Consider the following 456517-nt stretch of genomic DNA (forward strand, 5'->3'; position numbering starts at 1 on the left):
CCGCGTGTGGGTCATCGCCTTCGCATCGGCATTGACCACCGATCTGGAAACCTGCGCGTCAACAGATAGCGCATTCCCGGCGGCCAGTGCTTCGCAGCTCAACGCTGCATTCCAGGAAATTGCCAAGAATGTTGGCGAATTGCGGGTGGTCCAATGATCGCCGCAAGCAGCGCCCTGAAGTTGGGCAAGGCCTTTTGGCTGCGCCTGCGCTCTGACGAGAGCGGCACTACGGTCATGGAATTCGGCCTGATGGTGACTGTGTTCATGACACTGCTTCTGGGCCTGTTTGATCTTGGCCAGATGGCTTATGCCAACGCGATCCTGAAAGGCGCGACACAGGACGCCGCGCGCTCGTCTGCACTGGAAACGGGCAACACCACAGTCGCCGACACCAAGGTCAAGGAAGCCGTGCAGGCGGTTGCTCCGGGTGCCACCGTCACGTCGAGCCGGGTCAGCTATTATGACTTCGAAGACGTTGAACGGCCGGAGTCTTGGAACGACGAGAATGACAACGCAATTTGCGACAATTCCGAAGCGTACACCGATGAAAACGGCAATGAGCAGTGGGATTCGGATATCGGTATCTCGGGCAATGGCGGAGCAGGCGACGTCGTGATCTATACGGTCACAGTCACCTACGATCCGCTCTTTCCCAATCCGTTCATGCCCGGCGGTGCCAGCGAGCGTAAAATCTCTTCGTCGGCAGTGAAGAAGAACCAGCCATTTGCCGATCAGGCAAGCTACGGCGCTGAAGCGGGGATTTGTGACTGATGTTCGGCTTGTCACTCATTAAGGCACCGCAGCGTGCCGCGAGGCTTTTCAAACGGCTCGGCGCGGAAAAAAGCGGCGTTTCGATTGTCGAGTTTGCACTGGTATTGCCGGTGCTACTCACACTCGGCCTGTTCGGTACCGAAATCGCCCGTATGGCGACCATCAATATGACAGTCAGCCAGATCGCGCTTTCGCTTGCCGATAACGCTTCGCGTCTCGGGCAAACCGACAACAGTGGTGTGACGCCAACCATTACGGAAGACAATGTCGATGCAGTTCTGGCCGGGGCGCTGCGCGACGGGCAATCCATCGGACTTGAGGCAAGTGGCCGGGTGATTTTGTCCAGCCTCGAATATGATGACTTCACTGGCCGCCAGTTCATTGCCTGGCAGCGCTGCCAAGGCGATCTCGACGTCGATTCCGATTACGGAAACGACACCGACAAGAACGGCCTGTCAGGCACTCCGATTACCGGCATGGGGGACACTTCAAGTGAAATACGCGCCCGCTCCGGGCAAGCGGTGATGTTTGTCGAGATCGAATACGAATATTCGGCCCTGTTTGAAAACCCGTTCGGTTCGGGCGACAAGACCTTGCGCAAGGAAGCCGCGTATCTGATCCGCGACGACCGCAATTTGACCCCTGGCCTGACCGGTGGAAACAGCGATTCCGCTTGCGACTAAGCCACTTCGGCATTGAGTAATGCCGCGCTTTGGTGAACAGAGCGCGCCATGAATTCGGATCAACTTCCCCTGTCTCAATCGCTCGCGCTGGCACATGCCGGTACTCGGGTAAGGCAAGTGTTGGCTCCTTTCTTCGAACTGGATCGCCGCCTTTCGCAATTTGTCAGCCAGGCGAAGGAACCGATGCTGGCTCAGATGCGGATCGCATGGTGGCGGGACCAACTGGGCAAGAAAGCGGAAGATCGGCCAGCCGGCGATCCGGTTCTGGCGCAGCTTACCGCGCACTGGGCGGGCGAGGAAGTCGCCTTGCAGTGTCTCGCAGACGGATGGGAAGCTCTACTGGCAGAACCGCCATTGCCCACCAACGCCGCCAATGACTTTGCGACCGGCCGTGCGGCATGCTTTGCGGCCGTCGCCCGTCTCTCCGGCAATCAAGATCACGCATCGAAAGCATATAGCGCCGGCCAGCGGTGGGCTCTTGCTGACCTTGCGGCACGGGTGAGCGACGGGGATGAACGGGCCTTCGTACTTGAACAGGCGGAGGGGGCAGGACGCGCGCCCTCCCGAATGCCCTTTGCCTTGCGTTCGATTGCGATCCTCGACCGGTTGGCTATCCGTTCACTGGCACAGGGCGGTTCCGAGCTTATTCGCGGACGTAGTGAAATCCTTTTGATTACAAGACTTGGATTGTTCGGTCGCTAGTATAGAGTTGCCGCCTGAAAGGGGTGGCGATGAACAGGATGTTACTTGGCGGGCTCGGCGCGTTACTACTGGTCAGTCTTGGGCTTTTCTGGTGGCAGGGCAGGGCGCAGGTAGAAGAATCGGCGCCGCCGCCTGAGCCAGTCGGACAGGTCGATGCTGACGATACCGACACATTGCCGAATGCCGATGTTGGCGACATGCAGGGACCAACCCCGCCGGAAGCGACCGAGCTTTCTCGCGAGCAGCGCCGGTTCTTCCGTTACGACCGCAACCGCGACCTCAAGATTTCGCGCAACGAAATGCTTTCCACCCGCTCGGATGCTTTCCGTAAACTGGACAAAGACGGCAATAACCTGCTGACTTTTGAAGAATGGGCAGTGGCAACAGCCACCCGGTTCGATGGTGCCGACGCGAATGGCGACCGGGAACTGACTGCTGAAGAATTCGCTACGACTCGGCCGAAACCGAAACGCAAGAAGCCAGCTTGCCGTTGTTGACAGCTACGCTGGTGCCAATTCCATCCGGCTGAGCCATTGGCCGAAATCGTCCTTTGCCCGGTTGGTATAGGCTTCCTTGCGCTGCTTCTTTTTCACGTCGTGCAGCGGCGGAAAGAGACCGAAATTGACGTTCATCGGCTGATACGTTTCCGCTTCGGCATCGCCCGTGATGTGCGATAGAAGGGCGCCCATCGCGCTAGTGGCCGGTGGCGCTTCCCACGGACGATCCGCAAGGTCTGCCGCGGCCATCAGGCCGGTGAGCAATCCGACGGTTGCGCTTTCCACATACCCTTCGCAGCCGGTGATCTGGCCAGCAAAGCGGATGTGCGGCGCGGATTTGAGGCGCATCTGGCGATCAAGCACCAGCGGCGAATTGAGGAAGGTGTTGCGGTGCAATCCCCCCAATCGCGCAAATTCAGCGTTCTCCAGCCCCGGGATGGTCCGGAAAAGCTCCACCTGGGCGCCGTGTTTGAGCTTGGTCTGAAAACCGACCATATTCCACAAGGTGCCCAGCTTGTTGTCCTGCCGCAACTGAACCACCGCATGGGGCCAGCGCCCTTGGGGAAATTCCGGTGTGGTGTCTCTGGGATTATCCAGCCCGACGGGTTTCATTGGGCCAAACCGGAGCGTGTCTACGCCGCGTGATGCCATCACTTCGATTGGCATACAGCCTTCAAAGTATGGCGTGTTGGATTCCCACTCCTTGAATTCGGTCTTGTCCCCGTCCAGCAAACCCTGATGGAATGCGAGATATTGGTCCTTGGTCATCGGACAGTTGATGTAGTCCTTGCCATCGCCTTTGTCCCAGCGCGACTGGAACCAGCAAATATCCATGTCGATGCTTTCACGGTGCACGATTGGCGCGATCGCATCGAAGAAAGCCAGCCGGTCCTGACCGGTGGCAGCTACGATGCTCTCCGCGAGCGAGGCAGCGGTAAGCGGCCCGGTGGCGACGATGGTCAGCCCGCTTTCAGGCAATGCGTCGACACGTTCCCGAACTACGGTGACGTTCGGATGCTCCATCAAGATACGTTCGACATTGGCTGAGAATGCGTCGCGGTCGACTGCCATCGCCGATCCTGCAGGCACGCGGGCATCTTCACCGGCGGCCATGATTATGGAGTCGAGGCGGCGCAATTCATGATGCAGCAGGCCCACCGCATTGCGCTCATCATCGTCAGAGCGAAAGCTGTTCGAGCATACAAGCTCGGCCAGCCCGTCAGTCTGGTGGGCCGGTGTCATATCCCCGCCGCCGCGCATTTCTGAGATGCGAACCTTCGCGCCGCGCTGCGCCAACTGCCAGGCAGCTTCGCTCCCGGCTAGGCCGCCGCCAATTATGTGTACATCATGGGTCATTGCGCGCACCTAGTGCTTGCTTGGCCACTTCATCAAGTCCACAAATGCCGCCGGAGGATTTTATGCCGAAACGGGCACTTGTTGAACACAGACCCTGGCTAGCTGCGAGCGTGCTCGCGGCGGTCGCATATTACTTCCTCCGATCGGAGCCGCTGAGCGATGGCTTGCTGGTCAGCCTGAAAGGGGCCGGCGCCGCATTGCTCGCTGTTTATGCGTGGCAAAGATGCAGGGTACGTGATGCCAAGATCCTGTCGCTTGTCATGGCGCTGTCGGCGCTGGGCGATGTGTTGATCGAATACAGTCTGGAATATGGTGGGGGTGCGTTTTTCCTCTCCCATCTCGCCGCGATGACGCTTTATCTCGGCAATCGGCGTGAACATCCGACATCATCGCAAAAAACCGCAGCTGCCGCACTTTTGCTCCTGACGCCGCTGGTCTGCTGGTTGCTGTCACGCGACCTGGGCATCACCTATTACGGGCTTGCGCTTGGCGGCATGGCTGCAACTGCGTGGATGAGCCGTTTTTCCCGTTACCGCGTCGGCTTGGGCGCGCTCTTGTTCGTCGTGTCGGACTGGCTGATTTTTGCGAGGATCGGTTACCCGTCCGGTGCCGCGATCTACGCGCTATTGATCTGGCCGCTTTACTACGCTGGCCAGTTTCTAATTGCGACCGGTGTGGTGCAAACGCTCAGGAAAGAACTCGACGCGGAGAATTAAGCGGCGGGCGGGGCAGCGATGGTCGTGCGGTGTAACTCTCTGCGGTGGCCTTCATAGCCGCCTGTCGCCTTGTGCAGAACGCAGCGGTTGTCCCACATGATCAGCATGCCGCTCTGCCATTTATGGCGATAGACAAAGTCATCACGTGATTGCCACTCGAGCAATTCCGTCAGCAGGGCAAACGCATCTGCATCGGACATACCCTCAATGCCGACAATGTATCCTGCACAGCTGAAGAAACCTTCCTCGCCGGTCTCGGGATGATTGATGATCAGTGGATGGGTCTGTGTGGCCATCGCGCTTTCATCTGGCCGGATCGCCATGCTTCGGCCTTTGTCGTTCTTCCCGTAAAAGCCATCAGGCGAATATGCGCCGCGGGCACTGTGGATCGCCGTCAGAGTACGTAGGTAGTTCTTTCGATCATCCGGAAGGGCGGCAAATGCAGCCGTCTGGTTCACGAACAGCGTGTCGCCACCGACTGGCGGGATGTCGATTGCCGAAAGGCAGGTTCCGGACGGTGGAACAGCAAGGAAACTCCAGTCGCTGTGCCAATTTTCTGCAAATAGCGGCGACTTCTCGTCCTTCTCCCGAAGAATTGCCGCGATGTTGGTGCGGCCAGGAATCGGTTCGAAGAACGGGTCATCGCCAAACCCTCCCATCTCCAGCGTGAAGCGCTCAAGCGCATCATCATCGAGGTTCTGCTCGGGAAAGGCCAAGACCTTGTGTGCGAGCCATGCAGCGCGAATTTCCGCCAACACCAACGGCTCAACTGGATGTGAAAGGTCGACCCCTGTTACCGATGCGCCGCATGTGGCGCCCGAGGGGTCGACTTTAATCAACTTGCGTCAGGCTCCCCAGGAATGTTGTCGTCGCTATGCGCGGTAGTATGCGGCACGGTTTGTTCGCTATCGCGGCCGACCATTTCTTCTACCACTGCATCCTCCGCTTCATTCTCGGGTGCTTCTTCTTCATCCAGTTTTGCAACACTGACGATTTTTTCTTTATCGTCAACATTGAATAGCCTGACGCCGGCACTGGCCCGGCCAATAACACGCAGAGTGTCGAGGCCGATGCGGATCAGTTTCGCCTGATCGGTGACTAGCATGAGCTGGTCGGACTTGGTCGCCGTGAAGCTGGCGACCACAGGGCCGTTCCGCTTGATATTGTCGATATTGGTGATCCCCTGGCCACCGCGCCCGGCCTTCCGGTATTCGTAAGCAGAGGAAATCTTGCCGTAGCCATTGGCGCAGACCGTCAGCACGAACTGCTCAGCCTCTGCCATTTCGGCATGTTCGGCGGACAGTTCAGGAGCGTCATCGTCGGCTTTCCATGGTGCTACCTTGAGATAGGCATCGCGCTCGTCAGGTGTCGCCGAACCGCCGTGGAGGATGGACAGCGAGACCACGCTGTCATCGTCTTTAAGGCGCATACCGCGGACACCGGTAGAGGTCCGGCTCTGGAATTCGCGAATATCTTCGCCGCCAAAGCGGATTGCCTTGCCTTGTCTGGAGGCGAGCAGGACATCATCGCCAGCCTCGAGCAAAGCAACACCGATCAGGTGATCTTCGCTTTCGTCGTCAAATCGCATCGCGAACTTTCCGTTCGACGGGATGTTGGCAAATGCGTCCATTGAATTGCGTCGCACGTTGCCTTTCGATGTCGCGAACACAACGTTGAGCGCGCCCCAACTGTCTTCATCCTCGGGCAGCGGCAGGACTGTCTGGATTGTTTCGCCATCCCCGAGTGAAGGGAGGAGGTTGACGATCGGGCGGCCGCGAGTGGTTGGTCCGCCTTCTGGCAGTTTCCAGACTTTCAAGCGGTAAACCTTGCCCGCCGTGGAGAAGAAAAGCACCGGATTGTGGGTGCTGGTCACGAACATTTCGCTGACCGCATCCTCGTCTTTCGTTGCCATCCCGGCGCGGCCTTTGCCGCCCCGGTTCTGGGCGCGGAACGTCGAGAGCGGTGTGCGCTTGATGTAACCGTCGAGTGTGACTGTCACGACCATTTCGTCGCGTTCGATCAGGTCTTCATCTTCGAGGCCGTCCCACGCGGGCGCAATTTCGGTGATGCGCGGCGTGGCGTAGCTTTCGCGGATTTCGACAAGTTCGGCGCGCAAGACGCCGTATAGCTTAACCCGGTCGCCAAGAATGGAGAGGTATTCTTCGATCGAGATCGCGAGTTCTTTCAGCTCGTCACCGATCTCGTCTCGGCCAAGCGCGGTCAGGCGGTGAAGGCGTAGTTCAAGGATCGCCTTAACCTGCCGTTCGGAAAGGCGATAAGTTCCGCCTGCCTGATCGGAATCCGGTTCGATTGCCTCGACCAATTTGATGTACTGGGCAATGTCACCGATCGGCCATTCCTTGGCCCGCAACTTTGCACGTGCTTCTGCCGGATTTGGTGCGCTGCGGATCATGGCAACGACTTCGTCCAGGTTGGACACCGCGACCACCAAGCCAAGCAAGATGTGAGCGCGATCACGCGCTTTGTTCAGTTCGAATTTGGTGCGGCGGGTGATGACCTCTTCGCGGAACTGAATGAACGCCTGAATGATGTCGCGCAGCTTCATCACTTCCGGACGCCCGCCGCGGATGGCGAGCATGTTTGCCGGGAATGAAGACTGGGCAGGGGTGTGCCGCCAGATCTGGTTGAGAACCACTTCGGCAGTCGCGTCGCGTTTCAGGTCGATGACCACGCGAACACCCATCCGGCTCGATTCGTCACGAATGTCGGAAACGCCCTCAATGCGCTTCTCTTTCGCTGCCTCGGCCAGTTTCTCGACCAGATTGGACTTGCCCACCTGATACGGAATCGACGTAAGAATGATGCTTTCGCGGTCGCCGCGCCTGGTCTCTATCTCGTGACGGCAGCGCATGAGGATCGAGCCGCGTCCGGTCGTGTATGCGGAACGCGCGCCCGACTGGCCCAGGATCAGCGGAGCCGTGGGGAAATCCGGGCCGGGAATGATTTCGAAAAGTTCTTCCGAGGTGATCCCAGGGTTTTCGATGAAGGCGAGGCATCCATCGATTACTTCGCCAAGATTATGCGGCGGGACATTGGTCGCCATACCAACCGCGATACCGCCGGCACCGTTGACCAGCAGGTTCGGGAAACGGGCAGGAAGAACTGTCGGCTCTTCGCGGGAACCATCGTAGTTTTCCGCGAAATCGACAGTATCCTTGTCGAGATCATCGAGGAGCGAATTGGCCACCTTCGCCAGGCGGGCCTCGGTATAACGCATCGATGCAGGCGGATCGGGGTCCATTGAACCGAAATTGCCCTGACCGTCGATGAGGGGGACACGCAGCGACCAATCCTGCGTCATGCGGGCCAGTGCGTCGTAAATCGCGCTGTCGCCATGCGGGTGATAGTTACCCATCACGTCGCCGACGATTTTTGCCGATTTACGATAGGGGCGGCCAGCAACAAAGCCGCCTTCGTTACTGGCGAACAGGATGCGCCGGTGCACAGGCTTCAGTCCATCGCGAACGTCAGGGAGTGCGCGGCTGACAATCACGCTCATCGCGTAATCGAGGTAGCTCGTCTTCATTTCATCGACGATGTCGATCCGCGAATATTCTTGCGGTGAAGCGGGCGGGGTGATGGTGTCTGTATCGTCGCTCAAGGTATCTCTTTTCCAGGTCAATGAAGCCAGAAGATCTAACCTCGAGAGCCTAGGGGAATGCGCGCTGATCCGCCACTAAACTATGCCCTGCGAAGCCCCGTATTCGAGGGTTTTCCACACTTGCCTAGGATCATCAGGGTAATGGCTGCTTTAAGGGGCGTTCAATGTCCATTCAGCACGCTTCAGCTACCAATTGTTGCAATACGCGGCATGAAACGGCATTGCGCCGTATGTGAGACGTAGTTTCCGCCAGATTGGATTTTCCCCAAGATGGCTTTTTCGAATTTATCAATGGGAGACACCCCTAATGTTTGCAATCGCACGCACAAAACCCTCGCGCCGCACCGGTTCCAGCCTGGCGCTGGCCATTGCGCTCGCCAGTGGCACCGCACTTGGTCTCGTCGCATTCGAAGCGCCGGCCCATGCCGCGAAGAAGAAAAAGAAAGAATCCGCACCAAAGGCGAACTACAGCAAGAATTTCGTGAAGGTTTATCAGACTGTCAACGAGTTGCTGACCGGTGAAAATGCCGACCCCGTGGCAGCCAAGGCTGCTGTGCCGGGCATGCTTGAACAGATTGAAACCGACGATGACAAGCGTCTCGCAGGCAGCGTCCTGTTCAATGTTGGGCGCGAAAATGATGATGTCGCTATGCAGCGTCGTGGTTTCGACATGATGATTGAAAGTGGCAAGGTTGCGGCTACGGAACTGCCGCAGTACCTGGTAAATTCAGGTGAGTTTGCCCGCCAGGCTGGTGACTACGACGCGGCGCGGGCGCGCTTCGCTCAGGCAATTGATGCCGGTTACACCGGGGATCTCGTTTCGGTTGTTGCCAGCACGTACTTTGACAATGACCAGTATGCTGAAGGCGTGAAATATCTTCGTCAGAATATCGACAAGGCGGCGGCCGCTGGAAAGGTGCCTACGGAAATCTGGATCGACGTCGGTTTCTCGGTCGCCTACAATAATGATCTGGTCGAAGACGCCATCGCGCTTTCGATGCAGGCCATCGAATATTACCCGAGTGACAAGAACTGGGCCAACGCTTTCGCTGTCCAGCGCAATACCCTCGATATGTCCGATGACATCACTCTGGATCTGCTCCGACTGGCTGCGGCCAAAGGAGCCCTTTCCAGCGACCGTGACTATTCTGACTATATCCAGGCTGCCGACGCGATCCGCCTTCCGGGCGAAGTTTCGCGCATCCTGAACGAAGCGGTATCGAAAGGCGTGCTGAAGACCTCGGACCCGTTCGTAGCTGAAGCGAAGAGCGCTTCGGAATCGCGCCTCTCCGCCGATCGGGCCGAATTGCCTGCCTACGAGCGGGACGCAAAGAAGCCGGGTGCAAAGCCGGTTGCCGTGAACGTGGCTGCGGATTTGCTTTATTCGTACGGCGAACCAGCCAAGGCTGAAGAGATTTACGCGATCGCAGCAACGCTGCCGGGTCTCGACAGCAACCGCGTGATGACCCGTATGGGTATGGCGCAGGTCGCTCAGGGCAAGTTCGCTGAAGCTAAGGAAACCTTCGCCAAGGTGACGGGAGCGCGCGCTTACGTTGCGCGCCTGTGGTCGACCTATGCGGATACGCAGATGGAAGCAGAGCCAGCACTGGATGCGGCTCCAGAAGCCAGCAGCTAATCACAGCTAAAACCAATTGAAGAAGGGCGCGGATTAACTTCCGCGCCCTTTTTTGAGCCTTTTACCGCAGCCGCTTGACGTAAATCTGACCGTTTTCGCGGCGTTCGACCGCAAAATTGGCAATCGATTCAATCAGGTCAATCAGCCGCGAATAGCCATAATTGCGGGTGTCGAAACTGGACCTGTTGCCAGCGCGCTGGCCGACTTCTGACAGCTTTGCATAGCCTTGCTCATCCCGCTTGCTGGCGTTGTAAGCATCGAAAAGCAGGTGAAGCAGGTCGTCATCAAGAGGGCCTGATTTTGCAGGCTCTGCTTTCTCTTCCTTCTCTGCCTTTATCAGCGCGTTCACGTCGATAAAACGTGTGCATGCCTCGCGGAAGGCTTCCGGTGTTTTTGCACCGCCAAACCCATAAACCGGATACCCGTCCTGCCGGATACGCATGGCCAGAGGCATGAAATCGCTGTCCGAGCTCATAATCCCGAAACCTTGCACGCGGCCACGATAGAGCATGTCCATCGCATCGATGGTCATCTTCATGTCTGTCGCGTTCTTGCCCTTCGTCAGGTCGAATTGCTGCGAAGGTTCGATGCCATATCGGTGCATCCGGTCGATCCAGCCCTTGAGCGAGGTCTTTCGCCAATTGCCGTAAGCCCGCCGGATGTTGACTTGCCCCAGTTCGGCAAGGACGGTCAGGACGGGATCAATACCAGCAGGGCTCGCATTGTCGGCGTCAATCAGGAGCGCGATATTCAGATTGTGTGCGTCAGACATTTGTGTGCTCCGTCCGGCGAAACTCAGGAAGCAGGTACAAAATCGCCAGTGGCTTCATCAAGCAGGTGCAGCACACCATCGGAAATCGCGAAATATGCCCCCCGCAGCGTTAGCGAGCCGCGTTCTTCCTTCTGCTGCACGCATGGGAAGGTGCGGAGATTTTTGAGGCTGGCTTTTACGGCCGCAAGTTCCATGGCCTTTTCAGCATCGCGGCCAGTGGTACCCATGCTCTCAGCGATCGGGTCACGTACCTCGTCCAGCAGGCCGATCCAGTCAGCGACAAATCCGCCCTGTCCCGGCTCATTGCCATGCAGGTCCTGGGTGAGGGCAGCTTGGCAGCCGCCGCACATCCCGTGGCCCATCACCATTACTTCTGAAACTTTCAGGAATTGTACCGCAAATTCGAGCGCAGCAGATACCCCATGCAAACCGGGCGTCGTTTCGAAGGGAGGCACCATCGCGGCCACATTTCGCACCACGAATATCTGGCCCGGGTCCACATCGAAAATCTGCGCCGGGTCGACGCGGGAATCAGAGCAGGCGATGACCATGGTCTTTGGTGCTTGCCCGTCTTTCAGAGCGCTCCAGCGTTCACGCTCGGAAACCCAGTCATTGTCACGAAATCGGCGATAGCCCTCTAGAAGGCCGTCCAAAGCTGTCTCATGTATATGTGTCATGGCATAGCAAATGGCCTGCGCCATTGCCTCTGGCAAGTCCCGACACTAAATGGCCCACATGAACGATCTATCGGCAGCACCCGCATCACCCGAAGAACGCGCACCTCGCCAGCGCAAGCCCGACTGGATTCGCGTGAAAGCGCCCGTCAGCAAGGGCTATCACGAGACGCGCAAGCTGATGCGAGAATTGAACCTCAATACGGTTTGTGAAGAGGCCGCCTGTCCCAACATTGGCGAATGCTGGACGAAAAAACACGCAACCGTGATGATTCTGGGCGATGTCTGCACGCGGGCCTGCGCATTTTGCAATGTCAAAACCGGTATGCCGCGCATCGTCGACCCGATGGAGCCGGAGAATACGGCAATCGCAGCGGGGAAGATGGGCCTCGAGCATATTGTTATCACTTCGGTTGACCGCGACGATCTTCCCGATGGCGGGGCAGGGCAGTTTGTAAAAGTGATCAAGGCGCTGCGCCGCGAGACGCCAGATACCACAATCGAAATCCTGACCCCTGATTTCCGCGGCAAGATGCGCGCGGCGGTCGAGGCAATCTGCGAAGCAGGGCCAGACGTGTATAATCACAATCTGGAAACCGTGCCGCGTCTTTACCCGACCATCAGGCCAGGTGCACGGTACTATGCGTCGCTTCGCCTCCTCGAAGAGGTCAAAAGCCATGACCCGATGATCTTTACCAAGTCCGGTATCATGCTGGGCCTCGGTGAGCAGCGGTTGGAGGTGCACCAGGTCATGGACGACATGCGTAGCGCCGATATCGATTTCATGACGATGGGCCAGTATCTCCAACCGACACCGAAACACGCGAAGGTGGAGGATTTTGTCACCCCCAAAGCGTTCGACGCATTCGGCGCAATCGCGCGGGCCAAGGGATTTTTGCAGGTTGCTTCGTCACCGCTAACGCGTTCCAGCTATCACGCAGGCGATGATTTCGCGGAAATGAAAGCTGCGCGGGAAGCGAAGCTCGCGAAACAAGCTGCCAAGCAGGGCAACTGATGCCCGGTATCCGAGAAAAACGGATACTGCCCTATAGCGCAGAACAGATGTTCGATCTGGTGGCCGATGTCGCCCGATATCCTGAATTTCTGCCGTGGGTCGTGGCAACCCGGGTGAGGTCAGATTCCGAAAGCGAGATGATCGCGGACATGGTCGTCGGTTTCAAATCGATCCGCGAGAAGTTCACATCAAAGGTCATGAAACATCGGCCGCTCTCGATCACGGTCCATTATGTCGACGGCCCGCTGAGGGATCTGGATAATTCCTGGCAGTTCACGCCGCGGGATGACGGAGGTTGCGAAGTCGATTTTTGCGTTGAGTTCACCTTCAAGAACCGCGTTTTCGAAGCAATGGCAGGTCAGTATTTCGACCGTGCATTTCGCAAGATGATGGCAGCGTTCGAAGCGAGGGCCGCCCAGCTTTACGGCAGCAGCAACTCCAGCGCACAAAGCGTCGCCTGACGGCGAACCTCAGCGCGGCCAACATCGCCGAAGCTTTTCAGTTCACCTTCCGGCTCGCCATTTTCGTCACGCTGCGCGCGTGCGAAAACGACCGTTCCCACCGGCTTAAGATCAGTGCCGCCGCCAGGTCCGGCCACGCCGCTAATCGCAATTGCAACATCGGCATTGCTGTTCTTGAGCGCGCCTTGGGCCATCGCCCAAACGCAGGCAATCGAGACTGCACCGAAGGTTTCGATGATGTCGCTTGCCACGTCCAGGCTCTGCATCTTTGCATCGTTGGAATAGGTTACAAAGCCGCGGTCCAGGACTGCCGAAGAACCCGGTATTTCGGTGAGCGCCGCCGCGACCAATCCGCCGGTACAGCTTTCGGCCAAGGCGATCGTGCGGCCTATGGCAGCATTTTCTTCGACCACTCGCTTTGCAAGTGCGTCAATATCAGATGGCAGAAGACCTGCGGTCATTTGGCTTCGTACGGACAAATTTCAGGGTCCTTTACACCTGCAAAATCGACCAGCAGGGCAAGGAAACCGCCAACATTCTCTGGCGGGAGAGGCGAGAGCAATTCGACCGTACGCTCGATCTTGCCGCAATCTTTCAATTTGATTTCTTCAGCAATTTTCAGCGAGATTATGCCGTCCACGAAGGGGCGCATGGCCTCCTCCGGCAACGCCGTGAAGATATCTGCACTGGAACTGCTCCCGCTGCCGGAAGAAGCGAATTGTCCCAACAATCTGGCGGCACCCGCCCAGCGCTCATCCTGCTGCGCTGAATACGGCGCGATGAATGACTGGCCTCGGTTCGCGATGAAACCTGTATCGGCGAATTCGCCCGCGCATTTGGAGGTATAGGCATCGTACAGGATCGGCATCGAATAGATCGTCGCATCGACAACATCCGCTTGCTCGACACAGTCTTGCGCCATGGCAATCTGCGGCTGAGCAAGGCAGAGCACGGCGCACAGCGCCCCTGATGCTTTCAACTTGCGATAAGTCATTGTACTTTCCTAAATCCTGATCACGGTTGCGACGGCCTGGGCAGCGATGCCTTCCTGTCGGCCGGTGTATCCAAGTCGTTCTGTGGTAGTGGCTTTCACGCTAACGAATTGCGAGTCAATGCCGAGCAGCCCGGCAATGCGCGATCTCATTGCGTCGCGGTGCGGCCCTATTTTCGGTGCCTCGCAAATGATGGTCAGATCAATGTTGCCCACCTGATAACCCGCCTCTGCCACAAGATCGGCCGCGTGCTGAAGGAACTGATCGGACGAAGCACCTTTCCAGCGATCATCGGAGGGCGGGAAGTGCTGGCCGATGTCGCCTGCGGCAACCGCGCCAAGCATCGCATCGACGATTGCATGCAGCGCGACGTCTGCATCGCTATGTCCGGACAGGCCATGACTGTGCTCTATCCTGATGCCGCCGAGCCAGAGCTCTTCGCCAGCGACCAGACGGTGGACATCATAACCCATCCCGGTTCGATAAATCGGTGTTTCAGACATGAAATCCTCTGCAAAAGTAAGCTTTTTGAGGGCCTCGTCACCTTCAACATGGGCGACATCGTGCCCGGCCGCCTTGAGCACCTGCGCGTCGTCGCCGGCAGTGGGCGCGCCGGGCCAGCTGCGGTGGGCGGACAGAATGTCGGCAAAGCGGAATGCCTGCGGTGTTTGCACGCGGCGAAGGGTATCACGGTCGGCCGATCCCGCCATCAAGCCGTCTTTATCGATGGAAAGACTGTCCACCACAGGCAAAACAGGGGCAGCGCCCTTGTGCTCCACAAGAGCCGTGAACAGCCTGTGCAGCACAGCCGGGCGAATTTCGGGCCGGGCAGCATCGTGAACGATGACCCGTTCCGGCGGCTGCTGGGCCAGTGCCTCCAACCCGCGTCGGACCGATTCCTGTCTTGTTTTGCCGCCGACAACGAACCGGGCGGCCGCCACCTCACCAATAGCCTGCTGCGCCAATTCCTCTCCGTTTTCCGGAATGACCAGAATGATGGGATCGGCGCCAGCTGCGGCAAGCGCTTCGACCGAGTGGCGCACCACGGGTTTCCCGCGCCAGTTTGCAAATTGCTTGGGGACCGGCTGCCCGGCGCGGATACCCTTGCCGGCGGCAACGACAATGGCCGCAAAGGGAGGAAATGAATTTGCCTTCGCCATGGCACCGGGCGCTAGCTGCTTGCGTGCAATGCTGCAATGCACTATGCGCTGCCCAAATTTTAGGCACATGACGACAATGACAGATATCCCGACCCCGCCGGCAATGAAGCCCATTCAGATTGGCAGCGTGACAATCGATTGTCCGGTCGTGCTTGCGCCGATGACGGGTGTTACCGATCTGCCGTTTCGTACCCTGGTGCGGCGCTATGGTTCTGGCCTCAACGTGACCGAAATGATCGCGAGCCAGGCGGCCATCCGTGAAACCCGTCAGTCGATCCAGAAGGCGGCGTGGGACCCGACGGAAGAACCGGTTTCTATGCAGCTGGTGGGCTGTGATCCTGTCAGCATGGGTGAAGCTGCCAAGCTGAATGCCGATCGCGGCGCAGAAATCATCGACATCAATTTCGGGTGTCCGGTGCGCAAGGTCACCAACGGCTTGGCGGGGTCTGCCTTGATGCGTGAGGTGCCGCTCGCCACAAAACTGATGGAAGCCACAGTCAAAGCGGTCGACGTGCCGGTGACCGTCAAGATGCGGATGGGCTGGGATCATGACAGCCTGAACGCGCCCGAGCTGGCAAAGATTGCCGAAGATTTGGGCGTAAAGATGATTACCGTCCACGGACGGACCCGAAACCAGATGTACAAAGGCTCTGCCGATTGGAGCTTTATCCGCAAGGTGAAGGACGCAGTGTCCATCCCGGTGATCGTCAACGGCGATATCTGCGGCGTCGAAGACAGTGCCAAAGCGCTTGAGCAATCGGGTGCTGATGGATTGATGATCGGACGGGGTGCATACGGCAAACCGTGGCTGCTCGGTCAGGTCATGCATTGGTGGCAGACCGGCGAAACGATCGCCAGCCCCAGTTTTGACGAACAATACGAAGTTCTGGTCGAACACTACAACGGTATGCTGGAGCATTACGGGCGTGAGGTTGGCACCAAGGTCGCGCGCAAGCATCTCGGTTGGTACACCAAGGGAATGCACGGCTCTGCCGAGTTCCGCAATCACGTCAATTTCATTGACGATCCGGAGCAGGTGCTCGGCGAACTGGAGCGTTTCTACACGCCGTTCATGCATCGCCGTGCCGCCTGAAAATGGCGGGCAGCTTGCAGTCCAGCGGTGATGCCGGGGGCATCCCGGATGCCAGGACCCAGATCTCCGGCTTTGTTTTTGCTCTCCTGCTGATCGATCCCGACCTTGTCATCGTTGAGGCTAACCATGCCGCCGAAGATCTGCTTGGCCGCAGCGCAAAACGGCTAATCGGCCAGCAGGTTCGTGACATTCTGCAATTTGCCGATGACAGGATTGCGCAAAGGTTGAGCCATGAAGATGCGCAGCTGGTTGCACGCGGTCTGCCGGTCAGCATTGGCGACAAGACGCGGTTGATCAACCTCACAGTTTCACCGCTGCCCAGTCATCCCGGATGGCGGGTTTGCACCCTGTCTGATGCCGGGCAAGACGACATGAGCCGCAGTGACGAAGCCAGCGCATCGCTCGCAGCGCCCGCCATTCTCGCGCACGAAATCAAAAACCCTCTCGCTGCTATTCGCGGGGCAGGGCAGTTGATCGCGCGCAAGCTTGATGAGGGGGACAAGCGCCTCACCAACATGATCGCTGACGAGGTCGACCGCATAGCGCGGCTGATCGACCGGATGCAGGAACTCGGCAGTAGCAAGCAGGAACCACTGGCACCGGTCAACCTGCATCAGTCGATCCGCAGCGCCATGGCGACGGTGCGGGCAGCGGCAAAGGACCGCGCCGAACTGGTCGAGGAATTCGATCCGTCATTGCCCGATGTTTCCGCCAACAAGGACGCATTGGAACAGGTTCTGATCAATCTGCTGTCGAACGCGGTCGATGCCTGTGAAGGCGCCGAAAGCCCGGAAGTCATGGTTCGTACGCGCTTCGTAAGCGGCCTTGCTGCCAACGTCATGCGCCTTGGCCGTTCGGTGCGTCTCCCGATCGAGGTGACAATTTATGACAACGGTCCGGGTCTAGACCCTGATTTGGGCGATCATATTTTCGAACCTTTCGTGACATCCAAAAAGAATGGTCAGGGGTTGGGGTTGGCGCTGGTCAAGAAACTGGTCGCCGATATGGGCGGCAGGATCAGTTACCGGCGGGATGAAGCGCGCGGGCTGACACTGTTTCGTATCCACTTGGCCCGGGCGGACTAGGAAATCATGAAAGAAATTTTGCTCGTTGAAGACGATACTTCAATCGCAACCGTGGTCACTGCCGCGCTGGACGAGGAAGGCTTCGCGGTTACCCATTGCACCAGCATCGAATGCAGGGACGCAAAGCTAGCCAGCCAGTCATTCGCCGTCATGCTGACCGATGTCATGCTGGAGGATGGCGACGGGATCGAAACGCTGGCACCTGTTCGCGAACGATACCCTGAAATGCCGGTCATCATCCTGTCGGCGCAGAACACCTTGGACACTGCGGTTCGCGCAACCGACACCGGGGCGTTCGAGTATTTTCCGAAGCCGTTCGATCTGGACGAACTGGTCCGCGCCGTCATCCAGGCGGCCGGATCGCGCAGTGATCAGATGCCTGACATCAGCGAGGCCGGTGATGGGCTGCCGCTGGTCGGCCGAAGCCAAGCCATGCAGGGCGTTTACCGGATGATAACGCGCGTTCTGCGCAACGATCTGACAGTCCTGATCCTTGGCGAATCCGGCACCGGCAAGGAATTGGTCGCCGAGGCTATTCACCAACTTGGGCACCGCAAGAGCGGGCCGTTTGTCGCAGTAAACGCAGCCGCAATTCCGGCTGATCTGATCGAAAGCGAGCTGTTCGGGCACGAGAAGGGCGCGTTTACCGGCGCAATCGCGCAATCAATCGGTAAATTTGAACAGGCCAATGGCGGCACGTTGTTCCTTGATGAAATCGGCGACATGCCGATCGAGGCGCAGACGCGCCTCCTGCGCGCACTGCAATCGGGCCGCATTCGCCGGGTCGGCGGACGTCAGGAAATCGACATCGATGTTCGTATCGTCGCGGCAACCAACCGTGATCTGAAGCCCATGATCGCGTCGGGACGCTTTCGAGAGGACCTGTTCTACCGGTTGGCCGTTGTGCCCGTGGAATTGCCCCCGCTCCGCGAACGCCGCGACGATATCGAAGCGTTGGCGAAACACTTCCTCAAGCTGGCCACTCTAGAGGGGCTGCCTCAGCGGCAAATCTCTTCAGGCGCGCTCGAAATGCTTGAGCAGCAGCCGTGGCCCGGGAACGTGCGGGAACTACGCAACATGATGTACCGCCTCATTTTGCTGGCCCGCGACGATGTGATCGACCGCGATGGAGTGGTCGAAGTGGTTGGTGCGAATACCGCCCCAGCTAACGAAACCGATGATGAAGGCATCGCGCCAGCCTTGCGCAAATGGCTGACGCGCGAGAACCCGCCATCCGGAACGATCTATCATTCCGCGCAGGCTGCATTTGAACGTCCTCTATTCGAGTGGGCGCTGCGGGAAACCGGCGGAAACCAGCTGAAGGCGTCGCGCATTCTCGGGATCAACCGGAATACGCTGCGCAAGAGACTGGTCGATCTTTCCATTGATCCTGAAACATTCGCGCAGAATTCCTGATTCCCGGCGCGGGAGAGAACCGGTTCGGCGAAAAACTTCTTGCACAATTGCAACAGTGACGTTGTAAGAATGCAACGATGGCCGGTTTCGATCAGACGATAGCTCGAAAGAGCCCGCGATGGTGGCGTAGATTTATCGTCGCGTCCCGCCGCGCCAATATCTTTTTGATCCTGGAAATACTTGCTGGCGTCACGATGCTGGCGATGATTGGCGCGACCTACTTCGCATTTTCGAGCGCGCCTCCTGACGGACGATTGCTGCCATCGGGGCAGGTTGCGATCTTGCTGATCGGAACCCTGATTCCGGCCATGTGCCTTCTCGTGCTGTTTGGACGGCGGACAGCCATCCGCCGCGCTGCAGGTAGCACGGCGCGGTTGCACGTGCGGTTGGTGTTCTTCTTTTCTCTGGTTGCTGCGATCCCGACGTTGCTTGTCGCGGCATTCGCGGCCTTCCTTTTTCAATCGGGCGTCGACTTCTGGTTTTCGGACAATTCGCGCGGCCTCATGCGCAATGCGAACGAACTGGCGCAAGGATATTACGAGCAGAACCAGCTGCAGGTGGCAAACAACACGATCACGATGGCAGCCGATTTGCGCGCCTATTTCGAACGGGGAACACTGGCAGATCCTGAATTTGCAGAGTTCTACAGCTTGCAAACGCAGGGCAGGGAGTTGAACGAATCCGCGATCCTGCAAAAATTGCCCAGCGGCGAACTGCGCACAGCGGCGGTCCTCAATCTTGGTGCCGGTAACGACCCGCAGGCATTGCCGATGAACACGATCAACCGGATCGAAGAAGGTGAGCCGGTTATTGTGACAGGCGATTCCCAAAGGATCGAAGCAGTTGCTGCAATTGACCGGGAAAGCGGGATATATCTCTACAACGCCCGGAATCCAGAAGCGTTGTCGTTCAAGTCATGGGAAAGCGCCACGGCAATTTCTCAGGCATATCAGGTTCTTACCACGCGGGCGAGAGCGTTGCAGCTGCGGTTCAATCTGGCGCTGTTTTTCGTTTCGCTTGCCTTGGTCGGTCTGGCGGTGTGGTTTGCGCTGCGTTTTGCAGATCGTCAGGTCGAGCCCCTGACTGATTTGGTTGCTGCAGCCCGTAAAGTCGGTGCAGGCAATTTCTCACTCAGAGTTGATGGCCGCACCGGTGCGGATGAAATCGGACTCCTCAACCGGGCGTTCAACCGCATGACCGCGCAGATTGAAAAGCAAACCGATGCGTTGGTTGGGGCGAATGAGCAACTCGATCAAAGGCGCGCCTTCGTCGAAGCTTTGCTGGAGTCTGCTTCGGCAGGGATAATTTCAGTGGATCACGACGGTTCGATCCTGCTCATGAACAGCACCGCGCAAAACCTTCTGCTTGAAGGACCGGAGACCGATATTGCCGGAGCTCAGCTTGCCGATATTGCACCGCAAATAGCTGGCCTGCTGGATGCAAAGCTGAAGAATGGCATCGTCAATCATACCAAGGGCAAGGATCTGCTCACGCTCGCGATCAAAATCGCAGAGGCGCCTGAAGGTCAGGTAATTACATTTGAAGATATAACCCGCCAGTTGCTGGACCAACGGCAAGCTGCCTGGTCCGATGTCGCCCGCCGGATTGCGCACGAGATCAAGAATCCGCTAACACCAATTCAGCTCGCGACAGAACGCCTGAAGCGGCGCTATCGCCGGCAGATCGAGATCGATGGTGAACTCTTCGATGACCTGACCAATACGATCGTCCGGCAGGTCGGTGATCTGCGCAAGATGGTCGATGAATTTTCTTCATTTGCACGGCTGCCCAAGCCGGTGTTCCGATCAGAAAACGCCATCGATCTCGCTCGGCAGGCGCTGTTCCTGCAGGAAGTGGCGCATCCACAAGTCGATTTCGGTTTCACGACCGATCTGGACGGTCCGGCTCTCATGGCTTGTGACCGGCATCAGGTTGGCCAGGCGCTTACCAACGTTCTCAAGAACGCCGTCGAGGCGGTGGAGGCGAGGGCGGTTGACGCAGAACCGGACTTCCGCGGGCGCATCGCTGTCGAACTTCAGGCTGACGAGGATGAGGTAACGATTGCGGTGGAGGACAACGGCATCGGCCTACCCAAGGATCGGGAACGGATCGTCGAACCCTATGTCACGACCCGTGACAAGGGGACCGGGCTTGGGCTCGCAATCGTGAAAAAGATTGTCGAAGAGCACGGGGGCGACATGGCGTTTTCCTCTGCCGAAAATGGCGGAACTCGGGTGACCTTGCGGTTTGCTCGCGACCCGCTGACCGCAATGGGCGAAGCTGCATGATGACAATCAACGGGCGGACAGACATGATTACCGGAAAGGAAACTGCGCCATGGCGTTAGACATCCTCGTAGTTGATGACGAACACGATATCAGGGAACTCGTCTCGGGTGTCCTGAGCGACGAAGGCTATGAATGCCGCACCGCCGGAGACAGCACATCCGCCTTGGCTGCAGTCGACGAAAAACGGCCAAGCCTGGTGCTGCTGGATGTGTGGCTACATGGCAGCCAGATGGACGGGCTGGAGGTGCTGGACGCAATCAAGCAGCGCGAGCCGGAATTGCCGGTGATCATTTTCTCCGGCCATGGAAACATCGATACCGCCGTTTCCGCAGTCAGTCGCGGTGCGATGGACTTTATCGAAAAGCCGTTTGAGGCAGAGAGGCTGTTGCTTCTTGTAGAGCGTGCGACTGAAACAGAACGGTTGCGGCGGGAAAACGACCGCCTGCGGCAGGGCTTTACCCGCGGTGAGGAGTTCAACGGTAACTCTGCTGCGATCAATCAGGTGAGGGCGACGCTGAAACGGGTAGCCAGTACCGGCAGCCGAGTGTTGATTAGTGGTCCGGCTGGCGCTGGCAAGGAGGTCGCGGCACGGCTGCTGCACAGTTGGAGCGCGAGGGCCGACAACGCATTCGTCATCGTAAACTCGGCGCGCATCACACCCGAAAGGTTCGAACAGGAGCTGTTTGGCGAGGAGTCGAACGGCAAGCTGGTGCGTCAGGGCCTGCTGGAGGTCGCCGATGGGGGTACGCTGTATCTGGACGAAATCGCGGACATGCCGCTCTCGACACAGGCGCGTATCCTGCGCGTGCTGACAGAACAGAGCTTTGTCAGGGTAGGGGGCACGCGCCAGATTGGCGTCGATGTCAGGGTGGTTTCTTCGACTGCGCGCGATCTTGAAACCGAGATGGAAGAGAAGCGCTTTCGCGAAGACCTGTATTACCGGTTGAACGTGGTCCCGGTGACTGTGCCATCGCTGTCGGAGCGACGGGATGACATTCCCGCATTGGCAGATCACTTTTTCACTAGGCACGCAGCAGAGCAGGGCATCCCCGCACCGCGCCTTTCGGATGAGGCTCTGGCCGCCTTGCAGGCCTATGATTGGCCGGGCAATGTAAGGCAGCTTCGCAATGTCGTGGAGCGGACAATCATCCTTACTCCGCGCGATGAAATCGACACTATCGAGCCGACAATGCTGCCAAGCGAAGTAACCGGCGGAAAGCTGGGTAATGGCGGGGGCATCACCGCTCTCACCGGGGTGCCGCTTCGCGAAGCACGAGAAACGTTCGAGCGCGAATATCTGACGATCCAGATACGCAGGTTCTCCGGAAACATTTCAAAAACGGCGAATTTTATCGGGATGGAACGGTCCGCACTTCACCGAAAACTCAAGCTTCTCGGCATGGGTGATCGCAAGGCAAATGACGCGGATTAAGTTGTTGTCATAAAGCCGTCTTTGAATTCTGATTGAAATCGGCGGCTCAAACACGTATTTTATAAATGGTTTTCGGTTTCGCTGGATTTCTCGGCGTTGCCAGATTGCAGACCAGTTCAGCTGGCTGCCAATAATGGAGATAATGAAATGTCCGAAGGACGCACCCTGTCGGCGCGCGTGACCAAGAAAGAGGTCGAACCGCAAAAACCCGGCAAGCAGACCAATTTGCAAGACGCCTTCCTTAACTTGCTTCGCAAGAACAAGACACCTGTGACCATGTTTCTGGTCAAGGGCGTAAAGTTGCAAGGCATCGTGACGTGGTTCGACAATTTCTCGATATTGCTACGGCGCGACGGTCAGTCTCAGCTCGTTTACAAGCATGCAATCAGCACGATTATGCCAGGTCAGCCGATGGATGCTGGCCAATTCGCAAGCCAGGACAGCAACCGCAAACAGCGTTTGTTGCAGGATGTTTTCCTGAGCAGCGTGAAAGATGCCGAGGCGCAGGTCACAATGTTCCTTGTGAACGGTGTGATGCTGCAGGGTGCGATTGCCGCTTATGATCTTTTCTGCATGCTTCTTGAGCGCGATGGCTTTGTCCAACTCGCTTACAAGCATGCCGTATCCACAATCCAGCCCGACACGCATGTAGACCTGTCGGGCGATTGGGAAGGTGAAGAAGACTGAGCTTCGATGACAATCTGTTAGGCGAGGTTTCCCGCGGTGCGCGGGCCGTCGTCATCTGTCCGGATATCCGCGGTCAGTCCTACGATCTCGATGCGAGTTCGCGGCTTGAGGAAGCGTGCGGGCTTGCGATGGCCATTGGTATCGTAATCGCCAAATCCGTTATCATTCCAATCAGGGATGTAAAACCAAACACTCTGTTCGGGGCGGGACAAGTTCAGAATATCGAGACCGACTGCAATCTCGAGGAGGCCGAACTGGTCATTGTTGACGGTTCGCTGTCGCCGATCCAGCAGCGCAACCTTGAGGAAAAGCTCAAGCGCAAGGTGATCGACCGTACGGGACTGATCCTCGAAATCTTTGGCGAAAGAGCAGCGACGGCAGAGGGGCGTTTGCAAGTCGAACTCGCCCATCTCGACTATCAGCAGAGCCGTTTGGTTCGTAGCTGGACCCACCTGGAACGTCAGCGAGGCGGCTTCGGCTTCCTCGGCGGGCCAGGCGAAACCCAGATCGAGGCCGACCGCCGAATGATCCGCCAGCGCATGGCTCGGCTTCGCAAAGAGCTGGAGCAGGTGCGCAAGACGCGCACATTGCACCGGGAACGGCGGGGGCGGGCACCGTGGCCGATCATTGCTCTGGTCGGCTATACGAACGCAGGCAAATCCACCTTGTTCAACCGCATGACCGGGGCGGAGGTGATGGCCGAAGACCTCCTGTTTGCCACGCTCGATCCGACGATGCGCGCCGTCAGGCTGCCGGGAGTCGAGAAGGCAATTCTTTCCGACACGGTCGGGTTTATCTCGGACCTTCCGACACAGCTCGTGGCTGCGTTCCGCGCTACTTTGGAGGAGGTGACGGCTGCCGACGTGATCGTCCACGTGCGCGATATTCATAATCCGGAATCCGGCGCACAGAAATCGCAGGTATTGAGCGTGCTAAGCGACCTCGGCGTTTATGATAGCGAGGATGATGACCCCAGCATTCCAATCGTTGAGGCCTGGAACAAGCTGGACCTTGTGGATGATGACCGGCGCAAAGAGCTGATCGAGATCGCTCAATCGGATAAGGCAATTGTGCCGATTTCAGCCGTAACGGGCGAGGGCGTGGACGAGCTTGTTTCCACCATCGACGCTATCCTGACCGAAGGGGCCAAATCATACCGGATTATGCTTTCCGCGTCGGAGGGGCAGAAAATTGCGTGGCTGCATTCTCACGGCCAAGTGCTTGCTGAAAGCGATGGCGGCGAAAGCGATGGCGGACCTATGCTCGCCATCGACGTTCGGTTGACGCCGAAGGAATTCGGACGCTTTTCAAGCCTCTGATTTTTTGGAGGTCTTCGCGTCAGAGTTCTTTTCTGCTGCTTTGACTGCCTGCCACAGCGACTCTTGTTCCTGAAGGTTCCGATCGGCGAAACTGCCGTTGGCTAGATGCTCCATCTCGCGAAACCTGCGCTCGAATTTGGCATTCGCGCTGCGCAGCGCATCTTCTGGCGCAATTCCATAAGCGCGGACCAGATTGACCGCAGCAAATAACAGATCGCCAGCCTCCTCCGCTCGGTCCGCCGCGCCCGCCTCTTTCAGTTCAGCGAGTTCTTCACGCACCTTGTCCTCTGGGCCTGATGTATCGGGCCAGTCGAAACCGACCCTTGCTGCGCGTTTTTGGAGCTTCTCAGCGCGCAGGAGTGCGGGAAGGGCAGTCGCAACCCCGTCCAGTGCGCTTGTGGCACCCTTGTCCGACCGTTCTTGCTCTTTCAGATCTTCCCAGCGGGCTTCACCCATTGTCCCGTCTTCGTTTCCGAAGATGTGCGGATGGCGGGCTTCCATCTTGTCGGAGATCGCGCGCGCTACATCCTCAAATGCGAAGTGGCCTTCCTCTTCGGCCATTCTGGAATGGAACACGACCTGTAACAACAGATCGCCAAGCTCTCCGCGCAGTTCGGCCATGTCGGCGCGCTCAATCGCATCGGCGACTTCGTAGGCTTCCTCGATTGTATAAGGTGCGATGCTGCTGAAGGTCTGCGCCAAATCCCATTCGCATCCACCGTCAGGATCGCGAAGCTTGGCCATGATCTTGAGGAGGCGGGCCGTCTGGTCGGTCATAAACACTCACGGTACAGATTGATAATATATATTATGTTAAATAAAATTGCGGTTGAGCAAGAGATGAGCCCTCTCAGACATTCACCAGGTTGATCAGCAACGTCACAGCAACGAAGATCGATGCCCACATCAATGCGTACACCACTCCGCGCTTCCAACTCAAACGGTAGCCGGCGAGCGCGCTACCCGCCAAAACCAGCGCGCCAAGCACCCAGACGATGTTAATTGCATCGAATTCGTTCATGCCTTCAATTCCAGACCATCAAACCCGACAATCACATTGTCAGGCACTTCACTCTGCAAGCTTCTGTAATCCATCGATTTATCGAGATGGCTGAGAACCGTGACGCCAGCGTTTGTCTGCTTGCCAAGTGAAATAGCCATCTCGAGATTGGCATGTGTCGGATGCGGATCCCGGCGCAGGCAATCCGACACCAGGATATCGGTGCCATCCATCAGATCCAGCATTTCATCCGTGATCGCGCTGAAATCTGTGGCGTAACAGATTGATTTTCCGTCGGCTTCGAAACGGAACGCGGTCGATTGGGTTGGACCATGCGGCATCTGGCACCATTCGACGCCAAATCCGGCGCACATGCGCATTCGGTCGAGCGTGTCCAGTTCGCAGATGGTTGGATAGCCATGCTGTCCAGCGAAGACGTAGTCGAAACGCTGACGGAGGCGGCGGACCGTTTCTGTCGAACCAAAGCCGGGAATTGGCGCCTTGCGGCCATAACGCAGCACGCGCAGATCATCGATCCCGTGGCAGTGATCTGCGTGATCGTGAGTCCAGAATACCCCGTCGATACGGTCGATCCGGTTGCTCAGAAATTGCTGGCGCATATCTGTCGAAGTATCGACCACAAGCCTGCGGCCGTCATCGCTTTCAACCAAGATGGAAACCCGGGTCCGGCGGTTGCGCGGTTCGTCAGGGTCGCATGCGCCCCAATCGTTACCGATTCTTGGCACCCCCGTTGACGTGCCGGAGCCAAGCATCAGCAATTTCATGCAGCAGCCTTGCTAAACAGGCGGAAAAAATTCTCGGTTGTCGTTTTGGCAAGCTCATCCGTGCTGACGCCGCGCAGTTCAGCCACGAAGTCTGCGGTATTGCTTACAAATGCGGGCTCGCAAGTTTTTCCGCGATGGGGAACCGGTGCTAGGAACGGGCTGTCTGTTTCTACAAGAATGCGGTCGCCAGGTAATTCTGCTGCGATTTCCTGCAGTTCCTTGGCATTCTTGAAGGTTACAATGCCGGAAAGCGAAATTGTCAGGCCGAGATTCAGGACTTTGCGGCCGAAGTCTGCAGATGCGGTGAAGCAATGGATCAGGGCAGGGAAAGCCCCCTTCCCCAGTTCGTCTTCAAGAATGGCCAGCGTATCGTCTTCCGCATCACGCGTATGAATGATTACCGGAAGGCCGGTTTCACGCGCCACAGTGATGTGCTTGCGGAACAGGTCCTGTTGAACTTGCCGGTCGGACTTGTCGTAATAATAGTCGAGTCCGGTTTCACCGATCGCAATCACTTTGGGATGCTGAACTGCGCGGCGCAATTCGTCAGCGTCCATATCCGCGTGCTGATCTGCATTGTGCGGATGAATCCCAACGCTTGCCCAGACATCTTTCTCACGCGCGGCGGTTGCAACCACTTGCTCCCATTCAGCCTGTTTGGTCGAAATGTTGAGGAAACCGCCCACCCCGGCGCCGCGCGCACGTTCGAGCACGGCGTTCTGATCCTCGATCAACCCCTCATACTCCAGGTGACAATGGCTATCGATGAGCATTATTCGGCCTCCTGCTCCGGCATATCGAGACGAGGGAATACGCCCTCCGGCTTCTCCAGAATGAAGCCAGATTGCGCCAGCGACGCGTACCATTCATCATTCGTCAGTGCCGCGTAGTCGCGCTGGTCTGCAGCGATGCCCATCTGGTCGAGCAATCGGTCGCTGGCAGCAGGTACAACAGGCCGGACCGTAATGGCCAGATCGCGCACCTGTTTGAAGAGCGTGAGCAGCACCGCTTTCATCCGGTCAGGATCGGTTTTCTTCAAAGTCCACGGCGCTTGTTCATCGACATATTGATTGCACGCAAAAACGGCCTTCATCCAGTGGTCCAGACCGTCACTGAACGCCAGATTCGCGAATTTTTCCTGCAAGGCTTCGCAAGCGGCTTTGACTTCACTGGTCAGCGCGTTGTCTGCATCAGTTTCCGCGAAATCGGCTTCAATATGCCCATCCATATTCTTGAAAATCATGGACAATGTGCGCTGCGCGAGGTTTCCAAAGCTGTTTGCAAGCTCTGCATTGCATCGTGTGACGATTGCCTCGGCTGAATAGCTGCCATCTTGGCCAAAGGCGACTTCGCGCATGAGGAAATAGCGCAGCGTATCGACGCCGAATTGCTCCGCCAGCGCCATCGGGTCGGTGACGTTGCCGAGCGTCTTCGATTCCTTGACGCCGCGATTGAGCAGGAATCCGTGGCCGAACACCTTCTTTGGCAGCGGCAAGTCCGCGCTCATCAGGAAAGCGGGCCAGTAAATCGTGTGAAAGCGGACGATGTCCTTGCCAATCAGGTGTAGATCTGCCGGCCAGAATTTGGCCATATCACCGTCCATGTCGGGATAACCAAGGCCCGTCAGGTAATTGGTCAGTGCATCGACCCACACATACATGACGTGGCCGTCACTGCCGGGGACTTTCACGCCCCAATCGAAACTGGTGCGCGATACCGACAGATCCGTCAGTCCGCCCGATACGAACGAAATCATTTCGTTGCGGCGGCTGTCCGGCATCAGGAATTCCGGTGTGTCGCTGAACAGTTTGAGCAGCGCGTCCTGATATTTTGAAAGGCGGAAGAACCAGCTTTCCTCAACTGTCCATTCAACAGGCGTGCCTTGCGGGGAGAGCTTCTCGCCCCCCTCGCCTTCGACCAGTTCCTTCTCGTCGTAATAGGCTTCGTCACGGACGCTATACCATCCCTCGTACCGGTCGAGGTATAGGTCGCCCTTCTTTTCCATCGCCTGCCAGATCGCCTGGCTGGCGCGGTGATGGTCGTCCTCTACGGTACGAATAAACCGGTCATAACTGATGTTCAGGCCGTCGCACATGTCGCGGAAATAACCTGACATTTCGTCGGCCAGTTCGCGTGCGGTCCGGCCTTGCTCTTCAGCTTTGCGGGCCATCTTCAGGCCGTGTTCGTCGGTTCCGGTCTGGAAGCGGACTTCACGGCCTTCCGAGCGCTGGAAACGCGCAATGACATCGGCTGCGATCGCTTCGTAAGCGTGGCCGATATGCGGACGGCCATTGGGATAGCTGATCGCGGTGGTGATATAAAATGGTTCAGACATTGGCCCGCTCCCTAAGCGGCGCGGCAGAGGCAAGCAAGGTCCCGATTTCAGCCACCAGCAACGCGGCATCAAAATTGTATGTCGGAGCCTGCCCCGAAAGTCTGACCAGTTCTGCGTGTGCCTCCACCACGGCGGGATAATCGCGCGGAGATACATCACTGATGGAACCGGCGATCACCGACCGGGCCAGATCGATCGTCGCCAGAATACGTTCCCGTTTGGGCCGGGCGCCGATCAGTTCTGACATACGGCCGCGCAGAGCAAAGGCGGGGTCACCTTCGGCGATAATCTGCTGCATGAGCGCGAACAGCTTACCCAAATCGCGTTCAACGAAATCGAGCGCGGCCCCCGGAGATCCCCCAGCGGCGATCACCGCTGCTTTCTGCGTTGCCTCGTCAGCCTCCGGCGCTTCTTTCCTCAGCAATTGCTCGAGATCGGCATCGGACACGGTCGGAAAGCGGACAATCCGGCAGCGTGAGCGTATGGTCGGAAGCAGGCGAGCGGGACGGTGCGTGACCAGTACGAAGAATGTTCCAGCCGGCGGTTCCTCGAGGCTCTTCAACAAGGCGTTCGATGCGCCCTTCTCCATGTCATCGGCCGGATCGACGATCACCACACGGCGCGAACCTAGCGTAGGGCGCGTGGTGAGCCTTTGCTGCATCGCTCGGATCTGCCCGACGGTAATGTTGCGCTTGGTTTCGAAAGGTTCGCCCTTCTCCCGCTTGCGATCTTCCTTGTCGTCCTTCGGACCCCGCATCAGGATGGTGATATCGGGATGATGCCCTTCTGGCTGCGGAATGCCGGGTTCAGCGACAAGTTCGCGCGCCGCGGCCAGCGCGAATTGCATTTTGCCCAGACCGCTCTTGCCAGCCAGCATCCACGCGTGATGCATCCGCTCGCCGCCCATTGCATCGCGCCATTCGCGCCAGGCGTTATCGTGGCCGATCAGGCTCATGCCAACTCGCCAAACAAGGGTGCAATCGCTGCTTTAACCCGGGATTGCACATCGTCTACCGAGCCCTCGCCATTGACGATGCTGAACCGCGCAGGCTCCTTAGCCACAATCTCTCGGAAGGCGGCGGTCACATCTGCGTGATAATCTGCGCTCCGCCCGCCAATCGCATCTGAATTGTCACCATCGCGCAGTGCCAGTCGCGATGCGACCTGCTGCGGCGGAACATCGATCAGGATGGTCAGGTCCGGCTTGAGCCCGTCACTGCCGATGTCGTGCAGGGCCAGAACATGATCATCGCCGATGCCGCCAGCCCCGCCCTGATAGGCGCGACTTGAATCGAGATACCGATCAGAAATAACCCATTCGCCGGATTGGACAGCAGGCCGAATAAGCTTCTCAACATGGTCGGAACGGGCCGCAGCAAAAAGCAGCGCCTCAGCGCGGGCCCCCCACCCCTCGCCCGGAGGATGAAGGAGCAGCTCGCGAATGGCCTCCGCCCCTTCCGTGCCGCCCGGCTCACGGGTCAATCTGCACGCTATCCCCCGACCATGCAGATATTCGGCGAGAAGCTTCGCCTGGGTGGATTTCCCAGTCCCTTCTCCGCCCTCAAAAGCAATGAACTTACCCGTCATGATCAGAACCAGCTTTCGAACGCATTTGAAATTCTCTTAAAATGCCCGGCTTCAGCGACATCTTCTGCTGCGTATAACTCAATGTTTGCGGGCGGCATATTCCCGCCTGAAATTGTCAGCCGAGCAACCCGTTCACCGGACCTGATCGGTGCCTCCAGCGGTCCATCGTATAGGACTGAGACAACCCGGGGCGCAGTGTCACCAATCGGCACGGCGATGCTGACATCGGCCGCAGTTTTCAGCCCGACTAGGCTCGCTTCGCCATTCTGGACCTGCGCCCGTGCGATCGTTTGGCCGCCTGTGAAAACAGACTGCCGGTCATAGCCTGCAAAACCCCATTCGATCATTTTCCGGGCTGCGTTTCCTCTGGCCGGCTCATCATCCACCGCCGCGAGCACGAGGATAAGGCGTGTGCCTTCCCGTGCAGCGCTGCCGAGAAATCCATTGCCCGCCTGATTGGTGTACCCGGTCTTGATCCCGTCAGCACCGTCCACCCGGCCCGAAATCGGATCGTGATTTGCCTGCGCGAAGCCGTTGTGCCGAAGGCCCTCTTTCCCGAAGTAGCGGGCATAAAGGTCGGGATGCCTCGATATCATCGCCTTTGCCAATAATTCGAGATCGCGGGCTGTCGTGAAGGTCTTGCCCCCATCCGGCCAGCCGTTGGGCGTGCCAAAGTGGCTGTTGCGCATGCCAAGCTTGGCAGCAGTTTCATTCATTCGGTTGACCCATTGATCAACCGAGCCGGCTGCGCCTTCCGCGAGAACCGCGCTGGCGTCATTGGCTGATACCGAAGTGATTCCCTTGAGCAACAAATCGACTTCGACAGCTTCTCCCTCTTCGAGAAACATGGTGGACCCGGTACGGTACCAGTCGGTCGCGACAGCCGGGCTCATCGTGAATTGTTGACGCAGATCGAGTTCGCCGGACTTAATCATCTCGAACGCAACATATGCGCTCATCACCTTGGTGATTGACGCAGGGATAAACCGCCGGTCCTCATTCTTGGCAAACAGCGTCTGACCTGACGTCATATCGACCAGCAGAGCCACCGGGGCTTCCTCTGCGATCACCGCAGCGGCATTGGCAGGCTTCTGGTCCGCCTGCGACGCCACTGCTGCACTGCCGCCAACGAGCGCGACCATTGCAGCAACCGCAATTTTGAAATGAGGTGTCAAAGCCTGTCCCGTCCGCCGGACGGATCCGGCATCTATCCCGTGGTGTAAACGCGTGCGTCTCTATAACCTGCGTCCCGCACCTTTGCGAGCGCCGCTTCAGCCTGTCCACGATTGGCGAACGGCCCTTTGCGAACACGGAAGTATTTGCCTGACTTCTGCACGAAACCGTCGATTGAACTTGCTGCGCGGTCGGCATTCGCTTTGCTTGAAAACGCCGCTGCCTGGATCACAAAACCATCGGTTGCAGATTGGCTGGCGCTAGGCTGCTGGGGCGTTGCCACCTGAACCGTCGCAGGGGCCTCAGCCTTTGTGGCACCTTGCTGCACTGGAGGAGAAAGTTCCGCTGTTCCTGATGCTGCTGAGCTTGCAATGGGAGGAAGCGGGTAGGCGCCAACGGCTTTGCGGTCGCCGCGGAACGCATCGGCAAAGGTCTCTTTTGCAGCTGGTGCAGCCGCATCAACTGTCGGCGCGTCAGCCGCAGCAGATGCTGTTTCTCGCATTGTAGGCAGCTCTGCACTTGGCGGTATAGGCGACTTGCCGAGGTTATTCGAAGCAAGGGCCGGACCTGTTTTAGGTGCTGACAGGCTGGTGAAGCCCTTGGCTGGCAGGTTGCGAACCAGAGCCGTCAGAAGCGATTTGGGCGTGTCCATCCGATCAGGTGCGGTTTCGCCGGAGCGTAGCTTCGCACGTTCCGCTTCTGGCGGATTGACTCGGCGTACACGGACCGGGGCCCCCTGTGCGACACCAAGCTGAGTGGCGGCGCCTGCAGACAATGCGACCAGATAGTCGTTGCTCATCGGACCGCGCCGTTCAGCCCGCGCAAGTATTGTCTTGCCGGTATCCAGCGAAGTTACCTCGACATAGCTCGGCAGCGGCAGGGTTTTGTGTGCGATGGAAACGGCATTCCCCGCATCGCTATCGAGCGAGGCGTAGCCAACCTCGTCATGGTTAAGCGTATCGACGGGAGTGTAGAGTGTGCCGTCGATGGAATAAGGTTCGCCCAGCACGACTGGGTAATCCGCAGCCGGACCAGACTGCGCCAATACTGCCGGCGTATCGCCGGTGGACGTCATGGCGGCAAAATCATTTCCCCCGCGGCCACAGGCCGCCAGCGTGGCGGTTAGGCCAAGCGCCAGGAAACGGTAACGGACATCAGTTGGCAATCTCATCTGCAAGCAATCCCACACTCATCGCGTAGTAATTCGAGCAGTTATATTCGAGGATAACCCTATAATTTGCGGTTAAGAGCCATGCAGGATTTCCGTCTCCATCCGGTTGGAAGAAGGATGCCATGACATCATCGGCCAGATATTTTTGCGGCTGAACACCCAATTGCCGCCACTCTCCCACCGTTTTCCACTGGCTGTGCCGCTCGTGAACGCGGGGGCAGACAGGGGCGATGATCTTGTTCTCAACCGCCGCACGGTCGAGGTTCGCAGGTACCGACACGCGGACACCCCATGGTTGACCAGTACGCCAGCCGGAATCCTTGAAATAACGGGCAATCGAAGCGAGCGTATCAGCGCGGTTATTGAAGATGTCAGCGCGGCCATCCCCATCGCCATCGGTGGCAAGGCGCAGATAGACGCTTGGCAAGAACTGCGGGTTTCCAAACGCCCCAGCCCAGCTTCCGACCAGTTCGGAACGCGAATACCCCTTGTCGGCGACCTTCAGCAAGTCCACCCATTCGGATGAAAACAGATCCCGTCGGCGCCCTTCCCAGGCAAGTGTCGCCAATGAGCGGGAAAGATCGAAATTGCCCTTGTAACCGCCGTAATTGGTTTCATGTCCCCAGATCGCCATCAAGATTTCCGCAGGGACGCCGTATTGCTGTTCGATCCGCTGATGAATGCCCCGGGTGGCGGCAAACATGCTTTTGCCTCGCTGGATGCGCGTCGGATTGACGTGGGTGTTCAAGTAAGGCTGCAATGCCGGATAACCGCTTCTCGTGGGCGTGCCTGGCTGAGCCTGATCAAGCTGAATTACACGCTGATTCGGAGTAAGACCGGTGGTCATCCGAGTGATCGTCGCTTCGCTGACACCTTCTGCCCTCGCCCGTGCGATCAACAATTGCATATACGCATCGAAGGACATGTCCTGCGCGGCGGCGGGCGAAATCGGCGACATGGTCATAAGCGCGGCACACGCGGCGAAAATTGTTTTCAGTTTCATGCAAACAACCGTGTCACACCAATTATGAACCGCAAGTGGAAATCGCTGAGTATGAACGGAAATCCGATAATTTGTGCCGGATCATGCGAACCATGGCGGTGCTGGACGTCAATTGCTGGTGACAAATGCGGCGCGGATGGCTAGCGAGCGATTCTCTGCGGACAGGTGGCAGAGTGGTTGAATGCACCGGTCTTGAAAACCGGCGTGCGTGCAAGCGTACCGTGGGTTCGAATCCCACCCTGTCCGCCATTTTTCCCTTAGCTATTCTGGCAAAATCGCGTGTTCGCGCATGGCCTCGTAATACGGTCGGCAACGATCTGCGAGTTCCGCAGTTGCGCCGCTGAGTTCTGGCCGTTTGCCTGGAGGCGACCCGAATCCGCTAGAGGCAGCAACCTTATCGTACCAGTGCGAGGCCCATATCCCGTCGGTTGCCTGTATTCCTGGCTGCCAGCGCAGCATCTCGGCGCTCCATGGAATGCCAATCCTTTCGCACAGTGCCTCAAGGTGTCCGGCCGGGTTTGCAAGGAAGGCGGTTGAATCGATTACCGCAGGAACGCTGTCGGTCTGGCTCCGTGCCCATTCGAAATATTCAAGCTGACGATCATACCTCAGATCGTCAAATTTTACCGCGACCCGTTTCACAGCATAGCTCGCGATAACCCGCTCGGGCTCGCGGATCAGAAAGGCGTGCACATGATCTGGAAAATCCCGAATATCGACCGGGCCGACCATGTGATGCGGCATATGCTTCTGATACCAGATCGCCGCGCCTCCCGGTGCCGGGCCGCGCATGGTCGCCGCGACTTCATCCCAGTCGCAATTCATATCGGCGATAATTTCGTCCGCCATAGGCTGCGGTTCGCCAGAGTCTTTCAGATATGCGCCATAAAATGGCTCATCGGATACCGAGCAGTCGGACCGCGCACCGAAGCTGCGCATCATTGCGGTCGAGATGTTCCGCGGCCCCGACCACATCGCAATGCGAATGGGACGCGCTGTCATGAGCGGGCCTCTTTGCTCAGCCGTTCAAGATACAGGCCCTGCAGCCTTTCAACCATCGGCCCGCGCTCTGTACCCAATACGCGGCCATCGACCGTACCGACAGGCGCAAGCCCTGCGAAGGTGCCGGTGGTGAACGCTTCATCGGCGCCGTAAACGTCGGTCAGGGAGAAGTTGCGTTCAAACACAGGAATACCTGCCTCGCGCGCGATTTCGATGACCATGCCGCGGGTAATCCCGTCGAGGCAGTAATCACCGCTTGAAGTCCAAACCTCATCATTCTTGACGATGAAGAAGTGCGTTGAATTACACGTCGCCACGAAACCATGCGGATCGAGCATCAACGCCTCGTCCGCGCCGGCCTGAGTCGCTTGTATGCACGCTGTGATGCAGTTGAGCTTGCTGTGGCTGTTCAGTTTCGGATCCTGCACATCGGGATAACCCCGCCGGACGTGCACCGTAAACAGGTTCAACATATTGGTCGCGGTTTCGGGAACGGGATCCTTCCACTCAGGAATTATCACGATCGTTGCGGGCGAAATAACCACGCGCGGGTCCTGATAGGGCGTCGAGCGGATGCCCCGGGTCACCATCAGCCGGATGTGCACCCCGTTGCCGGTCATGCCGTTCGCGTGCAGCACGTTTTCCAGCCGCTGCGTCAGTTCCGCTTTGGTCAGCCCGATATCCATCGCGATGGCCTTCGCGCCGCGATAAAGCCGCTCCAGATGCTGGTCCAGAAACGCGATCCGGCCCTTGTGAAGCCGCAGCCCTTCCCAGACGCCATCGCCGAGCATGAAGCCGCTGTCGAACACCGACACCTTCGCCTCGTGCCTGGCGAAGTGTTCGCCATTTACATCGATGATGACCGTATCGTTGCGCGGATCGGCCACATAGCTGTGCGTTCCCTTACCCATAATCAGCGGCCTCTCTTGATAATTTCGTCCATCTGTTCGCGCAGGATAGGGTCCCACTTGGCTTTGAAGCCCTTCATCATTTCAAGCATCGGCTCGTTTTCTGACCAAGGAATATCTGCATCGTATAGCTCAGCAACTTCCTGCATCGAGCTACGATCCATTTCTTCGAATGCCTCGGTCATGGCGACCGCTTGCTGCCGGTCCATTCCAAGCGCCTCGAAAGCCGAACGTCCTATGCGGAGCGAGGCATCGTAGGTTTCACGGATGATGTCCCGGCACCCATAGGACCAGAGTTCGTAAACATGGCCGCGGTCCACCGCCCGCGCCGTGATATGCAGATGGGGGAAATTCTTGATCGCATACTTCACCAGTTTGTCGATCTGTTCGCGCTCGTCCAGCGCGACCACCAGCAGCTTTGCGTTCTCGATACCCGCTGCGTGCAATAGATCAGGCCGCGTCGCATCGCCGAAATAGGTCCGGTAGCCCAGCTTCCGAACGGCTTCGAGATGGCTTGAATCATAGTCGATCACGGTTGTTGCGAACCCTGCGGATTGCAGCATTCGGTCAACGATGCCGCCCACGCGCCCACGCCCCGCTATGATGACTGAATTGTCTTCATCGATGAAGTCCGCCTCTCGCTCTCCGCCTTTTGAAAAAGCGGGTGCGATGAATTTGTCATAAATGATAAACAGCAGCGGCGTGACAAGCATGGTGAGCGCGACGACCAGCAGCAGCAGATCGGCCAGCTCGCTATCAAACACGAAATTCGCGACCGCGAAAGCGATCAGCACAAATGCGAATTCACCGGCCTGCGCAAGGCTGAGCGAGAAAAGCCATCTTGATTGGCGCCGCAGACCGGCAATGCTGGCAATACCCAGAAGCACCAGCACCTTTACCGCGATCACGATTGCTGCCCAGAACAGGACCTCGTCATACTTTTCAGCAGCCAGGCCGAAATCTATTCCTGCACCCACGGTGACGAAGAAAAGCCCGAGCAAGAGACCTTTGAACGGTGCGACATCTGATTCCAGTTCATGCCGGTATTCGCTGTTTGCCAGCACCACCCCGGCAAGGAATGTTCCGAGCGCCGGGGACAGGCCGACAAACGTCATCATCAAGGCTATACCGATCACGAAGACCAGTCCTGCCGCAGTGAACAATTCGCGCAGCTGGGCGCTGGCGATGAAACGGAAGATCGGACGGGTCAGGTAGTTTCCGATAACCGCCACTGCTGCAACGGCGGCCAAGGTCACGATCCCGGCGAGCCATGCGGGCATGTTCTGCGTCACCGTCCAGCCGGCGCCGTGTGCGCCGTCACCGTGGCCGGCGATCTGGGATGTCGCCGCCGCGAGTTCCGGTATTGCGAGCAAAGGAATGATCGCAAGAAACGGGATTACCGCAACATCCTGAAACAGGAGAACGGAGAAGCTGGCTTCCCCGCCTTCGCTTTTCAAAAGGCCTTTTTCCGACAAGGTCTGGATGATGATCGCGGTTGAGGAAAGCGACAAAACCATGCCGATCCCAAGTGCGGTTTGCCACGGTTGACCATCGAACATTGCAATGGCGGCCAGGGCGAGCAGAGTAAGGAGCACCTGCCCTCCACCCAAGCCGAGCAAGCGCCCGCGCATTGCCCAAAGCTTCTTGGGTTCCAGTTCCAGCCCCACAAGGAACAGCATCATGACCACGCCGAATTCGGCGAACACCTGTAGCTGCTCGATATTGACGTTCATGGCGATCAGAAGCGGGCTGATGGCCATGCCTGCCAGCAGATACCCCAGTACGCTGCCCAGACCGAGGCGTGACGCAATCGGCACTGCGATCACACCGGCAACCAGAATTGTGAACGCAATGACGAGGAAATCAGTCATCGCTGCTGACTAGTACCGCGCGTCTGAATTGGCCAGCACCGATAGGGTGCTGGTCAAATGTGGAGCGCTTTACCGTAGGCGGCCAAAACGCTTTCGTGCATCATTTCGCTCAATGTCGGGTGTGGGAATACGGTCTGCATCAACTCTGCTTCCGTCGTTTCGAGCTGTTTGCCCACGGTATAGCCCTGGATTAGTTCGGTCACTTCCGCGCCGATCATGTGGGCGCCCAGCAATTCGCCGGTTTTCGCGTCGAACACCGTCTTGATGAAGCCTTCAGCTTCGCCAAGCGCGATGGCCTTGCCATTCCCGATGAACGGGAAGTTTCCGACCTTGACGGAATAGCCAGCTTCCTTGGCCTTGGCCTCTGTCATGCCAACGCTCGCAATTTGCGGGTGGCAATAGGTGCATCCCGGAATGTTGTTCCGGTCGAGAGCGTGCGGGTGGACATCCTTGTTGCCGAGTTCCTGCGCGATTGCCTCCGCCGCGGTAACGCCTTCGTGACTTGCCTTGTGCGCCAGCCATGGGCCCGGGGTGCAATCGCCGATAGCCCAAAGCCCTTTGGATTTCGTGCGGCCATACGGGTCGATCTGGATGAAACCCCGATCCATATCGGCCAGCTTGTCGATCCCGATATTTTCGGTGTTCGGGACAATCCCGATGGCGACAATCGCGTGAGTAAACTCGGTTTCGGTAACCTTGCCGTCCTTGGCCTTGATCTTGGCTTTCACACCAGTCTTGCCGACCTTGATGTCTTCCACCCCGGCACCGGTCATGATCGTCATGCCCTGCTTGGTCAGCGATTTTTCGAGGAAGGCGGAAACTTCGGCGTCTTCTACCGGAACAACCCGGTCGAGCATTTCCACGACGGTAACATCGCTGCCCATGTCATTGTAAAAACTGGCGAACTCAATTCCGATCGCGCCGCTGCCAATGACCAGCAGTTTCTTCGGCATCTCAGGCGGGGTCATCGCTGTGCGGTAGGTCCACACCCGTTCGCCATCGGCGGGCGCAAACGGCAGGTCGCGCGCCCGTGCACCGGTCGCCACGATAATGTGTTTCGCGGTGAGCTTTTCCTCGCCCTTTTCGCCCTTGACCGTCAACGATTTCGCGCCGGTCAAAGTGCCCTCGCCCATGTGGACGGTAATCTTGTTCTTCTTCATCAGGTGCGTAACGCCCTGATTGAGCTGTTTTGCGACACCCCGGCTGCGTTTCACGACAGCTTCCAGATCAGCCTCGATCGCTTGCGCTTTCAGGCCGTAATCCTTGGCGTTCTGCATATAGTGGAAAATCTCTGCCGATCGCAGCAGCGCCTTGGTTGGGATGCAGCCCCAGTTCAGGCAGATGCCCCCGAGATTTTCGCGTTCCACAATCGCGGTCTTGAGGCCGAGCTGTGCGCAGCGGATCGCGGCAACATACCCACCGGGGCCGGAGCCAAGAACGATTACGTCGTAAGAGGAAACCATAGATACTCCGTTGTGAACTGCGCAGAATTATCCGGCGACGAGTTCGATATATTTCGCTTCGACCCAGCCATACTGGCACGGTCCGTTATACGGTTCAGGTGTCGGCAAAGCGGCACTGACGCGGCAATCACCCAGATCCTGATTATCGGGCATTGGGTACACGATGCCCTGCCAGCCTTCATCCGCCTCGCACAGCCAGACCAACGTAGAAAGCGGCAGCTTGTCCTTCACCGGGGCTACTTCGTTGGCGTCGGTATAGACGCGCATGAAATCACCCTTCTTCGCTTCGAACAGGGCAATTCTGCCGATACCGGGACACGCGTCGGTTGCCGGACCCTCCAGCCCGATAAACGGTGCGCGGCCCTCGTCAGCGTTCCGGTCAGCTTGGACCCCGCCGGGAAGCATGGCTGAAACCGACGCAGCAAAGGCAATCAACGCAGACCCGTTCATTGATCAGGCCACCAGCCCGAGCGGTTTTTCAACCAGATTCTTGAACGCCTGCATGAACCTGGCGCCATCGGCCCCGTCAATTGCGCGGTGGTCAAAACTGCCGGTTGCGCTCATCACTGTCGCGACGGCCAGCGCGCCGTCCACAACATGAGGACGCTTCTCGCCTGCGCCAACCGCCAGAATCATAGCTTGCGGGGGATTGATCACTGCGTCGAACTGCTTGATCCCGAACATGCCGAGATTGGACAGGCTCGCCGTGCCGCCCTGATATTCGTGAGGCTGCAATTTGCCCTCTCGTGCCTTTTCCGCGAGTTCCTTCATCTCGACCGAAATTGATGAAATGGACTTGCTTCCGGCATCAGTGATGATCGGTGTGATCAGCCCCGAAGGTGCGGCAACGGCAACGGAAATATCGGCGCGGGAATATGTGCGCAGCACATCGCCGCCAAAGCTCACATTGCATTTGGGGACCTGCATCAGCGCCTTTGCCTGCGCTTTGATCAGCAAGTCGTTCACCGACAATTTGATCCCTTCAGCCTCAAGCGCGGCATTCAGTTCGCTGCGCAATTTGAGTAGCGCGTCGAGTTGAATGTCGACCGTGAGATAGATGTGAGGGATGCTCTGTTTCGCCTCTGTCAGGCGGCGCGCAATGACCTTGCGCACATTGTTCAGCTTCTCGTCCTCGAACGGAATGCCGAAGTCTGGCAGCCCGGCTGCATCGGCCTTCGCAGACGGCGATGGCGCTGCTGCGCCGGAACCAGCCGCAGCCTTGGAAGGCTGTGCGTTCTCGACATCGGCTTTGACAATCCGGCCATTGGGTCCGCTGCCCTGAATAGAGTTGAGGTCCAGCCCGCGTTGTTCGGCGATCCTCTTGGCTAGCGGTGATGCGATGACCCTATCACCACCCTGCTTCTTTTCGGCAGGAGGCGCGGATTGCGCGGGCTCGCTGTCAGCGGAAGGAGAAGGTTCTGGAGCCGTTATTTCCTCGGCCTTTTCCGCCGGTTTCTCGGACTCTTTCTTCGGCGCGGCATCGGCCGCAGCCTTGGCGTCTTCGGCACTCTCGCCTTCTTCGGCGAGAATCGCGATCACCGTGCCAACCTGAACGTTTTCGGTCCCTTCCTCGACCTTGATGCTGACGATCGTACCTTCATCGACGGCCTCGAATTCCATCGTTGCCTTGTCGGTTTCGATCTCCGCCATGATATCGCCTGCGCCTACGGTATCGCCTTCCTTGACGAGCCATTTTGCGAGCGTTCCCTCCTCCATGGTGGGTGAGAGGGCGGGCATCTTGATTTCTGTGGGCATAAAGTCCGGATTTTCCTGTTTTGACCTGCCTGTCTTCTCTGGCCAATTTGGCGCTTTCGGGCAAGGTTCTTGCGCCGAATACGTTTTCATCGGATACCGCATCGGACAGGGACGAACCGACAAGGGAGCGATGATGCGGGTTTATCTGGTGATTATGGACGATACGGACGAGGCGCGCAAAGCACTGCGTTTCGCGTCAAGGCGAGCCATGGCCAGCGGAGATTCTGTGCATATTCTGGCACTGGTGCCAAAGCAGAACTTCAATGCATTCGGTTCCGTTCAGGCCACCATCGAACAGGAGGCGCGCGACCGAACCGAGGTCATCGCCAGCAGCGCGGCGGGCAACCTGTTTTCCGAAAGCGGTAAAATGCCGACCATTTCAGTCAAGATTGGCGATGGTCAGGCGGTAATCCGCGAATATCTGGAAGAACATCCCGAAGTGGCCGCACTGGTCCTTGGCGCAGCGGCAGAGGGTTCTCCCGGCCCCCTGATTTCCCACTTTGCGAACCATTCGGGTAGCCTGCCCTGCCCGCTCTATATCGTGCCCGGCACCTTTACCAACGAACAGATCGACAAGCTGGCCGCCTGATTTTCGCGCAGCTGAGCCTGCAATAGAGCAAGCCGAGGCTGGCTATTTCTTGCGGCCCTTGCCCTGATGGCGGATGTTTTTGGGACGCCCGCGTTGTCCCTGTTTGAAGTTCTGTTTCCCCTTACCGCCGGGTTTTCCTTTCGACCGATAATCAGGGCGCGTTCCTCGTGCCTCGATCGGGTTGCCGTCAGAGTCGAGCGGAACGAATTTCAGCGCTCCGGTCAGGGGGTTCGCCTCCCCAAGTTTCAGCTTCAGCCTGTCTCCGGTTGAATAGCTGGTGCCGGACCGTTCGCCCGTTAGAGATTGGGACGTTTCGTCATACCGGAAGTAATCCGAACCGAGCGTCGACACAGGCACAAGACCATCGCCGCCAAGCCCTTCGATCGTCGCAAAGAACCCGAACGATTGCACCCCGGTGATGCGCGTGTCGAATGTTTCGCCGACGCGGCCTGAAAGCCATGCGGCCACGTAACGATCAATGGTATCGCGTTCAGCCTCCATCGCCCTGCGTTCCGTCTGACTGATCGCATCGCTGATCTTGCCCAGATTCTCGCGGTCTTTATCGGCCAGTCCCGATGTCGGCGGCAGTTTTCCTTGGGGTTTTGGCTGCTCAAGCTTGAATGCATCGACCAAAGCGCGGTGCACCAGAAGATCGGCATACCGCCGGATCGGCGATGTGAAATGCGCATACGACCCAAGCGACAATCCGAAATGGCCGGCATTTGCCGGGCCGTAATAGGCCTGAGTCTGGGTTCGCAGCACGGCTTCCATCACCTGCGCTTTTTCGGATTCGTCCGTCACATCCTTGAGCATCCGATTGAACAGACCAGGTGTAATCACCTGGCCAAGCGCCAGCTTCTTGCCAAAGGTTTCAAGATATTCGCGCAGTGCGACCAGCTTCTCCCGGCTTGGGGGTTCGTGAACGCGGTAAACGACCGGCGCGGTCTTGCTTTCAAGCGACTTGGCCGCCGCGACGTTGGCAGCGATCATGAAATCTTCGACTACGCGGTGCGCGTCCAGACGCTCACGAACGGCGATTTCCTCAATCTTACCCTGATCGTTTAGGACCACACGCCGTTCGGGCAGTTCCAGTTCCAGTGGATCGCGCGCCGAGCGGGCATCGGCCAGCAGTTTCCAGCATCCCCACAGGTTCCGGAGGTTCTCGGAAGCCTCGTCTTCGTCAATCCTGCGCTGGGCTTCTTCATAGGCAACGACCTCGGCTATTCGAACGATAGCGCGGGTGAAGCGGAATGAACTGACCTTGCCCGTTTCAGAAACATGGATGTGACACGCCATTGCGGCACGGTCTTCGCCTTGCCGCAACGAGCAGACATCGGCGCTGAGAATCTCGGGCAGCATCGGCACAACGCGGTCGGGGAAATAGACGGAATTGCCGCGTTTGCGCGCTTCCCTGTCCAGAGCCCCGCCCGGCCTGACGTAATAGCTCACATCCGCGATGGCGATCAGGGCGTTGTAGCCGCCTTTGCCATCGGGTTCCGCCCAGATGGCATCGTCATGATCGCGTGCGTCGGAGGGGTCGATGGCGACAATCGGCAGATCGCGCAAATCCTCGCGCTTGTCCCCGTCGAGCGGGAGCTTCGCTGCCAGCTCTGCTTCTGTCAGGGTTTCTTCAGGAAAGACATTCGGAATGCCGTGCTTCGATATGGCAATCAGGCTGAAGCTTTTGGGGGCGAGCGGATCGCCCAGAATCTCGACAACCTTCACCCCGGCGCGCGGGGATTTTCCAGCCGGCTCGGCTAGTACCAGCTGCCCTTCCTCTGCACCGCCGAGATCGGCAATCGGGGATGAATTTCGCACCCGTTTATCGACAGGGGAGAGCCACCCCTTGCCTGAACCGTCCAACTCGACGACGCCCATCAACCCATCGGTCTTGGCGGGGAGTTTCTTCATCACATGGGCACGCCACCCGTTTCCTGCCTCTTCGGTGCGCGCCAGGATCCGGTCGCCAATCCGCAGTGCGGCGTGGCGATTGTTGCCCTTCTTGTCTTCGACAATGCGAACACGCGGCGGGGTGGCCCCTTCTTCGGCCTCCCAATTGTCGGGTATCGCGAAGGCCTCCCCATCTTCGATTTCCATCACGCGCAGAACGGTGACTTTCGGAACGCCGCCCATACGGTGATATGCGGTACGCTTGCCGTCAATCAGCCCTTCTTCCGCCATATCCTTCAGGAGCTTCTTGAGGGCGATCTTTTCCTGCCCCTTCAACCCGAAGGCTTTGCCGATTTCACGCTTTCCAACCACCCTGTCAGAAGTCTGGATGAATTCGAGAATCTGCTCTCTGGTGGGGAGTCCGTGCTGTGTCTTGTGAGCGGGTTTGGCCATAGGCGGCCTATGGACCTGCGCTTACTCGGTGTCACCCTCTTCCTGAGGAATTGGAGCATAGGATCCCGCTGGCACCGCGCTTGCGATAGGGCTGCTATGACCGCCTGCGGTTGATGAGCTGACGCCGAATATCCAGTCATCGCCGCGCACGCCTTCCAGTCTGGCGCTCGTCGCTACCGCGTTTTCGATCACGGGTTCGTCACGCCAATACGGTTCATCGGGGCGGCGCTGCCAGATGGTATAGCTGAAGGCCCCTTCCACGGGTTCCCACTCGATCTCCGTAAATGTGCGCACTGCGGCCTGAGCGACCGGAGCCGGCGGCATCGGGGCCATGGCCAATTTGTCCAAGGCGCGCACATTCAACTGCGCTGCCTTCGCAAGATAGGCGAAATCCATCTCGTCGGGCGTATCGCCGTAGGTTATGCCGTCTTCCACCCGAAGGTCCTGATGCTGGTGTTCGTAATCTTCCACAGCGACTGAAAAACGGATGGCCGGATACCCTTTTTCCAGAAATGGAATCTGATCGCCGCCGCGGCCCATGCGGTCGGTCCGCCAGATTTGCCGCACATCAAGGCCGTTTGCGTTGTTGTCTGCCAGACCATCGAGCCAGCGGGAGAGGTTCCTGCTGGGGCTGTCGTTTTCACCGCCATTGCGGCGCTGCGCGGCACGGATTGTATCGGTCAGATCGGCGCGCGGACCCTCCGAGAACACACGGATGTGATCGGCATCGCAGTATCCGTCCGAACCGCAGCTTCCGCCAACGATGTCGTTGTTCAGCACGGCCTTTACAGTCCAGCCCTGTTCTTCTGCGTAATCTGCCATCAACTGGCCGCCATAGAGCCCCTGTTCTTCGCCCGAGAGCAAGGCATAGACGATCGTCGTGGGATACTGGCGCTGCGACAGGACACGGGCCGCCTCGATCGCGACGGCGGTGCCCGATGCGTCGTCATTTGCACCCGGTGCATCGCTGGTGAAATCGAAAGCGTCCGTTGCCCGGCTGTCAATATGACCTTGTACGATCACGACTTCGTTCGGGCGTTCGGTCCCGCGCTGGATCGCGACCACATTGACCAGCCTCGTTGGTTCGGGAATCCGGCGGCCTTGGACCATTCGCTCAGGTAATACGATCTCAAGGCAGCCGCCGCACGCCTCGCTTGCCTTGCGAAATTCGCCTTCGCCCCACTTACGCGCGGCGCCGATACCGCGTTCCGGGTTATCTTGTTCCGAAAGGGTATGCCGCGTCCCGAAACCGACCAACGAATATACGTCCGATTTCAGACGTTCCTGGGAAACACCCTCACCAGCATCATCTGCAATTTCATCAGCAAGGTGATGATCAGCGGCGGCGGGAGTGGCGAAGGCCGCAGCGGCGGCGAGCAATGGAATGTAACGCATCCTGCCTACATCCACACAAGCACACCGAATGGCAACCCTGTCGCTGCTGCCTCAGGGCTTTAGGTTTGGTCCGCCGTACTGGTTTTCGCTGCGCTGGGTTTTCAGGAAGCCGATCACCAGCACGATGATGACCACCAGCCAACCGATCAGGTCTTGTGCGATCATACCCGTCTGGACCTCAGGTGATTGGCCGGCCATCTGGGCATCAACGGCCGCACGCATGGTCGCCTGCAAACCGTCCAGCTGTCGGTATGCGAAGAACATCCACACCAATTGCAGACCAAGCGGTATTGCAAGTAAGAGGCCGGGTAGCCCGGTGTCATGCGCCCGCCTCACGAAAGCCGCCGAAAGCAGTACAATATTGAGCAGCGCGATCCCGAGACTGATCCATACCAGCGTGCCCGCAAAATCTATCATGTGGTTCATGATCGCGGTTTCAGCCGTGCTGTTGTCACCTGTCTTGGCCGCTTCGATCCCGGCATCCATCGCCGCCATGATCGTAGGGATGCTCGCGGCGAGATAAAGAACGAGGTTCAGGATCACCACAAAGAGGAAATAGCTCAGAAACCGCTTCCGTCCGTCTCGCCCGTTAAAGTTCGTCAGATTCTTGAGGCTATAACCAATTGCACCCGCCATCAGATCGATCCTTTCGGCTTAATACGCTTTTGCAACATAAATCCGCTCGATAGCGGGCTGTCCAGTGAATATGCATGTGCCGTCAACTGGCTCGCCATTCATCGGAACATTGCGAATTGTGAGCTTCAGCGCCTTCAGTTGCTCGACCACGGCTTCCAAGGCATCCCCGGTCGGTTTGGACCATTGAACTTCGGCCCAGCCAGGCTGAGCCTTGTCTTCCGCATAGAATTCGGAGAGCTGTTCCATGGTCGTGATACCGCGCTCGATATTGCGGTCACGCCGTTCCTGCGCCTCGTTAAACAGTGACGCCTGGATTTCTTCGAGCAGCGAGGGAATCTGTTCGGCAGCCGCCATCTTTTCAGGCGAGTGGAAATCAGGCTTTCCGCTCTCCGCCCATAGCGCATCACGGCGCAGCATACTGACGACACCGCCCTCCATGTCGCGGCCGCCAACCTCGATGATCACAGGGGCACCTTTGCGCACCCAGTCCCAGCGCTTCGCCGCAGCCTTGCCCGGCTTCTTGTCAAGCAGCACGCGCAAGCGTTCGCCAAATGCCGTCTTTTGAGCCAATGCCGCGCGGAGCTCTTCGCAATAAGCGAGAAGCGCCTCGTCCTCGGGCTTGTCACGCAGCATCGGCAGAATAACCACCTGCCATGGCGCGATAGTTGGCGGGACGCGCAGTCCGTCATCATCGCCATGGGTCATTATTACCCCGCCAATCATACGGGTTGAAACACCCCAACTCGTGGTGTGGCAAAGCTGTTGGCCGCCTTCTTTGTCCTGATACCGGATGCCGGCCGCTTCGGAGAAGTTCGTACCCAGATAGTGCGAAGTGCCTGCCTGCAACGCCTTGCCATCCTGCATCATGGCTTCGATCGACCAGGTCTCGACGGCACCGGGGAAACGTTCGTTCTCCGGCTTTTCGCCAGCGATAACCGGCAAGGCGAGGTCTTCTTCAGCGCATGCGCGGTACACTTCGAGCATCCGCAGCGTGTGTTCTTTCGCTTCGGCTTCGTCGGCATGGGCGGTATGACCTTCCTGCCACAGGAACTCGCTTGTCCGCAGGAACATACGGGTCCGCATTTCCCAGCGAACGACATTGGCCCACTGGTTGGTAAGCAGCGGCAGATCGCGCCAACTCTGGATCCAGCGCGCCATTGCGTCGCCGATGATCGTTTCGGAAGTCGGGCGCACGACCAGGGGCTCTTCCAGCTTAGCCTCCGGGTCGGGAATAAGTTTGCCTGAACCATCGGCGATCAGACGGTGATGCGTGACAACGGCCATTTCCTTGGCGAAACCATCAACGTGCTCTGCCTCACGCTCGAAATTGGAGAGCGGAATGAAAATCGGGAAATAGCAGTTGTCGTGACCGGTATCCTTGATCCGCTGGTCGAGCAGGCGCTGGATTCGCTCCCAGATACCGTAACCCCACGGCTTTATTACCATGCAGCCGCGAACGCCCGATTCCTCGGCCATATCTGCAGCGGAAATGACTTCCTGATACCATTGCGCGAAGTCGTCGGAGCGCTTCACGGTCAAAGCGTGGCGGATGTTGGACACAGTTCGAATATTCCTGACTTGTAAAAATGCTGCGGATGGTGAGCTTACTTGCTCAGCTCATCCAGTTTCTTTTGCATGGCCGCCATCTGCTGGCGCAGATCGTCGATCTCTGCATTTTCGCCGGCTGCACCTGCATCAGCGCCCGGTTTGGTTTCGCCTTTTACGCCGGGCAGAATTGCTTCGCCCACTGCGCGCATCACAGCCATGTTGGTTTCATGAATTTTAGCGAGCGGGTTGCTGCCCAGACCTCCACGAAAAGCCTCTTGAATCTTCGCCTGATTATCGCGAAAATTCTTCATGCTGGCTTCGAGATACTGCGGCATCATCGACTGCATCGAATTACCATACATTGCGATGAGATCGCGCAGGAAGCTTACTGGCAGCATCTGCTTGCCGCTCGATTCCTCGTCCATGATGATCTGTGTCAGGATCGAGTGCGTGATATCATCGCCGCTCTTGGCGTCGACAACTTCGAATTCGATGCTCTCCCGTGTCATCTTCGCAAGATCATCAAGCGTGATGTAGCTGGACGATGCGGTGTTGTAGAGACGGCGGTTGGCGTATTTCTTGATGGTAACCTTGTCACCATTTTGCGCTTCGCGCTTGGCCATGGACAATTCCCGTATGTTGCAATGCATGCTGCATTAGCAGCCGCAGCATGTGCAGTGCAACATTGCTATGCCGGTTTTGATTGGCGGTCGTAACGTTTCCCAAGCGTCGTGAGCAATTCATATTGTGAAAGCCCGCTCGTGCGTGCCGCATCTGGTAGGTGGTATGGCACATCCAGCCAATCGCCCTCTTTCAGATCCGGCGCCCCGCCAAGATCGACGACCACCATATCCATCGATACTTTGCCCAGCAGCGGGAGCATTCGGCCATTGGAAGACAGCGCTCCCCGTGCGCCCCAGCTGCGCAGGAAACCGTCGGCGTAACCCAGCGATACTATGCCCGCCAGCATATCGCGCCTGGCTGTGTATTCGCCGTTATATCCGACCCGGTCCCCGGCAGCCAGTTTGCGCAATTGCATGATTGCTGCCTGCGGGAAGGCAACTTGCCGGATCGCTTCGGCCAGTTCGGGCCTCGGCACCCCGCCATACAACGAAAGACCGGGGCGAGTAATATCGAAAGCATAATCTGCCCCCAACGCGATCCCTGCACTGTTCGCCAGACTGCGTCTGCGCGGCGAAAATTGGGCTGAGGCTTGCCGGAACAGGCCCAGCTGGGCTGCATTGGCCGCGCTGTCCTCATCCGCAGATGAGAGGTGCGACATCAGCGTCTCGATCTGGAGTTCTTGCAGAACCGGCTCAGAGATATCGGCCATTGCCACGCCTAGCCTGTTGATGCCGGTATCGATCATCAAGTCACAGATACCGCCGCCGCCGTCCAGCCAGCGCTTCGCCTGCTGCAGGCTGTTGATCACCGGGCGCACCCCGGTGGCGATCGCGAACGCTACGTGTTCATCCGTCAGCGGGCCGTGAAGAACCGACAATTCAGTTGGCTTGACGAGTGGAGCTACCTTTGCTGCTTCACCCCAGTGCGCGACATAAAAATCGGCACAGCCAGCTTCTCGCAGTGCTGGCACGGCGAATTCCACACCCAGACCGTAGGCGTTTGCCTTAACAGCAGCACCGGCAACGGCGCCGCCCGACAACCCGGACAGCGTGCGCCAGTTCGCTGCAATCGCCCCCTCGTCAAGCAGCAGCCGTAGAGATGATGGCGGCAGGTCAGCCATTGTCGTCGAAGTCGCGCGGCGGGCCGCTAGGCAGGCCCCACCATGCTACCGCAACACCGAAGGCGACAACGGCCCACGTATACCAAAGTCCCGCGTATACATCGCCTGTACGCGCCACGATAAATCCGGCAATCAGGGGGAGAAATCCGCCCAGATATCCAGCGCCAATATGATAGGGTATCGACATTGAACTGTACCGGATCTTCGGAGGAAACATTTCCGACAGAAGCGCCGCAACAGAGCCGTAGGTCAACGCCGAAAGCAGGCCGAGCACCAGAAGAAGCCCGATAATGCCCAATATGCTGGTGAACGGCGGGGTCTGCTTGGAAAAGTCGAAACCTTCATTCGAAAGCGCGTCCTGAAGGCCATCGCGTCGGCTCGCGCCGTCAGTAAGCCAATCGTCGCCAAAAACGACAGGTGTGCCGCCAACCGTCACCCCCAAAGTATCGGATTCCTCGATTGTGTAGGATACACCGCTTGCAGTCAGAGTTTCCAGGACCTGACCGCATGAGGTCTGCGTGCGGTCGAACAGATCGGCAAACGGGTCGGTCACGCACTGGGTGCCGCTAACGACGACTGGACGGGCCTTTGCCGATTCTGCGAGGCCAGGATTTGCCAAATTGCCCATCGCCCAGAAAATGGGAAACAGTGTGACGAGGGTCAGCAAGGCCCCAATGATGATAGGCTTCTTCCGCCCCACCCTGTCGGACCATTTGCCCACCACAACGTAAAACGCCATCGACACTATGCCGGCAATCAGCAGGATGATTTCGACAAGGCTGTCCTCAACCCGCATCGGTCCGCGCAGGAAAGAAAGGCCCGAGAAGAAAGCTGTGTACCAGATCGTGGTCAGAACCCCGGTAACGCCAAACAGTGCCACGAAAATGCGCTTCTTGTTTCCCGGATAGGTAAAGCTTTCGACAAATGGATTGCCTGCAGTTTCTCCAGCTTCTTTCATCGCTTTGAAGACAGGGCTCTCATTCAGTTTGAGCCGCATCCACAGTGAAATGCCGAGAAGCACAATCGACAGCAGGAACGGTACGCGCCAGCCCCAATCGAGGAATGCCTGTTCGGGGATTAGCACCCGGCACGCGATTACAACTGCGATACTAAGAACGAATCCGCCTGCAACACTCGCCTGAATGAAGCTGGTGAAATACCCGCGCTTGTCTGCGTCGGCGTGTTCGGCGACGTAGATTGCGGCGCCGCCATATTCGCCGCCCAGAGCGAGGCCCTGCAGCACGCGCAGCAAGATGACGATTATGGGTGCCGCTATCCCGATGCTCGCAGCGCTAGGGATCAAGCCGACGCCCGCAGTCGCGATACCCATCAGCGTTACCGTGACAAGAAAGGTATATTTGCGGCCCAGTTTGTCGCCAAGGTAACCGAACAAAATTGCGCCAACCGGCCTGAAACCGAAGCCGATCGCGAATGTCGCCCAGACCAAAAGAATTTCGAGCGTTTCGTTACCACTCGGGAAAAAGGTCGGGCCGATGATGTAGAACAGCGTGCCGTAGATGAAGAAATCATACCATTCGAAGATCGTCCCTGCGGACGAAGCCCCAATGACGAGCTTGATTTCCTTCTGCGATGGTTCGCGCTCTACTGTTGCAGACGTACCGGTCATGGCGTCCTGATCCTCCCCGAAATTCTTATGAGGCGTCTCTAGCCCGCGTGGGTTGGGTTGGAAAGCGCCAGACGGGCGGCTCTCCACGGCAAACGGATTGCATCGTGCCTGCCGGGAAACTCCCGTGCAGCCGTAAGAAACGCAATTCCCGGCCAGTCAGGCATCTCGCCTGATCGAGTCAGCCATGCTCGCAATGCGGCGTCTGCAGCATCTATATCTCCAGCGGCTTTTCCCTCGGCTCCGAGAGCGAATATTGCCGCCGCCGCTTGACCCACCGCGCACGCAGTAACGGCCAGACCGACAGCGGCAATCTCACCTGATGCGTTTGTTCTAAGTGCGATATCGAGCGTGCTGCCGCAGCTGCGTGACCGCGCGCTGGCTTTTGCGGCGGCGTCATCAATGTACGGATAATTTGCCAGCTCGGTCGCGAGAGAAAGGATTTCGCGGGAGTACAGCTTTCCGGCTGCGGGCGCAGAACCCGTGGCTGAATCCATCAACTTTCGGATTGCTCGCTGCGCAGCCGTGCGCGGCGGCTCTCGATCATCTGAACGAGGGTATCAGCGCTGGCGTTGACCACCGGATAGGTTCTGGCGCTGACAATCCATGCCGGCCGTCCGGCCACGCCCCAGGCGGTGTCATATCCGAGAACCAGCAGCGAGAACGCAATAACGACGATCAGAGCGCCCTTTATCGCTCCGAATCCGAAGCCGAGCACACGGTCGATCGGTCCAAGGATGGATGAGCGCGATGCCTCCCCAACCCGGCCAGCAATCAGCTTCATCGCGGCATAGGGGATCAGCAACAGCAGGGCGAAGGCGAGAACCGCAGTCGGTGTCCCGGGCGCGATATATTCCTTCAGCGCGTCATACAAAGGCGTATGCAGGTAATGGATCGCGAAAATCGCGAGCATCCAAGCCGCAAGAGAGAGCACCTCCTGCACCAGTCCGCGCAGAAAACCGCCAATAGCGGCGACGCCCACGATGATGAGCACGATGAGATCAAAGCTGTTCATTACGGGTCAGAGGATTATGCAGAAGCCATCACTTGGTCAACGAGATTGGCGAGTTGTCTTATGCCGCGGTACTTAAGCTGCGATGAATTCGCCACATCCTGTGGCCCGCATCCCGACGTAAATCCAAGCTTTGCCGCTTCTTTCAATCGCAGCCCCGCATGGGCAACCGGGCGTATTTCCCCGGCGAGCGAAACCTCGCCGAACCAGATGCTATGCGTAGGCAGCGGCTTGTCAGCAAGTGCGGATACAAGCGCGGCCGCCACTGCGAGGTCCGCAGCAGGATCGGACAGGCGGTATCCGCCCGCAACGTTAAGATACACTTCTGCCGAACTGAAATTCAGGCCGCAGCGAGATTCCAGCACCGCCAGTAGCATTGCCAGCCGCCCATTGTCCCAGCCGACCACGGCACGGCGCGGTGTCGCCCCGCTTTGCAGGCGGACAATCAGGGCCTGCACTTCGATCAGAACGGGCCGTGTCCCCTCCAGTGCGGGAAACACAGCACTGCCCGCCAGCGGCGTTTCGCGGCCAGACAAGAACAGCATCGAGGGGTTCGACACTTCCTGAAGGCCCTTCCCCTCCATTGCGAACACGCCGATCTCGTCGACCGCACCGAAGCGGTTCTTCAATGCACGCAGGATACGGTATTGGTGGCTACGCTCGCCTTCGAAGCTCATCACCACATCGACCATATGCTCAAGCACGCGCGGACCGGCGATCGTGCCGTCCTTGGTCACGTGACCGACCAAGACCAGAGCGACGCCATTTTCCTTGGCATAGCGGATCAGCTCGAACGCACAGCCGCGCACCTGACTGACGGTGCCAGGCGCCCCTTCGATGGTGTCTGAATGCATTGTCTGGATCGAATCGATCACCAGCAGCGTCGGCGGCTCCATCGAATTCAGAGTGGTCAGAATATCGCGCACCGATGTCGCAGCGGCCAGCTTGATCGGCGCGTCGGCAAGGCCGAGCCGCGATGCCCGCATCCTCACCTGCCCGGCGGCTTCCTCTCCGCTGACGTAAACGGTCGAACAATTGTCCTTCGCGATTTTTGCGGCAGCTTGCAGCAGCAAGGTCGATTTACCGATGCCGGGATCGCCGCCCATGAGGATTGCGGACCCCGGCACAAGGCCGCCGCCCAGCGCGCGGTCAAATTCCGCCAATCCGGTCTTGCGCCGTTCCAGTTTTTCGCCTGGAGCATCCAGCTGGACGAATTCAACCGCCCTGCCGCCGCTGGAAAGATCATGCTTTTGCGAGAAAACGGTGGCCGGCACATCCTCTCTCAGAGTGTTCCATTCGGCGCAATCGGGGCACTGCCCCTGCCAGCGGTGAGAAACTGATCCACAAGCCTGACAGATGTATCGTTTTTTCGGTTTCGCCATATCTGGCCGATAGCTGGAACATAAACGGAACGCAATTGCCTTTGCCGCGAATGCAGTTAACAGTCGCGTGATGCGGCACAAGGAACTCAGAATCGCTCTGGTCTGCTATGGCGGAGTGAGCCTTGCGGTTTACATGCACGGCGTAACGAAAGAGGTCTGGAAGCTGGCGAAGGCCAGTCAGGCATATCACGCACGCGCCCCGCGATCCGAAGGCGTTCAGGGTGTTTACCGTGATTTGCTGGAACAGATCGAAGCCAATCAAGGCCTCAAAATCCGTGTCCTTCCCGACATCCTGACTGGGGCCAGCGCAGGCGGGATCAACGCCGTTTTTCTGGCGCAGGCAATTCATTCCGGCCAATCGCTGGAACCGCTCACAGACCTTTGGCTGGATAGGGCCGATGTCGATCGTCTGGTTGATCCTGACGCACGCCCGATGTGGAGATTTGCCAAATTCTGGGCTCAACCGGTGGCGTCATGGCTCCTGAAACGGCCAGGTAATGCCGTTTCCGAAAGCGTTGCGCCTGAAACTCGCCGCGAAGTGCGGCGCAAGGTTTCTGCCTTCGTCCGCGGAAGGTGGTTCGAACCGCCTTTTTCAGGTCTCGGGTTTTCCAAGCTGCTCTACTCGGCGCTTAACTCCATGAAACAATCGGAAGTTGGCGAACCGCTGCTGCCTCCGGGTCACCCGATCGACCTGTTTGTCACTGCGACCGATTTTCGCGGGCATCTGGAATTGCTACGGCTCAACAGCCCTCCTGTTGTGGAGGAAAGTGAGCACAGAATGCCAATCAGCTTTTCGGTCGATACGCCGCGCGTTCCCGGAAAAAGCATTGCCGATTTGCACGAACTGACCTTTGCGGCCCGCGCCACCGCCAGCTTCCCCGGTGCGTTCCCTCCGTTGCAACTATCAGAGATAGACTCACTTGCCGCGCACAATGCGTTGGCGTGGCCTGGCCGCGATGAATTTTGCGCCCGCATTATGCCGGTTCATATCCAGCAAGGTGATGTCGAGGGTGTTTCGCTGATCGATGGATCGGTGCTCGTCAACAAGCCGTTTGGCGCGGCAGTCGATGCGTTGCAGGGCCGCCCTGCCCAGCGCGAAGTCGACCGGCGCTTTGTGTATATCGACCCGCGCCCTGATCGGTTCAGTTCCCTGCAACTGGATGCCGATAAACCGGTGGGGTTCTTTACCGCGATCTTCGGTTCAATCTCCACGATTCCGCGCGAACAACCGATCCGGGACAATCTCGAGGTGATTGAACAGCAATCTCGCGAGGCAGAGCATCTGCGCCGCATGATCATGTCTCTTCGCCCGGAGATCGAAGGCGCGGTGGAGAAGCTGTTTGGCCGGACGCTGTTTTTCGACCGGCCAACGCCAAAGCGCCTTTCAGCATGGCGCAACAAGGCGCAGCAGGTGGCGGCTGAAAAGGCCGGTTTTGCCTTCATTTCGTATGGGCAGGCCAAATTCGCAGGCATCGTGGAAAAGCTCGCCCATCTGACACACCATGCCGCCCCCGAGCTGGGATTTCCGGACGCCGATCCGATCGCGCTGGTGTTTCATGCCGAATTGCAGCGCAGAGGTCTGGAAAAGCTCACCTCACCATCGGGCGGTGCGAGTGCAGAGGCAATTGCGTTTTTCCGCGCTCACGATCTGGGCTTCAGAGTGCGGCGGCTGAGGCTGCTCGCCCGGCGCCTCGCACGTGACTGGGAGGCTGATCCGACCATTCCCGACCCTTCGCTTGAGAGTGCGCGAGACACGATCTACAAGATTCTGGCGCTGTATTTCGAACAGGAAACAAACGAGACGCTTGGCAGCGAGTTCAAAGCGCTAGCAGCGAATGTGATGCAGGATCCTGCGGCAGTGCTGGATCATTTGGAACAGCGCCGGTTGTTGCCGGAGATAGACCGGCAAGCAGAGGTAATGCTGGCAGAATCGCTTGAGGAAATGCCGAAGGAACTCCGCCGCCGGATGCTGCTGACTTATCTGGGCTTTCCATATTACGACATCGCTACCTTGCCTCTCATGCGGCACGAAGGGCTGACCGAGTTTGATCCGGTCAAGGTCGACAGGATATCTCCCGATGACGCGCGATCGATCCGTGAAGGGGGCACGAAGGCCACGCTTCGCGGCACGGAGTTTTACAACTTCGGCGCATTTTTCAGCCGGGCTTACAGGGAAAACGACTACCTTTGGGGCAGGCTGCACGGCGCAGAGAGGATGATCGACCTGATCTGTTCAACCGCCGAGGCACCGGTTCCGGACCCGGATTGCCTGCGTTTCAAACGCAAGGCGTTTCTAACAATTCTCGATGAAGAGCAGGACCGGCTCACAACCGATCCGAACCTCTTGAAAACAATCAGGAGTGAGGTGCTTGCCAAGCTTGGTAAGGTTTAGCGGCCAAGACTGCGGTAGATTGCTTTGACGAAGCTATCCTTGTCGATGAACCCTTCCCCCCGGTTGAAATCGGCGAGTGGATCGGCAGCAACCGTTTCATCCATCGAATTCCCAGCATCCTTCAGAGATGTTACCAAATTCACCGCTTGTCCGATCATGGCGCGGTAGGCGACCAGTTCTGCCTTGTTCGACATCGGACCGTGGCCCGGAATGATCTTCGTTTCATCGTCGACCATTCGGATCACCTGATCGAGTGAATTCATCGCGTTGATGACATTACCGCCAGAATCGATGTCGATGTACGGATAGCCGGGGATCTTGAAATAGAGATCACCCATATGGATCACGTTGTCTTCGCGCCAATGAACGACACTGTCCCCGTCGGTGTGGCCGCCGCCAAGAAATATGACGTCCACCGTATCGCCGTTCAGATGCATGGTAATACCCTGGCCGTAAGTGACGACGGGCAGAGCCGCCTTAGCCGCAGGTTCAACGGGGCGTTCACCACCGGGCCGGCCTTCTGCCAGGCGCACTCGCACGTTATCGTGGGCGAATATTGTCGCGCCAGCATTGCCGAGGTTTTCATTCCCGCCTGTGTGGTCACCGTGCCAGTGGGTGTTGATCAGGAAATCAACCGGTCCCGCCCCCAACTCGGCAACCGCTTGTTCTATCTTGCCGGTTAGCGGGGCGTACTGATCGTCGATCAAAATTGTGCCATCTTCGCCGTGGCTGACACCGATATTTCCGCCGGCCCCAAACAACACTGCGATACCCGGGGCGACTTCCTGCGCCTTGATCTCGACCTGCGACCAATCTCGTTGTGCGCTCACCGGTGCTGCGATAGCCGCGAGAATGCAGCTGGCGGTCAAAGTCAGTTTTTTCATGGTCAGTCCCCTAGTTTCATCTTGGGGAACGCGGGCCGCTTCTGTTCGGTTCCGCAGCCCCTTCAGGCCCGGTCGAAGAAAAGCAGCATCACCAAGCGGGAATCTTCAGGCGATTTCCCAAATCCCGGAGCGGCTGTGTGAAATTGCCACGGCGAAAAGAGGATCAGGCGATTGAACCGGATGGGTATCCGCATCGTCCTTTCCCATTTCGCGGAAGAGGTAGTGTCCTTGTTCACAACGTCTTCGACCAAAGCGTTGATATCACCGTATCCCGCCGCAGCAATTTGCGCAGGATCGTGCGGTACTTTCTCCAACCCGGTGCGCTTGTGGCGGAAAAAATCGGTTCCCCCGGCACTGGGTGCAGAGCAGTCTTCCGGGCGGGAGAGAAACAGGATGCCCGAATAGGCCGCCGGATCGATGTGGACGCCGCTGCGTCCCTTGTCCGCCTTGCTGGTCAGGCGGCAGTGTCCGTGATCGGTGCCCGCCGCACCTTTCAGCTTGATACCTAGCTGACGCGAAACGCTGGCATCAATACCGGCGGTATCGACCGACCGGCTTGAATTCATGCCCGGGAAATTGCCTTTCTGTTCGGCGGGGTCATAGCCGAGACCCAACGCCTCACGCCGCGCGGCCCATGGATCGACCAGGAAGTCGTCGATAATCATGAGCGATGGGAGCATGGCTTGAATTTCCGCAGTGATGGCCTTCGGTTGCAATCGTTGGACGACTTGCCCGGCCTTGCCAAGTGCGCAGCGTCAGACTGCCTCGAAGGCTAGCGATATTCGCTGGCTTGTTCGATCAGGCAGTAGCGAACTCTGCAAACGGATCGCCGGACAAGTAGGGTTGCCGAATCCGGCAGAGCGCCGCCGTCCGTCGCTTAGACTGAGAAAACGTCTTTAAGCTTTTCGAAAAAGCCGCGACTTTCCGGGCATTCATCGCCGGTCTCGGTCTCACGAAACTGCTCGAGGATTTCACGCTGAGCCTTGGACAGTTTGGTTGGTGTTTCGACCGCGATCTCCACGACCAGATCGCCCCTGCCCCGGCCTTGCAGCACCGGCATACCGCCGCCGCGAACGCGCAGCTGTTTGCCAGACTGGATGCCAGCGGGAATATCGATCACATTGCTGTCACCGCCAAGATCCGGAATTTCCACCGATCCGCCAAGCGCAGCTTTCGAGAAGCTGATTGGAACGCGGGTGAGCAAGGTCGTGCCTTCACGCTCGAACACCGGGTGTTCCTTGATGTGGATGAATATGTAGAGGTCACCCGAAGGTGCACCATTCGGACCGGCCTCGCCCTTGCCCGATAGGCGGATGCGAGTTCCGGTATCGACTCCCGGCGGTATCTCGACATCCAGCGTCTGGGCCTGATCCACACGTCCTTCGCCGCGGCAGGCGGAACACGGTTTTTCGATTACTTCGCCGCGGCCGTTGCAGGTCGGGCACGGCCTTTCGACCACGAAGAAGCCCTGCTTCGCTCGGACCTTCCCGTACCCGTTGCACATGTTGCAACCGCGGGTGCCGGTGCCCGGTTCAGCGCCAGATCCGCCACAGGGTTCGCAGCCTGTCGAGACTTCGATCTCAATCTGGGTCTGCTGACCGTGAAATGCATCTTCAAGGCCGATTTGCATATCATAGCGCAGGTCGGCACCGCGGCGCGGTTGAGGCCTTCCGCCGCCACCGCCGAATGCGCTGCCGAAAATCGTTTCGAAAATATCGCCGATGTCGCCAAAATCACCCTGCTGACTTTGGCCGCCGCCCATACCCTGTTCAAAAGCCGCATGGCCGAACCGGTCATAGGCCGCCCGCTTTTGCGGATCCTTCAAACAGTCATAGGCCGCGCCAACGGCCTTGAACCTTGCCTCGGCATCGGGATCACCCGGATTGCGATCAGGGTGCCATTTCATTGCCAGCTTGCGGTAAGCCGACTTGATGGTCCCATCATCGGCGTCGCGAGAGACCTCGAGCAGTTCGTAAAAGTCGATTTCGGTTGAAGACATCATTCCATCCCAAACCTAACCGCCACCGACGCGGTCTGCATCGGTGGCGGCCAGATTTTCCATCAGGGCATTAGCCCTTGTTTTCGTCTTCGTTCACTTCAGAAAACTCTGCATCGACGACTTCTTCGTCGCTTTCCGCAGCGCTTTCGCTGGCGCCGGCATCACCTTCAGGTGCGGCGTTGGCCTGTTCCTGCTGGTAGATTTCCTGGCCCATCTTCATCGCGACTTCAGTCAAGGTCTGAACCTTGGCATTGATCGCATCGAGATCGTCACCTTCCAGTGCCGTCTTCGTTTCGGCCAAAGCGGCTTCGACGTCGGACTTCAGATCAGCGCTGATCTTGTCTCCATGCTCTTCAAGCTGCTTCTCGGTCGAGTGCACAAGGCTGTCTGCCTGGTTGCGGGTCTCGGCCTGTTCGCGGCGCTTCTTGTCTTCATCCGCGAACTTTTCGGCATCCTGGACCATCTGGTCGATATCGGCATCCGAAAGACCGCCCGAGGCCTGAATACGGATCTGCTGCTCCTTGCCCGTGCCCTTGTCTTTGGCAGATACGTTCACGATGCCGTTCGCGTCGATATCGAAGGTAACTTCGACTTGCGGAACGCCGCGCGGCGCAGGCGGGATGCCAACCAGATCGAACTGGCCAAGCATCTTGTTGTCTGCGGCCATTTCACGCTCACCCTGGAACACGCGGATCGTCACGGCCTGCTGATTGTCTTCAGCGGTTGAATAGGTCTGCGATTTCTTGGTCGGGATCGTGGTGTTGCGGTCGATCATGCGGGTGAATACACCGCCCAGCGTTTCGATACCCAGCGACAGCGGGGTCACGTCGAGCAGCAGAACATCCTTCACGTCGCCCTGGAGCACGCCCGCCTGAATGGCGGCGCCCATGGCAACCACTTCGTCAGGGTTCACGCCGGTATGCGGTTCCTTGCCGAAGAAGTCCTTCACCACTTCGCGCACCTTGGGCATACGGGTCATCCCGCCGACGAGAATGACTTCGTCGATGCCGCCCTTGTCCACGCCGGCGTCTGCCAGAGCTTTCTTGCAAGGTTCCAGCGTGCGCTTGATCAGATCGCCAACCATTTTTTCAAGGTCGGAACGGCTGATGTTTTCCACCAGATGGAGCGGCGTTGTTGCGCCGCCTTCCATACGAGCGGTGATGAACGGCAGGTTCACTTCGGTGGTTTGCGCGCTGGAAAGCTCGATCTTGGCTTTCTCAGCGGCTTCCTTGAGACGTTGAAGCGCAAGCTTGTCCGTCTTGAGGTCCATGCCCTCTTTCTTTTTGAACTGGGCTGCGAGCCATTCGACAATCGCGTTATCGAAGTCTTCACCGCCAAGGAACGTGTCACCATTGGTGGACTTCACTTCGAACACGCCGTCGCCGATTTCGAGGACCGAAACGTCAAACGTACCGCCGCCAAGGTCATAAACAGCGATGGTCTTACCTTCGTCCTTGTCCATGCCGTAGGCAAGCGCCGCAGCAGTCGGCTCGTTAATGATACGCAGAACTTCAAGGCCTGCGATCTGGCCGGCATCCTTGGTTGCCTGACGCTGGGCGTCGTTAAAGTATGCAGGAACAGTGATAACCGCCTGCGTGACGGTTTCGCCAAGATAGCTTTCAGCGGTTTCTTTCATCTTTTGCAGGATGAAAGCGGAAACTTGGGAGGGGCTGTAATCTTCGCCGCCTGCCTTGACCCACGCATCGCCATTCTTGCCTTTGACGATGTTGTACGGGACGAGATCAATGTCCTTCTTGGTCATCGGATCATCGAAACGGCGGCCGATCAGGCGCTTGATCGCAAACAGTGTGTTGTCTGGGTTGGTCACTGCCTGACGCTTGGCCGGCTGACCGATCAGGCGTTCGTTGTCCTTGGTGAAGGCAACGATCGACGGCGTGGTGCGGGCGCCTTCAGAATTTTCTACGACTTTAGGTTTGCCGCCGTCCATAACAGCGACACAGGAATTGGTGGTGCCGAGGTCGATACCGATTACTTTAGCCATGGTTTCCCCACTTGATGCTTAATGTTGGACGCTGCGCTGTCGGCCCCCCATTATCGGCGGAACCACCCGGCAGCTCGATTATGAACGAGATATAGGTGCGGTTTTGGTTGGCACAAGGGATGGAGGCGGCTAGTTTCCGCTTCCTACCAACGAGGGAGAAATACGCGTGATGAAAAGGTTTATGGCGGGTGCCGCGCTGGCAATTGCAACAATCGGCCTTGCTGCCTGCGACAACGCGACAGATGAAGTGGTCGAGGCGCCTGATGGCGTTCCGGGCATGTCGGCAACCAATGGCCGGATGCTCTTGGCACCGGTCGAAGGCAATCCGGCAGCTGTATATTTCGACCTGAAATATGATGGCGACCGCGCACTCTCGCTTAGCCGCGCTGCGGTTGAAGGAGCGGAAAGTGCGGTGATGCATGAATACGGTGAATACGACTTCAAAGTGCAAATGATGGAAATGCTTCCAGTGCCGCTGACCAAGGGAACCGAACTGACGTTTGAACCGGGCGGCAAACATATCATGGCGATGAATGTCTCCCCCGAATTGAAACCGGGCGGCACGACCGAAGTGACCCTGATTGTATCTGGCGGCGACAAATACAGCTTCCCGGTTGAAATCCGCGCAGCCGGGGATGAGCGCTGAGCTCAGGGGAAGATTACAGCACAGTTTCGTTTTGCCCGGTTGGCGGTGAGAGGCCGCTGACCGGGGGCGAGGTTGCGCTGGCAAAATCGATTTTCGGAACCGAGATCGATTATTCGAAGGTGAAGATCCGGCGGAAGAAATGGTTTCCGTTTCAGCCCCGCCGCGTCACCATGGCGCCGCGCGGACACATTCATTTTCACCCTTCAGGCAATGCCTATTGCGACGATTTCTCTCAGCAGAGCGTTATGCGCCAGGGATTGTTTATCCATGAAATGGTCCATGTGTGGCAGGCGCAGGCCAAGGGTACATGGTGGCTGGTGTTCAACCGGATGCCGTGGGCACGGTATAATTACAGCCTGAAACCAGGCTGGCCGCTTCATAAATACGGGATCGAGCAGCAGGCAGAGATTGTGAAGCACGCATTCTGGCTTCGCAATGGCGTGCGCGTTGCGGGTGTTTCCGATGCCCAAGCATATGATCTTTTAGTAAATTTTCCCGGGACGGAATCTACGGCCTGACGCTACGGAATGGCTGTGGAAAAGCGTGATATTCCGCAGCCTTGAGCAAACCGGTTTCACTCGTTACCAAATACGGGTCCAAGCGGCCAAACCCGCGCTTGGCGAACGAGTCACAACAATGGAGCTTAAAGACTACGCAATGTCGCGCGAGCGCGGCTACCTTTCGCATTATGAGATCGACGAGATCACCCTCCCCTCGCAATTCGCGCCCATCTGCGAAGCAGCTGGCAATCTGTCAGGTCTGCTTTCAACCGGCCGGGTTCGCCACTGGCTGGATCAATTGCCCGATCCCGAACTGGAGGACTGGGTGCGCGAGGCACCAGAGGAACAGGTCCGCACTGCGATGGTGCATTATTCCTTCCTCGTTCAATCCTATGTCTGGGGTGAGGAAGCCCCGCCGCAATTCCTTCCAGCAAATCTCTCGAGGCCGATAGTCGCGATCGCCGATCAGCTTGGCCAGGCGCCGTTGCTGCCATATTCGGGATACGTCCTCGACAATTGGGCGAGGCTCGACAAATCCGGTCCGATCACGCTCGACAATGTTTATATGTATCAGAACTTTGCCGGCGGAGATGACGAAAACTGGTTCGTGATGATCCATGTCGCGATCGAGGCTGAAGCAGGGGTGTTGCTGGACAATGCAACCAGGCTGATCGATGCCGTCAACCATGAAGACGAAGCCGAGGCAGAGCGGCTGCTGGTTGAAATGGATGGCGCTTGGGAACGTATCTATGACGTATTCAAGCGGATGACCGAGCGCTGCGATCCCTACGTGTATTTTCACCGGGTCCGCCCATACATCCACGGTTGGGCAAACAATCCAGCACTTGATGGCGGCCTGATTTATGAAGGCATCGCCAAGTATGACGGCAAGCCGCAGGCGCTACGCGGTCAAACCGGTTCGCAAAGCTCGATCGTCCCTGCAATGGACGCGCTTTTTGGCGTGCGGCACAGCGATGATCCGCTGAAGAGCTTCCTCGATGAATTGCACCAGTACCGCCCGGTCAATCACCGGCGGTTTATCGAGGATCTGGCAGCCGGTTCGAATTTGCGGGAGTTCGTGACCAAGTCTGGTTCGGCGCCGCTGAAAGAAGCGTTCAATGCCTGCGTAGAGCAGGTGGCGCGTTTCCGCACCCGGCATCTCGAATACGCGGCCAGCTACATCAACAAGCAGGCTGGCTCGATATCGGGCAATGACCCCGATGTCGGCACGGGCGGGACACCGTTCATGAAATATCTGAAGAAGCACCGCGACGAAAACCGCGCGCAGGTGGTTTAAGGCAGCGCGCCTCCCCGGAACATCTCCCGGGGAGGCGCCTGTCATCACGGTATTCGGTTACCGGGTGTCAGTCGGGCTTCTTGGCCACGCCGACCATTGCCGGGCGCAGCAAGCGATCCTTGATCATGAAGCCGGCCTGCATTTCCTGAACGATGGTGCCCGGTTCGTGCTTGTCCGAAGGGACTTCCATCATTGCCTGATGCTGGTTCGGATCGAGCGGCAAACCCATGGATGCGATGCGGGTGATGCCATGCTGGCCGAAAACCTTGTCCAGTTCACGCTGGGTTGCCTCGATACCGGCGACCAGCCCCTTGAACTTTTCGTCATCGCGCAATTCCTGCGGCACGGAATCGAGCGCGCGCGCCAGATTGTCGGACACCGACAGAATGTCGCGGGCAAATCCGGTTGCTGCATAGGCGCGCGCATCGGCGACGTCTTTTTCCATCCGGCGGCGGACGTTCTGCGTTTCGGCTTTGGCGTAAAGCGTTTCCTGCTTGGCCGCTTCCAGATCACTGCGCAGCCCGGCAAGCGCTTCTTCAAGCCCGCCTTCCCCGCTTTGATCTTCGTCACCATCATCAAGGAATTCCTCGGGCACGCCCTTCAGTTCCTCTTCGACAGCCTTATCCTGTGCGTCGGACCCACTGGGTTCCGGCTTGTTCGTATCCGTCATTTGAAATGTTCCACCTGAACGATGTTCTGTCTGATTACCCGATTAGTTTCCCGAGGGATCGAGCTGTAAAATCAACCATGGGGACGACACGCGCGTAATTCAACCGAGTTGGGCCTATCACACCCAGTACTCCCACCACTTTTCCTTCGCTGTCACGGTATGGCGATGCAATGACCGATGAACCTGAAAGCGAGAACAGGCGGTTTTCAGAACCTATGAATATGCGGGTCGATTCGGCCTCCCGCGCGTCTTCCAGCAGTTCGGCGACCGATTGTTTGCTTTCCAGATCATCCAGCAACGAACGGACCCGCTCCAGATCCTGGATTGCCCCGTCGTCCAGCAGATTGGCCTGACCCCTGACGATCAGGACCGGGCGCTGTGCCGGATCCTTCGTCCAAACCGCGAGTCCGCGCTGCACAAGATCGCTGCTCGCTTTGTCCAATGCTGAATGTCCTGAGGCGATTTCACGGCGCAGTTCGCCTGCCGCCTCGGCCAGAGTTTTGCCCGAAAGGCGCGAATTGATGAAGTTTGAAGCCTGTTCAAGCACAGACGGGTCGGCGGGCGTGGATAGATCGACCACCCGGTTTTCAACCTGCCCGTCGAGGCCCACCAGCACAGCGAGCACTTGCTGCGGCGACAGCGGCACGATGCTGAACTGCCGGAGGCGGACTTCGCGCTGCGGCACCATGACCATGCCGGCCGCGCCCGAGATATCCGAGAGCAGCGAACTGGTTGCTTCCAGCGCCTGTTCGATCGGGCCAGGTTCGCCCAGCCTTTGTTCGATGGCGTTGCGTTCTTCTTTCGAAGGTTCCGCCACTTGCATCATCCCGTCTACGAACAGCCGCAGCCCGGTATCCGTTGGCATCCGGCCAGCGCTGGTGTGCGGCGCAGCAAGCAGGCCCAGCCCTTCCAGATCCGCCAGAACCGATCTGATCGATGCGGGGGACAGGTTCACCCTGCCATCGGTGGCCAGCATTTTGGATCCAACGGGCTGCCCATCAGCGAGATACCCCTCCACCACGAGCTGGAAAATCGCCCTTGCGCGCTCGGTTAGCTCATTGAGTGGAACATTCGACATAGGTACAATCTAATCACTGGCCTTGCGGCCTCAAGCCCCTTGCGCCTAACGCAGCCGCAACAAACGATCAAAGGACTTTAATTTATGCGACCTTCCGGCCGCGCGCCTGATGAAATGCGCGCCATCTCTTTCGAAACAGGCTTTACCAAGCACGCGGAAGGCTCTTGCCTGATCAGCTGCGGTGATACACGCGTGCTTTGCACTGCAAGTGTCGAAGAACGGATCCCGCCATGGCTGCGCGGCAAGGGTGAAGGCTGGGTCACCGGTGAATATTCCATGCTGCCCCGCGCCACGCACACACGCGGCGGACGCGAAGCTGCCAAGGGCAAGCAAAGCGGGCGGACACAGGAAATTCAGCGTCTGATCGGACGCTCCCTGCGCGCAGTGGTCGACATGAAGAAACTTGGCGAGCGTCAGATCACTCTGGATTGCGATGTGCTTCAGGCGGACGGCGGCACCCGCACTGCTTCGATTTCCGGAGCATGGGTGGCCCTGCGCCTCGCCCTCAATTCGCTGATGGAAGCCGGCGCGATCAAGGATGATCCGATTACCGCGCAGGTCGCTGCGATAAGCTGCGGCATCTACAACGGCACCCCGGTTCTGGATCTGGATTACGCCGAAGACAGCAACGCCGATGCCGATGCCAATTTCGTTTTGATCGAAGGGGGACAAATCGCCGAAGTTCAGGCGACCGCAGAAGGCGCGACATATGACGAGGAAGGTCTGCTGCGCCTGCTCCGATTGGCAAACATCGGCTGCGACGGTATCTTCGCCGCACAGCGAGCTGCGACCAAATGACCAGGCGCCTCGGCTCCGGCTCGCTCGTCATTGCGACGCATAATGCGGGCAAGCTGAAAGAAATTTCTGCGCTGCTGGAGCCGTACGGCGTGAAATGCCTTTCGGCAGGCTCGTTGGGCCTGCCGGAACCGCCGGAAACCGGCACGACCTTCGCCCAGAACGCGCTGATAAAGGCGCGCGCTGCGGCAGAGGCTTCGGGGATTGTCTCCCTCGCTGACGATAGCGGTCTGTCGGTTGCCGCACTGGATGGCAGGCCGGGCGTGTACACCGCCGACTGGGCAGAGCGCCAATGGTTTGAAGGACCTGCGGGCCGGGACTGGTATATGGCGATGGGCAAGGTCGAAGGTATGCTGGCCGAAAAAGGCCCCGATGCGCCGCGCGATGCGTGGTTCTCTTGCGTGCTGGCTATTGCCTGGCCGGACGGGGAAAGCGCGGTTTACGAAGGCCGCATCGATGGTGCCCTCACGTGGCCGCCGCGCGGTACGCTGGGCTTCGGATACGATCCCGTTTTTGTTCCGGCAGGCATGGACCAGACCTTTGCGGAACTTCATCCGGCGCAGAAGCACGCGATGAGCCACCGGGCAGATGCGTTCGCCAAGCTGGTCAGTGAACAATTTGGCTAATGCCGGACTTGGCGGCTAAACTGAGATTATGGCCCGCGCGCTCTATATCCATTGGCCCTTCTGCCTCAAGAAATGCCCCTATTGCGACTTCAATTCTCATGTTCGCAGCACGGTTGACCATGCCCGGTGGGAAGCTGCGCTGATTGCAGACATGCGGCATGAGGCGGCGCTGGCAGGCGGCGAAACGCTCAAGTCGATATTCTTTGGCGGCGGCACGCCTTCTTTGATGCCGCCGGAACTGGTCGGATCACTGCTCGGCGAGGCTGAACGGTTGTGGGGCTTCGAACCTGATATCGAAATCACGCTGGAGGCAAATCCATCCTCGGTCGAAGCGGCGAAATTCGCCGGTCTGGCTGATGCCGGAATCAACCGGGTCAGCCTGGGTCTGCAATCGCTGCGCGATGATCAGTTATCCTTCCTCGGCAGACTTCATTCGGTAGACGAAGGGATAAGAGCGCTGGAGGTCGCGCAGCGTCATTTCACCCGGACCAGTTTCGACCTGATCTATGCGCGTCCAAAACAGACAGCAGACGATTGGGCGGATGAACTTTTGCGCGCGCTGTCGTTTGGAACGGACCATCTCTCGCTGTACCAATTGACGATTGAACCCAATACGCGGTTCGCGACCGATGTTCGGATCGGGGCATTTGCTCCGCTGGATGATGACCCGTCGGCCGACCTGTTCGAACTGACCCGCGAGATGACGGCTGCCGCCGGTATCCCCGCTTACGAGGTCAGCAATCATGCGCGGCCCGGGCAGGAAAGCCGCCACAACCTGACATACTGGCGGTATCAGGATTACTGCGGGATCGGCCCCGGGGCGCATGGCCGGCGCGGCGGAACCGCGACCCTGCGGCACAAGAAGCCGGAGAATTATCTCCAATCTGTCGGCATTCACGGAAACGGGCTGAAAGAAGAGCGAAAACTGACCGACAGTGAGAGCGCGTCAGAAGCGTTGCTGATGGGCCTTCGTCTGGCAGAGGGGATTTCGCTTGCAGAAATATCCACGCGTTTCGGCATTGCCGTTGCCGATCTGGTGGATGCTGGAAAGGTCGCAACATTTCGCGACCTCGGCTTCCTGAGTGCGGGCGAAGACAGGCTTCGAGTTACATGCAAGGGTATGCCTGTCCTCGACGCATTGCTCGGCGAGATTGTCAGCGCCGAACTGGTCGAGGCATGAGCAAAGCGGATGTTCTCGAAGATTGGGGCAACCATCTGGCACAGGGACGCCGCCGTTCACCGCATACAGTCAGGGCATATCTTGCCGCGGCAAGGCTGCTGATCGAACGCACCGGTGCCGCTAACTGGGCCAGCCTCGCCCAGCTGAATACGGCGCAGCTTCGCGGGCATTTGGCCAGCCGGCGGCAGGATGGGCTGAGCAATGCGTCGACCGCCCGCGAACTTTCCGCGATCAAATCCTTTGTCAAGTTTGCCCGCGAACAGGCGGGATTGGCCGAAGAAGGCGCGCCGCGGCTGAGAGGTCCGCGCATCAAGAAAGGCCTGCCCCGCCCCGTCACGCCAGATGATGCGACCAACATTGCAGACCTCGTGGAGGGTATGGCCCAGGATGACTGGGTTGGTGCGCGCGACAGGGCTGTGTTGCTGCTGCTTTACGGTGCCGGCCTGCGCATCGCAGAGGCTCTCTCGCTGAACGGTAATGATCTGCCGCTGGGCGAAACGCTGGCTGTTACCGGCAAAGGCAACAAACAGCGGATCGTGCCGATCATCCCTGCCGTGCGGGAAGCTGTCGCGCAGTATGCCGCGCTGTCGCCCTGGTCGATCGAACCAGACAAGGCGCTGTTTCGCGGGGTAAAGGGCGGCCCGCTAAGCCCCGGAATGGTTCAGAAGGCGATGGCCCGTGCCCGCATCGCGCTGGGCCTGCCGGCCACCGCGACCCCGCACGCGCTGCGGCACAGTTTCGCCACGCATCTGCTGGGTGCCGGCGCGGACCTCAGAAGCCTGCAGGAACTGCTTGGCCACGCCAGCCTCGGCAGCACGCAGATTTACACCAAGGTCGATGCAGCGACATTGCTCGACACCTATCGCGGGGCGCACCCGCGCGAGCGGGATGATTAGAGACGTGCCTCGATAGCGTCCCAGATGCGGCCCGGCGTGTCGGTGCCGTTGAACTTGTCGATTGCGACAATCCCGGTAGGCGAAGTGACATTGATTTCGGTCAGCCATTTGCCGCCGATCACATCGATCCCGACAAACACCAGCCCGCGTTTCTTGAGTTCCGGCCCCATGGCGGCACAGATTTCTTCCTCACGTGCGGTAAGGTCGGCAGCCTCTGCATAACCGCCCTGCGCCAGGTTTGAGCGGAATTCACCCTTGCCCGGTTTCCGGTTGATAGCCCCGGCAAATTCGCCATCGACCAGCACGATACGCTTGTCGCCCTTCGACACTTCAGGAAGGAATGGCTGGACCATGTGAGGTTCCGGCCATGTCTGATTGAACACTTCGAACAGAGCAGAGGTGTTCATCCGGTCATCGCCGATCTTGAAGATTGCCTTACCGCCATTGCCATGCAGTGGTTTCACGACAACGCTGCCGTGTTTGTCCTGGAACGCGCGCACATCTTCTACCGACCTTGCAATCAGCGTGGGCGGCATGAAGCGTGCATAATCCAGCACGAACATTTTTTCAGGTGCGTTCACCACCTCGCGCGGGTCGTTGATGACCAGCGTCTGCCCCTTGAGCCGGTCCAGCAGCAAGGCGGAGCTGATATAGCCAAGATGGAACGGCGGATCCTGCCGCATCAGGACTACGTCGATATCCTGCGCCAGATCGATCCGGCGCCGTTCGCCGATCGTATAATGATCGCCCTCCACCCTCTGGACCTTCACCGGCGCGGCATGGGCGGTAATCCTGGCACCGGGACCCTCGCCTGTCTCATAGGCAAGCGAAGCCACATCGTAGTGCCAGACTTCCATCCCCCGGTCCTGCGCTGACAGCATCAGTGCGAAACTGGAATCGCCTGCAATATTGATCGAATCCATCGGGTCCATCTGGACAGCTACGCGCAGGCTCATGTTCTATTCCTGTTTTCCGGCTGCCTTCATGGCTGCCATGCATTGACGATGTGGCGAGGGAACGCGCCCGGCGCAAGGAGGATCACGTCAACGCGAATATCCTCGCCATCGGCCGCATATTTGTGCGCGACTGCTTCCACGGCAGAGGCCACCCTGCGCAGCCGGTATTCATCAATCGCGTGATCGAGATCGACCGCCTTCTTCCGCCATTTGACTTCGATAAATGCGACCACACCGCCCCGCCGTGCGATCAGGTCGATTTCGCCAAGCGGGGTCTTGATCCTCTGGCCCAGTATCGACCAGCCCTTCATGCGCAGCCACATTGCCGCGCGGCGTTCACCGTCACGGCCGCTTTGTTCGGCAATTTGCCGCTTCATTTCCCGCGCAGTTCCATGGCACGGTTGTAGAGAACTTTGCGGTCGAGCCCGGTTGCCTTGGCAACCTTGGCAACGGCCTGCGATGCTTTCATGTCTTTCAATGCTTCGGCCAGCATGGCGTCGGCATCCTCAGCATTGGCTTTCTGTTTGGCCGGGGGTGAGACCATCAGCACGATTTCGCCCTTTGGCGGATGCTGCGAATAATGCGCTGAAAGTTCATCCGGTGAACCTGTGCGGCATTCTTCGTGGAGCTTGGTCAGTTCCCGCGCCACTGAAACTTCACGCCCGGGCAAAACCGCAGCAATCGCATCCAGCGATTTGAGAAGCCTCGGCCCGGTTTCGTAAAAAACCAGCGTCGTATCAACCGGAGCAAGTTCGGCCAGAACATCGCCGCGCGCCTTGTCCTTGTTGGGAAGGAATCCCGCAAACAGGAACCGGTCATTCGGCAGCCCGGACAGGGTCAGGCCGGTAACAACCGCGCATGCACCGGGCAGGCTTGTTATTTCGATCTCCTGCTCGCGTGCATCGCGGACCAGCCGATAACCGGGATCGGAAATCAGCGGTGTCCCTGCATCGCTTACCAGCACCACGGCGCGGTCGCGCATCGATGCGATCAGGCGCTGGCGGTCATTATCCTCGCTATGATCGTTATAGCGCCAGAGCGGCTTGCTGATTCCCAGATGCTTGAGCAGCTTGCCGGTGACGCGCGTATCTTCGCAGGCGACACCATCGCAACGCTTCAACACGTCTACTGCGCGGAGCGTTATATCGCCAAGATTGCCAATCGGCGTGGCGACTATATAGAGACCGGGAGACAGAGTAGCCGGTTTGGCATTTGAGGGGGCATTGCTGGTCACTGCATCCCAATGGACCAAGCATGAGAGGGATCGCAAGGATGAAGCGTTTTAATTTGGGCAATATCGGTATCAATCGCCGCAGCTTGATGGTTGCCGGCACGGCAGCGTTGCTGGCTGGCTGTCAGGTGATACCGAAGGGCCCGACCACTTCAACCAGCGGGCCTGCCGCCGGGCCGACGCCGGAACCGAGCGCCACAGCGCTGCCGACTGACGAAACACGCCACCGGATTGCACTGTTGGTGCCGTTGTCCGGCGACAATGCCGATGTCGGCAATTCGATCGCCAATGGGGCAACCATGGCGCTGCTCGACACCAATGCGTCTAATCTACGGATCACAACCTATGATACGTCACGCGGTGCCCGCGATGCGGCACGCAAGGCGGTGGCCGATGGCAACAAATTGATCCTCGGGCCGCTTCTGGCAAATAATGTTCCGCTGGTTCTGGCAGAGGCACGCCCCGCCAACATTCCGCTTATTTCCTATTCCAACGACGCAACCGTGGCCGGTCCCGATGTGTACGTGATGGGCCATATTCCGAACCAGTCGATCGAGCGGACAATCGAATACGCACAGAAGCGCGGTTCGCGCCAATTTGCTGCGATCATCCCGGAAGGTGACTATGGAACCGCAGCACAGGCGGCACTTGAAAAGGCCATCCGTGCCGCTGGCGGCCGGCTTGTCGCAACCGAAAGCTATCGCCGAGGCAACACTTCGATTGTCAGCGCTGCGCAGCGCATCGCCCAGCGCAGCGGTGTCGACACTGTGCTGATCGCGGACGGCGCACGCCTCGCGGCTCTTGCGGCGGGCGAATTGAAATCGGCCGGGACAACATCCTATCAGTTGCTGGGTACAGAACTGCTCAGCGGCGAGGCAAGCGTGCCGCGCACCTCCGCGCTGCGCGGGGCATGGTTCTCTGCCGTCTCGGATGACCGGTTCAAAAGGTATTCCGACAGTTACCGCCAACGGTTCGGCAATCAGCCGCACCGTATTTCGACGCTCGGCTTCGATAGCGTGCTGCTCACGCTGAAGGTTGCGCAAGACTGGAAAGTCGGACGATCCTTCCCGCAGTCGCAAATGTACGAATCTGGCGGTTTCCTGGGCGTTGACGGCCCGTTCCGCTTCATGCGTAGCGGCGTTGCCGACCGGGCGATGGAAGTTCGCGAGGTGCGCGACGGATCGGTGGTAGTGGTAGAGAAAGCCCCCTCGAACTTCGCTGACTGACGATAAAGACTGAGTCCCGCTTGTAAGCGCGTGAATCGCGGGCTTATAGCGGGACAATGTCTGACGATCTTTTCGAAGGTACCCCCGCATCGAGCGGCGATTACGATTCCTCATCCATCGAGGTGCTGGAAGGGCTTGAGCCCGTACGCCGCCGTCCCGGGATGTATATTGGCGGCACCGATGACCGTGCCCTGCACCATCTTGCGGCCGAAGTTCTCGACAATGCGATGGATGAAGCTGTCGCCGGACACGCGACCCGCATCGAGGTTTCGCTGGAAGAAGGCAACCGGCTGACCATTGCCGACAATGGCCGCGGCATCCCGGTGGACGAACATCCCAAGTTTCCCGGGAAATCGACGCTGGAAGTTATCCTTTCGACGCTGCACTCGGGCGGCAAGTTCTCCGGCAAAGCTTACGCAACATCCGGCGGCTTGCACGGTGTCGGCGTAAGTGTGGTCAACGCGCTGAGCAGTGACACGAGGGTCGAAGTTGCCCGCGACAGGCAGCTCTATGTGCAAAAGTTCGCAAGGGGCGAAACCCTTGGCCCCATCGAAAAGCTCGGCCCCACACCGAACCGGCGGGGCACAACCGTCAGTTTCACGCCCGACACGGAAATCTTTGGCGATCGCCAGTTCAAGCCGCGCCGCCTGTTCAAGCTGGCTCGGTCCAAGGCATACCTTTTTGCAGGCGTCGAAATCCGCTGGAAATGTGCAGACAGTCTGGTCAGCGATGATGTGCCAGCAGAGGCGGTCTTCAAGTTTCCCGGCGGACTTGCAGACCATCTGGCCGAACAGATCGGGTCGCGCGAATGTGTGACCGCACAGCCCTTCGCCGGCAATCAGGATTTTCCTGATGACGAAGACGGACAATCGCTCGGCAGGGTTGAATGGGCCTGCGCATGGCCGCTCTATTCCGATGGATCGACCAGCTGGTATTGTAACACCGTGCCGACCCCCGATGGCGGGACGCACGAACAGGGACTGCGGGCTGCGTTGACCAAGGGCCTGCGCGCCTTCGGTGATCTGACCGGCACCAAGAAGGCGAAGGACATTTCAGCCGATGACGTGATGGTCGGCGGCGAAGTGATGCTGTCTGTCTTCATCCGGGATCCGCAATTTCAGTCGCAGACCAAGGACCGTCTGACCTCACCCGAAGCGGCGCGGTTGGTGGAAAATGCCGTTCGCGATCATTTCGACCATTTCCTGACCGACAACATGGAGCGCGGCAAGGCGCTGCTTGGTCAGGTGATGGAGCGAATGGACGAGCGGCTTCGCCGCAAGCAGGAACGCGAGATCAAGCGCAAGACTGCTACCAATGCGAAGAAATTGCGCCTGCCCGGCAAGCTGACGGACTGTTCCGGCGACGGCGAAGGCGAGACTGAATTGTTCATCGTCGAAGGCGATTCGGCAGGCGGCAGCGCGAAACAGGCACGTAACCGCAAGACTCAGGCAATCCTGCCCATCCGGGGCAAGATCCTCAACGTGGCCAGCGCCACCGCTGACAAGATCCGCGCAAATCAGGAAATCGCCGATCTGTCGCTCGCCATGGGCTGCGGCACCCGCAAGGATTGTGATCCGGAGAACCTGCGTTACGACCGGATCATCATCATGACCGACGCGGATGTCGATGGCGCGCACATCGCGACGCTGCTGATGACATTCTTCTTCCAGGAAATGTCGGAAATCGTGCGCAAGGGGCACCTGTTTCTGGCTCAGCCCCCTCTCTACCGTCTGACAGCGGGTAAAGAGAGCCTCTATGCCCGTGATGATGCACACCGTGCAGAACTTGAGGCAACTGTCTTCAAAGGCAAGAAGGTCGAAGTCGGGCGGTTCAAGGGCCTTGGCGAAATGAACCCGGCCCAGCTGCGCGAAACCACCATGAACCCTGAAACGCGGTCACTGGTGCGGATCACCCTGCCCCCCGAATTCGAACAGCGGGCAGCGGTGAAGGAACTGGTCGACCAGCTGATGGGACGGAATCCCGAACACCGGTTCAATTTCATCCAGAACAATGCCGGCGATATGGACCGCGATCTGATCGATGCCTGACAATCGGCCCGATCCCGCCGAAGAAGACATTTGGGCAGGCGATCGGCGCTTGTCCCGCCCCGATAGTTCGCTGCCCGACTGGTACACGCCCGATGTTATCTACCGGCCGATCCCGATTGCCTGGTTTGCCGGTGCGCTGGTACTTCAATGCATCGCGATGCCCATCATTTTCATGCTCACTCTCGGGAGCGGCCCCATTGCGATTGTCATGGCGTCGGCACTGGTGACAGGTACGATTGGATGGATCACTTGGCAGCGCGGGATCGGTAACGCAGCGCTTGGATGGCGGATCGCGACCATCACTATGCTTGCGGGGTTCCTTGCCCTGAATTGCTTCGTCGCGCTCAGCTAAGGGTTACTCGATTGACGCTGTATGGATGTGCAGATGTCCCTCCAGAGTGCGGTGGACCGGGCACTTGTCAGCAATCTCGATAATCCGCCGACGTTGATCCTCGGTCAGGTCGCCGTGCAGCGTGATATCTCGGTAGAGCGCCTGCGCAGGCATATTGCTCTCCTCTGCAGCTGAAACCTGCTCGCAATCTTCGGCATGGTTTCGTTCATGCCTCAACGCGATTGTGCTGCCTTCCAGCGGCCATTTCTTGCGGTCGGCGTACATTTTCATGGTCATCGAAGTGCAGGTGCCAAGCGCCGCAAGCAAAAGATCGTACGGGCTCGGTCCGGTGTCGTCCCCGCCATATGACAATGGTTCATCGGCGATGAAACGGTGACTTGTGGTGTGAACCTCTGTCCCGAACTTCCCATGCCCGCTGCGCACGACAATACCGTCTTCGGGGGCCGGAAGGTCGGCCTCTTGCGGGAGGTAGCGATCAGCCCAGCCAGCGATAACCGACGCGGCGAACTCTGCATCCTGCCGGTTCAGCAGCAAATGATCCGCCCCGTCCAAGCTGACAAAACTCTTCGGATGTTTTGCCGCTGCAAAGAGCCGACTTGCGTGATCGACGCTGACGATCTGATCGATGGGAGAATGCATGAACAATAGGGGCGCTCGCAGGCGTGAAACTTCGCCTAGCAGATCGGCATTTACCGTCTTGTCGACGAAAGCGCTGCTGATGGTGAACGGCCGTCCACCAATGTTCACTTCGCCCTCACCCTGCTCCATCACTTGCGCAATGTTGCCGTCGATCCGTTGCAGAACGTGCGGCACGTCCGATGGCGCGTTGATTGTTGCAATCGCCGCCACTCTGTCGAACCCGAGATCGTCTGCCGCTGCGAGGACCGCAGCACCGCCCAGACTGTGCCCGACCAGCAGCAGTTTGCCACCGAACCGGGCCAACAGCACCTCTGCGGCGGCAACCAGATCGCCGACATCGGTCGCGAAACCCGCTCGGCCAAATTCCCCCTCGCTTCCGCCGAGCCCGGTAAAATCGAATCTCAAAGTGGCCAATCCCTTGCTGGCCAGCGATCTCGCTACGGCGACTGCGGCGCGGCTCTGCTTGGTGCAGGTGAAGCAGTGCGCGAACAACGCGGCACCTCGGACCAGACCCGTGGGCATTTCCAGAGAGCCGGATAGGCTGTGGCCTTTAGCCGTGTTGATGCTGATCGATTCGGTTGGCATTTCTCTGGTCCTTAATCGCTTTGCGGCGCGGTCAGGAGCATTTGCTGGCGGCAAACGCCCCTGCTCCGGCATTATCCGTTCGTTGTGGTGGTCCGGTGGTTGTGATGCAACCTTGTGCGTTCTTCATCCCGCGATACAGTCTGCCGACAAAATTCAGGAATGTTTCAATGCGGCAACTGTTTGCGCTCTTCAGTTTGTGGTTCACAGCGGTCGCCTTTCCTGCGGCCGCACAAGATTTGGAGGCTCCACTTGTTGAAGAGCGGGCAACGGAGGCGCTTTCCGTATTGCAGGGAGATGCGCTGGCAGAGAACATTTTCGATCCGGCCTTCCTGCAGGATGTGAGTGCAGAGCAGCTGATCGAGTTGGGCGAACGGCTCGAATCCGAATTCGGCAAGCCGGTCGTCGTCGAAAGCATAAACCCGACCAGTGCCTATTCCAGTGGACTGACCGTGCGATTTGAACGCGGCATAGGGATGGGACAAATTACGCTCTCGCCTGCTGATCCGCACAGGATCACCGGGCTGCAATTCACCTCTTTCCATCCGCTGAATGACAGCATCGAGAAGATTGAAGCGGAACTTGAGGCATTGCCGGGAGAGATCGCCGTTCTGTTCACACCGCTCGCCGATACCGGCGCTCCGATCTTCTCGCTCAATCCTGATGCCCAGATGGCGATTGGTTCGACGTTCAAACTTTACGTCCTGTCGGCTCTTGCCCGGTCCATCAATACGGGCGAACGCAATTGGAATGATGTTGTCGTCGTTGACCGTAAATCCTTTCCCAGCGGACAGTTGCAGGCGTGGCCAGATGGCACGCCAATGACCCTGCAAACGCTGGCAACCATGATGATCACGATCAGCGACAACACCGCGACAGACATGCTGTTTCACGAGCTGGGACGCAGCAAAGTCGAGGCGGAAATGGAGATCGTCGGTCATTCCGATCCTGCCCGAAACAAGCCGTTTCTAAGCACGCTTGAGCTGTTCGCGCTGAAAGGGAGCGATGGCAATCTACGGAAGTATATCGCCGCGAACGAGACGGCCAAGCGCCGCATCCTTGATGATTTCCAGGACGATGTCGGCGGCGATCCGGCAAAAGTAGAACCACCGCGCTTCGTCCAGCCCACGGCAATCGGCACCGTCGAATGGTTTGCCAGTGCTTCGGACCTGAAGCAGTTGGCGGTCAGACTAGCGCAGATCGACGATCCGACTGCCCGGATGATCCTGTCGGTGAACCCGTCGCTTCCACCGGAATTGACGCAAGGCTGGTCCTACACGGGGTATAAAGGAGGGTCCGAGCCGGGGGTTTTGAACCTGACATGGCTGCTGCGCGACAAGGCTGGCCAATGGCATATGCTGACGATGGGCTGGAATGATCCGAACCAGCCTCTCGAAAACGCAAGGTTGGAACTTCTCGCGCAGCGCTTGCTCAGATTGGCACGTTGAAGGCCAAGTTCACTTGATCCGGGCAGGTCGGCATACCCGCACCCTTGCCCTTTCGATTTATGCCGATTAACGCTCACGTAAAGACAAGTTGCACAGGAAAACTCATGGCTGACACTGCACCGAAGCGTTTCGACGGAACCGAAGACTACATCGCAACCGATGACCTGAAAGTCGCCGTCGATGCGGCCGTGACACTGCGCCGCCCGCTTCTGGTTAAAGGTGAGCCGGGGACCGGCAAGACTGTGCTTGCCCACGAAATCGCAAAGGCTGTCGGAGCCCCCTTGATCGAGTGGAACGTAAAATCCACGACCAAGGCACAGCAGGGTCTGTACGAATACGATGCCGTTGCCCGCTTGCGTGATGGCCAACTGGGTGAAGAGCGAGTTCACGACATTCGCAACTACATCAAGAAGGGCAAGCTTTGGGAAGCATTCACTTCCGAGCAGCTGCCTGTCTTGCTGATCGACGAAATCGACAAGGCCGACATCGAATTTCCGAACGACCTTCTCCAGGAACTCGACCGGATGAGCTTCGACGTTTATGAAACGCAGGAGCGCGTTGCGGCCAAAGAACGCCCGATCGTGGTCATCACCTCGAACAATGAAAAAGAACTACCAGACGCATTCCTGCGCCGCTGTTTCTTCCACTATATCAAGTTTCCTGACCGCGACACGATGCGTTCGATCATCGAAGTGCACCACCCGGGCATCCAGAAAACCCTCGTCAGCAAGGCGATGGACGTGTTCTACGAAATTCGCGAAGTCCCCGGCCTGAAGAAAAAACCGAGCACGTCCGAACTGCTCGATTGGCTCAAACTGCTGCTGAATGAAGACATGCCGCTGGATGTGCTGCAGGATCAGGACCCATCGAAGGCGATCCCGCCACTTCACGGTGCGCTTCTCAAAAATGAGCAGGATATCATGTTGTTCGAAAGACTGGCGTTCATGTCACGCCGCCAGACCTGATTGCGGCAATATACGGGAGGGCCAGCGACTATTTGCGCAGGTCCTCTCTGTAACCGACTACGAAATTGCCCCACCTGCGACCGTTGACCGTGATCGGAACGGTGGCGCAGCGCATCAGCCAGAATTTGCCGTCAGCGCGCGGTTGGCGGTAGCTGTACATGGCATAATCGGAACCGGCCATCGTCTCCCACGCGTCGCTCTTTTCGATCATCCGGCCGTTGAAGCAATAAAGCTCATCGTGCCTGACATCTCCGGTTGGCACCTTTGACTGCGCGGTGATGTGCGTGGGAAGATAGCCGTTTAGATCATTGGGCAGCGCGAACAGAATTTCCGGTCGCTTGCCTGTCACCGCGTCAAGTATCGGCCGCCAGTGTTCATGCGCCCAGTCCGTGAACCGCGTACGAAAACGCGGCGGATTGCTGCCGGCGATGGGCAGGTAATTGTCGTCGAACAGCGCAGCTTCATCGAGTTCGCTTGCCTCGATAGCCTTCAGCACAAGTGCCTCGGCCTGCTTCGCGCCGTCCAGCGCAAGTTCTGCAATATGCTGATCTGCAGGCGCCAGTCCGGCATGAACGACATTGTCGAACATGGTGTTGGCCATGGCTTCGAGATCCTTCAAACGCGAATGGGCGCGTTCAAGCTGGCCATCATTGCTGACGCTGGTTTCTTCAAACCCGCGAAGAACATTCTGCACGCTATCCACGTGGCCGCTGATCGTCGCTGTGGAACGGGCGATCTGATCGTTTTGCCGGTCGACCTCTTCGACAAGGTCGGTGACGCTACCCAGGGTTTCTTCGATCTGGGATACGCTGGCCCGCGCTTTTTCACTTTCCCCTGCTCCGCCTTCGATCTGGCCGACAACTGCGGTCGCCTCTATCTCCAGCGCATCCACCGTGCGCACGATCTCGTCGGTGGCAAGGCGCGTATCCTGCGCCAGTGTCTTCACCTCGTCGGCGACAACGGCAAATGTTTTGCCCCGTTCGCCTGCCCGCATCGCCTCGATCGTCGCATTCAGGGCAAGGATGCTGGTGGTTTCGGCAATCCGGTTAATGTCTTTCGAGCTTTTTCGAACCTGATCCATTGCAGCGGCAAATCCGGTTACGTGCTGGCTCAGGGCGCTGACGAGTTCGATAAGGCTGGAAATACGGTCCAGTGCGCCGCGGATTTGTTCGTTGCCCTCGCCTAGTCGTTCAATCGCCTTCTCAGACAGCAGACGCGCTTCATCGCTGGCATCGCGCACCTTGACCTGGTCCAGTTCGAGGGTGGCAACAGTGTCGCGAAGTGCGGTATGTTCTTGGCGAAGCTGGGTTGAAGTTCGTTTAACAGCGTGAACGAGGCCGCCGACATCTGCGCAGTAATCGACGACCTGACCGCATCGCTGCGGGATCGATTCAATTATGGCGCTGTTCGGCACCTCTATTTTCGCGTGTTCCATAACCCCCCCAAACCTACCTCAACGCCTTGGGCTATTTTGCCTTGGCGAATAGGGTTCCGGTCTTCCGGATATCCCTGTTCAAAGCGTGTATGCTAATTCGAAATCACCCCATCGGCGGCCATTGATGTAAAGCGGCACATAAACGTTGCGCACGACCAGGTACTGCAAGCCGTCGCCTTCCTGGCGATAGACCGCCATCATGTAGGCGTCGGTGCTTCGTTTTGCCGAAATATCAACGCCTTCCAGCAGGATGCGTCCATTGCGGCAGTATTTCGTGTCATGCGCCAGATCGCCTGTCGGTTGACGGCAGCGATCGGAAATGTGTGTTGGCAAAAAGCCGTTCATATCCGCGCTGGAACACATCTTGATCGGACCGCCCTTGGCGACGACCTTGTCGAAGACCGGCCGCCAGTGCGCATCAGCCCAGTCGCTCAGCGAGGTACGGAACCGTTTCGGATTGCTTCCTGCGATTTCCTTGTAATCGGTATCGAACAGCGCCTCTTGCGTAAGCGTACCCTCAGCAATCGCCTTCTCAGCGATCTCGCTTACCTGCTTGGCAAAGGTCTGCGCCTGATCGACAAGCGCGCTGTCCCTTGGTGACAGGCCGCCTTTGACGATGCTGTCGAACATCTCGCTCGCCGTAATTTCCAGCGACTCGATCCGGTTGTGCGCCTTTTGCAGCTTGCCTTCGTTTTCGATGGCAGCACTGTCGAACGACGCAAGGACATCCTGCACGCGGTGCACGTGATCGCTGATCGTACCGGTGGAACGGGCGATTTGATCATTCTGGCGATCGACTTCTTCAACCAGTTCAGCAACGCCGCCGATCGTTTCTTCGATCTGCGCGACGGAGGTCTTTGCGCTGCGGCTTGCCTCTGCGCCGTTTTCGATCTGCGAGATCACCAGTTCGGCCTCGCCGCCCAGTGTGTCGATAGTCTGGCTGATTTCTTCGGTGGCGCGGCGGGTGTCGCCGGCAAGGTTTTTAACTTCATTGGCCACAACCGCGAAAGTGCGACCGGCATCGCCGGCACGCATCGCTTCGATGGTCGCGTTCAGGGCCAGAATGTTCGTGGTTTCGGCAATCTGGTCAATATCCTGGGAACAGCGGCGCACCTGCTCCATCGCTGCGGCAAATCCGGTCACGTGGGTGGTCAGCGTTTCGACAAGTTCAAGCAACCCGGAAATCTGGCCAAGCGAGGACTGGATAAGCGTGGTGCCTTGGCCGAGCCGCTCGATCGCACGTTCGGAAAGCAGGCGAGCCTCGTCGCTTGCTTCGGAAACTTTCTGCTGGTCGGATTCAAGCTGCGTTACGGTCCCCTGTAGCGCGTTGTGTTCCGCTCTAAGCTTTTCTGATGAATCGATAACAGCCTGAACGATGCCGGCGACATCCGAACACCCGACCGTCACCTCCCCGCAGCTCTGGGGTATGAGATCGATGGACTTGCGATCCACGGTGTCGAATTCGGTATGTTTCATTGACTTATGCGTCCCCACTTTTCCGTCGCGGTGATCGGCATACGTACTTATGGTTATCGAAGGCTTAAGGTCGCGAAGACTTTCTTCATGACCGGTATCCTCTCACCAGCACATGGGCTCTGGTGCCCGGGCAAACTGCTCGCTAGAACCAACTCATGTTTTTCAATTTCGTAGACGAGCTTCGCGAAGCCGGTATCGGCGCTTCCTTCAAAGAACACCTCACCTTGCTGGAGGCACTTGATCGCGATGTGATCGAGCAGACGCCCGAAGCGTTCTATTATCTGAGCCGCGCAACCTTCGTGAAGGATGAAGGGCTGCTTGACCGGTTCGACCAGGTTTTCAACAAGGTCTTTAAAGGCTTGCTGACGGATTACGGGCAGAACCCCGTAGATATCCCGGAAGACTGGCTGAAAGCGGTTGCGGAAAAATTCCTCACTCCGGAAGAAATGGCGAAGATCGAATCCCTCGGTGACTGGGACGAGATCATGGACACGCTGAAGAAACGTCTCGAGGAACAGGAAAAACGCCACGAAGGCGGTAACAAGTGGATCGGCACCGGCGGTACTTCACCGTTCGGCCATGGCGGATACAATCCAGAGGGTGTCCGCATCGGCGGTGAAAGCAAACACAAGCGCGCGATTAAGGTCTGGGAAAAGCGAGAGTACAAGAACCTCGACAACACCAAGGAACTTGGCACCCGTAATATCAAGATGGCGCTGCGCCGGCTGCGGCGGTTCGCCCGCGAAGGTGCTGCCGACGAACTCGATCTTGATGCTACGATTGACGGTACAGCGAAACAGGGCTGGCTTGATATTCGTATGCGGCCAGAGCGCCATAATGCCGTGAAATTGCTGTTATTTCTGGACGTGGGCGGGTCGATGGATCCATTCATCAAGCTGTGCGAAGAGTTGTTCAGTGCGGCCAATAGCGAATTCAAGAACCTCGAATTTTTCTACTTCCACAATTGCCTTTACGAAGGCGTCTGGAAGGATAACCGGCGGCGCTGGCAGGAGCGCACCAAGACCTGGGATATCCTCCACAAATTCGGTCACGATTATAAAGTCATCTTCGTCGGCGATGCCGCGATGAGCCCGTATGAAATCACCCATCCGGGCGGCAGCGTCGAACATATGAACGAGGAGGCCGGTGCGGTCTGGATGCAGCGTGTAACCAATACCTATCCTGCCACCGTGTGGCTCAATCCGGTTCCGGAAAAGCAGTGGAATTACTCGCAAAGCACCAAGATGCTGAAGCAATTGGTCAATGACCGGATGTACCCGCTGAGCCTCGATGGTCTCGATGATGCAATGCGCGACCTGAGCCGCAAGCAAGGCTCTTAAGGCAGCATTCCGGTTAGCGCCCTGCTCAGTAGAGCAGATGGCCCTTAACTGCGGCGATCCAGTTTGCTTCGTCATTTGCCGCAATCTGATCAAGATCATGCGGGGTTGCTGCCCGGTCGTCGACCCATTCACGCAGCAGCGGCCCTCCATTGATTACATCGATTGCCAGCACATCATCGGTATACTCGTATTTGAAGTCCTTGCCCCGCCACATGGCGTAGTCCGGATAAAGGCTCCTGATAGCTTTGAATGCGAGCGCCTGAAGCCGCCAAGGTCGGAACTGGTCATGGCTGTAATACGGACCTTCTGCATGGATCATCAATGCACTGCAAAGTTCGCCGACGTGCTTGTGAAATGTTGGCTCGAACCAGCATTCGCGCAAAAGAGCCCCGCTTAGCCATTCCGGCGCTATCCTGCGCATTTCGGCATGAACTTTCGCGGCGTCGACATCTGGGGCACCGAACAGGACTTCGAGCGGACGTGTCGTTCCGCGCCCTTCGCTCAGGGTCGCTCCTTCCAGCATCACGGTGCCAGCATAGGCCCGTGCCATGTTGACGTTGGCAGCGTTGGGGCTCGGGTTGACCCAGACGCGATCGTCAGGCCAGCCAAACCCCGCACCATCGGGCGACCAACCTTGCATTTCGACTACATGGTAAGCCACATCCAGCGAGAAGTGCTCGATAAACCAGTGCCCCATTTCACCCATGGTCAGCCCATGCCGCATTGGCATCGGCGCGGCTCCAACAAAGCTCTCATGCCCCGGGATCAGCAGTGATCCTTCGACAGGTCTGCCTGCCGGATTGGGCCGGTCGAGAACCCATACTTCCTTTCCGTGTCGTTCCGCTTCCTCGAGCAGGTAAAGCAAGGTGGTGACAAACGTGTAGATGCGGCAGCCGAGATCCTGAAGGTCGAACAGGAAGACGTCGGCACTGGCCATCATGTCCGCCGTGGGCCGGCGCACCTCCCCATAAAGACTGTAAACGGGGATATTGTGGACGGGATCGATCTCATGATCAGTCTCGACCATGTTGTCCTGCTTATCGCCCTTGAGCCCATGCTGTGGGCCAAAGGCAGAGGTCACATTCACCCCTGCATCAACCAGTGCATCGAGCGAATGAACCATCCGGTCGGTCACGCTGGCAGGATGGGCCACAAGCGAGACGCGGCGGCCCGAAAGCCGCTCAAGAAGCGCCTCGTCCTTCAGCAGGACTTCAACACCGAACTTCATCATTGGTTCGCTCCGTTCAATTCAATGACGCGGCAGACTTCACTGTGAAATTCAGCCTTACCGCCAGAAAAGTCGAGCGCCCAAAACTGGATATTGCCGTCCTGATCTTCGACGATCGCATTCAGTGCGACCTTGGCGGGCAGTGGCAGTTTTGAAGCAATTTCGGTTTCCAGCCAAAGACTGGTTTGATCATGGCTGCAGGAAATCGCGATCGCATCAACCGGTGCGTCGCGGCTGTTGAGGCGAAAGTCGTCGAAATCATAACAGGCCCAGCGGCTCGACGGCGAAAGATTGAACTCGCGGTAATAGGCACCGCCATGCGGTTGCCAGAAAATTTCGAAACAGGTCGTCTTCCACAGGAAGTCTGTCCGTTCACTGCCCGCATGCACCGGGATCTTGATCCGAGTGATGTCACCGTTCAGGCGGAAACGTGCCTTACAGCCCCGCTCTGTCGCCTCAATCACTGCCTCGACCGATGCGATTGGTCCTGCGGCGCATTCTGGGTGTAGTCTCAATTGTTGCATGGCAGTCCTATCGCGCACTCAAAAAGCTGCGGCAACCCACTTACGAAGCGCAATTTTCGTTGCTACAGCGCGCACCCTATGAGCGAACATAAATCCGAATTGCTGAAGCTGCTCGATGAACGCGGCTATATCCACCAAATGACCGATGCTGAGGGGCTGGACAAGCTTGCCAGCAGTCAGGTCGTACCGGGATATATTGGTTTTGATGCAACGGCCCCCAGCTTGCATATCGGCAGCCTGGTCCAGATCATGATGCTACGGCGCCTGCAGCAAACAGGACACAAACCCATCGTTCTGATGGGCGGCGGCACCACTCGTATCGGCGACCCAACGGGCCGCGACGAGAGCCGCAAAATGCTGACCGATGAAGTGATCGATGAGAATATCGCCTCGATCCGGACAGTGTTCGAACAATTGCTGACCTTCGGCGACGGACCGACCGATGCCATCATGGTCAACAATCAGGATTGGCTGGGCAAGCTCGGTTATATCGAAATGCTGCAAAAGGTCGGCACCCACTTCACCGTCAATCGCATGTTGACCTTTGATTCGGTGCGTCTGCGCCTCGAACGCGAACAGCCGATGACGTTTCTCGAATTCAACTACATGATCCTGCAGGGGTATGATTTCCGGCACCTGTCCCAGGAACTTGGTGCGCGGCTTCAGATGGGTGGCAGCGACCAATGGGGCAACATCATCAATGGGGTCGAACTTGGCCGGCGGATGGATGGTATCGAACTGTTCGGGCTCACCACACCGCTGCTGACGACCGCTGACGGTGCAAAGATGGGTAAAACCGCTGCAGGTGCGGTGTGGCTCAACGAAGCTCAGCTCCCGGCGTATGATTTTTGGCAGTACTGGCGCAATTGTGATGATCGGGACGTGGGGCGGTTTTTGAAGCTGTTTACCGACTTGCCGCTGGATGAGATCGCCCGGCTTGAGCAGCTCGAAGGCAGCGAGATTAATCAGGCCAAGGTAGTCCTCGCCAACGAAGTAACGAAACTGGTTCGCGGTGAAGATGCTGCGCGTTCGGCTGAGAAGACCGCAAGCGAAACCTTCGCTGGCGGAGGCTCGGGCCAGGACCTGCCGAGCATCTCTGTTGGTGCAGAGGGCAAGCGGATTGGGGCCTTGCTGACGGAGATCGGTTTCACCGCGTCGAACAAGGAAGCCAAGCGCAAGATTGCCGAAGGCGCGGTCAAGCTTGATGATGTTGTCATCGGCGACCCGGGTCATTTGGTGGAAGTTGCCGACGGTAAGGAAATGAAACTGAGCCTGGGTAAGAAAAAGCACGGAATTATTACGCGTTAATGCGTAAATGCGCAGCTAGCGTCCCGAAACGGGACAAAAATTTTTACAAATTATCAGGCTTTCTTGTTCATTAGGGTTCTTCGGCAATCAAGGCAGGAAGGCCCCTGAAAAATGAGTGTTGGAGCACAACTTTCAGTAACAGATTTGCGGCGCGCTGCGCGGCATCCGGTCGACTTCCCGGTCATTGCCGAGCACCAGTTGCGCGGCGATGTGAAGCTGCACATCTGCAATATCTCCGCTCATGGCTTCATGATTGATGATGCCGGAGAGCTTTCGCGCGGTGATCGCGTGATCATCCGCCTGCCGGTGGTTGGCCGTATCGAGGCATACGTCATCTGGACCCGGGACGAGAGAGCCGGTTTTCAATTTGAGCGTATCATCCGCATGGATGATTTCATGACCATGATCGACACTCTGCAGCCAAACCCCAGGCTTCGCCGTTCGCGCTAAGCCGGGGCATCGTAAAGCCCGCTTCCTCACGATAAAGCAGCACTGACTTCACAAGCTCTGCGCCGCCTGCCATGGCGCTGCTTGTGAGCGACCAGACACACCCCTTCCGCATCGCGAATTTCCGCGCATACTGGCTATCGCGTCTGGCGATGACTTTGGCGCAGTATTCGATGCTGCTGATTGTCGGGTGGCAAACCTACAATATCGCCAGAGACGACGGGCTTGGTGTTGCAGCAGCGTCCGGCCAGCTTGCCATGATCGGTCTGCTTCAGTTCGTTCCGCTGTTTCTCCTCACGCCTTTCGCGGGTCTCGCCGCTGACCGGTTAAACCGGCGCAACGTGGCGCGCCTCACTGTCTTGGTGCAAATGACCTGCGCAGGGATATTGGCCTACCTAACCTGGCAGGACACGATCAGCCTATCGAGCCTGTTCGCGGTCGCGGTCTTGTTGGGGATCGCCAGGGCCTTTGCAGGGCCAGCGCTATCTGCCCTTGCCCCCAACCTTGTTCCGAAGGCGATCCTGCCAAACGCGATCGCGCTGTCGTCGATCGCTTGGCAGGTCGGCATGATCGTGGGGCCAGCCATTGGCGGATACCTGTATGTAATCGACCCAGCGATGCCTTACGTTGCAGCATTATGCTTGTTTGGCGTTTCGGTGACCGCACTCAGTTTCATCGGCCATGTCCCGCGCAGCCCGATTGCCGGGGCGCAGCGTCCGATCGGACAGATCGTCGACGGCTTGCACTATGTCCTGAAAAACAAGATGGTCCTTGGTGCGATCACGCTGGATTTGTTTGCGGTGTTCCTTGCCGGTGCGACCGCTCTGTTCCCGGTGTATGCCCGGGACATTCTGCAAGTTGGTGCGACCGGTTTAAGCCAACTCGCGGCCGCGCCCGCAGTGGGCGCTGCGCTGACCGCGCTATATTTTTCTTTCAAGCCGTTGAAGACCAATGTCGGACCGAAGATGTTGTTGGCTGTCGCGATTTTCGGTTTGGCGACGATCATTTTTGGCGTTTCCACCTGCATGCTATTGTCGCTGGCGATGCTGTTCGTGGTCGGTGCGGCCGATATGTTCTCGGTCTATATCCGGCAGTCACTGATCCAGCTTCATACGCCAGATGACAAGCGCGGCCGTGTATCCGCGGTTTCGCTCCTGACCATTTCGGCATCCAACGAATTTGGCGACTTTTTCTCAGGCACCCTCGCCTATTTGATCGGCCCGGTTCTGGCCGTAGTCTCTGGCGGTGCGGGCGCGATCATAACGGTCGCCTTGTGGAGCCGGGTATTCCCGGTTTTGCGCACCACAAGGACCTTTGATCCGCCAGAAGAGTTACTAGATAAAGCCGCAGACAACCCACAAAAGGGAGAGACCAGATGAAAGCCGATTCCGTCCTCGCAACCATTGGTGCAACACCGCATATCCGCCTGTCTCGGCTGTTCCCGGATCACGAGGTCTGGGTGAAGTCGGAACGCTCCAACCCCGGTGGTTCGATCAAGGATCGTATCGCACTGGCAATGGTCGAGGCCGCAGAAGCAAGCGGCGATTTGCAAGAGGGCGGAACGATCATTGAACCGACCAGCGGCAACACCGGCATCGGCCTGGCAATGGTTGCAGCGGTAAAGGGTTACAAGCTGGTCCTGGTGATGCCGGAAAGCATGAGTGTCGAAAGGCGGCGCTTGATGCTCGCTTATGGCGGTACGTTCGACCTGACCGACAAGACGAAGGGTATGAAGGGCGCGATTGAGCGCGCGACCGAATTGGTTGAGAAAACCGATGGTGCGTGGATGCCATCCCAGTTCGACAATCCGGCCAATTTCGAGGTGCACGTTCGCACGACCTCTCAGGAAATCCTGTCAGATTTTGCCGATGAACCAATTGACGTGATGATCACCGGGGTTGGCACCGGCGGTCACTTGACCGGATGTGCCGAGGAATTGAAGCGCCACTGGTCCGGAATGAAAGCCTATGCCGTTGAACCTGAACTGTCGCCCGTGATTGGGGGCGGCCAGCCCGGCCCGCACCCCATTCAGGGCATTGGTGCAGGGTTTATCCCTGGCAATCTCCACACGCAGGCCATCGACGGTGCAATCGCCGTAAATGCCGATGATGCCAAGGAAATGGCTCGGAAGTGCGCCGCTGTCGAAGGGCTTCTCGTGGGTATTTCCAGCGGTGCAACTTTGGCTGCAATTGCCAAAAAGCTGCCCGATCTGGAACCGGGCACGCGAGTACTTGGCTTCAACTATGACACCGGTGAGCGATACCTGTCGGTACCCGACTTTCTTCCTGAATAAGCTGAGTCCATTTCGTCCAATCGCAGGAACAACGCGCCTGCGATAACTCCCTCCAATCGATAAGAGGGGGATTGGCAAGTGGACTACATACGACTGGGACAGAAACTGATTGTATCTGCCGCGCTGGCAGGTGTCGCTTTGGCGGGAGCACCGGTTTTGGCTGCGGACGTTGAAATCTGCGAAGCAGATAAGCTGACTTCAGCTCCGGCGGTGGCATGGCTGACCGACAATGCCTGGCGCTATCAGACTGAAGCACAGGCCGAGATCGGCTACCGCTCGCTGCTGACCGGGCAGTCACCGTGGCCCGACTGGTTTCATCCGGAAGTCTCAGTGCTGATGCCGGGTGCCCGATTCCAAATGGCGATGTCGAATGGCCAGAAAAACACGCAGCCGGGCGGTTTTGGGACCTATGACTATCTGGATAGCGTGGGCGAAGTGCGCGAGTATCTGGCGGTCTTGCCCAAATGGAAGCCGGATATTGACCGTATCGTCACCTATCAGGTCAAAGCGCCCCTGATTGTTTCAGTCGGGCCGATCGGTCCGCAGGTCGATCAGGTCGGCTGCAAGCTTTACGCCGGACGTTTTACCCAAATCCAAATGCTTGTCTCGCCAGCGGACAGGATCAATTACCTGACATATATTTCGGAACGTCCTGTGAAATAGAAAAGGGGCCCTGGCATTTGCCAAGGCCCCTTTGATCTCTGGACCTGGCTTTATGCAGCTGTCTGGAAAGCTTCTTCGCCAAGCGCCATCATTGTGTCGGCGCCAGCTTCCAGCTTGCGGCGGAGTGCGCCGGCATCCGGGAGGAAGCGGTCGCCGTAATAACGGGCGGTCGCAAGCTTGGCTTCGTAGAATGCCTTGTCTTCAGCCCCGCCATCCAGTTTGGCCTGAGCAACGGTTGCCATGCGCAGCCACATCAGGCCAAGCGAAACGATGCCCATGATGTGCATGTAGTGATGCGCGCCCGCGCCAAGATGATCGGGGTTCTGCATGGCATTCTGCATGAACCACATTGTTGCCGCCTTCTGCTCGCCAAGGGCCTTTTCCAGCTTCTCGGCAAAAGGTGCGATTGCCTCGACCTTTTTGGCTTCGGCGATTTCTGCATCGACGGTTGCGAAGAAGGTCTGGATTGCAGCGCCGCCATTCTGTGCGAGCTTGCGTCCGCAAAGGTCCATGGCCTGAACACCGTTGGTGCCTTCGTAGATCATGGCGATGCGGCTATCGCGGACATACTGTTCCATGCCCCATTCCTGAATATAGCCGTGTCCGCCGAAGACCTGTTGCATGTTCACTGCAACGTCGAAGCCTTTGTCGGTGCCGTAACCCTTGATTACAGGGGTCAGCAGACTGATGATCTGGTCAGCTTTCTGCTTGTCTTCGTCGGTCGCGCCCTTGTGCGTCAGGTCGACCTGAAGCGCGCCCCACAGAGCCAGAGCCCGCATTCCTTCGGTGTAGGCTTTCGCATCCATCAGCATGCGGCGGACATCGGCGTGCACGAAGATCGGATCGGCCTGTGCTTCCGGTTCAGCAGGTCCGGTCAATGCCCGGCCCTGACGGCGGTCAAGCGCATAAGCGACGGCGTTCTGGTAAGCGACCTCTGCCTGCGCATAGCCTTGAATGCCCACTCCGAGGCGGGCAGCGTTCATCATGATGAACATGGCCGCTAGGCCCTTGTTCTCTTCGCCGACCATCCAGCCTGTGGCGCCATCGTAATTCATGACGCAGGTCGAATTGCCGTGGATGCCCATTTTCTCTTCGATCGAGCCGCACTGCAATGAATTGCGATCACCCAGCGAACCATCGTCATTCACTAGGAACTTGGGCACGATGAAGAGCGAGATGCCTTTTGAACTGTCGGGTGCACCCGGAGTTTTCGCCAGAACCAGATGGATGATGTTTTCGGTGAGGTCATGCTCGCCTGCCGAAATGAAAATCTTGGTGCCGGTGATGGCAAAAGAACCGTCTGCCTGCGGCACTGCCTTCGTGCGGATCATACCCAGATCGGTGCCGCAATGCGGTTCCGTAAGGTTCATGGTTCCGAGCCATTCGTTGGCGATCATCTTGTGAAGGTATTTTTCCTTCTGCTCATCCGAACCCTTGGCAAGGATGGCAGCAACAGCGCCGCCGGTGAGGCCCGGATACATCGCGAATGCCTGATTGGCGGTGCCAACAAACTCTTCGATCAGCATGCCAAGGACGTGCGGCATGCCCTGCCCGCCGAATTCCTCAGGCTGGGAAATCGTGCCCCAGCCAGATTCGCGGTACTGCTCGAAAGCGTCCTTGAAGCCGGTTGGCGTGGTTACGCTACCGTCATCATGGCGGGTGCAACCTTCCTTGTCGCCAACCTGGTTGAGCGGCGCGAGGACTTCGGAACAGAACTTGCCGGCTTCATTCACGACGGTGTCGATCATGTCCGGCGTTGCGCTCTCGAAACCCGGAAGGTTGTTGTAACTGGCCAGGTCGAGCACTTCATTGATGATGAAACGGGCGTCACGTGTGGGTGCGGTATAGGTGGGCATCTTCGTGTCCTTTGTGGATTTTCAACGCTGACTGTTGAGCTTGGGGGTCAGCTGCTAGCGTTGTCGAGGGCTAGATTCTCTATGTGTTTGATAAATTCGCTCAATTCCTTGATTGAGGAATCGATATCGGCGCGCTGGCGCTTCAGCTTGGCTACGTGGTCGCGGCATTTTTCAACCGTGACCCGTCGTTGTTCCACCCGTCCGTCGCCGAGATCGTAGAGATCGATCATTTCGCGAATTTCGACGAGGCTGAACCCGACATTCTTGGCCCGCATAATCCAGGCGAGCCGCGCGCGGTCCCGCTTCGAATATACGCGGGTCAGGCCGATACGCTTGGGAGCAATCAGGCCCTCATCCTCGTAAAAACGCAATGCTCGTGCGGTGCAGTCAAACTCGGTGGTGAGGTCTGAAATGCTGTATTGTTCCCGCGCAAGTTTGTCGGGACGCTCCAGATGCGCTCCGGCGTGCGCTTCGCGGGTTTTGTCGGTGGGTTTTGGATCCGATGCTGTTGCCATAGGCAGTTTTCTAACTGCCCTTTACGTAAACGTCAACTGGTTTCGAGTTGACCCGTCTCTCGATTTAACCCCCGGTAGAAACACGAGCGGGCCCCGGTATGGCATGTTGGACCAGCAGGATCACAAACCAGGATCAGCGCATCCTGATCACAATCGACCCGCATCTCCCTTACTTGCAATACGTTCCCAGAGCTTTCGCCCTTCTTCCAAAGGCGCCCTCGTGAACGGGAATGGAAATGAGCCACTCCGGTTTCGATCGTTGCTTCGAGCGCCTCCGAGTCCATGAATGCCACCATCAGGATGTCCTTGCTCGCATGGTCGATCACCACCGCACACAGCAGGCCATTGGCATCAAACTTAGGCATGAAGTCAGTTCCGGACTCGCGCCTTTTGGCGTCATGATCGCTCGCGTTCATTCAAAAATATCCATGATTTACAGGCTAGCACAGCAGCCATTTCCTTTGTTGCACGATAACCACAGATTAGTCCCAAAATCTACCACACTTGCAAATGCAGCTTTGATGAATGCCAGATGGATGGAACAACGCTGCTCAGGCCCGAGAGGGTCAACCAGAACGCGGTACGCAGTGCCAGGTTCAGGGGGTTTGGGACGCAGCCGGTAATAAGCCAGGCGCTCCCATGAACGATGAGGGATCGGACCCGGACAGCCATCAAGGGGGAGGCTGTCTTAGCTGAAAGGCGGGTCCACTGTTATTCGTCACGTGGCGCCCGGGGTCCTAGACCTCGGGCGTTTCACGTTTCAGGCCTGACGAGCCCGACCCACCTGCACCATCCAGAACGCGTGCAAAACATGCGATAATGACCTGGTTCGCTCCGGCTTTCTTGAGCGCCCTTACGCAGCTTTCCGATGTGGCACCGCTGGTCAGAACATCATCCACCAGCACGACCTTGGCGCCATCGATAGAGGGTCGCCGTCTCGGATTCACCTCGATTACCCCGGCCAATGCCCGTTCACGTTCCTTACGCCCCAAACCGCCCAGGCTCGGCGTCTTGCGATTTCGCAGAAGTCCGTCGACGACCAGTGGCTGCTCGGTTAATTTCGCGATCCGGGCCGCAAGCAGTGCCGCCTGATTGTATCCCCTGCCCCATAATCTCCCGCGGTGCAGAGGAACTGGCACCAGCAGCCACTCGCCTTCCAATCTGGGCAGACGCGCGGTTATCAGGCGGGACAGCATTTCAGCGAGCGCTATTTTCCCGCCATGTTTGAAGCTGAGAACTAGCTTCCGTGACGCGTCGTTATAGATAGTGCCTGCCGCGATACCGTCATGCTTTGGCGGCGATTTCAGGCACGGTGCGCACTGGGCGCCTTCGTGTGGAGTGCCGTCCCCGAACGGACGTTGGCAGGTGGAACAAGCGGTGCCGGAGGGAACGTCCAACTGCGCCCAGCACTCTGCGCACAGCCCGCGCTGTTCTGCAATCGCCGAGCCGCAAAGAGGGCACCTCGGCGGGAAGAGCAAGTCCACTGCGGGCTTCAACGCCTCGGATAAAAACTTGTTAAATTCCATGGATCTACGATGACGTGCTTGCACGGCGGTCGCAAGCTGGGCACGGGATAAAAATGGACTCACCCAATCCTCCCCGGATATTCTCGTCTGCACGGCGGCGTCAGGCCTTGCTTCGGGCACGCCAGCGTCAGAGCTCGAACCTGTCCGCCGCGCGGTATCTTCTGGAAGATGCAATTAGCGACATCGAAGACCGGCTGGACTTCACCCGGACAACGCCTGAACGTTCGCTGGTGATCGGGGAACCGACTGGCTCTCTGTCGCGTGCGCTTCAAGGACACGGCGAGGTCATTGATATGTCGACCGGCATGATCGACGAAGAGCGCCCGCTCCCACATCAGGAGCTCGACTTGCTGGTGCATCTCTTCGGTTTCGCGACAATCAACGATTTGCCGGGAGCGCTTCTTCATTCGAGGGCCGCATTGCGAGCCGGTGGGATGTTGATTGCCTCATTCCCCGGCGCGGGAAGCCTGCAATCCTTACGATCAATAATGCTGGCGGCAGATGGCGAACGCCCGGCACCGCGCATTCATCCTCTGATCGATAACTCGGCCGCAGCATCCTTGCTCCAGCGGGCCGGGTTCACGCGGCAGGTGGTCGATAGCCATGTAATTACAGTTCGTTACAGCTCGCTGCGAACAATGGTTGCCGACTTGCGTGACCAGGGCCTTGCCAGCGTTCTCCGCCGCCCCGGACCACCGCTGGATCGTGCGGCTATGGCACGGGCTGAAACGGCTTTCCGTGACCTTGCCGACGATCAGGGCAAGGTCACAGAGAAGTTTGAAATGCTGACTCTAACTGCCTGGAAAGCCTAGCGAAGTGAAGCTTGCGCCGCAGCAAGCCGGGCAATCGGCACGCGGTAGGGAGAGGCGCTGACATAGTCGAGCCCGACCTTGTCGCAGAAGCCAATACTGGCCGGATCGCCGCCATGTTCGCCGCAAATTCCCAGCTTGATATCACCGCGAGTGGCACGGCCGCGTACTGCCGCCAGTTCAACAAGCTGCCCCACCCCTTCAAGATCGAGGCTGACGAACGGGTCACGGGCGAAAATACCCTTGTCCACATAAGGCCCGAGGAAACGGGCTGAATCGTCGCGTGAAACCCCGAGCGTGGTCTGGGTCAGATCATTGGTACCGAAGGAGAAGAAGCGCGCTTCTTCGGCAATTTCCCCGGCCATCAGCGCTGCCCGAGGCAATTCGATCATCGTGCCGACCATGTATTCGATTTCAGTGCCCTGCTCTGCGAACACTTCCGCGGCCACACGGTCCACCAGTGCGCGCAGGATTTGCAGCTCGCGGCGGGTGGCGACCAGCGGGATCATGACTTCCGGAACGGGTGCCTCGCCAGATGCCTTGGCGACTCCGCAAGCGGCCTCGAAGATGGCGCGGGCCTGCATCTCGTAAATCTCGGGATAGGTAATGCCGAGGCGGCAGCCGCGATGGCCCAGCATCGGATTGAATTCATGCAATTCGCCCGCGCGCCGTTTCAGATAGTCCACGCTCAAGCCGACATTTTCTGCAAGCTCTTCAAATTCGCTGTCGCCGTGCGGCAGGAACTCGTGAAGCGGCGGATCGAGCAGGCGGATGGTGCACGGCAGGCCGACCATAACCTCGAAAATTTCACGGAAGTCGGAGCGCTGTTCCGGCAGCAGCTTGGCTAGCGCATCACGCCGGCCGCTCTCGCTATCAGCCAGGATCATCTCGCGTACTGCGCTGATACGGCCTGCTTCGAAGAACATATGCTCCGTGCGGCAAAGGCCGATACCTTCCGCCCCGAACTGGCGCGCCATGCGGCAATCGTTTGGCGTTTCCGCATTAGTGCGCACGCGCATACGGCGGTATTTGTCCGCCCATTCCATCAGTATGCCAAAATCACCGGCAAGCTCCGGCTCGATCGTGGCAACTTCACCGGCCATGACCTGACCATTGCTGCCGTCGAGGGTGAGCGTGTCGCCTTCTTTCAATTCGCGATTTCCGATGCGGAGCGTTCGCGCCTTCATGTCGATCGAGACGGCGGATGCCCCCGATACGCATGGGCGGCCCATGCCTCGCGCAACCACCGCTGCGTGTGACGTCATGCCGCCGCGTGCGGTCAGGATACCCTTGGCCGCGTGCATACCGTGAATGTCTTCCGGGCTGGTTTCGACACGGACAAGGATGACTTTCTCGCCGCCATGGGCGAGCTGTTCCGCCTTGTCGGCATCCAATACGATCACGCCGCTGGCCGCACCCGGTGAGGCTGGCAAGCCAGTGGTCAGAACGTCGCGCTTCGCATCAGGATCGAGGGTCGGGTGGAGCAATTGGTCGAGAGCCATCGGATCGACCCGCAGGATCGCTTCCTTCTCCTCGACCAGACCTTCGCCGACCATATCGACCGCCATTTTCAGCGCCGCCTTGGCGGTACGCTTGCCCGAACGGGTCTGGAGCATCCACAGCTTGCCGTCCTGCACGGTGAATTCGATGTCCTGCATGTCGCGGTAGTGTTTTTCGAGCAGGTCGAACACTTCGGCCAGTTCGCTGTAGGCAGCAGGCATCGCCTCTTCCATGCTCAGAGGCTTGGCACCGGCAGCCTCGCGGGCGGCCTTGGTCAGATATTGCGGGGTGCGGATGCCGGCGACGACATCCTCGCCCTGGGCGTTGATCAGGTATTCGCCGTAATAGGCTTTCTCGCCGGTCGCAGGGTCGCGGGTAAAGGCAACGCCGGTCGCGCTGGTATCGCCCATATTGCCGAACACCATCGCCTGAACATTGACTGCGGTGCCCCATTCGGCGGGAATGTCGTTAAGCCGGCGATAGACTTTCGCCCGGTCACTGTCCCAACTGTCGAACACGGCGGCGATTGCGCCCCACAATTGCTGGTTCACATCCTGCGGGAACGGGTGGCCCAGTTCCTGCTCGACGATGCCCTTGTATTCCGCGACCAGCGTTTGCCAGTCTTCAGCTTCCATCTCGGTATCGTTGTAGAAGCCCTTGTCTTCCTTGGCGATTTCGAGTGCTTCTTCGAACAATCCGTGATCCACGCCGAGCACGACGTCGGAATACATCTGGATGAAGCGGCGATAGCTGTCCCACGCGAACCGGTCATCACCCGATGTTGCGGCGAGGCCGGCAACGGTCTTGTCGTTCAGGCCCAGGTTCAGAACCGTGTCCATCATTCCGGGCATGGAAACACGTGCGCCGGAACGGACCGAAACCAGCAACGGATCGCCGTTATCGCCCAGCGTCTTGCCGACTGTCTGTTCGACATGCTTCAGCGCATCAGCGACGGCGGCACGCAAATCGTCGGAGAAATCAGACCCACCTGCCAGATAATCGACGCACTCTTCGGTCGTGATGGTGAAGCCCGGGGGCACCGGCAGCCCGATCTGGGCCATTTCGGCAAGGTTCGCGCCCTTCCCGCCGGTAACGGTCTTGTCCTTCTGTCGCGGGTCCGAATGGTCCGCTGATCCGCCGAATGTGTAAACCGTCTTCACGTCAGAAACTCCAAATTTGATGCGTTCTTTCCTATGGGCAATCCTACAGGATGGAACACATGGAACACTGTCCTTGGATGAAAGGTGCTACCCTTCGATTTTGCTGAAATCGGCGACCTGCTGCACCGCATTGCGGAACCGCGAAAGCAGGTCGAGCCGCGCTTTGCGCTTTGCAGGATCATCGTCATTCACGGTCACCTCGTCAAAGAAAGCGTCGATCGGCGCGCGCAGGGTTGCCAGCGCGGTCATTGCGCCCTCGAAATCTTCGGCCCTGATGGATGCCGCAGCTTTCGGTGCGGCTTCATCCAGCGCTTCTATCAGCGCCTTCTCGGCGGCTTCCGGCGCGTAGGACAGCGACTTTTTCTTGGCCGCATCCAACTGAGCCTCAACCACCTCTTTCATCGCCGGATCATCGACTTGCGACAGCGGGTCTTCCTCGCCGGTATGCGGCGGTTCCCCGTTCGCGTCCCAATCTTCCTTCTTCAGGATATTGGCTGCGCGTTTGTATCCAGCGAGCAGGTTGGTGCCGTTTTCGCTTTCGAGGAATTTGCCCAGAGCGCGTGATCGCGCCTCGACGCGGTCGACCCGCGTGTCGATCTGGCCGCTCCAGTCACGCGACGCCGCGATATAATCGTGCCTGACGCCTTCGTCTTTGAGCTGCACGGCCAGACGCCCCTGCAGGAATTCCCCAACCTTGGTGCCAAGATGCACGTCGATCGTATCACCCCACGCAATCGCGGCCTGATCGAGCGAAATTTTCAATCCATTTGCCTGCACAAGCCGTAGAACACCAAGGGCAGCACGTCGCAGGGCAAAGGGATCTTTCGACCCGGTTGGCAGAATATCGATCTTGAAGAAGCTGAAAAGGTTGTCGAGCTTGTCCGCGAGGCTGACTGCAACCGTGATCGGCGCAGTAGGCACATCGTCGTCCTGCCCAACCGGTTTGTAGTGATCGCGGATTGCGTCGGCTACTTCGTCCGGCTGACCTTCGGCGCGGGCGTAATATCCGCCCATAAGTCCTTGAAGTTCAGGGAACTCACCGACCATTTCGGTTACGAGGTCGGCTTTGCAAAGCTCTGCGGCCTTGTGGGCAAGATTGTGATCGCCGTTGGGCGCTGCCGCGTCGGACGTCAGCCAAGACGCCAACTTGGCGACCCGCTCAACTTTGTCGGCAACTGTGCCAAGCTTTTCGTGAAACGTTATCCGCTCAAGGCCCTGCGCGTGCTGGGCGAGAGATTTCTTGCGGTCCACATCCCAGAAGAACTTCGCATCGGAGAGGCGAGCGGCGAGGACTTTACGGTTGCCGTCGATGACTACAGCCGGATCTTCAGCATCGATATTCGACGTGCAGATGAAGGCATTTGCGAGCTTGCCGTCCTTCTCGCACACGAAATATTTCTGGTTCACGCGTGCGGTCAGCTGGATTGTTTCCGGCGGCACTTCGAGGAAGTCGTCCTCGAACCGGCCGAGCAGCGGCACGGGCCATTCGGTCAGGCCGGCGTTCTCGATCACCAACCCCTCGTCCTCGACCAGCTTGAGACCGGCATCGGCGGCCGCTTTGGCAGCGCCGCTGCGGACAATGTCCTGCCGTTCCTCATGGTCGACGATCACATGGCCTGCGCGCAGTTTCACCGCGTAGTCACCGGCATTGCCGATCGTGATGTCGCCGGAATGATGGAACCGGTGACCCAGCGTTACCGCGCCAGAGGTCACCCCGTGTGCCTCGCATTCGATGATCTGATCATCGAGCAGCGCGACGATGCCAGACAGCGGGCGAACCCAGCGCAGGCTTTCCGTGCTGATCGATGCATCGCCCCAGCGCATTGATTTGGGCCAGCTAAAGTCGCGGATGATTGCCGGAATGGCGTCAGTCAAAACGTCCTTTACCGCCCTGCCAGGTGTTTCAATCACCGCGAAGTAGGTCGGACGGCCTTTGACGTCACGCACTTCCAACTGGTCACGGGTGACGCCATTCTTGCGGCAGAAACCGTCGACGGCCTGGTCCGGCGCACCCTCTGGCGGGCCTTTCGCTTCTTCGCTTACGGCCTCGGTTTCCAGCGGCAGACTGCGTGCGATCAGCGCAAGGCGGCGCGGCGTCGACCATACGGTGACGTGGCCAACCGATACCCCGGCGCTATCCATTTCACGGCGAAACAGTTTCACCAGCTCAGCGCGCGCGTCGGCCTGCATCCGTGCAGGTATTTCTTCGCTGCGCAGTTCGAGGAGGAAATCCGCGCTCATTGCGACCACTCCGGATATTTCTCGGCCCAGACGGGCGCTTCCTTCTCCATATGCGCTTCGCACGATCCGCGTGCCAGATCGCGCACGCGGGCCATGTAACTGGCGCGTTCCTGCACACTGATCACGCCGCGTGCCTGCAGCAGGTTGAAGATGTGGCTTGCCTCCACCGCCTGTTCATAGGCTGCGATAGGGACCTGATTTTCCAGTGCATTCTTGCACTCTGCCTCGGCCTTGTTGAACAGATCGAAGAGGGCGTCTGTGTCGGCCACTTCGAAGTTCCACTTGGACATCTGCTTCTCGTTCTCGAGAAACACCTCGCCGTAAGAAACACCGCGGCCGTTGAAGTCGAGGTCGTAAACATTATCCACGCCCTGAATATACATGGCGAGCCGTTCGAGGCCGTAGGTCAGTTCGCCCGCAACGGGTTTGCAGTCAAAGCCGCCCATCTGCTGGAAATAGGTGAACTGGGTAACTTCCATCCCGTCACACCAGACTTCCCAGCCCAATCCCCACGCGCCGAGCGTAGGCGATTCCCAGTCATCTTCGACAAAGCGGATGTCATGCTTCAGCGGATCGATCCCGATCACTTCCAGGCTTTTCAGGTACAGGTCCTGAATATCCGGCGGGCTGGGTTTCAGGATCACCTGATACTGATAATAATGCTGCAACCGGTTGGGGTTTTCGCCGTAGCGGCCATCTGTCGGGCGGCGGCAAGGCTGCACGAATGCCGCATTCCACGGCTCCGGCCCAAGCGCGCGCAGGGTGGTGGCCGTGTGGAAAGTGCCCGCCCCCATCCTCATGTCGTAAGGCTGGAGGATTAGGCAGCCATTTGCACTCCAGAAATCATGGAGCGCGAGGATCATATCCTGAAACGATTTCGCCGGATTACGGGCCGGCACAGTGGGTGCATTCGTCGCCATGCGCGGGGCTTTGGCGCAAGCCCCGTGACGCGTCAATGCCGCAGCGCAGCATACCCACTCTGACAAAGCCCGTCGGGATCTTTTTACCGTCGCAACAGGTCGCGGCTTGCGCTAGGCCGGGCAGACTTGCCGAACCATCGCAGAATGCAAAAGGGTAAACGTGATCAGGAACTTCAGGCTCAATTGCATTCTCCCCTGCCTGCTGGGGATCGCCCTGACGGCGCCAGGCTGCAGGCCCACCGGCGATATGGGTGCCCTGTCCCCTGCGGATCAGGCGCCCAATCAGGTGGTAGCTCAGGCTCCGGCGCTCTGGAGAGTGGCGGATGAGGACACCACGGTTTATCTTTTCGGGACGGTCCACATCCTTCCCAAAGGCGTAGACTGGTTCAAAGACGATATCGCCGACGCTCTCGCTTCTTCTGATGCTCTGGTGACAGAGATTTATGTAACTGAAGATGAAAAGCCGCTTGTTGCCCAAGCTTTCATGACGAGCGGCACTCTTCCCGCAGGTGAGAACCTGCGGGACATGATGGGCCCCGATGCCCGACTGCAATATGAGTTGGCACTGAAGAAGCTCAGCATGCCGATCAGTGCATTTGACAGGTACGAACCATGGTACGCTGCGCTAAACCTGTCACTGATCCCGCTGTTCCAGCAGGGTTATACCGACCGGGCCGGGGTCGAAAGCGTGATCGAGGCGAAAGCGGCAGGTAAAAAGCGTATCCAACTGGAATCATACCGGTATCAGGCAGAAATGCTGGACGGGCTGCCGCTCGATAGTCAGCTACGATATCTGGCATCGGTTGCAGGCGATATCGATGCGATCGTTCCCACTCTGGATCAACTGGTGCTGGAATGGGCGAGCGGCGACACCGAGGGCATCGATGCCCTGATGAACGTTGATTACGGCGACGATGTGTTGGCAGACGCTCTGTTTGCATCTCGCAACCGCAAATGGGCGGCGTGGATCGATGAGCGGCTCGACACGCCCGGCACAGTCTTTTTCGCGGTTGGCGCTGGTCATCTGGCCGGTGACAAGAGTGTCCAGGCCGTGCTGGCCCAGCGCGGTATCAAAACGGTTCGATTACAATGATCTGTCGCTCAATCGTCCTGCGCCTCTACCAACGCCTGAAAACGAACAAGCGCACTGCCGCGCTGGTTTTTCTGCCAATCCTGCTGGCATCTTGTTCGCAGCGCGATGATGGGCTGGAACCGGCAGATGCATCGCCCGCGCTGTGGCTGGTCGAAAATGGTGAAGGCGAGACAGAAGGCTGGTTGTTCGGCACAATCCACGCCTTGCCTGATGATGTCCGGTGGCAAACTCCGGCATTGCGCGATGCATTGCGGCAATCAGTCGCCATCGCGCTGGAGATATCGGCGGATGACCAGGCCAGACTTCCGGAGATTTTCGGAACACTTGCGGCAACCCCCGGGTTGCCGCCGCTGCATGAACGCGTTGATCCTGCACGACGCGCTCCGCTGCAAGCGCTTCTCGATGACGCAAATTATCGCAGCTCCGATTTCACGGCGACGGAGACATGGGCTGCGGCTTTGACCTTGGCCAGCGCTTCCAGTTCCGGTGAATATGCAAATGGTGTCGACAGGGCGCTTTCCGGACAGGTTGGTCGCCATCTGATACTGGAAGGCGCGGCAAACCAGCTGTCCATTTTCGACAGTCTGCCAGAGGCAGACCAACGCGACCTACTGCAAGCGATCATTGACGATCATTCCGCCGCTGCATCGGATGACGAGATTGACCTGGTCACCGCATGGCTGGCGGGCGACATGGAAGGCATCGCACTGGAAACGAACCAAGGCATGCTTGCCGATCCGGAACTGCGGGCTGCTCTGCTTGTAAACCGCAATCGTGACTGGGCAGACAAGGTGGACGGGTGGATGCAGCAGGAGGGGCCGATTACCGTTGCCGCCGGTGCTGCACACATGGCCGGTCCGGACGGGCTACCAACCCTGCTGCGGGCCAAAGGTTACGCGGTTCGCCGCGTGCAATAGGCGCTTTTGCTTGCCATTCGCGCCACTCGGGCATATAGGCGCGCGCTTCCGGCTGTGGTCATCCCTGGAGGTGCGGCGCGGAAGAACACTATAATGCATTTCGAAAGGCAATATTATGAGCGACGCTCTTACCCTGCCGGCCGAGACGCGCGAACGGGCGGGCAAGGGAGCCTCCCGTGCACTGCGTCGCGATGGCCGTGTACCCGCTGTGATTTACGGCGGTAAGGAAGAACCAATCACGATCCACGTCGAGGGCAAGGAGCTGGTGAAACAGCTCATGACCGGACACTTCATGAACTCGATCGTCATGATCGAAGTCGGCAAAGAAAAGTTCCGTACCATTCCCAAGGACGTAGCTTTCCACCCGGTTACAGATCGCCCGATGCACGCGGATTTCCTCCGCCTGTCGAAGGACTCGAAGATCGACGTCGCCATCCCTGTTGTCTTCATCAACGAAGAAGCATCGCCAGGCCTCAAGAAGGGCGGCGTTCTTAACGTGGTCCGTCACGAACTGGAACTGGTTTGCGAAGCAGACAAGATCCCGTCGGAAATCGAAATCGACGTTACCGGCAAGGAAGTCGGCGATTCGATCCACATCAGCGAGATCAAACTGCCTGAAGGTTCCGAGAGCGCAATCACCGACCGTGATTACACCATCGCAACCCTCGTCGCTCCTTCGGCTCTCAAGAAATCCGAAGGCGAAGGCCAGACTGGCGAAGACATGGAAGCTGGCGAAACCGCCGCGACCGAGCAAGGCCCAGACGCCGATGCTGCTCAGGAACAGGAAGACAAGAGCGAGTAATCGCCCGGTTTTCTTACCAGTAATTTCCCAGTGGGAAATCAGGACGCCGGCCCACGAAAGTGCGGCCGGCGTTTTGTTTTTGGAACACCAATGGTTAGGGAATGACGATGCAGATTTGGGCAGGCCTTGGAAACCCCGGTCCGGGATACACGATGCACCGGCACAATGTCGGCTTCATGGCGGTAGACGTGATCGCCGAAATGCACGGCTTTGGCCCGGTCCAGAAGAAGTTTTCGGGTTGGACGCAGGAAGGCCGGATCGGCAAAGAAAAGATCCTGCTTCTCAAGCCCGCAACCTTCATGAACGAAAGCGGCCGCGCAGTTTCCGAGGCCATACGTTTCTACAAGCTGGAACCGGACGCCCTCACCGTATTCCACGACGAACTCGACCTTGCCCCCTTCAAGGTAAAGGTAAAGCGCGGCGGGGGCCATGCCGGGCATAACGGACTGCGTTCGATCGACAGCCACCTTGGCCCTGATTTCCGGCGCGTCCGGATTGGGATCGGCCATCCCGGACACAAGGACCGGGTGCACGGCCACGTACTCGGGAACTATACGAAGGCCGAGACACCCGATCTTGTCGACATGCTCGGCGCTATCGGCGCGGAGGCCGAATGGCTCGTAAATGGCGACGATGCACGATTCATGAGCGAAGTGGCGCTGCGAATGCAGAATTAATCTGCTATCAGTGCTGTGAAACCTACAGGAGAATTGCAATGCCAACCATGAACCGCCGGACCTTGCTTGGCGCAGCAGCCGCAACCACCGCATTTACCGCGACAGCGGCATTGTCGAAGCCGGACCTGGTACCTCCTGCATTGGGCATGGCCGGCAAATCCGTGCTGATTACCGGCTGTTCATCCGGTTTTGGCCGTCTGGCAGCTGAAGATTTCGCGCGCAGGGGTGCAAAGGTGTTTGCAACGATGCGAAATCTGCCGCGGCAAGAGGCTGAGGAATTACGGCAAATTGCAGAGGATGACGGGCTCGATATTCACATCATCGAGATCGACGTCACCAGTGATGAGCAAGTGGCGGCGGGCGTGGCAGAGGCTGAGCGGATCAATGGCGGCGCGCTGGATGTGCTGATCAACAATGCCGGGATATCGACTGCGGGGCCGATTGAAATTCAGGACATGGAAGCGACAAAGCTGATGTTTGAGACCAACGTATTTGGTCCGCACCGGATGATGCGCGCGGCCCTGCCCGCCATGCGCGCTGCCAAGTCCGGCCAGATATTCAACGTCACATCACAATTGGGCCGCGTGATGCTGCCTGGCTTCGGCCAATATTCTCCAACCAAATTCGCGCTGGAGGCGATGAGCGAGCAGATCGCGTATGAACTCGTCCAGCACAATATCGACGTGACGATTATCGAGCCCGGCGGTTACCCCACCAAGATCTGGGCCAATGCTAATGCGCTGACGGAAAAGCTCCTCAGCCGGGCAGACCCGGCACATCTGGACGGTTACACCGCGATGGTCGATCAGCTGCGTGCTGGCGGAAATACCGGCGGTGATACCGATCCGGCCGATGTACCGCGTGCAATTGCGGAAATTATCGCCATGCCCGCCGGAACCCGCCCGTTGCGCAAGGAAGTCCACCCCGGTGCAAAACCGCAGATGGCGATCAACAAAGTCTGCGCCGAAGTGCAAGTCGGATGGCTGGGTGAATCGCCCTATGGTCCGTGGATCAGGGCTGTCCATCACGCATAGGCTGGTCAAGCGCCGCTTGCGCCGCTAAGCGCGCGGCATATTCATATACCGGAGTTTACGATGGGTTTCCGTTGCGGGATCGTCGGGCTGCCCAATGTCGGCAAGTCCACACTTTTTAATGCATTGACCGAGACGCAGGCCGCGCAGGCTGCGAACTATCCGTTCTGCACAATCGAGCCAAACGTCGGACAGGTTTCCGTGCCTGACGAACGTCTCGACAAAATCGCCGCGATTGCCGGCAGCGCGAAAGTCATCCCGACGCAGCTGGCGTTCGTCGACATCGCGGGCCTCGTGAAAGGTGCGAGCCAGGGCGAAGGCCTTGGCAATCAGTTCCTCGGCAACATCCGCGAAGTCGACGCGATCGTCCACGTTCTCCGCTGCTTTGAAGATGACGACATCCAGCACGTGAGCAACAAGGTTGATCCGCTGACCGATGCCGAAGTCGTCGAAACCGAGCTGATGCTGTCGGACCTCGAAAGTCTCGAAAAACGCGTTCCCAATGCCCAAAAGCGTGCGACCGGCGGTGACAAGGAAGCGAAGATAATGGCCAGCGTCCTTGGCCAGGCACTGGAACTGCTGCGCGACGGCAAGCCCGCCCGGCTGACCGAACCCAAGGATGACGAAGAAGCACGCGTATTCGCGCAGGCACAGCTGCTGACTGCCAAACCCGTCCTGTACGTTTGCAATGTTGCTGAAGAAGATGCCGCGGCCGGCAACGATCTATCCGCGCTAGTATTCGACAAGGCCGAACGCGAAGGCGCCCAGGCGGTTGTCGTGTCGGCTGCGATCGAGGCAGAACTGGTTACGATGGAGCCAGAAGATCGCGGCGAATATCTCGCCGAACTCGGTCTTGAGGAAAGCGGCCTCGCCCGGGTAATCCGCGCGGGCTATGAACTGCTTCATCTGCAGACCTTTTTCACCGCAGGCCCCAAGGAAACCCGCGCCTGGACCTTCCCGGCTGGCGCGAAAGCACCACAGGCTGCCGGCGAAATTCATACCGATTTCGAGAAGGGTTTCATCCGCGCGGAGACGATCGCCTATGCCGACTATGTCGAGCTTGGCGGTGAAAGCGCCGCGCGCGATGCCGGTAAGCTGCGTCAGGAAGGCAAGGAATACCTTGTTCAGGACGGCGATGTGATGATGTTCAAGTTCAACGTCTGATCGCTTAGCAAATTTCTCGGCACCTTTTGGCCGTCCGCCTGTTGGTCACACAACAAGGGGATTGCCGTGATCGATAAATCTGAAAAATTTAGTTGGCTGGTACGTATTGGGTATCTGAGCCGCGCCATACTTTATTCGGTTCTTGGCCTGATTGCGCTGACCAGCGCAGGCAAGATCAGCCAAGGCACCAATGGTATTTTCAAGGCGGTTGAAGACTTCCCTGCCGGAACCGCAATTCTGTGGCTCATGGTTATCGGGCTCTTTGCCTATGCACTGTTCCGCTTCGCTTCGACGGTTTTCGACATTGAGAACAACGGTTCGGACAAAAAAGGCTGGGCCAAGCGCATCGGCCATGCGGGCAGCGCAATCGGCCACCTCGCCCTCGCCTATTCGGCATACCAGTTCGCCAGCAGCGGCGAGGCTTCGGGCGGCGGCGCGCAAGACGCTGCATCCGGCGTATTGTCTGTCGAATTCGGCGGCATTGTGCTCGGTCTTCTAGGCCTCGCTTTCCTCGGCACCGCGTTCTTCCAAGCGAAGAAGGGCCTGACCGGCGAATTCATGCACCGCATCAGCGCACAGGCTCCAAATGCAACGCGCTGGCTTGGCGGAGTGGGTTATGCTGCGCGCGGTGTCGTTTACGCAATCATCGGCTGGTCGCTGATCAATGCAGGGTTTCTTTCCGGCGGATCCGACAAGGTCAAGACACTCGGCGATGCGGTTGCGTCGCTTGCGGGTGAAGGTATCGTCTTCACTCTCACGGCACTGGGCCTGCTGCTGTTCGGATTGTTTAGCCTGGTTCTTGCCCGCTACCGGATTATTCCGGAGCTTGATTCCGGCGGCAAGGTCCCCAGCTTCCGGGCATGAACGAAGCTCGCCAATCTGCGAAATTGTACCGCATGATGATGGACAATCACGTCTGTCCCTACGGTATCAAATCCAAATGGCTGCTTGAACGCAAAGGCTACACGGTCGAGGATCACCCCCTCACCTCCCGCGAAGAAACCGATGCGTTCAAGAAAGAATACGGCGTGTCCACCACTCCGCAGGCCTTCATCGGTGATGAGCGGATTGGCGGATACACCGATTTGCGTGCGCATTTTGGCAACCCTGTGCCGGACAGTGGGGCGACCAGTTACAAGCCTGTGATCGCAGTGTTTGCGGTGGGCCTTGCGCTTGCTGTCTCGCTCAGCCTCTTCAGCTTCGGGCAAGTGCTTACGGTCCGAACAGGCGAGTGGTTCGTCGCGTTCTCCATGGCCATGCTCGCCATGCTGAAGCTGCAGGATGTCGAGAAGTTTTCCAGCATGTTCCTCGGTTATGATCTGCTGGCCAAGCGCTTCGTGGCCTATGCCTATGCCTATCCTTTTCTGGAGGCGCTTGCGGCGGTGCTGATGGCGGGCCGGCAGCTTCCGTGGGTTTCGATACCGGTTGCGTTCTTCATCGGCACGATCGGTGCCGCGTCGGTGATCTATGCGGTCTATATCCAGAAACGCGATATCAAATGCGCCTGTGTCGGTGGCAGCGCCAGCGTGCCGCTGGGCTTTGTCTCGTTGACAGAAAATCTAGCGATGATGGGTATGGCGATCTGGATGCTGCTTCGTTACGGCGTTTAGAAAATGCCAGGAGGGCCAATGCTGTATTTTGAGGATATCGAAGTCGGGTCAAAGCAAGAGTACGGCAATTACGAAGTCACCCTCGAGGAGGTGACACAGTTTGCCGAGATGTACGACCCGCAGCCATTCCATCTCGACAACGACGCGGCGGCAAAAACCCATTTCGGCAAGATATCGGCCAGCGGCTGGCACACCTGCGCGATGACCATGCGGATGATGGTCGACAATATGAAGGTCCACAAACAGGCCGGGCTCGGATCGCCGGGTGTGGATCAGCTGCGCTGGAAAAAACCGGTCTATCCAGGCGACACATTGCGCGTAGAGACTGAAGTTCTCGAAAAACGGCGCAGCAAATCGCGGCGCGAAATGGGCATCTTCAAATCGCGCGGCGTGACATTGAACCAGAACGGCGAAGTGGTGCTGGAGATGATCTCGAACGGGCTGATCCAGGTTCGCGACCCGGATGCACCCATCGAAGATTAGCGCGCCGCGCTGTTGGCGGCACGCCGCCAGCCTGATTACTTCTTCACCGGCGGCTGTTTCCGAGTGAATACGAGTTCCTCTGCGCTGGATGCCTTGGCATCGAAAGCGTATTCCTCAGCGTCGAAATTCTTCAGATCATTCGCGCGTTCGATCCGGTTTTCCATGATCCAGCGCGCCATCAATCCGCGGGCGAACTTCACGTGATACATCAACCGCCGTGCTTCCCCGTCCTTCACGTTGAGGAATGACGCGGTGATGACCCGGCCCGGCAATGCCGACGTGTCGACAGCCTTGAAATACTCGTTCGACGCTAGGTTCACGATGGTTTGATCGGCATGGCCGGATAGATCATTCTCCAGCGCCTCGCCGATCCGGCTGCCCCAGAAATCATACAGCGACTGGCCGCGCGGGTTTTTCATCTTCGTGCCCATTTCCAGACGGTATGGCTGGATGGCATCCATCGGGCGCAGCAAGCCGTAGAGGCCGGACAATATCCGCAGATGATCCTGCGCATAGGATAGGGTTTCCTGGCCGAGGGTTTTCGCATCCAGCCCCCAATAGACATCGCCATCGAATGTCAGCCCGGCAGCTTTCGCAGAATTGCTGCGGCCTTCCAGATCGAACGCCTTGAACCGCTCGGCGTTCAGTTCTGCCAGCTTGTCCGAAATCCGCATCAGTTTTTTCAGGTCGGCTGCCGATTGCTTCTTCGCGACACGGGCAATTTCACGCGTGTCATCGGTCAGGCGCGGGCTGGTGATGTCCAGCTCCGGCGTGGTCTCATCAAAATTGAGCTTCTTGGCGGGCGAAAGCAGAGTCAGCATTGGTGACTAATTCCTCAAAATTGGATGCACTGCGGCAATCGCGAAGGATGCGGTGCGTGTATGGCCACGAAACAGCCTGAACGTTTGGAAGACAACCCGTCAGCCTCCGAAATGCTCAACTGTTTTGATTGACCCTGTTACGCATCCGGTCGCAAAGCAGTTCCCAACGAGCAAAATCAGCAGGCCATGCTCGCCGCAGGGCCTAATGTCGCACGTACAGCTTCTCAACATCCTCCATCGAAAGTTTGACCAAAGTCGAGACATAAAAACGCACGATCTGGTCCAGCGTTTCCAGTCTTCGTTCAACGTCTGATTTCAGACAAATTAAACTGGAAGCTCTACATCTGATTATGGGGTGGAATGCTGTCATTCGCCCTGTATATCTGATGGATGGCAACTCGCCCTACATTTCAACTGTCCTATCTGCGCGAGATAGGGTGGGCTCAATGGGACCCTATCGGATTAAGTGGACTGGACGATGCTTGGGTAGTGAATGAATACGACTCATACCTTATTCAAGCGGCTAGTCGGGTTTGGGACGGTCAATCTGACGACGAAGTTGCCGATTACCTTATTAAGATTGAGACTGATCATATGGGGATGAGAGCAGATCCCAGCATCCGCCGACGGGCAATGGCTGTGGTTAAGTCGATACGCGAGTACGTGGATGCATTGTGACCATACAGGTCCGCTCTTGGTATTATGGGGTACAGGCTCGTATTGCCTTCCTGATATTCTCCAACTCAGGGTCACTCTTGTCCGACGCTTTCAACAACATATCATAGTCTTTGATGATGCATTTAAGCGCTGGAGAATAATGCTTTAGCCACTTTTTGGATGCCCCATGCGCGTTACTGCCTTTCTCAAATTTTCGTACAATCGCGCTTTCCTGTTTCATCGCTTTCAGCCGATGGGCAATCGCAGATTTATAGAGTGATAGGACGCGTTCATTCTCTTGAACTTCCAACAGGCGCGCCAACACCAGTTGAGTGTTTTCAAACAAAGGGCCGTAAAAATCGCGTGATGTTACATCGCGCTTCAGGTCAGCCTCGACAAGATCGAGGAGCCCTTTTTCGATATATTGATAGGATATCCAAAGCGAGCCCTTACCGCTGCATTCAATCACTTCGCTCGTCTCGAGGAGCCCCTTCTCAGTGAGAGCGAACAATGCATCAAAGTAGCGATCGCAGTCCTTTGCGATTGAGCTAAACTTGGGCTCGAAGCCTTCAATTATCCCGTCGCGAAATGTGATCTTGTCTGTCCTATCGCATCTTGGGGGCTAACTGTGTCCACGAAGCACGTAAGCTATAAGTGCTGGCACGCGCTTTCAAGCCTGACCAGGCTGGGCGGAACGTCCGCAATCGGGTCGCTAACTGACAGTCCGCTTTTAACCAATAAGGCGTCGAAGTTGCCGAACAAAGCCGCATGCTAACGCACACTAATGCCGCCCGAACAGCTTCTCGACGTCCTCCATCGAAAGTTTAACCCAAGTCGGCCGGCCATGATTGCATTGGCCTGAGCGCGGTGTGCGTTCCATTTCGCGCAGCAGGGCGTTCATTTCCGCAACGTTCAATGTGCGCCCTGCCCTGACCGAACCGTGGCACGCCATGGTGGCGAGCACGAGATCGAGCTTTTCGCCCAGCAGGATCGCATCGCCATGCTTGGCAATATCGTCTGCGATATCCTGCAGCAGCTTGTGCGGGTTGGCCTTGCCCAGCGAATGCGGCACAGCGCGCACCAGCATGGCGTCGGGGCCGAAACGTTCGATCACCAGCCCGAGCTCGGCCAGTTTGGCAATTGCATCTTCCAGCCTGTCGCAGGATTGTTCATCCATCTCGACGACTTCCGGCATCAGCAGTGCCTGGCTGCGTTTGATCGCCTCCTCTGCGCCTGCGCTGCGCAACCGTTCCAGAACAAGGCGTTCATGGGCGGCGTGTTGATCGACGATTACCAACCCATCTGCCGCTTCTGCGACGACATAGGTGTTAGCCACCTGTCCGCGCGCAATGCCCAGCGGGTATTTCTCTGCGCCTTCGTCAACCGGATCGGCCATTTCGGCACGGCCATGAGGGGCGGCCAGAACATCGCCGTTCTCGCCGCCGTAAGGCTGAACCGGTGAACTGACACCAGACGTCATTTGCGGGGCTGACGGAGCCCAGGCGGGACTGTCGAACATGGACCGGAGCGCAGGGGACGGCTCCTGCCGGACGGGCTCTTGCGACCACCGGCTCATCGCGGAGGCATCGGGTGACTGCGCGCTGCGCCGATCCCCGGTTGAAAGCGCCTGCCTCAGTCCGGAAACGATGAACCCGCGCACGGCCTGACTGTCACGAAACCGCACCTCCGTCTTCGCCGGGTGGACGTTGACGTCGACATCTTCAGGCGGAAGCTCAAGGAACAGTGCCAGCACCGCGTGCCTGTCCCGAGCGAGCATATCTGCGTAGGCGCCGCGCACCGCACCGGTCAGCAACCTGTCCTTCACCGGCCTGCCATTCACGAACAAATATTGATGGTCGGCAACGCCGCGGTTGTAGGTTGGCAGCCCTGCCACGCCGGTCAGGCGCATTGGGCCGCGCTCCAGGTCAATCGACACCGCGTTGTCGGCCAGTTCGCGGGCGATGATTTCGGCCACGCGCGCTTCCAGCGTCTCGCCACCCTGCAGCGACAACACGCGGCGGTCACCGTGCTCAAACGTAATCGCGATGTCGGGCCGCGCCATGGCCAGCCGCCGAACGACATCCTGACAGGCACCATACTCGCTGCGCGGCGTGCGCAGGAACTTTCGCCGTGCAGGAACCTTGCCGAACAGGTTTTCAACCCTGACGCGGGTTCCGGGCGGCAAGGCGGCTGGTGTGTCTTCCTCCAGCACGCCGTGATCGACGACCTTTTTCCACCCCTGCTGCTCACCATGCGGTCTGCTTTCCAGCGAGAAGCGCGATACGCTGGCGATTGACGGGAGTGCTTCTCCGCGAAAGCCGAGGGTGCTGACCTGCTCGATCGCCTCGTCTGGCAATTTGGAAGTTGCGTGGCGTTCCAGCGCCAGGCTCATCTGGTCGGGCGACATACCGCAGCCGTCATCGGTTACTTCAAGCAGGGTCAGCCCCCCATCGACCAGTTTGATCGAAATGCGCCGGGCTCCAGCATCTATAGAGTTTTCAACAAGTTCCTTGAGCGCGGCAGCTGGGCGCTCCACCACCTCACCGGCGGCAATGCGGTTGATCAGCGCTTCTGGTAGACGGCGAATTTGCGGCATTGGCCAAGCCTAGCGATGAAGCGAAGCGAATTCGAGGCCGATGGTGCAAAAACCGGTGCAAGATACGCATAAAATTTTGGCCTTTTCGGGCTGCGTCCGTTAAGACGCTTTCATCCCTGTCATATCCGGGTCGCATCTGCCGCAGATTCTCGCGGCAAACACCCGAAAACTATACGGAATCGCCGCCTGATGAGCTTCTTTTCTAATCTTTTCAAATTCGGTTCGCAGAACATGGCCATCGACCTCGGAACGGCCAACACTCTGGTCTATGTTCAGGACCAGGGAATTATCCTCAACGAACCGTCCGTCGTTGCCATGGAAACCATTGGCGGCTTCAAGAAGGTCAAGGCCGTTGGCGACGAAGCGAAGATGATGATGGGCAAGACGCCCGACAGCATTGAGGCGATCCGCCCACTGCGCGATGGTGTCATCGCTGACATCGAAATCGCTGAAGAAATGATCAAGCACTTCATCCGCAAGGTGCATGGTTCGAAGAGCATGTTCCGCTATCCCGAGATCACGATTTGCGTTCCGTCGGGCTCGACTTCAGTTGAGCGCCGCGCGATCCGCGATGCCGCCAGCAACGCCGGCGCGAGCGAAGTTTACCTGATCCTCGAACCGATGGCTGCTGCAATCGGTGCCGATATGCCTGTGACCGAACCGGTCGGCTCGATGGTTGTCGATATCGGCGGCGGCACGACCGAGGTTGCCGTTCTTTCGCTGCGCGGTCTGGCATACACGACTTCGGTCCGCACTGGCGGCGACAAGATGGACGAAGCGATCGTTTCGTATGTTCGCCGCCATCACAACCTGCTGATCGGTGAAAGCACCGCTGAACGGATCAAGAAGGATTACGGTATCGCAATGGTTCCGGAAGACGGGATTGGCGAAACGATTACCTTGAAGGGCCGCGACCTCGTGAATGGCGTGCCCAAGGAAATCACCATCAATCAGGCTCACATCGCCGAAGCGCTTGCCGAACCGATTGGTGCAATCATCGAAGGTGTTCGTATCGCGCTGGAAAACACCGCGCCGGAACTCGCAGCCGATATCGTCGACCAGGGCATTGTCCTGACCGGTGGCGGCGCGTTGATCCGCGGCCTCGACACGCATCTGCGCGACGAAACCGGCCTGCCTGTCAGCATCGCTGAAGATCCACTCACCTGTGTTGCTATCGGGACCGGCCGCGCCATGGAAGATCCGATCTACCGCGGCGTATTGATGACAGCATAACGGGGGCGAATTATGGCGCCGTCCTCTTCCCGGCGCTCCAGCTATTCACGGCGGGCGCAATACGGGGTTTTTACTGGATATGTTGCTGCCGGAATCGGCGCAGTGCTTGGTGCTGTCCTGCTCGGATTGTCTCTCTGGAGCCCTTCGAACTGGCAGGGGCCGCGCGGTCTGGCTTCGGAAGCAGTCGCTCCGGTTGCTGAAGCTGGCGCCACCGCCCGCACAGGCGGCCAGGGTTTCTTTGGCTCGATCGCAGGGTACTTCCGTGCCGGAAGCCAGAATGCCGAGCTGAAAGAAGAAGTGGAGCTCGCCCGTATCCGCCTGCAAGAAGCCAAAGCGGTCGAACAGGAAAACCAGCGCCTCAAAGTTCTGCTCGGTCTTGCAGAACAGGAAGTCGGACCGGTCGCAGTTGCCCGTTTGGTGGGCTCAACAGCATCCAGCACGCGCCGTTTTGCCTATCTTGGAGCAGGCAAAAACGATGGCGTGGCAATTGGTATGCCAGTACGCGGCCCGCGCGGTGTTGTCGGCCGTGTGCTTGAAACATCGGCGAACATCTCCAGAGTTTTGCTGCTGACTGACAGCCAAAGCGTCCTGCCGGTGCGTCTTGCAGATGAAGACGTCGTCGCTTTCGCAGAGGGACGCGGTGATGGTCGGCTTCAAATCCGTCTTATCAACCTCGGGATCAACCCGCTGGAGCCAGGTGATGTGATGGTCACCAGCGGTGCCGGCGGCTATTACCGACCTGGAATTGCCGTCGCGATCTTGACCGAGATTACCGATGATGGTGGGATTGCCCGTATCATCAGTGATCCAGCGGCAACCGATTACGTTTCCGTCGAACCCATCTGGCAGCCGGAAGCGGTTGCCGGGGCGCAGCAGCCGGTTGATCAGGTGCTGGCCGAATAATGGAACGCGTCAATCCTTCGGCTCGCCGTGACGCCTATGGCAGCCGCATCAACCGGGTTCATTCACCCGTACGCGCCTATTCAATTCCTACTCTGAGCGTGATGGCTGCGTCCATCCTGCCGTTCTTTTTTGTCAGCGGCGGGGTCGCGATTATCCCGCCACTCGGTTTTCTGATGTTGCTGGGCTGGCGGCTGGTGCGGCCCGGCCTGTTGCCGGTTTGGGCAGGCTTCCCGCTTGGCCTGTTCGATGATCTGTTCAGCGGGCAGCCATTCGGCTCTGCCATATTCCTATGGTCCGCAGCCATGATCGCCATCGAAATTACCGAGACTCAGCTTCCCCGGCGTAGCTTCGCGCAGGACTGGACCATTTTTGGGCTGATCATCCTCGCCTACATCTTTTCCGCCGCTTTGCTTTCCGGGTCGGATGTATCGGTGCTGATCATCTTGGCGCTTGGTCCGCAGGCCTTGCTGTCGGTCCTCCTATTCCCCATTATCGCGCGCATGGTTGCCAGGCTCGACAGGATACGCCTCAAACGCGTTCGCAGGGTGCATTGATGCGCAGCAAGCGTCGCCGGCAGCCGCCTATCAACTCTGCCACTCTCCAAAATCGATATGATCGCCGCAGCATAGTCCTGGGCGGGCTTGGTGCCGGAATCGGTACCTTGCTTGCCGTAAGGATGGGCTACATTGCGATTGCGGAGAACGAGAAATACCGGGTCGAGGCTGAAAGCAACCGCGTAAACCTTACCCTTATCCCGCCCCGCCGTGGATGGATACTCGATCGCAACGGCGCTCCCCTTGCCTCCAATCGCGCCGATTTCCGCGTCGACATCATTCCCGAGCGCACGCCTAATCCCGACAAAACAGTCGAGACTCTGGGCGAGATTCTTGGTTACGAGCCTGCCCGCATTCAGGATTTGAAGGATGCGATGGAGGGCGCGCGCGGCTTTCAACCGGTCGAAGTCGGAACTGGCCTCGATTTTGAACAGTTTGCTGCCATCAGCGTTCGCCTGCCAGACCTTCCCGGTGTGGTGCCGCAACGTGGCTTCACGCGGTATTATCCCACCGGGCCATCAGTCGGGCATCTGATCGGCTATGTCGGGCCGGCATCCGCCGAAGAATACGAGCTGGACAAGAACCCGCTTTTGATCACGCCCGGCTATAAGATCGGCAAGGACGGCCTGGAGAAGCAGTTCGAACAGGAATTGCGCGGCGAACCGGGCGCGCGCCGGGTGGAGGTGACTGCCTCTGGCCGGATTGTCCGTGATCTGGATACCCGCTCCGATGTTCAGGGCGATCCCGTCCGCCTGTCGATCGACGGCCCGCTGCAGGACTACGCGGCGCGCAGGATCGGCCTGGAATCCGGTTCCGTCGTGGTCATGGATTGCAACACTGGGGAGCTGCTGTGCATGGCCTCCATGCCCAGCTTCGACCCCAACAGCTTTTCCGACGGAATTGGCCGCGTAGAATACTCAATGCTGCGCGATGACGAGCGAGTGCCGCTCAGAAACAAGGTTTTGAAAGGCCTCTATCCTCCTGGCTCGACCGTTAAGCCCATGGTGTCGATGGCGCTGATGGGACAGGGTATCGATCCGGAAGAAAAGGTCTTCTGCGGCGGCGGCCTGCGCGTGGGCAACCGCGTTTTCGGCTGCTGGAACCGGCGGGGCCACGGCGCCGTGGACATGGCCAAGGCCATTTACCAAAGCTGCGACGTCTATTTCTATGCCATGGCACAGCGTGTCGGTATGGATCCGATTGCCGCGATGGCACGCAGATGCGGCATGGGGCAGGAATTCCCGCTGCCGGTCGTCAGCCAGTTCTATGGCACCGTGCCTGATCCTCAGTGGAAAATGCGCAAGTACGACCGCGAATGGCAAGCCTTCGACACGGTCAACGCGACAATTGGCCAAGGCTACATGCTGGCCAACCCCCTGCAGCTGGCCGTGATGGCATCGCGGATTGCCACTGGCCAGCAGGTCATGCCCAATCTGTTGCTAGGTGGAAAAAACCCGGCGTTCGAGAAATTCCGTTTCCCGTCGGATCAGAAGGATTACATTCGTCAGGCGATGAGCGATGTCGTGAACGGACCTGGCACCGCAGGACGGGGCCGCTTACCCTTCGATGATATCAAGATCGCTGGTAAAACGGGAACAGCGCAGGTCGTTTCGCTAAGCAAGTCGGACGGCCGATCCGGACCATGGAAATACCGCGACCACGGCCTGTTCATTTTCTTCGCCCCGTTCGACAATCCGAAATACGCCGGTGCCGTCGTGATCGAACATGGCGGCGGGTCAGGTGCCGCATATCCTATTGCACGCGATGTGATGACATTCATGTTTGACCCGCAAAAGGGCATGGACGCTCTCCGCGGCCTCGAAACGCAATGGGGCGGCAATGCCGAAGAGCGGCTTGCACGAAAATACGCAGCCTACGCACAGGCGGCCGGTGAAGAAGTGCTGCCTCTGCCCAAACGCGATGAAGAAATCTTCGCCAGCGTCGATGCAGAAGCAAGAGCGGAAGCCCAGCGCGCCGTCGCCGAGGCGGCTGACGCGGCGATCAATCGTTCGCAGAACGTCGATGCCTCAACCGTTGGCGGTGCCGAATGAACGGTATCATTCCAGCACCGATTGCTCGGCAGCCATGGGGCATGCTGATCCCTCTGTTCGTGCTGGTCGCATTTGGCGCTGCGGTGCTGTATTCGGCGGCGGGAGGCAATTTCAAACCCTTCGCATCGTCGCACCTGCTCCGGTTTGGTGTATTCCTGTTCATGGCATCCATCATGGTCTTGTTTAACCGGGATTTTGTGCGCTTCATGGCCTATCCGGTTTACGGTTTGGTCCTGCTGCTGCTGATGGCGGTTGAGGCGATGGGGGCGATGGGCGGCGGTAGCCAGCGCTGGCTGGAGCTTGGCTTCCTCAGGCTGCAACCGTCGGAATTGATGAAGCCGGCGATCGTACTTGCCCTGGCCCATTTCTACAGTTCGCTGCCCGGCGCAATGGTGCAATCGTGGCGTGCATTGGTGCCTGCGGGAATGCTGATCGGTGCGCCTATGGCACTGGTGCTCCTCCAGCCCGACCTTGGAACATCATTGGCGATTGCGTTTGGCGGTGCGGTGGTGATGTTCCTGGCTGGCTTACCGATGCGGTGGTTCGTCGCTGGCGGCGCTGCTGCCGCGGTCGCTGTTCCACTGGCCTACTTCTTTGCGTTGAAGGAATATCAGCAACGCCGCGTCACGACTTTCCTCGATCCAGAAAGCGATCCGCTGGGTTCAGGGTATCACATTACCCAGTCCAAGATCGCGATTGGTTCGGGCGGATTTTCGGGCAAGGGATTTAACGAAGGCTCGCAAAGCCATCTCAATTACCTTCCTGAACCTCATACCGACTTTGTTTTTGCGACAATGGCAGAGGAATGGGGCCTTCTAGGCGGATTGCTCGTGCTGCTGATCTTCGGACTGATTCTTCGCTGGGGGCTCGGCGTCGCCAAGGCGTCAAATGACCGTTTCGCAAAGCTGCTGGCAGCCGGCATGGTCGCCACGATCTTCTTTTACGTGTGCATCAATCTGATGATGGTCATGGGCCTCGCCCCCGTGGTCGGGATCCCCCTGCCTTTCATGAGCCACGGCGGGTCTTCCATGATGACCAACATGATCTGCATCGGAACCCTGATGATGGTAAACCGCTGGAACCGATCAATTCGAGGCGGGCTGATATCAACCTGAAAACGGCAGCATGCCTTTTTGTACATCAAACCGCTTTAAATCTTCAAACAGGTCGTTATATGCAGCGCCTCGCCTGATCGATCTGATTCGGCGACTGCCCGAAATGGCTGATGGACGCATAGCTCAGTTGGTAGAGCAGCTGACTCTTAATCAGCGGGTCCTTGGTTCGAACCCAAGTGCGTCCACCAAGCCAAATTCCTCTGAAAACCTGATCATTCCGTAAATGGCACAAGTCTTTGCAAGTGCCAGATGCGCCTGTGCGCTGCTCTGAGGTCGATAAGGTCTGATTCAAGAGCATGTTCGTCTCGGTTACTTTGAACAATAAGAGAAAACAGGTAAACTTAACGAAGCTTTAGCTACTTGGTGTTGCAATGGCCCCATGGATGGCCCCGACCCAAGAGGAATTCACGCGTGGCAGCGTATCGACGAGTCTATGACTACGTCGGGTAGCCTTGTGGATGCGGATCTGGAAGAGGTGGCCGCTCTGGGTACTCGCCATGTGATTGACCTGGCCCCAAGGCAACATGAGTTGTCGTTAAAGGATGAAGGCGAGAAGCTGAAATTACTTGGCATCGGCTACACGCTGATCGAAGTTCCGTTCAATAAGCCGACAGAGCAGCATTACTTGTGCTTCGTTGCCGCGCTGGAACAAGCGCCGCGCCCTGTACACCTCCACTGCGTATACAATTTCAGGGTATCGGCCTTTCTCTACCGATATCACATAGAATGCGGGATGGACGCACGTGAAGCCCATGCGATCATGCGCGAACACTGGTCACCCGAGAATAGCGACCATCCGGCTGCGCAGCCGTGGAAGGCCTTTATCGAGAGAACAAGTCAGGCGCATCAACTGCGCAGCACGGGATAAAGCCTATTGCCTGCAATTCAGGCTTCCTCCTGCTCGCCGCTACCGCTAGAGGCGCTGGCAGGAGATTATCATGGCGCGTTTTCTGATTGTTGAAGCCCGGTTCTACGACCACCTGAATGATATGCTGATTGCAGGCGCCAGGGCCGCGCTGGAGACAGCAGGGCATGATGTCGATGTCCTCACCGTACCCGGCGCGCTGGAGATTCCGGGCACCATTTCCATGGCAGCTGACAGTGGTCAGTATGATGGCTTTGTCGCTATCGGGGTCGTTATCCGCGGTGAAACCTACCATTTCGAGATTGTCGCGGGCGAGAGTGCACGCGGTATTATGGCTTTGACGATGGACGGTATCCCTATAGGCAATGGCATTCTGACAGTGGAAAACGAACAACAGGCGCTGGTCCGGGCTGATCCGTCGCAGAAGAACAAGGGCGGCGAAGCTGCCGAGGCTGCGATTGCCCTGCTCGACCTGCAAGGCAAGTTCGCGCGTTAAGACCCGCCGTCGAAATATTCGTTGAGCCCCATGGGTCCGTAGGGCCCCAGGATCAACTGTTCGAATATACCGGTGCCAATGTCGCCGTTATCGGCCTTCGTTTCGCAAATCATCTGGACGTGGAGGTTGTCCGGCTGCAGCGGGTTGAGTTCAGCCAGATTGATATCCTCGCGTACGACCTCCAGTGGTCCATGGTTGATCCCGTGGCCCCAATCGGGTGACGTGTAGCCAAGCCCGCGCATCTGGAAGCGATCCTTCGCCTTGAGCTCCACAACAGCCGGCGCCCCCGGCACTTCCAGCTCCAAGACGCCTCTAGCTGGCCAGCGGCTGCCAGGTTCCAAACTTGCCGTGAGCGTCCCCTGCCCTTCGGTCACATCGGCGACACTGCCGCCTTCTGGCACCCACGCAGCCCGGGTGTTCCATGCGGTACCGTCAGGATTGGCGTTCAGGTGATAGAACAGACTGCCGCCCGGAAGGTTGATCGGCGTCCACTGCCAGAAAAACGTCGGCGCAGACACACCCGGCAATGGCTGTTCGTCGCGCGCACCAACCGGGCGCACGCCCCAACTGCGATCACGCGTTCCTAGCGACCCTGACGCTATTTCCCGACGATCACCATCAACCTCGATCGAGCCGGTGTAACGGCCGTTCTGGGTCATGCGCGTATAATCCATAAACGCGCGCGGCCCGATGCGGTGGATGAAGCGCGGCTCCTCGATCGGGAATGCGCGCCCTGAGAATTCGAATTCGGCGGCGATACCTTCTGTTTGTGCCACGGTAAGCCGCAGGCGGCTCAGCGGTTCCACTATCTCGATTCTGATCGGGCCGACCTCGAGATCCATCCGCTCCATCCCGAGCTCGCGGCTCGCGTGGATACAGTGCTGGACCCCGTCCCGGATTACGCAGAAATGAGCATCCGCCACATCGAGATGCGGGTAGACTCCGAAGGCGAGCGCGAAGAACCCACTGCCATCGGGCGCATAGCCATTGAAGAAATAGCGATCGTAGAAATTTCTGTCAGTTCCCGAATAGGCAACTGGCTCAGGTGTCTGGTGGATCGGAAATTCGTCGCCTTTGCTCAGTGCCATTCAATCCTCCAAAACCCGCATCGCATCAATTTCACGCGCCAATTCGGCAGCACCAATCGCCATCGATTGGAAAATGGCTTCGCTACGTTCGTTATGTTCGACAAATGCCGCGCTGAACACGGCGGTCGAGATGCCGTGAAGCGCACCTCTTGCATATCCGTCATTACTGCGAATATCGCCGAGATCGGGACCGCCGCAGTTGACCAGTTCCGCTCGGTAAAGTTCCAGCAAGTGCGCCTCGTTCGGCCGCCTCAATTCGGTGCCGATACCCGCGCCCATGAAATACCCCAGATCGGTTAGAGGATCGCCCAGCGAAACCGTCTGCCAGTCAAGCGTCGCCATCGGCTCGCTTCCGCCGCCGATACCGAACAGGATATTATCGAGCCTGAAATCGCCATGGACCACGCAAGGACCAGTTGGAAATTCTCCAAACAGGCGGGCTGAACGTCCCCCCAAACTCCCGATATACTTGAGCAAATCTGCTTCGATCTTACCCGCGTAGAAAGCCTGGAATGCCTCACTCGCACCGGGATATCCCGCAGCTGCAAATGCACGCACTTGTTCATTAGGCTGAAGAAACGGGAGCGAAAGTATCTCGCTCTTCTCAAAAGTGGCACCGTGAAGGGCCGCAATTTCGCGCACACAGTGTTCGGCTTGCTCAAGCGTACAGGACAACAGCTGATCGCCCTGTTGTGCCGGACCGCAATCCTCCATCAGAAGGAGAAACTCGCCGCTAGGCGGGTCGAATTCAGCGAAGTATGTTTCCGGGGTACGGGTGGAAATAGCGGGCGCTATATATTTGTAAAAGCCGACTTCTTTTTCATAGAGCTGCATGGACGCAGCCGTACTCCGGCTTGTCTCGTCCGCTGCTGGAAATTTACCGGCCAGGCTTTCGGGGCCTGTGTTTCCTTCGGTATAGTCGATGGAAATGCGCGCGCTGTCACCCACCAGACCCGCCCCGATCGGCTTGGCCGAACAGGAGGCAACCGCTTTCCCAAGCACTTCGCCAAGAAATGCAGGTGAGATATCTGCAGGAGCAGACGGGAATGACGCCAACAGGAATTCCTCTCTTGCGGGCGATCCTATGGCGTCATTCGGTTTCGTCAATAGTGAGCAGGTTTATCCGAAACAGCCAGCGCCCGCATAGCTCGCACTGGCGCCGAGTTCTTCCTCGATGCGGATGAGCTGGTTGTATTTTGCGAGCCGGTCGGAACGGGCAAGCGAACCGGTTTTGATCTGGCCGCAATTGGTCGCCACAGCCAGATCGGCAATTGTCGCGTCTTCAGTTTCGCCCGAACGGTGCGACATGACCGAGGTATAGCCGGCGCGATGCGCAATGTTCACCGCTTCCAGCGTCTCGGACAGAGTGCCGATCTGATTGACCTTGACCAACAGAGAATTGGCGAGGCCTTTCTCGATACCCATCTTGAGGCGTTCAGGGTTGGTCACAAACAAGTCGTCGCCAACCAGTTGCACCTTGCCGCCAATCGCGTCGGTCAGTGCCTTCCAGCCTTCGAAATCGTCTTCATCCATGCCGTCTTCGATGGAGCGGATCGGATAATCCGAACATAGCGCGGCAAGGTAATCGGCCATTTCTGATGGCGACAGTGACTTGCCCTCGCCCGAGATTTCGTACTTTCCGTCTTTGAAAAACTCGCTCGATGCGCAGTCGAGCGCAAGCGCGATTTCTTCGCCGGGCTTGAACCCTGCCCGCTCGATCGACGCCATGATGAAATCGAGCGCATCACGGGTGCTGGCAAGGTCAGGTGCAAAGCCGCCTTCGTCGCCCACTGCAGTCGCAAGCCCCTTGTCCGAAAGACCCTTTTTCAAGGTGTGGAACACTTCCGCACCCCAGCGAATGGCTTCTGCCATGCTGTCTGCGCCAACCGGCATGATCATGAATTCCTGGATGTCGATCGGGTTGTCGGCATGCTCACCCCCGTTGATGATGTTCATCATCGGGACCGGGAGAACGTGAGCGGAAACACCGCCGACATAGGCCCACAGCGGCATACCGCGCGCATTGGCGGCGGCTTTTGCAACCGCAAGGCTGGTGCCCAGGATCGCGTTGGCCCCAAGGCGCGACTTGTTTTCCGTGCCGTCCAGATCGATCATCGCCAGATCGAGGTCACGCTGGTCTTCAGCGTCGAGGCCCAGCAAAGTGTCGGCAATCTCGCCATTCACTGCGTCGACAGCCTTGGTCACGCCTTTTCCGAAATAACGGCCTACATCGCCATCGCGAAGCTCGACTGCCTCGTGCGCACCTGTCGATGCGCCGGACGGAACCGCTGCCCGGCCGAAGCTGCCATCTTCGAGCAGAATATCAACCTCAACCGTGGGATTCCCGCGACTGTCGAGAATTTCGCGGCCGTGGATGTCGAGAATTGCAGTCATATTGTGCTCCGGCGCTATTGGTGTTGTAATTAACTAACACACCACCCATGTCGGGCAGTGACGACGTATGAATTGCGCCTTATGCCTCGGAACTATCTGGTGCAAGTTGCGTTGCAACATAGAGAGGTCGGAAACCGTATTCACGGTGTCTGACCGGATATTTTTAACGGGTAAGGGAAAATCACATGGCCGACGCAAAACCAACCAAAACCAAAACCACCAAGAAAGCTGCACCCAAGAAGGTTGCGGCAACGACCCCGGCGGCTCCGGTCTCCGGCACAGAAGAAGCGAAAACCCGCTTCAACGCTGCTCTGGACGAAGCGCGCGCAGGTGCCGCTGCCTTGAAAGACGAAGCTTCGACCCGCGCGGTTGCTTACCGTGAGCAGGCCAAGAGCAAATCAGACGACTGGGCCGGTGAAGCCAAGGTTCGCGTAGGCGACCTGGCCGTCGAAGCCAAGTCGAAAGCAAGCGACGGTATTGCCTCAATCGGCAAAGTTGTTTCCGAAAACGCCGGCGTGATCGACGAAAAACTGGGCGAGAAGTATGGCGACTATGCCCGTTCGGCATCACGCAAGCTTCAGGAAACCTCAGCCAAGCTCGACAATAAGAGCGTTGAGGAACTCGGCGAAGATGCACGCGAAGCCGTGCGCAAGAGCCCGGGCATGGCAGTAGGTATCGCGGCGGTAGTCGGTTTCATGGTAGCGCGTCTGTTCAGCCGTAACTGAGCTGGAACAACGTGGGATCAGAAAACATGCTTGATGAGGGAGACGTTCAGCGCGCTGCTGACGACGAAACCGGTTACGAAAGTGCGGATGAGCGACCTGTTCGCTCCCTGACTGATGACATCAGTGCCCTCATCGATGATGGTAAGACGTATGCCGAGGCAGAGCTGGCTTTTCAAAAGAGCCGGCTCTCCTTCGTTGCTGGCAAGAGCAAGTCGGGCATCGGGTTTTTACTTGCTGCGCTCGGACTTTTGCACCTTGCGCTCATTGGCCTCGTCGTCGGCGGGATATTCACGCTTGGGACGCTCGTCGGACCAGGCTTCGCCACACTTATCGTGGTTGGGGTTCTGCTCGTATTTGCCGTTCTTGCGGGTCTTGCCGCGAAGGCACGGTTCGAGAAGATCGGGACCGCGTTCGAAGGTGATCGATGATGCGTCAAAATCCCGAAGCCCGGATGCGGGAAGATCGTATGATGCGTGATGCCGCATTGGCTCTGGTCAAGGCAGACATCAGCCACCTCAAGGCGGATTACAGCGCTGAGGGCATCGGCACCCGTTTCGCCAGCAGAATGGCGGAAGGTGCGACCGATGTTTTCGAAGAAGCTGTGGATGTCGCTGACGACAACAAGGGCGTGCTCGCAACGTTGATTGCAGCTGTCATACTGTGGTTCGCGCGCAACCCGATTATGGCGCTGTTCGATGATGATGACGCACCGGACGATCGGCCCGACGACGATCCCGACCTATTCGGCGATTATGAGGAACCCGACGCGATCTAACTCCGTTGGTTTTACAGATTACAAGTTTCAGGAGATGCAGAATGTCGAGTGAAGAGAAGCGCCAGGCGCTAAAAGCCAAAATCGAAGCCGCTGAGAAGCGCAACGAAGAGCGCAGCCTTGGTGAGATGGCGAAAGAGGCAACCGACAAGGCAACCGATTTCGTGAAAGAACATCCCTTTGCCACCCTCGCCGGTGTCGCTGTGGTAGGTTTGGCAATTGGCGCCATGACACGCCCGGGCCGCCGCGCAGGCCAACAGGTCGGCCGCAAAGCCAGCTCACTCGCAAGCTATGCCACCGAACTCGGTCTGGCATATGCCAGCGGCATGATGGCAACGGCGGGCAATGTTGCCGAAGCAGGCAAGGACAAACTTGAAGATTTCGGCGATGCGCTGAACGATAATGCAGGTGCCCTGCGCAGGCAGGCTGCGTACAAGAGCGGCAATGCAGCCGCTGCAGCACGCGGTTTTACCCGTGAGGCCGGCAAGAAGGCCGGACGGTCCATCCGCGATCTGCGGAACCGCGCAGGCAAATAATATCGAGATACGATCTGCGAAAAGGCGCGCCGGACTTGTCTGGCGCGCCTTTTTCTTTATGTGCCGCGCGATAGTACTTCCACCCTCCCCAGGTCCCAGAAAGCACCGACATGAAAGAAACAGATCTCAACCAGACGCTCCACTTGGTTATGGGCGGTCGTGTCAAAGACCCGCGCACCATGGAATTCCAGGATCCGGAAAGCATCCATGTTGTCGGCGTATTCAGCGATTACGACAACGCGGTAGAAGCATGGCGCGGCAATGCGCAGCGCACGGTTGACGATGCCGAAATGAAGTACGTCATCGTTCCCCTGCACAAATTGCTGACCCCGGGCGCCTGATCCTGAAATATCGCGGCTTGCGATGGCTTACTCTCTGCGCCGGTATCGCGAAGGTGACGCGGAACCACTCCACGCACTGACGCTGGCTGCGATAGTCCAGATCGGACCGGCGGCATATTCGCGCGAACAGGTTGCGGTATGGGCGAGCCGCCATGGTTCACCCGGACGGATCCGTGAACGTGTTGCGAACGGCCATTCAATATACGTCGCCGCTGATGAGCGAGGCCTGCCGGTCGCCTTTGCCTTACTTGAGCAAGACGGCCATCTCGACCAGCTATATTGCCACCCTGACCATTCGCGCCGCGGATTGGCCGACCAGTTGCTGGCTTTGGCTGAAACGGAAGCTGGCACGCGCGGGATTGCGCGTCTTTATACCGAAGCAAGCGATCTTGCCCGGCCCGCTTTCGAGCGCTGCGGATACAGCATTACGCATCGCCGCGATTTCGAAATCGACGGCGTTGCGATTCACAATTATGCGATGGAAAAGCGGCTCGGCTAGCTTGCCAAGCCGCGTCCAGGATCAAATATATTCGATCTTTTCGACGAGGTAAAACTTGTCGCCGGATGGCACAGTCACTTCGATCTCATCGCCCAGGCTCTTGCCGATCAGCGCTTTGCCCAGCGGCGAATTGTACGAAATCCGCCCGCCAGTTGCATCCGCCTCTGTCTGGCCGACGATCTGGTACCTGACCGGCTTGTCATCGTCGTCGAGCAGGGTGACGGTTGCACCGAAAACAATGCGGTCTCCCGAGAGCGTCGTCGGATCGATGATCTGAGCGCGGGTGACCTTGCTTTCGATATCGGCAATCTGCGCCTCGACCTGGCCCTGACGTTCTTTCGCAGCGTGATACTCTGCGTTTTCGGAGAGGTCGCCGTGAGCACGGGCTTCCTCGATCGCGTCGACGATCTTGGGCCGCTCTTCACGCAAAGCCTTCAAATCAGCCGTGAGCTTTTCGTAGCCCTCGGCGAGCATCGGCACTTTTTCCATCGTAACCCCAATCTATTCTAAGCGCCTCTACCGAAAGACAATTCGAGACCGGGCCGCCCCAATTCGGAGCGACTCATTTCCGGAAGCGATGTCGGGAGAGGTCGTCTATTTCTCAGCTATAATAGTCTTGGAGTGACCGGACTTCAAGCGCGCTCGGCTTGACGGCCCTGATTGCCTCCGCCGTGGCGAGCGATGCCGCCGCCGTGGTGTAGTACGGAATCTTCATTTCCAGGGCGGTCGCACGGATTGATTTGCTGTCGATCAGGCTCTGCCAACCCTCGGTCGTGTTGAACACCAGCGCAATTTCGCCGTCGATCATGCGGTCGACAATATGCGGTTGGCCTTCCGCCACCTTGTTGACCCTTTCGACCTCGATCCCCTGTTCCGTCAGGTAAGCCTGCGTGCCGCCAGTGGCGACAATCCGGAACCCGCATTCGACCAGAGTTCTCACCGCAGGCACGATGATCGGCTTGTCGCCTTCCTTGACCGAAACGAAGACCAGGCCGCCTTCCGGCAATTTGACCCCTGCGCCGAGCTGCGACTTCATGAACGCGGTCGGGAAATCGCAGTCGATCCCCATGACTTCGCCGGTCGATTTCATTTCCGGCGTCAGGACCGGGTCAGCCCCGGGGAAACGGCCCCACGGGAAGACCGCCTCTTTCACGGCCATGTAGTCGAGATCGCGCTTGAATGGTGGGAACTTGTCCAGCGTCTCCCCGGCCATAACGCGGGCGGCAATCTTGGCGACCGGCTGCCCGATTGCCTTGGCCACGAACGGAACGGTACGGCTTGCGCGTGGGTTCACCTCGATCAGGTAAACTTCGCCGTCCTTCACAGCGAACTGCACGTTCATCAGCCCGCGCACGCCCAGCGCAAGAGCCAGCGCCTTTGCCTGACGTTCCATTTCATCGACGATGTCGGTCGGCAGCGAATATGGCGGGATGGTGCAAGCACTGTCGCCCGAATGCACGCCGGCCTCTTCGATATGCTGCATGACGCCGGCGATCACGACCTGGTCGCCATCTGACAGGGCATCGACATCGCATTCGATCGCATCGCGCAGATACTGGTCGACGAGGACCGGGCTTTCGCCCGACACATTCACTGCCGTTTTGATGTAGTCATCAAGCTGGGCCTCGCTGTCGACGATTTCCATCGCCCGGCCGCCCAGAACGTATGACGGGCGCAGCAGAACGGGATACCCGATCCGCGCAGCGACAGATGCCGCCTCGTCGCGGCTGTAGGCGATACCGTTTTCAGGCTGCTTCAGCTTCAGCTTGTTGACCAGTTTTGCGAAGCGTTCGCGGTCTTCGGCAAGATCGATCGCATCGGGGCTGGTGCCGAGGATCGGGATGCCTTCATCCTCAAGCGCCTGCGCCAGTTTGAGCGGGGTCATGCCGCCGAACTGCACGATTACGCCCACCAATTCACCGGCCTGCTGTTCTACGCGCAGGATTTCGAGCACGTCCTCTGCCGTCAGCGGTTCGAAATAAAGGCGGTCGGAGGTGTCGTAATCGGTCGAAACGGTTTCCGGGTTGCAGTTAATCATGATCGTTTCGAAGCCGGCTTCTTCCAGCGCGAAACAGGCATGGACGCAGCAATAATCGAATTCGATACCCTGCCCGATCCGGTTCGGTCCGCCGCCCAGGATCACGATTTTGCGGCGGTCGCTCGGCTGCGCTTCGTCCTCAGGTTCGCCAAAGGTCGGCGCCTCGTAAGTCGAATACATATACGGCGTGATCGCCTCGAATTCGGCAGCGCAGCTGTCGATCCGTTTGAACACCGGCAGTACGCCCAGCTTGCGGCGCAGCGAACGAACTTCTTCTTCCGAAGTCGCACCGGCCATCGCCTGCAACGCATCGTGGAGCAGACCGCTGCGGCGGGCCTGGGTTTCGCCCATTCCGCCAGCCACGCCGACCGATCGCACCGCTAGAGTCGCGAGGCGTTTGTCGGAAAAGCCCATGCTCTTCAGCTTGCGCAGGCCAGCGGCATCGCCCGGCAGTCCGTTGGTTGCGACATCGGTTTCTGCCGCAATGATCGCTTCGATCTGGCGCAGGAACCACTTGTCATAACCGGTGATGCGGTTGATCTCGTCGACGTCCATACCCTCACGGAAAGCCTGTCCAACTTTCAATATCCGGTCGGGTGTCCGCTTGGCTAGCGAGCCGGTCAGCACATCGCGGTGCACGCCTTCCAGTTCGACCACGCGGTTGAACCCGTCGAGATCGGTTTCCAGCCCGCGAAGCGCCTTCTGCATTGATTCCTGGAAGTTCCGGCCAATCGCCATGACTTCGCCAACCGACTTCATCGCGGTGGCCAGTTCGACATTCGCGCCCTTGAATTTCTCGAACGCGAAACGCGGAATCTTGGTGACGACGTAATCGATCGTCGGCTCGAAACTGGCCGGGGTTGCGCCGGTAATTTCGTTGGTGATTTCATCCAAGGTATAACCGACCGCCAGTTTCGCCGCGACGCGCGCGATGGGGAAACCGGTGGCCTTCGATGCCAGCGCGGATGAACGCGAAACGCGCGGGTTCATCTCGATCACGATCAGGCGGCCATCTTCCGGGTTTACCGCGAACTGGACGTTCGACCCGCCGGTTTCGACCCCGATTTCGCGCAGCACAGCGATGCTGGCGGTGCGCATGATCTGATATTCCTTGTCCGTCAGGGTCAGCGCGGGGGCGACGGTGATGCTGTCGCCGGTGTGCACGCCCATCGGATCGACGTTCTCGATAGAACAGATGATGATGCAATTGTCCTTGCGGTCGCGGACAACCTCCATCTCGTATTCTTTCCAGCCAAGCAGCGATTCCTCGATCAGAACCTCCGTCGTGGGGCTGGCGTCGAGGCCTTCGCGAACAATGCGCTCGAACTCTGCCTTGTTATAGGCAATGCCGCCGCCGGTGCCGCCAAGCGTAAAGCTGGGGCGGATGATGCTGGGCAGACCGGTGCGCTCGAGGATTTCAAACGCCTCATCGACATTGTGCGCTACGCCGCTGCGCGCGCTTTCGAGGCCGATCTTGTCCATCGCATCGCGGAATTTCTGGCGGTCTTCCGCCTTGTCGATCGCCTCTGCATCGGCGCCGATCATCTGCACGCCGAATTTCTCCAGCACGCCCATTTTTTCAAGGCTCAGCGCGCAATTAAGCGCGGTCTGCCCGCCCATCGTCGGCAGCACCGCATCAGGGCGTTCTTTCTCGATGATCTTGGCGACGATTTCGGGCGTGATCGGCTCGATATAGGTCGCGTCGGCAAACTCCGGGTCGGTCATGATGGTGGCCGGATTGGAGTTGACGAGGATGACGCGGTAGCCCTCCTCCTTCAGCGCCTTGATCGCCTGCGTGCCGGAATAATCGAACTCGCAGGCCTGGCCGATGATGATCGGTCCAGCGCCAATGACGAGGATCGAGGAGATGTCGGTTCTTTTGGGCATTAGTGTGTCACCATCAATCCTTGACCCTGAAGGTCCTTAGCTATGCAACTGGTCTTCGGCCCGGTGTCGGGATTTTCCCCCTCGACATAGGGCAGCCAGGTGTCCGCAGTTTCCTGCGGCTCGAAATCTTCGACACCGCAACGCTCGGCTGCGGCGATACCATCCTGCCGGTTGGCCCAGCAGACACCGGGATCAGTGCAAGCACGCTCGCTGCATGATGAGAAAACACCCATCACGAGGAGCAAGCTCACGGCCCTCACCCCAACATCCCCACGAACTTCTCGAACAGGTAGAAACTGTCCTGCGGTCCCGGGCTTGCCTCTGGATGATACTGCACCCCGAACGCCTTCTTGCCGGTGATGCTGACCCCGCAATTCGAACCGTCGAACAGGCTCACATGGGTCTGTTCCACACCCTCGGGCAGCGTATCCGCATCGACCGCGAAGCCGTGGTTCATGCTGGTAATCTCCACCAGATCGCGGGTTTCGCCCCAGCTTTCGCCGACCCGCTGAACCGGATGGTTTGCGCCGCGGTGGCCCTGGTGCATCTTAGCCGTCTTCGCCCCGGCGGCGATCGCCAGCATCTGGTGGCCAAGGCAAATACCGAACAGCGGCATATCCATATCGAGCAGCGCTTTGATAACCGGTACCGCATATTTGCCCGTCGCCGCCGGGTCGCCGGGGCCGTTTGAGAGGAATACGCCGTCAGGCTTCAGTGCGAGGATATCTTCAAGCGATGTCTTGGCCGGCACTACGGTCACTTTCGCGCCCGCTTTCACCAGATTGCGGAAGATGTTGTCTTTCGCGCCGTAATCTATCGCGACCACGTGCGGCTTGCCGTTCCAGTCGGCGCGGCCATAGCCGTGGCCAAGCCGCCAGTAACCGCCACCCCAGTCTTCCTGAGCCTCGCGGCTGACCCGCTGGGCGAGGTCCATCCCCTCAAGCCCGGCCCATTCCTGCGCCCGCTTGAGCAATTCGGGAATGTCGAACCCGCCATTGGGTTCGTGCATGATCATCGCGTTGGGCGCGCCCGACTGGCGGATGCGGCGCGTCAGGGCGCGTGTATCAACGCCCGACAGGCCGATCTTGCCTTGTGCTGCCATCCAGTCGGAAAATTCCTGCGTGCTGCGGAAATTGCTCGACGGAGTGATTTCCTCGCGCACGATGCAGCCGACCGCGCCTTCGACCTTGGATTCGATGTCTTCGAAATTGGCCCCGACATTGCCGATATGGGGGAATGTGAAGGTGACGATCTGCGCCGCGTAGGACGGGTCCGTCATCACTTCCTGATAACCGGTCATCGATGTGTTGAAGCAAACCTCGCCAACCGCATATCCGGTGGCGCCGAAGCCCTTGCCCCAGATCACGGTGCCATCCGCCAAAACGAGGACTCCCGTCGCACCTTTGGGTTGCGCAGGAGTTGTGGCGGCGTGGGCCATAAGTGACGCTCCGAGTCAGGGTTTTCCGGCAATGTTGCTAAGACCCAGCGGCTAGAGGCTGCCTGCCCCCTCGTCAAGCTGTCCCGATGCGGAAACTTGCGTTATTGGGCCGCTATCAACCTATTTGCGCCGACCATCGGCAAATTTCATCCACAGGAACTCAAAAATGCTGCGTGACACCATCAAAGCCGAAACCATCACCGCCATGAAGGCAGGTAACAAGGAACGCACCGCCTCGCTCCGCCTGATCGGCGCAAAGATCAAGGACCGCGACATCGAACTGCGCACTTCGTCCAAGGAAATCGATGATGATGTGCTGGTGACCGAAGTTTTGCAGAAAATGGCCAAGCAGCGCAAGGAATCGATAACCATGTATGTTGACGGTGGCCGCGACGAACTGGCCGCCAAGGAAGAGGCGGAACTGGCTGTAATCGAGGAATTTCTTCCCCAACAGATGAGCGAGGAAGAAACCCGCGCTGCAATCGAGGTGATCAAATCGGACTTAGCTGCTGATTCCATTAAGGATATGGGCAAAGTCATGGGGGAACTAAAGGCCCGCCACGGCGCTGAACTGGATATGACAAAAGCCAGCGCAATGGTGAAAGAGAGCCTTACATGACCAAGACCGTCCATTTTCTGACTGCAGCCGCCGCCGCGGCCGCATTATCTGCCTGTTCGGCGGAACCCGATACCGACCGGACCGATCTGGAAACCGCGACAACCGACGGTGAAGCCGCTGCGCTTGCCGGGGCTTTGGAACCTGGCGATTTTATGGATCTTCAACTGGGCGCGAAAATCGTCGGCCCACAGGGTGACGAAGTCACCGGAACGCTCGCCAACGCGGAAGGCAACTTTGCCGATATTCGATCGTTCGTGGCGTGCCCCGCCGGAATGGACGTTTGCGATCCGAAAACCGCGCCCAAGGGCACCGTCTACACCTATGTGCACGTCGTCTATCCCGGTGAAGACAACAAGGAGGACACCGGTAGCGGCGACGGAAACGATTCGTCAGATATCGAACAGGCGACTGCCTTTAAGATGCTCCGCCCTGCCCACGGCTTCACCGGCGCTGTCGGCTATTCCAAGGCTGAGGCAATGGCTGCCATCGGCCCCAAGGCGGACGTCGTGATTACCTGCCTCGACGGTGCGCTGATCTGGTCAGTCAATCCCGGCACAGCCGGCGACCAGTGGGAACAGGCGGAACCGCTGACATTCTACTGGCAGTCCACCTTGCCGCCTGCCGGCCCGGCGCCAGTGTATGCGATCGATGCCAACTATACCGAGGCGAAGGGACCGGGTCCCTATCCCGAAGCAACCGCAGGATACGAAGCGGGCTGCAACGCCCCCTCCACAGCCCGCTGATCTCAGCCCTTGAATCAGGCGCCATCACCTCGCATTGAGGGGTGATGGCGCTTTCCCCGCAATGGCTTGACGAGCTGCGTGCTCGCGTGACGCTCTCCAGCGTCATCATGCGCACGACCAAGCTGCAGAAGGCGGGACATGAATGGAAGGCCTGTTGCCCCTTCCATGACGAAAAATCGCCAAGCTTCACAGTCAGCGACCAAAAGGGATTTTACCACTGTTTCGGCTGCGGGGCGCACGGCGATGTAATTCGCTGGATGACCGACCAGCGCGGTATGCAGTTTATGGATGCGGTGAAGGAACTGGCCGCAGAGGCCGGGCTGGAAATGCCCGCGCCAGATCCGCGTGCGGCGCAAATGACCCAGCAGCGGGCGGGCTTGCACGATGTAATGCAGTCCGCGCAGGATTGGTTCGCAGCCAATCTGCAAGGCAATAGCGGTTCCGGCGCGCGCGATTATCTGAAGTCTCGCGGTTTTGGCGCGCGCACAGTCGGCCGGTTCGGTTTCGGCTATGCCCCGCCTGATCGCCAGGCGATGAAAGCCGCCTTGTCCGAATATGAAGAACCGCTGCTGATTGAGGGCGGTCTGCGTATCGCGGTCGACGACAAGGAACCGTATGACCGTTTCCGATCGCGCCTGATGCTGCCAATCCATGATGCGCGCGGACGTGTGATCGCGTTCGGCGGCCGCATTCTGGAAACCGATACAAAAGCACCCAAATACCTCAATTCGCCGGACACACCTTTGTTCGACAAGGGGCGGACCCTCTATAATTTGCACCGCGCCGGCCCGGCATCGCGCCAGACCAACCGGATGATCGTGGTCGAAGGGTATATGGACGTCATCGCCCTCGCCGATGCCGGAATTGAAGACGCTGTTGCACCGCTGGGTACCGCGCTCACGGAACGCCAGCTGGAACTGCTGTGGCGCATGGTGGAGGTTCCGGTCTTGTGTTTCGATGGGGACGCGGCCGGCCAGCGCGCGGCCATGCGGGCTATCTCGCGTGCACTGCCTATGCTGCGCCCTGCTCACTCCCTGCGTATCGTTCGCCTGCCGAGCGGCCTCGACCCTGATGATCTGCTGAAGCAGAAGGGCAAGGCGGCGCTCGACGAATTGCTGGATAATGCAGCAAGCTTGCTGGACACGATCTGGACCTATGAACGCGATGTTCAGCCGCTCAGTTCGCCAGAAGACAAGGCGGGCCTGAAAGCGCGCCTCCTCGAACATGTCGACACCATACAGGACCCGGATATCCGTGCTCTGTACAAGCGCGAATTGCTGGAACGGTTTTCTGCCTTTGCGTTTCCCCCGCGCGAGCAAAAGCCGTGGGTCAAGCGCGAATGGAAGCCGGGCGGGTTCAAGCAGGCGGCACCAACGCTATCGGCAGACGCGGCAGCCCGGCTGAAAAGGGCCAGCGGGGCCGGCAGCAGAGGTAACCTGGCCACTGCAGTAGTCGCCGGGCTGGCGCGGTTTCCGCAGGAAATCTTGCGACATTCGGAAAGCCTCACACGCTTTGCCGAACAGGACGCTCGAATCGGGCCGGCAATTGATTCGTTGATAGAAGCTGCTGAAATGCTTGAACCCGGCGACACATCTCCCATATTGGTGCCTGACGGCCTCGTTGCGCCGCCGGATGAAACCCGTTTCTCCTTCCTGCGTGAAGGTATCGATCCGAAAGCTGCCTGCGACGATTTGGTCGAAGCTGTGTCACTGCTGGTCGAAAGACCTGCGTTGGAAGCTGCGCTTGCGGCGGCCACCGCACGTTTCGAGACCGATCCTGAAGGAGCTTTTGCCGAGCAACAGCGCTTGCTCAAACGAAAGCTGGAATTTGAGCGGCGACTCGGGCAAATGGTAAGTTTACGGGCTGCCCGCGCAGCTCAGGAAAATTCAGATCGCCAACCTGCAGAGGCAGGCGAAGGCGACCAAGAAACGGACTGATCAAGTTTATGGCCTCCAAAGCGAAGACCAAGGATAAAGAAGACGCTCCCCTGATCGACCTCAACGAGGCGTCGGTGAAGAAGCTTCTCACCAAAGCGAAACGCAAGGGTTACATCACGGTTGATGAACTCAACGAAGCGCTTCCTCAGGACCAGATGACCACCGATCAGATCGAAGACGTCATGTCTGCGATCAGCGAAATGGGTGTCAACATCGTCGAGAACGATGAAGAGGCCGAGGCCGAGAAGGAACAGGAATCCGAAGTTGAGGAAATCAGCGTCGGCAAGGATGGCAAGGAAGCGAAGAAAGCTCCTGCCGGACCAAAGAAACTCGCCGCTGGCGAACGCACCGACGACCCCGTTCGCATGTATCTGCGCGAAATGGGTGCTGTCGAGCTGCTCAGCCGCGAAGGTGAAATCGCGATTGCCAAGCGCATTGAGGCCGGTCGCGACACGATGATCATCGGCCTTTGTGAAAGCCCGATCACGTTCCACGCAATCATCCACTGGTCCGAAGCCCTCAATAACGAGGAAATGCAGCTGCGCGAGATCCTCGATCTCGATGCCATGCTTTCCAAGGAACCTCCCGTCGACAAGATGGAAGAGGAAAACGAGGATGATGACGGCGAGATTTCCGAGGAAACCGCTGGCGTCGACATCCGCGACGATGACGACGATTCCGATGAAGATTCGGACGATGACGAAGACGGCGAAGAAGGCTCATCCAAGAAGCGCGACGATGAGGAGGAAGAGGACAACACCCTTTCCCTCGCGCAGATGGAAGCCGCACTCAAACCGGAAGCACTCGAAACCTTTGCCCGCATCACGAGCATGTTCAAGAAATTCGAAAAACTGCAGGCCGAACGCGTCGAAACGCTCGGCGCTGGTCTCGAATTTCCTGCCGCTAAGGAAAAGAAATACGAGAAGATGCGCGAAGACCTCACTGCCGAGGTCGAAAGCGTCCAATTCCACGCGACCAAGATCGAATTCCTGGTCGACAATCTGTACGCGTTCAATCGCCGCCTGACTGCTCTTGGCGGCCAGATGCTGCGCCTTGCCGAACGCCACAAGGTCAAACGGATCGACTTCCTCGACGCCTATATCGGCAACGAGATGGACGACAATTGGCTGAAAGACCGGGTCAAGAAAGACAAGAAATGGGCGGCCTTCGCAGAGAAGGAAGCCGATGCAGTCGAGCGTATCCGCGCAGAGATTGCGGACATTGCCAGCCAGACCGGTATGTCACTGCCCGAATTCCGCCGCATCGTAAATATGGTGCAGAAGGGCGAGCGCGAAGCACGTATCGCGAAGAAGGAAATGGTTGAGGCAAACCTGCGCCTGGTTATTTCCATCGCCAAGAAATACACCAATCGCGGCCTGCAATTCCTTGATCTTATTCAGGAAGGCAACATCGGCCTGATGAAGGCGGTCGACAAGTTCGAATACCGCCGCGGTTACAAGTTCAGCACCTATGCAACGTGGTGGATCCGTCAGGCGATCACCCGCTCGATTGCCGATCAGGCACGAACAATCCGTATTCCGGTCCACATGATCGAGACGATCAACAAGCTGGTCCGCACGAGCCGCCAGTTCCTGCACGAGCAGGGTCGTGAGCCGACACCGGAAGAAATGGCTGAGCGTCTCTCAATGCCGCTTGAGAAGGTTCGCAAGGTGATGAAGATCGCCAAGGAACCCATCAGCCTGGAAACGCCGATCGGTGACGAAGAAGATTCGCACCTCGGTGATTTCATCGAAGACAAGAACGCCATCATCCCCGTGGATGCGGCAATTCAGGCCAACCTGAAAGAAACCGTTACCCGCGTTCTGGCATCCCTCACCCCGCGTGAAGAGCGCGTGCTGCGGATGCGCTTCGGTATCGGTATGAACACTGACCACACGCTTGAAGAAGTCGGCCAGCAATTCTCGGTTACCCGGGAACGCATCCGTCAGATCGAGGCGAAGGCGCTCAGGAAGCTGAAGCACCCAAGCCGCAGCCGAAAGATGCGGTCGTTCCTCGACCAGTAATTCTTTCAAACCTGTTGGTGATTTCGAACATGGCCCGCTGGCAATCAGCGGGCCATTTCTCTATGTGCAGCGCATGAAAATCGCCATCGCCTCCGACCACGCCGCGCTCGACCTGAAAGCCGAGCTGCGCGAGTGGCTGATCGAACAGGGCCACGAGGTTGCGGACCTCGGGCCGGACACCAATGACAGCGTCGATTATCCCGACTTTGGTTACAGCCTTGCCGGGGTGGTGGCTGACGGGACTGCCGAACGCGGTATCGCACTATGCGGCAGCGGAATTGGCATTTCGATGTCGGTCAATCGCAACCCTGCTGTTCGCTGCGCTCTGGTCTCCGAACCGCTGAGTGCAGCTCTCGCTCGGGAACATAACGACGCAAATTGTATCGCGATCGGCGCCCGTCTGACAGGCAGCGACATGGCCAAGGCCTGTGTCAGCGCCTTCCTTGAAACAGAATTTGCCGGCGGCCGTCACCAACGCCGCGTAGACAAGCTTTCCAACCCAAAGGTCTGATCCATGAGCACTGCCGAAGCCACCAGCACCGACATTATGCATCGTTTCTGGCATGACGACCTTGCCACCGCCGATCCGGAGATCGCGGGCGCCGTCGCCAACGAATTGAAGCGCCAGCAAGACAAGATTGAACTCATCGCGAGTGAGAACATTGCCAGCAAGGCGGTGCTGGAAGCTGCAGGGAGCGTATTCACCAACAAATATGCCGAGGGTTATCCCGGCAAACGGTATTACGGCGGCTGCGACTATGCTGATGTCGTGGAGACACTGGCAATTGACCGGGCGAAGGAATTGTTTGGCTGCGAATTTGCAAACGTCCAGCCCAACAGCGGTTCTCAAATGAACCAGGCGGTATTTCTCGCGCTGCTTGAGCCCGGCGACACTTTCATGGGCCTCGACCTGAATTCGGGCGGGCACCTGACCCATGGTTCCCCCGTCAATATGAGCGGCAAGTGGTTCAATCCCGTCGCATACGGTGTGCGCAAGGAAGACGAGCGCATCGACATGGATCAGGTCATGGCGATTGCAAAAGAGCACAAACCGAAACTCATAATCGCGGGCGGCACCGCCTACTCGCGCGAGTGGGACTGGGCCGCATTCCGCAAGGTCGCTGACGAGGTTGGCGCCTATCTGATGGTTGATATGAGCCATATCTCCGGCTTGGTTGCCGGTGGCGCGCACCCTTCGCCCTTCCCGCATGCACACGTCGTTACCAGCACCACGCACAAAAGCCTTCGCGGGCCGCGTTCGGGCATTATCTTGTGGAACGATGAAGACCTGACAAAGCCGATCAACATGGCTGTCTTCCCCGGCATGCAGGGCGGCCCCCTGATGCATATCGTTGCTGCCAAGGCAGTCGCATTTCGCGAGGCATTGCGGCCCGAATTCGAGACCTACGCCGCAAGCGTGGTTGAGAACGCCCGGGCGCTGGCGGCAAGCATTGAAGAAAACGGCCTGCGGATTGTCTCGGGCGGCACGGACAACCATTCCATGCTGGTCGACCTTACGTCCAAGGACGTTACCGGCAAGGCAGCTGAAAAGGGCCTCGACCGGGCATGGTTGACTTGCAACAAGAACGGCATCCCGTACGACACCCGGAGCCCGTTCGTGACCAGCGGCATTCGTCTCGGTACCCCGGCAGGAACAACCCGTGGTTTTGGCCCGGCTGAGTTCCGTAAGATTGGCGCGCTGATCGCTGAAGTGGTAGAAGGGCTTTCTAAAAACGGCCCCGAAGGTGACGCCCAGACAGAGGAATCGGTTCGCAACCGCGTTTCTGAACTGTGCGCAGCCTTCCCAGTTTACCCGGGAATGTAAGATGAAAGACAAAGAACCAGATCTGGTCGACGATGCCCGCACTGAAATTGCCGGAATGGCGAAACAGGGCATGGCTCATCCATCGACCAAGCCTGTGCTCGCAGGCGCGGCAATCGGCGCGCTTGGCGGCGCATTGCTGCCGGTCGTGACATGGCCGATCGGCCTTGCCGCCGGTGCAGGCTATGCGTTGTGGAACAGGATCAAGAAATAGATGCGATGCCCGTTCTGCGCGCATGAAGACAGCCAGGTAAAAGACAGCAGACCGACAGAGGATAACGCCTCGATCCGTCGGCGCCGTCAATGCACCAGCTGCGGCGCACGCTTTACAACTTTTGAACGCGTGCAATTGCGTGAAGTGACGATCGTGAAAAGCGGCGATCGCAGGCAGGCTTTCGACCGGTCGAAGCTTGAGCAATCCGTGGCTCTGGCATGCCGCAAACGCGATGTGTCGCAAGAGCGGATCGATCAATTGATCTCGGGTATCCAGCGGCAAGTTGAAACCGCCGGTGAGAGCGAAATCCCGTCCTCCCGCCTGGGTGAAATGGTAATGGACGGGCTGCGCCAACTCGACAGCGTCGCCTATATCAGGTTTGCGAGCGTCTACCGGGATTTCAGCGAAGCCAGAGACTTCGAGGAATTTGCCAGCACCGTCCAGGAAGTCGCCGGAGCCGGCGCTGAAGAATCCGATGCCGCAGCAGGCTAAATCACCCGTCATTGTTCTGGTGCGCCCTCAATTGGGCGAAAACATCGGCAAGGTCGCCAGGGCGATGCTAAATTTCGGGCTGACTGAACTGAGAATGGTTGAGCCGCGGGATGGCTGGCCTAACCCGAGCGCTGGCCCGGCTGCCGCCGGAGCGGATATCGTGCTCGATGAGGCGCAAATTTTCGGCTCGACTGCCGAAGCGGTCTCCGACTGCACCAATATCTATGCGACAACTGTGCGCAAACGCGGCGATTCCAAACCGGTGGTGACGCCCGAACAGGCGGCGGGTCAGATCATCGCGGAATCCGGGCGATCCGCGATCTTGTTCGGTCGGGAAGCGTCAGGTTTGGATACACAAGACGTAGCGATGGCGCGCGCAATTCTGACAGTACCGATCAACCCGGAGTTTGGCTCTCTCAATCTCGCGCAGGCGGTAATTCTGTGCGCTTATGAATGGTCCAAGACCCAGTCGCTGAAACAGCCGACGCTTGAAGAAGTGCTGCCCGCCGCCGAACAAGCGGAACTGGATGGATTGATCGGACATCTGGAAGCCATGCTGGAGCCGAAGGGATATTTCATGCCGCCGTCACGATCCGATGCCACCCGCAGAACCTTACGAAATGTGCTGACCCGTCCAGGCTGGAATCATTTGGAAGTGCGTACCCTACGAGGCGTGCTCTCCTCGCTTTCGCGGCGCGACAGAACCTGACGAGAGGTCCCCAACCTCGAGGTTTCGCTTCGGAGCTAAGGTGCTGTAAGCGCTCAACTTGACTTGGAACAGGCTGCGGGGTTACCATGTTTCTATGAGCACGCTCGCAATCTTTGTTGCAATTGCATCTATGCAGGCAGCCATTTCGACTGCTGATATGGGGGTAGTCGCGACCAGTGTCGAGGCAACGTCCGAAAGTGTTGATCCGCAGGATGATCTCACTTCTGCAGATGATAAGACACTGATTTGCAAACGGCAGACAATCGCTGGTTCCCGCTTGAGAACTCGGGAAGACTGCAAAACCGCAGAAGGTTGGCGGCGTCATAAAAGAGAAACACGCATGGAATTTAAGCGTGCGAGGTCAAGAGTTGCAGATACAGCCAAATAGGCCTCCCGCACTCAATTCATTTATAGGAAAACACGATGAAAATAGCACTCCCCCTTGCCGCCCTTGCGACATTCAGTATCGCAGCCCCAGCTCTGGCACTGGATTCGAACGCAGCGGCCAGCACCGAGGCAAAAGACGAAGAAGCTAAAGAAGCAAAAGTCTGCCGGATTGAAACGATTACAGGTTCGCGTCTGGCAAAGCGCAAAGTGTGCCGTACAGCCGAGGAATGGCGGAAATACGAGCAGGACACTTCTGACAACTTTGAACAGGCTCGTCGCCGTGTGAATGATGCTGCGGGCAACCAGTAACATCACTTGCTGACAGGTCACATTGATGGCGGAAAAGATACAGCAGCCCCGGCATGTCCCGGGGCTGTTTCCGTTTTCTTGATGTAAATTCAGGCACAGCTGAGGCAAAAATCAGCGGAATCCTATCGACGCAAGCGTTTCCACTCGGTCATTTCGTAGGCGATGGAGGTTTCGACCAGGCTGTCCCATATCTCTGCCAATGCGTCAGCCGGAATGCCCGCCTTTGCCGCCCTTTGACGCACAGCGTCAATCACGGCCGCCTTGCGGTCTTCGTCTCTTACCGCGCTTTGCTCCGTCTTAATGCGTGCCGCTGCACGCATATATCCGAAACGGGTTTCGAGCAGATCCACCAATGCGCGATCGGTCGCATCGACCCCGGCGCGCACATCGATCATTGTCTGGCAGTCTGAGGGGGCTTTAGCTTGGTCATTCATCGACGCGCGCCCTGCCCTTTTGCGGCTAGTTTGTCGAGTGTGTTATCGCTTGACCTGATGACTGATCCTGCTATTCGCGCGCTTCGCAATTGGCTCCGTATCCCGGTGAAGCGGCAGCCGCGTCAGATACCATCATCTATTTGGTCGATCTGACGGAGCGATACCGGGTTAAAGCGCTGCCGCTGGGGCAGCGATTGCAGATTGAAGGAAAGACTTATGTCGAAGCGCAAAAGCGCCAAGTACAAACTCGACCGCCGGATGGGTGAAAACATCTGGGGTCGTCCAAACAGCCCGGTAAACAAGCGTTCCTACGGCCCTGGCCAGCACGGTCAGCGTCGCAAGAGCAAGATGAGCGACTTCGGCCTGCAGCTGCGCGCCAAGCAGAAGCTCAAAGGTTATTACGGTGACGTAACCGAGAAGCAGTTCCGCCGCACCTACAAGGAAGCAACTGCGATCAAGGGCGATACCGGCCAGAATCTCATCGGCCTTCTCGAGCGCCGCCTCGACATGATCGTATACCGCGCGAAGTTCGCTCCGACGATCTTTGCTGCACGTCAGATCGTGTCGCACGGCCACATTCGCGTCAACGGCGTGAAGTGCAACATCGCAAGCCGCCGCTGCGACGTTGGTGACGTGATCAGTCTGGGCGACAAGGCCAAGGAAATGGCGCTGGTTATCGAAGCCCAGAGCCTGCCTGAGCGTGATGTTCCTGACTACGTTTCTACGGATGGCAACGACAAGGTGACCTTCACCCGCGTGCCCAAGCTGGACGAAGTACCTTACCCGGTCACCATGGAACCGAACCTGGTCGTCGAATTCTATTCGCGCTGATCGTTACCAATCTCGAAATCAGGAAGGGCGGCCTCTCGGGGCCGCCCTTTCTTTTTCAGTCGCCTAGGTTTTGATCCAAGAATACGCCGATGCGTTGCAGCATGTCGGCGCGTGCAGCACTGTCCGAGAGGTTGTGTGCCAAATCTTCATATTCGACATAATCGACAGGCTTGCCTGCATCTTTCAGTCTGTCAGCCATATGGCGTGACTGCCTGACCTCTACATTCTGGTCAGATGTACCGTGGAACATCAGTACCGGGCTGGTGAAACGATCGACGTTCTGTGCAGGGCTACCTTCCTTGATGTGCGGGCCCGCCCCAATGAATTCACGCATGATCCTTTCGTTCGTGAAACCCAGGCTATCATTCTTCAGTTTCTCGAGATCTGTTACCGGAGCAATTGCCACAACCGCACCATACGGATTGCCTGAAACAACCTGCGATTGAAGCGCTGCGTATCCACCGTATGACCAGCCAACAATTGCCAGCTTGCTGCCGTCGGCGATGCCTTCGCTGACGAGCCAGCTTCCGGCATCGTTGATATCATTGACCGCTGTTTTCCAGCTCTTGAACCCATTTCTGCCGAACCATGCGCGGCCATACCCCGATGATCCACGGTAATTTGGCTGAAGGACGGCGTAACCCCGCGCCGCAAAGAATTGCACCAGCCAATCAAATCCCCATTCATCGCGGGAACTTGGTCCGCCATGAGGCAAGACAATTGCCGGCAGATTCGATTTTGCCGGACCGTTTGGAAGGGTCAAATAGCCGGGTATCTCGGTTCCGTCCCGTGCAGGAAAAGTCACTGGCTTCATTTCAGCCATATCCTGACCCGAAAGTGCATTCCTCAACGGAAGCAATTCCTGAAGTTTCGAGCCGTTCTTGTCGAAGAGATAAACCATGCCGGGATCAACATCACTGGAAGCAATAATCAGCAACTTCTGTTCATCGGCGCTTGCACCGGCCACACCTACCGCGGGGTTTCCGGGCAACGCATTTTGCAACTGCCCGGTTAAGTTGGCCAGATTATCGTCGAAAAATTCGACTCTCCGTTTTTCGGTTGCGTAGCTGACCCCGACGACGCGGCGCTGGCGCCCGATCCTGACAAGAGAATCCACATCGACGTCGTCACGCACCTTCACCGGTTTCGGGCTGCTATCTGCGCTCAAGCCAAGCGAATATACGCCAGTAAATCCATCCTGATCCATGAAGCCATAGGCGACATCTTTGCCCGAATCGATAGCAACCGGACGAAATCCTTGTGATCCAACGCCATCGAACACCGCTGTCGACAAACGCTCCCAGTCATCACTATCGGCGGGGCGATATAGATAAACCCGTCTGCCGAGCGAGCGCCCACGATTGTCGGTAGAGACCAAGACCTTCAACCTGATTCTTCCCTTGTCATCAGCGATATAGGCCACGGCGCTCTCGTCGGGCTGCTCGATGGTGTCCCGTTTGCCGGTATTCACATCTACAAGATCGACACCTAGACCGCTTTTCGTGTTCGCAAGCCTTGTGTTATTCGTCCATTCCTCAACCCAGGCGCGGGTCATTGCGATTTTGTTTGGTTCAGTTTCAACATCGAAGGCAACAATCGATCCGCCGCGTTGTGAGGTATACAGCGCCCTCGAAGACGTTTCTGCCGTCAGCTTTGTCGCCTCACCGCTCTCAATGTTAACGCCGATGGCACGCTCGAACCCGAGCAGCCGGCCCGATGAATCCTCCACAATAGAATACAGGTAACAAACCAGATTCTGATCAGTGGCCCACATACACGAATCGATATCCACGTTGGGTGTATTGTCCGCCAGCAGGGTTTTAGGCGTGATTGGACCTTGAGCTCCCAGATCCACCAGCATGACCTTCTCACCGCTGGTGCCATTCGGTGAAATATAGACAATTTTGTCACCAGAGGGAGACAGGCTTATACTCAGGATCGACTGCCGAGCCCCGAACCGCGCCGCATCATCTTCCAGCGTTTGAGCGGCCAGAGGTGAAAGACTGATCAGGGCCAGGCCCGCTGCCACTGTTGCCCGTGAAACTTTTTCAAACTTATGCAATTAGGACCCCCTAAATCTTTGATTGCGGGATCATAAGAACATAAATCTCTGAGACAACAGCCTATTTGGAAAAATAATCGCTTCGGAATTTCGCGGCAAATTCCTTGAACTTCCCGCCTTGGATTGCATCGCGCATTGCCTGCATCAGTTGCTGATAGAACGCTATATTATGTTCGGTCATCAGCATCGCGCCGAGGATCTCCTGCGATTTTACCAGATGATGCAGATAGGCCCGGCTATAGGTTGCGCAGGTATCGCACGCACAGCGCCTGTCGAGCGGTTCCTGATCCTCGGCAAAGCGGGCGTTGCGCAGATTGATCGGACCGTTCCAGGTGAAGGCCTGGCCGTTCCGGCCTGACCGGCTGGGCAGCACACAATCGAACATATCCACCCCGCGCTCGACTGCGCCGACCAGATCATCCGGTTTGCCCACGCCCATGAGGTAGCGCGGACGGTCGTGGGGCAATTGATCAGGCGCGAATTCAAGCGTGGCGAACATGGCTTCCTGCCCTTCCCCCACCGCAAGTCCGCCAATCGCATAGCCATCGAAGCCGATATCGGTGAGCGCATCGGCGCTTCGTTTACGCAGTTCCTGATCCAGAGCGCCCTGCTGGATTCCGAACAGGGCAGCGCGGGAAGCATGCTCTTCACCGGAATCGAACCCGTCGCGGCTGCGTTTCGCCCACCGCATACTCATTTCCATGGAACTTGCGATCACATCGCGCGGTTGGTCCGCCCGGGGGCATTCATCGAATGCCATGACAATGTCCGAACCCAGCAGCCGCTGGATTTCCATCGACCGTTCCGGGGTCAGCATATGCTTTGAACCGTCGAGGTGACTACGGAACTCGACCCCTTCTTCGGTCAATTTGCGCAAGTCCGAGAGGCTCATCACCTGATAGCCCCCGCTATCGGTCAAAATGGGCCGGTGCCAGTTCATGAATTTGTGCAAGCCGCCCAAGCGGGCGACCCGTTCGGCCCCCGGACGCAGCATCAGGTGATACGTGTTGCCCAGGATGATGTCCGCGCCGGTTTTGCGCACCGTCTCCGGTTTCAGCGCCTTGACCGTTGCGGCGGTTCCCACCGGCATAAAGGCAGGCGTTCGAATGTCGCCGCGTTTCATCCGGATCAGGCCGGTGCGAGCCTTTCCATCTGTCGCTGATATTGAGAACGAGAATCTGTCTGGGGTCTGGTCTGTCATGGGCCTGTCTTTGATGGGGCTTGCGGCCCTTAGCGCCAGCGGCCACAGCGGGCAAATGATCGAGAGCTTCACACCCGAAACCTGGTTGATCCTGACGATGTTCGGTGTCGCTATTCTGACTGGTTTCATAGACTCTATCGCGGGCGGCGGCGGGCTGGTGATGATGCCCGCATTGCTCGCGGCAGGCCTGCCCCCGCACCTCGCTATCGGAACGAACAAGCTGCAATCGGTCTTCGGGACGAGCACCGCCTGCTGGTCTTACTGGCGGGGCGGTCTGGTGGAGATCCGGCGAAATCTCCCGCTCGTCGGCCTAGTGTTTTGCGGGTCGGCCATCGGTGCCATTCTGATCCAGCAGATATCCGCCGGCGTGCTGGCGTATATCGTGCCGGTCTTTCTCATCGCCTTGGCTGGCTATGTTATTTTATCGCCCAGAATGACCGATGACGACGCGCATGAGCGGTTGAGCCGCAAAAGCTACGCCCCGGTCGCAGGTGCAATATCGCTGTATGACGGATTCTTCGGACCCGGTACTGGCCAGTTCTTCACCGCGAGCCTCGTCGGTTTGCGCGGACAGGGCCTGACGCGGGCAACTGCCAATGCCAAGCTGTTCAACGCAACGACCAATTGGGCAGCGGTGATTGTGTTCACACTGGGCGGAAAAATGGTCTGGCTGCTTGGCCTGGCGATGGCAGCAGGGGCCATGATCGGCGGTTTCATCGGTTCACGTTTTGCCATGCGGCACGGGGCAAAATTGATCCGTCCGCTGATGATCGTCGCGTCTCTTGGCCTGACCGGCAAGATCCTGTGGGACTTGCTCGCCGCGTGACATCAGGCGCGCAGGCGCCATCCCGTCTTGAAAATGATGGTGATGATCGTGACGCAGATCGCAAGGAAACCCAGCGTCAGGCCGAAGGACACCCAGATATTGACGTCGGAGGCGCCATAGAACGTCCACCGAAGCCCGTTCACCAGATACACAATGGGATTGAACAGCGCGGCTGTGCGCCACGGCTCCGGCAGCATGTCGATCGAATAGAATGTGCCGCCAAGAAATGTCAGCGGCAAAAGGATCAGCTGCGGAATAATCCCTAGCTTCTCGAAACTGTCCGCCCAAATTCCCAAGATGAAACCAAACAGCGAAAAACTCGCCGCGACGAGCATTATGTAGCCGATCGCCAGGATCGGATGGGCGATGGTGTAATCCACGAACAACAAGGCAGTCGTCAGGATTATCGCCGCCAGAATAAGTGATTTGGTCGCAGCGGCACCGACGAACCCGACCAGCGTCTCCGCAACCCCGACAGGCGCGGACAGCAGCTCGTAAATCGTGCCGGTGAACCGGGGCATGTAAATCCCGAAGCTGGCGTTCGAAGTGCTCTCGCTCAGAAGCGTGAGCAGCAGCAGGCCAGGAACAATGAACGCGCCGTAACTAACACCGCCGAGGTCTGGCATCCGCCCGCCGATCGCCGCGCCAAACACGATGAAATACAGCGAAGTCGTCAGCACCGGCGCAAGGATGGACTGGAACGCGGTGCGCAGCGCGCGCATCAGTTCACGGGTGTAAATCGCCCATGTGCTGCGGAGGTTGAAACCCATCACGCGCTTTCCTCCACCAGTCCGACGAAAATATCTTCCAGGCTGGAATCGCGAATATCGATGCCGACATACTCAATCCCGGAAATCGCAAGATGCCTTGTAACCTGTGCGACCTCTGCCCGGCCAAGACCGCTACCGTCACCGCCGCGGTAGCGCAGGTGGATTCCGCCCGCCGTCAAAGTTAGCGGATATTTCGACAATGCATCGGGGATATCAGTCAGAGGTTGCTTCATTTCGATGACCGCCTCTGTGCTTCCCAGACGGCGCATCATTGATGCCTTGTCATCCACCATCAGGATCTTGCCATTGCGAATGATACCGACCCTGTCGGCCATTTCCTCGGCCTCTTCGATGTAGTGGGTGGTCAGAATGATGGTGACCCCGCGTTCACGCATTTCACCGATCAGTTTCCACATGTCGCGCCGCAATTCGACATCGACCCCTGCGGTTGGTTCGTCGAGGAAAAGCAGGTCTGGTTCATGCGCCAGCGCCTTGGCGATCAAGACCCGGCGTTTCATTCCGCCTGACAATGCACGAATTTGTTCCTTGCGCTTGTCCCACAGGCTGAGCGAGCGCAGTATTTCCTCGATCCGCGCAGGGTCCGCCGGAAGGCCGAACAAACCGCGCGAATACGCCACCGCACGCTGAACCTGCTCGAACATGTCGGTCGACAGTTCCTGCGGCACCAACCCGATCCGGGCACGGGCCGAGCGCCAGTTTGTTGCAAGATCATGCCCGAACGCACGGATCGTCCCGCCACTTGGCCGGACAAGCCCACAAACCGCACCGATCAGCGTGGTCTTGCCCGCTCCATTCGGTCCGAGCAGCGCAAAAATCTCGCCCTTGTGAACGGTCAGATCGACATCGTCCAAAGCGGTCAGCCCGCCAGGGTATTTTTTGGTCAGATTCGCGATTTCTAGAATTGGCTGCGTCACATCACCCGACCATTGCTCTTGTTTCAGGAATTGCCCTCTTCCCAAGTCCAAGCAACCTTCTTCACGATTGTCGACAAAAATGAGAAACAAAGTGTCGCCGACAGCGTCAAGACCGCAATCCCAAAGGATGGCCAGGTCGCCTTGGAGAACACGGTCCACCAATTGTCAGTGCCTTCAGCCGTCGTTGATCCACTTGCGCTGATAAGTGTTGCCGCAAACAGGATACCGAGCACCAGCAACAGGAGAATATCCCATTTGCGCGTCTCGAAGAAAGTTTCGAATTTGCCCCGCTCGATAGTTCCCGTCGCGAGACGTTTGGCCTCGCCGCCGCTGTAAGCCGAGACCGGAGCTGAAATTTTCTCCCACTCGGTAAGGTCGATAAATGGGAATTTTCCGCGATCACGAAACTTCGCAACCAGCACTCCGGTGACATCTACAATCCCGCGAAGGCTGGATTGCTGGCACCAGACGGTGATCGCGCCTTCCGTAACGCGGGTTACAAAGACATTCGACTTGGTCGGGACATGCGCTCCGCAGAAGACAGAATACTTTTCAATCTCCTTGGAGAAAACGGCATGCTCACCTGCATCTAGATTTCGCTTGGCCAAATCCTTGTGGTGTTCGCCCGATCCGACCAGCACCAGTTTGTCTTTACCATCATCACTTATGCGTGTTTTCTTGCCGTCCCTGCTCTGCTTCGCAGGATCGTAACGCGTCACCAGTCCGATGGCCTGCATCGCGGCGCGAATGTCATCGTCGCTGGGAAAGCTGTTCCTTTCCGCGGACAGCGGAACCGAGATCGAAGACAGCATCTATTCTTCCCCCCTTGCCAATTTCCATTCTTTGCAAGTTCAAGGCAACAATAAAGACGAATCCCCGTAGCTATAAAAGCGATAATTACTCTCAATCGCGTGGGCGTAGAATGCCTGCATGCGGTCCCGACCCATAAGTGCGCTGACAAGCATGAAAAGCGTCGATTTAGGCAGATGGAAATTGGTCATCAGACCGTCGATTGCCTTGAACCGGTAGCCGGGAGTGATGAAAATCGATGTGTCGCCTGCAAACGGCTGAATGACGTCGTGCTCGTCAGCCGCGCTTTCAAGCAATCTGAGGCTGGTCGTACCGACAGCGATAACCCGGTTACCCGCCACCCTGGCCGCATTGAGCCGGGCCGCGGTATCGGCGTCGATGCGGCCCCATTCCGCATGCATAGCGTGATCGTCCGTATCGTCAGCCTTGACCGGCAAAAAGGTCCCGGCACCAACATGCAACGTCAGCGTCTCGCGTACCACTCCCCGATCATCGAGCGCCCGTAGCAAGGCATCGGTGAAGTGAAGCGCTGCGGTTGGGGCTGCGACAGCGCCATCCTCTTTCGCAAAAATAGTCTGGTAGTCGGATTTGTCCCGTTCGTCGGTCGGCCGTTTTCCTGCGATGTACGGGGGGAGCGGCATCCGGCCAGCGCGCTCGAGCAGCGTCTCGACCGGTTCGTCCCCTTCGAAGGCGAGAGTGAAACTGCCGTCATTGTGGCGGCGCTCCGCAATCGCGAACACCTCGCTAGGAAAGGCAATCCGGTCACCTTCCTTCAGCCGTTTGGCGTTGCGAATGAATGCCTGCCACCGCCGCAGATCGATCCGCTTGTGCAGCGTCGCACCGATCTTTGCCTCTCCGCGAACGCCCTCCAGCTGAGCAGGAATGACCCTGGTATCGTTGAACACCAGCACATCGCCGCGGTTCAGGAATGACGGCAAATCGCGCACATGAACGTCGAGAAGGTCTGAATCCTTGTCGGCCACAAGCATCTTGGCAGCATCGCGAGGCGATACCGGGCGCAAGGCTATCCGTTCCTGGGGAAGCTCGAAATCAAACAGGTCGACACGCATGGCGCGGCCCTATCTGCACTGCGATGGTATGTGAAGACTAACCCTCGATCGGGGCGCTGAGCATGTCGGAAGTTATTTCCTGCTCGGGCTGAGCGACCGGCTCTGGCGCAGGCACAGGCTTGTTATCCGAGCCGATCGATGCCTGCAAAATACGGGTCGGGTTCGCCGGCGGTTCGCCGCGGTTGATCGCATCCACTGCGTCCATACCGGAAATGACCCTGCCGAAATTGGTGTAGCGCTTATCCAGCGAGAAACGCGGGTAGAAATTGATGAAGAACTGGCTGTTGGCGCTGTCTTCCGACTGTGCACGTGCCATGGAGAGCGTTCCGCGAACATGCGGCATCGGATTGAATTCCGCCTCCAGATCGGGAAGTTCGGAACCGCCTTGGCCCGTGCCGGTCGGGTCACCGGTCTGGGCCATGAACCCTTCGATCACGCGGTGAAAAATGATCCCGTCGTAGAAACCCTGGCGGGCAAGCGTCTTGATCCGCTGAACATGCTTGGGCGCCCATTGTTCCATCAACCGGACCTGCACGCGGCGACCGTTGGAAAGATCGAGAACAAGGATATTCTCGCGATCCTCGTTCACATTGTAATTAATCGGCGCATATTGCTTGGGAAGGTTCGCCGTTTCCACGCTTTCATCGACTACCGGGGCCTCGTCTTGGGCAAAAGCCTGGCCGGAAGTGAAAGCAAGCGCAGCGAATGCGCTGGTGGCGATCAGGTGTTTAAACATCAATTTCCCGTCAATCTGGTAATTTCTATGGCCGACCATCTAGCGTCCGGGGCCTGTCACTTCAATGAATGATCAATAATCGCCCAAGCGGCCGATTTTTTCCACCCGCGCAACGACGTCTTCGCAGACTTCCTTGCTGACAAATGGTGTGATGTCACCGCCAAACAGGGCGATTTCTTTCACCAGCTTGGATGCGATAGGTTGCAGCGAGACGTCTGCCATGAGAAAAATGGTTTCGATCTCGGCATCCAGTTGCTGGTTCATGCCAGCCATCTGATATTCGTATTCAAAATCGGCGACTGCGCGCAGACCTCTGACAATAACGCTCGCGCCTTGCGCCCGTGCGAATTTCATCAGCAGAGCATTGAAACCGACAATCTCGACATTGCCGAGACCGAGGTTCGTCACCTCGCGGCGAACCATTTCCATCCGCTCGTCCGTGCTGAACATGGGGTTTTTCGAAGGGTTGGTGGTCACGCCGATGATCAACCGGTCGACCAGTTTCGAACCGCGCCGGATAATGTCGGCATGGCCCAGCGTGATCGGGTCGAAAGTGCCCGGGTAAATGCCTATCCGTTCACTCATCGATCCCTCTCCACAATATACCGTGCCAGCGCGCCCAGCAGCGCGGCGTCATCGCCGTAACTGACCAGATGGCCAACTGCCTGTTCAACAAGCGCTTTCGCCTGCTGTCTTGCCCCATCCGGGCCCATCAGGGTCACAAAGGTTTGCTTACCCTGCTCGTCATCCTTGCGCAGGGCCTTACCCGCCAAATCTTCGTCGCCTTCGTGATCCAGAAGATCGTCGGCGATCTGGAATGCCAGCCCGATATCACGGGCGTAGGCTCTCAAATGCGCCCGTCCCTCTGGCGCGACCTTGCCCAGAATTGCGCCCATTTCGACCGAAGCTGCCAAGAGCGCACCGGTCTTCAGTTGTTGTAGACGAGTGATGGCGTGCAGGTCGTAATCGGTTTCTTCCGCGACCATATCCATCATCTGACCGCCGGCCATACCGCCCATTCCGCTGGCGGTGGAAAGGGTCGCTATCAGCTCAGCTCTGGTGAACGGATCGCCGCTGGTCGCTGTATCCGAAAGGATCTCAAACGCGAGTGCATGGAGCGAATCGCCGGCAAGTACTGCGGTTGCTTCGTCGAAGGCCTTGTGAACCGTTGGCTTCCCGTGGCGCAGATTATCATCGTCCATGCATGGCAGATCGTCGTGGATAAGCGAATAGACGTGGATGGCCTCAACCGCGCAGCCGGTGCGCACCGCAGCGTCGCGGTCCACCCCGAACATCGCGGCGGTTGCTGCCACCAGTAACGGGCGGACCCGTTTGCCGCCGCCAATCGCGGCATAGCGCATCGCTTCGACGAGCCGCGCCCTGGTATCATCCGGCACCGGCATCATTGCGTCGAACGCCTTGTCTACATCCTGCTGGATATCGGCCAGTCCGGACGACAGGATGGCTTCGGGAGACCCGGTATCGCTCACGTCAACTGTCCGCGTCGAACGGCGCAGTGCCCGATGCCTTGCCGTCAGCGCCGGTCACGATCTTCTCAATCCTCGCTTGCGCCGAATCGAGCCGGGCCTGGCAATGCAGGCGCAGTTTCTCGCCTTGTTCATAAAGGCTGATCGACTCATCTAGTGGAACCTCCCCACTCTCAAGCCGTTTCACTACATCTTCCAAAGCCCGCAAAGCGTCTTCGAAAGTCATCTTGTCAATGTCGGGTGCTGCCTCGTTCATGGCAGGGAGCATTGACGGTCACGGCTCGCTTGGTCAAGCTGTGCAAACAGGGGAAATCACAATGAAATGGATCATAGCCTACGTCGCCGCTGCCATAAGCTTCGGCATACTCGACGCGCTTTGGCTGCGCTGGGCGGCACCGAACCTCTACCGCCCGGTAATCGGTGAGATTATGACCGACAACATCCGGGTCGGCGCAGCAGGCGTTTTCTACCTCATCTACATCGCCGGAATGATCTGGTTTGCGGTGAAGCCCGGGCTGGCATCGGGAAATGTTCCGACGGCAATGCTGAACGGCGCGCTGTTGGGCGGGCTTTGCTATGCGACCTATGACCTGACCAGCCAGGCTGTGCTGAAAGTCTGGTCCACCCAGATAAGCGTGATGGACATTCTTTGGGGAGCATTCGCAACAGCGGTTGCCAGCGGCATTGCCACATGGGTAACACTGCGCTTCACACATTAATCGGATTTCATCCGGGGGCACTGGGGAAATGTTTATCGGTCATTGGGCGCCGGCCTTTGCGGCGGCAGCCTATAGCAAGAGAGCGCCAAAGCTTGGCACTCTCTTCATCGCCGGCCAATTGGTCGATTGGGGTTTCTTCGCACTGGCAACGGTGGGCGTGGAGCATATGCGGATCGAACCGGGGGCGACGGCCATGAACCCGCTCGACCTGTATCACATGCCCTATACCCATAGCCTGCTCGGCTCTGCGATCTGGGCGATAGCCTTCGTTGTCGTTCTGCTGCTCGCACGGCGCGAATTGACCACGGCGCTGATCGGCGGGCTGGTTGTGCTTTCCCACTGGTTCGTTGATCTGTTGGTCCACCGGCCCGACCTGACGTTTGCTGGCGGCGATTCGAAAATCGGTTTCGGCATCTGGAATTACCCGGCAATCGCTATTGCGCTGGAGCTTGGCATCACCTTGGCCGCATTCCTCTGGTACGTCCGCAAGACCAAGGGGCCTGTGATGCCGCCGTGGATCCTGCTTGCCTTGTTGCTCGCCATGCAATCGATCAACTGGTTCGGGCCCGAACCACAATCTGCCGGCATCGGGCTGTACCTGACGGCGCTTGCCAGCTTCGGGATTGCGGCATGGGTTGCATCTTGGGTGGGGACAACTCGCCGCCATATAAGTGATCGGGGGCTAGCGGGAGCAAGCCCACCCCGCTAAGGGCGCAGCATGTCCGAAATTACTCCCGAAGTCGTCGAAGCCCACGGCCTCAGCCCAGAGGAATATGATCGCGTTCTAGCCGGTCTTGGCCGCGAACCCAATCTGGTTGAGCTGGGCATCTTTTCCGTGATGTGGTCTGAGCATTGCTCCTACAAATCGTCCCGCTTCCATTTGAAGAAGCTGCCAACGGAAGCACCGTGGGTGATTTGTGGACCGGGCGAGAACGCCGGCGTGATCGACATCGGCGATGGTCAGGCTGCCATCTTCAAGATGGAGAGCCACAATCATCCCAGCTATATCGAACCCTATCAGGGTGCAGCCACCGGCGTAGGCGGTATCTTGCGGGACGTGTTCACCATGGGCGCCCGTCCCGTAGCGAACATGAATGCCTTGCGCTTCGGCTCGCCTGATCACCCAAAGATGAAACATCTGGTGAAAGGCGTGGTTGCCGGGATCGGCGGCTACGGCAATTGCGTGGGCGTTCCGACTGTCGGCGGCGAAACCAATTTCCACCCGGCCTATGACGGGAACATTCTGGTCAACGCGATGACCGTCGGTGTCGCCGACGCGGACAAGATTTTTTACAGCGCTGCCACCGGCATCGGCAATCCGATCGTCTATGTCGGATCGAAAACCGGTCGTGACGGTATCCACGGCGCAACCATGGCCAGCGCCGACTTCAGCGAAGACACTGAGGAAAAGCGCCCGACCGTACAGGTTGGCGATCCGTTCACCGAAAAACTGCTGATCGAAGCCTGCCTCGAACTCATGGCAACCGATGCCATCGTCGCGATCCAAGATATGGGCGCTGCGGGTCTGACATCATCCAGCGTCGAAATGGCGACGAACGGCAAAACCGGCATCCGCCTCGACATGGACAAGGTTCCGTGCCGCGAGGAAGGCATGACGCCTTACGAAATGATGCTGAGTGAAAGCCAGGAGCGGATGCTCATGGTTCTCAAGCCGGGCAAAGAACCCATGGCAGAGGCGATCTTCAAGAAGTGGGAGCTCGACTTCGCGGTCATCGGTGAAGTCACCGACACCCAGCACATGGTTCTGGAATTCGGCGGGGAAGTGGTCTGCGATATTCCGCTCGGTCCGCTTGCCTCCGACGCTCCTGAATATGAGCGCCCATATGCGTCCAAGGAAGAGTACAAGGCCTGGGCAGGCATCCCGTCGCTTTCCCGCATTGAGGATAGCGAGGACCATGGTGCGGAACTACTGCATATGCTTGCCAGCCCCGCGCTCGCATCGCGCCGCTGGATCTGGGAACAGTATGACAGTCAGGTCGGCGCAGACACCCTCCAGAAATCGGGCGGTGATGCAGCCGTTGTGCGCGTTCACGGTACGAACAAGGCGCTCGCCATCTCGACCGATTGCAATCCGCGCTATTGCTATGCCGATCCATATGAAGGCGGAAAACAGGCGATTGCAGAGGCATATCGCAACTTGAATTCCGTTGGTGCGAGGCCGCTTGCAGTGACCAACTGCCTGAACTTCGCCAATCCGCAGCGGCCCGAAATCATGGCTCAGTTCGTTGGCTGTCTGGAAGGCATGGGCGAAGCCTGCCGCGCGCTCGATTTCCCGATCGTTAGCGGCAATGTTTCGCTCTACAACGAAAGCAAGGCCACCGGCGGCGATAGTGCAATCCTGCCCACCCCCGCAATCGGCGGCGTCGGCGTGCTCGAAGATCTTGGCGATATGGCTACCATCCCGTTCAAGGATGAAGGCCATGCGATCGTCGTGCTCGGCGGCTTTACCGACAATGGCGACGTTTTGTGGAACGCCAAGTCCGAAACACCGGACCTGCCGGCCATGCGTGCCGATGGCGCAATTGGTACGATCGGTTCGCACCTGGGCCAGTCGACATGGCTGCGCGAGGTTCGTGGACTGGAGGATGGCTCACCGCCGCCTGTTGATCTTGCGCTTGAGCGTAAAATTGGCGAATTCGTTCGCGGTCTGATCGAACAGGCGCGATGCACCGCTGTCCATGATATCTCGGATGGCGGCGCTGCGGTCGCGCTGGCCGAAATGGCGATGTCCAGCGGTATTGGCGCAACCGTCCATACATTGGGCGACTCGCTTCTCGACATGTTCGGTGAAGATCAGTCGCGTTACATCGCCACCTTCACCTTCACGGAACGTGAGGAATGGGAAGCGTTCAAGGAAGAATGCGAACAGGCTGGCGTGAGCGCCGACTGGATCGGCTTCACCGGCGGAAAGTCATTTTCCTGGAAGGATGACGAGGACAGAATCCTGTTCAACATTCCGGTGAACGATTTGCGTGCAGCCAATGAAAGCTTCTTCAAGGACTGGATGGAAGACTGAGGTCAGGCTGCCTGCTGGGCACCTTCAAACGCTTCTTCTGCCGTATGCCCTTCGTCTTCGAGGATCCGCAGGCATTCGCGGTAAACGACCGGCTTGCCCAGACCTAACCGCGCGCGGGCGGCATCAATCGGTTCACGCATGAGGGATTCGATGTCCTGATGAGCCAGCTTGGCCGCTGCTTTACCCAGCCTGCGGCCTTCTTTGACGGCTTCGAAAATCGGCGCAGCAGTGCCGGATTCCTTCTTCATCTGGCGTGCCCCGGCATAGGCAATGAACAGCACGCCGCGATTGTGGTTCTGCGCATAGCTGAAGCCCAGCAGGCAGATTTCACCCAGCGGATCGCGGCCATAGCCGGTCAATACGTGAAACAGATCGTGCGTGTCGCGAAGCCGCTCGAAATACCATTCGTACAGGTCCTGCGGGCGTTGATCCTGCGGTAGCCATTTATACGATTCGGCGACCAGGCCAGCAGCGGTCAGGCCTTCGCTCTTCATGAACCGCATATAATGCTGGGCAACCGTTTCCGGTCCGCAGTCTGCCCAGCGATCATGATCGTCGAGCATTGCAGGTATATCGAAATCCTTGCGCAGCAATTCGCGGCCCGGTTCTGACTGGACAAAGTCTGCGGCCTGGCGTGCGCTCTTTCTGCCTTTCAGCGCCTCAATAATGTGAAAGACCTGTTCGGTATCTTCCTTGTCCGCGATCAGATTGCGAAAATGACGCATCGCCTTGAAGGGCTGGAACCCTGCAAGCTTGCGTGCCGGATGTTTCAAAGGCCTGTCGATCGCTGCCATATCAAATCTCCTGCGGGTCAATCTGATCATTACTTACAACGGTGTCAATTAGGGAGACGTAAAAGCCCTTCCCATTCGGACTGCACCGTACGATATCTACGACATGAAAAATCATGATTCCGTTCCGTATTGCCTGCCCGACATCAGCGATCAGGAACGCATCATAAGGGCGCGCGAATATCAGGAATTGCACGCAAAACGGCGAACCTGCCGCTATTTCTCTGACGAGCCAGTTCCGCGTGAAGTCATCGAATACGCGGTTCAGGCGGCGGGAAACGCGCCCAACGGCGCAAATCACCAACCGTGGCATTTCAGCGTGATATCTTCGCCAGACAAGAAGAAGGCGATCCGCGAGGCGGCAGAGGCAGAGGAGCGTGAGTTCTACGGCGCCGACGGGGAAAACGCGCGCGCCAGCGATCAATGGCTGGATGCCCTGTCTCCGCTTGGCACTGACGAAGACAAGCCCTTTCTGGAAACAGCCCCTTGGCTGATCGTGGTGTTCGCGCAGCGCAAGGGCGGCATCGAAGAAGACGGAAAGACGCAGAATTACTACGTCAATGAAAGCGTGGGAATTGCTTGCGGGATGCTACTCTCCACCCTTCATGCGGCAGGGGTCGCCACCCTGACCCATACCCCCTCGCCTATGGGTTTCCTGCGCGATCTGTGCGGCCGGCCTGCAGAAGAAAAGCCTTTGATGATCATCGTCGCGGGCAAGCCTGCACCCGGCGCCACCGTTCCGACACACGCGTTGAGAAAAAAGCCGCTCGATATGATCAGCAGCTGGTTGTGACGCCAGCTGCCTGAATCAGCCGGCCCGGTCCCCGATCGGGATGTCCAACAGATCGAGAATGTCAGACAGATTACCCGTGTCGACCCAGCCTGACGCCGCATCGCGCGCTTTCGGCTTTGCCATATAGGCGATCCCGTAATCGGCTTCGCCCAGCATCGGAATGTCATTCGCGCCGTCACCCGCGGCCATGACATGCGGTGAGGATATCTTCGCACGTTCTTCCAGCAATACGTTCAGCTTGGTCGAGCTGTCCGCAATCGGCCCAACAAGCCCGCCGGTAAGCGCGCCGGATGCAACCTCCAGACGGTTCCCGACAACACGGTCAAAGCCGAGATCCTCGGCCACGGCATCGGCAAAATGATGGAACCCGCCAGTGACCAGCACAGTTCGGCAGCCATGGGCTTTGAGGGTATTGAGCAACGTTCTCGCGCCGGCCATCGGCCTGATCCGTTCGGCCAGGCAGCGATCTATCGCGCTCTCTTCAAGACCGCTCAGCAGCGCAACGCGCTCGCGCAGCGCCGCTTCGAAATCTAATTCCCCCAGCATTGCCCGTTCGGTAATCTCGGAAACCTGATCTTTCATTCCGGCGAAGTCGGCCAGCTCGTCGATGCATTCCTGCCCGATGATCGTCGAATCCATGTCCGATACGAACAGTTTCGGTATTTCTATATCGTTGGCTGAAAACAGCGCGGCTTGCGGCTGCATGATCTCTTCGACAACTGTGCGCAGGGTGCGCATATCGCCCTCTGGCAGTGACAGATGCAAAACCTTGCCTGCGTGTTCGAGCATCCGGGCCATTGCCACCGACATGCCTTTTTCGCTGAGCGCGTTCACAACACGATCAAGGCGAGTTTCAAGTCCTTCCGGGTCTGCTATCAACCGGGCGATGAGCAATGCAAAGTCTCCTGAATTGGGCGAACAGCCAGCGCGGCTGCCGCCCCTCGCGCTCATTGCAGGGCCGACGGCCAGCGGCAAGAGCGATCTGGCAGTAAAGCTGGCCAAAAAGCTGGAAGCACAGGGGCGGCCAGCAGCGATCATCAATACCGACAGCGCACAGGTTTACCGCGATTTGCAGGTGCTGAGCGCCCGGCCAAACGAACAGGAAATGCAAGGCATCCCGCATTTCCTGTTCGGTGACTGGGACGGCGCGTTAGCATGTTCGACTGCAGAATGGGCGGGGGCCGCGAAAAAAGTGATCGCCCAATTGCATGATGCCGGCTGCGTTCCGATTCTGGTCGGGGGAACGGGCCTCTATATGCGCACGCTGCTCGACGGGATTTCGCCCATCCCTCCGATCGAACCGGCAATAAGAGAAGCCATCCGCGCCATGCCGCAGGTGGAGGCACGGGCCGCACTGGAAATCGAAGATCCCGAGGCGGCAAGCCGGCTGGCTCCGGCGGACACCACCAGAACCGCAAGGGCTCTGGAAGTGATCCGTTCGACGGGATCGCCGATGTATCACTGGCACGGCAAGCTGGTGGGCGGGATCGGCGGCGATGTAATGCTGCACCCACTCGTCCTGCAACCCGATCGCGAATGGCTGTATGAACGGTGCGATCGGCGCTTCACGCTTATGCTTGATCAGGGCGCCGTCCAGGAAGTGCAGCAGCTCGCGGCGCGCGGCCTTAATCCGGAATTGCCGGTGATGCGTGCGATCGGCGTAAGGGAGATTATGGGCTGGCTATCCGGGGATCTTTCCAAAGAGGAGATGATCGAGGCGGGTCAGCTCAGCACGCGCCAGTATGCAAAGCGCCAGTTTACCTGGTTCCGGAACCAGCCGCCGAAAGATTGGCCAAGGTCTGCGCCGGAAAATACCGATATTGGCAGTATATTTGAATTATTATTGCGCAATTAGGCCTTGACGAATCATTTTATATCTTTAGTGCAGGCGTCGGTCATAGCCCGGTGCATCGTCCCTTGCGCCGGGCTAAATTTTTGACCAGCGAACATTCGCGACTATGGAATTGGAGGAAACAGTGTCTGAACAGGAGCGCAGCGGCGCATCGATCTTGATCGAGAGCCTGGTTGGTCAGGGTGTCGAATTCATCTTCGGCTATCCGGGCGGCGCCGTGCTGCCGATCTATGACGAATTGTTCGAAGACCAGCGCATTCGCCATATCCTTGTCCGTCACGAAGCCGGCGCAGCCCACGCCGCCGAAGGCTACGCCCGTTCAACCGGCAAGCCGGGCGTCGTACTCGTTACCTCCGGCCCCGGTGCAACCAATGCAGTCACCGGCATCGCCGATGCCTATCTTGACTCGATCCCGTTGGTCGTAATCACTGGACAGGTTCCGACCGCGCTCATCGGAACAGACGCGTTTCAGGAAGCCGATACGATCGGGATTACCCGGCATTGCACGAAACACAATTACCTCGTCAAAGACCCCAAGGATTTGCGCGTCACGATCGAGGAAGCCTTTCGCATTGCCACGAGCGGACGCCCCGGCCCGGTGCTGATCGACATCCCCAAGGACGTGCAGATCGCATTGGCCGACTGGGACGCCGTTTCGGAAGCACCGCCCGCCTCTGCCCGTTATCAGCCGCGGACTGTCGGTAAGAAAGACAAGATCAGCCAGGCGGTCGAGATGATCGCTCAGGCGGAATGCCCCGTTCTCTACACGGGCGGCGGGATCATCAATTCAGGGCCAGAGGCAAGCACGCTTCTGCGCCAACTGCAGGACATTACCGGAGCGCCTGTCACATCAACCCTGATGGGATTGGGAGCATTCCCGGCCGAGCATCCCGACTGGCTCGGTATGCTGGGTATGCACGGCACATACGAAGCCAACATGGCGATGAACAAATGCGACCTGATGGTCTGCATCGGCGCACGCTTCGATGACCGCGTGACAGGTCGGCTCGACGCATTTTCGCCCGATTCAAAGAAAATACATATCGATATCGACCGTGCGTCGATCAACAAGGTTGTACCGGTCGATCTGGGAATTGTCGGGGACTGCGGCACCGTTCTACAGCAATTGATCGATGGTCTCGCCTCCGTAAATCCAATGGATTTGGGTGAATGGAAGGCCCGGATTGCCGGATGGCGCGCCCGTGAAAGCCTCGCCTACCCCGAACGCAGCGATTCCCTGATGCCGCAAAAGGCAGTTGAGCGGTTGTTCGCTCTCACCCGTGACCGAAAGCCAATCATCACGACCGAAGTCGGCCAGCACCAGATGTGGGCCGCGCAATATTTCGGCTTTTTCGACCCTAATAAATGGCTCACCAGCGGCGGCCTCGGCACAATGGGCTATGGTCTGCCCGCCGCGATCGGGGCGCAGCTGGGCAATCCGGACGACCTCGTCATCGATATTGCAGGTGAGGCGTCCATCCAAATGAACATTCAGGAACTCGGGACCGCCAGCCAATACCGCCTGCCGGTCAAGGTATTCATCCTGAACAATGAATATATGGGAATGGTCCGCCAGTGGCAGGAACTGACCTATGAAAGCCGCTATTCCAATTCCTATTCGGACAGCCTGCCCGACTTCGTTCGCCTGGCCGAGGCCTATGGATGGAAAGGTATCCGCATCCATGACGAAAGCGAACTAGATGCAGGCATCGCGGCCATGCTGGAGCATGACGGGCCTGTCATCGTGGATTGCCAGGTTTCCAAGGACGCCAATTGTTACCCGATGATCCCCAGCGGCGCGGCACACACCGATATGCTGCTGTATGGCGATCAGGTCGAAGGGACCATGGACGACGAAGCGAAGGCTTTGGTGTAAGGGCACGATAATGCATATCAAGGAAACAACGGCAGAGCGGCACGTGCTCGCCATCACGGTTGATAACGAAGCCGGTATTCTTGCGAAGATCGCAGGCCTTTTCACCGCGCGCGGTTACAATATCGACAGCTTGACCGTGGCCGATATTGCTGAAGACCACGCAATCAGCCGGATCACCATCGTCACCAACGGCCCGCCAGCGGTTATCGACCAGATCGAGGCCCAGCTGGAACGGTTGGTGCCGGTTCACAAGGTTGTTGACCTGACAACCGCTGGTGCGCACGTCGAACGCGAGCTGGCGCTGATCAAGGTTACCGGCAAGGGCGATGCGCGGGTCGAGGCCCTCCGCACAGCTGAAATTTTTCGCGCTCAAGTCGTCGATTCGACCACTTCGAGCTTTGTTTTCGAACTCACAGGGTCCCCGGAAAAGATCGACAATTTCATCATCCTCATGCGCGAGCTTGGATTGGTGGAAGTCGGACGGACGGGGATCGTTGGAATGATGCGCGGTGCAAAAAGCACCTGACGAAAGGGAAATGATGAAAGTCTATTATGATGCCGATGCCGATCTGAACCTCGTCACCGGAAAGAAGATCGCAATCGTCGGTTACGGCAGCCAGGGTCACGCCCACGCTCAAAACCTGCGTGACAGCGGCGTGAATGACGTGGCTATCGCCCTTCGCGAAGGTTCCGCGACCGCCAAGAAGGCTGAAGATGCCGGGTTCAAGGTTCTGACGAACAAACAGGCCGCTGAATGGGCCGACATCGTCATGATCCTGGCGCCCGACGAACATCAGGCAGCGATCTGGGAAAATGATCTCAAGGGCAACATGAAAGCTGGCAGCGCGCTGGCATTTGCCCACGGCCTGAATATCCATTTCGGCCTGATCGAGGCACCATCCGATATCGACGTAATCATGATCGCGCCAAAGGGTCCCGGCCACACGGTGCGCAGCGAATACCAGCGCGGCGGCGGTGTGCCTTGCCTGATCGCAGTTGATCAGGATGCGACCGGAAACGCGCACGATGTTGCGCTCGCCTATGCCAGCGCGGTCGGTGGCGGCCGTTCGGGCATCATCCAGACCAATTTCCGCGAAGAATGCGAAACTGACCTATTCGGCGAGCAGGCTGTCCTTTGCGGCGGGATCACGCACCTGATCCAGGCAGGTTTCGAAACGCTGGTTGAAGCCGGATATGCACCAGAAATGGCCTATTTCGAATGCCTTCACGAAACCAAACTGATCGTCGATCTGCTGTATGAAGGCGGCATTGCCAATATGCGGTATTCCATCAGCAATACTGCGGAATATGGTGACATCACCACAGGCCCGCGGATCATCACGGATGAAACCAAGGCAGAAATGAAGCGCGTTCTGGCCGATATCCAGTCGGGCCGTTTCGTGAAGAACTTTGTTCTCGACAACCGCGCCGGTCAGCCGGAACTCAAAGCATCGAGGAAAGCCGCAGAAGCCCATCCGATCGAAAAGACCGGTTCTGAACTGCGCGCGATGATGCCGTGGATTTCGGCCAACAAGCTGGTCGACAAGGACAAGAACTAAAACCAATTGCTGCGCCGGCCCGCCCGCGATGGGCGGCCGGCACAGCAAAAATCAGCTGGCAGACTTGGCCGCTGCCTCGACCTTGCTTCGGTCAGCGAGCAGAACGGTACTTGTGCCCTTGGCCAGCACGGTGCCTTTGCTGTCTTTCAGCACACCTTCGAAGAAACCTGTCCGGCGGCCGCCTCGCTCCACCCACCCCTCGGCTATGACCAATCCAGGCCGTGCTGGCGCGAAGAAGCTCACTTTGAGCTCCAGCGACATCGGCACGATGTCCTTTCCTTTCAGGGCAATCGCGGCATGGGCCATTGCTGCATCGATCCAGCCTGTGACGAAACCGCCCTGCACCACGCCGCCCGAATGACACTGAGCGGCAGTTGCTTCATATTCCAGAACGGCGCGCCCGGCCTTGTCCAGTTCGACGATCCGAACCAGTCCCATCGTCTTGTAAAGCGGCTCTGCTGGGTTGCTTTCCATGAACATTCATTCCCTTGCGTGATGTAAGATTGTTTCTCAGCCTGGCTAACCTACTTTGCCTTTACAAGCCAAACGGCAACCCTCATAGAATGAGACATGCCAAAGGCCATCGAACTACTCCTGCGACTTACCCGCCCTTGGGCGTGAAGACCGGCGTGCTTAATCGGGTGCGCTGATCGCCCAAGGGAAAACGCCAAAATTCCGCAAAATCGCAGTTTCGAGTTTCATCAATGACCATGCTCAGCAACCCTTCTCGCAAATATCAGGCATTTCCGCAGATCGACCTGCCCAACCGGCAGTGGCCGGGCAATGTCATATCCGCCCCGCCCCGCTGGCTTTCGACTGACCTCAGGGACGGCAACCAGTCGATTATCGATCCCATGGACGCGGTGAAGAAAAACCGGTTTTTCGACCTGCTGGTTGAAATCGGGGTCAAGGAAATCGAGGTTGGTTTTCCGAGTGCCGGCGCGACCGAATTCGACTTCATTCAGGGGCTGGTGCGATCCGGGAGGGTACCCGGTGACGTAATGCTTCAGGTCCTGACCCAGTCTCGCGAAGATCTGATCCGGACCTCTTTCGAAAGCCTGGAAGGCGCCGGCACGGCCATCGTACATCTCTACAACGCGGTCAGCCCGGCATGGCGCGATATCGTGTTCCGGATGAGCAAGGACGAAGTCCGGGAGATCGCTATTCACGGCGCGAAAGTGATGCGTGACGAGGCCGCCAAACGGCCCGATACCGACTGGAATTTTCAATATAGCCCTGAAACCTTCTCCACCGCCGAACTCGATTTCAGCATCGAGGTTTGCGAGGCGGTGATGGACGTGCTGCAACCCACTGCTGAAAAGCCGATCATTCTCAATCTCCCGGCCACGGTGGAGGCGGCAACCCCCAACATTTATGCCGACCAGATCGAATATTTCTGCCGTAACCTGCCAAACCGCGAGGCGGCCGTCATCAGCCTGCATACGCATAATGACCGCGGAACAGGTGTCGCTGCCGCGGAACTGGGCCTGATGGCCGGGGCAGACCGCGTAGAAGGATGCCTGTTCGGCAATGGCGAACGTACCGGTAATTGCTGCCTCGTGACTGTCGCGCTCAACATGTACACGCAAGGTATCGATCCAGGGCTCGATTTCTCGGATATCGACCGCGTCATCGAAACTGTCGAATATTGCAACCAGATCCCGGTTCACCAACGCCATCCCTATGGCGGCGAACTGGTGTTTACCGCGTTTTCCGGCAGCCATCAGGACGCAATCAAGAAAGGGTTTTCCGCTCACGAAGCTCAGAATGACGAACGGTGGAGGATACCTTACCTGCCGATCGATCCGGCTGACCTTGGCCGTAGTTACGAGGCCGTGATCCGGGTGAATTCACAAAGCGGTAAAGGCGGATTCGCCTGGGTTCTCGAGCAGGATCAGGGCTTGAAGCTTCCCAAGGCAATGCAGGCCGATTTCTCGCGCCACGTTCAGCATCTGGCCGACGAACTGGGCCGCGAACTCAACGCTGCGGACATCTGGGATGCGTTCCAGACTGCTTATCATGTCAAAACCCCGGACAAGCATTTCCAGCTCGTCTCTTACGAAGAAAGCCGGGCTACTGACGGAACCCGCGTATTCGCCGGTACGATCTCGGTTCAGGGCAAGGAACAGAGCGTCAGCGGCAGAGGCAACGGCCTGATTTCTTCGGTGATCGACACCATCCGTGAAAGCTTCGGCGTGGAACTGGAAGTCAGCGATTATAGCGAGCATGCGCTTGGTGCCGGCACCCATGCCAATGCTGCCGCCTACCTCCAGTGCCGTGACGCCAGCGGACGGACATTGTGGGGCGTAGGGATTGATGAAGACGTCGCGACAGCCAGCGTGCGCGCGGTGTTGAGCGCGGCAAACTCTGCAATTGCGAAGTGACCTCGATCAGCTGCCGATGCGTTTCAGGAACAGCTTCGTTTTGCCGTTCTTGCCCCGCAATTGCAGTTTTTCGCCTTTGAGCCGGTAATAGAAAACCAGATCGGTGTAATTGATGTGCATCTGGTCCTCGTTGATCTGAAACGTCTGGTATACTTCGCGGCCAGCTTCGGGACCTGACTTGCGCTCAGTGATGAGCTCGCCGTCGCCGGTCAGTTCAACCGTGTCGCCGCGCAAGACATCATTGAGGCCGCGCTGGCGGGTCACTTCCCATCGGCCAATAACGCCAAGGTGGCGCATTTCAGCGGGCACATCACCCTGCCCTGCCAATGCACCCGCTCTGCCGAGCAGTCCCGCAACCATTTCACGTTCCTTGCCGATGCCAGCAAATTCTGCACCGCCGAGCCGCTCCGACAATCCGGAAATCATCCGGTATGCGCCCGGTGCATCGCCTTTCGCATGATACAGTTCCAGCGCACCGGAAAGCGAAAGGTATTCGTCGACCAGCGCCTGCGCCAGTTTCAGGTTCTGCGGAACTTCACCGCCGGGCAGCATGACCGTGTCTGAATTCGTCCCGGCAGCGCCGCTGCGCGCGTCGGTATAGCTGACTGCAACCGACATCAGCGGCTGTTCATTGGGCGGCGCACTTGCCACCTCCGTGGTTTCAAGACTAGTAAAAATCCCGCCGCCGTTACTGGAAAGGAAAGCGGACCCGATGGTGACTGTGATCGCGCCCGCAGGGGTCTGGGTCAGCACTTCATTGGGCACACCGTAAACCGCGTTCAGCTTATATCCGGCAGACGGGGTCATGGTGATCGTCACATCATGGGCAACTTCCGTGACCATGTTAAAGAATTCGCGCTGGAAGAGCGCCGGTGCATCGGCATCCGTGGCCAGATAAAACAGGTTCCCGCCGCGCACACTCGATAGCTGCATGGCCAGTGCGTTGTCGAAATCCCGCCCGACACCGATCGTGGTCATCCCGACACCGCGCCGCGAACCGGACACAGCCTGACCCATAAACCCTTCTGGATCGGTGTTGCCGACATTAGGCTTCTCATCCGTCAGCAGCATCATGCGGGTCTTGCGGCCGGACTGTTCCAGCTCTTCGAAAGCGGTCTCGAATCCCAGACGAAGGCCCGCCTCCATGAAGGTCGATCCCTCAGCCTCGATTGCCGAAATCGTTTCCGCAATCAGCTCGCGATTCCCGCCGATATCGGTCACCGGCAGCAACAGGTTCGTCTCGGTCCCGAATTCGACGATGCCAAGGCGGTCCCCGTCGCGCATCATCGAGATTGCCTGCAGCAAGCCTTCTTTCGCTCGGGCGATTTTCTCACCGGACATGGAACCCGACCGATCAATTACCGCAATCAGGCTTAGCGGCTCTTTCTGGAGGGCATCCGCATCCGCGTTGCTTTCAAACCCCAGCCCGACAAAATACTCGTCTTGCGGGCGTGTAGGCAGATTGGCCTCCGCCGCGTATCCCGCAATGCAGAACAGCTGATCGCATTCCGACTTGCTCGGCAGAGCCAGATCATATTCGCCCAGCAGTCCTTCGATCGTCAGGCTTTCGGGTCTGGGCAGAAATTCGCCGTCCAGCGAAAGGGACCGGAACTGCTTGATATCCTGTGATCCGCTTTGCCTGAGCCGAGTCGCCGTGACGATGATGGTTTGCTCCCGCGCCTCTTCGTCTTCAGGCATCTGGTTCTGAGCCAACAGGCCCACATCAGCGGTTAAGAGAACCCCCGCTGCCAAACCGGCAAAGGCAATTTTCGGATCTAAAAGCTTCATGTTCGCGACCTCCTGACATCACTCTAACACTCTCATTCCATTTCCGGAAAGTGATAGTGCAGAGTAAAATTTTCGACAAACCTACGCCTTCCCTCAGCTCTCGACAGGTCAAATTTCCACCTTACAGTGCATCAAGGGAGAAACTTTATGACCGAAGCAATACTCGAACCCGATCTGCCGATCATCGACCCGCATCACCATCTGTGGGACCTGCGCCCGATGCTCCCCGCTTTTCCCGAGCCGAGGCACCCGTTTCTGGATGCAATCGTGGGCGCTGCTTATTACACGTTCGACCAATTGCATGCCGACGTTTCCAGCGGGCATAATGTGGTCGGCACGGTCTTCATGGAATGCGGTGCATTCTACCGCGCCGACGCCAGTGACGAGATGAAGGTTGTCGGCGAGGTCGAATTTGTAAACGGTGTCGCCGCGCAGTTTGCCAGCGGCCTCTACGGCCCTCTTCGTGCGTGCGCATCCATCGTGGGCCACGCCGATCTGACGCTAGGCTCGAAGGTCGGCCCGGTTCTAGATGCCTTGGAAGCGGCGGGGAATGGCCGGTTCTGCGGCATTCGGCATCAGGGCGCATGGGATGCCGATCCAGACGTGCTGGGCGCGCCATTTCATGCCCCGGAAGGGTTGTATGGCTCCGACGCGTTCCGGTCTGGATTTGGCGAGTTCGCAAGCCGCGGGCTGACGTTCGACGCGTGGGTACTCGAACCTCAGATCGGCGATGTGACCGATCTGGCAAAGGCATTCCCCGATCAGAAGATCGTTATCGATCACTGCGGCACGCCTCTGAACATCGCATCATACCACGGCAAATTGCACGAAAACTTCGACCGGTGGCGTTCGTCGATCCACGCACTTGCAGAATGCCCCAACGTGTCGGTCAAACTTGGCGGGTTGGCGATGGCGTTCTGCGGCATGCCGGAGCACGGACCTGCGCAAGGCGTCGGATCGGAGACTCTCGCAGCGATGTGGCGCCCGTATATCGAGACCTGCATCGAAGCGTTCGGCACAGATCGCGCGATGTTCGAAAGCAATTATCCCGTCGACAGGTGGGGCGCCAGCTACCCGGTATTGTGGAACGCTTTCAAGCGAATCACATCCGGTCATTCAGCCGACGAAAAGGCCGCGCTCTATGCCGGAAATGCCGCCCGGTTCTACGGCATTGAAGAACTGTTGACGTAGGGTCGGCGGGCCCCAACATCGGTGGCAAGTGCGGAAACTCGACAAGACCATTGTGAACCCATAAACCGCAAATTCAATTTCAATTCGCAACGGAGCACCCGATGACCCTGCCCGCACCCTTTGACCGCCTGCGCCTTCCCATAATCGGTTCACCGCTGTTTATCGTATCTGGCCCGGAACTGGTCATCGCGCAGTGCAAGGCCGGGATCATCGGTTCCTTCCCTGCTCTCAATGCCCGCCCTTCCGGCGTGCTGGATGAATGGCTGCACCGGATCACTGAAGAACTGGCCGCGCACAATCGTGACAATCCGGACCGCCCGGCAGCGCCCTTTGCCGTCAACCAGATCGTGCATCGCAGTAACGATCGTCTCGATGAAGATATGGAAGTTTGCGCGAAGTGGCAGGTGCCAATGGTCATCACTTCACTCGGCGCGCGCGAAGAAGTGTTTGCTGCGGTCAAGGCATGGGGCGGTATCTCGATGCATGATGTCATCAATGACCGTTTCGCGCGCAAAGCTATTGAAAAGGGCGCCGACGGATTGATCCCGGTCGCGGCTGGTGCCGGCGGACATGCAGGCACGCAATCGCCGTTCGCGCTGATGCAGGAAATTCGCAGCTGGTTCGATGGTCTGGTCGCGCTGTCGGGATCTATCGCGCACGGGCGTTCGGTGCTTGCGGCGCAGGCAATGGGCGCGGACTTCGGTTATATCGGATCGGCATGGATTGCGACCAAGGAGGCCAATGCCGACGAAGCCTACAAGCAGGAAATCGTCGACAGCCGTGCGGCCGATATCGTCTACACAAACCTCTTCACCGGCGTTCACGGCAATTACCTGCGCGGATCGATTGAGAAAGCTGGCCTCAATCCTGACGATCTGCCGCAAAGCGACCCGAGCAAGATGAATTTTGGGTCCGGCGGAAACAGCAAGGCGAAAGCCTGGAAGGATATTTGGGGTTCCGGCCAGGGCGTTGGAGTAGTCGATGCGGTCGACAGCGTTGCAGACCGTGTGGACCGGCTTGAGCGCGAATATCACGAAGCGAAACGTGACCTGCTGGCGAAGCTGGTTGATTGATTGAATGCAAGGTTAGCGGCCAGATACTTCTGGCCGCCGACTGATGACTACCCCCTCCAGACACGCACGAATTTTCCGTTGCGCGACGGTTCAAGGCGCAGAGCATTGCCGTCGGGTCCGATCACCTGTTCGACGCTGCTGACAGGTGGCGAAAGCAGCAATTGGCCAAGCAGGCGTGATGCCAGTCGCATCGCATAGTCGCGATCTTCGGTGAGTTCAGGTTCAATCCTGAGTTCTTGCCCGGTGAAGTGAGCCAGTCCAGTGCTTTGCAGTCCGCCATCCAGCGAGCTGTTGACCGGTGCGAGTAATTGCGCGGGCAATGTACCGCCATCCAGCCATCGGGCCATGTCAGACTGGAAATGCCCGGGCTCAATCGCAAGTTCTGCAGGTCTCCAGATGACCGCAATAACATCAGGCAAAGCGGCGCTCAGGGCAACGCCGATTTCCATGATTCCACGCAGAATCGGAAGGTGCGAGCTCGCATTTCGCAGGTGCGGGCCGAGGGAAATCGCCAATGTGTCGGGGAGCGAGTCCGGCCAATAGTCAGTATCGCTATATCCGAAATGGTGGCGAGGCCGTGCAATCCGGGTCTCTGCATCTACGCCAAAGCCAGAGATATCGTAGGTCAGACCATCGACGAGGAGTTCCGCCCATCCTGCATGCTCAATCGCATCGGGCACGTGGCTAACGAAGATCCGTTCGCTGGCTTCGAGAGCCGTCAGAACAGTCGCCGCATCGGCTTTCGCCCCTTCAGCAAACGCCAGCAACAACAACCCCGCCGGCCTCGCTTCATTCTGGGGTTGTTTCCGTTTTATCGCTTTGCGCTCCCTACTCGTCCTCTGGGAGCCTATTGACTAGGTTTTTCTGCGCAGTCGAGTCCCTCAAAAGATGAATAATCCGAATTGGATGCAACAAATCAAAACATTCCGATCGACAGGCCTTCAGCCAGCGCCGCGCCCAATTCCCGGCACGTTTCTTCGTCGTTACTTGCAATGATTTTAGGCGCGAGGATTTGCTCCGGTGTTTGCGCATCGAAATTGATTATCAGCGGTTCAGCCACTCGTTTGAGGCGCCAACCCTTAGCAATTCGGTCGATCTGCCGCTGCGCCCCCTCACCATCAGACCCGGCGGCGATTGCGGTGGCGTATGCCCTGCCCTCGATTTGGCCGAGTACTGGATAGTAACACCGGTCGAACATTTCTTTCATCAGACCGGACATGGAGGCAAGGTTTTCAGGACACACGAATAGGTACGCACCGGCGTTCACTATGTCGCGAGGCTCCACGGCATCTGCGGCCAAGATTCGGCCAACCTCACCCGCGCCTTCGAGAGCCGCTTTGGCCATCGCCTCGCTCGCTCCGGTGCGGCTATGCCAGATTATCAAAAGCTTTTCATGTGGATCCGCCATGGCCGGACCATCGCGTCCGGCTGTCGATTGTCAACATCTACCCTTTGTCAGCTTGGCCGGGATCACGTAATGGATTCGGATGCCTTCACGAACACTCACACCCGTTTTCGGGGTCACAAATTCCCTTTCCGGAAAGGCGTGGCATTGGCGCGGCGGCAATATGGATATTGCCGATAATTCCGCGAGCCTGGAAAACGACATTGTGACCCAGCTTCTTCTGTCGCGCGGCGTGGGACAGGATGATCTTGAACGGCACCGGTCGCCTACTCTGCGCACTTTCTTGCCCGATCCGTCAGAATTTCAGGACATGGATGTTGCAGCTGAGCGAATTGCGCAAGCGATACTGAGCCAGGAAAAAATCACGATCTACGGCGATTATGACGTGGATGGTGCGACTAGTGCTGCACTCATGGTGCGGCTCCTGCGTATGCTGGGCTGTGATGCGCATTATTACATCCCTGATCGCCTGCTCGAAGGATATGGGCCAAGCGGCGAAGCATTGGTCAAACTGGCAGAACAAGGATCAAGCCTGATCATCACGGTCGATTGCGGCGCGATGGCTTACGAGGCGCTGGAAATGGCCAGGGATGCAGGCGTCGATGTCATAGTCGTCGATCATCACAAATGCGCAGCCGAGCTGCCCAAGGCCGCAGCCCTTGTAAACCCGAACCGGCTCGACGAATCGGACTTCGCGGCTTCGTTCGGCCACCTGGCTGCCGTGGGCGTAGCGTTTCTGCTCGGCATCGCGCTTGTGCGGACGCTGCGCAAGCAGGGTTTCTTCGACGGGCGCGCGGAGCCGGACCTGATGTCGCTGCTCGATCTGGTCGCGCTCGGTACCGTTGCCGACGTTGCCGCATTGCACGGGCTCAACCGCGCTTTCGTGGCGCAAGGGCTGAAAGTGATGTCTCGCCGTAACAACACCGGGATGGCGGCGCTGATCGATGCCAGCAGGCTCAAACGCGCGCCGATTTGCAGCGATCTCGGCTTTGCTCTGGGTCCGCGCATCAATGCTGGCGGCAGGGTTGGCGAATCCACACTTGGCGTTCGCCTGCTGACCACAAAGGACGCTGAGGAAGCACGCGACATTTCCGCTCAGCTTTCGAGCCTGAATGAGGAACGCCGCGCGATTGAGGCTGCCGTTCAAGAAGCGGCAGAGGAACAGATTGCGCAGCAGCACAACCGTGCCGTTATCGTCCTGTCCGGCGAAGGATGGCATCCAGGCGTGATCGGGATCGTCGCCGGGCGGATCAAGGAAAAGACCGGCAAACCATCAATCGTGATCGCGATGGATGGTGACACCGGCAAAGGATCGGGCCGATCGATTTCCGGCGTGGATCTTGGGGCGGCGATCATCGCTGCCCGTGCAGAGGGAATGCTGGTGGCCGGCGGCGGCCACGCGATGGCGGCTGGCCTCACAATCGAGGCTGGCAAGCTGGAAGAATTTGCGGATTATCTAGATGCCCGGCTGGGCAATACCGTAGCGAGGGCGCAGGCATCGCAATCGGTGCTTCTCGATCTGGCGGTCACGCCGCGCGGGCTTGTACCGTCGCTGGTTGAAAGCCTCGAGGAAGCCGGCCCTTATGGCGTAGGCTGGCCCGGACCGAGAGTTGCCGTGGGCCCAGTCCATCTGATCAAGGCCGATGTTGTCGGCACTGATCATCTGAGGTTGATTGTCGGTGGCAATGATGGCGGCTCGATCAAGGCGATCGCATTCCGAGCAGTAGAGACCGATATGGGCCAAGCGCTGCTGCATGCGGCGAAGGGGCGCAAATTGTGGCTCGCTGGCCGGGCAAAGATCGATGACTGGGGCAGCAGGCCAGCTGCAGAGCTGCATTTGGAAGACGCAGCCTGGGCAGATTGATCAGAAAATTGCATCAAAGCGCCAACAATGACTTGCCGAGGCTTGACGCGGCCGTTCCACGCCCCTAATTGCGCCGCCACGCCATCGGTATGGCCCCTTCGTCTAGCGGTTAGGACGCGGCCCTTTCACGGCTGAAACACGGGTTCGATTCCCGTAGGGGTCACCATCGATGGCGTTTTTCATTCCAGGTCAGCGGCATTGTGCGCTGGCCAACAGGATGGCCCCTTCGTCTAGCGGTTAGGACGCGGCCCTTTCACGGCTGAAACACGGGTTCGATTCCCGTAGGGGTCACCAATCCTCCCACAGCATCGGTTACCCTCAGATTCGCTTGCGGATTTGCAATTTCGCGTCTGGTGTGTGCCGCATTCTAACGCTAAGGCCGCGGGCAAGATGGACCAGACCGGACCCCATACCTGGCCGAGTTATCTACTCTGCGCCGCGACATTGATTGTCATGGGAATCGCCGGAGTCGATGCTTGGGTGATCGCTGCCTCCGGACTGGTCTGGATTGGCTCGATCTGGATACTTACGCTGCGGCCGCCCCCACCCCAAGTCGCCCCGCAGCAGGATCCCTTCCGCACCGACAAGATGAGCGAACTGATAGAATTTTCAGGAACGCCAATCCTGCTGGTCGATCATGGCCGGATCAGCGTTGCCAATCGGGCCGCGCGCAAGCTGTTGGGCAAGCATATTGTCGGCCAGGACATGCGCGTCGCGTTTCGCCATCCAGAAGCAATACGCCTTCTGGACAAGCAAAATGGTGGATTCACGCAGATTGTGGGTTTGGTCAGGCGGCGCGATGTGTGGCGGATGAACCGCAAGGTTTTGTCCGACAATCTGTCAGTGGTGGAACTTCTCAACCAGACTGCAGAGGTGGACATTGCGCGGGCCCACACGGATTTCGTTGCCAATGCCAGTCATGAACTCCGCACGCCGCTTGCTTCGATCATTGGCTATGTCGAGACGCTGCAGGAAAGTGACACCAAGGTAGCAGAAGCCACCAAGCACAAATTTCTTTCCACCATTCTCGCAGAGGCGAACCGGCTTCAGAGCCTGGTCAGCGATCTGATGTCGTTGTCCCGGATCGAAGCGGAAAAGCATGAACAGCCGCGCGAGAGGGTCGACCTAAAACCATTGATCGAAACCGCATCGCGTGACGCGGCCGGCCTCGAGAGAGTCCCTCGCCTAACATTCAATCTTGCTGCTGGCCTTACCGTTCTCGGGGACCAGCGCCAATTGGAACAATTGGTACGAAACCTGGTCGATAATGCGCTGAAGTACGGCGGCCCTGACGGTGCTGTAAACGTCAGCCTGTCCCGGACGGACAATGATGAAGCCCTGATTTCTGTGGCGGACCAAGGTGAAGGCATACCGGCCGAGCATATCCCGCATCTGACGCGCCGCTTTTACCGAACCGATCCGGGCCGCAGCCGTGCATCGGGCGGTACCGGATTGGGGCTGGCGATTGTGAAACATATTGTTGAACGTCACCGCGGACGGCTCGACATCGCCAGCCAACAAGGTCAGGGAACGGTTGTTTCGGCCCGAATCCCGCTGGTTGATGGTAAGGCATCGTGATTGTCATGGAATTGTCATGTTTCTCAAACAACGGTGCTGCGAACAGCATGCGGCACTCGTCCGATTCTCTGACTTCCCGCTGCTTCCCCAGCAACGCCGATAATCTGCGAATGACTCAGGACACGCCTTAGCAATGTCACCAGCGATACTTCTGCTACTCGTGATCGGTCTCGGCCTTGCCGGCTGGCTGGCCGCTCGTGCGCGTGCATGGGCGTTTCGCAGCAAAGCCGAATCCGGCCGATTGGCCGCCCTGCCAAGCTATCACGGTTGGTATGTTGCCCTTTGGATCGCCATCCCCGCAGTCCTGTTTATCGCAATCTGGTCATTCGTTTCGCCGCAATTGATCGATCAGGCCGTCATTGCATCGCCGGCGGCATCCGAGCTGCCGGAATTTGGCTTCCAGCGCGATGCACTGTTGCGAGAAGCCAAGTCGGTCGCGACAGGAAGTGCGCCCGCTGTTTTCAATGAACAGGCTGCCGCTCTGGTTGATCCATACCGTGACGCGATTTCCCGATATGGTCTTCTAGGCGGCTTGGCCACGCTTGTGATCGCTTTCTTGGGCGGGGCATGGTCTTTCTTGAAGGTCAAACCCGATTTCCGCGCCCGGACACGTGTAGAGCGGATCGTCATGGGCACCCTGCTTGTGGCCTCGCTGGTTGCGATTCTGACCACTCTGGGCATCATCGTGAGCCTCGTGTTCGAGACGGTCCGTTTCTTCGGCATGGTGAACCCGATCGATTTCCTCTTCGGTACCGAATGGGGCCCCGATCCAATGAGTAATCCGGATAATCCGGATCCCGATCGGTTTGGTGCGATCCCTCTGTTCTGGGGTACCATTTATATCGGCGCAATCATCGCCATGATTGTCGCGATACCGCTTGGCTTGATGAGCGCGATCTACCTTACTCAATATGCCGCCCCGCGTACCCGCAGCTGGTTGAAGCCCGCGCTGGAAATCCTCGCCGGTGTGCCGACCGTGGTCTACGGATATTTCGCTGCATTGACCGTGGCGCCATTCATCCGTGATCTGGCCGTATCGATTGGGATAAGCGGTGCTTCCAGCGAAAGCGCGCTGGCTGCCGGCCTTGTGATGGGCGTGATGATCATTCCGTTTGTATCGTCCATGGCCGACGATTCTATCGCCGCTGTCCCGCAGGCCATGCGCGATGGCAGCCTGGCAATGGGCGCAACCACATCCGAAACAATCAAACGGGTCCTCGTCCCCGCTGCCCTGCCCGGCATTGTCGCCGGTATCATGCTTGCGATCAGCCGCGCGATTGGTGAGACCATGATCGTGGTGATGGCCGCCGGTGCAGCGGCCAATCTGACGGCCAATCCGCTGGAAGCGATGACGACAGTAACATTCCAGATCGTTCAGATGCTCACCGGTGAAGGCAGTTTCGACCACCCGGCCACGCTCAGCGCCTTCGCATTGGGATTCGTGCTGTTCATCGTCACCCTTGGTCTCAATTTTATCGCCCTGCGCGTCGTGAAAAGGTTCCGCGAAGCTTATGAGTGATATCGAACTCCCAACCCGCTCGGCTGCCTTCGAGGCGCGCCTGAAGAAGCGTTACGCTGCGGAAAAACGGTTCAAGGCCATCGGCTTTGGGGCTGTGCTATTTTCCGTTGTCATTCTGGCGTTCCTGCTCGTCACCATGACCATCAACGGCATTGGCGGCTTCCAGCGTGCAGAACTCGCTGTGCCCATCGATATGACCGAAGCTGGTCTGTCGGGCAATGCAAGCACACTGGCGCAGGATAACGCGGTCCAGAGCCTTGAAATGCAGGGATTGCCTGCGGTGATTGAATTCTATGCCGAGCAGTCTCTCGGGGTGGAAGGGGCCGCGCAGATCAGTGACACTGCCTGGCGCGAAGTCGCCGATCAGATCATTGCCGACCCGGACATTCTGCGGGAGAAGAATATCTTCTGGCTCCCCGCAGCGCCGTCGCTGGCATCCGGTTTCGACGGTGAAGGCCAGCCCGAAATGAAGGCGCTGGCCAGCCAGCTTGCCGCTGAAGGAAAGCTGGAAAAGAATTTCGACGCGGGTTTCCTCAGCCGGTCTGATGCAACTGACCCGCAAGCCGCCGGCATCTGGGGCGCGCTGAAAGGCTCCGCGCTCACCATGCTCGTGACGCTGCTACTTGCATTCCCGATCGGTGTGCTGGCTGCGCTCTATCTGGAAGAATTCGCCCCGAAAAACCGCTGGACCGACTTTATCGAACTGTCGATCAACAATCTGGCAGCCGTTCCTTCGATCATTTTCGGCCTGCTTGGCCTTGCCGTGTTCCTCTTCCTGTTCCCCAATCTGCGCTCCACTCCGGTTATCGGCGGGATGACGCTGGCATTGATGACGCTGCCGGTGATTGTCATCTCGGGACGCAATGCGATCAAGGCCGTTCCGCCGTCGATCCGCGATGGCGCATTGGCGATTGGCGCATCACCGGTGCAGGTGGTGTTCCATCATGTTCTGCCGCTTGCCCTCCCCGGCATCCTGACCGGTACAATCATCGGAATGGCTCGCGCACTGGGTGAAACGGCGCCGCTGCTGATGATCGGTATGCGCCTGTTCGTCTCGACGCCGCCAGACGGGTTTACCTCCCCGGCTACGGTCCTGCCGATGCAGATCTTCCTGTGGTCGGATGAAATCGACCGCGGCTTCGTCGAACGTACATCGGCCGCAATTATCGTGCTATTGCTGTTCCTCCTGCTGATGAACGGCCTCGCAATCTACCTTCGCAACAAATTCGAGAAAAAGTGGTGACAGTAATCCATCCCAATCTGGAAACTACCGACGCCAAGATGAAGGCGAAGGACGTGTCCGTTTACTATGGTGACAAAATGGCGATCGATAAGGTTTCGATCGACATTCCGACCGAGTACGTGACCGCTTTCATCGGCCCTTCAGGCTGCGGTAAATCCACGTTCCTGCGTACGCTCAACCGGATGAATGACACGATCCCTTCGGCACGTGTCGATGGTGAGATCACCCTGGACGGTGAGGACATTTATCGTTCGAAGATGGACGTGGTCCAGCTCCGCGCCCGCGTGGGCATGGTTTTCCAGAAGCCAAATCCGTTTCCGAAGTCGATTTACGACAACATCGCATATGGTCCGAAAATTCACGGCATCGCCGAGGGGAAAGACGAACTGGATGCGATTGTCGAGCGTTCGCTTCAGCGTGCTGGCCTCTGGAACGAAGTCAAAGACCGGCTGACCGACAGCGGCACCGCGCTTTCCGGCGGCCAGCAGCAGCGTCTGTGCATTGCGCGCGCAATTGCAGTTGATCCTGAAGTTATCCTTATGGACGAGCCGTGTTCTGCGCTCGATCCGATTGCGACGGCCAAGATCGAAGAGCTTATCGACGAATTGAACGGACGCTATGCAATCGTGATCGTCACGCACAGCATGCAGCAGGCCGCGCGCGTTTCCCAGCGGACCGCTTTCTTCCACCTTGGCTCAATGGTAGAGTATGGGCGGACCACGGATATTTTCACCAATCCGCTGGAGCAACGGACGCAAGATTACATCACAGGACGGTACGGCTAAAATGAACGAGCATACAGTCAAAGCCTTCGACGAGGACATCACTCGTCTTCGCGGCCTGATCGCGGAGATGGGCGGCCTGTCTGAACTGTCGATCCACGAGGCGCTGGACGCTCTGATCCGCGGAGATGAAGAGCTCGCCGCCGGGGTGATCAAGCGCGACAAGAAAATCGACGCGCTGGAAGCCGAAGTCGACAAGCTGGCTATCCGCATCATTGCTCTGCGTGCGCCCATGGCCGACGATCTGCGCGAAGTGATCGCAGCGCTGAAAATTGCCGGCGTGGTTGAACGCATCGGCGATTATTCGAAGAACATCGCCAAGCGCGTTAGCGATATTGAAGATCGCAAGAAATTCGAACCGCTCACATTGCTTGCCGCGATGGGCGAAGTTGCCAGTGAAATGGTGCATGATGTGCTGACTGCATATGCCGCACGCGATCCTGTCCTGGCAAAGGAAGTGATCGCCACTGACGAGAAAGTCGACGCTTTCTACAACAGTATTTTCCGCAATGTTGTCAGCTATATGGTTGAGAATCCTGCAACCATTTCAAGCGCTGCGCAGTTGCTGTTCATTGCCCGTAATATCGAACGCATCGGGGACCACGCAACCAATGTTGCCGAGATGGTGCATTTCGCGGCAACCGGGTTTTATCCGCCAGACGAGGATAGTTGATCCGCGCGCCTGACATATTGCTGTCGTGATGCTGTAACAATTTTCGCGCCAGAAGGATGAAAATCACAGGGGCGAATCCAAAATGCCAAACGCCAAATTGCTGCTTGTCGAAGATGATCCGGCGCTTTCCGAACTGCTGGAATTTCGTTTCGAGAACGAAGGCTATGATGTCCGCACCACGCCTGATGGCGATGAGGCGCTGATCCTTGCCGAAGAGGATGTGCCCGATCTGATCATTCTCGACTGGATGATCGAAGGGACGAGCGGCATCGAGGTGTGCCGGCGCTTGCGCAGGGCCAAAGCCACGGCACACGTCCCGATCATCATGCTGACCGCGCGCGAGGCCGAGGATGACCGGATCCGCGGCCTGGAAACTGGCGCTGATGACTATCTTACGAAACCATTTTCGCCGCGCGAATTGCTGGCACGCGTTGCTGCGGTGATGCGCCGCATCCGCCCTGCACTTGCAGGCGAGTCGATCGAGGTCGGCGATATCCGTCTCGATCCGGTCGCTCACAAGGTCGAACGCTGCGGCAAGAATTTGCAGCTTGGCCCGACCGAATACCGGCTGCTGAAATTCTTCATGGAAAGTCCGGGCCGGGTATTTTCCCGCAACCAGCTGCTCGACGGTGTCTGGGGAACGGGCAGCGACATCGAATTGCGGACGGTCGATGTGCACATTCGCCGCCTGCGCAAAGCGATCCAGATGGACGGGACGAAGGATCCGATCCGGACCGTCCGTTCAGCCGGCTACGCGATGGAAGGGGTCTGATTTCTGCCGATCACCGGCAGGTGCTCCATGACCGCGCTGCCTGATCCAGATGGAAGTGATCCCGGTGCTGTTCGTTGTAGGCGGGCGAAAGGACAGTCCCGAATATATCGCACGCCTCGTCCCTGATGCGTTTCAGGAACGCTGACTTATCTGCATCACCCTCCCAATTATTGACCAGGCTGACTTGCTGGCCATCTGCCAGCACAAACCCCGATATATCGATGGCATTGCCGGTTGCATGTTCGCTCCATGGTCCATCGTCGCGGCCATAGAGGCGGCGGCAGCTATATGCGCCATAGTGCTGAACAGAAACGATTTTGCTGCCCAGCATTTCCTGTGCGGCGGGGCGAACGCTTCTTTCCAACCACAGTTCCAGTCCGGCACCTACCGCGCAGGTTGTCGCCGGCGGCCTTCCGGCAAACGGGTATGTGGTCAGCAAGGTCCGGTCGCGGCGGGCGCATGCGCCTTCGCCTGATGGCGGCAGGGCCTCGAATTCGATCTCGCTTCGCGTAAGGACAGCGCGGCAAAGCGCCGTATCATCCCTCAGCGAAGAAAGTTTGCTGGCTGTGGTCCAGCCCACCGGATCGCGTAGATCAAGCGGTGCCCATGGATTGTGTTGCGGGTTCTCGGCCATGAACCGCCAGGCAGCGAGCGCGAGCGCCAGGATCGCGATTGCAAGCGCGGCCCTCCTGTCTGCCTTGAACACACCAATTTTGCGGGAAATTCGCGACTTGCCCATATTCAATGAAAATCCCTCGATTTGGGGATTACGCGGACGTCGCGCGGGTGGCCGCCATGCCATCCGCATTCACGATTGCCCGGCGGCGGCTCCTCCCATGGCTCCACCGGCCGATATGGGTCCTCTGCACCTTCTCTCAAGTCATCTCTGGGGTTCAGCTTGGCCGGCAACGGGCTATTCACATGGTCAGCGCGCGCAACCGGGGCATTGAGCATTTCATCCGACAGTTTGTAGAGCTCGTTCGAGGCATCGGTCATGTGGTGAGCAATGACATGAATCACTTCGTCATCATACTCCACACGCCCGCGAACCTCCATCAGGCGGGCACCCATCACAACCCGCCGCTGCTTCTCCTTCAGATCGGGCCACACGACCAGGTTGATCACGCCGGTCTCATCCTCAAGCGTGATGAAGCAAACGCCCTTGGCGCTGCCGGGCCGCTGACGGATCAGCACGACGCCTGCGACATTGACCATGGAGCGGAATTTACGCTTCCTGAGGTCGCACGCCCGCACGAAGCCGCGCTCACCCAGCCCAGCGCGCAAGAAAGCCATGGGATGTGCCTTCAGGCTGAGACGCGTGGTCTGGTAATCATTCACCACTTCTTCGGACAGAGGCATGGCGGGCAAAGCCGCTTTGTGCCGCTCGGCCCCTTCATCGCGTTCCTCTGCATAGCTGAACAGCGGCAAGTCCGGCCCACCGATCAGGCTGCGCGCATCCCACAAGGCTTGCCGCCGTGAAAGCCGCAGGGAGGAGAAACAATCGGCCGATGCCAGCCTTTCGATATGAGCCGGGGAGATGCGCGCACGGTCGCGCAGCGCCATGACGTCAGTATAACCCCCTGAATTCTCACGTTCCGATAGCAATTGCGCCGCAACATGTTCAGGCAAACCATCGACCTGCCTCAGGCCGAGGCGCAGTGCGATATGGCTGTCCATGCGCCCTTTTTCCCCTGCCTGTCCTGCTGGCCGGCGCAATTCCTCCAGCGTGCAATCCCACTGCGATTGATTGACGTCAGCCGGTAACACTGTGACGCCATGCTCTGCCGCGTCTCGCACGATCTGTGCCGGGGCATAGAAGCCCATTGGCTGAGAGTTGAGCAAGGCGCAGGCAAAGGCCGCGGGGAAATGGCATTTGAGCCAGCTCGACACGTAAACAAGATGCGCAAAGCTGGCGGCGTGGCTCTCGGGAAAGCCGTATTCGCCGAAGCCGCGTATCTGGTTGAAACAGCGCTGGGCAAACTCGCGGTCGTAGCCGCGATGAACCATCCGCTCGACCATCATGTCCTGCAACTCGTCCACCATGCCGCGGCTGCGGAATGTCGCCATCGCCTTGCGCAGGCGGTTGGCCTCCAGACTGCTGAACTTTGCCGCATCGAGCGCGATCTTCATCGCCTGTTCCTGGAAGATCGGAACGCCCAAGGTCCGCTCCAGAATGCTCGACAATTCGTCCGGCGGTCCGTGTTCAGGCCCGGGGGCCGGGATGATCACCTTCTCCTCGCCGCGCCGCCGCTTGAGATAGGGGTGGACCATATCCCCCTGGATGGGTCCGGGACGCACGATCGCCACCTGAATCACCAGATCATAGAATTCGCGCGGGCGCAGCCGCGGCAGCATGTTCATCTGTGCGCGGCTTTCCACCTGGAACACACCCAGCGAGTCCCCCTTGCGCAGCATCGCATAGGTCTCCGGATCTTCGCGCGGGACAGTGGCCAGCTCGAGCCGTCTTTCATGATGGTTTTCAAGAAGATCGAGGCATTTCCTGATGCAGGTCAGCATCCCCAGCGCCAGCACATCGACCTTCAGAATTCCCAGCGTTTCGATGTCATCCTTGTCCCATTCAATGAAACTGCGGTCGGGCATCGCGCCATTGCCGATCGGAACGGTTTCAGTCAGCGCCCCTTCGGTAAGGATGAAGCCGCCGACATGCTGCGACAAATGCCGAGGCATTCCAATCATTTGCTCGGTCAGATTCAGAACCCGGCGAAGGTGCGGTTCGGTGATGTCCATCCCCGTCTCAGCCACATGTGCCTCGCCGATCTCACGGCCATGCCCGCCCCAGACGGTCTTGGCGAGTGCGCTGGTTATGTCCTCGCTCAGCCCCATCGCCTTACCCACTTCGCGGATCGCCATGCGCGGCCGGTAATGGATCACCGTGGCGCACAGGCCGGCTCGGTGGCGCCCGTATTTCTGGTAAATATGCTGGATCACCTCCTCGCGCCGCTCATGCTCGAAATCGACATCGATATCGGGCGGTTCCTTCCGCTCCTCGGAAATGAAGCGGTCGAACAGCAAAGCATGTTTTGCAGGATCGACGCTGGTGATGCCCAGGCAATAACACACCGCCGAATTGGCCGCGCTGCCCCGCCCCTGGCACAGGATCGGCGGATCGACGCCGCGCGCGAAGTCGACGATCTCCTTGATGGTGAGGAAATAGCGCGCGAGATCGAGCTTCTCGATCAGCGCCAGTTCTTTCTCGATCGTCAGCCGGACGCTATCGAGCACACCATTTGGATACCGCCACGCGGCCCCTTCCCAGCTAGACTTTTCAAGCATTTGCTGCGGCGTCATGCCGCCGGGATAGCTTTCCTCCGGATACTCATACTGCAATTCGTCCAGGCTGAAACGGCACGCATCGGCCACCTCGCGGGCGGCGCTGATCGCGTGCGGCCACCGTTCGAACAACTTTACCATCATTTCGGGCGATTTGAGGTAGCGCTCCCCATTGCCGTGCAGAAGATGCCCTGCCTTTGCCACCGTGGTCTTATGGCGGATCGCGGTCATGACATCCTGCAGCGGCCTGCGCTGGGGCGTGTGATAATGGACATCGTTGGTCGCTAGCAGACAAAGCCCGTTCTGCCGCGCGAGCATATCGAGGCGGTCGATCCGGGCGATATCATTGCCGGTGTAGAGGTAGCTTGCGGCAAGGTGCCGCAGCGATGGCAGGCCGGCCGCCAGATGGGGCAGGCTTTCCTCGAAATTACAATCAATTGACGCCGCAAGCGCAGATCCATCCAGATCCACGACGTTGCTGCCCCAGGCTGGTATCGTGAACTGCGCTTGCAGATCGGACGGAGACATCAGGATCAGCTGCACATCTTCGCTATGCTGCGAAAGCAGGGCCAGCGAGATATCGCATGCACCCTTTTCCTGCCACTCACCGTCCAGCGTCTGCATTCGCGCGGCAGAAATCAGGCGGCAGAGACGCCCGTAAGCTGCCCGATCCCGCGGGTAGGCAAGAAAGCAAAGCCCCTCGACAGTCTCGATCCTGCAACCAATAACCGGCTGCAATTTAACCGTTTTCGCCTCTGCGTGGACACGCACGACCCCGGCCAGCGTATTGGCATCGGCAATCGCGATTGCATCATAGCCCAGCTGCCTTGCGGCCAGCACCAGGTCTACGGCGTCAGACGCACCGCGCAGGAAACTAAAGCAGCTGACCAATCCAAGTTCCACGAAAGGCGCACACGCGGGCGCATCGAGCATTGCCGGATCAATCTCCAGCGTGCGCTTGTCAGGGGTAAGCGGAGCCTCCGGCATATCACACTGCCAGCTCCGCCAGGCGCTCCCTCACTGCGGCGAGATCAGCATCGAACAGTTTCACCTGTTTCTCCTGCGCTTCGCCTTCAAGCCGCAGCAGGTAGGAAGGATGCGCCGTGATCCACAGTTCGCTGCCGTCCTCGAGCGGGACCGGCTGCCCGCGAACCTTAGAAATGCTGACTGTCCTGCCAAGTATTCCGCGCGCAGCGCTGGCGCCCATCGCCAGAACCACCTTGGGCTTTACGATTTCGCGTTCGGCCTCGATCCACCAGCGGCAGGTGTCAATTTCCTTCGCCGCCGGGGACTGATGGATGCGCCGCTTGCCCCGCAGGACATATTTGAAATGTTTCACAGCATTGGTGACATATGCCTTGCTGCGCTCGATACCCGCCTTCTGCAGATGAACATCGAGCAATTGGCCCGCAGGACCGACAAAGGGGCGACGGGCCTGATCCTCCTGATCGCCCGGCTGCTCGCCGACAATCATCAGCGCCGCATCCTGCGGCCCCTCACCCATCACCGAATGGTTGGCGAGTTCACCGATTGGACATTTCCGGCACCGATCGATCGCTTTTTCGATAGCGCCAAGTGTTTCCGGGCGCTCGTCAAAGGTCAGTTCGCCCGCGGCAACCATTTGCGATTCCCGCTTTTGCGCGCCAGCCACCAGTCCCGGAATAAGCGCTGCCTCGGGCATGTTTTTCCAGTATTTCTTGGGCATTTCGCTCATCATCGCGCTGACTTTCAAGCGCGCTGGATTGAAGATCGAAGCATAATATTTGAGCCAAAGCTCCTCGGCCGGATCACTGCTCGGCGCATCGCCCCGCTCCGCCGGCGGGCTTTCCCGCATGGTTTCTCCATCCCAGTGGATGCAGCCTTTCGGTGTCAGGATGGACCAGTGCATATTGGCAAAGCGGCGTTTGAAGAACCCTGCATTGGCGCGCACGATGTGATGATCAGGTTCGAACCAGGCGACATAGTGATCTTCGCCATCGTCGCGCTCCAATCGGCGGAAACGGACAAAGGCGTGCATCTTGTGGCTGTCGCGCCGGACATTCTTGTCCAGTTCCTCCACCCGGCGGACCTGCAGATCGGTCTTGTCCTCCATGATCCGGGGATTGGCCTGCAATCGCCACAGAAGCGCATAGAGCAAGGCAAAGCGTTCCGGGTCGGAATGGAGCACGACATTCTTCGCCAGCGCCAGAAATCGCTTGCTGCCGCGAATTTGCGGCACATCAGCTGGCGGGACCGGCAATTGAGTGCCTTCCCCTGCAAACAGATCACCCGAGCTGCCCGGCTCTGTCCAGCTGACCTGTCCGGGTGGAATACCGCACTGGACCAGCTGGCGCGCCTTATCCCGCCAGAAAGCGAAATCGTCCGGCTCCAGCATGGAAACGGTGTAATAGGCAGTATCGGTGGGCTGACGGAGCGCGGTCATGCGGCAAACAGTTCCAGCTGTTCCTGTTTCGGCGCAAGCAACGTGCGTAAATCCGCGCGATCGGTCAGCGTAGTCGGCCGCCAATCGGCCGCGATGATGAACGGGCGCACCTTGGCAATAGAAACCGTCACACGCCCGACATCTTCGAGCCGGAGCGTCTTGTGACGTCGCGCAGCCAGAACCCGGTTTACCGCCGTGACGCCAAGGCCCGGTACACGGAGCAGCATTTCCCGGGGCGCGCGGTTGACGTCGAGCGGGAAACTCTCACGAAACTTGAGCGCCCATGCAAGCTTGGGATCGATATCCAGCGGCAGATTGCCGTCATGATCGGTCGCCTGCATTACTTCGCGCGCCTGATAACCGTAAAACCGCATTAGCCAGTCGGATTGGTACAGGCGGTGTTCGCGGATCAGCGGCGGACGTTTGAGCGGCAATACGGCGCTGGCATCCGGGATCGGGCTGAAAGCGGAATAATACACGCGGCGCAGTTTGAACCCGTCATACAGCCGGCTTGCCTTGCCCACGATGTCCGCATCGCTGGCGGCATCTGCGCCGACAATCATTTGCGTGGACTGGCCGGCAGGCGCGAAGCGGGGGGCGTGTTTGAACCGCTTCCTGGCGTCTTTCATCTCGGCGATGTCGGATTTCACCTTGCCCATCGCGCCCTCGATCTGCTGCGCGTTCTTGTCAGGCGCGAGGCGGGTGAGCCCGCTGTCGGTGGGCAGTTCAACATTGATCGAGACGCGGTCGGCATAAAGCCCCGCCTGATGCACCAGTTCAGGATCCGCTTCGGGAATGGTTTTCAGGTGGATGTAACCGCAAAAATCGTGTTCTTCCCGTAGGATACGCGCGCATTCTACCATCTGCTCCATAGTGAAATTGGAACTTTTTATGATGCCGGATGAGAGAAACAGCCCCTCGATGTAATTGCGCCGGTAGAAACTGATCGTCAGGTCCGCGACCTCCTGCGGCGTGAATCGCGCACGGCGGACATTGCTGCTCTTGCGGTTGATGCAATAGTGACAATCGAAGATGCAGTGGTTGGTCAGCAATATCTTGAGCAGCGAGATACAGCGCCCGTCCGGCGCATAAGCATGGCAGATTCCCATCCCCTCCGTCGAACCGATGCCTTTCCCGCCGAGCGAATTCTTCTTCGCCGTGCCCGAAGACGCGCAGGATGCATCATACTTCGCCGCATCGGCGAGAATGCCGAGCTTCTCTATCGTGCTTAACTGGCCCATTTGTTCTGTATATGTTCTTGTGCCTCGTGAGGGAAGCAGGAAATCGAGATTTTTTTGCGTTTCCGCGGGAACCACTTTTACAGTCATGCGTAATGGAGCCACGGACCGGGCCCCTCTGGCGAGCAAATGCTCGTGATGTCGGACGTATCGAACGACAGTGGGCCGAACCGATTTTCACTCACTGTCAGGTTAGATTGCGCCGGCTATGACCGGCAGCAGCGGGTCCGTGTGAGAGCATTGCCCCGCTGTAAAAGTGGGAAAATACAATGAAATATATCGCATCTTTCGCTGTCGCTGCCTGTCTTGCGACCACTGCATCCGCGCAAGACTGGAAATTCGGCGACGGCGCAGCGCCCGAACGCTGGTCACTCCAGAACAGCAATTATGCCTTGTGCGATGCCGGGCTCAACCAGTCCCCCATTGATCTTGGTGCCCCCAATGCCGTGGCCGATATTGAATTGGAAACGAGCTATGGCGAGACAGAAGCAAAGCTGAGCCTTGGCAATCAGAAGATCCAACTCGATTTCCCCGCTGGTATGGGAATGGTGTCCGGCGGACTGGATTTCTCCCTTCTGCAGGTTCATTTCCATACGCCATCGGAACACGCCATAAACGGTGAACGCTTCCCGCTGGTCGGCCATTTCGTACACGCCACCGAAGACGGAAAGCTGGGCGTTCTGGGCATCATGTTCAAAGAAGGCGAAGCGAACACCGGGCTTGCCACCATCATAGATGCGCTGGACAGCGGGAGCGGTGCAGAGGTCAATCTGGATATCGAAACGATGATTCCCGATAACCTCTCTGTTTACCGCTACATGGGTTCGCTTACCACGCCCCCTTGCAGCGAAGGTGTAAACTGGCACGTTTCCAAAGACATCGTCACCGCAAGCGCGGACCAGATCGCCGCGCTGAGCAAGATTCTTGGCAGTAGCGCACGGTCGATCCAGCCCCTCGGCAATCGTCTGTTGGTTGCGCCGGCTGAATAACCCCGGATAATCACAAGCCCGACTGGGGCCTCAGGCGCACAGTCCTTGCAGGTACCAGTCGGGCAATCCGCCCTGTTTGTCATTGCCGCGTCCGTCACCGATCAGGCCGTGGCGGTAAATCCAGTAACGGCGGCCCTCGCCGTCCTCAATCCGGTAGTAATCCCGCAGGCGAACGCTGGACCTTTCACGCCACCATTCGGGGGCAATGCGTTCAGGCCCTTCGACGCGGGCGACTTCGTGCACCTGGCCGCGCCAGCGGAAACGGCGCGGATAGCCATCGGGGGTGGCGTACAGAACCGTGATACGTTCTGCCTTATCCAGCATTTTCAGCGGCCTGTGATGGAAAGCTAGTTCACCTTGTGATGCAGGTTCCGGCTCCAGCGGGGGCTGCCAACGCTGCGCGCGTTCAGGAATATGGCTGGCAAACGGCACCGGTCTGGTCACTGCCCGAGAGCCAAGCCGGACTGTCAGCCGGTCCACGCAGGCGGCAAGCGAAGTGCCCTGGTTTTCAGCCGATGTCTCTATGTCACCTTGTGATAGGGCCAGCGGTTCCGCCCAGCTCGCCCGCAAGCGCACGGTTTCAATCCCGAAACCGGCATCTACATCATCCAGCTTGGCCGCGAACAGGCGGCAGATATGCGCGGCATCGCGGGTTGCAGCGGCCATTTCCAGCGCACGGACAACCACTTCTCCATCGACGCGCCATAGCCCAAGTTCCAGACGGCGTGCGCCTTTGGCCTTCCCCTCCAGTTCGCGTGACATGTCCTGCGCCAGATCGGCCAATACTTGGTCAAGCAGTTCGCGGTGCCGGATCGGCTCTGCAAGACGCCGCTGGACCAGCGGCATATGTTGCGGAATTACAGGCAGCAGCGGTTCCGGAACCTTGCCCAGCAACTGGTCCATCCGCACCAGCGGATTGGCTGCGGGGGAGCGGCGATTGCGGAACCGGCGCATGATTGCATCGCGGCCTGTGCCACCTGTCCCGCCGGCCGTAGTGATGCCCGAAAGGTCGGATAACCGTTTCAAACCAAGGCGCCTCAGAACCGTCATGACGTCATCATCAAGGCGGAGCGCGGCAACCGGCAGCTGCGACAGGCGCTGCGCGATGTCGTCATCAGGATCCAGAATTGCCAGTTCGGGGCCGTAATGTGCCAATGCCCAAGCCGCACCGGCAGTCGGCGCGATGGCAAGCCGTGCAGCCAGTTCGCGCTTGCGGAACAAGGCCTGGGCATCTTCCAGCAGTCGCCGTTCCCCGCCAAAAAGATGCGCCGCAGCGGTGATATCGATCAGCAATCCGTCAGGCGGGTCCATCGCGCTCCACGGGCCCCATCGCTGCGCCCATATGGCAAGTTTTTCCAGCGCATCGATATCGCCCGCAGGATCGCTGGGGGCGACCTGTATCGACGGGCACAGCGTACGCGCGTCAGCCAGCATCATGCCCTTGCGCGCACCGGCGGCAATGGCCGCTTCGTTAACTGCATTGATGCGCGGTCCATGCGCGGTTTCAGTGATCAATGCGGTTGGCAGGGCATCGCCGCCCTCGCCCCGTTTGAGGCCGTTAGAGAGCCGCCAGCGATCGACCGACAGTCGGGCGAGCCAGACCGACAGGATACGCCGCGGCGGGCGCGCCTGCTCCTCTTTCTGTATCGTTGTCGGCGATGATTGCGGCGCTGCCGGGCCGGGTCCCAGGCCGGGCGGCTTTGAGAGACTGTCCGTCATCGTGCAAAATCCATTCTCCGGGTGGGTGGGACCGGGCACGAAACAGCTCGGCATGCCAGCTGGGTGTGCCCGGGGCGGCGGCGTTCCATCGGGGCCAGGGCGATTGGGCGGAACGCACTTCCCATCGCATCCGGGCAGAGGAAAGGTCATGCCCGGCATCGAACCGCACCAGCCATAACGGAACACCGTGTCTTTCCGCAGCCAGGCTGAGACGGCGTGAGGCGGTGAAATCGAGTGCACGCGGATTTCCCGCCAGTTCCCCGATCACGAAGGCAAGGTCGCGGCAGCGCACCCCCTCCTCCAGTGCGAACAGTGCATCTTCCGCCTTTTCCGCCAGAACGTGGATGATCCGGTGGCGCAGTTCCGCCGGCAGACCAGGGCGATAAGGCCGGCCATTGGCCTTCACCGCCGCACGGTCCTGAACCCATAATATCGAGCGCTGGTCATCCCCGGCAGCCAGCGGATCTGCCTGCCGTTTGATGTGTTCGCCGCGCCATTGATCGAGTGCAAGCGACAGCGCCGCAGCCGCGCCGCTCCCCTCACTCCCCGAAGCGAAAACTTCGCTGTGATGCACGCCTGACAAGCCCGGTTTCCAGCGAGCGGAACGCTGCACGGCAAGCGCAGAGGCATCCTTCAGCAAAGGCTGCGGAATCGAAGGGGAGGTATCGTGTGGCATGTTGGAACGACTCATATGTTCTTATTATGTTCCAATCCGCAAAGACGCGCAATATCCCCGCTGAATCTTTTCCCTAGGAACAAAACACGCGCCTTTCCCGTTGAACTACCAAACGAAACAAGGAGCCCCCAATGCGATATCAAGATGGCAAAGCAGATGAACTGAAGACCAAATTCTGGAAGGCGATGGACGATTCGTCGTTTCTCTTCCTCCAGCTAGACGGCGATCCCAGCACCGCAGTTCCGATGACCGCACAGCTGGACAAAGACGCCGACAGCGCGATCTGGTTCTTCACTCAGAAGAACAGCGATTTCGCCAAGCTGGGCGCAGCCACCGCAACCTTCACCGGCGATGATCACAAGATGTTCGCCCGCTTCCACGGAAACCTCGCAGTCGAAACGTCGAAAGAACGTTTCGACCAGTTCTGGAACAACTTTGTCGAAGCATGGTACGACGGCGGCAAGGATGATCCCGACATCCTGTTCCTGCGTATGGACCTCGGCAATGCGGAGATATGGAACGGCGATATGAACATCCTGAACGTGGCGAAGATGGCGCTCGGCATGAACGTCCACGACGAGGCCGAAAAACAGCACGCTGAAGCTGCACTCTAAAATTCGGCACAAGCCAAAATAAAAGGGCCGCTCAATCGAGCGGCCCTTTTTGTGTTGTCCGTTCGGATCAGCCCAGCAGGCTTGGGAACAGGCCCGTTACAAGAATGATCGTGACCGCAAGCGGGCAAACCCAGGCCAGCAGGAACCGCCAAACCATGAACATGCCGTTTGAAAGGCCGGTTGTCGTTTCCAGCAAACGCCGATCCGCCCGCCAACCGATAAACAGCGACGCCAGCAAAGCGCCCAGCGGCAGCATGATCTTGCCGGTAAATCCATCCACCGTATCGAGAATGTCCGTTTCGGCAAAAATGGACCAGAAGCCCAGCGGCCTGACATCTGCCAGCACATTGTAACCCAGCAGACAGAAGACACCGATCGCGAAAGCACCGGCACCGAATATCAGCGCGGATTTGTGCCGCGACCAACCCATTTCACCCACACCCCAAGCTGTCGGAACTTCGAGCAGCGAGATCGAGCTTGTAATCGCAGCCACCAGGATAAGGATGAAGAACAGGAAACCGATCAAAGACCCGGCGGGCATCGCTTCAAACGCGAAAGGCAGCGTCTGGAACACAAGTGTCGGACCTGCTGCCGGATCAAGACCAACAGCAAACACGATCGGGAAGATCATAAGTCCTGCGAGCAACGCGACGCCGGTGTCCGCAATCGCAATCGCAGCAGCGGTCGAGCCAAGCTTGGTCCCTTCCTGAATGTACGAACCGTAGGTGATGATCCCGGCTACACCCAACGATAGCGAGAACAATGCCTGCCCAAGCGCCGCGTTCATCACTTCGGGGGTCAGTTTCGACCAATCGGGTGTGAAAAGAAACGCAACCGCCTCTCCCACATCACCGACAACAGCACCGTAAATGGTGATGCCGACAAGAAGCACGAAAAACGCCGGCATAAGCCATGTGGCCGCCTTTTCGATCCCGCCGCTGACGCCGCGCGCAACAGTAAAGAGGGTCGCACCCATGAATAGCAGGTGCATCGTCAGCAAAAGCCCGGGGCTCGCAAACAGGTTGCCCATACGTCCGGCGATGACTTCTTGCGATTGGCCTTGCAGCGCACCCCGGAAGGGATCGCCCGCAAGCACAGCCTGCAGCAAGTCCATGCCGAAGACACCGACATAGTAAAGCACCCAGCCCGCAACCACGGAATAGAAGGAAACGATCAGGAAGGCGGCAAGCGCGCCCAGGCCGCCGAACAACGACCATCTGGTGGATACGCCTGACTGAGCGGCTACGTTGCGGATCGATCCAACTGCGTCCGATTGCCCTGCACGGCCAATGAAAATTTCGGCCAGCAAAAGCGGCAAGCCGAGCAGGAACACGCATCCGATATAGAACAAAACAAAGGCGCCGCCCCCGTTTTCTCCCGCCAGGGTCGGGAATCGCCACAGGTTACCAAGCCCGACGGCTGCCCCGATAGCGGCGAGAATGAATGCTGAGCGGGAAGACCAGCCTTCGCGCGGTGAAGCGGCAGTTGCGACCATAAGCTTAAATTTCCTCTCTCGGCGGCACCCCTCAGCGCCGCTTCGTACGGGGGCTTCTGCAATGAATCAGGCCTCTAGTCGAGGCAGGAATTGCGCAAATCCCCCACTCGGCTAGAAGTGCACCCCATGTCTACTACCTTTCAGCTCGACACTTCGACCAGCCGCGCCAACCCAACGCCGGCCCCCATGAAGCGCCTGACGGTGCCCAAAATCCGCCTGCGCAAGCAAGACGGCGTGACCGCAGAACCGCTTGTCATGCTCACGGCCTACACCGCGAGACAGGCGCAGTTGCTGGATGCGCATTGCGATATGTTGCTCGTCGGCGATTCGCTGGCGCAGGTCATTTACGGCTTGCCGTCGACCATTCCTGTCACGCTCGAGATGATGGCGAACCACGGCGCTGCGGTTGTCCGGGGCAGCTACCATTCCGTCGTAATCATCGACATGCCGTTCGGTTCGTACGAGGCATCGAAAGAGCAAGCGTTCGAAAGCGCTTCCTATTTGCTCAAACAGACCGGTGCAGCCGCGGTCAAACTGGAAGGCGGCGAAGCAATGGCAGAAACCGTAGAGTTCCTGAACAAACGGGGTATTCCGGTCATGGGCCATGTCGGCCTGACTCCCCAAGCGGTGAATGTCCTCGGCGGATATATGGCGCGGGGCCGCAGCGACAACGAAGCGGACAAGATCGTTGCCGATGCGAAGGCGCTGGATGATGCGGGCGCTTTTGCAGTTGTCGTCGAAGGTGTCGTCGAACCCATCGCAATCGAAGTGACCAAGGCGATTTCCTGCCCGACCATCGGAATAGGTGCCTCCGCACAATGTGACGGACAGGTGTTGGTCACAGAGGATATGCTGGGAATGTTTGATCGGGTCCCCCGCTTCGTGAAGAAATACGAAGACATTGCCGGGATGATCGAGAACACGGTCAAGACATATGCAGACGAAGTCAGGGAACGCAGCTTCCCCGGCCCGGACCAGACCTACCAACCGAAGAAATAGCCCGCTCAAAGCGGAATTTGATGGATTGCCCCCGCAGCTGACGCGGGCTAGCTGCGCACGAAATTAAAACAGGGTTCCACCATGGCCACTATCAAGCGTTATTATTCCTTCGCGCTCATCTTTACACTGATCTGTCTCGGCCTTGCTGGCTGGTATGGCTGGTCGAGCACGGGCACGCTGTCGGGCACCGCGTCTTTGCTGTGGATCGTCTTCGTACTGTCGATACTCGAGATTTCGCTCAGCTTTGACAATGCGGTGGTCAACGCGTCGGTGCTGAAGGAAATGAGTGATGTCTGGCAGAAACGGTTCCTGACATGGGGGATCGCATTCGCGGTGTTCGGAATGCGCGTCGTCTTCCCGCTCGCGATTGTGGCAATCGCCGCTGGTATCGGACCGATTGAGACGATCAACCTCTCTCTCAATCAGCCTGCGGAGTACGAACGGATTGTCAGCTCAGCACATGTGGGCATCGCCGGATTTGGCGGCGCATTTCTCGCTATGGTCGGTTTGAAATTCTTCTTCGATCTGGACAAGGACATTCACTGGATCGGCGTTGTCGAGGAAAAACTCTCTAGGTTTGCTGCCCTGCCAGCGGCAGAGATCGCTATTCTGCTTCTGGTCCTCTGGGGCATTTCAGGACTGCTCGAACCGGACGAGGCGCTGACATTCCTCATTGCCGGCATCCTTGGCCTGGTTACATTCATCGCGGTCGAGGGGATCAACGCGATCCTGGAATTGCGCGAGGAAGCAGCGCGGCTGCAAGGCGCGGTTGTGCGTAGCGGCCTAGGTGGTTTTCTCTACCTCAACGTACTCGACGCATCGTTCAGCTTTGACGGTGTCATCGGCGCGTTCGCTTTGTCGAACAACATGGTCGTGATCGCGCTCGGTCTTTCAATCGGTGCGATGTTCGTGCGTTCGATGACCATCCACCTGGTGAAGCAAGGCACGCTCGCTCAATACCGCTTCCTTGAACATGGCGCTTTCTGGGCGATCATCGTTTTGGGCGGCATCATGCTAGCCTCTGCGAAATTCCATATTCCGGAAACCATCACGGGCTTGATCGGGGCCGCGCTGATCGGTTTGTCGCTGTGGTGGTCGATCCGCCACAACCGGAACGGTGCTATTGCTAATGGCGCGGAGCAGCCAGACGCGTAGCCAGCGGAGCGGACAAGATCAGCTGGAACAAGTGATAAAGCAGGAGCGGGACGAGGATCAGTCCTGCTTCTGCCGCCGGAAACAGGACCAACGCAAGCGGTGCACCCATGGCCACGCTCTTGTGCGCACCAGCGAACATGAATGAAATCCGGTCGCCTCGCGTCAACCCGACCGTTCGTGAAGCCAGCCAGCTTCCGGCAAACGCGAACACCAGCATAACACTCAGAAGAACGATCAGTACCATCCACGCAAGCGGGTCCAACTGGTGCCAGATACCTTGTTCGACAGCGCCGGAGAAGGCGACATAGACTGCAATCGCGATTGCAAGTTTATCCAGCCACGAGATGATCGTTGGCCTCTGCATCAGGAGGGGAGCCAGACGGGTCTGGAAAATCTGCCCCAAGGCGAACGGCAGCAGCAGGATCATGAAAATCTTGGTCAGGCCGCCCAGCCCCAGCTGAACGCTGTCTCCTCCGCTTAACCAAGCAAAGATCGGCGCAGTGATGAAAATGCCCAGGATATTCAGCAGCGCGGCTGCAATAACCGAACTGGCCACGTTCCCCTCGGCCATTGATGTGTATGCAGTGGCAGACTGAACCGTCGAAGGCAGCGCCCCCAAATACAGCAGCCCAAGCGCAACGAGCGGCGGCAGATAGCCGTCGCCAATCGCGAACAGACCCCATCCTGCCAATGCCATAGCGGCAAAGCACCACAGCGTAAGCGGCAGCAGCATCTGCCAATTTGCAAGGCCCGCGATGACCTGTTTGCGCGACAGGCGAACCCCGTTGAGGAAAAACAGTAGAAAAATCGCAATGCTCGAAACCATCTGCGCCGCTTCGCGCTGGGCACCGGTGACGGGCAGGAACGTGGCAAGCACTATTGCTACGATCAGCAACCTGACCATGAGGTCGACACGGGATAGCACTGCGAACATGCATGCCCCCTGCCGCCAGCCCCGCTGCTTGTCTAGAAATATGGGTTGTTAGCGCGGTATCGCCTTGAGCTTCGCCTCAAGCACGCCGGCCAGATCATCAAACCCTTCCGCCTTGCGGTAAACAAGTGCCAGCGTCCGCGTGGTATCTGCGCTCATCGGCTGAAGCGCATAGGCGATTTCTGCGTATTCCAAAGCGAGCGCGATATCTTCATTCCGGCGGAGCGCAATCTCGGCACGAAGGGCGAGCAAACTGGGATCACGGTGCCCGCCATTGCGGATCGCGTGGTCGGCCAATGCCGCTGCCGCGTCCCATCTGCCTTCGCCACCGGCGTGCATGCTCAGCAAAACGGCTGCTTCCAGATTAGAGGGGTCGCCCCTCAGATAATCTGTCAGCACTCTGGCAGAGTCCTGCGTTTGCCCCGCGGCCTCCAGCGCTTTTATGTGCTTGCGGGTCGCAGTCCACGGCCCGCGAATTCGTGCAGCCCGCTCATAGCGCTCTATCGCCTTAGGGTAATCGTGAGCCACCAGGCTGGCATCGGCAGCCATCGTGATGGCGTCGGACGAACCGGGAAACCGGTTAAGAAAATCATCGGCGGCGGCTACGGCACCGCGCCCATTTCCGGCAGTTATTCGCGCCCTGACAAGCGCAAGCGCATCCATGCCGCTTGCCGGACCGCGCGCCTCGGCCACGCCCAGCGGTGTGGCGCTGCTCACAGCCACGAGATTGCCCGAGCGCGGTCTTGCCGCCTTATCGAGATAGCGGGCGGCATCGTCGCGGCGGTCGAGCACCTCGAGCGATCGGCCTACCAAGGTGGTCAGGTATGGGGATGCGCTAGGCAGAGCGGCTACATTTTCGAAGCGATAGACAAGCTCCTTGTCATTGCCGCCCATCGCAAGCGCTCTGGCAAACAGGCTGGATACACGCCGATTGTCAGGCTGCGCGGCGGACAACCGCTCAAGCGTTTGCGCTGCGCTGGCGAAATTACCGTTCTCAAGATCTATGATGCCTGCAAGCAATTGTCCCGCAGGTGTGTCCCGGTCTTCACGGCTGCTGCGCAAAAGCATCGACTGTGCGAGCTCGAACTTCCCTGCCCGGGCAGCAAGAACAGCCTGCAGATAGTATATCTTGCGGTAGGCTGGATCGATTTTGGCAATTTTACGAACGACGGAGAGCATCTCGCTCGCGAGGCCCAGTTCGCCCAGAGTGGCTGCATAGTCATACAACAAGCCGACATCATCCGGGTTGCGCTCCAGAGCTCTCTCAAACCACGGACCAGCTGCTGCCAGCCCCTCTGCATCACGGAGCAACTGCGCACGAAACCGTAGCGCTGCGGGATTGGCCGGATCGATTTCCACCGCGTAGATGCTGGCCTCGACCGCCTCCGCCTGCTCTCCCCCACGGTAACGCAAACGCCCGATATCGACCCACAGTTCAGGATTTTCCCGTTTGACTGCCAGGGCTTTGTCGAAAGCCTGACCTGCGGCCGGCAGGTTACCCGCCGCCATTTCCAGTTTGGCGAGCATGTGGAACCCGTGGCCCACGCTTTCATCGGTGAAGTCGCCCGGCTCCAGCCATTTGCGTGCCTCGGCCAGCTCTCCCTGCTGCAACTCAGCCTCGCCCAGATAAGCGGCGACCTCAGGACGCGGCGCTCCCGAAGCAAGCAGGTCGCGCAGTATCAGTTCAGCACCCAGTCCGTCGCCATCGGCCAGGGCCTGTTTGGCTTGCTGGATTGGCGGGTCATCTGCTTCGGGCGCGGAGCAGCCTGCCGCCGTAAAAATCATCGCGGCAGCAAAAACCAGAGATGGTAAGTTTTCACCCCTGAAGATCATACTGTTTCAGCAGATCATAAAGCGTGGGCCGGCTGATGCCGAGTATCTTTGCCGTGCTGGAAATATTGCCTTCGGTTCGCGCCAAGGCATGCCGAATAACCTTCCGATCAGCCTGTTCACGCGCGCTCTTCAGGTTGAGAACCTCAGCAGCCTCGTCGGCGTCTGCCTCAAGATCCAGATCGATTGCTGAGACCAGCTTTTCATCAGCCATGATAACCGCACGCTTGACCCGGTTCTCCAGTTCTCTGACGTTCCCCGGCCAATCCCAGCTGTCGATCGCTGCCAGCGCGTCGGGCGCAAAGCCTTTCACCTGCGGGTTCATCTCCGCAGAGAATCTGTTCAGAAATGCCTTGGCGAGCAATATGGCATCACCGGGTCTTTCAGACAGAGCCGGTATCTTGATGACGATCTCTGCGAGGCGATAGAACAGATCCTCACGAAAGCGCCCTTCACCAATCATTGCCTCCAGGTTCTGGTGCGTCGCGCACACGATCCGCGTATCAACCTCGATCGGCTTGCGTCCGCCGATCCGTTCGATTGTGCGTTCCTGCAAAAACCGAAGCAATTTCACCTGCAACGGCAATGGAATGTCGCCAACCTCGTCCAGAAACAGCGTGCCGCCATGGGCCTGTTCGATCTTGCCCTCGGTCGTTTTGACCGCCCCGGTGAAGGCGCCTTTTTCATGGCCGAACAATTCGCTTTCAAGCAAGTTTTCCGGGATCGCCGCACAATTGATCGCAACAAACGATCCCCCGCTCCGGTCGCTTGCCTCATGGAGACCCTTCGCAAGCAATTCCTTGCCGGTTCCGCTCGCGCCCAGCAGCATGACCGAGACATTGGTTTTGGCGACACGTTCGATTGTCCGTGCGACCTTCACCATTTCGGGTGCTGACGTAATCATCGCCCCCAGGACGGTCTTGTCCTCACCCACCTTATCCGCCAGGCGGCGATTTTCATTCTCGATCTTGTGCAAGTTCAATGCGCGGCGAACGATCAATCCCAGCGCTTCGATATCGACCGGCTTCTGATAGAAATCGTACGCACCGTGCTCGATCGCTTTCAGCGCGCTTTCCCTCGCCCCGTGGCCGGATGCAACAATGACCTTGGTCTCCGGTTTAAGCGCCATGATCGCGTCAAGCACTGCAAACCCTTCCGTCGTACCGTCGGGGTCCGGCGGCAATCCGAGATCAAGAGTGACAACGCCTGGTTCCTCTGCCCTCAAAGCAGCGATGGCGCTTTCACGGTCGCCCACGATCGTTACGTCGAAATCTTCGTAAGCCCATTTCAACTGGGCCTGCAGCCCCTCGTCGTCTTCGACAATCAGCAGCTTTGGAAGCGGGGGTGATTTTTCTTGCGCCATTATGCGACCTCGGCGTTTTTGAGTGAATGAGTTTCAGATAGATAACCTGCGACTGCGGATAGCGGGAATGAGGCCGTGAAACGGGTTCCAAGCCCTTCCCGCGATTCCACGTCGAGCCGGCCGCCCATCGCACGAATGATTTCGCGCGCCTCAAAGGCACCGATACCGAAACCTCCGTTCTTCGATGATACAAACGGCTTGAACAAACCGTTTCGGATGAAATCCGGGCTCATGCCGCTGCCGCTGTCGACAACTTCAATGCACCCGCGAACACCGTCGCAGTACAGATCGAGATAGACCGGAGTGTCCGTGTCGCTCGCCTCAATCGCGTTGTGCACGATATGAACAAGCGCCTGTTCGACCCCTTCCGCATCCGCCAGCACCTGGCTGTCGTCGTTGCGGATCATGGATACCGGGTGCTGCCCTTCATATTGGGCGATGATCCTTTGCGCGATGTCGAGAAGGCTGGTTGGTTCGCGTTTCTTGTCACCGCCGGCACCGTAACGGTTCAGGCGGGCCAGTAGCGTGTTGAGCTTGTCTGCGCTGTTCCGCAGAGTAACGAGCATATCGGCGCGAAATTCCGGGTTCTCTGCGTGTTTCTCGGCATTGCGCGCAAGCAGCGAGAGCTGACTGGCGAGATTCTTGATGTCGTGCATGACGAAGGCAATCCGCCGGTTGAACTCGTCGAAGCGGGCGGATTCCATCAAGGCCTGCTGACCGGATTGTTCGGCCAGATAACTTGCCAGCTGCTGACCGACCACGCCCAGCAGATCGAAATCTTCCCAATCGAGCCGTCTCGGAGCGGCAGGGCGCGCCAGGACGATGACCCCGGTCAAGCGGTCGAAATGGAGCAACGGGACAATCGCCCACACGTTCTCTTCCTCGCGAATCCACTGGGGTATCATCGCACTTTCGCCATGCTGATCTCGCCCGGCCCTCACATCATCTACGTCGAGAATGAAACCGTTCGATTCGAACAGGTCGACCAATACCTGCGGGATCGGTCCGGCGGGGACTTCGATGTCGTTCCAGTTCCAGGCGGCAGCCAGTTCGAGCGCGGCAGTCTCCCCCGGCATCAGCAACAGACCAGACGGGCTGTCCGTGATGTCCGCCATGGCCTGTATCACGCGCTCCTGCAGCGGACGCGATGCATCGTCACCCTGACTAACGGTGCGGGTAAAACGAAGCCATTCAGCACGGTAATCATAGCGGTGCTGGAACAGATGTTTGACTGCGGTCACTTTTACCCATCCGCGCAGCCGCTGCGAGGGCAACCAGAGCAAGGCAACGATGGACGCCGCGAAGGTGAAACCGACCTGCGTCAGCCGACCGATGCCGCCATCCAGCATCGCCAGCGACTGGGCAATCACCACCATCAGCAAGAGGTAACTTGCGATGATCAGCAGCGAGAGAGATTGGAAGGTGACGCTGCGCGAAGGACGGATGCGGATATCAGCAGCGCTGCGTTTCGAGCCAATTGCAAGCGGGATCGCGATACAGGCAATCAACAATCCGCGAACGGCGTCCAGTTCCGCAGGATAGTCCCTGCTGAGATAGGCGACCGTGTAGAAATTGAGTTCAAACCCCCAGAAAACCGCGAGCGCGGCTGCGCTCCACCGCAAAATCGGCCTGACGCCTTTCACCGCGCCTACATACAGATTATGCAGCAATACCAGTGCGCCCACCGCCGCCATGATCCGGAACATGCTCATGAGCTGGAACGTCAGCGCGGCAAGCTGATCGGTAATGGCAAAACGGATTGCGACCACCAGCAAAGCCAGCTGGAGCAGTTCTACGAACGCAAGCACCGCGACGACAGGACGGATCGGGCGAAGCGATTCGTGGCGCCCGTCATTCGCGAACAGGCGGTAGACGACAAACAGCCATCCCAGATTCCTTACAACCTCGGCGATGTTCGCTGGCAGACTGTCGGCCCCGATTGAGGCTATGATTACGCACCAGAGCGTCGAGAGACCAAGAGCGCCGATCACCGCCATACGGTCCGATCGGTCCCGGTCGCCGCGGGTCAGTATCCAAACCGCCGCCACGACACAGGCACCGGCACCGATCAGTCCAAAAAGGAAGCTTGCAAGGGACCACATGGCCGGCATCAACGTGCACCCTCGGGCCACAGCACGACACGCAATGTCTGAAGCATGATCAGCAGATCCAGAAACGGCGTATAGTTCTTCGCGTAATAGAGATCATATTCCAGCTTGTGCCGGGCATCCTCTATCGATGCGCCATATGGATAATTGATCTGGGCCCATCCGGTAATCCCAGGTTTAACCATATGGCGTTCTGCATAATATGGCAGTTTCTGTTCCAGATCGCCGACGAATTTGGGCACTTCGGGACGCGGGCCTACAAAGCTCATTTCGCCTTTCAAGACGCTCCAGGTCTGGGGCAATTCATCGATCCGAACTTTACGAATGAAGCGGCCCAGTCTCGTGACCCGGGGGTCATCCTTCTCCGCCCATTTCACACCGTCCTTCTCCGCATCGGTCCGCATCGAGCGCAACTTGATGACGTCGAAATGCTGTCCATATAACCCGACGCGGGGCTGACGGAAAAACGCCGGCCCTTTGCTGTCGAGTTTCACCAGCAGCGCGAACAAAGCGATGATCGGAAAGGTGATGAGCAGCAGGAGTGAGCTTGCGGTGATATCGAAAATGCGTTTCGCCGCGCTCGAAATCGCGCGCCCGGACGAGAAACCATCGGAGAAAATCAGCCAGCTCGGGTTGACTGAATCCAGGTCAACACGGCCAGTCTCGCGTTCCACGAAACTGCTGAAATCATTGATATGGACGCCCATTGTCTTCATCCGGAGAAGATCTTTGAGCGGGAGTGCATTGCGCCGTTCCTCCAGCGCCAGAACAACCTCGCTAGCGCCCAGATTTTCGACAAATCGACCCAGATCATGAACAGCAGCGCGCGGGATCGCCTCTTCGATAACCTGAGCGCCCTCGTTCATCCCGATAAATGATACTATCGCGAACCCGCAGCCTGGATCTTCTCCCAGCTTCTTGAGCCGCATCGCACGGTCACCTGCGCCCAACACCATGACGCGGCGACGGAATGCAGAATTGCCGAGAAATCCACCAATCAGAAGACGATTGGCGATCAGCAGTCCGACAGAAATGACCATCGCATATAGCAAAGTGGACCGCCAGAATGTTGATCCAGGCAACACGAAATCGATGAAAGAGAGCGCGATCACGCTCAGGCTGACTGCAACCAGCAGGCGTGCGCTGGCAAACCGCATGGAGCGAAGGGCGTCGCTTCCGTACACACCGACAGAGATCATCGCGACCCAAACGGTCACAACGAAGCCAGCCAGCGTAAACCACCGGTCGGATATCGGCCCCACCAGACTGCCGATTTGCGAGGCACGGACAAGCCACGCGATCTCAGCACTTGCGAGAAGCAAGGCGATGTCGAACAGCGCCAGCAGCATAACTGCGTTGGGAATGTAATGTTTAAACAGGCGGATCATTTGCCCCGGTCCGGTCATCCTTCAATGGATCACCCGGATAACCGGAAGTTGTGAAATGTCGGTAAACTTTACACTGGGCAAATTTTCCCCGGACCGCAGCGGACTTGAACGGTTAACTCAGTCTTATTCGTTGCCGGTAAGGTCCCTGGCCACATCCTCCGCAGCGTCGCCAGCTTTCTGCGCTGCTTCACCAACGTCATTGGCTGCGCCCGCGATGGCATCGTCTCGCGCGATTTCGGCATCACTTACCTGTGCGGACACGACAAATGCGATAACGGCCACAATTGCCAGGATTGCGAGAAGAACCCAGGTCTTGGATCCACCGCCTGACGGCTCTCTATCGCGGACAATCGTGGTTTCCGTGTGCGTATTGCCGTCAATTGTCTCTGTTCGCGTAATTCGTTCTTCGGACATGTTTTGTCTCCGTAATTATGACCGAACAACACTGGGGCTGCGTGAAAGTTTCCCACCCTGCGAAATCCGATGGTTAATCCGGGCCGAACTGAAACGGGGTAACGCCGCGCGATATCGGGTCGAATTGTAGCAATGCTCCCCGCGGGGGAAGTGAACGCTGGCGGCACGCGGGGCGGTGACAGCGCGCGCATCCCGGGCCGATTTCCTGCGCCGCATTCTGCTCAAGATCGATGCCTCGGGCCTGCGCGAGATTGGCGGCAAGCCGTGCTTCGATACCAAGTACCACGACAAAACGCGCCTCTTCGCTCGCTCCGCTACCCTCGACCGTACGGGCAACGGTGAACCAGTTCGCTGGCGCTGCATCCGAACCTTCGACCGTGACCGATTGACGGCACAATTCGCCGGCGCGTTCGAATGCCTTGTTGGCGATCCACAGCGGGCAGCTGCTTTCGCTTTCAAGGATGGTGGTCGCGCTGGCGCCGGAAAACCGCTTGGAAAACTGCCCTGCTCGGTCGATGCGCGCCATGAAGAATGGCAGACCGCGCTGGCCGACGCGTTGTAGCGTAGTCAAACGATGCGCCAATTGTTCGAAGCTGACCCCAAATCGCCGCTGCAGGACCGGCAGGTCATAATTCGTTGCATCGCAGGCGCGCAGAAAACGGGAATATGGCATCAGCAACGCGGCCGCGAAATATCCGACCAGATGACGTTCAAAAAGTCTGCGCGCCGCCTCATCAGCAAATTTGGACCCGGCCGCGATGCTGGTTATCTCCGCAGAGCGTTCCAACTGGGCAATTTGCATGGCGACCTGAAAATTCCGGGAGGCTTGAGACAGCATCTCGGATAGCTGCAACTGACGCGCATGCAGATCGAGCCTGCGCAGCGCGTCTGGCAAAACCTCCCTTGGCAAAATTCGGACTGCCAACTGGTGCTTCTCCCGCAAGCGTTCGCCAAGTGCGACCCCGATATCGCTTCGTGAGAGGCGGAGCTCATCCGACAATTCCTCTGCCATGGTATCCAGATCGGCAAAGTGATTGCGCCAACGCTCTATCTCTAGCCGCGACTGGATCAGCGGATCGTCAGCTTCCCGCGCTCCGGATCCTGCCGTGTCATACAGACGTGCAAAGGCCGCTGCCGCATGCGGTGCTGCCGCTAGGAATTCTGCAATTTCGTCGCGGTCGATGCCAAATTCGGAAAACCGTTCATCGGCAAAGCGGCGGGAAAGACCGTCGACGCCGCCGATCGCTTCGTCTTCGCGCAGGCTGCGCGGATCGAAGTCGAACTGATCCACGACCTGCACGATTACTCGTGCCGAAAGCGGCCGCTGGTTGCGTTCGATCAGATTCAGATAGCTAGCGGAGATAGACAGGCGGGCCGCCATCGCCGCCTGCGTCAGACCTTCCTTCTTCCGCAGCCGCCGCATGGCCGGCCCCGCAAACAGCGCACCTTCAGACATCTTGTAACTTTCTTTACAACGTTACACAGCCTGATGCCAAAATCACTGCCGGAAGACAAGATAGTTTGTAAGTTTTCCTGTAAATCAAGGCAAGGAATGGCAATACCAGAAGGGTAATCAAATCCCCTACGGAGAATCGCCATGACATATCAGGCCAAGATCAACGAGCTTCAATCCACCATCGCCCAGCAGGGCGCACCGTGGAACGCGATCGACGCGGAAGCAGCCGCTCGTATGCAGATCCAGAACCGGTTCAACACCGGTCTCGACATCGCGAAGTACACTGCGAAAATCATGCGCCGCGATATGGAAGCGTATGACGCTGATCCTGCGAATTACACGCAGTCGCTCGGCTGCTGGCACGGGTTTATCGGGCAGCAGAAGATGATTTCGATCAAGAAGCATTTCGGCACAACGAAACAGCGCTACCTCTACCTTTCGGGCTGGATGGTTGCTGCGCTGCGTAGCGAATTCGGCCCCCTTCCCGACCAGTCGATGCACGAGAAAACCAGTGTTCCGGCACTGATCGAGGAACTCTACACGTTCCTGAAGCAAGCTGATGCCCGCGAACTGGGCATCATGTTCCGCGATCTGGATGCTGCCCGTGAAAGCGGCGACGAAGTCGAAGCAAAGCGCATCGAAAGCGCGATCGACAATTATGAAACACATGTCGTGCCGATCATCGCCGACATCGATGCTGGGTTTGGTAACGCTGAAGCGACCTATCTTCTCGCCAAGAAGATGATCGAAGCCGGTGCATGCGCCCTGCAGATCGAAAACCAGGTTTCCGATGAAAAGCAGTGCGGCCACCAGGACGGCAAAGTCACCGTCCCGCACGAAGACTTCCACCAGAAGATCCGGGCGATCCGCTACGCGTTCCTCGAACTGGGTGTCGAAGACGGCATCATCGTCGCACGCACCGACTCGCTTGGCGCCGGCCTGACAAAACAGATCGCCGTGACCAAAGAAGAAGGCGATCTGGGCGACCAGTACAACAGCTACCTTGATTGCGAAGAAGTCGATCCGTCCAACATCAAGAACGGCGACGTATTCCTGAGCCGTGAAGGCAAGCTGCTGCGCCCCAAGCGCCTGCCATCGAACCTGTTCCAGTTCCGCGCTGGCACCGGCGAAGATCGCTGCGTCCTCGACGGCATCACCAGCCTCCAGGCAGGTGCAGACCTTCTGTGGATCGAAACCGAGAAGCCGCATATCGGCCAGATCGGCGGAATGGTGAACCGAATCCGCGAAGTGATCCCGAATGCAAAGCTGGTTTATAATAATTCGCCAAGCTTCAACTGGACGCTCAACTTCCGCCAGCAGGTGTTTGACGCATGGACAGAAGCCGGCAAGGACGTGTCAGCATACGACCGCGACAGGCTGATGAGCGTTGACTACGACAGCAGCGAGCTGGCCTTAGAGGCAGACGAGCGCATCCGCACCTTCCAGAAGGATGCGGCAGCACAGGCAGGCATCTTCCACCACCTGATCACTTTGCCAACCTACCACACGGCTGCACTGAGCACCGACAACCTCGCCAAGCGTTACTTCGGCGAAGAAGGCATGCTCGGCTACGTCAAGAACGTTCAGCGCGAAGAAATCCGCCAGGGTATCGCTTGCGTTAAGCACCAAAACATGGCTGGCTCCGACATCGGAGACGACCACAAGGAAAGCTTTGCGGGTGAAGCGGCTCTAAAAGCCGGCGGCAAGGATAACACCATGAACCAGTTCGCCGCTGCCTGACGTCGAAACAAATCGAAGGAGAAATCCAATGACAGATCCTGACACAAAACCAAAAGAGCCAGGCCGCGCTCGCGCCCTGCTCTCGACCGCAGATTTCAAACTTCTGCGCACCGCGCTTGCCAGCCATGCAAAGACCACGGACGACCGTGAAGAACTGGCCAAGATCAACGCGCTGCATCACCGGCTCGGCACTTACAGCTAACCGGTACAAACAGTCTCCTGGGGAGGAGAAACGGCCGTCGGAGTTTCCGCTCCGGCGGCCGTAAATTTGTGGCCGGTGACCACAAATTTTTGAGCCACTCTGCTGGTTCGGTAAGCTTTGCGTAACCATAACAGCGATGCAGTGGTTAACGCCTGCATGGTAAACGGGCACCATGGCGCGCAGAAAGCAACCAACATTGAATGCCAAAATGTACCGGCACTTTGCCGTCGCAACGGTGGTGATCACCGGCGCGATTGCATTGCTGGCGGACGGCGAAAAACGCGAAGCCATCGCCCGGGAAGTCGCCGAGATCGAGGTTCCCGATGTGAAGAAATCGGCTCCGGCGCTGATCATCCGGAATGATCGGGTAAGCGAAGGCGGCGGGGATATGTCGGGCTTCTATTCCGACACCAGTAGCGACACCGCGAGCACAGCCGGGATGGATTCAAGCTACATCGGCGGTAGCGGCGTACTCACTGCCGACAATATCGACAGCCAGAACGGCAGGATGCAATTGTCGCGGACCGGTTTGACCCTGGCACAGTTCAACGCCCTGTCACCCGAACAGAAACGTGTGCTGCTCGCCATGCTTAATGGCGAAACCGACCCTGCCGCAGACCGCAAACGGGCAGCGGAAGCGGCTGCGGTCGCATCCCTCGCCCGATCAGGCGGCGGCGCAGGTGCAGACTACTAAACGCACCTGATAGGCGCGCCAGCCCTGCCCTAGCCGCCGGTTTGCGGTGCCATGATATCCAGCGTTGCCGCGATCATTGCTTCGGATGCCGTTGCAATCACTTTCTCCGCATCCGGCGCCCAGAACGGGCTGTGCAAGGATGGTAATTCCATTTCGCCGGCCTGAGCCTTGGCGAAATCATCAGCCGGGACGCCGCCAACCCAGAAGATGAGCGATTCGACGTTTTCAGGATCGGCCCGGTAGAACTGGCCAAAATCCTCGCCGCCCATCACCGAAGGCACCTGCATAACGCGGTCATCGCCGAACCTTGATTTCAGGCCCGCCATTACTTCCTCGGTAAATTCGGGCGTATTGTATGTAGATGGCGTGTACGGCACCTGCACGGTCACCGTTGGCATCTTTTCGTCGGGCATTCCCGCCGCAATAGCTTCGCCCTTAACGATCCGCTTGATGCCATCCAGCAGCAATTGCCGCGACTCATCGGAATAGGACCGTACGGTCAGTTGAAGCTTGGCCTCGTCCGAAATGATGTTGTGTTTGTAACCGGCACGGAAACTGCCGACGGTCACCACTGCTGGATCAAGCGGGCTGCTTTCGCGGCTGACCAATGTCTGCAACTTCATTACGATTGCGCTGGCCAGCACAACCGGATCCTTCGTCGTGTGCGGGTAAGCGCCATGTCCGCCGATGCCGGGCACTGTGATGTCTACACTGTCGACATTGGCGAGCGCATATCCGGGCGAATATCCGATCATCCCCGCTGGGAATTGCGCCGCGTCATGAAATCCGAGCACATAATCAGGCTTGGGGAAACGTTCGTAAAGGCCGTCCTCGAGCATCGCGAGCGCGCCCTCGCCGATTTCTTCTGCCGGCTGCAGGATCATGACCAGTGTCCCCTGCCATTGATCCTTGCTTTCAGCGAGCACCTGCGCAGTGCCGATCCAGGCGGTCATATGCGTATCATGGCCGCAAGCATGCATGACGCCGGTTTCTACGCCAGATGCAGGAACGGCAGTCCGCTTCGAGGCGAACGGCAATCCGGTTTTCTCAACCAGCGGCAACCCGTCCATGTCGGCGCGGAGCATAACGACAGGCCCCTCACCATTGCGCATGACGGCGACAACGCCGGTCTTGCCAACGCCTTCGGTGACTTCGAACCCGAGATCGCGAGCGCGCTTCGCCAGCTTTGCGGCAGTTTCCACCTCCTGAAAACTCAGTTCTGGATTGGCGTGGAGATCGCGATAAAGGTCCATCAGTTCGGGCATGTCCTGCGTCACCGCATCGCGCACGTCGTTCGCCGCTGCCGGTGATCCCGCGCCTGCCAATGCTGCGACACCGCAGATAAGAGCCAGTTTAGTCCGCATCCCGAATTCCCTTTTCATTTTTCTCTCAGCCATCACACAACGCATGCCATAGCTTCGCAGTCCCGCAAAGCTCAGCATGGTTTCTCCTCACATACCGTAGCTCATCACCAGCAGAATCGAGAGAGTGAACACCATCAGCAGAACCAGCGGCAAACCAGTTCGGATGTAATCGACGAATTCATAGCTCCCCTCGGACATGATCAGCATGTTTGTCTGATATGCAATCGGGGTCGCGTAGCAAAGGTTGCAGCCGAACAGCACGGCAAGGATGAGAGGTTCTGCCGGGAGGCCCAATTGCTGCGCAATTGCAAATGCAATCGGCGTACCAACCGTTGCAGCGGTCGCATTCGATGCAAAATTGGTCAGCAAGGTTACGAACAGCATGATCGCCGCAAGAACGCCCGCAGCGGGCAGATATTGCAGGCCGGAAGACATCACCTCACCCAGCCAGGCGGCAGCGCCACTTTCCAGAATTATGCGGCCCACGGCGATACTGGCCGCCACGAGGACGATCACTTGCCCCGACAGCGCGCGGCCAACACGGTCAAATTTTACGCAGCCGGTCAGGAACATCAAAATTGCCCCGGCCAGAGCGGAAATCGCGATCGGGAACAGGCCGATCGATGCTGTGCCGACCGCACCGAACATGATGCCAGCGGAAAGCCAGGCCTTGGACCGGCGGGGAAGCTCTCGCGCGCCTTCCAGCATCAGCAAGCTGTCGGCTCGGGCAAATTCCTGCAGGTCGTGGTTCAGGCCCATCACAAGCAGAACGTCGCCTTCAGAAATTCGCAGGTCGCCGCCTTCGCTGAACTGGTCTTTTGCGCCCAGTAGACGTTCGGGGCGATGAATGCCAAGCACGGCGACACCATAGAGGTCGGCAATTCCCGAAGTGGGCAACGTGCGGGTTACGAGGCGCGAATCCGCCGTCACCGTCATTTCGACGACGACAATATCCTTGCTCACCTCGGTGGATTTGCGGCGGATACGGTCGAGCACCCAGACCGGTGCAACCTCTCCCTTGAACACCCTCATTGCGTCTTCCAACGCCTGGTGGGTGCCCGATATCTTCAGTCGTTGCTGTTGTTCAATCGGACCTGGCGGCACATCATGAAACTCAATCCCGTCTGGCAGTTTCGGAAGAATTGCCGATAATTCCTGGCCGATGAACGTGCTATCTGATCCGATCCGCAACCGGGTCTGGAACCGGCGTTCCGCATGCTGTTCCTCAACCCGGTTGTCCTTCAGCAGCCGCGGCATGACGAGCCAGATGTAGGGCAGCGCAATAGCGGAGGCGAGGAGGACGATCGGGGTAAAGTGGAACACGCCCATGCGCGGCATGCCGAGGTCCACCGCGATTGAAACGACAAGGATGTTGGTCGATGTGCCGATTGTCGTCGCCAGCCCGCCCAGCAGGGATGCCGCATTCAGAGGCATCAGGGTCTTGGAAGAAGGCAGAGCACCGCGCGCCGCGAGGGCAGCGAAAATCGGGATCAGCAAGACCAAGACGGGCGTGTTGTTGATTCCCATCGAGAGAACGAAGGCGATGAGCAGCGAAACCAGCAAGCCAAGCTGCAGATTGCGCTTGAAAACGACCTCCAGCAGGCGTGCCGCAGGGTCGAGCGCACCGGTCACCACAAGGCCCCGGCCCATCACCATCAGCGCGCAGATCGTTATCAGCGCGTAATGGCCAAATCCTGCGAAGGCGAGGACCAGGCCATCGGTCGGGTCGTTACCCGGCAGAGGGAAGAAATACAGACCAACTGCAATCACTGCGATGGTCAGAAGCGAGACGATCTCGATCGACATCCGCCCGCGCACGAATCCAACGAACATGGCAACGGTCACGATCATGGCCGCAAGCGCGTGGAATGATGGTAAAGCGGTCATCGTTAATTGGCTGAATCCCAAAGGACGCGCAGAAACACAAGCAGTTTTCTGCATCTGGCGTCATGCTGGACATGACGCCGCCACATGGTAGCCAGTGAGGGCAGCCTTTTCAGGATACAGTTTATGAAAGCCCTCGTCTTCCACGGCCCTCGCGACATCCGCTTCGAAAACTATGCTGATCCGGAATTGCGGACACCGAACAGCGCAATTCTGAAAGTCAGCAATTGCTCGATCTGCGGCTCGGACCTGCACATGTATCATGGCGCGCATATCGGGAATAAGGAATACGGGGCCGACAGTGAAACGTTTTGCACCGGTCACGAATTCATTGGCGAAGTCGTGGAAGCAGGACCGAATGTGCACGCCTTCAAAACCGGCGATAAAGTTCTGGCTGCAGGCGGGACCGGATGCGGATCATGCCCGGCATGTCTAACCGGTCGCCCGGGCAACTGCGCGGTGTCCACGGCTTTTGGTATCGGCCCGACGCTTCAAGGCGGCCAGGCAGAATACGTCTGTGTGCCAAACGCAGATGCGACGCTGATGTCCATGGATGGGCTGACCGACGAACAGGCGTTGCTGCTGACCGATGGAATGGCGACCGCCTATTTCGGCCTGACCAGAGCCGAACCGAAGCCGGGCGGAACCGTTGCCGTTGTCGGCCTAGGCCCGATTGGTTTGATGGGTGTCGAATTGGCTTTCGCCTTGGGGGCTGCCAAGGTTTTCGCAATCGACCCCGTGGAATCAAGGCGTGCGATGGCGGAGAAACTTGGTGCAATCGCCCTTGCCCCCGGTGCGGATCTCGTGCCCCGCGTACGGGACATGACCAGCGGGAAAGGGGTCGAATCGGTTTTCGAGGCATCAGGTGCCAGCGGGGCAATCGCCAGCGTGCTGCCGTTAACCGCGCGGCGCGGAAATGCCTCGTTTATCGGTATACCGGAGCCTAATGATGCGCTCCCGCTGCCCCTGATCATGTTCAAGAACATCACCGTTCGAGGCGGAATTTGCGATGTTCAAAACATGTGGCCTCATCTCGTCCCGCTGGTACAACAAGGCCGGATCACCGCGCCCGACCTGTTCAGCCACGATTTCGACCTGTCACAGGGGTCGGAAGCTTACAGCCTGTTCGACAGCCGCGACGAAGGCGTGCTGAAGATCAATATGACGGTAGGCTGAGGCGCACCAAACCGACGTTGACGTGCAATGTGATGAGCGGGTTGGGAATGGCCGGGGCCGGTCCAGCAACTGAGTTCTTTCAAGGAAGATAAAGCGGTGGTGCCCCTGGCCCGACTCGAACGGGCACTCCGTTAGGAACTCGATTTTGAGTCGAGCGCGTCTACCAATTCCACCACAGGGGCATCCCGTGTTGCAGGAAGAGGCGCTTAGCGAGCGAGCGCGGCCTCTTCAAGCGTCCTTTTTAGGCCTTCGCTTTGATCGCGCCTGCCAACAGTTTATGCAGTTTGGAATGAAGCGTATCATTCGCAGCAAGGACCTGCTTCGAATGGATCGGCTCTGAACGGCCGCGATAATCGCTGACGAACCCGCCAGCTTCACGAACCAGAAGGCAGCCGGCAGCTGTGTCCCAGTCGTTCAGGCCGCTTTCCCAAAAACCATCATATCGCCCGGCAGCAAGCCATGCCAAATCCAGCGATGCTGCACCGTAGCGGCGAATACCTGCAACCTGCGGGCCGATTGCACCGAAGATTTTGGTCCATTCGGCAAAATCGCCATGGCCTTGGAACGGCACCCCGGTGGCGATCAGCGAATCCGACAAGGAACCGCGGGCTGAAACCCGCAGCCTCGCGTCTTGCAGCCATGCACCCCGGGACTTTTCCGCCCAATAGGTGTCGTCGGTCACCGGGTTGTAAATCACCGAAGCGATCACATCACCCCAGCCCTGACCGCCCGGCTTCGGTTCCTGCGCAGCGATGGAAATCGCGAAATGCGGGATGCCGTGAAGAAAGTTGCTCGTGCCGTCGAGCGGATCGACGATCCAGCGCGGCATGTCGGGTGATCCCTCGATCACGCCGGCTTCTTCCAGAACAAAGCCCCAATCCGGGCGTGCCGCAAGAAGTTCATCGTAAAGGGTCCGCTCGGACCGCATGTCCGCCTTGGACACGAAATCGGCAGGACCCTTGCGGCTCACCTGAAGATGTTCGACTTCGCCGAAGTCACGGCGCAGGCGGTGGCCCGCCTTGCGTGCCGCGCGTTCCATTACGCGGATCAGACCTGATACTGCTGCCATGGTTCGTCAGCCAGCCTTGCCTACATAGGTGCGCTCATACGTATCTACGATGATACGGGTGCCGCTTTCGATGTGCGGGGGAACCATCACGCGAACGCCGTTGTCGAGCACTGCCGGCTTATAGCTGGAAGAGGCGGTCTGCCCCTTCACCACTGCGTCAGCTTCGACGATTTCGGCTTCGATCTGGTCAGGCAATGCAACGCTGATCGGTTTTTCTTCCCACAGCTCAAGCGTCACTTGCATACCGTCCTGCAGGAAATCCTTGGCTTCTCCCAAAAGGTCAGCTTCGAGATTGATCTGCTCGTACGTATCGCCGTCCATGAACACCAGAAGATCGCCGTCTTCGTAAAGGTACTGGAACTCCTTGGTGTCCAGACGCACTTTCTCGACTGTGTCGGCGCTGCGGAAGCGAACGTTGGTTTTGCGCCCGTCCTGCAGGTTCTTCATTTCGACCTGCATATACGCGCCACCCTTACCGGGCTGCGTGTGCTGAATCTTGGCGACTTTCCAGATGCCGCCTTCGTATTCGATAATATTGCCGGGACGAATGTCCACGCCGCTGATCTTCATGGGAGAAAGAGCCTTTTATCGGGGTCTGGTGCAGCAAGCTTGCCGCACGCGAATTACTGCGCGCCTTTAGCGGAGCAGTAAGCGGCGGGCAAGGTGGCTGGCGCTAATGGCGTTCGATGTCTATTTAAGGGCGCATCATGATCGGTTCAAAGATTTTCACTTCGTCTGGCCCTGCGCTAGCCCTCTTTGCAGCGTTCGGCCTCTTGGCTGCGCCCGCCTCGGGCGGCGAAATGCAAGGCAGGCTGGGTACACTTCCTCACGGCAGCTATGTCTGCTCGCTTCCCGGCGATGCTGGCGGGCCCGCCTGGCTTGAACTGGAAGACAAGCGTTTCACGATCGAGAATGCCTCTATCTACCGCACCGAAAACGGGTCAGGCACCTATCTTCTCACCGGCAAGCGGGTGACCTTCACCCGCGGCCCGATGAAGGGTATGAAATTTGAGCGGACGGGCAATGCCTCGCTTCGCTGGATTGACGATGATGGCAAACCAGGCCGGATCCGCTGCATTCGCAGCGCAGCAACGCGATAGGTCTATTTATCCGTGAGGATGGGATAGGGATTCACTGCGTTCGCAGGTTCCCACCATTCTGCATCCTTGGTCGTGCGCAGAATGGCAAAGTGAAGGTGCGGCGAATCAGATTCTGCATTGCCCGTGCTGCCGACACTGCCAAGCCGTTGCCCGCGGCGCACGCGTTGTCCTTCCCGCAGGCCCTGCGCATAATCCTGAAGATGGGCGTAATAATGGATCGTCAACCGGTCCTCTGATCGCACATAGATGGTCTTGCCCCCGGCAGCGGAGGCGTAAAGCTTCTCGATCGTACCGGGCGCTGCAGAAACCACGGTGGTTCCGGCAGGTGCCATTATATCCAGCGCTTCATGCAACTGCGCCCCGGCACCTTCTCGGGTGCTGAACGTGTCGGATAGATCGCTCGCCCTGATATTGAGCACCGGGATCATGAGGCCGCGCGTTTCGGATCGCTCCGGCGAACTCGCGGTGTCGCGGTCAAGCACGGCAGCTGACGGCGCGGTCTCGCTTGGCGGGACGGTGAAAGTCTCCGGGCTTCCATCCGTCGCAATTGTTGGCACCGGGCTCGGTGCAGCTTCCGCCGGGCGGGTCACATCTTTCTGACTGTCGCTATCCGACATTTCGATCAGACTGCCGCCGCCGACGATCCATACGGCTGACGTTATCGTCGCGGTGGCAACGATCGTGACAATTCTATCGAGTATATTCATGGCCATAAGCCCTTATAACAGGGTTTCAGCGCATTGCACTCAGGCTGTTTGACCAAGCTGTTTGGCAAACGCTTCGATCACGCTGGCCTCGTCCCCGTTCCACACTGCACCCGATACCGCGAGAAAATCAGCCCCGGCTTTGATCAGCGGCGCGCAGTTTTCTGGCGTGATACCGCCAATTGCGACGCTGGGTATTTCGAACAGCTCGCTCCAGAATTCGAGCAGTTCGATCTCTGCGGAATGTTCGGTCTCTTTCGTCGTGCTGGGGAAGAAGGCACCGAAAGCTACGTAATCCGCGCCCTGCTCGCCGGCTTCCATCGCAAGGTGCCTGCTGCCGTGACAAGTCACTCCGATCTGGGCATCGCGGCCCAGTTCCTCACGCGCATCTTTGGGTGAACCATCACCCTGTCCCAGATGAACACCATCAGCGCCCAGCCGTTTCGCCAGGGCGACATCGTCGTTGACGATGAATGCGACTTCATGCGCCGCGCATATCTCCTGCAGCGGGGCCGCCAGTTCGGCTGCCTCGTGCTGATCCAGCCCTTTGACCCGGAACTGGAAGGCCGTGACCGGATTGTTTTCACCCAGCACGCTAAGAGCGCGTTCCAGCCGTGCGGGAAAACCTCCCGACACGTCGAGCGGTGAGATCAGATATAGCTGCGTTGCGATGTGTTCTGCGTTAGACATGATCGCCGCTTAGAGCCTGACGCGCGATGCGCCAAGCCCGAGCTCAACCCGCAATCGAAGCGTTGTAGATTTCATCAATGGCGTTCGACAGAGTCCGGTCGAATTCCTGATCGTCCATCTGCGCCCGCAACTCTTCGAGCAATGCGCGGCTGAAGCTTGCGATCATTCCGGTGTTCTTTGCCAGTTCGCGCACAGCGTCTTCGCGCGAATAGCCGCCCGACAATGCGACAACCCGCAGCACCTTGGGGTGATCAACCAGCGGCTTGTAAATGTTGGCCTTCGAAGGAATCGTCAGCTTGAACATGACCTTCTGATCATCCCCGAGGCGGTCAAGCTGCTCAAGCGCATTTTCAAGCAAGATTTCTTCGGCTTCTGCGCGTGTATCACTACCCAGCGATGCTTCCGGCTCGAGGATTGGCATCAATCCATTTTCAAGAATCCGAAGGCCGAAATCCATTTGCTGACGGACGTTTGCAGCGATGCCTTCGGCGTTCGCCTCATGAATGACCGAGCGCATTTTGGTGCCAAACACACCGAGCTCTTTTGCACGAGCGCACATTTCGTTGAGACGCGGCATGTCCTTCATCAACTGAACGCCGTTTTCCGTGTCGTGCATTCCCGCATCAACCTTCAGAAACGGAACAATCCCGCGATTGGTCAGCTGGGTCGGGATCGGCGTGCCGTCGGCAGTCGCACCGTTCATGGTCCGCTCAAACAGGATTGCCCCAATGACTTTATCACCGGTGAAGCTGGGCGAAGTGACAATACGGCAGCGCATTTCATGGATTTTGGCAAACATTTCATCGTCGCCGGACCACTCGCTGTCTTCAACACCATAACCGCGCAGTGCCTTTGGGGTCGAACCGCCGCTCTGATCCAGAGCTGCGATAAAGCCTTTTCCTTCAGCGATCTTGGCGGTCATTTCAGCGGTGTTCATCGTATTCATCCTGCTTGCTTGCATACGAATGCATGGAGGGTTCGGCGCGCCTTTACCCATGCCCCATGCGCTTCGCAAGTTCATGCGGCGCGCAATTCACGTTTCAAACGCTGGTTTGTCCCAAAGGGAGAAAATGGCACGTGCCGGGCTGCATGCAGCAAAGCATACGCGCAAGTAGCCGAACCGCGACCAGCCAATGGCAAACAGAGATTTTGTGGACCGCAGGGTCCCGGATTATCGCACCCACGCCGCCGATACTGCTGACCTCAGGCCTTCAGCGCTGCGACTCCGGGCAGTTCCCTGCCCTCCATCCATTCGAGGAAAGCCCCGCCTGCAGTGGAGATATAGCTGAAATCGCCGGCCACCCCCGCGTGATTGAGCGCAGCGACGGTATCGCCCCCACCCGCCACCGAAATCAGCGAATCCGCCTTTGATAATGCCGCAGCGGTCTTGGCCAGCGCAACAGTTGCTTCGTCGAAAGGCTCTGTCTCGAATGCGCCCATCGGTCCGTTCCAGACCAGCGTCTTGCAGGTTTTCAGCACGTCCCCCAGCGCTTCGACAGCCTGCGGCCCCACGTCGAGAATCATCTCGTCGGCCGCGACTTCGTGCACATTGCAGGTTCGCACACTTGGGGGATTGGCAGCGAAATCCTTCGCTACAACGACATCATAGGGAAGATGTACAGTGCAACCCGCGTGATCAGCCTTGTCCATGATTGCATTTGCTGTGTCGGTGAGGTCGTGTTCGCACAGCGATTTGCCAACATCTACGCCGCGCGCAGCGAGAAACGTATTGGCCATGCCGCCGCCGATAATCAGGTGCTGGACCTTCCCCACGAGGTTTTCGAGGACTGCCAGCTTGGAGGATACCTTCGCGCCGCCAACGACCGCAGCAACCGGAGGTTCGGGCTTGTCGAGCGCCGCTTCCAGAGCGGTAAGCTCTTTTTCCATCGCCCGCCCAGCAAAGGAAGGAAGCAATTTCGCGATTCCTTCAGTGCTCGCATGAGCGCGGTGCGCCGCAGAGAACGCATCGTTGACGTAGAAATCACCATTGGCGGCGATGCCGCGGGCGAATTCTTCGTCGTTAGCCTCTTCACCGGGCCAGAAACGGGTGTTTTCCAGCAAACCGATATCCCCGTTACGCAGGATGCCGATCGACTGTTCGACGACCGGACCCTGCACTTCGGGGATGAACATGACCTCGCGGCCCAGCACATCCTCGACCGCGTCGAGCGTCATGCTGACCGACATGGTCGAGTTACGTTCACCCCTGGGCCGGCCAAAATGGGCCAGCAGCAGAACTTTCGCACCCGCATCGGCGAGCTCCAGAATCGTCGGAGCAGATGCCTGAACGCGGGTCGTGTCGGTTACCGAACCGCCGTCCATCGGGAGGTTCAGGTCGACCCGAACCAGCGCCACCTTGCCAGTGACATCACCGATAACGGTGCCGAGATCATCGAGAGTGCGAAAGTTGCTCATCATGTGCTCCTTAGAGCAAGCCAGCCATGACACCGGCGGTGTCGATCATGCGGTTGGAGAAGCCCCATTCGTTATCATACCATGAAACGACACGGCACAGCTTTCCTTCCATGACAGAAGTTTCGAGGCTGTCGATGGTCGAGCTTGCCGGATAGTGGTTGAAATCGCTGCTAACCAAAGGCTGGTCTGTGTAATCGAGCACACCCTTCATCGGACCTTCGGAAGCTGCCTTGAGCGCGGCGTTCAATTCTTCCGCAGTTGTGTCGCGGCCCGGTGTGAATACCAGATCGACGAGGCTTACATTGGGCGTTGGAACACGAACCGACGAACCATCCAGCTTGCCAGCCAGTTCCGGCAGCACCAGACCGACAGCGCGAGCAGCACCGGTGGTGGTCGGGATCATGTTCTGCGCACCGCCGCGGGCACGGCGCATATCGCTGTGCATCTGGTCGAGCATACGCTGGTCATTGGTATAGCTGTGGATCGTAGTCATGAAACCGCGTTCGATACCGACCAGGTCATTAAGGACCTTGGCAACCGGCGACAGGCAGTTGGTGGTGCAGCTGGCGTTGGAAACGATGACATCGTCCGAGGTCAGGATGTCGTGGTTGACGCCGTATACGATGGTCGCGGTAACATTCTTCGCCGGGGCGGAAATCAGGACACGCTTGGCTCCTGCCTTCAAATGCGGCTCGGCTGCCTCGTGCGACTGGAAGAAGCCGGTGCATTCAAGAACAATGTCGACGCCCATCTCAGCATGAGGAAGATTGCCCGGATCGCGTTCGGAAGTGACGGCGATTTTCTTGCCGTTTACAGTGATGCTGTCATCGCTGGCAGATACTTCGCCCGGGAAACGACCGTGCGTGGAATCGTACTGGAACAGCAGCGCATTCGCCTTTGCGTCAGCCAGATCGTTGATCGCGACCAGATCGAGATCGTGATCGTCACGCTCCAGAATTGCGCGAGCCACAAGGCGACCGATGCGCCCAAAACCGTTGATTGCAACCTTCGTCGCCATGGAAATAACTCCTGCTTAACCGTTGATTTTATTAGTGATCTGCGGAACGATAGCGTCCGCTGTGAAACCGAATTTCTCGAACAAATCGCTCGCCGGGGCCGACGCGCCGAAGCGGTCAATGCCGATATTGATTCCGTCCGTACCGGTATAGCGTTCCCAGCCCAAACTGGTGCCCGCCTCAATCGATACCTTCAGCGTATCGGCCGGCAGAATATCCGAGCGATAGGCTGCGTCCTGCGCGTCGAACAGTTCGGTGCACGGCATGGATACGACATCGGCGCCAATTCCCTGCTGCTCAAGCTGATCGGCGACCTGCACCGCCAACTGGACTTCCGAACCGGTCGCGACCAGCACAACCTTGCGGTCTGCATTCGCGGCGCGCAGGCGATACCCGCCGTTCGCGCTGCGGTTCTTCGCCGATGTCCAGTTCTCGTCGCCCTCACCTCGCAATTGCGGCAGACCCTGACGCGAAAGCGCGAGGATTGACGGCGTCGAAGATGTTTCAAGCGCCAGTGCCCAACACTCGGCCGTCTCGATCGTGTCGCAGGGGCGATAGACATTGAGGTTTGGCACAAGGCGCAGGCTCATAACCTGTTCCACCGGCTGGTGGGTCGGCCCGTCTTCGCCCAGCCCGATGCTGTCATGCGTCATCACATAAACGACACCGGTCTGCTGAAGCGCGCTCAGGCGGATGGCGTTGCGGCAGTAATCGCTGAAGATCAGGAAGGTCCCGCCATAGGGGACCACGCCGCCGTGAAGCATCATACCGTTCATGGCCGCAGCCATGCCGAATTCCCGGATGCCGTAATATAGGTAACGGCCCGCATAATTGTCTGCACTGAATGGCTCGGTGCTCGGGGTCTTGGTGTTGTTCGACCCGGTGAGATCAGCAGAACCGCCGACCAAGTGCGGGATTTGCTGCGTCAGCGGACCAAGTGCCATTTCCGACGCCTTGCGGGTCGCGACCTTTTGCGGCTCGGCAACCAGACCTGCGATGTGCGCCTCGATTGCCGGACTTGCGAGCTTCGCAATGTTGTCCATACGGCTTTCGAATTCGCCCTTCTTGTCCGAAGCATCGAAGCGGGACTGCCACGCTGCGCGTTCCTTCGCGCCGCGATCGCCGGTCGACTTCCAATCGGCAGTGATATCGTCCGGCACAACGAACGGTTCGTATTCCCAGCCAAGCATTTCGCGTGCGGCGGCGATTTCGTCGGGACCGAGCGGCGCACCGTGGGTTGCTGATGTGCCCTGCTTGTTAGGCGCGCCCTTGCCGATGATTGTCTTGCAGGCGACGAGCGAAGGGCGATCATCCGCCATCGCTTCTTCGATTGCGCGGCTGATGTCGGAGGCATCGTGCCCGTCGCAGCTTACGACGTGCCAGCCTGCGGATTGGTGGCGGGCCTTCACGTCTTCGCTGGTCGAAAGGTCAGCCGCGCCATCGATAGTGATGTTGTTGTCATCCCACAGCACGATCAGCTGACCCAGCTTCAAATGCCCGGCAAGTCCGATTGCCTCGTGGTTGATGCCTTCCATCAGGCACCCGTCACCGGCGATTGCCCAGGTGCGATGGTTGACCAGATCATCGCCGAAATGTGCATTCAACTGGCGTTCTGCAATCGCCATGCCGACAGCCATGGCGACGCCCTGGCCCAGCGGACCGGTGGTGCATTCGACACCGTCCAGCAGGAAGTTTTCCGGGTGTCCGGCACACGGACTGCCCAGCTGGCGGAAGTTGCGGATGTCGTCCATCGTCGGTGCCGCGTATCCGGACAGGTGAAGGAGCGAATAGATCAGCATCGAACCATGACCGGCAGACAGGACGAAACGGTCGCGGTCGGCCCAATGCGGCGCGGAAGGATCGAATTTCAGATATTTGGACCACAGGACGGTCGCGACATCTGCCATCCCCATCGGCATTCCGGGATGCCCGGAATTCGCTGCCTGGACAGCGTCCATCGAAAGGGCACGGATGGCATTGGCCATGGGTGCCATGCGGGACGGATCGAGGCTCATTCGGGAAGCTCCTGCCGGATAGAATTTTTGTACACGCGCAGATAGCGATTCGGCGCGCGCGAAGCCTTCGCGGACGCGCTCTTGCAGGTCAAGGATTGCCGTTAAGCCGATCCCCAGCAGGATTGACCGCACCATGACACATCCGGTCCGGCCATAAATTATCAACAGGCCACGCCAAGCCTTTGCCTGACAACGCCAATTCGGATAAAAAGCGCGCATGAGCGCAGACCGTATCGAATCTGCTGTCCAACGTATTGAGACAGCACTTGCACGCATTGCGAAGGCCGCGGACAGCGCGCCGGCATCACCGTCAGCTGTGTCGGCGCTCGTGGTGAAACATGAGGCGCTGCGCGAAACGGCATCGAACACTCTGTTGCAACTCGACAATCTGATCGAGGAGCTCGAGAAGTGAACCAGGTGAAAGTCACCATTGGCCGGCGCGAATACAGCGTGGCCTGCGCCCCCGGTGAGGAAGATCACGTGGCCAGTCTGGGCGCGATGATCCACGAAAAACTGAGCCAGTTGGGCGCCGACCTGCCTGTGAGTGAGTCGCAGAACCTTCTCTTCGGTGCCTTGTTTGTTGCCGATGAGCTGCACGAGGCGCGCAAGAGCGCAGCGGACAGGCAGCAGGAACACGATCGTCAGCTGAGCGAGTTGAACGAGACTGTCCGCAGCGCCAGCGTCGCCGTAGGCCAGCGCGACGAATTGCAGTTGAAGGTGAGCGATTTGGAATCCGAACTGGACGGATTGCAGTCTGCACAGCAGCGCCACAATGCAGAAGTCGATGACATGCGGACCGAACTGGCCCAGCGGCGCGAGGAAGCCGAAAGTGCGGTAGGCGAGAAGGAAGTAATCGCGGCTCAGCTTGCGGAGATTACTCGCGAACGCGACAATTTGTTGAGCAAGATCGAGAGCAAGAACGAGCTTCTTGAAATTGCCAATGACAAGATGCGTGAAACCAACGCGAAGCTCGACGAGGCTCTCAATTCAGCGAGCCAACCGTCAGAGAGCGCTGATCTGGCAAACGACCCAGACCTTGCGCCCGCACTGGAAAGATTCGCCAACTTGCTGGAAGAATGTGCAGACAAGCTTGAGAAGCACGACAGCAACACCTAAATGGTGTGTGGCGGGACTGCCCGGTACGAGCCGCAGAACATCCCTGAGGCTATAAGCAATCCAAGGGAGCTGTCCCTGTCCAAGGTAACGTTTCGCACGGGGCCTTGAGGCACACGGCGCCCACCTGACGTTTTAGGCGTCGGCGGATTTCCCGGTAAACGACCCATGGTGGTTCCGCCACTCCACACGAGCCTAGGGAACCCATGGCCAGCAAATCGACACTTCGCAGAGAGATGCGCGCTTTGCGGCGCGAGCATGCCTCCGCCGTTCCCGAAAACATGCGCGGTCTCATTTTTCGGCATCCGCCCGGTCCCTTGCGCGAATTGATCAAGCCGGACTGGACGATCGGGCTTTATCATGCTGCCGAGCATGAAGCGCCTGCCTCCGGCTATGCGAGACATTTCTCCGAAGCCGGCCATCCTGTGGCCCTGCCCCGGTTCGAATCCAAAGATTCGCCGATGGACTTTGCCGCCCATGACGATCCGTTTGGAGAGCAGGATCTGGAGCACGGCCCGTTCGGGATCCTGCAGCCCGCCGCCAGCAGCATAGCCCTTACGCCTGATATCCTGTTTGTGCCGCTGCTTGCTTTCAACGATCAGGGTGCGCGGCTTGGCCAAGGCGGCGGGCATTATGACCGCTGGCTTGCAGACAACCCCGAAACGAAAGCAATTGGCATGGCTTGGGATTGCCAATTTCTGGACCAGATACCCACGGAGCCGCACGATATGATGCTGGATGCCATCGTCACACCTACACGCCTGTACGGACCGTTCTGATGCGGAAGGAACCGACTGCTCGCATCCCTCTGGGGATTCTCGGCCTGCTGATCGCTCTGACGATCTACGGCGTTGTCCTCGCGCGTTATTTGCCCGATCTGATTGGTGATTGGCCAACCCTGGCCCAAACACTGATCTACATCGTTCTGGGGGTGATCTGGCTGCTGCCGCTGCGCCGCTTCCTTGTCTGGATGGAAACAGGGAAATGGGGCTAGGCACGCGCATTTAGAGCGAAGCCGCGCCTCAGATAGTCTGACCAAATTTCTCGGAGAAACCAGCGCCCCACAAAAGTGGTGGCGCGAGTGACGGGACTCGAACCCGCGACCTCCGGCGTGACAGGCCGGCGCTCTAACCAACTGAGCTACACCCGCGTGCAAGACTGCGCTTGGGAGCCGCGCAACTAGGCCAGCATCGTAATGCTGTCAACGCACAAAAAGGCCATTTTTCGAACAGTTTTCAACAAATCTGCCGGTGCCCCCTAATTTACCTCCGTTAACCATATTTTTGCCCGCTCCTGTCATGCCTTTTCGCCTCTAGACGAAGGCTAAGGACAGATCGGAATGACGAATTTTCTCAGGATCAGCCTGTGCGGTGTGGCCGCGATTCTCGCCCCTTTGACTTCAGCCCATGCAAATTCCGGCGTGAAGCTGTCGCGCGCTGTCTATGTCGAGCGTGTTGCCGACAACGGACAGCGGGAAATCGCGCCTGCACGCCAGTTCCGCAAGGGAGACACGGTAATCCTGCTGGTCGAATGGAACGCCGCGCGGTCAGGCGACGCATTCACTGTTTCAAGTCCGATCCCGCCGAGCCTGTCTTTCAAGCGCAGCAGTCTGCGCACGCAGAGCGTATCGGTTGATGGCGGCCGCAATTGGGGCCTGATCGGCAACCTGCGCATCCGCGACGAATTCGGCGAACGCATGGCCACAGTCGAGGATGTGACCCATCTTCGCTGGCAGATTGCGCCAGGTGAGCCCGGGCAGAAGAACGGCCGGATCACCTATAGCGCAATCGTGCGTTGAGCGTGCTTACTCAGTCAGGAGCAGGACGGGTGTTTCAACCAGCTTCTTGAATTCCTGGATAAAGCTCGCCGCATCGTAACCATCCACGACGCGGTGGTCGCAGCTGATCGAGATATTCATCAACTTGCGTTTCTCGATCCGTTCGCCGCCAGCACCATCGCTGACATACATCGGACGCTCGATAATCCGGTTGGGACCGATGATCGCGACTTCAGGCCGGTTGATAACGGGCGTGGTGGCCACCCCGCCTAGCGGCCCGAGCGAAGTGAGCGTCAGCGTCGATCCGGAAAGCTCGTCTGATTTTGCCGAGCCATCACGTGCAGCCTCTGCCAGACGGCCGATTTCGCGGGCGAGTTGCCACAAATTCTTCGACTGAGCGTTATGAATGACTGGCACCATCAGGCCGGCATCGGTCTGGGCTGCGATTCCCAAATGCACGCTGCCATGGCGGGTGACAATTCCTGCCTCGTCGTCATAGCGCGCATTGATCATCGGAAAGGTGGGGATCAGCTTGCAGATCGCCGTGATGATCAGCGGCATCATCGTCAGCTTCGGCTTGTCGCCGCGATTGGCGTTTAGATCCGCGCGCATTTCCTCAAGTTCGGTAACGTCCACTTCCTCGACATAGGAGAAGTGCGGAATGTTGCGCTTGGATGCGGCCATGTTTTGCGCGATGCGTTTGCGCAGGCCGATGACCTTGATTTCCTTGTCCTCGCGCTGCCCGCCTGCCGGGCTGAAGCCGGTGCCGGCATTGTAGGACAGAAATGCATCGAGGTCGGCGTGACGGATCCGGCCGTCTTCCGCCGGCTTCACCTCGCCAAGGTCGATACCAAGATCCTTTGCACGCTTGCGGACCGCAGGGGATGCAAGAACCTTGTGGCCAGACGTTGCTTGCGCAGCGGGCACTTCCTCAGCCTTGGGTGCGGATGCAGAGACTGGTTTTGGGGCCGACTGCGGAGCCGGTTCTGCTTTCGCCACCGCTTCCGGCTTCGTGCTTTTCGCCGCTTCGGGTTGCTTCTCGGCAGGTTCAGCAGGCCCGTCATCTGCGCTGTCCTCGGCCGCATCATCGGGAATTTCACCGTCGACTTCGATAACGACCAGCATCGAGCCTATCGAAACCATGTCGCCTGCCTCACCAGCGACCTCGATGACTGTGCCGGAAACGGGGCTTTCCATCGGAACCGTGGCCTTGTCGGTCATCATGTCCACGATTTCCTGGTCTTCCTCGACCCGGTCACCAACGCCGACGTGCCAATCCACGATTTCTGCTTCAGCGATACCTTCGCCGATATCGGGCATGTTGAAGGTGAATTTTGTCATCTCGATTACTCGCTTACCATGTTGTCGTAGACCCAGTCGGTCACTTCGATTGTTGCCAGCGCAGTTCCAACCGCGACCGGCGCACCATCGCCGCAAAGTATTTCAGTCAACTTGCCCGGCCACGGGCTGTTCAGCTCAATGTGCGCAATTTCTGTTTCTAAAGAAACGAGCGGCGTGCCATCCTCGAATTCGTCACCCGCCCCAGCCAGCCAACGCTGGACTGCAACGGGACCAAACTGGTCCATGATCGCCGGCAAATCGAGAGTAACGGCCTTCATTCAGCCCGCCATCATCTTGTCGATTGCCTCGCCAATGCGGACCGGACCAGGGAAATAGGCCCATTCCAGGCTATGCGGATACGGGGTGTCAAAACCTGTCACCCGCTCGACCGGCGCTTCCAGGTGATAGAAGCACCGCTCTGTTACCAACGCGGAGAGTTCCGCGCCAAAGCCCGATGTGCGGGTCGCCTCGTGAACGATCAGGCATTTGCCTGTTTTCTTCACCGATTCCTCGATCGCCTCGATATCGAGCGGCACCAGGGTGCGCAGATCGAGAATGTCGGCTTCAACACCCTTCTCGCGGCAGACCGCTTCGGCGACATGGACCATGGTTCCGTAGGTGAGGACGGTCAGTTCCTCGCCTTGGGTTACATGGCGGGCCTTGCCCAGCGGGATCTTGTAGTGACCTTCGGGCACGATGCTTTCATCGAACCGTTTCCACGGCTCCACCGGTTTGTCGTAATAGCCGCTAAACGGACCGTTATAGATACGCTTCGGTTCGAAGAAGATGACCGGATCATTGTCCTCGATGCATGAAATCAGCAGCCCCTTCGCATCGTATGGTGTCGAGGGAATGACCGTTTTCAGGCCGGAAACATGGGTAAAGATCGCCTCGGGGCTTTGACTGTGGGTCTGCCCGCCGAAAATACCGCCGCCGAAGGGCGAACGCACCGTCATAGGCGATATGTAATCACCAGCGGAACGGTACCGCAGCCGTGCTGCCTCTGAAATCAACTGGTCCAGGCCGGGATAGATGTAATCCGCAAACTGGATTTCAGGCACCGGGCGCAGGCCGTATGCGCCCATGCCCACCGCGACACCGATAATGCCGCATTCAGAGATCGGCGTATCAAATACGCGCGTCTTGCCGTGTTTTTCCTGAAGTCCCGCAGTGGCGCGAAAAACGCCGCCAAAATAACCGACGTCTTCGCCCATCACGATCACATCGGGGTCTTCGCGAAGCTTGATGTCCAGCGCTTCATTGATCGCCTCGATCATGTTCAGGCGGCGCTCGGTCCCGCTACCGTTCACAGTCTTTTCTTTCGTATCTGCGCTCACGAGTTCGGCCTCCCTTCAGGGAACTTTGTCTCGCGTTCGCGGATCGCCTGTTCGCTTTGCTCTTTCAGATGCCAGGGCAGTTCTTCAAATACGTCCTCGAACATTGTCTTGAACGGATGATGCAGACCATGGCCGAGAATGCCGTTCTTTTCGGCTTCCTTGGTGACAGCTTTCACGTGGTCGACACATTCCTTGTCGAGCGCTTCCTGTCTGTCTTCATCCCACTCGCCGATTTCGATCAGGTGGTTTTTCAGGCGCATCACCGGGTCACCCAGTGGCCATTCCTCGCGCTCCTGAGCGCTGCGATAGCCGCTTGGATCGTCGGAGGTCGAATGGCCCTCGGCGCGGTACGTGAAGTGTTCGATCAGGGTCGGTCCGGCATTGGCCCGGGCACGGTTCGCGGCCCACCGCTCTGCCGCATACACGGCTAGCGGATCATTCCCGTCGACACGCAAGCCTGCGAGACCATAGCCAAGCGCACGCGCGGCAAAGGTTGTGCGCTCCGCCCCGGCAAAACCGCTGAAGCTGGAGATTGCCCACTGATTGTTGATAACGTTGAGGATAACCGGTGCATTGTAGACGGTGGCGAAAGTACAGGCGCTGTGAAAATCGCCTTCCGCAGTGCTGCCCTCACCCACCCATGTGGCGGCAATCCGGCTGTCGCGCTTGATCGCGCTCGCCATGGCCCAGCCAACCGCCTGAGGGGTTTGCGTGGCCAAATTGCCGGAAATCGAGAAGAAACTGTGTTCCCGGCTGGAATACATGATCGGGAGCTGGCGCCCCTTCAGCTTGTCACCCTTGTTCGAATAGATCTGGTTGATCATTTCGATCATCGGATAACCGCGCGCGATCAGGATGCCCTGCTGGCGATATGACGGAAAAATCATGTCATCGCTGGCCAAAGCCATTGCCGCCGAAATGGAGGTGGCCTCTTCACCGGTGCACTTCATGTAGAAGCTGGTTTTACCCTGCCGCTGCCCGCGGAACATGCGTTCATCAAACGCGCGCGTCATCGCGAAATTGTGCAGCATTGTGCGCAATGTATCGGGGTCGAGTTTCGGGTCCCACGGGCCATGCGCCTTGTTATCGTCGCCCAATACGCGGATCAGATCGTAACAAAGGTCGCTGGTTTCAATCGCCTCGCATGCCTCGTCCGGCCGGGCCTGTGCGCCGGCTTCGGGCACTACGATATGTGCGAAATCGACCGGGTCGCCAGGGCGATACGTCGGTTCGGGTACGTGAAGCGAAAGCGAGGGCTTGTTTACGCCCTTGCCAGCAGCTTCTTCGGGCCGATCGGCCATGTGGTGCTCTCCCAACAGTGCCCTGCGCCAACGAAGGTAGACCGCGACGCAATATTTTAGAACTGCGTTATTTTATTTCAAAGCACAGTTCGGGTCAAGCGGCCCGGTCAAAGCCGTCATCAGACAGCGATAGGAGCCTTTAACGCCCCTTGCGGCGCGTAATCCGGAACCTCGAAATCTTCGATTGTATAATCGAAGATCGAATCCGGCCGCCTTGTCAGAACAAGCGTTGGCTGCCCGTCGGGTTCCCGTGACAATTGCTCCTCCACCAGTTCACCATGGTTGAGATAGAGATGAGTGTCGCCGCCCATCCAGACAAATTCACCCGGTTCAAGATCGGTCTGCTGCGCGATCATCCGCTGAAGCAGGGCCGCCGACCAAAGGTTGAACGGAAGGCCCAGCGCCACATCGCAGCTGCGCTGGTACAACGCGCAATTCAGGCGCCCATCGGCGACGTGGAACTGGTAGGTCTTGTGACACGGCGGCAGCGCCATCTGATCCAGCTGCGCCACGTTCCACCCTTCGATGATATGGCGCCGGCTGCCGGGGTTGTTGCGCAAGGACTCGATGACTTCAGCAACCTGGTTGATGCCGGGACCTTTGCGATAGGATCCATCGGGCTGATATTGGTAGGTCGGCCAATCGACCCATTGCTTACCATAGACCGGGCCCAATTCGCCCCAGCGCGCGGCAAAGTCATCTTCCGCCACGATGCGCGCCGAAAATTCCTCGCGGCTTATATCTTCACCGGTTTCGCGGCGATAGGTGTCGAGCGGCCAGTCAGTCCAGATCTGGACATTCTGCCGGCACAATTCGCGTATGTTCGTATCGCCTGTCAGGAACCACAGCATCTCGCGCGTCGCGGTTTTCCAATAGACGCGCTTCGTTGTTAGCAGCGGCATCTTTCCGCCGGTCAAATCGAACCGCAGCATCGCACCGAATACGGACCGTGTTCCCACACCGGTCCGGTCGCGCCGTTCGCTGCCATGCGTCCAGATGTCGCGCATCAGATCGAGATACTGATATTCAGGATGGGTACGATTGCGGGAATCGGTGGAGGAAGGAACGCTGGCCATACCGCATCCCTAGCCGCGCATTTGCGCGCTTGCCACCCCGGGCAACCGCTCGTATAGCGCCGCCTCTACCGCGCTGGCGGTTATCGGCAGCGCAATCGAGTCGGGAAGTAGCTCAGCCTGGTAGAGCACCGTCTTCGGGAGGCGGGGGCCGGAGGTTCGAATCCTCTCTTCCCGACCATTTCCAATCAAATTTGTTCAAGCAGGTCTGGCAGCAAGGCCCGCGATTCCCAACACCAGGGTCAGTGCGCCCAAACCGATGGAAAGGTGCCAGCGCAGCTTCATCCAGTCTGCGCCGCCCAGCGCCAACCAGCGGTCGACCAGCGGCGAGAGCATCAGGAAAAGTCCGAGCCACAGCATCGACGGTTCGGGCCATGCCCAGCCCAGCGTCCACGGGATAAACAGCGCAAGACCGATCAGGCTGGGAATTACCGCCACGATCAGCACGGCAGGATTGGGATTGCCGAGCGCGATACCCTGCCCCCACCAACCACCGCCAAGGAAACTGAAGATCAGCGCCGCATAGGCAAACCCGCCCGCCAGCGCGATCCAACCGAGTTCGTCGGCCAGCACGAACAGCGCGAGCGCCAAAACTTGAGGCAACAGCCCGGCATAGCCAAGCAGCTTTGCCGACATCGGAAGTGGTGGGTGTTCGTTGTTCATGCGCGTCCCTGTTTGCTCTGCCGGTTTGGTACCTCCCGGCGGTGGCGGCACCCTGCTCCGGTGAAAGGCATGAACGGCCCCTTGTGTTCCAGCCAGCGGCCAAAAGTGCAGACCTGCGCGGAACCGACCGCCAACCAGTCCGTTGAACAGGCAAGCTTATTCAAAGCAAAAACGATCTTACAAGGAAAACACAATGCAGATCATCATCCTCATTCTCAGCATCCTTCTTCCCCCGCTTGGCGTTGCGCTCAAGCACGGACTGAGCAATGATTTCTGGATCAACCTGATCCTCACGATCATCTTTTTCGTACCTGGCGTGATCCATGCCATCTATGTGAATTTCCTGCGTTAATTCGCAGTACCCTCGTTCAGTAGGGTTTTGAGACCGGCGCCGCTCCTTGTTGAGCGCGCGCCGGTTTCTCATATCCAGACCATGTCCGAAGATCGCAAGACACCCAAACATCGCGCCGTGCCCAGCTCGCGCATTTCCCGGCTCTCCGGTTTTGGACGGCTGGCCGGAGGCATTGCTGGCGGAATGATGGCCGAAGGCGTTCGGCGGCTTTCAACAGGCGAGTTGCCAAAGCTGGAGGATATGCTGCTCACGCCGGGCAATGCGCTGCGCTTGGCAGACAGGCTATCGCATCTTCGCGGTGCAGCGATGAAGCTGGGCCAAATGATTTCCATGGATGCCGGCGACATTTTGCCGCCTGAGCTTTCCAACATACTCGCCGGATTGCGCGACCGGGCAAATTTCATGCCGCCCCGGCAATTGAACCAGATGCTGAAATCACAGTGGGGCGAGGATTGGCGCAGCCAGTTAGCCCATTTCGAGGCCCGTCCGATTGCGGCCGCATCAATCGGTCAGGTTCACAAGGCGACAACCCATGACGGGCGCGTCCTAGCAATCAAGGTGCAATATCCGGGAATTCGGGAAAGCATCGATGCCGACGTCGACAATGTCGCAACTCTATTGAAAATGTCCACGATGTTGCCGCCGCAGCTCGACCTTGCACCCTTGCTCGAGGCGGCAAAGGCCCAGTTGCACGAAGAAGCTGACTACCAGCGCGAAGGCGAACAGATGCAGCGTTATGCCGCATTGCTGGCAGACGAAGACGGCTTTGTTGTGCCCCAGCTCGACGAAGAGCTTACGCGCGACCGGGTTATCGCGATGAGCTTCGAACCAGGCGTTCCGATCGAAAGCATCGAGACAGAAAGTCAGGAACTGCGCGATGATGTCACAGCTCGCGTCATAGAACTCGTTTCGCGTGAGCTGTTCGAATTCGGCTTCATGCAAACCGACCCCAATTTTGCCAATTACCGTTATCAGCCCGATACGAAGAAGATCGTGCTCCTCGATTTCGGTGCCACGCGCCCAGTCCCGGCCACCATCAGCCTGTCTTATCGCAATTTGATCGAGGCTGGTCTGAACGGAGAAATGGACGAAGTCATCCAGGCGTCTGTCGATGCCGGTTTCGTCAATCCCGTGGCGGTGATGAAGCACCGAGATGGCATCGAATTCATGACTCAGGTGATCCTGGACGAATTCACCCGTGAAGGTCCGTTCGATTTTGGGGACCGCGCATTTGTCGGCGTGCTGCGCGATGAAGGTATGCGCATCGCAGCCGACCGCGAGGCCTGGCATATGCCCCCCGCCGAAACGCTGTTCGTCCAGCGGAAGGTAAGCGGCACCGCGCTGTTAGGCGCCCGGCTCAAGGCTGTTGTCGACGTTCGGGAAATCATAACCCGGCAGTTGAGCAATCAGCCCTGAGGGCAAATGGCCAGTCAGCCTTGCTTCACGCTTTCAATCCAGCGGTCGATATGCTGTTCCAGAACGTCCAGCGGGACCGATCCGTTTTCAAGCACAGCATCGTGAAACGCCCTTAGATCGAATTCGGCGCCGAGTTCGCTGCTGGCACGTTCGCGCAGCTCGCGGATCTTCAGCTCACCGATCTTGTATGCCAGCGCTTGCCCCGGATTGGTGATATACCGGTTCACCTCAGCATCGACATTGGCAGCGGTCAGTGCCGTATTGTCGAGCATATAGTCGACCGCACGCTGCTTGCTCCAACCCTTCGCGTGGAGGCCCGTATCCACCACCAGCCGGGTCGCGCGCCACATCTCGTAACTGAGCCGCCCCATCTCCTTGGCCGGGGTGTCGTACAGTTCCATTTCAATCCCGAGCCGTTCCGAATAAAGGCCCCAGCCCTCGACAAAAGCGGTGAAGAACGTGCCGTTCGCACGCAGCGGATGGATGTCGAGTTCCTGCTGCAGGGCGATCTGGTGGTGATGCCCTGGCACAGCCTCGTGCACGCCCAGCGCGGGCAATTCCCAAAGCGGACGTTGATCCAGCTCTGTGGTGTTCACACGGTAAATACCCGGCTGGCCCGTCGCCAGTGAGCCGGGTTCGTAATACGCCGTGGTATTGCCCGGTGCGGTGGCCGCGGGGATTGGCAAAACAGTGTACGGCTGGCGCGGCAGAGTGCCGAACAGTTTTGGCATGAAGCCGTCGATGTGCTTAGCCAGTGCACCGGCAGCCATCATCAATTCTTCAGGCGTCTTTGCATAATATTGCGGATCGGTGCGCAGGTGCTCGATAAACGCCTCGCGGCTTTCAAACCCTGCGCCCTTGGCAACTTCGACCATTTCAGAGCGGATCCGAGCGACTTCCGACAGGCCGAGATTGTGAATCTCGTCCGATGTCATGTCCGTCGTGGTATAGCTGCGAACGCGCTGTTCGTAGTATTCGGCGCCGCGCGGTGTTGCCAGCAGTCCCGGTATCCCGTCACGGCATTTGGGTGCATATTCGGCGCGGTAAAAATCCGCGAATTCCTGATAAGCGGGAAAGATAGACTGATCGAGAGCAATGCGAGCCCGGTCGGTAAGCACGCGCCACTCATCTTCGGAAACAGACCCCGGACGTTCAGCAAACGGACGCCAGAATGGCGATTTTTCCGCGTCTTCGTAGATCTGTTTTTCGATGCGTTCGGCGAAACCTTCCATCGGTTCGCATGCCTGAGTCAGGCCGCGCGAGACAGCTTCGCGGGTTCGGGCGATCCCGGCTTGGTTGATTCCTGCAAAACCTTCCAGCCGCGACACGTAAGATTCATAGTCGCCCTTGGTGAAGAAGGGTGAGCGATACGGGATCGACGCGAAGCCTGAAAACCAACCGCCACGGTTCGTGAACAGGACATAGCGGCTGTGGTCGAATTGCGCAGAAGCGATGTTGTCTGACAGGCTACGTTTCAGGATGGCAACGTCGACCAGCATATCTGCTGGCAGTTCGCTGCGCGGAACCGCGTTAAGCCGCGCGAGAAATGTCTCGCTTTCGGCGATTTGGCGTTCATACGCCTCGAGCGACAAATCGCCCAGCTTGCCGTCTCCGCGCCGGTCGCCGATGCTTGTTGAAAGGAATGGGCTGTTGTCGAGGGTCCACTCCCAGATCTCTTCGCGCAATTCCTCGAATGCCTTGACCGCCGGGGAATTGGATTCAGCACCGAATTCCACTTTCACCTGTGCGGACGCGGGTGCCGCGATCATGGCCGTTGAAAGTGCCAGAGCTGCTACGAGTTTTTTCATTACCGGGATCTCCTGAATCGCGCGCACCCTATTGCGAGCAGCAATGATGGTCCAGTAGGACCACACAATGACCGACAAGCCATCCATATTATTCGTGTGCCTCGGCAATATTTGCCGCTCCCCGCTCGCGGAAGCAGCCTTTCGCAAAGCAGCCGCGGATGCCGGACTGGACGCAGAAGCAGACTCAGCGGGTACGGCAGCCTATCATGTTGGCGCGCCGCCCGATCCGCGAAGCATCGACACTGCGCGCCGTCACGGCATCGAGATTTCGCATTTCCAGGGCCGCCAGATCGAACAAGCCGATTTCGTGCGCTTCACTCATATTTTCGCGCTCGATCATTCCAATCTGGACAATATCCGGTCGGTCGCTCCGTCTGATCATTCCGCGCATGTCGGGCTCCTGATGGATATGGTTCCGGGCCGCGAAGGGGCGGCGGTCGCCGATCCATATTATGGCGGGGAAGAACATTTCGCCGACACCTGGGAAGACGTGAGCCGTGCAGCGCAGAGCCTGGTGGCGAAATTGACGGGCCAGCAGCGCGGCTAGCCGCCGCGAAGCAATTGCACGCCCCAGTCACGTTCGAACAGATAGAGGAGAATCCGCGCCGCCTCGCCGCGCGTCCCTGTCAGACCGCCATCACGGTCCATCAAAATGCGCGCATCATCATGGGCTTTGGGCAGCAGGCGGGTGATCTGTTCCAACGACGCAACCCGGAAGGGCGTGTCACCCGATTGCCGTGTCCCGAGCAGCTCGCCGCCGCCGCGCAGCCGCAAGTCTTCCTCGGCTAGCCGGAAACCGTCTTGTGTCTCGCGCATCAGGGCAAGCCGTTCGCGCCCGGTTTCAGACAATGCGCTCCCTCTTAACAGCAGGCAGACCGATTTTTCCGAACCGCGGCCAACCCGTCCGCGCAGCTGGTGGAGTTGCGCCAGCCCGAACCGCTCGGCCTGCTCGATAACCATCAGGGTCGCAGCGGGCACATCCACCCCGACCTCGATAACGGTGGTCGCGATCAGCAGCTTCGCGTTCCCGCTGGCAAACCGCTCCATCGCAGCGTCTTTCAGCTCTGGCTTCAGCTGCCCGTGAACCAGAACGACTTCGTCCCCGAAACGCTCTTTCAGCGATGCAAACCGCGCCTCGGCAGCTGCGATATCCTCGTTCTCGTTCTCGCGAACCATCGGGCAGACCCAATAGGCTTGCTGACCGCTTGCGATGTGCCGCGAGACACCTTCGACCACATCGGCAAGGCGTTCCTGCGCCACCACTCGTGTGTCGATAGGTTGCCGGCCTGGCGGCATCTCGTCGAGCCGGGAAACGTCCATTTCGCCATACTGAGCAAGCGTTAGCGTGCGCGGGATCGGGGTGGCCGTCATGGCAAGCGTATGCGGCGTGCGCTTGCCCTTTGCGGTCAGCATCAGGCGCTGTGCGACGCCGAAGCGGTGCTGCTCGTCAATCACCACTAATCCCAAATCGCGGTAGGCCACCGTATCCTGAAAAATAGCGTGGGTGCCGATAACAATGTCGATGCTGCCATCCAGCAAACCCATCAGGATGGATTCGCGCGCCTTGCCTTTGTCTCGCCCCGTCAGCAGTGCGATTTCGATCCCCGTTGGCCGCGCCATGCTGCGAAGGGTCTCAAAATGTTGGCGCGCAAGGATTTCGGTTGGCGCCAGCAGCGCTGCCTGCTTGCCGGCCTCGTTGGCGATCAGCATCGCTTCCAGAGCGACGACGGTTTTACCCGCCCCGACATCGCCCTGCAAAAGTCGCAGCATCGGCGCCTCTTGCGCCAGATCACCTTCGATTTCAGCAACAGAGCGCTTCTGTGCGCCCGTCAATTCATAAGGCAGCTGCAGCTTGCCGCGTAGACTGCCATCGCCTCGCAATGGTTGCCCCTTGCGCTGGCGATTGTCGGCCCGCACCAGCATCAGCGCCAGCGAGTTCGCCAACAGCTCATCATATGCCAGGCGATCACGGGCGGCTTCATTTTCGCCCTTGTGGGCCAGTTTCAACGCATCCTTCCAGGCGGGCCATTTCTCCGCCTCGAACTGGCCCGGCTCGATCCATTCCGGCAGGTCGGGCAGCTTCGATAGCGCCTGCTCCACCAGCCCGGCGACCTTGGGCTGCGTGAGCCCTTCGGAAAGCGCGTATACCGGCTCACACAGCCGAGTAAGCGTTTCGCCGCTGTCTTCTACCACATGGTCTGGATGGACTATCTGGAGCATCTGGCCAAATTGGTCGATTCTGCCAGAGACCCAGCGTTTCTCGCCCACCGGTAACAATTTCTTCGCAGTGTAGGATGCCCGCCCAAAATAGGTGAGTGCGCATATGTTTCCGGCGGAATCCTGCGCCAGTACGCGGTAAGGCCCCCTGCCTGATGAACTGCGATGCTCTGTTGGTGTCAGAGCGATGACAACCTGCTCGCCAATGCCAGCTTCATCCAGACTTTCCACTGCGCGCCGGGTCACGAAACGATCTGGCAGGTGGTAGGCAATGTCGCGAACCCGCGTCAGACCAAGCTTGTCGAGCGGCTTGCGCAGTTTCGGCCCGACTCCATCGAGCGCGCCGACTTCTACAAACAATGGATTCAGGACCTCTGGACGCATAGCCTTCCTATAGCTGCTTGCACGCAATTGGCGAGTGGCCTACCCGCTTTCGCATGTCCGATACCCCCGACCTTTCCGCTCGTTTCGCGCGCGCCAAATTCCGTTCATGGCATCGCGGTACAAGAGAAGCCGACTACATGATCGGCGGCTTTTTTGATCGATATCATGCGGATTGGGGGGAGCAGGATCTGGTCTGGTTCGAAACCTTGCTGGATGAAGACGATGTCGACGTGATGGCGTGGGCGCTAAAAACACAGCTGGTGCCCGAGGAATTTTCCGGCCCTCACATGGATCTTATGCAACGGCTCGACTACGTCGATATTCCTCGCTGATGCAGCAACCGGGCGGAACCCATCCCGCCGAAAAAGCTTGAACACCTGATGCCCGATCTTTCCCGTATACTGGCGGCCAAGCAGCCACTGACCCTGTCTTCACTGGCGCGCGGTGCGCAGCCATTGGTTCTGGCCGATCTGGCCCGCGCCTCGGAAGGCCGCGCCATCTTCATCGCAGCCGATGATGCCGCGATGCGGGCCATCACCGATTCTGCGCACTATTTCGCGCCTGAGCTGGAGGTTATCGAATTCCCCGCATGGGATTGCCTGCCATACGACCGTTCCAGCCCGGCGCTTTCTGTCAGTGCAAAGCGGCTGGCGGCATTGCACAGGCTTCAGGCTGGCAAGAACGGATCGCAATTGCTGGTCACCACCGCCAATGCGGTACTGCAGCGGGTTCTGTCGCCATTCCGCATTCGCGAATCGGTGCGCGAATTCAAACCCGGCGTTGAAATTGGCCGCGAGAGCCTGGCCAGCTTGCTTCAGCGTCAGGGCTATTCACGTGCTGACACGGTGGTCGACGCAGGCGAGTACGCCGTTCGCGGATCGATCGTCGACATCTTCCCTTCAGGGTTGGAACAGGGGCTGCGGCTCGACTTTTTCGGCGACGAACTCGAAAGCCTGAGGCTGTTTGATCCCTCGACACAGACCAGCACTGGAATTCTCGAATCGCACTTGCTGCTACCGGCGAGCGAGGCACTGCTCGATGAAGACAGCATCAAGCGTTTCCGCAGCCGTTACCGCGAACAATTCGGCGCGGCTGCAACCGGCGATCCGCTGTATCAGGCAGTCAGCGACGGCCGCCGGCTGGCCGGGATGGAACACTGGCTCCCCCTGTTTGAGGAAAAGCTGTCGACCCTGTTCGACCATCTGACCGATGCGGACCAGATCATCATCGATAGCGGCGCGATACAGGCCGGCGACGAACGACTGAAAGATATCGCCGACTATCATCAGGCGCGCGAGAAAGCCGCCGGACAGGCAGCTGGCAGTTACCGCCCTCTGGCCCAAGACGCGCTGTACGTTACGCGCGAAGAATTCGAGGGCCGCCTGCAAAGCTGGCCGATCCACCGCGCGGTGATTTTTGCCGAGCCAGAGAGCGACAAGGCGATCGATTTCGGTTTCAATTCTGCGCGCGACTTCACGCCCGAACGTGCACGCGGCGACAATGTCTATGATGCCGCTGCAAAGCATCTTCAGTCTGTCGCAAAGTCCGGCAAGAAACCGCTGCTCGCCGCGTATTCCGAAGGCAGCAGGTCGCGGATTGCGTCTATTCTGGAGGAAGCCGGCGCAAAAACCGCACTGGCGGACAATTGGCAGGAAGCGCTCGGCCTCGCTGCCAAGGGACAGACGGCTGCAATGGTCTTGCCGCTGGATAGCGGTTTCGCAAACGACGAACTGGAACTGCTGACCGAGCAGGACATCCTGGGTGACCGGCTGGTCAGGCGGAAGAAACGCAAGAAGGATGCCGACGCATTTCTGGCGGAATTGCAAGCGCTGGGCCGCGGCGATCTGGTGGTTCACACCGAACACGGCATCGGCAAATATCTCGGGCTGGAACCGATCACCGTAGGGAAGAGCCAGCACGACTGCGTGATGCTGGAATATCACGGCGGCGACAAGCTCTACATCCCGGTCGAGAACATCGATGTTTTAACTCGTTATGGTTCGTCCGAAGACGCTGTAGCGCTGGACCGGCTGGGCGGAGAAGCCTGGCAAAAACGCCGCTCGCGCTTGAAAGAGCGTATTCGCGAAATCGCGGGCGAACTGATGAAAGTTGCAGCGGAACGCGCGCTGAAGAAAGCGCCCGTGTTCGAGGCAGACGACGCAAGCTACAACCAGTTCGTTGATCGCTTCCCGTGGGCGGAAACAGATGATCAGGACCGCGCCATTGCCGACGTTCTGCGCGATCTGGAGAGCGGACGGCCCATGGACCGTCTCGTTTGCGGCGATGTCGGGTTTGGCAAAACCGAGGTCGCATTGCGCGCGGCATTCGTGGCCGCCATGAACGGACAGCAAGTTGCCGTGGTGGCCCCGACGACCTTGTTGGCCCGGCAGCACTTCACCAATTTCAGCGAGCGATTTGATGGCTTCCCGCTCAAGATCGGGCGCCTATCGCGTCTGGTCCCGGCGAAGGAAATGAAAGAGACGCGCGACGCGCTGGAAGCTGGAACGATGGACATCGTGATCGGCACGCACGCTCTGTTGTCGAAAAGCACCCAGTTCAAGGATCTGGGCCTCGTTATCGTGGACGAAGAACAGCGCTTTGGCGTGACCCACAAGGAAAAGCTGAAGCAGCTGCGCGCCAACGTCCATATGCTGACGCTAACCGCAACGCCCATTCCGCGAACTTTGCAGATGGCAATGAGCGGGCTTCGCGAACTATCCACCATCCAGACCCCGCCGGTCGATCGGCTGGCCGTGCGCACTTACGTCATGGAATGGGATGAGATGGTCATGCGCGAGGCTTTGCTGCGCGAACACCACCGCGGCGGGCAAAGTTTCATCGTCGTTCCGCGCATCGCCGACATGGCCGACGTGCAGGACTGGCTGCACGAACACGTGCCCGAGGTGAAAGTCATCACCGCGCACGGGCAAATGTCCCCCACCGAAGTTGAAGAGCGCATGAGCGCATTTTACGAGGGGAAGTACGAAGTTCTCCTGTCCACTACGATCGTCGAGAGCGGACTCGATATTCCGAGCGCGAACACGATCATCATCCACCGCGCGGACCGCTTCGGCCTTGCTCAGCTATACCAGCTTCGCGGCCGGGTCGGCCGTTCGAAACTGCGCGCCTATGCCTATCTCACCTACCCAAAGAACCAGCAGCTTTCGGAGGTGGCTGAAAAGCGCCTGAAGGTGCTCGGCGATCTCGACAGTCTTGGCGCTGGTTTCCAGCTTGCCAGCCACGATCTCGACATTCGTGGAGCCGGCAATCTTTTGGGAGACGAGCAATCCGGCCACATCCGCGAGGTCGGGTTCGAACTTTACCAATCGATGCTGGAAGACGCGATTCTGGCGGCCAAGGCGGGCGAGCTTGGCCTGGAAGCCAAGCCGGAAACCGTCAGCCCGCAAATCACCGTCGATGCACCGATCATGATTCCGGAAGACTACGTCCCGGACCTTGCCGTTCGCATGGCGCTTTATCGCCGCCTGAACGACGCAAAGGACAAGCCAGAAATCGAAGCAATGGCCGCCGAAATGATCGACCGTTTCGGACCGCTGCCCGATGCGACCGCAAACCTCGTTCGCCTGATCGAGATCAAGCATCAGGCCATCGAGGCAAACATCGCCAAAATCGACGTTGGCGCGCGCGGAACTCTAGTTAGCTTCCACAATGACGACTTCCCCGATGGTCCGGGACTGATTGCCTATGTCGACAGATTGAAAGGCACTGCAAAACTGCGGCCCGACATGAAACTGGTCATCAACCGCGCATGGAACGATCCGCGTTCCCGCCTTAACGGCCTGTTCCAGTTGACCAAGGGGCTCAGCAATGTTGCCCGCAAGGCGCGGAAATAGACCTGTATTTCAGGAGGCAAGAGATTTAGCGGAAAAGGCCGGAATGTTCGGGGAGCAACGCGAGAAACTCTGCGTGCTCCAACGGCTTCGAACACAGGTAGCCCTGATAATATTCGCAGCCCTCGCTCGCTGCGATTGCACGCTGATCTTCGTTTTCGACGCCTTCAGCGATCACTTTCAGCCCAAGCGCCTTGGCCATGGCGACGATGCCCCTGAGGACCGCAAGATCGCGTTCGTCGATGGTAATCCCGTCGATCATCGCACGGTCGAGCTTGATCGCATCCAGCGGCAGAATTTTGAGATAGCGGAAATTGCAGAACCCCGCCCCAAAATCATCCAGTGCAACTTGCACCCCTGCCGCGCTCAGTTCCCTCAGGGCTTCCGCGCTTCGCTCCAGATCGGACACCAGCGAATGTTCGGTGATCTCGATCGTCAGCCGGTCTGGCGCATGGCCGCTTTCGGCGATCAGTTTGAGAAACTCGCGTGCGAAGCTGCGCGACGCCAGATCTGCCGGTGTGATGTTGAGGGAGAGACGCAGGTCGGCATTCCAGCTTGCGGCATCCGATAATGCCCTGTCCGCGATATGCCGCGATAGCTGCGCCACATGATCGGTCCGTTCCGCGATCGCGAACAGCTGGCTCGCGCCGATCCGGCCAAGCTGCGGGTGCTGCCACCGTGCAAGAGCCTCCGCCCCGATGATCGTTCCATCGTCCAGCGAGACCTGCGGCTGATAGACGATTTCAATCTGGTCGGCATCAATCGCCCCGAGCAGATCGGCGTCGACTTCGGCGCTTCTGCGGCCGGGCACGGTCAGGCCCCGGTCGGACCAAAGGATGCGCCGCCCCTTGTGGGTACGCGCCTCTTCCAGCGTTTCAGCCAGACGGTCGAATATCATCGTCGGCCCCTCGCCCGGTGCCGGTCGCATCAGCGCAATACGGGCCCACAAACGGAGGTTGCCCGCATCACCCAGGCCCGAAATCGGATGCGCTACAGCGTCTGCAAGCGCTTCCGCCAGCCATTGCCACCTCTCGCGGCTGCAAGCCTCATGCGCCGCAAGAAGGAAATTGCCGCCTCCTAGCCGGGCTGCGAGCCAGTCGCCTTCTTCGAACTCATCTTCCGCGAAATGAAGAATGCGCTGCGCAGTCGTGACTAACGCGCCGTCGCCAGCGTCTTCGCCATAAGCGAGATTGACGGCGTTGAACCGTGCCAGCCCGATCAGCATCGCATGAACCGGCGCAGTTCGTCCGTCGGCGATGGCGCTTTGCTGCCACGCCGCCAGGGTCCGGTGCGCTCTTTCCACGCTGGCAAGACCGGTCAAGTCATCACGCAACGGATCGACATCTCTTTTTGCAACACTGGCCATGCCCCTCCTTAGCGGCACCTGTGACAATAGGATGCCAAGATTTCCAATGCGTTGCCAAATGGCACAGCACCCCATAGGACTGCACGCCGCACCATCATGTGCGCGCGGAGGGGTAATTGAGCAGCAATCACGGTTTTCGGAACCTGGCACTCGCCATTTCCGACACGGCCAAGGCAGCCGAAACTGCCGAAGAACTGAAGCATATGCATGACTGGGTCCCGATCGAGGAAGCGGACGCAGTTGTCGCGCTTGGCGGTGACGGTTTCATGCTGCACACCCTTCACGGGATGCTGGATTCGGGCCGGATCATTCCCTGTTACGGAATCAACCGAGGCACTGTCGGCTTCCTGATGAATCGATACCGTGCCGGTGTGAAGCTGCTCGACAAGGTCAATCGCTCGCGTTCTATCGGTATCTCTCCCTTGAGGATGGAAGCGGTCACGCAAGACGGCGAGAAACACGTCGAATGCGCGATCAATGAAGTGTCGTTGCTGCGTGAAACCCGCCAGACTGCAAAGCTGGAGGTTAGCGTGGATGACAAGGTCCGGATCAAGGAACTTGTCGGTGATGGGGTTCTTGTCGCCACACCCGCTGGGTCGACTGCATACAACCTGTCGGCAAACGGGCCGATCCTGCCGCTCGATTCGCAGTTGCTGGCGCTAACCCCGATCAGTGCATTCCGCCCGCGCAGATGGCGCGGTGCCATCCTGCCCGACCGTGCTACAATCCGGTTCAAGGTGTTCGAGCCTGCAAAGCGCCCTGTCGCTGCCGTTGCCGACCAGAAGGAAGTGCGCGACATCGCCGAAGTAAGCGTCGAGATTGCCTACGATTCGGAGCTGACTTTACTGTTCGATCCTGGTCACGCCCTCGACGAGCGGATCGTGGCTGAACAATTCATGGTGTGAATGCACAAACTGGGGTTGCCAAACAAATCAGGCCCCAATATAGGCCCACCCCTGCCCGCGAGACATCGCGGCAACAAGGGCTGTTCCCCGATAGCTCAGCGGTAGAGTAGGTGACTGTTAATCACTTGGTCGTTGGTTCGAATCCAACTCGGGGAGCCATCCTTTCCCAAGGATATTGAGACGGTTTGGCCGGTGCGTTCAAACGCTCTGGCCGGTACGCCCGCGCCTTTCGGGAAAGTCAGCCAGAAATGCCGGATCGGCGATGCCGAACCACCGCGCAATTTCCGCTTTCCGGTCCCAGATTTGTTCATAGTCGATCATCAGGACCTGGCCAGTTTCTGCCGCCGCACGGAATGATTCAGCCTGCGCTTCGACACCCGCGATAAAGGCTGCCTTGCGTGCGCGACCTGTCAACCAGAGAGCGCGCGGCAATCCCAGCTTCGCCGCCTGATCGCGCAGCCATCCCCGCCGCCGCAAGCTTGCAAAGACGTCTTCCGGTTTGCCCGTGACGAATATGATCCTTGATCGGGTAAATTCCTCGGTGCCGGCAAATCGGGGCAGATGCTTCAAGCCGTCTCGATCATTGCGATGGTTCAAGCTGGTAAAGCGGGCGCAATGATCGATCAGAAAAGTGGTGCCGACACCGCCCGGTGAAATGATCAAACAGGGCGGTACCGGGGCCGCAGGTTCAGCAGCGGGCACACAGCCGCGCGCACGCACCCTCGCAAGCCGGTGAAGCCGTATTTCGCGGCGAATCTTGCGGAAAGGCCAGCCCGCTGCGCGCACCAGACCTTCCCGCACATTCATGCCGTTATTACGCGACTGCGCCGTGGCAGTGCTTGTACTTGTTACCCGAACCACATGGGCACGGTGCGTTGCGGCTGATTACCTGATCGGCATAGGGATTTTCACGGTTGGACCCGCCCGGTCCCGCTGCCGCACGGGGGCTGCCCGCCAGCGAACCGAACAAGGACGCCTGCGAAGCCGATCCGTCACCATCGTTCGAATTGTCGAGGCCCGTCAGCGGATCGATATGTCCGGTCAAGAAGTCCGGCAGATCAGGCAATTCCTCCTGAACAGGCTGCTGAATGCGCAGTTCGCTTTTCAGCAGAATGCTGGTGATGTCTTCACGCAAGCTGTCGAGCATCTGTTCGAACAGGCCGAAAGCTTCCTGTTTGTATTCGTTGATCGGCTGCTTTTGCGCATGTGCACGCAGGAAGACGACCTGACGCAAAGCGTCGAGCGTCGCCAGATGTTCTTTCCAGAAATGGTCGAGCCGTTCCAGCAGGATGCTCTTCTCGACGCGGGTCCAGATATCCGGATCGGCATTGGCGATCTTCGCTTCCATCCGTTCATCGACCATGGCCAGAAGGCGTTCTTCGATGATTTCCGGTTCCACCGTATCTTCTTCCAGCCATTCATCGAATGGCGGCTGCAAATCCAGCACTTCTGCGACGCGTTCTTTCAGCAAATCCATGTTCCACTGTTCCGGATAGGATCCCGGAGGGCAGGATTGCATGACGATGCTGTTGACCGTGTCATGGCGCATATCGACCACCACATCGCCAACCGTTTCGCTGTCCATGATTTCCGCGCGCTGTTCATAAATGACCTTACGCTGGTCGTTCATGACATCGTCGTATTCAACAACCTGCTTGCGGATGTCGTAGTTGCGCGCTTCGACCTTTTTCTGTGCGGTTTCAATGGCTTTCGACAGCCATTTTGAACCGATCGCTTCGCCATCTTCGAGGTTGGAGTTCATCATCCGCGAAAACAGCGTGTCTGGCCCGAAGATGCGCAGCAGATCGTCTTCCAGGCACAGGTAGAACCGGCTCAGGCCCGGATCTCCCTGACGCCCGGAACGCCCGCGCAGCTGGTTGTCGATACGGCGGCTTTCGTGCCGTTCGGTTGCCAGCACGAACAGGCCGCCAGCTTCCTTGACCTTCTGCCGTTCGGCGCCGACTTCTTCCTCGATCTTCTGGATCGCGGCATCACGTTCCGGCCCTTCCGGCATACCGGCCAGCTCGGCCTCGATACGGAATTCGACATTGCCGCCCAGCTGAATATCGGTGCCGCGGCCCGCCATGTTGGTCGCGATGGTGACAGCGCCCAGACGGCCGGCCTGTGCAACGATATGCGCCTCACGTTCGTGGAAGCGTGCGTTCAGCACTTCGTGAGCGACGCCCTCTTTCTTGAGAAACTCTGCCAGCAATTCCGATTTCTCGATGGAAACCGTACCCACCAGAACCGGTTGGCCAATCTCGTTCTTCTCGCGGATCGCCTTGGCAATGGCTGCGAACTTGTCTTGCGTGTTCTTGTAGAACTCGTCCTCTTCGTCGATCCGCTGGACCGGCTTGTTGGTCGGGATCTCGACCACGTTCATCTTGTAGATGTCCCAGAATTCGGACGCCTCCGTGGCAGCCGTACCGGTCATACCGGCCAGCTTTGGATACATCCGGAAATAGTTCTGGAAAGTGATCGAGGCCATCGTCTGGTTCTCAGGCTCGATCTTGACGCCTTCCTTCGCCTCGACAGCCTGGTGCAGGCCATTGGACCACCGACGCCCGTCCATCATGCGGCCGGTAAATTCGTCGATGATGACGACCTTGTCGTCCTTAACGATGTAGTCGGTATCGCGCTTGAACATATGGACGGCTTTCAGCGCCTGATCCATGTGATGCACGATCTGCGTGTTTTCGACGTCGTACAGATTGTCGGTTTCCAACAGGCCCCGCTCGATCAAGAGCTTCTCGATCTCCTCGGTGCCGTCTTCAGTCAGGCCGATATTTTTGCTTTTCTCGTCCTTCTCGTACCAGTCTTCGGGGATTTCCTTAACGATCGCATCGATCGAGACATAGAGATCGGTCTTGTCTTCTGTCGGACCGGAGATGATCAGCGGGGTCCGCGCTTCGTCGATCAGGATCGAGTCGACTTCATCGACAATTGCGAAATTGAAAGTCCGCTGGACCATCTGGTCACGGCTCTGCTTCATGTTGTCACGCAGATAATCGAAACCGAATTCATTGTTGGTGCCGTACGTAATGTCGGAACCGTAAGCCTCGCGGCGCTCATACTCGCCCAGATTAGGCACGATCACGCCGACGGTCAGGCCCATCCACCGATAGAGCTGGCCCATCCATTCCGCATCGCGGCTGGCGAGGTAATCATTGACGGTGACCACGTGGACACCCTTGCCCTCGACCGCATTGAGATAAACCGCCAGCGTCGCCACCAGCGTCTTGCCTTCACCCGTGCGCATTTCGGAGATTTCGCCGCGATGGAGCACGATGCCGCCAATCATCTGCACATCGAAATGGCGCATACCCAGCACCCTGACGGATGCCTCGCGAACCGTCGCAAAAGCTTCCGGCAGAATATCGTCGAGGGTCTTGCCCTCTTCCAGCATAGCGCGGAATTTTACTGTCTGCGCCTGCAGTTCCTCGTCGCTCAGAGCCTGAATTTGAGGCTCCAGATCATTGATCTGATTGACGATTTTACCAAGCGATTTGACGTAACGATCGTTGGACGATCCGAATACGGACTTCAGGAGTGAATTGATCATGCGAAGTCTTTCGAGAGACAGAATATGGAGAGGGCCGCCCCGGCGCAGCGCGCAGTGAGGCAGCAGAATTGGTTAGCCGGTTAAAGCTGGGCGCTATTCGTGCGCGCGGTCAGCACCGAACTGAACGGTCGGGATGAAGATTTTGACCGCTTTGCGCGTCTTGGCCCCGCGTTCGGATCCCGCAACATCTGCCGGGCCGCGACGCTTGGTATCGCAGGCGCACTGCACCTGTTTGCCAGGCTCGCTGACTTCCGCGCTGGCGACCTGTTCGCAAACACCGTTCGAAACGGCAGCGCCCACCGGCGTACCAACGGCGGCAAGTCCGGAAAGAAGCGCAAGAAAAGCGAGCAAACGGCGCATGGCATTCTTTATAGGTACGCCGCGCCGGATAGTCCACTGCGAGAAATTGCCAAGATCCGGATTGCGGGGACCACAACGAGTAACTAAGCGACAATGCCATGGAACTTGCACGCTCTCCCTTGGCCACTCCCTTCCCAAAAATGCCGGAAATCGGCGGAGTAACCCTGCGCATCGCGCGTGCGAGGTACAAGGAATGGGACCGCGCCGACCTGACCTTTGCCGAATTTGCTGAAGGCACTGCGGTTGCCGGGGTATTTACACAGAGCGCGTGCCCGTCGAACGAAGTCGAAATGGGGCGAGAGCAGGTCAAACACGGCAAGGCCCGGGCGCTGATCGTCAATGCGGGCAACGCAAACGCCTTCACCGGATACCGCGGCCGCGAAGCTGTCGAGCAGATCGCGGAACAGGTGGCCGCTCATCGCGATTGTGCACCTGCCGAAGTGTTCGTCAGTTCAACCGGGGTCATTGGCGTGCCTCTGCCGAAGGACAAGGCCCGCGATGGCGTGGACGCTGCGCTGAATGCGGAGCCGTGCAGCTGGGAAGACGCCGCGAACACGATTGCGACGACCGATACTTTCGCCAAAGGTGCCACGGCATCGGCAATGGTGGGCGGCACACGCGTCGAGATTTCCGCGATCATCAAGGGCAGCGGGATGATCGCGCCAGACATGGCAACCATGCTCGGCTACATCTTCACCGACGCAGCAATCGACCCGGCATTCCTGCAGGAAATCCTGTCAGAAGCGAACCGGCGGACATTTTCGTGCATCACCGTCGATAGCGACACGTCGACCAGCGATACCGTGCTGGCGTTCGCAACCGGCGCTGCGGGCAATGTGCCAATCAGATCCTATGACGATGACGGAGCGGACGCGTTCGCCGCGGCGCTTCACGATGTCTGCCTGCAGCTGGCGCAATCGGTCGTTCGTGACGGCGAAGGCGCAAGCAAATTCATCGAAATATCGGTGAGCGGCGCTGACAGCGACGAAAGCGCGCGGAAGATCGGTTTGTCGGTGGCGAATTCTCCTCTGCTGAAGACGGCCATCGCCGGGCAGGACGCAAACTGGGGCCGTGTGGTCATGGCGGTTGGCAAGGCCGGGGAACCTGCCGACCGGGACAGGCTCTCGATCGGGTTCGGCGGGATCTGGGCCGCGAAAAACGGCCAGCCCGTTCCTGACTATGACGAAGAGCCTGTCGCAAGACATTTGCAGGGGCAGGACATAACTATAGAAATCGACATCGGAATTGGCGGCGGCAGCGCGACAGTCTGGACCTGCGATCTGACCCACGGATATATCGACATCAACGCGGATTACAGATCGTGAAATCACTGAACGAAGCCATGCGCGAACTGCTGGTCCGTGTTTCGGAGACAGCAATTCTGCCCCGTTACCAGAACCTGACGCAGAGCGAGATTGCCGACAAGGGCAAGAACGAGCTGGTCACAGTCGCTGACCGTGAGGCAGAGGTCAAGCTGGCAGAAGGATTGGAAGCGATCCTGCCCGGCCTCGCGATTGTCGGCGAAGAGGCTAGCGAAGCAGACCCGTCTGTTCTTGACGGCCTGTCGCAGCAGTGCTGGATTATTGACCCCATCGACGGGACGGGAAACTTTGCCAGCGGCAAGCCGCCATTCGGCATCCTAATCGCACTATGCGAGGGTGGTCTGACACAGGCTGGATGGATTTACGATCCGCTCGAAGGCCGGTTCTGCCATGCGCACCGGGGCGAAGGTGCGTTCATTGACGGTGAACGCATAACCGCCCGCACTACCGGACAGACACCGCCGATCGCGGGTATCTCGACCCTGTTCATGGAAGACGGTTTGCGTGAAAAAGTGCAGCATCATATCGCGCCGCATTATTCGCTGGTCGACATTCCGCGCTGTGCAGCGGAACAATATCCGCGGCTAGCGCTAGGCACCAACGATGTCAGCATATTCAACCGCACGCTGCCGTGGGATCATGCCGCAGGCGTACTTTGGCTCAACGAAGCGGGCGGCAAGGCAGCTCGCAACGATGGCAGCGAATACCGCGTGGACGAATGGGATCGTCCGGGCCTGATCGGCGCGGCCAGCCCATCCTTGTGGGACGAGCTGGCCGAACGGGTTGCCTTGATCAGCTAAAAGAGAACTTTAGAGCTCGCTTTCAATCCAGCCCTTTAGCTGGCTTTTCGGCGCTGCGCCCAATTTCTGCGCGACAGCTTTGCCGTCCTTGAAAAGGACCATGAGCGGGATCGACTGGACACCGATTTCACCCGGAATGCCGGTGTTTTCCATGATATCCATCTTGGCGATGGTGACCTTGTCGGAAAGCTCTTCGCTGATTTCTTCAAGCGAGGGGCCGATCATTTTGCATGGTCCGCACCATTCGGCCCAGAAATCGACCAGCACGGGCTTATCGGATTCGAGTACGTCGGTTTTGAAACTTTCATCGGTGACGTTGATTGTCGCCATGGTAAATCTCCTGTTCTGTTGTGCCCTATCTAGGCACGAAGCATATTTACTCAACGTCCATTGGCGGAAAGCTTTCCTGCCTTGTGGACAAACGCGACTTGCCTGCCACCATCATCTCGGCCGGAATCTCGATGAGTTTAGGGGTCTGAGTATAGAGCAATGCGGCCCTGACAGCCTTGTCCGGATAGATCGCCTGCAATGCTGCGCCGTAGGCTGACATCTGACGGATTGTCGCCTCGGGCACTTGTGAAAGCGTTTCGGGCGGACGGCGCGCAGTCTTGAAATCGACAACCGTGACCTCGCTGGCGGTCACCAGAAGGCGGTCGGCGATCCCTGCGACTACCTGCCCATCGACGGTTGCCGCCAGAGGAACCTCTGCCAAGGCCTGGTCGGAAAACAACGCTGCGAACGACGCGTCGCCAATCACCCGGATCGCGGCGAGAGCGATCTCATCCCGCGCAGGTCCGGAAAGGTCGGCTGCGTGTACGGTCAGCCATTTCTCGGCGCGATCGTTCCTTTCCTCAACGGCGACATCGGGCAGCCTTTCCAGCAATTTGTGGATCAAGACGCCGCGCCGGGCCGCCTCGCGAACCGCATCTGGGGGAAGCGGCGGGTCGGCTGCTTGCTCCTCGCCCGCAGCCGAAGGTGCCAATGGCCGAGGCGGGCGCGGTTCGGGCCCGATCGGCGTGGTGACCCAATCCGGCAAGGAAACGGGACGAGCCGAATGAGCGTCAGGTGTCTGACCACCGGATACCGGCTCGGGCCTTTTGCCCCAGATGCGGTAACTGCCGAACGCACTACCCTCCTCGCTTTCCTCTGGCATCAGCGATTCGAGCCGCGCATACCAGCTGTCGGGCGCAGGGATTTTCTCCGTCTTGCCCAGCGCGCCGCCGACAAACAGCGCTTCTTCCGCACGGGTCATCGCCACGTAAAGCAGACGCCAGTGTTCTTCCCGGCCAATCGCCATGGAAGCTTCCTTGGCCTCGCGCACAGGATCGATCATTTCGTCCGTTCTGAGCGAAAGTACCGGCACTTCAATCTCGCCGCCGCCCGCCCTTTTCTCTGTCAGGGTCACGCCGCCGACGTCCGAATTGTCGGGGTTCCCGGTCGCATCGGCCAAAATCACGATCGGTGCCTGAAGCCCCTTTGAACCGTGCACAGTCATGACACGGACCAGCCCCTCACTCGCCCCGGCTTCGCGTTTCAGATCGCTTTCACTGGCATCGAACCACTGGATAAAACCCTGCAAACTGGCGGTGTGAACCGAACTGTATCCCAGAGCCGCATTGAGCAATTCATCGATCGGATCATTCGCCTCTTTCCCAAGACGCGCGATCAGCTTCTTTCTGCCTTGCCATGGTCCCAGAAGCATCCAGTGGAGCAGCGCCTGTGGCGGCTCGAAATCGGCCAGCCGAAGCAAATCGCGCAGCCGGTCTGCGGTTTCTGCCGCCAGCGGCGCATCGCTTTTCCTGATATGATCCCACAGCCGCACATTCTGATCGCGCCAGGCGTGCTGAAGCAAATCTTCCTGCGACCACCCGATCAGGGGAGACACCAGCAGGTTCGCCAATTCTAGATCGTCCAGCGGCTGTGCAGCAAACCGCAGGGCTGCCATCAGATCCTTGACCGCAAGTGGTTCACCCAACCGCAGGCGGTCGACCCCCGCAACGGGAATGCCTTTGGCATAAAGTCGCGCCACGATCAGTCCGGCCAGTTCCTTGCGCTTGCGGACCAGCACCATGATATCGCCCGGTCCGGCATTCCTCGGCGTGCCGCCCTTGACCAGCGGATATCCGTGATCGAGCCAGTCCCTGACCTGATTGGCAATCGCGTCCGCCATGCGGCGTTCAGACCCGGTCACGCGCAGTTCGGTGCCATCATTGTCGTCGCTTGTGGCTGCATCGTCGTCCGCCGGGGCGGCGCTGATCGGTTTCCATAAAACGACTTCGCCCGGCCGCTCGTCACCTTTGTGTTTTCCGGGATCTCGGGTCAGGCCGAATGCCTTGATCCCGATCTTTTCAATCACCGCATCGACGAAATCGAGCACCGGCTGCGCCGTGCGATATGACCTGCCCAGCCCCAGTTTGAGCAATTCGCGGACATCGTTACCACCGCGGATTTGAGCTGCATTGTCCGCTGCTGCCGACATTTCCTTATCAAAATGCTCGCGCGCGATCTCGAAGTTTTCAGGGCTGGTCCCCTGAAATCCGAAGATCGCCTGCTTGTAATCGCCGACAACAAATATGGTTCGCAGCTTGTCATCATGCTGCCCTTCTCCGGCGAAGAAATCCCCGGTGAGCGCGCGAATAATTGACCACTGCGCCTCGTTGGTATCCTGCGCTTCATCGATCAGGAGGTGGTCGAAACGGCGGTCCAGCTTGTAGCGTATCCAGTCGGCCATATCCGACCGCGAAAGGAGCATCGCGGCGCGGCGGATCTGATCATCGAAATCGATGAAGCCTTCCCGGCTTTTCGCCTCATCCCAGCGCAGCGCGAACCGCCGCCCGACGCGCAAAGCGGGTGCCAGGCGGGCGGCAAACGCGAACCGCATCCGCATCTCGGTGATCTTCGAAATCGAATCCAGAGCGCGATCTGTCACGGCCTGGTAATCAGGTTCGTGTTTCACGATGGAAGCAAGCCACCGCGGAGCCTTGGATTTGGTGAAAATCCCATCATTCAGTTCATCGATTTTCTCGAGCCGAACTTTCGGGCTCGCTGCCAGCCAGTCTGCAACCGCGTCAGCAATCTTGAGACCGGTCGGCCTGCCCCACGACACTGCCGCAGCAGCGCATTGCTTCAGCGCGTCGACATCGAAATTCTCATCCGTGCAAAGTTCAGCCAAATCTTCTGGCTTTGCATCAACGCCCAGACCCAACAGGCTCTTGACGCGCGGCATGAGGTCATCCGGCCAAGCGTCCGGTCCGAACCACAATTCGCGCGCATTGGCACACCGCATCAACCATGCCTGCGTCTTGTCCGCGGCCATCTGGATGCTGAGCATGGCGAGAGAATCCAGCAGGTCGGTTTCGCCTGCACTTTCCCATTCAACCAGCATGTCGGCCAGCACATCATGGGCGAGCAGCTCACGGTCGCGATCTTCCATCGCCCTGGTGCCCGGAGCCAGTCCTGCTTCTTCTGGAAATGCAGCCAGTAGCCACTGCGCGAACGCGTGGATTGTATCGATCCGAAGCCCACCGCCCGGGCAATCGAGCACGCTGGCAAAAAGGCTGCGAGCGCGGCTTTGCGTTGCCTGGTCGATCGGGGCACCGATGGCCCGTAAATCCTTCGCCAGAACTTCTGGTTTCATGCGCACCCAGTTGGCAAGCACTTCGTTCACACGGGTCGCCATTTCGGCTGCGCCAGCCTTGGTAAATGTCAGACACAGAATCTGCGACGGATCGACACTTTGGCGCAGCAGCAAACGCAAAACGCGGGCTGAGAGAACTTGGGTCTTGCCTGTGCCCGCCGATGCGGACAGCCAAACACTCTCCTGCGGATCAACCGCCAGCGCCTGATTTTCCTGCAGCGGGAACACCCGGCCTGTTTTCGGTGCGCTGCTCATTCCTCGCGCCCCATCCATTCTTCCAGCCGCATCAATTGGTCATAGGTGGCATAGACTTTCGCATCGGGGTTCTGGCGCGCCGTGAACGGCGCATCGCCCAATATCCAGGTGTCCAGCGCATCATCGAGAAATGCCTGCGCCTGCGGCAAGAAGTCTTCAGGCATTATGTTGCTTCGGTTCTGCCCTTTCTTGACCGGGGTCGAAACAGAACCGAAGCCTGTTTCGCTATTGTCACTTTTCGCCAGCGACCAATATTCGAATTTCTCTGGCGTACCTGACAGTGCCGGGAATGCGCCCTTCTGCGCCATCAGGCCGATTGTGCCGAGCTGCAGCGCATAACCGGCTGCCACCTCTTTGTTGCTAGGCGCTTTCCCGGTTTTGTAATCGACGATTGCCAGCCCGCCGTCTTCCAGCTCGTCGATCCGGTCGACCTTGCCGAATATAGTCACGCCGCGCTCTATCATCTCGGCCCATTCTTCGAACAATCTCGGCTTTCGCCCTTCGAATTTCGCAATTGTGTCCTCGACCCACTCAAGCCCTCGCATCAGGCGCGGCTGCCAAAGGGCGCGCATCAGCGGGTGCGAATTCATCTGGCGCAGGCCCTCCTCCGCAACTTCCACCATAGGCCGTCCGGTCTTGTGCCAGTTCTCCAGAATTTCGTGCGCCGCTGTTCCCTGCCACGCGGGCGATGGCCTGGCATCAAGCGTGTCGAGTTCCTTGAGGCGCAGAATCGAACCTGCATAGAACTGGTACGGATCGGACCGCAGCCGATCGAGCGCGGTTACACTGATCCTTTGCTTCCGCTGCTCAGGCGTTGGGCAAGGCTGAGGCACTTCATACGGCCCCGCCCGCTCGGCATTGTCAATTTCAGCGGCCAGTTTCGGCACCTGCTGTTCGATATGGCGATCAATAAGATCGTCGCCCAGCAGCGCCTTGACCCTGAGCAGGAACCGGGAAGGTATCGCCGGCCCGTCCATGTCCCTTTCAGCCCTGCTCAGCACAACCTCCGGTGCACCAAGCGCACCTGCAAGGTCATGCGCGGAAAGACCGATCCGGAAGTCTGCGCCAGGCACTCCCAATGCCCGCAAGACCGGCGGTGCCAGCAACGGGTCGCTTGACGGTGTCGCAGGCCAGCTGCCTTCATTGAGGCCCGCGCAGATAACCAGATCAGCGCGGCTCATCCGCGATTCAAGCAGACCGTAAATTGAAACCCTGGGATGTCCGCCATATGGGGGCCGAACCGCCACCGCTTCCATCGCATCACGGAGTGCGACATATAACTCGTCAGCTTCAAGACCGGTTTTGGTATCAGCGCAGTGAAGCCGCAGATCTTCAATGAACGCAGACAAGGCGCGGCCGTCTTCTCGGCTCCATAGCGCATCACCGCAGAGCAGCTCGCCGGCCTCGGATAGCAGGGTGATGAAGTCTTCCAGCGGCTGAGGCCCGTTCGCGTCCAGCAATGGCTGCAAGATGTCACACACCTGCGTGAACCATTCAGAGACATGCACCTCTTCCGCAATCGGCTTGAGCGGGTCCAGACCCGGTGCCGGCCGCGGTCCCCGCAAAGCGCGCTCGAACTGCCGGGCAGCTTTCAGCCAGTCCCCGCGCCCATCGTCGAACTTCACCAATGGATGCTGAAGCAGTGCCAGCAATTGTACCGGGGCGGCGCGTTCGGCCATCACTTCTGCAAGCAGCAGATACAAACGGCCAGCAGCCGTCTGCGAAAGCGGCCGCCCAGCGGAATCGTCCGCCTCTATATGCCAGCGGCGCAAATGCTGGACGATACGGCGGGCGAGACCCCGATCTGGGGTGATTACCGAAACCCGCTTCTCAGGCTCTTCAAGCGCCTGCCTGACAAGCAGCGCGACGGCCTGTGCTTCGGTCTCGGGGTTGGCGGTTTCCATGATACGCACACCGGACAGGCGGCGTTTTTCGGGCGGCAGATCGACCCAGCTTTTGCTGGCTTCAGGCGGCAGGAACAGGCTGGAAATTGCATGGGTCCGTTCTGGCGGCGCAGCGGCCAAACCCTTGCGGTGCCACTGCTGCACTTCACCGCGCGCTATCCCCATCCGATTGAGGAGCAATTTCAAGTGATATTGCGGATGGGTCACCGCATCACCGCGTTCGAACACCGGTCTGCCTGGGTCAGGAGAACCGCCCGCAGCGCCCAGTTCGTCCCATACCTCGTCATCCAGGGCGAGATCGAAATCAGGCAGGATCACCGCACCGCCCGGCAATTGCGACACGACCTTGAGAAGCCTTGCAAGCGCGGGTGCCGCACTGGTTACACCGGCCGCCACCACCGGGGTTTGTGGGGGCGTATCCTTCCACGTTTCCGCAGCATGATCGTACAAACGGTTGCGCCGGGATGCGGCATCAATCCGGCCCATGTTCTCCAGCTCAGCCTGCCAAGCTTTCTGGACAGCATAAAATAGCTTGGTGTTGTCTTCCCAGTGACGGGCATTACCCTCCATCGCAGTAAGCGTTTCCGGTTCCCACAGCTGCTCTGGCGAAATCTCTTCCGCTAGCAGCCTGTCCATCGTTTCTGCCTGTTGCCTAGCCAAACGCAAGACCGTGGCCGCGTTCGGAACAGTCATTCCCAGACGTGCCATCGCTGCAGGGATGATGTCCGCCAGCGTGAGCCAGCGGCGTGTTGGTTCTACCGCAGCAGGGATGCCCAGCGCGCCGAGCGGATCAAGCAGGCTGCCCAGCGCTTCGTCGAGATCAAGGTCGCCGACCACCGCCATGCGCGGCATCAGCATTCCCTGCCCGCCTTGTGCGCCGTAGTGCCTGATGAAAGCCTCGTTCACAGTGCGCATGGCGCGCGAACTCGGCAGCAGCAGGGTCAGCCTGGCAAGCCCGAATTGTTCCTCGGAATAGCGCGGGACGAGACCGGCAACGAGTGCATCGGCAAAACCGCGATGCGCAGCGATGGAATATATCTGCGGCGTCTGGCCGCTCATGCGGCTGGCCTATCCACGTTGCAGCGCTTCCTCGGTCGGCCTGATTGCCTCCGGCGTGCCGACTTCGAACCAGTTACCGGTAAAGGACGTCCCGTAAAGGCGCCCCTCTTCGATCGCCCGGTTCCACAGCAGATTGGTCGAAAAATGACCCTCTGGCGCATCCCTCAACAGGCGGTGCGATACCAGTTGGATGCCGGTGTAGATGAATGGCGCGATACGCCCGGAACGCCGGCGACTGACTTTCCCGACCGCGTCCATGTGAAAATCACCCTTGCCGCTGAAATTGAGCGCTCGGGCATGCGGCACGAGAAGCAACAGCGCGTCCATGATTTCCGGATTCCATCGCCGGGAAAGGTCGTGAAATGCATCGCGTGGCCCGTCGAGCCAAATATTGTCGGCATTCAGGCAGAAAAACGGGTCAGCCAGTTTCGGCTGCGCCTTGATCATCCCGCCGCCGGTTTCCAGCAATTGCTCGCGCTCGTCAGAGATCGCGACCTTGGGCGATGTGCGGTCCTGAAGATGTGCCTCCAGTGCATCGGCAAGATAATGGACATTCACGACAGCGTTCTCGACACCAGCAGATGCAAGGCTGTCCAACGCATAATCGATCAGCGGTTTTCCGGCGACGCGAACCAGCGGCTTTGGCTGTGATGCAGTCAACGGCCGCATCCTTTTTCCCAGCCCGGCAGCCATGACCATGGCGGTGTCGGATGCGAGCTTCGTCGTCATTCCGGGCGCCCTCCCTTGGCGTCGCGTATATGGCCGGGAATATTGGCATCGAACCAGTCCGCCAGCGGTGCAAGCGCGGGATGCATCAGGTCACGTTCCAGCGCGTCCCAGACACGCGGTATGAAATCCAGATAATGAGGTTTGCGATCACGTTTGTTGAGCCGTGTGAAAATGCCCACGATCTTTGCGTTGCGCTGGGCACCAAGGCGCGCGAAGTCGGCCTCAAAATCGGCGCCCGGTGCCGCAGTGGCGATATACCGGTCGAGCATTTGCCTCTCCAGTTCCAGCGACACATCGCGCCGCGCATCCTGCAGCAGTGACACCAGATCGTATGCCGGGTGGCCCACCAAAGCGTCCTGAAAATCGATCAGCCCCTGCTCGCCCGACCCGTCCTTGGCCGGATTCAGCAACATGATGTTTTCGGCGTGATAATCGCGCAGTACAGTAACGCCGGGTGCCTGCCTCTCCACGACGGGCGCCAGCACTTCTTTCCAGGCCGCGCGGTAACCTTCGTGATCCGCATCCAGCCCCATCGCAGGGCAGAACCATTCGGTCAGCAAATCGGTTTCACGCTGATATACGGCCATATCGTATGGATCGAACGGCCCGGCCGGGCTCTGATGGAGCCGCGCAAGCGCATCGATCGCGGCGGCATAGGCTGCCTGTTCACCCTGCGGATTTTCATCGAGCCAGTCGCGCATCCGGTCATTGCCGAAGTCTTCGGTCAGGACCCAGCCCGAACCGGCATCTTCGGCATAAATCTCCGGCGCCCGCTGGCCATGCTGGCCCAGCCATTTGGCGACGTGAAGAAAAGGCTTCGGGTCTTCCTCCGGCGGCGGGGCATGCATCAGCATCGCCCGGCGGTCCGCGTCCCTGATCCTGAAATAGCGCCGGAAAGACGCATCGCCTGGGATCGGGCTTACCTCGGCCCCCGCCCAGCCTGATGATTTTAGGAAAGAATCAAGTCCGTCGGGCAAATCGTTCATGACAATCGGGATAGCCAATTCTGGCCGCGTTGGACAATCGCAATCCGCCCCTCATCCGCAGTTTCCAGCGTGATGGAGAGGCAGCCTGCCTCATGCGAGAATCCGCCAGCATTTTCGGGCCACTCCGCGATCAGCGCCGTGCCATCGCGGTAATCGTCAAGACCGATTTCCTCGGCTTCCCGTGGATCTTCGAGGCGGTAGAAATCTGCATGCACCACGGGCAGCGAAACCGCAGGGGGATCGTAAGTCTCGATTATTGTAAAGGTCGGTGACGGCACTTCGCCCTCGTGGCCAAGCGCCCTGATGATCGCTCGCGCGAGTGTTGTCTTGCCTGCACCGAGACCCGCATTCAGCGCGACCACGTCACCGGGTTCCAGCACACCCGCAATTCGGCTGCCCAATGCCTCCATCGCAGCCAGATCGGGCAGGTTCACTTTCATGGGAGCCGAATGATCGCGGATGTTCCGGCGTTCTTTTGTGACTGGATTTCCAGCGTCCCGCCATGCGCCTCGATCAGTTGGCGGGACAGCGGAATGCCCAGCCCCTGACGCTTTTCATCGCCCTGACCGTCCAGCGCACGGGCAAGTTCCTGCTTGGTCATGCCCGCCCCGCTGTCGGAGATGACAATCTGGGCCACGCCTTTCGGCTTTGAAACATCGACCAGTATTTTCCCGTTTTTGGGCGTTGCTGCAATCGCATTGTCGAGCAACTGGCCAATTGCCCGGCCCAGTTGCCGCGGATCGGCCTCGATCTTGCCGCTTGCCTTGCTGCCACGAAGGTCGAGGGTGAGTTCACCAGCATTGATCGACGTTTCGCGCGCGCGAACGACATCGGTTACGAACGGCATCATATCGATCCGCTCTTTCGCAAGCGGCAACAGCCCCGCTTCACTCTGTGACAGATCGAGCACGTTTTCGACCTGCTCGGTGAGACGCGAAACCGATTCCAGAATCGCCTGCACATATTCGCGGCCCTGATCCGACAGATCGCCCGCGATACCCGCCTCGAGCAATTCGGCGAACCCGCCAATCGAGGTCAGCGGTGTGCGGAATTCATACGACATGTTGGACAAGAACCGCGTTTTGACTTCGTCCGCTGCTTCCAACGCCTTGTTCCGCTCTCGCAGGGCGGCTTCCGCCTGCTCGTTCGCGGTCACGTCGAGGACTGTCAGCAGCCCGTTACCATCAGGCAGCGGAATACCGGCAAATTCTAGTGTGCGGCCATCATATAGCAATATCCGGCCCGCCTGTTCCTTTCGGTCAAGCGTGGCTGCGCGAATAACCTCACCGATCGACTTTGCCTGTTTCGGCTGTTCGAGGTTCGGTGCGATCGCTTCCAGCAATTCGGGCGCCGCCGGATGCGCATCCAGCAATTCGGGGTCCAGCCCCCACGTGCCGGCAAAACTGCGGTTCCACAGCTGTAGATGCCCGTCGGGCGCAAACACCGCCAGCGCTTCGAACAGACTGTCGAATGTGGCTGTACGTGTTCGCAGCAGCGTGTCGCGGGTTGCGGACAGGGCCAGCTGTTCGGTGCGGTCTTCCGCGATCATCACCAGCCCGCCATCGGGCATCGGCTGCGCAACCACACGCAAATGGGTTCCGTCCGACAACGGCCAGGCTTCTTCCTGCGTTTCGTCGGATGCAAACCAGGCTGTATGTTCGGCGCGCCATTCGGGGAAATCCCGGACTTCGGGTGTCTTCCCATTTTCACGCGCGTTCGACAGCAGGCGTTCAAACTCAAGGTTTTGCGCCACCGCGCCGGAATTCAGACCGAAGATGCGCCGGAAAGGCTGGTTCGCAAATACCAGCTTCCGCTCTCCATCGAACTGTCCGACCCCGATCGACAATTGATCAAGGATCGACCGCTGTGCATCGCGAAACGCGCGGAACTGACGGCCCAGTTCTTCCATCTCCTCGATATCGACAGCGTACCCGGCGACACCCTCACTGCCGAGCGGTAGGTCGCTGACCCGCATCGCGCGCCGCTGGCCATCGATGGTAGTCGAAACAACGCGCTCAATCGGCAGGTTCTTTTCTGCCGCCTGCCCGGCAATCTGAGCCGCTGTCAGGCCATCTACTGCCTCAATGAGTTCAGCCTGTTTCTCAACCGCTGCATCCGCATTCGCTGCACCGACAGCATCGACATAGGCCTTGTTGACCAGTTTAAGCTGTGTGTCGCGCCCGCGAAACCACATCGGCATCGGGGCCGCTTCGATCAGTCCGACCAGCGCACCGAAATCCCCGCGTGCGCGGGCGGCTTCTTCGCGCAGACGTGACAGCTCGCTCTCGCTCTCGCTGAAATCGAACACCCACACCAGCGCGGCACCGCCGGGGGACACTTGTGGATCCGCCAGGACACCGCGCAGGGCCAGACTGCGCTGCGATCCCGGCGGGGTCAGTGCCATACGAAACGGCGCAGCAGTTTTCTGCGCTTTGCGCACCAGTTCGGTCAATTCGGTAAGCTGGCCTTTTGACAGGCCCTTGCCGGCACCGCCGTCCAACTCGCTGAGATATTCAGGCAGTTTATCCAGACCGAGCCAGCCGGCGAGGCGGTCGGAACCTTCGATCCGCCCATCGGTCCGGATCATCAGCGGAATGGCCGGTGCTTCGTCAATCATGCGCGCCATCCGGCGGGCGGCCTTTTTGCTGCCTTCTGCCTTGCGGGCCTTGGTACTGGCAGCGATCATCATCCAGGCCGCTGCCGCGGTCCAAACCGCGAGCAAAAGCCCGATTCCAATCATTGCTGTGGGCGAAAATTCCATGACTGGTCAGCTATGCGCGGCAGAGGCTTGATGCAATGCCGGTTTCCGATTGTTGGGCACAAATACGACAAACGCCACCTCCGCAAAACGGAAATGGCGCTTGTCTGCGGCGTATGACGCCAGAATGTTGGTCAAAGCCTAGTAGCGATAGTGCTCCGGCTTGAACGGGCCATCGACCGGCACGCCGATATAATCGGCCTGCTGTTGGCTCAGCTTCGTAAGCTGGACGCCCAGCTTGTCGAGGTGGAGCGCCGCGACCTTCTCATCCAGATGCTTGGGCAAGACGTAAACGTCGTTCTCGTAATCATCACCCTTGGTGTAGAGTTCGATTTGCGCCAGAACCTGATTGGTGAAGGAACAGCTCATCACGAAGCTTGGGTGGCCGGTTGCGCAGGCAAGGTTCACCAGACGCCCCTTGGCAAGAATGATCAGTTCCTTGCCATCGGGGAATTTCACCAGATCGGTGCCCGGCTTCAGTTCGGTCCAATCATAATTGTCGAGCGCGGAAATCTGGATTTCACTGTCGAAGTGACCGATGTTGCAGACGATGCTCATCGGTTTCATCGCCTTCATGTGATCGGCGGTGATGACATCTTCGTTACCGGTCGTGGTCACGAAGATATCGCAGCGCTTCGTTGCCTCTTCCATGGTCACGACCTCGTAACCTTCCATCGCCGCCTGAAGCGCGCAGATCGGATCGATTTCGGTGACCATTACACGGGCGCCGCCGTCGCGCAGTGACTGCGCCGAACCCTTGCCGACATCGCCGTAACCGGCAACGCAGGCAACCTTGCCCGACAGCATCACGTCGGTCGCACGGCGGATCGCGTCGACCAGGCTTTCGCGGCAGCCATACAGATTGTCGAATTTCGACTTGGTGACGGAATCGTTCACGTTGATAGCCGGGAACGGCAGCTTGCCCTGCTTGGCAAGGTGGTAAAGGCGGTGAACGCCGGTGGTGGTTTCTTCGGAAACACCGTGCAGGTTGGCGACCGTCTTGGTGAGATAGCCGGGATTGCGCTTGATGTAGTCTTTCAGCGCACGCTGCATTTCGATTTCTTCAGCGTTCTGCGGCTCAGGCATTTCCTCGCCCGCTTCGAGGCGTGCACCCCAGAGCGCGAATGCGGTCGCATCACCGCCATCGTCGAGGATGATATTTGCCGTCCGGTCGCCGTCTGCGTGGGTCCACCAGTCGAAGATCTTGCCGACATAATCCCAGTATTCAGCCAGCGTTTCACCCTTGATGGCGAAGACAGGGATATCCTGATCGGCGATGGCCGCTGCCGCATGATCCTGCGTCGAATAGATGTTGCAGGTTGCCCAGCGCACTTCCGCACCGAGCTCAACCAGGGTTTCGATTAGGACAGCTGTCTGGATCGTCATATGCAGCGAGCCGGTGATGCGTGCGCCCTTCAGCGGCTTGCTGGTGCCGTATTCTTCGCGCAGAGCCATCAGGCCCGGCATTTCGGTTTCAGCAATCTTGATCTCGGCACGGCCGTATCCAGCCAGCGAAATGTCCTTGATGATATAGTCTTTGTCAGCGGCCACGCGGCGTCTCCTGAGTGTCAAAAAATTGCGCCCGCAGCCATGGCTATCCGGGCGCTTGAATGTTGCAGTTCGTGTAGCGGTCGAGGTGCCACGATGCAAATATAAAGATATCTTTATATCATGTTGTCATTGCCCACCGGCACCGACGCCCTATATCGAGCGCCACGGCAACTTTCTATGAAAGGAAATTACACGATGACAATTTCTGTTGGCGATAAACTGCCTGACGTAAAGCTGGTCAAGGCGACCGATGCGGGGCCCGAGGCTGTTCAGTCGAGCGACTATTTCGCTGGCAAGCGAGTTGCCCTGTTTGCAGTCCCCGGCGCCTACACCCCGACCTGTTCTGCCAAGCATCTGCCCGGTTTCGTAGAAAAGAAATCGGACCTTCAATCGAAAGGCATTGATGAGATTGCCTGCACTTCGGTGAATGATGCATTCGTCCTGAATGCCTGGAGCAAAGACAACGACGCTAGTGACATTGCGATGCTGGCAGACGGAAACGCCGACTTCGCCAAGGCGATTGGCCTCGACGCGGATTTCCAGGGCTTTGGAATGGGGCAGCGCAGTCAGCGTTACTCGATGATCGTCAATGACGGTGTTGTCGAGCAGCTGAATATCGAAGCGCCCGGTGATTTTTCAGTTTCGAGCGCGGAATACCTGCTCGATCACATCTGACCGGATATCCAATCAGCTAAAAAGGGGGCGAACCGCTATTTGGTCCGCCCCCTTTTTCATGGCTCAGCCATAACCCATCAGGCTCAGTACTTCCTTGCGGCTGCTCTGGTCGTTCAGGAACGTACCCATCAGCCGGCTCGTGACCATTCCCACGCCCGGTGTCCTTACACCGCGTGCGGTCATGCAGGCATGGCTGGCCTCAATAACCACCGCGACCCCGTGGGGTTGGAGGTGGTTCCAGATACATTCCGCGACTTCGGCCGTCAGACGTTCCTGAATTTGCAGACGCCGGGCATACCCATGCAGAACGCGGGCGAGCTTCGAAATCCCGACGACATGATCGCGCGGCAGATATGCAATCGCGGCCTTGCCGATGATCGGGGCCATGTGGTGTTCGCAATGCGACTGAAACGGAATATCTTTCAGCAGGACTATTTCGTCATAGCCGCCGACTTCCTCGAACACCCGGCTTAGATGGACCGCAGGATCCTCGCCATATCCCTGACAGTATTCTTTCCACGCGCGGGCGACGCGCTTTGGGGTATCGATCAGCCCTTCGCGGCTTGGATCGTCTCCGGCCCATTCGATCAGAGTGCGGATCGCGTCCTGGACATTTTCCGGAACGGGAGGCTTCCCGCGTCCTGTGTCTTCATCGGGCCCTACGAGGCTGCTCATCTATCCACCACCTTGATCATGACTTGCGCGCAAATGAAAACGCGCTTGGGCGTCTTTCACCCAAGCGCGCTGACATTGCAAATGGTGCAACGGCGGATTCGTTCCGCCCTGCCCCTTATTCCTTTGCTTCGGATTTCTTTTCGGGCGTGACTTCGGCCTGTGCCTTCTCGGCCTTTTTGCGGCGTTCGAAAATCTTGGCCATTTCCTGCTCGTCGCTATCGCTTAGCTTTTCCGCGAAATCAGGGAAGTGGTCCTCTTCCTCTTCATCGATGTGATGCAGATAATCATGCTTCAACTGCTTGAACTTCTGCAACCAGGCCGCAGACGACATGTCGGTGGCAGCAAGATCGTTCAGCGCTTCGTTCAGCTCGTGGTGTTCAGCGACCGAGTGGCGTGTTTCATCCGTGGTTTCGGGCTTGCGCAACATGGTGGAATAGACCGCCTGCTCCTCTGCCGCCGCATGGCTTTTCACTTCCTTGGTGAATTTTTCGAACAGGTCGCGGCGCGTTTCGCTGTCACCTGACGTATCCTCGATTTTGTCGAGTAGTTTGCGGTGATCGTCATGGTCGGCTTTGAGACGTTCGAAGATGGCTTCGGCTTGGGACATTTTAACTTCCTTTTGAATGGGCTACGCCATCCAAACGAGCCGGAATGCACGTGGTTCCGCTCCGCCTTGGAAGCCGCACACAAAAGCACCATATTCCTCCCATGAAGTATGAAGACGCCCGCTATCCCACCGCCGAAGTTTTCGAGCTTGAGGCACGCGGGGCGCTTGCCTCCATCCCCGCACCGCTAGGGGAGCAATTGGAAGGCATTGCCTTGCGAATAGACGAATTCGCATCGGCCGATCAGCTGGCAGCAGTCGGGATAGAGAGCCGGTGGAACCTGACTGGCCTATATGAAGGCCGTCCGATCAGCGAGGTTTCAATCTGGGAAAGCGGTACGCTTCCTGCGCTCATATCGCTGTTTCGCCAGCCACTCCTGCGTGAATGGGAAGAAACCGGTGTCGGTCTGCGTGATCTGGTTCGGCACGTGGTGATTCACGAGGCCGGACATCATTTCGGGTTTTCGGATGACGATATGCACGCCTTGGAGGATTCGGTCAGCGACTGATCCGCGCCGTGGGCGGGAGGCGGAATCGCCATCATCCATCGCCATCTGGCTCAAACAAAAAAGCCATCCCGTGAAGGATGGCTTTTTATTGGCGCGCCCGGAAGGATTCGAACCTCCGACCCCCTGATTCGTAGTCAGGTACTCTATCCAGCTGAGCTACGGGCGCGCTTGGAGGGCGGCACATAAGGGGGCCTGTGCAGCTTGGCAATCCCTTATCACACGCTTTTTCAAAAGAGTTGGCCAGCAAGCTCGATATCGAGCGGTGGTTTCTGCAATTTCGCGATCTCGTCTGGCATGAACCAGTCGATCGCGCCGCCTTCCAGCGCGGCGGGCACCCCGCCCCATTCGGCGATAGTGTAAAGAAGGATTACAATCGGAAAATCGGCGTCTGTCTGCGTAGAATCCGCGAAACAGTTCGCAACACAGTCTTCAGGCTTGATCGTCACTCCCAGTTCCTCAGCCAGCTCTCTTACCAGCGCATCCGCAGGGGATTCGCCTGTTTCGACCTTTCCGCCAGGGAATTCCCACAACCCGCCGTGGTGCTTCTTCTCGGGCCTTTTATGCATGAGGAAGCGGCCTTCCCTGTCATGCAGCGCACCGGCGACCACGAGAGTCCATGTCGGGATATTTTCCACTCAGAAGCCCCTCTTCAACCTTTTCTTAAGAACTTTGAACCAGAAAGCACTCATCAACTTCGCGACGAGAACAGGTGTGACAATGGGACTGATGCAACTCCTAGACAGGGTAGCAAAAGACAAAACCGGTGGCACCGCGATCGAATACGGGTTGATCGCTTCCTTGGTTGTCATCGCCTCTATCGGTGCTTTCGATGCTGTTGCAAACGAAAACACCGGATTGTGGGCGACGATCTCAAGCAAGGTGGGCGACAATATGGGCAACTGAGGCAACTAAGCTTGGGCGCTTAGGAATTTGTCAATCAGTTGCTCCTAACACACCCATTACTCGATCTGGGTCAACCAGAATGGGTCGGGTACCGAAGACTGAACCAGGAGACTACACATGAAGTTCATCAACAAGCTTCTTCGCAACGAAGAAGGCGCCACCGCCATCGAATACGGCCTGATCGCTGCTCTGATCGCAGTTGCTGCTATCACTGCAATGCAGGGTCTGGGTAACGAGCTGAACACCACGTTCACGACCGTTTCGGACAAGATGGGTGAAGGCAACACTGTCTAATAGACGGTTTGCATAACCAAAAAGAAAGGCGGCGGGTTGAACCCGCCGCCTTTTCTTTTGCCTGCAATAATCAGGCGCTTGTGATCAGCGCCCTCTTACTACCAGCTTCACCTTCTGGCCGGCCTGCAAAGTGCCGCCGCTGCCCAGACCGTTGAGAACGCGGAAACGTTCTACCTTGCCGCTATCGTATGCCATCCGGTTTGCCAGTGACTGGATTGTATCGCCGCGACCCACCGTAACAACGTCAAGCTTGCGGGGAACAACCGCGTTCGCTTCGCTCTGGCTGATACGCCGCATCGAATTGAACATCGGCGTAAAGGTGCTGGCGCGGCCCGCTGGGCTGATCGCGGCGAAGTGAAACGCCTGATCATTCGAAAATTCATAAGCGAACACCACCACGTCAACCTGGCCGCTACTGCCGTTTACACGTGCTGTGCCAAAAGAAGCCGGCAAGCCGTTTACAGTCGTACGCTCCACGCTTGCAGGAACCAGCTGTTGTTGCTCGCCGCCAATCGCCGTGAATACGCTGCGGACATAACGTTCCAGATTGCCGTCATATGCAGCCGTGCTCATCTGGGCCTGACCGCTCTGGCCGTTGATCGAAACCGCGCGGGTGCCGTTGACCATGTAGAAACCCTGGGGCGCAGTGAAAGACAGACGCAGTTCCGGGTGGAGGAACTGGCGTCCTTCAATCACACCCTGCTTGGGATCATCACCGTACAACAAGCCGTCGATCCGCGTCAGGAAGGTATCGCGGTTGACCGTGCCGGTCATTCCGCCAGCCTTTGTCAAAGCGGTCTGTACCCGGCTGGCCGGGTCCGGGTGGGTCGATGCCCATTCGGGAACCGAGGCATTATTACGGCCCTGCAACTGCGCGTCGAGCGCGTTTTGAGCGGCCAGGCTCTGCAGAACCGTACCCATCGCTTTCGGATCATATCCGGCCTTGTTCAGGTATTCGATGCCCAGTTCGTCAGCCTGCAATTCCTGACTGCGCGAGAATTTCAGAGTCAGCAATTGCGAACCCTGCAGGAATCCCTTGGAAAGTGTGTTGCCGATCTGGCTGTCACCGAGCAAAATTCCCGAAAGGATCGCGCCTGCTGCACCGAGCAGGGTGTTCTGCTGCGCCTTGGCCTGGCGGCGCTGCGAGTGCCGCGCGGCGACGTGACCAACTTCATGCCCGAGAACACCGGCCAGTTCAGCCTCGTTATTCATCAGGGCAACCAGCTGGCGCGTGGTATAGATATAGCCGCCCGGCACCGCGAAAGCGTTGTTCACCGGGCTGTTAAGGGTCGACACAGTGAACGAGCTGCGTGCATCGCCTAGGCCCGACTGGACGGCAATATTTTTGCCAACAGATTCGATGTAAGCGGCCTGAGGGCCGTTATATGTACCGCCAAATTCGGCAAGCAATTGCGGATGAAATTCAGCGCCCTGCGAGGCTTCTTGTTGCGTGATCGGCGCAGAGGCATCAGGAATTTCGCCCCCCATACAGCCGCCAAGCGCTAGGCTGGCCGATGCAACCGAGGTCATGGCAAGTGTTTTCAAACGGGTCATAGGGGGCTCCTCCAAAATTCAACGCGCTCTTCGGCGTTCTAAATCGATTATAGGAAACAACCGATTGGAGGCGAGCTGGTTCCCTTTTTAAAGTGATCCAATCTGCAAATACCGCTCTTCACGCTGGCGGATGATTTCCTCTGGCGAAAGCTTGTCGAGCGCGTCCAGTTCTTCCCCGATGGCAACTGCGAGGTTGGCAGCAACGGCTTGCGGATCGCGGTGAGCACCGCCAACCGGTTCAGCCACAATCCGGTCAATGACACCAAGCTTTTTGAGTTGCTGGGCAGTAATTCGCATCGCTTCTGCAGCGTCGGGCGCTTTTTCAGCCGTGCGCCACAGGATCGACGCGCAACCTTCAGGCGAAATCACCGAATAAACCGCATGCTCCAGCATTAGTACACGCTCCGCACTTGCCAGCGCGACTGCACCGCCTGAACCGCCTTCGCCAACGATCGTCGCGACCATCGGGACCGGCAATGAAAGGCATGCCTCTGTCGAACGGGCAATCGCCTCGGCCTGGCCGCGCTCTTCAGCTTCGACACCGGGGAATGCCCCGGACGTGTCAACCAGCGTCACCACCGGCAAGCCGAACCGGCCGGCGAGTTCCATCAGGCGGATCGCCTTGCGGTAACCCTCTGGCTTACCCATGCCGAAATTGTGGCGTAGGCGGCTTTCGGTATCGTTGCCTTTTTCATGGCCGATCAGAACGATGCGGCGTCCGTCCAGCTTGGCAAAGCCGCCCATTATGGCCTCATCATCGCCATAATTACGATCACCGCCGAGCGGGATAAATTCATCGAACGCGAGCTCCACGAAATCCCGGAAATGAGGCCGCGAAGGATGCCGCGCCACTTGCGTTTTCTGCCACGGCGTCAGCGAGCCATAGGTGCTTGCCAGCAAGTCGGCGCTCTTGAGTTCCAGACGCTGCAATTCGTTCGAGATATCGACGTCGTCGCCCTCGGCTGCAGAGCGAAGCTCCGAAATGCGAGCTTCCAGCTGTGCGACCGGCTTTTCAAATTCGAGGTAAGAAATCATTGCGCTGCGCTAGTCCCAACTGTCTCAATCGGCAAGAGCAGAGCGATCACCTCAGCCACGGTTTTGCGCAAGGGGATGGCGTTCATTCACAAGTGCGACGAGCCGCGCGCTGTCGACATGCGTGTATATCTGCGTCGTGGCGATATCGGCATGGCCCAGCAAGGTTTGCAGCACACGGAGATCGGCACCGCCTTCAAGCAAGTGGGTGGCGAAGGCATGCCGCAACACGTGCGGGCTAATCTTTTCTGGCGCGAGCCCAGCCCTAACCGCCAGCTCCTTTAGCATTTGATACAGCCGGATTCGGGTAATGTGCTTGCCCCGTGATGGGAACAGGAATGCAAGCGCATCGGGCCGCACATCGAGCCAGCGCGACAAAGCTTCTTTTGCGCGTCTGCTAACCGGGACCATGCGGCTGGCTCCGCCCTTACCCGTGACCGTCAGGAAGGGCGCATCGCGCGGAACCGCGGAAAGAGGCAGCGAAACAAGCTCGGTTGCTCTCAGCCCGGAGCCGTACAGCAGCTCAAGCAATGCAAGGAGGCGCACGCAGGCTGGCTTTCCAGTTTCAGCCTCCATCTCGGCTCGATCGAACAGTTCTGTAACCTGGTCGTGCGAAAGTATCTTGGGGAGCGGCCTTCGAGCAACTGGACGGGGTAGCGCCGATGACGGGTCATCGCTGCGCAGCCCTTCGTCCACCAGAAAGCCAAAAAACTGCCGCAGCGCCGATGATTTACGCGCAATCGTCGATGGGGAAAATTCAGCCCACGCGTTTGCCAGAGACGCGAGTTTCCGCTTGTCCGCCGCGGCGAGCGAACCGGCGACCTCCTCTACGCCTTCCAGATCACGCCGGTAGGCGGCAATTGTATTTGCCGCCGCGCCGCGTTCTGCTGCGAGCATTGCGAGAAAGCTTTCTATGTCAGCCGACACAAGAACTCTCGCCCCGCTGCGACGTAACCATCACCCGCGTGCAACAGCTTCCGCAGCGATCATCCGGGCTTCGGCCGTCAGGCCGACCTGATTCAGCGCGGAGACGATGTGGTACAAGTGGCGGGCAGTCATCTTGTCCCACCCCTGCCCCTGCATCCCGACAGCTGCGAGATATGTGACAAGCGTCTGGTTCTTAACCTGTGCTGCTCGCTGAATGAGGGTGCTCCATTTGGTCGCCCTGCTCAGGTCGATTTCCAGTCGTTCCTCAAACCCGGCGCGGGTCTGGCCGTCGATCCGGCCAAGCCCTGCCAGGCCAGCGACCAGGAAAGCCGATTTTCGCTGACCAGCGCTTTCATCGTCGTCGACGAAACCGTCGACCTCCCCTTCGCTGAAGGAAGCGGCGCCAACCGGCTGGGCAAGTGCGAGCAGCGCCCACGCCTCGCTGCCTTCGGTTGCGATTTCTGCCCAAGCGAGTGCATCTGCATCAAGACCAGCGGTCAGCATGGAGGCGATCAGACCGGCTGCGTCATCAGAGTATGCTTGATCAGGGGTAATGCGGGCTGCGGCATAAGCCGTCAGCACCCGTCCGGCGTAATCGGATGGTCCGGTTTCCCATATCGAGCGGATCGCTGCGACCCGCTGCGTACCATCGCCTGCAACATAGGCTTCGCGCAATTGCGATGCAGTGGCAGAAATTGCTTCGCCAGATCCGGCGGTATCCGCGAACGCTTCGCTGTACAGATCGACCAATGCTGCGGATGAGAGGATGCCGCGCTGTGCGGCAAGGCCAGCCCCGTCAACCCGCTGCGCCAGCGGCAAGGCGGGGTTGATCGCTGAAACGATTCTGTAATACGGGTCTGGATTGTCGCGCAGATTATCGGGAATTTCGGCACCAACGGCAGTTGCCAGCGCGTATCTCCAGGGGGTCAGTTCCGACACCCCGTCCCATTCCAGATTCACAGCACGCCGCCCGCGCCCGGCCGCTCCCGCATATCGCTGAGCCAGCAAGACGTCGATTTGCGGGGCGATTTCAGTACGGAACGCCCTGTTCAGATTGGCCTGTGATCGCGCTTCCTGTCCGGCGAAAGCGTAACAGATCGACTGCAACATTTGCCACTGCGGGTCTTCTCTTTCGCCGCCCTTGATCTGCACGATCGGGCAGGCCCCGACTATGTCTGTGGTGGCGACATATGCGCGCAGTGCCGCGTCGGTTAGATCGTTGTCCCAATTCCCGGTATCGACATCCTGCGCGAGCCGCCGCGAAACGCCGAATTCACCCATGCGGTTGAGCGTTTCGGCGCGCAGTGCGGCAAATTCGACCGGGTCCATGCCGTCAGGTGCCGCCAGACGGCTGGCAAGCGCCCTTCGCATAAGGATATGGCCCCACCGCGAAACCAACGGTCCGCGAATGCCCGCCAGCGAGGCGCGGACGAGTGATGCGGGCTGCCGGGCGAGCGATTTTTCAGGCAGACCGCCCTCGTCCATGTCCAGAATGCCGACTCGTTCTGTGGATCGGCGCGCAGCGGGCGGAATATCGAACTTCGGCTTCAGGCCGAGCAGTTCGTCCAACTCATCTCCATCGAGATTTTCCAGCTCCTCCAGCGAGGGAAGGTTCGAGGGCAGCGGACCCGCAGCTACCGGCGCGGATGGCGCGCTGGGTATTGGCTGGACCACGGGCGAGCTGCCACCACTCGGCGCGGTTGGTGCCGATGGAGCGCGGGTGGCCGTCGGTGTCGGCGTCGGACTTGGCGCAGGTGCCGGATCGTCAAAACCTGGCGGAAGCAGCGAAGTCGGCCCCTCTTCTGCCATGACGAGGGTCGAACACAGCGCGAGAGCTGCACTGCCAGCCAGCAGCAGACGCTTCATTGCACAGCCTCCGGCATTTCAATCCGCTCCGAAATCGGCCGAAGCGGCTGTTCTCCGCCATGGAACCAGGCGGCCGCCAGAATCAGGACAACCAAAATGCACCCTGCAATCACCATTCGCTTACCCGACCCCATTCTGTTTACGGATCCTGTCCTCATGCCTGACAAAGCATCTCTATAGGCTGCCTGTCACAACCTTGGTTGCGCCCCGCCTAGCGCATCTATAGGCGAAGCGGCAATGCGTGTTGAGAGTGAAAATACCGATCATCCGGGCATTTCGGATGCAGAGATCGCCGCGATCGCCTCGCGGATCGATCGGCCAATCGTGCTTGTCGGCTTGATGGGGACGGGAAAATCGACCGTCGGACGCAAACTTGCCAGCTTGATCGGTTCCGATTTCGTCGATGCCGATGAGGAAATCGAGGATGCCGCCCAGCTTTCTGTGGCAGAGATTTTCGCGCAGTTTGGCGAGGACTATTTCCGCGACGGTGAACGCCGTGTGCTCGCAAGACTGATCGAGGAGCATGACGGTGTGATCGCAACTGGCGGCGGCGCATTTATCAACGACGAAACCCGCAGTCTTATTCTGGACAAGGCGATCGCCGTCTGGATTGATTGTGAGATCGATATTCTGGTGGAGCGGACAGGCAGGCGCGATACGCGGCCGTTGCTGCGTGCCGGCGACCCCAAGGAAATATTGACGCGTCTGCACAAGGAACGTGAACCGTTCTATTCGCAGGCCCAGATACGGGTGGGCAGCGAAGACGGCCCGCATTATGAAACCGCAATCGCAATTCTAAAGGCAATCGACCGATGGCTGTAATCCCCGTGGAGTTGGCCGGCCGGCCGTATCAGGTCCATGTCGGACGCGGGTTGCTGGAAAATGCGGCCAAAATCTGCGGAGATTTTCTGCGCAAGACCATCGTCCCGGTTGTGGCGGATGAGAATGCACGCGCGCATCATGGTGATCGTCTGGCACAGTCACTGTCCAATGCCGGTCATGAAATCGCATGGTACGATGTCGCGCCGGGAGAAGGGTCAAAAAGCTGGCGTGAACTTGAACGTTTGACCGATTGGCTGCTGGCCCAAAGTGTGGAGCGCGGTGACAAGGTAATTGCCCTTGGCGGCGGAGTGACGGGCGATCTTACCGGCTTTGCCTGCTCGATCCTCAAACGTGGCTGCGGTTTTATCCAGGTACCGACCACATTGCTTGCACAAGTGGATTCGTCGGTTGGCGGGAAGACCGCAATCAACACCGCTGCGGGCAAAAACCTGATCGGGGCATTCCATCAGCCATCGCTGGTCCTTGCCGACACGGACTCGCTCACAACTCTGCCGCCGCGCGAGATTGGTGCCGGTTATGCAGAAGTAATCAAATACGGAATTCTGGGCGACGCTGCATTTTTCGATTGGTGCGAAAACCATGGCGGAGAAGTCGTCGCGCTTGACGAACAAGCGCTTGAGACTGCCGTTTCGCGAAGCGTCGAAACCAAAGCGCGGATCGTGGCTGAGGACGAACGCGAGCTGACCGGACGCAGGGCGCTGCTCAATCTGGGTCATACGTTCGGCCATGCTTTGGAAGCGGAAACAGGATACTCTTCCGCACTGCTGCACGGCGAAGGCGTTGCCCTGGGAATGGTGCTCGCCGCCCGCTATTCTGCCAGGCGCGACCTCCTGTCACTAGGTGATGCCGAAAGGATCGCAGCGGCGATTGGTTCTGCGGGCCTGCCGACGGAGATTTCCGCGCTCGGTTTGGACTGCGATGGTGCCCGCCTCGCTGACCATATGCGGCATGACAAGAAGATGGATGCAGGCACCCTTCCATTCATTTTGCTGCGCAGCATAGGCGCAGCATTTCTTGATCATGATGTCAGTCTGGATGATGTCTCCACATTTCTGGACGAGCAGCTACAGGCGCATTGACCTCGGCGCTGCGCCGGTGAATGCTGCGCAGCATGAAACGTTTTATCGATCTTTCGATCCCGATCACAAACGATGTGATCTCCGATCCTGATGTTATGCGCCCGCGCATCGAATACGTGACGCACGAAACCAGTTGGCAGCAGATCGCGATGTTCTTCCCCGGACTGGAGAAGGATGACTTGCCCGACGGGGAAGGATGGGCGGTCGAAATGCTGCAGCTGTCGACCCACAACGGCACCCATATGGATGCCCCGTGGCACTATCACTCCACCACCGACAACGGCGCGCGCAAAGCCCCCAGTATCGACGAGGCACCGCTGGACCGGTTCCTGCGGCCCGGCGTGAAGCTCGATTTCAGCGAACTGCCGCATGGCCACGTGGTCACCGCTGCAGAGCTCGAGGCGGAGCTTGCACGCATCGGTCACACGCTCGAACCGCTGGATATCGTGTTGGTCCAGTCGGGTGCGATTTACGGGACAGACAACTTCACCGATCAGGGTGTTGGCCTCGGCGAAGAAGCGACACTCTACCTCACTGAACGTGGGGTCGAAGTGGTCGGAACCGATGCGTGGAGCTGGGACGCGCCGTTCAGCCACACGGCGAAACGCTGGGCTGAAACACGCGATCCGAAAATCATCTGGGAAGGTCACAAGGCAGGCCGGATACGCCCGTATTATCAGATCGAGAAACTGACGAACCTCAAGGCACTGCCCGACAAAGGTTTCACCGTCAGCTGCTTTCCGGTGAAGATCGACAAGGCAAGTGCCGGATGGATCAGGGCGGTGGCAATCATCGACTGACGCGAAAAGTCAGAACAGGCGCGATCCATTGGCGACCTTCACATCCGGCGCGAACAGGACCACCTCGCCCTCCCCATCTGCGAAACCGAGCGTGAGAACTTCCGACATCGCCGGGCCGATCTGACGCGGCGGGAAATTGACCACCGCCGCAACTTGCCGCCCCGGCAGTTCATCAATCGGATAATTCGCGACGATTTGGGCGCAGCTTTTCTTGACGCCGATGATATCCCCGAAATCGATCTGCAATTTGTACGCAGGATTGCGCGCTTCGGGAAACTCCTCCGCCACCACGATCGTACCGACACGAATGTCGACCTTCAGAAAATCGTCGAACGCAATCGGGTCGGCAGCCGGAGCCTGCGGATCGTGCAGCAGATGCATCAGTCTAGCTCGAGAATGACCGCGTCGACTGCCAGACTTTCACCTTGTTCCGCGTTGATCTTGGCGATGGTGCCTGCTTTCTCTGCGCGCAGGATGTTTTCCATCTTCATCGCTTCGACCGTGGCGAGCGGCTGTCCCGGCTGGACTTCCTCGCCTTCTTCCACATGCAGCTTTACCAGCAGACCGGGCATCGGGCAGATCAGCATCTTCGAAAGATCAGGCGGAATTTTCTCGATCATATGCTCGGCCAGATCGGCAATACGGGTCGGCAGAATTCGCAAGGAATGTGTCGCCCCGCGTGTTGTCACATCATAGTCGGTCCGCGTTGACTTGAGCTGGATGGTGATGGTCTCTGCGCCCAGATCAACGTCCACCATCCGGTCGCCGGGGGTGTATTCCATCTCCAGTTCGACAGGGATTCCATCAACGGTGATCTCTTCTTCTTCCAGCACCACTTCATAGTCGCTGTCGCCGATCCGAACTGTCCAGTCGCCAGGCGCATAAAGCGGCCCATCGAGTTGCTGGTCAATCCGCCGAGCACGGTCGGCATCGATAGTCGCGATTACGCTGCCGATCGCCGCCAGCCCCCGTTTGAGTTTATCGGACGCGGCTGCACCTTCGAAACCTTCAGGATATTCCTCCGCGATAAAACCGGTGGTGAGTTCGCCGCTGCGGAAGCGTTCGTGCTGCATGATCGCGCTGAGGAAATCGACGTTATGGCCGAGCCCTTCTATCCGGAACGCATCAAGTGCCTGAACCTGCAAATCAGCAGCCTCGTCACGGGTTTCGCCCCAGGTGACCAGTTTTGCGATCATCGGATCGTAGAACATTGAAACTTCGCCGCCTTCGAACACCCCATCGTCGACGCGGATACCGTCAACGCCGCGCCGGCCATTTTCCGCGCCGTCATCGGCCCACGGTTCGACCGGTGGCTGGTAATGCACGAGACGCCCGGTTGACGGCAGGAAACCGCGATAGGGGTCCTCTGCATAAACACGGTTTTCGATGGCCCAACCGTCGATCTTCACATCATCCTGCGTGATCTCCAGCTTTTCGCCGGCGGCAACACGGATCATCTGTTCCACCAGATCGACACCGGTAATCGCCTCGGTCACCGGGTGTTCGACCTGCAGGCGGGTATTCATTTCGAGGAAATAGAAACTCTCCCCCGTCTTGTCCGCGCCGCTGACAATCAGTTCCACGGTACCGGCCGAGTGGTAATCCACCGCTTTCGAAAGAGCGACGCACTGCTCGCCCATGGCCTTGCGCATTTTTGGCGTGACAAACGGCGAAGGCGCTTCTTCGACCACTTTCTGGTGGCGGCGCTGGATCGAACATTCGCGCTCGTTGAGATAGATCACGTTGCCGTGCCTGTCGCCGAGGATCTGGATTTCGATATGCCGCGGGTTTTCGATGAATTTCTCGATGAAAACGCGGTCGTCGCCGAAGGAATTGAGTCCTTCGCGCTTGGTCGCCTCGAACCCTTCGCGGACATCCTTTTCATCATAGGCAAGCCGCATACCCTTGCCCCCGCCGCCCGCGCTGGCCTTCATCATCACCGGATAACCGATTTCACCGCTAATCTCGACCGCGTGGTCCGTATCGCGGATTTCACCGACGAAACCGGGCACAACGTTCACGCCCGCTTCCCGCGCCAGTTTCTTGGATTCGATCTTGTCGCCCATCGCGGCAATCGCGCCGACTGGCGGGCCAATAAACTCGATGCCTTCTTTCGCGAGTTGTTCAACGAAACTCGCACGCTCGGAAAGGAAGCCATAACCGGGATGCACGGCCTCTGCCCCGGTCTGTTTGCAAGCCGCGATGATCTTGTCCGCGACCAGATAGCTTTCGGAAGCCTGTGCCGGGCCGATATGAACCGCCTCGTCGGCCATCCGCACGAAGGGTGCACGCGCATCGGCGTCAGAATAGACTGCAACCGTCTGAATACCCATCCGGCGGGCAGTCTTGATTACACGGCAGGCAATTTCACCGCGATTGGCGATAAGGATTTTCTTGAACATCAATTGGCCATTTCAACATAGGCGCGCAGCTGTTCAGTGCGCGCACGGGTAAGTGAAGTCATGCAATTCGAATGGATGAGCGGAACGATCGAACCGCCACGATAGATACCGGCTTCAAATGCACAATGGGCATCGCGAAAAGCAATCCATGCGCGCTGCGCTTGAAGCAATTCGTCGCCGGATTCGCCGCTGCCGGAACGGGCACGTGCGAGACGCCATGCAGCGTTCAGATCGTGATCCGCCGCGCGATATTCCGCCGCTGCACAGCGGTTCATCTCCGCCTGCGTCATGGCATCTGCGCAGTCGATAACTGCGGGCGCGGAAGCCGCCAGAAGAAGGGACAAAATCATGGTGTGCGTTCAATCTCCTGCCTCTGCGCATAGCCGATTAAAGCGGCTGCGTAAGCCCCTGCTCCGCGCCGGTCCCCCTCGCCCTCCAGAAGCGAGCGCATTGCATCGCCAAGCCGCGCCTGGTTCTGCCTAGAAAGCTGCCCCAGGGGCGATGTATAAATCCCGATGGTGAACAGGATTGCGCCGGTTTCCGGCAGACGCCGCAGCGTCTGACGTTCGGAGCGAACGAACAGGGTTTCGCTAGCATTTTGCTGAGTGACATGGGAAAAAGCTTGCTCGGGCGGTTCGGCCACCCAGCGTTTTTCGCCCGTCGCTGCAATGAACCAGTTGCACCGGCCATAGATCGCGCCGGGCTTCAGCTTGGCCATGAAGTGATCGACGCCGCTCGCAAGTTGTTCTTCATATCCCTGGATCGGAGCATGAAGCGCACGCAGCGGCAGGCCCATCTTGTCAGCGGGCGTCCAGTCAGACGGCCACGCGACTGCCGCACCGACGAGGCGGTATTGCTCGTCCCCGGGCCGCAGAGTTAGCAGGCACATATCCTCGTGATGCGCGCGCGCCGCCTCGGCAAGTCCGCCTGAAAGACCGAGCATCGCCGCAAGTTCAGCCCCCGCCGCCGCACCCTCTGCGGATAACTGAATGCCTTCCGGATATGCCGCAAACCCTTCGGCTCGGGCGGCAAGATCGGGGCGCGGCTGCAGCCAGTCGCTCTCGTCCAGCTTGGCCAGCCCCATTTTCAGCACGCCGCCACCGCGGGCGCGGGGCAGCAGTTCATCGGCGCAAAAGCCCAGTGTCATTTCCGCCTTGTCCGAATAAATATGGCTGAAGCCAGTGCGGCAACGATTGCCGAAATTACCGCAAGACCGAGATAGAAAGCACCGTAATCGCTGCAAAAGTCTTGCGCCCAGTCACAGCCGGGCCTTGGCACCGCCGAATACCACAGCGCCGCAAATGCCATCGCGGTAATTGCTGCGGCTGCGGCCAGTATCGCTGCGAAAGCTCTTGCAATCACTCAGCCGGCTCGCTCACCTTGCACGCCCGCATGGGCTCTTCCTGCGTCAGGGCGGTCAGGCCCAGCTTTGCAAACAGCGCGCTGTCGCTGTCGTCGCCGGCATTGGGTGCGGTCAGCAATTTGTCGCCGGTGAAGATCGAATTGGCGCCCGCCATGAAACACAGCGCCTGAGCGGCCTCGCTCATGCTTTCGCGGCCAGCGCTGAGGCGCACCATGCTCATAGGCATACAGATGCGCGCGACCGCCACAGTGCGAACGAATTCGATATCGTCGATTTTCGCGAGCGGCGTATCTGCCAGTATATCACCCAGCACCGTGCCTTTCACTGGCACCAGCGCATTGACCGGCACGCTTTCCGGATGGCGTTCCAGCGTGGCGAGCGTGTGGACGAAGCCGACGCGGTCATCCCGCGTTTCGCCCATGCCCACGATCCCGCCGCTGCACACGTTGATGCCCGCATCGCGCACGTTCTGAAGCGTGTCGAGCCGGTCCTCATACTTGCGGCTGGAAATCACCCGCTCGTAATATTCCGGCCCCGTATCGACGTTGTGGTTGTAATAATCGAGGCCCGCTTCTTTGAGCATGTCCGCTTGTCCGGGTGTCAACATCCCCAGCGTCATGCAGGTTTCAAGCCCCATGGCCCGCACGCCCTTTACGATCTCGACGATCGCAGGCATGTCGCGGTCTTTCGGGTTGCGCCATGCCGCGCCCATGCAGAAACGCTGGCTGCCAGCGTCCTTCGCCTGCGCCGCGCGCTGGAGGACCGATTGCACCTCCATCAGCTTGGTCGCCTCAACCTCGCTATCAGCCTTCACCGACTGCGAACAATAGCCGCAATCCTCCGGACACCCGCCTGTCTTGATCGAAAGCAGGGTGCATAGCTGGATCTGTTCGGGCGGATGGTTCTCGCGGTGAACGCTTGCCGCTTGAAACAGCAGCACAGTAAAGGGAAGGTCGAACAGCGCGGCAATTTCTTCGCGGGTCCAGTCGGTGCGGATTTGGGTCATTTATGGTCTCTCGCCATAATTTGATAATCTCTAAATTGGTCTGTTTTTTCCCAATTCATCCGTGCTCTACAAAGAAGGATAGTCGACGGAATTCTCAACGCGTCTTTCGAAAGCCTGCCTTCGAAATAGCAATGAAAATCGCGATAATTCAGCCAATTGCCATGGGCACGCCCGAATTCTTCAGTTGCAGTTATATCAGATACGAAACCTACTGGTTGGCCATCTTCATCAATTCGATTCATCAGCTCCAGCATTTTCACATATTCGGATTTTAAGGCTGCAGAAGACTCAGTCAGACGATCTCTCGCGCACATCGTAGCGAGATCATCGTCTACAATTTCAGCGCAATTCAACGTGTCTGGATGCTCCGGATTCGATAAGCTTAGTAAGATGCTCGAAATTAGCATTCCGCCGTCTCCAGACCGTCACCCGCAGGCGGCATTTTGTGACCCAGCAGCCGTAGCATGTCCGCGCCGCATTCGACCAAATTGGTGCCCGGGCCGTAGATGGCAGCACCAGAAAATTCGCCGGAAAGACAAGTCATACAGGCTTCCGCGCGAGGTAGATTCCAACAGCCATTACCACGAGACCAAGGGCGCGCTTAGGTGTGATCGCGCTCTGGATTGACCCCAGTAGACCGAAATGGTCGATGATTGCAGCGGCAACGATTTGTCCCAGCAAAACGAAGAAGATCGCATTGCCAAGCCCGATACGCGGCGCGGAATATGCCACCGACGTGGCGTAAAACAGCATCACCACTGCGCCGATCCAGAGCCACGGCTTCTCGAATGTAAACGCCGCAGGCTCGGGAAAGCCGGTAAACGCCAACATCGCCGCTGCCACCACAAAGCCGATGGCAAAAGTCACTGCGGTTGCCGCGACTGGCCCGCCGAGCTGCTGCCCCAGCCCCGAATTGAGCGCCGCGAACACCGGGATCCCAAGGCCCGCTGCAAACATCATTGCCGCGATGGGTGCAAACGCAGTCGAAGACGAAGCGCTCACTCTGCAGCCTCGTCCATATCCTCACCCGCAGGCGGCATATTGTGGCCCAGCAAGCGCAGCATGTCCGCACCGCATTCAACCACGTTGCTGCCCGGACCATAGATACCCTGCACGCCTGCCTCACGCAGGAATTCGTAATCCTGCGGCGGAATGACACCGCCCGCGACGACCTTGATGTCGCTGCGACCGGCATCCTTGAGCAATCCGATCAGTTCGGGGATCAAGGTCTTGTGCCCTGCCGCAAGCGAGCTGGCACCGATGGCATCCACGCCGGTTTCAAGCGCCATCTCCAGTGTTTCCTGCGGCGTTTGGAACAGCGGACCTGACACCACATCGAAGCCCATATCGCCAAATGCGCTGGCAATGACATTGGCGCCGCGGTCGTGGCCGTCCTGACCCATTTTGGCGACCATGATCCTGGGCTTGCGGCCAAGACGCCGCTCAACCGCATCGACCCCGTCCAGCACCTGCTGCCAGCGTTTGTCGAATTCGTAGGCGCTCTTGTAAACGCCCTTCACCGGAGTCGGCACCGTGTCATAGCGCCCGAAAACATCTTCCATCGCCGTGGATATTTCGCCCAGCGATGCCCGCTGGCGTGCAGCCTCCACCGCCAGTGCGAGCAGGTTTCCGCCAGCCTTCGCGCCTTCGGCAAGCGCCGCCAGTGCAGCCTGACATGCGGCCTCGTCGCGGTTCTCGCGGTTCTTTTTCAGGCGGGCGATCTGCCCCTGACGAACCTTGTGGTTGTCGATATCGAGCGTCTCGATCTCGTCTTCTTTGTCGCGGCGGTATTTGTTGACCCCGACGATCACGGTTTCGCCCCGGTCGACGCTGGTCTGTTTTTCCGCCGCTGCGCGTTCAATAGCTGCCTTGGGCGCGCCGCTGGCGACATATTTGGTCATGCCGCCCGCTGCATCGACTTCGGACATCAGCGTTTCCGCTTCCTCGACCAGTTTCGCGGTCAGCGCCTCGATATAATAGCTGCCGCCAAGCGGATCGACGACATTGGTGATGCCGGTTTCTTCCTGCAAAACCAGCTGAGTGTTTCGCGCAATCCGGGCACTGAAATCGGTAGGCAGGGCAATCGCCTCGTCCAGCGCATTGGTGTGGAGCGACTGGGTTCCGCCCAAGGTCGCGGCCATCGCCTCCACCGTGGTGCGGATCACGTTGTTATACGGGTCCTGCTCCTGCAGCGACACGCCCGATGTCTGGCAATGCGTTCGGAGCATTTTGGAGCGTTCCGACTTTGCGCCCAGATCGTCCATCACCTTGTACCACAGCGTCCGCGCGGCGCGCAGCTTGGCGATTTCCATGAAGAAATTCATGCCGATGCCGAAAAAGAAGCTGAGCCGTCCGGCAAACGCGTCGATGTCCAGCCCGGTTGCCATTGCGGATTTGGCGTATTCCTTGCCATCGGCGATGGTGAAGGCAAGTTCCTGAACCGCAGTCGCGCCAGCTTCGTGCATGTGATAGCCGGAAATCGATATGCTGTTGAAGCGCGGCATGTTTTCGCTGGTATAGGCGATGATGTCCGACACGATCCGCATGCTGGGCGCAGGCGGATAGATATAGGTGTTGCGGACCATGAACTCCTTGAGGATGTCGTTCTGGATCGTGCCGCTCAGCTGCTCGGCCGAAACACCCTGCTTTTCACCCGCGACAATATAGAACGCCAATACAGGTATGACCGCGCCGTTCATGGTCATTGAAACCGACATGGTATCCAGCGGGATCTGGTCGAACAGGATCTGCATATCCTCAACCGTGTCGATCGCCACGCCCGCCTTGCCCACATCGCCGACAACGCGCGGATGATCGGAATCGTAACCGCGATGGGTTGCGAGGTCGAAAGCAACGGACAGGCCCTTTTGCCCTGCAGCCAGATTGCGGCGGTAAAAAGCGTTCGATTCCTCAGCGGTCGAGAACCCCGCATACTGGCGGATCGTCCACGGGCGGCCCGCATACATCGTCGCTTTCACGCCGCGGGTGAACGGGGCAAAACCGGGAAGGCCGGGATCCCGGCTGTCCGCCTCTGTGTAAAGCGGCTTAACCGCAAACCCCTCGGGCATCTCTGTCGAGAGATTGCGTCCCTTGGACTCCTTGTCGGCCAGTTCTTTCCAGTCGGAAACGGTGGGGCCTGTATCGGAGGCGTCAGTCATATTGGATCCTTTAGGCGGCCGCGCTTGGCCTGCTGCTGACACCGGCGTGCCACGCGTGCAGCGCTGCACAATCTTCCGGCGCAGGGCAACCCGCGAAGGCGGAGAAGTCCATAGTTGTAAGCAGCACGATATCGGCGATGGTATAGCTGTCGCTGGCCAGAAATTCGCGGCCCTGCAGCGACTGGTCGAAAAACCGGTATGCCTCTTCCACACGCGGACGCGATGCCTCGCCATATTTCTGGTTGCGACCCGGAATGGCGGCGGTGAACGGATGGGTATGCACCCACACCGCACCAACCGGCGCCATCAGGATCATTTCCGCGCGGCGCACCCACATATCAATCTGCGCGATTTCCACCGGATCGGTGCCCAACAGGGCCGGCTGCGGGTGCTGCGCCTCAAGGTAGCGGCAGATCGAAATACTTTCCGTGATCACCGTACCGTCATCGAGCTCCAAGGCAGGTGTCTGCCCGCGCGGATTGATCGCGAGAAACTCTTCCGATTTCTGTTCCCGATTGGGGATCGAGATTTCCCGGCTGGGAAGCTCAATCCCTTTCTCCGCCGCGAATATACGCACGCGGCGCGGGTTCGGCGCGGGGTTCGGGCTGTCGTAAAACAGCATTACTTGCCCTTGAATTCAGGTTTGCGTTTCTGGAGGAAAGCCATGCCGCCCTCCATCGCGTCTGCGCTGGCACCTGCGATGCGCTGCCCCTCTGCCTCTGCCAGCAGGATTTCCGGCAGGGTGCCGTCCATCGCGGTGGCGATGTTGCGCTTCATCGTGGCGAGTGAAAGCGTCGGGCCGTTGGCGAGTTTTTCCGCCAGTGCCTTTCCCTCGGCCATCAGCGCGTCGTCTTCGACCGCCTTGTAAATCAGGCCCCAATCCTCTGCCTGCTCCGCACCGATCTTTTCACCCAGCATCATCATGCGGGTGGCGCGGGCACGGCCGATTGCGCGAGCCAGCAGCCAGGTCGATCCGCCATCAGGAACCAGGCCGATATTGACGAAGGCCTGCAGGAAATAGGCACTCTTGCCGGCCAGAGTAAAATCTGCCGCCAATGCGAGCGAACAGCCGACACCGGCCGCAGGCCCGTTAACCGCGCAAATCACCGGCACCGGCGCACGCATGACCAGACTGATTGCCGGGTTGTAATGGTTTTGCAGGGCGAGATGGCTGCCGCCCTTGTTCTCGCGTTCGGTCCGGTCCCCGCGAGCGGACAAATCCGCGCCAGAGCAGAAACCCTTGCCCGCGCCGGTGATCAGCACCGCGCGCGCATCGCCGAGATCGTAGAATGCAGCGCCGATTTCATCCGCCATTTGCGGCGGCATCGCGTTCAGCCGATCGGGCCGGTTCAGCGTGATCGTGGTCAGCGGCCCATCTTTCTCGACGGTGATGGTTTCGTAGCTCATATATCTCTCCCAGAAGTCCTGATTTGAAACCGGGTTAGCGCGCCGGATGGGCGGATAGCAAGGCCGATAGAACGCGGCGGGTCAGGAATTGCCGCGATCAGCAGAACTCGCCTGCACTTCTACGCTCCCCTGCGACTTACCGCTCAAATCTGACCCTATCATGCTAAATCCAGCATACATCGCAGCCGTACCAATCGCCGTCATGCAAAGGCCAATCCAGCCGAGGAGAAATGCCTCCAAGCGGTTGCCCAGCACTTTGCGCCCCCTCAGAACCGCGCCAACCGCAATGGAGGCACCGATGAAGGCGAAGAACAAGCCAACCAAAACGCCGCCCCACCCGGATTCGAGGCATTCGGCACCAGCTTGCTTAAAAACATTGTTGCAGGGATCAAAATTGAGCGCCTGATCCGCAACGACGAACACGATTACTGTGAGGATACAGGCGAACAGACCGAGATAGCCGACACGCGTTCCCGTATTATCTGATGCGTGCATGTTCCCTCCGGCCGCCTGCTTTCCGGTCAATGCCCGTTCTTGGGCGTTTCCATGATTTCGGTCAGCTGCCCCATCATGTCCTTGGGGTGGAGGAAGAAGATCGGCGTGCCATGCGCGCCGATGCGCGTGGGGCCGAGGATGCGCTTGCCCTGCCCCTCGAACCACGTGCGGGCCGCGCCGATATCCTCAACCTCGTAACAAAGATGATGCTGCCCGCCGGCGGGGTTCTTTGCGAGGAAACCGTTGATGGGGCTGCTTTCATCAAACGGCTCGATCAGTTCGATCTGCGTCCCGTTCATGCCGGAATCTGTGGGGGTGTTGACGAAGCATACTTTCACCCCCTGCTCGGGCAGGTCGAACGGTTCGGTTATGTCAGTTGCGCCCATCACATCGCGGTAATGCGCGATGGAGTCCGCGATCGAAGGCGTTGCGACGCCGATATGGTTGAGACGGCCAAGTTTCATTTTGATGTGTTCTCAATTTGCGCTGAAGGCGTGCTCAAGCTTTCATTCCAATCAATATACACGGAAACACAGGCTGCACCTGCCGCAATTGCCGCAGAAAGCGCTGTCACCGAGGCAAGCAAGCCTTGGAAAATACTGAGCCGAAACTCTTTCTTCGCCGTGAGTATCTTTGTGTCGATCCAGTAGAGGTCGCCACTCGCGTCCACGCCCAAATGATTGAGCGCCTCAAGGCTAATCGGGCGGACCCCCGCCGGTGCCCCTTCCTCTGGCTCAGCATTAGACTGCGCCCAATGTTTTCTATCGTGAGTCACAACGGAATATTGTCATGCTTCTTCCACGGGTTCTCGAGCTGCTTGTTGCGCAATTTCCGCAAGCCCAGCGCAATCCGCCTCCGCGTTGAATGCGGGTGGATCACTTCGTCGATATACCCGCGTGATGCCGCGACGAAGGGGTTGGCGAAGCGGTCTTCGTATTCCTTCGTTTTCTCGGCGATTTTGCCCGGATCGTCGCGGTCCTGACGGAATATGATCTCCACCGCGCCTTTTGCGCCCATCACCGCGATTTCTGCGGTCGGCCAAGCGTAGTTGAGGTCGCCGCGCAGGTGCTTCGACGCCATCACATCATACGCCCCGCCATATGCCTTGCGGGTGATCACGGTGATCTTGGGCACGGTCGCCTCGGCATAGGCGAACAGCAGCTTGGCGCCGTGTTTGATGATGCCATTATGCTCCTGTGCGGTGCCGGGCAGGAAGCCGGGCACGTCAACGAAGGTCAGGATCGGAATCTCAAACGCATCGCAGAACCGCACGAAGCGCGCGGCCTTCTTCGATGCGTTGATGTCGAGCACGCCCGCCAGCACCATGGGCTGGTTCGCGACCACGCCGACCGTGCGCCCTTCCACCCGGCCAAAACCGCACAATATGTTGCCTGCATGGGCGGGCTGGACCTCGAAGAAATCGCCTTCGTCCAGCACCTTACGGATCACTTCGTGCATATCGTATGGCTGGTTGGCATTGTCGGGAATGAGCGTGTCGAGGCTCATTTCCTCGCGGTCGAACGGGTCGGCGGTTGGCCTTTCGGGCACAGCCTCGCGGTTCGACAACGGCAAATAGTCGAAGAAATCGCGCGTCGCGAGCAGCGTCTCGATATCGTTTTCGAATGCCAGGTCAGCGACGGAAGTTTTGGTGGTGTGCGTAACCGCGCCGCCCAGCTCTTCCTGCGTCACCACTTCGTTGGTCACGGTTTTGACCACATCAGGACCGGTCACGAACATATAGGAGCTGTCCTTCACCATGAAGATGAAGTCGGTCATGGCAGGGGAATAGACCGCCCCGCCCGCGCATGGCCCCATGATCAGGCTGATCTGCGGCACCACGCCGCTGGCCAGCACGTTGCGCTGGAACACATCGGCATAGCCGCCCAGCGATGCCACGCCTTCCTGGATGCGCGCGCCGCCGCTGTCGTTCAATCCGATCACCGGTGCGCCGTTTCTCATGGCGGTTTCCATCACCTTGCAGATTTTCTCCGCATGGCGTTTTGACAGCGAGCCGCCGAACACGGTGAAATCCTGGCTATAAACGTAGACCAGACGGCCATTGATCGTGCCGCTGCCGGTAACCACCCCGTCGCCGGGGATCTTGGTTTCGGCCATGCCGAAATCGACGCAGTCATGCTCGACATACATATCGACTTCTTCGAAGCTGCCTTCGTCGAGCAGAATATCGAGACGTTCGCGTGCGGTCAGCTTGCCCTTGGCATGCTGCGCGTCAATCCGCTTTTGCCCGCCGCCCATACGGGCTGCTGCGCGGCGCTTTTCCATTTCGGCGATATTAGCTGACATGAAGTTCCCTGATTAATGCTGCTGAACGCACATAGTTAGATAACTCGCCTAGCCATGGCTGATCGATCCGGTCAAGCGGTGCCCCGCCTTTAGTCGCTTCAAACCTTCACGATCCCGTGCGCGACGAGACTGCGGACGGTGTCTTCGATTGTCTGTTCCGCCGTGATGAAACGGTAACCGAGTACGTCCTCGGTGTGCTTGCCCGACACGTCCCGGACATTGCCGAGTTCGCCCTTGATCTGTTTCATTTCTGGCATGAACAGCGCGAGCAGTTTCACCAGAAAATCGGGCATCCGCCGGGTCGGCACCTTCGCTGAGAATTCGGGCGCACGCTGGCGCACGGTATCCGCCATCTCCTCGATCCACATGAATTTTTGCGAGGTCGGGAAACGCTCCCCCCGGACCTTGTCCGCGGGTGCCTCTATTGCGCGCACATGCGCTTCGGCCACATCGCGCACATCGGTCACGCAAATGCCCATGTTTGGTGCCATCGGGATCGATCCGTCCATGATCTTCTTGACCATCTCCACGCTGGTGGAGAGGTCATCATCATAAACCGGGCCGAACACTGCAACGGGATTGATCGAACAGAAAATCATGTCAGGCGCGTTTGTGGCAACCCAGTCGCGCGCTGACCGTTCGGCCACCGTCTTGGATTCGATGTAAGGCGGCACGCCTTCGGTCAGGTCGGTCCAATCGGTATAGTCGAAGTGGTCCTTGTTTTTCTGACCATAGGCGATCGCTGCCGCAGAACTGGTCTGCACAAAGCGATTGATCCTGGCCTGATGCGCGAATTTCAGCGCCCGCAGCGTCCCTTCCATGGCAGGGATCACCAGATCGTTCTTGTCTTTGGGCACGCCCATCGGGAATGGCGAGGCGACATGCGCGACGGCATCACAGCCAGCATTTGCGCCAGCCCATCCGTCATCTGACATCAGGTCTGCCTCAAACACCTTCAGGCGCCCGGTGGCATCTTTCCAGCGCTGGTGCAGTCGTTCCTCGCTCTTGGCTTTGCTGCGAACGGTGGTGTGGACCGTATACCCCTTGGCTAGCAACTGATCGATCACCTCGCCGCCGATATACCCTGTGCCGCCAGTCACCAGAACCGTACCCGCCATTTGCAACTCCCATTTATGCTTATCGCGCATGGCTAGCGGCTGTGGTTTTGGCCCGCAACTTACTTCAGCAGGACGAGCTCCTCCGCCATGGTCGGATGGATCGCCACGGTCGCGTCGAAATCATCCTTGGTCAGCCCTGCCTTCACCGCGATTGCCGCTGCCTGCATGATCTCCGGTGCTTCGGGGCCGATCATGTGGATGCCCACGATCTTGCCGCTGTCGCCGTCGCAGATCATTTTATAGAGGCTGCGCTCGTTCCGCCCAGCGACCACGTTCTTCATCGCACGGAAATCGGACTGATAGACCTTTACGGAACCCAGTTTGTTCTTCGCTTCGCTTTCAGTCATCCCGACCGCTGCAATCGGCGGATGGCTGAACACCGCGCTGGGCACGCAGCTGTAATCGACGGTGGTGGGCTTGTCGCCGAACACAGTGTCGGAAAATGCCTGCCCCTCGCGAATTGCGACAGGGGTCAGCTGGATTCGGTCGGTCACATCGCCAACCGCATAAATGCTGTCGACCGATGATTTGGAATGTGCATCGACCTTGATCGCTCCATTTTCGTCCAGCTCGACACCGACGTCTTGCAGCCCCAGATTCTCCGTCTGCGGAACCCTGCCGGTTGCATACAGAACGCAGTCGACTTCGAGCGGATCGAAATTCGACATTTCCACCTTCAGGCACCCATTCTCGGTTTCAGAAATGCTTTGGAATTCCGCATTGAAACGGAACTCGATGCCTTTCATCACCGATATCTGAAGCAGCCTGTCACGCACCGATTCATCGTACGATCGCAGCAATTGGTCGCCGCGATTGATGATTGTCACATGCACACCGAATTCATTGAAGATGCCGGCAAATTCGTTGGCGATGTAGCCGCCTCCGGCGATCAGGATTTTCTTCGGTAGCTTGTCGAGATGGAACGCCTCGTTGGACGTGATGCCAAGTTCAGCGCCGCCACAGCCCGGAATGCGCGGGCGGGCGCCGGTTGCGACCAGAATATAGCGGGCGGTCTTCACCGTGCCGTCTTCCAGCGTAATTTCGTTGGGACCGGTAATTTTCGCATGTTCGTTGAAAATCGTGACATCGTGATTTTCAAGCGTTTCGGTATACAGCCCTTCGATGCGCGAAACGTCTTTCTGAACGTTGTCACGCAGTTTCACCCAGTCGAATTCAGCCTTCTCGATGGTCCATCCGAACGCTTGGCAATCCTCCAGATCCTCCGCGAAATGCGCGCCATAAACGAGCATCTTCTTGGGCACGCAGCCGCGAATGACACAGGTTCCGCCTACGCGGTATTCCTCGGCCACGGCCACTTTTGCGCCGTGCGCTGCCGCCACGCGCGATGCGCGAACACCGCCGGAACCGGCACCGATGGTGAAAAGGTCGAAATCATAATCGGACATGTAGGCTAATCTCCTTGCCGCTTCCCAAGACTATCGTCCGGTACATTGCAACGGCTCATTGGTTGTTTGTCTTTCCGTCTTGCACTCCGGGTTGGTTACATTTTGCCCGCCTGGACCTCTTCCAGTCTCCAGGCGAAAAATGCTCCAATCGCACAGAGCGCCGCCATCACAGCAAGAACCGGCATTTCCCCAACCAGCGAAGCGATCACGCCAAACAGGCTGCCAGCGATCAGCACAATGCCGATTATGGTGTTGGAAACGGCGGTATAAATTGCCCTTGTGTCTTCATCCGCCATGTCAACAAGGTGGGTCGAGCGGCCAAGCCGCACCCCTTGATATGCAACCATCAGAACCAGCAGCAGCGCTGGCAAAACCCAGACGAATTCCAGAAAACCAAGGCCTGCTGAGATGGAAGTCGCCGCGAGCGCAGCAGCGCCTGCACCCCCCGCATAGAACAGCACCTTACGGCTCGACCGGTCCGCCAGCCGGCCCCACACAGTCGAACTGACAAGCGCAGCACCGGAAGAAGCAAGGACAAGAAATCCGAGGCCTTCAAATGCGCTTTGCCCGCCCGCCGAAGCAGCAGAGATCATAAATGGCGGTGCCAGTGCGGTCGCCGTCAGGCAAGCTCTTGCGAGGATGAAAGTGCGTAGCTGCCGGTCGTTCTTCAGTACGCGGTAGTGCTGTCTGAAGAGTGCGGATTGGCTCCCCCCGCCTTCCGTCGCCCCCTTCTTCTCCTCCAGCATCAGGAACAGGAAAGCGCTGATGATCCAGAGGATGCCAGCCAATGCTAGTGCGCCGAGCACGAGTTCCATGCGCGGCAACCAGTCCGTGATCAGCATCACCGCGAACACGATCACGAATGCTGCAGACACCGACGATGCCAGCCCTGTCGCGGTGCCTCTGCGGGACTTGGCGACCGTTTTGCCGAGCACATCCTTGTACGATACCGAACAAACACTGCGCGCAAGAGCAAGGACCGCCAGACATCCAAGCATTGCCCAACCGGCCAGTTCGCCCTTCAGCAGCATGGCGCTGGCGAACAGACCCAGCGCCGCCAGTCCCTGTACCCCGGCGCCCGCTGCCCAGGCATATTTTCGCAGCGGCATTTCCCGGATCGTGCCGGCAGTAAACAGCTGCGGCAACAAAGCGCCGGATTCGCGAACCGGCACCAATAGCCCGATCAAGTAGGCCGGGGTGCCAAGCGACGTCATCAGCCAGCTGAGCACCAGCTTTGGATCAATCAGGCCGTCAGCCAGCTTGCTCAGTGAAAGCGAGCCAACATGGGTGAAGAAATTGCGCGGCTGATCGTTGCAGGCACTGCCGGGTATGTCCTTGCAGGCGCGACCTTCATCATCGATCGCGATAGCCTGAAAGGCTTGCTCCAATGTGCTGCCATCGTGTGCCATTGCCACCCCAATGCACGAAAGTCGGAATCGGGACCAGATCTAGCGCGGCAACGCCTGCCCCCGGTCGCAAATTAGGGTCAGGAAAGCCCGGCAGCCGTCAGAAGCTGCTCTGTACTGGAATCGAACTCCTGACCGCCTGCCTCGATGCTTTTGGCCATCTCCTTGCCCAGTTCCACTCCGAACTGGTCGAAAGGATTGATTCCCATCAGGACCGCATTGGCAAAGGTCCGGTGTTCGTGGAAAGCGATCAGCGCGCCCAGTGTTGCCGCATCCAGATCATCGCACAGCATAGTTGCACTTGGCCGGTTACCTTCGAAATTGCGGGCGCCGTCCTTGTTGGCCTTGCCTGCCATCAGGGCCGCACCCTGCGCGAAACAATTGGTGAGCAAGATCCGGTGGTGCGCGGGATCGAGGTCATCGCCGGGTGCAATGCTGGCGATAAAATCGACCGGGACAAGCCTGGTGCCCTGATGCAGCAATTGGAAAACTGCATGCTGCGCATCGGTCCCCACTCCGCCCCAGGTGATTGGCGCTGTTGGTCCATCAACAGGCTTGCCCTGTGCGGTGACGCTCTTGCCGTTGCTCTCCATTTCCAGCTGCTGGAGGTAGTCGGGGAACAGGCCAAGACGCTCGTCATATGCGAACACCGCCCGGGTCTGGCAGCCCTTGATGCGCGAATAAAACTGATCGGCAAAAGCCGCGCGCAGCGGCAGGTTCGCCCGGCCGTTGGCTTTCTCGAAATGCAAATCGACCGCCTGGGCCCCGGCGAGGAACTGTTCGAATTCGTCCCAGCCGACAGCCATAGCGACCGGGAAACCGATGCTGGACCAAAGTGAGTACCGTCCGCCAACGGTCTCGCTGAAAGGCAGGATGCGGGTTTCATCCACGCCCCACTCGACCGCTTTTTCCGGGCTTGCCGTGAGTGCGACGACCCGTCCCGAAGGATCGGATATTCCGCCATCCGCCAGCCATTTGAGCGCGCTCTGCGCATTCGTCATGGTTTCGATCGTGGTGAATGTCTTGGATGCGACCGCCAGCATGGTTGTCTTGGGATCGCAGGCGGCAAAAGCCTGTTCCAAAGCAACCCCGTCAATGTTCGAAACCACATGGACATCGACCAGCGCAAGATCGCGGGTCAGCGCATCCACCGCCAGTGCGGGCCCCAGTGCGGAACCGCCAATCCCGATGTGAATGAGATGCTTGACCTCGCCCAGCGCGCCGTCATGGATTGCCTCTACCAGCATCCGCATGCGCGCGTGCAGCGCCATAGCTTCTTCAACCGCCGCCTCGGTGCCGACACCGCGCTGTGCCGTGTGCTGGACAGCGCGGCCTTCGGTGTTGTTGATCTTTTCCCCGCCGAACAGTGCGGCACGTTTGCCAGCGAAATCGGCTGCATCCGCGAGTTCTTCGAACCCCGCAATCAGACCGTCATCCAGATGGGTTTTCGACCAGTCGAAAAGGATACCCGAAGTGAGTTCGCCTTCGCCCCATTCGATGCGATCCGACAGTTTCGAAACACGGTCTGTATCGGCAAACAATTCGGTCAGCGATGCGTCATCATGGGATTTCAGCTTATCCCAGATCGCTGCAACATTATCGGCCATGAAAAATCCTTCCTGTATCTTGCTCTTCCGAGTAGGGACCAAGCCAATGATTTGGAACCCGTTGCTGCGCTCCGGATACGAATTTCCTGCCGATGCGGGACATGCGCGCGCTCCGGTTCCCCGACACGTCTGGAAAGAATACGCAAAGAATGACCGATAGCACCGCCGAAACAAACGTGACGGAACTCGAAAAAAATGCCGAACCAGCAGCGGCAGAACCGGTGAAGAAGGAAGATAATTTCTTCGTATTCCTGTTGAAGCTGGTGCTCGTGGTGATGATATTCCGCAGCTTCATCTTCTCGCCGTTCAACATCCCCAGCGAAAGCATGCTGCCTACCTTGCGCAATGGCGATTATCTGGTCGCCGCCAAATGGCCCTATGGCTACACCAGCGCCTCGCTGCCGTTAGGCGCGCCGCTCATTCCCGGACGCATTTTTGCCGGTGAGCCTGAGCGCGGCGATGTCGTAATTTTCAAGCACCCGGTCGACGGCACCGACTATATCAAGCGTGTCATCGGCCTGCCCGGCGACACGATCGGCATGGTCAACGGCCAGGTGGTGCTGAATGACCAGCCAATCCCCAAGGTTCAGATCGAAGATTTCGTGCTGGCGCTTTCGCCCAACACCAGCTGCCATGTGCTGGCCGAACAGGTCACGCTGGACGATGGCCGGCTGGCTTGCAGCTACCGCCAGTTCCGTGAGACTCTGCCATCGGGCAAGAGCTTCAACGTTCTGGATTTCGGCCCGATGTTCGTGGACAATTTCGAACCCGTCATCGTGCCGGAGGGGCAAATGTTCGTAATGGGTGACAACCGCGACAATTCGCAGGACAGCCGCTTCCCGGCAGAGGCCCAGCGCGGTGTAGGTATCGTCCCGCAAGAGCTGCTGGTTGCACGGGCCAGCACCATCATGTGGTCGACAGACGGTTCCGCCGAATGGCTTTTGCCGTGGACCTGGTTCAGTGCATTGCGGGCCGAGCGGCTGGGAGACGACATTTGACGCAGCTAGAAGGCAGCACCCTGAAGTGGCTGAAGAAATCGGGATTCTCGGTTAAAGACGATGCGCGCTGGGCCGAGGCACTGACGCACGGCAGCACCGATGAGAAGATCGATTATCAGCGGCTGGAATTCCTTGGTGACAGGGTTCTTGGCCTGACCATCGCCGATTGGCTATTCCATGAAATGGACGGCGCGGAAGGTGCACTGGCGCAGCGATTGAATGTTCTGGTCAGCAAGGGCGCCTGCGCCGATGTCGCGCTGAAAATTGGCGTGTCCGATCATATCCGTCTGGGCAAACAGGCGCGCGACGATGGCGCAGCGATGAGCAGCAACGTGCTGGGCGATGTGATGGAGGCGCTGCTTGGCGCATCATTCCTCGATGCCGGGTTCGATGCCACGCAAAAGCTGATCCAGCAGATGTGGGCAGAACAACTGGGCGGCACCGCAGGAAAGTCGAAGCATCCGAAAAGCGCACTTCAGGAATGGGCCGCTGGAAACAAGCGCCGGCCGCCCGAATATCGCATGGTCGACCGTTCCGGACCCGACCACAAGGCCAGCTTTACGGTGCGCGTTACAGTACACAATGTTGGCGATGCAGAGGCGACCGCCTCGAGCAAGCAAGAAGCGGAAACAGCCGCAGCAAAGAACTTTATGGAGAAATTCGGGTGACCGACACAAACACACCGGCAGCAAGCCCGAAATGCGGCGTTGTCGCCATTATAGGCGCACCGAACGCAGGCAAGAGCACACTGGTCAACAATCTCGTTGGACAAAAAGTCGCGATTACCAGCGCGAAGGCTCAGACGACCCGTGCGCGTATGATGGGCATTGCGCTCGCAGACGAAACGCAGATCATCTTGGTCGACACCCCCGGCATCTTTGCGCCCCGGCGCAGGCTGGACCGCGCGATGGTCAGCGCGGCCTGGGAAGGTGCGGAAGAAGCGGACGCGATTGTCCTGCTTGTCGACCCGATCAAACAGCGCCGCCATGAGCTTGAACCGCTGGTGGAGGCGCTTTCCAACAGGCCCGAACGCAAGATCCTAGTCCTCAACAAGGTCGACAAAGCCAAGAAAGAGCCGCTTCTGGCGCTGGCCCAGGATCTGAACGACAAGGTCGCTTTCGAGGAGGTGTTCTTCGTTTCCGCCCTGACCGGCGACGGGGTCGGAGAGCTGAAGGAATATCTGGCGTCACTCATGCCCGAGGGGCCCTGGCATTACCCCGAAGATCAGGTTTCCGATGCCAGCGAGCGCCTGCTTGCAGCCGAGATCACCCGCGAACAATTGTACCGCCAGCTGCACGAAGAATTGCCGTATGACAGTGCAGTTCGTCCGGAAAGCTACACCCAGCGCGATGATGGCAGCGTGGAAATTCGCCAGCAGATCGTCGTTGGCCGTGAAAGCCAGCGTCCTATCGTGCTCGGCAAAGGCGGACAGCGCATCAAATCCATCGGCGAAGAAGCACGCAAGGAACTGGCAGAGGTTCTGGGGCAGAAAGTCCACCTGTTCCTGCACGTCAAAGTCGATGAGCGCTGGGCCGATGACAAGGAAGTTTTCGAGGAAATGGGCCTAGACTGGGGGAAGTAGTGTGTATCGGGTAATCGCAGGAGCCAGCGGGCTTGCTTGACGAACTTCTGCCCGTATTTGTCGCGACGATTTCCGGTGCGCTTATCGGAATAGAACGCGGTTGGTCCCTGCGCACCGCAGCTGACGGATCTCGAGTTGCCGGCGTAAGAACCTTCAGCATGCTGGGCCTGCTAGCTGGCATTTCCGGATATCTGGTTGCACGCGATTACGCCCTCGCCTCCGCCTCGTTGCTGGCTGGCGCTGCAGCGATCGTCGTGATCGGATATTTCCGATCTTCGGGCGAGAACGGCAAGCCCGATGCCACATCCGCGATTGCCGCTGTTCTGACGCTCGCGTTGGGCTTCCTGGCTGGGATCGGGCAATTTGGCATGGCGCTTGCCGGTGCGGCGCTGCTCACACTTATGCTCGCACTGCGCAAGGAGACGCACAGGTTGATCGGCCGCCTGGACGAAGCAGATATCAAGGCGCTGGCACGCTACGCTGTGATTGCCCTGGCCATTTTCCCCTTCCTGCCCGAAGGCCCATATGGCCCATATGATGCATGGAACCCGCGAAACTTATGGTTCGTGGTCATTCTGGTTACCGGGTTCTCGTTTGCCGGATACGCCGCGAACCGCATCTTTGGCACACGGCGAGGAACGATCGCGACCGCATTGATTGGCGGGGCCTACAGTTCAACCGCAGTCACATATTCGTTTGCGCAGAAAATCGGGGCCGGCGATGGCGGAGGTGCGGAGAATGCGGGGATCGCGCTTGCCTCAGCGGTGATGTATCTGCGGGTTCTGCTCCTCGTCGCCATTCTTGCCCGTCCGCTGCTTGAACCCTTTGTGCTGCTTGTATTGCCCGCGCTCGTTACTGGCGCGGTCACCAGTGGTTTCCTGTATCGCCGCGCACCGCATTCCAGCGGGCCTTCCCCGCCAGGCAATCCGATCGCGCTGCTTCCTGCCTTCAGCTTTGTCGCATTCGTTGCGGTGGCGGCGGTTGCCGCCCGCTGGGCAGAAAGCAGGTTCGGCGAAGAAGGGATCGCTGTTCTGCTGCTGCTGATGGGAAGTATGGATGTGGACGCAGCGATCATCACTGCCGGGGGTCTTGAGCCCGGATCAATCTCGCCCGCGCTCGCGGCGCTTGCGATTGCCGGAACCATTCTGGCGAATATGACCGTCAAACTGGGCGTGACTATCGCCTATGGCCGCAGAAGCGGACGGCCCGCAGCCATCGCACTTGCAGCAAGCATGGCAGCCCTATGCCTAAGCCTGATCGCTGGCTGGTTTGCGCTCTAGGGTTCGCCGGCCACACTGGTTTGCGAATTGACCAGCCTGATCAGCGTTTCTTCGCAATCGCGATCTTGTTCTTTTTCGCGAAGTCCTTGGTCGATTCCTCGCTCCGGCTCAGGGCCTTGGCAATCTGTTTCAGCCCTTGCCCTTTGCTCGCGAGAAGCCGCAGCTTGCCCGCTTCTTCGGCATTCCACGGCTGCTTGTGGCGAACGAATGCTTCCTTACCCATCAGACAAGTTCCACCGGCTCATGCCCATCAATCGGCTTTCTTAGCGGCTGGTTTTTTCTTCGCTGGCGCCTTTTTCTTCGCCGGAGCTTTTTTTGCGGCAGCTTTCTTGGGCGCAGCCTTCTTCTTGGCCGGTGCCTTCTTGCCCTTCTTCTTTGGCGGACCCTTGGCCGCGCGCGCATCGATCAATTCGATCGCCTGCTGCTCGGTCACGTCCTCGGGCTTCATGTCCTTGGGAATGGTGGCGTTAGTGGTGCCGTCAGTCACATACGGACCATAGCGACCGGGCAGTACTTTCATTTCGCCGCCGCTGGTCGGATGTTCCTTGAAAGTCTTGATCGGCTCCGCCTTTTGCCGCGCCCCGCCTTTGCGGTTGGCAGCTTCGGCCAGAAGCGTAACCGCCGCGTTCATCCCGGTGTCGAAGACATCACGCGTGCTCTGCAATTTCGCGTACTTGCCATCGTGGCGAAGGTATGGGCCGTAACGTCCGATCGCGGCCTCGATTTCCTTGCTTGTCTCAGGGTGCTCACCCACAATGCGCGGCAGATCAAGCAGCTTGATCGCCCATTCGAGATCGAAATCATCGAGATCCTTGGGGATCGATGCACGTTTGGCTTCCTTGCCCTCGCCCATCTGCACATAGGGTCCGAACCGGCCGGTCTTGCGTTCGATGTTGAGCCCGGTTTCAGGATGCTGGCCCAGTACCGCATCCTGATCGCCCTCGTCGCCGTCAGCGCCCGGCTGGGCAAAGCGGCGCGTGAACTTGCATTCGGGATAGTTGGCGCAGGCAACGAACGCGCCGTAGCGGCCGCCACGAAGTGCCAGCCGGCCATTTTCGCGGCCTTCCTTGTCGCATAGCGGGCAGTAGCGCGGGTCCTTGCCATCTTCCCGTTCGGGGAACAGATAGTCGGAGAGGTATTCGTCGAGCGCTTCGGTAACTTCGGATGGCATCTTGTCCATGACCTCGTCGGCCTTGGGTTTGAAGTCCTTCCAAAACTTCTTCAGCAGTTCCTTGTATTCTTCCTTGCCGTCGGAAACGATATCGAGCTCGTCTTCCATCCCGGCGGTAAAGTCATACGCCACGTAACGATCAAAGAACCGTTCGAGGAATGATGTGAGCAAACGCCCGCTTTCCTCTGCAAAGAAACGGTTTTTCTCCATCCGCACATAGTCACGGTCGCGCAGTGTCTGGATCGTGGAGGCGTATGTTGACGGGCGGCCAATGCCCAGTTCTTCCAGCCGTTTGACCAGCGATGCTTCTGAGAAGCGCGGCGGCGGCTGGGTGAAGTGCTGATTGGCCTCGACGGTCTTCTTGGCCGGGCTGTCACCCTTGTGCATTACCGGCAGCAAATTGTCGTCATCGTCCTTGCTGTCGTCGCGGCCCTCTTCATAGACAGCCAGGAACCCCGGGAATTTCACAACCTGACCGGTCGCCCGCAATTCGTGCAGTCCGGCAGGGTCACGCATGGTTACCGTGGTCCGTTCGAGGCTGGCGGCCGCCATCTGGCTAGCCATGGCCCGTTTAAAGATCAGGCTGTACAATTTGGCATCATCGCCCGAACCGGCGCGATCAACGGTGAAGCTGGTGGGCCGGATGGCTTCGTGCGCTTCCTGGGCATTTTTCGCCTTGGTAGAATAGTGACGCGGCTTTTCAGGCAGGTAATGGCCGTCATACCGGTCGGCGACCGCCTTGCGGCAGGCAGAAATCGCGCTACCATCCATCTGCACGCCGTCGGTACGCATGTAGGTGATAGCGCCCGCTTCATACAGCGATTGGGCACAGCGCATGGTGTGGCTGGCAGAAAAGCCGAGCTTGCGCGCAGCTTCCTGTTGCAGGGTAGATGTCGTGAATGGCGGCGAAGGATTGCGCTTTAGCGGCTTGGTTTCGATGTCCTCGATCGTGAACGGCGCGTTCTCGATCTTGGTTTTCGCCTCCAGCGCGATGCCTTCATGGCCCAGCGAAAGCTTTTCCAGCTTCTTTCCGTCATACCGCACCAGACGCGCATCAAACGGGGTTCCGTCCTGCTCCATCTTGGCGACGACAGACCAGTATTCGTCGGCCCTGAACGCTTCGATCTCGCGTTCCCGGTCGACGATCAGACGCAGTGCAACCGATTGCACGCGGCCCGCACTCTTGGCACCCGGCAGCTTGCGCCACAGAACCGGGCTGAGCGTGAAGCCGAACAGATAATCAAGCGCCCGACGTGCGAGATACGCGTCGATCAGGTCCATATCCAGTTCGCGCGGCTTGCCCATCGCTTCGGTGACGGCAGCCTTGGTGATCGCGTTAAAGGTGACGCGGTCGACTTCCTTTGGCAGCGCCTTGCGCTTCTTGAGCAATTCCTGGACGTGCCAGCTGATCGCCTCGCCTTCGCGGTCAGGGTCGGTCGCGAGGATCAGGCGATCCGCAGACTTCGCGGCATCGGCGATTTCCTTGAACCGCTTCTGCTTGTCGCGGTACAATTCCCAATCCATGGCAAAATCTTCATCCGGCCGGACGCTGCCATCCTTGGGTGGAAGATCGCGGACGTGACCGTATGACGCGAGGACCTTGAAGTCCTTGCCCAGATAATTTTCGATAGTCTTCGCCTTTGCGGGCGATTCAACGATGACAAGCTGCATGGAAAAGTACGAAAGTCCTTACGTGTGCGTATACGCGCGAGGGTGGTGCCGCGCGGCGCTATTCGTCAAGCGGTCTTTCGCGTCAAGGTATCTGTGGGCGCAGCGCCGGATTGCTGCGCCCCAGAAACTTCATTCAAACACTTCGGTCGTGTGCTGCGTGTTGTCAGCCGTCAGGTGGTAAACAGCCACACCATAGGCCACGAATATGGCCGAGAATGCATTGGACAGGACGTTCGAAATTAGCGACGTCGCAAAGCTGAAGCTATCTGCCGCAAACAGCACCGCTCCTGCGGCACCGAAGATCAAAACGCTTCCTACCAGACCCAGGATCAGGATGCCGCCAAATATGTGCCAGCCCTTCTCTGAGGTGGCTTCCCAGCTTGCGCCGAAAGATTCCACGACTCCGCGCCCGCCGCCGATCAGGTAGCCAGGTGCAGCAATCCAGCGCGTAAGCAGGATAATACCGGGAACGATCAGAAGGAGGAAACCCACCATCAGACCGAGCAGGAAAAGTACGGACAGCCCGACATAGGCCCAGATGCGAGTGCCCGGTTGCTGCAGTTCGCCGCGCGACCCCAGCATTGATGATGTAAGGAAATATTGCGCGAGAACAGAAATCACGATTGCGCCAATACCGACTGCAAACCCGGCCAACACAATTATTATCGGATCGCTTTCCGTCAGTATCTCCGGCTGAAGGGTCAGCCAGTCACTGCCTGTGCCAAAGAATGCCATCACGGCCACGAAAATCGCGATCGGAACCAGATTGTCGCGTGCGATGGCAAATGTCTCGGAAAGGAATCCGCCGATATCAGCGTCGTTTTTCATTTTACCCCCTGTTTGCAGCGTTCAGACTGACGCGGCCGCCCGCATGTCTCTGCAATTGGCCGGAAATTTCAAGTTCCATGAGCGAGATATGCACGGCCCCCGCGCTTTCGCCCGACTGGCGGATCAATTCATCGACACCGATCGGGGCAGTCGAAAGCATGGCTGAAATATCCGCCGGCTCGGCATCGGAAAGCTCGTCGCCAAAATCGAAATCCAGCGTGGCATTTTCGCGAAAACGGGATCGGGGTTGCCCTTCGAAACCCGATAGAAGTTCGATCACATCATCAACCGACTGGACCAGCACGGCACCTTCACGGATCAACTGGTTGCACCCTCGCGAGCGTGCATCAAGCGGGCTGCCGGGGATGGCCATGACTTCACGGCCGGCCTCGCCCGCCAGTCGTGCGGTGATCAGCGAACCGGACTTGGGCGCCGCCTCCACCACCAGCGTGCCGGATGCCAGGCCAGCGATGATTCGGTTACGGCTGGGGAAATGACTGCCGCGTGGTTCGGTGCCGGGCGGCTGTTCGGCGATCAGCAATCCCTCATTCGCGATCTGTTCCTGCAATTCGGCGTGCTGCGGGGGATATGCGATATCGATACCACTCGCGATCACGCCGATGGTCGCCGGCATCGCGCCCTGATGCGCCGCTCCGTCGATCCCCCGGGCCAATCCGGAGACAACGGTCATCCCGGCATTGGTAAGGCCATGGGCGAATTCGCGCGACAGCTTTATCGCGGCGGCAGATGCGTTGCGAGCGCCCACCATCGCAACGCAGGGTCTGGCGGCAATTTTCATGTTACCGCGCCATGTCACAATCGGCGGCGCGCTATCCAGTTCGCGCAGAAGCTCCGGATAATCGGGCGAATCGTGGAACAGATATTTTGCGCCCGCCTTGCGCGTCGCTGCTATCTCGGTTTCGATCCGCTCTCTTTGTGCCGGCCGGTAGGCACGCCCGCCCTTTTTGCCGATGTCAGGCAAGGCATCGATAGCTGCGGTAGCGGCGCCGAAACGCGCCAGAAGGTGCCGATAGGTAACCGGCCCGATATTGGGCGAACGCAGCAGGCGAATGCGCGCAAAGGCCTCTGCTTGATCGATCGGCATGAGCGGCAATCAGCCTTTGCTGCCGACCTTCGGCTCCGTTCCGGCAAACAGCCGCTTGATATTCTCGCGGTGGAGCCAGACGATGATTGCGGCAATCAGCGCCAGCACCAGCGGCGCAACCGTGGGGCCGAAATACAGCGCAGCAATTGCAGAGGCGATGACCGCGCTCATTCCTGCAAGCGAGCTGATCCGGAACACGGCCAGCACTGCGATCCACACGGCTGCGTATGTCAGACCCAGCGGCAGGCCGAGCGCGAACGCGACGCCTGCATTCGTTGCCACGCCCTTACCGCCCTTGAATTTCAGCCAGACTGGGAAACAATGCCCGATGACGGCAAACAGCGCAGCCCAGCCGACATCCTGCCAGAACCACTGCCACGCCAGCCACACCGGCAGGAAACCCTTGGCCAGATCGAGCAGCAGCGTCGCGGCCGCCAGCCATTTGTTGCCCGTGCGCAGGACATTGGTGGCGCCGATATTGCCGCTACCGATGGAGCGGACATCACCCATCCCGGCCATCTTTGTCAGAATCAGTCCGAACGGAATGGAACCCAGCGCATATCCCAGCAGCGCAGCATAAAGTGAGCTCAATTCCATATCTTCGACCCTCCAATTGAGGGGCATCATAAGACGAATGCTTGCTTTCGGTCACCGGAAAAATAAGGAGAAAGAACGAAAATGGGGAAAGTAGAGGCGCGTGAACAAAATTATCCAACCTGACGCGCCGATCCTGATTTTCGATTCGGGTGTCGGCGGCCTCACGGTGCTCGCTGCGCTGCGCGAAATTCTGCCGGATGCGCCGGTCATATTCGCAGCCGATCAGGCGGGCCTGCCTTATGGCACCAAAAGCGAGGCTGAAATCGCAGCCCGGGTTGCCGGGTTGCTGGGCCGGATGAGCGAGAGATACCGCCCGCGGCTGGTCTGCATTGCGTGCAACACCGCCTCCACCATTGCGCTGGGCATGGTCCGCGACGTGCTGGAAATACCGATTGTCGGCACGGTTCCGGCGATCAAGCCGGCTGCCGCGTTGACCAGGACAGGCACCATCGGATTGCTCGGCACAGAGGCCACCATCAGACAGGCCTATGTCGACAAGCTGGAAGCGGAATTTGCCCACGGCAAACGCCTGATCCGGCAGGCGGCACCGGGGCTGGTGACCGCGGCAGAGGCCAAGCTGCGGGGCGAACCAGTTGATCCAGACGAAATAGCAAAAGCGGTTGCCGGTCTGCGCGAACAGCAAGGCGGGGCTAAAATCGACACAGTCGTTCTGGCGTGCACGCACTTTCCATTGCTCCACACAGAATTGTCGCAGGCGCTGGGCCCGGATGTCGCATTGATCGATGGGTCTCGCGGAATTGCCAGGCGCATCGCCTCGTTATGCGAAGGGCAGGAATTTCAGGCGGATTCGGGCGGACTGGCGGTCACCACCGGGCCGCTGGAAAACTTTGCAACACTTGGTGCAGTTCTTGAAAGCCACGGACTGACACGGGCCGAAAGGTTTTAATCGCGAACGATTCGCAAAGATCGGGGTGGCATTCCGAGCATCGCCGGACTAAATCCCCCCGACTAACCGGCCGCATGGCGCGGCGAAAGACGCAGGATTGCGATGAATTACGACCAGATCTTCGACCAGGCGATTGACCGCTTGCACTCCGAAGGGCGCTACCGCGTGTTCATCGATATTCTGCGCAACAAGGGCGCATACCCCAATGCGCGCTGTTTCCACGGGCATAACGGACCGAAACCGATCACCGTCTGGTGTTCCAACGATTACCTCGCAATGGGTCAGCACCCCAAGGTTATCGGCGCGATGGAAGAAGCCCTGCATGATGTCGGTGCCGGTTCAGGCGGAACCCGCAATATCGGCGGCAACACACACTATCACGTCGAGCTTGAACGCGAACTGGCAGAGCTTCACGGCAAGGAAACCGCGCTGCTGTTCACCAGCGGTTACGTGTCGAACGACGCGACGCTTTCCACCATGGCGAAGCTATTGCCGGGGTGCGTAATTTTTTCCGACGAGCTCAATCACGCCAGCATGATCGCCGGCATTCGCAATTCGGGCTGCCCGAAGCGGGTTTTCCGGCACAATGACCTCGCCCATCTCGAAGAATTGCTGGCTGCTGAAGATCCCGATGCGCCCAAGCTGATCGCGTTTGAAAGCGTGTATTCGATGGACGGCGATGTCGCCCCGATCCACGCGATCTGCGATCTGGCAGAACAATACAACGCGCTCACCTACATCGACGAAGTCCACGCCGTGGGTATGTACGGCGAACATGGCGGCGGAATTTCAGAACGCGACGAAGCAGCTGACCGGATCGATATTATCGAAGGCACGCTGGGCAAGGCGTTCGGCGTGATGGGCGGATATATCGCAGCCGACCAGAAAATCGTCGACTGCATCCGTTCCTATGCGCCCGGTTTCATCTTCACCACATCGCTCAGCCCGGCACTGGTGGCCGGTGTGCTGGCCGCGGTCAAACACCTGAAGAATTCGAGCGAGGAACGTGACGCACAGCAGCGCAATGCCGCACTGCTGAAAGGTAAATTCTCGGATGCAGGCCTGCCGGTAATGCTCAGCGAAACCCACATCGTGCCGCTCATGGTTGGCGATCCGGTGCGCGCGAAAAAGATCAGCGATATCCTGCTCGCAGAATACGGCGCCTACGTGCAGCCGATCAATTTCCCCACTGTCCCTAGGGGTACGGAGCGGCTGCGGTTCACCCCCGGCCCTGCCCATACCGAGGAAATGATGGACGAGTTGACCAACGCGCTGGTCGAAATATGGGACCGCCTCGAACTCGAATTGCGCAAGGCCGCTTAATACCGGCCATCAAAGCCCTGCGGCGCATGCTGGATGCGTGCATCATTTAAATCGATATTAACCACCAGACCGTAAGCCGGGCGCATGTTTTACGTGTTTTCCATGATTGGTCTGGTCTTGCCGTGGCGATGAAGAATTTTCTTCAAGGCTTTTCAGGCAAACAAGCCGAATCGCGAGGCGAACCTTTCAATGGCGTCGGCTCCGAATTGCGCCTGCGCGTGCTGGATGAATTCGACCAGGCCGGCATCGGCTGGATCTGGGCGACCGACAGTTCAGGCAATCTGATCTACCTGTCGCAGCGCGCCAGCGAACGGCTTGGTCAGGAACCCGAAAAACTGATCGGCAATCCGCTCGACGTCATTTTCGAAATTGATTCGGAGAACCAGGCCAGCGGCTCAGGCCGTTCGCTGAAGTTCCAGATCAAGGCTCGCAACAAGATCCGCGATCAGGTTGTCCGTTTCGTCATGAACGGAGCGGCGCAGCAGGAGCGGCAGACATGGTGGTCAATATCCGGCCATCCGGTTCGCGACGCTCAAGGCGAATTCGTCGGCTATCGCGGCAGCGCCACCGACGTGACGGTCGAATACGAACGCAAGCTGGTCGATTCAAAAATGGCGGATTTCGATTCGCTGACCGGCCTTGCAAACCGCCATTTGATGGACCGCCAGATCGAAGGAACGCTGTCCGCATTCAAGGCATCCGGGCGCCCATGCGCGCTGATGATGTTGGATCTGGACAAGTTCAAGCGCGTCAATGACACGCTCGGCCACCAGGCAGGCGACGCACTGCTTATTGAAGTGGCAGAGCGTCTGCGGACCATCGTGGGCGACCGCGGCAAGATTGCGCGGCTTGGCGGGGACGAATTCCAGGTCATGCTGCCCGATGAGGACGACCGCGGAAAACTGGGCACCCTGGCAGAGAAAATCATCCAGATCCTGTCCCAGCCCTATCCCCTGGACGATGGAAAGCGCGCCATCATCGGCGCGTCGGTCGGCATTGCGGTGGCACCGTTTGACGGCGATGAACGCGAAGCACTGATCCGTAGCGCCGACCTTGCGCTTTACGCCGCAAAGAATGGCGGGCGCGGCCAGTTCCGCTTCTACGCCTCCGACCTCAAGGACGAGGAACAGGAACGCCAGACTGTCCTCGATGACCTGCGCGAGGCGCTGGAAGGCGATCAGCTATATCTGCAGTACCAACCGGTCGTTTCGATCAAGACCGGCAATGTCGTGTGCCTCGAGGCACTGATGCGCTGGGAGCATCCCGAGCGAGGCTTTGTCAGCCCGGGCACGTTCATCCCGGTGGCCGAAGACAGCGACCTCATCAACAATCTGGGCGAATGGGCTCTTCGAACCGCTTGCGAGGCTGCGCTGGAATGGCCCAAGTCGGTGCGGGTGGCGGTAAATGTATCAGCCGTACAGTTCGCCAATCAGGGCTTCCCCACGGTTGTCGCCAATGCGCTGGCACATACCGGCATTGATCCCGACCGGGTTGAACTGGAATTGACAGAAAGCATTTTCGTCGGTGACAATGACGAAACCGAGCGGATGTTCAAAAACCTGAAATCGCTTGGCGTGCGTCTCGCTCTCGATGATTTTGGCACCGGTTACTCTTCGCTCAGCTATCTGCGCGCCGCACCTTTTGACAAGATCAAGGTCGACAAAAGCTTCGTCGACAGCTGTACCCAGAAAGACAAGAACAGCGCGAAGATCATCGCCGCGATTGTCGGACTTTCCAACGCCCTCAACATGGAAACCACAGTCGAGGGCGTGGAGGCTTTTGACCAGCTGGAAGTGGTCAAGGAAAAGGGCGCGAAGCTGGTTCAGGGCTTCATTTATTCGCGCCCGCTGCACCAGACAGCCGTGCTGGAAAACTTCGAGAGCGGCGAATTCACAATCAAGCCGGATGGGCCGGACACTTACCGACCTGACCGCCGCTCTGTATTCCGCCGGATTGGCGTCATCCATGAAGACTATTACTACAACGCCGTCATGCGCGATCTGTCGCGCAACGGTGCCGGTATAGAGGGCATCGTCGGCGTCGAGGTTGGCACTGATCTCGTGCTCGATCTGGGCGAAGGCCAGTTGGCGGTTTGCAAGGTAACCCGCGTCAAGGACGACGAGTTCGGTGTCGAGTTTGAAACACAGCTGACCAATGACGGTTCAGGCAATCTGTGCACACGCCACCGTGTCTCGCCGTACACGATCGCCGCTGCAGGCCTGCCCAAGAAGCCCGGCACGGCCGGCCCGACCGAAGGCAAGCGCGATCAGTCCTCGCCCAAATACATGGAAGTCAGCGCCGCAGGCGGCGCCGCCTGAACGCATCCCTCGAAATGAGGAATATGCGCGGTTCCATTTAACTGCCCGCTCTGGCATTCGCTGTGAAAACAGCAATTCGAGAGGATAAATCTGCACATGGAATATGATGACGTCGTAATGGGCCGCCGCAGTATCCGCGGTTATCAAGACAAGCCAGTGCCGCGCGAACTGATCGAGGAAGTGCTCAAACTCGCGATGCGCTCACCCACATCGATGAACACCCAACCATGGCATTTTCACGTCATAACCGGCGAACCGCTCGACCGGATCCGCAAAGGCAACACTGAACGTATTCTGGCTGGTGAACCCGACAGCCGGGAATTCCGCCGCGGCGAACCGTTCGCCGGCGTGCACCGCGAACGGCAGGTCGACGTTGCCAAGCAATTGTTCGGGGCCATGGGCATCGAACGCGACGACAAGGAAAAACGCCAGGATTGGGTGCTGCGCGGTTTCCGTCAGTTCGATGCACCGGTTTGTGTGATCGTGGCCTATGACCGCGAACTATCGGGCAGCGACGACACCGCCTTCGATTGCGGCGCGGTCACGACCGCTCTGGTCAATGCTGCATGGAGCAGAGGACTTGGCTGCGTCATCAATTCGCAAGGGATCATGCAAAGCCCGGTCGTGCGCGAACATGCCGGTATCCCCGATGATCAGGTAATCATGAAAGCCGTCGCCATGGGCTGGCCGGACGAAGATTTCCCTGCAAACGCTGTGATCAGCAATCGCAAGACCGTCGACGAAGCAGCGCGGTTCGTGGGTTTCGAGGACTAAGGCCGCAACCGGCCCTGCGACCAGATTCATACAGCCACAGTGCAGTATGCCGCTGTGATGGCAAGGACATATCTCTGCCATGCCCTAGCATTCCCTGATCGTATTCAGGGAGAGATTAAATGGGTCGAATCAGGTTCTTGAGCGCAGCGGCATTGGCGTTGGCTTCGTGCGGTGGCGGCGACTCCTCAAGCGGATCTGGCGGCAGCACCGGCGGCGGCACTGGCGGAGGGAGCACGGGCGGTGGAAGCAGCGGCGGCGGCGGCGGAGGTAGTAGCGGCGGCACCCCCACCCCAACCATCAGCTACACCAAGTTTGCCGAACTGACCGGCGATCGAAGCTTCAACACTGCTTGCACGCTGATCGTCCGTTCCGGTGCATCGACCAGTGCCCCGGCAGCAACTTCTTTCGGCGATGGCCTCACCTACATTTTTGACGAATCCGCCGACACTTATTCGATCACTGCGTCAAATTTGAATCTCACATTCGCGCCGGCCGACCTGGCCAGCGAAGATGCGCAGGGATTTCGGTATGAGAAGGCCAACGCGAACGGGGGCCAGCCCGATACTTTTATCGTGTTCAACCCCGGCATCACCGTCCAACCGACAGATTATGCGCGGGTCAGCCGCGTTATCACGGCAGCTGCCAATGGTTCGCAGGAAGATTACCGCTGCGTATTCGGTGTTCCCACCGAACTTGAGGACTCACTACCAGCTGGGACAGTTTCATATTCGCAATATTTCACCACCGGCACCGCATTTCTGGAGGAAGTGGGCGGGAATCTGAGAGCCTTCAACCTGCGGTCGACAGAATTGAGCTTTGCAGCCAATCCGAGCAATGGTGCCGTCGATTTCACCCTGACAGTGAAAGGCACAGAGTCCGGTACCGCGACTGTATCAGAACTCGCCACGTTCAGCGGATCGACCAGCATCGATGGTACCAACCAAAGCTTCGACGGGCTTCTGGCAGATGGAAACAATGTCGCGACCGGTTCATTTGGCGGTTGGTTCTTCGGACCGCAGGGGGCCGAAATAGCTTTTGCGTGGGGTGCGGACATCCGCAGGGATGATGGGAGCAGGATCATCTTTGCGGCCAACACAGTCGGGTCAAACCCCTGACACGCTGAAACCGTGCGCCAATCCGTCCTGAAGCCATCAGGAACGATGGCCGAAAGACATTCGGGGCCGTGACCACCAGACCGCGTCTTACGGCGTTGCGGCCCCGTTTCTTGCCAATTCGCAGACTTTGAAGCATGTTTCTCCGCAGGGCAGGAGAGACTTATGGCAACGAAACTGGAACGCACCGCTGCAGACGGGCTGGTGGATACGCTGACAATCAGGCCAATGACACCGGCGATTGGCGCAGAAATATTCGACATAGATCTTTCTGCGGCGAACATCGGGGAGAGTATCCCCGCCTTGCGCCAAGCCCTTCTTGCGCATGGGGTGATCTTTTTCAGAGACCAGACGCTAACGGAAGAACAGCATATCGCGCTGGCCCGCCATTTCGGCGATCTGGAAATTCATCCGGCCACGCCGAAGGATCAGGAGAACCCGGAAATCCTGCGCATTGCGCATGGCCCGAAAAGCAGGGGGCAGGAAAATTCCTGGCATTCTGACGTGACCTGGCGCGACAAACCTTCGCTCGGGTCGATCTTGCGCGCTGTCGAAGTACCTGAGGTTGGCGGCGATACCCTGTTTGCCAATATGCACCTGGCATACGAGAACCTGAGCCCCAAAATGAGGGAATTCTGCGAAGGGCTTACCGCCGTGCACGACATCGCCCGCGTGTTTGCCGGGCGCCTCGGCAAAGCACCGGAAGATCTGCACGAGAAATACCCGCCCATGTCCCACCCGGTCATCCGCACTCATCCGGAAACGGGGAAGCAGACTATTTACGTGAACACCGCCTTCACCAGCCACATCGAAGGACTGAGCGCGAAGGAAAGCCGCTGGTTGCTCGACCACCTGTTTGCAACTGCGAGCAATCCCGAGATCCAGTGCCGCTTCCGTTGGCAGAAGGGTTCGGTCGCTTTCTGGGACAACCGGCTGTGTCAGCACTTCGCGGCCAGCGATTATTACCCTGCCCGCCGCGTGATGGAACGTGTCACGATTGCCGGTGACAAGCCATTTTATCGGAAGTCAGCCTGAGCCGTATGTAATCAGCGCAAGCTGACGACATTGTCGCTTTCGCGCGGGTCCGCGCGGTCGCCGCGGTACAGACTCGCCATTGGTTCGTCAGCGACATCAACCTGCTGCGCATCACCGAAACCGTTGAAACCGGTCTTCATGGCTGCGCCGTATGCACCAAGCATTCCAATCTCGATATAGTCGTCGGCCTTGATGTCGCCGGGCAGCAGGAACGGGCCCTGCATGAAATCCGCATCGTCGCAGGTCGGCCCGAAGAAACTGAATTCCTCCAGCGGGTCGCGCAGATCGTCTTCCAGCGCCACAACCGGAAACCGCCATTCAACATGGGCAGCATCGTACAGCGCGCCGTAAGCGCCATCATTGATGTACAGTTCCTCGCCGCGGCGCTTTTCGACGCGCACAATAAGCGATGAATATTCCGCGCACAGCGCCCGGCCCGGTTCGCACCACAATTCAGCATTGTACGCGATCGGCAGCTCGTAAAAATGCCGGTGAATGACGGAGAAGTAATCCTCCAGCGGGGGCGGTTCCATGCCCGGATAAACGCTCGGGAAACCGCCGCCGACATCGATCATATCGATCACGACGCTGGCATCAGCAATCGCGGCACGCACGCGTTCAAGGGCCTGTACATAGGCAAATGGCGTCATCGCCTGGCTGCCTACGTGGAAACAGATGCCCAGCCAGTCGCAATGCTGGCGCGTGACCTGCAACAATTCGCCTGCGTCAGCCAGATCGACGCCGAACTTCGACGCAAGTGACAACTCGGAATATTCGCTCGACACGCGCAGGCGCACCAGCAAGCGCAAATCCTTGGCCGGATTGCCTTGCTCATCGCTGCATGCGGCGATGATTTTTTCCAGTTCCTCGACCGTATCGAGGCTGAAAGTCTTCACCCCGTGCTGATGATAGGCTTCTCGGATCGCCCGCGTTGTCTTGACCGGGTGCATGAAACACAGGGTTGCTTCGGGAACGGCAGAACGCGCCAGCCGCACTTCTGCGATCGAGGCCACATCGAAATGGGTGATGCCGTTGTCGAACAGGATGCGCAGCAATTGCGGCGAAGGGTTCGCCTTCACCGCATACAGCGACTTGCCCGGAAACTTCTCGACAAAGAAGCGGGCAGCGCGCGCCGCGGCTTGCGGGCGATTGAGGATAACCGGTTCGTCCGGAGCGAGGTCGCGGACTACAGCAGTGGCGTCAGGATAAATGTGCAACTCAAGGGACCCCCTGAAGGTAGTTAAACGTCAAGGCTGCCTTGCGGTAATCTCGTCCCTTGGGGCAGTGGAGCGCGCCTATAATCCGTGTGCGCGAAACCGCAAGAAAAATCGCGCAGTCTCAGGCTTCCCTGCGCAGAATTTCAGCCTTCTTTCCCAACCAATAGATGCGCGGCAGATCTGTTCCAAAACCGATGCCCGGTAGGCCAGCCTGGCCGAAGGAAAGCGGGACCTAGCTGAGCCGGCCGCGAAAATCTTCGTAGCCGAACGATTTCACCAGCTCGAGAACATCTGTCTCACTGTCCCACAAGTAAATGCTTGGCAACTGTACGCCGTTGAAAGTGTTGGTTTTCACCATGGAATAATGCGCCTGGTCCAGGAACGCGATCCGCTGCCCCGGTTCGTTTGGGACAGGCAGGCAGTAATCACCGATCACGTCGCCTGCGAGACAGGACGGACCGCCCAACCGTACCGGCGGCTGACCATCGGCAACCTTTTCATGCAACATGGCCGGGCGGTACGGCGCCTCGATCACGTCGGGCATGTGGCAGGTGGCGGAAATATCGGTGATCGCCAGCGGCACTTCGTTTTGTCCGCTGTCGAGAATCGTACCGACGAGAATACCTGCATCCAATGCGACAGCCTCCCCCGGTTCGAGATAGATTTCAGCGCCGGTATCTTCCTTCGCATCCTTCAGGAATTCGATCAGTTCGTCGCGCTGGTAATCGGCGCGGGTGATGTGGTGACCGCCGCCCATATTGATCCATTTGAGCTGACCGAAATACGGCTCGATCGCGTCAAACACCTTGTCCCACGTCTGCGCGAGCGGTTCGAAATCCTGTTCGCACAGATTGTGGAAGTGGATTCCGTCTACACCTTCCATATGCTCATCGGTAAGCTGGTCGAGCGGGAAGCCGAGGCGGCTACCCGGGCTGGAAGGATCGTAACGCGGTACTTCGCCGGTGGGGACCTGCGGATTGATCCGCAGACCGATGTCGAAATCGCCGCCAGCCGCCCTGCCCTGATCCATGATCAAGGATGCGCGCCGCATCTGGCCCGGCGAATTGAAAATCACATGATCGGATAGCCGCCAGATTTCCTCCAGCTCGTCCGGTTTGTAAGCCGCGCAATAAGTCGCAATCTCACCATCGTAGAATTCGGAAGCGAGCCGCGTTTCCCATAATCCCGAAGAACATACCCCGTCGAGATATTCGCCGATAATCGGTGCAACCGACCACATCGAGAACGCCTTGAGCGCCGCGAGCACCTTGATGTCCGCGGCGTCACGCACTTCTGCAAGGATCTGCAAATTGGAACGCAATTTGGCCGCATCGACCACGAATGCGGGGCTATCAACCCGGTTCAGGTCGAAATGAGCAAATGCGCCCGGATCGCCGGCTTTGGTTTCCATCAGAACTCGACCGGTCCGTCCATTTCTTTCACCTGCCACGGCAGACCGTGTGCGTTCAGCATTTCCATGAAGGGATCAGGGTCCATTTCTTCCATGTTGAAAACGCCGTCCCCTTCCCACTTGCCGGTGACCATCATGGCCGAACCGATCATCGCAGGCACGCCGGTGGTGTATGACACGGCCTGATTGCCGGTTTCCTCGTATGCGGCCTCGTGGCTGCAAATGTTGTTGATGTAGAAGGTCTTCTCGCCTGAACCGTCCAGCGCTTCGCCGGTCGCGATCACACCGATATTGGTGTTGCCCTTGGTGGTTTCACCCAGCGTTTCGGGCTTCGGCAGCACGGCGGCGAGGAATTGCAGAGGGATGATGTCCTTGCCCTGATACCGGACAGGATCGATCCGGGTCATCCCGACATTCTGCAGCACGGTCAGATGCTTGATGTATTCATCGCCGAAGGTCATCCAGAAACGCGCCCGCTCCAGCTCAGGATTGAACTTGGCGAGGCTTTCCAACTCCTCGTGATACATCATGTACATGTTCTTTGTGCCGACCGCTTCAAAGTCGAATTCGACCTTTTTGCCCATCGCGGGGGTTTCGACAAATTCGCCGTTTTCCCAGTGGCGTGCGGGCGCGGTTACTTCGCGGATGTTGATTTCAGGGTTGAAATTGGTCGCAAATGCCTGACCGTGATCGCCGCCATTGCAATCGAGAATATCCAGCTGGCGGATGGTCTTCAGCTTGTGTTTCTTCAGCCACATGGTGAACACGCTGGTCACGCCCGGATCGAAGCCCGAACCGAGCAGCGCCATCAGGCCCGCTTCCTTGAACCGGTCGTGATAGGCCCATTGCCAATGATATTCGAACTTCGCCTCGTCCTTGGGCTCATAGTTAGCGGTGTCGAGGTAATCGACGCCCGCAGCCAGACACGCGTCCATAATCGGCAGATCCTGATAAGGCAGGGCTAAATTGACCACCAGACTGGGCTGCACCTTCTTGATCAGGTTAATCATTGCCGGGACTTCTTCGGCATCGATTTCATAAGTGCTGACCGCCTGGCCAGTACGTTCCTTCACCGATGCGGCGATGGCATCACATTTGCTCTTGGTTCGGCTGGCGAGGTGGATGCTGGTGAAGATATCGGCATTCATTGCCATCTTGTGGACGCAGACCGAGCTGACGCCGCCTGCACCGATTACGAGGACTGTCGACATGATTTGGTTTCTCCGAATTCGAATCTTGCGCGCTCTTTAGGGCAATGCGCGTGGCAGGCAAAACGATCCGGGAATTTCCTACACCGCGCAGTTGCGGCATAGGCCGCAAATGATCATGCTCGCCCGCGTCAACGCAAACCCGATCGTCCACCGGTTGGGCAGGCCGAGGATTTCGATCAGAACCGTGTTCCATGTGTTCCAAGCTGTAGGATTTGCCCCATGAAAGACGCCGTCCGACACCCCACTGCCGAAGGCGTTCAGCGGGCTGCACACAAGATTGCCGAAATCCTTCCTCCTACGCCGCTGCTGCCCGTAAACATCGGGCCCGTGTCGGCATGGGTGAAGGCAGAAAACCTGCAGCCGATCGGCGCATTCAAGATACGTGGCGGCTGGCACCGGCTGAGCGATCTGTCCGAGGAAGAACGCGCCCGCGGCGTTATTGCCGTCTCCAGCGGTAACCATGCCCAAGGTGTCGCATGGGCAGCGCGCAAGCTGGGCATCAAGGCAACGATTGTGATGCCGCGAAACGCGCCGCAGGTGAAACTGGACGCGACCCGCTCGCTCGGGGCCGAAATCGTGCTGTATGAACGCCCGGGTGAAGACCGTGACGAGGTTGCCGAAACGGTGCGCGCCAGGACAGGTGCGATACTAGTCCATGCCTTTGCCGATCCATGGGTGATCGAGGGGCAAGGCAGTGCCGGTATCGAGATCGCGCAGCAGCTGGGCCATCAACCGTCACGCATCATCGCGTGCTGCGGCGGCGGAGGTCTGGCTGCGGGTCTCTCGCTCGCCTGCCCCGCTTCAGAGATTTATCCGGTGGAGCCTGCTGGCTGGGACATGGTTGGGCAAGCCATGGCGCAGGGACAGATCGTGCGCGCAGGGGATGACGCGCCGGCAACCATTTGCGACGCCTTGCAGCCTGTGGCCACCGCGCCGATCAATCTTGACGTTCTGACGGGCCGTGCCTGCGCCGGAGTAACCGTTACTGACGAGGAGGTTCGCGCCGCGCAAAGGTTTGCGTTCTCCAACCTGCAACTGGTGGCCGAACCGGGCGGTGCAGCGGCGCTGGCGGCAGCGTTAGCAGGCAAGGTCCCGGTCGATGAAAGCACCGTTATCATGATCACCGGCGGCAATTGCGATCCGGCTGACTTTGCCGCGACTATCCACCGCAAAGAGTAGTTGCAATTGACAACGGACCGCCCGGCAAGCAGGTTCCGCGGCCAAATCAGGGAGGATTGAATGCAGGCTCAGATACTCGCACCGGCAGCGGTGCTCGTCTTGTGGTCGCTCGTAATGTTGTTCTGGATGGCGGGCACGCGGCTGCCAGCGATCAAGAAAGCTGGCAATGGCCTCGGCGAGGCAAAACCAGGCGGCCGGGGGCAGGACCTTGAGGGGGTCATCCCCGACAATGTTCAGTGGAAGGCGCACAATTACGCGCATCTCATGGAACAGCCGACCATTTTCTATCCGGCGGTGATCATTCTTGCGATCATGGGTGCCGGCGCGGTGGATGTGACGCTCGCGTGGATTTATGTCGCCCTGCGGATTATTCACTCGGTCTATCAGGCAACTGTGAACAAGGTGCCGGTCCGCTTTCTCATCTTCGTCGTTTCCAGCATCGTGATGGTCATCCTGGCCTTGCGCGCGGTGATGGTCACCCTGTTCGCCAATCCCGGAGTGCTGTGATGATTGTCGAAGCGATGATTTTCAAACCCGTTGTCGCCCTGCTGATCTGGACGATGATCATGTGGGTGTGGATGTATGCCACGCGCATTCCGGCAATGTCGAAATCGGACGAGATCGGCGATGCCTCAACGCTGGTCGGTTCCACCGGCGCAAGCCTCCGCGAGAAATTGCCCGACAGCGTCAACTGGAAGGCAGACAATTACAACCACCTGCACGAGGCGCCGACGCTGTTCTATGCGGTTGCGATCATCCTCGCTTTGCTTGGGCACGGCGACGGGATGAATGCGCTGCTGGCGTGGATTTATGCTGGCCTGCGGATCATCCACTCACTGGTGCAAGTGACCGCGAACCGGGTTCTGGTCCGGTTCGTCCTGTTCGCGCTATCCAGCGTGGTGCTGATGGTGCTTATCTTCCATGCGGCGATCGTGGTGTTCGACATCCACATCTGACCCGCGCACAGAAAACCGATGGAGGGGCGCTGCCGTGCGTCCCTCCATCCAAGAATTCAATGCTCTGAATTTACTCTGCCGCTTCCGGCTCGGGCAGTGTTTCCGCGAAATCCAGCGTGGCAAGAAAGCGCTCCGCATCCAGCGCGGCCATGCAGCCGGTACCGGCCGCAGTCACCGCCTGCCTGTAAGTGTGATCCATCACGTCACCGCAAGCAAAAACGCCGGGAATTTTCGTCTTCGGAGTTCCCGCCGCAACCATCAGATAGCCGCTATCGTCCATCGGCAGCTTGTCCTTGAACAGCTCAGTTGCCGGCGCATGGCCAATCGCGACGAACGCACCGTCAGCTTTCACCGTGCTCTTCTCGCCGGTGACAGTATCGACCAGCACCAGATGATCGAGAGCGCCGTTTTCACCAGCCACAAACCGTTCAACGGTCTTGTTCCAAAGCGGCGTAATCTTGTCGGACCCAAAAAGCCGCTCCTGCAAGATTTTCTCAGACCGCAATTCGTCGCGGCGATGGATAAGCGTCACGTCGTCAGAATGGTTGGTGAGGTAGAGAGCTTCCTCCACCGCAGTGTTGCCACCGCCAATCACGACGACTTTCTTGCCGCGATAGAAAAATCCGTCGCAGGTGGCGCAGGCTGACACGCCCTTCCCGCCCAGTTCCTGTTCACCCGGCACGCCCAGCCATTTTGCCTGCGCCCCGGTGGCAATCACCAGCGTATCGCCGATATACTCGTCCCCGCTGTCGCCGATCGCGCGGAAAGGTGAACCGTTTGCCAGATCAACCTCGACAATCGTGTCCCACATCATACGGGTTCCGACGTGCTCTGCCTGAGCCTGCATCTGTTCCATCAGCCACGGGCCCTGGACCACATCCTTGAAGCCGGGATAGTTCTCGACATCGGTAGTAATGGTCAGCTGGCCGCCTGGCTGGAGCCCCTGCACCACGATCGGTTCGAGCATTGCCCTCGCCCCGTAAATCGCTGCGGAATATCCTGCCGGACCGGACCCGATGATGAGCATTCTGGTATGATGAGTTGCCATTGAAATTTTCCGTTCTTCGGCGCCCGGTACTGAAATTGGCCGCCGCCATTAATTCGATGTTGAGCCGATCTGGTTACGCTTCCAACAGATGCAAGCGTAATGCCTCGCGCCGCGCACTGTCGACTTCCAACACGTCTTCGAGAAATGCGTCGAGAGAGCCGTGTTGCTCCTCCACAGCTTTACGCGCCGCAATGAGATAACGGGCATCGACGCCCATCAGCACACGGATTGTCGCATGATCGACATTACCGTATTTTGCGCGGACAGCCTTTGCCCCCGCAGCCACGCGAGCATCCAAATTCCCGGCTGTGTTTGTCAGCAGATAATCTTCCATCGCATCATCCGGATGGACCCCCAGAATATGATGGAGCAAATCCACCGCCATTCCCGTGCGATCCTTACCCGCAAGGCAGTGCACAACGCTGGCACCTTCACCGGATGCCAGCGCCGAGAAGTAGCGTTTGAATATCCAGATCAGATTGTCGCGGAACGGCAGCTGCGAATACAGACGTTCCATCGCGGCGTGGGCTGCATCAGCATCGATCGAATCCTTTGCGGCTTCAACATGCGGGGCCAGCCCGGCGGTTTCACCGTCGAAAAAATGAACCTGAGCATCGAAGCCCTCTGCCCGGCGGCATGGGTTTGCGTTTCGCTCACTGTTACCGCGAAGGTCGATAACGTGCTGCAATTGGAGGTCGGCGATTGCAGCCAGATCCTCGTCTGTTGCTTTACCGTGTTCACCGGAACGGAACAGTAGGCCGGTTTTCACTCTGCCGCCGCCTTGCACGGAATACCCGCCATAATCGCGGAAATTATGGACACCCTGGAGCGGAATTACACGTTGATCGGTCATGCCGGATCGGTTGCCAGCCTTGCCGGTCTTGCACAAGCATTTCCCGGCCCGCCCTAGGTATTTTCACCCCCGCGCCGCTTCAGAACGTCTTTGCCTCCGTGCCTTAGGTCCCAAAGCTCGGACAACCCAAGGAGACCTGACAAATGGCCTATATCCTGATCGTTGATGACGATGAAATGGTCGCAGAAATGGCGTGTGAGATCCTGATGGATGCAGGCCACGCATTCGGATGGGTGGTGGACGGATCGGCTGCACTCAAACTGCTCGAATGGCGGCGGCCCGATCTCTTGCTGCTGGATCAGGATATGCCCGGCCTGACAGGTGCGAAAGTCCTCCGCACCATACGCACATCGCCCAGACTTTATGACCTGCCCGTGATAATGTTCACCGCGATCACCGGCGCCGAAGACGAGCAGCAGGCGCTTTATTCCGGGGCACAGGATTACGTCCGCAAACCCTTCGATGCGAAATTTCTCACCTGGAAAGTCGACCACGTTTTGAGGACCCGCGCGGACCGGCCCAAGCATCTGGATTTGAAAGACCTGCTGATCCGTCAGGCAAGCCTGCGCGAGGAGAACCTCACTTCTGCCCGGAGAGTTCTGTGAAAGCAGCGTTGCCGCCTCTATCCTCCCATAGCTGAGCTGAATGATCTGCCGAAAACTCGAAACGAAAAGCCACCCCGTCCATTGGTAAGGCACAGCCGCAAACGCGGACAGACGTAATATTTCGAGGAAGACAGACCAATGAATGTACTTATCGCAGGATCGACCGGAAACACCGGCCTTCGCCTCTCGAACCAGCTGGCAGACGCAGGCCACCACGTCATTGCCCTCCACCGCGGAAGCTCCGACACGAGCAAGCTGCCGGAAAATGCGCAGCTTCGCCAAGCGGATTTGACCGACCTTTCGGACGAGGTATGCGAAGGTGCCGACGTAGTCGTATTCGCGGCAGGATCCGGCGGCGGTACCAGCGAAGAAATGACAGAAAAGGTCGACCGGGACGGTGCAAAAAGCCTGATCGACAAAGCCGCAAAAGCCGGAGCGAACAGGTTTGTAATGCTCAGCAGTGTCGGGGCGGACAATCCCGATCCGGATTCGGAACTCGCCAACTACCTGCAGGCAAAGCACGATGCCGATGAATACCTGAAGGCATCGGGTCTTTCCTACACGATCGTGCGGCCAGTTTCGCTGACCGATGATGACGGGCAGCGCAATGTTCGGCTTGGTGACGATGTCGACCCAAGCGGCAAAGCCGCACGCGGCGACGTTGCGGCCATTTTAGCGAGAGCTGCCACTGATGATGCGATGCTCAACAAGACCTTCCTGATGGAAAGCATGGGTTGAGGCTTTCAACCCAACCACACGTTTCGGTCTAGCTCACGCCGCTCCGAAGCCTGATGAAAACTCAATTCCTGCAGGACTGGCTCCAATTTCCAAATCCGATGAAATTGCGGGTATTCTCGCTTGGTGAAAATGCGCGGCTAGCCCGCATCCGCTTGTGTTGAAATCTACTCCAAGATCCTGTCAGCTGATGGCTTGGCCAGACATCTGACTTTGGCGCAATATGTGCGCAGACGAAACGGTGTTCCTCTCTGACATAAGCGAACGCTGCAGAACATGCTTGCCCGCTCGCTGGGGGCAAGCTCTTTGGCTGGATTCTGGCGCCATTGGAACCCGATTTGGAGCTATGGTTTAGGCAGATATATTCTGTCGCCGCTTCAACGTGTTGCCTCGCAATGGCTGGCTCTCGTTGTCACATTTGCGGTGAGCGGTGTGCTGCATGACCTGGTCATGGTGGCAATCCGCAAGGAAATTGTGCTTCTCTTCACGCCATGGCTCTCGATCCAAGGCATAGCTGTAGTGATCAGCAGTCATTTTGGATGGAGTTTCGACAATTGGCCATGGCTGGCAAGGGCCGCAATGAACTTAGCCTACATCATTGCCGGCTTGGCGCTGGCGTTCGTGTTCGCCGCAAGGCTAAACCTCGGCTTCTGATGCTAGATCGAAAATTTGGTAGCGGAGGAACTTAACTTCCTCATATATTTCAATTGTTTAAGTCTATTTCCACGATCTGTGCCAAGCATGACTGTGCCAAAAGCACCTCGATTGGCACACTTTGGCACACTCGGTTTTGAGGTTGTCAGCTACTTAGCTTGGTGATGTCGGGAGATGCGTTGTGCCAACCGTCGACCTGTTGTGCCGTTGCACAAGACCAACAACACTCAGACGCTGAACTTGTCGAACACGTTAAGTAGGAGAGTCTCGAGATGGCTGGTCACAATATTCGGACCAACAGTAAGACTGTTAGGATGTCCGCACCCGTTGCGGAGCTTCAAAGCCTTTGCAAGCTCTTCCTTGACGTTCTTACCGATCACACCAATCGCGACGAGACGGTCCAAGAAATCCGCCTCCTTCATACGGGCTAAGCCGTCTTCATTCGCTGCGCCTTTCCATCGAGAATCCACTCTCTTCGCTTCAGCATTGAAGGCAGCAAGATGATTGGCGACAACTTCGCGATAGAGCACGTCGACTGCCGCGATCCATGACATGACGATTGCAGAGCGGTAAAGCTTCGCCTCGTAGCATCTGATCGCTTCTTCCACGAATGCCCGTGTCGTTTCGCTTTGGATCTTGCTCAGGTGCTGTCGGAGATCAGTCGCGACCTGGGCAGCTGCTGGACTAACGGACTCCACTCCCAAGTCCCGAAGGTGTTCCTTTCCTTTCTCCGTGATTTCCCAGCCCGTGGGCACCCTAATCGCCATCCCTTTGCTGCGACTAAGAGTTGAAGATAGATTCCATTTTTTTGGGATTTTCAGTCCGGCTTGCTCGGACCTTTGGCGTACATCGGAAAGGCCTGTTGGCTCGTTAAATGTCGCTAAGATTAGGAGAAGTTTGTCGCGAGCTGGTAGGTCTCGGTGTAGCCAGCTTTTCAGTTCACCGACGTCAAGCAAGTTTGGTTACCAGCTGGTCGTAAGTCTCGGCGTTGAGCGAATATTTGCCATCAGAAACCTCGTTGAACTTCGTTCCAACGAGCGTTGCCAAGGTCCTCGTCAAGTTGTTCGACATCGTTTCTCTGTAGTGCATCGTGGCTTTCTTCATCGTCGCCAGCAGGTCGGCGCGATTGAAAGTCTCCTTCTTTTCGAAGATTTGGAGAGACGCAGCAGCGGCGACCGCGACATCCGAGGCGCTTTTGCCGTCAAGCTCTTTGACTATCGAGTTCATCGCTAGCTTCTTAGACGGTGCTACTTGAGCGCCGAGCGAAGGGGAAGAAACAGCCGGTTCCTCAGAGTGAGAATCTCCTGCCTCCGCCAGCGCAGGGACGGTAAATAGCGTCTCAATATGGGAGAACAGGTCTTTGATGTCTTCGACCGAAAGCTCCGTTTGCCCCTCGTATTCGAACTCAACCTGACCAGCTTTGATGCGTACTTTAGCAGTCACCGAGAAACCCCTGTATTTCTAGCACTGTCAGGTAGGTGCAGGGAGAGTGACGAGCATGTCAAGAAGGGGGGACGCCTAAGGCCCTAATTATTCGACTATAATACCCGTTGTCATCCGATAACCGGTACTACTTACATGTGCCAAGATTACGCTGATATTGTGCCAGATCCGTGCCAATCAAGCTGAAAAACTTGGCACACCTCACAGAGGAAATGCCACTTTTCAGGGGCTTAGGTGCTTGGGAATGGTAGCGGAGGAGGGAAATGTAGGGAGCGTGTAACGTGCTGATTTACCTTATCAACTTTTTGGATCGCCATGCAAATACCCCCATCAATACCCCCAAAATCGGACAGATGAGATAAAGCGCCTTTGGCAAACGACGACATGTTATTCGTAGTGACAGGTGAAATGAGCGTCGGCCGTTTTTGGGCCGATCAGAAGGCGAAACGCCAGGTCATGAACCATCCGCCCGATTGTACATCGAGGACATGTCATGGTCTGGCATGGACTGTATATTGTGGCCCGCATGCGGATCTGGTGTGTCGCTAGGCTTCGCATTCATCGGCGGGGGAGTGGCCGCAGGTGACGGCGCTACTACCGGAGTGCTCGCCGGTCGGTCTGGTTGCCTACCGGCAGTCGCAGCTTCACCCGACCGGTTCGTGTTGGCCTCTCCAGCGGGAGAGGCAGCGTTGTCTCTTTCGCCTTCACCAGCACCTGTGCTCTCGGTCGGCGGGGCCGTATACAGTGGCAAGGCTTCAGCTTCTGATGAAGTGTCCTGCGTCTGATCACATGCAGCGAGCCCTAGCCCCAGTGCCGCCGCAGCAAGGGGGGCAACAAACGCGTTCCGATTCGATCTACGCATCATTCTATCCTTCAAAGCCAGGAGATACCAAGATGATTGGCACCGTGCGCAAGCTCGCCGCCCAGAAACCCCTGCACCAGCACGAGAGCGGCCATGGAAAAGATTGCGGCGCGAAGCAGGGTCCGGCTCGCGGAAGCACGGCTCGCAAGATAGGCCATCGCCAGACCGAGGACGGCGATCAGCATTCCGTTCCAGCGATGAACCTGCATCGCAGTATCTCCGCCGAACCAGAGACCGGTATGGATCCAACCGAATATGGCCGCCACGACCGCCCCGGCGGCACCGCCATAAACAAGTACGCGCACTGCCGGCTCTAGGCCTGTGCCCTTCCGTGCGATGATGAATAGCTCGGTGAGAGCTGCCATAAAGAACAAAGCGATCGGAAAGTGTACGGTGGCGGGATGCAGCGATTTGAGCACACCGACCAAGCCCTTGTCGCCTTCGCCTGCATCCTGTCCATTCGCCCAGTCATGATCAGCAGCCGTATCGCCGTGCCCCTGCGCAGACTGGATATCTTCTGACGCCGCATCGGAGACGACAGCACTGGCCGCTTCACCATGTTCTTCGTCGCCATGGGCCTGGGCCGGACTTATCCAGAGCAGACTGGCGGCCACAATAGCCATGAATTGGATTGGTTTCATTCTCTTTGGGCTCCGGTCTTAGCGACAGTCGTGCGACCTATTGTATCGGTAGTGCTCTGCGAACCCTCATCTCTCGCGGTAATGCAGCGAGGCGAACGACGGCGCGTTAGGGTTCAAATATAAATCACGAGATGGTCGGGCCTCCTGCCTTGCACAGCGCTTTGGTGAGGGTGGCCAGCCTCAGGTACGAAGCGAAAGCCCGGCCACCATCTCCTAATCGTCTTGCGCCATGTTCTCGTGAGCCGCCATCTGCTCCATCATGTCGTGCATCATCATCATGCGCTGGTGACAGGCCGCCATCATATCGGCATTGCCGCCCTGCATCATGCCCGCCATGTGCTCCTGCATTTTTGCACGATGTTCGGCCATCAGCCTTTGGCGTTCGGCAGGATCGCCCGCCGCGTGGGCCTGCTGCATCAGCGCGCGCATTTCTGCCATCTTTTCACGATGGGCCGCCATAGCGTCGGAATCCTGCATCATATGGCCAGCGTGTGACTGCTGCTGCGCCGCCGCTTGATCTCCGTGGTCATGCTGTTGCTGGGCCATTGCCGGGGTGGCTGCCAAGCCGGTGGCGAGCGCGAAAGCTAGAACTGTCCGTTTCATGGTCGATTTCCTTTAGTCGGTCTTGCGGTGGATGCTGTGTGCATTCATCTTCTTTACGCAGCCGACATCTCTTCCCCTCAAACAATCCGCAGCAGCGGTGGGGCTGGTGGGCCGAAGCACGGCCGGTTGCAGCGGTGCTGTTTTTCGGCCACCTTTTTGAGAGAAGCTGATAACGACGAATGGGGAGTATCATGGTGCCAGCAGAGCCGTCGGAGAAGCAGACGTGAGCACGGTCAATGAGGACGGCAGCTGGGATGTTCCGGAGCCCGATCATGCCGAGCTGGTGCAAATGCGCATTCGCCTCATAACTCTCGAGAACATAGTTCTCGGCCTCTTGTCCGGGGCGAGCGACGAACAGATCGAACAGATCAGGAAACGTGCGGACATGATCGAACCGCGTCCCGATGCGAGCCGGCATCCGCTTACCGAACTGGCAGCAGGTGACATGCGGAAATTTCTCGAACGCGCTGCTCGCATGGCCAAAACCGAGAGCCGCGAAGACCGTGACTGATCCAGGCTTTGGGGCAGCAAAGGCGTTATGCAGGACGTGGAACTCCGGCCCGCCGCTATTTCCTTGCGCACATCATTCCGGCGTATCCGAAGCATGACCAGAACCCATTGGCTGATCTTTGTTTGCGGGAGCCTGATCGCGTTCGTCTGGGAGATTTTCCAGATGCCATTCTTCGAACCGGGTGATCTCGAACCCTTCGAGCGGACCATTCGCTGCGGCATTGCAAGCCTGGGCGATGGCGTGATCCTGCTGACAGGTTATAGCCTTGCAGCATTACGTGGCGGGCACGCATGGCTCTGGCAAGCCGCCAAAATGCCCTATGCGGTCTATTTCGGCTTCGGGCTTGTCGTCGCAATCGCCGTCGAAATGATCGCCACATCGCTTCCGGCAAACAGTTTCCTGAGCTGGCGCTACAGCGAGTTGATGCCGCACGAGCCAGTGACGGGACTAGCGCTGATCCCGATCGCGATGTGGACGGTCGTGCCGGCGCTAACGATCCTTCTGGTCCGCTTTGCCCGAGCCGAACCTGATTAAACTGGGAGCGGCTTCAGGGTGCATTCGGCACATGTTTCGCCCGCCGCCTGATCCTGGGAAACCGGTTCGCAAGCAGGACAAAGCCCGAAACCGCGATAATCGTCCCGCCGATCCCGAACAGTAGCAGCCACCAGCTGTTGATGCGGTCGCGCTGCGTCCAGTCCATGATATGCAGCCCCCAGATAAAATCGAACAGGCGCCAGGTGTCGCTGCGGGCAGCGAGCACCGAGCCACTCGATGCATCGATGTAGACGCGGGTATTGTCCTCATCGCCGTAGGTGATCTGCCACGCCGGAAACGGACCCCGGAATTCGGTCCCGACAGCGTCTTCGATGAGGCGTGTGGTCGCTATGGTGGTCGATGGCCCGGTCCAGGCACGTCGGGCGATGGCCCGTGCACTCGCGGCGGGAAGGGGCGAGAGGAGCATCCCGCTATCCGGGTCGCGGAGCGTGACGCTTCCATCGTCCCGGCGGACCTCGGTTACTGCCCTGCCGCCGACCGCGCGCGTCGCAAGGGAAACCACCCCCTCGCTGCTATCGAGCCATTGGGGCATGACAGCATCAGCGGGCAGGACCTCCGGCGCGCGCGAAACGACATGTTCGGACCGAACCTCTTCGATGTCGAGAAACGACATCAGCGCCCCGGTGATCATCCACAGGAGCACCTGGACGCCGACAAAGATCGCCAGCCATTTGTGAAGCTTGCTGCCCAGCACATGAAGACGCAGCTTGAAAGAGCGTAACGCCAATCGGTGTTCCCCCGATCAAATCAGTTGTTACGCGGTGCGCGTGACGATGAATGGTATTGAACGATCTTCCAGCCATCTGCATCATGAGCGAGGACCGAGGTCGCAACCCCTTCGCGGTCGATTACGCGGCCGTCGGCCAGTTCGATCCGATAGGTGTACGTTTCGCGGCCATAAGCCATATGTCCCATCCGGGTGACTGCGAGCGTCGGTTCGCCGAAGGTGAAGCTGGTTATTGCATCGAGTTCCGGTCCCAGGTGATGCTCCATGTAATGCGTGAAGCTGCCTTCCGCCTTGCCGTTTTCGTAAACGAAGGATTCCTCGGCAAACAGCGCGGCCATGGCCTCTGCATCGCGCGACGTCAGGGCATCGCGATATGATGTCAGAACCGCTTCTGCCCCAGCGACGTCGTCGTTCATCGCAGCCATATGCTCGGCATGGTTCATGCCCTGCTCCGTATGGTCCATCGGCGTTGATACCGAATGTTCCGAATGCGCCGAATGGTCCATGGATTGTGCCAGGGCGGGAGTGCCCCCTGCAGCCAAGGCCAGGGCGACCGCGCTTAGGGATAGTCTTGTCCTCATTGTATATTTCCTTCTCTTAAAACCAGAATCGAATTCCCACGACGTAATTCGTCACGCTAGAGTCTTCCCCTGCGGCGCGGGCATAATCGGCGCTGTCACCGATCCGCCATTCCTGGGATACGCCAACATAGGGCGCGAATTCGCGTGCGAACTCGTAGCGAAGACGCAGACCTGCCTCGATCCGGTCGAGGCCAGCGCCAATGCCGAGTTCGGGAATATCCTGCACCGAAAGTGCGATTTCGGCACGCGGCTGGAGGATCAGCCGCTGCGTGATGCGCTGATCAAGCTCGCCCTCAAAACGCGCCGTCACATTGCCTTTGTTCGATACGAACGCTGCAACGTCTACCTCGAACTGGTAGGGAGCAATGCCCTGTATGCCAATGACCGCATGGGTGCGCTCGGGCCCTGTCAGATCCTGGCGGACACCGGCTTGGAAATCGAAGAAGGGAGCGATCGCCCGGCTCCAGAGCGCCTGGACTTCGGCGCCCTCGACAGGCTCACCGAAGCTGCCTTCACCCTCGGACTTGAACCAGAACTTGTCGATATCACCGCCATAATAGCCCTGGATATCCCAAAGATATCCATCCGCTCCCTCGCGGGCGCGGTATTCGAGCCGGTCGGCCTGAAACCAGAAGCGCATCCCGCCGTCGGTCTCGCGGACAAGTTCGCGCCGCGCTTCGTTCATGGCATCCTCGCCCCAGATCGCAACCGCCGCGCGCGCGGGACCGCTCCCGGCTTCGGGAGGAGGCGGCAGCAGCGGGATATCGTCGTTCGAGCCCATCTGCATCGACGAATGGTCCATGCCCTGCATGTCCTGCGATCCCGTCTGCCCGTGGTTCATCTGGCTGTGATCCATCTGCCCATGGTCTGTCGACGAGCTGCTGGCTTCCGCCTGCCCCATGTCGCCGTGATTCATCTGCGAATGATCCATCGTCGAATGGTCCATCGCAGCTTCAGGCTGGGCAGTACGTTCGCACGCCCCCTCTGTTACCGGATGCCCCATCGCACGATGGCGCGCGGCTTCCTCCTCGCACTTTACCTTGGCGTCAGCCTGCGCCTCGGCGCTCTGCTGCGGCTCCGCCGGCGAGTGACCGGCATGCTGGGCTGCGGCGGGCGAAGCGAGGACTGCACCTGCTGCGACGGAGGCGAAGAAGCTGAAATTGAAAGTCTTCATGCTTCGCTCCCGTCCGGATTGGCAACCGTGACAATCTGAAACATCCCGGCATGCATGTGGTAGAGAAGGTGGCAGTGGAAGGCCCAGTCGCCCGGCTCGTCCGCCGTCAGGTCGAACTGCGCGCTGCCACCCGGCTGCAGGATAACTGTGTGCTTGAGCGGTTGACGGTCGGCCGGGGCGCCATTGACCAGCTCGAAGAAGTGCCCGTGCAGATGGATCGGGTGCGCCATCATCGTGTCGTTGATGAGCTTCACGCGCACGCGTTCGTTATAGGCGAACCGGATCGGCTCGTCGGAGACGGCGGAAAACTTCTTGCCGTCAAACGACCACATGTAGCGTTCCATGTTCCCGGTGAGATGGATTTCCATCCGCCGCGAGGGAGTCCGGCCCTCCCGATGAGGTGTCAGCGAGCGGAGCTTGCGATAGTCGAGCGTGCGGTGAGGGACATCGGCGAGGCCGATGCCGGGATCGCCCATTCGGTCGACCGGGTTCATCGAGACCATGTCTAGCCCGGGTCCGACCTTCACATCGGGAGGCAAGCGCGAGATATCACGCATCTGCATGCCTCCCGCCATTCCGGCCATGCCCGCCATATCCGAATCGCCGGACGAACCATGGTCCATTCCCGCCATGTCACCGCCACTGCTGTGGTCCATTCCGGTCTTGCCGGCATCGCCGCCGGAGCCATGGTCCATGCCGCTCATGCCCATATCGGCCATGGTCAGCAGCGGGGGATCGCGCAGCGGAGGTATGGCGGCGCGCGCGCCGGGTGTGCTCGCAAGTGTGGCAATACCCATGCCGGAGCGGTCCATGGACTCTGCCACCAGCGTGTAAGCCTGTTGCTCGCCCGGCGTCACGACGACATCGTAGGTTTCGGCAACGCCGATCTGGAACTCGTCGACCTCGACCGGTTCGACATCCTTCCCGTCCGCCTGCACGACAGTCATCGGTAAGCCGGGAATACGGATATTGAAAAAGGTCATGGCTCCGGCATTGATGAAGCGCAGGCGTACGCGCTCGCCGGGGCGGAAGAGATATTCCAGGTTGTCGAGCGGGCCGTGACCATTGAGGAGGTAAGTGTAGGCAGCGCTCGACACATCGAGGATGTCGGTCGGCATCATGCGCATCCTCGCCCACATCCGGCGGTCCCCGCCCGAAAGCGGATAATCGTCGGTCCAGGTGTTCTGGTTGTAGTTGAAGTAGCCTTCGCCCTTCTTGAGCTTGTCGAAGATCGTGTGGGGCGACATATCGCTGAATTCGCTCAGCACCACGATATATTCGCGGTCGGCCTGCACCGGATCGGGTCCGGCGGGATCGACCACGATAGCGCCGTAGTGCCCGGCCTGTTCCTGCAACCCGCTATGCGAGTGCCACCAATAAGTTCCTGCCTGCCGCACGGGAAATTCCGCTGTGAATGTCTCGCCTGGTTTGACGCCGGGAAAGCTCACGCCGGGTACACCGTCCAGTTGGAACGGCACGAGCAGACCGTGCCAGTGAATTGAGGTATCTTCCTCGAGCTGATTATGAACGTTCAACCGCACGGTCGTGCCCTCTTGCAAACGCAACAGCGGACCGGGGATCGTGCCGTTGACGGCGATGGCGCCGCCGCGCCTGTTACCCGTCGCGAAGGCAGAACGTGCGACAGTGAGGTCGATATTCGGCCCCGCTACCTCGTCCAGTCCTTTCCTAGCGTTACCCGCCAGGATGTCCGCGCCGCGCGCCCAGGCCGGCATGGCACCGGAGAGACCAAGCAGGCCCAGCCCGCTAGCACTTGTTCCAAGGAATTTTCGGCGATTGAGGGCAGGCATAGGGGGCTCCTGAAAATGCGTATACCGTCACATACGCGGCCACCTGCCCTACCCCTCAAACTTTTCGAACCGCTCCTTCAGCCGGTTGCGCGCACGATAGATGCGCGTCTCGACGGCTTTCTCGGTGGTGCCGAGCAGCTCGGCAGCCTCGGCCTGGCTGTACCCCTCGACAGTGACCAGCACGAGCGCCTCTTGTAGGCGCACCGGCAAGCGCCCGATTTCGGCCTGGACCAGCCGCAGCTGTTCGCGGGCTTCGGCAACATTTTCGGGATTAGGAGCATCGTCGGCAACGGCGTCGGCTTCCCGCCCATCCGGCAAACCAAGGAAGCCAATAACTTTCCTGCGGCGGAGCCTGTCGCGGCACCGGTTGAGAACGATTGTCGTCAAATAGGGACCGATGGGCTTGCTCGGATCGAGGCGATGACGAGTCAGCCAGACCGACGCGAGACCGTCCTGAACGACATCTTCGGCCCGCGATGGTGAACCCAGCATGCGCGTGGCAAGCGCAATCAACCGGGCGATCTCGCTCTCGACGAGAGCTGTGAACGCCCGCTTGTCACCGGCTATCGCCCGCCCGATCAGAGCTTCATTCGAAGTGTCATCCACCGCTGCCAAGGCTGGTCAGTCACGCGGATCGCGCGTGAGGGCCGCGGACACTTTCCGGTCGAACTGGAGCTGCTGATCGGGATCGAGAATTTCCCGCATGTCGAAGACGTGGCGCACGGTCGCTTTTTGCAAATCGCCCATGCGCGCATGCACCTCGTCGATCGCGGCACTGACTTCGGGCCCGTATTCGTGCTCGGTTTCCATTGCCTGGGCGAGCTGGGCGTTGGCTGCGCGCGCAGAGGCTTCGAGCCTTGCCTGTTCTACCGCGAAACGCGCTTCGAGCGCATCGAGCCGCTGCTCCTGGTCAGCCGTGAGCGACAGCTCATCGTGCACGAACTGGTGCAGGCTGCCCTCGGCATCGTTGTTGGCCCAGCGATCGGCGGCAAAAGCTCCGAGACATCCTGCGAGCGCCGCCAGCAGGACCGCCAGGACAAGGTGAAACTTCTTCAACGCCTATGACCCCACATGAAGCAAAGCAGCGGGTGACAGGGATTCTCCGCCAACGAGGCTCTCGCCAACAATTTCTGTAGGAGCGCCATATTCGGAAGGCCATCCGCTGGTCCCTGCGCCAGCTGCCAGCCCGACGACAAACAGACCGGCGAACAAGGCCATTCTGCGTCGCTGATCGGCAATTTCGCCAAGCTGTCCCGCGCGCTGCCAGACGCCGTTCATGAAGTCGGGCGGCACGTCGCCAGCCTTCTGCGAGGCCATGGTGCCGAGCATCGCATCGAGTGTCTGATTTTCACGCATCCCTTGCTCCTGTCGGTTGCACGGTTCCTATACGCGACACTTCGCGCAAACCCTCAAGTTTCTTTTTTGAGGGCTGCGGGTTGGCGACGCGTAAGAGGAGATAACTGTAGCAACAGCGGTATGTACCAGCGTCGAATGGGAGCCATGGCATGAAAAGCGCGGCAGTTCCGTCAAAAGAACGCGAGTTCACTCCGCCGCTGGGCAAAAGCTGGCTCACGCCGTTCTATGACCGCGCGATCGCAATCTTTACGCGCGAGAGCCGGTGGCGCCGCGCGATCGTCGAAGAGGCCGTATTGGTGCCGGGCGACAAGGTCATCGATGTCGGGTGCGGCACCGGGACCTTGCTCAGAGCGCTGATGGCCAGCTGTCCCGAAGCCGGCTTCATCGGCGTTGAGCCAGACCCCGCCGCGCTGGCGATCGCGCAGCGCAAATTCGGTGCCGGAGTCGATATGGTCCGGTGGCACAACGGCTTTCTTGACAGTCTCGAGCTTTCCGACGGCTGGCAACCAGATAAGATCGTCAGCAGTCTCGTCCTTCACCAGGTGCCCGTTTCGCAAAAACGCGCGATCCTCGAGCAGATCGAGAACCTGCTGGCCCCCGGGGGCATGGCGCTGATTGCCGACTATATGGGGCAGGATGCTCCAGTCATGCGCGCGCTGTTCCGTTCGAGCGTTCAGCTTCTCGACGGCGTGAAGGACACCCAGCCGAGCGCCGACGGAGCCGTCGAGAAATTGCTCGCCGAGATTTTCGCAGACGCCGAATTGCTCGATCGTATCCATACCGCGACCGGAACCATTTCTCTCTGGCGCGGCATCAAGAAAGGCAATGTCCAATGAACCTCACGAAAGATTCGAGACCGCTACGCCGTTCGCTGGCGGCCTCGCTCCTCCTCGCCCTTGCAGCCTGCTCGAATGCAGCGCAGGCCGCGACCTACACGATGTTCCGCGACGCAGGATGCGGCTGCTGTCTCAGCTGGGCCGGTCACGTCGAACATGGGCTCGAAGCAGAGGTCGCCTCGGTCGACACCGACGACATGGCTGCGCTCAAGACAGCCAAGAGTGTGCCACAGGATCTGTGGTCGTGTCACACGATGGAAGTCGATGGCTATATCATCGAAGGCCACGTGCCGGCCGATGCCGTCGCGAAGCTATTGCGCGAACGCCCCGAAGGCGTTGCTGGCCTGGCTGTGCCCGGAATGCCGCTTGGCTCGCCCGGAATGGAAGTCGGAGAGCAGGTGCAGCCCTATGATGTCATCGCCTTCGGCCCAGGCGGGCGGAGCGTGTTCGCATCCTACCCGTGACTATGGACAAGCCATTTTCGCGCCAACTCTAACGGAGGACCATCATGTCGGACTATTCGGTCAGAACCTCAATTCTCATATGGGGCTGGACACTCAGCCTCTTCCTGCTTTTCAGCTACCTGATCTGCATCGGTTTCGGCCTGCTCGCGCCCGAACAGGTGCACATGCACGAAGCGTGGGCGCCGCTGCTTCCCGGTTTCGAATGGCTAACCCTCTCGGGCTTTTTGGCAGGCGCTCTCGGCAGCTTTCTGTACGGTTGGTACATCGCGGTCATTGGGGTGCCACTGCTGCGATTTTTCCGTAACCGGTTCAGGACGTAGTAAATCGGCGGCGATGGACGCGTGCCTTGATACTCGCCGAGCATTTTCAGCTGCGCAAGCAGTCCGCTTTGGGCCGCAATTTGCTCGAGCGCCCCGAGCAAAACGCAACCCTCCGGATTTGTCCTGAAATATTTTTGAGGGATGAGCCCCGGCTGAACGTACTGTCCGGCATGATCTTTCTTGAACGGGAGACCATCGACAGGGGAAAGTCTTGCAAGACCATGAGCACGAGAATCAAAGCGAGACAGCTGGCTCGATAACCCTGCTGGGCGGCGTGGCGATGGGAACCGGCGTCATGATCGGTGCCGGCATATTCGCGCTGACCGGGCAGATCGCCGAGCTTGCCGGTCCGCTCTTCCCCTTATCCTTCATCGCTGGCGCGCTGGTAACCTCGCTGGCGGCCTACAGCTATATCAAGATGTCGAACAAATGGCCGTCTTCGGGCGGCATCGCGATGATCTTGCAAAAAGCATACGGACCCGGCGTGATCGCCGCCTCTGCCTCGCTCCTGATGGCGCTCTCGATGGTCATCAATGAAAGCCTCGTAGCCCGCACCTTCGCGACTTACGCGCTGCGCCCGTTCGGCCTCGAAAGCAGCGGGTGGCTCGTTTCTCTCGCAGCGCTTGCCCTCATCATCTTCGCCTATCTCGTCAATGCAGCGGGCAACAAGTCGGTAAGCGGCTTCTCGCTCATCATGTCCGCCATCAAGATCGGCGGCATAGCGCTGTTCGCAGTCGCGGCGATCTGGGCCAGCGGTTTTTCATCAGGCGCGTTTTCGCAGCCCGTTTCGATGACGAATGCAGAAGCCATGCTCGCCTCTGTTGCTTTCTCGATCCTCGCCTTCAAGGGCTTCACGACGATTACCAATAGCGGCGGCGAAATCGTCGACCCGCACAAGAATGTCGGTCGGACCATCATGATCTCGATCGCGGTCTGCATCGTGATCTATCTGCTCGTCGCATTGGCCGTGGGTTCGAGCCTGAGCATATCCGAGATCGTCGAGGCGCGCGATTACTCGCTCGCGGCAGCGGCGCGTCCGGCGCTGGGTGAGCTGGGCTTCTATTTCACCGTCGCGATCGCGATCGCCGCCACGACTTCGGGCGTGATCGCGAGCGTATTTGCTGTGTCGCGCATGCTTGCGATGCTGACCGACATGAAGATGATCCCGCACAGCCATTTCGGTATGAGCGGCGGAATTCGCAGCCACATGCTGGTCTATACGGTGGTCATTGCCGGGACGCTTGCCGTCCTGTTCGATCTGTCGCGGATCGCCTCGCTAGGCGCCTTCTTCTACCTCGTCATGGATATGCTGGTGCATTGGGGCGTCCTGCGTCACCTGCGCAAGGAAGTCGGCGCGCGCGCAACAATACTTCTTACAGCACTCGCGGCAGATGGCGTGGTCCTTGCAGCTTTTACCGCGGCCAAATTGCGCAGCGATCCTGCCGTTGTCGCCTATGCGGCGATCGGCATCGTCGCAGTCTTCGTGGGAGAATGGATTTACCTTTCGCACAATTCCGAAGCGCCCGCTTCTCACAAAGATGATCGGTCAGAAGAGAAGAGTTGATGGCAACTTTTCGCTGGGCCTTGAGGCTCTTGCAGCGGGGTTTTTCGAAACCGTTCACCGAAAACCGGCGTTGAGCACGAGACACGTCAGGCAAAACAGATGGAGCGATTCATGACGACCCGAACAGCGGCGGTCTACCGCATGGTAATGGAGGACCATGTCTGTCCCTATGGCATCAAGACGGTCGATCTCCTCAAGCGGCAAGGTTTCGAGGTCGACGATCATCACCTGACCAGCAGGGAGGAAACCGACGCATTCAAGGACAAGCACAACGTCGAGACCACCCCGCAGACTTTTATCGAAGACAAGCGCATTGGCGGCTATGACGATGTCCGCGAGTTCTTCGGCAAGAGCCGTTCGCAGCCGGAGGAAGGCGAGACCAGCTATCAGCCGGTCATTGCGATTTTCGCGGTCGCGCTTCTGCTCGCGCTCGGACTGAGCTGGGCTTTTTTTGATAACCTCTTCACTGTCCGGGCCGCCGAATGGTTCGTCAGCCTGTCGATGACCCTGTTCGCCGTTCAGAAGCTTCAGGACGTGCGCAGTTTCTCGACGATGTTCCTCAATTACGACCTGCTGGCGCGGCGCTGGGTGCCCTATGGCTTCGTCTACCCTTTCGGCGAAGCCGCTGCCGGCATTCTCATGACCGCGGGCGCGCTGACGTGGCTTTCTGCTCCGTTGGCATTGTTCATCGGCACCGTCGGCGCTGTCAGCGTCTTCAAGGCTGTCTACATCGACAAGCGTGAGCTCAAATGCGCTTGCGTCGGCGGCAGCAGCAATGTGCCGCTCGGCTTCGTCTCGCTGACCGAAAATCTATTCATGATGGGGATGGGCCTGTGGATGGGCGTGAAGCTTCTCGCATGATCACCGCGCTCCTTCTCGCCGTCTTTCTGTTCCTTGCAGCCGTCGCTTCCCACCTTGCCATTCTGGGTGTCGGCCACCGGATTCTCGATCGCCGCCGCGATACGCTGGCAAAGCTTGCCGTGTCGCTGCTCGTGCTCGCGTCGCATTTCATCGTGGCGATCCTTTTTGCCGCGGGTTTCTGGCTGGGCGCGCAATGGGGCTTGGGAGGTTTCGACAAGGCGCCTTCAATGGACTGGATGGACTACTTCTATTTCTCGCTCATCAACGTGACCACACTGGGCCTGGGCGACATTTATCCGACCGAGCACCTGAGAGTTCTCGCCGGCGTCGAGGCCCTCACCGGCTTCGCTCTCATCAGCTGCTCGGCGCAGCTATTCTGGACCATGATGCAAAAAGGAGAAAAAGCATGACCGAAAAGACGACCCACTCGGACAAGGGAGGGGGCGGCAACTACTGGCGGTTCATGGCCATGGTGTCGACTTCGACCGTCATCATGTTCTTCCTGATGTATGCCAACACCTTCACCATTGACGATGTTTTCTGGAGCGAAACGCGCTTCTGGATGATGTTCGTCATGGGCGCGATGATGATGATCGTCATGCTCCTCTTCATGTGGGGCATGTACAAGGACCGGACCAAGAACTTCATCATCCTGGGCGTCGGGGCCTTTGTGTTCGCGCTCGCACTATGGCTGGTGCGCAGCCAGACCACCGTCGACGATACCGAATATATGGCAGCGATGATTCCGCACCACTCGATCGCTATCATGACCAGCGAACGCGCGAGCCTGAAAGATCCTCGCGTGCGCGAACTCGCTCAAGCGATCATAGTCGCCCAGCGCCGCGAAATCGCCGAGATGAAATATCTCATCGACGATATCGAGCAGAACGGTCCGCGGACCGAAGAACGCCTGCCCGAGGAGATGCAGCAATGAACAAGATAGCTCTCACGGCGCTCATCGCGCTTCCGCTCGCCGCCTGCAATTCGAATACTGCTCCGGGAAATGACCGCGAAGCCCAGCTCGACCCGCCTGCCACTGCCGCGCCGATCGAGGACGCGGCCAGTGCACTGGCAAATGTTGACCCGGGCCTCATGCTTCCCGGGACCATGAATGACGCGGACCTTGCTGCTCTGGGCGCAGGACAGGCCTGCCAGTTCCGCCTGACCGAAGTGGCCTTTCCCTCATTTGTCTATGACGGTGACGGGAGCGGAGCGATCAAGATCAATGGCAAATTGATCCCCGTCGCTTCTGATGGTCCCGGTAGCTATTCGAATGGCGAGCTTCGGATCAAAACCCGTATGTTGGATGGTGAAGGCGATGCGGGCTTGCAAATGCAGGAGATGATCGTCGCAGCGCCAAGAGCCAAGGATGAGTTCGGTTTTTGGGGCTATACCACCTGTCCGGCTGACGGAGCCTGATACTGGCAGGGCGCGTGGGCGGGCCGTCGGCTACCCCGTGCGCCCGTGCCTCCGCCCTTCGTCGCCATCACCAGTCTTAACAGGAACAAGCAGATGACTGATACGAGGCCCATCGCTGTCTTCGGGGCAGGCGGGAAGACCGGCAGCGAGCTATTGAGGCGTGCCCTTGCCTCGGACATACCGATCCGCGCCTTCGAACACACAGTGCCTGGATCAGACGAGCGGGTGGGCGACTTCGAATACATCGAATGCGATGTGCTGTCGGACGATTTCGCGGGCGATCTCGATGGCTGCCGCGCGGTTATCTCGACGCTCGGTGTCGCTTTCGGTCCGGGCAATGCGATCGATCCACCGCCGCTCTATACCAATGGCACGCGCAACCTGCTCGGGGCGATTGCACAAGCGAAGATCGACCGTATTGCCGTGATCTCCGCCGCCTTCGTCGAACATCAGTCGAGCGTTCCGGCGTGGTTTGAACTCACCGCCAAGCCAGCATTGTTCAATATACTCGAGCAGATGCGCGCCATGGAGGCGATGCTCAGCGACGCACAAGGCACCAAATGGACGGTCGCACGACCGGGCTGGCTGCTGGATGAGCCTTACACCGGCGATGCCGTCATTACGGATGAACGCTTGGCAGAAGGCTGTTTCCGCTGCCGTCATGCTGATCTCGCGGCGAGCCTGCTCGATTTCGTGTGCGAAGATACCTGGATCAACGCAAAACCTGCCATCGGCAGGCCCGAAGCCGAACATTTCGAAAGTCCCGCCGCCATCAAGGCCGAACTCGGGATCGATTGAGCGCCGTATCATTTTGCGATTTGTGACGGGCCCGCACGTTGCAAGTTGTGAGCAACAGACAAGGAAATCGTATGTTTCTGGAGAAAATCAAAACCCCTGGCCTCTCGCACCTTTCCTACATCATCGGCTCGGGCGGACAGGCAGCGGTCATCGATCCGCGCCGGGACTGCGAGATCTATGTCGAAAAGGCCCGGGCCGAAGGACTGGAGATAACGCACATCTTCGAAACCCATCGCAATGAGGATCTGATCAGCGGCTCGCCGATCTTGGCCGATTTGACAGGAGCCACGGTCTATCACGGGCCCAACGCGGCAGGCGAGATCGTTTTTGCCAATACCGCACGCGAGGGCGATTGTTTCGAGCTGGGTCAATTGCGGATCGAGGTGCTGGAAACACCTGGACACACTGACGATCATCTCGCTTTCGTCATCCATGACGGCGAATATTCCGAGGGACCGGTCGGCGTCTTTACTGGCGATGCCCTGTTTGTCGGCGATGTCGGGCGCACCGATTTCTATCCCGAGCGCAAGGAAGAAGTCGCGGGCCTTCTGTTCGACTCACTGCAGAAACTTTGCGGCCTCGGCGATCAGGCGATTATCTACCCGGCGCATGGTGCGGGCTCGGTCTGCGGGTCGGGAATGGCGGATCGGGAATTCTCGACAATCGGCCACGAGCGACGCAACAACCCGCGTCTGCGCATCTCCGACCGCGACGAGTTCATCAAGACGAAGGTAGAAGAGCACCACTACCAGCCGCCCTATTTCCGGCTGATGGAGCGGCTCAACCTTGAAGGGCCCGATGCCGCGCCGCGCGTCATGCGGCCAAGGCATCTGGGGCTGGAAGACCTTAGCGAGAGCGGCGCCGATCACCTGATTGATGTGCGCGAGCCGCTCGCCTATGCCGCCGGTCACATGCCGGGTGCCATGTGCCTTCCGGTGGGAATGATACCGGCCTTTGCCGGATGGTTCCTCGGTGAAGGCGACAGGATCGCCCTCGTCGCTTCCGAGGAAGGCCAGCTAGCCCAGGCCATGGCCCATCTGGTGCGCATCGGTCTCGATAATGTTGTGGGCGGCTATGTCGGCGTTGTTCCAGCCGCCGCACAGGGCAAAGCGATGCGCAGCATTCCCATGATTGGCACCGAGGAAGTCGCGCGCAGGCTCGATCAGGACAGCGGCGAGTGGACCTTGCTCGACGTGCGCGACGCGGACGAACGACAGGAAGCAAGCATCGACGGGTCAGAACATATCTATGTCGGTGAGCTCAATACGCGGTGGGAAGAGCTCGACCGCGACCGCCACTACACGCTGATGTGCGCGAGCGGCATGCGGGCGAGCGTTGCCGCAGGCTGGCTGGCAAGCCAGGGCTTCAAGCGCCTCGACATCTATCTCGGCTCCATGGGGGCATGGAAGAACGCGCATAGCTGAGGTTTGGCCTCTCAGACTGCAAGGCGCAGGCTCCGCAGCCGCAGTGCATTCCCTATCACCGATACGGAAGAGAGGCTCATGGCCGCCGCCGCAATCATCGGGCTGAGCAGCACTCCGAAGAAGGGATACAGCACGCCTGCCGCGACCGGGATGCCGAGTGTGTTGTAAGCGAAGGCGAAAAACAGGTTCTGCCGGATGTTGCGCATCGTCCCACGCGACAGCACGATGGCCTGCACCACTCCTGTCAGGTCGCCGCGAACCAGCGTCACGCCGGCGCTTTCGATTGCGACATCGGTGCCGGTGCCCATGGCAATGCCGACATCGGCGGCGGCCAGTGCAGGCGCATCGTTGATCCCGTCCCCTGCCATGCCGACGCGGCGACCTTGCGCTTTCAGCTCTTCGATCTTGCGGTGCTTGTCTTCGGGCGAGACATTCGCATGCACTTCATCGATTTTCATTTCGCGCGCGACCGCTTCGGCAGTGCCGCGGCTGTCGCCCGTCAGCATAACGACCCGGATTTTGCGCGCATGCAGCGCCGCAATGGCCGCTGCACTGGTAGGTTTGATCGGATCGGCCACCGAGATGAGCCCTGCCGGCCGGCCATCGAACGCAACGAACATCACCGTCTGACCCTGCTTGCGACCATTTTCGGCCGAGCCCAGCCAGGCCTCGTCATTGATCCCAACGCGCCGCATCATCTTCTCATTTCCGATCGCAACACGGCGGTCCTGGACGTTGGCTTCAACGCCTTCCCCAGTCGTCGAAGCGAGATCCGTGGCATTGGCAGGAGAAACGCCGCGCGTCCGCGCGCCCTCGACAATGGCATGGGCCAGCGGATGTTCGCTCCCCATTTCGACACCTGCCACCGCAGCCAGGAAATCGCTTTCCTTGATGTCATCTGCCGGCGTCACCGCCACCAGATCGGGTTTGCCCATCGTCAGCGTGCCGGTCTTGTCGACCACCAGCGTATCGATTTTCTCGAGTGTCTCCAGCGCCTCGGCATTGCGGATCAGAATCCCGTGCTGGGCACCCTTGCCTGTGCCCGTCATGATCGACATCGGCGTAGCGAGACCGAGCGCACAGGGACAGGCGATGATCAGGACTGCAATGGCATTGACCAGCGCATAGGCAAGCGCTGGTGCGGGCCCCCAGATTCCCCATACCACGAAGGTGGCGATGGCTATCACCACCACCGCAGGCACGAACCAGCCCGCCACCTGATCTGCCAGTCGCTGGATCGGTGCGCGGCTGCGCTGCGCCTCGGCCACCATCTGGACGATCTTGGACAGCATCGTGTCTTTGCCCACACCGGTCGCGCGCATGACGAACCCGCCAGTCTGGTTGACCGTGCCGCCAATGACTGTGTCGCCAGCCTGTTTGGCGACCGGCAGCGGTTCGCCGCTGATCATGGATTCATCGATGGCGCTCGATCCCTCTTCGATCTCGCCATCGACCGGAACCTTATCGCCCGGTCGAACGCGCAGACGATCGCCTGTGGCCAGCTGGTCGAGCGGCACCTCGCGCTCATCGCCGGAGCCGAAGATCTTGACCGCGCTGGGCGGCGCCAATTCGAGCAATGCGCGCAAAGCGCTCGAGGTCGAGCCTCTTGCCTTGAGCTCGAGGACCTGTCCGAGCAAAACGAGTGTGGTTATGACCGCTGCCGCCTCGAAATAGATCCCGACCCGTCCCGAATGGTCGCGGAACGCCGCAGGGAACAGATCGGGCGCGACCGTCGCCACCACGCTGAACAGATAGGCGATGGCAACGCCAAACCCGATCAGCGTGAACATGTTGAGATTGCGCGTCTTGAGCGACTGTATGGCCCGAACGAAGAACGGCCAGGCTCCCCAAAGAACAACCGGTGTGGCAAGGGCAAACTGCGCCCATTGCGCCCAGGCAGGTTCGATCAGCCGGTCGAAACTGAGCCCCGGTGCCATGTCGCTCATCGCGTAGACGAACAGAGGCAGCGTGAGCAGCGCGCTCCACCAGAACCTACGCCGCATATCAACCAGTTCGGGATCGGGGCCATCGTCCAGCGAAACCGTTTCCGGTTCGAGCGCCATGCCGCAAATCGGGCATGAACCCGGCCCGGGCTGGCGGATTTCAGGGTGCATCGGGCAGGTGTAGATCGTGCCTTCGGGCACATCCTCGACCGCGTCGAGATGCGCGCCCGAGAGATAGAGCTCGGGATCGGTGACGAACTTGTCGTGACATCGCGGCGAACAAAAATAGTGCTCGGCCCCCGCATGCTTCGCGATATGCTCTGCTCCGTCGATCGCTACGCTCATGCCGCAGACGGGATCGATGGCGGTGCCTTCGAGTAAGCTTGCGTCCGTGCTCATCGCTCTTCCTTTCTCACTCTAAAGCAGACCTCTTACAGCCTTGTGCCGAATACTTTGGCGGTGCCGGCACGATACCAGGTTTCGGTCGTCCGCATTTGGTTGGGCGGCACCAGGTTTGCCTGGCACCACCCAACCGACTCACTGCTTCGTGATCGACGTGATCACATTGCCTTCAGAACCGGTACGAAATTCAAAGGCAATTCCCTCACCGACGCTTACTTCGCTGCGCAGTTGCTCATCGGCTTCAAAAGCCATGGTCATCGCAGGCCATTCGATCGCTGGGACCGGACCGTGGTCGACGGTTATCGTGCCCGCTTCGGCATCGATTGCAGTGACCGTGCCTTCTGCACTGACGGTTTGCATTTCGCTGCTAGGTTCCATCATTGGCATATCCTCGCCGTCCATCATCATTTCATTTTCTGCCATCGGCATGTCGTTCATGTCGGCAGTGTCCTGGCCAGAATCGCAGGCCGCCAGCGCCAGCGGAAAGGCCAGTAGGCTCATGAGGGTTGTGGTACGCATTCTTTTTCTCCTTGGGGTTGGGTTGGCCGTTCGGGCCGGGGGCGCCGCATCAACAAATATGCGGCGGGGATAACGAACATCGAAAGCAGCGGCGCGGTGATCATGCCGCCCACCATCGGCGCGGCGATGCGGCTCATGACCTCCGAACCTGCGCCGGTTCCAATGAGGATAGGGAAGAGACCGGCAAGAATGACGGCCACGGTCATCGCCTTGGGACGCACGCGCAGAAGAGCACCCTCCCTGATGGCTTCGCCCACGCCGTCCGCATCGAGGGCACCGCTGCGCCGGGCCAGCGCAGACTTGAGGTAGATCAGCATGATGACGCCGAACTCGGCAGACACACCGGCAAGCGCAATAAAACCCACCGATGTCGCAACAGACTGGTTGTAGCCCATCAGATAGAGCAGCCAGAAGCCGCCGGTGAGGGCAAAGGGCAGCGTGCCCATAACAAGTAGCGCTTCGTCGAAGCGGCGGAAGATCAGGTACAGCAAAACGAAAATGATGCCGAGCGTCGCGGGAACGACGACCTGCAACCGCTCATTGGCGCGGGTGAGATATTCAAACTGGCCCGCGTAGGAAATGCTTACACCGGCAGGCAGATCGACGCCCTCTGAAACTGCCGCCTGAAGATCGCTTACGACCGAGGTCAAATCGCGCCCGCGCGTATCGACATAGACCACGCTGATGAGACGGCCTTGCTCATTCTTGAGCATCGGGGGGCCATCGCTGACGCTCACCTGCGCTACGGTGCCGAGCGTAATTTGCTGGCCAGAGGGGGTTAGCAAAGGCAGCGCGTGCAGTTCTGCGAGGCTGTCGCGGATCTCGCGCGGATAGCGCACATTGATGGGATATCGCGCCAATCCTTCGACCGTTCTGCCGATATTCGCGCCGCCGATCGCGCCTGACACAATTTGCTGAACATCGGCGATATTCAGCCCGAAACGCGCCGCGGCGACCCGGTCGATGTCCACATCGACATAGCGGCCTCCCGAAAGACGCTCTGCCAAAGCGGAACTGACGCCAGGAACCTGTTTTGCGACATTCTCGACCTGCAAAGCTACGCGCTCGATTTCGGCAAGGTCCTCGCCGGACACTTTCACGCCGATCGGGCTTTTGATACCGGTCGCGAGCATATCGATGCGGTTGCGGATCGGGGGCACCCAGACATTGGCGAGTCCCGGCACCTGCACAGCACGATCGAGCTCGTCGACGAGCTTCTCTGGCGTCATGCCCGGCCGCCAGTCTTCGCGCGGCTTGAACCGGATGGTCGTCTCGAACATCGTGAGCGGCGCCGGGTCTGTTGCGGTATCCGCGCGTCCTGCCTTGCCGAACACGGTATCGACTTCCGGCACGGATTTGATCAGCCGATCCGTCCGCTGAAGCAATGCCGACGCTTCACCAGGAGACAGGCCAGGCAACGCGCTTGGCATGTAAAGCAAGTCGCCTTCATCGAGCGGCGGCAGGAATTCGCCACCAAGGCGCGTGAACGGGACCAGCGCCGTGAGGAACACCAGTCCGGCCACCAGCATTGTCGTCTTGGGTCGGCTGAGCACCCAATCAAGACCCGGCCGGTAGGCTTTGGTCAGCAAGCGATTGAGGACGTTGGTGTCCTCCTTGGGTATCTTCCCGCGGATCAGCCAGCCCATCAGAACGGGAACCAGCGTCACCGACAGAATGGCGGCCGCCGCCATGGCATAGGTCTTGGTAAAGGCCAGTGGGGAGAAGAGCCGCCCTTCCTGCGCCTGCAGAGTAAACACCGGCAGGAACGATAGGGTTATGATCAGGAGGCTGAAAAACAGCGCTGGCCCCACCTCTTTCGATGCGTCCGCAATCAGTTTCCAGCGCTCATCGTTGGACATCTTCTCGTCGGGATGGTCCTCTTCCCAATGCTCGATATGCTTGTGCGCGTTCTCGATCATGACGATGGCAGCGTCGACCATCGCGCCGATTGCGATGGCGATGCCGCCCAAGGACATGATGTTCGCATCGACCCCCTGGAACCGCATCACGATAAAGGCCGCCAGCACCCCCAATGGAAGCGTGACGATCGCCACCAATGCTGATCGCACATGCCACAAGAACAGCGCGCAAACGATCGCGACGATGATAAATTCGGCGATGAGTTTTCCGGTCAGGTTTTCGATCGAGGCGTCGATTAGCTTCGAACGATCATAGGTCGTGACAATCTCGACCCCTTCAGGAAAACTGGCCTGGAGCAAGTCGAGCTTCTCTTCGACAGCCGCGATCGTTGCCCGCGCATCCTCGCCTTGTCTAAGCACAACAATACCGCCTGCGACTTCGCCTTCGCCATTGAGTTCGGCGATCCCTCGCCGCATTTCGGGGCCAAGCTGGATCGTGGCGACATCGGACAAGGCGACGGGGATACCGTTACCCACCGATTTCAGCGGAATCTGTCTGAAGTCGTCGAGAGACGTGAGATAGCCCGAAGCGCGGACCATGAATTCGGCCTCGCCCATTTCAACCACCGATCCGCCAGCCTCTTGATTGGAAGCTTGTATGGCACGCACGACATCGCTGTAGGTGACGCCAAGCGAAGCCATCCGGTAGGGTTCCAGCACGACCTGGTACTGCTTGACCATGCCGCCAACGCTGGCGACCTCTGCAATGCCCGGAATGGTCTGCAGCTCATAGCGCAGGAACCAGTCCTGAAGACTTCTGAGCCCAGCAAGATCGCTGTTCCCCGTTCGGTCGACGAGAGCATATTCGTAAATCCAGCCCACCCCCGTCGCGTCCGGCCCGAGCGAGCTGGTCACTCCGTCGGGCAATTCGTTTTGCACCTGGTTGAGATATTCAAGCACGCGCGAGCGCGCCCAGTAGAGGTCGGTCCCATCCTCGAAGATCACATAGACGAAGCTGTCGCCGAACATCGAATAGCCGCGCACAGTTTCCGCGCCCGGCACCGAGAGCATCGTCGTTGCGAGCGGATAGGTGACCTGGTCCTCAACGATGCGCGGAGCTTGCCCCGGATAATTCGACCGCACCACGACCTGCACATCAGACAGATCGGGGATCGCATCGACCGGCGTTGCGCGCACCGCCCAGAAGCCAGCCAGCGTGACCGCGATAGCCGCCAGAACGATGAAAAACCGATTGGCGATCGATGCATCGATTATGCGCGCGATCATCGGTCGGTCTTCCGAATGGATTCGATACGCGGACCGGTGTCGTGCTGCGAGAACGTAAACTCTACCTTGTCGCCCGGTTCAATACCGTCAACTAGAGCGGCGTCTTCGAGTGCGAAGGGCATGACCATGCTCGGCCATTCGAGGGCGGGAACCGGCGCGTGATTGAGAGTGATCGAAGCACCAGCGATTTTCGTCACTCTTCCCGTAGCGGTATACGTCCTCATGTTTGGCGAGCCTTCCGACGCCATGCTCATGGTCCCATCGATTGACCTGACGTCGATCCCGCCAAGACTTGCTTCGGAGTCGATCAGGAACTGACCTGAAGTGACGACCTGCTCGCCCTCCGCAAGGCCTGCGAGTATCTCTGTCCTGCCATTCGCTTCGTGCCCGATTTCGACCTCGGCAGGCAGGAACGCGCCTTCATCCTCCTTGAGCATCACGAGATTTCGGCGTCCGGTTCGAATGACCGCCTCCGACGGTACCAGCAAGGCTCGCCGTGTGTCGGGTGAAAGCGACACCTGCGCGAACATCCCTGGTTTCAACCTGCCGCGCGGATTGGGTAGCTCAGCCCGGACGGTGATGGTTCGGCTCGCGGCATCGGCGCTTGGAAGGATGGCAACAATCCGTCCCGCAAATCGCTGATCCGGATACGCTGCCAGGGTCGCACTGATGGGCTGGCCCTGCCGGATATTTGCGGCCTGGGCTTCAGGAACCGAAGCTTCAAGCCATATCGGCGAAAAGCCCGTAATCTCGGCCAAAGTTTGACCTTCCATTACAGTCATGCCCGAGCGCACCCCAAGCATTGTTACGGCACCGCCCACCGGAGCCTTGACGGTGATCGTGTTTTGGGCTCTGCGTGTGCGTTCGACCGATGCGATCATTGCGTCGTTCATTCCAAGCAATCGCATGCGCTGCCGCATCGCATCTGCCAGCGCCCGATCGCCAGTATTGAGCACAGCAATGTACTCGCGCTGCGCGCCGCCCCAATCAGGGACCAAAATATCGACGATCGGAGCGCCGCGACTGACGACATCGTCCTGCGTAAGGCCATAGGTGCGTTGGACGTAGCCCCCCGCGCGTGGCTGGACGATAGCTATATCCCTGCTGTTGTATGCGAGGACACCCGTAACGGTGATCTCCGGTTCGAGAACGCCGAACTCGGCTGCTGCGGTGCGAATTCCGAAATTCTGCACAAGGCCCGGATCAATCCGGACGCCCGCTTCCGCAGCTTCTCCCGCGCACTTGGGAACCAGCATCATGTCCATGAAGGGCGACTTACCGGGCTCGTCAAAACGTTGTCCGGGCACCATCGGATCGTACCAATAGAGCACGTCCTCACAGTCAGTATCCGTCGGCGAGCCAGCTCCGCTGCTCTCGCCGCCGAGCATGTGAAGACCGTAGCCAGCAGCCAGGCTGACAAGGGCAATACCTAGCCCAGCCGCAAACATGCGTTGGCGCTGCGTAAATCGTTCGAGCACGGAGTTCATGGCCTGCCCTCCCCGTATGTGAGTTGTAGTTTGACCGCCGCCTGCACCGCCGCCTGTTCGCGTTCGAGAATTTCCAGCTCGAGCAAGGCAAGTGCGGATTTCGCCGCAATCACATCGACGAGATCGGCACGCCCGGCCGCAAAGCTGGCTGTCTCGAGGTCAACGCGGTCACGCGCGAGCGGAAGAAGTTCATCACGCGCGCGGCGCCATTGGCGCATAGTGCTGCGCCAAGTGGCGAGATCGGCTTCGAAATCCGCGACCAGCGCGCGTCTGCGATCCTCGCGTTCGGCCAAAGCGGCAGCGGCATCGGCTTCGGCGGCGGCGATGCGCGGATTCTGCCGCCGGTCGGTGAAGATCGGAAGAGTAATTGACCCCATGACCGACACCGCATCGCCAAACGCCTGGTCGCGACGACCATAGTTGACGCTCACCCCAAAATCCGGCCTCTTTTCAGCGCGAGCGAGCGCGACACCGGCTTCGGCCCGGTCTCGTTCCGCATCGGCCAGAATGAGTTCGGGATTCCCTTCCAGTTCGAAGCGAAGCTGGTTTTCATCCAGAGCCGCCGTGGGAGCCTCACCCAAGGCAACCGGGTCAGGGAACGGTATGTATCGGGAAAGCTGCGCTTGCGCCGTCTCGCGCTCGGCCTCGATCGACGTCGCTGCATCCTCGATCCCAAGCAATTCGCGCCGTATCACGAGGCTTTCGGCCGGGCGGGCCGAGCCCGACGCAACTGCGCTATTGGCAACAGGGATGAAGGCTCGCAGCTCATCGAGCGCTGTGCTGGCGAGATCGAGGCGTTCTTGCGCGTAGAACAAGCTGACCCAAGCGGTTCCAGCGCTTGCGAGAAGATTGCGCTCCGCCATACCGAGCCGTGCTTCCGCCACCCGAACTTCGGAACTGGCAACGCCATACCTCGCCCGTCGCCGCGCAAGATTGGGTATCTCCTGCTCGATACCGATGGCGACTTGCGTAGGAAGTTGCCGGTCAAGCTCGAACGCCGCGGGTCCGCTTACCGGAAGGTTCATAACCCCTGCGCGTAAACGCGGGTCGGGAAGCTCGTCCGCCGCTTCCGCAGCCTCGCGCCGTGATTGTACACGCAGCGCGCCAGCTTCCAAAACGGGTTGCTCGCCCCGCACCGCTGCAAGTGCTTCCTCGTATCCGACAGACTGCGCTTGCGCAGCTTGCGCGGCGAGCAGTGCCGAAAACGCCACCCAGCCAATTCGCCAATCCATAATTCTCACTCTTTCAAAGCGAACTGGCCGGGAACGACTTCGGCGTACGCGTCAATCGACACGGCGCAAGTCAAGTAATCCGTCAAGCTCGCAAACGGCGCAGAGCACCGCCCGGGAAATGCTAGATGGTGAGTTCGGTTTGTGGAGGCGGAGATTCCGGCGGTCGAGGCTGGCTGTCGAGCCTGTTGGCGCTAGCGGCCAGATACGTAGGCGCAACAGGAAACGGTCCTGCATGCGCCAGTCCCGGACCCGCAAGCGCCAGCGGTGGCAGGCAATTCATGGCTACGAGACAATCGAGGCTCATCTCGCAGCATGAGCCATGCTGTTCGGCCGGGTCCGTTTCGGAAACCATCTGTTCGGGCATCGCGTGTTCAGACATGCCGTGCTCGGCCATGCCTTGCGCCATTTCAGCACAATCAGCCGACCCAGCCATTTCGCTCTGCGGAACGGCCGCCTGCGCAGCAACCTGCACAAGCAGTCCAAAGCTGAAGCAAATCAGGGTCAAGGCGCGAACAAATTTCACGAAGCTGCGATAGTCTGAATAAGGAGCCGAGGCAATCCAGCGGCCAAAATGCAAAATTCGAGCATCATCTTCGGAATTCGTCGCCTTTGATATGTTGGGTGCCCGCTTCCTCATGCTTATCCCTGTGCGCATCGCGAAGGATATCGATCCCGCCATACAGGGCGATGCCAGCAACCGCGATCCCAACCACGAGATCCGGCCAATTTGCGCCTGTAAGCATAACGATGATCCCGGCGACGATGATACCGCCGTTCGATATGAAATCGTTGAAGCTAAAGGTGGTCGCTGCGCGCAGATTGACATCCTTTTGCTGAAGCTTCTGGAGCATGCGCAGGCATATGAGGTTCACCACCGCCGCGATGCCCGCCATGGCGATCATCATCAGGCCGCCCGGCTCGGAGCCTTCGATGAAACGCCTGACGGCATCGGCGATAACGCCTCCGGCGAAGACTAGGAGCATAATGCCTGAGAAACGCGCGGCCCCTCGTTTCCAGGATTGCGAACGGGTGAGAGCCAGAAGACTGAGCGCGTAGACAAATGCATCGGATGAATTGTCGAGCCCGTTGGCCAAGAGGGCGTTCGAGTCCGCAAAATAGGCAACGACAAAGAAACCAACCGCGATTGCGACGTTGAGCCACAATACGATCCACAATGTGCGTCGCTTGTCCGCCGAATCCAGATCGAAGTCATCGTTGCAGCTCATACTGGCTTCCCCGTTCTCTCTTTTGTGCCGCCCTTCTCCTTATACGCCAGCAGCCGGAGTGCGTTGGCGACCACGATCAGTGTCGATCCTTCGTGAACCGCGACAGCGGGGCCTATCCCGAGACCGAAAATGGTTGCCGGGATGAGCACGACGACAATTCCGAGACTGACGATCATATTCTGCCGGATGATCGACCGGGTCTGTCGGCTCAGATCGACGGCGAAAGGCAGTCGGGCGAGATCATCGGCCATCAGCGCGACATCGGCTGTCTCCAATGCAACGTCCGATCCGGCAGCCCCCATTGCTATTCCGACCGTTGCGTTCGCCATGGCCGGAGCGTCATTGACCCCGTCTCCGACCATCGCAACCTTGTCCTGGCCGGCAAGCTTGCGGATGGCCTTGACCTTGTCGTCGGGCATGAGATTGCCCCAGGCCTCGTCGAGGCCGACTTCCTTTCCAACCGCATCGGCCACTCTTTGGTCGTCGCCCGAGATCATGATCATTCGGGTGATCCCGAGGCCGCGCAACGCTTCGAGCGTCGCCTTTGCCGCCGCACGCGGCGTGTCGAGCAAGCCGATCGCTCCGAGATCGCGCGTTTCCGAGCGAACGCCCATCGTCGTCCGCCCGCGCTCGCGCATGGACTCTATAGCATCCGACAGTTCGGCACTGAGCGGAGGGACCCCATCTTGCCCGAACATTTCGAGCTTTCCGATCCACACCCGCTCACCGCCGACAAGCGCGGTGATGCCCTTGCCTGTGAAGCTTTCGAGATTGGTTGCTTCGGGCAGAGTCTCATCGCCAAGCCGCTGCTTGCCGTCCCTGACAATCGCCTGTGCCAGGGGATGATCGCTCAGATTTTCAGCCGCCGAAGCAATCGCAAGCAGTTCGTTTTCAGATACACCCTGCGCGGGTTCGACATCGGTAATGCGGGGTTCGCCTTCGGTAAGAGTACCGGTCTTGTCGAACGCGATGGCCTTGAGCGCACCGAGATCCTCGAGCGGCGCGCCGCCCTTTACCAGAATGCCGCTGCGCGCTGCTCTGGCCACTCCGGACAAGACCGCGCTCGGGGTCGCGATCGCCAAAGCGCAGGGGCTGGCAGCCACAAGCACCGCCATCGCCCGGTAGAAACTGTCGCGGAAGGGTTCGTCGATGACGACCCATGCGAAAAGGAGCAGGCCGGCCAGAGCGAGCACGGCAGGCACGAAAATTCGCTCGAAGCGCTGCGTGAAGCGCTGGGTAGGAGATTGCTGAGCCTCGGCTTCGCTCACCATTTGGACGACCTTGGCTAGGGTCGTATCGCTCGATCGCCGGGTCACTTCCACTTCGAGTGCGCCCGATCCGTTGATCGTCCCCGCGAAGACGCGATTATCATCCGCAAGATTGTCAGGATTGGCGCGCGCAGAAGCGACATCCGAAACCGCGCTCTTGTCGACCGGCACGCTTTCGCCGGTCACCGGAGCCTGATTGATGGCACTGACGCCGTCCAGGATGAAGCCATCAGCCGGAAGGCGTTCGTTCGGACGCACGATTACCACGTCGCCTAGCGCAAGCTCCTCGACCGGGATCTCAACTACGTCAGTTCCGCGCTTTACCCGTGCGGTGTCCGGGGCAAGCCCGGCGAGCGCTTCGATAGCTTTCTTCGCGCGCCCCATCGCGTAGTGTTCGAGCGCGTGGCCGAAACTGAACAGGAACAGCAGTAGCGCGCCTTCGGCCCATTCCCCGAGAAAGGCGGCGCCCGCAGCGGCGACAAGCATGAGGCTGTCGATTTCGAACCGGCGGAGGCGCAAATTGTCCCACGCCTCTCGGAGAGTGAAGAAGCCTCCGAAGAAATATGCCGCTATATAACAAGCGAACGGCAGCCAGACCGGATGCCCGTCCCATAGCTTCTCGATCCCGAAGCCGATGGCGAGAAATGCGCCCGAAGCGAGCGAGAAAAAGAGTTCAGTATTAGCGCCGAAGATGCCGCCGTGACTGTGCCCGGAATGATCTTTATCGTCATGGCGGTGTTCTTCAGCATCCCTGGCATTTGCGGCGATTTTGTCGGCCTTGATTGAAACCCCCAGTTCTTGCAGCGCATTGGCAATCGCTGTCTCATCGGTACGCCGGCGGTCGAACTCGGCGACCAGCTTTCCGCTCGCATCGGCATTTGCTTCAAGTACGCCGGATTCGCGGGCTACCAGATCTGCGACTGTCTGCGCCCGGCGCACCGAATTAATGCCCTCGGTTTGCCACACAACATGCCCGTAGCGCCCGGAAATTTCCGCTCCTGCTACGTGCGCAAGTTCTCTGATCCGCGCGATCGTGAGACGATCGGGATCGTAAGATATTGCAAGCTGGGCAGGTGCACTGTTCGATCCTTCAACGACCTCAACCGCATGCACACCTGCCCGCGAACTGAGCAACGACTGCAGCCGAGCGATACATCTGTCGGTGTCGCTCGGAATGTCCGGGAGAAGCGACGATAGTTCGAGTTCGATATTCCGTGTCACTAGCTGTCGCTCCTCGCTGCTGCTGATGTCTCAACCTGGGTCGCGCGCGGTTTTCTCGCGAAGATCAGGCTTACAATGGCTGGCAATACGAACAGGGTGAGCGCGGTGGCGGTGATCAACCCACCAATGACAACCGTAGCCAATGGACGTTGCACTTCGGCCCCGGTTCCCGTCGCAAGCGCCATCGGAACAAAGCCGAGCGATGCAACTAGCGCTGTCATCAACACCGGCCGCAGCCGCGCGATCGCGCCCTCGATGATCGCGTCGCCCAGTTCCAAGCCTTGCTCGAGACGCTGCTTGATCGCTGTGATCATGACGAGGCCGTTCAGCGTCGCAACCCCGGAGAGAGCAATGAACCCCACCGCTGCCGAGATGGAAAAAGGCATGCCGCGCAGAGCCAGGAAAAAGACCCCGCCAGCCAGTGCCATGGGGATTGCGCTGAACACCGCCAGCGCAGGGACCCAACCGCCGACCGCCATATAAAGCAACAGTAGGATAACCGCGAAGGCAAGCGGGACCACGATGAGCAGACGCTGCTGAGCTTGTTGCAGGTTCTGATATTGGCCACCCCATTCGATGAATGATGCGGACGGCAAATCAACATTCGCGGCAACCTCGGACTGTGCCTGTTCGACGAATGACCCAAGATCACGTTCACGGACGTTGGCGGACACAATCACCAGCCGGCGACCCTGCTCGCGCCGGACTTCGGCCAACCCATCTATCACCTGAAATTCTGCCACAGCACGAAGCGGGACGCTTCCGCCATTGGGCAGGACAATGGGTAATGTTCCAAGCTGGTCAAAGTCGTTGCGGTTCGCATCGGACAGCCTGACCACGACATCGAACCGCCGGTCACCTTCGAACACTAGACCCGCTTTGCGACCGCCAAGGGCAATGGCAACCGACTGTGTCACGTCTTCGACCGTCAGGCCGTAACGCGCGATTGTGGGTCTATCGAAGGCAATATCGAGCGTTGGAAAGCCCGACACTTGCTGAACTTTCACGTCGGCCGCACCATCAACGCCGCGGAGAACTGTGGCAACTTCATTGGCTGCTGCCGTCATGGCCGTGAGATCATCGCCGTAGAGTTTGACCGCGACATCGCCGCGAACGCCTGCGATGAGCTCGTTGAAGCGCAGCTCGATGGGCTGGCTGAATTCATAGAGATTGCCAACGAGATTGCCGAGCGCCTCTTCCATCTCGCTTACAAGTTGATCCTTAGACAGCGAGGGGTCAGGCCATTCTTCGCGCGGTTTGAGGATAACATAGGCATCCGAGATGTTCGGCGGCATAGGGTCGGTCGCGACCTCTGCCGTGCCGGTGCGCGAGAATACCAGCTCAACCTGCGGGAATTGCTTCAATCGCGCTTCGACCTGGCGCTGCATTGTAAGCGACTGCTCCAGTGGGGTGGAAGGAATACGCAATGACTGGACAGCCAGATCACGCTCGTCGAGCTGCGGTGTAAATTCGCTGCCGATGAAGCTGAAGACAAGCGCCGCGAGCGCGAACACGCCGACTCCGGTACCGATGACAGGCCATGGACGGGCAAGCGCTCTGCGCAGCAGCGGACCATAGCGCTCTTTCGCCAATCGGATGGGCTTTGCTTCCTGCTCGTTGATTTTCTTGTTCAGCAAGAGAGCGATCATCGCTGGGACGAAAGTAAGCGAGAGTATGAATGCCGAGGCAAGTGCCAGCATCACCGTGATGGCCATGGGCGAAAATGTCTTGCCCTCAACCCCGGTGAAGGTGAGGAGCGGCGCAAAAACCAGAAAGATGATCGCCTGGCCATACACCGTTGGCTTGATCATCTCATGCGCCGCTGCCCGCGTCTCGGCAAGGCGTTCGCGCAGTGTGAGCAAACGTCCCTCGTGCTCCTGCCTTGCGGCGAGGCGCGCGATGCTGTTTTCGACGATGATGACAGCGCCATCGACAATCAGGCCGAAATCAAGCGCACCAAGACTCATCAGGTTGCCAGATACGCCAAGCCGGTTCATGCCAATAGCTGCCATCAGCATCGACAAAGGGATGACCAGAGCTGCAATGATGGCGGCGCGGATGTTTCCAAGCAGCAGGAACAAAACGACAATGACGAGCAGCGCGCCCTCGACAAGGTTGTTGCGTACCGTCACGATGGTCGCATCGACGAGTGTCGAACGGTTGTAGACGATCTCCGCCTCAACTCCTGCTGGAAGCGACGACCGTACCTCGTCGAGCCTGTCGGCAGCACCCGCAGCTACGGTGCGGCTGTTTTCGCCTGCGCGCATCAGCACAGTACCGACGACGGCTTCCTCGCCATTCAGCGAGGCTGCACCTGTGCGGAGATCGCCGCCAATTTCGACCGTTGCCACGTCGCCGACGCGGATCGGCACACCTTCGCGCGTTGCCACCACTGCCTGCGCAATGTCTTCTACGGAATTCAGCCGGGAATCGACCCGTGCAAGAAGAGCTTCGCCAGCCCGTTCGACAAAGTTGGCGCCTTCGGCCTGGTTCGCCGCTTCCAGCGCGGTAATCAGCTGGTCGAGCGAAACGCCGTAGCCGTTGAGGCGGTCGGGGTCTGGCTGCACCAAGTACTGCTTCTCAAAGCCACCGATCGAGTCTACGCCCGCCACGCCGTTGGCCGAACGCATCAGCGGCGCGACGACCCAATCCTGTACCGTACGCAGATAGGCGGCTCTCGCCACCGCCGTGTCCAATCGCTCGCCCCGGTCCGTGACAAAGCTGCCGTCATTCTGCCAGCCAACAGCACCACCCTTGGGCGCATCGGTTCCGCCCGGATGCTCAAACTCGATGGTATACATCAACACCTCGCCGAGACCGGTCGCAATCGGACCCATCGACGGCTCCGCGCCTGCAGGAAGCGAAGAGGCGAGCGTGGCGAGCCGTTCCTCCACCTGCGATCGCGCGAAATAGATATCCGTGCCTTCCTCGAAGATCGCCGTGACCTGGCTAAAGCCATTGCGCGAGATCGAGCGGGTCATCTCCAGTCCCTCGATTCCGGCCATGCCGGTTTCGACAGGGAAGGTTACCTGCGTTTCGATCTGCGAGGGCGAGAGCGCCGGTGCCTCGGTGTTGATCTGCACCTGAACATTGGTGATGTCCGGCACCGCATCGATGGGCAATCGGGCGAGATTGAAAGCCCCCCAAATCGCTACGCTGAGGGCCAGAACCACGACCGCCCAGCGGTTTCGAACAGACCAGTCTAGGACGCTGCCAATCACGCCATCATGGCTGCTGCGCTCCTCCTCGAAGCCGCTTTCAGACCGATCAATGTCCATGTTCGGCCTCCTCTTTTCCGAGTTCGGCTTTGAGCAGGAAGGCGTTTTCGGTCGCGATCCGCTGGCCATTCTGCAATCCGGACTCGATCACGATGCGCCCTCCCGAGCGCGATCCCGTCACGACAGGCATCGCCCGAAAGCCGGTACGCGTGCGAACGAACACCACTTCACGGCCTTCGACCATCTGAACTGCGGATTCAGGCACCGAGATCAAGGTCGCATCGGTTTCACCTGAGGGCCGGATGCGCGCCTGCAAGAATGCGCCTGGCTGCAATCCGGGGACCGCTCCAGCGAGCGAAATAACTGCGGTTGCGCTGCGGCTTTCCGGATCGAGCGCGGGGGTTATCGAGCGCACACGTCCGCCGATCTCCCGCTCCTCTCCGAATTCCAGCGTTGCCTCGTCGCCGGGCCTAATTCTCGCAGCATCACTGGCGGGCAGAGCAACCTGCACTTGCAAGCCGCTCGCGTTCACGATCTGGAACATCTCTTCACCGGCGGAGACGTAGGAGCCAAGCACGATCGGCGCGCTGGTGATCTGCCCTGAAATCGGACTCGTCACGGCCAGCGAACGTCCATCCCCGCTGACACCAGCAGCGGCGGATGCAGCTTGTGCGCGTGACAGCTCCGATCTTGCCACTTGCAGATTGGCCTGCGCCGCTTCGAGATCCTGCCGGGCCGTCACATTGGCCTCGAACAGCCGCTTTTCGCGGTCGTAGAGCGCAGACAGTTCATTGACCCGCGCACGCGCGGTAGCGACCTGCGCAGCCAGTCCGGCAGCATCAGCGCTCTCGATCCGCGCGATCGCCTCCCCCTGCCTGACATAATCGCCCAGCATCTTGTTCACGCTCCTCACCACACCGGATGCACGCGCATCGATCCGTGCGCTGGCATTCGGCGCCGCGGCGACGGTCGCTGGGAATACAAGCTCCGTTGCTGCGCCGAATTGGACAGCTTCGATTTCTATCGACGAAGCTGCGATCTGCTTCGCGTCGATCAGCAGAACGCCTTCGGGGACTTCGCTCTTTTCACCTTGTTCCGCTTGCTGGTCGGGCCCGTTTGAGTCAGCGGGCCAGAAGACCCAGGCCAAGGCGGCCAGCAAGATCAGGACACCGATTACGGCGATCAAATGGCTACGTTTCATGGAAATGGGCCTCACTGTGTGGTGAGCCAGATGAGCCGCGCCGCGAGCAGGCCGCGGGTCTCTTCTGCCTGAATCAGATTTTCACGAATGGCGTCGCGCGCTTCGGCAGCCGCCAGAACTTCGATCAGCGGAAATCTGCCATTGCGGTAGCCGATTTCGACGAGCCTGAGCGCTTCCTCAGCCTGCGGCAGGGATGCGCTGGAGAGGGTCTCCACACGCGTTTCGGCGGCCAGATAAAGCGTTCGCGTCCGCTCGAACTCCACGCGGTAGTCCGCCTCGGCTATCGCCTCGCTCGCGCTTGCCGCGCGGTATTGCGCCTCGGCGGCTGCGATGTTGCCCTGGTTGCGGTTGCGAAAGGGAAGCGGAATGGAAATCCCGACGATGAACGCTTGATCGTTGCTTTCCTCAAAACGGCGCACACCTGCCGACAGCGTTGGGTCGGGAACGCCAAGCGAGCGCTCACGCGCAATTTCGGCTTCAGCAAAGGTGGTTCGAGCGCCCGCAATGCGCAGTTGCAACGGATCTTCGGAAACCGGCGGCGCAAGGGGCGGCGATAAGTCAGGAAAGACGTTCGATACTGCGGGATTGGGCTGTCCGGATACCCAGAGAGCCGCGAGCGCCTGACGTGCTGCTAAATCGTCTGCTTGTGCAGCCTGCAATTCGGCCTCCGCCTCGGCAAGCGTAGCTTGTGCACGCATAGCTCGAAGAGGCGGCTCCCGCCCGACCTCTACAAGCACGTTGGCGATCCGCGTCAGTTCACGGTTTCGCTCGACGATTTCCCGCGCGAGAACGAGGCGCTGGCCTGCGGCGACGGCCTGCACATAACGCTCGCGCACCCCCAAAGCGAGTTGCGACAAGGCAAATTCGCTCTGCAAGCCGGCGAAATCGGACGATGCGCGTGCGCTCGCGATGCGTGCGCTTCGCTTGCCGCCGAGTTCGAGCGGCTGACCGATCGCTAGGGTATATTCGGTCGATCGCAGCCCGGAGAAAGCGCCGGAGCCCGCGATGTTCTCGGCCTCGAGCGATAGCTCGGGATTGGGTCGGAGGCGTGCTTGGTCGATAGCCGCACGCGCGGCTTCGGCCTCCGCCAGAGGGCCGTAAACCCGTGGATTGCTGGAAGGGTCATCTTCCCCTTCAATGCCGACGCCCGCTCGAGCGAGCGCTTCCTCGAGTGTAACTGTTTCCTGTGCCAATACTGGCGAACCCGTGGACACGGCAATCAAGGCCGCGGCCAGTGCAAAGCACCGCATTATTGTATCTCCTGACTGAAACCAATCGAGCGCGCGCAGGCGCACTCGCACATGATTTGCTGTCAGGCTTTGGGAGGTTGGATCAGAACCGGCGGCGCGCGCGAGGTGAGCATCGAAGTCGCAAGCGGACCCTTCAGGCTATTCGTGCGCGCAAAGGGCGACCCCAGGAACACTCCACTATCGGCGAGGCTGAAGCTGCAATTGTGATGATGCGTTGCCGAATGGTCCTGACCATCGTGGTCCGGCTCGGGATCATTGCTATCGAAGTGGTCCGCCCCATGCGCATAAACGTGATCGGCCGCATGAACGAAGCTTTCGCCTTCTGAAGCATGGGCGTCAGGTAACGATAGAACACTACCGAAAAGAATGGCGATGATCGCAAGGAAGGGCAACACAAAACGCGGCACGTTACTCAACCCTTTAGGAGCCTTGCAAAGCTTGCGCAACCACGGCTGTCTGAGCGCTTGTCTTTTCATGATCACGATCTGGCACCGACGAATTCATACGCACAACCGGCCAGAAACTCGCGGAAGTGGACTTCGCGCAAAACTTTGCGTGCTGGTAACCAAGGGCGGAACTCCTCATACTCGCGCGAGACTCCGAACGGTTTCGTGGCGAATATTCCGATTTCAATCAGCCATCGCGGCCAGCGCTCGGGGTGCTTCAAGCCAAGCAAGGCCATCCGGCCACCCGTCGGGAGAGCAGCTGAGGCGCGCTCGATGATCGCGGCGTAGTCAGGTGGCATTTCCAGTCCAAAGGTGCTGATGACTGCGCTGGTCTCGCTCGGAAAGCGGAAGGCGGCTACGTCTGACTGCACAAATTCGACATTACTTGCTCGCAGGCGCTTCGCTCGTCGACGGGCTTGGTCGAGCATGCCTTGCGAAAGGTCGACCAGCGTCACCTTGCCGCTTGGTCCTACTCTCTCAAGCAGAAACGCGAGGTTTGCGCCGGTGCCAGCACACAGATCGACCACATGGTCGCCGGCGTTGAGTTCAAGCCGGTTAACCAGATCGCGTCGCCAGCGACCAAGACCGGCCCACCGAAACCCCGACACCAATCGGTCATAGATTCCCGCGTTCTTGTCGTAGAGGCGTTCAACCTGTTCGTTGGATAGAATTGCCATGGCGCGAGCTAGCGAGCTTCGCCCGAAGAGATCGTAAGAACCTCTGAGAGGTCGTCCGGGTATGGCATTGGCGCGAACGCGCTCACGTTTGCGCGTCCGGTATTCCCCCTAGGAAGCCGTCCGGTGAGATTGCCAAGGGGAGCGAGCGAAAGACGTATGACCTGCCCCAGAACTTCCCGGCCATCGCGGGTTTCAACCGCATAGCCCAGCATCGTCATATGTGAACGAAGGTGCGGCCCGAAGAAGCCCTGGCCCAGAATATGTTCTCGCTCGAGCGCGGTCCAAGCCAAAGCCCGGTCACCAGACTGCCTGGCGGTACGGAAAACGCGCCGCTCAGCTTCGATAAGTTCAATAATGTCCTTCTTTGCCACAGGATTTCACCGTTCTGCTTGCATCTTCGAATCGTCTTATGCACCTTGTAGTGGCTACAAGGTCAAGCATTGCGAGAAACCCATGAAGATTGGTGCCCTGGCGCGGAAGACCGGCACGACCGCCGAAACCATCCGCTACTACGAACGGACCGGATTGCTGGAGGAACCACCACGCACCGCCGGCAACTACCGGGACTATGGCCCGACCGAATTGGCCAGATTGCGGTTTATCCGCCGCGCACGCGACCTCGGCTTCACCATGGCGGAGGTGCGCCAATTGCTTTCTTTGGCGGATGATCCATCGCAATCGTGCGAAGCCGTGGACTCTATTGCCAGCCTCCACCTGCGCGAGGTGGATCGGAAGCTTGGTGACTTGCGAAAACTGCGAACCGAACTGCGCCATATGGTCGACGACTGCCAGCACGGAGCGGTTGGCGAATGCCGGATAATCGAAGTGCTTTCCGGCTAGCCGGACAGAGGGCGTTTATGGGAGCAGTGACGGGACGCAAGACATGATCATCTCGAAATTCGGGGCGTGTTCTGACATATCTCGTCGGTGCGTTCGACAACAGAACCGATCCAGTCATCGATCTCGGCTTCGACCCAAACCGTGCAACGGGGACCGAGCGAACGCGACTTTGGAAAACGGCCTTCGCGCATCCGCTGATAGATTGCCGTTCGGCGCAGGCCCACGCGCGCCATGACCTCGGGAAGACGAATGAGCCGGTCTGGCGTTGGCTCGACAGGAACGGCTTCCGCGTCCGTTTCGAGACCGGTCGTCATTTCAGAGAGCGAAGCTTTGTTCATCCTGCCGCTCCAGTTGCGCGAGGTGATCCGACAGGAGACCGGCGGTGCGGTGCGCGGTCCCCTTTGCCCAGCGCGGTCTCACATCGAGCAGCCTCTCGCCCAGCGCCTGATCCAAAGCAGACGGCAACTCGCTTATGAAGGTTTCAAGAAATTCCAGCACGCCGCTATTCTGCCAATCCTCGCTACGCTGCGAGTACCCCGCGAGTGCCAGCATCAGGGAGGTGCGCGGCGCGTGTCCGCTCGCGTCAAGGATGGCCAGCGCCTCTGGCAGTGTGGCTGACCTTGTCCCGGCGAGGATGCGTCGGAGCGCATCCTTGTTGATATTCGTCTGTGCGGCAATCGTCCGCCGGGACTTGCCACTTTCGTCCACGGCATGGTCGAGGAAAGCGGCGACTCCTCGCGATAGTTCTCCCCATTTGTCGTTTGTGTTTCGCGCCATTTTTCCTGCTTCCGGTGATCTTTAGCGAATCACCAACAGGCTAGGCGACGCGTCAAACTGTAGGAAAGGAAAAAGAACAAATAAGGAACTCGTAGGAAACTGGCTCATCGTTCACACGATTTGATTCGCGCAGATTCCGGCCCCTCGATCTCAGATTTCGGTGTGGGTGGCGCAATGATCGGTATTCTTGGCCGCAATGTCTGCACCGGTCGCGCAAAACCCGGTCAGATTGCCCAGAATCGACGATTTCTCTTGGTCGGAATACCGCGTGCGGCAGTTTCCGTTTTCCTACACCCTGCCTTCCAATCGAGGAAAGAACATACAGCGAACACATCGCTGGTCCATGTTCGATACGGAGTTCCTCGATGACCAAAGCAATCACTCTTCAGCGCCAATCCACCAAAGGCATTCGTGCCCGCGACTATATTCTTCCGGCCGCCATTGCGCTCGCCTGCGCCAGTGCGGCCTATGCCGGTGCCGACACGACCTTCGATCCCGCGCTGCAGAAGTTTACCGATTTCCTCGAAGGTTCGGGCGGCAAGATCATCACCGTCCTCAGCCTTGCCGGCGGGCTTATCGCGCTCGCCTCGGGCCGCTTCGCCCTCGGGCAGGTCGCGGTCCCGGTCGGTGTCGGTATCGGCGTCGGCACCGGTGTGCCGATTGTCACCTCGGTCGTGACCGCGACCATCTGATCGCGGTCTAACGACGGGAGGGCGGCATGGCCGACAGATACCTCGTTCCACGGCGGCTCGACGATCCGGAGCTCATCGGTTTCTGGACCATCGACGAGTTTGCGGGACTGCTCGTCCCGTTCGCCTGGGGCATCCTTGCGCAGCACATCATCACCGGCACCGGCCTATCGGTCATGACCTGGTTCGCCCTTCGAAAGGCGAAGGCATCAGGCGCAGGGTCGAAACTGGTCCATGCTGCCTACTGGTATCTGCCGGGGAGCTTCCTCGGGCTGAAAGCCACGCCGCCCTCCCACTGCCGCCTGCTCGCAGGCTGAGGGAGGACCCAAGTGAAACACGAATTCGCGTACGAGGAAGCCCAGCGTCATCTCAAGCAGCGCAATCGCTTCGCCGCGCTGGCAGCCGTGCTGGGCCTCACAAGCGTGCTGGCGGTCGGCGCGGCGGCGACGCGCGAGGAAAGTGTAATCCTGGTCCCGGTTACGCCTGAGCGGATAACGCTCACGAGCAGCGCAACCGATGCGCACTACCTTGAGCTTGTCACCCGCGACACCGCGCTCATGCTGCTCAATCGCGCACCCGAGAGCCTCGACTACTGGATGGAACAGGTCCTGAAGGTGGCAGATCCAACAGCGCACGGAAGCCTCAAGGCCGAGCTCGTCAAGATCGTCGACGAGCAGCGCGGTTCGGACATCAGCCAGGCCTTCGTCATCTCGCGGATGGAGGTCGATCCGCAGGCGCTCACCGCTGTCGTCACCGGCACGCTCAAGACCTTTGTTGGAGCGCAGGTGATCGCCAGCCAGCAGCGCAGCTTCGCCTTCAGCTGGAACCGCCGCGGCCTCAGCCTCGGCCTCACCGGCTTCCGCCAGCTCCCAACCGAAACCGAGGAGGAGAACCCATGACACTCCTATCCCGCCCCTTCCCCGCCGCGCTGACCAGCGTTGCGCTGGCAATCGCCACGGCCGCCTACGCTTCACCGGCACATGCCGACCAGTTCGTCGAGGCCGCTGATGGCGCCGCGATCGATTGCGTGCTCGCGCGCGGCGCGCTGACCCGTATCGCCCTCATCAAGGATGGTTTCGCCAATGTCTCGAAGATGGCGAGCGGCTATCCCTACAACGATTTCGAGGTGACCCACGAACCGGTGCGCGGCGACATCTATGTCTCGGTGCCGCTGCAATATGCGAGCGCCAGAGTCAGCTTCTTCGCGACCAGCAGCGCGGGCTATGTCTATAAGTTCGCCTGCCGCGTCGATGGCGAGGAAGCGAGCCAGCTCTTCGTCACCAATCCCGCGCTCGCCAAATCCCAGGCGAGCGAATGGGAAGGCTATGCAGCGACGCGCGACGAAGCCGCGATCCGCCTGATCGAGGCGATGGCGAGCGACGGTGTTCTGCCGGGCTTCCGGGCGCGCGCCGAACTCTCGCGACCACGCCGCACCGACAGCCTCGAAGTGCAGCAGGTCGCCGAATATGAAGGTGCCGAGCTGATCGGTCAGGCCTTCACCCTGCGCAATCTCGGTCCGATGCCCGTCGACCTTGCCGGTGAACGCGAGGCGCCCGCCGGGGCGCTGGCCTTTGCCTATGGCCGCGACAGTCTCCAGCCCGGCGCGAGCACGCAGGCCTTCCTCGTCTTTGCGAAGGGAGGGCTCGAATAATGGCCGATACCGACAGACACGATACGCCCGCCGCAGCGCCCAAGGACGAGACGCGCGGCGAAGCCCGGCGCAATCTCAACCGCACGGTCGCGCAGCGCCAGAAGCTGCTGCTCGCCGGCATCGGCGGGGTGGCACTCATCTCCGGTTCGATGTTCATCTTCGGCGGCGAGGATGAAGCCGGCGCCGGCGGCGCGGGCGCGACCACGATCGAGACCGGCGCGCTGGTCAATCGCAATCTCTCGCAGCGCGAATTCGTCGCCACTTACGGCAACCGTCTTGATGCGCAGGGCCGCGCGATCAAGGACCTGCAGGAAAGCCAGCTTCCCAAGGCCTCGATCGAGCAGGAGCTCGAGACATTGCGCGGCGAAAACGCGGGGATGATCAGCGACGGTCAGGCGGCGATCGATGCGATCTCGGCCGAGAACGCCGCCTTGCGCTCGGAACTCGAGACGGTGCGCGCCAATCCCCCAGTTACGCCGGTTCCCTCAGCCGATCCGCGGGCTCCGGGCTTCCCTCCCGGAGCGCTCGAGCCACCCAGCGAACCCAAGGCAAGCCTGCTGAGTTTCTCATCCGACAAGCCGGGCGCCGCCAAGACCAAGGCAATCGAAAGCGCGCCGACGCTGCTGCTCGAGGCAAGCCGCGATTACCTGCCGCCCAACAGCTATGCACCTGCCACCGTGATCGTCGGGGTCGACGCCTCGACGGGCGTTACCAGCCAGAGCGATCCGCTGCCCGTGGTGCTGCGTATCACCGGTCCGGCGCGCTCGGTGCTGCAGGGCAACAAGCTTCTCACCACCGATCTCACCGGCTGCCTCGTCAACGGCGCGGCGCGCGGCGATCTCTCGGCCGAGAAGGTTTACGTCAAGCTTGTGCGCATGACCTGTGCGCAACCGGGCGGACGCTTTGCGGTGAGCGAGGTCAAGGGGTTCATCGCCTTTGCCGGCAAGTCGGGCGTTCGCGGCAATGTCGTCAGCCGCGAAGGCAGCCTCGTCAGCCAGGCGCTGCTCGCCGGGATCGTCGGCGGGTTCGGACGCGGCTTCTCGGCCAATGCCAACGGCATCTTTGCGCAGCCTGTCGGCAGCGACGGCAGGCGCGACGCGCTCTCGCCGACCGACATTCTCGCAGGCGGCCTCGGCCAGGGCGCGGGCGAAGCCGCCGACACGGTCAGCAAATACCTCATCGAACGCGCAGAACAGTACCAACCCGTCGTCGAGATGCCGACCGGCATCGCAGTCGAGATCGTCTTTCTCGACGGCGTCCATGTCAGGAGCACACCCCAATGAACTACTCGAACCAGCGGCCCGGCCTCAAGGCGCGCGCCGCGCACATATCGCTCGCCGCCGCCAGCGCAGCAGCCCTCCTTACAAGCGGTGTCGCGGTAGTGACCGCCATGCCGGCGCAGGCCGCGATCACGCAGAATGTGGTTGAAGCGCTCAAGCTTCGTCTGCCCAAGACACCGATCGACGCGCTCGATTGCAAGACATTCGCGCCGTGGTGCGAGGTCGTCTCGGGAGAGACGCTGTTCTACATCGACGAAGCGGCACGCTACCTCTTCGTCGGGCGGCTCTACGACATGGAGGAGCGGCGCGACGTAACCGCCGCGCGCCTGCTTGAACTCAATCCCGACCTGCTCGCCGCCGGCGCAGCCCGCGCTGCCGGCGAGGACACTGCCGGTCGGCACGACGTTGCAGAACCCCGCGACAGGCGGGCCGCGACGCATGTCGATCTCAAAGTCTTGCCCGCAGTAGGCGCGATCCTGTGGGGCAATCCCAAGGGGCCGAAGCTGGTAGTCTTCTCGGATTTCCAGTGCGGCTACTGCAAGCGGCTCACCGGCGAACTCGAGAAGGCAGGCGTCCTTGTCGAGGAGCGGCCGATCTCGATCTTCGGCGCATCGAGCCGCCGCATGTCCGAGGCGGTGCTGTGCGCCGCCGATCCGGTCGGGGCGCTCCATGCCGCCTACACCGGCAAGCACCTCGAACCGCGCGCTGCCTGCAAGAAAGCAGCTGCGCTCGATGCCAACGAAGCCTTTGCACAGGCCAACGGCTTTGCCGGAACCCCGGTGATCGTCAGAGCGCGCGACGGTGCGGTGCTGCACGGCTACCGCGATGCAAAGACACTGCGCGCATTTGCCAATGCCAAGACCGGATCGAAGCAATGAGCGGCCGTGTGACCCGTGTCGGAGCGACGGCAACCCTCTCCTTGATGATCGCCGGCTGCGCTACACTTGGCGGCAACGTCAAGGGCGACTTTTCCTGCCGCGCGCCGGAGGGAAGCTGCGCGCCAACCTCGATGATCGACGATGCCGCCACCCGCGCTTCACAGGCAGAACGGTCCGGTCATGCCTCTGCGCGAGCGCACGGGGCCGGTGATCGCGAATTGCGGATCGTCGTTGCGGGCTACCGCGACGAGGCGGGCCGCATCCACGAGGCCCGGGTCGTTCATGTCGTGCTGCCCGATCGCGCTGCCGAGCGCTGGCGCGCGCCGCGTTCGACCGGCGACGTTCTGCGCGCACTGGCGCGCCCGGCTGAAGCGGAAGGCCCGCCGCCCGCCGCCGCAGAAGCACGTCCATTCCAGCATTCCAATCCCTCCCCCCAGCAGCCTCCCGATGTCCTGGTCATCCCCGCACAGGATCTGACGGAGCTGCCCGGTGCCAAAGCGCCGGACCCCGGGGCACCTGGTCGTTCCCCCTCCCCCGGCCAGGTGCCCCACCCTGTTCTGCCCGAAGGAGAGCCCAAGTGAACCTCTCGCTATCCTCTGCGCGCGACGCGCTCCTCGCTGGCCTGTTCGGCGATGCGAAGAAAGCCGACCATGCGCAGCCGCGTTTCGCGCTCGACATGCTGTCGGACTGGCTTCCGTACCGCATCTATGACGAGGGCCCGGGGCTCTACCGCAACGCGCACTCGAAGGGCTTCATTCTCGAAGTCACCCCGCTCATCGGCGCCGATGAGCGCACCGGTGAAATCCTCGGGCAGTTCTTCTCCGAGAGCCTGCCGCAAGGCGCCTGTTTGCAGGTGCTGAACTTCGCGTCTCCGCGCATCGGCGCCATCGTCGGCCCCTGGTTCGCGCCGCGCTACGAGCAGGGCGGGATCTACGAAGCGATCGCGAAGGCCCGCACCAACCGGCTCTACGATCTCGTCTGGAAGTCGGGCTCGGCACACGCGCCGTTTCATGCGCGCCATGTGCGTCTCGTGCTGTCGCTGGGCGTTCCGGTGCCCGGAAACGTGACCGATGCAGAACTCACCGAATGCCGCGACGGGATGGCGGGGATGCTGAACTCGCTCGGCCTTGCATCGAACAGGCTCGAGCCCGCAGGCCTGCTCGCACTGGTCGACGAACTCACCTCGCCGACGACAGCGCGCGAACCCGATCTCACCCACTGGAACCGCGAGGACACGCTCGACGCGCAGGCCATCCGCCGCGATATCGAACTCGAGGTCGAGGACGACCGGCTTATCTTGCGCACCGAGCGCTTCCGCGAGACCGGGCGCTCGCGAGATGGCGTGCCTCAGGTAGGTGAATGCTATCCCGACCGCTTCGATGTGCGCCATTACGGCGTGCGCTCTACCCCTGAGCGCTGGGCACCGTGGGAATGCGCGCGGCTCATCGGCGACATGTTTACTGACAAGCTGCGCTTTCCCTGTCCCGCCGCGACAATGCTGTGCCTGCACTATCCCGACCAGGAGGCCGCCTCGGCGCGCGCCGGCTACAAGTTCATGCGCACCACCAGCCTTTCGGAAACGAAGAGCGCGCGCTTCCTCCCTAGGCTTGGCGAGCAATCGGCCGAATGGAAGCACGTCCAGGCCGAGCTCCAGGCGGGCAAAAAGCTGGTGAAGCTCTTTTACGGCCTCACCACTATCTCGCCGCTGGGGGAAGGCGATGCGCATGAGCGCACGGTCAAGGCGATCTACAAGGCCGCCGGCTGGGACCTTGCCGACGAGCGGTTCCTCCAGCTGCAAGGCCTGGTCGCGGCATTCCCGTTGAGCCTCGCCGATGGTCTGGTCCACGACCTTGCGCGGCTCAAACGCTTCCGGACCATGCTCTCGACCACCGCGGCCAATATCGCCCCCCTGCAGGGCGAGTATCTCGGCGGGACGATCCCGCACCTGCTGCTCCTCGGACGGCGCGGCCAGCCCTTCTTCTGGTCGCCCTTCGAGAACGCGGCGGGCAACCACAACATCGCGATCTGCGGAAAGTCGGGCTCGGGCAAGTCGGTGCTGCTGCAGGAGCTGTGCGCCGCGCTGCGCGGCGCGGGCGCCAAGGTCGTGGTGATCGACGACGGACGCAGTTTTGAGCATTCGGTCAAGTTACAGGGCGGCCGCTTCGTCGAGTTCACGCTCGCCTCGGGATTCTCACTCAACCCCTTCTCGATGGTCGACGATGCCCGCGCGCATGAAGACGAGGATTACCGGCTCGACTGCTTCGCCATGATCAAGGCCATCGTTGGCCAGATGGCGCGGCCAAGCGCCGCGCCTTCGGACACCGAGCGCGGGCTGATCGACCGCGCGGTGACGCAGGTGTGGGAAGCGCTCGGCAGCGGCGGGGCGATCGACGACGTCGCGCATGCGCTCCATCAGAGCGAGAACGAGGCGGGCAAGGATCTCGCCACAGCGATCGCGCCCTTCTGCCGCGGTGGCAGCTATGCCGGGTTCTTCTCGGGGAAAGCGAGTTTCGCGCTCGAAGACGATTTCACCGTCTTCGAGATGAGCGACCTCGCGTCCCGCGAGGAGCTTCGAAGCGTTGTCCTCTCGGCAATCATGTTCATGACCGGTCAGGCGATGACGCGCTCGTCGCGCTCGACCAAGAAGCTGCTGCTGATCGACGAGGCCTGGGCGATGCTCAAGGGCGGTTCGATGGGCGAGTTCGTCGAGACCTATGCCCGCACCGCGCGCAAATATGGCGGCGCGCTTGCGACCGCGACCCAGTCCTTGAACGACTACTACAAGTCCGATGGTGCGCGCGCCGCGCTCGAAAACAGCGACTGGATGCTGGTGCTCCAACAGAAGCCCGAGACCATCGCCGATTTCCGCAAGGAGGCCCGGCTCGACATGGACGACCGGACCGAGACGCTGATCCGCAGCCTCAAGCGCTCGGGCACCGAGTACAGCGAGATCTACCTCAAAGGTCCCGAGATGGAAGCCGTTGGACGCCTGGTGCTCGACACACTCTCGGCAACCATCTTCTCCTCCGATCCCGACACCTATGCCGCGATCCACCGCCATGTCGAAAACGGCATGCCGCTGGAGCGCGCAGTCGCGCTGGTCGCAGGCGTAGAAGGAGGCATGTGATGGTGCTCGAGACCACCACGCTCGTAAATCGCGTGCCGCTTCCGTCAGTCAGACAAGCCCGCGACAAGCACCGTGTGATCGACTGGCTGGCGCTGTTCCAGGGCACCTGCCTGGTGCTGATCGAAACGGCAAGCTTCGCGGCGAGCACGCTGCTGCTGGTCCTCGGCCTGCCGCTGTTCGTGTTCCTGGCTGTAGCAGGCTGGGATCTCACGGCGCTGTTCGCGCAGCTCGGCAATCTTGCCGACCATTACCGCACCGCTGAACCGGTCGCGCGCCGCTTCTTTGCGCAGGACCTCCAGATCGCATTCCTCATCGCAGCTGGCGGCCTCACCCTGCTGCGGCTGCCGGCTTTCCTGCGCCGCCTCGATCGCCGCCTCGCCGAAGGATCTCCCCGCCATGGATAGACTGCACCTCCCGCTTAGCCAGCTGGGCCCGAAACTCCTCGCCGTAGCGGTGCTCGTTGCCGCGCTCCTGTGGGGTGCGTGGATCACGCAGCAGGTCACCAGCTCCCCGGAGCAGCGGATCGTCACGGTCCGGCTCGCCGAGACCATCGGGACATTCGTCGAGGAAGCCGCGCGCGCCGATGCCGATCCGGCGGTCGTCCAAGCGGCTAGCCTTGCCTACCTCAAGGCCGCCGAAAGCGCCGTTGCCGACATGGGCCATGACGGCCGCGTGGTGCTGGTTGCCGAGGCCGTGCTCGCGGGCGCTGCCGAAGACGCAACCTCCGAACTCGAGCAGCGCATCGCGGACAAGCTCGCAGGGGAGATCCAGCCATGAGCCTGCCCCGCTCGATCCGCCGTTCGCTGCTGCTCTCGGGGCTGGTCCTGCTGCCGCTCGCCTGGGCGCCGCTCGATGCCTTCAGCAAGGACCACGCTTTCCTCATCAATGCGAGCCCGAGCCTGCCAAACTGGGCGTTCTGGCTCGACAAGCGCGCGCCGATCGAACGCGGCAGCCTGATCTTCTTTGAGCCGCCGCAAAGCGAACTCGTCGAAAGGCATTTCGGAAAGGAACCGCAGATGTTTGGCAAGCACGTGCTTGGCATGCCGGGCGATGTCGTGCGCCACGAGGGCGATGCGGTCTTCATCGACGGAAAGCAGGTCGCGAGCCTGCTCGAGGTCACCCGCCTTGGCGTGCCGCTCACGCGCGGTCCCGAAGGCGCAATACCGGAAGGTTGCTACTACACCGGAACCGACCATCCACGCGGGCTAGACAGCCGCTACGGGGAAATCGGCTTCGTCTGCCGCGGGCAGATCCTCGGCAGCGGGAGGGCAATCCTGTGATGCGCTCTTTCCTTCCGATTGGCGCGCTTCTCCTCGCCATGCTCCCTGCCAGCCTGCAGGCACGAGACTACGGCCAGCGCGGCGCGGTCTTCCCTGTGATCGAGCGCGACCTGCTCGAACAGATTCATACGCGCCTCGCGCAGATGGAAAAGTCGGGCGAGACCGCGCGGCTCAACGAGGAACTCAAGCGTCGCACGATCGCACGCGTCAACCGGCCCGATCCGGTTGCCGGCCTCATTCGCGCAAGCGCAAGCCGCAGCTGGGCGTTCGATCCGACAATCGCGCTTGCTGCCGATATCCGGGGCGCAAAAGGCGCGCTGATCCATGCCGCCGGAACCCGGGTCAATCCGCTCGACAGCGTCAAGCTGCGCTCCGACCTCCTGTTTCTCGACGGCGACGACCCTGCGCAGATCGCCTGGGCGCTGAGGCAGGACGCCAATGCCAAGCTGATCCTCGTGAAAGGCGCACCGCTCGAGCTGATGAAGGCCCGTCAACGCCGCTTCTATTTCGACCAGGGCGGCAAGCTGACGCAAAAATTCGGTATCAAGGCTGTTCCCGCGCGGGTGCGCCAGAACGGGCGCTTCCTCGAAGTCAGCGAGATTGCGCTGCCGCGCCGGAAGGCACAGCCATGACCGGAATCCGCGCCTTCCTCGTGCTTTTCACGGCGATGCTGTCGCTGGTCTTCGCATCACCCGCTTCGGCCGATGCCGGTCCGGGCGAGTGCACCGGGCAATTCGTCAATCCGATCACCGACATCTGCTGGTCGTGCCTGTTCCCGATCTCGATCGGCGGGCTCGAAATCTGGCCGAGCAATCGTCCCGATCCGGACAACCCCGATTTCCCGCTGTGCCTGTGCGGTCTTCGGCCCGGCATCGCGATGGGGTTCTGGGAGCCGGTCCGGCTCGCCGATGTCAGCATGAAGCCTTGGTGCTTCGTGAACCTCGGCGGCATGAAGCTCGATCCCGGCTTTGATATCGGCTTCCGCTCGATCTCGGGTCCTTCGGCCGTGGGCGGCGCCAGCCAGTATTATTCGAGCTGGCACGTCCACTGGTATGCCTATCCGCTGATCTACTGGATGGAGATCGTCGCCGATTTTCTGTGCCTCGAGCCGGGTTCGATCGACATCCTCTACATCTCCGAGATCGATCCGCTGTGGCAGGACAGCGAGCTCACCGCGATCATCAATCCCGAGGCCGTGCTGTTTGCCAACCCGCTGGCGCTTGCCGCGTGCGCGGCGGATTGTGCTGCAGCGACCGCGAACCTGCCGCTCGACGAGATGTTCTGGTGCGCGGGCTGCCAAGGGTCGATGTACCCGATGAACGGCAACGTCTCGGCCTCGATCGGACACGTCCAGGCCTCGCGGCTCGTGCTCTCGCGCTTCGCCTACAAGCTCCACCGCGAGCTCGTCTCATGGGGGACGATGGGGTCGAAGGGCCTGTGCGGCAAGTACCTGATGCCGGTGATGAGGAAGCAGCAATACCGCTTCCAGGCCACCAGCCCCAACCCGGCGACCAAGGGCCGCTACGCCTGCCCGCCCATCGGTGCATCCACCACCTTCCAGTCCCCCGGACAGGTCATCCCCGCGATCGGCGAAGACATGGGATACCTCGTCTGGCGCAAGAGGAATTGCTGCGCGCTATGAGAAACGCTTTCCCCATACTCGTTGGCCTGAGCCTCGTGATCGCTGCCGGATTTGCCGCCGCTTCTGCGCAGGATGCCGGACCCGACCTTGACCTCGCTGAGATCCGCGCGCGAGCGGCCGAACATGCCGTCGACGCCGAGGCGCTCGCCACGTCGGTCAGGACAAAAGCGGATACCCTCGCAGAAGACACGCGCGCCGCGCAGCAGACGGCTTTCGACAATCGCGCAGGCTATGCCGAGACTGCGCAGGCGACCGCGAATGCCGGGCCGCTCGATCTCGATGGCATGATCCGCGCCCAGGCCGACGCGGAAGTGGCAGCGATGGGCGACACGCCCCGGTTCATCGCTTTTGCCTCATTGGCAATGCCCGAGCCCTCATTGAAGGCGCTGGTTCGCGATGTCTCGAGGGCCGGCGGCGTCACCGTGCTGCGCGGTTTCCCGCAAGGCGACAGCGCGCGCTTCAAGAAGCGCATCGCCGCAATCTGGAGCGATGGCGATGAGGCCGGCGCGCTCGGGATCGACCCGCGCCTGTTCCGCGCCTTCGATATCAAGGTTGCCCCGAGCTTCGTGATGATCGCGAGCGATTTCAGCCCCTGCGACGGGTTCGACTGCAAAGACGTCTTGCCGCCGCACGACCGCATTGCCGGCAATATCAGCGTGGCCGAAGTGCTCGACACCTTCGCTTCGGGAGGCGGTCCGGGAGCGCAGCTCGCGCGCCTCCATTCCCGCAGGCTCGAAGGAGAACGGCCATGAGGCTCATACAATCGCTTCGCATAGGACTGCTCGGTCTTCTCGCCGTCGCCGCGCCCCTTTCCGCGCAGCAGCAGGACGCGCGGGCCGATGGCAAGGCCTTTGGCGAAAGCCTGCGCGGCGAAGCGCAAGAAGCTGCCAGATCGCAGCCCAATGCAGCAAACCTGCCCAACTACGACCGCAACGCCGTGCGAAACCTGGAAACGCTCGCCGACGCTCCCGAGCGGATCGAGAGCAATGCGGCCGCCGCTGCTACCGGACACCAGGGCTATCGGGCTATGCGCGACAGCGTGGCCAATCGCGCGCGCTTCGATCCAAGTGAGATCGAGGACGTCATTGCGCGCAGCCTCGCCATCAACGAGACCCCGCTCGACTACACCAGCGGCATGGCAATCTCGGGTGGCCAGGGTAATTGCGTGCCGCTGCCGACCGGGTCCGGATCGGCAGGGACCTACACCGCTACCTGCAACACTGGCACGCGGATCGACCAGTCGGTGGGTCAGTGCGCGGTGCCGCTCGTTGCCAGCGTGACCCGGCGCCAGCAATGGCACTATCTCTGCAATGAGACGAGCACAGTCTATGGATATCCCTGGTGCTCGGCATTCGATGGGGGGTCGTGCCGGATCACCGGGTATCAGCCCGGACCCTGCCTCCAGTGGCGGGAGGACCAGTTCTATAGATACTGCACCGAACCTGGCGATCCCATCGCTGAAATCACATGCGACAATCCAGATGCGCGCTACACGCCCTATGCGGTGACCACGGACAGCACGATCGATACCTTTTCCGACGAGAGCCAGTGCATCGGATTTGCCGATAATGGCGATTGCACACTCGACAATGAGATCTGCACCGATGCCGATCCGCAGACCCGCGTGATCGACGGCGTCTCGGTGACACGGCCGTGCTGGGAATGGCAGCGCAGCTACACCTGCACTTCGCGCGAAGCGGCGACCGACTGTTCCGACATCGAAAGCCAGGGCACCTGCCGGTTCATCGGCGAGGAATGCCTCACCGACGAGATGCCCTGCGAGACCTGGGAGCGCATCTACGAATGTCCCCTGCCCGGTACGGACATCTCCACCCAGTATGTCTGCGACGGCGATGTCTATTGCATTGATGGCAGCTGCGAGACGATCGAGCGCACCGCCAATGACGAGTTCAAGGATGCGGCGGTCGCATTGCACGCCATGGACGAGGCGCGCGGCCAGTTCGATCCGAACACGCTGACGCTGTTCCGCGGCACGCGCAACACCTGCTCGTCCAAGGTCTTCGGCGTCCTCAACTGCTGCAAGGGCAAGGGCTTCCCGCTCATCCCCGGAATCAGCCTGCTGGTCGCGCTCGGCTGCAACCGCGAGGAAGTGCTGCTCCACGAACGCGACGCGCAGGGGCTGTGCGCTTATGTCGGAACTTATTGTTCGGACAAGTTCCTTGGCGTCTGCCTGACGAAGAAGAAGGTCTATTGCTGTTTCGAGAGCAAGCTCTCGCGGATCCTGCAGGAACAGGGCCGCAAGCAACTCCCCAAGCCATGGGACAAGCCCAAAGAAGAACAATGTGAGGGGTTCACTCTCGACGAGTTTGCCCGGCTCGACCTCAGCCGGATGGATTTCAGCGAAGTCTATGCCGAGTTCACCGACGCGGCCCGACTTCCCGACGAACTCGAGACCAGCATCCTCATCCAGCAGAGGATCGAAGATTATTACGCAAGGGGCGGCCAATGACCCATCTGCATCACCTCACGGCGCTCGCGCTCGGCATAGCTGCCCTGCCCGCCACTCTGGCCCAGGCGCAGGAGCGGCGGGACACAAGATCGACCACCTCGGCAGACGCGCTCTACTGCGAAGAGCGCAGGCTCGGCTACTGGTTCTACTGCGTGAAGCCCGCTCCCATTGAAGAGCCACAACAGCCTGAAGCCGAGCAGGTCGCGGCCAGCCAAGAACTCGACGCGATCACCTCCGAGCTTCGCGAACTCAAGGCGCGCGCGATCCTCTATCCGACCGAGGCCAATGTAGCGGCCTATATCCGCTTCCAGCGCGCGCAGCTCGACCGCGCCTCGCTGTTCTCCGATGTCTGGCAGCGGGCGATCTGGCAGGACCCGGACCTCGACTACACGCTTGAACGCCCCGTCGGAGCGGTCGCCAAGAAGCAGTGGCAGGATGCCCGCAGCGCGGAGCGCGATTACGTCATGGCAACGCTCTCCCAGCGCTACGGCCTTTTCTATTTCTTCAGTTCGACCTGCGGCCCGTGCGAAGTGATGGGCCCGATCGTCAAAGGCGTCGCCGACCGCTGGCGGATCACCGTGCGCGCGATCTCCACCGATGGCGGTTCATCCCGGCATTTTCCCGACTATCGGGTCGAGACGAACCAGCGCGGCAAGCTTGGTCTCGAAGGCAAAGCCACCCCCGCTCTGGTGCTGTGGGACAGCGTGACCAAACGCCCGATTCCGATCGGCTACGGCGTGCTCTCGGCCGACGAGCTGCAGGACCGCATCTACCTTCTCACCTCCAAGGAAGCCGGACATGATTACTAGCATCCGCAATGCGGCATTGACCCTCGCCGCCGCCAGCATGGTTGCCTCACCGGTCGCCGCGAATGTTGGCGACAGCATGGACCGCTTCATGGATGACATGGGCGCGGCGGCGAATGTCACCGGCCCGACCGCCTTCGAAGGCCAGTCGGCAGGCTATTACAGCCTCGGCAATGTCTGGACGCGCTTCCCTCAGAAGACGACCAACATCGCCAATCTCCAGCTGCCGCGCGCAAGGGCGGGCTGCGGGGGCATCGATATCTTTGCCGGGTCTTTTTCCTTCATCAATGCGAGCGAGATGGTCGCGCTCCTGAAAGCCGTCGCCAACAACGCGGTCGGCTTTGCTTTCAGCCTCGCGATCGACACCGTCTGTCCCGAGTGCAACAAGATCATGCAGGAATTTAGCCAGAAGGCTCAGCTCATGAACAATCTCTCGATCAACTCCTGCGAAATGGCGCAGGGGCTGGTCGGCGGCCTGTGGCCCAAGGGCGATCTCGCCGACAAGGCGATCTGCGAAGCCATCGGGAATTCCGAAGGTATCTTCACCGACTATGCGGCCGCCAAGCACGGCTGCGGCACGCGCGGCCAGCGCGCGTCAACCAACGAAGGCGGCGGCACCGACTACGCCGACGTCAATCCCGGCGTGCCGCGCAACTACACCTGGCACGTCCTCAAGAAGAGCGCCTTCTTCAACCCCGGCGGTACTTTCGACCGCGAACTCGCCGAATACGCGATGACGCTGATTGGCACGGTCATCTACGTGCCGCCCAAGGATGATGAACCCGGCAAGTTCGTGCCCTTCGCGGGCGACGCGTCCTCGACGCTCGTAAGCGCGCTCCTAGACGGGACGCAGGGCCAGACCGTGCGCGTGTTTCGCTGCGACGAGACCGATCTTTGCCTCAATCCCACCTTCGAGCAGATGAGCCTTTCGAATGCGAAGGCCATCCGCCCGCGCGTCGCGCTCCTCATCGGCAATATGGTCGATGCGATCCGCGCCGATACCGCAATCGGCAATGCCGAGAAGGAACTGCTGCAGGTCGCCTCTGTCCCCTTATACAAGATCCTTACCGTCCAGGCCGCCTATGGACGCGGCATGCCGACCGACGATCGCGAAACGCTCGCCGAGATCGCCAGCATCGACCTGCTCTATGCCATCCTCGACCGGATCGTGTCCGAAGCCGGGCGTTCGATGGCAAGCTTCATCGCCGCCGATGAAGCCAAGCTTGCGATCTGGCGCGGCCAGGTCGCCGAAGTTCGCTCGGGCATTGTGCAGCGGCAAGCAACGGGTCAGGCCAAGGTCTCGGCGTTAATGCAGATCATCGAGAAAACGGCGATGATCGAAAACGCTCTCGCCGCTTCGATGTCGCCCTCGATGTCCGCAGCGCTCGACTGGTCACGCGGCCTCCAGTCGCGCTCGATCATCCCCTGAGGCGAATACCATGGTCGAGATCTTCACTACCGGCGGCGGCGAGTACATCGTCAATGTCTTGAACGCCGTCGCCGCGTGGACCGGGGCCGGTGGCTACAAGAGCCTGATCCAGGTGGCGCTGGTCATGGGCATGGCGCTTGCGGTCATTGTCGTCGCGTTCAATCAGGACTGGCGCGCCTGGCTCAACTGGTTCCTTGGCGCGACGCTCATCTACATGTGCCTGATGGTGCCGCGCATGGATGTGCAGGTCACCGACCGCGTCAATCCGAGCCTTGCACCGGCAGCAGTGGCCAATGTCCCGCTGGGCCTAGCGCTCATGGCAAGCTTTACCAGCCAGGCGGGCGACTACCTTACCCGTTCCGCAGAGCTCGTCTTTGGCCTTCCCGACGATCTCAACTATTCGAAGAACGGCATGATTTACGGCGCGCGCCTGCTCGAAGCGACACGCTCGCTGCGCATTGCCGATCCCGAGTTTGCCGCCAATTTCGATGAGCATATCCGCCAATGCGTTTTCTACGACCTGCTCCTCGGCCGCTATTCGATGAAGGAATTGTCGGAGAGCAACGATATCTGGGCGACCATTGCGCCCGGCAGTGCCGCGCGTGCGCAGCGCTTCCTCACCCGGCAGGCGGACGATAGCGTCACGGCCACGATCATCACCTGCCGCGAAGCATACACTGCGCTCTCCAACCAGTGGGCCGGGCTTATCGATGAGATGACACAGGTCGCCGGGCGCCAGCTCTACCCCCGGCAGACCGAAGCGCTCGCGAAGGCCAAGCTCATCGCCGACCTGCCGATTGCCTATCAATACCTCACCGGCGTCTCGAAGGATGCAAGCAGCATCTTCCGCCAGGTTCTGACCATCAACGCCATGAACCAGGCGATGCATGGATTTGCCGGAGCTAGCGGTGCATCGAGCGTCGATGTGTTCGCGCAGACCCGCGCCGACATCCAAACCGAACGGACCTATTCCTCGATCGCGCACAACGCGATGAAGTGGGTCCCGATCCTCAATGTCGTCCTGACGGTCGTATTCTACGCGCTCTTTCCGGTGCTCTTTCCGCTGTTCCTGATGCCCAAGACCGGACCGATCGCGCTCAGAGGATACGTCACGGGCTTCTTCTATCTGGCAGCCTGGGGGCCGCTGTTCGTCATCCTGCACATGATCCTGATGCTCAAGGGCGCGAGCGATGTGGCGGCCGCGGGCGGCGCAAGTGGTCTCAGCCTCGCAACCTTCTCCGGCATGACCGACGTCAACAACGACATCGGGATACTGGCCGGCTACCTCGTCGCATCGATTCCGTTCCTTGCCGGCGGCGTCGCCAGAGGCGCGCTCGCAATATCGGGCCAGGCCACGAGCTACCTCAATCCGAGCCAGAACGCGGCAGAAGAGGCGGCGCGCGAAGCGAGCACCGGCAATGTTTCGCTCGGCAATACCAGCCTTGAGAACTCGAACGTGTTTTCGCGCCAGTTTGCGCAAGCCAGTCTTGCTCCCAACATTAGCTACGGCGCCGCGCAGACGCGAGCCACGGGCGAAAACGGCACCCAGACCACCCGTTTCCCACAGGCCGAGTTCGCGACTGTGCCAACCTCGAGCTATCCGTTCACCCCGACACTCGGGCAGGACTTCTCGAGCCGGCTTGCGACCATGGCGAGCCAGAGCCGCGGCCAGAGCGAGACATTCTCGAACCTTGCCCAGCAATCGACGAGCTCGGCGGTCACCCGGTTCAGCGAGCTACGCGATGCCTACACCCGCTCGCGCTCGAACGAGAGCGTCAGTGGCACGTCAACGAGCGACAGCATCGGCAGCGCCTTCAGCGAGGTCGACAACGCCTCGAAGACACTCCAGCAGCAATTCGGGCTGTCGCGCCGTGCCGCCGACGACATTACTGTGTCCTGGTTCTTGAACGGGGATGGCGCGCTAGGACTCAAGGGGGAAAAGGGCGCTGGATCGGCGAGCATCGGCGTAAAGGGCGGACGCAATCAGAGCTGGACCGATAGCGATATCGGGATCGCCTCCGAGGACCGCTCGCGCATCATGGGCGCGCTGCGCCAGATCTCGGATAGTCGCAGTTGGTCGAGCACCCGTGAGGGTTTCCTGCGCGAGACAAGCTCAAGTTCTGAAGCGCTGGTGTCAAGCAGCTCGGCCGGCATCACCACGTCGATCACCGAAGCGCAGAGCTATACCCGTGAAGCACGCCGCGCCGAAGAGATCGCCAGCCGGCTCGAGAACCAGGCAAGCTGGTACGAAAGCGCCAATGCCGCAGGCACTCTCAACCTCAGCCAGGTCTATCGCGAATGGGGCATGGCGGAGATCGATGCCAATCGGGACTATTATGGGCCGGTGCGCTTCGACGATATCGACTTCCAGATGAGTGCGAGGGGCCAGCAACTCCAGACGCGGTTCGTCGAAAGCTATGCGGACCGGCTAAATGCCGAGATCGCGGACGACCTCGTTCTGCCGCCCTTTGCGCCTGTTGCTCGACCTCCCGTGAGCAACGCAGATGGCGTGCGTGGATCGGTACGGCTCGGCGGGGTACCAGGGAGTCTCGGTGCCGCCTCAAGCGAGCGCGAGGACATCGCCCGCGATGTCGATCGAGTCCAGCAGCAAGGCGAACGGCGGGTCGGGACCGTAAAAGGATACCTCGACGGCAAGACCCGCGATGCCAAGGGAGCCTCGGCCGAAGCGGCCGACGACGTGAAGGAATGGTAGGACCTCAGAGAATGACGTCGTACACAATCACAAACACGACAAAAGCCGCCAATGCAGCAGAAATCGCAATCAACTTTAGCCGTCCCCACGGGTCTGCCCAAGTCTTCTTCCAAGTGTAGGCAGTAAGTCGGTTCTCAGCGATGGCCCGGTCGACTTCACGAAAGCCTTCCCAGTCCTGCTTGCCGCCGGTGGGAGTGTTGTCTGGATCGCTCATCGCTCATTCTCCTTCGGGAGCCAGTCTGCACCCTCCCCTCTAGACAGCCCCTTCGCGTTGCCGCGAAAATAGCTGAAAATCATCGGGAAAGCGAGCACGGTATCTTGGCCTGCAGGCCCGAAAATGAAAGAAGGTGGCATGGTAGGAAGATCACCTCAGAATAATGTCTTCGATTTTCGCGCAGGAGTTCTCCGGCAGAAGCAAGGCAAACGGCGCGGCCTTGCGCTGCTTGTTGCCGGAGGCTTACTCGTTGGCATTCTGGGCGGCCTTCTCGGCATCTACTGGCCGTTTGGTTCGGCGATCGCTGAGGCACGAACCACGCACAGCTTTGCCGTTTGCGGCATGGTCAGACGCACCTGCGTCGTCGATGGCGACACTATCTGGCTTGAAGGCGTGAAAATCAGGATTGCCGATATCGACACACCGGAAATCTCGCAGCCAAGATGCGATATCGAATACGATCTCGGCATAAGGGCACGCGACAGGTTGGTGGTTCTGCTCAATCAGGGAGAGTTCTCCGCCGTTCCAATCGGTAATCGAGACGAAGACCAGTACGGTCGTAAGCTCCGTGTCCTGATGCGCGATGGCCGCTCGATCGGCGACCAATTGGTCGCGGAAGGACTAGCACGAACCTGGTCCGGACGCAGGGAGCCATGGTGCTGATGCGCATCTGGCCGGACAGTGACGATCCCTTGCCGGGCAACGAGCGGGAATGGAAATTGAAGCTCGAAGCATGGCTGCTGGGTATTCCGATTGTCCTTATGCTCATCGCAGGCATCGGGTCACTCTTCTGATGCTCACCCGTGATCAGGAGCTTTGGGGCATGGCGCTGTGGGTGGATAAGCACCATGGCGACGCCGGAGGTGAATTCATTGCGTCGAAGATCGATCAGCTATACCAGGCCGGCGAGCAGGACGGGGCAAGACTTTGGCAGAATGTTGCCCGTCGCTATGAGCAACTTGTCGAGCGCAGGACCTATTCCTGATAGAACCTTGAGGATCTCTAGCGTCGACTGACTGCAGATAGGCTTCCAGCCGTTCAAGCGTTCGTCGACGCGGCCTTCGCCCTTGCCTGAGATCGAGTACGAATCGAGGATCGCCAACTGCGCGCCGGCCGAAGCGCGTTGCCGAAATATGGTGATCTTTCAGATGCTTTTCGATCCGTTCCAGCAAGGTCATAACCCTTTCGCTCCGACTCGCAAATCCCTTGTGTTCTTGTTATGTTCTTAGTAGGATCACATCCGCGAGTCTAGGAAAATTCCTACAATTGAGATTCGAAGGACAGACAGATGGAACATGTCAGGGAAGAGCTCGACCGGCTGATCCTCAAGGGCGGATATGGCTACGCCTCGATATCGCGGCTGCTTGGCCGCAACCCTGCCTATGTGCAGCAATTCATCAAGCGCGGTTCACCGCGAAAGCTCGATGACGAAGACCGAAAGACACTTGCCTGCTTCTTCGGCGTCGATGAGCAAGTGCTCGGCGGTCCCGCCAATCCAGTCAATGATGGTATGGTCGAGATCCCCGTTCTCGATGTGGAAGCATCTGCTGGATTCGGCGCGGTAGCTGCCAGTGAGACTGCACACACCCGGTTCGGGTTCGATGAGCGGTGGCTGCGGCACCTGACGTCGGCCAAGAGCGCCAGCCTGTCGATCGTCGGCGTAAAGGGTGACTCGATGGAGCCCACGCTCAGCGATGGTGACGAGGTCCTGGTCGACGCGTCAGACCATGGCTCACGATTGCGCGATGGAATCTACGTTTTGCGCGCTGATGATGCTCTGGTCGTTAAGCGTATTGCTATCAAGCCTGGTGGCCGACAAATCACAATCGCCAGCGACAACCCAGCTTATCCAACTTGGCACGACATGGACCGATCTGAGGTGCACGTCGTCGGTCGGGTCATCTGGTTTGGCCGAGCCTTGTAACGGCAGGACTTGGGCCGGAAGCGGAAAGGCAGCTTTTATATCTTTGAGCGGATTAAGCGGACAGCGACTACTGACCGAATCGCAAGCCGGTGCATTAGAGAATGGTCTGGAGAAACCCCTCTTGGCATAGACTTTTGCCGTCGTTGAAACGCCCCTGCAGGACAGCCAACACGGAGCCGAGAGCCACAAACTAAATTGGTTTACTATTTAGCGCGCCTTTCCTACCATCCGGAGATGGCGAGAGAAACCTTTACGATTGAGGGCGCAGGCGCGATTTCTCTTACAGCCGAGGCTGAGGGGGATGCCTACGCTAAACCCGTCCTTCTTGCGCACGGCGGCGGGCAGACACGGCGCGCGTGGAGAAGGGTGGTCAGCGAGCTGGCTCAAGCCGGCTTTCGCGCAATCGCCTTCGACATGCGCGGTCACGGAGACAGCGATTGGTCGCTATGCGGAGCTTATGAAATGCGCGACTTCGCGGCGGATCTGGTCGCTGCAGCGTCGCGCCTGGACCAGAAGCCAGCGCTGGTTGGCGCTTCACTGGGCGGGCTCGCTGGACTGATTGCCGCAGGGGAGCTTGCTCCAGGTAGCTTTGCTTCACTCACATTGGTCGACATTGCCCCGCGCATGGAGCCCAGCGGTGTGATGCGCGTGGTTGGTTTCATGGAAGAGCATGTCGATAGCGGCTTCGCCTCACCAGAGGAGGCGGCCGACGTGATCGCTCGCTACATACCGCATCGTCCCAAGCGGGGCGCGAGCGATGGTCTGAAAAACTATCTGCGGCAGAAGTCGGATGGGCGCTTCTATTGGCACTGGGACCCGGTGTTTATCCGTAATATAATGTCAGCCAGACAAGGCGACCCAGACAGCCAAGAACGTCAATCGGCAATGCTGAGCCAAGCTGCGGCGAATCTCACGCTTCCGCTTCACCTCATCCGAGGCGGCTCTAGCGATCTTGTTTCCGAAGAGGCCGTTTTGCATCTGCGACAACTCGCCCCCCATGCAGAATACACCGATATTGCCGATGCCACGCACATGGTCGTGGGCGATGCGAACGATGCCTTCTCCGCCGCTATCGTCGATTTCCTACGAACCCATCACTCTTGCGATACGGCTCAACCACAGGGGACGAGGGAGCTATGATCGATCGAGAGCGCTTGCAGGAAATGCTGAATATCGCGCCGTTTCATCGATGGCTTGGGCTGGAGATTGCAACATGCTCCGACCAGGGAATCGCGATCACCATGCCATGGCGCGAAGAGATCGTGTCGAACCCTATGATTGGGTCGGCGCATGGAGGGATCCTGGCTTCACTGGTCGACCTCACCGGGCTTTATACTCTGCTTGCCGGGGGCGTCGCGGCGAGAGCGACGGCCGATCTGCATGTCGATTACCACCGTCCTGCAACCTCAGGACCTCTCACTGCTCACGGACAGATCGTGAAGATCGGGCGACAGATTTCGGTGGCGGAAACCCGGGTTCTCGAGCCCGACGACAAGTTGGTCGCCAGCGGCAGGGGCGCCTACTTCTCGTCAACCGGATCACTTGATCAGCGCGGCGGGACTATTGATCTCGAACAGGCTCTTGCCACCCAAGGCCCAGCGACTTCTGCAGCGCGATCCACGCCAGCGTAAGGGCACCTTTTGCCCGGACGAGGTCTGCTGAGGCCTGCTGCTGTTCTCGCAGGGCCCGGTTGAGGTCAGCCTTCGAGATCGCTCCTGCGGCAAAACGTTGGCGGTTCAGGTCCGCCGCGCCGTCAGCCTGCTTCTTGATTTGCATACTGGCAGCGAGCGCCACACGCTGCTGGCCGAAGCGAGCCAAGGCACGTTCGGCGTCTTGCAGTGCCAGAAGCACCGTCTGCTGGTAATTGGCGACTGCTTCGTTGCGCGCCGCCCCGGCTTGGTCGATCGCAGCGTCTACCCTGCCGAAATCCAGAAAATTCCACTGGAGGCGTGGGATCGCGAGTGCGGAGAAATCGCCGACATCGACAACGTCGTCCAACGAGGATCCGCCGAGGCCCAGGATCCCCGTGAAGGACAATTTCGGGAACCGCGCCGCCTCGGCCACCCCGATCCGCGCCGTCGACGCGGCAAGAGACCGTTCGGCCGCCCTTATGTCAGGCCGACGCGCCACCAGGCTTGCCGGATCGCCGATCGCGACCTGCTCTGGCGGCATGGGAATGGAATGCGCAGTCGTGAGCGCTGCATCAACTGATCCCGGCACCTGTCCGGTCAGTATAGCGAGTGCATCAGACAGGACTGCGATATCCGCTTCAGCTTCGGCAAGTTGTGACTTGAGCATCTCCAGTTCGGCATTCGCGGTGCCTACCGGGAAAAGCGGCAATGCACCGTGCTGATAGCGTTGGTATGTCAGCGCCAGGATCTCTTCCTGCAACGAAATCTGCGCCTCAAATTGCTCTGCGCGGAATTGGGCCTCCCGCAAATTGACGTAGGTGCTGGCCACTTGGGCAGTCAACTGGACCTTTGCGTCCTCTGCATTGGCCACGGTTGCAGCAGCTTGGGCATTGCTGGCTTCAATGCGCCTGCGCGAGCCACCGGCGAACTCCAGCTCCCAGTTGGCGTTAAGGCCCACATTGAAAAAGCTGAGCGAGTCATCGGTTTCTGCGTCGGAATTGGTTTGCTCTGACGGGGGGGGCGCCCCGCCTTGAATGTCGAGACCACGAAGCCGGCCCTGCACGGTGGTGGCCTGTGCCCCAAGCGATGGCATTCGACCCGCACGGTCTTGCCTGATGGATGCCCGTGCCTGGGCAATGCGCGCCTGCGCTGCGGCGAGCGAAGGGTTGCCGGACAGCGCAGCCTCCACCAGCCGCGTCAACTCGGGATCGCCGAGCAGCAGCCACCATTGAGCGACAACCGGATCAGATGCGCTCACATCACTGCCAGCGCGCACAAAGCGAGTGCCCGTGTCTGCTGACACAACTTCCGGGGGGCCTGCATAATCGGGCCCAGCCGTGCATCCAGCTAGCAAGGCGATAGTGATAATCGGAGGTAGCAAGTGGCGCATAATCTCGGGCTCAGTGCATCGAAAGGGAGACATTTTCCGGAAGCGGCTTGAGGAACAGAACAAGCGGGACTGTCGCGAGTGTGAGAAGTCCCATCACCAGAAAGACATCATTGTAGGTCATGATGAACGCTTCGCGCTGGAGAGTGCCGCCGAGTGCCGCCATCGCTCGTTCCATATCGCCCAAGCTTCGCGCCAGTCCGTCGAGATAGGTCTGCAGCGAAACGCTGTTCGCATTCAGCGTTTCTTCCATGCGCCTCGTATGGTGCCAAATTCGCTGGTCCTGGAACGAAGCGAGGGCCGAGAGGGCGAATGATCCGCCAAGATTGCGGGCCGCGTTGAAAATGCCCGAGGCATCGCCCGCGTCTTCCTTGGCCACCGACGCAACCGTTGCCTGATTCAGGAACATCATCGCAAGTATCATTCCGGCCCCGCGGATAAGCTGACTTTCAGTGAAGACAGCGCCGCCGGATTCGGCGGTCAGACTCGTGCTGACAAAGCAGCTGATCGCCATCAGCAGCATTCCGGTGCCGACGGCAATGCGGATGTCCACCTTGCGGATCATCAGGGGCAGAACCGGCATCAGGAGAAAGGCCGGGACACCCATCCAGAAGATGACCAGTCCCGTCTGAAAAGCATTATAGTCAGAGATGATCGCCAGAAACTGCGGAATGACATAGGTCGAACCATACATCACCATGCCCAGGGCGAGCGCCATGATCGCGACGCTGGCGAACTGTCGATTGAACAGGAGCTGCAACTTCAAGACTGGCTTGCGTGCCTTCACCTGTCCGTAAATCAAACAGGCAAAGCCGATAATGGTCACCACCGTTAGCCAGCGAATGAGTGAGGACTCGAACCATTCCTCACGGTGCCCTTCCTCGAGTACAACAGTCAGACCGCCCAGTCCGAGGATCAGCCCGAGAATGCCAGCCCAATCGGCGTCCGTGAGATATTCCCACTTGGGCTTCTCGTGAGGCAGCCCGATAAACAGCAAGAGCAGCAGGATTGCGCAGACTGGCACATTGACGAAAAAGGCATAGTGCCAGCTCAGGTTCTCGGTCAGCCAGCCGCCGATCAATGGCCCCATCACGGGGCCAAGAACCACAGTCATGCCGAACAGGGCCATTCCGATTGGCTGTTGGTGCGGCGGTAATCGTTTAGCCACAATAGTCATTGCGGTCGGAATGAGGACTCCGCCCGTGAATCCCTGACCCGTTCGGCCGATGATCATGGTCGTAAGGTCGGTTGCAATCCCGCATAGCACCGAAAATGCGGTGAACGCGCTAACCGCGATGATGAGGAGGGTTCGCAGACCGAACAGCCGTTCGAGCCAAGCGCTCAGCGGAATGACGACGATTTCAGCAACGAGAAATGACGTAGCAATCCAGGTGCCTTCGGCGCCTGTGGCACCGATCTCGCCCTGAATGACGGGGAGTGCGGAATTGACGATTGATATGTCCAGCGTCGCGAGCATGGCGCCAAGCGCGCCCGCGGCCACAGCGACCCAGGCAGTCACGTCTGCGTTCTTTCGGCCCCCGGCCGGCCCGATCGAAGTGTCCTGCGCTGCCAGTATCTCGGTCATTGAGTCCGACTCGAGATCTCTTCCAATTCGCCGGCAGCATTCCGGGTGTCGACCGTAGCCACTACCGACATGCCGGGAACGAGCAGACGCCGCACTTCAGGGGGAGCATCGATACCGATGCGGACGGGTATCCGTTGAACGATCTTGGTAAAGTTGCCGGTGGCATTTTCGGGGGGGAGGATGGAAAATTCCGCGCCCGTTCCCGGCGATATGCTGACCACTCGCCCCGCGATCTCAAGGTCGGGTAGGGCGTCAACTTCGAGCCTGACGCTTTGGCCGGCCCGGATCAGGCCGACCTGCGTTTCCTTGAAGTTTGCCGTCACGTAGATCGCCCTCACCGGAACCACCGTCATCAAACGTTGACCCGGTTGCACGAACTGGCCCACCCTCACCGAGAGATCGCCGACGCGGCCGGCCTTGCTGGCGCGCAGCAAGGTCGATTCAACCGTAAGGTCGGCTGTTTCCAGCTGAGCGCGAGCAGCGTCCGCCTGCGCCTGGGTCTGGTTGATCTGCTCGAACAGGGTCCCTCGGCGCGCGGTCGCGGCAGCCACCGCTGCCTGCGCGGCGACGAGTTCGGCCCGCGCTTGCCGCGCCTGCGCCTCATACTGGTCTAGCTTTTCCCGCGGTTCGGCTCCTGTCGCGGCAAGGGGCCGATATCGCGCCACCTGGTCGTTCGCGAGGTCCAGTGCTGCGCGCGCGGCGGCGAGTTGGCCCCGCGCCTGGCGAATGGCTGCATCCTGTTCGGCTACCTGAGAACGGATTGTGTCGGCACCGGCCAGGGTCGCAGCGATCTGTGCGCGCGCCTGTTGCGCTTGCGCCTGATAATCCCGCAGATCCAGTTGTACGAGGGCTCCGCCGCGAGCAACCTGCTCGTTCTCCCCCACGAAGACCTCTTCGACGTATCCCGCTACCTTGGAAGAGATAACGACGCTGTCGGCAGCGACATAGGCGTTATCGGTCGTCTGCATGTACTGTCCGTAGGTTACGTGCCGGTAGTACCACCAGATCCCGCCAAGCAGCACGGCAAGACCAACGATGATTAGCACGATGCGCAAGCCACGCCGCGATTGCGGTTTCGTTGGGGTTGTGCCCTCCTGCTCCGGTTGGTTGGAGTTATCGGTCATCTGACTCTTTCGGCAGCCTCAGTAAAAGGTGAACGCGTCTCGCGCCCTATGAGCCGTGAGTCAGATAGTAAAGGCATTTAGCAGTTTGCATTTGGGCATCCGAGGCTATCCGACTACACAGCGCTATGGATGAAAAACCAGATACCATGTCACGGTCTCAGCGTCGGCAGAAGTTCATCACCGATGATGACCGCATTCTCTATCTTATGGACGAGATCAGTCGCGGCGCGCGCAGAGTGTACGATGCGAGGGTCGCCAGGATCGGTCTCAATCAGACACAGTGGAGGATCATCGGACAACTTCTTCGCGATCCTGCCCTTACGCAGGCTGAAATCGCCAAGAAACTGGAACTGGAATCGGCGACCATCGGCCAGGCGGTTGCAGGTCTTTGCGCACGCGGGCTGATGAAAAGGCTTCGAGCTGAGACGGATCGGCGAGCGTGGCAGCTCATCCTCACGGAGCAGCTTGACGATCTGCTGCCCGAACTGAGAGGCTCCGCGGATAGGCTTCATGGTCTGCTTTGGCGCGACATTGCCGCCGACGAGAAGCAAACGTTGCAGCAGACTCTTGAAAGGGTATCGGAAAATCTGGACCAACTCCGGGCCGAGGCTGAGTAAAATCATGGCATCGCCCCCGGAAAAGCCTATCAGCAGCATCGCTCGCGCCGCGGAGATCGGCCAAATCCTAATGAGGCACGGCGCGAAGAATCTCGCCGGAGCCCTCGGATTTATTCCCTCTTCGAGCAATGTCATCGATCCTCGCGAATTTCATCCGGCTGCAGTTGTGGCGTTCCTCCGTGACATCGGGCCAGTCGGCATAAAGCTGGGGCAACTCCTCGCCACCCGAAGCGATCTGTTTACCGAACACTGGATCACGGCATTCTCAACCCTGCACGATCAGGTGTCGTCAGTGCCCTTCGCAGATATCGAGCCCGTACTTGCTTCAAGCTGGGGTGAGGACTGGCGGAGCGACTTTGCGCAGTTCGACGAAAAGCCTTTGGCCTCTGCCTCCATAGCGCAAACCTATTCCGCCAGACTGCGGGACGGAAGCGAGGTCATCGTGAAGGTTCGGCGGCCAGGCACTGCCGCTCGGATGGAGGCTGATGTGCGCCTCCTTATACGCCTTGCCGGGATCGTGGAAGCACGGTCGCCGGACATCGCGCGTTACCGGCCAGTCGAGTTTCTGCGGACCTTCGGCCGCAATCTTGCCTGGGAGATGGACCTCGCTGCGGAATCCCGAGCCTGCGAGCGGATCGGCGCATATCTCGATACCATCGGCGTCAGGTCCCCGGCCATCCATTGGGAACTGACCGGGCTGCGGGTGAACGTTCAGGAACGCCTGTACGGCAGGCCCGCGTCTTCGCTGGGCAGCCCATCGGGCGACCCGCGGGTGGCGGCTTTCGCTAAAAGCTATGCCAACGCTGTCCTGCGGATGATCATCCTGAACGGCGAATTTCACGGCGACCCCCATCCCGGTAACGTCTTCATGATCGGCGAGCAGGATGTCGGCTTCATCGACTTTGGATCGGTCGGGACGCTCACCAAGGCCAGGCGCGACGAGATCGTCCGCCTCGTCCTTGCGATCGCTGGTGAGGAAACCAGCGATGTCGCGAATGTCCTGCTCGCATGGGCGGGGGAGCCGAAGGTGGATCGCGATGCGCTCGCGGTGGATCTGGATCAGTTGATCGGAGAGTTCAGGGGGACCGTGCTATCTGGCATCGAGTTCTCGCAGATTTTTTCCCGCGCTTTCGACCTGTTGCGGGATTATCGACTGGTTCTGCCACCTGATCTGGCCATTCTTCTGCGTACCTTGTTGACTGCAGAGGGCTTCGTCCGATCGCTGGCACCGGACTACAACATCGCCGAAGAGACCCGGCCGATCATCACGGAGCTTCTCGCCGAGCGGTTCTCGCTCGGCAGCGCTCGGTCGGGTTTGAAGAGACTTCGCGGTCAGCTGCTGGGTTTGTCGGCGTCCTTGCCCGACATACTTGCCACTGCGAACTCGATCGCAAAGTCAGGATATGTGCCGGTTCAGCTCGATCCGCTCAGTATCGAGCAGCTCGCTGGACTTCGCAATGAGCGTCAGTCCTTGAAAGGCCCTCTAGCTGCCGCATTGATCATAGCTAGCGCGTTGCTTGTCGATCAATCCTGGCTTCTGGCTGGCGGCGCGCTTGTGATTGCTGGGGTGGTGCTCATCCGAAAGTCATAATGAAGGAGCAACTTAATTCGTGCACGGTCACGATACGGCAAAGCCGAACTTAACGAGGATTTCATGCGCCTCACTTCAGCGACCAAGACGCATCGCGAAGAAAATTTTTCGACCTATTGCGATTGAAGGCTTATTTTCCCTCAATCAGACGAAACTTTGGAACGGCAGCTTTCAAGCGTGTCCTGGCCTGACTTTATGGCCGCTATTGGGGCGCATAGCTGCCATCGACGCTAGTCTGAACCAACGGCAGCTTTTGGGCGAAAATCGTGACTACTCGAATGACCGGGATTAGGGCGCATTGCCGCCGTTGGCCTTCCTGACTGAATGGCAGATCTCTGGGCGAAAGCTCTGTCATCGAAAGAGCGGGAAAAGGCTCTTTGAAGTGACGACGGCTCACGCTTTATGCGCGGCAAACACTACCCATGATATGCAATGGCCTATCATGGGTAGTGTATATATGCCATTGCATATCTCTATTGCCTTTCTCAACGATCATGGTATATGCTAAAACATATAGACGTAGGCCAGCATATGTAGAAACATATTTATGAGCACGACAATCGAGGACATCGCCGCAAGCATCAAAGCGGCACGGATAGCAAAAGGCTTTACCCAGAAACAGCTGGGTGAACGGGTAGGCTTGCCTCAAAGCCATATCTCCAAAATCGAAGGCGGGAGTGTAGACCTACAGATTTCCAGCCTCGTCGAAATAGCGCGCGCGCTCGACCTCGAACTGAAGCTAGTGCCTCGAAGGACCGTACCGGCGATCGAAGGCGTAGTTCGCTCACAGCGCGAAAGAAGCGAGGCAAGTCGAGTGCTCGCAACGATTGCCGAAACCAACCGGTTCGCCGAGCGAGTACGGGAGAGCTATCCGAGCGTCACCGAAGTGACCGAGCTTCAAAGCGCACTTAAGGATATCCAGGCCGTTAATTTCACTCCCGAAACGCTCAAAGCCATCGAGCAGGCCTTGCAGCCCGTCGCTCATCTGAAAAAGCATCTCCAGGATCTCGGCTGGGCGCTTGAGCAGCAAGAGGGAAGGAAGAAACTCGCCCAACAGGTCGCGGCATCCACACGGGCACTCCAACACGTCAGAAACCTGCAGGTTCACGCAATCGATCGAGGTAGTGCCCGCAGACGGCCTGCTTACCGGCTTGAGGACGACGCCACATGATCGACGCAGCGGCTCTCGATATCTTTCTGGGTAAGACGCGCGTTGGAACCATTGCGCGCCTCGATGGAGATGCGAGCATCTTCACATTCGACGAAGTCTACCTTTCCGACCAGGAGCGGCCGACGCTGTCGCTGGCCTACAAGGACGCGAACGGCGAAATCATTGCGGACACACGCAGCTATCGAACGAAAATCGAGCCGTTCTTCTCCAACCTCCTTCCCGAAGGCACGCTTCGCGACTATCTGGCCCGCCGCGCGGGCGTGAAAGCCGTGCGCGAGTACCACCTTCTCACACAGCTCGGACACGATCTTCCCGGCGCAGTGCGCGCCGTCGCCGTCGATGCCGAGGAAACGGAGGCCGACGAGCTAGATGAAGAAGCGGCGGGGAAGCAGGCAGAGCGCGCGCTGCGCTTCTCGCTTGCCGGCGTGCAACTCAAATTCTCGGCTATCAAAGCCCAGGGCAAGAATGGCGGACTGACGATCCCGGTCACAGGCAGCGGCGGCGACTGGATCGTCAAGCTGCCCTCTGCGAGACATCCGGACGTGCCCGAGGCTGAATTCGCAGCGATGAAACTGGCAGCAAAGATCGGGATCGACGTACCTGAAATCGACCTTGTGCCTCTCGATCAGATCGATGGCATACCCGAAGGCATCACCCGCTACGGAAAATCCGCTTTTGCCATCCGGCGCTTCGACCGGGGGGAAGAGGGACCCGTGCACACCGAAGACTTCGCCCAGGTGTTCGGTGTCTTTGCAGACGATAAATACGAGAATGCGAGCTACCGCCAGATTCTCAGTGTCCTGGCGATCGAGACCGACGAACAAAGCGTGGTCGAATTCGTCCGCCGGCTCACCTACTCGGTGCTGATCGGCAATGGCGACATGCACCTCAAGAACTGGTCATTGATTTATCCGGACCGGCGCAACGCGCTGCTGGCACCTGCCTATGACCTGCTTTCGACGCTCGCCTATATCCCAGGCGACGATGCTGCGCTCAAGTTTCATAGCTCGCGCGAGTGGGCGTCCTACACCTATGATGAACTCGAAGCGATCGCCGACAAGGCAAGGCTGCCTGCCAAGCTGATCACCGCGACAGCGAAGGATGTCGTTGCACAGTTCGACGACGCCTGGAGCAGCGAAAGCGGACACCTGCCCTTCCCCGATGACGTGCGAAGCGCGATTGAGAGGCATCGCAAGACTCTTGCGATCTGAGAGCGGTTCCGAAATCCGGCCGTTCGCGTGTAAGCACCACACGGATCAGCTGCCGGGCCCAATTCGTCAGAAAATCTGGCACATAGCGGCCCTTCAAATCCCGAAATCCAGCGTCTTGCTCTTGCTTCGGGCGAGTTCCTTTTCGGCCTTGTTGGCCTCTTCCGGTTTTGGCCGATCAAGTTCGCCGTTATTCTTTTCTGTCGCAACCACCTGTGCGGTGACCTCGAGGGCCGAGGCCTTCTCGCCTTTGTTGCGTGCCACGGCTGCTCCGAGCCTGTCCGAACTGTCGACGACCAGTGTCAGGTGATCGCGAAGCCTCGTGATCGTCACCAGGAACGTCTTCTGGTTCGACAGGTTGCGCTCGCGGCTGTCCATGACGGCTATGCCGCGATCGGATGTCAGACCCTGCGCCATGTGGGCGTTGAGCGCATAGGCAAGATCGATCCGCTTCAGCATCGGATCGTCCTTTTTGAGCTCGACTTGGTCTCCCTTGGAAGTTTCGAAAGTGACCTTCCCGCCAACAACGGCAACCACCCTGGCCTGGTCGGCATTGAAGAGGCCGCGGCGATGATCGTTGCGGGTCCATCGGATCCGGTCGCCTTTATGGATCTCGAGCTTCCTCGGCTCATGCAAGGTCAGATTCTGGTCGCCCTTCCCTGCCCTGATCCGCGCGGGATCGAACCGGAACCGCTTGCCGCGCTTGTCCGCAACTTCGACCTGCCTGCCCTTCCGGTCCTGTCCCAGGACACGATACTCGCCCGCTGACAGTCCCAGGGCCTGTTGCTTTCTCGAGACCTCGAGAACCCGGCCAGGCTGATAGGCCGAGAGATGTCGCAGCTCCTCGCGGGTCGCGTTGACGCGGTCCAGCACTCCGAGCTCGGCCTTGCCCGGACCGATCTCGCCATTGGCGAGAAGTCCTTGCTGGACAGCAGCATTGACCGCTGAGCGGATTGCACGGCCCGAGGCGTAGATCGATGTCCGCGCACGGGCGTCCTTGTCGAGCGCTAACCAGGTCTCAGCAGCGACCAGCGCGCCATCGCCCCTGCCCTCGACCGTGTGCGGCTGCAGGTGACGCAGCGCCGTGCGCACATCACCCGCCTGCGCTGCTGCCTGCGCCTCGCGAACGACAGGGTCGCGGGCGCGCAGGTTGGTCGCCATTTCAGCGCTCGCCATACCCGTCCGCTGCAGGAGCGCGAAAGGTTTGCCCGCATCGACTGCGCCGAGCTGCTTGCGGTCCCCCATCAGGACCAGGCGGTGAACGCCAGCCAGATTGGCAAGGCGGGCGAGCTTTTCCTTGTCCTCGTTCGAGACCATCGATGCTTCGTCGAGCACGAGCACATGGTCCTTCAGCGCTGCCTTTGCCTCCAAACGCAGCACCGCGTTACCGGGATCGTCGAGCAGCTTGTTCCAGCCACCAAGGAACCGGGCCAGCGTCTGCGAGGCTATACCGGTGTCGCGTTCGAGCATCTGGACGAGCGTGTTCTGGATCGCGAGCCCGATGACCGGGCGGCCCTCGGCGCGCAACACCGCGGCGACGGGCTTCAAAACACTGCTTTTGCCGGCCCCTGCAATTCCCTGGACCGCGATCGTTCGATCCTCGGACGTCAGGATCAGCTTCGCCGCCCCGAGCTGACCCTCGTTGAGACGGAACCCCTGCCCTGTCATTGCAGCGGCCTGGACACGATCAGTCGCGCTTTTCGGCTCAACTGCAGATGAGCTCGCACCCTTGCCGGCGGCAACCTCGGACACGATCCGCTGCTCGGTCAGCACCTCGTCACGCGAGGCGAGCCAGCCCTTGTGCTCTCCCATCCCTGCTATGAGCTCGCCAGAGCGCACCAAGGCGCGGGTCCGTTTCTCGATATCAGCAATCGTCGCTGGCAACCCGAAATCGAGCGCAGCCTTGTAGAGCGCGGTGCGCTCGAAGGCAGCCTCGCGCTGCGAAAGATGACGCACCGCCGAAGCGACGGCCTGTGCCGCTGCGATCGTCTCACGGTCCTGTCTGAGGACCGACTTGGGCACAAGCGGATCAGCCGGATCGCCCCTGACATGTGCGGCGAAGCGTCCCAGCCATGCGCGCCCGCGCTCGACAAGTGAGCCGAACCTGCCAGTTTCGATCGACTGTTTCAGTGAGCGGGTCTGCGCCCGCTCGACCAAGGGCGCGAGGTCCAGTCCGATGGATTTCGCGGTTTCGCTCCAGAGCTTGCCCAGGGTTTCGCGGTCCTCGATCGCGTCCTTGCTGGCGCGCGTATCGAGCGCGGCGATGCGGCCCGCTTCAAGACCAGGCCCGCGCCGCGCATCGAGCACTTCCTGGCGGCGGCTCGAGAACGCCATGACCTGTTCGCGGGTGATACCGCGCGCTTCGAAGTTGCCGTGCTTGAGGGTCGGTCCCGGCTCATAGCCAAGCTTTTCGACCGCGACACGGAAGCGCGCCATCGCGATAGCATTGAGCGTGGTGTTGAGCTGCCAGAGCCGGTCGTTCTTGAGCGTGCGCCATTTCCCGTCCCTGCCTTGCGTGACATTGGCGATGACCGCATGAAAGTGGAGGTTCGGCTCCTGGTTGCGGTTGGTGTCGTGCTGGAACAGGCCGATCGCAAGGCTTCCCGTGGCTTGAGTGACGATCTTGCCTTTCTCCACCATCCGGGTCTCGGCCGCATTCTTCTCAGCCCAGTGCAGCGCTTCCAGGACGGCTTCGCGGTAGGCGGCGATGATCCGCTCATCCTTCCCGACGAGCGCCAGCAGCGACCAGCTCTTGGGGACGGAGAAGGTGAGGTCTGTACCCGGGCGGTGCGTCTGTCCGGGATTGCCGACACTGCTGCCGTCGGGCAGCTCGCCCCGGAGGAGCGCATCGAACGCCTTTGCCTCGACCTTGCCATCAAGACCAAGGCGCTTCGCCCCCTCACCGACCCATTGGCCCGAACGGTCGGCATCGGCGCTCGCGTAGTAATTGTCCGATGCGAAGTAGCTCGCCGCCGCCGAAGGCGAGCGGACATTGGCGACGGAAAGCATGGGCTGGGATCACTTTCTCTTGGCCCTCGTCCCCTCCCCGGTTGAGCGTCACATATCCGGATCGAAGTCCCCGTAATCGTGACCATGGTCCTGCCCCTGATCGGCATCGCGACCCTGCTTCGCTGCACCGCCAAGCAGCGACTTCTGCTGCTCTTCCTGGAGCCTCTGGTCGGCCTTGCCGCGCGCGACCTGTGCTCGCTGATGCGCTGCGGGATCGGGAATATCGGATCTGGCGGAAGGCACAGCCCGTTGCTCCATGCCGCGGTGCTCCTCAGCTTTCGAAGACAGAGGGAGTTCGGATTGAGCCGGCCGCTGAGGGTCCGATGTCGCCTTTTTCCCTCGCGCATTCGGATCGCGACGCTTGCTTGTCTGGTCCGGTCGAGCCTGATCGCCCTTGTTGCTGCGACGGGTCCGGCGCAGTTCTTTTTTGTCTTCCTTGTCGGCTTTCTTTTCAGCGCTGTCGGAGCGATCGTGCGCGTCCCTCATCCGGCGAGGATCACCATCATTGTCGCCTGTTTCAGAGGCTGCTCCGGCACCGCCCCCTGCTCCATCTTTACCATCAGAGTGCCGGGTCTGCGGCGGTGGCTTCGGCATATCGCGGGGAATGAAGCCTTCGGCTACCCGAGGCCAGTTGCGCGGTGCGAGAACCACGGGTGCCGCCGGAAATCCTTCGGGAAACTTGATGAAACCATGAAGGTTCTTGAGCTTCATCAGCTCGTCAGGAAGCAGCAACGGAACGACCTGGCGCCGGGGCGTCAGGCTCACCGCGTCACGCGCATTGTTGTAGCCGTAGCTGTAACCTTCCTCCATCTCGCGAACCTCGCGGTGGCCGATGATATCGGAACACCAGGTGGCGGTCTCGCGATCTGCTGTGCCAAGGATCAGCTTGGTGCGGGCAAGCGAGGAGAGGGTCATCGCCATGTTCTCACCGTAGACATCCTTGAGCTTGGCAAAGGCATGAATCCCGGTGACGATCGCGCCCCCGAAATTGCGCGCGGTCTGGAGGCCCTTTTCGAGTGAAGGGAGACGATGCAGGGCGCCCAGTTCGTCGATCAGGAACCAGAGCCTGATGTCCCGCGAGCGCTGGCCCGCCATCAGCGTATTGATCGCGGTATCGAGCCACAGCGTGAGCAACTGCGAGAGCACGCTCATGTCGATGTAGCGGGCAGACAGGAACAGGATCGAGCCCGGTCCTCCTGCCCCATTGATCCACTCGCGGACCGAAAAGGGCTTCCCGTCTTCGGGCAGCATCTGGAGCGCCTTGGCATTGACATTGAACACTGCACGCACCGATTCCGCCATGCGCGCCGCGCTCGGCGTGCTGATGGGACCGGCCATGGTATCTTCGACGAGACGGTGCAGATCGGAGAGATCGGCGTTCATGAGTTCGTGGGCCAGCGCGGCGTTGGTGCCCCGCCCTGCTTCGGCGAGCTTTAGACAGGTCTCGACGAACAGCGTGCGCGCGGCGAGCACCCAGAACTGTTCGGCGCCGCCCCCATCATGCGGGACGAGCGACTCTGCTGCGGCATGAAATTCGGCACGCGTGGAGCAATCGTTGAAGACGCTCCAGGCGGGACAGCGCGCGTCGAGCGGGTTGAGGATAACATCGCGCTCGGGATCGTAGAAGGTTTCGACAAAGGCCCCGGTAAGGTCGAAAATGACCGCGCGTTCGCCCCGTTCGCGGATCTCCCTGGTGAGTTCAGTTAGGACAACGGTCTTGCCTGTCCCGGTTGTGCCAACAAGCATCGCATGACTCTGCTCAAGCCGCCATGGCCAGCTGACACCAGCGAGATGCGCGGGTGAATAGAAGCCCGCATTCCGCAGCGAAGCCGACCCGGCCAGACGCCAGCGCCAGCCCAAAGCATCGCCATATTCGCGGGAACGGGCATCGCGGTTGTGCGCAGCGATCTCGCGGCTAAGGTCGCGCAAGGTAGCGAGCTCGGCTCCGCGCACATGCTTCTTTTGTTTCGACTTCTCGCCGAAGCGTTCGGCAACCCACCAGAAAAGCGCGCAGAGCGGCGCAAGAATGAACCCTGCAAGCCACAAGGCGCTGATCACCGCACTCCGGAAAAGCGCGACCGCTTCGCGCATCGGCGGGTAATCGGTGACCACGGAAATGGGAAATGCGACGAGGCTACCATCGGCCAGCTTGAGGTTCACAAGCTTGTCCGGATCGAACTCCATGAAGGCATAGCCAGAGGCATAGGCATGCATCCACAGGAGGTAGACCTGGTAGTCATCTAGCGCGCTGCTTACGTCCCAATAGACCAGCCCGAGAACGACCAGGAGTGTCACGATCAGGGGTCCCTTGAGGCCCGCGGCAAACATGAAGCCGAAATGCCCGAGGAGCTGGCTGCCGCGGGTGAAGTTGACGAGATTATGCTTCATCATCGCCTCCCATGGGTCGGGGTGCAACGATACCGAGGCGCTCCAGCCGGCGCTGGTAGGCTGCGACCGTTCTGTCGCGCAGTGTGCTGTCGGGATGATGCGTAAGCAGCGCATCGAGCGCCACTGTGATGAAGATGTTCTGGCGCACCGGATCGGTCGCCGGAGTCCTCAGGTCAGCTTCGGTCGCGCGCTGCCAGGCATCGAAGATGCAATCGCAAACAACGATACTCGCGCTGACCCTGCGCTCGTCGGCTTGTTTCCTGATCCATTCGGCGATCAGGGGCGTGACATAGGTCACGAACCGGTGGTGTCTTTGCATTTTTCCAAGTTCCTTGTGTTCAAAGAACCTGGCTCACCCTTCGAAAGGCAAGTGCCACTCTAGGCCGCAGCATGGGGTGTAGGAAAACGGAAAATTCACACAGCTTTTCAGCAGATTAAACGGATCTGTGCCGACTCGGCACGGACGAGCGAGCAACTGGGCCGCATCCGGCACGGAAGATGGTATCGGCGAATTTTCGTGAATTCGCGAAGCAATTCCACGCCTTGCATTGCAGCACCCGCTGCGTACGGTGTGCTGTCAAGTTTCAATATGCGCAGACGTTTCCAGCAAACTGCGAGCTTCGTTTAGTAGATTGAATTTTCTGCCTTATTTTTGGAGCGAGAGCAGGTGGACCTTTTCGGGACAAGGCGAGATTCAGCGCCAAAAAAGTTCTGGGCTACCAACTGGCCTTAATTGAAAGATTAATGGGAGAGTGAGAGCGGCGGCTCAATACTTCCATTCACGCTTCCTTGTCACCGATTTGCCTGTCACATAAGAGTTCATGTCAATGATCCACTCTTATGAATGTTGAAGCCATGTCGTGCGAAACAAGGCCCTGTTTCGAGCCGTGCGGATGTTCTTGCATGAGCACCTACGAACCGTTCGACCAGATCGCATCGCGCGAGCTAAGGCAGCCAATCTCCCTGTATGACCTCTGTCGTGAAAACATCGGATGGTACACTGACAAAGCAATCGCTGATTCTCACCTAGACGATTGGGGTCTGAACGGTCTGTCCGGACTCTATTTCCTCTGGCACAAGGAGGACTATTGCTCCGTACACCATAGATTTCATATGCGCGCGCTGTACGTCGGAAAAGGAGCTCTTCCAGCTCGCCTGAAGGCCCATTGGTTGAAGAAGCCGACCGAGGAATTGATGCTTATATATTTCTCATACGTTGTGCTGGCCAACCGTATGGCGAAGTATATCGAGCAGCTAATTCTCGACTGCTATAACCTTCCGTTCAACCAAGCAGAGAACCTCGGAGAGCTGTCGCTGTGCGCACATTTTGAGCAGGCTGAAGTGGATTGATACTCACCTCACGCTAGCCAATTTAATCGAGTGTCAAACGCACCGAACAGGGTCGTCGCTCACGGTTAAACTTGAGCGCTTTGTCTAGGATTTGGTAATCCCTGAAAGGTGACAGAGCATCCACGGTGTGCAGCCAACTGAGCATAGATGTTCCAAGCTACGGTAGGAATTGCGCACGCTTTCGTATTCGCCTTACGCACCCAATGATGACGGAAAACTCGTTTACAAGGCGAAGTTTCGGATCAAAAATACGTGCTCGGTAAGAATTGCATCAACTATGGACATCGCAGGCGTTGTTCCCCTATTGTTCCACTGCGGGTGCGGTGAAGGGAGGAAGGGCGGCTGTGAACCATCGCCCAATCCATTATTCCTACGAAAGTGGCTTAACGCTACTACCATTGAAGCATCGCCATGCTAACCAACAAGCTGCATCTGGCGGCGATTCGACGAGAGAATAATGATCAATGACATATGAGGAATTGCCGCGCTCGGCCTTGATAAAGCTCCTGCAGGAAAACGATGCAGCCCTAAAACATGCGGGCAAGGACGGAATAGTCCTGAATTACTCGGGCAGAACCGCCCCATGGCAAATCACGCGTTTGGTGAAGCCAAAACTAAGTGCCATTATCAAGAAATATTCGGTCGGCTCGGAAGCCGAGCAATGCCTCAACGAGATATGGGATGGCGAAAACCTGTCGGCGATGGTTAGCCTTTTCAGGCATCGCGGAAAGGTCGATCTGATCGTGACCGATCCACCCTATAACACAGGTTCTGACTTCCGCTACAATGATCGTTGGGACGAGGACCCCAACGACCCTAATCTTGGCGAACTCGTATCCGAAGATGATGGGTCGCGACATAGCAAATGGCTCAAGTTCATGACGCCACGGCTGTGGATGATGAAGGAGATGCTCAAGCCTGGCGGTGTCTTGGCAATATGCATCGACAGTCGAGAACTCTATCGACTTGGCATCTTACTCGATGAGATTTTTCATGAGGAGAACAGGCTAGCAATCCTCAATTGGCAAAAGACGACTGCTCCACGCTCGGACAAATCGCACGTCTCGACTTCCACAGAGTATGTGCTCGTGTATGCTAAGGATTTGCAGCGAGCTCGCACCCTTTCGGAAGTCAGATCACCCGCGGATAATCGGCGTTATGGCAATATCGACGAAGATCCCAACGGCAGTTGGCGTGAAGGAAATTTGACTGCTCGGAGTGCCTCCGAAAAGGACGAATACGGCATCCAGTCACCTTTCACTGGTGAGGTTCACTATCCCGCCGGACAGGGGTCATGGAGGCACCCGAAGCGAAACATAAGGAAGTGGCTTGAGGAGTGGGGCACCGCTTACGTCGAGAAAGACATTGGGGATGGCCAAGCCCCAGCGCTCATATTGAAGGGCGGAAAGGTTGGCGCGGCTTCGCTCACTGCAAAAAAGCGGGCGAAGAAAAAGCTCGAGGAAGGCCCCTGGCCTTTTCTGTGGTTCGGAATGGATGGTTCGGGGCGGCCTCGGGTCAAAACATACCTTGAGAAAATTAAGAAGGGCAAGGTTCCCGTCACTTACTGGGCTGAAGAAGATGACGGATACCCAGCAACTCTGGATGCGACTTCCTGGGGCTACAAGGAGTCTGGACGAACTAACGATGGAGTAAGTGAACTAACCTCTATTGTCGGTCCGGACCATGGGTTCACGACAGTCAAACCGCTAAAGCTAATCTCGAAAATTATACAGATTTGGTGCCCAATTGATGGACTGGTAATGGATCCTTTCGCTGGCTCGGGAACGACAGCGCACGCAGTGCTTAAGCTAAACAAAGAACAAGGGGCGGACCGCCGTTTCATTCTCGTCGAGCAAGGCAATGACGAAAACAACGATCCATATGCGCGGACCCTGACCGCGGCGAGAGTCAAAGCTGTCATCAAAGGCGACTGGGCTTCAGGGAAGCAAAAGGCACTTGGTGGCGGATTCCGCTTCATCAATCTTCGCAAGGAAAAGATCGACGCAGATGCTGTGAACGCGCTTGCGCGTGAAGAAATGATCGATCTGTTGCTCAACAGCTATTGGGACAAGTCAGAGAAGGCCCGAACCTATCTGCATCGTTATCCCATTGGCGAACACCAGCACCTTTTTGCAACAAACCCGAAGAACGAAGGATTCTATCTGATCTGGGCCGCTCCAGATTGCTCGTCTGTACTTGATCGAAGCACATTCAAGGAGATCGTGCGAGAGGCGGAAGATGCTGGATTAGCTTCAAAATATCATGTCTATGCGTCACTCGCACCCTACACTGGAGCAGGGATAGAGTTTTACAAGATACCAGAGCGAGTATTGGAGCACATAGGATTCAACGCTCGCTCTGACGCCTACTCAAACGAGAAAGCCGCGGATGATTGAGCTTAAGGTATTTCAGAGTAAGAGTTCAAAGCTCATTTCCGATCGGTTTGGGTTCTTTGCAAACCATGTGGATCGTCCGAGCAAAGGACAATTACCTCGTCCTTTCTTTCAAGCCCTTTCTGCTCTGACTGGAGCGGGCAAAACCCCCATCCTGGCGGACGCGGTAACACGGATTCGAGCTCATCTAGGTGCCGAGCCAATCGTCTTATGGATGTCAAAGGCGAGATCCGTAATCGGTCAAACTCATTCGAATTTCTCTATCGGTGGAAAGTACAGTCATCTTATCGAGGACTTCCGTACCGTTCGGATTTCTGACGTTACGCCCGACATGTTAGCTGACGGCTCTGCGCCGCTACTCATCACGACCACTACCGCTCTGTTCAACAATAAAGAGCAGGCGGAGGGCAATCTCCACATTTACAAGACAGACAAAGATAAGTTCGGTGATCTAAGCCCATGGGAGCGCCTCATTCGAAGGGAAACCGATGGGGTTCGCCGACCACTAGTTATTGTCTATGACGAGGGGCACAATCTTTCTGAGCAACAGGCGGAAATCCTTTCGGAGCTCGAGCCGGACGGCTATCTACTTGCCAGCGCCACTCTTCGGTTACCTGAAAATTTCACAAAATCTGTGGTCAATCCCATCCGACTATGGGTCGAAGAGGCTGAAGATGCGAAGGACTTTGCGGCGGTTAAAGCCCTCGGGCCGGATGGTGATCCCGCTCCGGACCTGTTCGTAACAACTTCGGTGGACAGTGATGCCGTCGTAAAAGCCGAATTAGTCAAACTGGCTCTGCAGTTTGATGGCACGACTGCTGCGATGGATCGCGCAATCGACGAGCTGCTTGAACGCCGCGAGATTCTGCAATCCGCGATCGATGAAGAAGGCGCCGACTTAGTCCCTAAGGCCATCTACGTTTGCAAAACGAATATTACTGATGAAGGAACCCAAGACGATCCTTCGTTGCCATTCGCTAAGAGGCAGGCTCCGCCAATTCGCATTTGGCGCTATCTGGTAGAGACGAAGGGCATAAGTCCAACGGATATTGCAATCTATGCGAACCTCAAATTCGAGAAAGGGGCAAAGCCAGACGAGCTTAATCTCTTTTCGAAAGGGGAGAGCGATTTTGAGGACTTTACCAGCTCGGATTTCCAACACATCATATTCAACTTGAGCCTTCAGGAAGGGTGGGATGATCCTTCTTGCTACTTAGCTTACATCGATAAAAGCATGGGTTCGACGATCCAAGTCGAACAGATCATGGGCCGTGTGCTCCGCCAACCAAAGGTCCGACATTACCAAAGCCCGCTCCTCAACACCGCGCATTTTTTTGTACGTGTGGACAGGGAGAGTGTTTTTTCTGAAACTTTGGAAAAGGTCAAAACAAAGCTGAAATCTGAGGGAGCGCCTCTCTCGGTAACCTCAAATTTTGGAGGCAAAGGGAAGGCATCGGAAAGTGTTGAGCCGCGAGATGTCGAAGGTGTCGAGCTACATGAAATCTTCGTGGACTCCGAGGCAGCTCGAAAGAAGATAGAGCAAATTATCGATGACTATCCGATATTTGCTGAGGGAGATTTAAATACAATTGCAGACGCCCGCACCGCTTCTGCGACAGTTGAAGTCGCAGGAAAAAGTTCGGCTGATGGCAAAGTGATCTGGTCTGTAGCGGGACATACGAACCCTGTACGATTGCGTTGGTTCGTGCACACTGCGTTGAAGGCGAGATCGTCTCGTGCACTCGCCATCGCAGACCTCAAAGACCAGAAATTCGATGTTAGGGTGCAAGTTCAGAGCAAAGCAGACAAGCTCGCCGAGAGTCTTGCAAAGGACATCACCGACGCATTCTACTCTCTCGCAGAGCTTGTCTACGAAAGTAGCGCTCCATTCGTTTTTGGAGCAAACCGCGCTGGAAAAGGGGCAGTCGAGTTTTCCAACTCACTCTATCCAAAGTATGCCGGGCTCAATAAATTTGAGCTGCCCTTCGCAACAGCAATGGATGAAACAAACCTGACTTGGCATCGCAACCCAGTGGGCGGCGGATTTTTCATTCCCCTCCTATCCGAGGGCGACACCGCAAAGTTCTATCCGGACTTCTTGGTGTGGAAAGACGGTCTAGTTTACTGCCTGGACACTAAAGGAGGGCACCTATTGACCGACGCGGTTGCTAGGAAGCTTTTCGATATTCAGGAAGATCAACAAACTAAGTTACTGACGCGTTTTATTTCTGAGGGCAAGCAAGAGAAACTGCAAGGAGCGTGTAAAAAGGGAGGCTATACAGTCTGGAAGCTGAAAAATGGCAACCCAACCCCTTCTCATTTTGACACGTTAGCTGATACGGTGGACGCTTGCTTATCGTAACGCTCATCGGAAGGAGACACTCTTATTGATCGTCGAAAAATTCCTCGTCCAGCCGCTTCATCTCGATTGTTCGGCTTGTGCGGACACCAACATCGTGCTCGATCATAAGTTCCGTGAGCCGCTTGCCGTCAAGCAGCACAATCCTTAGTGGCAAGCCTCCAGCATATTCCCACGCATGAGCGCTAAACGTTGATGTGGTTACAAAGACGCCTTTTGTTGCACCCAATCCGGTTAGGCTGCCTACGAAGCCTTGAACCTCGGGTCTGCCAACAACTGACTTCTCGGCGTACCTCTTGGCTTGGACGTAGATACGGTCCAGTCCCAATCTATCTTCATCGATGACACCATCCACCCCCCCATCTCCGGATTTCCCGAGATTACGTGCAGCGTCTTCATGCGAGCCCCCATAACCCATTGCGACGAGCAGTTCGACGATAAGCCGTTCAAAGAAGGCTGGAGACTGGTCCAGAATGCGAGAAACCAAGTCTGACTGCAGCGCAGCCGAAAGGATGTCATGTGCGTTCTCAATTTGCTCTTCTGGAGTAGAACTTGAGCTTTCTAGGCTCGACGACGTTGAATCGACCTCCACACCTGCATCGCCCGTATAACTCTTATAGAACTCCTCGAACTTGGGGATCGTCTTGAGATCGCTGACGCTGAGTGCTGCAGCCCCGCTCTGCAAAATCTCTGTGCCTTGAGGTGTTGCACGGAAAATTCCGCGTTCTGGGGTTTCGACCAAACCAGCCTTCCCGAGGTAAAATTTGGCCCAGTGAATGCGATTATGAAGGGTTCTTTGCTTGCCGCTCGGGAGAAGCTCCTCCCTTTCAGCTTCGCTCAGTCCGAATTCATTCGCAATTTTGTCGGCAGCTGCTGGCACCCTAATCTCGCCATTCGCTGCAAGACGCAAGACGGGCAGCATAAGTGTCTGATAGTCCGGAATGCTCATAGGTCGATCATAAGGAGGTACGCGAGAATTGGAATTGCCTATTCCCCTTCTATGACGGATTCTAATTTCTGCCCGACAACCGTGGCCTGCCGTAGCAATTCTTGGTCGCAGAGGTGCAGATACCGTGCCGTCGATCGAATATCGGAATGGCCAAGGAGACTTCCGATCATCGGGAGAGTTTCTGACGACCGCGCAGCGAGGCTGGCATAATTGTGTCTCAAGTCGTGCAATCTTACATCCCTAAGGTCGGCTTCACTGCGCAATTTGCGCCAGAACCAATCAAGCGCTGAAGCTGGCTGTACGTCGAATGCAAACACACGCTCGTCCTTCCTACCTCGCGGTAAAAAGTCCAGTACCGCCCTCGCCTCGAAGCCTAGCCAGACAATGCGAGGCCCCGTTTTCGAGTCTGACAGCTTGAGCTTTCGGCCCTGGACTTGACCCCATGTGAGGTTGAGAATTTCGCCGCGCCGACAGCCTGTCAGCGCGAGCAGCGATATTGCCGCCACTTCCAGTGGTTTCTCATCACGATGGCTCAAAAGTTCCCGTCCCAGCCGCGCCATTTCTTCGCCGCTAAGAAAACGCTCGATCTTGCGGCCCCTATTCCGTTTGACATCTCGGAACGGGTTTGAATGCTCAGGCAGATAGCCCCAGGCCTCTGCCTTGCCGAACATGGCTTTCAGGATCTCCATCGCGCGATTGGCCGCACCTGGCCCTGCCGAACGAGTCAGCCCAGCATGCCAGCGCACCGCATCGGCGTGGCTGATCTCATCAAGGAACTTTCCTGCGAACGCATGATCGAGATGAGTACGCCGATAAATGCCGTGAATCTCTCGGGTCGATGGCTTCCAGGTCGGTTCAACCAGCTCCCAATAAGATTGCAAAAACGCCGCATAGGTCGGCGTTCTCTTGCCGCGCTGTTTCGTGTCTGCGGGGTTCTGGCCCAACTCGATGCGCAAGATTAGGCGGCGGGCGACATCTTTAGCGATGCGCTCGCTCAGGATAGCCGCATCGCCTATTGTGATGAGCCGCTGTTTCCCGCCCATCGTGCGTTGGAGAACATAGCTCTTGCGGCCCGATGGGTGAATACGCTCTCCAAAGCCCGGTAACAGGTAGTCGAACTTGGAGCGGCGCTTTCCGTCCTCGCCGGGAATGACGCGAGCCATTTCTTCGGCAAGGATGGACTTGAGATCGTGGCTGGTCATGCGGTGATGCCCATTGCCGATGCGAGGTTTGAGCAGATACGGTCGGCGCTTTCCGATATCACTTCGTCAGCAAGATGCGCATAGCGCGCAGTCGTTTCAGGAAGCGCGTGCCCCAACAGCTTACCAATCGTCGCCAAGGGTATACCTTGCGCGATGGCGACCGACGCAAAGCTGTGCCGTAGATCATGAAGGCGCACATCGGGCAACGCAGCCTTGCGCCTGATCTTGTCCCAATGCTGGCCTAGATTGATCGGATTCTCGCGATACATCGTGGGAAAGACGAGCTCATCGTCCCTGCGCCGTTCCAGTTCATCCAACACAGCGATGGCCTGGGGATTGAGAAAGATCGTCTTGGGGCCGGTTTTGCTGTCGGGCAAAGCAAGGCGGGGTGCCCGTACATCGCGCCAGCGAAGTCTCGCTATCTCCGAGACACGCGCTCCGGTATAAATTAGCATGAGCAAGGCTGGGACAAGGAACGGGTTCGCCCCATCGTGGTCGGCCAGAACACGACCCAGCCTGCGGTATTCGTCGGCAGACAGGTAACGCTCCGGCAGGTCACGCTTGAAACGCGAAACGCCACGACACGGATTGCTCCCCGCCGGACGGTATCCGAGCTTCTCGGCATATTGCATCATGACCGACATGATCGGGATGGAGCGATTGAAGCTACCTCCCCTGTCCGCCATACTGTCGCGCCAGCGGTTGATATCGGCGCGCTCGATCATATCGACCGACAATTCCCCGAACTGCGGAACCAACTGTTTGTCGATGCGATAGCGCGATGAGCGGCGGGTCGAGGGTTTCCAGTGCGGCGAATAGTCGAGCCAGAACTCTTCGGCATAATCCGCAAACGGTGGCATCTGTTTCCGCTCCGGCGCAGTCGGCAAATCGGCAAGCGCTGCCTTGATGAGCAATCTGCGCGCCTCGGCGCGCGCGGCGGGAGCGCTCAGCGCACCTGCCGCCACTCCCGCGCTTCCCAGCGTCACCATTCGCTGAACGCCTCGCGGTCTGTGCTTCACTATCCAGGTGAGATGCCCTGACTTGCGCTTGCGAAGGCCAAAACCGGGAAGCTCGGTATCCCATGTGATACCGAGCGGGAGTGATTTCCGACGCGCAACATGGCCAGTCAGTTTGAGCCTGTGCGATGGCCTCCGGCGGGCTACGGCTGTGCCTTGGCTACCACCCGATTGCCCGCATTGGCGCAGGAGCGATGTATCTGTTTTTTCGTGCTTTTCTTCCATAAATGCAGCTTAGGCTGCGTACGGTGTGCCATCCCTCTACAATTGCGCGGGCCGACCCAGAAATGATTGCGGCTCTCTGATCGTGGGGCTTGGCAATCCTTGCCAAAGGAGCGTGAGCAACCTTTCGCACGAACCGGTGCCTGCGAGCGGTCATGTCGAAGCTACACCCTCAACAAGAGGCAGCACCTGCGCAAGAGGGACCGGCAAAGGACCAAGTGTGAAGCGGCGGGAACGGGACCTGTCGGTCCTGCCGCGCGCGCTGGTCCGACCCGGTCGCGGTGCGCAAGTGCGTGCGGGGCCCGGAACAAAGACACCGCGCCCGCAGGAGCACCGCCGCAGGTGGTGCGGGACCGAGCGCGTCACCAGCCCCGCTCCACATCCCGCCCTCCTCTTCCACCAGCGAACACGAAAAAAGGGCAGGAACCGTCACCGGCTCCCGCCCTATTGGACGCTCAGAACTCGTCGAGCATTGCGCCATGCACCGTGTGCACCACACGGCTGGCCAGATGTGCTGGCAAGGCGTTGTAGTCACCTTCGTCGAGAGCGAAGTATCCAAGGTCGTCATCCTCGACGACGTGCTGGTCGAAGAAACTGTGCAAGGCCCGCTGTTCGGCAGTGGCGAGTGCTTCAAAGTAGCTGTTCGAATTCGATTCAATATTGCCAAGTGTAGTCATGATTTCCTCCTGATGTCTGTCGGTGAGACGACAGGAGGAAGGCGGATGGGCACGGTGCCGGCGGGTCAGGGATCGCCCATAGGGGCGACCGCGAAGCGGCGGTGGGGGCAACGATTTTGTTGGACCGCAGCGCAAGCGAAGGGGAGTCAAAATGGTGGGGCCCCGCCGTCCTTGACGCGTCGGTGCCGGGCCCGTCATCCTTGAAAGTCCGTGAGCCAGGCCCCTCCCCCGCCCGATAAAAGCGCCCGTGCCAGTCATCTGCAAAAGGACTTTCCTACAGGGTCTGGCCTGTTCCATTGGAGCCCGTGGGAGGAACGCGAAAGGGGAGTAAGGACGAACTCCAATGCCATCGAAACGAAGCGCTGTAGCTGCACTCCAGAAGCTGGAAGCCGACCGGCTGGCACTCGACCGGCGTCAGAAAGAACTCGAGAAACAGGCTGCTCTTGAACTGGGCAGCGTAATCCTCGGAACAGGCCTTGAAACGTTTTCGAAGAAGGGCCTGGCAAGATTGGCCGTGGAGCTCGCAAAGCTGGGAGAGGACGAGGCGTTAAAGCGGCTGGGTGCTTCTATATCTTCTCCTCGCCCTCAACAAACGTCTGTGAAGTAGAACGAGGAAAGGGGTCCTGTCCAGCTTGGACAGGACCCCTTCGGGAGGGAGATCGACGGGAGAGTTCAGTCGATCTCGGGAGCATCCTTGTTGTCGTCGTTCTCGCCGGAGCCGTTGCCATGGGAGAGGAAGTCGACCTTGTCGGCGAGGATCTCGGTGCCGTAGCGCGTGACCCCGTCCTTGTCTTCCCACTGGGTATAGTGGATGCGGCCCTGGACGGAAACCAACTGGCCCTTGGTGCAGTACTGCCCGACGGTCTTGGCGAGGCCGTTGAAGCAGGTCACCCGGTGGAACTCGCTTTCCTTGGCGGTGTAGCCGTTCTCGTCCTTGTAGGTCTTGCCGTCCTTGTCTCGCGCAGGGCGATCGGTGACGACGGTGATGCCGGTGACATTGGTACCGCCCTTGGTCTCGCGGGTGTCGGGATCGCGAGCGATGCGGCCGGTGAGGATTGCGATATTGGTCATGGGTGTGTTCCTTCAGTTCCTCAAACCGGAGACCATCTCCGGCTTGCGAACATGCAGAAGAAGCAGGGCATGGGAGAACTGCACCGCAGGCCTGAAAGGCCGAAGGGAAACCTGTTCATGACGGGTGGTGCGGGCAGGCAGCGCAGCTGCCAACACGGCCGTCAAAGGAACGGGTTGCGGCTCCTCAGCTGACCTGGTTCAGGACTGTTCGCGAAGAAAGCCGGATGGGTATCGGGTGCGGGTCTGAAGGGTCACATGATCCCGCTGCATTCAGCTTTCGCCGTCGCTTTCCGATGCTGCCAGGAGATCCATCAAGTTGCGGGCTGCTTCCCGGTCTTCCTCGTTCTCGAACGCCACGTCGAGGTCGGGGGCAGAACCGAACATGTGCAGGAACGACCACAGTGCAAAGCGCTTGCCCCTGTCCTCTTCGAGGCCAAGGTCGACCCGGCAATGCTCAATCCCGGCTGCCAAAGTGTCGGGTGCTATCTCAGCCATATTGGTCGAGGCAAAGTAGCGAACGAGAAGATCATCGAGTTGCATTGGAAATCTTGTAGCGTGGCAAATCAGATGCGGGAACGATAAGTGCCACACCGCTGCAATAAACAAGCATATCCATCCACAAGGGAGTAGCTTCAGAGGCGCTCAGATACGCAACGAAATTGTTCGAAAGCGTATCTATTCGGGCCTGTCGTTACTCTACAATCGACTCAAAGAGATTAAGTGCTATGTCAGCTTCGCGACCCGAAGGGCTCGGAGCAGCAATGCAATGAGTTCTCTCCTTATGGGCGGCTCCAAATGGGGCCGCCCTTTTTTCTGGTGACCGGAAGCAAGCGCGAAAACGCCGAGCGGGCCTCGCACGCTCACCCGGGACAGCTGCCTAATGGCCCGCGACGATCAACAACCGTGATACGCTGCTTCTTGGCCTCGATGACAAGGCGTTCGGTCACGCCATTGCCCGGAAATGCCACCACGTAGCGAGGGTTAAGACCGAGCATTAGCTCGTTGCGCTTGAACCCTGCGCGAGCCCCGAGACGGCGTTCAAGCCCGAATGTCAGTTGCTGCACTTCGTGACGCTCGGCCCAGGATGCGGCCAGTCTGTCGGCTCCCTTGCCGTCGCCGCCGTGCACGAGAAACAGGTCAGGAACAACCTCGCGCACCCTGTCGAGTGTAGCCCAGATGTTGGCAGCGTAGGTCTTGGCCTCGGCCTCGCTTTCGAAGCGGTTGCGGCCACCGGCGAAAACCACCGGAGTACCCTCGGGCGAATGTGCAGCCTGACGGCGTTCCTTGCGCACGCGCAGGAAATCACGGGCATCGATCACGGCGGAAGTCAAGTTCTTGGAATGGCGCGCACGCGATCCCGAAACGGGCTTCCACGAAGACCCGGTTTCGTCTCGGTAGAGCCCTGCTGCAACCTCGCGCATCTGCTCGAAGGCCTGCATGCTGGCTTCAGCCGACTGCGCGCGCAGGGTCTGCTCCTCAAGGTTCGACGAATGCACCTCGGAGCCGTCGGCGGATGCCAACAGGGCACGGATTTCATCCGAGGCCCGATCCACCTGGGCCGACTTGCGGCTGGCAGCGCGGTGGAAGAGATTGACGAAGCCCCAAGCGAGATCTTCGGCGTCGGCTTCGAGCGCGGTGTCGGCGAACAGCGCAAAGAGATCGGACCATACCGCTCCCAGCGTGTGAGCCATGGCATCCTCACATGGAAAGTCGCATTCGTTGAAAGGGGCGGGCGTGATTGAGAAGCCGGATAGATCGAGGCCCGCAAGCTGGCTGGCGAAACTGTCATACATATCGGTAGTCCTCCTGAGACCGGCGAATGCCGGCAGAGGAATTTCCGCGCGGGCCTGTTCGCCGTGCCCGACAAGGACCGGGACAAGGGAACGCCGCACCGCGACAGCGGGAAACCCCGCAAGGCAAGGCTAGCGCGGGCCACACGGGCCGCAGCCTTGCGCGGGTTGCGGTGGGACCTGACCGGTCCAGGGCACGAGGACCAGCGAACAGGTTCGTGCTGGATAGTGCCGGGGTGGTGCTGGAGTTGTCTCGGAGGAGTCCCGGATCGACTCAGGAGCGCTCTTGGAGGCCAAACTGCACCGGCGTGAAGGCGAGCACTTCCGCGTGCGGGAAAGCCGCGATCGCAGTTAGTCGGTCTCCCTCGTGACGCAAGTGCCACCCCCGACCGTGATCTGGTTCCGACTTCGCAAAGCCGGCCGGATCGAGCAATGCCAAGTTGATGCCGTCCGGGTCACGCGCGGAGCATGCCCGAATGGCCTGACCGCCCGCTTCGCGCACCGACGCAGCAAGGTCCTGGCAGTGCGAGTAGTTGTCCGGGTCAAGCCATCGGTTGGCATCGACCTTAAGCGGCGCTCTGGTCGTATCTGTCAGCCGCGTGACCGATATGGGCACGGAAAAGCTCAGGTGCTCGCTGGTCCGATTGCCCGGAACGAAGCCCGGCGAGCGGCTGTAAAACTTGAGCCGCCAGTAGGCGGTTTCGGTAATCGCAGTGCTTTCGGCTTCGCTTGCGTAGAATATCCCGGGCCGCTCGTTCGCTCGGCGAAACCGGCTGGCAACCGTGTGGCCATAGCGAAAGGGTGAAGCAAGGAGATAGTGCAACCCGTGCGCGGACTTCGGCAAGTCCGGCTTGGCGCTATCTGCCAGTTCTTCAAGCCGCTGTTGCTCGCCAAGGTCGGAGGTCAATCGATTGGTCGAGATGCGATGCTGTGCTTCGACTACCCGCCATACCGTCCGGCGGTAGCGGCGGAACTCAGACGCGAGCGCGGTGGGCGTCCACATAGTCGCAAACGGTGATGAGACCCTTGAAGCTGTCGACGAGATCGATCGGACGCGCATCGAGATCGAGATTGGCGGTCGTCAGCCACGCGCGCGCAGACATGTCGTCGCTCCCGAGCAGAGCGTCGAGCGAGCGGAACAGTCGCAGGAGGAACTGAGCAGCTTCGAAAGACTTCGATTGAGGGTCGAGCTGGGCCTTGCCCGAGCGCAGGCGTGAGGCGGTCGATTCCGATACACCGAGGATTGCACCAAGCTTGGGATTGGTGAGGCCCCAGAACTCGGCGATGCGCGCGATAGCAGAGGTGAGGACCTTGCCATCGTCGGGCTGCAATTCGAGTGGCTTCGTCGCCATAGCCTGTCCTTTCATGTGCAAGATATACACAATTGTCCCTCAAATGCAAGATTTCTGGCGTTCGAAGATCGCCTCTCCGTTCGAGAAACGCCCGACCATTTTGAGTTCGCCGAACATTCGTTCGAAACGCGGCGCCACTTGGGCGATCCAGTGGCGCGCACGGGCCGCGCGCGGGTGAGAGAAGTCAGCTTCCCAAAAGCGAGCATCATCGCGAGGGGCGAGCCAGATCGCGGCAAGCCCGCAATAGGTCGATATCCCGCAATCGGCGAAGGCGTTGCGCAGAAGGATACGGTCCTCGCGACCGCGCCATCCATCGAAGGTCTCGAAGGATGGAAAGGCTGCCTTTGTGGTATCGATGATCTCGTCGACGAGGCACTCATAGACCCAGTCCGCATCGTCGTCTTCGCCGTCATCGAGCAGGCGAAAGGCTACCAATGAGCCGGTCGGATAGCTGACGGAACGTCCCATCTCACCGCTCCTTAGGCTGCACTAGCCAAATCGACGTCGGTCTCGCCTTCAGTTGATTGGAATTCACCCAGTTCGAGCAGCAAGGTGGCTGCCTCCTCGGCCTTTGCTGCCGCGGTCAGGATCGCGCGCTCGTCCGATTTGAGGATCTTGAGCCAAGACGCGATATAGCTCGCATGATGGTCGAGGTGGGTGACCGGAAGGCCCAGTTCAGCGCCAAGAATGGCAGACGATAGCTCGGCGATCAGTTCTTCAGCGGCATAGGCATCGCTACCGAAGCGGTTCTTGAGATCGCGATCGAGCCGCGAGGAATGCCCCGTCCAGTGCGACAGCTCATGCGCGAGTGTCGCATAGTAGTGGTCATAGGCTTCGAAGAGTTCAACAGGCGGCATGGTGACGCGGTCGCGCAGCGGCTCGTAGTATGCTTGCGCGCCGTGATGCCGCAGGTTTGCCTCGATCCGGGCGAAGAAGGCATCGAGCCGCTCTTCGCGGCCTTCGGGCTCAAGCGCGGCAACCAGAGGCTTGGGATGGTAGAATTCGGAAAGGCCATCGCACTGGTCGGCGTTGAATACCGAATAGGCCTTCAGCACGCGACGGTTCTCCGTGTCCTGCCCGCCGTCAGCGGTTTCAACTTCCTTTGTGTAGCTCTTGTAGAAGATCGCGATGGTCGACTTCTCGCCTTTGCGGACCTGACCACCGAGCTTCTGACTCTGGCGGTATGTCATCCAGTAGGGAGAGGTGTATCCGCAGGCATCGGCCACCATACACAACCAAAAGGTGTTCATGCCGCGATAGGGCGTCCCGCAGCAACGCAAGGGGCGCGAAACCGGCAAGCCACGCCACGGCTTGACCCAGGGCTTGGTGCCCTCTTCGAGCTTTTCAATGATGGCGGCAGTGATGCGTCCGGCTGGAGAAACTGAAGCGGTGCGGCGGGACTTGGTCATCGATCGTCTCCTGATCACCGGAACGGACGTGTCCGGGTTCAGGAATCAGGAAGCTCACTCTCCTCTTAGCTTCGATGTCGGCTTTGCGCCCCAATTCTGGTCGTAGGCCGCACATTGCAAGGTGCCCGAAAGCGGACCGATTGCTTTTCTGATCCGGCAGGCTGCGCCAATTTTGAGTGCTGGGTGGAAACCCGTTGGTCTGTAGCTTGAATTCGCTGGGCTAGCCTTCGCCCGCGAGGCTTTCCAATACCGGGCACCGATCATTGCTCGTGGTGCCACATTGCTCGATCAGTTTAGCGAGAGCGTTCTCCATACGCTCAAGGTCGGCCCGCTTCGCACGGATGTTTGCGAGGTGCTGCTCGGCGATCGATTGCACCTCATCGCAACGCACTTCCTGACCTGGCGTTAAGTCAAGCAATGCCCGCACCTCTTCGAGGGAAAATCCGAGTTCGCGCGCGCGCCGAATGAAGCGGAGGCGCTCCGTGTCGTGAGGACCATAGTCGCGGTAGGCGCCCCTTCTCGGCGGAGCATCGATAACGCCTATCCGTTCGTAATACCGGATTGTCTCGATGTTACACCCGGTCCGCTTCGCCACTTCGCCAATTTTCAAAGCCAACCTCTTGAGTCTGTAGTTGCTACAGACTGTAAATAGGTATGCGAATCGAGGTTTGCAAAAGGACGATCGATGCGCGGCATCAGCACATGGTGGAACGGATTGGCGACGGGCGGGGGTATCTTTGCAGCCTTCGGGGCAGCTGCATGCTGTGCACTGCCCTTGATGCTCGCGTCGGTGGGTGTGGGCTCGGCGTGGCTTGGCAGCATCTCGCCGGTCCTGGCCCCCTATCGCGTCCCGTTGCTGACCCTGGCGTCGGCTCTTCTTCTCGCTGCGACCCTCCGTTTGCTCTGGCAGTTTCGGCAGGCACGAACATGCCCGGCGGACAGTGCATGCGGATCATCGACTTATCGAGCGCTGACCGCCATAGGAATTGCCATCGGTGCGGCGCTGCTGACAGGTGCCTTCCTCTATGGCTGATCCGATCCTGATCTCGCGCTTGCGCTGTCCCGAATGCGGTCATGAGGAGGACATGGAAATGCCGACCAACGCTTGCCTGTTCTTCCATAACTGCGCGGGTTGCGGCGTTCGCCTTCAGCCGCTCCAAGGCGATTGCTGCGTGTTCTGCTCGTACGGCACCGTTCCCTGCCCCCCAATACAGGAAGGGGATTGCTGCCATGGCTGAGGCTTTCGATTTCGTCGCCATCGGATCGGGAACTGCTGCGCAGGTCGCGGTCCACCAGATGGCCAACGCCGGGAAGCGCTGCGCGGTTATCGATTATCGGCCTTACGGTGGCACATGTGCGCTTCGAGGGTGCGACCCGAAAAAGATGATGGTGAGCGGAGAGGAAGCGCTCGCGGCATACAGGCGAATGAAGGGGAAGGGCATCAAGGGCTCGGTTTCAATTGATTGGGCCGACCTCCAGGCATTCAAGCGCAGCTTTACCGACCCCGTCCCTGAAAAGCAGGAAGCTCGCTACGAGCGTAAGGGCGTCGCGACTTTTCACGGCGCGGCACGCTTTGCTGGCCCCGACAGGATCGTGATAGGCGACCGGGAACTGAGTTTCTCGCACGCTCTTATCGCAACGGGAGCAGAGCCTCGGCCGCTTGGGATCGAAGGTGAGGAATTGCTGATTCACAGCGATGCATTCCTAGAACACAAAACCCTTCCAGATCGGATCGTATTCGTCGGCGGCGGATACATTGCCGCAGAATTTGCCCACCTCGCCGCGCGCGCCGGTGCAAAGGTCACAATCTTCCAACGAGGCCGCATTCTGAAAGCCTTCGACCCTGACACGGTCGATTGGCTCATGCCAAGTTTCGATGATCTCGGCATCGAAATTGTGGACGCTGAAGTGGACCGCGTAACGAAGAAAGGCAACGTGCTGACCGTCCATGCTGGCGACCGCAGGATCGAAGGGAGCCTGGTGGTGCACGCTGCCGGAAGAATCCCTGCGATCGGCTCGCTCGATCTGGAGGCGGGAGACGTCGCCTGTGACGCGGGTCGCTTGGCACTTACCGCCCAGCTACGGAGCCAAAGTAACCCCAAGGTCTTCGCGGCAGGTGACGCTGCTGCAAATGGCCCGCCACTGACTCCAGTCTCCAGTAACGATGCCAAGGTCGTGGTAGAAAACATACTCGATGATACCGGTCGAACTCCGAACTATCGAGGGGTGCCAAGTGCACTTTTCACGGAGCCGCCGGCGGCCAGGGTCGGAATGCTGGAAAGCGAGGCGCGTGAGGCAGGGCTGGATTTCACGGTGCATGCTGGCTCGCACCCTGGTTGGTTCTCGGCGAGGCGGCTGAACGAAGAGATCTACGGCCACAAGCTGCTGGTCGAGAACGGAACGGGACGCATCCTTGGAGCCCACTTGGTCGGCCCTGACGCCGACGAGCTCGTCAATATCTTCGGCTTGGCCATGCGCCATGGGCTAAACGCGGACGACATCAAATCTACCATGTTCGCTTATCCGACGGCGGCCTCCGATGCAGGGTATATGTTGGGATGAGCAACGCGGAAGCCACCAACAAGCGTGACTTGGCCGCCAACCGTCTGCACCGCATCCTAATCTGGGGCGTGCCGTTTGCGGCGCTAATCGGCCTAAACTTTACCGCAGAACTTCTGCAACCGAACGAGAGGGTGGAAATCGCGGCGGTGCTGTTCCTATGGATGGGGGCGGCGTGCTCGTTAAACGCTTTGCGTTGCCGTCGGCTTCACTGCATGATCGCAGGGCCAGCATTTTTGATTGGTGCTGCGCTTCTTGCCATGGTGGCATTCGGCTTGGCTGATTTCGGGAAACACGGTCCAAGCGTCATCATCTGGGTCACGTTTGGGGTAGTTGCTGGCAGCTTTATCGCCGAACGCATAGCAGGGAAGTATTGGCGAAGACCGGCGTAAGCTCAGGTTTCTGTTCACAGCGAAATAGAAACGAGACCCTCTCCACCAAGAACCTTTTCAAAGCGAACACGAGCGGGTGGTCTCGATCAAGCAGACTGCCGTCTGCTTCTGCTGCGCAGTCGCCTGGGAGCGGACTGTCAGCAACCGGCCCAGACCTGGACATGAAAAAGGCGGCCCGTACGATAGGTACGGACCGCCCACCGAGTAGCCGGAACCTGTCAGGAGGAGTCAGGCAGCTTCCTCGGTAATTGTATCCTTCGTTTCGTCGACCGGTGAGAGCGTTAGTTCGTCATCCACAGGCTCGTTTGGAGAGCCGAAGCGCATGATCTCGGGCACCCACGCTCCCGCTCGCGTTTTCACATCCGCCTCGCCGATGAAATTGCCGGAGAAGATGCGCTCGGCTGCGCTCGCCAACTCTGCTTTCTTCGAACCTGCATAGCGACTGACGAGTTCGGGGCCGCCTGCTGCATCGAGCGCTTCGAGTGTACGCGCCTTGGCCACACGATCGAATAAGTTCGCCGCCGTCGGCCGCCACCAGTGCGCGGTCTCGATCTCGAGCAGCGACCCGAGGATTTCATGCAGCGGCGCCGAGCGATCGCCTTCACACGCAAGGCTCGCGACCAGCGTGCGGGATACGACATGACCGAGCCAGGCCGAACGTGCTTCATCGCTCAATGCGCGGAAGCGTTCGAACCGTTCGACATCGGTCTCGCCGGCGCGCCAGCTTTCGTCGAGCGAAGCGACAAATTCGGCGAGCGCAGCGCTTGCTGGGGCGTCCTTCGCCTCGAAGCCGACCACCGGTCCCGATGCTACCGAGCCGACCAGCGTCGATGCCTTCTTCGCGCGCCAGTCATGTCCATCGGCGTCTGCGAGCGTGAAGACCATGAAGTCGAGCGCAAGCGCAGGATCATTGGCCAAGTGGATCGCCAGGATATCGCGGCGCTGCATCGCGAGCTCGTCGAGCAGTCGCTGTGAAAGCGCTCCACTCTTGCGCTTGGTATCAGCGCCAGCATCCACCGGTTCGACTGCTCCGTCGTCAGCGTTGACGACTTCAACTTCGGTGTAGAATTGCGGCACCAATGCCGGTTCGCCATTGCGAGAGAGCACGAGGAACGCTCCAGCCTCCGACTTCAGCTCGTCGGCAAGCACCGGCGGACGATCGTTGAGATCGCGCATCGCGCGGTCGATCGAGACCAGTTCCTCTTCCGCCTTGGCGATCTCGCTTTCGTCGCTGTCCTCATCCTCAAGGATGGCGGCCGTCCGATCGTAGTCGGCTTCAAGGTCGCTGAGCTCACGAGCCTCGTCTTCGGTTAGCGGAGCCGGTTCGCATGGGAGCCGATTGAGGCCCTCGATGAGATCGTGGCTGACATAGTTGCCAAGCGTGGGTCGCACCCAGGCAAGACCGTGTTCTTCCGCGACCTTCTTCGCAGCATCATCCATCGCTTTCTGGGCAAGGTCTTCGAGAAGCGCGACATCGATCCAGCTCTCGCTGGCTTCGTCGTCGAACAGTTCGCGTTCGATCCGGCCGCCTGCAGCAAGGTAGGCATCGCGCCCGACCAGAACCGCGCGCGGATCGGAGCCACGAACAGTGGCATCAAGCACCATGCGCCGGATTGTGTCTGGCGTGACCTGGTACCAGGCATCCTTCAGTTCGGCAAAGACGTGCGCCTGACGATCGATGTCTGAGATTGCCCCATAGGCCTTGGCCATGTCGAGCGTGATTGCGCCTTCGGCGAGCGCTTCAAAGACACAAGGTGCGAGGCCTGCCAGACGCAGACGACCCTCGACAAAGCGGGCCGTGAGACCGAACCGGCGGGCAACGTCTTCGGTACTGGCTCCCGCCTCGATGATCGCAGCAAAAGCCTGTGCCTCGTCGGCCGGGTTCATTGCGAGGCGCTGGAAGTTCTCGGCGAGGCTTGCTTCGCGTACTTCGCTTTCCTCGCCTTCGATGACGAGACAAGTGACTTCGTGATTCTTGGGAAGAGAGCCCTCCTCGGCCAGCGCCTGGAGCTGAGCCAGACGGCGACCACCGGCCTCGACTTCGAACTTGCCGCGCTTTGCTTTTCGCACGACGAGGTTCTGCAAGAGTCCGCGGGCGGCAATGTCCGCCCGCAGCTGCAGGTCGGCAAGTACGTCGCTCGACTTGCGAACATTCCGCGGGCTTGGGACGAGCTTTTTCAAAGGAATAGACTGGATCATGGATTGTCTCCTGATGGATTGAAAAGCCACGCGACGGTGCATGGCCCGACAAGCCACCGGCTCCCTCCCCTCTCTCACGCTTGGTCATGGATTTGCCCTTCAGGCCGCAATGGCTGGGAGAACAGAGGATGCCTTCGACACGGGGACGAAAAGGCGCGTGCGGTAGCGGATGATCTCGGTGAAACAGCCCTTGGTCTTATACCAGTCGAGGCGCTCAGGCGCGTAACCGGTGAGTTCGAGGCGCTGCTCGCCGCCGACCAGAGAGCGCTTGATGGTCAGTGCGTCATGACTGGTAAGCGGCTGGGGTGTCCCGCTTGCCAGGACCAGTCTTCCGAGCTCAGCCGGAGCCGGACCGGACACACCCTTCAGGCCGAACGTCTCGGCGATCTTGGCGAGGTCGATATCGAGGACTTCGCGCCCGATGATCGAGCTGCCGTCCTCGGCGGCAAGCCGGGTGACGGGGACATGGTCGCCAGGCAGCCGCTTCCAGACCGGGAGCAGCAGTCCCGTGGCCAGATGCACTCGTTCAGTGACCGGCGAGGCCGCTGCGGCGCTCTCTTCTTGTGTCCACAGCTGAGAGAACTCGGTCACGCCGACCTCTTCCCACAAGCTTTCTCCAAGCGCCTCAAGCGTCCAGTTGACCGATTGAAGCGGGCGCAACAGGCGACGGCGTTCGATCGCCGCGCCATCATCGGCGATGAGGCGCCGCGCCGGAACTGACAGGGCCACCTTGCCCGAGCGCGCATTGCGCAGGGGAATGGCCTGGAGTGATCCGATTTCGTGCATCCGCACGAGACGTTTGAAGCGCAGCGGACGCAATTGGCGTTTCACTTCGAGCGAAACGAGGCGGGTTTCGGCCCCCGAAACAGGATCGGTGCGGAGAACTTCATCAGACAGCACCGCGAAGCTGTCGACGCGAACCGTTTCCAGCCCCAGATCGAGCGTGCCAGCCTCGCGTGCGGCCTCGATCCGCGCTTCAACAAGTCCGAGATATTCCTCGAAGATGCCGTTCTGCAGTGCGATCGGGAGCGCAAGTATGCGGTTGAGCCAGCGTTGGATGGAGGGAAGGTTATCGCTCAGGCCGCCGTCGGGGTTCTCGAGCTTGAGTCCCGTCCTCTCGACGAAGTCCCCGAAACCGACCGCCTCGAGCTTGCTGTCGTAAAGCAGGTGGAACCAGCGCGAGAGCGCGTCCTTGGCATAGTCGCTTTCGAGATTGTCGGCAGGGTCGAACAGGTTCTGACCGCCGGTCTGACGCTGGCCGCGTGTGAGAGCGCCCAATGCGTCGAGCCTTCGCGCGATTGTCGAGATGAAGCGGCGTTCGCCCTTCACATCGGTCGTGACCGGGCGGAACAGCGGCGCAGAAGCCTGGTTAGTACGGTTTGTCCGGCCAAGACCCTGGATTGCATTGTCCGCGCGCCAGCCCGGTTCGAGGAGAAAATGGACGCGGCGCTGCTGGTTCTGCGCATCGAGATCGGCGTGATAGGATCGGCCCGTACCCCCCGCGTCCGAGAAAATCAGAATACGCTTCGTCCCGTCCATGAAGCACTGTGCTTCAGCGACGTTGGCGCTTGCGCTTCGACGTTCAAGCCGCTGCTGACCGTCGCGTCCCAAGACCAACCTGCGCGTGCGGCCTGTGACCTCGGCCACAGCCTCGGTCCCGAAGTGCTCGATGATGGCATCGAGTGCAGTGGCGATTGGCGGAAGGGCGCAAAGCTGTTCGATCAGCGCGTCGCGCGCAGCGATGGCACGCGAGCAGAGAACGGGATTGCCGTGATCGTCGCTCATCGCTTCGGATCGCAAATTGCCTTCCTCGTCAGTGAAGACCTGCATCAGGCGCACCGGGAAGCTCTTCGCGAGATAGTCGATGACATATTCGCGCGGAGAGAGATCGATATCGAGCGCTTCTCGCTCCTCGTCCGAGAGATCGGCCAGGCGTCGGTCAAGCATGGCCTCAGCGGTCGAGACCAGCTGCACCACCACCGAATGATCATCGCCGAGCGCCTCTTCCATTGCCGGGATCAGGCTCGGCAGTTTCATCGAGAGCAGAAGCTGCCCAAAGAAGCGCTGCTTGGTGCCTTCGAATATCGAGAGCGCCGCTGCCTTGGCGTTGCGATTGAGCGTATCGCCGCTGTCCTCATCGACCACCCTTGTGGCTTCGAGTGCTTGGTCGAGATTGCGGTGGATGATCGCCCAGGCATCGGCGTAGGCATCGTAGATCCGCACCTGCGCCTGCGTGAGCTGATGTTCGAGGATCTCGTATTCGACCCCGGCAAAGGACAACGCACGGGCAAGGTAGAGCCCCTGTGCCTTGAGATCGCGGGCGACGAGTTCCATCGCCGCGACGCCGCCGGCGCGGATCTCGGTCATGAATGCCTGATGCGTTGGGAACGCGGTTTCTGGCCCCCACAGTCCAAGGCGGGCTGTGTAGCCGAGGTTGGCAATGTCAGACGCGCCGGTAGCGGAAGCGTACAGAACACGTGCTCGCGGCAGATGGTTCTGCAGCCTGAGACCTGCCATCCCTTGCTCCGATCCTTTGACATTGCGGCGGGTCGAGGAAGAGCCGAGCGCATTAGCCATGGAATGCGCTTCGTCGAAGGCAATCACGCCCTCGAATTGCTCGGCGGCCCAGTCGAGGATCTGATCGAGCCTTGTGTCCTCGGCGCGTCCCGAGCGAAGCGTTGGATAGGTTACAAACAGGATACCCTCCGCCATTGTCACAGGACTTCCGAGATTCCATCGGGAGAGCGGCTGGATGTCGAGCGGGAGCCCGCCAAGCGCCTCCCAGTCGCGGCGCGCGTCTTCGAGCAGTGCCTCGTTCTTGGTGATCCAGATGTGACGGCGTTGGCCCGAGAGCCAGCGATCCATCATGACGCCCGCGATTTGGCGACCCTTGCCTGCGCCCGTACCATCACCGAGGAAAAAGCCTTGCCGGTAGGAGTGACCGTCCTCCGCGAGTTCGACCGTCGTTCCTTTTTGGCTTGGACGGAATTGCCCGGGAAGGTCGCGGGTGAATGCCTCGCAAGCGTAGATCAGTGTTTCGCACTGTGCGGCCGAGAGCAGTTTGCCCTCCTGCCAGTTCACGGGAAGCAAAGGGCGCGCTTTCGCTACCGGTGCCGCGACCGAGCCCATCGCGACCGATTCTACGAGCGGCGTCGGGTGAACAGGTGCATCGTCCATGATGACGCGGCTCGGTCGGTAAGGCAGGTAGATGCCCGCCTGCTCGGGAACGGGTGCAGGCTCTGCCAGGGCTTCATAGTTGAGCGCGACTGCCGCGCTTTTCTGGGCGGCTGCAGTCAGGAAAGGAGCAACCGGCTTGCGCGAAGCAGCGCCGCTTACCGAGGTCGCAACCGAGCGTACCGGAAGGCGATGAACGTTGGCCTGCAAAGGCGCACGATCAGGCAAATGCGCTAGGCAGGAATTCAGTTCGGTGAGGTCGGCGAACTCCCCCGTGATCGTGGAAGCGTCCTGAAGAGGCTCCTTGTCGATGACGACCATTCTGACCGCGATCCCGGTTCCGCTTCGCGAGAATGCGCCCGACAGCCGGACGTCGAGCAGCAGCGACGCCTGTTCCTGGTCTTCGACAAAGGTCGCGGCGTCAAAGCTGTCCGGGAGAATGGCCACGAGGCGACCTCCTACCGCGCAAATCCGAAGCGCGCTGCGCAAGTGGCGCATTGCCGTGCGGCCATCGACGCCCCGCTCGCGGCTTCGAGCAAAGGGAGGATTCATCAGGATGACGCTGGGGTTGAGGCTGGAACTATGGCCATCGGTCAGTTCTGCAACCAACTCGCCATCATGTGCGGATAGCCGGGCATCTGGGAAGATATGCGCCAGCGCATCGCCGCGCGCGCGATCGATCTCGTTCAGCGTCAGCGAGCACCCTCGAACGTCGCCCCAAAGCGCAAGAGCGCCATTCCCGGCTGACGGTTCGAGAACGCGATCGCGCGGGGCGAGGCAAGCGGCTTTGGCCATCAGCCATCCAAGGATCGGCGGCGTCGAAAACTGCTGTAGCTCGACTTGGCAGTCGCTGCGCACGTGGCGAGGCGGTAAGGCTGCATCGAGCCAATCGAACCGTGCTGCAGCCTCGTGGAAACCTGTATCGAGGTCGATGCGTGAGAACTCGCGGAGCCAGAGCAAGGCGCCAATCTCGACCGCGTTGTTGTAGTCGTCGATGGTCCACGCACTGCCCCAGTCCTGCACGTCGGTTTGAGCGGCGAAAAACTCGGAAATGTCAGGTCGGGTGAGATGGCATCCATCCGCAAGTCGCCGGGAAATTCGTTCACCGATTGCGAAAGCGAGCGGAATTGTGCTCGATGTCTCGCGGTCTGGAAAAAAGTCTGACTGAAACATGGCTTGTCGTCCTCCTGGTTGAGGCATCGGGACATGCGCCCTCTGCCGGGTCAGGAATTCGAGAAGCTCTCTCTCCTCTTAGCGACACGCCTTTCGGCGCAGCCATGACTGGAGCTCGTCGTTCCAGTCGGTACCGCGCAACTTAGGCCGTCGAACTTGGATTTGCCGCCCTTCACGGAGATAGGCACCTCGCCCGCGCTCGGCTGCAAGGTCGCCGCCAGAATCGTGATCCACGAAGAGATGAAGGTCGCTCACGCTCTCCGGAATGGCAACCAGCCCGAAGCGTCCATTGCCCAGCGTTGCCCACGTCGGGATACCAGTGAGCGCATAGGCCGACATCGCGCTTTCAATGCCTTCGGCGAGACCGAGCCTTCCCTCGGCAGGTTCGAACAGACGTACCGCCGCCTCGCCGAGAGACCCCAGTGCGCGTTTCGGCTTCGCAAACAATGCCTGCGTATTGCCGCATTGCGACAGGAAAGTCCGGTGAACGGCAATCGGCCCCTCGTCGAGGCTGACCGCAGCGATCATCGCTGGCAGGAAGCGTGCGCGACCCTTCGGTCCAAGCGGCGTGCGCGGATGAAATTTCAGCGCATGGGACGTGGCGAGGATGCCGCGCCCTTCGAGGTAGGCCTTGGCAGGACTTCGGTGCAACGGTCGAGCATCGCGCCAGATGCGGAGTGCTGCAGCCGATGGCTGGCTGGAATAGCGCGGCTGGATCGGAAACTCGTCGGAGGAGCCTGAGAATAGCGCAGAGGTCTCGATCCCTTCTCGAGCGAGGGCAGCGAGCACGCTCGCCTGATCGCATCCGGCGAAACAATGCAGTAGGATAGCCCTCCGGCCAAGCGTAACGCCGAGCGAAGGGTTGCGGTCACCATGCGCGGGACAACGGGCCATGCCCTTGGTGCCTGACCACTTGCCGCCGCGGCTCTCGCAGAGCTTGCGAGCGGTGTCCTCTAGCGAGGGGCGGGATAGGGTTGAGTTCGAAACGGACATACTGGCTCCATCGCCGCACAATTGCCCCTGCAGACTGCCCCCTTTCCTCTTACCGGACGCGTATGGCGCTTTCCTACACCCTTATGTTCCATTTATGTTCTGCCACCTGTCCAGGCAAGACAAGAGAGAACGCAATGAGACGAAAATGGGTAACTGGCGTGTGTTGCGGGCTCGCAATTGCGATCCCCGCCATCGCTCAGGCGCAGGAGTTCCGGGTCTTTGATCATCGACTGAGCAGGGTCGAAAAGCCGGTAGACAATGAAGTTATGTACGATCCTTCTCTGGCGGTCATTGGGACCGAAGGAGGGTACCCATCGGCCGCCAACCGAAGTTTCAAGGAGACGCTCTACGAACCCCTCATCCGCCAAGCTGAAGCAAGGTATCGATTGCCGCCTCGCTTGCTCCAAGCATTGGTCTGGCAAGAATCTCGGTTTAATCCAATGGCGATCAGTCCGGCTGGTGCTGCCGGACTTGCGCAACTTATGCCTGCAACCGCACGAGAACTCGGCGTAACCAATCGGCACGACCCAGCTCAGAATATCGACGGTGGCGCGCGATATCTAAGGCAGATGCTCGACCGGTTTGGTGCGATCCATCTCGCATTGGCGGCCTACAATGCGGGACCCGGCGCGGTATCCCGTGCTGGTGGAATTCCAAGAAATCGGGAAACGCCGGGATATGTGAGGAGCGTTATCCAAAGATGGATGGCATACGGAGCACTATGAACACGAATCGGAAAAGGATCAGCGGACGGCTCGAGCATCTCCCGCGTGGGGCAGCTATCGTGACAGATGCAGGCGACCACTGGGTTCTGGAAGGCTACGAACCATCGAACGATGACTTCGGTTTCGAGGTCACCGCCGAGGGTGTCGTTGTGGGCTTTGACCGCCTTCGAGTTGAGTGGCTGGGCCAAGTCCCGGCATAGCACGCTAAATCACGCAGCTCTCAAGATCGCAACATTGCCTGTTTTTCCGCGCATCGCATCGAGGAAGTTCGCCCAATCTTGAAGCATCGCGCGACGGGGCGCCAGATACTCTGCGGCATTATAGGCCCCGCGAACTTCGTTCTCCTCGCTATGAGCCAGTTGAAGCTCGACCCAGTCTTCATGGTACTTTCGGATCCACATTGGCGGTTGGCCGACTTCGACAAGCTGTTCATTGGCCCATGTGCTCGCAAGACCTCTGAAGCCATGAACAGTCTGCCGACCGTGATAGCCCAGACGATACAAACCATAGATCATGGTGTTTTCGGATAGCGGCACTCCACGCTTCTGGCCGGGAAAGACATAGTCACTTTGAGAACATGCGATCATGTCCTTGGCGAGCGAAGCGGCTTGCATTGACAATGGTACGATATGCTCACGGTGCATCTTCATTCGATCAGGCCCGATGCGCCAAAGCGGAGAGTTTCCTTCTAGATCCTCGAACTCGTGCTTCTTGGCAAAACGAAGTTCCTTCGTTCTGACCCATGTCAGAAGCGCGAAGGTGAGCGCTGCGCGAGTAATCTCGGAGCGTCGCTCCCCTTCTTCATTGTATTGATCCAGCTTGTTTATGAGCTCTGGCAACAGAGCGAGCGGCAGTTTGGCCATATGCTTTACGCGAGGTCGCGGCTTCAGAGCGCCGCGAAGATGAGCCGTGGGGTCCGCATCGCAAAGCCCACTCGCGATGGCGAACTGGAAAACTTGGCCAATGCTCTGCTTCGCACGCCGACTGATATCCAGAGCCCCCCGTTCTTCAATATTGCGGATCACGCCTAAAACTTCAGGGGGGTGATCTCGTGCATCATCCTTTCGCCCAATACCGGAAACACGTCCCGTTCCATCCGAGACCAGACACGCTTCGCATGAGCTGGATCAAGGCTGCTCTTTCGATTCTTGTGCCACATCTCAGCAACAGCCTTGAAGGTTTTCTCTGGCTCGAAATCTCGACCAGGCTTGTGGACCATCGGATCCTTGCCTTCGGCCAAGGCAGCCCTTGCAAGCGTCTTCAACTCACGCGCAGCCGCTATTCCGACGTCAGGATAAGCACCAAAGGAAAGCAGCTTCTCCTTTCCGCGATAGCGGTATTTCATGCGCCAGAGCTTCGAACCGTTCGCTTTTACGAGGAGGAATAGCCCTTCACCGTCGGCAAGCTTGTAGGGTCGTTCTGCCGCCTTCGCATTCTTGATCTGAATCTCACTCAAAGCCATTGGGGGTATCGCTCCTTTTCGGTACCCCCCGAAAGTACCCCCAAAATACCCCCACTCCAAATCCGGCTTCAAGCGCATGCAAGCGAACGCAAGCGGACGCGAATCAGCGACATGGTTTTGATTTCATTGTTTTTTTCGGATTTATACGGAAGAATGCGAACCCATGCGGATTCGAGAATGGTAGCGGAGGAGGGACTCGAACCCCCGACACGCGGATTATGATTCCGCTGCTCTAACCACCTGAGCTACTCCGCCCCGAGAAGGGTAATGCGCGGGTGTTCCACCTGCGCAGGCGGCGCATTTAGGGCCGTGCTGCCTCCGGGTCAACCGCGAAACGGGTAAGTTCTCACAAAGTCCCACGGCCCCCCGCGATATATGTGCAAAGACAGGCCGGAGAAACGGAAATCGCGCGGCTCGACCTGCGGTTCGAGTTGCTGCTGAAGTGCTTTCGCCTCGCTCGGATCGACTTTATTCTGGATGGTGACATGCAGGCGCGGCATGTGCTGATCCTGCGGTATCAGGAGCCCGCGGAACCGAACCGCCAACTCCTCCCAAATGTGCAATATACCGCTGCTGGAGAGCTTCAGAGCGGTCCCTTTGCCCAGCGGCATGATCCCGTCGAGACGAGCCTCGACCGGTGCATTTTCGGCTGAAATACTGGCCAGTGCCCGCTTTATTTCACCTTCCGCCGATGGGGGCAGAGCGTGAAAGAGTGTGACGTGGGCAGAAAGGTAGTTCCGCTCCGGAGGGAAATGCCGGGTACGCAGATCGGTCGCCCATTTTCCCAAGCCATCCGGCAGTTCGGCAGTGATGATGAATGGAGCGTCGGAAATCGCGCCGCTCACATCTCGCCGCGCTCGCGGCGCAGCGCAAACCAGCGATCCACCGCTGCCTGATGCTCCGCCAGTGTCTCGTTGAATTCGTGACCGCCCTTGCCGTCAGCGACCATATAGAGCGCTTTCGTTGTCGCCGGATCGAGCACTGCTGCGATGGATTCGCGGCCCGGATTGGTAATCGGACCATCAGGCAGGCCTGTCATTGTGTAGGTATTGTAGCCATTTACTGCTGCAATCTCAGATTGCCTGATACGCCGGCCAAGCGGCTTACCCTTGGTAATCGGATAAATGATCGTCGGATCGGCTTGCAGCAACATGCCGGTCTTGACGCGGTTCGAATACAAGCCGGCGACCATTCGCCGCTCCGACGCGACGCCTGTTTCTTTCTCAACGATGGAAGCGAGAATCACCGCCTCTTCAGGCGTATCGACTGCGATATCCGATTTCCGCTTCGGCCAGGCCTCTGCAATGTAATTGCGCATGGCAACCTGCATCCGGGCGAGTACCTTGGTCCGGTCTTCACCGCGCTCGAAATCATAGGTGTCAGGCAGCACAGAGCCTTCTGCCGGAACCGGAATTTCTCCGGTCAGCAGCGGTTCTGCCATCAGTCGCTCGTGGACCATAATCGAAGGAAGCCCTTCGGGTATGGTAATGAACCTCCGGATCACATCGCCAGACTGGAATGCTTCCAGCATCTGCGCGGGACTGATCCCGGGCACCAGCTCGAATTCACCGGCCTGGATCGGGTCGCTGCCGCCAAAAATCTTTGCCCGCAGCAGGAAAGCGTCTGCGGAGCCGATATAGCCTTCGTCTTCCAGCTTGCGCGCAACCGATGTGAGCGATGAACCGGACGGGATCACGAAGGGCGTATCTTCTTCGACTTTAGCCGAACCGTACCAGCCGCCCGCGAAAACGATGCCCAATATTGCGGCGATGATCAGGCCAGCAATCGCAAGGAAGCAGCCGGCACGGCGGATCATTTTAGTCGACCTTCTTCAGCACAAGGCTGGCATTGGTCCCGCCAAAGCCGAAGCTGTTGTTGAGGACCGCTTTGACTTCGCGCTTTTTCGCCTTGTGAGGGACAAGATCGACGCCTTCGGTCCCTTCATCAGGGTCATCGAGGTTCAGCGTGGGAGGGACGATTTGATCGCGCATCGCAAGGATACAGAAAATCGCCTCTACCGCCCCGGCCCCGCCGAGGAGGTGCCCGATGGCAGATTTCGTGCTGCTCATCGATGCGCCGCCCAGATCATCGCCCAGCACGCGCTTGACCGCGGCGAGTTCGATCGTATCCGCCATGGTGGACGTACCGTGCGCATTGACGTAGTCGATGTCGCCGGAAGTCATGCCCGCTTTGCGCAGAGCCATATTCATCGCAAGTTCTGCACCCTTGCCTTCGGGATGCGGTGCGGTGACGTGATAGGCATCACCCGAAAGGCCATATCCGACGACCTCGGCATAGATCTTGGCGCCGCGTGCCTTGGCGTGCTCGTATTCTTCGAGGACAACAACACCGGCTCCCTCACCCATGACAAAACCGTCGCGGCCCTTGTCATAAGGTCGGCTTGCTTCTGTCGGGCGGTCGTTCATGCTCATGTTCAGGGCGCGCGCCTGCGCGAAACCTGCGACGCCAAGCGGATTCACGGTGCTTTCAGCGCCGCCAGCCAGCATCACGTCGGCATCGCCGTCCTTGATCATACGGGCAGCATCGCCGATCGAATGCGCCCCCGTTGAACACGCGGTTACCACAGCGTGGTTCGGCCCCATCAGCCCGTATTTGATCGAAACCTGACCTGAAATCAGGTTGATCAGACGACCATGTACAAAGTGCGGGCTGACCCTGCTCGGTCCGCGTTCCTTCAGGACGATCGACTCGCTTTCGATCCCTGGCAAGCCGCCAATGCCCGAACCGATCGAACAGCCGGCGCGAAGCTTGAGATCATCATCCATCTGATCAAGCCCGGCATCTTCCAGTGCCTGACCTGCGGCATCGATGCCGAAGACGATGAACGGATCGACTTGACGCTGGACCTTGTGGTCAACGCGTTTGTCCGGGTCGAACCCGAATTCGTGATCCTTTGGCTTCACCTCGCACGCAATGGTGCATTTATGATCAGAGGTGTCGAACTTCGTGATCTGACCTGCGCCGCTTTTGCTGGCGATCAGGTTTGCCCAGGATGTTTCGACATCACCGCCCAGCGGGGTGACAAGACCAAGTCCGGTTACAACGACACGGCGCATTCTATTCTCCAAAAACAACAGGCCCGGCCCAGTAAAGGGTCGAGCCTGTCAATTTCCCGCCGGCTGCCCTTGCGGACAAACCCTCAAGCGAGCGCAGCGGGATAGGCAATTAGCCCTTATGCTCTTCGATGTACTTGGTAGCATCGCCGACGGTGGTGATTTTCTCAGCCGCGTCGTCAGGGATTTCAACACCGAATTCTTCTTCGAACGCCATTACCAGCTCGACGATGTCGAGGCTGTCTGCGCCCAGGTCGTCAATGAAGCTTGCTTCCTGAGTGACCTTGTCGGCTTCAACACCGAGGTGCTCGACAACAATCTTGGAAACGCGATCAGCGGTATCGGACATATTTTCCCTCTCGAAATTGGGGGTTAGAAACTTTCCTGTCGCCCTAATGAACGACAGGCGTTGTGGCAAGTCTTAGCCGTGCAAATGGTGCGGAGCTTTTCGAAATGCAAGATTTTCTGCGCTACTTATCCAACTCCTACACCATCAGCCCTGCGGGGCAGGCTTTGGCGGTTCTACGACGCGAATGTGCACATCGCGCAATTGCTGGTTCGAAACTTTGTTCGGCGCGCCCATCATCAGGTCCTGTGCCTTCTGATTGAGCGGGAATGCGATCACTTCGCGAATATTCGGCTCATCGGCGAGCAGCATGACGATGCGGTCAATCCCCGGGGCAGAGCCACCATGCGGTGGTGCGCCAAGTTTGAACGCTTCGATCATGCCCGAAAATTCGGCATCGACCGTTTCCTTGCTGTAGCCGGCAACTTCGAATGCCTTGTACATGATTTCCGGCTTGTGATTCCGGATCGCACCGGAAGACAGTTCGTAGCCGTTGCAGACAATGTCATATTGCCACGCAAGGATGTCGAGCGGGTCCTGGTTTTCCAGAGCGTCCATCTCGCCCTGCGGCATGGAGAATGGGTTGTGGCTGAAATCGACCTTTTTCCGCTCTTCGTCGTATTCGAACATCGGGAAATCGACGATCCAGCAGAACTTGAAGCAGCCTTCTTCGATCAGACCGAGCTCTTCTGCCACCCGGGTGCGTGCAGCACCGGCAAGTTTGGCGGCCTCTTTTTCCTTGCCAGCCGCGAAGAACAGACCGTCATCATCACCCAGGCCCAATTCGTCATAAAGCTTGGCCATCAGATCAGGCCCGTGATTTTTTGCAATCGGCCCGCCGAATTCGCCGCCCTTGCGGGTCACATAGCCGAGCCCTGCGAAACCTTCTCCGCGGGCCCAATTATTCATATCGTCGAAGAACTTGCGGCTCTTCTCGTTGGTTTTAGGAGCAGGGATCACGCGCACCACACCGCCGCCGCCAACGATTTTCTCAAACAGGCCGAAGCCTGATTTCTCGAAGTGGCTGGTGACATCACTGATGATAAGCGGGTTGCGCAAATCGGGCTTGTCGCTGCCGTATTTCAGCATGGCCTCGCGGTAAGGGATGCGCGGGAACTCACCCGATGGCGTCACGCTCTTGCCGTTCGCGAATTCTTCGAACACGCCGGCCAATACCGGTTCCAGCGCCTGGAATACGTCTTCCTGCGTAACGAAGCTCATCTCGAGGTCGAGTTGGTAGAATTCCGGGCTGCGGTCGGAGCGCAGATCTTCATCGCGGAAGCAGGGCGCAATCTGGAAATACCGGTCGAAACCAGCAACCATCAGCAGCTGTTTGAACATTTGCGGAGCCTGGGGCAGCGCGTAGAAGCTTCCCGGGTGCAGGCGGCTCGGGACCAGATAGTCGCGGGCACCCTCGGGGCTGGAAGCTGCCAGGATCGGTGTCTGGATTTCGTTGAAACCCTGATCGGTCATGCGGCGGCGGATCGAGGAGATCACCTGACTGCGCAGCATGATGTTGTTGTGCATCGTCTCGCGGCGCAAATCGACGAAACGGTATTTGAGGCGGATATCTTCGGGATATTCCTGCTCGCCGGCAACCGGAAGCGGCAGTTCGTCTGCCTTGGACTGGACCGTTACGCCGCGCGCAAAGACTTCGATCTCACCTGTGGGCAGGTTAGAATTGATTGTGCCCTCGCCCCGCGCTTTCACTTCACCGTCGATCGTCACGACGCTTTCAACGCGCAGACCGTCGAGAATCGGCAGAGCGGGCGAATCTTCGTCAGCAACGATCTGGGTCAGTCCGTAATGATCGCGCAGGTCGACGAACAGCACACCGCCATGGTCGCGCTTGCGGTGGATCCAGCCGGAAAGGCGGACGGTGTCACCGACATTCGCCTTGGTCAGGGCTGCGCAGTTGTGGGTACGATAGGCGTGCATCTAAAATCTTTCCAATTTCCGGACTATGGCGCTAGGGGCGCATTGGCTGCGCCCTCGCTCAAATGTGTGGGCGGGCTAACAGGGGAACCGAGGGGTTTTGTCAAGGTGACAGAACGCCGATGCGGATCCCGAGTGGCGGTACTCCGCCCGCATATAGAAAAGTACGATGAAAATACATGATTTGATTACCACGACCGAAGCACTCGACGATTTGGTCTCTCGCCTCGAAAAATCCGACTTCGTCACCGTCGATACGGAATTCATGCGCGAGAACACGTATTGGCCTGAACTCTGCCTGGTCCAGATCGCCAATGATGAAGAAGCGGCCGCAATCGATCCGCTTGCAGACGGCATCGACCTGACGAGCCTGCTCGACCTGATGTGCGACAATGAAGACGTGCTGAAGATATTTCACGCCGGCGGTCAGGACGTCGAAATTATCTACAACCTGACCGGCAAGACGCCCCACCCCATTTTCGATACCCAGATCGCCATGATGGCAATCAGCCAGAGTGAACAGATCGGCTATGCCAACCTGGTCGAGAGCTGGCTGGGCATCACAGTCGACAAGGGCGCGCGCTTTACCGACTGGAGCCGCCGCCCGCTGACCGATCGGCAGATCGAGTATGCCATCGGCGATGTGACACACCTGTCCGAAATCTTCCCGAAAATGCTGCAGAAGCTGATCAAGACAGGCCGCGGCAAATGGCTGAACGCCGAAATGGAAAAACTCGCCGATCCGGAGAATTATCGCAACGATCCAACCAAGGCATGGCACCGGATTCGCGCCGCCGGGCGTAACCCGCAGGTTCTGGGACGGCTGAAGGCATTGGCAGCCTGGCGTGAAGAAGAAGCCCAGCACAAGGATATCCCGCGCGGCCGTATCATGCGTGATGAAACGCTGGCCGACATTGCCAGCCACCCGCCGAAGAAGCAGCTAGACCTTGCGAAGGTTCGCGGCCTGTCCAACGCCTGGCGCGAAAATGACATCGGCAAACGGATGATGAGAGTCCTGTCCGGTGCCGAACCGCTGCCGAAAAGCGAAATGCCGACCAAGACCAAGCGCGGCGCGCCACTGGGCAAGGAAGGGGCGCTGGTTGCCGACCTGCTCAAACTGCTGCTCAAGATCCGTTCACGCGAGATCGATATTGCCAGCCGCCTGCTGACGAAATCGGATGAGCTGGAAGCATTGGCCGCTGGCCTTCGAGATCTGCCGATCCTGAAAGGTTGGCGTTACGATGTGTTCGGTCAGGACGCGCTGGAACTGGTCGAAGGCAAAACCGGTTTCGCGGTTAAGGACGGCCGGCTCATCATGACGCATATCGATGTTGCCGAAGGCGATGCCGCGCCTGCCGATGATGCGGACGACGCTGACGATGCACAGGCGAAACCTGACGAGATGCCTTCCGAAGGTGAGCGAAGCCGCGAGAGTGACAGCGATAGCAACGGTGAAGAAGGCGAGTGAGCACCTACCTCCCCACCATCAAGCAATTGCAATATCTGGTCGCGCTGCATGAAACCGGCCATTTCGGCCGTGCGGCAGAGGCGAGCTTCGTTTCCCAATCCACCTTGTCGGCGGGCATCCGCGAGCTTGAGACACTGCTGGGCGTAACGCTAGTCGAGCGTAGCCGCCGTGTGGTCCGCTTCACCCCGCTTGGTGACAAGGTTGTTGCCAAGGCGCACCGTCTGCTGCGCGAAGCCGAAGAGTTGAGCGAACTGGTGCAGGCATCAGGGACGCCGCTGTCGGGGGAATTGCGGATGAGCGTCATTCCCACAATCGCCCCCTTCATGCTGCCGCACATATTGCCCCGGCTTCGCAAGGAGCGCCCTGCACTGAAACTGTTCCTGCGCGAAGAGACCAGCGCAGATGCGATCGAATCGCTTCAGCACGGGCGGGTCGACTGCGTGTTGCTCGCCCTGCCCTTCGCGACGGGCGACATCGAATATGAACATATCTGCGACGACAAGCTGTTCGTCGCTTTTCCAAAGGATGACCCGCGGGATCCGCCGGCTTCCATTCCCCCATCCATGATTGATGAGGGACATCTGCTGCTCTTGGAAGACGGCCACTGCCTTAAGGAACACGCGCTGGCCGCCTGCAACCGGCCCGAACTCAATGCCAGCGCCACGATGATCGGTACCAGCCTGCATACGCTGGTCCAGATGGTGGATAACGGACTCGGCATTACCATGCTGCCCGAAATGGCGATCAAGGCCGGTATTCTTAAAGGTACAGAGATTATCGCCCGTCCCCTGCAGACTGATAACCCCAGCCGCGAAATTGCGCTGATCTGGCGTAAGAATTCGCCTCGCGGCGAGGAATTCCGCCTCCTCGCGGAAGAATTGCGAGCTGGCTGACGGGTCGGCGGCATCTGTCGAGGGTTCCAGTGCCATCCGATGGTTAAATATTCCCTACCGAATATTTACTAAATATTTGCGATTGAACGGATAGTAATAGTCGCAGACGCCACGGGTAGCAGCAGGAAACGGCAGATGCGTTCTTATAATCGCTTTAAAACAGACCACAAAGTGGAATGCAGGATCGGCCGCAAGAAGGGCGCCGTGTCCCTTTACAACCTGTCCAGTGGCGGCTGCATGATCGAAACCGGCAGCAAACTGGCCGAGCAAGGCGCTCAGGTCGAAATAAAGCTGAGTGATAAAGTCGCGATGCCGGGCAAAATTGTCTGGCGTGTCGACCGGAATGTCGGGATTAAATTCGATCTGCCTCTGCACCAAAAGGTTGTCGAGGCATTCGGTTACTCGTCTGAAGAAGAATTTGACCGGGATGATCCGCGTGATCGCTTTGGTATTCCGCTTGTCGAATGCTCGGTGGCTGCGGGTTTGATCGAATAAAGCATCAGTCCATGTGCTTCAGGCCGACCCTGAGATAATCCCAACCCGTTATCACTGTCAGCGCCGCAGCGCCCCACAGGCATGCCAGGCCCGTCAGGTGAATCCATTGATCAGCCAGCGGCCTCGCCGCTTCGGCCATCAGCGTCGGCGGCGGTCCATGAACCGCCCCGCCCCCGATCAACGCGCCCAGCGAAACGAGCTGGAGAGTTGTTTTCCATTTCGCCAGTCGCGTCACCGGTACGGATACCTGCAACCCAGCCAGAAATTCACGCAGTCCTGACACGGCGATCTCACGCATCAGGATGATCAGGCCCGCAATCACGTGCAAGTCACCGACATAAGGCCCCCGCAGATAGCCTTGCGCCGTCAGCACCAGAATTACCGCGGCAACCATGATCTTGTCGGCGATCGGATCCAGAAAAATGCCTAGCTTCGACACGGCTCCGCTGGATCGCGCCAGATAACCATCGAAATAATCGGTGATGCCCATGAGGCAGTACAGCGCGAACGCGAACCAATAGCCCAATTTCCATTCGGGCCACCAAAGCAGCGCAGCCAGCAAGGGAACGGCCACGATCCGCGACAGGGTCAACATGTTAGGCAAAGTCAGCATCACACCCCCTCTACCCGCTTAGTCGGCGGGGCAAAAGCACCTGTTTGCGCTTGTCCCCCCGCTTTATCCCTGTTCAAAGGGCCGCAGATGCCGAGAAGGCTCAAAGTTTGGGGTAACGCAGCCAGTATGACAACATCGACGCACCTTTTGCGGCGCAGGCGTTTCCTGCCTCTCTTCGTCACCCAGTTATTCAATGCTTTCAACGATAACCTGTACAAGAACGCCATGGTGCTGTTCGTGGTTTACCAGGTCTATAACTCGCCCAATACCGAGGGTCTTTTCAGTGCCGTAGCATCGGGCCTCTTTATCCTCCCCTTCTTCCTTCTTTCCGCGCTCGCGGGACAACTCGCCGATATGAGGGACAAGGCAGCGATTATCCGAACGGTCAAAGCATGCGAGATCATTTTGATGATCATCGGGGCGGCTGGACTATATCTGGCGTGGAAGGGAATTGCAGTGGAAACGGTTGCGATACCGTTATTGCTGCTCGCCCTGCTGCTGACAGGCGTTCAGTCGACATTTCTTGGCCCGATCAAATATGCGATCCTGCCGCAGCACCTGAAGAAGGACGAGGTCCTGGCCGGGACCGGTCTGGTCGAGGCAGGCACTTATATCGCAATCCTCGCAGGCACCATCCTCGCCGGATGGATCGATGTCGAATACGCCGCCGTAGGCATCATCATAACCTCCATCATCGGTTATTTCGTCAGCCGTCAGGTCCCCGATGCCCCGCCGCAGGGACTGGTGAAGGAAAAGCTCGACTGGAACCTGTTCCGCGCGTCGAAGAACCTCATTCGCGAGACCATGCACAATCAGGAAGTGTTCTACGCGATCCTCGCCATCAGCTTCTTCTGGACCATTGGCGCCGTGCTGTTCATCCAGTTCGTGCCACTGGCGAAGAACGTCATCATGGCCGAGCCAGAGGTCGCGAGCCTGTTCCTGGTCATCTTCTCTGTCGGTGTCGCAATCGGTTCGGTGTCGATTAATTACCTGCTGAAGGGCACAGTCTCCGCCCGCTATTCACCGATTTCCGTCATTGCGATGGGCGGGTTCGTGGTGGCATTCTATTTTGTGTCGCGACTGTGGGCTGCAGGCCAGCCGACCGAAATGCTCGGGGTGACTGAATTCCTGGCGTGGCCGATGGCAAGTTTCCTGCTTCTGTCACTGCTTGGTATCGCAATTGCCGGCGGCATGTTCGTGGTGCCGCTCTATGCGTTTCTCACCACCCGCGTTCCGCCAGAACAGGCAGCGCGGACGATCGCAGCCAACAATATCGTCAATTCAGGGGCAATGGTGATCGGATCACTGGCCGCGATGGCGCTCAATATGATCGGCATTTCGATAGCCGAACAGCTGCTGATGAGCGCCGGCATGTGCCTGGTATCGGCATGGCTCGGCAAACGGCTCTACAACGCCGAGCTAACCGCCGCGGCGAACAGCCCCGCTAGTTGAGATAGGCTAGCTGAAGAAAATCAGCGCAGCCACGAAACACCCGACATAGGCGGTCAGGAATCCGCGAATATCTTCACGGGTGATCGACAGTGCCGGACGTGCAGGAACCGGAACGCTGCCCGCCCTCACATGCGGGGGGAGTGATGCCAGAAATGGGTGGCCGGCGGTTTCGTCTGAAAGAACAAGTGATCTACGCATGGGTGCCGTGTTAACGGAATACTAACCATTATGCGCGGGGCAGCTATCCACTGGCCTAGATCGGGACATTAACCAAGCTTGGTCAGCCTATTCCGGTCATTCTTCCGACATTTGGAGGATCTTCTCCCATTCTGCGGGGCGTACCTCGCTGACGGAAAGGCGCATCAGCTTCACTAGCTCCATTTCGGCCAGTGCCGGCTCGGCCTTCACCTGTTTCAAAGTGACCGGACGCTTCAATTTACGGACCGGTTTCACTTTTACCGCGGCCCATTTGCCGGTCGGATCGGTCGGGTCGGCAATCCCGGCCACGGTTACTTCCGCGATGCCCACGATCTCCAGCCCGACATTGGAATGATAGAAGAACACCTGGTCGCCCTCCTCCATGGCGGCGAGATTGTTTTTTGCGCGGTGGTTGCGAACACCGTCCCACGTGCCTTCGCCCTGCTTGACGAGATCGTCCCAGCTGTAGGCATCCGGTTCGGATTTCATCAGCCAGAAACGCGCCATTTTCACATTCTCCCATCAAAGCCAGTCATCGATGCTTCCGGACTAGCGGCGCGGATAGAATGTTTCCACCCGGCTACGGGGCGAATTAACCAGTTCTTCAATCCAAATTCTTATCGTCCGAACCTTCAAATGCTTCAGGGGAGGCGCGGCTGCTCATGCCGCATCAATAATGTCTGCAAAACAAGAACCCACGAATGACAGCAAGAAGCGCGTCGAACGGGATATGGTCGCACTGGGCATTGCGATTGCCGCCATACTCATGTTCGTCGGCACAGGCAGCTCGGTCCTGCCATCGATTGCACGCAGCTGGATTCAGGGCGTTGAGGGTCCGGACAATCTGTTGGTCAATGCTCTCCTACTCAATATCGCACTCATTGTCTTCGGTATGCGCCGCTACCGCGAGCTCATCTCCGAGATCGAGGAACGCCGCAAGGCCGAGGAAAAGGCCAAGCTCCTCGCTGAGACAGACCCACTGACAGGCTGCCTGAACCGCCGGAGCGTAGCGCCGGTCGTCGATGATCTCATTGCGAAGATCGACCAGAGCGATGCGGCAGTCGCGTTCCTCATGGTGGATCTGGATAACTTCAAACAGATCAACGATTTGAACGGCCACAAGGTCGGAGACCGGGTGCTGCAAACAACCGCCGACCGGATCCGCGCAGTCCTGCCTTCGGGTGCAACCCTGGCGCGCCTCGGCGGAGATGAATTCGCCTGCATTGTACCTTTCGATTGTCGCAAGCCCGATGCCGTCGATCAGTTGGCTGCAACGCTCATAGAGCGCACATCGCGCCCTGAAATAATCAACAAGTCAATGATTGAGATCACGCTTTCCGTGGGCATCGCGACGAGTGCTCAGGAAACCCGCGACAAAGCTCCGGCGTGCGGTGAAGATTTGATGCACCGCGCCGATATCGCGATGTACCATGCGAAAAAGCAGGGCAAGAACCGCTATTTCTGGTTTGAACCGTCAATGGAAAAAGAACTCCGTTTTCGCAGCGATCTGGAAACCGGCATCAGGAACGGCATCAAGAATGGGGAATTCGTCCCCTATTACGAACAGCAGATTGATCTGCAGTCCGGTGAACTGATGGGTTTCGAAATGCTGGCACGCTGGCATTCGCCAGACCTAGGCCTCGTCAGTCCTGAAGTTTTCATTCCAGTTGCCGAGGAAATCGGCGTGATCGCCGCCCTGTCGGAGAATCTGATCGAGCAGGCGTTTGAAGACGCTAAGGGTTGGCACTCGCGGTTGACACTCTCGGTCAACATCTCGCCGGTGCAGCTACGCGATCCGTGGTTCTCCCAGAAACTTCTTAAGCTGCTGGTGAAGCACAATTTCCCGCCTGAACGGCTCGATATCGAAATCACGGAAAGCTGTCTGCATGAAAATGTCGGCGTGGTGAAATCAATGATCACCAGCCTCAAAAATCAGGGCGTTCAGATCAGCCTGGATGATTTCGGCACCGGTTATTCCAGTCTTACCCAACTCCGCACCCTTCCCTTTGATCGCCTCAAGATCGATCGCAGCTTTGTTGGCGAACTGAACGATGAAGATGCCAGCGACAAGATCGTCAACGCGATCATCTCTCTGTCCGACGGCCTGGACCTTCCGGTCACTGCCGAAGGTATCGAGGACGCGCAAATTCTGAAAGCGCTCAAGGGCAAAGGCAAGATGAAGGGTCAGGGGTATCACTACGGCAAGCCCGAACATGCCGCCGCGGTAAGAGGCCGTTTGGCCGCAATGGATTTGCTCGCAGACCATCATCCGGAAGCCGAAGACAGCATGTTGCCGCCTGAAGGCGAGACCGCCAATGCGAAGCGCGAAGCCATCTGAGCTGTACACTCTCAGCACGCGCATGAAGACTGCCTGAAACCCCGCCCACTGGACGCGCGGTCCCTTCATGCATAGATGCACGCTGCTATGCGCATCCCCTTCACCAAAATGCACGGCCTCGGCAATGATTTCATCATGCTCGACGCGCGTGAACAGGATCTGCCTGATCTGACCGCGGCCACCGTGGCTGCGCTTGCCGACCGGCATACCGGTATTGGTTGCGATCAGCTGATTGTGCTGGAGCCTTCGAACCGCGCTGATTTCCGGATGCGAATATACAACTCCGATGGCGGCGAAGTGGAAGCATGCGGCAATGCCTCTCGCGCGGCCGCATTGCTGCACGGACGGGCGGCGGCAGTCGAAACCGGCGGCGGCATCATCAATATTTGCCCATCAGAGAGCGGAGCCCGTGTCGACATGGGGCAGCCGCGCTTCGAATGGGACGCAATCCCGATCGATTATGCGATGGATACCCTGCACCTGCCCGTTTCTTGGGAGGGGCTCACAGATCCTTCCGCGGTCAATGTCGGTAACCCGCACGTGATCTTCTTTGTTGAAGATCTGGCCGCTATCGACCTTGCCCGGCTGGGGCCTCTGATCGAAACCGATCCGCTGTTCCCGCAGCGCGTTAACGTGAATGTCGCGCAGGTTTCAGGCGGTGCGATCAATCTGCGCGTGTGGGAACGCGGTGCCGGGTTGACGCGCGCCTGCGGAACCGGTGCATGCGCAACCGCCGTAGCCGCGCTCCGCCGGGGTTTGGTTCAATCGCCGGTCAAGGTGACGCTGCCCGGCGGAACACTGACAATCGAATGGTCGGAAGGCCAATCGATCATCATGGAAGGCCCGGCCACAGAATCGTATCGCGGTACATTCGAATGGTCCGATTACGCATGAGCGGCAATTCCGAAGTCATATCCCTGGGCTGCAGGCTGAATATTTCCGAGAGCGAGCAGATCAAGGCGATGCTCGCCGGGGAAGATGATGTGGTTGTCATCAACAGCTGCGCAGTCACGTCGGAAGCGGTGCGCCAGACACGGCAGGCGATCCGCAAGGCGCGGAAGGCGCGCCCTGAAGCCCGCCTGATGGTGACTGGCTGTGCGGCGGATATCGAACGCGACCAGCTGGCTGCGATGCCCGAGGTCGACGGCCTCGTCAAAAACACCGCCAAGCTTGATCCGCGTGCCTGGAACGTACCGCTGGATGCACCACCCTTCGTGCCCAGCCGGACCCGCGCCTTTGTGACAGTCCAAAACGGGTGTGACCACGCCTGCACCTTCTGTGTCATTCCCCAAGGCAGAGGGAAAAGCCGGTCCCAAACCATCCCCCAAGTGCTGGAAGAGGTGGAAAAGCATCTTGCACTTGGCGCGCCGGAGATCGTCCTAACCGGGGTCGATGTGACTTCCTGGGGCCATGATCTGTCCGACAAACCGCCACTGGGCAAACTCGTATCGGCGGTGCTGGACCGTTTCCCGGACCTGCCGCGCCTGCGCATGTCGTCGCTGGACGGGATCGAAATCGATCCGCAGCTGGAAGAATTGTTCATGGGCGAGGACCGGCTGATGCCGCATCTTCACCTGTCGCTTCAACATGGGCATGACATGATGCTCAAACGGATGAAGCGGCGGCACCTCCGCGCAGATGCGATTGCCCTGGTTGAACGATTGAAAGCCAAGCGTCCAGAAATCGCCATCGGGGCAGATCTGATCGCTGGATTTCCGACAGAAGACGCGGCGATGCATTCCGATAACCTCTCGATCATCGAAGCGCTCAATATCGTCCACGGCCATGTGTTTCCCTACTCACCGCGCCCCGACACGCCTGCGGCACGCATGCCCCAGCACGATCGGCCGCTGATCAAGCAGCGCGCGGCTCAACTGCGCGAGGCGGTGCGGGCACAGCGCAGCACGTGGCTGCACACGCTGGTCGGCCAGTCGCTTTCCGTCCTCGCGGAACGGGATGGAACAGGCTATGCGCCCAATTTCGCGCGGGTCGAGGTGCCACAGGGCACCGCTGCCGGCACCATCCTGACTATCACCCCGAATGAACTCAGCGAAGGCTTGCTAAGATGAGCGACACAAGTTGGACCGACCGCGTATTCGGCGGTTTCCGCAAGACGTCAGAGCGGCTGTCGAGCAATCTGACCGGTGTCGTCGGGACTGCCAAGCTCGACGATGCGGCGCTGGATGATGTCGAAGATGCGCTGATCATGTCGGATCTCGGCCCCTCCGCTGCCGCGCGCATTCGGAGCAAGCTGGCAGAAAAACGGTTCGGGCTGAACATTACCGAAACCGAACTGCGCGAGGCAGTGGCGGCAGAGATCGCCGAGATTCTGCGTCCGGTTGCGAAGCCGCTCGAAATCACCGCTTTTCCCCGCCCTCAAGTGGTGCTGGTTATTGGCGTGAACGGCAGCGGCAAAACGACTACCATCGCCAAGCTGGCGCATCTGTTTCAGGAAGACGATTACGGCGTGATGCTGGCGGCAGGTGACACATTCCGTGCCGCCGCGATTGGCCAGCTTGCGACTTGGGCTGAGCGTATTGGGGTCCCGATTGTTCGCGGCCCTGAGGGCGGCGACCCGGCGAGCATTGTTTTCGACGGGGTGAAGGCGGCAACAGAACAGGGCATCGATGCGCTGATCGTCGACACTGCAGGACGCCTGCAGAACAAGCGCGAACTGATGGACGAACTGGAAAAAATCCGCCGTGTCCTTGGGCGGCTCAATCCTGAGGCGCCGCATGACGTGGTGCTGGTCCTCGATGCGACCAACGGCCAGAACGCCCTCGCCCAGATCGAAACCTTCAAGGAAGTGGCCGGGGTAACCGGTCTGATCATGACCAAGCTGGACGGGACCGCGCGCGGCGGCGTTCTTGTTGCAGCCGCGGAACAATACGGCCTGCCGATCCATGCCATTGGCGTTGGTGAGAAAATTGACGATTTGCGGCCGTTCGATCCGGACCTGGTTGCCCGTGTAATTGCAGGAGTAGCCTGATGAAAAGTGAAACCGCCCCGGCGAAAAAGAAACCTTCCGGGTGGCTCAATGTAGCAGTCGATTACGGGCCACTGCTCGTCTTCCTCGGCGTTTACAAATACTCCTCACCGGAAGAGGCCAACGCGATCGCCGAAGTGACTGCTGTGATCAAAGGCACCTTCGCTTTCATGATCGCCGCCGTGATCGCATTGCTGTTTTCCAAATTCAAACTTGGACACGTTTCCCCGATGCTGTGGTTTTCCACCGCGCTGATCGTCGGTTTCGGCGGCCTTACGATTTTCTTTGGCGATCCGACATTCGTGCAGATCAAGCCGACTATTATCTACACAATCTTCGGTCTGGTGCTGACCCTTGGCTGGTTCAAGGGGAAGGCGCTGCTCAAGGTTCTGCTGGAGGCCGCGTTCGAGGGGCTAAGCAATGAAGGTTGGCTAAAACTGTCACGCAACTGGGGTATCTTCTTCTTCGCGCTAGCCATCCTGAACGAGGTGCTGCGTTATCTCTACAATGTAGAGAACGACAGTTTCGAAACTTGGCTATGGGCCAAGTTCTGGGTGTTCATGCCGCTGACATTTCTGTTTACCTTCAGCCAGATACCGATGCTGATGCGTCACGGCCTTGATGTCGAGGCAAAGGATGACGTGATCAAGGAAGAGCCGCCTACGGGCAGCTGAGGCAGCAAATTTGAAAGTCTCCATCGAACTCGATCTGGATCGTGAGCGGGCACAGCAGCTCAGCGAGGGAATAGTGGAGTTCAACCGGGCTGCTGTTCCCGATCTGGAGCCGAACGAGGCTGAAACGCAGTTCCATGTCCTGGCGCAGGACGCGGCTGGGAATGTGGCCGGCGGGCTGCGAGCCACCTGTTACTGGAACACGCTTCACATTGAGCTTTTGTGGCTGTCAGACACCGCGCGCGGAACAGGAATTGGCCGCGAACTAGTCGAGAAAGCCGAAGAATTCGCCATCAGCCAGAACTGCAGGAAAGCACTGGTCGAGACCACCAGCTGGCAAGCGCGGCCCTTTTACGAAAAGCTGGGTTACACGCATATGGCGACACTGCATGACCGGCCAAAAGGTCACGCTTCGCACTACCTATCCAAAACGCTTGAAATGGACTGACACCGGCCGTTCCGGTCAGATCCGGACCTGACTGCCCAATTCTACAACGCGGTTCGTAGGCAGGCGGAAGAACTCCATCGCGGTCGCCGAATTCCGAAGCATCCACGCGAAAATCTTTTCGCGCCAGATCGGCATTCCCGGATTTTCCGACGGCAACAAGGTCTGCCGCGACAGGAAGAAGCTGGTCTGCATCATGTCGAATTCACCGCCGCATTGCTGCATCGTTTTCAGCCCGGCAGGAACAGCGGTCTCTTCCATGAAGCCATAGTGCAGCACAGCGCGGAAGAAGCCATCGCCCAGATCATGATACTCGCACCGGGTCGCCGGATCGACATAGGGTATCTCGGCAATCTGCACCGTCAGGATCACAACCCGTTCATGCAGAACCTTGTTGTGCTTGATATTATGCAGCAACGCCGAAGGCACGCCGCCGGTCGACGATGCCATGAATATCGCCGTCCCGGGAACGCGAACCGCACTGTTCTTCGCCGACTTGGCAAAAATCTCGATCGGCAGAGCAACTTCGCTCATCCGTTCGCGCATCAGCTTGCGCCCGCGCGCCCAGGTGGTGAGCAAGGTAAAGGCGATCGCACCGACCAGCAGCGGGAACCAGCCGCCTTGTGGCACCTTGGTCAGGTTGGCTGCGAAGTAGGCGCCGTCCACGATCAGGAACAGAGCTACCACTGGCGCGGCGTACCACCATTTCCACTTCCAAACGCCTACGAACAGAACGCCCATGAGAAGCGTATCGATAGTGACCGCCCCGGTCACCGCGATGCCGTATGCGCTGGCGAGGTTGGACGAATTCTGGAATGTCAGAACCAGAATGATCACGGCGATCATCAGCGCCCAATTGACCACCGGAATATAAATCTGGCCGCCTTCGGTTTCGCTGGTGTGGCGGATCGACAGGCGGGGAATATATCCCATCTGCATGGCCTGGTGCGTGATGGAAAACGCGCCGGAAATCACCGCTTGGCTGGCGATGAAAGTTGCGATTGTCGCCAGGAACACCAGCGGCAGCCTCCATTCTTCATTCGCGAGGAAGAAGAACGGGCTCTGGATGGCCTGCGCGGCCTGATCTGCAGGAAGGCCGATGATCATTGCGCCCTGCCCGAAATAGTTGAGCAGCAAACACGGCATGACAAAGCCGAACCATGACAGGCGCATCGGTCCGCGACCGAAATGCCCCATGTCGGAATAAAGCGCCTCTGACCCTGTCACGGCCAGCACGACCGATCCCAGCGCCAGAAAAGCGAGCGTGCCGTCGATGACAAAGAAATTGACTGCGTAATACGGGTTCAAAGCCCACAGGATTTCTGGGGTCTGGACGATCTGCCATGCGCCCATGCAGGCAATCACGGTGAAATAGACAATCATTACCGGAGCAAACAGCGCCCCGACCTTCGCCGTCCCGCGTTTCTGCAGGATGAAGAGGAATACAAGCAGCGCCAAGGCGATGGGAATCACGAATTGTTTCAGCCCCTGGTCGACGACCGTCAGCCCTTCGACCGCGGACAGGACAGAGATCGCCGGTGTGATCATGCTATCACCATAGAAAAGCGACGTCGCAAACACACCAAGCAGCACGGCAAGCCAGCCATATCGAGATTTGCTGATCTTGCTTGAAATTAGCGCCACAAGAGCAAGACTGCCGCCCTGCCCCTTGTTATCGGCGCGCATCAGGATCGTGACATATTGTAACGACACGACCAGCGTCATCGACCAGAAAATCAGGCTGATAACACCGAGCACATGCGCTGTGTCCAGCGCCAGCGGGTGCGGTCCGACAAACGTTTCGCGGAAAGCATAAAGCGGGCTGGTACCGATATCACCGAAGACGATGCCAATCGCACCCACGGCAAGCGCAGTCTTGGAAGCGGCATGCCCCGAGACCGCTCCCGGCGGTGGTACAATCTTGTGCTGGCTGGTTTCGGCCATTGGATCGGTAGTCCCGACTGTAGCTACCCGGCGTCAAATGGTTGCCGGTTCAAAGGCGGCGGCGCTTAGCAGTATCGAATACACCCGGCAATAGATTAGCCGCTACGGATTATTGACCCATTTGCGTCATCAGGGCCTCGAGCCGTTCCAACCGCAGCTCGAGATCAGCGCGCCATGGTGCATCTTCGGGCGAATTTTCCAGCAGGTTCAGCCAAAGGTCGCGGGTCCGGCCCGGTTGCCCAGCACGCAGAAAGCCAATGCCGAGAAAATACGTCGGCGCAGGATTGCCGGGGTCTGCCCGTTCCGCGCGCGAATATGCATAAAGCGCGGCCGGGGTCAGGGAACCCTCTGCATGTTCCACCAGCGCGTTACCCATCGCAGTCCAAGCCTCGGCATCTACCGGATTTTCCGTAACTGCGTTCCCCAGCATGTTCGCAGCATCTTCATATTGCCCTTTTCGAGCAAACGCATCGGCCACAGTGACAAACCGGCTCGGCGTTGACTGAGGGCCATAAAATTCACGGCGGGCTTCGATCAATATCTCGTTGCCCTCGCTTGCGTCCGGCTGTGCGCTCTTGGGAGCGCCTGCATATCCGGGGAAACCCTGTAATGCGTATCCGGCCAGCCCGAACAGCAAAGCGGCACCGAACAGTGTCCAGCCCCCCTTGGGCAAGCGAAACACAAATGCCGCGAGAATGAATGCAGCAACGCCAAGCGCGATAATCGGGAGCCAGCTCATGCCTGTTTCCTCAAACGGCGCCAAAGGATCATACCGGCGATCAGAATAAGCAAACCCGGTATGGCGAATAACGGCCAGGTAGTTTCGCTTACAGTGGGCGCGTAGCTAACATAGTCGCCATATCGCGCGACAAGCCATGCGCGGATTGCCTCTGGATCTTCACCAGCTGCGATGCGTGTTCGCACCTGATGCCGCATGTCCCCGGCCATTGGGGCATCGCTGTCGGCAATCGACTGACTCTGACACTTCAGGCAGCGCAGTGTCTCCATCAACGCTTGCGCCTGCGCTTCCTGCTCTGCATCGGGCAATTGCTCATAAGCAAGCGGCGCGGGCGGCAGCGATTGCTGAGCGGCAAGCGGGCCTGACACGGCAGCAGCTAGTGCTATCGCTATGCGCAGGAACCACCTCATGCCCCGGCCTCGGCCAGTTCTTGCAGCAACAAGGGCACGTGTTCAGCACGAATGTCGCCGATGTGCTGGTAGGTTATGACCCCGTCACCGTTCACCACAAAGGTTTCCGGCACGCCTGACGATCCAATCGACAATTGCACTTCGGACAAATCGTCGGCCCCGATACGGGTGTAGGGGTTGCCGTAATTTGCAAGAAAGCGCGCGACGTCTTCCGGTTTGTCGCGAATGGCGATCCCGACAATCGGTACGCCCTGCCGCTGCAGTGCCTCAAGCTGAGGAGCCTCTGCAATGCACGGGACGCACCAGCTGGCCCAGATGTTCAGCAGTTTCGGGCGACCATCCTTGAGGTCCGCCAAGGCGACGCCCGGGCGCGTTTCGATGGCCGGCCTGAGATTGAAATCGGGAACCGGTTCGCCAATCATCGTGCTTTCAATGAATTCATCCTTTGGCTGTGTCAGCTGATACGCCGCCAAACCGCAGAAGCCCGCAAACAGCAGCAGCGGCACCCACATGCGCAACCCCTTCATGCGGATTCCCCTTCTTCCTTCCGGCCAGCAAGGCGCGACTGGACATACCGGCGTTTAAGGTCGCCCTTCACGCGGCCAATAAGGGCAAGCAATCCGCCCAGCGCCACCAGAATACCGCCGTACCAGATCAGCGTGACAAACGGCTTCCACCACAGCCGCAGCTGCCAACGTTCCCCGCCCTCGCCCCCGCTGGCCTCATTCCCGATGACCGCGTAAAGCTGGCCGTTCCAGCGAGTTGAGAGCACACTTTCCGTCGTCTCTTGTGGCGGAGCCCAGAAATTGCGGGATTGCGGTTTCAGCAGGATAGCTTCGCCGCCATCGTAACTGGCCATCAATTGCCCTTCGATGGCGGTCCAGTTCGGGCCAGCAACGGGCCTGGTCGCCAGAAGTGACACGTTCCAAGGCCCGATCTCCACATTGTCGCCAACGCTTACAGCGGCCAGTTTTTCTTCTGAAAACGCAGATTCGCTCGCCATTCCGAACAGCGCCACTGCGATCCCGAAATGGGCCACAACCATACCCCAGGTCGCGATGGGAACGCGCAGCAGGTTGCGCCCGCGCAAAGGCAGGAAGCTGGCAATGGCAAGTCCGGCAGCAACTGCCAGGCCCAGATCAGCCAAAAGCCCGTATGAGCCGAGGATGATGACCACAACCAGCACCGCTAGCATGATGGCTGCGATGACAATCATCGGCACTTTGATTCGGGAAATTCTGTCACCCCGCCAGCGGAGCAACGGCCCGACTGCCATAACCAGCAGCATGGGGATCGTGAAGATCGCCCCTGCTGGATTAAAGTAAGGCGGTCCCACGGATACTCGCACATCGAACGCTTCGGTCAGCAAAGGATAGAGTGTGCCGAGCAATACGATGCCCAGGATTGCGCTGAGCATCACATTGTTGAACACCAGCGCACCTTCGCGCGAAGTGATGGAAAAGCGCTCACCTTCCGCAACGGAGCCAGCCCGCAGCGCAAACAAAAGCAGCGCGCCGCCGATGTAGAGCCCGAGCAAGAACAGGATGAACGTACCGCGCTCAGGATCGACTGCAAATGCATGCACGCTGGTCAGGATGCCGGATCGGACGAGAAACGTGCCGAGCATGGACATGGAGAAAGCCACGACGCCAAGCATGATGGTCCACGCCCGCAATGCATCGCGGGCCGCCAGAACACTCACCGAATGGAGCAGCGCGGTTGCCGCTAGCCACGGCATGAGGGACGCGTTCTCGACCGGATCCCAGAACCACCAGCCGCCCCAACCGAGTTCGTAATACGCCCAGTAACTTCCCGCTGTGATCCCCAGCGTCAGGAAAATCCATGCGCCTAGCACCCATGGCCGCATCGCTCTGGCGAATGCCGGACCAACCTGGCGCGTAAGCAAGGCACCAACGGCAAAGCTGAAGGCGACCGACAATCCCACATAGCCGAAATACAATGTGGGCGGATGGAATGCGAGGCCGATATCCTGCAATAGCGGGTTTAGCCCCATCCCCTCCAACGCTGGCTCCGGAAGCCGTTCAAACGGGTTGGAGCTCAGCAATAGAAATGCGTAAAAGCCAATTCCGACAAAGGCTTGCGCTGCGAGCGTGGCAAACATTGTCCTTTCGGGCAACCGCCGTTCCACGAGCGCGATCAATCCGCCTGCCAGCGCCATGACAGTCACCCAGAGCAGCATCGACCCTTCGTGGTTACCCCACGCACCGGCGAGCTTGAAAATCATCGGTTTGGCTGAATGCGAATTGGTTGCGACCAGCTTTACCGAAAGGTCGGTAACCGCAAACAGCCACAGCAGCATCACGAATGCAAAGGCTGCAAGCAGGCCTTGTACGATAGCGGCAGGACGAACCAGCGACGCGAGCTCTCCGCTGCCGTCTCGGAGCGCAAGCGCACCTGCGATCAATTGCAGCACGGAAAGCGCTGCCGCTAGCCACAATGCCGCTAGCCCCAGCTCTGCGATCATGTAGCAGGTCCCTGCGCTACCAGAGTTTCGTCGGCTTTGTGCTGATCCATTTCCTGAAGTTCGCGCGGAACGTAGTTCTCATCATGCTTGGCCAGCAGGTTGTCTGCAACGAACGTCCCGTCGGCGGCCAGCCGCCCTTCCGCCACAACTCCTGACCCTTCGACGAACAGGTCCGGCAGGATACCGGTGAAGCGCACTGGCACGACTGCGCTGTCCTTGTCCGTTACAATAAAGGAGACGGTTACACCGTCTGGCATGTTACGGATTGAATCTTGCTGCACCATTCCGCCCAGACGGACGGCCTGACCAACCTCTGGCGGTTCTGCAATCATCTGTCCTGGCAGGTAAAAATAGTTCGCCTGATTGCGCAGCGCCCACGCGGCAAGCAGCCCCGCCCCGATGAGCGCGACAAGCGCGATCACCACCAGGATGAGCCGTTGATGCTTGGCCTTCAAACCATTGGTCATTTGCGCCTCGCCTCCGCACGCCGTTTTTCTTCGCGTTTCATGCTAATCCAGCTCCACCCTACCAGACCGAGCGTCATCACAATGCCGATAATGTAGCACGCGATCACATAGTCCCACTGGTCCAGATTTTCACGCATCAGCTTGCTCCGCCAGCTTTACGGCGCAAGCGCGCCTCTGTCTGGATTTCTGCCAGCAACGCCCGCATCCGGGCCAAAACCACGCCGCCGAACAACAGCGAAAAGCCCAAGACGGCAACCCCAAGTGGGACGAGAAATTCAGGATCGATCGCGCTTTTGCCCATGGTTATGCTTGGTGGTTGATGCAGCGAATTCCACCAAACCACCGACCGGTTGATGATCGGAATGTTGATCGCACCAACGAGGCCGAAAATCGCCGGGATTCGGCTGGAGCCGCCATCCCGCGCAACGGCCTGCGACAGCGCGATATAGCCGAAATAGAGGAACAGCAGGACCAGCATCGATGTCAGCCGCCCATCCCAAACCCACCAAGTGCCCCATGTCGGGCGGCCCCAGATTGATCCGGTGATCAGGCACATCGCGGTGAAAGCAGCACCGGGCACAGCAGCTGCCCGTGCAGCAAGACTTGCGAGGGGGTGACGCCACACCAAAAAGACCAGGCTGGATAGCGCGATGGCCGTCCATCCGCCCATCCCAAGCCACGCAGCCGGAACATGGATGAACAGGATGCGCACTGTCTCGCCCATCAGCTGATCCGGCGGAACAGATGTAACGCCCCAGAAAAGTGCAGCGGACGTCAGCAACAGGCCACTAACCAGCAAAAGCGGGGTCAGCCAGCTCGCGAGGGCCAGAAATCGTTTGGGATTGGCAAAGCCGTGCATTTGTTACCGTCCGGCACCAGCTTTGGCAGGGCTGACGGAAGGTCGCAAGACTACAATCCCCCGCCCGATCAGCGACCGATAAGTTTTTGCGCCATGCGGTCGGCAACGACATCGGGCGAGACGCCGCTGGTGTCGCTTTCGGCCCAAATTTCCTCCAGCCGGCCAGGGATCAGCGCAATCCGCTTGCGCACCTCGTTAATGTCGCACGGGTCCCCGTGGCGCTTGCAAAGATATTCCATCGCAACACTGATGATACCGCCTGCATTGATGACGTAATCGGGTGCGTACAGGATGCCGCGATCAGCCAGTTTCTGGCCGTGTCCCTGTCTCGCCAGCTGATTGTTCGCGCCGCCTGCCACGATCGGAGCCTCAAGCCGGGCAATCCCTTCATCGTCGAGAATCGCACCTAGTGCGTTCGGGCTGAAGACATCGCACGCCGTGCTCATGATCGCGTCAGCCGGGGCAAATTCACCGCCTAGTTCACCAGCCAGCGCCTTCGCCCGGTCTTCGTGAATGTCAGAGAGCGTAAGCTTCGCGCCGTCATGGGCAAGCAGACGCGCAACGCCGCCACCAACACTGCCGGTGCCCTGGATTGCGACGTGCACACCCTTGACCGAATCCTTGCCCATTTTGTGCAGCACTGCTGCCTTGATACCGTGATAGATGCCCATGGCCGTGAACGGTCCGGGATCGCCGCCAGCAGCGTCTTCGCCCGATACCGGGAGGCCCGAAACGAATTCGGTGCGCTTCGATACGGCAACCATGTCCGCCTCGCTGATGCCCACGTCCTCTGCAGTGACATAGCGGCCGCCGAGCGCATCGACTGCATCGCCGAAGGCTGCGAGCATTTCAGAAGTTTTAGCCTTGTCCTTGCCAGCCAGGATCACCGCTTTGCCGCCGCCGAGCGGCAGGCCTGCCATTGCGTTCTTGTAACTCATCCCGCGGCTGAGGCGCAATGCGTCGCGCATGGCATCCTTGGGCTCTGGATAATGCCAGAACCGGGTCCCGCCAGCGCCCGGGCCAAGATGCGTGGAATGAAGGGCGATAATGGCCGTCAGACCCGATTTTCGATCATGCACGAGCTGTACGTTCTCGTGATCGTCAAAGTCCGGTTCGGTCCAGAATGCCGTCATTGTAAAATTCCCAATTGCAGTCCGCTCGCGGAATGCGTTTTTGTGCAGGGACGGCATTGGGAGGGGGATAATGGGGCGATCGAGGGGTCTCGAACCCCCGACCTCCGGTACCACAAACCGGCGCTCTAACCAACTGAGCTACGATCGCCACATATCCGCATCCGCACTCGTAAAATGCCGTGCTGCGGGGCCTGTTAAGGCTGCACGGCGTGCGGTCAAGCCGCTTCCGACGCGGGCGAGCGCCAATTGCATAGCTTACCGGATTTTGAAAGCGAAAACTGCGTCAATTTGCAATCGGCGCAAGATTATTTCGCGCCTTGCCATGGGATTGCCCAGGCTTATCACTGTTTTGGTGACACATGGGGGTGATTCTTCGGCTCGGCGCTTGCTCCAGCAGCAAGGGATGCAGCGCGTCCCGACACCGAAAGCAGAAATTTTCCAGCTGCGTGATTTTCTGCCGGATGCTCTCGCGCGGGAGCTGGTCGGCCTGATCGAAGCGGAACGGCGCCCCTCCACCATCGCTGACGACAACGGGGACAAGCATTTCCGGACCAGCGAAACATGCGATCTTGCACCGGAGGAACCAGCCGTCAGCTTGGTCGAGAAGTTGCTGTATGAACTAAATGGCATCGACCCACGCTATGGAGAACCATTGCAGGGGCAGCGTTATGACGTTGGCCAGGAATTCAAGGCCCATAGCGATTGGTTCAACCCTGGCGGAACCGACTATCTCAAATATTGCAGCGTCGCGGGCCAACGCACCTGGACATTCATGATCTACCTTAACGACGTGGAGGCCGGCGGCGGCACCCGTTTCAAGGCAATCGGCAAGACGTTCAAACCTGAGTCGGGCAAGCTGCTCTGCTGGAATAATCGCACAAGCGATCTTGCAGTTAATCCCGACACGATCCACCATGGCATGAAGGTTCGCCAAGGGGTCAAATACATCCTGACCAAATGGTACCGGGAAAAGGAATGGGGATGAATATGGACCAGTACAAAGAGCTAGAAGATCAACTCAAGACAAGGCTGAAAACCCTGGTCGAACGCGCCGAGGTGATCGAAGATGATCTGCGGCATCCACTCGACGACGACTGGGAAGAACAGGCACAGGATCTGGCCGATGACGAGGCGCTGATTGGCGTGGACGAAGTTCTCCGCCAAGAGATCGGACAGGTGCGCGCCGCATTGTTCCGCATTGAAAAAGGGACTTACGGCACCTGTGCGACATGCGGTGAAGACATCGGAATAGAGCGGCTGAAGGCACGCCCAATCGCGACGCGCTGCATCAAGCACGCTGCCTGATCAACCCTGGCTGACTACCGGCCGGACACGAATCAAAAAGGGCGGCCCCGTCGGACCGCCCTTCTTTTACGGTCCGAAAACCGCAAAACTGAAATGCCAGCTTATTTTTTGAGGCTGATGCCGCCGAAACGCTTGTTAAAGGCTGCAACGCGGCCGCCTTCCTGAAGCTGCTGCTTGCCGCCGGTCCATGCCGGGTGGCTGGTCGGGTCGATTTCCAGTGCGAGCGTGTCGCCTTCGCTGCCCCAGGTGGAGCGGGTCTGGAATTCGGTACCATCGGTCATCTTGACCGTGATCATGTGGTAATCGGGGTGTCCTTCGGCCTTCATGGCATAGTCCTTTATGCAATCGTTCCGGTACCGACCGGAACTGCAACTGAAATGAGAAGCGGCGCCAATAGGGCGGACCGCAGCATTTGGCAAGGGGTTGCGGTCAGCCTGCTGGCGGATCGGCGATCATTGCAGTGAATTCGCACTCACTGGTGACCTTGCCCTCGACACTGGCCTTGCCCTTGAATTTGTAAACGCGGCTGCGCTTCTGCAGAAACTCGACCTCTAGATCCAACAGACAGCCCGGGGTAACCGGTGAGCGGAACTTGGCCCCATCGATGCCCATGAAGAACACCAGTTTACCAGTACCGGCCAGTTCCAGCGTCTCGATCCCGAGAATTGCCGCCGCCTGGGCCATGGCTTCGATCTGAAGCACGCCGGGCATAATCGGCGCACCAGGAAAATGACCTTGGAAGAACTCTTCATTGAACGTCACGGCCTTCACCGCGTGAATACGTTCGCCAAGCTCAAGCGATTTAACCTTGTCTACCAGCAATAGCGGGTAGCGGTGCGGCAAGGCCTTGAGCACCTTTTGAATATCATAGGCGAATTCCTCGCCCTTCTCATTGCTCATGGCCTTGCCCCCATTTCCCGTGAATTAACGGCCAGTCGGTGCCGGCTGCTGCGCGGCTGCGCCCTGCTGCTGTTGCTGCTGGATCGCGGCGCGCTGCGCTGCTGCAAGGATGATCTGCTGAATCGACTGGTGGGTTTGCACAGTGTTCTGGCGCGGGCGGAAGTTTGCCGGCGGCGTGGTCGCGACAGTTGGCAGGCGCTGGTTCACAACTGCCAGAATGTCGTCAGAAACGTCGACACCCTCAGCCGCATACTGGAACGCTTCAGGCGTCAGCATGATCTGGATGTTCTTGTTCTGGATGACCTGATTTTGCGCATTGGCATAATCATTGATGATCTGCTCAACCACGTAATACTGCGCCAGTGCGATCGGCTGCGTCAGGGTTTCGACCTGTTGCTGCTTCTGTTCGATCTGACCGCGAACCGATGGGTTGGCGTCGATTTCAGCCTGCGAAATCTGCTGGTCGGAATTGGTGTCGAGGCTCTGCGACAGCGTCTGCACTTCCTGGCGCAAGGTATTCACCTGCTGGATCTGCGATGCATAGGTGGTGTTGATCGCCTGGTATGCCGCGATGCGGGCTTCCGAACGGACCAGCACCGATTCAGGGCTGCTGGTTGCGATGCCGGCGACCTGTGCCTGCGCTGGCGCAGACATCGGGACAGCAACTACCATGGCGAGGCCAGCGGCAAGCGCCGGTTTGAGAAGGTTTTTCATTAGAATTGAGTTCCTACGTTAAACGAGAATTTCTTTGTGTCATCACCATCAACCTTGGTGATGGCGTGGGCGAAATCGATCCGGAAAGGACCGAAAGGCGAATTCCAGTTCACACCAGCACCAATAGTGATGCGTGGTTTGGCGGAATCGCCAAGGAAAACTTCCTGGAAGGCGCCGGGATTGACCGCGAGGTCAGGATCATAATCTGTGCCCATCCCGTCGTTCGGCTCGATGGTAACCACGCCATCGGGACGAACATATTGGAGATTTCCGTCAGCATCCGCAGTCTGCAGCAGAAACGGGCTGCTGAGAAGTTCAGGACGGGTAACATTGAACAGTGCGCCGGCATCGATGAAAATCGAAGGCCGCAGGCCAAGTTCGCGCACACCGGAACCCAGCGGAATTTCAAGTTCGGCACGGCCGAGGTAGTAGGCTTTACCGCCAATCGCGTCATCGCTGACCTGGTTGCGATCGGTGAGGACTAAAGGCTGCGGATCGCCCTCTGGACTATCCGGGTCTTCAATGATGCGCTGACGCAGAACACGAGGACCAACACCGCGAATATCGAACCCGCGAATTTGCGGTTCGCCGAGGAAAAAGCGGTCGGTCAGGATAACGTCATCGACGCCTACCCCGCCGCGATCCTGTAGGCCGTTGATCACACCGCCTTCTGCAGAAAGCGAGAAGATGAAGCCGTTGAGTACATTCCAGTACTGTGCCGCCTTGCCGCGGAAGCGCAGATATTTGACCGAGCCGCCAAGACCGGCATACTCTGTCGTAAATGTGACCGAGCGACCACGCGTTGGACGGAAGCGGCTATCGGTGTTGTCGAATGCCAGCGTCGCCCCCAGGATTGAACTGGTCCGCGAACCGATGACGTCGCACAGGAACCGGCCGGCGAGGAACGGATCACAGGTAGGGATACCGTCCCCGTTCTGGTCGCGGAAGAAAGTTCCTTCGTCCAAGCCAATTTCATCGTAGTTGAACGTGTAGCTACCAACCAGCGACATGTATTCGGTCAGCGGCACGCCGACACGCAATGATGCGCCTGTTGTAGACTGTTCGTATGTGGTGTTGCGCGTATTGTTCTGGAAATTGAAGCTGTTGAAGTCTCGGCGATATATATCGATCCCCGCCGAGATATTCCGGTCGAAAACATACGGTTCAGTAAAGCTCAGATTGAAAGAGCGCGAATAACGCGAATAATTGACGCTGGCGCCAACCGTCTGGCCCCGCCCGCGGAAGTTACGCTGGCGGATCGAACCGGATAAGATGAAGCTTTCAATCGATGAGAAACCCGCCGACAGCTGCAGCTCGCCCGTCGGTTGCTCTTCAACATTCGCTTCAAGAATGATCCGGTCAGGCGCACTGCCTTCCTTCTGTTCAATCTCGAAGTTTTCTTGGAAATAACCCAGCGATTTGATGCGGTTGGTGGAACGATTGACGCCGATAGAGCTGAACGCGTCACCTTCTGCGACACGGAATTCACGGCGCAGAACCTTGTCCTGCGTGAGCGTGTTACCGTTTACGTCGATCCGTTCGACATAAACACGGGGCGCCTCGTTGATGGAGTAGGTCACATCCATCGTCAGCGTTTCCTGATTACGCGTAAAGTTCGGGCGAACATCGGCAAATGCATAGCCGAAACGGCCAGCCAGTTCCGTCAACTGTTCGACTGTGTCCTCGACGGATTTAGCGTTGTACCAGTCCCCACCCTTCATCGCGAGGTTCGACGTCATCAGGCCGCTGTCAAAGTCGCGGATCTGGCTCTCGACGTTCACATCGCCAAATTTGTAGCGTTCGCCTTCCTCAACGACGTAGGTGATGATGAAATCACGCTTGTCAGGCGTCAGTTCGGCGACCGCCGATACCACGCGGAAATCGGCGTAACCTTCAGTCAGATAGAACTGGCGCAGTTTCTGCTGGTCGAATGCCAGACGGTCAGGATCGTAGCTGGTGTTCGAGCTGAAAAAGCTGGTCAAACGCGCCTGTTTGGTGACCATTTCGCTGCGAAGTTCACCATCAGAAAACACATCGTTGCCGATGACATTGATCTGGCGAACCTTCGATTTCGGCCCTTCGCTGATTTCGAAGATCACATCGACACGGTTCTGGCTCAGTTGAACCATCTTCGGCTCTACGGTGGCAGCGAAACGGCCCTGCCGCTTGTACAATTCGATGATACGCGCAACGTCGGCGCGAACCTTGGATCGGGTGAAAATCTGGCGCGCGGCCAGCTTGATTTCAGGAACGATCTTGTCGTTCTTGATCCGCTTGTTCCCTTCCAGGATAATGCGGTTGATCACCGGGTTTTCAGTGACGTTGATGACGACGTTGCCGGCATCGTTGCGAACGCTGGCGTTCGCGAACAGCTCGGTCGCGTAAAGTTCCTTCAGCGCCTGGTCGGCTGCAGCCTGCGAATATGGCTGCCCTGCACGCAAGGTGATGTAACTGAGGATGGTCTGCGGCTCGAGACGTTCTGCACCGACGATCGCAATCGACTGAATGATCTGTGCCTGCGGCTGAGCGCTGGGCTGCGGCGCTGCTTCTTCGGCGCTTTCATCCTGAGCAGATGCCATGACGGGCATCCCGCCCAGCATCGTTCCACCTAGCAATGCCAACGCCAGTCGGCGACCATTTTGCATGTTGTTGTCGCCGCGCATTTTCCGTCCAATCATCAACACGGGTTTCCCGTATAAACCAAAAAAATTATCGTCACCGCCGATGCCATCGGGCCCTGACGGACACTTGCCGCCCTCTGCCCGATGCCGTGCCCCCAATCAAGCGGTGTGAGGCCCTACTCCCCCAAGGAGTTCCTCTCGTTGCAATTCAACTGCTGAAAATCGGCAGCGAAATCACGTCATTGACCGTTACGAAGATCATCAGCGCCAGCACCAGCACAACGCCTGTGCGGTACGCCCATTCGGTACCGCGCGGGCCAGCAGGCTTCCTGCGTACGGCCTCGACCGCGTAGAATGCCAGATGTCCTCCGTCGAGCGCGGGGATTGGCAGCAGGTTGATGAATGCCAAATTAAGCGAGATCAGCGCGGCAAAGCTGATGAAAGCCGGCCAGCCGAGGCTCAACTGCTCGCCTGAATACTTGGCGATTTTTATCGGTCCGCCCAGCTCTTGCACCGACCGGTCACCGGTCACAATCTGGACGACGCCAGTGACCATCATTTTGACCATTCCGACCGTTTGATCGAGCGCCAGCGTCACTGCCTCGCCCGGGCCAACTGTCTGGAGCTGCTGTTCGGCTGAAAACACACCGATCCTGCCGACCCGGGCTTCGTTCCCAAATCGGTCTTTCTCGGTGTAATCGCCGATTGTCACCGGAATGACAGTTTGCTGTCCTTCTCGGTCAATCGAGATGTCGATCTTCTGCCCGGGATACAGAACAATCTTTTCCACGATTTGCTGAAATTCGGTAACGGTGTCGCCATCGATCGCCAGAATTCGGTCGCCGACTTGCAGCCCTGCGTCACGGCCGGTCGAAACCTCCGCAAAAGAGCCGACGACATTGGTTTGCGCCTCATCAACCGACACGGCCTTGCCATAGATCATGTTGAAGCCGGCAAATATGGCCACAGCGACGATCAGGTTTGTTGCTGGCCCAGCAGCCACGATCAACGCTCGCTTCCACAGCGCCGCGTGGTGAAAATTGCCTTCGCGCTCTTCTTCGGAAAGATCCTCCAGCGCGCCCGCATCCGGGATGCTGGCCGGGTTCATATCGCCTTTGAACTGCACATATCCGCCAAGCGGCAAGGCAGACAGCTTCCAGCGCGTGCCGTGCTTGTCGGTGCGCCCGGCAATTTCCTTGCCGAAACCGACCGAGAACGCTTCCGCTTTCACTCCGAACCAGCGGCCCACCAGATAGTGGCCAAGTTCATGAATCGTGACGAGCGGGCCGAGAACCAGCAGGAACCCGGCAATCATCATCCACAGTGGTACGGAATCAAACAAGTCAGGCTTTCTCCAAAATTTCGGTTGCCCTTAATCGGGCGTCTGCGTCGACCGCCAGAACCTCGTCAAGCGTGGCCGGCGCAGTGTCTATATCGCGGTTCAATGCTTCTGCCACTATTGCCGCAATCCTGGTGAACCCAATCTGACCGGCAAGAAATGCCGCGACTGCAACTTCGTTGGCGGCGTTTAGCGTCGCCGGGGCCGAACCACCTTCGTGCACTGCCTCGCGCGCCAGGCGGGTTGCGGGAAAACGATCTTCGTCGGGGGCGAAGAACGACAACTCCCCAATTGCCGCCAAATCAAGCGGTTGGCAGCCGGTCTCCATCCGTTTCGGCCAAGCAAGGCACGACGCGATTGGCACTTTCATGTCCGATGGGCCAAGCTGCGCCAGCGTGGATCCATCACGGTATTCGACCATCGAATGGATCACGCTTTGCGGGTGCACGATGATCCGCAACCGGTCGAGCCCGACCGGGAACAGATGGTGCGCCTCGATAAACTCGAGCCCCTTGTTCATCATCGTGGCCGAATCGACGCTGATCTTCGCGCCCATATCCCAGTTCGGATGAGCGACCGCCTGCTCCGGCGTCGCGGCATCAAGCTGTGCCTGCGACCATTCGCGGAACGGCCCGCCGCTGGCCGTCAGGGTGATCCAGTTGACCTCGCCCATGTCGTTGCCCTGAAGGCACTGAAAAATGGCGTTGTGCTCGGAATCGACCGGCAGCAGAGTTGCCCCGTGCCGTGCGACGGCAGCGGTCATTACGCCGCCTGCAGAAACCAGCGCTTCCTTGTTGGCGAGCGCGATCGTGCCGCCCTGCTCTATCGCTGCCATAACAGGCGCGAGGCCAGCACAGCCGACAATCGCCCCGACCGTTATATCGACCGGGCGCGCCGCCGCCTCGCGCAGAGCCTGTGCGCCGCCTGCGACCTCCACACCCGTGCCCGACAATGCGATGCGCAGATCATCGAGGCAGCTTTCATCGCCGACAACCGCGATCTCGGCGCCGAATTCGATCGCCAGTTTCGCCAGCTCGTCGGCACTGGAGTTTGCGGTGAGTGCAGCCACACGCCATTTGTCCCGTTCGCGGCGGATCAGGTCCAGCGTGGAAGCGCCAACCGACCCTGTCGCGCCGAGGATTGAGATGGAGCGGGTCATGCGACCCCCGACAGCAAGCCAACGATGCAGGCAACGGGAATAATTCCATCGACCCGGTCAAACACGCCGCCATGGCCCGGTATCAGGTTGGAGCTGTCTTTCACCCCGGCCTTTCGCTTCAACCAGCTTTCAAAGAAATCACCGGACTGCGCTGCGATCGCCAGGATTGCACCGATGACGGCAGCGCCCATCGAATCCTGCGAAGTCGCCTCCAGAAAATCGGCCCATTCAGTGTAACCGCTGGTGTAGTGAAACGTGGAAACCCACAGGCCCAGCCACAAGGCTGCGCCCACCATGCCGCCGAAAAGTCCCGCCCAGGTCTTGGAAGGCGAAATGCGGGGCGCGATTTTCGGCCCGCCGATCGTGCGGCCGAAGAAATAGGCAAACGTGTCGGTGAATACCACGGCACCCAGAGCCGCAATTACGTAATAGGAATCCGCCTGGACTAGCGAAATCGCGGCAAACCCGATGTAAACTACGCCAAGGACGATGCTGATAACTCGCTTGAGCGGGCTGTCCGTGATCCGGAGGATAAGCCGCACAAACTCAGCGAATGCCGCAAACGTAACGAGCGCGAAGAATATATCCAGCCACACGCCGCCAAGCCACAGGGCGGTTATTGTGACCGCCAGCATGATCACCGCGGATACCGCCCTGACGCCCAGATCGGATTTCTTTTTCAGACCGTCACCGTCCACCGAAGCGTCTCTCACGAATTGCAAAATTATCGAGCTCGGCCTGCAAATGTTCCGGCGTAAAATCCGGCCACAATACGTCGACAAAACTCATTTCTGCATAGGCACATTGCCACAGCAGGAAGTTTGACAGCCGTACTTCACCGCTTGTGCGGATGAGCAGGTCGAGCGGCGGCAGATCTGCGGTATCGAGGTTCGCTTCTAAGCTTTCTGTGGTGATCTCCCCCGCCGCTGCGGCGCTCTTGGCTGCGCGGACAATCTCGTCCTGCGAACCGTAATTGAGCGCAACGGCAAGCGTATTCTTGCCCTTGGAAGTCTGATCGAGCGCATCCTCGAGCATCTCCACAATGTCGGGCGCAAGTCCTTGCCAATCACCGATAATTTTCAGCCGGACATCATTGGCGATGAATTCTGGCAAATCCGATTTGATGAACTTGCGCATCAAATTCATCAGGTCATCAACCTCTTCGTCGGGCCGCTTCCAGTTTTCGCTGCTGAAGGCATACAGCGTCAGGCATTCTATCCCCATGCCTTCCACGCTGCGCACCAGCTTGCGAACCGCCTCCACACCCTGCCGGTGGCCCATGACCCGCGGCAAGTGCTTGCGCTTCGCCCAGCGGCCGTTCCCATCCATGATGATGGCAACATGCCGCGCTTTCTGGGCGCTATCGCCCTGCTGGCTTTCGCTAGTCACTCTGAAAATCCCCCGAGTGATCTGATCACTGGGTCATGATTTCTTTTTCTTTGGCTTCGGCAGCGGTGTCGCATTCGCCGGTGAAGCGATCGGTCAGCTTCTGCACCTCGTCTTCCATCCGCTTGCGGTCGTCTTCCGAGATTTCTTTCTTCTTCTCGTCTTCCTTCAGGGATTCCATGCCGTCACGGCGCACGTTGCGAACCGCGATCTTGGCCTTTTCCGCATAGGTGCCAGCCAGTTTTGCCAGTTCCTTGCGGCGCTCTTCCGTCAGGTCGGGCATCGGCAGGCGTAGTGTCTGCCCGTCGATCATCGGATTGAGGCCGAGATTGGCGTGGGCGATGCCCTTCTCGACTGCGGTCAGGTTTGCCTTGTCCCACACCTGCACGCTGAGCATGCGCGGTTCCGGCGCTGAGACGGTTGCGACCTGGTTTAGCGGCATCATTGCGCCGTAAACTTCGCACACCACGGGATCGAGCAGCGATGTATTCGCGCGCCCGGTACGCAGACCGGAAAGGTCGCTTTTCAGCGCGTCCACCGCGCCCTGCATACGCCGTTCGATATCGGCTTTTTCATACTTTGCCATTGTCAGGCTTCCTCTCTCACAACTGTCTTGATGCCGTCACCGTCGATTATCCGTGCGACATTGCCCTTCTCGCGGATCGAAAAGACCACGATCGGGATGCTGTTTTCACGGCATAGCGCAACGGCGGTGGCATCCATAACTTTCAGATTGTCATTCAGAACACGCGAATAGGTGATCTCTTCGAAACGTTGGGCGTCTTTGTTGGTTTTCGGATCGCTGTCATACACACCGTCAACGCTGGTGCCTTTAAGCAAGGCATCGCAGCTCATTTCAGCAGCGCGCAATGCAGCGCCGGTATCGGTGGTGAAAAACGGATTGCCTGTGCCCGCGGCGAAGATCACGATCCGCCCTTTCTCGAGGTGGCGTTCGGCACGGCGGCGAATATAGGGTTCGCACACGGACGACATCGGAATGGCCGACTGGACGCGGGTAGGAACACCGATCTGCTCCAGCGCATTTTGCATGGCCAGTGCGTTCATCACTGTGGCCAGCATACCCATGTAATCGCCGGTCGTACGGTCCAGCCCCCTAGCCGCCCCTGCAACGCCGCGGAAGATATTGCCGCCGCCGATTACAAGGCAAATTTCGAGGCCCGTATCCTTGGCTGCCTTAACCTCCTCGGCCAGGCGCGCGACATAGGCAGGATCGATGCCATAGTCCTGCTCCCCCATCAGCACCTCGCCCGAAAGTTTGAGCAGGACGCGGTTGTATTTGGAGGCTGTCATGGCTTTACGAGAATCCGGCTGTTTATGAGGTTGCCGGGTTCCTTAGCCGGACAGCCGAACAGGCGCAAAGGGAAAGGCCGCCCGCTTTGGGGGGAATGCCCATGAAGAAAAGTTTGCTGAGCCTGTTCAGGCTGGCAGGTTTGATCATAACAGCCAGCTTCACATTTCAGGAGCAGACCGTCCAGTTACTGTCTGAAAAAGCGGTAGAAAGCCGAAACACGCGCCGAGTACTGGCTTCAGAAGACGCGCTTACACTCGGCCTTTGTGGAACCGGATTAGCACTGCCAAATCCAGCCGGTGCCGGGACATGCAATGTGATCGTCGTTGGCGATCATGTTTTCGTCATTGATGCAGGCGGAGGCCGCGCCCGCAATCTCGATTTGATGGACAGATCACCAGCGGCGAAGGTCTCTTGATCCTTGTCCTTCCAGCAGGGAACAACGAACTCGAGATCGAAAGCAGGTTGTAAACCAGTTGCGACAGCGCGGTATACGGCCCCGAAAACAATTCGGCCGCCGATCCCGATTGGGTCCGGCGGCCGATCTTGTTTTGCCGAGTTTTCAGCGTGGCTTAGCCGCCAACTGCTGCTGCAACTTCAGCTGCGAAGTCGCTCTCTTCCTTCTCGATGCCTTCACCGAGCTGGAAGCGGACATAATCCTTCAGGACGATTTCCTTGCCGGCATCCTTGCCAGCTTTGGCGACGACGTCTGCGATCGGCGTCTTGTTGTCCATCACGAAGACCTGGCTCAGAAGTGCGTTTTCTTTGGCGAATTTCTTCACCGCACCTTCAACCATCTTTTCCTGGACGTTTTCAGGCTTGCCGCTTTCAGCAGCTTTCTCGGCAGCAATCGCGCGTTCGCGTGCGATCAGGTCTGCATCGAGGCCGTCAGCGTTCAGGGCCTGCGGGAAAGCAGCAGCGATGTGCATCGCAAGCTGCTTGCCAAGCGGTTCCAGCACGTCAGCACCGGCTTCACTTTCCAGCGCGACCAGAACACCGATCTTGCCGAGGTTCGGCGCAGCGGCGTTGTGCATGTACGGGACCACAATGCCGTTTTCGACAGTGACGGTCTTCATGCGGCGAACCTGCTGGTTCTCACCGATGGTTGCGATGTTATCGGTCAGCTTTTCAGCGACGGTACCGCCGGTCGGGTAAGATGCAGCCTTGAGAGCTTCCACATCGTCACCGTCAACAGCCAGTGCAGCTTCGGTGGTGTTGCGTACGAATTCCTGGAACTGGTCGTTCTTCGCGACGAAGTCGGTTTCGGAGTTCACTTCAACGGCAACACCGCGGGTGCCTTCTACGGCAACGCCCACGAGACCTTCAGCCGCGGTACGACTGGATTTCTTCTGTGCGGTTGCGAGACCCTTGGCGCGCAGCGCGTCGACAGCGGCTTCGATGTCGCCGCCAGCTTCGGTCAGCGCCTTCTTGGCGTCCATCATGCCTGCGCCGGTCTTTTCGCGCAGCGTTTTTACGTCAGCGACTGAGAATGCAGCCATTGCTCTAATCCTTTCAAAAATTGCGTCGCCGGACCGCGAAAGTGACCTGCCATAAACGGCAGATCGGGCTGGTCCGGCGCGCTAGATCGCGTCCATTGCAAGAATGTGACGCTGATATCGGGTTTAAAGCTTACGCTTCAACCGGTGGTTCAGCCATCGCGCCGAAGTCAGCGCCGGAATCGGCAACTGCACCGCCCTTGCCCGAAGTCGCTGCTTCCGCAATCGCGTCGCAATACATGCGAACGGCGCGTGCCGCGTCATCGTTGGCAGGGATCGGGAACGCGATGCCCGACGGATCGACATTGGTGTCGAGAACACCGACAACCGGAATACCAAGAACGTTGGCTTCCTTGATCGCCAGCTCTTCCTTGTTGGCGTCGATTACGAACATCACGTCCGGAATGCCGCCCATGTCGCGGATACCGCCGAGCGAAAGTTCCAGCTTGTCGCGTTCGCGGGTGAGCTGGAGGACTTCTTTCTTGGTGAGACCCGAAGTGTCGCCGCCAAGCTGCTCTTCAAGGGTCTTGAGACGCTTGATCGAACCGCTGATGGTTTTCCAGTTGGTCAGCATGCCGCCGAGCCAGCGGTGGTTTACGAAATGCTGGCCGCTGCGACGGGCAGCTTCAGCAATCGGTTCCTGCGCCTGACGCTTGGTGCCTACGAACAGGACCTTGCCGCCCGAACGAACAGTCGATTCAACGAAATCGAGTGCGCGCGCGAAAAGCGGAACAGTCTGCGACAGGTCGATAATGTGAACACCGTTGCGGGCGCCGAAGATGTACGGCTTCATCCGCGGGTTCCAGCGGTGGGTCTGGTGGCCGAAGTGTGCGCCAGCCTCGATCAATTGCTGCATTGTGACGGTAGGTGCCGCCATAGTAGAATTCCTTCCGGTTATGCCTCTGGAAAGCTGGAACCGTGAGGAGATCCCTCTGCGGCACCGGTATATGTGCTTTCCATGTGGATTTTCTGATGGCTTCCACCCCGGAAATCGGGGCCTCCGCCATTCAGATAGGCGCCCATAGCGCTGTGCCGAATGGAAATCCACCCTCAATCTGCCCTCGGTTCACCGAAAAAAATGCCAAGCCTGCCGCGAAAATTGCTTGACAGGCGAGAACAAACAGGGAACATTGTACCGTATTGGGAAACCAGATGCGTTCTCCAGACGTATTAACACCATATCCACAGGTTACCAACAGGCCTGTGCCGTTTGATTGAGGTTCGAGATGACTGCATTTGTTCTGGGTACATTGTTCGCTGTTGCCGCTGTGGCAACGCTGATTTCGCTGGCGGACAGCGCGGTGCGCGGCCACAGGGCCTATCAGCATTTGCGTCAGGCATCGCAGCCTGACTGCGCGGCAGTGCCGCAGGCAGAAGTTATTCGTGAACACGCACCTGCAGGCTTTGCGCTGCTGGCGGAGGCCAATACTTACCGCATCGCCCGGTCGTTCCGGGAAAATGCCGGTCTGGCCGATCCTATGCTGCTGCCCGCTGCCGCTTGATCCGGCCGTAACGGATCAGACCATATGGCATGAGCAGGAGGTAACCTGCGGAAATCACCGCCAGGGTCCACCAAGGTTCGAGCAGCAACGCTGCGAAAAGGATCCCGACCAGCGCGATCAATTCCAGCCTCACCTGCCTGCGCGGCCTGATCGAAGTCCAGCTAAGCGTGGCGATGTTCGAAATCATCAGGAACGCGATGATAATCATCCAGACAGCGTTGAACCACGGCTCACGGAATTCGGCGATGCCGGTTGCCATCCAAAGGTAAAACGGCAGAAAGCTAAGCCCCGCACCCACTGGTGCCGGAATGCCGGTCAGAAATCCTGCGGATTTGTGCGGTTGATCATCGGTGTCGATTTGCGCGTTGAAGCGCGCCAGCCGCAAAGCGCAGCAAATCGCGAAGGCAAGCGATGCGAACCAGCCCAGACGGGGCAGGTCCTGCAGCGTCCAGAGATAGAAGATAATCGCAGGTGCCATCCCGAAGGATAACGAATCAGCAAGCGAGTCCAGTTCTGCGCCGAAACGCGACTGCGCCTTCAGCAGGCGGGCGATCCTGCCATCTATCCCGTCGAGCAAGCCGGCAAGAATGATTGCAAAGATGGCCGGCCCCCAATCGGCCGAAATGGCGAAACGGATGCCTGTAAGCCCCGAACAAAGCGCGGCAGCTGTAATAGCATTGGGCAGCACCGCTCTAAGCGACAGCCCCTTGCGCAAGCCATGCTTTGCAGGGACTTCATCTTCTGCGGCCTTGGGACCGACCCGAGCGTTCTCTTCGTTCACTGGGCAACTCCCTCAATTAGTTTCTGCTGCCCCAGTTCGGCGATAACCGTCTCACCTGCAACAACTTTCTGTCCGATCAATACCTTGGGATCGGTACCGGCAGGCAGATAAACATCTACTCGGCTGCCAAAACGAATGAGACCGACGCGCTGACCGGCGGCAACCATGTCGCCAGGTTTCACAAACGGAACAATCCGCCGCGCAACCAGGCCGGCAATCTGGGTGAACCCGATCACAATGCCATCACCGCGTTCAACCAGGATATGCTGGCGCTCATTCTCATCGCTCGCCTTGTCGAGGTCAGCGTTCATGAATTTCCCGGGAATATAGACGAGGCGCTTCACCGTACCCGCGATTGGCGAGCGATTGATGTGTACATCGAACACGCTCATGAAAATCGAAACTCTGGTTATCGCGCCGTCAGACAAACCGTCATGACCCGACCCGTCATCGCCAACCAGTTCTTTGGGCGGTTCAACCTGTATGATTTGCGAAACAGTACCGTCAGCTGGCGAAATGATAGCTCTGTCATCCTGCGGGACAACGCGTTCCGGATCGCGAAAAAATGCGAAAATGCCGCCGGTAAGCGCCAGCATTGGCCACCCGATGATTTCCCAATCGAGAATCAGCAGGAATGCCAGCGCAATCGCACCTGCGATCACGCCAAACTTCCTGCCTTCAGGGTGAATTGCCGGCCATTGCCAGCCAGCTTCACCGCGCCCTTGATTGTCTAGAATTTCACCGGCCATGATTGATACCTAGGGTCTCGCCGGCAAAGCGACAAGCCGAAGCGCCTACCTTTGGGACCGAAGCGGTGGACAGTCTGCCCCTCTGCCGAGGGTTCAGGCCGCCTTCCTGACGAACACAGTACCCGCAGAATAGCCTGCCCCGAAACTGCAGATCAGGCCGGTATCGCCCGCCTTCAGATCTTCGCTGTTGAGGTGGAAAGCAATAATCGAACCTGCGCTGGACGTGTTGCCATACGTGTCCAGAACGGTCGGACTTTCATCGTCATTCGCCTCATGCCCGAGCACACGGTGCGCGATCAGGCGGTTCATCCCCGCATTGGCCTGATGCAGCCATAGGCGCCGAAGCCCTTCAGGTTCAATCCCCAGCCTATCCGCCTCGTCGATAATCATCTGCGCGACCATCGGGACCACCTCTTTGAAGACCTTGCGCCCTTCCTGAACGAAGAGTTTGTCAGGCGTGCCTTCCGTTTCCGGCGAAGCGCGATTGAGGAACCCGAAATTGTTACGGATATTGTTCGAGAACACCGTTTTGAGCTTGGTACCCAGAATATCCCAATGTTCGGCTGGGGCGATCGCTGCGTCCTCGACCAGCACCGCAGTCGCTACATCGCCGAAGATGAAATGGCTGTCGCGATCGCGCCAGTTAAGGTGCCCGCTGGTGATTTCAGGGCTGACCACAAGAACAGAGCGCGCGTTACCGGCGCGGATGTAATCGGCCGCCGTCTGGATGCCGAAGGTCGCCGAGGAACAAGCCACGTTCATATCGAAACCGAAACCG

Annotated in this window: 442 protein-coding genes, 11 tRNA genes, 1 other RNA gene and 3 pseudogenes (2 of these 457 cut by a window edge); 208 read left to right on the plus strand and 249 right to left on the minus strand. The window is 58.9% G+C overall.

What is annotated here, in order from left to right; all coding sequences use genetic code 11:
* The 5 genes in view from PO778_RS04075 to PO778_RS04095 are tightly spaced (at most 48 nt apart) and all read left to right on the plus strand, a layout consistent with a single transcriptional unit that may run on beyond the window.
* Positions 1–157 carry the 3' end of a pilus assembly protein gene (locus PO778_RS04075; protein WP_271438695.1) on the plus strand. It extends 1826 nt beyond the left edge of the window, so 157 of the gene's 1983 nt are visible here — the last part of the coding sequence; its start codon lies beyond the left edge, outside the window; the stop codon is at positions 155–157.
* Positions 154–771: a TadE/TadG family type IV pilus assembly protein gene (locus PO778_RS04080; protein WP_271438696.1), complete on the plus strand. Its 618-nt coding sequence runs from the start codon at positions 154–156 to the stop codon at positions 769–771. The genes PO778_RS04075 and PO778_RS04080 overlap by 4 nt, the downstream gene beginning before the upstream one ends.
* Before the next feature lie 8 nt (positions 772–779).
* Complete coding sequence (locus tag PO778_RS04085; RefSeq protein WP_271438697.1) at positions 780–1454, plus strand: TadE/TadG family type IV pilus assembly protein; 675 nt, start codon at positions 780–782, stop codon at positions 1452–1454.
* A 48-nt stretch (positions 1455–1502) separates the two neighbouring features.
* On the plus strand, positions 1503–2156 hold the full coding sequence (locus PO778_RS04090) for a hypothetical protein (protein WP_271438698.1): 654 nt from the start codon (positions 1503–1505) through the stop codon (positions 2154–2156).
* Positions 2157–2185: 29 nt separating this feature from the next.
* Positions 2186–2653, plus strand: a complete 468-nt coding sequence (locus tag PO778_RS04095; protein WP_271438699.1) for an EF-hand domain-containing protein — start codon at positions 2186–2188, stop codon at positions 2651–2653.
* A gap of 3 nt (positions 2654–2656) precedes the next feature.
* Here the strand turns inward: PO778_RS04095 and trmFO are convergent, their stop codons facing one another.
* Positions 2657–4009, minus strand: a complete 1353-nt coding sequence (gene trmFO, locus PO778_RS04100) for a methylenetetrahydrofolate--tRNA-(uracil(54)-C(5))-methyltransferase (FADH(2)-oxidizing) TrmFO (protein WP_271438700.1) — start codon at positions 4007–4009, stop codon at positions 2657–2659.
* A gap of 62 nt (positions 4010–4071) precedes the next feature.
* Here trmFO and PO778_RS04105 point away from each other — a divergent pair, with 62 nt between their 5' ends.
* A complete protein-coding gene (locus PO778_RS04105; RefSeq protein ID WP_271438701.1) occupies positions 4072–4725 on the plus strand; it encodes a lysoplasmalogenase family protein in 654 nt (217 codons plus the stop codon).
* Here PO778_RS04105 and PO778_RS04110 read toward each other — a convergent pair.
* Both PO778_RS04110 and gyrA read right to left on the minus strand, forming a co-directional pair.
* Positions 4722–5564: a TauD/TfdA dioxygenase family protein gene (locus PO778_RS04110; RefSeq protein WP_271438702.1), complete on the minus strand. Its 843-nt coding sequence runs from the start codon at positions 5562–5564 to the stop codon at positions 4722–4724. The genes PO778_RS04105 and PO778_RS04110 overlap by 4 nt on opposite strands.
* Positions 5561–8347, minus strand: coding sequence for a DNA gyrase subunit A (gene gyrA / locus PO778_RS04115; protein WP_271438703.1), 2787 nt, complete (start codon positions 8345–8347; stop codon positions 5561–5563). The genes PO778_RS04110 and gyrA overlap by 4 nt, the downstream gene beginning before the upstream one ends.
* A 307-nt stretch (positions 8348–8654) precedes the next feature.
* Between gyrA and PO778_RS04120 the strand changes: the two genes are divergently transcribed.
* Entirely contained in the window at positions 8655–9983 is a 1329-nt protein-coding gene (locus tag PO778_RS04120) for a hypothetical protein (RefSeq protein ID WP_160729816.1), read from the plus strand.
* A 61-nt stretch (positions 9984–10044) separates the two neighbouring features.
* Here PO778_RS04120 and PO778_RS04125 read toward each other — a convergent pair whose 3' ends face one another.
* Together PO778_RS04125 and PO778_RS04130 are read right to left on the minus strand one after the other, a co-directional pair.
* Complete coding sequence (locus tag PO778_RS04125) at positions 10045–10755, minus strand: NYN domain-containing protein (RefSeq protein WP_271438704.1); 711 nt, start codon at positions 10753–10755, stop codon at positions 10045–10047.
* Between the two features lie 23 nt (positions 10756–10778).
* Positions 10779–11432, minus strand: a complete 654-nt coding sequence (locus tag PO778_RS04130; protein ID WP_271438705.1) for a carbonic anhydrase — start codon at positions 11430–11432, stop codon at positions 10779–10781.
* Positions 11433–11490: 58 nt separating this feature from the next.
* On the opposite strand from PO778_RS04130, the gene lipA reads away from it, so the two are divergent.
* Positions 11491–12444, plus strand: a complete 954-nt coding sequence (lipA, locus tag PO778_RS04135; RefSeq protein ID WP_160729819.1) for a lipoyl synthase — start codon at positions 11491–11493, stop codon at positions 12442–12444.
* Positions 12444–12905: a type II toxin-antitoxin system RatA family toxin gene (locus PO778_RS04140; RefSeq protein ID WP_271438706.1), complete on the plus strand. Its 462-nt coding sequence runs from the start codon at positions 12444–12446 to the stop codon at positions 12903–12905. The genes lipA and PO778_RS04140 overlap by 1 nt, the downstream gene beginning before the upstream one ends.
* On the opposite strand, the gene PO778_RS04145 is transcribed toward PO778_RS04140, so the two are convergent.
* The 3 genes from PO778_RS04145 to PO778_RS04155 are packed head-to-tail and all read right to left on the minus strand — an operon-like array spanning position 12866 to position 15057.
* Positions 12866–13366 (minus strand): CinA family protein, encoded by a 501-nt coding sequence (locus PO778_RS04145; protein ID WP_160729821.1) that lies wholly within the window; start codon positions 13364–13366, stop codon positions 12866–12868. The genes PO778_RS04140 and PO778_RS04145 overlap by 40 nt on opposite strands.
* Positions 13363–13899 carry a hypothetical protein gene (locus PO778_RS04150; RefSeq protein WP_271438707.1) on the minus strand — a complete coding sequence of 179 codons (537 nt, stop codon included), beginning with the start codon at positions 13897–13899 and terminating at the stop codon, positions 13363–13365. The genes PO778_RS04145 and PO778_RS04150 overlap by 4 nt, the downstream gene beginning before the upstream one ends.
* 9 nt (positions 13900–13908) lie before the next feature.
* Positions 13909–15057, minus strand: coding sequence for a bifunctional 2-C-methyl-D-erythritol 4-phosphate cytidylyltransferase/2-C-methyl-D-erythritol 2,4-cyclodiphosphate synthase (locus PO778_RS04155; protein WP_271438708.1), 1149 nt, complete (start codon positions 15055–15057; stop codon positions 13909–13911).
* Between the two features lie 76 nt (positions 15058–15133).
* On the opposite strand from PO778_RS04155, the gene dusB reads away from it, so the two are divergent.
* The 7 genes from dusB to hflX all read left to right on the plus strand — a co-directional run bounded on the left by dusB (position 15134) and on the right by hflX (position 24377).
* Positions 15134–16150: a tRNA dihydrouridine synthase DusB gene (dusB, locus tag PO778_RS04160; RefSeq protein WP_160730629.1), complete on the plus strand. Its 1017-nt coding sequence runs from the start codon at positions 15134–15136 to the stop codon at positions 16148–16150.
* A 2-nt stretch (positions 16151–16152) separates the two neighbouring features.
* A complete protein-coding gene (locus tag PO778_RS04165) occupies positions 16153–17235 on the plus strand; it encodes a two-component system sensor histidine kinase NtrB (protein ID WP_271438709.1) in 1083 nt (360 codons plus the stop codon).
* A gap of 6 nt (positions 17236–17241) precedes the next feature.
* Positions 17242–18651, plus strand: a complete 1410-nt coding sequence (locus tag PO778_RS04170) for a sigma-54-dependent transcriptional regulator (RefSeq protein WP_271438710.1) — start codon at positions 17242–17244, stop codon at positions 18649–18651.
* A 77-nt stretch (positions 18652–18728) separates the two neighbouring features.
* Complete coding sequence (locus PO778_RS04175) at positions 18729–20939, plus strand: sensor histidine kinase (protein WP_160729826.1); 2211 nt, start codon at positions 18729–18731, stop codon at positions 20937–20939.
* A gap of 49 nt (positions 20940–20988) precedes the next feature.
* Positions 20989–22371 (plus strand): nitrogen assimilation response regulator NtrX, encoded by a 1383-nt coding sequence (gene ntrX / locus PO778_RS04180; protein ID WP_160729827.1) that lies wholly within the window; start codon positions 20989–20991, stop codon positions 22369–22371.
* Positions 22372–22518: 147 nt separating this feature from the next.
* Positions 22519–23058 (plus strand): RNA chaperone Hfq, encoded by a 540-nt coding sequence (gene hfq / locus PO778_RS04185; protein ID WP_160729828.1) that lies wholly within the window; start codon positions 22519–22521, stop codon positions 23056–23058.
* Positions 23055–24377: a GTPase HflX gene (gene hflX / locus PO778_RS04190; protein ID WP_271439339.1), complete on the plus strand. Its 1323-nt coding sequence runs from the start codon at positions 23055–23057 to the stop codon at positions 24375–24377. Before hfq ends, hflX begins: the two co-directional genes overlap by 4 nt.
* Here the strand turns inward: hflX and mazG are convergent.
* The 10 genes from mazG to PO778_RS04240 form a co-directional block, all read right to left on the minus strand.
* Entirely contained in the window at positions 24366–25154 is a 789-nt protein-coding gene (mazG, locus tag PO778_RS04195) for a nucleoside triphosphate pyrophosphohydrolase (protein WP_271438711.1), read from the minus strand. The two genes, hflX and mazG, sit on opposite strands and share 12 nt — an antisense overlap.
* Positions 25155–25227: 73 nt before the next feature.
* Complete coding sequence (locus tag PO778_RS04200) at positions 25228–25398, minus strand: hypothetical protein (RefSeq protein ID WP_202391586.1); 171 nt, start codon at positions 25396–25398, stop codon at positions 25228–25230.
* Positions 25395–26162 (minus strand): MBL fold metallo-hydrolase, encoded by a 768-nt coding sequence (locus PO778_RS04205; RefSeq protein ID WP_271438712.1) that lies wholly within the window; start codon positions 26160–26162, stop codon positions 25395–25397. Before PO778_RS04205 ends, PO778_RS04200 begins: the two co-directional genes overlap by 4 nt.
* Positions 26159–26935 carry a TatD family hydrolase gene (locus PO778_RS04210; protein WP_271438713.1) on the minus strand — a complete coding sequence of 259 codons (777 nt, stop codon included), beginning with the start codon at positions 26933–26935 and terminating at the stop codon, positions 26159–26161. Before PO778_RS04210 ends, PO778_RS04205 begins: the two co-directional genes overlap by 4 nt.
* On the minus strand, positions 26935–28497 hold the full coding sequence (metG, locus tag PO778_RS04215) for a methionine--tRNA ligase (RefSeq protein ID WP_271438714.1): 1563 nt from the start codon (positions 28495–28497) through the stop codon (positions 26935–26937). Before metG ends, PO778_RS04210 begins: the two co-directional genes overlap by 1 nt.
* Positions 28490–29452, minus strand: a complete 963-nt coding sequence (locus PO778_RS04220) for a DNA polymerase III delta subunit-related protein (RefSeq protein ID WP_271438715.1) — start codon at positions 29450–29452, stop codon at positions 28490–28492. The genes metG and PO778_RS04220 overlap by 8 nt, the downstream gene beginning before the upstream one ends.
* A complete protein-coding gene (gene tmk, locus PO778_RS04225) occupies positions 29449–30087 on the minus strand; it encodes a dTMP kinase (protein WP_271439340.1) in 639 nt (212 codons plus the stop codon). Before tmk ends, PO778_RS04220 begins: the two co-directional genes overlap by 4 nt.
* Positions 30087–31226: a D-alanyl-D-alanine carboxypeptidase family protein gene (locus tag PO778_RS04230; protein ID WP_271438716.1), complete on the minus strand. Its 1140-nt coding sequence runs from the start codon at positions 31224–31226 to the stop codon at positions 30087–30089. Before PO778_RS04230 ends, tmk begins: the two co-directional genes overlap by 1 nt.
* Before the next feature lie 65 nt (positions 31227–31291).
* The gene (locus PO778_RS04235) at positions 31292–32428 is read right to left on the minus strand and encodes an SPOR domain-containing protein (RefSeq protein WP_271438717.1); all 1137 of its coding nucleotides are present in this window, start codon (positions 32426–32428) and stop codon (positions 31292–31294) included.
* Positions 32412–33431 carry a lytic murein transglycosylase gene (locus PO778_RS04240; protein WP_271438718.1) on the minus strand — a complete coding sequence of 340 codons (1020 nt, stop codon included), beginning with the start codon at positions 33429–33431 and terminating at the stop codon, positions 32412–32414. The genes PO778_RS04235 and PO778_RS04240 overlap by 17 nt, the downstream gene beginning before the upstream one ends.
* Before the next feature lie 159 nt (positions 33432–33590).
* On the opposite strand from PO778_RS04240, the gene PO778_RS04245 reads away from it, so the two are divergent.
* Positions 33591–33680: transfer RNA gene (locus PO778_RS04245), tRNA-Ser, on the plus strand.
* Between the two features lie 12 nt (positions 33681–33692).
* Here the strand turns inward: PO778_RS04245 and PO778_RS04250 are convergent.
* The 6 genes from PO778_RS04250 to PO778_RS04275 are packed head-to-tail and all read right to left on the minus strand — an operon-like array spanning position 33693 to position 40430.
* A complete protein-coding gene (locus PO778_RS04250; protein ID WP_271438719.1) occupies positions 33693–34433 on the minus strand; it encodes a sulfotransferase-like domain-containing protein in 741 nt (246 codons plus the stop codon).
* Positions 34430–35344: an aminotransferase class IV gene (locus PO778_RS04255; protein WP_271438720.1), complete on the minus strand. Its 915-nt coding sequence runs from the start codon at positions 35342–35344 to the stop codon at positions 34430–34432. The genes PO778_RS04250 and PO778_RS04255 overlap by 4 nt, the downstream gene beginning before the upstream one ends.
* A 2-nt stretch (positions 35345–35346) precedes the next feature.
* On the minus strand, positions 35347–37212 hold the full coding sequence (locus tag PO778_RS04260) for a cation:proton antiporter domain-containing protein (protein ID WP_271438721.1): 1866 nt from the start codon (positions 37210–37212) through the stop codon (positions 35347–35349).
* 53 nt (positions 37213–37265) lie between these two features.
* Positions 37266–38675 (minus strand): dihydrolipoyl dehydrogenase, encoded by a 1410-nt coding sequence (lpdA, locus tag PO778_RS04265; RefSeq protein ID WP_271438722.1) that lies wholly within the window; start codon positions 38673–38675, stop codon positions 37266–37268.
* A 27-nt stretch (positions 38676–38702) separates the two neighbouring features.
* Positions 38703–39125, minus strand: coding sequence for a hypothetical protein (locus tag PO778_RS04270; protein ID WP_271438723.1), 423 nt, complete (start codon positions 39123–39125; stop codon positions 38703–38705).
* Positions 39126–39128: 3 nt separating this feature from the next.
* Positions 39129–40430 (minus strand): pyruvate dehydrogenase complex dihydrolipoamide acetyltransferase, encoded by a 1302-nt coding sequence (locus PO778_RS04275; RefSeq protein WP_271438724.1) that lies wholly within the window; start codon positions 40428–40430, stop codon positions 39129–39131.
* Positions 40431–40563: 133 nt separating this feature from the next.
* Between PO778_RS04275 and PO778_RS04280 the strand changes: the two genes are divergently transcribed.
* Positions 40564–41019, plus strand: coding sequence for a universal stress protein (locus tag PO778_RS04280; protein ID WP_160730633.1), 456 nt, complete (start codon positions 40564–40566; stop codon positions 41017–41019).
* Positions 41020–41061: 42 nt separating this feature from the next.
* Here PO778_RS04280 and rnr read toward each other — a convergent pair whose 3' ends face one another.
* From rnr to radA, 10 genes are all read right to left on the minus strand, one after another.
* Positions 41062–43362: a ribonuclease R gene (gene rnr, locus PO778_RS04285; protein ID WP_271438725.1), complete on the minus strand. Its 2301-nt coding sequence runs from the start codon at positions 43360–43362 to the stop codon at positions 41062–41064.
* Between the two features lie 21 nt (positions 43363–43383).
* Positions 43384–44757, minus strand: coding sequence for a M20/M25/M40 family metallo-hydrolase (locus PO778_RS04290; RefSeq protein WP_271438726.1), 1374 nt, complete (start codon positions 44755–44757; stop codon positions 43384–43386).
* A 51-nt stretch (positions 44758–44808) separates the two neighbouring features.
* Positions 44809–45393, minus strand: coding sequence for a DUF805 domain-containing protein (locus PO778_RS04295; protein WP_271438727.1), 585 nt, complete (start codon positions 45391–45393; stop codon positions 44809–44811).
* A gap of 18 nt (positions 45394–45411) precedes the next feature.
* Complete coding sequence (gene proS, locus PO778_RS04300; protein ID WP_271438728.1) at positions 45412–46953, minus strand: proline--tRNA ligase; 1542 nt, start codon at positions 46951–46953, stop codon at positions 45412–45414.
* A 44-nt stretch (positions 46954–46997) separates the two neighbouring features.
* On the minus strand, positions 46998–47564 hold the full coding sequence (gene phaR / locus PO778_RS04305; protein ID WP_271438729.1) for a polyhydroxyalkanoate synthesis repressor PhaR: 567 nt from the start codon (positions 47562–47564) through the stop codon (positions 46998–47000).
* A 65-nt stretch (positions 47565–47629) separates the two neighbouring features.
* On the minus strand, positions 47630–48685 hold the full coding sequence (gene alr / locus PO778_RS04310; RefSeq protein WP_271438730.1) for an alanine racemase: 1056 nt from the start codon (positions 48683–48685) through the stop codon (positions 47630–47632).
* Positions 48678–50312: an MFS transporter gene (locus PO778_RS04315; protein ID WP_271438731.1), complete on the minus strand. Its 1635-nt coding sequence runs from the start codon at positions 50310–50312 to the stop codon at positions 48678–48680. Before PO778_RS04315 ends, alr begins: the two co-directional genes overlap by 8 nt.
* A gap of 38 nt (positions 50313–50350) precedes the next feature.
* The gene (locus PO778_RS04320) at positions 50351–50806 is read right to left on the minus strand and encodes an iron-sulfur cluster assembly scaffold protein (RefSeq protein ID WP_271438732.1); all 456 of its coding nucleotides are present in this window, start codon (positions 50804–50806) and stop codon (positions 50351–50353) included.
* Positions 50806–51324: a CvpA family protein gene (locus PO778_RS04325; RefSeq protein WP_160729849.1), complete on the minus strand. Its 519-nt coding sequence runs from the start codon at positions 51322–51324 to the stop codon at positions 50806–50808. Before PO778_RS04325 ends, PO778_RS04320 begins: the two co-directional genes overlap by 1 nt.
* A 14-nt stretch (positions 51325–51338) precedes the next feature.
* The gene (gene radA / locus PO778_RS04330) at positions 51339–52703 is read right to left on the minus strand and encodes a DNA repair protein RadA (protein WP_271438733.1); all 1365 of its coding nucleotides are present in this window, start codon (positions 52701–52703) and stop codon (positions 51339–51341) included.
* Between the two features lie 70 nt (positions 52704–52773).
* Here radA and PO778_RS04335 point away from each other — a divergent pair, with 70 nt between their 5' ends.
* A complete protein-coding gene (locus PO778_RS04335) occupies positions 52774–55095 on the plus strand; it encodes a patatin-like protein (protein ID WP_271438734.1) in 2322 nt (773 codons plus the stop codon).
* Here the strand turns inward: PO778_RS04335 and PO778_RS04340 are convergent.
* The 4 genes from PO778_RS04340 to dnaK all read right to left on the minus strand — a co-directional run bounded on the left by PO778_RS04340 (position 55092) and on the right by dnaK (position 59980).
* Positions 55092–55979 (minus strand): MBL fold metallo-hydrolase, encoded by an 888-nt coding sequence (locus PO778_RS04340; protein WP_271438735.1) that lies wholly within the window; start codon positions 55977–55979, stop codon positions 55092–55094. The genes PO778_RS04335 and PO778_RS04340 overlap by 4 nt on opposite strands.
* A 62-nt stretch (positions 55980–56041) precedes the next feature.
* The gene (locus tag PO778_RS04345) at positions 56042–56659 is read right to left on the minus strand and encodes a DUF6445 family protein (protein WP_271438736.1); all 618 of its coding nucleotides are present in this window, start codon (positions 56657–56659) and stop codon (positions 56042–56044) included.
* A 197-nt stretch (positions 56660–56856) separates the two neighbouring features.
* Complete coding sequence (gene dnaJ, locus PO778_RS04350; protein WP_271439341.1) at positions 56857–57978, minus strand: molecular chaperone DnaJ; 1122 nt, start codon at positions 57976–57978, stop codon at positions 56857–56859.
* A gap of 70 nt (positions 57979–58048) precedes the next feature.
* On the minus strand, positions 58049–59980 hold the full coding sequence (dnaK, locus tag PO778_RS04355) for a molecular chaperone DnaK (protein ID WP_160729854.1): 1932 nt from the start codon (positions 59978–59980) through the stop codon (positions 58049–58051).
* A gap of 169 nt (positions 59981–60149) precedes the next feature.
* On the opposite strand from dnaK, the gene PO778_RS04360 reads away from it, so the two are divergent.
* The 3 genes from PO778_RS04360 to PO778_RS04370 all read left to right on the plus strand — a co-directional run bounded on the left by PO778_RS04360 (position 60150) and on the right by PO778_RS04370 (position 62423).
* Complete coding sequence (locus tag PO778_RS04360; RefSeq protein WP_160730635.1) at positions 60150–60626, plus strand: copper chaperone PCu(A)C; 477 nt, start codon at positions 60150–60152, stop codon at positions 60624–60626.
* 170 nt (positions 60627–60796) lie between these two features.
* A complete protein-coding gene (locus PO778_RS04365) occupies positions 60797–61144 on the plus strand; it encodes a vgr related protein (protein WP_333908177.1) in 348 nt (115 codons plus the stop codon).
* Between the two features lie 118 nt (positions 61145–61262).
* On the plus strand, positions 61263–62423 hold the full coding sequence (locus PO778_RS04370; protein ID WP_271438737.1) for a PrnB family protein: 1161 nt from the start codon (positions 61263–61265) through the stop codon (positions 62421–62423).
* A gap of 67 nt (positions 62424–62490) precedes the next feature.
* On the opposite strand, the gene grpE is transcribed toward PO778_RS04370, so the two are convergent.
* Both grpE and hrcA read right to left on the minus strand, forming a co-directional pair.
* A complete protein-coding gene (gene grpE / locus PO778_RS04375; protein WP_271438738.1) occupies positions 62491–63093 on the minus strand; it encodes a nucleotide exchange factor GrpE in 603 nt (200 codons plus the stop codon).
* Positions 63094–63127: 34 nt separating this feature from the next.
* Entirely contained in the window at positions 63128–64171 is a 1044-nt protein-coding gene (gene hrcA / locus PO778_RS04380; protein WP_271438739.1) for a heat-inducible transcriptional repressor HrcA, read from the minus strand.
* Positions 64172–64255: 84 nt separating this feature from the next.
* On the opposite strand from hrcA, the gene rph reads away from it, so the two are divergent.
* The 4 genes from rph to PO778_RS04400 are packed head-to-tail and all read left to right on the plus strand — an operon-like array spanning position 64256 to position 67668.
* Positions 64256–64969: a ribonuclease PH gene (rph, locus tag PO778_RS04385; RefSeq protein WP_271438740.1), complete on the plus strand. Its 714-nt coding sequence runs from the start codon at positions 64256–64258 to the stop codon at positions 64967–64969.
* On the plus strand, positions 64966–65592 hold the full coding sequence (gene rdgB, locus PO778_RS04390) for an RdgB/HAM1 family non-canonical purine NTP pyrophosphatase (RefSeq protein WP_271438741.1): 627 nt from the start codon (positions 64966–64968) through the stop codon (positions 65590–65592). The genes rph and rdgB overlap by 4 nt, the downstream gene beginning before the upstream one ends.
* Before the next feature lie 28 nt (positions 65593–65620).
* Positions 65621–66772: a radical SAM family heme chaperone HemW gene (hemW, locus tag PO778_RS04395; RefSeq protein WP_271438742.1), complete on the plus strand. Its 1152-nt coding sequence runs from the start codon at positions 65621–65623 to the stop codon at positions 66770–66772.
* Positions 66769–67668: a tyrosine recombinase XerC gene (locus PO778_RS04400; protein ID WP_271438743.1), complete on the plus strand. Its 900-nt coding sequence runs from the start codon at positions 66769–66771 to the stop codon at positions 67666–67668. The genes hemW and PO778_RS04400 overlap by 4 nt, the downstream gene beginning before the upstream one ends.
* On the opposite strand, the gene gshB is transcribed toward PO778_RS04400, so the two are convergent.
* The 3 genes from gshB to rsmI are packed head-to-tail and all read right to left on the minus strand — an operon-like array spanning position 67665 to position 69858.
* Positions 67665–68624: a glutathione synthase gene (gene gshB / locus PO778_RS04405; RefSeq protein WP_271438744.1), complete on the minus strand. Its 960-nt coding sequence runs from the start codon at positions 68622–68624 to the stop codon at positions 67665–67667. The two genes, PO778_RS04400 and gshB, sit on opposite strands and share 4 nt — an antisense overlap.
* Positions 68625–68650: 26 nt before the next feature.
* A complete protein-coding gene (locus PO778_RS04410) occupies positions 68651–69001 on the minus strand; it encodes a YraN family protein (protein WP_271438745.1) in 351 nt (116 codons plus the stop codon).
* Positions 68998–69858, minus strand: coding sequence for a 16S rRNA (cytidine(1402)-2'-O)-methyltransferase (rsmI, locus tag PO778_RS04415; RefSeq protein ID WP_271438746.1), 861 nt, complete (start codon positions 69856–69858; stop codon positions 68998–69000). Before rsmI ends, PO778_RS04410 begins: the two co-directional genes overlap by 4 nt.
* 38 nt (positions 69859–69896) lie before the next feature.
* Between rsmI and PO778_RS04420 the strand changes: the two genes are divergently transcribed.
* The 3 genes from PO778_RS04420 to PO778_RS04430 are packed head-to-tail and all read left to right on the plus strand — an operon-like array spanning position 69897 to position 73481.
* Entirely contained in the window at positions 69897–71081 is a 1185-nt protein-coding gene (locus PO778_RS04420) for a penicillin-binding protein activator (RefSeq protein ID WP_271438747.1), read from the plus strand.
* Positions 71082–71137: 56 nt separating this feature from the next.
* Positions 71138–73129 (plus strand): DNA topoisomerase IV subunit B, encoded by a 1992-nt coding sequence (gene parE, locus PO778_RS04425; RefSeq protein ID WP_160729865.1) that lies wholly within the window; start codon positions 71138–71140, stop codon positions 73127–73129.
* Positions 73122–73481: a hypothetical protein gene (locus tag PO778_RS04430; protein ID WP_271438748.1), complete on the plus strand. Its 360-nt coding sequence runs from the start codon at positions 73122–73124 to the stop codon at positions 73479–73481. The genes parE and PO778_RS04430 overlap by 8 nt, the downstream gene beginning before the upstream one ends.
* Positions 73482–73484: 3 nt before the next feature.
* Here PO778_RS04430 and PO778_RS04435 read toward each other — a convergent pair whose 3' ends face one another.
* Positions 73485–74705 carry a bifunctional alpha/beta hydrolase/OsmC family protein gene (locus PO778_RS04435; RefSeq protein ID WP_271438749.1) on the minus strand — a complete coding sequence of 407 codons (1221 nt, stop codon included), beginning with the start codon at positions 74703–74705 and terminating at the stop codon, positions 73485–73487.
* A gap of 167 nt (positions 74706–74872) precedes the next feature.
* Between PO778_RS04435 and PO778_RS04440 the strand changes: the two genes are divergently transcribed.
* The gene (locus tag PO778_RS04440; RefSeq protein WP_271438750.1) at positions 74873–76150 is read left to right on the plus strand and encodes a serine hydrolase; all 1278 of its coding nucleotides are present in this window, start codon (positions 74873–74875) and stop codon (positions 76148–76150) included.
* 104 nt (positions 76151–76254) lie between these two features.
* Positions 76255–77115: an AAA family ATPase gene (locus tag PO778_RS04445; protein ID WP_271438751.1), complete on the plus strand. Its 861-nt coding sequence runs from the start codon at positions 76255–76257 to the stop codon at positions 77113–77115.
* Positions 77116–77143: 28 nt separating this feature from the next.
* On the opposite strand, the gene PO778_RS04450 is transcribed toward PO778_RS04445, so the two are convergent.
* Together PO778_RS04450 and PO778_RS04455 are read right to left on the minus strand one after the other, a co-directional pair.
* Positions 77144–78550, minus strand: a complete 1407-nt coding sequence (locus PO778_RS04450) for a methyl-accepting chemotaxis protein (RefSeq protein WP_271438752.1) — start codon at positions 78548–78550, stop codon at positions 77144–77146.
* 78 nt (positions 78551–78628) lie between these two features.
* Entirely contained in the window at positions 78629–80026 is a 1398-nt protein-coding gene (locus PO778_RS04455; protein WP_160729871.1) for a methyl-accepting chemotaxis protein, read from the minus strand.
* A 155-nt stretch (positions 80027–80181) separates the two neighbouring features.
* Between PO778_RS04455 and PO778_RS04460 the strand changes: the two genes are divergently transcribed.
* Positions 80182–81366: a vWA domain-containing protein gene (locus tag PO778_RS04460; RefSeq protein WP_160729872.1), complete on the plus strand. Its 1185-nt coding sequence runs from the start codon at positions 80182–80184 to the stop codon at positions 81364–81366.
* Positions 81367–81391: 25 nt separating this feature from the next.
* Here the strand turns inward: PO778_RS04460 and PO778_RS04465 are convergent, their stop codons facing one another.
* Positions 81392–82594, minus strand: coding sequence for an exo-beta-N-acetylmuramidase NamZ family protein (locus PO778_RS04465; protein WP_271439343.1), 1203 nt, complete (start codon positions 82592–82594; stop codon positions 81392–81394).
* The gene (locus tag PO778_RS04470) at positions 82594–83136 is read right to left on the minus strand and encodes a DOMON domain-containing protein (protein ID WP_271438753.1); all 543 of its coding nucleotides are present in this window, start codon (positions 83134–83136) and stop codon (positions 82594–82596) included. The genes PO778_RS04465 and PO778_RS04470 overlap by 1 nt, the downstream gene beginning before the upstream one ends.
* Before the next feature lie 60 nt (positions 83137–83196).
* Here PO778_RS04470 and tyrS point away from each other — a divergent pair, with 60 nt between their 5' ends.
* From tyrS to PO778_RS04495, 5 genes are all read left to right on the plus strand, one after another.
* Positions 83197–84426, plus strand: a complete 1230-nt coding sequence (gene tyrS / locus PO778_RS04475) for a tyrosine--tRNA ligase (RefSeq protein ID WP_271438754.1) — start codon at positions 83197–83199, stop codon at positions 84424–84426.
* Positions 84427–84537: 111 nt separating this feature from the next.
* Complete coding sequence (locus tag PO778_RS04480; protein ID WP_160729874.1) at positions 84538–84876, plus strand: PilZ domain-containing protein; 339 nt, start codon at positions 84538–84540, stop codon at positions 84874–84876.
* A gap of 149 nt (positions 84877–85025) precedes the next feature.
* A complete protein-coding gene (locus PO778_RS04485; RefSeq protein WP_438944387.1) occupies positions 85026–86252 on the plus strand; it encodes an MFS transporter in 1227 nt (408 codons plus the stop codon).
* Positions 86249–87166, plus strand: a complete 918-nt coding sequence (gene cysK, locus PO778_RS04490; protein WP_271438756.1) for a cysteine synthase A — start codon at positions 86249–86251, stop codon at positions 87164–87166. The genes PO778_RS04485 and cysK overlap by 4 nt, the downstream gene beginning before the upstream one ends.
* Before the next feature lie 78 nt (positions 87167–87244).
* Positions 87245–87829, plus strand: a complete 585-nt coding sequence (locus PO778_RS04495; RefSeq protein WP_271438757.1) for a hypothetical protein — start codon at positions 87245–87247, stop codon at positions 87827–87829.
* Between the two features lie 50 nt (positions 87830–87879).
* Here PO778_RS04495 and PO778_RS04500 read toward each other — a convergent pair whose 3' ends face one another.
* The 5 genes and pseudogenes from PO778_RS04500 to PO778_RS13650 all read right to left on the minus strand — a co-directional run.
* Entirely contained in the window at positions 87880–89685 is a 1806-nt protein-coding gene (locus tag PO778_RS04500; RefSeq protein WP_271438758.1) for an acyl-CoA dehydrogenase C-terminal domain-containing protein, read from the minus strand.
* 47 nt (positions 89686–89732) lie between these two features.
* Positions 89733–90200 (minus strand): MerR family transcriptional regulator, encoded by a 468-nt coding sequence (locus PO778_RS04505; protein ID WP_160729879.1) that lies wholly within the window; start codon positions 90198–90200, stop codon positions 89733–89735.
* A 32-nt stretch (positions 90201–90232) separates the two neighbouring features.
* Positions 90233–90616, minus strand: coding sequence for a phosphoribosyl-AMP cyclohydrolase (gene hisI, locus PO778_RS04510; RefSeq protein WP_271438759.1), 384 nt, complete (start codon positions 90614–90616; stop codon positions 90233–90235).
* 321 nt (positions 90617–90937) lie between these two features.
* Positions 90938–91396 carry a ComF family protein gene (locus PO778_RS13645; RefSeq protein WP_333908185.1) on the minus strand — a complete coding sequence of 153 codons (459 nt, stop codon included), beginning with the start codon at positions 91394–91396 and terminating at the stop codon, positions 90938–90940.
* Positions 91397–91564: 168 nt separating this feature from the next.
* Positions 91565–91726 (minus strand): annotated as a pseudogene (locus PO778_RS13650) (double zinc ribbon domain-containing protein); the annotation flags it as partial.
* Positions 91727–91779: 53 nt separating this feature from the next.
* Here PO778_RS13650 and PO778_RS04520 point away from each other — a divergent pair.
* The gene (locus PO778_RS04520; protein ID WP_271438761.1) at positions 91780–92538 is read left to right on the plus strand and encodes a class I SAM-dependent methyltransferase; all 759 of its coding nucleotides are present in this window, start codon (positions 91780–91782) and stop codon (positions 92536–92538) included.
* Here the strand turns inward: PO778_RS04520 and ppdK are convergent.
* From ppdK to PO778_RS04535, 3 genes are all read right to left on the minus strand, one after another.
* Complete coding sequence (gene ppdK, locus PO778_RS04525) at positions 92535–95195, minus strand: pyruvate, phosphate dikinase (RefSeq protein WP_271438762.1); 2661 nt, start codon at positions 95193–95195, stop codon at positions 92535–92537. The two genes, PO778_RS04520 and ppdK, sit on opposite strands and share 4 nt — an antisense overlap.
* An 87-nt stretch (positions 95196–95282) precedes the next feature.
* Positions 95283–97436, minus strand: coding sequence for a glycine--tRNA ligase subunit beta (glyS, locus tag PO778_RS04530; protein ID WP_271438763.1), 2154 nt, complete (start codon positions 97434–97436; stop codon positions 95283–95285).
* The gene (locus PO778_RS04535) at positions 97433–98356 is read right to left on the minus strand and encodes a glycine--tRNA ligase subunit alpha (RefSeq protein ID WP_271438764.1); all 924 of its coding nucleotides are present in this window, start codon (positions 98354–98356) and stop codon (positions 97433–97435) included. Before PO778_RS04535 ends, glyS begins: the two co-directional genes overlap by 4 nt.
* A gap of 247 nt (positions 98357–98603) precedes the next feature.
* Between PO778_RS04535 and PO778_RS04540 the strand changes: the two genes are divergently transcribed.
* The 9 genes from PO778_RS04540 to PO778_RS04580 all read left to right on the plus strand — a co-directional run bounded on the left by PO778_RS04540 (position 98604) and on the right by PO778_RS04580 (position 106133).
* Positions 98604–99449 carry a TraB/GumN family protein gene (locus tag PO778_RS04540; protein ID WP_271438765.1) on the plus strand — a complete coding sequence of 282 codons (846 nt, stop codon included), beginning with the start codon at positions 98604–98606 and terminating at the stop codon, positions 99447–99449.
* Positions 99446–100366 carry a TraB/GumN family protein gene (locus PO778_RS04545; RefSeq protein WP_271438766.1) on the plus strand — a complete coding sequence of 307 codons (921 nt, stop codon included), beginning with the start codon at positions 99446–99448 and terminating at the stop codon, positions 100364–100366. The genes PO778_RS04540 and PO778_RS04545 overlap by 4 nt, the downstream gene beginning before the upstream one ends.
* A 115-nt stretch (positions 100367–100481) precedes the next feature.
* Entirely contained in the window at positions 100482–101168 is a 687-nt protein-coding gene (locus tag PO778_RS04550; RefSeq protein ID WP_160729888.1) for a 50S ribosomal protein L25/general stress protein Ctc, read from the plus strand.
* 107 nt (positions 101169–101275) lie between these two features.
* Complete coding sequence (pth, locus tag PO778_RS04555; protein WP_271438767.1) at positions 101276–101845, plus strand: aminoacyl-tRNA hydrolase; 570 nt, start codon at positions 101276–101278, stop codon at positions 101843–101845.
* 38 nt (positions 101846–101883) lie between these two features.
* A complete protein-coding gene (locus PO778_RS04560; protein WP_271438768.1) occupies positions 101884–102879 on the plus strand; it encodes an SDR family oxidoreductase in 996 nt (331 codons plus the stop codon).
* Between the two features lie 60 nt (positions 102880–102939).
* On the plus strand, positions 102940–104040 hold the full coding sequence (ychF, locus tag PO778_RS04565) for a redox-regulated ATPase YchF (protein WP_271438769.1): 1101 nt from the start codon (positions 102940–102942) through the stop codon (positions 104038–104040).
* 66 nt (positions 104041–104106) lie between these two features.
* Positions 104107–104904, plus strand: coding sequence for a DUF1206 domain-containing protein (locus PO778_RS04570; RefSeq protein ID WP_271438770.1), 798 nt, complete (start codon positions 104107–104109; stop codon positions 104902–104904).
* Complete coding sequence (locus PO778_RS04575) at positions 104901–105650, plus strand: MauE/DoxX family redox-associated membrane protein (RefSeq protein WP_271438771.1); 750 nt, start codon at positions 104901–104903, stop codon at positions 105648–105650. Before PO778_RS04570 ends, PO778_RS04575 begins: the two co-directional genes overlap by 4 nt.
* Positions 105651–105668: 18 nt before the next feature.
* Positions 105669–106133, plus strand: coding sequence for a MaoC family dehydratase (locus PO778_RS04580; RefSeq protein ID WP_160729894.1), 465 nt, complete (start codon positions 105669–105671; stop codon positions 106131–106133).
* A gap of 35 nt (positions 106134–106168) precedes the next feature.
* Here the strand turns inward: PO778_RS04580 and yaaA are convergent, their stop codons facing one another.
* From yaaA to mutL, 3 genes are all read right to left on the minus strand, one after another.
* Positions 106169–106954 (minus strand): peroxide stress protein YaaA, encoded by a 786-nt coding sequence (yaaA, locus tag PO778_RS04585; RefSeq protein ID WP_271438772.1) that lies wholly within the window; start codon positions 106952–106954, stop codon positions 106169–106171.
* A gap of 700 nt (positions 106955–107654) precedes the next feature.
* Positions 107655–108122 carry a hypothetical protein gene (locus PO778_RS04590; RefSeq protein ID WP_271438773.1) on the minus strand — a complete coding sequence of 156 codons (468 nt, stop codon included), beginning with the start codon at positions 108120–108122 and terminating at the stop codon, positions 107655–107657.
* 270 nt (positions 108123–108392) lie between these two features.
* Complete coding sequence (gene mutL / locus PO778_RS04595) at positions 108393–110207, minus strand: DNA mismatch repair endonuclease MutL (protein WP_271438774.1); 1815 nt, start codon at positions 110205–110207, stop codon at positions 108393–108395.
* A gap of 189 nt (positions 110208–110396) precedes the next feature.
* On the opposite strand from mutL, the gene PO778_RS04600 reads away from it, so the two are divergent.
* The 8 genes from PO778_RS04600 (at position 110397) to ribH (ending at position 117424) form a co-directional block, all read left to right on the plus strand.
* A complete protein-coding gene (locus PO778_RS04600; RefSeq protein ID WP_160729898.1) occupies positions 110397–111440 on the plus strand; it encodes a rod shape-determining protein in 1044 nt (347 codons plus the stop codon).
* Between the two features lie 12 nt (positions 111441–111452).
* Entirely contained in the window at positions 111453–112343 is an 891-nt protein-coding gene (locus PO778_RS04605; RefSeq protein WP_160729899.1) for a rod shape-determining protein MreC, read from the plus strand.
* Entirely contained in the window at positions 112343–112897 is a 555-nt protein-coding gene (mreD, locus tag PO778_RS04610; RefSeq protein WP_271438775.1) for a rod shape-determining protein MreD, read from the plus strand. The genes PO778_RS04605 and mreD overlap by 1 nt, the downstream gene beginning before the upstream one ends.
* The gene (mrdA, locus tag PO778_RS04615; protein ID WP_160729901.1) at positions 112897–114948 is read left to right on the plus strand and encodes a penicillin-binding protein 2; all 2052 of its coding nucleotides are present in this window, start codon (positions 112897–112899) and stop codon (positions 114946–114948) included. The genes mreD and mrdA overlap by 1 nt, the downstream gene beginning before the upstream one ends.
* Positions 114945–116063, plus strand: a complete 1119-nt coding sequence (gene rodA / locus PO778_RS04620) for a rod shape-determining protein RodA (protein ID WP_271438776.1) — start codon at positions 114945–114947, stop codon at positions 116061–116063. The genes mrdA and rodA overlap by 4 nt, the downstream gene beginning before the upstream one ends.
* Positions 116064–116175: 112 nt before the next feature.
* Positions 116176–116251: transfer RNA gene (locus PO778_RS04625), tRNA-Lys, on the plus strand.
* A 191-nt stretch (positions 116252–116442) separates the two neighbouring features.
* A complete protein-coding gene (locus PO778_RS04630; RefSeq protein ID WP_160729903.1) occupies positions 116443–116931 on the plus strand; it encodes a protein-tyrosine phosphatase family protein in 489 nt (162 codons plus the stop codon).
* Positions 116932–117001: 70 nt separating this feature from the next.
* Positions 117002–117424: a 6,7-dimethyl-8-ribityllumazine synthase gene (gene ribH, locus PO778_RS04635; protein WP_271438777.1), complete on the plus strand. Its 423-nt coding sequence runs from the start codon at positions 117002–117004 to the stop codon at positions 117422–117424.
* Here the strand turns inward: ribH and PO778_RS04640 are convergent.
* The 3 genes from PO778_RS04640 to eno all read right to left on the minus strand — a co-directional run bounded on the left by PO778_RS04640 (position 117421) and on the right by eno (position 120906).
* Positions 117421–118512, minus strand: a complete 1092-nt coding sequence (locus tag PO778_RS04640) for an Rv3169 family protein (RefSeq protein WP_271438778.1) — start codon at positions 118510–118512, stop codon at positions 117421–117423. The genes ribH and PO778_RS04640 overlap by 4 nt on opposite strands.
* Positions 118513–119568: a phosphotransferase gene (locus PO778_RS04645; protein ID WP_271438779.1), complete on the minus strand. Its 1056-nt coding sequence runs from the start codon at positions 119566–119568 to the stop codon at positions 118513–118515.
* A gap of 63 nt (positions 119569–119631) precedes the next feature.
* Positions 119632–120906, minus strand: coding sequence for a phosphopyruvate hydratase (gene eno, locus PO778_RS04650; protein WP_271438780.1), 1275 nt, complete (start codon positions 120904–120906; stop codon positions 119632–119634).
* A gap of 185 nt (positions 120907–121091) precedes the next feature.
* Here eno and PO778_RS04655 point away from each other — a divergent pair, with 185 nt between their 5' ends.
* The 6 genes from PO778_RS04655 to PO778_RS04680 all read left to right on the plus strand — a co-directional run bounded on the left by PO778_RS04655 (position 121092) and on the right by PO778_RS04680 (position 123779).
* Entirely contained in the window at positions 121092–121631 is a 540-nt protein-coding gene (locus tag PO778_RS04655; protein WP_271438781.1) for a hypothetical protein, read from the plus strand.
* Positions 121632–121657: 26 nt separating this feature from the next.
* Positions 121658–122059, plus strand: a complete 402-nt coding sequence (locus PO778_RS04660; RefSeq protein WP_271438782.1) for a phage holin family protein — start codon at positions 121658–121660, stop codon at positions 122057–122059.
* Complete coding sequence (locus tag PO778_RS04665) at positions 122056–122406, plus strand: hypothetical protein (RefSeq protein WP_271438783.1); 351 nt, start codon at positions 122056–122058, stop codon at positions 122404–122406. Before PO778_RS04660 ends, PO778_RS04665 begins: the two co-directional genes overlap by 4 nt.
* Positions 122407–122447: 41 nt before the next feature.
* Entirely contained in the window at positions 122448–122939 is a 492-nt protein-coding gene (locus PO778_RS04670) for a hypothetical protein (protein WP_271438784.1), read from the plus strand.
* Between the two features lie 110 nt (positions 122940–123049).
* The gene (locus PO778_RS04675) at positions 123050–123280 is read left to right on the plus strand and encodes a DUF4170 domain-containing protein (RefSeq protein WP_160729911.1); all 231 of its coding nucleotides are present in this window, start codon (positions 123050–123052) and stop codon (positions 123278–123280) included.
* A 22-nt stretch (positions 123281–123302) separates the two neighbouring features.
* Positions 123303–123779, plus strand: coding sequence for a GNAT family N-acetyltransferase (locus PO778_RS04680; protein ID WP_271438785.1), 477 nt, complete (start codon positions 123303–123305; stop codon positions 123777–123779).
* Positions 123780–123800: 21 nt separating this feature from the next.
* Here PO778_RS04680 and greA read toward each other — a convergent pair whose 3' ends face one another.
* Positions 123801–124268: a transcription elongation factor GreA gene (gene greA / locus PO778_RS04685; protein ID WP_271438786.1), complete on the minus strand. Its 468-nt coding sequence runs from the start codon at positions 124266–124268 to the stop codon at positions 123801–123803.
* Positions 124269–124380: 112 nt separating this feature from the next.
* Positions 124381–127704: a carbamoyl-phosphate synthase large subunit gene (carB, locus tag PO778_RS04690; protein WP_271438787.1), complete on the minus strand. Its 3324-nt coding sequence runs from the start codon at positions 127702–127704 to the stop codon at positions 124381–124383.
* 20 nt (positions 127705–127724) lie between these two features.
* Between carB and PO778_RS04695 the strand changes: the two genes are divergently transcribed.
* Entirely contained in the window at positions 127725–127922 is a 198-nt protein-coding gene (locus tag PO778_RS04695) for a hypothetical protein (RefSeq protein ID WP_271438788.1), read from the plus strand.
* Positions 127923–127960: 38 nt separating this feature from the next.
* Here the strand turns inward: PO778_RS04695 and carA are convergent, their stop codons facing one another.
* Positions 127961–129142 (minus strand): glutamine-hydrolyzing carbamoyl-phosphate synthase small subunit, encoded by a 1182-nt coding sequence (carA, locus tag PO778_RS04700; RefSeq protein ID WP_271438789.1) that lies wholly within the window; start codon positions 129140–129142, stop codon positions 127961–127963.
* Positions 129143–129308: 166 nt separating this feature from the next.
* Between carA and PO778_RS04705 the strand changes: the two genes are divergently transcribed.
* The 11 genes from PO778_RS04705 to PO778_RS04755 all read left to right on the plus strand — a co-directional run bounded on the left by PO778_RS04705 (position 129309) and on the right by PO778_RS04755 (position 138398).
* A complete protein-coding gene (locus tag PO778_RS04705; protein WP_271438790.1) occupies positions 129309–129761 on the plus strand; it encodes a GatB/YqeY domain-containing protein in 453 nt (150 codons plus the stop codon).
* The gene (locus tag PO778_RS04710) at positions 129758–130504 is read left to right on the plus strand and encodes a hypothetical protein (RefSeq protein ID WP_271438791.1); all 747 of its coding nucleotides are present in this window, start codon (positions 129758–129760) and stop codon (positions 130502–130504) included. Before PO778_RS04705 ends, PO778_RS04710 begins: the two co-directional genes overlap by 4 nt.
* Before the next feature lie 44 nt (positions 130505–130548).
* Positions 130549–132441, plus strand: coding sequence for a DNA primase (dnaG, locus tag PO778_RS04715; protein WP_271438792.1), 1893 nt, complete (start codon positions 130549–130551; stop codon positions 132439–132441).
* A gap of 8 nt (positions 132442–132449) precedes the next feature.
* Entirely contained in the window at positions 132450–134465 is a 2016-nt protein-coding gene (gene rpoD / locus PO778_RS04720; RefSeq protein WP_160729920.1) for an RNA polymerase sigma factor RpoD, read from the plus strand.
* Positions 134466–134538: 73 nt separating this feature from the next.
* Positions 134539–134976 (plus strand): ribose 5-phosphate isomerase B, encoded by a 438-nt coding sequence (rpiB, locus tag PO778_RS04725; RefSeq protein ID WP_160729921.1) that lies wholly within the window; start codon positions 134539–134541, stop codon positions 134974–134976.
* Positions 134977–134979: 3 nt separating this feature from the next.
* Entirely contained in the window at positions 134980–136290 is a 1311-nt protein-coding gene (gene glyA, locus PO778_RS04730) for a serine hydroxymethyltransferase (RefSeq protein WP_271438793.1), read from the plus strand.
* A gap of 1 nt (position 136291) precedes the next feature.
* Positions 136292–136501, plus strand: a complete 210-nt coding sequence (locus PO778_RS04735; RefSeq protein WP_160729923.1) for a hypothetical protein — start codon at positions 136292–136294, stop codon at positions 136499–136501.
* Complete coding sequence (gene nrdR, locus PO778_RS04740; protein ID WP_160729924.1) at positions 136502–136993, plus strand: transcriptional regulator NrdR; 492 nt, start codon at positions 136502–136504, stop codon at positions 136991–136993.
* Positions 136977–137702: an RNA methyltransferase gene (locus tag PO778_RS04745; protein ID WP_271438794.1), complete on the plus strand. Its 726-nt coding sequence runs from the start codon at positions 136977–136979 to the stop codon at positions 137700–137702. The genes nrdR and PO778_RS04745 overlap by 17 nt, the downstream gene beginning before the upstream one ends.
* A 94-nt stretch (positions 137703–137796) precedes the next feature.
* Complete coding sequence (locus PO778_RS04750; protein ID WP_271438795.1) at positions 137797–138090, plus strand: hypothetical protein; 294 nt, start codon at positions 137797–137799, stop codon at positions 138088–138090.
* Between the two features lie 35 nt (positions 138091–138125).
* Complete coding sequence (locus tag PO778_RS04755; protein ID WP_271438796.1) at positions 138126–138398, plus strand: hypothetical protein; 273 nt, start codon at positions 138126–138128, stop codon at positions 138396–138398.
* A 122-nt stretch (positions 138399–138520) separates the two neighbouring features.
* On the opposite strand, the gene PO778_RS04760 is transcribed toward PO778_RS04755, so the two are convergent.
* Entirely contained in the window at positions 138521–138832 is a 312-nt protein-coding gene (locus tag PO778_RS04760) for a chorismate mutase (RefSeq protein WP_160729928.1), read from the minus strand.
* Positions 138833–139048: 216 nt separating this feature from the next.
* On the opposite strand from PO778_RS04760, the gene rpsD reads away from it, so the two are divergent.
* Positions 139049–139663 (plus strand): 30S ribosomal protein S4, encoded by a 615-nt coding sequence (rpsD, locus tag PO778_RS04765; protein WP_271438797.1) that lies wholly within the window; start codon positions 139049–139051, stop codon positions 139661–139663.
* A 55-nt stretch (positions 139664–139718) separates the two neighbouring features.
* On the opposite strand, the gene PO778_RS04770 is transcribed toward rpsD, so the two are convergent.
* On the minus strand, positions 139719–141725 hold the full coding sequence (locus PO778_RS04770; RefSeq protein ID WP_271438798.1) for an alpha/beta hydrolase family protein: 2007 nt from the start codon (positions 141723–141725) through the stop codon (positions 139719–139721).
* 61 nt (positions 141726–141786) lie between these two features.
* Positions 141787–142926 (minus strand): tRNA guanosine(34) transglycosylase Tgt, encoded by a 1140-nt coding sequence (tgt, locus tag PO778_RS04775; protein WP_271438799.1) that lies wholly within the window; start codon positions 142924–142926, stop codon positions 141787–141789.
* On the opposite strand from tgt, the gene PO778_RS04780 reads away from it, so the two are divergent.
* The gene (locus PO778_RS04780; protein ID WP_271438800.1) at positions 142925–143752 is read left to right on the plus strand and encodes a TSUP family transporter; all 828 of its coding nucleotides are present in this window, start codon (positions 142925–142927) and stop codon (positions 143750–143752) included. The genes tgt and PO778_RS04780 overlap by 2 nt on opposite strands.
* A 2-nt stretch (positions 143753–143754) precedes the next feature.
* Here the strand turns inward: PO778_RS04780 and PO778_RS04785 are convergent, their stop codons facing one another.
* The 8 genes from PO778_RS04785 to PO778_RS04820 all read right to left on the minus strand — a co-directional run bounded on the left by PO778_RS04785 (position 143755) and on the right by PO778_RS04820 (position 149816).
* The gene (locus PO778_RS04785) at positions 143755–144522 is read right to left on the minus strand and encodes an ABC transporter permease (RefSeq protein WP_202391591.1); all 768 of its coding nucleotides are present in this window, start codon (positions 144520–144522) and stop codon (positions 143755–143757) included.
* Positions 144522–145457 carry an ABC transporter ATP-binding protein gene (locus PO778_RS04790; protein ID WP_160730642.1) on the minus strand — a complete coding sequence of 312 codons (936 nt, stop codon included), beginning with the start codon at positions 145455–145457 and terminating at the stop codon, positions 144522–144524. Before PO778_RS04790 ends, PO778_RS04785 begins: the two co-directional genes overlap by 1 nt.
* 23 nt (positions 145458–145480) lie before the next feature.
* Positions 145481–146269, minus strand: coding sequence for a hypothetical protein (locus PO778_RS04795; RefSeq protein ID WP_271438801.1), 789 nt, complete (start codon positions 146267–146269; stop codon positions 145481–145483).
* Between the two features lie 39 nt (positions 146270–146308).
* Positions 146309–147337 carry a tRNA preQ1(34) S-adenosylmethionine ribosyltransferase-isomerase QueA gene (gene queA, locus PO778_RS04800; protein WP_271438802.1) on the minus strand — a complete coding sequence of 343 codons (1029 nt, stop codon included), beginning with the start codon at positions 147335–147337 and terminating at the stop codon, positions 146309–146311.
* A 37-nt stretch (positions 147338–147374) separates the two neighbouring features.
* Positions 147375–148073 (minus strand): peptidylprolyl isomerase, encoded by a 699-nt coding sequence (locus PO778_RS04805; RefSeq protein WP_160730643.1) that lies wholly within the window; start codon positions 148071–148073, stop codon positions 147375–147377.
* A gap of 72 nt (positions 148074–148145) precedes the next feature.
* A complete protein-coding gene (gene coaD / locus PO778_RS04810) occupies positions 148146–148658 on the minus strand; it encodes a pantetheine-phosphate adenylyltransferase (protein ID WP_160729934.1) in 513 nt (170 codons plus the stop codon).
* Positions 148655–149563 carry a polyprenyl synthetase family protein gene (locus PO778_RS04815; RefSeq protein WP_271438803.1) on the minus strand — a complete coding sequence of 303 codons (909 nt, stop codon included), beginning with the start codon at positions 149561–149563 and terminating at the stop codon, positions 148655–148657. Before PO778_RS04815 ends, coaD begins: the two co-directional genes overlap by 4 nt.
* A 1-nt stretch (position 149564) precedes the next feature.
* Positions 149565–149816, minus strand: a complete 252-nt coding sequence (locus PO778_RS04820) for an exodeoxyribonuclease VII small subunit (RefSeq protein WP_160729935.1) — start codon at positions 149814–149816, stop codon at positions 149565–149567.
* 61 nt (positions 149817–149877) lie between these two features.
* Here PO778_RS04820 and PO778_RS04825 point away from each other — a divergent pair, with 61 nt between their 5' ends.
* Genes PO778_RS04825 through purL form a run of 3 tightly spaced genes read left to right on the plus strand, consistent with a single transcriptional unit; the run spans position 149878 to position 153316 of the window.
* On the plus strand, positions 149878–150279 hold the full coding sequence (locus tag PO778_RS04825) for a DUF2177 family protein (protein ID WP_271438804.1): 402 nt from the start codon (positions 149878–149880) through the stop codon (positions 150277–150279).
* A gap of 28 nt (positions 150280–150307) precedes the next feature.
* Positions 150308–150988: a hypothetical protein gene (locus tag PO778_RS04830; RefSeq protein WP_160729937.1), complete on the plus strand. Its 681-nt coding sequence runs from the start codon at positions 150308–150310 to the stop codon at positions 150986–150988.
* Positions 150989–150997: 9 nt separating this feature from the next.
* A complete protein-coding gene (gene purL, locus PO778_RS04835) occupies positions 150998–153316 on the plus strand; it encodes a phosphoribosylformylglycinamidine synthase subunit PurL (protein ID WP_271438805.1) in 2319 nt (772 codons plus the stop codon).
* Between the two features lie 2 nt (positions 153317–153318).
* Here purL and PO778_RS04840 read toward each other — a convergent pair whose 3' ends face one another.
* The gene (locus tag PO778_RS04840) at positions 153319–154110 is read right to left on the minus strand and encodes a Coq4 family protein (RefSeq protein WP_160729939.1); all 792 of its coding nucleotides are present in this window, start codon (positions 154108–154110) and stop codon (positions 153319–153321) included.
* A gap of 103 nt (positions 154111–154213) precedes the next feature.
* Between PO778_RS04840 and PO778_RS04845 the strand changes: the two genes are divergently transcribed.
* Entirely contained in the window at positions 154214–154900 is a 687-nt protein-coding gene (locus PO778_RS04845; RefSeq protein WP_271438806.1) for a nitroreductase family protein, read from the plus strand.
* A gap of 15 nt (positions 154901–154915) precedes the next feature.
* On the opposite strand, the gene serB is transcribed toward PO778_RS04845, so the two are convergent.
* Complete coding sequence (gene serB / locus PO778_RS04850) at positions 154916–155794, minus strand: phosphoserine phosphatase SerB (RefSeq protein ID WP_271438807.1); 879 nt, start codon at positions 155792–155794, stop codon at positions 154916–154918.
* Between serB and miaA the strand changes: the two genes are divergently transcribed.
* The 4 genes from miaA to ilvC all read left to right on the plus strand — a co-directional run bounded on the left by miaA (position 155787) and on the right by ilvC (position 160187).
* Positions 155787–156755, plus strand: a complete 969-nt coding sequence (miaA, locus tag PO778_RS04855) for a tRNA (adenosine(37)-N6)-dimethylallyltransferase MiaA (RefSeq protein WP_271438808.1) — start codon at positions 155787–155789, stop codon at positions 156753–156755. The genes serB and miaA overlap by 8 nt on opposite strands.
* Before the next feature lie 103 nt (positions 156756–156858).
* Positions 156859–158628: a biosynthetic-type acetolactate synthase large subunit gene (gene ilvB, locus PO778_RS04860; RefSeq protein ID WP_271438809.1), complete on the plus strand. Its 1770-nt coding sequence runs from the start codon at positions 156859–156861 to the stop codon at positions 158626–158628.
* Between the two features lie 10 nt (positions 158629–158638).
* On the plus strand, positions 158639–159154 hold the full coding sequence (gene ilvN / locus PO778_RS04865) for an acetolactate synthase small subunit (RefSeq protein WP_160729944.1): 516 nt from the start codon (positions 158639–158641) through the stop codon (positions 159152–159154).
* Positions 159155–159167: 13 nt separating this feature from the next.
* Positions 159168–160187 carry a ketol-acid reductoisomerase gene (ilvC, locus tag PO778_RS04870; RefSeq protein WP_160730645.1) on the plus strand — a complete coding sequence of 340 codons (1020 nt, stop codon included), beginning with the start codon at positions 159168–159170 and terminating at the stop codon, positions 160185–160187.
* Between the two features lie 51 nt (positions 160188–160238).
* Here ilvC and PO778_RS04875 read toward each other — a convergent pair whose 3' ends face one another.
* Positions 160239–160661: a PaaI family thioesterase gene (locus PO778_RS04875; RefSeq protein ID WP_271438810.1), complete on the minus strand. Its 423-nt coding sequence runs from the start codon at positions 160659–160661 to the stop codon at positions 160239–160241.
* Between the two features lie 230 nt (positions 160662–160891).
* On the opposite strand from PO778_RS04875, the gene leuA reads away from it, so the two are divergent.
* Positions 160892–162571: a 2-isopropylmalate synthase gene (gene leuA, locus PO778_RS04880; RefSeq protein ID WP_160729946.1), complete on the plus strand. Its 1680-nt coding sequence runs from the start codon at positions 160892–160894 to the stop codon at positions 162569–162571.
* A 6-nt stretch (positions 162572–162577) separates the two neighbouring features.
* Here the strand turns inward: leuA and PO778_RS04885 are convergent, their stop codons facing one another.
* Entirely contained in the window at positions 162578–164359 is a 1782-nt protein-coding gene (locus tag PO778_RS04885) for a vWA domain-containing protein (RefSeq protein ID WP_271438811.1), read from the minus strand.
* Positions 164360–164506: 147 nt separating this feature from the next.
* Here PO778_RS04885 and PO778_RS04890 point away from each other — a divergent pair, with 147 nt between their 5' ends.
* The gene (locus tag PO778_RS04890; protein WP_271438812.1) at positions 164507–165550 is read left to right on the plus strand and encodes an amidohydrolase family protein; all 1044 of its coding nucleotides are present in this window, start codon (positions 164507–164509) and stop codon (positions 165548–165550) included.
* Between the two features lie 101 nt (positions 165551–165651).
* A complete protein-coding gene (locus tag PO778_RS04895; RefSeq protein WP_160729949.1) occupies positions 165652–166623 on the plus strand; it encodes an NAD(P)H-dependent flavin oxidoreductase in 972 nt (323 codons plus the stop codon).
* A gap of 47 nt (positions 166624–166670) precedes the next feature.
* Here the strand turns inward: PO778_RS04895 and PO778_RS04900 are convergent, their stop codons facing one another.
* Both PO778_RS04900 and PO778_RS04905 read right to left on the minus strand, forming a co-directional pair.
* A complete protein-coding gene (locus PO778_RS04900; RefSeq protein WP_271438813.1) occupies positions 166671–167390 on the minus strand; it encodes a hypothetical protein in 720 nt (239 codons plus the stop codon).
* A gap of 149 nt (positions 167391–167539) precedes the next feature.
* Entirely contained in the window at positions 167540–168031 is a 492-nt protein-coding gene (locus PO778_RS04905; protein ID WP_271438814.1) for a flavodoxin family protein, read from the minus strand.
* A 79-nt stretch (positions 168032–168110) separates the two neighbouring features.
* On the opposite strand from PO778_RS04905, the gene recJ reads away from it, so the two are divergent.
* The 9 genes from recJ to phoB all read left to right on the plus strand — a co-directional run bounded on the left by recJ (position 168111) and on the right by phoB (position 176459).
* Complete coding sequence (gene recJ, locus PO778_RS04910; RefSeq protein ID WP_271438815.1) at positions 168111–169892, plus strand: single-stranded-DNA-specific exonuclease RecJ; 1782 nt, start codon at positions 168111–168113, stop codon at positions 169890–169892.
* Between the two features lie 91 nt (positions 169893–169983).
* Positions 169984–170058: transfer RNA gene (locus tag PO778_RS04915), tRNA-Glu, on the plus strand.
* A 53-nt stretch (positions 170059–170111) separates the two neighbouring features.
* A tRNA-Glu gene (locus PO778_RS04920) sits at positions 170112–170186 on the plus strand.
* 159 nt (positions 170187–170345) lie between these two features.
* Positions 170346–171470, plus strand: coding sequence for an ATP-binding protein (locus PO778_RS04925; protein ID WP_235903609.1), 1125 nt, complete (start codon positions 170346–170348; stop codon positions 171468–171470).
* Positions 171471–171603: 133 nt separating this feature from the next.
* Positions 171604–172989, plus strand: coding sequence for a phosphate ABC transporter permease subunit PstC (gene pstC, locus PO778_RS04930; RefSeq protein ID WP_271438816.1), 1386 nt, complete (start codon positions 171604–171606; stop codon positions 172987–172989).
* Entirely contained in the window at positions 172982–174232 is a 1251-nt protein-coding gene (pstA, locus tag PO778_RS04935) for a phosphate ABC transporter permease PstA (RefSeq protein ID WP_271438817.1), read from the plus strand. The genes pstC and pstA overlap by 8 nt, the downstream gene beginning before the upstream one ends.
* A 38-nt stretch (positions 174233–174270) precedes the next feature.
* On the plus strand, positions 174271–175017 hold the full coding sequence (gene pstB / locus PO778_RS04940; protein WP_202391657.1) for a phosphate ABC transporter ATP-binding protein PstB: 747 nt from the start codon (positions 174271–174273) through the stop codon (positions 175015–175017).
* Position 175018: 1 nt separating this feature from the next.
* Positions 175019–175687: a phosphate signaling complex protein PhoU gene (gene phoU / locus PO778_RS04945; protein ID WP_160729957.1), complete on the plus strand. Its 669-nt coding sequence runs from the start codon at positions 175019–175021 to the stop codon at positions 175685–175687.
* 82 nt (positions 175688–175769) lie between these two features.
* Complete coding sequence (gene phoB, locus PO778_RS04950; protein WP_160729958.1) at positions 175770–176459, plus strand: phosphate regulon transcriptional regulator PhoB; 690 nt, start codon at positions 175770–175772, stop codon at positions 176457–176459.
* 10 nt (positions 176460–176469) lie between these two features.
* Here the strand turns inward: phoB and PO778_RS04955 are convergent, their stop codons facing one another.
* The 4 genes from PO778_RS04955 to PO778_RS04970 are packed head-to-tail and all read right to left on the minus strand — an operon-like array spanning position 176470 to position 183413.
* On the minus strand, positions 176470–177198 hold the full coding sequence (locus PO778_RS04955; RefSeq protein WP_160729959.1) for an extensin-like domain-containing protein: 729 nt from the start codon (positions 177196–177198) through the stop codon (positions 176470–176472).
* 2 nt (positions 177199–177200) lie between these two features.
* On the minus strand, positions 177201–180737 hold the full coding sequence (locus PO778_RS04960; RefSeq protein WP_271438818.1) for an error-prone DNA polymerase: 3537 nt from the start codon (positions 180735–180737) through the stop codon (positions 177201–177203).
* 1 nt (position 180738) lies between these two features.
* On the minus strand, positions 180739–182172 hold the full coding sequence (locus PO778_RS04965) for a UdgX family uracil-DNA binding protein (protein ID WP_271438819.1): 1434 nt from the start codon (positions 182170–182172) through the stop codon (positions 180739–180741).
* Complete coding sequence (locus tag PO778_RS04970; RefSeq protein ID WP_271438820.1) at positions 182169–183413, minus strand: putative DNA modification/repair radical SAM protein; 1245 nt, start codon at positions 183411–183413, stop codon at positions 182169–182171. The genes PO778_RS04965 and PO778_RS04970 overlap by 4 nt, the downstream gene beginning before the upstream one ends.
* Positions 183414–183679: 266 nt before the next feature.
* Here PO778_RS04970 and PO778_RS04975 point away from each other — a divergent pair, with 266 nt between their 5' ends.
* A complete protein-coding gene (locus tag PO778_RS04975; RefSeq protein WP_160729963.1) occupies positions 183680–184399 on the plus strand; it encodes a carbonic anhydrase in 720 nt (239 codons plus the stop codon).
* A 30-nt stretch (positions 184400–184429) separates the two neighbouring features.
* On the opposite strand, the gene PO778_RS04980 is transcribed toward PO778_RS04975, so the two are convergent.
* Positions 184430–186007 (minus strand): DUF6504 family protein, encoded by a 1578-nt coding sequence (locus tag PO778_RS04980; RefSeq protein ID WP_271439344.1) that lies wholly within the window; start codon positions 186005–186007, stop codon positions 184430–184432.
* Complete coding sequence (locus tag PO778_RS04985; protein WP_271438821.1) at positions 185958–186794, minus strand: hypothetical protein; 837 nt, start codon at positions 186792–186794, stop codon at positions 185958–185960. Before PO778_RS04985 ends, PO778_RS04980 begins: the two co-directional genes overlap by 50 nt.
* A gap of 131 nt (positions 186795–186925) precedes the next feature.
* Between PO778_RS04985 and PO778_RS04990 the strand changes: the two genes are divergently transcribed.
* Positions 186926–187408, plus strand: coding sequence for a pyridoxamine 5'-phosphate oxidase family protein (locus PO778_RS04990; RefSeq protein WP_271438822.1), 483 nt, complete (start codon positions 186926–186928; stop codon positions 187406–187408).
* 67 nt (positions 187409–187475) lie between these two features.
* On the opposite strand, the gene PO778_RS04995 is transcribed toward PO778_RS04990, so the two are convergent.
* Positions 187476–188903 (minus strand): sodium-dependent transporter, encoded by a 1428-nt coding sequence (locus PO778_RS04995; protein WP_271438823.1) that lies wholly within the window; start codon positions 188901–188903, stop codon positions 187476–187478.
* Positions 188904–189029: 126 nt separating this feature from the next.
* Between PO778_RS04995 and panB the strand changes: the two genes are divergently transcribed.
* Together panB and PO778_RS05005 are read left to right on the plus strand one after the other, a co-directional pair.
* The gene (gene panB / locus PO778_RS05000; RefSeq protein ID WP_271438824.1) at positions 189030–189902 is read left to right on the plus strand and encodes a 3-methyl-2-oxobutanoate hydroxymethyltransferase; all 873 of its coding nucleotides are present in this window, start codon (positions 189030–189032) and stop codon (positions 189900–189902) included.
* Positions 189903–189983: 81 nt separating this feature from the next.
* Positions 189984–191057, plus strand: coding sequence for a DUF475 domain-containing protein (locus PO778_RS05005; protein ID WP_271438825.1), 1074 nt, complete (start codon positions 189984–189986; stop codon positions 191055–191057).
* Here PO778_RS05005 and PO778_RS05010 read toward each other — a convergent pair.
* The 7 genes from PO778_RS05010 to PO778_RS05040 form a co-directional block, all read right to left on the minus strand.
* Positions 191029–191991 (minus strand): bile acid:sodium symporter family protein, encoded by a 963-nt coding sequence (locus PO778_RS05010; protein WP_271438826.1) that lies wholly within the window; start codon positions 191989–191991, stop codon positions 191029–191031. The two genes, PO778_RS05005 and PO778_RS05010, sit on opposite strands and share 29 nt — an antisense overlap.
* Positions 191992–192039: 48 nt before the next feature.
* The gene (locus PO778_RS05015) at positions 192040–193773 is read right to left on the minus strand and encodes a tetratricopeptide repeat protein (RefSeq protein WP_271438827.1); all 1734 of its coding nucleotides are present in this window, start codon (positions 193771–193773) and stop codon (positions 192040–192042) included.
* Positions 193774–193804: 31 nt separating this feature from the next.
* On the minus strand, positions 193805–195181 hold the full coding sequence (prsR, locus tag PO778_RS05020; protein ID WP_271438828.1) for a PEP-CTERM-box response regulator transcription factor: 1377 nt from the start codon (positions 195179–195181) through the stop codon (positions 193805–193807).
* The gene (gene prsK / locus PO778_RS05025) at positions 195181–197283 is read right to left on the minus strand and encodes an XrtA/PEP-CTERM system histidine kinase PrsK (protein WP_271438829.1); all 2103 of its coding nucleotides are present in this window, start codon (positions 197281–197283) and stop codon (positions 195181–195183) included. Before prsK ends, prsR begins: the two co-directional genes overlap by 1 nt.
* Positions 197284–197291: 8 nt before the next feature.
* Positions 197292–198677 carry a TIGR03013 family XrtA/PEP-CTERM system glycosyltransferase gene (locus PO778_RS05030; RefSeq protein ID WP_271439345.1) on the minus strand — a complete coding sequence of 462 codons (1386 nt, stop codon included), beginning with the start codon at positions 198675–198677 and terminating at the stop codon, positions 197292–197294.
* A 123-nt stretch (positions 198678–198800) separates the two neighbouring features.
* Positions 198801–199091 (minus strand): hypothetical protein, encoded by a 291-nt coding sequence (locus PO778_RS05035; protein ID WP_271438830.1) that lies wholly within the window; start codon positions 199089–199091, stop codon positions 198801–198803.
* A gap of 73 nt (positions 199092–199164) precedes the next feature.
* Positions 199165–200547 (minus strand): helix-turn-helix domain-containing protein, encoded by a 1383-nt coding sequence (locus PO778_RS05040; RefSeq protein WP_271438831.1) that lies wholly within the window; start codon positions 200545–200547, stop codon positions 199165–199167.
* Between the two features lie 141 nt (positions 200548–200688).
* Here PO778_RS05040 and PO778_RS05045 point away from each other — a divergent pair, with 141 nt between their 5' ends.
* The 3 genes from PO778_RS05045 to PO778_RS05055 all read left to right on the plus strand — a co-directional run bounded on the left by PO778_RS05045 (position 200689) and on the right by PO778_RS05055 (position 203183).
* Positions 200689–202287 (plus strand): isocitrate lyase, encoded by a 1599-nt coding sequence (locus PO778_RS05045; RefSeq protein WP_271438832.1) that lies wholly within the window; start codon positions 200689–200691, stop codon positions 202285–202287.
* Between the two features lie 28 nt (positions 202288–202315).
* Positions 202316–202489: a hypothetical protein gene (locus PO778_RS05050; RefSeq protein WP_202391593.1), complete on the plus strand. Its 174-nt coding sequence runs from the start codon at positions 202316–202318 to the stop codon at positions 202487–202489.
* Positions 202490–202697: 208 nt separating this feature from the next.
* A complete protein-coding gene (locus PO778_RS05055) occupies positions 202698–203183 on the plus strand; it encodes a hypothetical protein (RefSeq protein WP_271438833.1) in 486 nt (161 codons plus the stop codon).
* 29 nt (positions 203184–203212) lie between these two features.
* Here the strand turns inward: PO778_RS05055 and PO778_RS05060 are convergent, their stop codons facing one another.
* Both PO778_RS05060 and PO778_RS05065 read right to left on the minus strand, forming a co-directional pair.
* Positions 203213–204547 (minus strand): amidohydrolase, encoded by a 1335-nt coding sequence (locus PO778_RS05060; protein ID WP_271439346.1) that lies wholly within the window; start codon positions 204545–204547, stop codon positions 203213–203215.
* An 87-nt stretch (positions 204548–204634) separates the two neighbouring features.
* The gene (locus PO778_RS05065) at positions 204635–206434 is read right to left on the minus strand and encodes an SLC13 family permease (protein WP_160729977.1); all 1800 of its coding nucleotides are present in this window, start codon (positions 206432–206434) and stop codon (positions 204635–204637) included.
* 123 nt (positions 206435–206557) lie between these two features.
* On the opposite strand from PO778_RS05065, the gene PO778_RS05070 reads away from it, so the two are divergent.
* Entirely contained in the window at positions 206558–207607 is a 1050-nt protein-coding gene (locus PO778_RS05070) for a zinc-binding dehydrogenase (protein ID WP_271438834.1), read from the plus strand.
* A gap of 97 nt (positions 207608–207704) precedes the next feature.
* Here PO778_RS05070 and PO778_RS05075 read toward each other — a convergent pair.
* The 3 genes from PO778_RS05075 to efp all read right to left on the minus strand — a co-directional run bounded on the left by PO778_RS05075 (position 207705) and on the right by efp (position 209246).
* A tRNA-Leu gene (locus PO778_RS05075) sits at positions 207705–207789 on the minus strand.
* A gap of 59 nt (positions 207790–207848) precedes the next feature.
* Positions 207849–208676, minus strand: a complete 828-nt coding sequence (locus PO778_RS05080) for an inositol monophosphatase family protein (RefSeq protein WP_160729979.1) — start codon at positions 208674–208676, stop codon at positions 207849–207851.
* A 6-nt stretch (positions 208677–208682) separates the two neighbouring features.
* The gene (efp, locus tag PO778_RS05085; protein ID WP_160729980.1) at positions 208683–209246 is read right to left on the minus strand and encodes an elongation factor P; all 564 of its coding nucleotides are present in this window, start codon (positions 209244–209246) and stop codon (positions 208683–208685) included.
* Between the two features lie 137 nt (positions 209247–209383).
* Between efp and PO778_RS05090 the strand changes: the two genes are divergently transcribed.
* Positions 209384–209776, plus strand: coding sequence for an elongation factor P (locus PO778_RS05090; RefSeq protein ID WP_271438835.1), 393 nt, complete (start codon positions 209384–209386; stop codon positions 209774–209776).
* Positions 209777–209778: 2 nt separating this feature from the next.
* Here PO778_RS05090 and PO778_RS05095 read toward each other — a convergent pair whose 3' ends face one another.
* The 6 genes from PO778_RS05095 to tkt form a co-directional block, all read right to left on the minus strand.
* Positions 209779–210483 carry a M23 family metallopeptidase gene (locus PO778_RS05095; RefSeq protein ID WP_160729982.1) on the minus strand — a complete coding sequence of 235 codons (705 nt, stop codon included), beginning with the start codon at positions 210481–210483 and terminating at the stop codon, positions 209779–209781.
* A gap of 39 nt (positions 210484–210522) precedes the next feature.
* The gene (gene thiE / locus PO778_RS05100; protein ID WP_160729983.1) at positions 210523–211170 is read right to left on the minus strand and encodes a thiamine phosphate synthase; all 648 of its coding nucleotides are present in this window, start codon (positions 211168–211170) and stop codon (positions 210523–210525) included.
* Between the two features lie 43 nt (positions 211171–211213).
* Positions 211214–212107 (minus strand): fructose bisphosphate aldolase, encoded by an 894-nt coding sequence (locus PO778_RS05105; RefSeq protein ID WP_271438836.1) that lies wholly within the window; start codon positions 212105–212107, stop codon positions 211214–211216.
* A gap of 266 nt (positions 212108–212373) precedes the next feature.
* Positions 212374–213585, minus strand: coding sequence for a phosphoglycerate kinase (locus PO778_RS05110; RefSeq protein ID WP_271438837.1), 1212 nt, complete (start codon positions 213583–213585; stop codon positions 212374–212376).
* A 10-nt stretch (positions 213586–213595) separates the two neighbouring features.
* A complete protein-coding gene (gene gap / locus PO778_RS05115) occupies positions 213596–214603 on the minus strand; it encodes a type I glyceraldehyde-3-phosphate dehydrogenase (protein ID WP_271438838.1) in 1008 nt (335 codons plus the stop codon).
* Positions 214604–214618: 15 nt separating this feature from the next.
* On the minus strand, positions 214619–216616 hold the full coding sequence (gene tkt / locus PO778_RS05120) for a transketolase (protein WP_271438839.1): 1998 nt from the start codon (positions 216614–216616) through the stop codon (positions 214619–214621).
* 217 nt (positions 216617–216833) lie between these two features.
* Between tkt and PO778_RS05125 the strand changes: the two genes are divergently transcribed.
* The 5 genes from PO778_RS05125 to PO778_RS05140 all read left to right on the plus strand — a co-directional run bounded on the left by PO778_RS05125 (position 216834) and on the right by PO778_RS05140 (position 218723).
* The gene (locus PO778_RS05125) at positions 216834–217028 is read left to right on the plus strand and encodes a hypothetical protein (protein WP_271438840.1); all 195 of its coding nucleotides are present in this window, start codon (positions 216834–216836) and stop codon (positions 217026–217028) included.
* Positions 217025–217732, plus strand: a complete 708-nt coding sequence (locus tag PO778_RS05130; RefSeq protein ID WP_271438841.1) for a cell division protein ZapA — start codon at positions 217025–217027, stop codon at positions 217730–217732. The genes PO778_RS05125 and PO778_RS05130 overlap by 4 nt, the downstream gene beginning before the upstream one ends.
* A 10-nt stretch (positions 217733–217742) precedes the next feature.
* A non-coding RNA gene (gene ssrS, locus PO778_RS13680) (6S RNA) lies at positions 217743–217911 on the plus strand.
* Positions 217912–217935: 24 nt separating this feature from the next.
* Positions 217936–218508, plus strand: a complete 573-nt coding sequence (locus PO778_RS05135) for a 5-formyltetrahydrofolate cyclo-ligase (RefSeq protein WP_271438842.1) — start codon at positions 217936–217938, stop codon at positions 218506–218508.
* Positions 218508–218723 (plus strand): DUF2842 domain-containing protein, encoded by a 216-nt coding sequence (locus PO778_RS05140; RefSeq protein WP_271438843.1) that lies wholly within the window; start codon positions 218508–218510, stop codon positions 218721–218723. Before PO778_RS05135 ends, PO778_RS05140 begins: the two co-directional genes overlap by 1 nt.
* A 79-nt stretch (positions 218724–218802) precedes the next feature.
* Here PO778_RS05140 and PO778_RS05145 read toward each other — a convergent pair.
* Positions 218803–218879 (minus strand) — tRNA-Asp (locus PO778_RS05145).
* Between the two features lie 189 nt (positions 218880–219068).
* Here PO778_RS05145 and PO778_RS05150 point away from each other — a divergent pair.
* Positions 219069–219527: a hypothetical protein gene (locus PO778_RS05150; RefSeq protein ID WP_271438844.1), complete on the plus strand. Its 459-nt coding sequence runs from the start codon at positions 219069–219071 to the stop codon at positions 219525–219527.
* 6 nt (positions 219528–219533) lie between these two features.
* On the opposite strand, the gene PO778_RS05155 is transcribed toward PO778_RS05150, so the two are convergent.
* The 5 genes from PO778_RS05155 to thyA all read right to left on the minus strand — a co-directional run bounded on the left by PO778_RS05155 (position 219534) and on the right by thyA (position 224561).
* A complete protein-coding gene (locus tag PO778_RS05155; protein WP_271438845.1) occupies positions 219534–220847 on the minus strand; it encodes a dihydrolipoamide acetyltransferase family protein in 1314 nt (437 codons plus the stop codon).
* A gap of 5 nt (positions 220848–220852) precedes the next feature.
* A complete protein-coding gene (locus PO778_RS05160) occupies positions 220853–221125 on the minus strand; it encodes a lipoyl domain-containing protein (protein ID WP_160729993.1) in 273 nt (90 codons plus the stop codon).
* Positions 221126–222124 carry an alpha-ketoacid dehydrogenase subunit beta gene (locus PO778_RS05165; protein ID WP_160730649.1) on the minus strand — a complete coding sequence of 333 codons (999 nt, stop codon included), beginning with the start codon at positions 222122–222124 and terminating at the stop codon, positions 221126–221128.
* Between the two features lie 56 nt (positions 222125–222180).
* On the minus strand, positions 222181–223485 hold the full coding sequence (locus tag PO778_RS05170; protein WP_271438846.1) for a 3-methyl-2-oxobutanoate dehydrogenase (2-methylpropanoyl-transferring) subunit alpha: 1305 nt from the start codon (positions 223483–223485) through the stop codon (positions 222181–222183).
* Between the two features lie 119 nt (positions 223486–223604).
* The gene (gene thyA / locus PO778_RS05175) at positions 223605–224561 is read right to left on the minus strand and encodes a thymidylate synthase (RefSeq protein WP_271438847.1); all 957 of its coding nucleotides are present in this window, start codon (positions 224559–224561) and stop codon (positions 223605–223607) included.
* A 101-nt stretch (positions 224562–224662) separates the two neighbouring features.
* On the opposite strand from thyA, the gene PO778_RS05180 reads away from it, so the two are divergent.
* Positions 224663–224739 (plus strand) — tRNA-Pro (locus PO778_RS05180).
* Positions 224740–224756: 17 nt separating this feature from the next.
* On the opposite strand, the gene PO778_RS05185 is transcribed toward PO778_RS05180, so the two are convergent.
* Complete coding sequence (locus PO778_RS05185; protein WP_271438848.1) at positions 224757–225221, minus strand: DUF3429 domain-containing protein; 465 nt, start codon at positions 225219–225221, stop codon at positions 224757–224759.
* A 193-nt stretch (positions 225222–225414) separates the two neighbouring features.
* Here PO778_RS05185 and PO778_RS05190 point away from each other — a divergent pair, with 193 nt between their 5' ends.
* Positions 225415–225573 (plus strand): YqaE/Pmp3 family membrane protein, encoded by a 159-nt coding sequence (locus PO778_RS05190; protein ID WP_160729996.1) that lies wholly within the window; start codon positions 225415–225417, stop codon positions 225571–225573.
* A gap of 81 nt (positions 225574–225654) precedes the next feature.
* Entirely contained in the window at positions 225655–226989 is a 1335-nt protein-coding gene (locus PO778_RS05195) for an ABC1 kinase family protein (protein ID WP_271438849.1), read from the plus strand.
* A 14-nt stretch (positions 226990–227003) separates the two neighbouring features.
* Here the strand turns inward: PO778_RS05195 and PO778_RS05200 are convergent, their stop codons facing one another.
* Positions 227004–228797, minus strand: coding sequence for a DUF885 domain-containing protein (locus PO778_RS05200; RefSeq protein ID WP_271438850.1), 1794 nt, complete (start codon positions 228795–228797; stop codon positions 227004–227006).
* A gap of 67 nt (positions 228798–228864) precedes the next feature.
* Between PO778_RS05200 and PO778_RS05205 the strand changes: the two genes are divergently transcribed.
* On the plus strand, positions 228865–229344 hold the full coding sequence (locus PO778_RS05205) for a low molecular weight protein-tyrosine-phosphatase (protein ID WP_271438851.1): 480 nt from the start codon (positions 228865–228867) through the stop codon (positions 229342–229344).
* Here PO778_RS05205 and recG read toward each other — a convergent pair.
* Positions 229341–231398, minus strand: a complete 2058-nt coding sequence (gene recG / locus PO778_RS05210; protein ID WP_271438852.1) for an ATP-dependent DNA helicase RecG — start codon at positions 231396–231398, stop codon at positions 229341–229343. The genes PO778_RS05205 and recG overlap by 4 nt on opposite strands.
* Before the next feature lie 53 nt (positions 231399–231451).
* On the opposite strand from recG, the gene PO778_RS05215 reads away from it, so the two are divergent.
* Together PO778_RS05215 and mfd are read left to right on the plus strand one after the other, a co-directional pair.
* On the plus strand, positions 231452–231730 hold the full coding sequence (locus PO778_RS05215) for a succinate dehydrogenase assembly factor 2 (RefSeq protein ID WP_271438853.1): 279 nt from the start codon (positions 231452–231454) through the stop codon (positions 231728–231730).
* Positions 231731–231778: 48 nt separating this feature from the next.
* Complete coding sequence (gene mfd, locus PO778_RS05220; RefSeq protein WP_271438854.1) at positions 231779–235252, plus strand: transcription-repair coupling factor; 3474 nt, start codon at positions 231779–231781, stop codon at positions 235250–235252.
* 25 nt (positions 235253–235277) lie between these two features.
* Here the strand turns inward: mfd and PO778_RS05225 are convergent, their stop codons facing one another.
* The gene (locus tag PO778_RS05225; RefSeq protein WP_271438855.1) at positions 235278–236615 is read right to left on the minus strand and encodes a bifunctional diguanylate cyclase/phosphodiesterase; all 1338 of its coding nucleotides are present in this window, start codon (positions 236613–236615) and stop codon (positions 235278–235280) included.
* A 116-nt stretch (positions 236616–236731) separates the two neighbouring features.
* On the opposite strand from PO778_RS05225, the gene PO778_RS05230 reads away from it, so the two are divergent.
* A complete protein-coding gene (locus tag PO778_RS05230) occupies positions 236732–237520 on the plus strand; it encodes an NAD kinase (RefSeq protein ID WP_271438856.1) in 789 nt (262 codons plus the stop codon).
* An 84-nt stretch (positions 237521–237604) separates the two neighbouring features.
* A tRNA-Asn gene (locus PO778_RS05235) sits at positions 237605–237679 on the plus strand.
* Positions 237680–237718: 39 nt separating this feature from the next.
* Here PO778_RS05235 and PO778_RS05240 read toward each other — a convergent pair.
* From PO778_RS05240 to PO778_RS05250, 3 genes are all read right to left on the minus strand, one after another.
* Positions 237719–238327, minus strand: a complete 609-nt coding sequence (locus PO778_RS05240) for a hypothetical protein (RefSeq protein WP_271438857.1) — start codon at positions 238325–238327, stop codon at positions 237719–237721.
* Between the two features lie 7 nt (positions 238328–238334).
* Entirely contained in the window at positions 238335–241082 is a 2748-nt protein-coding gene (gene secA / locus PO778_RS05245) for a preprotein translocase subunit SecA (RefSeq protein ID WP_160730006.1), read from the minus strand.
* A gap of 93 nt (positions 241083–241175) precedes the next feature.
* Positions 241176–241442, minus strand: a complete 267-nt coding sequence (locus tag PO778_RS05250) for a hypothetical protein (RefSeq protein ID WP_271438858.1) — start codon at positions 241440–241442, stop codon at positions 241176–241178.
* A gap of 98 nt (positions 241443–241540) precedes the next feature.
* On the opposite strand from PO778_RS05250, the gene argJ reads away from it, so the two are divergent.
* Positions 241541–242767 (plus strand): bifunctional glutamate N-acetyltransferase/amino-acid acetyltransferase ArgJ, encoded by a 1227-nt coding sequence (argJ, locus tag PO778_RS05255; protein WP_271438859.1) that lies wholly within the window; start codon positions 241541–241543, stop codon positions 242765–242767.
* Positions 242761–243564 carry an inositol monophosphatase family protein gene (locus PO778_RS05260; protein WP_271439347.1) on the plus strand — a complete coding sequence of 268 codons (804 nt, stop codon included), beginning with the start codon at positions 242761–242763 and terminating at the stop codon, positions 243562–243564. Before argJ ends, PO778_RS05260 begins: the two co-directional genes overlap by 7 nt.
* A gap of 9 nt (positions 243565–243573) precedes the next feature.
* Here the strand turns inward: PO778_RS05260 and trxA are convergent, their stop codons facing one another.
* The 8 genes from trxA to ahcY all read right to left on the minus strand — a co-directional run bounded on the left by trxA (position 243574) and on the right by ahcY (position 256443).
* A complete protein-coding gene (gene trxA / locus PO778_RS05265; RefSeq protein WP_160730009.1) occupies positions 243574–243894 on the minus strand; it encodes a thioredoxin in 321 nt (106 codons plus the stop codon).
* A 46-nt stretch (positions 243895–243940) separates the two neighbouring features.
* Positions 243941–247456, minus strand: coding sequence for a double-strand break repair helicase AddA (addA, locus tag PO778_RS05270; RefSeq protein ID WP_271438860.1), 3516 nt, complete (start codon positions 247454–247456; stop codon positions 243941–243943).
* Positions 247453–250419 carry a double-strand break repair protein AddB gene (addB, locus tag PO778_RS05275; protein WP_271438861.1) on the minus strand — a complete coding sequence of 989 codons (2967 nt, stop codon included), beginning with the start codon at positions 250417–250419 and terminating at the stop codon, positions 247453–247455. The genes addA and addB overlap by 4 nt, the downstream gene beginning before the upstream one ends.
* Positions 250420–250428: 9 nt before the next feature.
* Positions 250429–251148 (minus strand): nucleotidyltransferase family protein, encoded by a 720-nt coding sequence (locus tag PO778_RS05280; protein ID WP_271438862.1) that lies wholly within the window; start codon positions 251146–251148, stop codon positions 250429–250431.
* Positions 251145–252134, minus strand: a complete 990-nt coding sequence (locus PO778_RS05285) for an aminoglycoside phosphotransferase family protein (protein WP_160730013.1) — start codon at positions 252132–252134, stop codon at positions 251145–251147. The genes PO778_RS05280 and PO778_RS05285 overlap by 4 nt, the downstream gene beginning before the upstream one ends.
* On the minus strand, positions 252131–252574 hold the full coding sequence (gene tsaE / locus PO778_RS05290; RefSeq protein WP_271438863.1) for a tRNA (adenosine(37)-N6)-threonylcarbamoyltransferase complex ATPase subunit type 1 TsaE: 444 nt from the start codon (positions 252572–252574) through the stop codon (positions 252131–252133). The genes PO778_RS05285 and tsaE overlap by 4 nt, the downstream gene beginning before the upstream one ends.
* Positions 252571–254895 carry a PAS domain-containing sensor histidine kinase gene (locus tag PO778_RS05295; protein ID WP_271438864.1) on the minus strand — a complete coding sequence of 775 codons (2325 nt, stop codon included), beginning with the start codon at positions 254893–254895 and terminating at the stop codon, positions 252571–252573. Before PO778_RS05295 ends, tsaE begins: the two co-directional genes overlap by 4 nt.
* A 138-nt stretch (positions 254896–255033) precedes the next feature.
* A complete protein-coding gene (ahcY, locus tag PO778_RS05300) occupies positions 255034–256443 on the minus strand; it encodes an adenosylhomocysteinase (protein ID WP_271438865.1) in 1410 nt (469 codons plus the stop codon).
* A gap of 195 nt (positions 256444–256638) precedes the next feature.
* Here ahcY and PO778_RS05305 point away from each other — a divergent pair, with 195 nt between their 5' ends.
* Complete coding sequence (locus PO778_RS05305) at positions 256639–257118, plus strand: peroxiredoxin (protein WP_271438866.1); 480 nt, start codon at positions 256639–256641, stop codon at positions 257116–257118.
* A 63-nt stretch (positions 257119–257181) separates the two neighbouring features.
* Here PO778_RS05305 and folE read toward each other — a convergent pair whose 3' ends face one another.
* Both folE and PO778_RS05315 read right to left on the minus strand, forming a co-directional pair.
* A complete protein-coding gene (gene folE, locus PO778_RS05310; RefSeq protein ID WP_160730018.1) occupies positions 257182–257793 on the minus strand; it encodes a GTP cyclohydrolase I FolE in 612 nt (203 codons plus the stop codon).
* 115 nt (positions 257794–257908) lie between these two features.
* Positions 257909–258400 (minus strand): hemerythrin domain-containing protein, encoded by a 492-nt coding sequence (locus PO778_RS05315; RefSeq protein WP_160730019.1) that lies wholly within the window; start codon positions 258398–258400, stop codon positions 257909–257911.
* Between the two features lie 101 nt (positions 258401–258501).
* Here PO778_RS05315 and PO778_RS05320 point away from each other — a divergent pair, with 101 nt between their 5' ends.
* A complete protein-coding gene (locus PO778_RS05320; RefSeq protein ID WP_271438867.1) occupies positions 258502–258906 on the plus strand; it encodes a metallopeptidase family protein in 405 nt (134 codons plus the stop codon).
* 89 nt (positions 258907–258995) lie between these two features.
* Here PO778_RS05320 and PO778_RS05325 read toward each other — a convergent pair.
* Positions 258996–259072, minus strand: a tRNA-Arg gene (locus tag PO778_RS05325).
* Between the two features lie 61 nt (positions 259073–259133).
* Positions 259134–259541, minus strand: coding sequence for a (deoxy)nucleoside triphosphate pyrophosphohydrolase (locus PO778_RS05330; RefSeq protein ID WP_271438868.1), 408 nt, complete (start codon positions 259539–259541; stop codon positions 259134–259136).
* 82 nt (positions 259542–259623) lie between these two features.
* On the opposite strand from PO778_RS05330, the gene PO778_RS05335 reads away from it, so the two are divergent.
* Both PO778_RS05335 and PO778_RS05340 read left to right on the plus strand, forming a co-directional pair.
* A complete protein-coding gene (locus tag PO778_RS05335) occupies positions 259624–259809 on the plus strand; it encodes a Flp family type IVb pilin (protein ID WP_271438869.1) in 186 nt (61 codons plus the stop codon).
* Positions 259810–259926: 117 nt separating this feature from the next.
* Entirely contained in the window at positions 259927–260103 is a 177-nt protein-coding gene (locus PO778_RS05340) for a Flp family type IVb pilin (protein ID WP_160730021.1), read from the plus strand.
* An 84-nt stretch (positions 260104–260187) separates the two neighbouring features.
* Here the strand turns inward: PO778_RS05340 and PO778_RS05345 are convergent, their stop codons facing one another.
* From PO778_RS05345 to PO778_RS05360, 4 genes are all read right to left on the minus strand, one after another.
* Positions 260188–261657, minus strand: a complete 1470-nt coding sequence (locus PO778_RS05345; RefSeq protein ID WP_271438870.1) for a M48 family metalloprotease — start codon at positions 261655–261657, stop codon at positions 260188–260190.
* 87 nt (positions 261658–261744) lie between these two features.
* On the minus strand, positions 261745–262692 hold the full coding sequence (locus tag PO778_RS05350; protein ID WP_160730023.1) for an acetyl-CoA carboxylase carboxyltransferase subunit alpha: 948 nt from the start codon (positions 262690–262692) through the stop codon (positions 261745–261747).
* Positions 262693–262743: 51 nt separating this feature from the next.
* Positions 262744–263616: a tyrosine recombinase gene (locus PO778_RS05355; RefSeq protein ID WP_271438871.1), complete on the minus strand. Its 873-nt coding sequence runs from the start codon at positions 263614–263616 to the stop codon at positions 262744–262746.
* 30 nt (positions 263617–263646) lie between these two features.
* On the minus strand, positions 263647–265482 hold the full coding sequence (locus tag PO778_RS05360) for a hypothetical protein (RefSeq protein WP_271438872.1): 1836 nt from the start codon (positions 265480–265482) through the stop codon (positions 263647–263649).
* A gap of 237 nt (positions 265483–265719) precedes the next feature.
* On the opposite strand from PO778_RS05360, the gene PO778_RS05365 reads away from it, so the two are divergent.
* The 3 genes from PO778_RS05365 to PO778_RS05375 are packed head-to-tail and all read left to right on the plus strand — an operon-like array spanning position 265720 to position 268204.
* Positions 265720–266304 carry a shikimate kinase gene (locus tag PO778_RS05365; protein ID WP_160730025.1) on the plus strand — a complete coding sequence of 195 codons (585 nt, stop codon included), beginning with the start codon at positions 265720–265722 and terminating at the stop codon, positions 266302–266304.
* Complete coding sequence (gene aroB / locus PO778_RS05370) at positions 266295–267404, plus strand: 3-dehydroquinate synthase (RefSeq protein WP_271438873.1); 1110 nt, start codon at positions 266295–266297, stop codon at positions 267402–267404. The genes PO778_RS05365 and aroB overlap by 10 nt, the downstream gene beginning before the upstream one ends.
* A 32-nt stretch (positions 267405–267436) precedes the next feature.
* Entirely contained in the window at positions 267437–268204 is a 768-nt protein-coding gene (locus PO778_RS05375; protein ID WP_271438874.1) for a cyclase family protein, read from the plus strand.
* A gap of 9 nt (positions 268205–268213) precedes the next feature.
* Here PO778_RS05375 and PO778_RS05380 read toward each other — a convergent pair whose 3' ends face one another.
* The 18 genes from PO778_RS05380 to pgi all read right to left on the minus strand — a co-directional run bounded on the left by PO778_RS05380 (position 268214) and on the right by pgi (position 285876).
* Positions 268214–268585 carry a tRNA-binding protein gene (locus PO778_RS05380; RefSeq protein ID WP_160730028.1) on the minus strand — a complete coding sequence of 124 codons (372 nt, stop codon included), beginning with the start codon at positions 268583–268585 and terminating at the stop codon, positions 268214–268216.
* Positions 268585–270606: an acetyl-CoA carboxylase biotin carboxylase subunit gene (locus tag PO778_RS05385; protein WP_271438875.1), complete on the minus strand. Its 2022-nt coding sequence runs from the start codon at positions 270604–270606 to the stop codon at positions 268585–268587. Before PO778_RS05385 ends, PO778_RS05380 begins: the two co-directional genes overlap by 1 nt.
* Positions 270606–270956, minus strand: a complete 351-nt coding sequence (locus PO778_RS05390) for a lysozyme inhibitor LprI family protein (RefSeq protein WP_271438876.1) — start codon at positions 270954–270956, stop codon at positions 270606–270608. Before PO778_RS05390 ends, PO778_RS05385 begins: the two co-directional genes overlap by 1 nt.
* Positions 270953–271753, minus strand: a complete 801-nt coding sequence (locus PO778_RS05395; protein ID WP_271438877.1) for a heme-dependent oxidative N-demethylase family protein — start codon at positions 271751–271753, stop codon at positions 270953–270955. The genes PO778_RS05390 and PO778_RS05395 overlap by 4 nt, the downstream gene beginning before the upstream one ends.
* A gap of 211 nt (positions 271754–271964) precedes the next feature.
* Complete coding sequence (gene bioB / locus PO778_RS05400; RefSeq protein ID WP_271438878.1) at positions 271965–272975, minus strand: biotin synthase BioB; 1011 nt, start codon at positions 272973–272975, stop codon at positions 271965–271967.
* Entirely contained in the window at positions 272972–273382 is a 411-nt protein-coding gene (locus tag PO778_RS05405; RefSeq protein WP_271438879.1) for a lysozyme inhibitor LprI family protein, read from the minus strand. Before PO778_RS05405 ends, bioB begins: the two co-directional genes overlap by 4 nt.
* Before the next feature lie 133 nt (positions 273383–273515).
* Positions 273516–273935, minus strand: coding sequence for a DMT family transporter (locus tag PO778_RS05410; RefSeq protein ID WP_160730654.1), 420 nt, complete (start codon positions 273933–273935; stop codon positions 273516–273518).
* 38 nt (positions 273936–273973) lie between these two features.
* Entirely contained in the window at positions 273974–276133 is a 2160-nt protein-coding gene (gene scpA, locus PO778_RS05415; RefSeq protein ID WP_271438880.1) for a methylmalonyl-CoA mutase, read from the minus strand.
* A 10-nt stretch (positions 276134–276143) separates the two neighbouring features.
* Positions 276144–276755 (minus strand): glutathione S-transferase family protein, encoded by a 612-nt coding sequence (locus PO778_RS05420; protein ID WP_271438881.1) that lies wholly within the window; start codon positions 276753–276755, stop codon positions 276144–276146.
* Positions 276755–277540 carry an enoyl-CoA hydratase-related protein gene (locus PO778_RS05425; RefSeq protein WP_271438882.1) on the minus strand — a complete coding sequence of 262 codons (786 nt, stop codon included), beginning with the start codon at positions 277538–277540 and terminating at the stop codon, positions 276755–276757. The genes PO778_RS05420 and PO778_RS05425 overlap by 1 nt, the downstream gene beginning before the upstream one ends.
* A gap of 81 nt (positions 277541–277621) precedes the next feature.
* Complete coding sequence (locus tag PO778_RS05430) at positions 277622–278065, minus strand: hypothetical protein (RefSeq protein ID WP_271438883.1); 444 nt, start codon at positions 278063–278065, stop codon at positions 277622–277624.
* Positions 278062–278499, minus strand: a complete 438-nt coding sequence (mce, locus tag PO778_RS05435; RefSeq protein ID WP_271438884.1) for a methylmalonyl-CoA epimerase — start codon at positions 278497–278499, stop codon at positions 278062–278064. The genes PO778_RS05430 and mce overlap by 4 nt, the downstream gene beginning before the upstream one ends.
* The gene (locus tag PO778_RS05440; RefSeq protein WP_271438885.1) at positions 278496–278810 is read right to left on the minus strand and encodes a hypothetical protein; all 315 of its coding nucleotides are present in this window, start codon (positions 278808–278810) and stop codon (positions 278496–278498) included. Before PO778_RS05440 ends, mce begins: the two co-directional genes overlap by 4 nt.
* Positions 278807–280339 carry an acyl-CoA carboxylase subunit beta gene (locus PO778_RS05445; protein WP_160730041.1) on the minus strand — a complete coding sequence of 511 codons (1533 nt, stop codon included), beginning with the start codon at positions 280337–280339 and terminating at the stop codon, positions 278807–278809. The genes PO778_RS05440 and PO778_RS05445 overlap by 4 nt, the downstream gene beginning before the upstream one ends.
* A gap of 98 nt (positions 280340–280437) precedes the next feature.
* A complete protein-coding gene (locus PO778_RS05450; protein ID WP_271438886.1) occupies positions 280438–281487 on the minus strand; it encodes an NAD-dependent epimerase/dehydratase family protein in 1050 nt (349 codons plus the stop codon).
* Positions 281488–281516: 29 nt separating this feature from the next.
* Complete coding sequence (gene gorA / locus PO778_RS05455; protein WP_271438887.1) at positions 281517–282863, minus strand: glutathione-disulfide reductase; 1347 nt, start codon at positions 282861–282863, stop codon at positions 281517–281519.
* Positions 282864–282958: 95 nt separating this feature from the next.
* Positions 282959–284272, minus strand: coding sequence for an MFS transporter (locus PO778_RS05460; protein WP_271438888.1), 1314 nt, complete (start codon positions 284270–284272; stop codon positions 282959–282961).
* Positions 284273–284349: 77 nt separating this feature from the next.
* Positions 284350–285876 carry a glucose-6-phosphate isomerase gene (gene pgi / locus PO778_RS05465; protein ID WP_271438889.1) on the minus strand — a complete coding sequence of 509 codons (1527 nt, stop codon included), beginning with the start codon at positions 285874–285876 and terminating at the stop codon, positions 284350–284352.
* 149 nt (positions 285877–286025) lie between these two features.
* Here pgi and lepB point away from each other — a divergent pair, with 149 nt between their 5' ends.
* Genes lepB through PO778_RS05485 form a run of 4 tightly spaced genes read left to right on the plus strand, consistent with a single transcriptional unit; the run spans position 286026 to position 289736 of the window.
* On the plus strand, positions 286026–286874 hold the full coding sequence (gene lepB / locus PO778_RS05470; protein ID WP_160730045.1) for a signal peptidase I: 849 nt from the start codon (positions 286026–286028) through the stop codon (positions 286872–286874).
* Complete coding sequence (gene rnc, locus PO778_RS05475; RefSeq protein WP_271438890.1) at positions 286871–287542, plus strand: ribonuclease III; 672 nt, start codon at positions 286871–286873, stop codon at positions 287540–287542. Before lepB ends, rnc begins: the two co-directional genes overlap by 4 nt.
* Positions 287539–288456, plus strand: a complete 918-nt coding sequence (gene era, locus PO778_RS05480; RefSeq protein WP_271438891.1) for a GTPase Era — start codon at positions 287539–287541, stop codon at positions 288454–288456. Before rnc ends, era begins: the two co-directional genes overlap by 4 nt.
* Before the next feature lie 32 nt (positions 288457–288488).
* Positions 288489–289736, plus strand: a complete 1248-nt coding sequence (locus PO778_RS05485; RefSeq protein WP_271438892.1) for an MgtC/SapB family protein — start codon at positions 288489–288491, stop codon at positions 289734–289736.
* Between the two features lie 40 nt (positions 289737–289776).
* Here the strand turns inward: PO778_RS05485 and PO778_RS05490 are convergent, their stop codons facing one another.
* The 5 genes from PO778_RS05490 to plsY all read right to left on the minus strand — a co-directional run bounded on the left by PO778_RS05490 (position 289777) and on the right by plsY (position 295108).
* Complete coding sequence (locus tag PO778_RS05490) at positions 289777–289959, minus strand: hypothetical protein (RefSeq protein WP_160730049.1); 183 nt, start codon at positions 289957–289959, stop codon at positions 289777–289779.
* Between the two features lie 27 nt (positions 289960–289986).
* Positions 289987–292578: a type I DNA topoisomerase gene (gene topA, locus PO778_RS05495; RefSeq protein ID WP_271438893.1), complete on the minus strand. Its 2592-nt coding sequence runs from the start codon at positions 292576–292578 to the stop codon at positions 289987–289989.
* A gap of 129 nt (positions 292579–292707) precedes the next feature.
* Positions 292708–293406: a hypothetical protein gene (locus PO778_RS05500; RefSeq protein ID WP_160730051.1), complete on the minus strand. Its 699-nt coding sequence runs from the start codon at positions 293404–293406 to the stop codon at positions 292708–292710.
* Position 293407: 1 nt separating this feature from the next.
* Positions 293408–294511: a DNA-processing protein DprA gene (dprA, locus tag PO778_RS05505; protein WP_271438894.1), complete on the minus strand. Its 1104-nt coding sequence runs from the start codon at positions 294509–294511 to the stop codon at positions 293408–293410.
* Between the two features lie 9 nt (positions 294512–294520).
* On the minus strand, positions 294521–295108 hold the full coding sequence (plsY, locus tag PO778_RS05510; RefSeq protein WP_160730053.1) for a glycerol-3-phosphate 1-O-acyltransferase PlsY: 588 nt from the start codon (positions 295106–295108) through the stop codon (positions 294521–294523).
* Between the two features lie 112 nt (positions 295109–295220).
* Between plsY and murI the strand changes: the two genes are divergently transcribed.
* The 6 genes from murI to PO778_RS05540 all read left to right on the plus strand — a co-directional run bounded on the left by murI (position 295221) and on the right by PO778_RS05540 (position 302577).
* On the plus strand, positions 295221–296015 hold the full coding sequence (murI, locus tag PO778_RS05515; protein ID WP_271439348.1) for a glutamate racemase: 795 nt from the start codon (positions 295221–295223) through the stop codon (positions 296013–296015).
* 102 nt (positions 296016–296117) lie between these two features.
* A complete protein-coding gene (hemA, locus tag PO778_RS05520) occupies positions 296118–297338 on the plus strand; it encodes a 5-aminolevulinate synthase (protein ID WP_160730054.1) in 1221 nt (406 codons plus the stop codon).
* Positions 297339–297466: 128 nt separating this feature from the next.
* A complete protein-coding gene (locus PO778_RS05525; RefSeq protein WP_271438895.1) occupies positions 297467–299656 on the plus strand; it encodes an EAL domain-containing protein in 2190 nt (729 codons plus the stop codon).
* Between the two features lie 96 nt (positions 299657–299752).
* Positions 299753–300430: a nitroreductase gene (locus PO778_RS05530; protein ID WP_160730056.1), complete on the plus strand. Its 678-nt coding sequence runs from the start codon at positions 299753–299755 to the stop codon at positions 300428–300430.
* A 119-nt stretch (positions 300431–300549) separates the two neighbouring features.
* The gene (locus PO778_RS05535) at positions 300550–301545 is read left to right on the plus strand and encodes a hypothetical protein (protein WP_271438896.1); all 996 of its coding nucleotides are present in this window, start codon (positions 300550–300552) and stop codon (positions 301543–301545) included.
* Between the two features lie 162 nt (positions 301546–301707).
* Entirely contained in the window at positions 301708–302577 is an 870-nt protein-coding gene (locus PO778_RS05540) for a TauD/TfdA dioxygenase family protein (protein WP_271438897.1), read from the plus strand.
* 11 nt (positions 302578–302588) lie between these two features.
* On the opposite strand, the gene PO778_RS05545 is transcribed toward PO778_RS05540, so the two are convergent.
* The 3 genes from PO778_RS05545 to PO778_RS05555 form a co-directional block, all read right to left on the minus strand.
* Positions 302589–303794 (minus strand): type III PLP-dependent enzyme, encoded by a 1206-nt coding sequence (locus tag PO778_RS05545; RefSeq protein ID WP_271438898.1) that lies wholly within the window; start codon positions 303792–303794, stop codon positions 302589–302591.
* Positions 303795–304026: 232 nt separating this feature from the next.
* A complete protein-coding gene (locus PO778_RS05550) occupies positions 304027–305205 on the minus strand; it encodes a carboxynorspermidine decarboxylase (RefSeq protein ID WP_271438899.1) in 1179 nt (392 codons plus the stop codon).
* Entirely contained in the window at positions 305205–306416 is a 1212-nt protein-coding gene (locus PO778_RS05555; RefSeq protein ID WP_271438900.1) for a saccharopine dehydrogenase family protein, read from the minus strand. Before PO778_RS05555 ends, PO778_RS05550 begins: the two co-directional genes overlap by 1 nt.
* Before the next feature lie 219 nt (positions 306417–306635).
* Here PO778_RS05555 and PO778_RS05560 point away from each other — a divergent pair, with 219 nt between their 5' ends.
* The 3 genes from PO778_RS05560 to PO778_RS05570 are packed head-to-tail and all read left to right on the plus strand — an operon-like array spanning position 306636 to position 308551.
* Complete coding sequence (locus PO778_RS05560) at positions 306636–307595, plus strand: threonine ammonia-lyase (RefSeq protein WP_271438901.1); 960 nt, start codon at positions 306636–306638, stop codon at positions 307593–307595.
* Between the two features lie 60 nt (positions 307596–307655).
* A complete protein-coding gene (locus tag PO778_RS05565; protein WP_160730064.1) occupies positions 307656–308102 on the plus strand; it encodes an MAPEG family protein in 447 nt (148 codons plus the stop codon).
* On the plus strand, positions 308102–308551 hold the full coding sequence (locus tag PO778_RS05570) for an MAPEG family protein (protein WP_202391596.1): 450 nt from the start codon (positions 308102–308104) through the stop codon (positions 308549–308551). The genes PO778_RS05565 and PO778_RS05570 overlap by 1 nt, the downstream gene beginning before the upstream one ends.
* A gap of 70 nt (positions 308552–308621) precedes the next feature.
* Here PO778_RS05570 and trxB read toward each other — a convergent pair whose 3' ends face one another.
* Positions 308622–309599, minus strand: a complete 978-nt coding sequence (gene trxB, locus PO778_RS05575) for a thioredoxin-disulfide reductase (protein WP_271438902.1) — start codon at positions 309597–309599, stop codon at positions 308622–308624.
* Positions 309600–309672: 73 nt separating this feature from the next.
* Complete coding sequence (locus PO778_RS05580) at positions 309673–310452, minus strand: tyrosine-protein phosphatase (protein WP_271438903.1); 780 nt, start codon at positions 310450–310452, stop codon at positions 309673–309675.
* Positions 310453–310595: 143 nt separating this feature from the next.
* Between PO778_RS05580 and PO778_RS05585 the strand changes: the two genes are divergently transcribed.
* From PO778_RS05585 to PO778_RS05595, 3 genes are all read left to right on the plus strand, one after another.
* Positions 310596–311057, plus strand: a complete 462-nt coding sequence (locus tag PO778_RS05585) for a response regulator (RefSeq protein ID WP_271438904.1) — start codon at positions 310596–310598, stop codon at positions 311055–311057.
* A 138-nt stretch (positions 311058–311195) separates the two neighbouring features.
* On the plus strand, positions 311196–311795 hold the full coding sequence (locus PO778_RS05590; RefSeq protein ID WP_271438905.1) for an SDR family oxidoreductase: 600 nt from the start codon (positions 311196–311198) through the stop codon (positions 311793–311795).
* Between the two features lie 273 nt (positions 311796–312068).
* Entirely contained in the window at positions 312069–312446 is a 378-nt protein-coding gene (locus tag PO778_RS05595) for an MBOAT family protein (protein ID WP_271438906.1), read from the plus strand.
* Between the two features lie 227 nt (positions 312447–312673).
* Here the strand turns inward: PO778_RS05595 and PO778_RS05600 are convergent, their stop codons facing one another.
* The 4 genes from PO778_RS05600 to PO778_RS05615 all read right to left on the minus strand — a co-directional run bounded on the left by PO778_RS05600 (position 312674) and on the right by PO778_RS05615 (position 315995).
* Positions 312674–313054 carry a hypothetical protein gene (locus PO778_RS05600; RefSeq protein ID WP_271438907.1) on the minus strand — a complete coding sequence of 127 codons (381 nt, stop codon included), beginning with the start codon at positions 313052–313054 and terminating at the stop codon, positions 312674–312676.
* Positions 313055–313394: 340 nt separating this feature from the next.
* The gene (locus PO778_RS05605) at positions 313395–313889 is read right to left on the minus strand and encodes a hypothetical protein (protein WP_271438908.1); all 495 of its coding nucleotides are present in this window, start codon (positions 313887–313889) and stop codon (positions 313395–313397) included.
* Between the two features lie 873 nt (positions 313890–314762).
* Entirely contained in the window at positions 314763–315392 is a 630-nt protein-coding gene (locus PO778_RS05610) for a DUF2231 domain-containing protein (RefSeq protein ID WP_271438909.1), read from the minus strand.
* Between the two features lie 213 nt (positions 315393–315605).
* Positions 315606–315995, minus strand: a complete 390-nt coding sequence (locus PO778_RS05615; protein WP_245755803.1) for a hypothetical protein — start codon at positions 315993–315995, stop codon at positions 315606–315608.
* 223 nt (positions 315996–316218) lie between these two features.
* Here PO778_RS05615 and PO778_RS05620 point away from each other — a divergent pair, with 223 nt between their 5' ends.
* On the plus strand, positions 316219–316506 hold the full coding sequence (locus PO778_RS05620) for a hypothetical protein (RefSeq protein WP_090479056.1): 288 nt from the start codon (positions 316219–316221) through the stop codon (positions 316504–316506).
* A gap of 93 nt (positions 316507–316599) precedes the next feature.
* The gene (locus tag PO778_RS05625) at positions 316600–317040 is read left to right on the plus strand and encodes a hypothetical protein (protein WP_011413854.1); all 441 of its coding nucleotides are present in this window, start codon (positions 316600–316602) and stop codon (positions 317038–317040) included.
* Between the two features lie 13 nt (positions 317041–317053).
* On the opposite strand, the gene PO778_RS05630 is transcribed toward PO778_RS05625, so the two are convergent.
* From PO778_RS05630 to PO778_RS05660, 7 genes are all read right to left on the minus strand, one after another.
* Positions 317054–317788 carry a PepSY domain-containing protein gene (locus PO778_RS05630; RefSeq protein WP_233994312.1) on the minus strand — a complete coding sequence of 245 codons (735 nt, stop codon included), beginning with the start codon at positions 317786–317788 and terminating at the stop codon, positions 317054–317056.
* Positions 317789–317808: 20 nt separating this feature from the next.
* Entirely contained in the window at positions 317809–318294 is a 486-nt protein-coding gene (locus tag PO778_RS05635; RefSeq protein WP_007163863.1) for a YybH family protein, read from the minus strand.
* A gap of 91 nt (positions 318295–318385) precedes the next feature.
* On the minus strand, positions 318386–319543 hold the full coding sequence (locus tag PO778_RS05640) for a copper resistance protein B (RefSeq protein WP_271438910.1): 1158 nt from the start codon (positions 319541–319543) through the stop codon (positions 318386–318388).
* The gene (locus tag PO778_RS05645) at positions 319540–321351 is read right to left on the minus strand and encodes a copper resistance system multicopper oxidase (RefSeq protein WP_041685072.1); all 1812 of its coding nucleotides are present in this window, start codon (positions 321349–321351) and stop codon (positions 319540–319542) included. The genes PO778_RS05640 and PO778_RS05645 overlap by 4 nt, the downstream gene beginning before the upstream one ends.
* A gap of 48 nt (positions 321352–321399) precedes the next feature.
* The gene (locus PO778_RS05650; RefSeq protein ID WP_438944378.1) at positions 321400–321957 is read right to left on the minus strand and encodes an RNA polymerase sigma factor; all 558 of its coding nucleotides are present in this window, start codon (positions 321955–321957) and stop codon (positions 321400–321402) included.
* Positions 321958–321972: 15 nt separating this feature from the next.
* Complete coding sequence (locus PO778_RS05655; protein WP_011413850.1) at positions 321973–322407, minus strand: periplasmic heavy metal sensor; 435 nt, start codon at positions 322405–322407, stop codon at positions 321973–321975.
* Positions 322408–322410: 3 nt separating this feature from the next.
* Positions 322411–322707 (minus strand): hypothetical protein, encoded by a 297-nt coding sequence (locus PO778_RS05660; RefSeq protein WP_011413849.1) that lies wholly within the window; start codon positions 322705–322707, stop codon positions 322411–322413.
* Positions 322708–322856: 149 nt separating this feature from the next.
* Here PO778_RS05660 and PO778_RS05665 point away from each other — a divergent pair, with 149 nt between their 5' ends.
* From PO778_RS05665 to PO778_RS05710, 10 genes are all read left to right on the plus strand, one after another.
* Entirely contained in the window at positions 322857–323543 is a 687-nt protein-coding gene (locus tag PO778_RS05665) for a class I SAM-dependent methyltransferase (protein WP_011413848.1), read from the plus strand.
* Positions 323540–324007, plus strand: a complete 468-nt coding sequence (locus tag PO778_RS05670) for a DUF411 domain-containing protein (RefSeq protein ID WP_271438912.1) — start codon at positions 323540–323542, stop codon at positions 324005–324007. Before PO778_RS05665 ends, PO778_RS05670 begins: the two co-directional genes overlap by 4 nt.
* A 44-nt stretch (positions 324008–324051) precedes the next feature.
* A complete protein-coding gene (locus tag PO778_RS05675; RefSeq protein WP_221572398.1) occupies positions 324052–324327 on the plus strand; it encodes a hypothetical protein in 276 nt (91 codons plus the stop codon).
* Positions 324328–324607: 280 nt separating this feature from the next.
* Positions 324608–325891 carry an APC family permease gene (locus tag PO778_RS05680; protein WP_247713186.1) on the plus strand — a complete coding sequence of 428 codons (1284 nt, stop codon included), beginning with the start codon at positions 324608–324610 and terminating at the stop codon, positions 325889–325891.
* 111 nt (positions 325892–326002) lie between these two features.
* A complete protein-coding gene (locus PO778_RS05685) occupies positions 326003–326752 on the plus strand; it encodes a glutaredoxin family protein (protein ID WP_271438913.1) in 750 nt (249 codons plus the stop codon).
* Entirely contained in the window at positions 326749–327162 is a 414-nt protein-coding gene (locus PO778_RS05690) for a potassium channel family protein (RefSeq protein WP_221572395.1), read from the plus strand. Before PO778_RS05685 ends, PO778_RS05690 begins: the two co-directional genes overlap by 4 nt.
* Entirely contained in the window at positions 327159–327686 is a 528-nt protein-coding gene (locus tag PO778_RS05695; protein WP_221572394.1) for a DUF305 domain-containing protein, read from the plus strand. Before PO778_RS05690 ends, PO778_RS05695 begins: the two co-directional genes overlap by 4 nt.
* Positions 327683–328171 carry a DUF6692 family protein gene (locus PO778_RS05700; protein ID WP_271438914.1) on the plus strand — a complete coding sequence of 163 codons (489 nt, stop codon included), beginning with the start codon at positions 327683–327685 and terminating at the stop codon, positions 328169–328171. The genes PO778_RS05695 and PO778_RS05700 overlap by 4 nt, the downstream gene beginning before the upstream one ends.
* Positions 328172–328264: 93 nt before the next feature.
* The gene (locus PO778_RS05705; protein ID WP_271438915.1) at positions 328265–328969 is read left to right on the plus strand and encodes an NAD(P)-dependent oxidoreductase; all 705 of its coding nucleotides are present in this window, start codon (positions 328265–328267) and stop codon (positions 328967–328969) included.
* Positions 328970–329040: 71 nt separating this feature from the next.
* Positions 329041–330393, plus strand: coding sequence for an MBL fold metallo-hydrolase (locus tag PO778_RS05710; RefSeq protein WP_271438916.1), 1353 nt, complete (start codon positions 329041–329043; stop codon positions 330391–330393).
* 11 nt (positions 330394–330404) lie between these two features.
* On the opposite strand, the gene PO778_RS05715 is transcribed toward PO778_RS05710, so the two are convergent.
* The 14 genes from PO778_RS05715 to PO778_RS05780 all read right to left on the minus strand — a co-directional run bounded on the left by PO778_RS05715 (position 330405) and on the right by PO778_RS05780 (position 350000).
* Complete coding sequence (locus PO778_RS05715) at positions 330405–332735, minus strand: heavy metal translocating P-type ATPase (RefSeq protein WP_271438917.1); 2331 nt, start codon at positions 332733–332735, stop codon at positions 330405–330407.
* Between the two features lie 138 nt (positions 332736–332873).
* On the minus strand, positions 332874–333257 hold the full coding sequence (locus PO778_RS05720) for a copper-binding protein (RefSeq protein ID WP_247713112.1): 384 nt from the start codon (positions 333255–333257) through the stop codon (positions 332874–332876).
* Positions 333236–336403: an efflux RND transporter permease subunit gene (locus PO778_RS05725; protein WP_271438918.1), complete on the minus strand. Its 3168-nt coding sequence runs from the start codon at positions 336401–336403 to the stop codon at positions 333236–333238. Before PO778_RS05725 ends, PO778_RS05720 begins: the two co-directional genes overlap by 22 nt.
* The gene (locus tag PO778_RS05730) at positions 336400–337890 is read right to left on the minus strand and encodes an efflux RND transporter periplasmic adaptor subunit (protein ID WP_271438919.1); all 1491 of its coding nucleotides are present in this window, start codon (positions 337888–337890) and stop codon (positions 336400–336402) included. Before PO778_RS05730 ends, PO778_RS05725 begins: the two co-directional genes overlap by 4 nt.
* Positions 337887–339122 (minus strand): TolC family protein, encoded by a 1236-nt coding sequence (locus tag PO778_RS05735; RefSeq protein ID WP_271438920.1) that lies wholly within the window; start codon positions 339120–339122, stop codon positions 337887–337889. The genes PO778_RS05730 and PO778_RS05735 overlap by 4 nt, the downstream gene beginning before the upstream one ends.
* A 121-nt stretch (positions 339123–339243) precedes the next feature.
* The gene (locus PO778_RS05740; RefSeq protein ID WP_271438921.1) at positions 339244–339645 is read right to left on the minus strand and encodes a hypothetical protein; all 402 of its coding nucleotides are present in this window, start codon (positions 339643–339645) and stop codon (positions 339244–339246) included.
* Between the two features lie 64 nt (positions 339646–339709).
* Complete coding sequence (locus tag PO778_RS05745) at positions 339710–340348, minus strand: cation diffusion facilitator family transporter (RefSeq protein ID WP_152434343.1); 639 nt, start codon at positions 340346–340348, stop codon at positions 339710–339712.
* Positions 340345–342837 carry a heavy metal translocating P-type ATPase gene (locus PO778_RS05750; protein WP_271438922.1) on the minus strand — a complete coding sequence of 831 codons (2493 nt, stop codon included), beginning with the start codon at positions 342835–342837 and terminating at the stop codon, positions 340345–340347. The genes PO778_RS05745 and PO778_RS05750 overlap by 4 nt, the downstream gene beginning before the upstream one ends.
* Positions 342837–346058, minus strand: a complete 3222-nt coding sequence (locus PO778_RS05755; RefSeq protein WP_271439349.1) for an efflux RND transporter permease subunit — start codon at positions 346056–346058, stop codon at positions 342837–342839. The genes PO778_RS05750 and PO778_RS05755 overlap by 1 nt, the downstream gene beginning before the upstream one ends.
* Positions 346059–346104: 46 nt before the next feature.
* Positions 346105–347256, minus strand: coding sequence for an efflux RND transporter periplasmic adaptor subunit (locus PO778_RS05760; RefSeq protein ID WP_007163837.1), 1152 nt, complete (start codon positions 347254–347256; stop codon positions 346105–346107).
* 11 nt (positions 347257–347267) lie between these two features.
* Positions 347268–348449 carry a TolC family protein gene (locus PO778_RS05765; protein ID WP_241761170.1) on the minus strand — a complete coding sequence of 394 codons (1182 nt, stop codon included), beginning with the start codon at positions 348447–348449 and terminating at the stop codon, positions 347268–347270.
* 119 nt (positions 348450–348568) lie between these two features.
* A complete protein-coding gene (locus tag PO778_RS05770) occupies positions 348569–348988 on the minus strand; it encodes a hypothetical protein (protein WP_271438923.1) in 420 nt (139 codons plus the stop codon).
* Positions 348985–349629 (minus strand): class I SAM-dependent methyltransferase, encoded by a 645-nt coding sequence (locus tag PO778_RS05775; RefSeq protein ID WP_007163834.1) that lies wholly within the window; start codon positions 349627–349629, stop codon positions 348985–348987. Before PO778_RS05775 ends, PO778_RS05770 begins: the two co-directional genes overlap by 4 nt.
* Before the next feature lie 8 nt (positions 349630–349637).
* Positions 349638–350000: a DUF3703 domain-containing protein gene (locus PO778_RS05780; RefSeq protein ID WP_007163833.1), complete on the minus strand. Its 363-nt coding sequence runs from the start codon at positions 349998–350000 to the stop codon at positions 349638–349640.
* Positions 350001–350082: 82 nt separating this feature from the next.
* Between PO778_RS05780 and PO778_RS05785 the strand changes: the two genes are divergently transcribed.
* Complete coding sequence (locus PO778_RS05785; RefSeq protein WP_007163832.1) at positions 350083–350469, plus strand: MerR family transcriptional regulator; 387 nt, start codon at positions 350083–350085, stop codon at positions 350467–350469.
* 47 nt (positions 350470–350516) lie between these two features.
* Here the strand turns inward: PO778_RS05785 and PO778_RS05790 are convergent, their stop codons facing one another.
* Entirely contained in the window at positions 350517–350783 is a 267-nt protein-coding gene (locus PO778_RS05790; RefSeq protein WP_010412637.1) for an AlpA family transcriptional regulator, read from the minus strand.
* 1 nt (position 350784) lies between these two features.
* A complete protein-coding gene (locus PO778_RS05795) occupies positions 350785–351246 on the minus strand; it encodes a hypothetical protein (RefSeq protein WP_007163830.1) in 462 nt (153 codons plus the stop codon).
* Positions 351247–351611: 365 nt separating this feature from the next.
* On the opposite strand from PO778_RS05795, the gene PO778_RS05800 reads away from it, so the two are divergent.
* The 18 genes from PO778_RS05800 to PO778_RS05885 are packed head-to-tail and all read left to right on the plus strand — an operon-like array spanning position 351612 to position 369211.
* On the plus strand, positions 351612–351938 hold the full coding sequence (locus PO778_RS05800; RefSeq protein WP_007163829.1) for a hypothetical protein: 327 nt from the start codon (positions 351612–351614) through the stop codon (positions 351936–351938).
* Positions 351939–351964: 26 nt separating this feature from the next.
* On the plus strand, positions 351965–352252 hold the full coding sequence (gene traL, locus PO778_RS05805) for a type IV conjugative transfer system protein TraL (protein ID WP_007163828.1): 288 nt from the start codon (positions 351965–351967) through the stop codon (positions 352250–352252).
* Positions 352253–352264: 12 nt separating this feature from the next.
* Entirely contained in the window at positions 352265–352834 is a 570-nt protein-coding gene (locus PO778_RS05810; protein ID WP_007163827.1) for a type IV conjugative transfer system protein TraE, read from the plus strand.
* On the plus strand, positions 352831–353586 hold the full coding sequence (locus PO778_RS05815) for a type-F conjugative transfer system secretin TraK (protein ID WP_007163826.1): 756 nt from the start codon (positions 352831–352833) through the stop codon (positions 353584–353586). The genes PO778_RS05810 and PO778_RS05815 overlap by 4 nt, the downstream gene beginning before the upstream one ends.
* Entirely contained in the window at positions 353586–354869 is a 1284-nt protein-coding gene (locus PO778_RS05820) for a TraB/VirB10 family protein (protein ID WP_007163825.1), read from the plus strand. Before PO778_RS05815 ends, PO778_RS05820 begins: the two co-directional genes overlap by 1 nt.
* Positions 354866–355744 carry a DsbC family protein gene (locus PO778_RS05825; protein WP_007163824.1) on the plus strand — a complete coding sequence of 293 codons (879 nt, stop codon included), beginning with the start codon at positions 354866–354868 and terminating at the stop codon, positions 355742–355744. Before PO778_RS05820 ends, PO778_RS05825 begins: the two co-directional genes overlap by 4 nt.
* Positions 355745–355788: 44 nt before the next feature.
* The gene (locus PO778_RS05830; protein WP_040464689.1) at positions 355789–356325 is read left to right on the plus strand and encodes a hypothetical protein; all 537 of its coding nucleotides are present in this window, start codon (positions 355789–355791) and stop codon (positions 356323–356325) included.
* On the plus strand, positions 356322–358871 hold the full coding sequence (gene traC / locus PO778_RS05835; RefSeq protein ID WP_007163823.1) for a type IV secretion system protein TraC: 2550 nt from the start codon (positions 356322–356324) through the stop codon (positions 358869–358871). Before PO778_RS05830 ends, traC begins: the two co-directional genes overlap by 4 nt.
* Positions 358871–359275: a hypothetical protein gene (locus PO778_RS05840; RefSeq protein ID WP_007163822.1), complete on the plus strand. Its 405-nt coding sequence runs from the start codon at positions 358871–358873 to the stop codon at positions 359273–359275. Before traC ends, PO778_RS05840 begins: the two co-directional genes overlap by 1 nt.
* Complete coding sequence (locus PO778_RS05845) at positions 359268–359648, plus strand: TrbI F-type domain-containing protein (protein ID WP_007163821.1); 381 nt, start codon at positions 359268–359270, stop codon at positions 359646–359648. Before PO778_RS05840 ends, PO778_RS05845 begins: the two co-directional genes overlap by 8 nt.
* Entirely contained in the window at positions 359645–360151 is a 507-nt protein-coding gene (locus PO778_RS05850; RefSeq protein WP_007163820.1) for a S26 family signal peptidase, read from the plus strand. The genes PO778_RS05845 and PO778_RS05850 overlap by 4 nt, the downstream gene beginning before the upstream one ends.
* Positions 360151–360783 carry a type-F conjugative transfer system protein TraW gene (gene traW, locus PO778_RS05855; RefSeq protein ID WP_007163819.1) on the plus strand — a complete coding sequence of 211 codons (633 nt, stop codon included), beginning with the start codon at positions 360151–360153 and terminating at the stop codon, positions 360781–360783. Before PO778_RS05850 ends, traW begins: the two co-directional genes overlap by 1 nt.
* Positions 360780–361793, plus strand: a complete 1014-nt coding sequence (gene traU / locus PO778_RS05860) for a conjugal transfer pilus assembly protein TraU (RefSeq protein ID WP_271438925.1) — start codon at positions 360780–360782, stop codon at positions 361791–361793. Before traW ends, traU begins: the two co-directional genes overlap by 4 nt.
* Positions 361790–362545: a type-F conjugative transfer system pilin assembly protein TrbC gene (gene trbC, locus PO778_RS05865; protein ID WP_271438926.1), complete on the plus strand. Its 756-nt coding sequence runs from the start codon at positions 361790–361792 to the stop codon at positions 362543–362545. Before traU ends, trbC begins: the two co-directional genes overlap by 4 nt.
* Positions 362542–364263, plus strand: a complete 1722-nt coding sequence (locus PO778_RS05870; protein WP_007163816.1) for a conjugal transfer protein TraN — start codon at positions 362542–362544, stop codon at positions 364261–364263. Before trbC ends, PO778_RS05870 begins: the two co-directional genes overlap by 4 nt.
* A complete protein-coding gene (locus tag PO778_RS05875; RefSeq protein WP_007163815.1) occupies positions 364260–365072 on the plus strand; it encodes a conjugal transfer protein TraF in 813 nt (270 codons plus the stop codon). Before PO778_RS05870 ends, PO778_RS05875 begins: the two co-directional genes overlap by 4 nt.
* Positions 365062–366498 (plus strand): conjugal transfer protein TraH, encoded by a 1437-nt coding sequence (locus PO778_RS05880; protein ID WP_007163814.1) that lies wholly within the window; start codon positions 365062–365064, stop codon positions 366496–366498. The genes PO778_RS05875 and PO778_RS05880 overlap by 11 nt, the downstream gene beginning before the upstream one ends.
* 10 nt (positions 366499–366508) lie before the next feature.
* Positions 366509–369211: a conjugal transfer protein TraG N-terminal domain-containing protein gene (locus PO778_RS05885; RefSeq protein WP_007163813.1), complete on the plus strand. Its 2703-nt coding sequence runs from the start codon at positions 366509–366511 to the stop codon at positions 369209–369211.
* 4 nt (positions 369212–369215) lie between these two features.
* Here PO778_RS05885 and PO778_RS05890 read toward each other — a convergent pair whose 3' ends face one another.
* Positions 369216–369425, minus strand: a complete 210-nt coding sequence (locus PO778_RS05890) for a hypothetical protein (RefSeq protein WP_007163812.1) — start codon at positions 369423–369425, stop codon at positions 369216–369218.
* Positions 369426–369548: 123 nt separating this feature from the next.
* On the opposite strand from PO778_RS05890, the gene PO778_RS05895 reads away from it, so the two are divergent.
* From PO778_RS05895 to PO778_RS05920, 6 genes are all read left to right on the plus strand, one after another.
* On the plus strand, positions 369549–370088 hold the full coding sequence (locus PO778_RS05895) for a thermonuclease family protein (RefSeq protein ID WP_271438927.1): 540 nt from the start codon (positions 369549–369551) through the stop codon (positions 370086–370088).
* Positions 370088–370219, plus strand: coding sequence for a hypothetical protein (locus PO778_RS05900; protein ID WP_255478505.1), 132 nt, complete (start codon positions 370088–370090; stop codon positions 370217–370219). The genes PO778_RS05895 and PO778_RS05900 overlap by 1 nt, the downstream gene beginning before the upstream one ends.
* Positions 370219–370410, plus strand: coding sequence for a DUF6961 family protein (locus PO778_RS05905; RefSeq protein WP_137675988.1), 192 nt, complete (start codon positions 370219–370221; stop codon positions 370408–370410). Before PO778_RS05900 ends, PO778_RS05905 begins: the two co-directional genes overlap by 1 nt.
* 303 nt (positions 370411–370713) lie before the next feature.
* Positions 370714–371349, plus strand: coding sequence for a S24 family peptidase (locus PO778_RS05910; protein WP_137675989.1), 636 nt, complete (start codon positions 370714–370716; stop codon positions 371347–371349).
* A 234-nt stretch (positions 371350–371583) separates the two neighbouring features.
* Positions 371584–372489: an alpha/beta fold hydrolase gene (locus tag PO778_RS05915; protein ID WP_090483092.1), complete on the plus strand. Its 906-nt coding sequence runs from the start codon at positions 371584–371586 to the stop codon at positions 372487–372489.
* Entirely contained in the window at positions 372486–372980 is a 495-nt protein-coding gene (locus tag PO778_RS05920) for a hotdog fold thioesterase (RefSeq protein WP_082745685.1), read from the plus strand. Before PO778_RS05915 ends, PO778_RS05920 begins: the two co-directional genes overlap by 4 nt.
* Here PO778_RS05920 and PO778_RS05925 read toward each other — a convergent pair.
* The 3 genes from PO778_RS05925 to PO778_RS05935 form a co-directional block, all read right to left on the minus strand.
* Positions 372910–374283: an efflux transporter outer membrane subunit gene (locus PO778_RS05925; RefSeq protein WP_271438928.1), complete on the minus strand. Its 1374-nt coding sequence runs from the start codon at positions 374281–374283 to the stop codon at positions 372910–372912. The two genes, PO778_RS05920 and PO778_RS05925, sit on opposite strands and share 71 nt — an antisense overlap.
* A 97-nt stretch (positions 374284–374380) precedes the next feature.
* Positions 374381–375952 (minus strand): MDR family MFS transporter, encoded by a 1572-nt coding sequence (locus PO778_RS05930; protein ID WP_051051456.1) that lies wholly within the window; start codon positions 375950–375952, stop codon positions 374381–374383.
* Positions 375949–377076, minus strand: a complete 1128-nt coding sequence (locus PO778_RS05935) for an HlyD family secretion protein (RefSeq protein WP_061926347.1) — start codon at positions 377074–377076, stop codon at positions 375949–375951. The genes PO778_RS05930 and PO778_RS05935 overlap by 4 nt, the downstream gene beginning before the upstream one ends.
* Before the next feature lie 206 nt (positions 377077–377282).
* Here PO778_RS05935 and PO778_RS13665 point away from each other — a divergent pair, with 206 nt between their 5' ends.
* The 4 genes from PO778_RS13665 (at position 377283) to PO778_RS05955 (ending at position 381666) form a co-directional block, all read left to right on the plus strand.
* Positions 377283–377693, plus strand: coding sequence for a MarR family winged helix-turn-helix transcriptional regulator (locus tag PO778_RS13665; RefSeq protein WP_224199439.1), 411 nt, complete (start codon positions 377283–377285; stop codon positions 377691–377693).
* Between the two features lie 166 nt (positions 377694–377859).
* Positions 377860–379284: an ABC1 kinase family protein gene (locus tag PO778_RS05945; RefSeq protein WP_234029455.1), complete on the plus strand. Its 1425-nt coding sequence runs from the start codon at positions 377860–377862 to the stop codon at positions 379282–379284.
* Between the two features lie 547 nt (positions 379285–379831).
* Positions 379832–380455, plus strand: a complete 624-nt coding sequence (locus PO778_RS05950; RefSeq protein ID WP_271438929.1) for a helix-turn-helix domain-containing protein — start codon at positions 379832–379834, stop codon at positions 380453–380455.
* Entirely contained in the window at positions 380452–381666 is a 1215-nt protein-coding gene (locus PO778_RS05955) for a type II toxin-antitoxin system HipA family toxin (protein ID WP_066777524.1), read from the plus strand. Before PO778_RS05950 ends, PO778_RS05955 begins: the two co-directional genes overlap by 4 nt.
* Before the next feature lie 93 nt (positions 381667–381759).
* Here PO778_RS05955 and mobF read toward each other — a convergent pair whose 3' ends face one another.
* From mobF to PO778_RS05970, 3 genes are read right to left on the minus strand one after another with little or no spacing between them, the layout of a single operon-like run.
* Positions 381760–384672: a MobF family relaxase gene (gene mobF / locus PO778_RS05960; protein WP_271438930.1), complete on the minus strand. Its 2913-nt coding sequence runs from the start codon at positions 384670–384672 to the stop codon at positions 381760–381762.
* A gap of 48 nt (positions 384673–384720) precedes the next feature.
* The gene (locus tag PO778_RS05965) at positions 384721–387060 is read right to left on the minus strand and encodes a type IV secretion system DNA-binding domain-containing protein (protein ID WP_066777521.1); all 2340 of its coding nucleotides are present in this window, start codon (positions 387058–387060) and stop codon (positions 384721–384723) included.
* The gene (locus tag PO778_RS05970; protein ID WP_066777517.1) at positions 387050–387379 is read right to left on the minus strand and encodes a hypothetical protein; all 330 of its coding nucleotides are present in this window, start codon (positions 387377–387379) and stop codon (positions 387050–387052) included. The genes PO778_RS05965 and PO778_RS05970 overlap by 11 nt, the downstream gene beginning before the upstream one ends.
* A gap of 584 nt (positions 387380–387963) precedes the next feature.
* Between PO778_RS05970 and PO778_RS05975 the strand changes: the two genes are divergently transcribed.
* From PO778_RS05975 to PO778_RS05985, 3 genes are all read left to right on the plus strand, one after another.
* Positions 387964–388410 carry a histidine phosphatase family protein gene (locus tag PO778_RS05975; protein ID WP_271438931.1) on the plus strand — a complete coding sequence of 149 codons (447 nt, stop codon included), beginning with the start codon at positions 387964–387966 and terminating at the stop codon, positions 388408–388410.
* Positions 388411–388874: 464 nt separating this feature from the next.
* Positions 388875–390806: a site-specific DNA-methyltransferase gene (locus tag PO778_RS05980; protein WP_271438932.1), complete on the plus strand. Its 1932-nt coding sequence runs from the start codon at positions 388875–388877 to the stop codon at positions 390804–390806.
* Positions 390799–393165, plus strand: coding sequence for a DEAD/DEAH box helicase family protein (locus PO778_RS05985; RefSeq protein WP_271438933.1), 2367 nt, complete (start codon positions 390799–390801; stop codon positions 393163–393165). The genes PO778_RS05980 and PO778_RS05985 overlap by 8 nt, the downstream gene beginning before the upstream one ends.
* Before the next feature lie 22 nt (positions 393166–393187).
* Here the strand turns inward: PO778_RS05985 and PO778_RS05990 are convergent, their stop codons facing one another.
* The 4 genes from PO778_RS05990 to PO778_RS06005 form a co-directional block, all read right to left on the minus strand.
* Positions 393188–394111, minus strand: a complete 924-nt coding sequence (locus tag PO778_RS05990; protein WP_271438934.1) for a restriction endonuclease — start codon at positions 394109–394111, stop codon at positions 393188–393190.
* Between the two features lie 38 nt (positions 394112–394149).
* Positions 394150–395313, minus strand: a complete 1164-nt coding sequence (locus tag PO778_RS05995) for a site-specific integrase (RefSeq protein WP_271438935.1) — start codon at positions 395311–395313, stop codon at positions 394150–394152.
* The gene (locus PO778_RS06000; RefSeq protein WP_271438936.1) at positions 395310–396302 is read right to left on the minus strand and encodes a tyrosine-type recombinase/integrase; all 993 of its coding nucleotides are present in this window, start codon (positions 396300–396302) and stop codon (positions 395310–395312) included. Before PO778_RS06000 ends, PO778_RS05995 begins: the two co-directional genes overlap by 4 nt.
* A 704-nt stretch (positions 396303–397006) precedes the next feature.
* The gene (locus tag PO778_RS06005) at positions 397007–397228 is read right to left on the minus strand and encodes a hypothetical protein (protein ID WP_034953463.1); all 222 of its coding nucleotides are present in this window, start codon (positions 397226–397228) and stop codon (positions 397007–397009) included.
* Positions 397229–397571: 343 nt separating this feature from the next.
* On the opposite strand from PO778_RS06005, the gene PO778_RS06010 reads away from it, so the two are divergent.
* A complete protein-coding gene (locus PO778_RS06010; protein ID WP_221572378.1) occupies positions 397572–397835 on the plus strand; it encodes a DUF6437 family protein in 264 nt (87 codons plus the stop codon).
* Positions 397836–397900: 65 nt separating this feature from the next.
* Here PO778_RS06010 and PO778_RS06015 read toward each other — a convergent pair whose 3' ends face one another.
* The 8 genes from PO778_RS06015 to PO778_RS06050 all read right to left on the minus strand — a co-directional run bounded on the left by PO778_RS06015 (position 397901) and on the right by PO778_RS06050 (position 403460).
* Entirely contained in the window at positions 397901–398299 is a 399-nt protein-coding gene (locus PO778_RS06015) for a single-stranded DNA-binding protein (protein WP_221572377.1), read from the minus strand.
* A gap of 270 nt (positions 398300–398569) precedes the next feature.
* Positions 398570–398839, minus strand: coding sequence for a hypothetical protein (locus PO778_RS06020; RefSeq protein WP_221572376.1), 270 nt, complete (start codon positions 398837–398839; stop codon positions 398570–398572).
* Between the two features lie 320 nt (positions 398840–399159).
* Positions 399160–400092, minus strand: coding sequence for a DUF2493 domain-containing protein (locus PO778_RS06025; RefSeq protein ID WP_221572375.1), 933 nt, complete (start codon positions 400090–400092; stop codon positions 399160–399162).
* Between the two features lie 271 nt (positions 400093–400363).
* Positions 400364–401092 carry an RES family NAD+ phosphorylase gene (locus tag PO778_RS06030; RefSeq protein WP_221572374.1) on the minus strand — a complete coding sequence of 243 codons (729 nt, stop codon included), beginning with the start codon at positions 401090–401092 and terminating at the stop codon, positions 400364–400366.
* Positions 401064–401456, minus strand: coding sequence for an MbcA/ParS/Xre antitoxin family protein (locus tag PO778_RS06035; RefSeq protein ID WP_271438937.1), 393 nt, complete (start codon positions 401454–401456; stop codon positions 401064–401066). The genes PO778_RS06030 and PO778_RS06035 overlap by 29 nt, the downstream gene beginning before the upstream one ends.
* Positions 401457–401480: 24 nt before the next feature.
* Positions 401481–401909, minus strand: coding sequence for a hypothetical protein (locus PO778_RS06040; protein WP_152434313.1), 429 nt, complete (start codon positions 401907–401909; stop codon positions 401481–401483).
* 11 nt (positions 401910–401920) lie between these two features.
* The gene (locus PO778_RS06045; RefSeq protein WP_034953448.1) at positions 401921–402850 is read right to left on the minus strand and encodes an ArdC family protein; all 930 of its coding nucleotides are present in this window, start codon (positions 402848–402850) and stop codon (positions 401921–401923) included.
* Positions 402851–403070: 220 nt separating this feature from the next.
* Entirely contained in the window at positions 403071–403460 is a 390-nt protein-coding gene (locus PO778_RS06050; RefSeq protein WP_007163748.1) for a MerR family transcriptional regulator, read from the minus strand.
* A 75-nt stretch (positions 403461–403535) separates the two neighbouring features.
* On the opposite strand from PO778_RS06050, the gene PO778_RS06055 reads away from it, so the two are divergent.
* The 4 genes from PO778_RS06055 to PO778_RS06070 are packed head-to-tail and all read left to right on the plus strand — an operon-like array spanning position 403536 to position 405801.
* Complete coding sequence (locus PO778_RS06055) at positions 403536–403883, plus strand: mercuric transporter MerT family protein (RefSeq protein WP_007163747.1); 348 nt, start codon at positions 403536–403538, stop codon at positions 403881–403883.
* Entirely contained in the window at positions 403876–404088 is a 213-nt protein-coding gene (locus tag PO778_RS06060; protein ID WP_081432306.1) for a GDCCVxC domain-containing (seleno)protein, read from the plus strand. Before PO778_RS06055 ends, PO778_RS06060 begins: the two co-directional genes overlap by 8 nt.
* On the plus strand, positions 404081–405412 hold the full coding sequence (locus PO778_RS06065; RefSeq protein ID WP_007163746.1) for a dihydrolipoyl dehydrogenase family protein: 1332 nt from the start codon (positions 404081–404083) through the stop codon (positions 405410–405412). Before PO778_RS06060 ends, PO778_RS06065 begins: the two co-directional genes overlap by 8 nt.
* Positions 405409–405801, plus strand: coding sequence for a hypothetical protein (locus PO778_RS06070; RefSeq protein ID WP_007163745.1), 393 nt, complete (start codon positions 405409–405411; stop codon positions 405799–405801). The genes PO778_RS06065 and PO778_RS06070 overlap by 4 nt, the downstream gene beginning before the upstream one ends.
* A 1698-nt stretch (positions 405802–407499) precedes the next feature.
* Here PO778_RS06070 and PO778_RS13705 read toward each other — a convergent pair.
* The 3 genes and pseudogenes from PO778_RS13705 to PO778_RS06085 all read right to left on the minus strand — a co-directional run.
* Positions 407500–408042: pseudogene (locus PO778_RS13705) on the minus strand (ParB/RepB/Spo0J family partition protein); the annotation flags it as partial.
* Between the two features lie 57 nt (positions 408043–408099).
* The gene (locus PO778_RS06080) at positions 408100–412347 is read right to left on the minus strand and encodes a strawberry notch family protein (RefSeq protein WP_221572372.1); all 4248 of its coding nucleotides are present in this window, start codon (positions 412345–412347) and stop codon (positions 408100–408102) included.
* A gap of 78 nt (positions 412348–412425) precedes the next feature.
* The gene (locus PO778_RS06085) at positions 412426–413241 is read right to left on the minus strand and encodes a DUF7146 domain-containing protein (RefSeq protein ID WP_500048858.1); all 816 of its coding nucleotides are present in this window, start codon (positions 413239–413241) and stop codon (positions 412426–412428) included.
* Positions 413242–413402: 161 nt separating this feature from the next.
* Here PO778_RS06085 and PO778_RS06090 point away from each other — a divergent pair, with 161 nt between their 5' ends.
* Positions 413403–414065, plus strand: coding sequence for a transglycosylase SLT domain-containing protein (locus tag PO778_RS06090; RefSeq protein ID WP_370515051.1), 663 nt, complete (start codon positions 413403–413405; stop codon positions 414063–414065).
* On the plus strand, positions 414062–414265 hold the full coding sequence (locus tag PO778_RS06095) for a DUF5818 domain-containing protein (protein ID WP_007163740.1): 204 nt from the start codon (positions 414062–414064) through the stop codon (positions 414263–414265). The genes PO778_RS06090 and PO778_RS06095 overlap by 4 nt, the downstream gene beginning before the upstream one ends.
* Before the next feature lie 9 nt (positions 414266–414274).
* Here PO778_RS06095 and PO778_RS06100 read toward each other — a convergent pair whose 3' ends face one another.
* From PO778_RS06100 to aspS, 8 genes and pseudogenes are all read right to left on the minus strand, one after another.
* Positions 414275–414928, minus strand: a complete 654-nt coding sequence (locus PO778_RS06100) for a tyrosine-type recombinase/integrase (protein ID WP_438944388.1) — start codon at positions 414926–414928, stop codon at positions 414275–414277.
* An 87-nt stretch (positions 414929–415015) separates the two neighbouring features.
* Positions 415016–415605, minus strand: a pseudogene (locus PO778_RS06105) (tyrosine-type recombinase/integrase); the annotation flags it as partial.
* A 100-nt stretch (positions 415606–415705) separates the two neighbouring features.
* Positions 415706–415782 (minus strand) — tRNA-Met (locus PO778_RS06110).
* A 68-nt stretch (positions 415783–415850) separates the two neighbouring features.
* A complete protein-coding gene (locus PO778_RS06115) occupies positions 415851–416372 on the minus strand; it encodes a 2'-5' RNA ligase family protein (RefSeq protein WP_271438940.1) in 522 nt (173 codons plus the stop codon).
* Positions 416369–417343, minus strand: a complete 975-nt coding sequence (gene mltG / locus PO778_RS06120) for an endolytic transglycosylase MltG (protein WP_160730069.1) — start codon at positions 417341–417343, stop codon at positions 416369–416371. Before mltG ends, PO778_RS06115 begins: the two co-directional genes overlap by 4 nt.
* A gap of 1 nt (position 417344) precedes the next feature.
* Positions 417345–418604: a beta-ketoacyl-ACP synthase II gene (gene fabF, locus PO778_RS06125; protein ID WP_160730070.1), complete on the minus strand. Its 1260-nt coding sequence runs from the start codon at positions 418602–418604 to the stop codon at positions 417345–417347.
* Positions 418605–418713: 109 nt separating this feature from the next.
* Complete coding sequence (locus PO778_RS06130; RefSeq protein ID WP_160601236.1) at positions 418714–418950, minus strand: acyl carrier protein; 237 nt, start codon at positions 418948–418950, stop codon at positions 418714–418716.
* A gap of 144 nt (positions 418951–419094) precedes the next feature.
* Complete coding sequence (aspS, locus tag PO778_RS06135) at positions 419095–420885, minus strand: aspartate--tRNA ligase (RefSeq protein ID WP_271438941.1); 1791 nt, start codon at positions 420883–420885, stop codon at positions 419095–419097.
* A gap of 166 nt (positions 420886–421051) precedes the next feature.
* On the opposite strand from aspS, the gene rnd reads away from it, so the two are divergent.
* From rnd to PO778_RS06150, 3 genes are all read left to right on the plus strand, one after another.
* A complete protein-coding gene (gene rnd / locus PO778_RS06140; protein WP_271438942.1) occupies positions 421052–422350 on the plus strand; it encodes a ribonuclease D in 1299 nt (432 codons plus the stop codon).
* Positions 422347–423243 carry a hydrogen peroxide-inducible genes activator gene (locus PO778_RS06145; protein WP_160730073.1) on the plus strand — a complete coding sequence of 299 codons (897 nt, stop codon included), beginning with the start codon at positions 422347–422349 and terminating at the stop codon, positions 423241–423243. Before rnd ends, PO778_RS06145 begins: the two co-directional genes overlap by 4 nt.
* 135 nt (positions 423244–423378) lie before the next feature.
* A complete protein-coding gene (locus PO778_RS06150) occupies positions 423379–423738 on the plus strand; it encodes a PilZ domain-containing protein (protein WP_160730074.1) in 360 nt (119 codons plus the stop codon).
* Positions 423739–423742: 4 nt separating this feature from the next.
* On the opposite strand, the gene pgsA is transcribed toward PO778_RS06150, so the two are convergent.
* Complete coding sequence (gene pgsA, locus PO778_RS06155) at positions 423743–424351, minus strand: CDP-diacylglycerol--glycerol-3-phosphate 3-phosphatidyltransferase (RefSeq protein WP_160730075.1); 609 nt, start codon at positions 424349–424351, stop codon at positions 423743–423745.
* A gap of 126 nt (positions 424352–424477) precedes the next feature.
* On the opposite strand from pgsA, the gene PO778_RS06160 reads away from it, so the two are divergent.
* Positions 424478–425803, plus strand: a complete 1326-nt coding sequence (locus PO778_RS06160) for an MFS transporter (RefSeq protein WP_271438943.1) — start codon at positions 424478–424480, stop codon at positions 425801–425803.
* A gap of 6 nt (positions 425804–425809) precedes the next feature.
* Here the strand turns inward: PO778_RS06160 and PO778_RS06165 are convergent, their stop codons facing one another.
* Together PO778_RS06165 and PO778_RS06170 are read right to left on the minus strand one after the other, a co-directional pair.
* Positions 425810–426001 carry a hypothetical protein gene (locus tag PO778_RS06165; protein ID WP_160730077.1) on the minus strand — a complete coding sequence of 64 codons (192 nt, stop codon included), beginning with the start codon at positions 425999–426001 and terminating at the stop codon, positions 425810–425812.
* Between the two features lie 96 nt (positions 426002–426097).
* Positions 426098–426508, minus strand: coding sequence for an EVE domain-containing protein (locus PO778_RS06170; protein WP_271438944.1), 411 nt, complete (start codon positions 426506–426508; stop codon positions 426098–426100).
* Between the two features lie 169 nt (positions 426509–426677).
* Here PO778_RS06170 and PO778_RS06175 point away from each other — a divergent pair, with 169 nt between their 5' ends.
* From PO778_RS06175 to PO778_RS06200, 6 genes are all read left to right on the plus strand, one after another.
* Positions 426678–428339 (plus strand): putative bifunctional diguanylate cyclase/phosphodiesterase, encoded by a 1662-nt coding sequence (locus PO778_RS06175; RefSeq protein WP_271438945.1) that lies wholly within the window; start codon positions 426678–426680, stop codon positions 428337–428339.
* A gap of 87 nt (positions 428340–428426) precedes the next feature.
* Positions 428427–429233: a diaminopimelate epimerase gene (gene dapF / locus PO778_RS06180; RefSeq protein ID WP_271438946.1), complete on the plus strand. Its 807-nt coding sequence runs from the start codon at positions 428427–428429 to the stop codon at positions 429231–429233.
* Positions 429230–430408, plus strand: coding sequence for a MiaB/RimO family radical SAM methylthiotransferase (locus PO778_RS06185; RefSeq protein ID WP_271438947.1), 1179 nt, complete (start codon positions 429230–429232; stop codon positions 430406–430408). Before dapF ends, PO778_RS06185 begins: the two co-directional genes overlap by 4 nt.
* Positions 430405–431328 (plus strand): signal recognition particle-docking protein FtsY, encoded by a 924-nt coding sequence (gene ftsY / locus PO778_RS06190; protein ID WP_271438948.1) that lies wholly within the window; start codon positions 430405–430407, stop codon positions 431326–431328. The genes PO778_RS06185 and ftsY overlap by 4 nt, the downstream gene beginning before the upstream one ends.
* Entirely contained in the window at positions 431328–431999 is a 672-nt protein-coding gene (locus PO778_RS06195; RefSeq protein ID WP_271438949.1) for an inner membrane-spanning protein YciB, read from the plus strand. Before ftsY ends, PO778_RS06195 begins: the two co-directional genes overlap by 1 nt.
* A gap of 10 nt (positions 432000–432009) precedes the next feature.
* A complete protein-coding gene (locus PO778_RS06200; RefSeq protein ID WP_160730083.1) occupies positions 432010–432444 on the plus strand; it encodes a GNAT family N-acetyltransferase in 435 nt (144 codons plus the stop codon).
* A 15-nt stretch (positions 432445–432459) separates the two neighbouring features.
* Here the strand turns inward: PO778_RS06200 and PO778_RS06205 are convergent, their stop codons facing one another.
* From PO778_RS06205 to PO778_RS06250, 10 genes are all read right to left on the minus strand, one after another.
* Positions 432460–434385: a potassium transporter Kup gene (locus PO778_RS06205; protein ID WP_160730084.1), complete on the minus strand. Its 1926-nt coding sequence runs from the start codon at positions 434383–434385 to the stop codon at positions 432460–432462.
* A gap of 109 nt (positions 434386–434494) precedes the next feature.
* Positions 434495–435124, minus strand: coding sequence for a tetratricopeptide repeat protein (locus tag PO778_RS06210; protein ID WP_271438950.1), 630 nt, complete (start codon positions 435122–435124; stop codon positions 434495–434497).
* Positions 435121–435534: a cytochrome c-type biogenesis protein gene (locus PO778_RS06215; protein WP_160730086.1), complete on the minus strand. Its 414-nt coding sequence runs from the start codon at positions 435532–435534 to the stop codon at positions 435121–435123. The genes PO778_RS06210 and PO778_RS06215 overlap by 4 nt, the downstream gene beginning before the upstream one ends.
* Positions 435531–436061: a DsbE family thiol:disulfide interchange protein gene (locus PO778_RS06220; RefSeq protein ID WP_271438951.1), complete on the minus strand. Its 531-nt coding sequence runs from the start codon at positions 436059–436061 to the stop codon at positions 435531–435533. The genes PO778_RS06215 and PO778_RS06220 overlap by 4 nt, the downstream gene beginning before the upstream one ends.
* Positions 436058–438019 (minus strand): heme lyase CcmF/NrfE family subunit, encoded by a 1962-nt coding sequence (locus PO778_RS06225; protein ID WP_271438952.1) that lies wholly within the window; start codon positions 438017–438019, stop codon positions 436058–436060. The genes PO778_RS06220 and PO778_RS06225 overlap by 4 nt, the downstream gene beginning before the upstream one ends.
* The gene (gene ccmE, locus PO778_RS06230) at positions 438016–438486 is read right to left on the minus strand and encodes a cytochrome c maturation protein CcmE (RefSeq protein WP_160730089.1); all 471 of its coding nucleotides are present in this window, start codon (positions 438484–438486) and stop codon (positions 438016–438018) included. The genes PO778_RS06225 and ccmE overlap by 4 nt, the downstream gene beginning before the upstream one ends.
* Positions 438483–438623, minus strand: a complete 141-nt coding sequence (locus tag PO778_RS06235) for a hypothetical protein (RefSeq protein ID WP_202391599.1) — start codon at positions 438621–438623, stop codon at positions 438483–438485. Before PO778_RS06235 ends, ccmE begins: the two co-directional genes overlap by 4 nt.
* Positions 438623–439345, minus strand: a complete 723-nt coding sequence (ccmC, locus tag PO778_RS06240) for a heme ABC transporter permease CcmC (protein ID WP_271438953.1) — start codon at positions 439343–439345, stop codon at positions 438623–438625. The genes PO778_RS06235 and ccmC overlap by 1 nt, the downstream gene beginning before the upstream one ends.
* Before the next feature lie 68 nt (positions 439346–439413).
* The gene (locus tag PO778_RS06245; RefSeq protein WP_271438954.1) at positions 439414–440478 is read right to left on the minus strand and encodes a Leu/Phe/Val dehydrogenase; all 1065 of its coding nucleotides are present in this window, start codon (positions 440476–440478) and stop codon (positions 439414–439416) included.
* Between the two features lie 71 nt (positions 440479–440549).
* A tRNA-His gene (locus PO778_RS06250) sits at positions 440550–440626 on the minus strand.
* A gap of 204 nt (positions 440627–440830) precedes the next feature.
* Between PO778_RS06250 and PO778_RS06255 the strand changes: the two genes are divergently transcribed.
* Complete coding sequence (locus PO778_RS06255) at positions 440831–441463, plus strand: prolyl hydroxylase family protein (RefSeq protein WP_271438955.1); 633 nt, start codon at positions 440831–440833, stop codon at positions 441461–441463.
* 2 nt (positions 441464–441465) lie between these two features.
* On the plus strand, positions 441466–441783 hold the full coding sequence (locus PO778_RS06260) for a TraR/DksA family transcriptional regulator (protein WP_160730093.1): 318 nt from the start codon (positions 441466–441468) through the stop codon (positions 441781–441783).
* A 101-nt stretch (positions 441784–441884) separates the two neighbouring features.
* On the opposite strand, the gene rpmE is transcribed toward PO778_RS06260, so the two are convergent.
* From rpmE to pyrH, 10 genes are all read right to left on the minus strand, one after another.
* Positions 441885–442109, minus strand: a complete 225-nt coding sequence (rpmE, locus tag PO778_RS06265) for a 50S ribosomal protein L31 (RefSeq protein WP_160730094.1) — start codon at positions 442107–442109, stop codon at positions 441885–441887.
* A 103-nt stretch (positions 442110–442212) separates the two neighbouring features.
* Positions 442213–442683, minus strand: a complete 471-nt coding sequence (gene fabZ / locus PO778_RS06270) for a 3-hydroxyacyl-ACP dehydratase FabZ (RefSeq protein WP_160730095.1) — start codon at positions 442681–442683, stop codon at positions 442213–442215.
* A gap of 24 nt (positions 442684–442707) precedes the next feature.
* Positions 442708–443397 (minus strand): OmpH family outer membrane protein, encoded by a 690-nt coding sequence (locus PO778_RS06275; RefSeq protein WP_160730096.1) that lies wholly within the window; start codon positions 443395–443397, stop codon positions 442708–442710.
* Positions 443397–446075, minus strand: coding sequence for an outer membrane protein assembly factor BamA (gene bamA / locus PO778_RS06280; protein WP_271438956.1), 2679 nt, complete (start codon positions 446073–446075; stop codon positions 443397–443399). Before bamA ends, PO778_RS06275 begins: the two co-directional genes overlap by 1 nt.
* Before the next feature lie 151 nt (positions 446076–446226).
* Positions 446227–447336 carry an RIP metalloprotease RseP gene (gene rseP / locus PO778_RS06285; protein ID WP_160730662.1) on the minus strand — a complete coding sequence of 370 codons (1110 nt, stop codon included), beginning with the start codon at positions 447334–447336 and terminating at the stop codon, positions 446227–446229.
* Between the two features lie 25 nt (positions 447337–447361).
* Positions 447362–448516 carry a 1-deoxy-D-xylulose-5-phosphate reductoisomerase gene (locus PO778_RS06290; protein WP_271438957.1) on the minus strand — a complete coding sequence of 385 codons (1155 nt, stop codon included), beginning with the start codon at positions 448514–448516 and terminating at the stop codon, positions 447362–447364.
* Positions 448513–449229 carry a phosphatidate cytidylyltransferase gene (locus PO778_RS06295; protein ID WP_271438958.1) on the minus strand — a complete coding sequence of 239 codons (717 nt, stop codon included), beginning with the start codon at positions 449227–449229 and terminating at the stop codon, positions 448513–448515. Before PO778_RS06295 ends, PO778_RS06290 begins: the two co-directional genes overlap by 4 nt.
* Complete coding sequence (gene uppS / locus PO778_RS06300; RefSeq protein WP_271439351.1) at positions 449204–449845, minus strand: polyprenyl diphosphate synthase; 642 nt, start codon at positions 449843–449845, stop codon at positions 449204–449206. The genes PO778_RS06295 and uppS overlap by 26 nt, the downstream gene beginning before the upstream one ends.
* 85 nt (positions 449846–449930) lie before the next feature.
* Positions 449931–450488, minus strand: a complete 558-nt coding sequence (gene frr, locus PO778_RS06305; protein ID WP_160730098.1) for a ribosome recycling factor — start codon at positions 450486–450488, stop codon at positions 449931–449933.
* 2 nt (positions 450489–450490) lie between these two features.
* On the minus strand, positions 450491–451213 hold the full coding sequence (pyrH, locus tag PO778_RS06310; protein WP_271438959.1) for a UMP kinase: 723 nt from the start codon (positions 451211–451213) through the stop codon (positions 450491–450493).
* A 101-nt stretch (positions 451214–451314) separates the two neighbouring features.
* Between pyrH and PO778_RS06315 the strand changes: the two genes are divergently transcribed.
* Positions 451315–451629, plus strand: a complete 315-nt coding sequence (locus tag PO778_RS06315) for an MBL fold metallo-hydrolase (protein WP_271438960.1) — start codon at positions 451315–451317, stop codon at positions 451627–451629.
* Positions 451630–451783: 154 nt separating this feature from the next.
* Here PO778_RS06315 and tsf read toward each other — a convergent pair whose 3' ends face one another.
* Both tsf and rpsB read right to left on the minus strand, forming a co-directional pair.
* Positions 451784–452710 carry a translation elongation factor Ts gene (tsf, locus tag PO778_RS06320; protein ID WP_160730101.1) on the minus strand — a complete coding sequence of 309 codons (927 nt, stop codon included), beginning with the start codon at positions 452708–452710 and terminating at the stop codon, positions 451784–451786.
* A gap of 130 nt (positions 452711–452840) precedes the next feature.
* Positions 452841–453584 (minus strand): 30S ribosomal protein S2, encoded by a 744-nt coding sequence (gene rpsB / locus PO778_RS06325; protein ID WP_160730102.1) that lies wholly within the window; start codon positions 453582–453584, stop codon positions 452841–452843.
* A 349-nt stretch (positions 453585–453933) separates the two neighbouring features.
* On the opposite strand from rpsB, the gene PO778_RS06330 reads away from it, so the two are divergent.
* Entirely contained in the window at positions 453934–454209 is a 276-nt protein-coding gene (locus PO778_RS06330) for a hypothetical protein (RefSeq protein ID WP_271438961.1), read from the plus strand.
* Here PO778_RS06330 and PO778_RS06335 read toward each other — a convergent pair.
* The 3 genes from PO778_RS06335 to PO778_RS06345 form a co-directional block, all read right to left on the minus strand.
* On the minus strand, positions 454184–454990 hold the full coding sequence (locus PO778_RS06335) for a CDP-alcohol phosphatidyltransferase family protein (RefSeq protein WP_160730104.1): 807 nt from the start codon (positions 454988–454990) through the stop codon (positions 454184–454186). The two genes, PO778_RS06330 and PO778_RS06335, sit on opposite strands and share 26 nt — an antisense overlap.
* Positions 454987–455739 carry a phosphatidylserine decarboxylase gene (locus PO778_RS06340; RefSeq protein ID WP_271438962.1) on the minus strand — a complete coding sequence of 251 codons (753 nt, stop codon included), beginning with the start codon at positions 455737–455739 and terminating at the stop codon, positions 454987–454989. The genes PO778_RS06335 and PO778_RS06340 overlap by 4 nt, the downstream gene beginning before the upstream one ends.
* A gap of 93 nt (positions 455740–455832) precedes the next feature.
* Positions 455833–456517, minus strand: the 3' portion of a protein-coding gene (locus tag PO778_RS06345; RefSeq protein WP_271438963.1) for a beta-ketoacyl-ACP synthase III. 446 nt of this gene lie beyond the right edge of the window; 685 of the gene's 1131 nt are visible here — the last part of the coding sequence; its start codon lies beyond the right edge, outside the window — the gene reads right to left on this strand; the stop codon is at positions 455833–455835.

Source organism: Pontixanthobacter luteolus, assembly GCF_947494915.1.
In the GTDB taxonomy this organism is placed as follows: domain Bacteria; phylum Pseudomonadota; class Alphaproteobacteria; order Sphingomonadales; family Sphingomonadaceae; genus Pontixanthobacter; species Pontixanthobacter luteolus.

What these genes read in the sequence shown, in the direction of transcription:
- PO778_RS04080 (WP_271438696.1), top strand. Translation starts at nt 154, where the DNA reads ATGATCGCCGCAAGCAGCGCCCTGAAGTTGGGCAAGGCCTTTTGGCTG.
- PO778_RS04090 (WP_271438698.1), top strand. Translation starts at nt 1,503, where the DNA reads ATGAATTCGGATCAACTTCCCCTGTCTCAATCGCTCGCGCTGGCACAT.
- PO778_RS04095 (WP_271438699.1), top strand. Translation starts at nt 2,186, where the DNA reads ATGAACAGGATGTTACTTGGCGGGCTCGGCGCGTTACTACTGGTCAGT.
- trmFO (WP_271438700.1), bottom strand. Translation starts at nt 4,009, where the DNA reads ATGACCCATGATGTACACATAATTGGCGGCGGCCTAGCCGGGAGCGAA.
- PO778_RS04105 (WP_271438701.1), top strand. Translation starts at nt 4,072, where the DNA reads ATGCCGAAACGGGCACTTGTTGAACACAGACCCTGGCTAGCTGCGAGC.
- PO778_RS04120 (WP_160729816.1), top strand. Translation starts at nt 8,655, where the DNA reads ATGTTTGCAATCGCACGCACAAAACCCTCGCGCCGCACCGGTTCCAGC.
- PO778_RS04125 (WP_271438704.1), bottom strand. Translation starts at nt 10,755, where the DNA reads ATGTCTGACGCACACAATCTGAATATCGCGCTCCTGATTGACGCCGAC.
- PO778_RS04130 (WP_271438705.1), bottom strand. Translation starts at nt 11,432, where the DNA reads ATGACACATATACATGAGACAGCTTTGGACGGCCTTCTAGAGGGCTAT.
- lipA (WP_160729819.1), top strand. Translation starts at nt 11,491, where the DNA reads ATGAACGATCTATCGGCAGCACCCGCATCACCCGAAGAACGCGCACCT.
- PO778_RS04140 (WP_271438706.1), top strand. Translation starts at nt 12,444, where the DNA reads ATGCCCGGTATCCGAGAAAAACGGATACTGCCCTATAGCGCAGAACAG.
- PO778_RS04145 (WP_160729821.1), bottom strand. Translation starts at nt 13,366, where the DNA reads ATGACCGCAGGTCTTCTGCCATCTGATATTGACGCACTTGCAAAGCGA.
- PO778_RS04150 (WP_271438707.1), bottom strand. Translation starts at nt 13,899, where the DNA reads ATGACTTATCGCAAGTTGAAAGCATCAGGGGCGCTGTGCGCCGTGCTC.
- PO778_RS04155 (WP_271438708.1), bottom strand. Translation starts at nt 15,057, where the DNA reads ATGGCGAAGGCAAATTCATTTCCTCCCTTTGCGGCCATTGTCGTTGCC.
- dusB (WP_160730629.1), top strand. Translation starts at nt 15,134, where the DNA reads ATGACAGATATCCCGACCCCGCCGGCAATGAAGCCCATTCAGATTGGC.
- PO778_RS04165 (WP_271438709.1), top strand. Translation starts at nt 16,153, where the DNA reads ATGGCGGGCAGCTTGCAGTCCAGCGGTGATGCCGGGGGCATCCCGGAT.
- PO778_RS04170 (WP_271438710.1), top strand. Translation starts at nt 17,242, where the DNA reads ATGAAAGAAATTTTGCTCGTTGAAGACGATACTTCAATCGCAACCGTG.
- PO778_RS04175 (WP_160729826.1), top strand. Translation starts at nt 18,729, where the DNA reads ATGGCCGGTTTCGATCAGACGATAGCTCGAAAGAGCCCGCGATGGTGG.
- ntrX (WP_160729827.1), top strand. Translation starts at nt 20,989, where the DNA reads ATGGCGTTAGACATCCTCGTAGTTGATGACGAACACGATATCAGGGAA.
- hfq (WP_160729828.1), top strand. Translation starts at nt 22,519, where the DNA reads ATGTCCGAAGGACGCACCCTGTCGGCGCGCGTGACCAAGAAAGAGGTC.
- mazG (WP_271438711.1), bottom strand. Translation starts at nt 25,154, where the DNA reads ATGACCGACCAGACGGCCCGCCTCCTCAAGATCATGGCCAAGCTTCGC.
- PO778_RS04200 (WP_202391586.1), bottom strand. Translation starts at nt 25,398, where the DNA reads ATGAACGAATTCGATGCAATTAACATCGTCTGGGTGCTTGGCGCGCTG.
- PO778_RS04205 (WP_271438712.1), bottom strand. Translation starts at nt 26,162, where the DNA reads ATGAAATTGCTGATGCTTGGCTCCGGCACGTCAACGGGGGTGCCAAGA.
- PO778_RS04210 (WP_271438713.1), bottom strand. Translation starts at nt 26,935, where the DNA reads ATGCTCATCGATAGCCATTGTCACCTGGAGTATGAGGGGTTGATCGAG.
- metG (WP_271438714.1), bottom strand. Translation starts at nt 28,497, where the DNA reads ATGTCTGAACCATTTTATATCACCACCGCGATCAGCTATCCCAATGGC.
- PO778_RS04220 (WP_271438715.1), bottom strand. Translation starts at nt 29,452, where the DNA reads ATGAGCCTGATCGGCCACGATAACGCCTGGCGCGAATGGCGCGATGCA.
- PO778_RS04230 (WP_271438716.1), bottom strand. Translation starts at nt 31,226, where the DNA reads ATGGTCGCGCTCGTTGGCGGCAGTGCAGCAGTGGCGTCGCAGGCGGAC.
- PO778_RS04235 (WP_271438717.1), bottom strand. Translation starts at nt 32,428, where the DNA reads ATGAGATTGCCAACTGATGTCCGTTACCGTTTCCTGGCGCTTGGCCTA.
- PO778_RS04240 (WP_271438718.1), bottom strand. Translation starts at nt 33,431, where the DNA reads ATGAAACTGAAAACAATTTTCGCCGCGTGTGCCGCGCTTATGACCATG.
- PO778_RS04250 (WP_271438719.1), bottom strand. Translation starts at nt 34,433, where the DNA reads ATGACAGCGCGTCCCATTCGCATTGCGATGTGGTCGGGGCCGCGGAAC.
- PO778_RS04255 (WP_271438720.1), bottom strand. Translation starts at nt 35,344, where the DNA reads ATGGGTAAGGGAACGCACAGCTATGTGGCCGATCCGCGCAACGATACG.
- PO778_RS04260 (WP_271438721.1), bottom strand. Translation starts at nt 37,212, where the DNA reads ATGACTGATTTCCTCGTCATTGCGTTCACAATTCTGGTTGCCGGTGTG.
- lpdA (WP_271438722.1), bottom strand. Translation starts at nt 38,675, where the DNA reads ATGGTTTCCTCTTACGACGTAATCGTTCTTGGCTCCGGCCCCGGTGGG.
- PO778_RS04270 (WP_271438723.1), bottom strand. Translation starts at nt 39,125, where the DNA reads ATGAACGGGTCTGCGTTGATTGCCTTTGCTGCGTCGGTTTCAGCCATG.
- PO778_RS04275 (WP_271438724.1), bottom strand. Translation starts at nt 40,430, where the DNA reads ATGCCCACAGAAATCAAGATGCCCGCCCTCTCACCCACCATGGAGGAG.
- PO778_RS04280 (WP_160730633.1), top strand. Translation starts at nt 40,564, where the DNA reads ATGCGGGTTTATCTGGTGATTATGGACGATACGGACGAGGCGCGCAAA.
- rnr (WP_271438725.1), bottom strand. Translation starts at nt 43,362, where the DNA reads ATGGCCAAACCCGCTCACAAGACACAGCACGGACTCCCCACCAGAGAG.
- PO778_RS04290 (WP_271438726.1), bottom strand. Translation starts at nt 44,757, where the DNA reads ATGCGTTACATTCCATTGCTCGCCGCCGCTGCGGCCTTCGCCACTCCC.
- PO778_RS04295 (WP_271438727.1), bottom strand. Translation starts at nt 45,393, where the DNA reads ATGGCGGGTGCAATTGGTTATAGCCTCAAGAATCTGACGAACTTTAAC.
- phaR (WP_271438729.1), bottom strand. Translation starts at nt 47,564, where the DNA reads ATGGCCAAGCGCGAAGCGCAAAATGGTGACAAGGTTACCATCAAGAAA.
- alr (WP_271438730.1), bottom strand. Translation starts at nt 48,685, where the DNA reads ATGGCTGACCTGCCGCCATCATCTCTACGGCTGCTGCTTGACGAGGGG.
- PO778_RS04315 (WP_271438731.1), bottom strand. Translation starts at nt 50,312, where the DNA reads ATGACCGGTACGTCTGCAACAGTAGAGCGCGAACCATCGCAGAAGGAA.
- PO778_RS04320 (WP_271438732.1), bottom strand. Translation starts at nt 50,806, where the DNA reads ATGGATTCAGCCACGGGTTCTGCGCCCGCAGCCGGAAAGCTGTACTCC.
- PO778_RS04325 (WP_160729849.1), bottom strand. Translation starts at nt 51,324, where the DNA reads ATGAACAGCTTTGATCTCATCGTGCTCATCATCGTGGGCGTCGCCGCT.
- radA (WP_271438733.1), bottom strand. Translation starts at nt 52,703, where the DNA reads ATGGCGAAACCGAAAAAACGATACATCTGTCAGGCTTGTGGATCAGTT.
- PO778_RS04335 (WP_271438734.1), top strand. Translation starts at nt 52,774, where the DNA reads ATGCGGCACAAGGAACTCAGAATCGCTCTGGTCTGCTATGGCGGAGTG.
- PO778_RS04340 (WP_271438735.1), bottom strand. Translation starts at nt 55,979, where the DNA reads ATGAAAAAACTGACTTTGACCGCCAGCTGCATTCTCGCGGCTATCGCA.
- PO778_RS04345 (WP_271438736.1), bottom strand. Translation starts at nt 56,659, where the DNA reads ATGCTCCCATCGCTCATGATTATCGACGACTTCCTGGTCGATCCATGG.
- dnaJ (WP_271439341.1), bottom strand. Translation starts at nt 57,978, where the DNA reads ATGTCTTCAACCGAAATCGACTTTTACGAACTGCTCGAGGTCTCTCGC.
- dnaK (WP_160729854.1), bottom strand. Translation starts at nt 59,980, where the DNA reads ATGGCTAAAGTAATCGGTATCGACCTCGGCACCACCAATTCCTGTGTC.
- PO778_RS04360 (WP_160730635.1), top strand. Translation starts at nt 60,150, where the DNA reads ATGAAAAGGTTTATGGCGGGTGCCGCGCTGGCAATTGCAACAATCGGC.
- PO778_RS04365 (WP_333908177.1), top strand. Translation starts at nt 60,797, where the DNA reads ATGGCGCCGCGCGGACACATTCATTTTCACCCTTCAGGCAATGCCTAT.
- PO778_RS04370 (WP_271438737.1), top strand. Translation starts at nt 61,263, where the DNA reads ATGGAGCTTAAAGACTACGCAATGTCGCGCGAGCGCGGCTACCTTTCG.
- grpE (WP_271438738.1), bottom strand. Translation starts at nt 63,093, where the DNA reads ATGACGGATACGAACAAGCCGGAACCCAGTGGGTCCGACGCACAGGAT.
- hrcA (WP_271438739.1), bottom strand. Translation starts at nt 64,171, where the DNA reads ATGTCGAATGTTCCACTCAATGAGCTAACCGAGCGCGCAAGGGCGATT.
- rph (WP_271438740.1), top strand. Translation starts at nt 64,256, where the DNA reads ATGCGACCTTCCGGCCGCGCGCCTGATGAAATGCGCGCCATCTCTTTC.
- rdgB (WP_271438741.1), top strand. Translation starts at nt 64,966, where the DNA reads ATGACCAGGCGCCTCGGCTCCGGCTCGCTCGTCATTGCGACGCATAAT.
- hemW (WP_271438742.1), top strand. Translation starts at nt 65,621, where the DNA reads ATGGCCCGCGCGCTCTATATCCATTGGCCCTTCTGCCTCAAGAAATGC.
- PO778_RS04400 (WP_271438743.1), top strand. Translation starts at nt 66,769, where the DNA reads ATGAGCAAAGCGGATGTTCTCGAAGATTGGGGCAACCATCTGGCACAG.
- gshB (WP_271438744.1), bottom strand. Translation starts at nt 68,624, where the DNA reads ATGAGCCTGCGCGTAGCTGTCCAGATGGACCCGATGGATTCGATCAAT.
- PO778_RS04410 (WP_271438745.1), bottom strand. Translation starts at nt 69,001, where the DNA reads ATGAAGCGGCAAATTGCCGAACAAAGCGGCCGTGACGGTGAACGCCGC.
- PO778_RS04420 (WP_271438747.1), top strand. Translation starts at nt 69,897, where the DNA reads ATGAAGCGTTTTAATTTGGGCAATATCGGTATCAATCGCCGCAGCTTG.
- parE (WP_160729865.1), top strand. Translation starts at nt 71,138, where the DNA reads ATGTCTGACGATCTTTTCGAAGGTACCCCCGCATCGAGCGGCGATTAC.
- PO778_RS04430 (WP_271438748.1), top strand. Translation starts at nt 73,122, where the DNA reads ATGCCTGACAATCGGCCCGATCCCGCCGAAGAAGACATTTGGGCAGGC.
- PO778_RS04435 (WP_271438749.1), bottom strand. Translation starts at nt 74,705, where the DNA reads ATGCCAACCGAATCGATCAGCATCAACACGGCTAAAGGCCACAGCCTA.
- PO778_RS04440 (WP_271438750.1), top strand. Translation starts at nt 74,873, where the DNA reads ATGCGGCAACTGTTTGCGCTCTTCAGTTTGTGGTTCACAGCGGTCGCC.
- PO778_RS04445 (WP_271438751.1), top strand. Translation starts at nt 76,255, where the DNA reads ATGGCTGACACTGCACCGAAGCGTTTCGACGGAACCGAAGACTACATC.
- PO778_RS04450 (WP_271438752.1), bottom strand. Translation starts at nt 78,550, where the DNA reads ATGGAACACGCGAAAATAGAGGTGCCGAACAGCGCCATAATTGAATCG.
- PO778_RS04455 (WP_160729871.1), bottom strand. Translation starts at nt 80,026, where the DNA reads ATGAAACATACCGAATTCGACACCGTGGATCGCAAGTCCATCGATCTC.
- PO778_RS04460 (WP_160729872.1), top strand. Translation starts at nt 80,182, where the DNA reads ATGTTTTTCAATTTCGTAGACGAGCTTCGCGAAGCCGGTATCGGCGCT.
- PO778_RS04465 (WP_271439343.1), bottom strand. Translation starts at nt 82,594, where the DNA reads ATGAAGTTCGGTGTTGAAGTCCTGCTGAAGGACGAGGCGCTTCTTGAG.
- tyrS (WP_271438754.1), top strand. Translation starts at nt 83,197, where the DNA reads ATGAGCGAACATAAATCCGAATTGCTGAAGCTGCTCGATGAACGCGGC.
- PO778_RS04480 (WP_160729874.1), top strand. Translation starts at nt 84,538, where the DNA reads ATGAGTGTTGGAGCACAACTTTCAGTAACAGATTTGCGGCGCGCTGCG.
- PO778_RS04485 (WP_438944387.1), top strand. Translation starts at nt 85,026, where the DNA reads ATGACTTTGGCGCAGTATTCGATGCTGCTGATTGTCGGGTGGCAAACC.
- cysK (WP_271438756.1), top strand. Translation starts at nt 86,249, where the DNA reads ATGAAAGCCGATTCCGTCCTCGCAACCATTGGTGCAACACCGCATATC.
- PO778_RS04500 (WP_271438758.1), bottom strand. Translation starts at nt 89,685, where the DNA reads ATGCCCACCTATACCGCACCCACACGTGACGCCCGTTTCATCATCAAT.
- PO778_RS04505 (WP_160729879.1), bottom strand. Translation starts at nt 90,200, where the DNA reads ATGGCAACAGCATCGGATCCAAAACCCACCGACAAAACCCGCGAAGCG.
- hisI (WP_271438759.1), bottom strand. Translation starts at nt 90,616, where the DNA reads ATGAACGCGAGCGATCATGACGCCAAAAGGCGCGAGTCCGGAACTGAC.
- PO778_RS13645 (WP_333908185.1), bottom strand. Translation starts at nt 91,396, where the DNA reads ATGCTGTCCCGCCTGATAACCGCGCGTCTGCCCAGATTGGAAGGCGAG.
- PO778_RS04520 (WP_271438761.1), top strand. Translation starts at nt 91,780, where the DNA reads ATGGACTCACCCAATCCTCCCCGGATATTCTCGTCTGCACGGCGGCGT.
- glyS (WP_271438763.1), bottom strand. Translation starts at nt 97,436, where the DNA reads ATGAGCGCGGATTTCCTCCTCGAACTGCGCAGCGAAGAAATACCTGCA.
- PO778_RS04535 (WP_271438764.1), bottom strand. Translation starts at nt 98,356, where the DNA reads ATGGCGACGAATGCACCCACTGTGCCGGCCCGTAATCCGGCGAAATCG.
- PO778_RS04540 (WP_271438765.1), top strand. Translation starts at nt 98,604, where the DNA reads ATGGGTGCCCTGTCCCCTGCGGATCAGGCGCCCAATCAGGTGGTAGCT.
- PO778_RS04545 (WP_271438766.1), top strand. Translation starts at nt 99,446, where the DNA reads ATGATCTGTCGCTCAATCGTCCTGCGCCTCTACCAACGCCTGAAAACG.
- PO778_RS04550 (WP_160729888.1), top strand. Translation starts at nt 100,482, where the DNA reads ATGAGCGACGCTCTTACCCTGCCGGCCGAGACGCGCGAACGGGCGGGC.
- pth (WP_271438767.1), top strand. Translation starts at nt 101,276, where the DNA reads ATGCAGATTTGGGCAGGCCTTGGAAACCCCGGTCCGGGATACACGATG.
- PO778_RS04560 (WP_271438768.1), top strand. Translation starts at nt 101,884, where the DNA reads ATGCCAACCATGAACCGCCGGACCTTGCTTGGCGCAGCAGCCGCAACC.
- ychF (WP_271438769.1), top strand. Translation starts at nt 102,940, where the DNA reads ATGGGTTTCCGTTGCGGGATCGTCGGGCTGCCCAATGTCGGCAAGTCC.
- PO778_RS04575 (WP_271438771.1), top strand. Translation starts at nt 104,901, where the DNA reads ATGAACGAAGCTCGCCAATCTGCGAAATTGTACCGCATGATGATGGAC.
- PO778_RS04580 (WP_160729894.1), top strand. Translation starts at nt 105,669, where the DNA reads ATGCTGTATTTTGAGGATATCGAAGTCGGGTCAAAGCAAGAGTACGGC.
- yaaA (WP_271438772.1), bottom strand. Translation starts at nt 106,954, where the DNA reads ATGCTGACTCTGCTTTCGCCCGCCAAGAAGCTCAATTTTGATGAGACC.
- mutL (WP_271438774.1), bottom strand. Translation starts at nt 110,207, where the DNA reads ATGCCGCAAATTCGCCGTCTACCAGAAGCGCTGATCAACCGCATTGCC.
- PO778_RS04600 (WP_160729898.1), top strand. Translation starts at nt 110,397, where the DNA reads ATGAGCTTCTTTTCTAATCTTTTCAAATTCGGTTCGCAGAACATGGCC.
- PO778_RS04605 (WP_160729899.1), top strand. Translation starts at nt 111,453, where the DNA reads ATGGCGCCGTCCTCTTCCCGGCGCTCCAGCTATTCACGGCGGGCGCAA.
- mreD (WP_271438775.1), top strand. Translation starts at nt 112,343, where the DNA reads ATGGAACGCGTCAATCCTTCGGCTCGCCGTGACGCCTATGGCAGCCGC.
- mrdA (WP_160729901.1), top strand. Translation starts at nt 112,897, where the DNA reads ATGCGCAGCAAGCGTCGCCGGCAGCCGCCTATCAACTCTGCCACTCTC.
- rodA (WP_271438776.1), top strand. Translation starts at nt 114,945, where the DNA reads ATGAACGGTATCATTCCAGCACCGATTGCTCGGCAGCCATGGGGCATG.
- PO778_RS04630 (WP_160729903.1), top strand. Translation starts at nt 116,443, where the DNA reads ATGGATGGCCCCGACCCAAGAGGAATTCACGCGTGGCAGCGTATCGAC.
- ribH (WP_271438777.1), top strand. Translation starts at nt 117,002, where the DNA reads ATGGCGCGTTTTCTGATTGTTGAAGCCCGGTTCTACGACCACCTGAAT.
- PO778_RS04640 (WP_271438778.1), bottom strand. Translation starts at nt 118,512, where the DNA reads ATGGCACTGAGCAAAGGCGACGAATTTCCGATCCACCAGACACCTGAG.
- eno (WP_271438780.1), bottom strand. Translation starts at nt 120,906, where the DNA reads ATGACTGCAATTCTCGACATCCACGGCCGCGAAATTCTCGACAGTCGC.
- PO778_RS04655 (WP_271438781.1), top strand. Translation starts at nt 121,092, where the DNA reads ATGGCCGACGCAAAACCAACCAAAACCAAAACCACCAAGAAAGCTGCA.
- PO778_RS04660 (WP_271438782.1), top strand. Translation starts at nt 121,658, where the DNA reads ATGCTTGATGAGGGAGACGTTCAGCGCGCTGCTGACGACGAAACCGGT.
- PO778_RS04665 (WP_271438783.1), top strand. Translation starts at nt 122,056, where the DNA reads ATGATGCGTCAAAATCCCGAAGCCCGGATGCGGGAAGATCGTATGATG.
- PO778_RS04670 (WP_271438784.1), top strand. Translation starts at nt 122,448, where the DNA reads ATGTCGAGTGAAGAGAAGCGCCAGGCGCTAAAAGCCAAAATCGAAGCC.
- PO778_RS04675 (WP_160729911.1), top strand. Translation starts at nt 123,050, where the DNA reads ATGAAAGAAACAGATCTCAACCAGACGCTCCACTTGGTTATGGGCGGT.
- PO778_RS04680 (WP_271438785.1), top strand. Translation starts at nt 123,303, where the DNA reads ATGGCTTACTCTCTGCGCCGGTATCGCGAAGGTGACGCGGAACCACTC.
- greA (WP_271438786.1), bottom strand. Translation starts at nt 124,268, where the DNA reads ATGGAAAAAGTGCCGATGCTCGCCGAGGGCTACGAAAAGCTCACGGCT.
- carB (WP_271438787.1), bottom strand. Translation starts at nt 127,704, where the DNA reads ATGCCCAAAAGAACCGACATCTCCTCGATCCTCGTCATTGGCGCTGGA.
- carA (WP_271438789.1), bottom strand. Translation starts at nt 129,142, where the DNA reads ATGGCCCACGCCGCCACAACTCCTGCGCAACCCAAAGGTGCGACGGGA.
- PO778_RS04705 (WP_271438790.1), top strand. Translation starts at nt 129,309, where the DNA reads ATGCTGCGTGACACCATCAAAGCCGAAACCATCACCGCCATGAAGGCA.
- PO778_RS04710 (WP_271438791.1), top strand. Translation starts at nt 129,758, where the DNA reads ATGACCAAGACCGTCCATTTTCTGACTGCAGCCGCCGCCGCGGCCGCA.
- dnaG (WP_271438792.1), top strand. Translation starts at nt 130,549, where the DNA reads ATGGCGCTTTCCCCGCAATGGCTTGACGAGCTGCGTGCTCGCGTGACG.
- rpoD (WP_160729920.1), top strand. Translation starts at nt 132,450, where the DNA reads ATGGCCTCCAAAGCGAAGACCAAGGATAAAGAAGACGCTCCCCTGATC.
- rpiB (WP_160729921.1), top strand. Translation starts at nt 134,539, where the DNA reads ATGAAAATCGCCATCGCCTCCGACCACGCCGCGCTCGACCTGAAAGCC.
- glyA (WP_271438793.1), top strand. Translation starts at nt 134,980, where the DNA reads ATGAGCACTGCCGAAGCCACCAGCACCGACATTATGCATCGTTTCTGG.
- PO778_RS04735 (WP_160729923.1), top strand. Translation starts at nt 136,292, where the DNA reads ATGAAAGACAAAGAACCAGATCTGGTCGACGATGCCCGCACTGAAATT.
- nrdR (WP_160729924.1), top strand. Translation starts at nt 136,502, where the DNA reads ATGCGATGCCCGTTCTGCGCGCATGAAGACAGCCAGGTAAAAGACAGC.
- PO778_RS04745 (WP_271438794.1), top strand. Translation starts at nt 136,977, where the DNA reads ATGCCGCAGCAGGCTAAATCACCCGTCATTGTTCTGGTGCGCCCTCAA.
- PO778_RS04750 (WP_271438795.1), top strand. Translation starts at nt 137,797, where the DNA reads ATGAGCACGCTCGCAATCTTTGTTGCAATTGCATCTATGCAGGCAGCC.
- PO778_RS04755 (WP_271438796.1), top strand. Translation starts at nt 138,126, where the DNA reads ATGAAAATAGCACTCCCCCTTGCCGCCCTTGCGACATTCAGTATCGCA.
- PO778_RS04760 (WP_160729928.1), bottom strand. Translation starts at nt 138,832, where the DNA reads ATGAATGACCAAGCTAAAGCCCCCTCAGACTGCCAGACAATGATCGAT.
- rpsD (WP_271438797.1), top strand. Translation starts at nt 139,049, where the DNA reads ATGTCGAAGCGCAAAAGCGCCAAGTACAAACTCGACCGCCGGATGGGT.
- PO778_RS04780 (WP_271438800.1), top strand. Translation starts at nt 142,925, where the DNA reads ATGGGCCTGTCTTTGATGGGGCTTGCGGCCCTTAGCGCCAGCGGCCAC.
- tgt (WP_271438799.1), bottom strand. Translation starts at nt 142,926, where the DNA reads ATGACAGACCAGACCCCAGACAGATTCTCGTTCTCAATATCAGCGACA.
- PO778_RS04785 (WP_202391591.1), bottom strand. Translation starts at nt 144,522, where the DNA reads ATGGGTTTCAACCTCCGCAGCACATGGGCGATTTACACCCGTGAACTG.
- PO778_RS04795 (WP_271438801.1), bottom strand. Translation starts at nt 146,269, where the DNA reads ATGCTGTCTTCGATCTCGGTTCCGCTGTCCGCGGAAAGGAACAGCTTT.
- queA (WP_271438802.1), bottom strand. Translation starts at nt 147,337, where the DNA reads ATGCGTGTCGACCTGTTTGATTTCGAGCTTCCCCAGGAACGGATAGCC.
- PO778_RS04805 (WP_160730643.1), bottom strand. Translation starts at nt 148,073, where the DNA reads ATGTTTAAACACCTGATCGCCACCAGCGCATTCGCTGCGCTTGCTTTC.
- coaD (WP_160729934.1), bottom strand. Translation starts at nt 148,658, where the DNA reads ATGAGTGAACGGATAGGCATTTACCCGGGCACTTTCGACCCGATCACG.
- PO778_RS04820 (WP_160729935.1), bottom strand. Translation starts at nt 149,816, where the DNA reads ATGAACGAGGCAGCACCCGACATTGACAAGATGACTTTCGAAGACGCT.
- PO778_RS04825 (WP_271438804.1), top strand. Translation starts at nt 149,878, where the DNA reads ATGAAATGGATCATAGCCTACGTCGCCGCTGCCATAAGCTTCGGCATA.
- PO778_RS04830 (WP_160729937.1), top strand. Translation starts at nt 150,308, where the DNA reads ATGTTTATCGGTCATTGGGCGCCGGCCTTTGCGGCGGCAGCCTATAGC.
- purL (WP_271438805.1), top strand. Translation starts at nt 150,998, where the DNA reads ATGTCCGAAATTACTCCCGAAGTCGTCGAAGCCCACGGCCTCAGCCCA.
- PO778_RS04840 (WP_160729939.1), bottom strand. Translation starts at nt 154,110, where the DNA reads ATGGCAGCGATCGACAGGCCTTTGAAACATCCGGCACGCAAGCTTGCA.
- PO778_RS04845 (WP_271438806.1), top strand. Translation starts at nt 154,214, where the DNA reads ATGAAAAATCATGATTCCGTTCCGTATTGCCTGCCCGACATCAGCGAT.
- miaA (WP_271438808.1), top strand. Translation starts at nt 155,787, where the DNA reads ATGAGCAATGCAAAGTCTCCTGAATTGGGCGAACAGCCAGCGCGGCTG.
- ilvB (WP_271438809.1), top strand. Translation starts at nt 156,859, where the DNA reads ATGGAATTGGAGGAAACAGTGTCTGAACAGGAGCGCAGCGGCGCATCG.
- ilvN (WP_160729944.1), top strand. Translation starts at nt 158,639, where the DNA reads ATGCATATCAAGGAAACAACGGCAGAGCGGCACGTGCTCGCCATCACG.
- ilvC (WP_160730645.1), top strand. Translation starts at nt 159,168, where the DNA reads ATGAAAGTCTATTATGATGCCGATGCCGATCTGAACCTCGTCACCGGA.
- PO778_RS04875 (WP_271438810.1), bottom strand. Translation starts at nt 160,661, where the DNA reads ATGGAAAGCAACCCAGCAGAGCCGCTTTACAAGACGATGGGACTGGTT.
- leuA (WP_160729946.1), top strand. Translation starts at nt 160,892, where the DNA reads ATGACCATGCTCAGCAACCCTTCTCGCAAATATCAGGCATTTCCGCAG.
- PO778_RS04885 (WP_271438811.1), bottom strand. Translation starts at nt 164,359, where the DNA reads ATGAAGCTTTTAGATCCGAAAATTGCCTTTGCCGGTTTGGCAGCGGGG.
- PO778_RS04890 (WP_271438812.1), top strand. Translation starts at nt 164,507, where the DNA reads ATGACCGAAGCAATACTCGAACCCGATCTGCCGATCATCGACCCGCAT.
- PO778_RS04895 (WP_160729949.1), top strand. Translation starts at nt 165,652, where the DNA reads ATGACCCTGCCCGCACCCTTTGACCGCCTGCGCCTTCCCATAATCGGT.
- PO778_RS04905 (WP_271438814.1), bottom strand. Translation starts at nt 168,031, where the DNA reads ATGGCGGATCCACATGAAAAGCTTTTGATAATCTGGCATAGCCGCACC.
- recJ (WP_271438815.1), top strand. Translation starts at nt 168,111, where the DNA reads ATGCCTTCACGAACACTCACACCCGTTTTCGGGGTCACAAATTCCCTT.
- PO778_RS04925 (WP_235903609.1), top strand. Translation starts at nt 170,346, where the DNA reads ATGGGAATCGCCGGAGTCGATGCTTGGGTGATCGCTGCCTCCGGACTG.
- pstC (WP_271438816.1), top strand. Translation starts at nt 171,604, where the DNA reads ATGTCACCAGCGATACTTCTGCTACTCGTGATCGGTCTCGGCCTTGCC.
- pstA (WP_271438817.1), top strand. Translation starts at nt 172,982, where the DNA reads ATGAGTGATATCGAACTCCCAACCCGCTCGGCTGCCTTCGAGGCGCGC.
- pstB (WP_202391657.1), top strand. Translation starts at nt 174,271, where the DNA reads ATGAAGGCGAAGGACGTGTCCGTTTACTATGGTGACAAAATGGCGATC.
- phoU (WP_160729957.1), top strand. Translation starts at nt 175,019, where the DNA reads ATGAACGAGCATACAGTCAAAGCCTTCGACGAGGACATCACTCGTCTT.
- phoB (WP_160729958.1), top strand. Translation starts at nt 175,770, where the DNA reads ATGCCAAACGCCAAATTGCTGCTTGTCGAAGATGATCCGGCGCTTTCC.
- PO778_RS04955 (WP_160729959.1), bottom strand. Translation starts at nt 177,198, where the DNA reads ATGGGCAAGTCGCGAATTTCCCGCAAAATTGGTGTGTTCAAGGCAGAC.
- PO778_RS04960 (WP_271438818.1), bottom strand. Translation starts at nt 180,737, where the DNA reads ATGCCGGAGGCTCCGCTTACCCCTGACAAGCGCACGCTGGAGATTGAT.
- PO778_RS04965 (WP_271438819.1), bottom strand. Translation starts at nt 182,172, where the DNA reads ATGACCGCGCTCCGTCAGCCCACCGATACTGCCTATTACACCGTTTCC.
- PO778_RS04970 (WP_271438820.1), bottom strand. Translation starts at nt 183,413, where the DNA reads ATGGGCCAGTTAAGCACGATAGAGAAGCTCGGCATTCTCGCCGATGCG.
- PO778_RS04975 (WP_160729963.1), top strand. Translation starts at nt 183,680, where the DNA reads ATGAAATATATCGCATCTTTCGCTGTCGCTGCCTGTCTTGCGACCACT.
- PO778_RS04985 (WP_271438821.1), bottom strand. Translation starts at nt 186,794, where the DNA reads ATGCCACACGATACCTCCCCTTCGATTCCGCAGCCTTTGCTGAAGGAT.
- PO778_RS04990 (WP_271438822.1), top strand. Translation starts at nt 186,926, where the DNA reads ATGCGATATCAAGATGGCAAAGCAGATGAACTGAAGACCAAATTCTGG.
- PO778_RS04995 (WP_271438823.1), bottom strand. Translation starts at nt 188,903, where the DNA reads ATGGTCGCAACTGCCGCTTCACCGCGCGAAGGCTGGTCTTCCCGCTCA.
- panB (WP_271438824.1), top strand. Translation starts at nt 189,030, where the DNA reads ATGTCTACTACCTTTCAGCTCGACACTTCGACCAGCCGCGCCAACCCA.
- PO778_RS05005 (WP_271438825.1), top strand. Translation starts at nt 189,984, where the DNA reads ATGGCCACTATCAAGCGTTATTATTCCTTCGCGCTCATCTTTACACTG.
- PO778_RS05010 (WP_271438826.1), bottom strand. Translation starts at nt 191,991, where the DNA reads ATGTTCGCAGTGCTATCCCGTGTCGACCTCATGGTCAGGTTGCTGATC.
- PO778_RS05015 (WP_271438827.1), bottom strand. Translation starts at nt 193,773, where the DNA reads ATGATTTTTACGGCGGCAGGCTGCTCCGCGCCCGAAGCAGATGACCCG.
- prsR (WP_271438828.1), bottom strand. Translation starts at nt 195,181, where the DNA reads ATGGCGCAAGAAAAATCACCCCCGCTTCCAAAGCTGCTGATTGTCGAA.
- prsK (WP_271438829.1), bottom strand. Translation starts at nt 197,283, where the DNA reads ATGTGGTCCCTTGCAAGCTTCCTTTTTGGACTGATCGGTGCCGGTGCC.
- PO778_RS05030 (WP_271439345.1), bottom strand. Translation starts at nt 198,677, where the DNA reads ATGATCCGCCTGTTTAAACATTACATTCCCAACGCAGTTATGCTGCTG.
- PO778_RS05035 (WP_271438830.1), bottom strand. Translation starts at nt 199,091, where the DNA reads ATGTCCGAAGAACGAATTACGCGAACAGAGACAATTGACGGCAATACG.
- PO778_RS05040 (WP_271438831.1), bottom strand. Translation starts at nt 200,547, where the DNA reads ATGTCTGAAGGTGCGCTGTTTGCGGGGCCGGCCATGCGGCGGCTGCGG.
- PO778_RS05045 (WP_271438832.1), top strand. Translation starts at nt 200,689, where the DNA reads ATGACATATCAGGCCAAGATCAACGAGCTTCAATCCACCATCGCCCAG.
- PO778_RS05050 (WP_202391593.1), top strand. Translation starts at nt 202,316, where the DNA reads ATGACAGATCCTGACACAAAACCAAAAGAGCCAGGCCGCGCTCGCGCC.
- PO778_RS05055 (WP_271438833.1), top strand. Translation starts at nt 202,698, where the DNA reads ATGTACCGGCACTTTGCCGTCGCAACGGTGGTGATCACCGGCGCGATT.
- PO778_RS05060 (WP_271439346.1), bottom strand. Translation starts at nt 204,547, where the DNA reads ATGCGGACTAAACTGGCTCTTATCTGCGGTGTCGCAGCATTGGCAGGC.
- PO778_RS05065 (WP_160729977.1), bottom strand. Translation starts at nt 206,434, where the DNA reads ATGACCGCTTTACCATCATTCCACGCGCTTGCGGCCATGATCGTGACC.
- PO778_RS05070 (WP_271438834.1), top strand. Translation starts at nt 206,558, where the DNA reads ATGAAAGCCCTCGTCTTCCACGGCCCTCGCGACATCCGCTTCGAAAAC.
- PO778_RS05080 (WP_160729979.1), bottom strand. Translation starts at nt 208,676, where the DNA reads ATGGCAGCAGTATCAGGTCTGATCCGCGTAATGGAACGCGCGGCACGC.
- efp (WP_160729980.1), bottom strand. Translation starts at nt 209,246, where the DNA reads ATGAAGATCAGCGGCGTGGACATTCGTCCCGGCAATATTATCGAATAC.
- PO778_RS05090 (WP_271438835.1), top strand. Translation starts at nt 209,384, where the DNA reads ATGATCGGTTCAAAGATTTTCACTTCGTCTGGCCCTGCGCTAGCCCTC.
- PO778_RS05095 (WP_160729982.1), bottom strand. Translation starts at nt 210,483, where the DNA reads ATGAATATACTCGATAGAATTGTCACGATCGTTGCCACCGCGACGATA.
- thiE (WP_160729983.1), bottom strand. Translation starts at nt 211,170, where the DNA reads ATGTCTAACGCAGAACACATCGCAACGCAGCTATATCTGATCTCACCG.
- PO778_RS05105 (WP_271438836.1), bottom strand. Translation starts at nt 212,107, where the DNA reads ATGAACACCGCTGAAATGACCGCCAAGATCGCTGAAGGAAAAGGCTTT.
- PO778_RS05110 (WP_271438837.1), bottom strand. Translation starts at nt 213,585, where the DNA reads ATGAGCAACTTTCGCACTCTCGATGATCTCGGCACCGTTATCGGTGAT.
- gap (WP_271438838.1), bottom strand. Translation starts at nt 214,603, where the DNA reads ATGGCGACGAAGGTTGCAATCAACGGTTTTGGGCGCATCGGTCGCCTT.
- tkt (WP_271438839.1), bottom strand. Translation starts at nt 216,616, where the DNA reads ATGAGCCTCGATCCGTCCCGCATGGCACCCATGGCCAATGCCATCCGT.
- PO778_RS05125 (WP_271438840.1), top strand. Translation starts at nt 216,834, where the DNA reads ATGAGCGCAGACCGTATCGAATCTGCTGTCCAACGTATTGAGACAGCA.
- PO778_RS05135 (WP_271438842.1), top strand. Translation starts at nt 217,936, where the DNA reads ATGGCCAGCAAATCGACACTTCGCAGAGAGATGCGCGCTTTGCGGCGC.
- PO778_RS05140 (WP_271438843.1), top strand. Translation starts at nt 218,508, where the DNA reads ATGCGGAAGGAACCGACTGCTCGCATCCCTCTGGGGATTCTCGGCCTG.
- PO778_RS05150 (WP_271438844.1), top strand. Translation starts at nt 219,069, where the DNA reads ATGACGAATTTTCTCAGGATCAGCCTGTGCGGTGTGGCCGCGATTCTC.
- PO778_RS05155 (WP_271438845.1), bottom strand. Translation starts at nt 220,847, where the DNA reads ATGACAAAATTCACCTTCAACATGCCCGATATCGGCGAAGGTATCGCT.
- PO778_RS05160 (WP_160729993.1), bottom strand. Translation starts at nt 221,125, where the DNA reads ATGAAGGCCGTTACTCTCGATTTGCCGGCGATCATGGACCAGTTTGGT.
- PO778_RS05165 (WP_160730649.1), bottom strand. Translation starts at nt 222,124, where the DNA reads ATGATCGAGGCGATCAATGAAGCGCTGGACATCAAGCTTCGCGAAGAC.
- PO778_RS05170 (WP_271438846.1), bottom strand. Translation starts at nt 223,485, where the DNA reads ATGGCCGATCGGCCCGAAGAAGCTGCTGGCAAGGGCGTAAACAAGCCC.
- thyA (WP_271438847.1), bottom strand. Translation starts at nt 224,561, where the DNA reads ATGGCCAGCGTTCCTTCCTCCACCGATTCCCGCAATCGTACCCATCCT.
- PO778_RS05185 (WP_271438848.1), bottom strand. Translation starts at nt 225,221, where the DNA reads ATGAACAACGAACACCCACCACTTCCGATGTCGGCAAAGCTGCTTGGC.
- PO778_RS05190 (WP_160729996.1), top strand. Translation starts at nt 225,415, where the DNA reads ATGCAGATCATCATCCTCATTCTCAGCATCCTTCTTCCCCCGCTTGGC.
- PO778_RS05195 (WP_271438849.1), top strand. Translation starts at nt 225,655, where the DNA reads ATGTCCGAAGATCGCAAGACACCCAAACATCGCGCCGTGCCCAGCTCG.
- PO778_RS05200 (WP_271438850.1), bottom strand. Translation starts at nt 228,797, where the DNA reads ATGAAAAAACTCGTAGCAGCTCTGGCACTTTCAACGGCCATGATCGCG.
- PO778_RS05205 (WP_271438851.1), top strand. Translation starts at nt 228,865, where the DNA reads ATGACCGACAAGCCATCCATATTATTCGTGTGCCTCGGCAATATTTGC.
- recG (WP_271438852.1), bottom strand. Translation starts at nt 231,398, where the DNA reads ATGCGTCCAGAGGTCCTGAATCCATTGTTTGTAGAAGTCGGCGCGCTC.
- PO778_RS05215 (WP_271438853.1), top strand. Translation starts at nt 231,452, where the DNA reads ATGTCCGATACCCCCGACCTTTCCGCTCGTTTCGCGCGCGCCAAATTC.
- mfd (WP_271438854.1), top strand. Translation starts at nt 231,779, where the DNA reads ATGCCCGATCTTTCCCGTATACTGGCGGCCAAGCAGCCACTGACCCTG.
- PO778_RS05225 (WP_271438855.1), bottom strand. Translation starts at nt 236,615, where the DNA reads ATGGCCAGTGTTGCAAAAAGAGATGTCGATCCGTTGCGTGATGACTTG.
- PO778_RS05240 (WP_271438857.1), bottom strand. Translation starts at nt 238,327, where the DNA reads ATGAATGTGCGGGAAGGTCTGGTGCGCGCAGCGGGCTGGCCTTTCCGC.
- secA (WP_160730006.1), bottom strand. Translation starts at nt 241,082, where the DNA reads ATGATCAATTCACTCCTGAAGTCCGTATTCGGATCGTCCAACGATCGT.
- PO778_RS05250 (WP_271438858.1), bottom strand. Translation starts at nt 241,442, where the DNA reads ATGCGCCGTTTGCTCGCTTTTCTTGCGCTTCTTTCCGGACTTGCCGCC.
- argJ (WP_271438859.1), top strand. Translation starts at nt 241,541, where the DNA reads ATGGAACTTGCACGCTCTCCCTTGGCCACTCCCTTCCCAAAAATGCCG.
- trxA (WP_160730009.1), bottom strand. Translation starts at nt 243,894, where the DNA reads ATGGCGACAATCAACGTCACCGATGAAAGTTTCAAAACCGACGTACTC.
- addA (WP_271438860.1), bottom strand. Translation starts at nt 247,456, where the DNA reads ATGAGCAGCGCACCGAAAACAGGCCGGGTGTTCCCGCTGCAGGAAAAT.
- addB (WP_271438861.1), bottom strand. Translation starts at nt 250,419, where the DNA reads ATGAGCGGCCAGACGCCGCAGATATATTCCATCGCTGCGCATCGCGGT.
- PO778_RS05280 (WP_271438862.1), bottom strand. Translation starts at nt 251,148, where the DNA reads ATGACGACGAAGCTCGCATCCGACACCGCCATGGTCATGGCTGCCGGG.
- PO778_RS05285 (WP_160730013.1), bottom strand. Translation starts at nt 252,134, where the DNA reads ATGAACGATTTGCCCGACGGACTTGATTCTTTCCTAAAATCATCAGGC.
- tsaE (WP_271438863.1), bottom strand. Translation starts at nt 252,574, where the DNA reads ATGAAAGTGAACCTGCCCGATCTGGCTGCGATGGAGGCATTGGGCAGC.
- PO778_RS05295 (WP_271438864.1), bottom strand. Translation starts at nt 254,895, where the DNA reads ATGGAATTTTCGCCCACAGCAATGATTGGAATCGGGCTTTTGCTCGCG.
- PO778_RS05305 (WP_271438866.1), top strand. Translation starts at nt 256,639, where the DNA reads ATGACAATTTCTGTTGGCGATAAACTGCCTGACGTAAAGCTGGTCAAG.
- folE (WP_160730018.1), bottom strand. Translation starts at nt 257,793, where the DNA reads ATGAGCAGCCTCGTAGGGCCCGATGAAGACACAGGACGCGGGAAGCCT.
- PO778_RS05315 (WP_160730019.1), bottom strand. Translation starts at nt 258,400, where the DNA reads ATGTCCCAAGCCGAAGCCATCTTCGAACGTCTCAAAGCCGACCATGAC.
- PO778_RS05320 (WP_271438867.1), top strand. Translation starts at nt 258,502, where the DNA reads ATGAAGTATGAAGACGCCCGCTATCCCACCGCCGAAGTTTTCGAGCTT.
- PO778_RS05335 (WP_271438869.1), top strand. Translation starts at nt 259,624, where the DNA reads ATGGGACTGATGCAACTCCTAGACAGGGTAGCAAAAGACAAAACCGGT.
- PO778_RS05340 (WP_160730021.1), top strand. Translation starts at nt 259,927, where the DNA reads ATGAAGTTCATCAACAAGCTTCTTCGCAACGAAGAAGGCGCCACCGCC.
- PO778_RS05345 (WP_271438870.1), bottom strand. Translation starts at nt 261,657, where the DNA reads ATGACCCGTTTGAAAACACTTGCCATGACCTCGGTTGCATCGGCCAGC.
- PO778_RS05350 (WP_160730023.1), bottom strand. Translation starts at nt 262,692, where the DNA reads ATGATTTCTTACCTCGAATTTGAAAAGCCGGTCGCACAGCTGGAAGCT.
- PO778_RS05360 (WP_271438872.1), bottom strand. Translation starts at nt 265,482, where the DNA reads ATGAAGCGTCTGCTGCTGGCTGGCAGTGCAGCTCTCGCGCTGTGTTCG.
- PO778_RS05365 (WP_160730025.1), top strand. Translation starts at nt 265,720, where the DNA reads ATGCGTGTTGAGAGTGAAAATACCGATCATCCGGGCATTTCGGATGCA.
- aroB (WP_271438873.1), top strand. Translation starts at nt 266,295, where the DNA reads ATGGCTGTAATCCCCGTGGAGTTGGCCGGCCGGCCGTATCAGGTCCAT.
- PO778_RS05375 (WP_271438874.1), top strand. Translation starts at nt 267,437, where the DNA reads ATGAAACGTTTTATCGATCTTTCGATCCCGATCACAAACGATGTGATC.
- PO778_RS05380 (WP_160730028.1), bottom strand. Translation starts at nt 268,585, where the DNA reads ATGCATCTGCTGCACGATCCGCAGGCTCCGGCTGCCGACCCGATTGCG.
- PO778_RS05385 (WP_271438875.1), bottom strand. Translation starts at nt 270,606, where the DNA reads ATGTTCAAGAAAATCCTTATCGCCAATCGCGGTGAAATTGCCTGCCGT.
- PO778_RS05390 (WP_271438876.1), bottom strand. Translation starts at nt 270,956, where the DNA reads ATGATTTTGTCCCTTCTTCTGGCGGCTTCCGCGCCCGCAGTTATCGAC.
- PO778_RS05395 (WP_271438877.1), bottom strand. Translation starts at nt 271,753, where the DNA reads ATGACACTGGGCTTTTGCGCCGATGAACTGCTGCCCCGCGCCCGCGGT.
- bioB (WP_271438878.1), bottom strand. Translation starts at nt 272,975, where the DNA reads ATGACCCAAATCCGCACCGACTGGACCCGCGAAGAAATTGCCGCGCTG.
- PO778_RS05405 (WP_271438879.1), bottom strand. Translation starts at nt 273,382, where the DNA reads ATGCTAATTTCGAGCATCTTACTAAGCTTATCGAATCCGGAGCATCCA.
- PO778_RS05410 (WP_160730654.1), bottom strand. Translation starts at nt 273,935, where the DNA reads ATGATGTTTGCAGCGGGCCTTGGGATCCCGGTGTTCGCGGCGCTCAAT.
- scpA (WP_271438880.1), bottom strand. Translation starts at nt 276,133, where the DNA reads ATGACTGACGCCTCCGATACAGGCCCCACCGTTTCCGACTGGAAAGAA.
- PO778_RS05420 (WP_271438881.1), bottom strand. Translation starts at nt 276,755, where the DNA reads ATGCTGTTTTACGACAGCCCGAACCCCGCGCCGAACCCGCGCCGCGTG.
- PO778_RS05425 (WP_271438882.1), bottom strand. Translation starts at nt 277,540, where the DNA reads ATGAGCTACGAAACCATCACCGTCGAGAAAGATGGGCCGCTGACCACG.
- mce (WP_271438884.1), bottom strand. Translation starts at nt 278,499, where the DNA reads ATGAAACTTGGCCGTCTCAACCATATCGGCGTCGCAACGCCTTCGATC.
- PO778_RS05445 (WP_160730041.1), bottom strand. Translation starts at nt 280,339, where the DNA reads ATGTCAGCTAATATCGCCGAAATGGAAAAGCGCCGCGCAGCAGCCCGT.
- PO778_RS05450 (WP_271438886.1), bottom strand. Translation starts at nt 281,487, where the DNA reads ATGCGCGATAAGCATAAATGGGAGTTGCAAATGGCGGGTACGGTTCTG.
- gorA (WP_271438887.1), bottom strand. Translation starts at nt 282,863, where the DNA reads ATGTCCGATTATGATTTCGACCTTTTCACCATCGGTGCCGGTTCCGGC.
- PO778_RS05460 (WP_271438888.1), bottom strand. Translation starts at nt 284,272, where the DNA reads ATGGCACACGATGGCAGCACATTGGAGCAAGCCTTTCAGGCTATCGCG.
- pgi (WP_271438889.1), bottom strand. Translation starts at nt 285,876, where the DNA reads ATGGCCGATAATGTTGCAGCGATCTGGGATAAGCTGAAATCCCATGAT.
- lepB (WP_160730045.1), top strand. Translation starts at nt 286,026, where the DNA reads ATGACCGATAGCACCGCCGAAACAAACGTGACGGAACTCGAAAAAAAT.
- PO778_RS05490 (WP_160730049.1), bottom strand. Translation starts at nt 289,959, where the DNA reads ATGGGTAAGGAAGCATTCGTTCGCCACAAGCAGCCGTGGAATGCCGAA.
- topA (WP_271438893.1), bottom strand. Translation starts at nt 292,578, where the DNA reads ATGCAGCTTGTCATCGTTGAATCGCCCGCAAAGGCGAAGACTATCGAA.
- PO778_RS05500 (WP_160730051.1), bottom strand. Translation starts at nt 293,406, where the DNA reads ATGAAAAACGACGCTGATATCGGCGGATTCCTTTCCGAGACATTTGCC.
- dprA (WP_271438894.1), bottom strand. Translation starts at nt 294,511, where the DNA reads ATGCCGATCGATCAAGCAGAGGCCTTTGCGCGCATTCGCCTGCTGCGT.
- plsY (WP_160730053.1), bottom strand. Translation starts at nt 295,108, where the DNA reads ATGGAATTGAGCTCACTTTATGCTGCGCTGCTGGGATATGCGCTGGGT.
- hemA (WP_160730054.1), top strand. Translation starts at nt 296,118, where the DNA reads ATGAATTACGACCAGATCTTCGACCAGGCGATTGACCGCTTGCACTCC.
- PO778_RS05525 (WP_271438895.1), top strand. Translation starts at nt 297,467, where the DNA reads ATGAAGAATTTTCTTCAAGGCTTTTCAGGCAAACAAGCCGAATCGCGA.
- PO778_RS05530 (WP_160730056.1), top strand. Translation starts at nt 299,753, where the DNA reads ATGGAATATGATGACGTCGTAATGGGCCGCCGCAGTATCCGCGGTTAT.
- PO778_RS05535 (WP_271438896.1), top strand. Translation starts at nt 300,550, where the DNA reads ATGGGTCGAATCAGGTTCTTGAGCGCAGCGGCATTGGCGTTGGCTTCG.
- PO778_RS05540 (WP_271438897.1), top strand. Translation starts at nt 301,708, where the DNA reads ATGGCAACGAAACTGGAACGCACCGCTGCAGACGGGCTGGTGGATACG.
- PO778_RS05550 (WP_271438899.1), bottom strand. Translation starts at nt 305,205, where the DNA reads ATGGAAACCAAAGCCGGCGATCCGGGCGCATTTGCTCATTTCGACCTG.
- PO778_RS05555 (WP_271438900.1), bottom strand. Translation starts at nt 306,416, where the DNA reads ATGTCGACAGTCCTCGTAATCGGTGCAGGCGGCGTCAGCTCGGTCTGC.
- PO778_RS05560 (WP_271438901.1), top strand. Translation starts at nt 306,636, where the DNA reads ATGAAAGACGCCGTCCGACACCCCACTGCCGAAGGCGTTCAGCGGGCT.
- PO778_RS05565 (WP_160730064.1), top strand. Translation starts at nt 307,656, where the DNA reads ATGCAGGCTCAGATACTCGCACCGGCAGCGGTGCTCGTCTTGTGGTCG.
- PO778_RS05570 (WP_202391596.1), top strand. Translation starts at nt 308,102, where the DNA reads ATGATTGTCGAAGCGATGATTTTCAAACCCGTTGTCGCCCTGCTGATC.
- trxB (WP_271438902.1), bottom strand. Translation starts at nt 309,599, where the DNA reads ATGGCAACTCATCATACCAGAATGCTCATCATCGGGTCCGGTCCGGCA.
- PO778_RS05580 (WP_271438903.1), bottom strand. Translation starts at nt 310,452, where the DNA reads ATGACCGATCAACGTGTAATTCCGCTCCAGGGTGTCCATAATTTCCGC.
- PO778_RS05585 (WP_271438904.1), top strand. Translation starts at nt 310,596, where the DNA reads ATGGCCTATATCCTGATCGTTGATGACGATGAAATGGTCGCAGAAATG.
- PO778_RS05590 (WP_271438905.1), top strand. Translation starts at nt 311,196, where the DNA reads ATGAATGTACTTATCGCAGGATCGACCGGAAACACCGGCCTTCGCCTC.
- PO778_RS05595 (WP_271438906.1), top strand. Translation starts at nt 312,069, where the DNA reads ATGCTTGCCCGCTCGCTGGGGGCAAGCTCTTTGGCTGGATTCTGGCGC.
- PO778_RS05610 (WP_271438909.1), bottom strand. Translation starts at nt 315,392, where the DNA reads ATGAAACCAATCCAATTCATGGCTATTGTGGCCGCCAGTCTGCTCTGG.
- PO778_RS05615 (WP_245755803.1), bottom strand. Translation starts at nt 315,995, where the DNA reads ATGAAACGGACAGTTCTAGCTTTCGCGCTCGCCACCGGCTTGGCAGCC.
- PO778_RS05625 (WP_011413854.1), top strand. Translation starts at nt 316,600, where the DNA reads ATGACCAGAACCCATTGGCTGATCTTTGTTTGCGGGAGCCTGATCGCG.
- PO778_RS05635 (WP_007163863.1), bottom strand. Translation starts at nt 318,294, where the DNA reads ATGGACCATTCGGCGCATTCGGAACATTCGGTATCAACGCCGATGGAC.
- PO778_RS05640 (WP_271438910.1), bottom strand. Translation starts at nt 319,543, where the DNA reads ATGAAGACTTTCAATTTCAGCTTCTTCGCCTCCGTCGCAGCAGGTGCA.
- PO778_RS05645 (WP_041685072.1), bottom strand. Translation starts at nt 321,351, where the DNA reads ATGCCTGCCCTCAATCGCCGAAAATTCCTTGGAACAAGTGCTAGCGGG.
- PO778_RS05660 (WP_011413849.1), bottom strand. Translation starts at nt 322,707, where the DNA reads ATGCGTGAAAATCAGACACTCGATGCGATGCTCGGCACCATGGCCTCG.
- PO778_RS05665 (WP_011413848.1), top strand. Translation starts at nt 322,857, where the DNA reads ATGAAAAGCGCGGCAGTTCCGTCAAAAGAACGCGAGTTCACTCCGCCG.
- PO778_RS05670 (WP_271438912.1), top strand. Translation starts at nt 323,540, where the DNA reads ATGAACCTCACGAAAGATTCGAGACCGCTACGCCGTTCGCTGGCGGCC.
- PO778_RS05675 (WP_221572398.1), top strand. Translation starts at nt 324,052, where the DNA reads ATGTCGGACTATTCGGTCAGAACCTCAATTCTCATATGGGGCTGGACA.
- PO778_RS05680 (WP_247713186.1), top strand. Translation starts at nt 324,608, where the DNA reads ATGGGAACCGGCGTCATGATCGGTGCCGGCATATTCGCGCTGACCGGG.
- PO778_RS05685 (WP_271438913.1), top strand. Translation starts at nt 326,003, where the DNA reads ATGACGACCCGAACAGCGGCGGTCTACCGCATGGTAATGGAGGACCAT.
- PO778_RS05690 (WP_221572395.1), top strand. Translation starts at nt 326,749, where the DNA reads ATGATCACCGCGCTCCTTCTCGCCGTCTTTCTGTTCCTTGCAGCCGTC.
- PO778_RS05695 (WP_221572394.1), top strand. Translation starts at nt 327,159, where the DNA reads ATGACCGAAAAGACGACCCACTCGGACAAGGGAGGGGGCGGCAACTAC.
- PO778_RS05700 (WP_271438914.1), top strand. Translation starts at nt 327,683, where the DNA reads ATGAACAAGATAGCTCTCACGGCGCTCATCGCGCTTCCGCTCGCCGCC.
- PO778_RS05705 (WP_271438915.1), top strand. Translation starts at nt 328,265, where the DNA reads ATGACTGATACGAGGCCCATCGCTGTCTTCGGGGCAGGCGGGAAGACC.
- PO778_RS05710 (WP_271438916.1), top strand. Translation starts at nt 329,041, where the DNA reads ATGTTTCTGGAGAAAATCAAAACCCCTGGCCTCTCGCACCTTTCCTAC.
- PO778_RS05715 (WP_271438917.1), bottom strand. Translation starts at nt 332,735, where the DNA reads ATGAGCACGGACGCAAGCTTACTCGAAGGCACCGCCATCGATCCCGTC.
- PO778_RS05720 (WP_247713112.1), bottom strand. Translation starts at nt 333,257, where the DNA reads ATGCGTACCACAACCCTCATGAGCCTACTGGCCTTTCCGCTGGCGCTG.
- PO778_RS05725 (WP_271438918.1), bottom strand. Translation starts at nt 336,403, where the DNA reads ATGATCGCGCGCATAATCGATGCATCGATCGCCAATCGGTTTTTCATC.
- PO778_RS05730 (WP_271438919.1), bottom strand. Translation starts at nt 337,890, where the DNA reads ATGAACTCCGTGCTCGAACGATTTACGCAGCGCCAACGCATGTTTGCG.
- PO778_RS05735 (WP_271438920.1), bottom strand. Translation starts at nt 339,122, where the DNA reads ATGGATTGGCGAATTGGCTGGGTGGCGTTTTCGGCACTGCTCGCCGCG.
- PO778_RS05745 (WP_152434343.1), bottom strand. Translation starts at nt 340,348, where the DNA reads ATGAGCTGCAACGATGACTTCGATCTGGATTCGGCGGACAAGCGACGC.
- PO778_RS05760 (WP_007163837.1), bottom strand. Translation starts at nt 347,256, where the DNA reads ATGAAACGTAGCCATTTGATCGCCGTAATCGGTGTCCTGATCTTGCTG.
- PO778_RS05775 (WP_007163834.1), bottom strand. Translation starts at nt 349,629, where the DNA reads ATGGCAATTCTATCCAACGAACAGGTTGAACGCCTCTACGACAAGAAC.
- PO778_RS05785 (WP_007163832.1), top strand. Translation starts at nt 350,083, where the DNA reads ATGAAGATTGGTGCCCTGGCGCGGAAGACCGGCACGACCGCCGAAACC.
- PO778_RS05790 (WP_010412637.1), bottom strand. Translation starts at nt 350,783, where the DNA reads ATGACGACCGGTCTCGAAACGGACGCGGAAGCCGTTCCTGTCGAGCCA.
- PO778_RS05795 (WP_007163830.1), bottom strand. Translation starts at nt 351,246, where the DNA reads ATGGCGCGAAACACAAACGACAAATGGGGAGAACTATCGCGAGGAGTC.
- PO778_RS05800 (WP_007163829.1), top strand. Translation starts at nt 351,612, where the DNA reads ATGACCAAAGCAATCACTCTTCAGCGCCAATCCACCAAAGGCATTCGT.
- traL (WP_007163828.1), top strand. Translation starts at nt 351,965, where the DNA reads ATGGCCGACAGATACCTCGTTCCACGGCGGCTCGACGATCCGGAGCTC.
- PO778_RS05815 (WP_007163826.1), top strand. Translation starts at nt 352,831, where the DNA reads ATGACACTCCTATCCCGCCCCTTCCCCGCCGCGCTGACCAGCGTTGCG.
- PO778_RS05820 (WP_007163825.1), top strand. Translation starts at nt 353,586, where the DNA reads ATGGCCGATACCGACAGACACGATACGCCCGCCGCAGCGCCCAAGGAC.
- PO778_RS05825 (WP_007163824.1), top strand. Translation starts at nt 354,866, where the DNA reads ATGAACTACTCGAACCAGCGGCCCGGCCTCAAGGCGCGCGCCGCGCAC.
- PO778_RS05830 (WP_040464689.1), top strand. Translation starts at nt 355,789, where the DNA reads ATGATCGCCGGCTGCGCTACACTTGGCGGCAACGTCAAGGGCGACTTT.
- PO778_RS05840 (WP_007163822.1), top strand. Translation starts at nt 358,871, where the DNA reads ATGGTGCTCGAGACCACCACGCTCGTAAATCGCGTGCCGCTTCCGTCA.
- PO778_RS05845 (WP_007163821.1), top strand. Translation starts at nt 359,268, where the DNA reads ATGGATAGACTGCACCTCCCGCTTAGCCAGCTGGGCCCGAAACTCCTC.
- PO778_RS05850 (WP_007163820.1), top strand. Translation starts at nt 359,645, where the DNA reads ATGAGCCTGCCCCGCTCGATCCGCCGTTCGCTGCTGCTCTCGGGGCTG.
- traW (WP_007163819.1), top strand. Translation starts at nt 360,151, where the DNA reads ATGCGCTCTTTCCTTCCGATTGGCGCGCTTCTCCTCGCCATGCTCCCT.
- traU (WP_271438925.1), top strand. Translation starts at nt 360,780, where the DNA reads ATGACCGGAATCCGCGCCTTCCTCGTGCTTTTCACGGCGATGCTGTCG.
- trbC (WP_271438926.1), top strand. Translation starts at nt 361,790, where the DNA reads ATGAGAAACGCTTTCCCCATACTCGTTGGCCTGAGCCTCGTGATCGCT.
- PO778_RS05870 (WP_007163816.1), top strand. Translation starts at nt 362,542, where the DNA reads ATGAGGCTCATACAATCGCTTCGCATAGGACTGCTCGGTCTTCTCGCC.
- PO778_RS05875 (WP_007163815.1), top strand. Translation starts at nt 364,260, where the DNA reads ATGACCCATCTGCATCACCTCACGGCGCTCGCGCTCGGCATAGCTGCC.
- PO778_RS05880 (WP_007163814.1), top strand. Translation starts at nt 365,062, where the DNA reads ATGATTACTAGCATCCGCAATGCGGCATTGACCCTCGCCGCCGCCAGC.
- PO778_RS05885 (WP_007163813.1), top strand. Translation starts at nt 366,509, where the DNA reads ATGGTCGAGATCTTCACTACCGGCGGCGGCGAGTACATCGTCAATGTC.
- PO778_RS05890 (WP_007163812.1), bottom strand. Translation starts at nt 369,425, where the DNA reads ATGAGCGATCCAGACAACACTCCCACCGGCGGCAAGCAGGACTGGGAA.
- PO778_RS05895 (WP_271438927.1), top strand. Translation starts at nt 369,549, where the DNA reads ATGAAAGAAGGTGGCATGGTAGGAAGATCACCTCAGAATAATGTCTTC.
- PO778_RS05900 (WP_255478505.1), top strand. Translation starts at nt 370,088, where the DNA reads ATGCGCATCTGGCCGGACAGTGACGATCCCTTGCCGGGCAACGAGCGG.
- PO778_RS05905 (WP_137675988.1), top strand. Translation starts at nt 370,219, where the DNA reads ATGCTCACCCGTGATCAGGAGCTTTGGGGCATGGCGCTGTGGGTGGAT.
- PO778_RS05910 (WP_137675989.1), top strand. Translation starts at nt 370,714, where the DNA reads ATGGAACATGTCAGGGAAGAGCTCGACCGGCTGATCCTCAAGGGCGGA.
- PO778_RS05915 (WP_090483092.1), top strand. Translation starts at nt 371,584, where the DNA reads ATGGCGAGAGAAACCTTTACGATTGAGGGCGCAGGCGCGATTTCTCTT.
- PO778_RS05920 (WP_082745685.1), top strand. Translation starts at nt 372,486, where the DNA reads ATGATCGATCGAGAGCGCTTGCAGGAAATGCTGAATATCGCGCCGTTT.
- PO778_RS05930 (WP_051051456.1), bottom strand. Translation starts at nt 375,952, where the DNA reads ATGACCGAGATACTGGCAGCGCAGGACACTTCGATCGGGCCGGCCGGG.
- PO778_RS05935 (WP_061926347.1), bottom strand. Translation starts at nt 377,076, where the DNA reads ATGACCGATAACTCCAACCAACCGGAGCAGGAGGGCACAACCCCAACG.
- PO778_RS13665 (WP_224199439.1), top strand. Translation starts at nt 377,283, where the DNA reads ATGGACGAGATCAGTCGCGGCGCGCGCAGAGTGTACGATGCGAGGGTC.
- PO778_RS05950 (WP_271438929.1), top strand. Translation starts at nt 379,832, where the DNA reads ATGAGCACGACAATCGAGGACATCGCCGCAAGCATCAAAGCGGCACGG.
- PO778_RS05955 (WP_066777524.1), top strand. Translation starts at nt 380,452, where the DNA reads ATGATCGACGCAGCGGCTCTCGATATCTTTCTGGGTAAGACGCGCGTT.
- mobF (WP_271438930.1), bottom strand. Translation starts at nt 384,672, where the DNA reads ATGCTTTCCGTCGCCAATGTCCGCTCGCCTTCGGCGGCGGCGAGCTAC.
- PO778_RS05965 (WP_066777521.1), bottom strand. Translation starts at nt 387,060, where the DNA reads ATGAAGCATAATCTCGTCAACTTCACCCGCGGCAGCCAGCTCCTCGGG.
- PO778_RS05970 (WP_066777517.1), bottom strand. Translation starts at nt 387,379, where the DNA reads ATGCAAAGACACCACCGGTTCGTGACCTATGTCACGCCCCTGATCGCC.
- PO778_RS05975 (WP_271438931.1), top strand. Translation starts at nt 387,964, where the DNA reads ATGAGCACCTACGAACCGTTCGACCAGATCGCATCGCGCGAGCTAAGG.
- PO778_RS05980 (WP_271438932.1), top strand. Translation starts at nt 388,875, where the DNA reads ATGACATATGAGGAATTGCCGCGCTCGGCCTTGATAAAGCTCCTGCAG.
- PO778_RS05985 (WP_271438933.1), top strand. Translation starts at nt 390,799, where the DNA reads ATGATTGAGCTTAAGGTATTTCAGAGTAAGAGTTCAAAGCTCATTTCC.
- PO778_RS05990 (WP_271438934.1), bottom strand. Translation starts at nt 394,111, where the DNA reads ATGAGCATTCCGGACTATCAGACACTTATGCTGCCCGTCTTGCGTCTT.
- PO778_RS05995 (WP_271438935.1), bottom strand. Translation starts at nt 395,313, where the DNA reads ATGACCAGCCACGATCTCAAGTCCATCCTTGCCGAAGAAATGGCTCGC.
- PO778_RS06000 (WP_271438936.1), bottom strand. Translation starts at nt 396,302, where the DNA reads ATGGTGACGCTGGGAAGCGCGGGAGTGGCGGCAGGTGCGCTGAGCGCT.
- PO778_RS06005 (WP_034953463.1), bottom strand. Translation starts at nt 397,228, where the DNA reads ATGACTACACTTGGCAATATTGAATCGAATTCGAACAGCTACTTTGAA.
- PO778_RS06010 (WP_221572378.1), top strand. Translation starts at nt 397,572, where the DNA reads ATGCCATCGAAACGAAGCGCTGTAGCTGCACTCCAGAAGCTGGAAGCC.
- PO778_RS06015 (WP_221572377.1), bottom strand. Translation starts at nt 398,299, where the DNA reads ATGACCAATATCGCAATCCTCACCGGCCGCATCGCTCGCGATCCCGAC.
- PO778_RS06020 (WP_221572376.1), bottom strand. Translation starts at nt 398,839, where the DNA reads ATGCAACTCGATGATCTTCTCGTTCGCTACTTTGCCTCGACCAATATG.
- PO778_RS06025 (WP_221572375.1), bottom strand. Translation starts at nt 400,092, where the DNA reads ATGTATGACAGTTTCGCCAGCCAGCTTGCGGGCCTCGATCTATCCGGC.
- PO778_RS06030 (WP_221572374.1), bottom strand. Translation starts at nt 401,092, where the DNA reads ATGTGGACGCCCACCGCGCTCGCGTCTGAGTTCCGCCGCTACCGCCGG.
- PO778_RS06035 (WP_271438937.1), bottom strand. Translation starts at nt 401,456, where the DNA reads ATGAAAGGACAGGCTATGGCGACGAAGCCACTCGAATTGCAGCCCGAC.
- PO778_RS06040 (WP_152434313.1), bottom strand. Translation starts at nt 401,909, where the DNA reads ATGGGACGTTCCGTCAGCTATCCGACCGGCTCATTGGTAGCCTTTCGC.
- PO778_RS06045 (WP_034953448.1), bottom strand. Translation starts at nt 402,850, where the DNA reads ATGACCAAGTCCCGCCGCACCGCTTCAGTTTCTCCAGCCGGACGCATC.
- PO778_RS06055 (WP_007163747.1), top strand. Translation starts at nt 403,536, where the DNA reads ATGCGCGGCATCAGCACATGGTGGAACGGATTGGCGACGGGCGGGGGT.
- PO778_RS06060 (WP_081432306.1), top strand. Translation starts at nt 403,876, where the DNA reads ATGGCTGATCCGATCCTGATCTCGCGCTTGCGCTGTCCCGAATGCGGT.
- PO778_RS06065 (WP_007163746.1), top strand. Translation starts at nt 404,081, where the DNA reads ATGGCTGAGGCTTTCGATTTCGTCGCCATCGGATCGGGAACTGCTGCG.
- PO778_RS06070 (WP_007163745.1), top strand. Translation starts at nt 405,409, where the DNA reads ATGAGCAACGCGGAAGCCACCAACAAGCGTGACTTGGCCGCCAACCGT.
- PO778_RS06080 (WP_221572372.1), bottom strand. Translation starts at nt 412,347, where the DNA reads ATGTTTCAGTCAGACTTTTTTCCAGACCGCGAGACATCGAGCACAATT.
- PO778_RS06085 (WP_500048858.1), bottom strand. Translation starts at nt 413,241, where the DNA reads ATGGCCCGTTGTCCCGCGCATGGTGACCGCAACCCTTCGCTCGGCGTT.
- PO778_RS06090 (WP_370515051.1), top strand. Translation starts at nt 413,403, where the DNA reads ATGGCGCTTTCCTACACCCTTATGTTCCATTTATGTTCTGCCACCTGT.
- PO778_RS06095 (WP_007163740.1), top strand. Translation starts at nt 414,062, where the DNA reads ATGAACACGAATCGGAAAAGGATCAGCGGACGGCTCGAGCATCTCCCG.
- PO778_RS06100 (WP_438944388.1), bottom strand. Translation starts at nt 414,928, where the DNA reads ATGGCCAAACTGCCGCTCGCTCTGTTGCCAGAGCTCATAAACAAGCTG.
- mltG (WP_160730069.1), bottom strand. Translation starts at nt 417,343, where the DNA reads ATGATCCGCCGTGCCGGCTGCTTCCTTGCGATTGCTGGCCTGATCATC.
- fabF (WP_160730070.1), bottom strand. Translation starts at nt 418,604, where the DNA reads ATGCGCCGTGTCGTTGTAACCGGACTTGGTCTTGTCACCCCGCTGGGC.
- PO778_RS06130 (WP_160601236.1), bottom strand. Translation starts at nt 418,950, where the DNA reads ATGTCCGATACCGCTGATCGCGTTTCCAAGATTGTTGTCGAGCACCTC.
- aspS (WP_271438941.1), bottom strand. Translation starts at nt 420,885, where the DNA reads ATGCACGCCTATCGTACCCACAACTGCGCAGCCCTGACCAAGGCGAAT.
- rnd (WP_271438942.1), top strand. Translation starts at nt 421,052, where the DNA reads ATGAAAATACATGATTTGATTACCACGACCGAAGCACTCGACGATTTG.
- PO778_RS06150 (WP_160730074.1), top strand. Translation starts at nt 423,379, where the DNA reads ATGCGTTCTTATAATCGCTTTAAAACAGACCACAAAGTGGAATGCAGG.
- pgsA (WP_160730075.1), bottom strand. Translation starts at nt 424,351, where the DNA reads ATGCTGACTTTGCCTAACATGTTGACCCTGTCGCGGATCGTGGCCGTT.
- PO778_RS06160 (WP_271438943.1), top strand. Translation starts at nt 424,478, where the DNA reads ATGACAACATCGACGCACCTTTTGCGGCGCAGGCGTTTCCTGCCTCTC.
- PO778_RS06165 (WP_160730077.1), bottom strand. Translation starts at nt 426,001, where the DNA reads ATGCGTAGATCACTTGTTCTTTCAGACGAAACCGCCGGCCACCCATTT.
- PO778_RS06170 (WP_271438944.1), bottom strand. Translation starts at nt 426,508, where the DNA reads ATGGCGCGTTTCTGGCTGATGAAATCCGAACCGGATGCCTACAGCTGG.
- PO778_RS06175 (WP_271438945.1), top strand. Translation starts at nt 426,678, where the DNA reads ATGTCTGCAAAACAAGAACCCACGAATGACAGCAAGAAGCGCGTCGAA.
- dapF (WP_271438946.1), top strand. Translation starts at nt 428,427, where the DNA reads ATGCGCATCCCCTTCACCAAAATGCACGGCCTCGGCAATGATTTCATC.
- PO778_RS06185 (WP_271438947.1), top strand. Translation starts at nt 429,230, where the DNA reads ATGAGCGGCAATTCCGAAGTCATATCCCTGGGCTGCAGGCTGAATATT.
- ftsY (WP_271438948.1), top strand. Translation starts at nt 430,405, where the DNA reads ATGAGCGACACAAGTTGGACCGACCGCGTATTCGGCGGTTTCCGCAAG.
- PO778_RS06195 (WP_271438949.1), top strand. Translation starts at nt 431,328, where the DNA reads ATGAAAAGTGAAACCGCCCCGGCGAAAAAGAAACCTTCCGGGTGGCTC.
- PO778_RS06205 (WP_160730084.1), bottom strand. Translation starts at nt 434,385, where the DNA reads ATGGCCGAAACCAGCCAGCACAAGATTGTACCACCGCCGGGAGCGGTC.
- PO778_RS06210 (WP_271438950.1), bottom strand. Translation starts at nt 435,124, where the DNA reads ATGAGCTGGCTCCCGATTATCGCGCTTGGCGTTGCTGCATTCATTCTC.
- PO778_RS06215 (WP_160730086.1), bottom strand. Translation starts at nt 435,534, where the DNA reads ATGAGGTGGTTCCTGCGCATAGCGATAGCACTAGCTGCTGCCGTGTCA.
- PO778_RS06220 (WP_271438951.1), bottom strand. Translation starts at nt 436,061, where the DNA reads ATGAAGGGGTTGCGCATGTGGGTGCCGCTGCTGCTGTTTGCGGGCTTC.
- PO778_RS06225 (WP_271438952.1), bottom strand. Translation starts at nt 438,019, where the DNA reads ATGATCGCAGAGCTGGGGCTAGCGGCATTGTGGCTAGCGGCAGCGCTT.
- ccmE (WP_160730089.1), bottom strand. Translation starts at nt 438,486, where the DNA reads ATGACCAATGGTTTGAAGGCCAAGCATCAACGGCTCATCCTGGTGGTG.
- PO778_RS06235 (WP_202391599.1), bottom strand. Translation starts at nt 438,623, where the DNA reads ATGCGTGAAAATCTGGACCAGTGGGACTATGTGATCGCGTGCTACATT.
- ccmC (WP_271438953.1), bottom strand. Translation starts at nt 439,345, where the DNA reads ATGCACGGCTTTGCCAATCCCAAACGATTTCTGGCCCTCGCGAGCTGG.
- PO778_RS06245 (WP_271438954.1), bottom strand. Translation starts at nt 440,478, where the DNA reads ATGACGGCATTCTGGACCGAACCGGACTTTGACGATCACGAGAACGTA.
- PO778_RS06260 (WP_160730093.1), top strand. Translation starts at nt 441,466, where the DNA reads ATGGACCAGTACAAAGAGCTAGAAGATCAACTCAAGACAAGGCTGAAA.
- rpmE (WP_160730094.1), bottom strand. Translation starts at nt 442,109, where the DNA reads ATGAAGGCCGAAGGACACCCCGATTACCACATGATCACGGTCAAGATG.
- fabZ (WP_160730095.1), bottom strand. Translation starts at nt 442,683, where the DNA reads ATGAGCAATGAGAAGGGCGAGGAATTCGCCTATGATATTCAAAAGGTG.
- PO778_RS06275 (WP_160730096.1), bottom strand. Translation starts at nt 443,397, where the DNA reads ATGAAAAACCTTCTCAAACCGGCGCTTGCCGCTGGCCTCGCCATGGTA.
- bamA (WP_271438956.1), bottom strand. Translation starts at nt 446,075, where the DNA reads ATGATTGGACGGAAAATGCGCGGCGACAACAACATGCAAAATGGTCGC.
- rseP (WP_160730662.1), bottom strand. Translation starts at nt 447,336, where the DNA reads ATGATGATTGCCGGGTTCCTGCTGGTTCTCGGCCCGCTCGTCACGATT.
- PO778_RS06290 (WP_271438957.1), bottom strand. Translation starts at nt 448,516, where the DNA reads ATGACCCGCTCCATCTCAATCCTCGGCGCGACAGGGTCGGTTGGCGCT.
- uppS (WP_271439351.1), bottom strand. Translation starts at nt 449,845, where the DNA reads ATGGATGGGAACGGCCGCTGGGCGAAGCGCAAGCACTTGCCGCGGGTC.
- frr (WP_160730098.1), bottom strand. Translation starts at nt 450,488, where the DNA reads ATGGCAAAGTATGAAAAAGCCGATATCGAACGGCGTATGCAGGGCGCG.
- pyrH (WP_271438959.1), bottom strand. Translation starts at nt 451,213, where the DNA reads ATGACAGCCTCCAAATACAACCGCGTCCTGCTCAAACTTTCGGGCGAG.
- PO778_RS06315 (WP_271438960.1), top strand. Translation starts at nt 451,315, where the DNA reads ATGAAGAAAAGTTTGCTGAGCCTGTTCAGGCTGGCAGGTTTGATCATA.
- tsf (WP_160730101.1), bottom strand. Translation starts at nt 452,710, where the DNA reads ATGGCTGCATTCTCAGTCGCTGACGTAAAAACGCTGCGCGAAAAGACC.
- rpsB (WP_160730102.1), bottom strand. Translation starts at nt 453,584, where the DNA reads ATGGCGGCACCTACCGTCACAATGCAGCAATTGATCGAGGCTGGCGCA.
- PO778_RS06330 (WP_271438961.1), top strand. Translation starts at nt 453,934, where the DNA reads ATGACTGCATTTGTTCTGGGTACATTGTTCGCTGTTGCCGCTGTGGCA.
- PO778_RS06340 (WP_271438962.1), bottom strand. Translation starts at nt 455,739, where the DNA reads ATGGCCGGTGAAATTCTAGACAATCAAGGGCGCGGTGAAGCTGGCTGG.